Below are 461,373 nucleotides of genomic sequence, written 5' to 3' on the forward strand. Positions count from 1 at the left end.
CTGGTATGCGTCGGCGTTGATGATTTCCGCCTGTTCGCCTTTGCGCGCCAACGCTTTGGCGACGGCAATGCCCAACCCGGTTTTGCCGGATGCGGTTGGTCCGACAATGGATACGACCTTGCGCTGCATGGCAGGATCGGCGTCTCCTGTTTTGTCTGTTTTCTCAGAGGTCTGTTCAGTGTCGAACGGCATAGGTCTGCCCCGCCTTCAGATCGGGATCGGCGATGAGGTTGTGACGCCCAGCGTGGGTGATGGTGGCGGTCACGAAATCGCCTACCTGCGGCATCGGCTCGCCTTCGGGCACACCGACATGCACGAGCACGCCGGTTTTCTCGCGCCCGGTGACACGATGGGTCGCGGCGTCCTTCTTGCCAGATGCGCCGGTGACCATCACTTCGACGTCACGGCCTTCGAAGGTTTTGAGATTTTCTTCGGTGATGCGTTCCTGCAATGCCACGAGTCGTTCGAACCGGTCTTGGACCACGTCGTGCGGCACCTGCTCCATTTCGGCTGCCGGAGTGCCTGGGCGCGGCGAATAGATGAAGGTGAATGCGGACGCGAATCTCGCCTCTTCCACCACACGCAAGGTTTTCTGGAAGTCCTCTTCGGTTTCACCCGGGAAACCGACGATGATGTCGGTGGAGATCTGCGCATCCGGCATGGCCTCACGGATTTTACGCAGAATGTCAAGGAACTTCGCGGAACGATACGAACGGCGCATGGCGCGCAGGATTCGGTCGGATCCGGACTGCAGCGGGAAGTGCAGCTGGTGCATGACATTGGGCGTTTCGGCCATGGCTGCGATCACGTCGTCGGTGAAGGCGGCGGGATGCGGCGAAGTGAACCGCACGCGCTCCAATCCTTCGATCTCACCGCATGCGCGCAGTAGCTTGGAGAAGGCGAAACGGTCGCCGATGCCGTAACCGAACGAGTTCACGTTCTGGCCGAGTAGCGTGACTTCCTTGGCTCCTTCGTCCACGCACTGGCGGATTTCGGCAAGAATGTCTCCCGGGCGACGATCATGTTCCTTGCCTCGGGTGGTAGGCACGATGCAGAACGTGCAGGTGTTGTTGCATCCCACGGAGATGGCCACCCAGCTTGACACCTTCGACGCGCGGTCGGTGGGCAGCTGGCTTGGGAAGTAGTTGAGTTCCTCTTTGACCTTGACCTGCGCATGGCCTTCGATGCGCGCCTGGTCAAGCAGCTGAGGCAGGGAGCCAATGTTCTTGGTACCGAACACGGCATCGACCCAAGGGGCCTTTTTTGCGATCTTCTCACGGTCGAGCTGTGCCATGCATCCGCCGACTGCGATCTGCAGGTTCGGACGCTGGCGCTTCAGTTCGGCCCACAGGCCGATGGTGCCGTACATGCGTTCCGCCGCGTTTTCTCGCACCGCGCATGTGTTCATGACGATGAGGTCCACGTCATGATCGAGGTATTGTTCTTCGGTGGCGGGCACATAGCCATCCGCTTCGAGCACACCCGCGATGCGTTCGGAATCGTGCACGTTCATCTGGCATCCGAGGGTGTGTACGTAGAACACGCCCTTGCCTCGCGTGGCGGTGTCTTCTGTGGCAGGTTCCGCAAGTTTCGAGGCGCGCTCCGCCTCGGTCATCATGTCTTCGTTCATAGCATTCCATGCTATCGGCAGGGATTCCCATCACGCGCCGTATGCACCTTAATGCAGCGTGGCATGCGGTGGAATTGGAGGGATGACGGCGCTTTCAGCGCTTTTTCAGTTTTTCCGCGCTCCTTTTGGGTACACTATGGAACCGTGATACTTGATAGACAGAGCCGCATCAATACCAGTGAACTGCAAGCACGGCTGAAGTCGGTGACTTTCGACGATGGTCCGTTGCCTTCCGATCAGATTACCGAGTTCATTGATCAAATGCAGGTGTATGAGGGCGCGATGTATGAGATCAGCACCAAACTGGAGATTCTCGATTCCGAGTTCCAGGTGCGTTTCTCCCATAATCCCATCCATCACATGGAACGCAGGTTGAAGTCCATCAATTCCATTCTCGGCAAGTTGAGGCGCAAGGATCTGCCGTTGACGGTGGAGTCGGTCAAGGACAATCTGTTTGACGTGGCAGGCATTCGCGTGATCTGCAATTATCGCGATGACGTGTATTCGGTGTCGAATTATCTGTCCGCGCAGAACGATATTCAGGTGTTGCGTGTGAAGGATTATATTAAGAATCCGAAGCAGAATGGATATCGTTCGCTGCACGTGATTTATGCGGTTCCCGTTTTTCTATCTTCCGGACCGCATTACACGCCTGTGGAGGTGCAGTTCCGCACCATCGCCATGGATTATTGGGCGAGTTTGGAGCATGCGCTGCGTTATAAGACGGATTTGCCTGACGCGAAGCTGTCGGAGCATTCGCAGACGTTGCTTGATTGCGCGAGAAGTCTGCAGAATGTCGAAGCGCAGATGCAGAACATTCATCGCGATATCAATGGCGCGCCGCAGGTTGGCGAGGCCCCTAAGGCCGGCTGACGTCTGCCGGTTTGCGTTTGGCCGCATGCAGGAGCTGGTCGATGGGCAGCTGGGCGAGTATGGTGCCCGCGAAAATGAGCGCGCAGCCGAGGTAGGCTCGAGTGGTCATGATTTCGCCCAGCAGAAGCGCCCCTCCGACTGCGGAGAAGAACGATTCGAGCGACATGATCACGGACGCTCTGGTCGGAGGCACAAGTTGTTGGCCTATGACCTGAAGCGTATAGGCTACGCCAGCAGAGCAGACGCCCGCGTAGACGATGGCGATCCAGCTTTGCGCGGCACCGGCCCAGTCGATGGATCCTTCGATGATAGAGCCAATCCAGCTGATGATCGCGGTGGTGGTGATCTGCCCGAATGAAAGCAGGATGGGGTCCATGTCTCGTCCAAAGGTGTCTATGACGAGGATGTGCCCGGCGAAGAGGACTGCGGTGAACAGCAGCACCATGTCCGCCAGGGTGATGGATCCGAATCCGTCGGTGACGCACAGCAGGTAGAAGCCGATAACGGAGATGGCGACGCTGATGATGACGCTGAGGTGCACTCGTCGACGCAATATGACGAAGGCAAGCAGTGGCGTCATGACGATGTATAGAGCGGTGATGAAGCCGGACCGTCCCGCCGATCCGGAGTAAAGGATGCCGTATTGTTGGACGGTGCTTGCGGTGAAAAGCACGATTCCGCAGATGATGCTGACCACGATGGGATTGCCGGCCCATTTCGGCATGGCGACGATTGCGCCGTTACCGAGGGTGATGGACGGTTTTCCCTGGGTTTCACGGCGTTTACGCTCTTGTTCCGCTATGGTGCTGCGGCGAAACCAAAGCAACGGTATCAGAGAAATGGATCCGAGGGTGAATCGGGTGGCTCCGAAGAACAGCGGTGTTGTGGAGTCCATGCCTTGCACTTGCGACACGAATGCGAATCCCCAAATGAGGGCCGCCAGTACGAGGCATGCCATGCCGCCAATCTCTTTTCTCTGCATGAGCACCCACCGTAAAGCATGTCTTTGACCAACGGATAAAGCCTGGCCACATTCTGGTCAGGCTTTATCCGTTACGTTGACCGAGGAGCAATGCCAATAATGTCCCATCAAAGGCTGAAAGCCAAATGACGCGTGCGTCCCCAAAACGCACCGAAGGAAGGCGCACGAAGGTACGCCGACTGAGGAGCAATGCCGGGGACGCTCCGTCATTTGGATTTCAGTCGCGATTGCCGAGGAGTTGGAGAATATACATGAACATGTTCACGAAATCCAAATACAGATTCAGTGCGCAAAGGATGGAAACCTTCTTGACCATTTCGGGGCCTTGGGCGGAATACTGTTCAAGCATGGCGCGGGTGGCTTGGGCGTCGTAGACGGTCATGCCGGCGAAGAGCAGAAGTCCGATGGCAGAGACGATCATGAGGGTGGTGTTGCCGGGGGCGAAGATCATGAGAATCACTTCGGCGATGATAAGCACGATGAGGCCGACGAAAAGGATGGGGCCGGCCTTGAGCATGTTGATCTTGGTGGTGCGTCCGAACATGGTGAGCGCGAAGAAGAAGCCGGCGCACAATGCGAGGGAAATGCCGATGGTGCCAAGATCGTAGGCCATGAAGATGGTGCTGAGGGTGAAGCCCATGAGCGCCGCATACACGTAGAACATGACGTATGCGGTGGAGACCTTCATTGTATGGATGCGCGCGCCAAGGTAGATGGCAAGCACGATTTCAATGACGGCGGGGGCGAAGATGCCGATGATGCCCGTGGTTTGGATGAGTGCCAGGTACGCGCCGCTCATTTGGGTGATGATGGCGACCACGGCAGTGACGATCAAACCAAGGGTCATGTGCGTGTATGCGCTGTTGACGGAACTGCGTTCGGCCTGCTCGTAGGAATAGGTGGCCTGCACGTTGACTGCGGCGGTACCGTTGGGCGCATAGGCGTACTGTGGCTGCGCATTGTACTGGTTGTACTGTTGGTTGTACTGGTATTGATTGTTGAAGCCGTTATTCTGGGCGTTGTTACCCTGGGGCTGCTGACCGAATGCCATAATCGCTCCTTTTTGCTCGATTGCGCATCACGATACGGCATTTTCCTGACGATTTCATGAATATTGGCTTAATCTCATGATTTCTTCAAAGCCCGCATAGGTTTCGCGTTCGACACGGGGAGTGTGCCGGACGCGAAAGACTGGGACATGCCATGTCAGATGGCGAACTTGTACGTCACTTTGGCGGTGTCGCTGAAATCGAGAAGGTTCGTCACGTCGACGGTGATTTCGGAATCGTCTTTAAGCACATATCCGAGGGTTACCGTGCCGGTTGCTCCTGGCTGCAGTTCAGACAGATAGGAGCCGGAATCGTAGCCTTCCGGATTGTCCAAGTACATGGCGGTGTCGAGTTCCTGACCGTTTTGGAACACTTTCGGATTAGCCAGCATGGCGAAGGAGTTGTTCTTATCGGTAGTGTTGGTCCACTCGTAGGTGACGAGCACGGTCGGCTGATTGTTGTAGTCGTTGCCGGAACGCACTGCGGATACGATTTTGACGTGCATATCGGTGAGATCGCCTTCCATGTCTTGCTCGCCTTTCACCTTGGTGTCGGTTTTGGTGGAATCATCGGTTTTGGTGGAATCATCGGTTTTGGCGTCCTTATCGGCGTCCGCCGACGAGGATTGCGACGTGCTTGTGCCCGTGATGTCGTCAAGCGCCTTGCTGGCGGCCGATTGCATGGCCAAGGTGATGACGATGGCCAACACCGACAGCACCGCCGCGACTATGGACAGGGCTTTGCCACGCTTTTTGCCTCGGAACGTGCCCACGATGGCCACGATCGCCAATACCGCGCCGACGAGTCCGAAGATCGCAGCGATGTTGTTGATGATTGGAATGAAGCTCAGCACCAAGCCGAGCGCGCCGAACACCACTCCCACGATGCCACATACCGTCGTGCCTTGCGGAGCCGGGGACGGCATGATCGGCGCGGGTCTCATACCGTTCGGCGCTGCCGGGCCGCCGTTGGGAATCGGAGCATTGTTGAACTCACTCATGATCTTTTTCTTTCTTCTCGAAGTGGTCGGAACACTTTCGAGCCTACGGGATCGGCTTCGTTCCCGGTATTGGACGAAAGTCCATTCCTGCCTGCACTTTGGGGCGCGCGGCTTGCGCCATCATGCCCGATAGCTCAATGGCATGTTTCCATGAGTATGCCGATAATGGGAGTCATGAGCGTGATCACAAACCCTTCCACCGCCGAAGTGCCAGTGCGCACCAGAATCTGGTGCACGGTGCCGATGGTGGTGTGCGCGAGTTTCGCCTGTCTGGCGCAGGTGTCTTTCGCATCCCAACAGTATGCGCAGGATAGTGCCCCCTACTTGTGGATGATCGCGTGCGTGCTCGTTGCGATCCCTTCGGGTTTGATTCTTCTGGCTCGCAACAGTTACCCGCAAGCCGTGTTCTGGACCGCATGCCTACTGGTGGTGGCGCTCCCCTACGATTCGCTGATCGCGCTTATGGCGTTGACTTCTCTGCTTGCGCGGAGACAGGGAACCAAAGTGACGCTTCGATCAGTGCTTGCCGCGGCGACAACGACGATCTGGTCCCAGGTGCGAGACGCTTTGCATCCTGCCGAGGCTTCGATCTGGCATGCGATCTTCTCCAAACCATATACCGGAGTTCGGTATGGCAATACCATGGTGATGCTTGTCGACGAAAGAACGATCATCGCGAGCGCCGTTGTGGTTGCCCTGATTGCGGTGGCGATCGCCACATTGGCCGGATTGCATATTCGCTCGCGCGCCCTTGCGCGCGTGGCCGAAGCGAAGGCTCAGTCGGCCAACGAGCAGGTGAGCAGGTTGCGGACCACGCTTGACAATCAGCAGCTTGCCGATGCGATAGCCGCGGAAGCGCATGATACGTTGGCTCATTCGCTGTCGTTGCTTGCATTGAATGCGAGCGCTTTGCAGGCCGAGTCTAGGAAATTGAAGGCTGAGGCCGAGCAGTTGGGCAATGCCAATGTGGCTGGTATGGCTGGAAAGATCGCCGGCACTACCGAGGATATTCGCAGGCAGGCCTCCGGCGCGTTGGATGAGGCGCATAGTGTGATTGACATGCTTCGTCATCCGGAGGATGCTCGCCTGCAGTTGGCTGCGAATGATGCCGAAGCGTCGTTGACCCGTGACTCATTGCTGCAGTTGATTGGCGACGCCCGTGCCGCGAATATGCGGATTGATACGTGGATCGACGTTCAACAGCTGGGGCAGTTAGATGAGTCCATCGGCGTGATTGCGTATCACGTGGTACAGGAGGGATTGACCAATGTGCGCAGGCATGCGCCTGGCGCTCCGGTGTCGTTGCAGGTCGATGCGAACCCCCCGCAAGGGGTGCATGTGCACGTCAGCAATCCGACGATGCCGCAATCCCCCTCGCATATGGCAGACACCAGGAAGGGGGCCGGTCTTCCTGGTTTGGCCAAACGCATACAGCAGGCTGGCGGAACATGCCAATACGGTTTTGACCAACATAACGTCTTCCACCTTGATGTACGACTACCATGGGTTGGGTGAGCACCGAACGCAACCATGACGAGCAGCCGATCACCGTCGGCGTGATTGATGATGATCCGATGATCTGCCAGATGATGCGTCTGATTTTGGAGGATTATTCCTCCGGACGCATCAGCGTTGCCTTCGCCTGCACCAACGCAGCAGACGCCATCGAACATGCGTCGCACAATCCTCCTGATGTCGTGCTGGCTGATATCGCCATGCCCGGCATGGATGGCATTGAAGCCACTCGTCAGCTCCGCATGCTTCCCGATCCTCCGCATGTGCTTATTCTGACGTCGCTGAGTCCAAACAACACGGTGGAACGCGCCATCGAAGCGGGCGCGGAAGGATTCGTATCGAAAACGGACGCTCCGGAAGATATCATCCGCCGTGTGGCCGACGTGTGCGAAGGGGAGCCACAGTTCAATCCGGCAAGTCAACGGCAGCTCATCGGCGATTTGCATCAACACCAGCCTCAGTCGCGGCGCGATGAGGCCCGTGCCATGCTCGACGCCTTGCCGGAACGCGAACGCGAAGCGGTGATTCTCGCGGCCGAGGGCTTCACCAATGCGGAAATCAGCGAGAAAATGTTCATTTCAGAACGCACGGTCAAAGCGCATATTTCATCCGCCGCAGATAAACTCTGCATGGGCCGCGTGCAGATGGCCCGTTTGGTAGAACGAGCCGACCTGCCGCCACGACTATGACATCATGCATCGTACACTTGAACACAGAGCAACGCAATGAGGGGAACGCCATGTCAATCAGTGCAACGGAAAAGCCTTTAGGCAAAATCTTCACTTCGGATTACCGGTTCGTAATCCCATCATTCCAACGCGCATATACTTGGCAAACGGAAAACATCGCGCAACTGGTCACCGATCTGCAGGACGCATGCCACGACCCGGACACGCCGTATTTCCTTGGATCGCTGATCCTCGTCCATGATGGACAGACCAAATACCAAGTCATCGATGGACAGCAACGCCTCATCTCACTTTCCATCATCATTTCCGTGCTCCGCGATCTGGAAGACGACCCCGAACTCGTGGAAAACCTCAACGACCTCATCGTCGAGCCAGGAGACAAACTACGCGGCATCAAAGCCGAACCACGTCTCAAACTCCGCGAACGCGACACCAACTTCTTCCGCATGTACGTGCAGGAAGGCGATCTGGAGGGACTGTTCGATCTGCGCGACAACGATATCGAATCGCACGCGCAACGCAACATCGCCATCAACACCAGACAAGTGTTCGACGAACTCGCGAAAATGCCCACACAAGACCGCCGCGCATTCGCATCATACCTCGTCAACGAAGTCACCCTCGTCATCGTAACCACCGACGATCTCGCCGGCGCACACCGTATTTTCGACGTCATGAACATGCGCGGAGTTCCCCTCACCGCATCCGACGTGTTCAAAGCAAGAACTATCGCCGAAATCTCCCCCGCCGCACGCAACGCCTACGCTTCACGCTGGGACGACATCATGGATCCACTCGGCGACGACGCACAGACGCTCGAAGAATTCTTCAGCGACATCCATCTCATCATCTCGCACAAAGCCATCTGCACACAACTACTTGAGGAATTCCGCAAGGACGTGCTCAAACCATTCGTCAAAAAGCAGAACGTCATCTCCTTCATCGACGACCTGCTCGCACCCTACGCCAACGCCTGGCGCATCATCGAACACCCGACCGACGCCAACCTGCCAGACGATATCATTGGCCAACTCGTATCCCTCAACGACTACCAAACCACCGACTGGAAACCAGTAGCCATGTGGGCGCTCGTCAACTCCATACGCAACCTCGGCAATCCCGACACACGCATATTCTCCACGCCGGGCACACACACTGCCGCAGCCTCGCGCACGTCGAACAAAAACCTCGAGGAACCTCAACTCCACGACCTTGAACGACTTCACGACGTACTCGCGGCCCTAGAACGCGTAACCGGCGTGGACAGTCTCAACAGGCAAACCCCGCTCAACCGACGCACACGCGCAGCCAGCACCATTCGCGACCTCGATAAAAACCACACCATCCAACAAATCCGAGGATTACTCATCACCGACGAAGACCGCCGCAACGCGCTCGCGCATCTGCGTGGCGACCTGCAGACCAGTCCCGCCATGAAGAAACTGCTTCTGGTTCGGGCCAACGAGCAGCGGGCCGGGCATCGTATCGCCCGACCACGCAGCCTCAACGCGCTGCCGATCATGCCGGAACAGGTCGCCTCCGACTCATCGTTTGCATCATGGTCTGAGGCGACGCGCGACCATTGGGTCAACCGCATCGGCAATCTTGCGCTCAGTCAGGCTAATGACAAGCAGATCGCGGGATTGGCATCCTATACGGACCGTCGTGACCGTATGCTGCTGTCGGCGAGTTCCAAACGCTTCCCGCTCACCGCCGAGCTTGCCGACATTGCGGACTGTACGCCACAAACCTTGCAATACCGCCAGGATGAAACCATTCGTCTGATCGCCGATTATTGGAATATCCGTTACGATGCCGAGCGCAATGACCTATCCACGCTCAGTGAGGAGTCGTTGCGAGTCACGGACACGTCCACCTCCCCAACATCCAAACGCGTGTCCATCGCGCAGGTGCTCGCCGCTGGTCTGCTCATTCCCGGTGAGACGCTGGTATGGGACCGACCGCGCAAGGGCGAACGTTGGGTGGCTACCGTCACCGCCGAAGGCAAGCTTCGACTGGATGACGGCAGCGAGTACTCCACACCAACCGCAGCGGCCCGTGCCGTCGGTGGCGGTTCGGCGGGATTGACCGTGTGGAAGCGCACGTCGAACGGTCAGAAGCTTAGCGACGTGTGGAAGGCCTATCGCCTACGCAAGCGCTGAAAACGTTGTTCGTTTTGATGAGTTTGCCGTTTATCGACGGTTTCCTATTGGCATGCGAGCCATTCGACCGCAAGTTTCGTACGATTCGTAACGTTCGTTTTCGCGAGAATATCGCTGATACGATTGCGAACCGTGCCTTCGCTTAAAAACAGTTTCGCAGCGATCTCACGATTGTCGTACCCCTCGGCGACCAGTTGCATCACGTCCCGCTCGCGCTCAGTGAGATTCGCGAAACGACCGGAAAAACGATTTTCCCCGTTATCGCCAGCTTGCGAAACGTGACGCTGCGTCTGACTCGCTTTATTGACATGCAGTTTCCGCAACACCTGCGCTCCCATAACCACCTGTCCGGCCATCACCGACTGCACTGCGGGAATCACCGATGAGACATCCTGTTTGATCAGATAGCCTTTGGTGCCGATTTCCAACGCCTCGGCGATGTACGATTCGTCCGCGAATGTGGTAAGTATCAGGATTTTCGCATTCGGATGGGCGTCGATGATCTTTCGCGACGCGGCAAGACCGTCCATAACCGGCATTTGCACGTCGATCAGCAGCACGTCCGGATTATCTTCTTCATACTGACCTACCGCGGTTTCGCCATCATAGGCCGTCCATGCAATATCGGCCGTGCCTGTCGCTTTGAGAATCGTGGACAGCGACGAGCATACGATTGGATCATCATCGACGATTGCGACTCGCATCATACGTTCTCCTTCGTTGTTGCGGACGCTGCCGCATCATCGTCCGTTTTGGGAATGGACACGAACACCCGCCACCCCTCATGATACGGGCCGCACACCGCGGTACCGCCGAGCGCCCGCGCACGCTCCTCGATATCCGCCAATCCAATGCCCGAAGCATCACGCATCGTCGCCGTACGCGCGGCATCATGGAACTGACGAAAACGAGCGGAAGACTCCCCCATCATACCGTTGATGTTTCCTTGGGAGCCATCGTTCCACAGGGCGCCATCATCCTGTATGCGCAGCTGCCATAACGCAGGAAAATCACGCAAGGTGATATCGACATTGCGCGCCATGCTATGGCGAATCGTATTGTTCAACGCCTCGCGAATCGTCGTGGCGAAACAGCGTGACACCGCGGCCGGAGCCGCATCGATGCCGTTGCTCAAGGTGACGTTCACTGTACTGGAATCGTCCAAACCATGCGCGGATGCCTCAATCTGCGCCACGAAATCCGTGCCTTCGTCTTTCAGATCATGCACCGCGCCCCGCACCAATGTCATCGCCTCGCCCACCGTGTCGTGAATCTGCGCGAACCCTTGAGCCGCCGGCTCCTGACCAGAAACCTGAGCCACCACTTGGGCCGCTTCGGACTGCATGATGGCCCGGGTAAGCATATGGCCGACATTGTCATGAATCTCGCGCGCTATGCGTGTACGCTCCGCGAGCGTGGCCACACGAACCGACGCGGCGCGATCTTCCTCGCTTTCCGCCAATTGCGAGCGCAGCCGGCGGATCTGGTCACGTTTGGAATCCTGAAGCCGCCTGTTCTGCCGGGTGAGCGTGACATTGCGCGCGCACAACAGGCCAACCATGAATCCCAACACTACATGCAATGCCAGCAGTACGGCGATGAGTGCAGCTCCCATATCATCCGCATGCGCGCCTGCATTACGGCAACGGACCAAGGTCGCCACTACGGGAATGATCCACACCCATCGTGCGATGACCGTCGTGATTTGCATCGCATCGTATTGCGGCATGTTCGGCAATTGCGAACGCAAGCCGGCATGGTTCCGTCCCGCACGGTGTTGTTCGACGTTCTGTGATATGGCGGGCAGCATGGCCGCGTTGTATGCGGCGACCGGCATCATCGCGCACCATGATGGCGTGAAGCATGCGCCGCAATCCAACATCAACAGTATGGCGATGGTCCATGCCGACGAGCGCGCGTATTCCCCCACCGCGGCACAGCATATGGCCAGCAACGCGCCGCATACCAGTTCAGCCGATACGTCTCCGACGATATACAGGTTTGCGATCAGCCCGAACGTGAGGAATATGGCTTGAAGCAATAATCGCCGCATGCCTTCCTCCATCGTCGCCGCTTCTTGTGGTTATGTCTTCCCAGCGTAGTGTACGTTGCCGCCGTTGCGGGCCATCTTTGCCACGAAGGTGACATTTGTCATCTTCCATATGGCTGTGTTGCGCCAGGTTTATGACCTCAGACACCATGTCGTCTCCGTTTGGTCGGAGACAATGGAATCACTATCGTAAACGGCGGTTATCGCTGTTGGAACATGTGAGGTAAGGAGAGCCGATGAGCGAGCGTATGGAAAGGCAAACAGGTGAGAGCTCCAGCAGCGCGGTCAAGGTGTCGAAGCTGGTCAAACGGTATGGGGATATGCTGGCGCTTGACTATTTCGATCTTGACGTGCATCAAGGTGAGATTTTCGGTTTGCTTGGACCGAACGGTTCCGGCAAGACCACGGCGATTAACTGCATTCTCGCATTGTTGACGTTCGATGAGGGCACGGTACGTGTGTTTGACGAACCGATTGGCCCGACCAGTTATGCGCTGAAACGCCGCATCGGCATCGTACCGCAGAATGTGGCTGTGTTCAATGAATTGACGGTTGAGGAGAATATCGATTATTTCTGCTCGCTGTATGTGCCTGACAGGGCACGCCGTCATGCGCTGGTTGAGGATGCGCTGGATTTTGTGGGCTTGCGCGATTACCGCAGGTTCCGTCCGTCGAAATTGTCGGGAGGTTTGCTTCGTCGATTGAACATCGCATGCGGTGTGGCGCATAAGCCGGATCTGATTTTCTTCGATGAGCCGACCGTCGCCGTCGATCCGCAAAGCCGCAATGCGATTCTGGAGGGCATTCAGCGTCTTAACCACGAAGGCGCGACAGTGATTTACACGAGCCATTACATGGAGGAGGTCGAGCAGATCTGCGACCGCATTCTCATCATGGATCATGGCAGGCATTTGGCCTTGGGCACCGCCGACGAGTTGAAGGCGATGATCGACACCGGCGAACGCATCAGTGTGGAAACCGACGATCTGGGTGGCTTGCATCATGAGGCGGGAACGCAGCAGGCATTGGAACAGTTACGTGCGCTGCCATGTGTGATGAGCGCCGATTATGACGGTCATGAGTTGACGGTACGTTGCCGTCGGGGCGATCACAATCTTCTTGACGTGTTGACGTTGCTGAAATCCAATGGCACGAATATCGGGCATCTTTCCTCCCGGCAGCCGACGCTGAACGATGTGTTCCTTGAACTGACCGGCACGGCGTTGCGTGACTGACGGAATCATGGTTCGAAAGGTTTGACATTATGTTGCAGACATTGCTGGTCAATCTGAAATTGCATTTCAGGGAGAAAGCGCAGCTGTTCTGGCTGTTTGCCTTTCCCATCATTCTGGCGACCATGTTCAATGGCATGTTCGGCAATATCGCGGAAAGTTACGCATTGCACACGGTTGACGTCGTCGTGGTTAATAACGACGATTGGCGCGCCTCTCCGGGCGCGCAGATGCTGGTCGACGGCATTTCGTCCGATACTGGCGCGACCGGTGCCGATGGCGATCATGCGAAGGTCGATGATGACGGTGACGCCATGCCGAAACTCATCACCGTCACGGAAGCCGCATCTATGGAAGCCGCGGATCGAGCACTGCTTGACGCCAAGGCGCAGGGCAGACTGTCCGTCGACGGTAGTGGGAAACTGCAGCTGGCCATTTCCCAAGCCACGCAAACATCCGCCACGGATGTGATGGCGTCGAGCAGTGGTCTGGATATTTCCCTGACGGTGTTGGGCAATATCGTGGACTTGTACAATCGCAACACCGCCGTGGTGGTCAATGCCGCGCAGCACAATCCGTCCGCGTTGTTGGATGACGCGTTCACCGGCAGCATCGGCTCGTCGAGTGGGTTCACGAAGGAAGTGCAGCTGACGAATTTCAAGCCAAGCGGCACCGCACGCTACTATTACGCGTTGCTCGGCATGGCCGCGATGATGGCCATGAGTTTCGCGGTGAACGCGGTATCGTTGGCCCAGGCAAACCTGTCGGCACTTGGCATTCGCCGTTCCGTCGCTCCCCTGCCGAAACTGCAACAGCTGCTGGCAGGTTTTCTTTCCAGTTGGATCTGCTCGTTCCTAAGTCTGACCGTGGCCATGCTGTACATTCGTTTCGGCTGCCAGATTTCTCTCGGCGGTCGTGAATGGGCCGGCTTGGGCGCGTGCTTGATGGCGTCATTCGCCACAAGCGCGTTCGGCACGTTGATCGGCGCAATACAGGGTGTTTCCACGAGTGCCAAGCAGGGATTGTGCACGGCCTTGGCATGCACGCTGTCGCTGTTTTCCGGTTTGTATGGCTCGTTCGCCATGGATTTAAGCGATCAGATAGCGCAGCATGCGCCCCTGTTGAGCATGTTGAATCCGGCGCAACAGATTACGAATCTGTTCTACGACATTCTGTATTACGACAGTTTCCGCCCGTTCTTTGCCACGGTGGGCGTATTGGCTGCGATGAGCTTGGTCTGTCTTGGTATGGCGACCGTTCTGTTGAGGAGGCAACGCTATGAACACTTGTAAAGCAGCACTGCGTATTCTCAAAGCGCGCAAATTGTATGTGATTATCTACTTGGTGCTGATCGGCACGATGATGTTTTCCATCAGCTGGCAGATCATGCGTGGCTCCACAGCTGCCGGAGCGACGACGTATGAGCCGGAATCCGCCCGTATTGCGGTAATCGACCGTGATGACGACGCCGAGCATGTGGCTCAATCGTTGCGTTCCTACCTCGCTTTGGACGGTGAGATGGTCACCATTGATGACGATTCCATATCGTTGCAGCAGGCTGTCGCATCGAATTATGTTGATTTGATTGCGATTGTGCCACAAGGTTTCGCCGAGCGTTATCTGCAGTATGCGGATAACGCCACGGCTACGCAACCGACCATAGATACCGTCGTCAGTTATGCTTCCGGAGCCGGATCGCTCGCACAGCTGAAAGTCAACGAGTTTCTTTCGCTGACGCGTACCGCCTATCTCGGCATGCCGCAGGCACAGCGCACGCTCGACGCCGCCATGACAACGACGTTGGATGCTGCCACCGCCGATATGAAACAGTCGCATATCGCCGTGGTGTCCTCGGACTCTGAAGACGACGGCACCACACCGGGCTCATCGGCATTCGCGGGCACGCTCAAAACCGGCTTGTATCCACTGTTGCTGGTCATGCCGGTATGCACGTTCCTCGTGGTCAGCACATTCAATGACAACGAAATCCGCCGCAGGCTCTACTCGTCCCCCGCGCGTCTGGTGTCGTTGGAAGCGCAGCAAATGCTGACATGCGGGACGTTCGGTCTGCTGGTATGTGCTGCGTATACCGCGGTGACATTCCTGTTGATGGCGCTGGCCGGAGTGTCCTTTACCGGCCTGAATGCCGTGAACGTAGGCTTGTCGTTCGTGTCGCTGATGGTCTACACGCTTATGGCGATCGCTTGCGGATTTCTGTTGGGGTCATCCGGTTTCAATGAAATGGCAACGAACGGTTTCGTCAATGTGTTCGCTCTGCTGGTCATGTTCACTTCCGGTATGGCGTTCCCCGTGGATATGATGCCAGATCCCATGATCATCATCGGAAAACTGCTGCCTGGATGGTGGCTCTGCTCATCGATAGACCACGTATTCGGACTGGGTACGGCCTCCTCGAGCGGCGTGGACTACGGCGCGTGGGCGTCATCAACCGGATTGGTGGCAATGTTCGCGGTAGCGTTCATCTGTCTGGGCTTGGCCTTGGGACGCATTCGGCGAGCCCGCCCGACGTTGGCCTCCCCCGCCACAACGCAGTTGGCCAAGTAGTCGACGCCAACACTGTGGCAGCCGCATGACGATCGCATACGACGTCCACGGTCTACTTGAGCATATTCCTCCGGTAGGCTGTGGGCGTCGTATGCATGTACTGCTTGAACGTGCGCGTGAAGAATGTCGATGATGAGAAACCAAGTTTTTTGGCGATGTCGGAAACCGGCATCGATGTGGTGTCCAGCATTTCCGCTCCAGCTCTCATACGCACGTCATTGACGAATTCAATCGGCGTCTGATCGACCATCTCATGGAAGATCTGCGCGCATTTCGTACGGCCGACGGACCCTGCTGAAGCAATCTCCTCCAGGGTGATCTGTCGAACGTAATTGTGCTGCACGTAATCAATCATCTTGCTCAAAATAGCAATCTTCGGATTCTTCCTGTCGTATTTGGAAGAACCATTCTTGCCATGTTCGCCCGCTATGGCCGTCAGTTCACGCACCATCGTATAAAAACAGCTGAGCACGGTCAACGATGCCGTATCATCCTTTAATTTCATATTGTCAACGGTGGCGGGATGCATGGTCTGGGCAGCCGGCATCTGACCGAATTTCGCATCATGCAGCCGCATCATGCATTCCAGCAACGCGGATCCATGCTCATCTTCAGGATCACACACCATGTACGGGAGCCGTTCGTCCGCCATCAACGGAGCCACAAAGCGTTCATAAACCATGTTCGGCATGCACATGCATGAAGGGTTCAGCAGAGTGCAGGAAAATTCGCAATCGGTGCCGTCCTCGGTGAAACCGTAATGCAATTGGCGCGAATTCACGAAAATGCCTTGGCCTTCTTCAAGACGAATGCTTTCGCCGTTCACGAAATACCACATGTGTCCACGGATGATGTGGGTGAATTCGAAATCGATATGCCAATGGCATTCCGCGCGCATGTTCGGATACTGATGCAGCAGCGAATGTTCGGTGAATGAGAAGAACATCGGCGCATCATATTGCACCATTTCCGCGCCGTTGGGCTTGCGTCCCCAGTTGGTGACCGGCATGAACTCATATGGAAGACGACCGTCTTGCGCAAGTTCAGGCTGTTCCGTTTGTTCGTTTTGTCCGACCTGCACGTCACGAACGTCTAATCCCATCTGTCCCATGCAATACCCCATCAGTGGATACGGTAAATAATACGAAAATCAAGAACGATAATACAACGAAATACAGTGTCAACGAATAATGATGCCGTTGAATGGAACATGATATGTCACGTCAATCGATTGACGTAATACAGCAGAGGAGGCAGCATGGTGGACCCCACCAATCATCCGGCACGCGACGAATGGGAGCGTATGCTCTCCGGCGAACTGTATGTGGCCGATAGTCCGCAACAGCAGGAAGCGAATATGCGCAAGCGTCGCCTGGTGCAGGCCATCAACACGTCCGAATATGACGCGTTCAAAGAACGTGACGAACTGTTTCACGAACTGTTCGGCGCATTTGGAGAGGGTGGATTCGTGGAACCCCCATTCAACTGCGATTATGGATGCAACACGTTCATCGGCAAGAATTTCTATGCCAACATGGATTGCATTTTCCTTGACGTGGCACGCATCACCATCGGCGACCGCGTGTTCTTCGGCCCCCGAGTGGGCCTGTACACGCCGTATCATCCGATCGATGCGACGGTGCGTTCCTCCGGCCCTGAAGGCGCTCGTCCGATCACCATTGGCAACGATGTCTGGTTCGGCGGCAATGTGGTGGTCGGCCCTGGCGTCACCATCGGCGATGATGTGGTGATCGGTGCCGGATCAGTGGTGGTCAAGGACATTCCTTCGCATTCGGTGGCAGTCGGCAATCCATGCCATGTGATCCGTGAGATCACCGACGCCGACTGCGAATATTGGGAAGGCAAGGCAGCGGAATATCACGCTTGGAAGGATTCGATTCAGTAAAACGCACCGCACCATCCTCACATCATCATGCAATCTTCCATCACTTGGCGCGAGTTTCTTCGACAGACGTTGACGCTCGCCCTGCCCATCGCGTTTCAACAACTGATGCTGGCGCTGTCATCGTGCGCCGACACTCTTATGCTGACGAACGTCGGTCAAAACGAGCTGTCGGCAGTGTCTCTTGCCACGCAGTTCCAGTTCATTTTCAGTTTGTGTCTTGCCGCGCTCACGCTTGGCATGAGCATTCTGGTGGCCCAGTATTGGGGTGCGGGCAATACGAATGCCGTCGAACGTGTCTTGGCGTTCATCATGCTGTATGCCGGCGGATTGTCGCTGGTGTTTTTCGCATTGACGCTACTCATTCCGGAAACGTTGATGTCGATTATGACGAACGATGCGACGCTGATTACCATCGGCTCACAGTATTTGCGGGTTTCGTCGGTTTCGTACCTGTTCATCGGTTTGTCGCAAATGTATTTGTGTCTGATGAAGAATGTGGGTGCGGCGGTTACCGGAATGACGGTAAGCACGGTTGGCGTGATCGTGCATGTTGCGCTGAACGCGGTGCTGATCTATGGTTGGTTCGGTTTACCCGCATTGGGTATTTTCGGCGCGGCGATTTCCACGGTGATTTCCCGAGCCATCGAACTGGTGTGGTCTGTGCTTGTAGCCAGCCGCAATGGCCGCCCACGTTTGCGGTTGTCGATGATGTTGCATCCGGATGTGGCGTTGCAGAAGGATTTTTGGAAGTATAGTCTGCCCGTGCTTGGCAATGAGCTGGTTTGGGGCTGCGGTTTCACCATGTACACCGTGATTATGGGTCATCTTGGTACGGATGCGGTGGCGGCCAATTCCATTGCGAATATCGTCAAGGATCTGTTGGTCTGTTTGAGTCTTGGCCTTGGCAATGCGGGCGGCATTCTTGTCGGTAATCTTCTTGGCCGCAATGCTTTCGATCAGGCGAAGGTTATGGGCGACAGGCTCTGTGTACTGGTGGCGGCAGTTGGCGTTGGAACCGGCCTGTTGATTATCGCGGCACGTCCTTTGGCGTTGCAGTGGGCGGGATTGACGCCGCAGGCCACGCGTTATCTGTCGGTTATGCTGTTTATCTGCGCCTATTATGCGGCATGCGGGTGCATGGCCAATCTGACTATCGCCGGTATTTTCCCTGCCGGAGGCGATTCCCGGTTCGGACTTGTCTGCGATGCGAGCGTTATGTGGCTTGTCGTCGTACCGGTCGGTCTGTTGGCGGCTTTCGTGTGGAAGTTGCCGGTATTGGCGGTCTATGCTTTGCTGAATACCGACGAATGCATCAAGATGATTCCTGCTTTGCTGCATTATCGAAAGTATCGTTGGGTCAACAATGTGACGAGACAGACCGATTCCGCCGTAGTATCAAACGCATGAAAAACCGGTAGCAACAAAGCCCGTGTCATACTGCATTGCACAGTGCGACACGGGCTTTGTTATTTGCCGATCTCAATCATGTGATTATTTATTTCATGAGATTGCGCAGCACATACTGAAGGATGCCTCCGTTGCGGTAGTAGTCGGCCTCGCCTGGGGTGTCGATGCGTACGACCGCGTCGAATTCGGTTGTGGAACCGTCTTCGTGGGTGGCAGTGACATGCACCGTCTTCGGAATAATGCCATTGTTGAATTCTTCAACGCCGGCGATATCGTACGTTTCGGTGCCATCAAGGCCGAGGCTCTCATAGGACTCGCCTGCGGGGAACTGCAGCGGCAGCACACCCATGCCGATCAGGTTCGAACGATGGATACGTTCGAAGCTTTCGGTGATGACGGCTTTGACGCCGAGCATGACGGTTCCCTTGGCAGCCCAGTCGCGGGAGGAACCGGTGCCGTATTCTTTGCCTGCGAGCACCACCAGCGGAACATCATGTTCGATGTAGTCGCGGGATGCTTCGAAGATCGTGGTCGGCTTCTGGTCAAGGAAATCGTAGGTGAAACCGCCCGGAGTGACCTCTTCCCCCACGGACGCGAGCAACTGGTTGCGCAGTCGGATATTGCCGAACGTGCCACGTACCATGACCTCATGATTGCCTCGACGGGAACCATAGGAGTTGAAGTTCTTCGGTTCGACGCCACGGTCGGTCAGGTACTTGCCAGCAGGACTGGATGCCTTGAACGCGCCGGCTGGAGAAATATGGTCGGTGGTCACGGAATCACCGAGCAGTGCGAGCACGCGGGCGCCATGAATGTCTTCGACGGGATCCGGTGTGGCCTTCATGCCATCGAAGAACGTCTGCTTACGCACGTAGGTGGAATCCTCATTCCATGCGAACAGTTCGCCTTCTGGAACGTCAAGTCCTTTCCAACGACGGTCGCCTTCGAATACGGAAGCGTAATCCTTCAGGAACATCTCACGGCTGACGGTACCGTCCACCACGGCGGCAACCTCGCTATTGGTGGGCCAGATATCCTTCAGATACACATCATTGCCGTCCGGATCCTCGCCAAGCGGCTGAGTTTCAAAATCGAAATCCATGGTGCCAGCGAGCGCATAGGCGATGACGAGCGGCGGAGATGCCAGGTAGTTCATCTTGACGTCCGGGCTGATGCGGCCTTCGAAGTTGCGGTTGCCCGACAGCACTGAGGTGACGGTCAGATCGTTGGCGTTGATGGCTTCGGAGATTTCCGGCAGCAACGGGCCGGAGTTGCCGATGCAGGTGGCGCAGCCGAAACCGACCAGCTGGTAACCGAGCGCGTCGAGATCGTCCTGCAAGCCAGCCGCCTTAAGATAGTCGGCCACAACCTGGGAACCCGGTGCGAGCGAGGTCTTGACCCACGGCTTGGGCTTCAAACCCTTGGCATGCGCGTTGCGTGCAATCAAACCGGCTGCGATCATCACGGACGGATTGGACGTATTCGTGCACGAGGTGATGGATGCGATCGCCACATCACCGTTCGTGATGTCGAAGTCACCGCGGAAGTCGGTGGAAACAGCAACCGGCTCCTGCACGGTCTTGTCCGTTTCGTACGCGAGCAAGGTTTCGACGAATTTCGCTTTGGATTCAGACAGTTTGATGCGATCCTGCGGGCGCTTCGGGCCAGCGATCGACGGCACGACAGTACCGAGGTCGAGTTCCAGGTATTCGGAATACTGCGGTTCGACGTAGTTCGGATCGGTGGTGTCGCCCCACAGCTTGTTCGCCTTGGCATACGCTTCGACCAATGCGATCTGTTCTTCGGAACGGCCAGTCAAGCGCAGATAGTCGAGAGTGACGCCGTCGATCGGGAAAATGCCACAGGTGGAGCCGAATTCCGGACCCATGTTGCCGATGGTGGCACGATTGGCCAGCGGCACCGAGGCGATGCCATCACCGTAGAATTCCACGAATTTGCCGACCACACCATGCTGACGAAGCATGTCAGTGATGGTCAGCACCACGTCGGTGGCGGTGACGCCTTCAGGAATGGAACCGGTAAGCTTGAAACCGACAACACGCGGCACCAGCATGGAGATCGGCTGTCCAAGCATGGCCGCTTCGGCTTCAATGCCGCCAACGCCCCAACCGAGCACGCCCAAGCCATTGACGGTGGTGGTGTGCGAGTCGGTGCCCACGCAGGAATCAAGATAGGCAAGAGTCTTGCCACCGTTTTCTTCGACCTTGGTCATGATGACCTTGGCGAGATATTCGATATTGACCTGGTGGATGATGCCCGTTCCCGGCGGTACCACGCGGAAGTTCTTGAATGCCTGCTGACCCCAACGCAGGAACTGGTAACGTTCGCCGTTGCGCTGGTATTCGATATCCATGTTTTGTTCGACCGCGTCGGCGATGCCGTACTTGTCGATCTGTACGGAATGGTCGATGACCATGTCGGACTGCACCTGCGGGTTGATGACCTCAGGATCTCCCCCAAGATCCTTGACCGCATCACGCATGGTGGCAAGATCCACAATGCAGGGCACGCCGGTGAAATCCTGCATGACCACACGGGACGGGGTGAACTGGATCTCATGACTCGGCTGTGCAGCCGGATCCCAATCCAACAGTGCCTTGACATGATCATCCGTGATGTTGACGCCATCGATGTTACGTACCAGATTCTCGACGAGAACCTTCAACGAATACGGCAGATGATCGATGCCCGGCAGATCTGCGATGCGGTAATATTCATAATCCTTGCCGTCCACCTTCAGGGTGTCGAGCTGGTCGTCGCGCACAGACATGCTACCTCCGAGCTTTTTGGCTGTATAACACAGCTGATTATTCGTCGCCTACGATACAGCCAAGTTAATTCAGCTCTGGCGTGTCTTCTTAAAGTATGGGACAATACTCGGAATTTTCGGCACCAAACGCAAACACACCAAGAACACGAGTGCCGAAAGCACCATTGCCACCGCCGTCGCAGCCAGCATCTGCCCGGTCGGCACCACCAGCGCGAAGAAATTCGCCACCGGTTTTACGAGCATGCCCCCGAATCCAATTGCGGCAAAGGCCAATACCAATATGCCACGCCACGAATGCAACGGCTTTGCCACCCGCGCAAGCACGAACACTCCCATCATGAGCAGAATAATCGCGTTGACGCCACGCAGCATCGCCAACTGCGCACCCGAATCCTGCACATTCCACTTCATGAATATCGGCAGCAGCCACGACGTGGACAAAATCGACAATCCGACCGCCACACCGCAGGGCACAGCAAAATGCAGCACGCGTTTCAGGAATCCTGGAATATAACGACGCGTGTTCGGAGCCAACGCAAGAATGAATGCCGGCATGCCAATCGTCAATCCGCCCACATATGTGATGTGGCGAGGCAGATACGGGAATGGTATCTGCGTCAGCACCACGCCCAACGAAATCAGTGCGGAATACACGGTTTTCACGAGGAATAGGCTTGCTACACGTTCCATATTGGCCATAACCTGACGCCCTCGCGCCACCACATCGGGCAGATGTGAGAACTTCGAATCGACAAGCACCACCTGTGCCACGGCCTTGGTGGCGGGCGCAGCATTGCCCATCGCAATACCCAGATCGGCCTCTTTGATGGCGAGCGCGTCGTTCACGCCGTCGCCGGTCATCGCCACCACATGCTCACCTGCATGCAATGCCTCCACGATCGCCTTTTTCTGATCGGGCAGCACACGCCCAAGCACATCCACGTTTTCCAGTACTTGCGCCAGCTCCGTAATGTCAGCGGGCAGCTCACGCGCGTCCATGAATCGTGGTTCATGTTCGCCGGTCAGATGCACTTTTCTTGCGATCGCGCCGACGGTTACGGGATTGTCACCAGAGATGATGCGGCAACGCACGCCTTGTTCACGGAACCATGCAAGCGTTTCTTCGGCGTCGGCGCGAATATGTTCGGAACAGCACACCAATGCGACAGGGCACGATGCCGGATTGAGTTTTGGATCGGTTTCGTAATCGTCGGGCGCTGCACCGTAGATTCGCGCGACCAGCAGCACACGGTTGCCGTCATTGGCGAGATCATTGACTTGTTTGAGTATGTCGGCATGGTCGCCGTTGATTTGGGAAAGAATGACTTCCGGCGCACCCATCGTCCACACTGCATTGCCGTCATAGATCGAACTCCACTTGCGCGCCGACGAGAACGGTACTCGTGCCTCGACAGTGCCGTCCGCAAATCCCTGTTCCCGTAGTCCAGACAGAATCGCTTGCCCTGTACCGTTGGGCTGTCCTTCGTTCGATAGGTCGAATAGAGCCTGTCTGACGTCATGCTCGTTCACGGTGCCTCGCATGTCGTCGGGGCCACGAACACCCAGCAATTCCAACGAATCGAGTCGGATGGTGCCGTCGGTGACAGTACCGGTTTTGTCAAGGTTCAGGCAATCCACACGAGCGAGAGTCTCCACGGATTCCAGCTCCTGCACCAGCGTGTTCTTACGTGCCAAACGAATGGCTGCGAGCGCGAAATTCAGCGAGGTGAGCAGCACCAGGCCTTCAGGGATCATACCGACCACACCGGCCACTGCGGAAATGACCGCGGAACGCCATTCGCCGGTCGAAATGGCCACATTCCAGCCGCCAACAGTGCGTACCTGCGACCAGATGAGCAGTACGCAGAGCGGCACCACCAGGAAGGTCATGAATTTCAGAATCGTGTTGATGCCCTTGTTTAGGTCGGATACGGTTTTCCTGTAAACCTTCGCCCGTGCGGTAAGTTTGGCCGCGTAACTGTGCTCTCCTACGGCGGTGACTTTCACCAACGCCATGCCGGAGATGGCGGTGGATCCAGAGAAAATATCGCAGCCTTCGCCCTTGCGTACGGTCCGTGATTCGCCGGTAAGCATGGATTCGTCCAGCTCCAGTCCCCAAGTGTGCACGATCTGCGCGTCCGCGGGCACCTGTTCGCCGGAACGGATCCACATGAAATCACCGAGCACGATATCGTTGTGCGGTATTTCAACGTCTTTGCCGTCGCGGTGCACAAGATAGTCGGAAGCCACCAGAATCGACAGTTTGTCAAGAGTACGCTTGGCTTTCAATTCGGTGCAGATGCCTATGCCGGTATTGATGATGATGATCATGCCGAACACCGCGTCTCTCCACGATCCAGTGATCAATACCATAACCATGGCCGCAAAGATGATGCCGTTGAACAAGGTGAACACGTTGGCTCGCACGATATCGATAAGCGAACGTGAGGTCGATGCCTTGACCACATTGTCCAATCCGCTTTCCCTGAGGGCGATCACTTCGCCTTGTGTCAGCCCCGTCTCTTCGATGAGGGGCATTGTTCGACTTTCGCTCATGATTGCCAGCCTACCGTCACACTCCCGTTTTCCGGTCAACTTCTTGTGAAACACAGGTAAAAATCAGGGAATTTTCAGGGTATTTCATCAAAAGACGAACTGCTGGTCATTCATACCGACATGGTGCAAAACCATATCAGTGGGTAATCGTGGTTACCAGCATTTCCCGGTCGTGAGGATCATTATTGGCCACGGCCACAGCAGCATCGTCGAGCGGTATCGCGTCGGTCATACGATCGTTGACCGTCATGGTAGCCGCATACAGTTTGTTGTCTTTCGGCACGGCGATAGGATTGAGAAGCACCACTGGAACGCCCGCTGTTCTTGCGGTTTCCAAAGCATCATTCCAGTTTTCGGCATTGGCTTCGTTCGCGTCGATTCCTGCGATGATAATGAGGTCGGCCTTGCGTTGCGCCATGTCACGCACGCCTTGCTGCGCGGTGGATTGCGCGTCCACAGTGCCCGAGACGGTAATGTACACCGGCTTGAGTTTACCGGCTTCCATGGCATCCATTGCCATGGAATCGGCGGTGACATCATCCGATCCAATCATGGCGATGGACAGGCTGTCACGATCCTCCATGGAGTGCGCCACCGCAGTATTGGGAGATTGCGTATCCCCCACCGCGGCATTCGACGGCACGCAACCAGATAGCGCCGCGCAAGACAACGCAATCGCAGTCATTCCAAAAAACGCACGACTTGCGAATAACGGCATGCTCACTGTTCGTGCTTTCTGAACAGCGCCACAGTCTCCACATGATGGGTCATGGGATAAATGTCGAACGCGCGGATATCCGCCAATTCGTAGCCAAGTAACACGAGCGTGGCGGTATCTCTGGCAAGGCTTGCCGGATCGCATGCGATATAGACCACACTTTTCGCTTCGGCTTCGGCAATCTGCCTGCACACCTTCGCGCGAGCGCCAGCACGGGGCGGATCAAGCACCACCACATCTGGCTTGGCGAGATCATTGCGCACGTTGGCAAGTGTTTTCGCCACGTCGCCCACACGCGCATCGACATTACCCAGATGAATGTGCCTCAAATTACGTTGCGCGTTCCTTACCGCAGTTTTGCCGCCTTCGACGCTCAACATGCGAGTGCGCTCCGCCGTCAGCGTGGCCAACGGCAGCGTGAACAGACCCGAACCGGAATACAAATCCCACAGACATGCGGATTTGGCACCGTCAAGCTCGCCGCGTACCAAATCGATCACATGGTTGGTCAAAGCGATCGGCGCATGCCTATGCATCTGCCAGAAACCGCCTGCATCCACGTTGTATTCGAATTCACGGCCGGCGACAATCACCTTTTCCGTAAGCTCACGGCTTCCAGCAACCACCTCGCCGTTCACAAGCACGGCGTAATTGTCTGAAATCGGCGCATTATCGCGAGGTTCCGGAACGGATAGACGAATCTGGGAACCCGGTTCGAAGCTCCCTTCCCACACATGCTCACGTTCGGCCACTTCCAGCAACGTACGGCTGGCCAACGGCATGGTATCAATCGGAACGCGCACATGCGTGCCTCGACGGTGCATCGACGGACGCCCATCAGCATCAGCAATCATCTCGATGCGAGTACGCCAATGCAAACCTCGCTCCGCATCGTCTTCCGACATACGCTCAATGGGCACTTCCACGTCGACGTGGCCGAGTCTTGCCATCTGTTCGGCCACCGACGTGACTTTCCATTTCAGTTGCCCTGCAAGCGACACATGCACCAAGTCAGCGCCGCCGACACCACCGCCCATGGCAAGGGGTCCAGCTAACGACCATATTGGATCAGTACGGTCTTCGCTCGCTTCGAGTACTTCCACCACTTCGCCTGTCCAGAAGCGATCCTCACGATCATGCGGCTCGTCCAATGCGACACGGACCAGTTCGCCCGGCAATGCGAATCGCACGAACACAACACGTCCGTCAATATGACCGACGCAACGACCCTGGTCGGCGTACCGTTCAATGCGGATGGTCGATTCCATCAGTGCTCTTCCCTCATTTCGGTAGTTTGTGCTGCCTCAGCATCGTCTTCAGAAACTTCCTGCATCATCTTATGTCGGTGCATTGGCGTCGCCACGATCAGATACGAGACCCAAATCGCGAGCGCCCAGAACGGAATGCCCATCAGCAGACGCGCCGTTCCCAGCCAGCCGACGTGATTGCCGAGATAGAGCGGCACCTGCACGATCAGACGCAGCGCGAACACTCCAACCCACATTGCGGTGATGATGGTATAGGCGCGATTGAGCGCCTTGTCACCTCGCCAATCGGCAAGCCAGGCACGAAAATGTTCAGTCGGTAACGTTCGGATGAACTCGATGACCAATCCTAAGCCAGGCACCCGGACCAGCAGTGAAATCGTCAGCAAAACAACGTAAAAGGCGTTGGTGAGAAATCCGAACATGTAATAGTTACGTGCCTCGTGACTGTTCCATGCCCAGATCAGGCAGATACCTACTGCCAGCAAGCCTGATACCGCTCCCATGACGGACTGTCGTTGGCACAGGCGCACGATCACCTGCAGCACGGCCAACGCAGCGGACACGCCGATGGTCAGTTGCAAATTGGACGTGATGACGAACAGTGCCACGAACACGACGCCCGGCAGCATCGATTCGATAACGCCTCTCGGACCGCCGATGGCGTCGATCACGGAAAAATCGTCAGTATTACCGGCGTCGGCAAGCGCACCAAGACCAGTTCGTTTTTTCGCTTCGGTTTCAGCCATACGTATTAGCTATCGGTTCAAGCGGCTCAACGCACTTCGGAGAACATCGGTCCACGAGACAGCGTGGTCTTGACCTCAACCTGCTGGTCGGAGTCGAATGGACCCTTCGGTTTGCCGGGAATCTCAGTCTTCTGCTCAGCCTCTTCCGCAGCTGCCTTCGCAGCCTTGCGTTCGGCCGGAGCGACCGGCGGATGCATGGGAATAAGGTCGCGTGGCGCCAACGGATCATCGCCTCGTTCCACCACAATATCAGCGAAGAACTGGTTCAATGCCTTTGCTTCCTCACCCTCAGGATCGGTGGCAGCCTTGCCTGAGAAGATGCCGCGCAACATCCAACGCGGACCGTCGACGCCTACGATGCGGGTAAGCACCTTGCGTCCACCTTTGACGGTAACCGGCAATGCCAGTTCGGTGCCGAATACGCCTTCGACTTCCTTCGCGTCCTTGTTGGCTTCAATCAGGTCGGCACGAACGTCATCCCACAATCCGAGCGTCTTCGGTGCCGCGAATGCCTCAATCTCCACACTGGAGGAACCGTAGGTGATGGTGGTGCCAAGAACCTGCTGGGTGGCACGGTTGGCCTTCACTCGCAATTCAATGCCCTTCAGGAACGGCAGATAATATGATCCCATATCGAGGTACTCGTCGTAGTCGGGAACGTTCTCATCTTCCACATCCCACGGACCATGCTCGTCACCGCGGCCCTCGTATTCAGCGGAAGGCTCCGGAAGCGCCACGACTTCCTGAGCTTCGTCAACGTTTTCAGCTGCGTCGACAGCCTCTTCGTTTTCTCCGGCGGCCGCTTCAAGAGCTTCCTTGCTCTGATGCTTCTTCTTACCGAATCCAAACAATCCCATGATGTTCCTCATTTCATAACAGTTGCAACCGTGAATAGCCTAGCACCTATGCTTAATATGGGCTGGGAATCGGGGTGTGATATTCCAATTCCCAGTCTGTTCACGATAAAAAGTGGCTTAAATGTCATACATAATGCTGAGCGGCGCATGATCGGACCAGCGCAGGTCGTAGGTCGGAGCCTTATCGATCACGAATCCGCAGGCCGTTTCCGCCAGTTCCGGTGTTGCGAACTGATAGTCGATCCTCCAGCCGACATTGTTGTCGAATGCACGACCGCGCTGGCTCCACCATGTGTACGGTCCTTGGATGTCTCCGGCGAGATTACGCATCACATCCACAAACTCCAGTTCTCCCAACCATTTGTCGACATATGCGCGCTCCTCGGGGAGGAATCCGGCATGCGTTTCGTTGGCTTTGGCGTTTTTGATGTCGAGCGGCGTGTGCGCGATGTTGAAATCACCGCAGAGCACCGCTTGTTTTCCGCCGTGTGCTGCCTCGTCACGCAACTGTTCCATGCGTATCAGCATGGTGTCGAGGAAACGGTATTTCTGCTTCATTTTTTCCGGATCATCGGTATTTCCCGCATGCACATACACGCAAACCACGGTAATGACATAGCCTTGTGGAGTTTGCATGTCCGCTTCGATCCAACGGCCGGAATCGACGTCATCCTCAAGTCCCGGCAATCCATATCGTTTGTCGACAACCGGCAATGCCGACAACAGACCTACGCCGGCACGCCCCTTGATACGGCAAATCTCGTTCATACGATGCAGTTCGCTCTGATCGGAAATACGTCCCGCCGTTGAGTATTCGAAACCGAATTCGTCGAAAATAGGATCGATTTCGTTTTGCGGGGCACGCACCTCCTGCATACACCACACGTCAGGTGTGTTGCGTCCGGCCCACTCCTCGATGCCTTTGCGTTTTGCCGCTCGGATTCCGTTCACATTGGAAGTCGTGATAGTGATCGTCATAGCGTTCTAGCCTAGCTTGCATACAAGAAAAGCCCTCGGCACATGCCGAAGGCTTATCTTGATGATGTTATCGCATCAAATCAGTCAAGACCGAGCTGCAGCTTGCCGCCGGGGATGGCGCCAAGCAGATCACGGGTGTACTGCTTCTGCGGATGGTCGAAGACCTCGTCAGTGGTGGCGTGCTCCACAAGCTTGCCGTGCTGCATCACCACAACCTCATCGGCGATCTGACGCACAACCGCCAAATCGTGGGTGATGAACAGGTAGCTCAGGCCCTTTTCCGTCTGCAGGTCATTGAGCAATCGCAACACCTGATCCTGCACCAGCACGTCCAAAGCGGATACGGCCTCGTCGCAGACAATCACGTCCGGATCGAGAGCCATGGCTCGTGCGATGGCGATGCGCTGACGCTGACCACCGGAAAGCTCGTTCGGGTAGCGGAAACGCACGGACCACGGCAGTTCCACCATATCGAGCAACTCACGCACGCGGGCAGCACGACTCTTCTTGTCTCCAATGCCGTGGATACGCAGTGGTTCTTCGATGGAACGGTAAATGGAGTACATCGGGTCAAGCGAGCCATACGGATTCTGGAATACCGGCTGCACGTGGCGGCGGAAGTCAAGCAATTCCTTGCCTTGGAAGCCGGAAATGTCCTTGCCTTCATAAGTGACGGTGCCTGAGGTCGGTTCAAGCAGCTTCAGCACCATGTTGGCCACCGTGGACTTGCCGGAACCGGACTCGCCCACAATTGCCAGCGTGGTACCCTTCTTGACGGAAAAGCTCACATCGTCAACGGCCTTGAACATCTCCTTCTTGCGCGGCAGCTTGAACTCGCGTGTCAGATGATCCACCGTGATGATGGATTCGCCGGACTTCAGGGAATCTTCATTCACCTTGTGTTCCATCACGCCGCTGGCATCGCCACCATGCTCCTTGACGGAGATGATGCGCTGCGAGGCCAACGACGGCGCCGCCGCCACCAGTCGCTTGGTGTATGGATGCTGCGGATGCTGCAGCACTTCCAGAGACGGGCCGGATTCAACGACCTGCCCCTTGTACATAACCACGATGTGCTGCGCACGCTCAGCCGCCAAACCCAAGTCATGGGTGATGAACAGCACTGCGGTTCCCAACGAATCGGTGAGCATCTGGAGATGATCAAGAATCTTCTTCTGCACGGTCACGTCAAGCGCGGAGGTCGGCTCGTCAGCGATCAGCAGTTCCGGACGGCATGCCAAGCCGATGGCGATGAGCGCACGCTGGCGCATACCACCGGAGAACTCGTGCGGATACTGGCGTGCACGAGTGGCGGCATCCGGCAGACCAGCCTCAGAAAGAAGACCTGCGATGCGGTCATCCATGGTGGAGCCGATTACATACTTCTTGGCGATGTACCAAGCGTCATCCTCGGCCACGCCGACCTTGATCAGGTCGTCGGCCACGCGCCAACGCGTTTCAGATCCTGGGACCCACTCCGACTCGAAGTACGCCACGGTCTTGTCGAAGTCGTCGCCGGTCTTACCGATCTTGGACAGCGCTTCCTTCGCCGCGGACAACAGCTCAGGAAGCTCCTTGGAGCCAAGGAAAGTTTCATCGTCGTTGCCTTTAAGTTCGACATCGGCATCGGCGAGAGCCTTCGACAGCGAGGAACGCTTCTCATGGGCGATATCCATATTGTTGGCGGCCAGAGCCTCCTTCACCTGGGTACCGATACGCCACACCGGGTTCAGGTTGCTCATCGGATCCTGCGGGACAAGACCCATCTTGTTGCCGCGCAACTTGTCGAAATCCCTCTGCTTGTAACCGGAGATTTCCTCGCCGTCAAGCTTGATGGATCCTCCGACCACATGGCCTGTGCCCGGAAGCAGACCAAGCACCGCCATAGCGGACGTGGACTTGCCGGAGCCGGACTCACCAACGATAGCCACCCACTGACCCGGGTATACGCTGAAAGAGGAGTTGCGAACCGCATGTACCGGCTGGCCATCATCAGTGGTGAAGTCGACCTGGAGGTTCTTGACTTCCAGCAGCGGACCGTTGGCACGTTGCATGGCCTCGAGCTTGTTTTCGGTATTCATTTCAGTCATCGAATATCCCTCACTTACACTCACGTACGGCTCTTCGGATCAAGCGCATCCTTCACGGCGTCACCCATCATGATGAAGGCAAGCACAGTGATGGCAAGTGCCGCGGACGGGTAGAACAGCACCATCGGATCGGTACGCAGAATGGACTGCGCATTGGAGATGTCGCCACCCCAGCTGACGGTAGTGGTCGGCAGACCCACACCAAGGAAGCTCAAGGTTGCTTCCAACACGATGTATGTAGCCAGAGACGTTGTGCCCACCACAATGATCGGTGCCAAGGAATTCGGCAGAATGTGGCGGAACAGGTTACGCCACGGCGTGGAGCCAAGTGCGGTGGAAGCCGTATTGAACTCCAGATTCTTAGCTTCCATAACAGCGCCTCGCGCAATTCGCGCAACGGATGTCCAGCCGAATAACGTCATGACCAGAATAATCTTCCAAATGGAATCGTTGGTCTTGAACATCTGCAGCACCACGATGGCACCAAGCAAAATCGGCAAAGCCAGGAAAATATCGGTCAAACGGCTGAGAATGGTGTCGACCCAGCCTCCGAAGAAACCACTCAACGCACCGATCAGCGTACCCAACAGCACCACCAGCACCGTAGCGAACACGCCGACGCTCAGCGAGGTACGAGTACCATGCACCACGCGGGAGTACACATCGCAGCCTTGCAGATCGAATCCGAAAGGATGTCCCTTCGAAGCCGGTTCCAAGGAGTTCTCAAGCGTGCAGTAGTTCGGATTCTGCTTGGTCATCACTCCTGGGAACAGCGCCACGAAGATAATGAACACAATAAGCACAGCGGAAATGATGAACATCGGGTTCTTGCGCAGGGTACGCCATGCGTCAGCCCAAAGGCTTGAAGCCGGTGCGGACTCATCTACCGAGTCAACGTCCTTAAGCGGCGTCTCCTCGAGAGGAGCAACATATCGTTCCTGTCCCGGAAGCGTGTGAGAAAGATTCGTCTCGTTCATATCAGTCATTGTTCAATCCTCCCAACTCACGCGTAGCGGATTCGCGGATCAAGCGCCGCATAGAGCATATCGACCAGCAGGTTGCACACTGCGAAGATCAGCATAAGCAGAGTCACAATGGACACCACCAGATTGCCTTCACCCTTGAGAATGCTTTGATAAGTCAGGTAACCAATGCCATGCACGTTGAAGATGGTTTCGGAAATCATGGCACCGCCCATCAGTGCGCCAAGATCCTGACCAAGGTAAGTGACGACAGGAATCATGGAGTTACGCAAAACGTGACGATTCATGACCGACCTGTTGTCCATGCCTTTGGCACGTGCGGTGCGCACATAGTCAAGCGCGATATTGGAAGAAATCTCCGAACGACTCAATCGGATGATATATGCCATAGACACAGATCCAAGCACCATTGCTGGCATCAGCAGGTCGATGAATCCTGGATTGGCACCGGCCGTAACTGGAAGCAGACGCAACTTCACGCCTAAGAAATACTGGGCAAGGAAGCCCGTGACGAAGGTCGGTACGGAGATGAGCAACAGAGAGATAATCAGGATCACGGTATCGCACCACTTGCCCTTGTTCAGGCCGGAAATCGCGCCGAAGATCACGCCGAACACGGCTTCGAACACGAAAGCCATCAGCGCAAGCTTGATGGTGACCGGGAATGCACGTCCGATCTGGTCGATGACCAGCTGACCGGAGAAAGTCTTGCCGAAGTCAAGAGTCAGCGCATTTTTCAGGAACAGCAAATACTGCACGATGAACGGTTTATCCAGATTGTATTCGGCACGAATCTGTGCGGCGACGGCCTCATTGACCGGCTTATCGCCAAACATCGCCTTAACCGGGTCGCCCGGCAACGCGAACACCAGGGCGTACACCAAAAGCGTCGTGCCGAGAACCACAGGGATCATCTGCAGAATGCGTCGCAGAAGATATCTGCCCATTGGTTTCTCCTTTTTTGCTTATTCATTGTCAACCTTTTTCAGATTATTACTCATAATCATCGGGGAAGGTTAACGATTTACCCCGCAAGTTTTGTGGCAACACACAACAAACTGCTTTATATTGCAGTTTCATGGGAATCAGCTGGGAAAAATGCTTGGCTACCGGCATCTACCCCCTGACGCCTCTTGGCCACACTGATGTCACCCTGAAACGGTGCGTATTACATGGAAAGGAAGGAACGGATATGATCCGCCCCTTCCTGCAATTGGCTCAGCGAGATTCACTCACGAAGATCGGCTCACTTGCCGGACTTGGTCATGTTCTCGTAGACCGGCAGGTTCTGCCAGTTCATTTCGAAACCGGAAACGCCGGTAGCAGCCACACCGTAGGCGTTGGCGTAGTACAGCGGAACGGCCGGGAGATCGTTGAGCAGCACTTCCTGAGCCTGCTGGTACAGCTTATTGGCCTCATCGGTGGTCTGCGCGGCAGCAGCCTTGGAGCACAGGTCATCGAACTCCGAATTCTTGTAATCGCCATCGTTGGAACCATTGCCATCAGCAGCGGCGGAAGCGTAATTGGCCACCAGGTAGTTTTCGGCGGACGGATAATCCGGCTGCCAGCCGCTACGGAATGCACCCTGAACCTTGCGATCGGACACGGCGGTACGGTAATCGTTGAAAGTCGGGTACGGGTTGGTGGCAGCCACTTCGGAACCAAGCGTGTTGTTGATGGAGTTCACCACAGCGGTGTAGGTGGTCTCGTGGCCACCGTCAGCGTTGTAAGCGAAGGTGAGCTTGTCATCGGAAGTCCACGGGCTGATAGCATTGGCCTTCTCCCAGAGTTCCTTGGCCTTCTTCTCGTTGTACTTCAGGTTGCCGACGCCCTTGAGGGAATCAGAGTAGCCCGGGGTCAGCGGAGAGGTAAAGTCAACGGCCGGAGTGCCGGTGCCGTTGAGCACCTTGTCGCAGATGTTCTCACGGTTGATGGCCATGGAGATGGCTTGACGACGCAGGGTGCCTTCTTCGGTACCAGCTTCGAAGTGCTTCAGGCTGGACGGAATGGTGAACTGCTGGATGACGGAACCGGCCTTGTTGTAGGCCTGCACGGTCTCATCGGTTTCGAAGGTCTTGGTGGCGGAGGCCGGCACGGATTCCATCACATCGAGGGCGCCGGACTGGATGTCGGCGTAGGCTGCGTCATCCTTGGTGTAGACCTTGAAGGTCACACCGTCGTTCTTCGGGGTTCGGTTGCCCTTGTAGTCAGGGTTCTTCACGAGCACGATCTCGTTGTCGTGATCCCAGGACTGGAACTTGTACGGACCGTTGCCGACTGGAGCCTCACCGAAGGCATCCGTGTCATCGTAGAAGGATTCCGGCAGCGGAGCGAATGCGGAATAGCCCACCTTGATGGCGAACACGGAATCAGACTTGTTCAGGTCGACGGTGAACTCGTGATCGTTGACGATCTTCAGACCTTCAAGCTGCTCGTCACCCTTGAGGTTGTCGGTGTCCTGCAGCGCGTCATAGCCCTTGATGGTGGAGAAGAAGGATGAGCCGACCATACCGTTCTTGGCGTTGGCCACGTAGCTCCAAGCCTTGGTGAAGGACTCGGCGGTCACATCGGTGCCATCGGTGAACTTCCAGCCATCCTTGAGCTTGATGTCGTACTGGGTGGCGTCATCGTTGGCGGTAATGGACTCAGCCACTTCGTTGGAAGCATTGCCTTTGGCGTCGAAGGAAATCAGACGGGAGAACAGCAGATCAACCGGCTTGCCACCACCGGTCTCGTTGGTGTTGCCCGGGATGAGCGGGTGCTGCGGTTCGGAATTGTATGCGGTGATGATGTTGGCACCTTCAGCGGCGGTGTCGCTGCCGTTGGAAGAGCCACAGCCGCTCAGCAGCATGCCAAAAGCGCACGCGGCGGCAGCGAAAGCCAGTGCTTTCTTCTTCATATAATCATTCTCCTATTCGATATCACATCGGGATTATCATCCCACAAACGGAAACGAGCCGACCTACTCACCGACGCATCTCTGTTTGGCGATAGTGCACTATTCTTGCTCAATTGACGGACAACCTTTCCATGCAACCCAAAAAACGCACACCTTCCTTGACGACATGACGGCGGAAAACATACGTTTTCCGCCGTCATGTCGAACAATGTATCCGAAGAATAAGTCAGCTCTTCAAAATCTCGTTATACACCGGAACGTTCTGCCAGTTCATGACGAAGTTCTTCACTCCGGATGCGGCAACGCCATTGGCATTGGAGTAATACAGCGGGATGGCAGGCAGATCGTTCAACAGAATCTCCTGAGCCTGCTGGTACAGCTTATTGGCCTCGTCGGTGGTCTGTGCGGCAGCAGCCTTGGAGCACAGGTCATCGAACTCCGAATTCTTGTAATCGCCATCGTTGGAACCATTGCCATCAGCAGCGTCAGAGGAATACAGCTGGTACAGGTAGTTTTCAGGAGACGGATAATCCGGCTGCCAACCGGTACGGAACGCGCCGGTCATCTTGCGGCCGGTAACGTCGTTTCGGAATTCCTGGAAGGTCGGCACCGGGTTAGTGGTCACGTCGATATCGAGCGTGTTCTTCACGGAGTTCACCACGGCTTCAAAGATCGGCTTGGCTCCGCCGTCTGCATTATAGGAGAACGTAAGCTTGTCGTCGGAAGTCCACGGGCTGATGGCGTTGGCCTTCTCCCAGAGTTCCTTGGCCTTCTTTTTGTTGTACTTCAGATTCTCGTTGCCCTTGAGCGAATCGGAGTAGCCCGGAGTCTTCGGAGACGTGAATTCGACCGCTGGAGTTCCCAAACCATTCAGTACCTTGTCGCAGATGGCCTGACGGTCGATGGCCATGGACAACGCCTGTCGGCGCAACTGTCCTTCTTCGGTGGATGTCTTCCAATGTTCAAGGTCCGACGGAATGGTGAACGTCTGAATCACGGAACCGACCTTGTTGTATGGCACCACGGAGGAATCGAATTCGAAGGTCTTGCTGTCGGCGGACGGCACCGTATCCATCACATCAAGGTTGCCGGCCTGAACATCGGCATAGGCCGCGTTGGCATCCGTGTAGATCTTGAACGTCACACCGTCGTTATTCACCTTGCGATTGCCTTTGTAATCGGGATTCTTGACCAGCTTGATTTCCTTGTCATGGTCCCAGGAATCGAACTTGTACGGACCATCGGAAACCGGCGACTCTCCGAAGGCCTTCGGATCCTTGTAGAAGGATTCCGGCATCGGATAGAATCCCGAATAACCCAGCTTGGTGGCGAACGCGGAATCCGACTGGCTCAGGTCGACGGTGAACTCGTGATCGTTGACGATCTTCAGACCTTCAAGCTGCTCGTCACCCTTGAGGTTGTCGGTGTCCTGCAGCGCGTCATAGCCCTTGATGGTGGAGAAGAAGGAAGAGCACAGCTGCGCGTTCTTCGCATTAGCCGTATAGCTCCAAGCCTTGGTGAAGGACTCGGCGGTCACATCGGTGCCATCGGTGAACTTCCAACCATCCTTGAGCTTGATGTCGTACTGGGTGGCGTCATCATTGGCGGTAATGGACTCAGCCACTTCATTCTGGGCCTTGCCATCCTTATCGAAAGACACCAACCCAGCGAACAGCAGATCGATAGGACGGCCACCGCCGGTTTCATTGGTGTTGCCCGGAATCAAGCCATTCTGCGGTTCGGAGTCAAATGCCGTAATGACATTCGATCCTTCAGTCGCGTTCCCAGACGTGGAAGACCCACAGCCGCCCAGCATCATGCCAAGCACACAGGCCGCCGCCGCAACGGCAAACACCTTGCTTTCCTTATATTCATTATGTTTTCCCTCATTATTCGGATTACCGGTCGGTATTGTTTCCCCGTACCAGCTTCATCTAGGTAATACACCCTAAATCAAGAAGAAACACCAATTTCTGTTACAGGAATGTAACGAAATATCCATGGACCGCGACTACGCACGAGGAAATGCCTGACCGTATCGGGCTTTCAATTGTTCGATGGAGACATGCGTGTACCGTTGCGTGGTCTTCAGCGAGGAATGTCCCAAGAGCTCCTGCACCTCACGCAAATCCGCTCCCCCGTCAAGCATATGCGTGGCGGCACTGTGCCGCAGAGCATGAGGGCTAATGTCGGGAACGCCGGCATCACGCGCGCATTCGTGCACCACACGACGTACCATCCGCTGATCAATGCGTTTGCCTTGTCTCCCAAGAAACAGCGCAGCCGCGGACTGCTCCCCCACCAACAGGGGACGCCCATCATCCAGCCACCGACGTATCGCTTTTTGCGCCGGAGCGCCAAATGGCATGACTCGTTGTTTGTTGCCTTTGCCGGTCACTTTGACCGTTCGATTGGAAAAGACCACATCCGGCACATCAAGTCCCACCAGTTCAGCCACACGCATGCCCGTTGCATACAACAGTTCCAGCATTGCGGCGTCACGCAGCTCAATGGCCTGCTGCTTCATGGTCCGTTCCTTCGGCTGAGACGTTTCACCGTCCTCATCCACGCGTTCCATCAGCTGTTCAGCCTGTGATTCGCTGAGCACATCCGGCAACGTATCAGGTATTTTCGGGGTCATGAGCGCACAAGCCGGATCCGTCGTCGTCACGCCATGCTCATGCGTCCACGCGAAAAAACCACGTACAGCCACAGTTTTTCGGGCCATGCTGCTTTTCGCATGGTTTTTCGATGATTCCGCCATCCACATGCGAAGATCTTCGATGGTCACCTCGTTAAGATCCCTGCATCTAAGCCGCTCCAAGGCAAGCAGACATTCTTCGACATCGCCTCGGTATGCCTTCCGTGTGTTTTCACTCAATCCACGGTTGGCTTTCAGATATGTATCGAATGCCTCTACGCTCTTATCGAACAGCATGCCGATCAGCCTTTCCCGAGCTCAACAGCAAGCCCGAATCCATGAATTTCTTTCCATTATGTGTCCATTCTCCGATAGAAACCGAAATACCGGCACAACTTGAAAGGAGACCAACTATGCTGTCCAGTAGCGTTCGCTCAGCGAATCCGTCGATGATCGTCTATTCGAAGGGGAGATTATGCCGATTCCAAACGAAATTCCAGCAGGTGCACGCATTGTGGTGCGCACCTGCGAAGGTGTCGATCCAAAGGACCAGCGCATGAAATTCCGCGATTATGTCGGTCACGTACGTTCTTGGGACGGGCAGACATTGGAAATGACGCGCGATGCGGCAGCCAACGGTTCACGCCCAGAGCAACGTGTCAGCATTCCCGCCGACACCATCGTCACTGTCAAACCGGTTCCGGAACGTTCCATGACACGGCCGCGCCCATAGCGCGTCACACTGCGGAACGCACCTGTGCCATAGCTTGACGGTAACCGTCGAATCGCACGATATGCTCTCCCCTACGCGCCGACTCCAGAAGCATCTGCTGCCATCCGGTTTCGGGAATTGCCAGTTCGACCGTTTCGCAACGTTCTTCGAAGTCAGGTTCTTTGGCGAGAACCTTGTATTCACGGAATGGCTGCCCTTGTATGAAGAAACGCGCCATCTCCTTGTCGTCACCGGCAGTGGGCGAGCCCTGTTGCGTGGTCATGCCGTGCAGCACGTTGGCCATAAGCGTCAACCGATTGGCCATATTACGCAGCAACGCTTCGACATTGGCGGCGTCCTCTTCCACCATTGCACGGGTACGGTTTGGATCGGTTAGCGCAACACGAGTCATGTCCCGCCATGAACCAGCGGCGAGCGCGGCTGCGATGTTCCGGTTGGGATTGGCCACCAGCTCGTTGATCATAGCTGTGGAAATGACGTGTGGCATGTGGGAAATCAGTGCCGCGCAACGATCGTGGGTCGCATCGTCAAGAACGATGAGTCGGTTGGAACAATGATCCACAATCATTGTCGCAACGGCGCGGAACCGCTGATACTCGGTGTTTTCATCTACGGTGATGGCCCAGAGCGCGCCATCGTAAAGCGTCGGATCCGACGATTCCCATCCGGACAGCTCATTGCCTGCCATGGGATGCGCGCCCACATAGCAATGTTCCAATCCAACGGCTTTAACCTGTTCCCGAACCATTGCTTTGACACTGCCGACATCGGTGAGCGTGGTGATGTCCGTATCGATCAGTGGCTTCAACGCACCCAGGATTTGCGGCATGGCCTTGAGCGGATTGCATAACACAAGCACGTCAGGTTTTGTGTCGGCGAGCGCGGCCAGTGTGGACACACATCGTATGCCGTCCGCTTTCGCAGTTTCATATGGACGATCGTTATGGTTCCATGCGATGACTTCACAGCCAGCATTAACGAGTCTGCGAGCCAGTGACCCTCCGATAAGACCAAGGCCTACGATTGCGATACGCTGCTTCACCACATCAGCTCCTTTCCGACCGTTTCGCTGTTCTGCCAATCATCTGGCAGATGCTGTTCGTCAAGCCGTACGCCTCCCTGCGGCAGCATCCATGAGGTGACTGGAGGATTGGGGCGTTCTCTTCGTGGGTATACGGCCAGAGTTTTGGCCCAGTCACCGTGTTCGGCGATTTCGACCAGCGCGCCATGGAAGCGTTGCTCCCATGGCGCCGCATCGAGCGTCGCGATAAAACTGTATGTGCCTGTGCGTCCTTTGATTGGCCGCGAGATGAAACTTGTCATATTGAGGCCTGCATCGCGGAATACGTCCAGCAGGTTCGCGAGTACGCCAGGACCTGTGACAAGCGGAATAAGCGTCAGCACGGATTCGTATTCCATATCAGCTTGCGAACGAGGCTGTTCCAACAGTTTTCCGGCTTCCTTGCGTGGTGCGAGCACAAGAAAATCAGTCTGTGCGCCTTGATAATCCTGCACGGCGGTACCGATGCGCGTCACATTGTAGAGTTCACCGCAAATACTTGGCCCGAAAGCTATTTCGTTTGCTTTGATATCGCGACATGCGGCAGCATTGGATGGCGCTGGAGTCGGTTCCAAATGGTGTTCCGCGATGAAACGTTTGCATTGCGCGAGACCATGCGCGTGTGCGGTAGCCACGGTGGCGTCTTCCGGATTGGATCCCGCACGCACATATGCGTCGAAAGTTACGTCGACGCCCACTCGCGCAAATCCGACTAGATCTTTGGCGTCGATGAGCGCGTCCAGATTCGGCACCACGTAACCTTCGACGTTGTTTTCCCATGCCACGACGCCCCATCCTTCGCCCCGCTGCGCGGCATCAAGGATTTGCGGTACGTCATCCGCAGCCACCAATTCGAATCCTTCCGGCTCAAGATGGGCCAGTGCCTGCGATGCATTGACTGCGGCCTGATGGGTGAAGGTGCCTTGCGGACCTAGATAGAACAGCTTTCGTGCGCTCATTCAACCCCATTCCTTATTCTTGGTGTTCCCCTGAACCTTACCTCATTGCCGTGGAATCGACTGCCGATTATTCCACCGGTTGGGCGTTATCAGATGTTTTACCCTCGTTCGTCTGCGTATCAGCAGCAAACGCACCATCACGCGTCTCCTTACGCGGAGGTGTGACGAACCAACGTTTCGGCAGCACCAGCATCACAACCGGAATAAGCACGACACCGTACAGCCACATGTATCCTGCCTGTTCACTGAAGAACGGCATGGGATCATCTCCACCGAATCCCACAGGAATCATGGCGTCTCCTCCCGGACCATACCCCGACATCACCGTCCAGACCACCAGAGAGGAGCCGATCAGGTGCAATGCGAGGCCTGAGACACCGTCGCGTGATCGAGCTGACCATGTCGAAATGATCACCATGAGATAGGCGATCGCCAATCCGTAGGGAATATTCATGGATGCGCCCATGCGATGGGCCATGGTTCCCACTACTCCGACTATGATTCCGGAAACCAGATCGACGAGGAACCGTCCCCAAATCGGCAGACGGTATGACCATGGCATCAGTTGCGCATCGGGCGCCGCGTCTTGATTCGACCCATACGTATCATGCGATTGCTTCATCTGTTGCATCATATCCCCTACTATCGCTCACCAACCTGAAAAGAAAAAGAGATACGCGAGGACACGTATCTCTTTTCATGGAAGCAATAACAGAATCACTTGTTCTTCTGAGCGTTATTCTGCTGAGCCGTCAAACGGAGAGCCCAGCGGGCTCACCGTAGGCGAAGTGAGCAAGCACTACCGTGCTTGCGAAGCCGACAGAACAACGTGAAGAATCACTTGTTATTCTGAGCGTTGTTCTGTCGACGCTGCTTGGCGCGCCACTTGTACCAATCCTCACGGCTGAGAATAATCTTGCGCACACGGATGGATTCCGGAGTGACTTCCACGCACTCGTCCTCGTTGGCGAAGTCCAAGGACTCTTCGAGGCTCATCTTGATCGGCGGAGTCAGGGTTTCGAGCACATCTGCGGTGGAGGAACGCATGTTGGTCATATGCTTGGCCAGCGTGATGTTCACATCCAGCTCGTCAGGCTTGTTGTTCACGCCGACGACCTGGCCTTCGTACACCGGAGACTGCGGTTCGACGAAGAAGTTGCCACGTGCCTGCAGACGCTGCATGGCGTACGGAGTGGCGATACCCTTGCGATCGCAGACCATGGAACCGTTCTGGCGGGTCACGATCTGGCCAGCCCACGGAGCGTAGCCGGCGGAGATGGAGGATGCGATACCGGTGCCACGGGTGGCGGAAAGCAGTGCGGTGCGGAAGCCGATCAGACCACGGGACGGCACGGTGAACTGCAGACGAACCCAGCCAGTGCCATGGTTGGTCATGTTCTCCATACGGCCCTTACGGTCGGCGAGCAGCTGGGTGACCGTGCCCATGTACTCTTCCGGAACGTCGATGGTGGTGTTTTCCATCGGTTCGTTGATCACGCCGTCGATGGTCTTGGTGACCACCTGCGGGCGGCCGACGGTCAGCTCATAGCCTTCACGACGCATCTGTTCGGCAAGCACGGCCAAGGCGAGCTCGCCACGACCCTGGACTTCCCATGCATCCGGGCGTTCGGTCGGCAGCACCTTGATGGACACGTTGCCGATGAGTTCGCGGTCAAGGCGATCCTTGATCATGCGGGCGGTAAGCTTGTGGTCCTTGCCTTCGGTTCCGGCAAGCGGGGAATCGTTGATGCCGAAAGTCATGGAGATGGCCGGATCATCAACGTGGATCAGCGGCAGCGGACGCGGATCGGACGGATCAACGATGGTTTCGCCGATCATGATGTCATTCACGCCGGCGACTGCGACGATGTCGCCAGGGCCCGCGGAATCGACCGGGGTGCGCTCAAGACCCTGCGTACGCAGCAGTTCGGAGACGCGGAAGTTTTCGACGGAGCCGTCCACACGGGACAGACCGTAGGTCTTGCCCTTTTCGAGAGTGCCGTTGTAGATACGCACCAAGCCGAGTCGACCCAGGAAATCAGAGGAATCGATGTTGGCGACGTGTGCCTGCAAAGGCGCGCCTTCCTCGTATTCCGGAGCCGGAATGTTCTTGATGATGGCTTCGAACAGCGGTTCGAGATCTTCGTTATCCGGCAGACCGCCATTCTCCGGCTGGTTTTCGGAAGCGTAGCCGGCCTTGGCCGCGCAGTAGATGACCGGCAGGTCGAACAGCGCATCCTCATCGAGATCGATACCCTCTTCGATAACGTCCTGAGCCAGGCCGAGCAGCAGATCGGAGGATTCTCCAACGACCTCTTCGATACGTGCGTCCGGACGATCGGTCTTGTTCACGCACAGGATAACCGGCAGCTTGGCTTCCAAAGCCTTGCGCAGCACGAAGCGGGTCTGCGGCAGCGGGCCTTCGGATGCGTCGACGAGCAGCACGACGCCATCAACCATGGAGATGCCACGCTCGACCTCGCCGCCGAAATCGGCGTGACCAGGAGTATCGATGATGTTGAGGGTGATGCCTTCCGGATGGCCGTACTTGGCGGCCAGCGGACCGGTGTACTGCACAGCGGTGTTCTTGGCGAGGATGGTGATGCCCTTCTCACGTTCCAGATCATTGGAATCCATCACACGATCCGGAACTTCCTCACGTTCGTTGAACACGTGGGACTGTGCCAGCATGGCATTGACCAACGTGGTCTTGCCGTGATCGACGTGTGCCACAATCGCTACATTTCGAATATCGCCGCGAACCGCCATCGAAACCTCTCTTAGTATTGCTGTTCTCTTGCGTTACCGTTCGGTACATACTGGTTATCGGTACTTACAAATCCGTACTCCACACAAACCGAGCCAATCCTAGCGAACCATTACGACAGTTCCGGTCCCAGCGCTTTCGCCCACATACAAAGTTTGCGGTTGTCGAATCTCAACAACCGCAAACGTATGATCTCTTGGGACCACTCAAAATAATTCGTTAATCCTCAAGTTCCTTACCAGTGCGTTCCGGCAAGCACAACGCCGCAACGCAGGCCAGAATGAAGGCGACCGCGAAAACGATGAATGCCACCGCCTTGTTGCCACCGGACAGCGTCAGGAACCACGGCATGAGCAGCGGAGCTATGATGGCAGCCACTCGGCCACATGCCGCAGCAGCACCGGACGCAGCAGCGCGCAGGCGGGTCGGATAGATTTCCGGAGTCACCGCATACAGCACGCCCCACGCGCCAAGATTGGATGCGGACAACAACATGCCAAAGCCCAACACCGCAGCTACGGAACCCGCTTGCGAGAAAGCAAACGCGGCCACGGCCGACACGGCAAGGAACACGCTCAGCGTCTTCCTGCGGCCCCAGATCTCCACCAGCCATGCGGCCAGGAAGTATCCCGGCAACTGCGCGACGGCGATGGCCAGCGTATAGCCGAACGACTTGGTCAGCGAGCCAAACTGGTCGGCCAGCAGCGACGGCATCCATGTGAACGCTCCATAGTAGGAGAAGTTCACGAAGAACCACGTGGCCCAAATGGCTGCGGTGCGCGCGATGCACTTTTTGCCGAACAGTTCGCGGGTGTTGATCTTCGGCAGTGGTTTGCCCTTCGGGGAAGCCACTGGCTCGATGCCACCTGCCTGTTCGAAATAGCGTACGGCCTGTTCGGCTTCGTCCTCACGCCCCTTGGATTCCAGGAATCGCACGGATTCCGGAATATGAACACGCGTCACAATGGCATACAGCAGCGGCAACGCGCCAATGAGCAAAGCCCAGCGCCAACCCCAATCGCCGGTATTCGGAATCACAAAGTAGCCAATGAAGGCGGCGACAATCCAGCCGACAGCCCAGAAGGATTCCAACAGCACCGTCATACGACCGCGTTGTTTGGTCGGAGAGAATTCAGAAACCAGAGTGGAAGCCACTGGCAGTTCGGCGCCCAAACCAAGACCGATGATCAGACGAGCGATCAAAAGCGCGGTCAACGACCATGACAGTGCCATGCCGCCATTCGCCAAACCGAAAATCACCAGCGTCGCGGAAAAGACCGTTTTGCGGCCAACACGATCGGCTACAAAACCACCCAGCGCAGCACCGATCGCCATGCCGACGAAGCCGATGGACAGCACCCAGCTTTTCTCGGTTGGTGTCAGATTGAAATGCGGGTCAGCCGCGATGGCCGCCACAACGAAGGACACCAAGCCGACGTCCATGGCGTCGAAAGCCCAGCCGATACCGGACGCCACCAGAAGTTTCCTATGCGCTTTGTTAAACGGCAGGCGATCAAGACGCTCATTACGTGTCAACGAACCCGACGAAGCAACCGATGCGGATTGCACGGATGTCATACTTCTTCCTCTCATACGAAACGACCATGCCTACAAGGCATGCCGAAAACCAGACAGAATCGTCTGAAAAGGAAACAATCCGGAAAGACGTCAGATCGTCGTCAACGCGGAAAGCACATCATCCTGCGTTTCCCGCACATCGAAATCATGGCGATCCCGAGCATCGCTCCATGTCGACTGTCGGAGCACATCCATGGTGTAGCGATACACCGTTGCCGGACGATTGCGTCCGACACGCAATTTGTCACCGGTGTCCTCCAGCTGCCCGGATGCGAGCATCTTACGGCGGAAATTCGCCAGATCGATGCTCTGACCGGCAACGGCCTCGTACACGTCATGCAGCTGGCTCAGCGTAAACCTCTCGCCTACCAATCTGGTGACGATCTGCGGATATTCGATTTTGCCGCGAAGTCTGCTGAGGGCGTAGTCCACGATGTCGCCATGGTCAAATGCCAACTCAGGCAGATCATCCACAGGAAACCATTTGACATTGTCGTCGATACTCTGCCCGAGTTGCCCGTTAAGATCGTCGACCAACGCCCAATAGACGATGGATACCATCGGCAGCCCGCCGTGTGAGCGCGCTGGATCGCCGAATGTATACAGCTGTTCAAGATACCGTGGATGCAACGATGTCGTGGATTCCAGCGCAACGTAGGCAGATTGCTCCAGCGAGTGGTCAGCCCTCAAACCACCACCGGGCAACGCCCACTGGCCAAGAAAAGGCTGGCGCACGCGCCGGACCAGCGGTATCCACAAGGTGGATCCCGCACTGGTTCGAGCATGTTCCTGCGTTCCGTGGGAAGCTGGCCCCAAAGCGAGAATGACCACGGAAACGCCCACCTGCGGCGGCTGTTTGCGCCGTTCTGAGACATTGCCCATGATCATCGCGACCTCACCTCTCCGATCTTTTGTCGATTTGAATTGTTCCGGAATCACAGTGTAGCACTTATAGTCAACATGACTATAAGTGCAGTGTTTCACCACACCGCTTGAATTTCAACCCACGTATGCCCTTCAACGAAAAAGGCCCCACGAAGGAGCCCTATGCGTCTTATGCGACGATGCCCTGAGCAATCAGCTCTCGGGCAACCTCACGATATTCCTTCGCGGTCTTATGGTTCGGCGCATAAATGGTGATAGGCGCGGCCGCAACCGTGGAATCCGGAAGTTTGATGGAACGTGAGATGACTGAATGGAAGACCTTGCCTTGGAATGCCTCATAAATACGCTGCAACACTTCATCACAATGCAAGGTATGCGTGAACATGGTGACGAGCACTCCGTACACTTCCAGACTCGGATTGATGCGGGATTGTACTTTTTCGATGGACTGCATCAACAAGGCCACGCCTCGCAGTGCGAAGAACTCAGCAGCCACGGGAATGATCACGCCATCGGCAGCGGTCAGCGCATTCACCGTAAGCAAACCCAGAGAAGGCTGGCAATCGACGATGATCACATCGTATTCATCCTTGACCTGACGCAACACGCCAGCCAGCACCTGCTCGCGCCCAACTTCGGTGACCAACTGCACTTCAGCGGCGGACAGATCAATGTTGGCCGGCATGATATCGAGATTCTCGAAATCGGTATGTCGAATCACATCATGCACATCCATGCGAGGATTGAACAGTGCGGTGTACACCGTATCTTCCACGGTATTGGCGTTGATGCCCAACCCCACCGTGGCCGCACCCTGCGGGTCGAAATCGACGATAAGCACGCGACGCCCATACTGGCTCAATGCACCAGCGATATTGATGGAACTGGTGGTCTTGCCGACGCCACCTTTCTGGTTGCACATGGCGATGATCCTCGCCGGACCGTGCGTCTGCAGCGGCTCCGGAGCGGGAAACGTCTCATAATCACGTCCAAGCAAATCCGTAGGCATACCGTTTACCTTACCAACATCCTTGTGTCAATTTTCACTGTAATCCATGCTAGTCCATTGTCACCGTTCAAAACGGCAGCAACACCATCATCTGGCGCGCGGATGAGACATCAGATATGTCTCAATCAGGTTTTCAGGACTGATATGCGTGTAAATCTGTGTGGTGGTAACGCTTGCATGACCAAGCAGCTCCTGCACGGTACGCACATCGGCACCGCCCTGAATAAGGTGCGTGGCGAAAGAGTGCCGCAAGGTGTGAGGATGCAGCGGCTTATCGATGTGCGCACGCTCCCCCGCTCCCCTGATGATTTCCCAAACCGACTGTCGCGACAATCTTTTTCCTCGTTTATTCAGAAATAGGGCACGCCGTTCCACGGGACCTTTCGATTTGGATTCCAGCTTAGGACGCCCCGCATGCAAATACCGGATGATCGCTTCGCACGCATAGCTGCCGACGGGAACCAGCCGCTGCTTAGAGCCTTTGCCCATAAGTCTTGCGATTCTGCCGTCTACATCGACATCATCGAGATTCGCACCGCACGCCTCCGACACGCGGGCACCGATCGCATACATGAATTCAAGCAATGCCTTGTCACGCAACATCACCGGATCATCGGGAAACTCCGACACGACACCATCATGCTCTCTGTTTTGAGAAACGGGGATAGAGTCCAGCAGTCTAGCCACCTCATCAACGGTCAGCACATCGGGAAGCGTGCTCACGCCCTTAGGGGCCTTTACCTGCGCGGACACATCATCGACAACAATATGTTCGTTCACTGCGAAACGATGAAGCGCATGAATGCTGGCCAACCGGCGTGCCTTGCTTCGAGATGACTCTCCCGACTCGTCAAGGAAGACGATATAACGTTCCACATCCTGTGTCGTCACGGCCGCGATACCGCCAACGCCTTGGTCGGCAAGCCACTGACGATACTTCTTCAAATCGGCGCCATACGCCGACACCGTCGCCTTCGACAGTCCTCGTTCAACGTCGATATGAGCGAGGAATTGCCGAATTGTCCGTTCGAAATCGTCCATCACCCTCCTTCCAGCAGATCCCATCCGGCTCATCGTATACCACTGAGCGGTCCCTTACCATAGGTCAAACGAGCCCTGCCATGCAACGCAGGAACCCCCGCCCATTGCTGGAGCGAGGGTTCCTGTCAATCACGCTGAATCAGCGAAGAAGCTCAGGCTTCCTTCGGAGCATTCACATCAGCCGGAAGAGCGGCCTTGGCCTGCTCGACGATGGCCTTGAAGGTCTCCGGATCAGAGATGGCCAGCTCGGCGAGAGCGCGACGATCCAGTTCGATGCCAGCGAGGTGCAGGCCCTGGATGAAGCGGTTGTAGGTGATGCCCTCAGCGCGGACAGCAGCATTGATGCGCTGGATCCACAGCTTGCGGAAGTCGCCCTTGCGAGCCTTACGATCGCGGAAGTTGTAAGTAAAGGAGTGAAGCAGCTGCTCCTTGGCCTTACGGTACAGACGGGAGCGCTGGCCGCGGTAGCCGGAAGCCCTCTCGAGAACGACGCGACGCTTCTTGTGGGCGTTTACTGCGCGCTTGACACGTGCCATGTTTGATTCCTCAGCTTTCTATTAAGTCTTCTTATTCGCTCTCGCTATACTCAGCGACCGAGCAGCTTCTTCATGTTCTTGCTCTGGGAAGTAGCCAGAACGCCATCGGCCTTCAGTGCGCGACGCTTACGAGCGGACTTGTGCTCGAGGTTGTGGCGCATCGCGGAGCCAGCGTGCATCAGCTTGCCGGAACCGGTCACGCGGACGCGCTTGGAAGCGGCGGAATTAGTTTTCATCTTCGGCATTGCTGCCCTCCTTGTTTGTTACTTCGTTTCGGAAGTCTTCGGTTTGTCGGACGTCACTGCGGCCTTGGCTTCGGCTGCTGCCTGAGCCTGAGCTTCCTGCTTGGCCGCCAAGCGTGCGGCCTGACGAGCCTGACGTTCGGCACGGGACTGATCACCACGACGACGCTGCTCGGACTGGGTGTGGACCTTCTTGCCCTTCGGTGCGAGCGTCATGATAATGTTGCGGCCCTCCTGCTTCGGAGCGAATTCGACAGTGCCGTATTCCTCCACTTCGCTAGCAAGACGCTGCAGCAGCTCGACGCCACCAATTGGACGGGACTGCTCGCGACCGCGCAGCATGATGGTGACCTTGACCTTGTCTCCGCCATTCAGGAAGCGCACAACATGGCCCTTCTTGACTTCGAAGTCGTGGTCGTCGATCTTCAGACGGAAGCGAATTTCCTTGATTTCCGCAGTGCTCTGGTTACGACGTGCCTCGCGAGCCTTGATCTTCTCGTTGTACTTGTACTTGCCGTAATCGATGAGCTTGGCAACCGGAGGCTTCGCGTTGGGCGCCACCTCGACGAGATCGAGGTTCGCTTCCTTTGCCAGGTTCAGTGCGACGGAAGTCGCGATGACTCCCACCTGTTCGCCGTTCGGGCCGATCAGACGCACCTGGGAGACGCGAATCTCGTCGTTAATGCGTGGTTCGTCGCTGATGATGACTCCAATCCTCATGTTCCATTCAACGGAATGCTCCCAGATTGGCAGTTCTTCAACGTCTCAAAAGTTCATGGCACGCCAGACGCACCCATAAGGGCACGCTGAAGAACGTTCCGATACGATCTTCACTTCACTGTTTCAACACAGTGGCAAGGCATTAAGCCTGAACCCGAGGCCCTGAAAGGCTTCCAGGTGGGTATATCCCGCTTTCTTGATTTCTCAAGCCTTGTAGATAATACCACACACCACGACCACCGCGTGTCGTATTTACAAGCCCAGCTAAAACGCACCTTACAGCTACGCCGATCCGCATACTACACTGACCTTGTATGACAAATAATTCCAATACTTGCGTGATTTTCGCGGCAGGTGAATATTACGGAGAAACACCAATGGTTCCGGCGGACTCGTTCGTCATCGCCGCGGACGGCGGGCTCGATCATGCCCGCGCCCTTGACGTAACGCCCGACGTGGTAGTAGGTGATTTCGATTCGATCACGGGCAAACGCCCCACACCAGACGAGCGCACCGTCGAGCTGCCACCGGAAAAAGACGATCCGGATCTGCTATCCGCCCTCAAAATCGGATGGTTTCACGGTGCAAGGCTTTTCCATATCTACGGTGCGCTCGGAGGACGAATCGACCATACGATATCCAACATCCAATTGATGGCATTGCTCGCCAATCATGGCGCCATCGGTTTTCTGCATGGCAATGATTCCATTGTGACGGCGATATGCGATGGAGATCTCGACTTCGCAGCAAACGATGTCAAACCGGGTCGCATGATCTCCGTCTTCTCGCATTCCGACACTTCCATCGGCGTTTGCGAAAAAGGATTGAAATACAAGTTAAGCGACGTACTCATGACCAGCACCAAGGTCAACGGAGTCAGTAACGAGTTCCGGCATGGCCTGCCCGCGCATGTCGGAGTTACCCAGGGCACGCTCATCGTGACATTCCCAGCCGAGGCTCCTCTGCCGCAGGTCTCCTGGCATCATGCGTTCAAGGGCGATCTCGGCCCATTGGACACCCAAATCTCGTCTGCGCTTGTCGAATGCGGCCTGAAACCACATGCAGCGTGAGCGCTCACAGAAAATACGACGTTTTCTGAAACACACGCGCGAATGCGTTGCCTTAAGTACAGGTGACGCACTAAAGTGGGTGACGTTGGTAAACAATGGCTTCTGTGTGCCCAGCACACGTGTGGCCTACCCTAAAGGGAGAATTACATGACAGTTAAGATTGGTATCAACGGCTTTGGTCGTATCGGTCGTCTGGCTTTCCGCCGCATCTTCGAGCTGCAGGCTCGTGGCGGCCAGGCCGGTGACATTGAGGTCGCTGCAATCAACGATCTGACCACCCCGTCCATGCTGGCCTACCTGCTGAAGTACGACAGCACCCACGGCACCTTCCGTCATGACGATGGCACCCCGGTTGAGGTCACCTCCACCGAAGACTCCATCGTGGTTGATGGCAAGGAATACAAGGTTTACGCCGAGAAGGATGCCAACAACATCCCGTGGGTCAAGAACGATGGCGTTGAGTTCGTGCTCGAGTGCACCGGCTTCTACACCTCCGCTGAGAAGTCCCAGGCTCACATCAACGCTGGCGCCAAGAAGGTCCTGATCTCCGCTCCGGCAAAGGACGAGACCACCCCGACCGTCGTCTTCGGTGTGAACCACAACATCCTGAAGGCTTCCGACGTGATCGTGTCCGCCGGCTCCTGCACCACCAACTCCATGGCCGCTATGGTCAAGCTGCTGGACGAGAACTGGGGCATCAAGGCTGGCTTCATGACCACCATCCACGCCTACACCGGCACCCAGATGATTCTCGACGGCCCGCGCTTCCCGAAGGCTCGCAACAACCGCGCCGCCGCGATCAACACCATTCCTCACTCCACCGGCGCTGCCAAGGCCATCGGCAAGGTCGTTCCGTCCGTGAACGGCAAGCTGCAGGGCCACGCCCAGCGTATCCAGGTTCCGGATGGCTCCGTCACCGAGCTGACCACCGTTCTGAACAAGGAAGTCACCGCTGACGAGATCAACGCCGCATTCAAGGCCGCATTCTCCTCCACCGAGTTCTACGGCTACAACGAGGATGGCATCGTGTCTTCCGACATCATCGGCGACACCCACGGTGGCGTGTTCGATCCGACCCAGACCGACGTCAACACCGTTGACGGCGTGACCATGGCTCGTACCGTTTCTTGGTACGACAACGAGTATGGCTTCACCTGCAACATGGTGCGCACCCTGCTGTACTTCGCTGAGATCTCCGAGTGAATCAATAGCGGAACAATCCGCACGATTCTCAGTAGAACTTAGTGCAAGGGCTTTCGCTTCACGGCGGAAGCCCTTTTGTTAACCGACGCAAATACGTACCGATACAAATACGTTTTAGAGTAGAAGCAACATGGGCAAGAAAAAGCATGAGAAGGGAGCCGGTTCAACACCGGCAACAGTGCAACTGGAACAAGCGGGAATCCCATTCAAGACTTACGAATACGCACATTCAAACGACCATATGGATGACGGCTATGGGGTCGAGGCCGCCACCAAACTGGGTTTTGACGAGCATCAGGTATTCAAAACGCTTATGGCCGATACCGGCTCCGAACGCGTGGTAGGCGTGGTTCCTGTAAGCGGACACATGGATCTGAAGGCGCTGGCCGCAGCGGTCGGAGCCAAAAAAGCCTCCATGGCCGATCCAAAGGTCGCCATGCGCGAATCCGGGTATGTGGTTGGAGGCATCTCACCGCTCGGTCAACGCACACATCACAAAACCGTACTCGACGAAAGCGCTTTGCAATATAGCGAGATACTGCTGTCGGGAGGCAAACGCGGCTTCTCAATCGGCATCAATCCCAACGATCTGCTCAAAGTGCTTGACGGCGTAGCCGCGCCTATCGGCACTCGGTAAAGTACTCGATGCTCGCAAAGCCTAATCAGCGGACCGGTTTCTTACGAAGTTCACTGGGAAGCACGAAATGCATGTTTTCCTTGATGGTTTCAATGGTGGTCACATCATTGAAACCTTGGCTTTGCAGCGATTCGATAACACCTGACACCAATTCGTCAGGTACGGATGCGCCCGACGATATTCCCACGGATTCAACACCCTCGAACCATGTGGGATCAAGCTCGGACGCATCATCCACACGGTGGGCCTTTCCGCAAGCACCATCCAGTACACCGCCAAAACGCGTGTTCAGCCCCTCCTGCGCAACTTCCGTCAAGCGTACGGAATTTGACGAATTCGCCGAACCGACAATCACCACGCAATCCGACTGCTCGGCAACGAGTTTGACCGCAGCCTGACGATTCGACGTGGCATAGCAGATGTCGGAATTCGGAGGCATCTCAAGCCATGGGAAACGCTCCTTCAACGCGGCGATAGTGCCTGCCGTCTCATCCACGCTCAGCGTGGTCTGCGAAAGTAGCACCAACTTCGTATCCGAAGAAAAATCCAGCGAATCGACATCCGACTCATGCTCAATCAGATGCACATGTTCCGGAGATTCGCCGACCACGCCAACGGCCTCATCATGACCCTTATGCCCGATGTAGATGATTTCGTAGCCTTCTTTGACGAAACGCAACACCTCACGATGCACCTTGCTCACCAAAGGGCATGTGGCGTCAACAACATGCATGCCCCGAGCCGCAGCCTCAGCCTTCACCGCAGGAGACACGCCGTGCGCAGAGAAGACAATCGGAATTCCTGCGGAAGCTGCGGAATCGGGAATCTCAGCCAATTCCTGCACGAATACTGCACCCTGAGCCGACAGTTCTTCGACAACATGCTTGTTGTGCACAATCTGACGACGCACATACACCGGCGGCAGATCGTCAGTCCGAGGTGGATTGGCAGCCTTGAGAATCGTCTGCACAGTCAGAATCGCCCTGTCGACGCCCGCGCAAAAGCCACGGGGATCCGCCAGTACGATGCGCTTGGTCATGATGGCCGCCTTTCGTTGCTTTGTGAAAACCTCATCAATACTAAGACATGGGCGGCACGCCGAAGAAACAGCATCGTCATACGGCATAAAACAGGTAAACTGTGGTGTTAGCCGGTAACGCTACCGTTACCGGAACCTATCCAACGGCACTATGGAGTGACTATGACCTGCATTAACCTGCCTGCCCGTACCGGACAGCAATTCTCCATCTCCCACGGCGACTATGAAGCCGTCATCACCGAACTTGGCGCCACTATGCGCAAACTGACCTATAAGGGCGAAGATCTGACCGTCGCCCTTGGCCCTGATGATCTGGTGACCTGTTGCCACGGCCAGATCCTCATTCCGTTCCCGAACCGTATCGAAGGCGGCGAGTACACGTTCGAAGGCAAGACCTATTCGCTGCCAATCGACGAACATGACCGTAACACCGCCATCCACGGCTACGGTTACCGCTCGTTCTGGAAGCTGATCTCTCTTGCCGAAGACGCAGTGACCCTCGCCTGGCGCTCCCCCAACATGGTCGGTTACCCGTTTGACCTGTATGTCACCGCCACCTACAGCCTCGCCGATGACGGCATGCACTTGACCGTCAGCGCCTACAACAATGGCAACGCAAACGCGCCGTGGGCTTTGGCCATTCACCCGTGGCTCGCCAACAGCCTTAACGGCTATGGCGACGAGATCGACGAGCACAACGCCAAATGCAGCCTCACGCTGCCGGCTCGCACGCACGTCACCGTAGACGAGAACCTCATTCCGACCGGCACCGAGCCGGTTGACGGTACCAAATACGATCTGCGCGAAGACACTCTGCTTACCGAGCAGCCGTTCGATGACGCATGGACCGATCTGGAGCACGCCGAAGACGGTTCCGTCACGGCAGTATTCACCCGCGCCGATGGCAAGAAGGTCCGCGTCGGCGGCGACGAAACCATCACCTCGTTCCAGGTATGCACAGGCACCAAGTTCCCCGCATCCCAGCATCCCGCCGGCGTTGCCGTGGAGCCGCAGACCGCCTATGCCAACGCATTCAACACGGGCAACGAGCTGATTGTGATCAAGCCGGGTGAAACCACCAGCACCTCGCTATTCCTCGGTATGGCCGAGTGAACATGCGAGTGAACGTGATCAAGTAATCCAATCGGTTACACCGACTGATTCTGGTCATATAAAAACCGAAGGATAAGCCTAAGCGGCCACCTATCGAACACCGGATTTGGCAAACGTCTCGTTCGTGTGCGATAATCCCGAAGGCTTATTAATCGTAAGTAAAGGAGTCCAATCATGGGCATGCGCGGACGTAAGCGCAAGGATCGTCGTAAGAAGGCCGCCAATCACGGCAAGCGCCCAAACGCCTGATCCCTGCCAGCGTGAATAACGCTACAGAGCATTGAAGACCCCGCGAATCATCATTGACTCGCGGGGTCTTCTCATACTTCTTCAGCCTGCAATAGGCCTGTCACAAGCCTATTGCAGGGAACATGCACGGACTTATTCTCCGCAGCAATGGTCAAGCGTAGCTTCAAGACGGTCAATCAGACTCTGCGGGGCATGCTGCGGGCGCAGATACGCGCGCATGGCCGCGATCAATGCCCGTTCACGCTCGTCGCAGCAACGTTCGGGGTCGAAACAATCACCGGAGGCGCTAACGCGCACACTGGTATGCGTCACCCGGGTCACAGTGCCGTCCTCGCTGGTGGTGACAGTGGTGGTATGCCGTTCGATCGATTCACTCATGCGCTGTCCTTCCCTGCCGTGGCATAGCCACGTTCCTTCGCATAGTTGGCAAGTTCTCGTTTCAACTGCGTACGCGCACGATTGAGACGACTCATCACCGTGCCGATCTTCACACCCTGTTCGTCAGCCACCTGCTGGTATGACTTGCCATCAATCGCAGCATCGATGAACACCTGACGGCGTTCCGGCGAAAGCTTGGCGAGCGCCGCCATGATTTCCTCGGGCGCATAGGCATCCAAATATTCCTGTTCCGCGGATTTAAGTTCTTCCGAGGAATGCCCCGAAGCCGAATAAATGTCCCAATCGTCATATTCACCGGTGGAATCGTTAGCCCGCTGCGGTCTGCGTTTGGCTTTGGCATACTGGTTGAAATAGGCATTCCGCTCGATGGTCGTCATCCACGCGGCGAAATTCGTTCCCTCCTGAAAGGAGTCGAACGCCTTGAATCCCCGTTCGAAAGTATCCTGCACCAAATCTTGGGCATCATCGGGATTGTTGGTAAGCTTCATCGCCTGCCGGTACAACGCATCGACCACAGGCATGGCGAGTTTTTCAAAACGCGCCCTTTTACCTACCGTAGTTTCCGTTCGTACTTCAGTCACAGCTTTATTGTAACCACCCAGACTTCCACATGCCATGCACATAGCTGACGGTAGAATGGCTGTTCGGTATCCGAAGAACAGGGAGAACACGAAATATGGCTTTGACTTTGGCATCAGCAGCACGCTTGCTCAGCGAGCATGGATTGTTGCGCGAAATCATCCAAGGAGACGCCTGGACGCTTGACGCGCAAACCATCAACGGATTCGACAAGCCATTCGGTTCAATCACCTATGACACCAGGCAGGTCGTATCTGGCGCGCTCCTGTGCTGCAAAGGCCGTTTCAAAGCGGAATATCTCGATGGCATCGATGATCGTGGACTTGCCGCATACGTTGCGGAAAACGACTTCTCCGCGGCGACGAAAGCTCCGGGACTCATCGTGAATGACGCGCGCAAAGCCATGAGTCTGCTGTCCGCGGCATTTTATGGGTACCCGCAGAACCAACTGAAAATCATCGGCATTACCGGAACCAAGGGAAAAACCACTACCGCCTACCTCACCCAAGCCATGCTCAACGGCTGCTCCTGCGGCAAATGCGCTTTGTTCTCTTCCGCAGACAATTGCCTTGACGGACATACCTATGTCGAGTCCGATTTGACCACACCGGAGTCCATGGATGCGTTCCGTATGATGCGCGAAGCCGCTGATAACGGCATGAAATACCTGGTTATGGAGGTTTCGTCGCAGGCGTACAAAGTCGATCGCGTTTTCGGACTTACTTTTGACGTCGCCGCATTCCTTAATATCAGCCCGGACCATATCAGCCCCATCGAGCATCCGACATTCGAGGATTACTTTCACTGCAAACGGCAGATCGTAAAGAATTGCCGTTCCTTGGTTCTCGGCACGGCATGCGCACATGCCGATCTTATTCGTCAGGATGCTGCAATCGCCGATATTCCCGTCACCACGTTCGCTCTTGGCGAAGCATCGGCCGCGGATGTGACCGCATGGCCGGAATCCGCCGACCATAGCCGTTTCGCCATTGCGGTGGAAGGTGAACAGATCGGCTCGCTCAGCCTGCAATTGGATGGCGATTTCAATTATGCGAACGCCGCCGCGGCCATTGCCATTGCGCATGCCGTTGGATTCGATTTCCACGAAACCGCCGCGAAGGAAGCACTGCGCAATATGGAACCGGTACGTATCGCCGGTCGTATGGAGCATTTCCACGATACGAAGTCGAACACCATCGCCATCGTTGATTATGCGCACAATTATGCTTCCGTAACGGCGTTGCTCGACTATGTCTACCAACGCTACGGCAAGGACGATCCTGAAGTCACGCTGGTCACTGGATCCGCAGGCAATAAAGCGTATGATCGCAGATCGGAAATCGTCCGGGCTGCACAGAATCGCGTCAACCATCTGATTCTCACCTTCGAAGACACGGATGACGAGCCTGTGGAACACGTCTGCCAAGACATGCTCGACAGTGTCACCAATCCTGATCTGGATGCGAGGATCATTCTCGACCGTACGGAAGCAGTGGAGTCGACCGTAGCAATCGACCGCAAGAATCCCAACCGCCTCCATATCATCCTTATCATCGGCAAAGGCAACGAGCGCTGGTTCAAGGACCACGGCAAGCATATTCCCTTCGAAGGCGACGACCACATTGTGGAACGTATTTTTGGGCTTGCCTGACCTGCGGCAACAGCCAACCATCATCGAGTAATCACCAACCATAAGGAACAATCCAGCAATCATGATCACTCTTGAATTCACCGACGCAGCCACCATGGAACAGCAGGCTGTGCAGGCGGGTCTTACCCTGCCCATCGAACAGACCGCGGTATGGGCCAAATATCAGAACACCATTGACGGACGTACGCCGTGGGGTGCGTACGTGGTGAAGCAGGACGGCGCTCCAATCGCATTCATCGCGCTCATCGATTACGAAACCCATGGATACCACTATTTGAGGTCCGTTCATGGTCCGGCTTGGCTTAACAAGCCTTCCGCGCAGCTGGAAGCGCAGGTTCGCGACCTGCTTGTCGAGGATGTACGCAAACGCGATAAAAACGTTGTGTTCCTGCGTATCGACTTGTGGGATTTCGAAGGCTCGTTCCCGGTGCTTTCCACCGTTCCTTACAACGAGACCGTGCACGTGGACATCACCGGTGGCGATGAGGCGGTTCTTACCCGCATGAAGAAGCGTGGCCGCCGCGACGTGCGTAAGGCGTTGAGGGAGAGCCCCGCCGCTTGCGCCGATGAGACCGCGCAGGCGATGGCTGATTTTTCCGAATACTACGAGGTCATGGTTGATACCGCCCACCGTGATGGTTTCTCCCCCGCTCCGATGAGCGACTATGTCGATATGATCAGCAATCTTGGCCCTGATCATGCGCGCGTGTTCGCGGCACGTATCGACGGCAAGGTTGTGGCATGGTCCATCATCACCATCAATGGCGATCACGCGGTCTATTACTATGCGTGCATGCGTACGGAAATCATGCGCCAGCATGTTCCTGACAAACTGATTTACGTTGTATGTTGCGCACTTGGAGAGCGGGGCTGCACTGTTCTCGATTTGATGGGCATCGGCAACGATTTCGCGCCTTCATTGAAGAGTTTGAACGGATTCAAGACGAAATTCTCCGAGAATATCGTACAGGTTTCGGCAGGTCGTGACATTCCGGTCAAGAAGGCGTTCTACCGTTCGCTCACGCTGCTGCAGTCGCTACGTCGCAAACTACGCAAGTAATAATCGCGCCTCACGACGGATAGCGCAAAATATCGTGCAAAGGAGTATGCAGCGAATCGATATCGCTACATACTCCTTTGTATTGCATTACAAGTTGTTGTATCGATGGATTGTCGACAACAACCGACAATCCATCATCGCCATGCATTATGCGATTACTGCACATCTTCAGAAGATGCATCATCCGCATGTTCAGTATTGGCAGCATCTTCGGAACCATCAGTATCTTCATCTTCAGCAAGATCCGGACCGACACTGCCGAAATCGTTGATATCGAAATCAGGATTGGCGTCAGATTCGAAATCGAGATCCGCCTCGTCCTGATCCTTACGCGGTTCCGGCTCAACAGCCGCCTGGAAGACACGTTCCGACTTCGGCTTCTTCAAATCGGGATTGACTTTCTCTTCCAGCATGAGACGTGCATCGCCAGCCGTGGTGAAGCTACCGCAAATCAGCACGCCGTGACCATAGCCAACACCAAGCTCATCATCGGCGTCAACCATATTAACAGCCTCCTGAATGGCATCCGGCAGTTCAGGAACACACGTAACCCTTTCCGCACCAAACACGCGTTCAGCAACCGTTTTCAGGTCTTCCGCGGGCATCACACGATCACGCCACGAGTTTTCAGTGACAATCACATGGCTCAGTAATGGTTCGAGCACGCCCAAATACTCTTCGACCTGCTTGTCTCCCATCATGGCGATCACGCCGACGAGCTGCTGGAAATCGTAATTTTCCTCAATCGCGGCACGCAACGATTCTGCCGCATTCACATTATGCCCGCCATCCAGAATGATCGTTGGCGATGTACGAATCTGCTCGATGCGGCCTGGAATCCTCACCGTGCTCAACGCCTCAGCCACAAGATCACCGTCAAGCGCACCGTTGACGGGAATCACCACTTCCGCCGCGCACAGGGCCGCGAGCGCATTATGCGCCTGATGTTCGCCGAATTTGGCGACCGGCACTTCTGCGTACGTGCCATTCGGCGTACGCAGGGTCACAACCTGACCGCCGACTGCCGGAATGCGGGTCACGACTTCCGCTTCGATGCCGTCTCGCACCAGATTGGCATGGTTTTCCGCCGCCGCTTCCTCGATAATCGGCATGACGGCCTCTTCATGCGGTTGACGCCCAATAACCGCGGTGCAGCCCGGCTTGATAATGCCGACTTTTTCGGACGCGATCTGTTCCACGGTATTGCCAAGCCATGCCATATGGTCCATGTCGATCGGTCCGATAATGGCCGCATCGGCATCGAGCACGTTGGTGGCGTCCCAGCGGCCGCCCATACCGACTTCAACGATGGCCACATCGACCGGAGCGTCGGCGAACTTCCAGATGGCCATGGCGGTAAGCACTTCGAAGAAGCTCATTTTTGGCTTGTCGAGTTCTCCCATCTTCATGTCGACCATGGCTACAAGGTCTTTGATTTGATCCCAGGTATCAACGAAATCATCGTCGGAAAGCTGCTGTCCGTCGATGGCGATGCGCTCGTTGACATGTTCAAGATGCGGTGACGTGTACAAACCGGTTCGCATGCCGTAGGCGCGGCAAATCGCCTCGGTCATGCGCGCGGTAGACCCTTTGCCGTTGGTTCCGGTGATGTGAATCACACGGAACGACTGCTCGGGATGTCCCATGATGTCGAGGATCATCTTCATGCGTTGCAGGTCAAGATTGGTGGTATTGCGCTCTGATGGGCGGCTCATGATGTCGCGTTCGACGTCGATCATGCTTTCATTGTTGCGATTCGGATGTTCGAATGACATATTCTTTCGGATTCCTCCCCTACCTTGGGATTGCTCACTCAATCTCCCCTATTCTATGTGCTTGCATGAACGTTGCGCGGCGCAAAAAGTTATAGGATGGTTTGCGGTAATTACGTAAGCATGGATAACCATATTCAGGAGATGTGATGAACGAAGTCATTACCGATAAAGACAAGGAGTATGAAGCCATGGAGCAGGCCAGCGCCCCCGGCCCCGATCAGGCGATGAGCGACCGTGTGAACAATCGTTCGCTGCGCCCGCGTTCCGAGGCGTTCAAAGAGTTCATGACCACCGGTTGGGATGATAATGAGCCGGCTATTGAACCGTTGGAGTCTTCCCATTACATTCAGGCTCGTCTTGACACGCTGGGTAAGGCCTTTCCCGGAGAGCGTATTGTGATTCCAGCCGGTCAGCCGAAAGTGCGCAACAATGACTGCGACTATGCGTTCCGTCCGGATACGACGTTTTCGTATTACACCGGTTTGGGTGAAGACTACGAGGCCGGTGCAGTGCTGGTGTTGAATCCGGTTGATCCTGATTCTCCGGAGGCTGCGGCCGGCAAGACGCATGTGCCGGAATTGTTTGTGGCTCCGCGTGCGAACCACTACACACAGGACTTTTTCATGAATGCCCATTATGGAGAATATTGGGTTGGACCTCGTGCCGGCTTGCAGGAGATGACTGCAATGACCGGTATTGAGACCAATGACATTGCACAGCTGTCTGACGCATTGAGCAAGGATGTCGGCTCTGAGGCTGGTGCCGTGCGTGTGCGTGTGATCCGCGAGGCTGATCCGCAGATCACCGAAATGGTGGAGGATATTCGCGAGGCGAACGGTTTCGCCGATCCGGATGGCAATACCGATGCCGATGACAAGCTTCATGAGTTTGCCGCCGAGGCTCGCATGTGCAAGGACGAATATGAGATTCGTGAAATGCGCAAGGCCGTTGCCGCAACCAAGCATGGTTTCGACAATATTCTGCGCAAGCTGCCGTCGTCGCTCGACAAGCCTCGTTCGGAACGTATGTTGGAAGGCGCGTTCAATGCCATTTCCCGTGAGGAAGGCAATGAGGTCGGCTACGATACGATCATCGCTTCCGGCGCTCATGCGCCGATTCTGCATTGGATGCGTAACACCGGTACCGTGGAGTCCGGCGATCTGCTGCTAATTGATGCCGGTGTGGAAGTCAATAGCTTGTATACGGCCGATATCACGCGCACGTTCCCGACCAACGGCAAGTTCACTGATTTCCAAAAAAAGTTGTATCAGGCGGTTTTGGACTCCCAGCAGGCTGGTTTTGAGGCCGCCAAGCCGGGTGCCACGTATTCCGACATTCATCATGCGTGCATGCGTGTGATCGCTGAACGCCTGCACGAATGGGGTATTCTTCCGGTCGATGTCGAGGAGTCGCTTTCTCCGGAAGGACAACAGCATCGACGTTGGCTCGCCTGTGGTGTGGCCCATCATCTTGGTTTGGATGTGCATGATTGCGCTCAGGCACGTTATGAGTCGTATCAGGGTGCTGCGATTCGCCCTGGCATGATTTTCACGATTGAACCGGGTCTGTATTTCCGTGAGGATGATCTGTTGATTCCGCCGGAGTATCGCGGCATCGGCATTCGCGTTGAAGATGATGTATTGATGACTGAGGATGGTCCGGAATGGATTTCCGCCGGCATTCCAAAGCAGATCGATGAGGTCGAAGAGTGGATGGCCAGCATGGCTGCCGAAGGTGCAAAAGTCTGATATGCCAACGCCTGAATTCATTCTCGAGTTACGCAAGAAAGTCGGCCACGACCTCCTGTGGCTGATGGGCGTCTCCGGCTATGTCGAAGACGAGCAGGGTCGTGTACTTCTTGGCAAGCGTTCCGATACCGGCGAATGGGCCATGGTGTATGGCATTAATGAGCCCGGCGAAGAGCCTGCCGACACGGTGGCACGTGAAGTCAAAGAAGAGACTGGCGTGGATGTCATCGTCACCGATTTGGTGTCGGTGAAGTCCTCCCATAGGGTGCTTACGTATGCGAATGGCGACAACACCATGTATATGGATCACCTGTTTATATGCAGGCCGGATCCAAATGGCAATACCGAACCATTCGTAGGTGACGAGGAGAGCCTCAACGTAGGCTGGTTCTCCCCCGACGACCTGCCTCAGCCCCTGGCCGACACCACAGTGGAACGCATGGGCTACGTGCGTGAGTACATCAAGAACAAGGCGAACGGCGACGCACACGCGCAATTCTCCTTCAACGGTACGATTCGCTGAACACAGTCACAATTGAATATATACACAAGAGCTGGTGTGACGGTTCATGATCGTCGCACCAGCTCTTATGTATGTCAGGAAGCCGCGAAACTCACTCCGGCATCAAATTCCTTTGGCGAGCAACTCGTGCAGCTGAGCGCAATGTTCTCGCTGTTCACGCGGATCAGGCACCGGCAGCGATGCCAACAACTTCTGCGTGTAGGGATTCTGCGGGTTATTCATAACCTGATCGGCATCACCATGTTCCACAATCTCACCCTTATGCATCACCATAATGCAATCGGCCAGCATATCGACCACGGCAAGATCATGGGTGATGAACAGGCATGCGAAACCTATTTCCGCCTGCAGTTTCTTAAACAGCTCCAACACCTTCGCCTGTACCGACACATCCAATGCAGAAGTCGGCTCGTCGGCGATCAGCAGGCTCGGCTTAAGCGCCAGCGCTCGTGCCAAGGAGGCACGCTGACGCTGACCGCCGGAAAGCTCATGCGGGAACCGGTTCATATATGCACGCGGCAACTGCACCATTTCGAGCAGATCTCCCACATAGTCGCTCGCTTCCGACACAGACGAGTACTTTTTATGCACGATCAGCGGTTCTGCCACATTCTCCGCGATGGTCATCAGCGGATTGAATGAACTACCCGGATCTTGGAACACAAAACCAATATCAGCACGCTTGGGTTTGAATTGACGTTCCTTGACACCGTTCATTTCCACACCCAACACGTTCAGGGAGCCGCCGGACACTTTCTGCAAACCCGCGATGGCACGACCGGTAGTGGATTTGCCGGAACCGGATTCGCCGACCAATCCCAGCACTTCGGAACGGTGAATAGTGAAATCAATACCATTGACCGCCTTGAAATCAGGCTGCGTCAAATGCCCAGGATAGGTGATAGTCAGTCCCTTGGCCTCGACGGCAATGGGTTGGTCATGCCAATCCTTGCTGCGTTCAATCACCTTGCCCTGCTCATCACGAACGACCAGTTTCTGCCCGATACGCGGCACGGCCGCGAGCAACCGCTTGGTGTAATCGTCTTTCGGCGAGTAGAAGATCTGTTCGACGCTTCCCTGCTCGACCACATGACCTCGATACATGACCACCACTTCATCGGCGATATCGGCGATCACACCCATATTATGGGTGATAATCAGCACGGAGGCGCCGAATTCGTCGCGGGCAAGACGCAACAAGTCAAGAATTTCTGCCTGCACGGTCACGTCGAGCGCGGTAGTCGGTTCGTCAGCCAGAATCAGACCTGGATTGAGCACCAACGCCATGGCGATGACGATACGTTGTTTTTGGCCGCCCGAGAACTGATGCGGATAGTAGTCAATTCGAGTTTCGGCATCAGGAATGCCTACTTTTTTGAGGATATCCACGGACTTGGCACGAAGCTCCTTCTTGTCTTTCATGCCGTGCGCGCGAAGTCCCTCTTCGATTTGCCATCCGATGGTGTACACCGGATTAAGTACCGAATTAGGTTCCTGGAACACCATGGCCGCTTCTGATCCGCGCATACGGCGCAGATCTTCTCCGGAAAGAGACAGTACGTCAAGCTGCTCATTGCCTTCACGGTTCGACAGATAAATCGCGCCGGAAGTGGTTGCCGTCTCCGGCAACAGCTTGATAATCGAACGTGCGGTCACGGATTTTCCGGAACCTGATTCGCCAACCACACCCACCACGGTTTTGCGTGGGATGGTGAAGCTAATCTTGTCGATGGCTTTGATGGATCCTGCGTCGGTCATGAAGGAAACGCTCAGATCCTTGACTTGCGCAAGATTGGTTTGTTCGTCACTCATTGCGTCACTCTTCTTCCTTGGAGCCCCATTCGGAGGCGGTAAATGACGGGTCGCGATCCGTAACGGTCACTGGCTGATCGCTGGCTCCCATTGGATTCTTGGCGGCCGCGAGCTCGGCTATCACCTCGTTGCGAACGCCCGGCTTCTGGCTGGGATCAACCGAAGTATCTTCGATGGATCCAACCACCTCACCAGCGGATTTGCGTGCACGCAGACGCGGGTCGGCAAGGTCATTGAGGGATTCGCCCACCAAGGTGATACCCAGAACAATCAATACGATGGCGATACCTGGGAACACTGCGGTCCACCAAATGCCCGCGGTTACATCCGACACGGAACGATTCAGATCGTAACCCCATTCAGCGGCTGCGGTAGGTTCGATGCCGAATCCGAGGAAGCCCAATCCCGCAAGAGTCAGAATCGCTTCGGACGAGTTCAACGTCAGAATAACCGGTAACGTTCTGGTGGAGTTCTTAAGAAGGTGCTTGGTCATGATGCGCCATGTCGACGCGCCCACCACGCGAGCGGAATCAACGTAAGCGGATTCCTTGATTCGAATGACCTCGGATCGAATGGTACGGAAATACTGCGGAATATAGACCACGGTGATGGAGATACCCGAAGCGAGAATGCCACTCCACAGACCAGACTGACCGCCGGAAATCATAATGGCCATCAGAATCGCAAGCAGCAGCGAGGGGAAAGAGTAGATGGCGTCGGCGATCATGACAAGCACACGATCCACCCAACCACCGAAATATCCGGAAACCAAACCGAGCAATACACCCGCGAAAATAGAAAGCAGCACAGCGATCACAATCGCAATGACCGCGGTACGAGAGCCCCAAATCACACGGCTGAACACGTCATAACCACCTGCGGTGGTACCCCAAATATGCTCGGATGAGGGTGCTGCCTGGGCTGGGAATGAAACTCCATTGGCATCTTTGAGCTGCGCATAGCCGTACGGTGCAATTACGGGCGCGAACAAGGCCACGAGCAGGAAGAACGCCGTGAGCAACAGGCCGGTAATCAGCATGCCTTTCTGCCAGCCGACCGCTACGCGAAGCTCCTTGATGATCGGAATCTTGGCCCAGAACGGAGCTTTCCTGTTGACTTTGAGATCGTTCAGACGAGTGTCACCCGGGACGGTGACGTTATTTGCTGATGCAGTCATGTCAGTACCTCACTCTCGGATCCACCAACGCGGCGATAACGTCAACGATGAAGTTGACGACGGCCACGATGATGGCGATCAGAATCACAATGCCCTGCACAGCTACGAAGTCACGCGCTTTCAGATATTGGGACAACATGAATCCGAGTCCCTTCCATTCGAAGGTGGTTTCGGTAAGCACCGCGCCGGCGAGCATCAATGCGATCTGCATGCCCATAACGGTGATGATTGGAATAAGCGCCGGCCTCCATGCGTGCTTGCTGAGCAGACGTTTTTCGGCGACGCCACGCGAACGCGCAGCCTCGACATAGCCGGAATTGTAGGTGGAAATCACATTGGTGCGCACCAAACGAATAAACACGCCTGCGGTGAGCAATCCCAACGCCAGCGCAGGAAGCACGGCGTGACGCAACACGTCGGCCAGCACGCTCATATCACCCAGCTGCAGTGCATCGATAATGTAGAAGCCGGTCGGAGAGACGAGTCGGGTGAACTGCATTTCCGAAGACAACGAGCATCGACCGGATGCCGGCAACACGTTCAGCCAGATGGCGAAAATGAGTTTCAGGACCAATCCCAAGAAGAACACGGGGGTGGCGTAGCACAGAATGGCAAAGGTTCGAATGCCTGCATCGGCAGCGTGATCGCGTCTGCACGCAGCTACACGACCTAAGCCGATACCTACGATCAAAGCAACAATGAGCGATAGGAGCGCCAACTCGAAAGTCGCTGATCCGTAATGAACAAGAATGCTGATAACCGGCTGATTATCAGTCAACGTAGTGCCGAGATCCCCATGGAGCAAACCCCCAAGGTAATCGATATATTGCACAATAAGAGGACGGTCGTAGCCGGCCGCATGAACACGCTTTTGCAACTCGTCAGGGGTAAGACGACCACCCAATGCCGCAGAAATAGGATCGCCTGTAGCTCGCATCACAAAAAACACGACGGTGACGAGAATGAAAACGGTTGGAATAATGAGCAGGAATCGAGTCAGGACGAAACGGAAAAATCCGCCTGACAAATGATTCTTTTTGGCTTGTTTCGGCTTCGCCTCCTGAGAGACGGCCGGAGCTGCTGTGTCTGACACGCGATGCTCCTTGATAAGAAGCCTGTACGGCTTTGATTTACAACAATATCGAATCACTGCGCCGTTTCAGGCAGATAATTCGGGAAATGGGGACCTCCGGCCATAGACCGGGGATCCCCAGTGGTTTTCTATGCAGGCTGCGGCAGGTCATGCCGCACATCCGCACACATCACGCCTTGGTGACAGATGCGAAACGGAAACGGAAGGAAGCGTCGAGCACAACACCCTTCACGTTGGCGCCGGTAACTGCAACCTGCGCACCCTGCAGCAGCGGGATGGTGGACAGGTCTTCGGTTTCAAGGGTCTGAATCTTCTTGAGCAGATCCTCACGGGCGCTTTCGTCGGTTTCACCAGCCTGCTCCATAATCAAATCGTTGATTTCGGAGTTGGAGTAAGCGTTGTTCACGAAGTTGCCGTCACGGAAGAACGGAGACAGATAGTTATCCGGGTCGGAGTAATCCGGGAACCAGCCGAGCTGGTAGACCGGGTAGGATCCATCAGAGTCCTCGGTAACAACACGGTCTTTGTTGTACTGGGTCCATTCGGTGGACTGCAGGTCGACCTTGAACAGACCACCCTCCTCGAGCTGAGCCTTGAGAGCCGCATACTCGTCGGCGGAAGAGGATCCATAGTGGTCCGGATTGTACTGCAGCTTGAGCTCAACCGGAGTGGAAACGCCTGCGTCCTCAAGAACCTTCTTGGCCTTGTCGGCGCTCGGCTTGCCGTTGCCGTCACCATACGCGGTCTTGAAGGTGTCTTCGTGACCAACTAAACCGTCCGGAATGTAGGAGTACATCGGGGTGTACGTGTCCTTATAGACCTTGGTCGCCAACTCCTCGCGGTCGATGAGGTTAGCAACGGCCTGACGCACAGCCTTGGCCTTGTCGGCATTCGGTTCGTCGGACTTGGTGCCGTACGGCTGGATGTTGAAGTTGAAGACCAGGAAGCGTTCCTCACCGCCCGGACCCTTGACGACCTTGACCTTGGAATCCTTGGACAGATCATCGATGTCGGTCGGAGTCAGAGAACGGTAGGCCACGTCGACCTGTCCCTGCTGCACGGCCATCTTCAGGTTGGAAGAATCGGCAAAGTACTTGACCTGAACAGTGCTGTTCTTGGCCGGGGTCAGACCCTGATAAGAGTCGTTCTTGGAGTAGCCTGCAACCTCATTGGCCTTGTAGGAGGTCAGAATGTACGGACCGGCGAAAGCCTTCTCCTTGATGATGGTGTCAGCATCAGTGAGCTTGTCGGCGGAGAAGACCTCTTCGTCGACAATCGGACCAGCCGGGCTGGAAAGCACCTGCTTGAGGGTCACATCGTTCTTGACTTTGGAATGGAACACCACAGTGGTGTCATCTGGCGTATCGATGGATTCGATGTTGGCCAGCAACGAACTCGGACCATTCTCATCGTTGATCGTGTTGACACGGTCGAAGGAGAACTTGACATCGGACGAAGTCAGGTCGTGACCATTGGCGAACTTCAGGCCAGACTTGATCTTAACGGTGAACTCAGTGCCGTCGTCACTCCAGGTACCGTCATCCGCAGCGATGTCCGGAGACAGTTCAGAGGTGTTGTAGTCCTGCGCATACAGGAACGGGAACACGTTGATTTGAACGGCATAGGAACCGTTGTCATAGGAGCCGGCAGGGTCAACGCTAGTAACCTTGTCCGTGGTGCCGACGGTAATGACATCCGCATCCCCCGATGCGGAACCGCTATCCTTTACGCCGCCGCATGCCGCGAGCGAGGCCAGTGCGGCAATCGAAACAGCCGCAGCCATAATCTTCTTGTGATTCACTATGGAATCCTTTCTCTTCCTGCTGTCGTAATTGGTACTCCAAAACGACGTGCCATAAGGGTAGGGCACACTTTGTTAGCGAAACATTTCACGGAAGCTCATTTTGCGACATCACCCTTTCTCGATCCAACGAAAACTCAGCAATCACAACGGTTTTGCAGTTAATTTTTTTCCGAAAAGAGTGTGTCAAATAATGAGACAGCGAATCCCATATTGAGAATCGACGGTCCTCGTGACACGCCGAAAGACGGAACTTGCATCAACTAATTAACGGCGTTAATATATCAACTAGTTCAACGAAGGGTCCGTGCACTGGCGCAAGGAGGTGTCATGAGTAGTTACAGCGCTCAGCAATCATCGATTTCAGAAAACAATCGTTCCAGAATTCTGCAATACCTCTACCACAACGGCATCAGCTCACGTGCGCAAATCGCCAAAGCCATCGAACTCACACCCGCGGCCATTACGAAAATTACCGCAAAACTACTGTTCCGAGACGTTATCGAAGAAACCGGAGACATGGAAGGCGATAAGAATCGTCGTTCCATCGGCCTGAATCTCAATTGCGCGAAATACCATGTCGTCGGCGTGAAATTCGCACGAAGTCTGGTGCAGATCGCAGTGTTCGACCTGAAATGCAATCGTATTTCCCTCACCGACCTGCCCACCGTTGACGAGGAGCATATTCCCGAAACGGTAGAACAGATCCGGGCCACCGTACGACAGCTCATTGCGGACGATTCGAGCATCGTAGCCGTCGGCATGGCCGTTCCCGGTCCGTATCTGGTGGAGGAAGGTCGCACCGCGCTCGTCTCATCCATGCAGGGTTGGCGGCAGGTCAACTTCATCAAGGAGTTCAGCGAAGCGTTCAACGTACCCGTATTCGTTGAACAGGACGCACGCGCAGGCGCCTTGGCGCAGTTCCTGTTCAACCCGGAACTGTCCGAGGGATCGCTCGCCTACTATCTGCTTGGCGAGGGCATCGGCCTCGGCATCATCGACAATGGTTCGATCTATTACGGCGCGCACGGCACGGCCACCGAAATCGGACACATCTCCGTCGACGTCAACGGCAAACCCTGCGATTGCGGCAATGTCGGGTGCTTGGAACGCTACTGCTCGGCCAATGCGATCCACGAGCGACTCAACGAGCAGCCAAGCATTGTCCCAGGATGCGAAACCATGACCCACGCACAGGCATGCACCGCACTGTTCGCCAAGGTTTCCGCGGGAGACAAGGCAGCCACGGAACTGACTTCCGAAGTCGCACGATATATCGGTTATGGCGCGGTCAACATCATCAACGCCTTCAATCCGACGCATATCGTGTTGGGAGACATCATTTCCCAAGCAGGCCAACCCCTGCTCGACGAAGTCAAGAAAGTCGTTCGTGAGCGCACCATTCCCGAAGTCGGGAACGATACCGAAATCACTCTGTCCAGCCTTCCAACGGACGCCACCGTCACCGGCGCCGCAGCCGTGGCCATCACCAGTTTTCTAGAACATCCTTCGATGTTCTTTGACGTCGCATAGCACGCCACAACCAAAGAAAGGAACACCATGTCCAAGCCAATCGTCATCTCTCTCGGCGAAATCCTATGGGATATGCTCCCCACCGGCAAGCGCGCCGGCGGCGCGCCCGTCAATTTCGCATATCATGCGTCCCAGAATGGCGCGGAAAGCTTCGCCATCAGCGCGGTCGGCAACGACGAGCTGGGCAATGAGCTGCTTGCAGACGCCCACAAGGCCGGCATCAACACGCTGGTGCAGGTCAACGAATACCCGACCGGCACGGTTGATGTGGCTCTGACCAACGGCATTCCGGAATACACCATCGTCGAAAACGTGGCCTGGGATCACATCAAGCTCACCGACGAGCTCGTCGAAGCCGTGTCCAAGGCCGACGCCGTCTGCTTCGGCACCCTCGGCCTGCGCTCCCCCGAATCCCACGACACCATCGTCGAACTGCTCAAGCACACCAAGGAAAGCGCACTGAAGTTCTTCGACATCAACCTGCGCGCCAACTTCTACTCCAATGAGCTCATCGAAGAGCTGCTCGACTACGCGAACATCTTCAAGATCAACGACGAAGAGCTGATCATGATGCGCGACATGTTCTCCATTCCTAAGTGCAATGACGAAGAGGCATGTAAGTGGTTCATCGACCGCTTCAACCTCGAGTACATCATTCTGACCGGCGGCGCCACGTTCAGCACCATCACTGCCAAGAATGGCGAAGTCTCCACCCTGCTGACCCCGCATGTCGAGGTTGCAGATACCGTCGGTGCCGGCGATTCCTTCTCCGGATCCTTCACCGGCAAGCTGCTGACCGGCGCTCCGCTCAAGGAAGCCCATCGTGCCGCCGTGAACACCGCGGCCTACGTGTGCACCAAGGAAGGCGGCTGGCCGACCTACCCGGCGGAAGGCGTTCCTGATTATCTCGCCGAAGCCGGTAAATAATCCTAGTTTTCCCTTTCATCATCACCAACGAGGCCATGTCTGTTATCATGGCCTCGTTTTTCATCCTCATATTCAATCCGCAATTTGCGCAATCCCGATTGCCACGGCATACGCACCTCAACGAAGAAGATGCTCTGAACGAACCCTACACCACCATGAATGCCGTTTCGCAATCCGATATTCCACAGTCATCCTCCGATTTCATGCAGCGCATCACCGACCTGTATGGATTATTTCGATATTCAGGTCAGGCAGTAAGCCCATGTTTAGACTTCGCTCGCAGCGTAAGAAAAGCGGCATATAATTTGCGATTATTGACATTCCGTGATATCTTGAAAAGTCCGGTCTTGCATCGGGTGCTTGATAATTCAAGATTGGGGATGATCGGTTTCGACGGTGACCTGTTCGTCGCAGGGAAGCGTGCCGAGAACGTAGGGTCCACTCGTGGATGCCCCCTACAAAAGAATAAGTGCTAAATCTAACCGCACTGAGTTCGCTCTCGCTGCCTGAGCTTCGCGCCAGGATTAACCAGTGAGCAGCCGCTCCGTTCACTCCTTCTCGTCTTTGGGAGGATGTTGAGCGTCGTTAAGAAGACTTGCTTTGTCGGCTGAGCCACAGGGCCGGCAAGGGACTTTTACTGTAGATATGCTCGCCATCAGTTGTCTGCGATATCGATGGGGGCAGAAAAACCGCCGCACGGCCAGCAGACTACGCACGTAGAAGACTGAGGGTTCGGTTATCGGACCGGGGTTCAATTCCCCGCATCTCCACGTATTGAAAGCCGCCAGAAATGGCGGCTTTTCTTTTATTTCCAACGGTTTTCAAAGATCCTTGAGTTTACTGTAAACCACCCCCACCATACCGGATATTCAAAAAATATTGACGCAATATTGTCGAAAGCCCCCTTCTTGTCTTGCTTGATCTCACATACCCAGCCCCATTACAAATCGCATATAATCCCAGCTTCAAATTCCGCGTGTCGACTTGCATTAACCGCTTAAGTGATTAACATAGTTAATACTTCAACGTAGTTATCACGTCACAGCAGACGATGTCAAGGAAGGACTTGATCGATGACCTGCACTTACCCTCCCGAAGCCTACGTATTCAGCTCCGAAGAAAACCATAGCCTGCTCAATGCGGAAACCAACGAGCTCCTGCACTTCGGCCACAACTTCCCCGCCCCGCAGGGTGGCTCCTATTGGCTGGACGACACCGGCAATCCAGATCTGACCCAAAGCATCCACACGTGGATCACCTGCCGTATGGCACATGTGTATTCCTTGGGATTCCTGTATGGCGAACCAGGTGCAGCCGAACTGGTCGACAAGGCCATCGCCGGTCTGCGTGGTCCGCTGCATGACGATGAGAACGGCGGATGGTATCCGTCCATTTCCGCAGACGGCTCCACACATGAAGCAGGCAAGGTCTGTTACGCTCACGCTTTCGTGATTCTTGCCGCCACTTCCGCCAAGCTCATCGGCCGTCCGGGCGCTGACGAGCTGCTCGAAGAGGCTCTGGCAACTTACGACAAGCATTTCTGGGATGATGAGATCGGCTTAGCCGTCGATACTTGGAACACGGAATTCACCGAGCTTGACTCCTACCGTGGCATCAACGCCAACATGCACACCACCGAAGCGTTCCTCGCCGTCGCCGATGTTACCGACAACGAGGAATACCGCGAGCGTGCGGGCCGTATCATCGACCATGTGGTCGGCTGGGCGTCCAACAACAGCTGGCGCATTCCAGAGCATTTCACCGCCGACTGGCAGCCGGACCTCGAATGCAACCACGACAAGCCGGATGACCAGTTCAAGCCGTACGGAGCAACCCCAGGCCATGGCATTGAATGGGCTCGTCTCATCACCCAGTATGCGCTGAGCTCCAAGCAGCGTTCCGAAAAAGGCAAGCAACAGCTTATCGAGGCAGCCGAAAACCTGTTCGCCCAAGCACTTTCCGACGCATGGAACGCCGAAGGTACCATTGGCTTGGCCTACACCACCGATTGGAACGGCAAGCCCGTCGTCACCGAGCGTATGCATTGGACCCTCGCCGAATCCGTGAACACCTCCGCCACGCTGGCCACCGTCACCGGCAAGCAGGTGTACAAGGACTGGTATGCGACCTTCTGGAAGTACATCGACGAATACCTGATCGACCACGAGAATGGTTCCTGGTTCCACCAGCTGAACAAGGACAACGAGGTCATCGGCACCGTCTGGCCAGGCAAGTCCGACCTATACCACGCCACGCAGTGCACGCTAATCCCACGTCTCGATCCGGCGGTTTCCGTCGCTCCGGCGCTGAAAGCCAATCCGAACGCCTGACGGCACGCAATAATAGAGCTCCCTTTTTTCTCTCTTCTTTTCTCTCCTCCTATTTGCGAAGAGCCCCGGTCACGGCAAAGCGACCGGGGTTCTTCGCATACCAAACCAGACTGCTCAACGTATGCAATTCCCCTAATTTCCCATGTCTTCACCACTATTTGATGATCGGGCGTAGAGGCGCGGACACGTCGACGTTGTGTTTGTCTCCGATCACATTTGGATCGTTGATGATCTTGTCGACAACGGCTTTCTTCAACTTAAGATCGGAAGAGTCACCCCATACAATCACACGGTCTCCCCCATTGATTTCCGTGGTGATGGAATCCTGGGTTTCAGCCGTCACCTTGGTAATGGAGTTACGCATAGATTCAGGAAGCGAGCTCAAAATCTTCAGTGCCTCTTTAATGGAGCGGTTGCTCAGACTCGTCTCGACATCCTTCACTTCGATGACGGGAATTCCATCCACGGAGGCGCCGCTGACGGAATTCAATATACGGCCCTTGCTATCGACCGCGGTCATGCTGTCTTCACCTGTTTTAAGCATCGCAGCCGGCTTCTGCGCTTTGATGGTCACTTCAAGGGAATTAGGAAGTTGCTTCTTGGATTGCGCGGTGGTGACTCCCGGTATTTCCTTGATTTTCTTCTCCACATCATTGTTCGATACCAGCAGAATCGATTTGCCGGCCTGCTGACCGGCAATATCCAATACTTGCGACTCGCTCACCCATTCGTTGGCTCCGACAACGGAAATATTGCCAGCTTCAAGACGAAACACCGATGAGAAGAAAAACAACCATATCAGCGCCACCACGACGGCCGCAACCGCGGCCGACACGAAAGCTCGCATCGCTACAACACGTGCATTCGCCTTACGTCGTTCTTTCAACCGCGCTTTGAAATCAACCACTTTCGGACGGGTGACCACCCCCAAAGTGCCAGTGGTTTCCTCCAGCGTCTTCGCAACGAAATCCTCACCCGCAAGATTGCGCGCATCCACGAAGTCACCTGACCGGGAGCGACTTGCCTTGTTCTTGCCTCCGTGCGCCATTTTGGCTTCCGCCTGCGCATGGCTCACTGAAGAAGACGAACGTCCCACTCCTCCAGCAATGGAACGACCATTCGGCTGAGACTGAGCCGGGGAGTCGAAATGTTTCCGGCTTTGAATGCTCCTGCCGCGCAACGCATGCTTTTCAGACGTCGTTTCAGAACCATCCGACCCCGTACCGGAGCTGACGACCCTTCGCGCCATCAGCCCTCACAATCCCAGCGATGAGCCTGCAGCGCGTGCAATATCACCTCGTCCATCTGCGTGATATCACCCGCGCCAACGGTGAAGATAACATCACCATGATGGGCGCGCATCACCATCATCTGCGCCGCGGTATGCATGTCTTCCACACCACGGATCCAATCCTCGGCAGGCGTATGGTCGAGCTTAAGAGCCTCATCCACAATGGTGGCCGGGCCGACCGTCGGATAATCCTCCTGCTTTTCACGTGCAGGGAAAATGCCAGTGACGATCACATCATCCGCCTTGGCCAGCGCCTCCGCGAATGCTTCCGCGAAGAACTTGGTGCGGGAGAACAAGTGCGGCTGGAAAATCACACGAATCGCCGATTGCGGATATTTACGGCGGGCAGCATCCAGCAAAGCCGAAATCTCAGTGGGATGATGCGCGTAATCGTCAACGACGGTCACCTGGCTGACGGTGCCGCGTACTTGGAAGCGACGGGCTGCGCCGAGGAACGACGTGGCCGCTTCAGCGGCCTTCTCAATGTCGACTCCCAGCAATGCTGCCGCGATAATCGCCGCAGAAGCATTGCGCGCATTGTGAATGCCTGGAACGGCGAGCGTCACGGGAACCATACGTTCCTGTTCGCCCAGCAGTCCCGCAGGCACATGCAAGGTGAAATGTTCGGCGCCGCTTTGCGCGCTTTCACTTTCCGATTCGATATGTACGAATGCCGCACCGTTCAGATCACCCAACGAAGCCGCATCCTGCGTCGCATACACGACCGTATGTGCTGCCGCAGACGCGTCAAGAGCGCGCAACACAGCCAGATTCCCTTCGTCGTCACCGCACATCACCACCGATTTGATGGCGTGCTGAACATGGTTCACGAAAGCCGCCCGATAGTTTTCCTGCGTTCCATAATGGTCAAGATGGTCAGCTTCGGAATTGGTGACAATCGCGATTTCCGGATGATATTTGGCAAAGCTTCCATCGGATTCGTCGGCTTCCGCCACAAGCACATCGCCTTGGCCTGCATGGCCTCCGTCAAGTATCACGCCATCCTTGCCTTGGATGGATCCGCCAATGGCATAACTTGGATCAGCCAGATTTCCCTCACCGGCATGGGTGAGAATATGGGCGAGCATGGAACTGGTTGTGGTTTTGCCATGGGCTCCCGCAACCGTTACCGCACGTTTCGTATTCATCAGCAACGAAAGAATGTCGCTGCGGTGCACGATGCGTTCGCCCGCCGCATGCGCTGCGACGATTTCCGGATTGTCAGGCTTGATGGCACTGGAAAAAACAATAGTTTGTTTGCCTTCGACGTTTTCCTCGCGCTGCCCGAATTCGACGGCAATGCCAAGCCCCTGCAAACGATCGGTTTTGGCGCTGGGCTCGCGATCCGAGCCATCCACCTCCACACCCTGCTCGTGCAGCATCTCGGCAAGTACGCTCATGCCCGCTCCTCCGATGCCGATGAAATGGGTGACCCCCAAATCGTTCACGCCTTCCTGCTGGCTGAATGACACATGGGTTGGATCAAGAATAATGGTACCGGCCTCACGCTGGTTGTCAGTCACGACTGCTCCTCTTGCATATTATGTTTAGCTTGTTCCATTATGGTCTCACCCATGGTCTCGTACTTGGTCGATCATGGGTGAGATTCGGAACGCGACTTCAAATGCGACGGACACACCTGCCGCCGCTACGGCTTACCTTTCGTCAATCATGGAAAGTACACGCTTGGCCATGACTTCGGCGGCATCTCGAATACCATATTTCCAAGCGTTATCGCCATACCTGGCAAGCGCATCCGAATCGGCTAGCAGATTCGGCACATGACGTTTGACCCATTCGGCAGTGAAGTCAGCGTCCGCCACCATCAGGCCACCTTCCGCATCGACGACCGGCTGAGCGTTGAAACGCTGCTCGCCGTTGCCGATCGGTAATGGAACATAAATCGCAGGAAGTCCCAAAGCAGTCAATTCCGAAACGGTGCCCGCTCCGGAACGGCAGATAATCAGATCGGCACAAGCGAACGCAAGGTCGATACGTTCCAAGTAAGGCGCGACTCGATAATCACCGTCGTTGGCATGCTCTGGTCCAAGCTCACCAAGCACCTGCTCTCCGGCACTCACCGACACCAACGAACGCACCTCATCGTCTTTGCCTTTTCCCGTCAGGTGAATCACCTGCGCATGTTCCAGCAATTCCTTGGCGGAAGCCGCCACCGCACGATTCACGTTCACAGCACCCAACGATCCTCCGGTCACCACCACCAGAGGACGGTTCGGATCGACTCCCAGCTGCGCTGCAGCCGTTTGCCTTGTGGCTGCACGGTCATGTTCCATACCTTCGGCTATTGCCGCAATTTCAGCACGCAACGGCAATCCCACACGTTCGGCTTCAACACCCTTGCGTGGTTTCAAACCGGTTTGCGCGTACGCGGTGCCGATCATGGACGCCCAGCGTGCACCCAGCTTGTTGGCCATGCCGGCACGGGCGTTCTGCTCATGCATCGCAATCGGAATGCCCATCTTGTGCGCAGCCGCATACACGGGAGCCGACGTGTATCCACCGAATCCGACGACCACCTGCGCCTCGTGGCGGGTGAGAATATCACGTACCTTGGCCGTTTCAGCCTTCCACTGCGCAGGAAACTTCAATGCCGCCATATTGGGTCTACGGGGGAAGGGCACCTTTTCAATGGTTTCCAGCTCGAAGCCCGCTTGCGGAACCAACTCGTGTTCCAGACCGACTGCAGTGCCCACCACCGCAATATCGGCATCCGGCTCAAGCTCGCGAATCACATGTGCCACGGCGAGCAGAGGATTGACATGACCTGCCGTGCCACCGCCGGCTAGAACGATATGCTTCTGATTGCTCATAATGTACGAGCTTAGCCCCACGGTATCCCGGCACACCATGCGCCATACCGATGCTTACAAGGATACTCACATTTCATCTACGTTTGATTGCCACCGCATGCGACAGCACCCCGCAGGCAACAGTGGCTTTTCAGACTCTCTGAATCTCCGCTTGGATCTGCGGCTGCTGTTTCATCATGCTGATGGTCACGCCCGCAGCGCCCAAACACAGAATCAACGACGAACCACCGGCCGACACGAAAGGCAAAGGCACACCCATAACAGGGAACAGCCCCACCACGACACCAATGTTCACAAACGCCTGGCCGACGATCCACACGGTAATATTGGCCAGCACCAAAGTGATATATCTGTCATGCGCTTGGATAGCCACCACCAGCATGCACCATCCAAGCACAAGGAACAGCAGAATCACCAACGAAGCGCCGACGAAACCCGTTTCCTCACCAATGATGGCGAAAATGAAATCGTTGTGCGCTTCCGGAAGATATCCCCATTTTTCTCCGGAATTGCCGATCCCAACGCCCAGCAAGCCTCCGGAAGCCATGGCGTATTTGCCATGCACCACCTGATAGCAGACACCCTCCATATCAGCTGCGGAACAAGTCTGATATGTAGCCATGACGCGGTTAAGTCGGTTCGGACTGCTGATAACAAGACCGCCGACCAAAGCCAGACCGCCACATGCCACAATAGCCAGCCATTTGCCAGGAAAATTTCCCAGCAACAACGCGGTTCCCGCAATCGCAAAGAGAATCATGGCCGTACCAAGATCCTTGCCGCCCATAACCAACAGCAATGCAAGACCAAGCCACGTAATCAACCTGCGATATGCATTGACCGGCCCCACCTTACTTACCCGCTTCTGCGCGCTAATCAGCTCCCGAGGCAGCCATACGCATAGCGCAAGCTTGACGACCTCAGCCGGCTGGAAGGTAAATCCAAAAAGACCAATCCAACCTTTATTACCCTGAGCATCAACACCTAACGGCGTAAATGTCAACGATTGCAAGAACAAGGCGACGAGCAGAAAAGCGAAACTGACCCTTCTGATAAGCTCCGCCGGAACCATCATGCAGGCCACGCCCACAATAAGTCCGAGAACGCAGAATGCGCCCTGCTTAATCGCTTGTGACCATGGAGATTGGTCATTGGCAATCATATACACCGAAGAGCTGGAAAACACCATGATCACACCGAAAATGGTGAGGATAACCACAGAGACCCTAAACCCGTGAAAACACCAAATCGGATTAAGCATGCTTCGCAGACCGACATAACCACGAAAATCGTCGACCCGTTCTTCAGCAGCAGCCTGCCTCTTCTGACGGGTACCGTCACTCTGCTTGGTTTTAGGCTTCTCCATGCTCATTCACCCAACGCTGAGCCTGCTGTGCGAACTGGTTTCCACGATCGGCATACGACTTGAACTGATCCATGGACGCACAGGCAGGCGCCATCAGCACCACATCGCCGGATTGGGCATATTCACCCGCAGCATCGACGGCCCGTTCCATAATGACGTCATTATTCGCCGGATCGATGATGGTCAACGGAATGTCGGGAGCACTTGCTGCGAACGCGTCCAAGATGGGCTGCTGATCTTTGCCAATGACGACCGCGGCTTTGATGGTGTGCGACTGTTCTGCCACCAACTGTTCGAAACGGCTGCCCTTGGCCAATCCGCCAGCGATCCACACCACGGATTTGTCTGCAAAACTATTGAGCGATGCCTTGGCTGCATGTGCATTGGTCGCCTTGGAATCATCCACGAAACGAATGCTGCCCCCATCTGGCGTGGTGGCGGTGGCGACAGTCTGAATGCGATGCCCGCCTGGCGTGAATTGTTCCAGAGATGCGATGGCTTTCTCTTTGTCTGCGCCAAGCCCCAGCACCAGCGCCAATGCGGTCAACGCATCAGCAAGCAAATGCGGGTACACCGTGCCATCAGGCTCAGTCAGATGCGTAAACTCAGACACCTTGGCGACCTGCTCTGGCATTCCAAGCTCGCCACCTGCGATGCCAGACATATCGACGATCCAACCGTCCTTCACGCCGATCTGACCATCTTGCGGCTCAGACAGAGTGAATCCGACCTTGCGGCAGCCTTCCGCCGTCTCGGCTGCGAACGCCAGCCTGGTCACACGCTCGTCATCGGCGTTATATACCAAAGCCTTCTTGACGCGGTGGAAGACCTTCGCCTTATCTGCCGCATAATTTTCAATGCCGCCATGCCAGTCAAGATGATCATCCGCGATATTGGTAATCGCAGCGCAATCCAAAGCCAGCGAATCGGTGAAATGCAACTGGAAGGAACTCAGCTCAACGCATAGCACATCATTTGCCGGATCGACCACGGCATGGGATACCGCCTTGCCGATGTTGCCGACAGCCGGTGCCGTCAGGTCACAAGCCGTCAGCATTTCCGAAGTCATTTCCGTAGTGGAGGTTTTGCCGTTGGTGCCGGTGATGCCGATCCATTGTGCTAGTTCGCCGGTGGAATCGCAATTCACTCGCAGCTGCCAAGCAAGCTCAACCTCGCTCATCACAGGAATGCCACGACGCTGCGCCTCAAGAATAAACGGAGTCCTCGGATTGAACACCGGCGAAGTCATAACCAAATCAACATGATCCCAGTCGATGCGATCAAAGGAGTGCAAATCAGCATCGGGCTTCTTTTCATCCACGCCAAGCACTTTTTCGGCGCGGGACCCCAACACTTCCATCATGCTTTGGCCAGAAACTCCAAGACCCGCCACAATCACGGTCTTACCGCTCATATCCATATCCATCATCCTTCGATTGTCGGCACCTCATATGCCTTGATATTCCTTACAGATCACAGTCATGTTGCAGCCGTTCACATATCAGCGGAACGCAACAGCCGTCACAGACCGGAACGGGAGACCCAATCGCCGTAGAAAATCACCAACGCAATTAACACGAACAGCAATTCAATCATCCAGAAGCGAATTACAACCTTGACTTCCGGCCACCCCTTCAATTCGAAGTGATGATGGATCGGAGCCATCTTGAACACACGCTTGCGAGTCATCTTGAAATAGCCGACCTGAATAACGTCGCTCATGGTTTCAATCACAAACAGGCCGCCAAGGATAATCGCCAGGAATTCCGTATGTGTGGCGATTGACATGGCCGCAAACAAGCCGCCAAGCGCCAGAGAACCGGTATCTCCCATGAAAATGGATGCTGGATTGGAGTTGTACCACAGGAATCCGAAGCACGCCATCGCCGCGCAGGCCGCGATGATGGTCAGATCAAGAGGATCGGACACCGCGTAGGCGAAGCCTTCATGTCCCAAACCCTTGAGGTGGTAGAACTCCCAAAAAGTGATCACCGCATATCCCATGAATGCGATCATCGAAGAACCAGCAGCCAATCCGTCAAGACCATCGGTCAGGTTGATGGCATTGGTCCATGCGGTCATCAGGAAGTTCACCCAGATCACGAACAACACGATGGCCACGGCTTTGCCTGCGAACTCGAAACTGAAAAACGGCTCTTCAATGAAGCTCATGCCGGCCTGCGCGCTGGGGAAGCCGGAATTCGTCGGCAGAATCAACGCCAGCACCGCATAGATGGTGGCGAGAACGAACTGGCCGATGAATTTGCCTTTGACCGTCAGGCCTTCGCTCTGCTTTTTGCGAACCTTCGCGAAATCGTCGATGAATCCCAGCATACCCATCGATAGCATGGCGAACAGCACCAGCAGCGCCGACCATGACGGCACCTCTCCCCTGGTGATGAAGCGATACAGTGCCGACGAGCCCCAACCCAACACAACCGCCAGATTGATGACCACGCCACCCAACGTAGGCGTGCCACGCTTGACCAGATGGGACTTCGGACCATCTTGGCGTATGTACTGCCCGTAATTAAGCTTGTGTACCAAACGAATCAGCAGCGGTGTTCCCACAATCGTTACGACCAGCGACACCACAATTCCGATGATGAGCGAAATCACCTGATGTTCTCCGTTTCAGTCAGACATTCTTCAGATAACGTCGATTATTCAAATCTTGCCAAATGCTTTTGTTCTATTGTGCAGCCAGGGCCTGCCAACGTTCGGCCAGAGCGCTCAAGCCGGAAGCGTGGGAACCTTTAAGCAGCACCACGGCACCTGGATGTTCGACGGCGAGTCGCGTCACAAGACTATCGGCCTCATCGATATCGTGAACCCAATCGACGTGAGAAGCGTCTCCCGCCGAGGATGCGCCGTCCGCCATGGCACCTGCCAGAGCGTCCAGGGAAGCATCGGATGCACTGCCAACCGTCAGCAGCGCATCAACCCCGCCTTCCAACGCATACCGGCCGATGCCAACATGCAAATCCTTTTCATCCGGACCGAGCTCAAGCATGGCGCCCAACACCGCAACACGGAATGGCTGGCTTTCGGAACCAGCCTTCCAACGCAGCAATCCGTCAAGACCGGCTTTCATGGAATCAGGATTGGCGTTGAATGAATCATCGATCAACGTGAATGACGTTTCCTGCTTGTTCACGATGGAAACAGCCATGCGATGGGGACTGATGGCCGTCACATCCGACAATGCGGATGCGACATCGCCAATCGACATGCCCAAACGCATCGCCACTGAAGCGGCGGCAAGCGCATTCATGACATTATGCTGACCGCAGATGCCCAAGGTGACTTCGGCATGCTCGCCATCACCATTGTCCAAAATGAAGCTCGGATGGTCCAATTCGTCGCAATGCACATGTTGCGCGCTGATTGCCGGCTTGCCGTCATTGTTCTGCGGAAGTCCGAACCACATCACGTCGCCCGGAGCGATGGCGCTCATCGCAGCCACATGCTCGTCATTCGCGTTCAGTACGGAAAGACCACCTGGAACAAGACCACGGATGATTTCCGATTTGGCTTGTGCGATGCGTTCCGGCGAGCCGAATTCCCCTAGATGCGCGACGCCGACTTTCAACACGACCGCAATATCCGGCGGCACCAGCGACGTCAAATTCGCGATTTCCCCAACATGATTGGCACCCATTTCCGCAACCAGAAAGCGAGTTTCCGCATGTACTTTGAGCGAAGTCAACGGCAGTCCGATTTCATTGTTGAACGATCCGACCGGCGCAATCGTCGGTCCTATGTGCGCCAGCAACGCCTTCATGAGATCCTTGGTAGTGGTTTTTCCGACGGAACCGGTGATGCCAATCACCGTAAACGGCGTTTCCAACGCACGCCGGCGTTCGATATTGTGCTTGGCCAACGCGCCCAAGGCAAGCACCGTATCTTCCACCACGATCTGAGGCACTCCGGCACCGTCGATCTCATGGTCGACTATTGCGGCAACAGCGCCCTGAGCGCCTACCTTCGACACATAATCGTGGCCATCCACGCGTTCTCCGGCAATCGCCACGAATACCGATCCTTCAACAATCTGTCGTGAATCAGTGAATGTGCTGGTGGCCACAGGCGTATCAATCGCCGCGGTGCCGGCAATCAGCCGTCCCTGAACCGCCTGGGCGATTTCCTCCAAGCTCATTGGCATCATGGTCGGGCTGCTCACTCTGATTTCTCCTCTGTGTTGATGTACTGCATATTGTTCACGTTGTTTACGATTATCACTATTCGACGTCCGCATCCGTTCCGATCGAGACTAGTTCAGATCTCGAGATACACGCAATGCGCTTTTAATATTGGCTTTACGTACGCCGGCCGCAAGCACCATGGCGATGGACAATGACAACGCGCTGCTGTCCGTCTGCCCGTATGCCTCCGTCGCTTGCGCTGCGAGCGCATCGGATTCCTGCGTACGACCTGCGATGTGGGTCTGCTTGCCGACAGTGCATCCAAACCGTGCGACCGACTTGACGATCTCAGCCTCGCTGAGACCCTTGTCGTCGCAGCCAAGCACATCAACATTCACCGACTGCAACGCATCGTCATTCAACGTTTCCTCGCTGAGCGCAAGGATCACAGCGGCGGCGCCGTCTTCGGCGCACACAGCCATCGTACGCTGCACGTCAAGAATCGACAATGGATAGTTCAGATCAAGGAATCGTTCCAACGATTGCGAATTGCCGGCACTAATCACGCCGACCGGATTGCCGAGCATGTGCAGGAAATCCGCGAGATCCCTCACACCCTGTTCCACCGTTTGCGTATTGCTGCCAGCCACGGCGAACACCGCCAGCGAATCGGATGGGCTGCCCGCCATCTCGCTGGCAAGCTTGCCCAACTGTTGCGCAGTCGGTTCGGCATAAATCAAAGGAATCTGAACGCCATCCGTTTTTCCTCGCAACGCATGCGGCACCACCGCACCATACGCACCAAGCGCTTGCACCTGCCGTAACTGTTGCTCATCCACCTGCATGGACGGCATGAACAACGCTCCCGGCCGCACCGAATCGATGTCGTCGGCAATGGACGTGACCGTCACTTCGGTAGCGAACGCGGGATCAAGGTCAAAGCCATATCTGCTGGCAAGCAGACCCAACGTCATTCGCCTATTCATGGATTCGCTGACCGCGCTCATCTTTCCGCCCCTCCGTTCTTCATGCTCACACACTCACCAAGTCACTGGAATAGCATCAGTTCGCGGACTTGACGCCGGCACTTCGTACTTCTGCATAAGGAATTCACCAATCTCCGCAGTGACCGGGCCTGCCGTCAGACCACCATAACCGCCTTGCGGATCTTTCAACACCACCGTAACGACGAAACGAGGATTATCCGCAGGAATAATCGCAGAATAATCGCTGATAATCGACGACAGACGTCCGTCCGCACCGGCAACTTCCGCGGTACCGGACTTTGCCGCGACACGGTAACCATCCACTTTGACGAACTGGGAATAGTGGTCGGACACGGATTCCATGGCATTCATCACCTGTGAGGCCACCTGCTCGTCAATCACGCGCGTCGCTTCGCCTTCAGGCTTCTGCTCTTCGGAATGCCCTTCGGCATCGCTGATCGCCTTGATGATGCGCTGCGGCTTTTTGACGCCCTTGTTGGCGATCACGGCAACCGCGTTCGTCAACTGGAGCGCATTGGTCGTATACGCCTGGCCGAACAGCACGGTGTTCTGGGTTCGCAGATCCCATTGATCGGCCGAATACAGCAGACCATCCGCTTCGCCGGGAAGACCAAGCCCATTGTCTTGTCCGATACCGAATTTGCTGATGAACTCATATCGCTGCTCGTTAGACATCTTCTCCGCGGCGATGATCATGCCGACATTCGACGATTGCTCGAGAATGCCTGCCAGCGTCCAATGCTCATCGCCGTGGGTCGTCGCATCGCTGTAGGTCTGCCCGTTCGTCGTAATGTGGTCCGGCACCGTGAATTTATCCGATGCCTGGTGCAATCCAAGCTGAATCATGCCTGACATGGTGAAAACCTTGCCGATGGAACCGGGTTCAAACGTTTCGCTGACGGCCCTGGAAACCGTCATTTTCGCCTGGTCGCTGCCGGCTTCGATTTCGTCGCTATCGGCGAGCGCGAGAATGTCCCCTGTTTGTGTGTCCTGCACCACGGCGACTCCCCACGGTGAACTATATTTCGTGCAGCTTTCCTTCAGCACTTTTTCGACGTACCACTGCACGTCATGGTCGATGGTCAGTGTGACATCGGAGCCGTTGACCGCGTCTTTTGATTCGGTCATGGTTCCGGGGATTTCGACGCCGTTGTTGCCTTGTTGGTAGACTTGGTACCCGTCTTCGCCTGTCAACGTCTTGTTTTCCATCTGTTCGATGCCCGCTACGCCTTTGCCTTCACCGTCGACACCTCCCAGCAGTGCGCCCATCAGGGTTCCGTTGGAATAGATGCGCTCGTTGCTGAGTTCCGCGTAGACGATACCGCCCAGATTGAGTTTGGAGATCTTGCGCTTAACGGCCGGCGTCACATCTTTTTTGAGTACCGCATATTGGCCTGTTCCCGAAAGCATGGCACCCAATTCGGTGGCGTCCATGTCCAGTACCGGAGCGAGGAGTCTAGCTACCGCCGCAGCTCCGGTAGCACCTACCGGCTTGCCATCGATCTGATGGCAGTTGTCTCCGGTCTGTTTGGTGCAGGTTGTGGGAGTGAAGGCCTGTGCTTCCTCGGGGTTGCCGATGATGGTGTAGCGCTCCACGCTTTGCGCGAGAATCGAGCCGTTCGTGTCCATGATTTTGCCGCGCCGTGCCTTCAAAGTCACGGTAATCGTGCGGTTTTGCGCCGCGGCCTGCGCCATGGTTTTGCCATTGATCAACTGGATGTTGGCCAATTGAATAAGGCAAGCCGTGCCCATCAACGCCAGAATGACGCCGATGGCCATGGTTTTCGTAAGCAGTTTCTTGTGGAAACGTGCGTAAGTGCGGTGAAAAGGATTCACTGAGCGTCGTCTCCGCTTGGCTGGTAGCCGTTCAGATCAATCGTTAGAGCGCCTTTTTGGGGCACCATGCCCATTTCCTCGGCCTTGCTCGGCAGCGAGGCTTCAAGTTCGTCAAGCTTGGCCTGGTCATCTTCCACGTCTTGGGTCAGGCGGGTAATGTTCGACTCAATCTGGTTCGCCTCGAAGGAATGCTGCACCATTTGGGTACGCAGCGTTAAGGATCCCAGAAGACATCCGCCGAGGAACACCACGGCGATAACCAGATGCAACAATGGAGTGCTTCTGGTGCGCGTCCATGTGATGAGATGTTCGAATCCTCGCTTGACGCTGTTGCCTTCGGCCCGCGTTCCTTTGACGACGTGCAATTCAGGGCGAGTGGTGCCAGCGGTTTCGGTTTGGTCCCGGCGTCCTGCGGGAGCCGCGTTTGATGCGATCGTTCTTGGTGCGGCCACGTTCAGCCCCTCCTTCCTTGTCGTTTCATGCTTGCGTAATCATTGCCTTGGTCGAATCGTTTTCGCCAGCGTTCAGGAATTGGTCTGGTCAGTTCCACTGCGCGCAGTCGCACAGAGGCCGACCTTGGATTCATGGCGATTTCTTCCTCGGCCGCTTTGATGGCGCCTCGCGTCAGTTCTTTGAAGAACGGCATCATATCCGGGGGTATTACCGGCATATCTGCGGGCACGTCAGCTTTCAGACCTTGATTCATAAATGTTTTGACGGTCTTGTCTTCCAGCGAATGGTACGACTCCACCACCAAACGTCCTCCCACCGCAAGATGGTTGGCGATCTGCGGTAGCGTCCCCGCCAATTTGTCGAGCTCGCCGTTGACTTCAATACGTAATGCCTGGAACACACGTTTCGCGGGATTTCCCGCAGGACGGTGCGCTTGCGGCACAACCTCATCCACCAATCGGTTGAGCTGCCCCGATGTGGTCAATGGTTCGATCTCACGCCTACGCACGATTTCGCGGGCTATCTGCTTGGAGAAGCGTTCCTCACCATATGTACGGAAAATGCGTACCAGATCAGCGAACGAATATTCAGCAAGTATCTGTTCGGCGGTCAATGGCTGGGTCACGTCCATACGCATGTCCAAAGGCGCATCGTGAGAATAGGAGAATCCCCGCTCCGTCTCGTCAATCTGCAAACTCGACAATCCCAAATCCATGAACACGGCGTTTACCTGGTCGATCCCCTGATCATCAAGCACTTGCGCGAAATCGTCGAATGCGGCGTGCACGGGTATGAAGCGGTCGGCAAGACCTTCCATCCGCATTCGCTGCGTGGCGAGCGAAAGCGCCTCCGTGTCTCGATCGATGCCGATCAGACGCGCTTGCGGACTCGCTTTGAGAAAAGCCGTGGAATGCCCCGCCAAACCAAGCGTGCAATCCACCGCAATCGACCCTGGCCTCGCCAACGCCGGGACCACCAGATCCACGCAGTCGCGCAGCAACACTGGCTGATGTATGGTCGTTACATCTGTCATCAGAATTCCACCGCCGGTAATACGTCATCGGCAATATCGGAATATCCCTGCTCCTGTTCGGCGAGATATTCCTCCCATGCCTGCTTGTTCCAAATCTCCGCTCGGGTCCCCACGCCAATCACCACGATGTCGCTTCCCAAATTCGCGTAATCGCGCAACATCTGCGGCACGAGCACACGTCCTTGCCTGTCTGGCTCCTGATCAACCGCGCCGGAAAGGAACACACGCAAATAATCACGTGCAGCCTTGTTTCCCATGGATGTGCGCTGGATCTGCAATGCGATCCGGCGAAATTCCGATTGGGGCAACAGATAGACACATCGCTCCTGACCACGGGCCATCACCATGCCCGGTCCCAGCTGGCTGCGAAATTTTGCAGGCAATGCCATACGTCCTTTGGCGTCGATTTTTGGAGTGTATGTTCCCAACAGCAGCGGAGGCAGTCCAGCCATCACACCGCTCGCTTGCGTCGAACCATCGTCGGAGAAGGGCTCGGTTTCAACGCTTTGAACCATCGCCACACCTCCTTACATGATGCGCGGGAACACCTAGACCCAAAACTCTTTCCCCACTTTACCCCACGCATCACCATAAATCCCCACATAAATGGAAAAAATCAGCAAATGCTGAGGTTGATTTTCCCCACATTGAACGAATGGCATCAAATCAACTACCGTAAATTCATCCTTGCTTCGCTATGTCGCACTCGCCCTCGTCGGTTTTCGTAGAAGCCTCGGGGTACATTGGAGTGCCTAAGTTTTGTGAGGAAGGGATTGTAGATGTCGAGTTATTCCGCCCAGTTGCGTGAAGAACAACAGGCCGTCAGCCGCGCGTATGGCCGCTTGGACGACCTACGGGCTCAAGCTCGCGCCCGTCTCGACACCGTGCGGGCAGCGGGCTCGCACGGTTCGCCCACGCAACGCACCGAACGCGACTCCTTCGCCACCATGTACGAGGACCGTCTCACCCAGTTGCGTGCAGTCGAGGACCGTCTGGTGTTCGGCAGGCTCGATGATGTTCACGGCACGCACCGGTATATCGGTCGTATCGGATTGTCCGACGAGCACCATGAGCCGATCCTCACCGATTGGCGAGCCGACGCGGCACGCCCGTTCTATGAGGCGACGCCTTCGCACCATGGCGATATCGTAATGCGTCGCCATATCACGCTGAGTTTCCGTGAAGTGGTCGGTGTCGAAGATGAGGTGCTCGATGTGCATTCCGACCAAGTAGGTCAAGCGTCCTCGGACGGCACGCTAACCGGTGAAGGCGCGCTACTTGCATCATTGAACGCCAAACGCACCGGCAAGATGACCGACATCGTGGCCACCATCCAAGCCGAACAGGACCGTATCATCCGTGCAGACCTCAATCAGGCCGTGGTAGTGCAGGGCGGTCCGGGTACCGGCAAAACCGCCGTTGCCCTGCATCGCGCCGCATATCTGCTCTACACGCATCGAAGAATGCTCGAACGTTCCGGCGTGCTGGTGGTTGGTCCGAGCTCCACGTTCCTGCATTACATCGACCAGGTGCTTCCCTCCCTTGGTGAGACCGGAGTAGTCAGCCGAACCATCGCCGATCTGATCCCCGGCGTGATCGCGACGGCGCATGACAACCCGTTCGCCGCGAAATTGAAGGGCGAACGTCGTATGTCCAAAGCCATCGCCAATGCCGTTGCCGCACGAGAACGCGTCCCCGCATCATTGCCGTCGATCCGCATCAACGGATTCGCAGTGCCCATCGTGCGCGCGGATATCGAACAGGCCATCACCGATGCCAAGCGCACGCGACAGCAGCACAACAAAGCACGCGAAACTTTCGTGCATAGCATGTTGATCGCCATGCGCAACCGTTATGTGGACAAGCTTGATTACGAGCCGGAGCAGGCGGAGTTGACGGATGTGATGCAGCAGTTGCGCATGAATGACACCTTGCGCAAGACGTTGAATCTCGCATGGTTGCCGATGACCGGCGAATGGCTTATCGACCAACTGTTCTGCAAGCCGCAGCAGCTTCGTCGCTTCGCACCATGGCTTGAGGAACGCGATATCGAAGCATTGGTTCGTCCCAAAGGGTCGCCGTTTACCGTCAGCGATATTCCGCTGCTGGATGAAGCCATGGAACTGCTTGGCCCCGACCCCAAAGCGGTCGCCCGCCAAAAGGCGTTGGACGCCAAGCGCGCCGAGGAGGAGCAGTTCGCGCAAGATACGCTGGCTCAGGCTGGCATCGGCTCCGGCATCGTCACTTCGCAGATGTTGGTCGACAATATCAACGGGATGGACGCGGAACTCACCGCGCAGCGCGCCGCCGCAGACCGTGAATGGACATATGGGCATATCGTTGTCGATGAAGCTCAGGAACTCACCGCCATGGATTGGCGCATGCTCATCCGCCGTTGCCCGTCGCGTTCGTTCACCATTGTGGGCGATGTTGCGCAAACCTCCGCATTGGGCGGCACCCGTTCGTGGCGGCGTATGATGGATCCGTTGTTCGGACCCCACAATTGGCAACTCAACGAATTGACGATTAATTACCGCAATCCGAAGGAAGTGTCGCAGCTCGCCTGTGATTTCGCGGCAACGGAGGGATTGTACATCTCCACCGTCAATGCGGTGCGTGGCGTGCCGGATTCGGTCAAGCGCCTCACTCTGGCCGACGACAGTCTGATTGCCGATGCCGTGGCACAGCAGACCGTCGATCTGGTCCGCGCATTCGTCTCCTCCGATGGCACCGGACGCGTGGCCATCATCGCACCTGACGATATGGTCAAGCCGTTGCGCAGGCGGGTGTACGAACAGCTTCGCGAAACATTGACGGCGAAGGAGTTCGACCGTCTCGATGCGCAGAGCTCTTGGGATGAACAGGTCACCGTTTGTTCCACGCAAATGGTGAAAGGCTTGGAATACGACGCAGTGATGGTGGTGCAGCCGGGAAGCATCGAGGAGAATGCCCCCTCACGCATTGTGGCCGCAGCCGATTTATACGTCGCCATGACCAGACCGACACAACGTCTGCTTATAGTCCGGACAAATGCAGACGAAAAACTGCTCAAGCTATAAGGTAGGAACCATGCCTAAAGCATTGTTACTTGAAAATATTCATCCTGACGCGGCACAGTCACTGCGTGACCACGGCTTCGAAGTCGAGTGCCTCAGGGGCGCCCTCAACGAAGATGAACTCATCGACGCCTTGGAAGACGTTGATCTGCTGGGCATTCGCTCCAAAACCAGCGTGACCAGCAAAGTCATCGACGCACGTCCGACGCTCACGGCCGTCGGCTGCTTCTGCATCGGCACCAATCAGGTCGATCTCGACTATGCGGGCAAGCACGGCATCGCCGTGTTCAATGCCCCATATTCCAACACTCGCTCCGTGGTGGAACTGGTTATCGGCGACATCATTTGCCTGATGCGCCGCATTCCTGCGCACACCCATCATATGAAGCACGGTATGTGGGACAAGTCTGCTTCCGGCTCTCATGAAGTGCGAGGCAAGACGCTCGGCATCATCGGCTACGGCAATATCGGATCTCAGCTTTCCGTCATCGCCGAGGCACTTGGCATGCGCGTGGTGTTCTACGACATTGAAGAGAAGCTTGCCATGGGCAATGCCCATCGTTGCTCTACACTGAACGAACTGCTCGAACAGTCCGATGTGGTCACACTGCATGTCGATGGCCGCAAGTCCAATACCGGTTTCTTCGGTGAGGACCAGTTCGCGCATATGAAGCAGGATTCGATCTTCATCAATCTTTCCCGCGGTTTTGTGGCTGATTTGGACGCTCTGAAGAAGCATTTGGACTCCGGCCACATTTCGGGCGCCGCAGTGGATGTGTTCCCTGTCGAGCCGAAGAAGAGCGGCGACGAGTTTTTGACGAGCCTTGCGGATGAAGACAATATGATTCTGACCCCGCATATTGGCGGGTCTACGCTTGAAGCCCAGAAGTCCATCGGACAGTTCGTCTCACAGCGTCTTGAGGATTATTGGTTCAGGGGATCCACCATGTTGTCCGTGAATCTTCCGCAGATCACACTGTCTGATATTCGTTCGAACTTCCGCATCGCGCATCTTCACGCGAATTTGCCTGGCGTACTTGCCAAGGTGAACCGTGTGCTCGGAGAAGAGAATATCAACATCGCGGCACAGGCACTGGGCACCGAAGGCGAAATCGGCTATGTGGTCACCGATGTGGCCCAGCGCCCCAGCCAGAAGGCTTTGGACGAACTCGCAGCCATCGAAGGCACGATCCGTATGCGTGTGATCAGCTGACGATCCCAATCCGGCAAACGCCACTACGATACGAATGCATTGTGGGGGTTCCAATCACTTATTGGCTGGAACCCCCACAATGCATGAACCCTAATGCCGTTTGCCGTAATCGCCCAGTTTTGCGCTACCAAGTCCATTTCAGCCAAAACAAACGCATTATCATATGCGTTCGCAACCGTTCGAACCTACTTCAGCGCATCGGCCTTCAGCTCGTCGATCGCGTTCTGGAAATCCTCAAGATTCTCAAAATTCTGGTATACACTGGCGAATCGCATATACGCGACCTCATCAAGATCACGCAACGGTTTCAAAATGGCCCTGCCGACCTCGTCGGATTTGACTTGAGCCAGTCCTCGGGCACGAAGATCCTCTTCGACCTGCTGGCCAAGAGCCTTCAAATCGTCTTCCTTGATCGGACGGCCCTGGCATGCCTTGCGAACACCAGAAATCACCTTGTTCCTATCGAACTGCTCAACGTTGCCGGAACGCTTCACCACCAACAACATAGTGGTCTCTAGCGTGGTGAAACGCTTGGAGCATTTCGGGCATTCACGCCTACGGCGGATGGAATGGCCGTCATCGCTGATGCGGGTATCGACCACCTTGGTATCTGGATTCTGACAAAAAGGGCAATGCATGGTGTCAAGAATAGCCTGAACCATTGAACTAGGCCAATCTTGCGCGGGTTCATACCTCGTCGGGAACGATAAGTCTTTGACCGGCCCGAAGCGATACTGAATCCAGATTATTCAGTCGTACCAGCTCGTCCACAGTATCCGCAACATTGCCACCATCAGGCGTAATACGCGCAGCGTACCCCCACAACGTATCGCCCGGCTGGACGGTATATACCACCACCGGCGTCGCTCCGGGATCTGACTGCGCGCGTGCAGGCATCATCAATCCAGCCAAACACCATGCGAGCACCATCAGCATCATGATTACGGCCAGTCGATCCGCCCAGACTTTGAAATCAACGCCATGAGCCTTCGGCACACGATCCATCACGCCACTCCTTCTCGAACAGCTGTTCTATCGAACGCATGTTCTGAGTATGGCACAAATGTTCGATAATTGCAGACACACCTCGAACAGATGTTTGATTTTCTCGGCGTTTCGCGTTATGCTTGCCTAAGACCTGAAAGGAGCCCACCGTGAGCACCGTCCCATTCACGCCCAAAAAGGATGCCGAGCGTCCGGATGAAAGCACGCTGACCGACCGTCAGCGCAAGGTGCTTGGCGCCATCAAAAAACATCTCGTCGAGCAGGGGTTCGCTCCCTCATTCCGCGAAATCGGCGAAGCCGCAGGGCTTAAAAGTCCGTCATCCGTCAAACACCAGTTGCAAGTGCTTGACGACAAGGGCTTCATTCGCATGAACGCGAACAAGGGCAGAGCCATCGAAGTCGTGAGTTTCGACGATGACGAGGTTTCGCCCGGCAAAGTAGCGCAGGTCATCCCATTCCCGAGCCAATCTGATTCCAGCGGATCCATCATGGCTTCCCGCGATGTCCCCTTGGTGGGACGCATCGCGGCAGGCGTGCCCATCACCGCCGAGCAGCATGTGGACGATGTGATGCGTCTGCCGGAACGTCTCACTGGCACCGGCAATCTGTTTATGCTTGAAGTGCATGGCGACTCCATGATTGACGCGGCTATCTGCGATGGTGATTTTGTGGTGGTACGCGAGCAGAACACCGCGGAAAATGGAGATATTGTGGCGGCGCTGCTCGACGATGAAGCCACGGTGAAAACGTTCCGCAAGGATCATGGCCATGTCTGGCTCATTCCGCACAATCCCGCCTACTCCCCTATCGATGGCACGCATGCTGAGATCATGGGCAAGGTGGTCACCGTGCTCCGCAAAATCTGACGTTAGACTATTCAACGCCATTGAAATCGCGCCCACAAAGATGAAGCCATAAACAAAGACTCCATCTTTGTGTGCGCGATTCTTTTCCGGTAAACGCACCGGTCATTTAAGAATGTTTAGGAATGCATTTCGGATTTGCTGGTCGAACTGTATCCTTCCGGTTCGAGTTGGAAGGTGGTATGAGGTACGGATACGGGGAAATGTTCGCGCAGGCAATCTTGTAGTTGTGCGAGTATTTCCGCCGCTTCTTTCATGGTGAGTCCTTGTTCGACCACAACATGCGCCATGAAGATCGGCATGCCTGTGGATACGATGCTCGCGTGGATGTCGTGTACCGCCACAACATGCGGCACTTGTTCCAAGTGGGAACGCACTTCATCGAGATCAAGACCGTTGGGGGTTTCTTCGAGAAGCACGCGAACCGCGTTGCGCAACAGTTTGATGGCTCGCGGGATCATCATGAGTGCGATGATGCCACCTGCCACAGCGTCGAATCCGGCCCAGCCGGTGCAGATGAGCACGCTTGCCGATACGATTACGGCAACGGACCCTAAAGCGTCATTCATGACTTCAAGGAATGCCGCTTTCATGTTCATGTTGTCTTCGCTTTGCGATGCGAGGATAAAGATTGATCCGATATTGGCCGCGAGGCCGAGTATGCCCATGAAGAGCAGCAATCGCACGTCGTTTACTTCGTCGGCAGATCCGCCGAAAAGTCTCATGCCGGCTTCCACAAGCGCATAGATACCTACGATGAGGAGGATGAGGGCTCCGACTGCCGCTGTTAGCACTTCGAGCCTTGCCCAGCCCCAGGTGCGTTTGTTGCTGGGCTTGCGTTGCATCAGTATTGCGGTGACGGTTGATGCGATGAGTACGGACATGTCGGTGAGCATGTGTCCGGCATCAACGAGCAGCGCCAACGATTCTGTGATGACCGCGCTGATGACTTCCGCTATGAATACCGTCGAGGTGAGACCGAGCGACATCATGAGCCGTTTTTGATGTTCCGCTCCTGTGTTCGCTATCGATCCGTGCGCGTGGTCATGTGCCATATGCTTAATCTTTCAGCCCGATTAAGAAACTTATTGAAATTGTTTCTCAATACCATTTTCATTGCTCTCAAAACGCAAGAAACCCCAGCCATAGGCCGGGGTTTCCTTTATTTCTTTTTGCAGTCTAACGACTGATCAATCGCCTGTCAATACCCAAGCAACCAAAAAGCGGTAACGCAGCTGGCACTCCGTTACCGCCAGAAAACAATAAAAAACGCGGTAACGCATGTGACAGCAAGGCGCACGGAATGAAGGCGTACAGAGGTACGTCGAATTCCGTGTAACGCAGCTAGCACTCCGTTACCGCGTTTTTATCAGAAGCCGAACTGGGCAGCGGTTTCCTTCAGCGTCTCTGCGGAACGCGTAAGGGCTGCAAGCTCGCGGTCGGACACCGGGGTGTTGATGGCGGTGTTGACGCCGGAACGGTTGAGGAGGGTCGGCACGGACATGCAGACGTCGGAGATGCCGTGGAAGTCGTGGAGCATGGAGCTCACCGGCAGGATGCGGTTGGAGTCGCGCATGACGGCTTCGATGATGTCAACGCCGGACATGCCGATGGCGTAGTTGGTTGCGCCCTTGCCGTTGATGATCTTGTAGGCGGCGTTCTTGACGTCCTGGTGAATCTGCTCACGAACTTCGGCGTCGAGCGGAGCGTGACCCGGCAGCGGGGTCCAGTCGCACATCGGGACGCCACCGATGGTGGCGGAGGCCCACAGCGGCACTTCGGAGTCGCCGTGTTCGCCAGCAATGTAGGCGTGCACGTTCTTGACGTTGACGCCGGTCTGCTGGGCGATCAGGAAGCGCAGACGTGCGGAGTCAAGGTTGGTACCGGAGCCGAAGACCTGGTTTGCCGGCAGGCCGGAGATCTTCTGGGCAACATGGGTTGCGATATCAACCGGGTTGGTGATGAGCATGTAGATGGCGTTCGGAGCGACCTTCACGAGGCCAGGAATGATGGCCTTGAGAATGTTGATGGTGGCACCGACCAGTTCGAGACGGGACTGACCCGGCTTCTGACGCGGACCTGCGGTGATGACGATCATGTCGGCGTCGCGGCAGATTTCCGGATCATCGGAGCCTGCGATGGACACGGTCGGGAAGAAGCTGGAGCCGTGCTGCATGTCGAGTACTTCGGCTTCGACGCGTTCCTTGGCAATGTCTTCGAGCACGATCTCACGTGCGACGCCACGCTGAGCGGCAGCGAAAGCGAGAGTGGAGCCGACTGCACCGGCACCGATGATAGCGAGCTTTGTGGGCTTGATTGGTGAATCCACCATGTGCTTACCTCTCTTATAAGAAAGAATGTCCCGCTGGTAGCAGGTTTTCTCTTAGAATTTCATCTTTACTTTATCCACACAGCATGACGTTTCAAGGCGTTATAACACGACTTGCAAATAATGAAAAGTGATATGCATCACAAAAGATGTGAGCGCTCACAAACGCTGTGTTCGTTGCGTTGCACTGTTTTGCAAGGTTTTCAGCCGATTGACTGTTCCACGATTTGCGCAGCCAAATGATCGTCCACTTCCGCTTCGAGCATCATACCGTCGTCACGGTATTCGACGTTGATCACTTTGCCGTATTCACGTACGCGCGACACCAGCGAACCGGCAGTGTATGGCAGCAACGCCTCGACATGCACGTTCGGCGTCGGCAGCATGGATTCCACCTGCATACGCAGCTCGTCGACGCCTTCGCCGGAAAACGCCGATACGATGTACGCTTCCGGCATCAACGCCTCGATACGCTCGCGTGTGGCCTCATCCATACGGTCGGCCTTGTTGAACACGATAATCGTGGGAATGGTTTCGACGCCGTCGATGTCGGAAAGCACATCGTCGACCGCGTCGATTTGCGAGAACGGGTCCGGATGCGATCCGTCCACCACATGCACGATCAGATCGGCTTCGGAAACCTCCTCCAGCGTGGATTTGAACGCTTCAATCAGCTGCGTAGGCAGTCGACGCACGAACCCGACGGTATCGACGTACGCATATTGACGTCCATCTTTGGCACGCGCCCTGCGCACTGCGGTGTCCAATGTGGCGAATAGCGCGTTCTCCACCAATTCCGCTGATCCGGTCAACCGATTCGTCAACGACGATTTGCCCGCGTTCGTATATCCAACCACAGCAACGGTCGGCAATCCGAAACGACGGCGAGCGCCACGTTTGACGTCACGCGCGGGAGCCATCTGTTCGATCTGTTTGCGGAGTTTGGCGATGCGGCTTCGGATCACACGGCGGTCCATTTCGATTTTCGTTTCGCCAGGTCCTCGCGAGCCGATGCCCGCGTCTCCTGCGGCGCGGCCACCTGCCTGTCGCGACAGTGATCCGCCCCAGCCTCGCAGTCGTGGCAGCATGTACTGGAGTTGTGCCAGTTCCACTTGGGCTTTGCCTTCGCGTGAGGTCGCATGTTGGGCGAAAATGTCGAGGATCACGGCAGTGCGATCCACGACCTTCACTTTGGTGGCGTCTTCCAAGGCGCGGCGTTGGCTTGGCGGCAGGTCGTCGTCCACAACGATGGTGTCGGCTTCCTCTTGCGCCACGATTCCGGCGAGTTCGCGGGCTTTACCGGAGCCAACGTATGTAGCTGCGTCCGGCTTGATACGATGCTGCAGCAGGCCGTCGCATACCACGGCGCCGGCGGTTTCGGCAAGCGCGGCAAGTTCTCTCAATGATTCTTCGGCCTGTGCCTGTGTGGTTTCACGGCTGGACCACACGCCGACGAGCACAACGCGTTCGAGGCGGACTTTTCGGTATTCGACTTCGGTGACGTCTTGCATTTCGCCGAGTCCGGACACATGCTTCAACGCATTGCGGGATTCGCGTTCCTGCCATTGTTCGTCATGGGATTCGTTGAAATGGTTCTCGCCGTTGGTATCAAGCAGCACCTCGGACTGGTCGGCGAGCACGCCTGACACGTCGTTGGCGCTCATGCTATGCTCGATGTCGTTTTCTTGGCTCAATGGCACCTCTCACGGTTAAACTATGGTGTCTTTATTATCATCATTCTCTAGAGACATGGGTATCGGGCATTCGCCACGTGGATGAGCGCGGCTTGCGTGATGCCGGAGGCGAGCGTTTGCAAGGAGTGGGTATGGCACAGGCCGAACAGTATTTCGCGGCTGATCCGCAGTCGAAGGATGTACGTAAGAGGCTGCATGTTGTGTTGCGAGGCAATGAGGCCGATGTTGAGGTTTCCAATGGCGTGTTTTCCGGCAATCGCGTGGATTTGGGAACGTCCGTGCTGCTTCGTCAGGCTCCGGAGCCTCCTGAGGAGGGTACGTTCCTTGATCTGGGTTGCGGTTGGGGCCCGATTGCGTTGACACTTGGTTTTGCTTCGCCGAAGGCTGATATTTGGGCGTTGGACGTGAATGAACGCGCGTTGGATCTGACGCGTCGCAATGCCGAGCTCAATGGTGTGAGGAACGTTCATGCGGTCACCGCCGATGAGATCCCTTCGGATATGACGTTTGATCTGATTTGGTCGAATCCGCCGATTCGTGTTGGCAAGGATGTGCTGCATGAGTTGTTGATGACGTGGCTGCCGCGTTTGAATGCGGGTGGTACCGCCTATTTGGTGGTGCAGAAGAATCTGGGGTCGGATTCGTTGATTCCGTGGCTTGCCACGCAGCTTGGCGATGGTTATGAGGTAAGTAAGTACGCGAGTTCGAAGGGCTTCCGCGTTATCGAGGTTATGAAGGCATGAAATTCGAATATCCTTCCCAACTGCCGGTTTCCGCTGCACGTAGCGATATTGCCGAGGCGGTGAAGTCGAGCCAAGTCGTGATTGTGTCTGGTCAGACGGGTTCCGGTAAGACCACGCAGCTGCCGAAGATTCTGTTGGAATTGGGCCGTGGATCGCATGGCAGGCAGATTGTGCACACGCAGCCGCGTAGGCTGGCCGCTCGTACCGTGGCCGAACGTATCGCCGCGGAGATGGGCGTGCGTTTGGGCGACGAGGTCGGCTATCAGGTGCGTTTCACCGATGAGAGCTCACCGAAGACCCGTCTTCGCGTGGTGACCGACGGTATTCTGTTGGCGCAGATTCAACGCGATCCGAAACTGATGCAATACGATACGATCGTTATCGACGAGGCGCACGAACGTAGTCTCAATATTGACTTTCTGCTCGGTTATTTGACTGCGCTATTGCCGAAACGACGTGACCTGAAATTGGTAATCACGTCGGCGACGATTGATTCGGTGAAGTTCCAGGAGCATTTCGAGCACGCTTTGCATACGAAAGTGCCGGTTATCGAGGTTTCGGGACGAACCTACCCCGTGCAGGTCGTGTATGAGCCGCTGGGCACCGCTCCCGCGTTGATGCGTTCCGTACCCGGTTTTGAAACTGGCGCGATGCCGGGCGATGCCGACTATGAAACGTTGTCGGCCGCTCCTGACGCGAAGGATTCCCGCGAGCCGAACGTTGACATGCCGACGGCGGTGGCGCGCGCCTGTGCCGAGTTGGTGATTCATTCGAGTCATGACCGTGGACCGCGCGATATTCTCGTGTTCGCCTCGGGCGAGCGCGACATTCATGATTTTGAGAATGCGCTGCGCCATCATTATGGTCCGCGTGCCATTGATATGCGTCGTCCTGATGCGATTGAGATCGTGCCGTTGTTCGCGCGGTTGTCCTCCAAGGAGCAGCATCGCGTGTTTGAGCCGCATGACCATCAGCGTATTGTGATCGCTACGAATGTGGCCGAAACGTCGTTGACGGTGCCGGGCATTCGTTATGTGGTCGACCCTGGCACCGCTCGTATTTCACGTTATTCGAAGAGCGCGAAAGTGCAACGGCTTCCGATTGAACCGATCAGTCAGGCGAGCGCGAACCAACGTTCGGGTCGTTGCGGCCGTATTGCAGATGGTATTGCGATTCGCTTGTATTCTCGCGAGGATTTCGAGACGCGCCCGGAATTCACGGAGCCTGAGATTCTGCGCACGTCGTTGGGTGCGGTCGTATTGCATATGCTGTCGGTGGGTGTGGCTCGTACCGCGCAGGATGTTACGGATTTCGGCTTCATCGATCCGCCTGATATGAAGGCGGTGTCTGATGGTTTCAATGAGTTGACCGAGTTGAAGGCCGTGGCGCGCAAGCATGGCGAGGTTGTGCTGACGCACACGGGTCGCATGCTTGCACGCATTCCGATCGACGTGCGTTTGGGCCGTATGATCATCGAGGCTGCGAAGTCGACCACGCCGAACACGTTGGCCGCAGTGCTGGTGGTGGTCGCGTTCCTAAGTTTGCAGGATCCCCGCGAACGTCCGGATGAGAATCGTGAGGAGGCCGACCGCATTCATAACCGGTATGCCGATCCGTCCAGTGATTTTCTGACCGCGTTGAACTTGTGGGATCGCGTGTTCCAAGCTGATGGCGAGCCGAGCAATTCCGCGCTTCGTAGGATTTGCAAGACTGAGTATTTGAGTTGGCTGCGCATCCGTCAGTGGAAGGATCTGGTCACGCAGTTGCGTGAGATGTGCAAGGAATTCAAGTTCAAGGTTGGCGATCCGATTCCGGCTTCGCGTCCGCCGCTTGAGATTCGTCAGCTTCCGTCGAATCAGCAGGCTGCGCATTCGTTGTGTTGTTCGTGGGATGCGCAGGGTATTCATACGTCGATGCTTTCGGGCTTGTTGTCGATGATGGGCATGCAGATCGTGCGTGAACCGAAGGCATCTGATTTCGCTGGCTTGAAGGGCGCTGCCCGTGCGCGTGCCATGAAGCGTGCGCAGAAGATGGCGAAGAATGATTATCAGGGTGCGCGTGGCACGCATTTCGCATTGTTCCCGGCTTCCGCGGTCGCCAAGTCGACACCGCAATGGGTGATGAGCACGGAGTTGGTGGAAACGAGCCGCTTGTGGGCGCGATATTCCGCCCAGATCGATCCCGCTTGGGCTGAACCGTTGGCGGGTTCGTTGACGCGAACCACGTATGCGGATCCGCATTGGTCAGGCTCGCGTGGCTCCGCGGTGGCGAGCGCGAAGGTACTGTTGTATGGTTTGCCGATAGTGCAGGATCGTACGGTGCAGTGGGGTCGTATCAATCCGCTGGAGGCCCGTGATTTTCTGATTCGTCAGGGTTTGGTCGAGGGCGATATTCAGCAGCGGTTCTCGTATGACGATTTCATTGCGAAGAATCGCGATGTGCTGGAGGACGCCGCCGACGATGCGAGTCGCACACGTCAGATGGCGCAGGCGGTCAGTGATGAGGATCTGTTCGATTTTTATAATTCGGTGATTCCCAATACTGTCACGTCGGTTGCGGATCTTGCGAAATGGTGGAAGTCAAAGCATGATGAGCAGCCGGATTTGTTGGATTTTGATCCGGAGAAGGTGGAGCGTCTTGCTGATGCCGAGTCAGTGTCGTTGGCTGATTATCCGGATCATTGGCATACGTTGGGTACGGACGGCTCCCCTATCGATTTGCGGTTGAGTTATGTGTATGATCCGCATGATCCAAACGATGGCGTGACCGTGCATGTGCCGTTGAAGGTGTTGTCTCGTTTGACACCGGAACAGTTCACGTGGAATGTTCCCGGATTGTTGGATGAGTTGATTGTCGGCATGATCAAGTCGTTGCCGAAGACGTTGCGCGTGCAGTTTGTTCCCGCTCCTGATACGGCTCGTAAGATTCGTGCGTGGATTGATGAGAGGTATCCGGATCTGCCTGGTTCCGGTAACCAGCAGAAGCCGAATCTTGCTCCTACCAATGCGGAGGGTGTGGCCGCGTGGCCGGATTTGCCTCATACGTTCACGCAGGCGGCAATCAGCATTGTTGGCGCGCAGATTCACCCTGAAGTGTTGACTGGTGAATTGTGGAGCAAGCTCATGCCGTATTTGCGCGTGACGTTCTCTGTGGAGCAGCAGTTGCCTCCGAGTCGCAAGAGTCAGCATGGCAGGCGTCATGCGCGGGGCCCTGTCAAGGTGCTTGGCTCGGGCAAATCGTTGGTGGAGTTGCAGCGCAAGTTTGCGGAGCAAGCCGAGGCTTCCGCACGGCAGATGGTGAAGAAGCAGGCGGAAAACGCTGGAAATCAGGGCAAGCTTGTGGAGCAGGCCAATCTGCTGCATAAGGCTGGTGCCACTACCGAAGCTCGTTCCACCATGCTGTGGCGCGGTGCACTTGATGTTTTGCGTATGCCGAGCGAGCGTATTTCGTCGCGTTGGTTGGGTGCGGAGGCGTTGATGTTGGCGTCCGCACCATATCAGTCCACGAAGGATCTTACTGAGGATCTGCAGTTGGCTGCGGTGAAGCGTTTGCTGCCGAATGTTGACGAATTGCCGGATGATGAGGCGTTGGCGAATGCGGTGCTTGATGTACGTGAAGTGTTCGAAGATACCGTGTATGCGGTTGCGCATGATGTGATCGCTATTTTGAAGCGGTATGCGGAGGTTGATAAAGCCGTGTCAGGCAAGGCCGATCTGCCGATGTTGAGCGTTTTGCAGTCGATTCGTGAGCATATCGCCACGCTGGTGTATCCGGGATTCATTGGTAAGACTCCTCCGGATGCGTTGGCGCCGATTGAACGGTATCTGCATGCTGACGTGCTTCGTTTAGGTAAGGCGAAGAACGACAAGAATCGTGATGTGCGTTGGGCTTGGGAGGCTGATGAGGCCAAGCAGTTGGCCGACAAGGCCATGGCGAAGGCCGAACGTGAGCCTGCAGGTCCGCGTCATGAGGCGTTGATGAAGCAGGCGGTCACCGCACGTTGGATGCTTGAGGAATTCTACGTATCATTGTGGGCGCAGGAACTCGGCACGCCGAAGCCGATCAGCCTGCAGCGCATCAAGAAAGCGTTGAGCTAACGCATCATCATCTTTCGCATTCCATTGCCGTCGATACTTGCGGTTTTCCAGTATCGACGGCAATAGAACCTAATGAAATCATCCTCAATCGAACCATGGTTAGCGGTGTCTAGCGTTGCTTGAAGAAACGGAACAACTGCGTTTCATGTATCGTCATACCGACGAGCACGCTTGATACCATCACTCCAGCGAATATCGCACATGGCGCGCGCATCGCACCCAACCATACGGTCATTGAATCGGCGATGCTCATGCGAACGCAATACGCACCCAACAGCGCGGCCGAAGAGGCACACGCCAAGCCGCTCCAAATCAACGTTTCCACAGCGATTTCCAGCAATTGCGCACCTTTGGACTGCCCTGAATGCAATGCGCCAGCATATTCCAATCTACGACGACGCACGCCGAACGCGCCGAACATCAGCCCCACAGCCAATCCCAGCCACGGCATCCAACGAGTCATACGCTGCCCGTACGAAGCTTGCGCATCGTAATGCGAATCGAAACTCTTATTCACCTGCGTCACGCCGGCATTGGATGACGAACCCGACGCAACCAGCGTGGAAAACAACACATCCTCCGTCTGCCCGCTTTGCGGCCACTGTCTGACCCAACATTCGTCGAACGTGCCATTCGACGCAGATACGGGCACAAGGAGAGCGTAGGCGAATCGCGTGTCACGACCATCGTTCGGCCAATAAAACACGCCTGCGACGCTCATCGTTCCCTGTTCGGTCTGCATTACGCTGCCTTTGGTGAGACCAAAATCCTTGGCCACGTCGGTAGATACCCACACGCCGGACACATCGGACTTCGCGCTCCCGGCGATCATCCTGATCATGCCGGGCGTCACTTCATACGACGATATATCCTTGCCGGGCGTGGCAAGCGGCACAATCTGTTGACCGGCACGCATCGCACCGGCCAAGGTGCCCATCACACCGCCGCCAGCGTCGGCGAGCCTGTCACATGCGGCTCCGTCCACCGTTCCCCCAACGATGGCGCCAACGTCGGCATAGGCGTTGATGCGTTGCACCGCCTCGGTTTCGAGCCCCACCACATTGGCGGCCTCATATCCGCCGAGCAATGTAGACGCGAACAATACCGCTGCAAACATAAGCAGCGCATGACTCACTCCCGCGCCAATATTGCGCAACGCTTCGGAAAGCACCGATCGTAATCGCATAATCGCCTACTCGCAGGTGAGATTGTTAAGTCCGCTGCCGATTTCCACATTGGAGATCGAAGCGATGTCTTCGCTGTCGGCTTGCACGAGGCTCACGCCAAGTTCGCCTCCCACGATCGACACTTTCACGGGAGTGCTGCCATGATTGTTGGATGCGGGCACGATGCAGCCGGTTGAACCGTTGATGCCGAATACCGCGCCGGCGGGAACGCGCAGCACTCGCATCCGTTCGCTCAAGGCCAAAGTGGCGTCAAATCCCGCTTTTCTGGATTCCACGTCCACGGATTGGTAACTGTCGTTCGCTTCGACTTGTTGCAGGAACCCGGCATCCGTGATTTCAGTGGTATTGGCTGGCAATGTTCCCGTAATGCCGAATATCGTCAACGAACGTTCCTGCGCGGATGCAGTGCCGTTTTTGATGGTGAGTTTCGTCAATGATCCGGGGATTTTGCCGATTGCGGTGCCGCCCGTCACCATGGATCCGGCGGTTGCGTTCCACTCGGCAACTGCGACTTCGTGTTCGGGAATCCACAATGTGTCGGCCAATGACAACGATCCATCCGACGTATTACCGTTGTCGGCCATCAACTGCTTCCACCCGTCCGATGTGGCCCACCCGTAGGTATCCGATCCGGGAACGCTGTTGTAGCCAAGTAAGCTGAGTTCATTATTCAGGGCGAGCACATCGCCGCCGATGTCTCCGGTCTTCAAATCGCGATACAAGGGGGTTGCGGTGTTCAACGCCACTACCGTGCGATCGTTCACCTGGTAGGCGCCTTTGCCTGAGATCAGGCCGTCGCCGGACCAGTCCGCGGTGACCATGCCACTCGCATTGCCGGAAAGATCACGGTCACTGGAAATGGTGGGCACCACAGTAACCTGCTGCATGCCCGTATATTCTTGCACACTGGCGGGAGCCACGGTCTTCTCCACCGCCGAGCTCAGTAATGTCGGCGTGCGGTCAGGCAGCCACAATGCGCAGGATCCGACCGCAATACAAGCTGCCGTGACAGCCGCCAGCAGAGTCCAAGTCACAGCAGTGCACTTCGAACGCTTACCGCCCGTCCTTTGCCTCATTCCGAATCGTCGCGTCATACTCACATATACCCATTCACTCACAGCCAACAAGCACCATCAGCGAACACATCACCATAATTCCCCTGGAATCACTTACCTTCTCACCACAACTGTTCCGTATCGTCGGTCGCATATCCCACGTTGTAGCCGTTCGACACAAGGCAACTGCGCACTTGCAGGTTCTGCATGTCAAACGAAGTATTGCCATCCGTTCCGGAAAACTCCTTGTTGAACCGGCTTACGGTATAGTCCTTCGGCACGAGCGAGTCTCTATGCAAACAATCGACCACGGCTTGCGCTTGATCGGCATACAGATTCGGATTGCCCACGATAATGCCGTACACATCCTGCACATCTGCAACATACTCATCGCCGCATTCCGTGGAATCATCGGAATATCGGGATTCCTGAATGGTCGTCCCCTGTTTGTGTCCAGCTTCGGCATAGAGTCCGCTCGGATATTTGATGAGTTTGATTTCCTTATATCCTTTGTCGATCATGCACTGCCGGTAATCAGACCAGGCTTTCTCATAATCCGACGTCGAAATCTCACCCGTACTTTTGGCTTTGTCCAATATCGTTTTCTGCGATTCAGCGATATTACCTTGCGATTCCCGCTGTTCAATCCATTCACTCAACGACGCCGCCAATTTCTGTCCGCCCGCCGACCCATTTTCGGATGATGATTCCGATGTGGCAGAATCAGAAGATGCGCCTGTGGCATCCCCATTAATTGAGCATCCCGCCAAAAGCATTGACAATGCGACGGCAAGAACGCAAGTCTTGCAAAATGACATCCAAGAAGTCACCATCTTCACCCCCGTACTAATGTATCACAACGAGTGTAGCACCGCATGATAATGTGCATAGCAGGCGGCATTTCCGAAAAACTTACTTGCATATACGCAAATGAGGTAGGGTGGATGTTGCGTGGTTGCGATTAGGGGACTACAAATGATTGGCAAGGGTGCATCGGTAAGGTGATTGCCTCGTGAAAGGTTGGCTATGCGCGTTGCGGTTGAGGGGTTGGCTCATCGATTTGAGGGAACCGATCTGCTGTTCGAGAATTTGAGTTTCGTGGCCGAACCTGGTGTGACCATTGCGATATGCGGTCCGTCGGGATGCGGCAAGTCAACATTGCTGTCGATTCTTGCAGGATGGGAGCAGCCTTACGCTGGCACGGTGACGCGAGAAGGTGTGGATCGTGTTGGATGGATGTTTCAGAATCCGTATGGTGTTGCGGAACGCACAGCGCTCGACCATGTGGTGTTTCCACTGCTCGCCAAGGGAATGAGCCGCCGCGAAGCGGAACCAAAGGCTTTGGAAGCGATGGAACTGTTCGATCTGGAATATGCGGCAGACAGGCGTTTCTGCGCTTTGTCCGGAGGCGAGGCGCAGCGTCTTATGCTCGCGCGTGCGGTATGTTCCAGGCCGAACATGCTGCTGGTCGACGAGCCGACCGCCCAGTTGGATACGCGTACATCACATTCCGTAAGCCATGTGCTCGGCAATCTGGCCGGTCAAGGCATGATCGTGCTGGTGGCAACCCATGATCCGGACACGCGGGACGCCTGCGATCGCGTAATCGATCTAGCCGACTACGCTCCGCAAGTCGGCGGGTCCACTGCCCAGCCCGCCAACATCGCAGTCCACTAATCGCTTTCCGCAATCTCAACGAATTACAGATAAAACTTCTATAACTTTGCCGCTTTCAGAAACCGCTCGTTCAAACCCGACCAAATGCCATCAGGCTTGCTGTTTGGCGTAGAAATCGCGTTCTCGAGCTGCGAACGGGCGCAGCAGGGTTGTGGTGCCAACCGCACACAGCAGGAAGATCGCGCCCACAGGGCCAAGCCACATCAGTCCCAAATGGGCGTTGACCAGTCCACCAACCGCGGAGCCGACCGCGATGCCGATGTTGAACGACATGGAATTGAGCGATGCGGCCAGATTCAGCGATCCCGGATGCGACTGAGAGGCAACATCCATATATAGCACCTGCGAGGCGGAATTCTGCAGATACATGAACATGCCAAGCACCACCAGCAGCAACGCACCATACACCGGCACCCAATGCGTTACGATCAGCGATGCCATGAGCACGGCGTGCGCGCAGTAGATCGGACGAATATGCGTCAGTGGTTCCACTCCCCCGCCACGGTCGGCAAGCTTGCCGCCATACAGGTTGCTCCACAGGCAGGCCGCGCCGAAAATCACCAGGCCGACGCTTAAATACTGTTCGGGAACATGCACTTCGTCTCGCATGATCGGCGTCAGATACGTATAGAACACGTAAGTTGCCGCCGCGCCAAACACCACGGCAAGCACGCCCAACTGAATACGACGGTCGAAAAACAGGCGGAACTGCGGCAGAAAACCAATCTTCACAATACGGCTGTTGCGCGGCAACACCATCACCATGAGCACAATAAGCACCACTGTGAGCACGTTCACCAAATGGAACGCCCAACGCCAGCCGAACGTGTTCGCAACCCACGTGCCAACCGGCACACCCACCACGGATGCGATGGAGAAGCCGGAAAACACCCATGCGATGAACTTCGTGCGGTACTGTTCAGTTGTTACATCGGGCGCGTACGTCATGGCAATGGCCACCAGCGTGCCGGACACCAGCGCGATGAGAATTCGCGCCACCACGAGCACGCCATAATTCGACGCGAACGCGCACAGCACGTTGCCGATAAGGAACACCCCAACCAGCGTCAGATGCGTGGCAAAACGCGGAAAACGAGCCGACAGCGCCGATCCGAGCGGCGTGACCGGCGCATACACGAACGCGAACAGCGACACAAGATTGCCGACCGTCACCTCCGACACCTTCAAGCCAGCCGCGATATCCGGCAGAACGCCAACGACAATGAACTCGCTCATGCCCAGCATGAAACTCAGCGAGATCAGCACAATCACAGGCAGATTGAAAAACCGTTCCTTCGCCACATCACTCTTCGCCATACACTTCTCCTCCATAGCCCCTCGAACTCCCCACGCCTCGCCAAACTCGCATTGTCATTAAAGCTTCTCACGTCAATCGATTGACGAATCAATCGTCAAACAAACGATAAGCCAAACGCGATACAATGACGCGCGATGACACGCAAAACAACCACCACAGCAAAAAACAACCGCAAACCCAAGAAAAACAAGCAGCCAAGCCTCACCAAACTCCGTAACGCCTGGAAAAAAGCAAACACCCCAAAACGCATCCTCATAGTCGGCGAAACACTGATAGCCAGTATCGTCGCGCTCGCGTTGATCGTTGGATTGGTGCGATTCGTCGGTTGGCGTGTGCAAGTGGATGAAGCGGTCGCATCGCAGGAACAATTGCAGACGCAATACGATTTCAATCCGGGCAACATCATTTCAGATGGTCTGTTCTTCAACGGGAACGCGTTGAGCGAGCAGCAGGTGAACGCCATCATCGAAAAACAGGGTGCCGCATGCAGCGGCGAGAAATGCTTGAAATCCATGACGTTTAGCACCGAATCGCAACCCGCCAACGAATACTGCGAAGCATATGAGGGAGAGCCGAACGAAAGCGCCGCGGCGATCATCTACAAGTCGGGAAAGGCGTGCGACATCAGTCAAAAAGTGCTGCTCACCGTGCTGCAAAAGGAGCAGCATCTGCTTACCGCCACCGATCCAAGCGACTTCCAATTCAAGTCGGCCATGGGATTGAGCTGCCCGGACGACGCGAACTGTGACCCGGAATATGCAGGTTTTTTCAAACAGGTGTATGGCGCGGCGAAACGCTACCAGTATTACGTGCAACATGAGGATCGCTATGGATACCATGCGGGCACGCTCAACTATATTCAATACAATCCGGACGCCAGCTGCGGTGGCAGCAACGTGTACATCGAAAACAAGGCGACTGCACTGCTGTACATTTACACGCCTTATCAGCCGAATGCAGCCGCATTGGATGCGGGAGTCGGCGAAGGCGACGCCTGTTCGACTTACGGCAATCGTAATTTCGCAATCATCTACAATTCGATGTTCGGCTCTCCTCGAGGCTGATTTTTCGATACAATTGCTCATGGAAGGGACTGACCAGAAGGAGCCTTTCATGGGCCTACTCAACAACAACGACTATATCGACCCATTCAAGGGTTCCGATTACATCGATCCCAGCAGCAACGCCGAACGCCTGTCTAATCAGGTGAACCGTGACCATGCACGGCGTGAATCCTATGTCCAGCGGCGATATGTGAAACCCGCGCAGAGCGATCAGGCATCGCGCGACAGGCAGGCCCCACAAAACACCCGATCCAAGCAAGACGGTAGATCTCAACAGGCGCAAGGCGATCAGTCCACACGAGGAGACACGCTCCAAACCATGTTGAACGACTGGTCCACGCAAACCATGCGGTATGCCCAGTCCATGCAGCAAAGCTTGCAACAGGCGTTGCGGCAAAATCAGCAAAACCCGCAGAACCCGCAAGGACGCCCATCGCAGCCCTATAATCCGCCGCGCATACAAACGGAACGAGCCACACGCGAGTTCCAATCCACTTCCGACAAGAAGCAACGCCGCCATAAAAACGGCTTCGTCACCGTTTTGGAGATCGTTATCATCATCGCTGTAATAGCGTCGATTGGCGGAATGCTTTCTGACAGCATGTCAAACATCATCTCCGATTTCGATGGATCCACAAGCCAGTTCGAGGAGCTGTCCACACAGGAAACCGTCAGCGAAGACGTTGGAAAGCTCTACTCCACCGGAGGAAAAGCATTGGAAGTGAACATCGAAGGCGTGCAGACAGGTCCGGAGGATTTGAACGGCGACGCCACGCTCACGGTTTTGCTCACCTGCACGAACATCGGCAAGAAAACGATGTATCCTCATGCCGTCGCAGATCTGATGGTCATGCAAAACGGCATCGAGCTTGCCCCTGCATTCACTTCCAACGAGGATTCCGACCGCACGGAGTTCTCCGGCGCCGAAATGAAACCGAAGAAAAGCTCGCAGACCACCAGCAGTTTCGTTCTTACGGACACCAATTCACCAGTTGTGGTTCAGCTGATGAATTATTCGCAGCATAATGTTGTTCGCGCCGCGTTTTCCTTTGACGAAGTCGACATAGAAGGATCCTTGAAACATATTGATTATGCGGCCGTCCCTCAGCCCGAGCAAGTGGACGCTTCGAATTTCGACGAAGACGGATCCGTAACCGATTATGACGAAAGCACCCTGCATTTCCGCGTAGACTCCATTGAGAAGACAAGCCCCTCATATGCCGATCATGACATAGCGTTCGCACGCATATCCTGGTATGTCGAAAATGGAAGCAAATACCGGGCTTTCCTGAACTATATGGATGTTTCCGCGACCCAAGACGGCACTGAGTTGCATAGCACGTATCTTGACGATGATAGCTATTCCACAACACGCAAGGTCACTCCCGGCGTGAAAATGACGACGACAGTCGCTTTTGAAACGCAAAGCAACTCGCCTGTGACATTCATATTTTCTGACTATGGTGATGAGATTCTTCGCAAAACCGTTAATTTACGGTCAATTGAGTCATTGGAACTTTAATCCGATACTTGCAGAAACATCAAAAGAAGATTCAAATAATCATTCGGAAAGCAAAAGACCGTTGTTGCAATCAGTTTTCTCATGATTGCAACAACGGTCTTTGATGAAACGATTGCGGTTCGCTTACAGCTTCGGCAGGTACTTCTTCAGTTCGAAAGGAGTGACCTGCTTGCGGTATTCCTCCCATTCCTGACGCTTGTTGCGCAGGAAGTATTCGAAGGCATGCTCGCCGAGCACTCCGGCCACGAAGTCGGACTTCTCCATAACCTTCAACGCCTCGTCAAGAGACTCCGGCAATGGCTGGATGCCCATGGCCTGACGTTCCGCATCGGTAAGCTCCCACACGTCGTCGCTGGTCGGCTCGCCCAACTGCATCTGCTTGTCGATGCCGTCAAGGCCTGCTGCCAAGAGCACCGAATATGCGAGGTATGGGTTGGCGACCGGGTCGAGCGCACGGAATTCCATGCGGGCGGAATTGCCCTTGCCTGGCTTGTACTGCGGAATGCGCAGCAGCGCGGAACGGTTGTTGTGGCCCCAGCAGATGTAGCTCGGAGCCTCGTTGCCGCCCCACAGGCGCTTGTAGGAGTTGACGTACTGGTCAGTGACCGCGCAGATTTCAGCCGCGTGGTACAGAATGCCGGCCGCGAACTGGCGTGCGGTGACGGACATGTTGAATTCCTGGCCCGCCTCGTAGAACGCGTTGGCGTCGCCTTCGAACAGGCTCAAGTGGGTATGCATGCCGGAACCTGGAGCGTCGGAAAGCGGCTTCGGCATGAAGCTGGCGTGAATGCCGCGCTCCAGCGAAATCTCTTTGACGACGGTACGGAAGGTCATGATGTTGTCGGCCGTGGTGAGCGCGTCCGCATAACGCAGATCGATCTCGTTCTGGCCTGGACCCGCCTCATGATGCGAGTATTCCACCGAAATGCCCATCTGTTCGAGCATGTTGACGGTGGCGCGGCGGAAGTCCATGCCTGGGCTGCGCGGCACATGGTCGAAATAGCCGCCCTCATCGATTGGGGTTGGCGTCTGGGACCAATCATCCTGTCTTTCGAACAGATAGAATTCGATTTCCGGATGCACGTAGAAGGTGAAGCCTTTTTCCTTGGCTTTCGACAGAGCCTGCTTCAGCACATGACGCGGATCGCCCAACGACGGCTCGCCATCAGGGGTAAGCACGTCGCAGAACATGCGCGCGGTGCCTTGCGGGCCTCCACGCCACGGCAGAATCTGGAATGTCGACGGGTCGGGCTTGACGATCATATCGTCTTCGGACACACGGGTGAGGCCTTCCACTGCGGAACCGTCGAATCCGAGCCCTTCCTCGAACGCAGCTTCCAATTCAGCCGGTGCGATAGCCACGGACTTCAGCGTTCCCAACACATCCGTGAACCACAAACGAATGAAGCGCACGTCGCGTTCTTCGACTGTGCGCAAAGCAAACTCTTGCTGTTTATCCATAGTGCCCCATCGTTCCATGCGCATGTTACGAAAGTCGTTAACACGCGCCGAATATGACGAGACCGTCCACGTTGTGGACGGCCGTATCGTCATGGGTTTGCGAACAATGCTCAACGTGCGACTTCAAGCGCCTCTTCCAAAGTGAAGGCGCGCGCATACAGCGATTTGCCGAGAATCGCGGAATCCACGCCCAGATCGGCAAGTTCCTTGATGGCGCGCAGGTCATCGAGCTTGGAAATGCCACCGGACGCGGTGACCTTCGCATCAGTGCGTTCCGCAACCTCACGCAGCAGATCGATGTTCGGACCGCTCATCATGCCGTCGCGAGCCACGTCGGTGACCACGTAACGAGAGCAGCCAACGGAATCCAGGAACGCCATGGTTTCGAACAGATCGCCGCCTTCCTTCACCCATCCGCGGGCTGCGAGGGTGTGGCCGCGCACGTCAAGGCCAACGGCCACGCGATCGCCGTACTTCTTGATGACGGAAGCGGTCCAATCCGGATTCTCAAGCGCTGCCGTGCCAATGTTCACACGGGCGGCGCCTGCTTCCAAAGCTGCGTCGAGGGATGCGTCGTCGCGCACGCCACCGGACATTTCGATATTGACCTTGTCGCCAAGCTCCTTGACGATGGCGCGCAGCTGGTCACGGTTGTTGCCCGTGCCGAATGCCGCGTCAAGGTCGACCAGATGAATCCATTCCGCACCGGACTCGACCCACGTGCGGGCAGCCTCCAGCGGCGAACCGTAATCGGTTTCCGAACCGGATTCGCCTTGGCGCAAGCGAACGGCCTTGCCATCACGAACATCGACTGCGGGAAGCAATGTCAAAGACATGTCTGTACCTCTCTGTGATCAACCGACCGCCACTAAACGGCAATCGCAAATAAATGTACCAAGTGGTCGTTTTAAAAGCGTATATGTCAAAGCATCGTCGAAACAATCATCGGCGATCTCGCACCATCAGAACGTCGCAATCCAATTGCGCAGCAGCTGCGAGCCCGCTTCGGCGGATTTTTCAGGGTGGAACTGCGTGGCGAACAGCGGACCACGCTCGTAGGCCGCCACGAAACGGCTACGTCCGTACGTGCACCAGGTCACGCGCTCCTCGGCGTCACCGAAATCAAGCTGGTCGCCGGACGTGTCGGCGGGAGCGGCACTCATCGCGGCGAAGGAATGTACGAAATAGAAACGTTCACCTTCCACACCCTTCATGAGCACGGAACCTTCCGGCGCCTCGACGGTGTCCCATCCCATGTGAGGCACCACATCGGCGTCAAGCAGTTCCACGTCGCCCTTGATCAGGCCAAGGCCCGGAGTGCCGGTGCCGTGTTCCATACCGCGTTCGAACATGATCTGCTCGCCCACGCACACGCCGAGCACCGGTCGCCCGGCACGCAGACGATCCTTGATCACGGTGTCTCCGCCCACCGACTTGAGTCCTTCCATGCATGCGCCGAAAGCGCCCACGCCGGGCACTACCAGACCGTTGGCTTCCAAGGCCTGCCGATGGTCGGAAGTGAGGGTCACGTCAAGGTCGAGATCAGCCAGTGCACGAACCATGGAACGCACGTTGCCGAAACCATAATCGAAAACCACCACGGAAGTCATGGGCGTTCTCCTTCTTGTGTCATTCGTTGTTCTGTGGCGCGAGTCGTCTTGTGTCGCATAACGCATGTTCGGCAGGATGACTCGCGTTTACCGTCGTTAACTGATGCTTGATGTGCCGCGTCCGAACCGCGTATGCTCGGCGATAATGCTCATCGCCGCATCCCGATCAAGGTCAGCGGAATCGAAAATGGTCATATCCGCCTGTTCCAGCGCGTTCATATCGGTGATGCCCAGCATGAGATCCTCAACGAACGGCGCGGTGGAGGTGAATAGCACCGGCGGAGCGAAGGTTTTGCCCGCTCTGCCTTCCACGTACATCGTCGCTTCGAGCTTGTCCGCACGGTTGACGGCAAGAATCGCGGGCATGCCGGCAACGACGATCGTCATGTCTTTGACCGCCGCTTCCGGACCGTCTCCGTCGAGATTGCGCAGCACCGCGACAGCACCTTGCGCCGATCCGATGCATTGCGCGGAAATGTCGGACAATTCACAGAATGCCGACAGCAATCGTGGCGAGGTCAGTCTGGTGATGATCACCGCCACTTTCGCGCGATTGCCAAGCAGTCCCTGCAGCTCGTCTTCGAATTTCAACGAATCCTCAGCCGCGTTGAGCATATCGTCGACTTCCGAGGATTCGGAGGATTCGGAGGATTCCGCGTTATCGGAAGCTTCGGAGGAATCGAAAGCTTCAGATGGCGGATTGTCCGCCCGCTCATGCTTGGACGCTTCGGCATCCTTGAATTCCTGCTCGAAGCCGGCCATGGCCGCTTCCAGTTCCTCTTCGCTGAAATGCATGCCGTCGGCGTTGAGGTCACCGAAATCGTTTGATCCATCGAATCCTTGGAAATCGTCGAAATCGTTATTTCGATCGTCGCTCATCACAGAGCGCCCTTCGTGCTCGGAATACCGTCGACACGCGGATCCGACTCGATGGCGAAACGAAGCGCACGTGCCAAGGCCTTGAACTCGGCTTCGGCGATGTGGTGCGGATCACGGCCGGAGATCACCTGCAGATGCAGGCAGATTCCGGCATGCATGGCGATGGATTCCATAACGTGACGCACGAGGGAGCCGGTGAAATGGCCGCCGATCATGCAGTATTCGAAGCCTTCCGGCTCGCCGGTGCACACGCAGTACGGACGCCCGGAAATATCGACCACGGCCTTGGCAAGCGCCTCGTCCAACGGCACGGTCGCATCAGCGAAGCGACGGATGCCGCGCTTGTTCCCCAGCGCCTGCTTCAACGCCTCACCGAACACGATGGCGATGTCTTCGACGGTATGGTGCGCGTCGATGTCGGTGTCACCCGTGGCCTTGATGGTCAGGTCAATCAGCGAATGCTTGCCGAGCGCCGTCATCATATGGTTGTAGAACGGCACCGACGTGTCGATGTCAGTTTTGCCGGTGCCGTCGAGATTCAGGCTCAGTTCGACCTTGGATTCGCTGGTTTCACGAACGATGGTTGCGGTACGCGCCATGTTGCGACTCCTTTTGGAAAATGTTCGGTCCTGTTGTGTTGGTTCAGTCCCGTATGTGCTCAGTCTTGTTCCACAATACGCAACACTTCGACCAAGGCTTCACGGAAACGCGCCATTTCCTCGTCGGTGCCCATGCATACGCGCATCCAGCCGTCAGGGCCGACGGTGCGGATGAGCACACCACGCTTGAGCAGTTCGTCGAAGATGCGGTCGCGATCGTCGAAATGACCGCCGAACAGAATGAAGTTGGACTGCGTCTCGGCCACTTCGAGCGGCTGGCCCTTGTAGGTTTGTTCCTTGAGCCATGCCGCGGTCTGATTGCGGGTGTCACGCAGGTGCGCCACACGGCTGAGCTGTTCGTCGGTATGTTCGAACGCGGCAAGCGCGGCTGCCTGGGTGACGGCCGACAGGTGGTACGGCATACGCACGATGCGCACACAGTCGATAATGCCCTTGTTGGCGGCCAGATAGCCGACTCGCGCGCCTGCGAAGGCGAACGCCTTGCTCATGGTTCGGCTCACGGCGAGATTCTCATACTCGCCGATGAGTTCGAGCGCGGTGGGCGTGCCCGGATCACGGAATTCGATGTAGGCTTCGTCCACCACGACCACCGGATGCACGCCTTCGGCGGCACCGGCCACTTCAGCGGTTTCGGCGGCGCCGAGCACGCGCTTGAGATCATCCATCTTCAGCGGTGTGCCGGTCGGATTGTTCGGGCTGGTGAGCACGATCATGGCCGGCTTGACGTCTTCGATGGCCTTGATGGTGGCGTCGACGTTCAGCGAGAAATCCTCGTTGCGGTGCGCAAGCTTCCATGTGGTGAACGTGTCGCGGGCGTATTCCGGATACATCGAATACGTCGGATCGCAGCCGAGCGCAATGCGTCCTGGACCGCCGAAAGCTTGGAACAGCTGCAGCATGATCTCGTTGGATCCGTTGGCACCCCACAACTGGTCGACTTCCAGCTTGACGCCGGACTCGCGTTCGAGATAGTCGCAGAATGCCTGACGCAACGCGATATGCTCACGATCCGGGTAACGGTTGAGCGTCAGAGCGATTTCCTTGACTCGCTGCGCGATGGTTTCGACCACTGCCGGTTCCGGCGCATACGGATTCTCGTTGACGTTGAGGCATACCGGCACGTCCAATTGCGGCGCACCGTACGGCTCCTCACCGATCAGATCGTTGCGCAGCGGAAGATATGCCGGAATGGCGTTGCTGGAAGTCTCACTCATCGAAGGCCTGCCTGCTCTTCCTGTTCCTTGATGGTTTCCTTGTTGTACGGATCGTCGATGAAACGGCTCAGCACGCTTTCACCGTGTGCCGGCAGATCTTCGGAAACGGCGAAGGCGTTCACACGAGCAGCGAGGGTCTTCAATCCCTGCTCGTCGTATTCGATGACTTCGACCGGCTTCATGAAGGTGTGCACGCCCAGACCGGAGGCGAAGCGTGCAGTGCCGGAAGTCGGCAGCACGTGGTTGGAGCCGGACATGTAGTCGCCCAGCGGCACCGGAGAGTACGGGCCACGGAAGATGGCACCGGCGTTGCGAATCTTGGCGATCACGGCATCCGGGTCGGCGGTCTGGACCTCAAGGTGTTCGGCGGCATACGCATTGGCCGCGTCAATGGACTGCTCGATGCCATCGGTGAGGATGATGCCGGACTGGCGTCCGCGTAGCGACGTGTTCACACGCTCGGAGTGCTCGGTGCGCGGCACACGGTACTTGAGGTTCTCCTGCACCTGTTCGGCAATCTCTTCGCTGTCGGTGATGAGCACGGAACCGGCGAGTTCGTCATGCTCGGCCTGACCGATCAGATCGGCGGCCAGCCAGCTCGGGTTGGCACCCTTGTCTGCGATGATGGCGATTTCGGTCGGTCCTGCCACGGCGTCGATGCCGACGATGCCGGACACCATGCGCTTGGCGGTAGCGACGAAGATGTTACCCGGACCGGTGATCTTGTCGACCGGATCGCACAGGATTTCGCCGTCCTGCGGTTCGGATCCCTTGGCGCCGTAAGCGAACATGGCCACGGCCTGAGCGCCGCCGACCGCATACACTTCGTCAACGCCGAGAATGGCGCAGGTGGCGAGAATGGTCTTGTCAGGCAGACCGTCGGCATTGTTACGGCTCGGCGGGGTTGCGATGGCGAGGGATTCCACGCCGGCGGCCTGTGCCGGGACCACGTTCATGATGACGGAGCTCGGGTAGACGGCCTTGCCACCCGGCACATACAGGCCGACACGCTGCACCGGAATCCAACGCTCGGAAACGCGCGCGCCTTCAGCCAGATCGGTGTGGAACGGCGCCGGCACCTGGGAAGCGGACACGGCGCGGGAGCGGCGCACGGATTCTTCGATGGCGGCACGCACTTCCGGATCCAACTCGTCGACGGCGGTCTTCATGGCTTCCACCGGCACGCGCAGGTTCTCCGGACGAATATGGTCGAATTTCTCCGCGAAGTCACGCAGGGCCGCAGCACCGCGGGCCTTCACATCGTCAAGGATGGGCTGCACGAGATCGGTGGCCTCGTTGGTGCCCATCTCGGCGCGAGGCATAGCCTCCAGCATTTCAGCTCGGGTCAGCTTCTTGCCACGCAGGTCAATGATTCGCATATAGTTTTCTTCGCTCATAACGCCCCATGGTAACAACGTGATGTCACGAGAACGCCCGCGCGTCTCAAGTTCAGCCGCATAGTGAGATATTCGGCTGAACTTTCGGCATCATCCCCACGACCGGTCATCCCAAAGGCAGAGAACTGGGACCGAAAAGGATTTTGATTTCGGCGAACAGACTCGTGTCGCGGCGTACGCGGAAACGGTCGCCGAACGTCAGTACCTTGGCGTTGCCCTTATCGTCCATCAAGGCGAGCTTCACTTCGCAGGGTCCAGGATGATTTGAAAGAATCTGCCCCAACTGCTGCACATGCGATTGGTCAAGCGCTATTGGCGGCAGCATAATCGTCACCGGCTTCTCATCCTGCGCTTCCAACGTCGGCACGTTGAATTCCGTGGCACGCATGCTTACCGTCTCATCGCGTTTCTCAACCTGTCCGCGAATCTGCACCACCGTGTCGACCGCCAGTTCGGGAGCGGCGGTCTCATACACTTTGCCGAAGAACATGCACTGGATGGAGCTTTCCAAATCCTCGATGGTCACAATCGCCCAAGGATTGCCCTTCTTCGACATACGACGGTCCACGTTCGTGATCAAACCCGCCACCGTCACCTGCTGGCCGTCAGGCATATTCGCCGCGCGATCGATCAGATGCGCGATCGACATTTCACGCAACGACACCAGAATCGACTGCATACCGCTCAACGGATGGTCGGACACATACAAGCCAAGCATTTCACGTTCGAAATTCAGCTTGGTTTTCTTATCCCACTCCTCCACATCGGGCACATTCACCATGGCATCGCCCATGCCCGCATCGTCTTCGCCGGCATCTTCCAAATCGGAGAACAAATCAAACTGGCCTTCGGCCTGCTTGCGTTTCAAACCGACCACCGAATTAATCGCAGCCTCATGAATCGTAAACAAGGCACGACGGTTCGGATCGATCGAATCAAACGCACCGGCCTTAATCAACGATTCAACCAATCGACGATTCAACGCCTCCATCGGCACACGCCTGATGAAATCAGGGAAATTCACATACTTGCCATGATCGTTCTCACGTTCCTTGACAATCGCATCAACCGCAGCCTTGCCAACGTTACGGATGGCGCCAAGACCGAAACGCACCACATCGCCGACAGCGGAATACTCGTACACCGACTCGTTCACGTCAGGAGACAACACCTGGATGCCCATGCGACGAGCCTCGCCCAAATACAACGCGGTCTTGTCTTTGTTCGTACTCGCACCCTGCAGCAACGCGGCCATGAATTCCACCGGATAATGCGTTTTCAGATATGCAGTCCAATATGAGATCAAACCGTATGCGGCCGAATGCGCCTTGTTGAACGCATAGCCCGAAAACGGCACAAGAATATCCCACACGGCCTGCGCCGCCTCCTGGGAATACCCATGCTCCTTCATGCCCGCGAAGAACGGCACCTTCTCCTTGGCCAGCACCTCGGGCTTCTTCTTGCCCATTGCTCGACGCAACACGTCTGCCTTGCCCAACGAATAACCCGCCAGAATACGCGCGGCCGACTGCACCTGCTCCTGATACACGATCAGACCATACGTTTCGTCAAGCACTTCCTTCAACGGCTCGGCCACTTCAGGATGAATCGGCGTGATCTTCTGCAAACCATTCTTACGCTTCGCATAATTCGTATGCGAATCCATATCCATCGGACCAGGACGATACAACGCGATCAATGCGGAAATATCGTTGAAGTTATTCGGCTTCAACGTTTTCAGCAACGAACGCATACCATCAGAATCCAACTGGAACACGCCAAGCGTGTCACCTCGCGACAACAGATCGTACGTGGCACGATCGTCCAATGGAATCTTCGTATGGTCGATACGCGTCTTGCCATTCGCCTCGATATTGTTCAACGTATCGCGAATAACCGTCAAGTTGGAAAGACCAAGGAAGTCCATCTTGACTAAACCAAGCGTTTCACACGTATGATACTCCAACGTGGTCGTAACCGTACCATCGGTACGTTCCAGCAGCGGCGACGTATTCGAAATCGGCTCGCTACCCATGATCGTGGCGCACGCATGCACACCGGTCTGACGGATCAAGCCTTCGATACCCATCGCCTCATCCGTGACGCGCTTCACATCCGGATCGGAATCATAAAGCTCACGGAATTCGCGGGCCTCCGCATAACGCTTCGAACTCGGCTCGAAAATATCATGCAGCGGAATATCCTTGCCACCCGTCTGCGCCGGCGGCAACGCCTTGGTGATGCGCTCGCCCATGGAGAATTCGTAGCCCATGATTCGTGCGGAGTCCTTCAGCGCCTGTTTGGTTTTGATGGTGCCGTAGATCACGCATTGCGCGACCTTGTCTCGCCCGTACTTGTCTCCGACATAGTCAAGCACGCGACCGCGGCCGTCCGGATCGAAATCGACGTCGATATCAGGCAGCGACACACGTTCCGGGTTAAGGAATCGTTCGAAGATCAAGCCGTGCTTGATTGGATCGAGTTCGGTGATGCCCATGGCATACGCCACCATGGCGCCTGCCGCGGAGCCACGGCCAGGCCCGACCATCACACCATGCGATTTGGCCCAGTTGATGTAGTCGGCCACCACAAGGAAGTATCCGCAGAACTGCATCTGACAGATCACACCGCATTCGTAATCGGCCTGCTTGAGCACTTCGATCGGCGGATGCCCGTCATAACGCCGTTCCAAGCCTTCCTCGACTTTTTTCAGGAACAGCGACGTCTCATCCCAACCTTCCGGGCAGTCGAATTGGGGCATGAACGCGCCATCTTCATGATCGTCGAACATGACATTGCAGCGTTCGGCGATTTCCAACGTATTGTCGCATGCTTCGGGAATGTCTTTGAACAGCTCACGCATTTCTTCGGCGGATTTCAGATAGTAGCCGGTGCCGTCAAATTTGAATCGTCCCGGCTCGTCAAGCGTGGATCCCGAATTGATGCACAGCATGGCATCCTGAGAGCCGGCGTCTTCGGCGCGCACGTAATGGGAATCGTTGGTGGCGAGCAGCGGCGCGTTCAGTTTTTTCGCAATGTCCAGCAGACCGTCGGTCACCTGTTTTTCGATTTTCAGACCGTGGTCCATGAATTCGATATAGAAATTGTCACGTCCGAAAATATCCTGCAATTCGCCTGCCGCACGTAATGCCTCGTCGAATTGGCCGAGCAGCAGTCGCGTTTGGATGATGCCCGACGGGCATCCGGAAGATGCGATAATGCCTTTCGAATATTTGGCAAGGATTTCCTTATCCATTCGGGGGTATCGCATGACACGTCCCTCGAGATTCGCGTCAGTGGACGCCTTCATCAGATTGACAAGGCCCTCATCGGTTTCCGCCCACATCGTAAGGTGGGTGATCAGGCCACCGCCGGATACGTCGTTGGGGTTGCGCCTGCGATGTTGCGGATCGATATCGGGATTCCAGTTGGTATCCCAGCTGACGCGGGTTTGATCTTGGCGTGCGGTTTCCGGCGTCACATACGCTTCAATGCCGATAATCGGTTTGACGCCTTCCTTGACCGCAGTGCTCCACATTTCGTATGCGCCATGCATGTTGCCGTGATCGGTGATGCCGACGGCCGGCATGTTGAGTTCTTTGGCGCGCCTGACCAGATCCGGAATCTTTGACGCCCCGTCAAGCAGTGAATAATGCGTGTGATTATGCAGTTGCACGAAATTTCCGGAAGTAGCCATACGTTCCAATCTACCGGTGATTGGTGACGTGCGATCACACTTCAGGCTTGTCTTGTGTGTCGTGCCTGCCACGCATCACGTCGAGCGCATGCTGCAAATCAGCTGGATAATGCGATTTCACCGTGGTCCACACATGGGTTCGCGGATGGCGGAATTCAAGTTGCTTGGCGTGCAGCCACTGCCGTTCCAATCCCAATGCCTCACCCAACTGCGGATTGGCACCGTACATGGCGTCTCCCGCAAGCGGATGCCCGATGGACGAGAAATGCACGCGGATCTGATGGGTTCGACCGGTTTCCAGATTCACGGAAACCAACGTCGCCTCACCGAAACGTTCCATCACATCCCAATGGGTGATGGCTTCTTTGCCGGCGGGCGTAACGCAAAAACGAAAATCGGAGACTTTGGCACGTCCGATCGGCGCTTCGATCGTGGCCTTGTTTTCCTTGAGATTGCCTTGCACGAGCGCATGATAGGTTTTGACGACTTCATGTTCGGCGAACTGCCTGCGCATTTCCACGTAGGCGAGGTCAGATTTGCACACGAGCATCAATCCGGATGTGCCCACGTCGAGGCGGGATACGATACCCTGACGTCCCGCGGCGCCGTAAGAGGTGATGTGCACTCCCCTGTCAAGCAGACTGCCGAGCACCGTCGGACCGGTCCAACCGACGGAAGCGTGAGCAGCCACACCCACTGGCTTGTCGACCACTATGACGTCATCGTCTTCGTAGACCACTGCCATATCTCGTGCGATCGGTTCAGGCTCGGTCCGTTCCTCGACAATATCGAATTCGACGGTTTCGCCTGATTGCAGAGTCGATGATTTGGAAATGTCACGACCAAGCACGCGCGCCTGTCCACTTTCGATGAGTTCCGCGGCCTTGGCTCGGGAGATACCAAGCATCTTGGCCACGGCCACATCGAATCGTTTGCCGACAAGCGCGTCGGGTGCGGGAACAAGACGGCTCATGCGTTCTGGTCTCCGGTCGTCTGTTTCGTCTGTTCTGCGGCCTGTTCGTCAAGATCCTTCTGGCTGAAGGGCTCTCCGACAAACAGCAGTACGACGGCGGCGACGCCCGCCACCATCAGGAAAATATCCGCAACATTGCCGACCGACCATCCGTAATTGAGGAAATCGACGACCTTGCCATTAAGGAAACCTTCGGCATACATCACACGATCGATGAGATTGCCCAATGCTCCTGCGAAAGCAAGAGCGAACACCACCGTCCATTTCATGGAAATGGTACGGATTGCCAGTACGGCCAACGCCACGCACGCCACGATGGCAAGCAACGAAATCAACCAGGTCATGTTGGATCCCATGCCCAAGGACGCACCCGGATTATGCACCAGCGTGAATGAGAGGATGCCCGGAATCACACGTACCGTCTGCCCGTCGGCAAGCGCCGACTGCGCCCATGCCTTGCTGATCTGGTCGAGTACCAGTGCCACAACGGCGATACACGCAAAGACGGCCACGCGGGTGCGCAGCCGTCTTTGATCATTTGTCATGATGTCAGACACAGCCTAATCTCAGTCGTCCTGGGAGTCCTGATCATAGTTGTTCGTGTCGGACACCTGGGACACGAGCTGGCCGAGGAATTCGGTAAGACGTGCACGGTATTCGGTTTCGAACTGCTTGAGGCCCTGAATGTTGCCTTCGATGACCTTGGTCTGCGCTTCGAGATTGTCGCGGACCTGCTGGGCGTAGTCGTCGGCTGCGGTACGGGTCTTCGAATCGTAGTCGAAGGCGCGCTTCTGCACTTCGGACTCGTATTCGTCGGCTTCGTTGTGCTTCGTGGAGAAGTAGGTATCACCATCCTGGGTCTTCTGAGCAAGGTAGGCGTCGCCTTCCTGAGTCTTCTGATCCAAGTAGGCATCACCCTCCTGCGTCTTCTGAGCAAGATAGGCGTCGCCTTCCTGAGTCTTCTGATCCAAGTAGGCATCACCCTCCTGCGTCTTCTGAGCAAGATAGGCGTTACCTTCCTGAGTCTTCTGATCCAAGTAAGCATTACCTTCCTGAGTGCGCTGCGCCAGATAGTCATCGCCTTCCTGAGCACGCTTGGTCAGATAGGCATCGCCTTCCTGAGTCTTCTGGTTCAAGTAGCCATCAGCCTTGGCACGAGTGTCAGCCAAATACTGATCGGCTTCGGAACGGGTGCCTTCGGAGTAGTTGTCGGCTTCGGTGCGAGTGCGGTTGGAGTAATCGTTGGCATTGCCGATGAGCTCATCGTACCTACGCTGGGACTCGTCGGTGATTTCCTTAGCCTTGGCTTTGCCCTTGTCGACGTACTGGTCGTGCAGCTGCATAGCCAGGGTCAGCATGGCGGTGGCACGCTCCGGCTCCGTGTTGGCGCTGGCTGCGGCTCCTGCAATCTTCTGCAGGCTTCCGGTTTCGGTACTCGGTTCGACCTTGGCGACCTGCTCGCGCAGCTGGGCTTCACGCTGCTGCGATTCCTGCAGCTGCTGTGCAAGCTGCTGAATCTGCGCGGCCTGCTGCTGGGCACGCTCATCCTGCTGCTGGGACTGTGCCGCATGCTGCTGCGTGAGCTGCTGAGCTTGGGCGACCTGCTCCTGAGCCTCTTCAAGCCTTGCATTGAGCTGCTGGATCTCAGCCGCCTGCTGCTGGGCCACCACAACCTGCTGCTGTGCGGAAGCCAGCTGACGGGACAGGTCTTCGGTCTGTGCACGGAATGCGTCGCGCTCATGCTGCATGGAGGTCAGCTGTTCGCCCAGATCCGCCTGGCCTGCAGCTTCAGCCGCCTGTGCGGTGAGCTGGTCGACCTGTGCGGACAGGCGATCCACCTGACCCTTGAGCTGTTCGTTCTGAGCCGACAGAGCACGGTTGCTTTCCTCAGCCTCGGTGAGCTTGGCTGCTGCGACCTGTGCGGCCTGAGCTGCCTGATCACCAGCGCCAGCTGCCTGCTCGGAGGCGGACTTCAATGTCGCGTTCTCCTGCTGCAGGGACTGAACCTGGGCGCTGAGCTCGGAAATCTTGGAGTTGAGCCCCGCAACATCCGGGCCGAGGGACTGAGTAGCCTGGCCGCTGGCAACCGCCTGCTTGCCAAGGGCCTCCACCGTCTCGGTTACCTGATCGAGAAAATCGTCGACTTCATCGACGTCATACCCCTCCTTGAACCTCACGGTCTGGAAGGTATGCTCTCTGATATCTTTCGGCGTCAACAGAGCCATAAATCTTACACCTCGCTTTGGGCTTGATGCCTTGCTGTTGTTGCTTTCATTGTTCGACTCTAGCACGGGACCACCGATTTTTTGCGAAAAATCGGCATTTGACATACATTAAATGAGGAAATCAATAGCAATGAGAATGAAATAAAGAACGATGAATGCCACATCGAAGTAGATGGGACCCAATGGAATAGGGCGGATATATTGGCGTAGCCAGCGCAGTGGGGGCTCCGTCAACTGGTAAACCGCGTCGATCAACGACGACACCAACCCCCGTGGACGCCATGCCGATGCCAACACAGCAACCCAATCGAGAATCATGCGAATGAACAGCACCAGAATGTAGGCATTCACCAAAAAGTGGACGATGCTACCGATCAAAGACAAAATCATGGGGCACCACCTTAGCAACAGAACATAACAAAGCCCCCATCACGGGTGACGGAGGCTTCATGCAGTCTGCTTTCGCAACGGCTTTCGTCTATATCAGTCGGCGAACAAATCGTGCGACGAGTTATTCGCCTGCGGTTCCTCAACCTTGATGTTCACCTGAGCTGGGCTCAGCAGGAACACGCGCGGAGTGACACGTTCGATGGAGCCACGCACGCCAAAAACCACACCCGCGGAAAAGTCCACAATGCGATACGCCACGGCCTCGGCCACACCGGTCAGGTTCAGCACCACCGGAACGCCGTCGCGAATGGCACGTCCGACCAGCTGAGCGTCCTCATAGGATTTCGGGTGAATCGTGGTGATACGGCTCACCCTTCCGCCTTGGAACGGGTTGGCTTTGGTCTGCTCGCGCGGTGCGGACGTCGCGGCAGGAGTCGAAGCCATCGGGGTCACGGAATGGTCGGAATCGAACGAGGTTTCGCTGCTCTCAGCCTCTTCGTTGAAATCCTCGTCACCTTCGGCAACGTCGGTCATGCCCAAATAGGACATCGCGCTTTTCATAAAACCTGCCATGAACGATCCTTTCGCGTCTTCGCGTTGCTTTTAGCGCAGGAAATCCGGAATATCCAAATCGCCGGCATCGTTCGAAGACACCACTTCATGCTCGGTGGTCTGGTCGAATGACGGAACGACGGGTTCCGGAGTGGACGGAATATAAGTGGACAGCGGCTGCACCTTCGGGGCTTCCGGAGTCTGAATAAGCTGAGGCTGGGGCTGCTGCGGAACCGCCGCTGCCCTCGGGGCTGCGGACAACGCCGACAGCGGCACCGTGCTTTCCGCAGGCTCTGCCTGCTTCTGGGCTTCAGCCTGAGCCGCCTTCTTGGAGTTGGCATCAAAGCCTGCTGCGATAACGGTGACACGCACTTCGTCGCCGTAAGCGTCGTCGAGGGAAAGACCCCAGATGATCTGTGCTTCCGGATGGATGGCCTTGCCCACCAGCTGGGTGGCGGCGGCCGCTTCCTGCAACTTCAGATCGGACGGGCCGGCGATATTGATCAGCGCGCCGTGGGCACCCTCGATGCTTTCTTCCAGCAGCGGCGAGCTGATGGCGATTTCAGCTGCCTGGGTGGCGCGATCCTCGCCTCGTGCGGAACCGATGCCGAACAGTGCGGTGCCCGCGCCACGCAGAATAGCGTTGACATCGTTGAAGTCGACGTGAATGTACGAGTTCGAAGAAATCAGGTCGGTGATGCCCTGCACGCCGGCCAGCAAGGCGGTGTCGGCGGTCTTGAACGCATCGACGATGCCGATGGTGCGATCGGAAAGCTCAAGCAGTCGATCGTTCGGAATCACGATCAGCGCATCGACTTCCTTGCGCAGATTCTCAATGCCAAGTGCTGCGGAAGCCGCACGCTGGGGACCTTCAAAGCTGAACGGGCGGGTAACCACCGCAATGGTCAGGGCACCCTGCTGATGCGCGGCGCGAGCCACGATCGGGCTTGCACCGGTACCGGTGCCACCACCCTCACCGCAGGTCACGAACACCATATCGGCGCCCTTGAGCGATTCCTCGATATCGGACTGATGATCCTGAGCGGCCTTGGCACCCTTCTCCGGGTCGGCACCTGCGCCAAGCCCGCGGCTGGTGGCATCGTTCAAGGAGATCTTGACATCGGCGTCGGAACGCATCAGGTCCTTCGCGTCGGTATTGATCGCAATGAATTCAACACTTTGAAGACCCTCGGCAATCATGCGATTGACGGCATTACCGCCAGCTCCACCAACACCGACAACCTTGATATTCGTTTTGTCGTTGAAATTGTCAGTCTGGGCAATCTCGCTCACCATAGTCTCCTGTCACTCGCGTTTACGCACAACTTTATCGCAGACACGCTGCAGTACGCGCACTTTTCGCCGTGTGTAACGGCGTTTTTTCACTTTTTTATTGCTAACGTGTTCATTTCGCCTGCGATTTACCCTCTTTCGGTGCCCCCACGACGATTTAACCACATCAGCATGTCATATTCAATAGCTGGCGTCCATAGGGTCATCCCCAAACAACGCCTGACGTTCATCATGCGTTGTTTCCCGTGATTCCAACCATCCGTAAGGCAGATGCACTTTCTTTGCGAAGCGCACGCGCCCCCTTGGCTTGTCGACCACTCGCTCGGGAAAACGGATGTTGGGATCCAGCTTGCCTATTTCGGCTCTGACATCCTCAAGATTTTCACATTCCATGAACGCGCGACGGGTGGAGCCTCCAACGGGGAATCCCTTGAGATACCACGCGATATGCTTACGCAGATCATGCACGGCCATCTGCTCATCGCCATCATAGAATTCGGTCAACAGTTCCGCATGGCGTTCAACCACACGGCACACATCTCCTAACGTGGGGTCAACACGCTTGTCGCTGCCAGCGAACGCATTCTTGATATCGGCGAACAGCCATGGCCTGCCTTGGCAGCCGCGGCCAATCGCAACGCCGGCGCAACCGGTTTCGGCAACCATGGCAAGCGCATCGTTCGCACCCCAAATATCGCCGTTGCCGAACACTGGAATGTCAAGCGCTTCGACCAGCTCGCCAATCCGGCTCCAGTCGGAGTGCCCGCCGTAATATTCGGCGGTGGTACGCGCGTGCAAGGTCACCGCCTTGCAGCCTTCCTCCTGCGCGATATGGCCCGCTTCCAAGAACGTTTCATGCTCATGGTCGATGCCGACGCGGATTTTAGCCGTCACCGGCACGTTGGCAGCATCGCAGACCTTGACCACACGCTGGATGATCTCGCGAAACAGATCCGTCTTCCACGGCAAAGCCGATCCGCCGCCGCGTCGGGTCACTTTCGGCACGGGGCATCCGAAGTTCAGATCGACATGGTCGGCCATGTTTTCGTCGATGACGATTTTCGCGGCCTGTTCCACGATCGCCGGGTTCACACCGTACAGTTGCAGCGAACGGATTTTCTCGCTCGGCGCGAAATGGCACAACCGCAACGCTTTGGGATTGCGTGCGACCAACGCGCGCGCGGTGATCATTTCGGCCACGTATAGACCGTCCGGTCCGTAGCTTTCGCAAATCACGCGGAACGGCCAGTTGGTAACGCCCGCCATAGGCGAAAGCACCACCGGGGTTTCAACGTGTACCGGCCCTAAATCAACAGGCTTCATAACCGGAGGAACCGACGGCCTCACCGCGTCGGTACGCGGGTCGAGCACGTCGGATTCCTCGTAAGCAGTCACAATGCTATCTGGCATAAGAACGCTATGGTAACCAGTATCCAGCTTTAATACAAGCCACCGGCTTCGGCGATCTTGACGGACTCAGGCCAAGCCTCGCCGCCCATCTCAACCGGCACCTGCGGGTAACGTACATGCTTCTCGCCAATACGTGCGGCCACATAATCAGCCACCTTGTCGAGTGCGACGCGCTCCTGCTGCATGGTATCACGTTCGCGAATGGTGACGGCCTGATCGTCAAGCGTGTCGAAGTCGACGGTGATGCACAGCGGGGTGCCGATTTCGTCTTCACGGCGATAGCGACGACCGATCGCACCGGCCTCGTCATAGTCGATCATCCAGTCATGCTGACGCAAATCGGCGGCCAGATCGTGTGCCACGGTCTGCAATTCCGGCTTCTTGCTCAACGGCAGTACAGCGGCCTTGACCGGAGCCAAGCGCGGATCAAGGCGAAGCACGGTGCGCTTATCGACGCCGCCCTTGGTATTCGGGGCCTCGTCAACGTCGTAGGCGTCAACAAGGAAGGCCATGAGGGAACGGGTCAGGCCGGCGGCCGGTTCGATGACGTACGGCACGTATTTTTCGCCGGTGGCCTGGTTGAAGTAGCTCAGATCCTCGCCGGAATGCTTGGCATGCGCGGAAAGATCGAAGTCGGTACGGTTGGCGACGCCTTCAAGCTCGCCCCAATCGGAACCCTGGAAGCCGAACTTGTATTCGATGTCGACGGTACGCTTCGAATAGTGGGCCAGCTTCTCCTTCGGATGCTCATAATGGCGCAGGTTCTCCGGCTTCACACCAAGGTCGATGTACCACTGGGTACGCGCGTCGATCCAGTACTGGTGCCATTCCTCATCGGTGCCCGGAGCCACGAAGAATTCCATTTCCATCTGCTCGAACTCGCGGGTGCGGAAGATGAAGTTGCCCGGAGTGATCTCGTTACGGAAGGACTTGCCCATGTTGGCGATGCCGAACGGCGGCTTGGAACGCGAAGAAGTCATCACGTTCTTGAAGTCCACGAAAATGCCCTGTGCGGTTTCCGGACGCAGGTAGTGCAGCGAGTTCTCGTCTTCGACCGGTCCGAGGTGGGTGCGCAGCATCATGTTGAAGTCGCGCGGTTCGGTCCAGTTGCCACGGGTGCCGCAATCCGGGCACACAATGTCTTTCAGGCCGTTTTCCGGCAGCTTGTCGCCATGCTTTTCGGCATAGGATTCCTCAAGCTTGTCGGCGCGGTGGCGCTTGTGGCAGTTGAGGCATTCGATCAGCGGATCGTTGAACACGGACACGTGACCGGAAGCCACCCACACGGCCGGCGGAAGAATAATGGACGTGTCAACGCCCACCACGTCGCCACGGGTGACGACCATGGAACGCCACCATTCGCGCTTGATATTGTCTTTCAGCGCAACGCCGAGCGGACCGTAATCCCACGCGGAACGGGTTCCACCATAGATTTCACCGGCGGGAAAAACAAAGCCACGACGCTTGGCGAGGGATACGACTTCATCGAGTTTGGATACAGCCACAATGCACCTTCTGGTTTGAACGGTTTGGGGTCTTTACAAGCGCAAAGCCTACCTTTACGCGGTGACAGAACACCACCCGCGTTACTGTTTCGTGGCGTTCTCGTCTTCAACCGTGTCGTTGTCGAGCAATAGCGACCAGATCTTGCAATCGATCACCACGGCATTTTTCGTTTCGTCACCGTTTCTGTCAAGTGTGTAGGTCACATTTTCCGGCACGGCGATACGGTTGATGTTCTGCACGGATGCCACGAAATTACGCATGGCATCATAGCTTCCCGTGGCGGTAATACTTACCGACACCTGCACCAGCTGACCGGCTTGAATGGTACCTTGCATTTCAGCTGGAATGTCGGCGTCGACCGCATCATCGAAATTCACCGATTTGATGGCGACGCCGGTTCCCGCAGCGGACGCATCCAACGAATTGATGAATTCCTGCTGGTTATAGCCGTCTGGAATCTGCCGCTGCAACTGGCGCAAACGGTCTTTCTGCAGGCCGATCGTTTCGCTGGCGATGCGTAATGTTTCGATTTCGTCGCGTGTTTCCTTATTGTTCTCATCGATTTGCGCAGTTTGCGCGTCGGATGATTTGATATGGCTGATTTGCGGGGAAACGCCGACCAGCCATGTCAGCATGATGACGAAGACAATACCTGCGGCCAATGCGATCCATGCGATTTTATGCTTGTTCATGATTGCTCCCGATCATTCATTGGATGTTTCGTCAGTTGCGGTCGCGCTGTCGGTAGTATCAGTCGACTCCCCTGCCGCGGCTTTGTTCAGGCTGTCGCGTAGCTGCTGCTGCAATGCTCGGTTGGCTTCGTCAGCACCGGCCGCGTTGTCGCTTCGTGACGTGGTATTGGTATCCATCTTCAACGACACCGTTCCCGTGTATGTATAGGTGGTGCCGTTTTCATCGCTGTTTTCGGTAATGGAACTCACATAGCCTGTTTTATAGGTAGGAATTGCAGCAAAATTACCGATAAAATCTTTTGCAGATATGAAATCTGGAGAAAGAACGGTAAAATCAACGGAAATCACACCATTCCCAGACCATACTGAAGATGTAGCGCTATGCGAAGAAGCGTCAGACCCGCCAATCTGGAAGCTGCTCAACGACAGGTTCGTGTACTGGCCTCCGGCTGGCAGCGCGCCATTGAGCGAATCCACCACCTTCATCCAATCCATTTCGTCGTAGAGCGCGGCGATACGTGACCTTTGCGAATCGGACAGCGAGTTCAACGTGTCTTCCACGTCTTTGAATTCCGCCTTTTCCTTCTGCAACGACAGGGTTTTCGCCTGTGCCTCCTCCACGCGATGGTCGGCCCAGCTCACGCGCACCGCCATGCCCGCGCTGATGGCAATGGCCGCAACCACCACCACGATAAGCACGTATGACAGCAAGTATTTGATGGCACGATCACGGTTGAGCGTCACGATGGAACGTGGCAGCAGGTTGGCGCGCACATTCCATTCGGCGGGCAGATCAGCCTTTTTGGAGGTTTTCGAACTGCTCGCACGCAGCGCTTTGCCGATGTCGGAAATATTCATCGACAAAATCGAGGTTTTCTCGCCATCACTGGTTTCAGGATTCGGATTATCCTTGATTTTGCCGCGTCGACCGCGGTGGGAGCTGCCGATCTGCTTCATGCTTCCGTTGTTTTTTCTGCTCATCGTCCGTTCACCTCGGCTTCTTTCCGATTACCAGTCCAAGCACTGCGCCCAAATCGATCGCGTGCGCCATGATGTTCTGCCGTTCCACTTCTTTGGAAAGCCGGAAACGGATGAAGGGGTCGCCGATCCGCACCACTTTGTTGATGGAACTGGCCAATACCGGCGGCAGTCCGATCAGCCGTGCGCCGGTTCCGGTAAGCACCACGCCGCTGATGGTGCCGCCCGCATGGTCCACGTCGTACAGGTTGAGCGTATTGCGGATGCCGACGATCAGCTGCGCCGTGGTTTCGCGGATGACTTCCTCGGCTTTTTCGAGTCGTTCGTCGCCGGTCACGTTTTGCAGGCCGATCTGGTTTTTGATGCGTTCGGCGTCTTCGAATGAGATACTGAGCGCGTTGGCGATGGCGTCAGTCACGTCATCCGCGCCGGATGGCACGACGCGCATGTAGGCGGGCTGCCCGTTTTCGAGCACGATCACGTCGGTGCCGTTGCCGCTGATGTTGACCACCGCTTCGGTCTGCTGCTGGTTGGTGTCGGCGAACAGTCTGGCAAGCGCGAACGGGCCCGCATCGATCGATGTGATCACAAATCCCGCGTCTTCGGCTGTGCGCGCGGTTTTTTCCAATCCGTTACGCAATGTCGCCACGAGTATGCCGTGCAACTGTTTGCCTTGTTCGCTGTCGATGACGTTCAATGGCACGAAGTCGAGCTCGGATTCCTCAATAGGCAGCGGAATCATGCCTTTGGCTTGGAAAGGCAAGGTGGATTTCAGATCGTTCAGCGACATGTAGGGAAAGTCCGTCTCGCGAAACACCATGCGTCGGCTGGAGTAGACGAGAGCCGTGTCCTCGCGGGGGAATTTGAATCGCTTCACCAGTGTGTTCAGCAGTCCGGCCACCACATCATGGTCGACCACTTCGCCATCCACTACGGCTCCGTTCGGCAACGGGATCGCCTGGAAATGCTTGATGGTGGGCAGATCCGAATACGGGTCTGCTATGACCGCCGCACGGATGGCGTCGTTCGCGATCGACAGCGCCGTTATTGATCTCATGCTCTCTCCTTATATATAACGTGTTGCAGGTTGGCTGGGGATTGGTTCAGGCGAGTCCCGTCACTTGCAAGTACAGTGTGGCGATCGGAGCCCCGACGAATATGCCAAGCCATATGCCGAGCAGCATGGACGGTCCGAACGGTATGCCTCCATGCATATCGACTTTTTTGCCGATAATCAGCACAAGACTTAAGAATCCTCCAATAAAGAAGGCTGCGAACGCCCCGATGATGAATTGCGACCATCCGAGCCAGCCCGTAATCAAGCCAAGTATGAACGCAAGTTTGATATCGCCATCGCCCATGCCACCTTTCCATATGATGGAAAGCAATAGGTAGAACGCGCCGAGCACTATCGCACATATCACAGCGCGACCGAGCCTGTTCCACTCATTCGTACCGAGTGATGCCAAAGCCAGCAGTGCCAGTGTTGCAATCAGCGTTGGCAATAGCACAACATTGAGGATCAGATGATGGTCGAGATCAATGTATGCGATCACGATCGAAACCGCTGCGAATACGTAGAGTTCCGGCAATATCCATGGCGAATACGCGCCGAATAGCGCCCCCAAGGTGACGGCGAGGAACGACAGTCCGCCCAACGCTTCCACAATCGGGTAGCGTACGGCGATCGGCTCTTTGCAATGCCGGCATTTCGCGCCGAGCACCAGCCAAGAAATGATGGGAATATTGTCATACCATGCGATCGGGGCTTCGCAGTTCGGGCAGAAACTGCGTTTCGGATTTACCAAGCTGATGTGGTTGGGCACGCGCCAAATCACCACGTTCAGAAACGATCCGAAAATGCAGCCGATTACCAGCGATGCCACGAGTAGCAGCACCACAGTTGGCGTATCGTTCACAATGCTCATGTTCACATCCATCTCGCGCAGCGCTCACCATGCGATAGTGGACGGGTTCAGTTCTTTGGATGTCACGTAGCCTTTGGTGGAGGATGGCTCCAATGTGGTAGAACTACCACCGCCATAAATCACGCCGCCGCCTGAGCCGCCTGTTCCGAGGTTAACCGAGGCATTCCACACCTGCGATTTGATTTCTCGGTTCAAAAAGTCTCGTGACGATCCGCATTTGGCCATAATCACGTCGGCATGCCCGTCGATACGTCCGGAGTATGAGGGATTGCCGTCGATTTTGTCTCCCGGATACACTTCCGTCAGGCATTGACCGTTGAGTTGGAACGTACCTTTACTGTGCTCGTCAGACGCTTTTTCGTTGTATCGGGTGAATGTTGGCGCAGCCGAGCATTCCATAAGTTGGAATTTGCCCGAACCGCCGAACCCATAGCAACGCTTCGACCCGTTCACCATCGTCCAAATCTGCGTGTTCACGCCACTGCCGTCACTCGACGTGTCTTCAACATATTCGGCCTGATCGGTTTTACGCTTGGTGGAATCGGACACCCCGCAGTAGTCGATCTGATGCAGATCGGAAGATGATTGCGCCGGATTGCCATTGATGGTGTTGTGGTAGCAGTATGGGTTGAAATCACCGCCACCCACTCGGCAGGTTGACGTGTATGCGTCGAATCCGTCTTGCGATGACGAAATGCAGAATCCGGACGTTTCATTGACGATCTGCTTCGTGGCATAGCCGGCTTCTCCCGCCTGTCCGAACGATGCGGTGGCGTCTTCGAAATCACCGTTCACGTCGAACCAGGATTTCACGTCGGTGAGCGAATAATCCCACTTCGACACCATCAGGAAATGCGGAGTCAAATCGACAGCATCATCGACGTTGGACGCCCAGTGACCGCCGCTCAGATATTGAATAGTGGCGCCCACATTCGCCTTGTTGGAAACTTCCAGCACTTGGAAGCGCGTCTTCTTCTGCATTTGCACACCGCCAACGGCATAGCCTTGCGATTCCGGTAGAGACGCATCATACTTGTTCGCCTCATCGCGCACGCTATCTAGCTCGTTGTAGTAGCCCGCATTGATGAAACCGTTATAGAACGCCCACTTCTGGTATTTGTTGAGCAGGCTTGACGGATCGTTCTTTTCGTCTTGCTGCGCTTTCTTGTCAGGATCGGTGTAATAGTCGCTTTGGTAGTTGGGGCCGTACGACTCGCCGCATTTCTGCAATGTGGCGGCTCCTGCAGTGCCTCCGCCAACATGCGTAATGTCAGCTCCGGTAACGCACAATGTCAGATTGGATGCAGGGCGAATGGAATCATCCTTCCAATACACCCATGTGTTCAGGTCTTTGTAGGCGCCGTTGGCTTTGCACTGTTCCGTGTAATACAGGTCGTCGCTGCTGGAGTCTTTCTTATGCGCTTGCATAAGAATCACCAACGCCGATCCTTCCACCGGCTTGCCGTTCGGGTCAAGCATGGCGTCAAGCGTTTCGACCTTGTCTACAGGCTTGGTGGTGGCAAGCATGCAAGTTTGGTTTGCCGGATTCATAGTGATGGTATTGCTCATAGCGTCGGCCGCATTCTTGGAGCCAGGCTTGTTGACATAGTTCACCATGCCGGTCGGATCACCGTTCTCATCGACATCATATGAGGCGATTTCCTTCCAGGTCGGCTGGTTGGTACGGCGCTCGTTGTTTGGCGCTGCCGCGTAGAAGCCCATACCGAGACGTCCACCCTTGGTGGAGATCACGTAGCTGTCATCACCGCTCGCTGTCTCGAATTGGTAGATGGCGCTCATGGCTCGGCGCGCGCTGGTTTCCGTACCCGCGCTTCGCCCATTCGGATACCTGTTGATATACCCGTAGGAACGCACCCACGCATATTTCGCGTTCTTCAGCTCGCTTTCGGATGTGAGTCGTTTGGCCGGCGATGAGCTTGGATCGTCGTCATAATATCCGATTTGCACTCGGTACGAGATATCGTCTGGAGTGAACGAGCTCACGCCCGTTGCCGACACGTCGTTGCTGACTTCCGCATTGTTGAGCAGCACCGACCCGTCCGATGCTGTAGTGAAGGTCTCATCCAAGCTGGCATTGCCAGTGTTTGATGCGGTCGACGGTAGCAGTTTCTTATAGTCCTTGCTTGCTTCCGCTTCGCGCAGGAAACTCAATGCCACTTCGAGTCCAGATTCGGCGGCATACCCGACTTGCGCGTTCTCCTTATTATTCCTGTACGGCAATGCTTGCGAAAGCAGTATGGTCATTACCAGTGCCGACGTGGTGAGCACCACCATTACGAACAGTACCGCGAGCATCATGGCCGCGCCCCGCTCCCCCATGCGTTGGCGTAATCTGGCACGATACCTGCGGTTGAGTCCGGCCCACAATCCGTTCTTCATGTTCAACCTTCCCGTTTTCGCTTACGCTTGCCCGTTGATGGCGTCGAACATGGAGAACATCGGCATGTACAATGCCACCACCATGAAGCCGACCACGCTACCGAGCACCAGAATCATCAACGGTTCCAGCAGCGAAGTGAGCTGTTTGGCGATGGATTGCGCTTCTTCGTCATACGCTTTGCCCGCGCTGGCGAGCATCTGGTCGATGGCGCCGGAATCCTCACCGATCGCCACCATCTGCACCATCATGTTCGGGAACACTTTTTCGGTACCCATACTGTCCGCCAGCCTATAGCCGCGTTCCACGAGTCGAGACACTCGTTTGGACGCTTCGTCGATTACATAATTGCCGGATGTGGATCCGACAATGTCAAGCGCCTGCAGAATGGGCACGCCCGAAGCGAGCATGGATGTGAAATTGTTGCAGAATCGCGCCAATGCCACATTGGTGGTCAGTTTGCCGAACACGGGCGCCTTCAACGTGAACGGATCCCACCAGGTACGAATGATGTCTTTGTTGCGATTGCGCTTCCAAAACATGACGAACGCCACCGCGCACACAATGATCACGGGAATGCCAACCGGTGCGGTCTTGCCCATATCAACCATGATCTGCGTGACCCATGGCAGTTCCGCGCCCATCGACGCATACATGCTGTCGAACATGGGCACGATGGTCAGCAGCATCACGCCCACCAGCAGCACAGCAATGCCGAGCACCACCACCGGGTAAGCCAGTGCGCCTTTGATCTGACCTTGCAAACGCACGTCCGCTTCAAAGCTGTCGGCCACGGTAATCAGGGATTTGTCAAGGAAGCCGCCGGTTTCGCCGGCCCGCACCATGTTGATCATAATGGGCGGAAACAGATGGTCGGGATTATTGTCCATTGCTTCGGAAAACGATGATCCCGCCTCAACCTGCTGCATGCAGTCACGTACCGCATTGCGCAGTTTCACATTTCCGATTTGTTCAGTAACGATATTCAGTGCGCGAATCAGGGAGACGCCTGCCGCCACCATGGTGGCAAGCTGACGTGACATAACCGCGAAGTCTTTTTTGCTTGGATATTTTTCGAATGCTTTGATTTCAATATTGGTATTGAGACCGGTGCCTGCGTTCACGTCAACAAGTTCCGTTGGAATCAGACCGAGTTTATTCACGCGATCGATGGCCTGATCTCGCGTCTGCGCTTCGATAACGCCCTTCTGCTTGGTGCGGCCGTCAGCGGAAACACCCTTGTAACGCCACTTCTTGGTGCCGTTTTGAAATGCCACTTGCGCCTGTTCCCTGGCCATTACTCCCCCATGGAATGATTGACGAACAATGGAACGAATATGGATACGGAACAAGGTATCGGAGCGATACCTCATACGCTCCGATACCTTTAGTCCCACGCGAATTATTCGCTATGCCTTTTATTATTTAGTACCAGTCTTAGAGACGACACCGTTGGCCGAGTCATACAGGAAAATCGCTGTACCAGAGTTCTCGTTCTCGCCCTCGATAGTGTAGGAGTTATCTGCTTTACCGGTAATCTTCAGGGTAACACCCTCAGTTACGGTAATCGTATTGCCTCCAAGCGTGCAGCCCGTATTCTGGCTCTTACTGCACGTGGCCGTTGCACCATTAATCTCAGACGGAAGCTTGCCATTGTTGGCAGTGGACGCAGTTTCAACCACAAGGCTGGCGTTCTTGACGTCGGACTCGGTCTGGGAGTTCCAGGCCGACTTGCGCTGGTTCAGGTAGATCGGCACGGAGATGGCGGCGAGGATGCCGATGATGATGACCACCACGAGCAGCTCGACGAGGGTGAAGCCCTTTTCGCCCTTGGCGCGGCGGTTGAGTGCGTTGCGCACGCTCTTCATAATTGAATCCTTCTTTCCTTCGGGAAAGGTCGCCGCTCGCATCCCACGATGGAGCTTCGCGGCGTTCTTCTATCGATCGTCCCCTTATGGGGGCTGCTGGCTCACATAACCAACAGTCCTAACTTTATCCGCATTGACATCGTTTGCAGAACCATTATTCCGGCGTCAATCGTTTTACGAGCGTTTCATTTTCGATTCATTTTCCCCTCATCCTTCATCCGCACAAAAGCGCTTTAGTTTACCCCACAACCCCCTTCACAACCATCAAGCAAATCACACTTTTTCAAGCGGACACAAAAGGTACAACACAAAACCAAAATCGTGCAACAAAAAATACAACACCACAAATAGCTTGTTTTTCAGTACAATCGCTCAGCAAATCTTTGCAGTCACGTTTTTTTGAAAAAACTGGAATAACCACCCTTTTCGGGCGTGTCGCAGGGTGCTGACGGGGCGACAAAAACGGCTGGCTCCGTAAGGAACCAGCCGTCTGCCGCAAGACCTATCGGAACACTCAGACACACGGAGTGAAATCGATTGCAGTTCCACCCGATTTCACATTGCGTGCGGTGAACGACGTGGACGTATTCGACGTGACCGGCTTGCCGCTCACATACGACCCCGTCACCGGCGAATAACGCACCACCCGATTGGTGCCATCCACCGTGAATAATCGCGAGGCGAACATCGAATCATCAGACGTGCCTCCCGACTCGTTGTTCATTACCGACCCCAACACCGCGCGCGTGCTCCATGACGTGACGGACGCATCATACGGCTTCGTTTTTACCTTCACGCTACCGTAATCGCTTACCGTACCGTTCTTCCACGTGGCGTCCTGGTACGTGATCACCACGCACTGCTTCGCACCAGAATCCCCCGGAGTGACCATGGTGATCGTATGGTTCGTGGCGTCATACTCAACACCCTCCGCGTAGCGCACATACCGGTCGAGGCTTTGCACCGACGTGGCTATTTCCGTGGAAGACCTGCTTCGTATCGCATCCGCGCTGGTGGAATGCAGGTATTGCACGATCGCCGTGGTGAACATGGTGGAGACGATGGCGAAGATGAACAGCGACACCATCATCTCCACCAAGGTGACGCCGCTTTCACCGCGCGCCATACGTTGCGCGACGGCGCGAATACGCAGTTTTCCGCTTGTTGTTCCGCTCATTGCAACCCCTCACTAGATGATGAGCTTGTTGTCGACACCAATATCCAGCAGTTCCGACGTGGTGTACAGGCAGGTTTTGCCCTGATGCATGTTGTCGTCCCAGGTGACACCCACCACCACGCGGATCATGGGCATATACGTGTGCGCACCGAACGTGAACGCGCCCGATACCGTTTTGCCCGGATCCAGAATGTCGGCCGTAGCGCTTGTTGAGGTATTGGCCGTATAGCTCGTTGCGGAACTACGGGAAATGCCCAGCTGAGATGCGGTCTTGCACGAGATCTCGCCGCTGGCACGGAAACAGCGCTCCACCACCGTGTTCACCGTGTATTCGGTATGCTTGGCGTCCTTGCCCGCAGTGGCACGAACCGGCTGAATATACTTGCTCTTGTCTGGATCAGGCGAACTGGTATAGCTCAGATCCGCCAATTGCGACGCGATGGCGCCAACGTCGGAAAGATTCTTTTGCGCGGCGGTGACGGACGTTTCCCCCATGCCTTTGATGAGTTCATCGAGATATTGGTTGGCGTCTACATTGGCGATCTGCGCACGCATTCTTTCCATGCCGTCGTCGCCCAGCGACACGGCGGTGGACCGCTGCTGCTGCGCATATGACGTGCGAATGGCCGTAATGGCGAACTGTGCGGCGGCAAGTCCCGTAATGCTCAACACCACGATCGCCACCAGCACTTCCACCAACGTGAAGCCGGACTCGCCACGTTTTGGCAATCGATTGACGCGACTCGCCGCAACCCCTGAATCGGGGGCGTCTCCCGCTGTGCGCAAGCTGTACTCCATGAGCAGCTCCTTCACAAGATGCCACCCCATCATTGGAAGCGGCAGGAATTCGGCACGCAACCAAACGCGGTGCCATAAACATGAGTTACTGTATCACGATATTCTGCCAACGTTTTCACAGCAACATATTTCTCAAAAAACTTTGCCCCGATTAGCTTTTACCTGTTTTTGCGGCTACAATGCTGATTTAGCAGTACACAATACTGCAATCGTTGTAGCTCACATGACTTCGAACAACTGAACATCAGCCTCCCCACAAATGCTGCCGTTTGCTTGGGGTTTCATGTTATGCCGTATGACAGGCGCATAAGCGCGCATGCGGTGCAGGAGGTCATTATGAGCGACGCCGGTTCGGGAGGCCGTTTCCCCTTCCTCAGGCGAAACAAAAACAGCGACACGCCGAACGCTTTCCCGCAAAGTATGGATCCGATCGCGCCGACAACCGGCGAGATCCATCAGGTGTTCACGCCGAGCACACCACGCCATGCGGCAATGACAAGCGACGCCACCGGAGATTTTCCCGCCATGCCAACGTCCACCGAAGGCATGGACGAACAGACCGAACGCCAATATGCCATGGCGTTGGCGCAAGGCATGAGCCTGCCGTTCGTGGACCTCAATGAATACCAGATCGACAAAGAAGTCATCAGCATGGTTCCCGACGATCTGTGCCGACGCAACCAGCTTCTGCCGCTTTCCATCGTCAACGGGCGCATCGCCGTAGCCATGGCGAATCCGAAAAACTTCGCCGCGGTAGACGATGTTTCCGCAACAACCGGCATGCCCGTCATCGCCATGGTCGCCATGCCATCGCAGGTACGCGACTGCATCAACCGGTTCCTGCGCGCCAATGCGGAGTTGACCGAACTATCGCACGAGATCGCCGCGACCGCGAAAAAAGAAGTCGACCTTGAACAAGACGACAGCGAAGACGCCTCCCCCGTGGCACGCTTCGTAAGTCTGCTCATCAACCAGGCCATCGACGACCACTGCTCCGATATCCATATCGAACCGCAGGAAGACGGTCTGCTCGTACGCTACCGCATCGACGGCGTGTTGCATATCTTCCAAAAAGCGCCACGCGCCATGACCCAAGGTGTGATCAGCCGCATTAAGGTCATGGCCGAAATGGATATCGGCGAGCGCCGCAAGCCGCAGGATGGCCGTATTACCGTACGTCACAACGGTCAGAAGGTTGATCTTCGCGTGGCGGCATTGCCTACGGTGTGGGGCGAGAAAATCGTCATGCGTATTTTGAGCACGCCTTCGGGCAATCTCAAAGTGGAGGATCTAAATTTCAGCGAACGCAATTTCGATGTGTTTTCCAAAGCGTACAACCGCCCGTACGGCATGGTGTTGGTGACTGGTCCGACCGGTTCGGGTAAGTCGACCACGTTGTATGCGACGTTGGGCGATGTGGCCCGCCCGGAAATCAACATCATCACGGTTGAAGACCCTGTGGAATTCCGCATGGAGGGCATCAATCAGGTGCAGGTGAACAATAAGGCGGGTATGACCTTTGCCGCCGCGTTGCGTTCGATTCTTCGTGCCGATCCTGATGTGGTGCTGATCGGTGAGATTCGAGACGAGGAGACGGCGACCATTGCGATCGAGGCTTCGCTGACGGGCCATTTGGTGCTGTCCACGTTGCACACCAATGATGCTCCGAGTGCGGTGACGCGTTTGACGGAAATGGGCGTGGAACCGTTTTTGGTGAGCTCGTCGCTGGCTGCGGTGATGGCGCAGCGTCTGGCGAGGCGCCTGTGCAAGAAATGCCGGAAAGCCGATACGGCCACTCCCGTGGAGTTGAAGATGATGGGTGTGCCATATACGCCCGGCTCTCCGTTGCCGACCGTGTACCGTGCGATGGGTTGCCGTGAATGTTCCAACACCGGATATCACGGGCGTGTGGCCATTCAGCAGGTAATGGGCGTGGACACGCAGATGGAGGATTTGATCGCGCGTGGCGCCACGTCGCTGGAAATCGAGCAGGCGGCCAAGTCGAAAGGCATGACGTCGCTTCGTGAGGATGGCTGGCAGAAGGTTCTGCAAGGCATTACTTCCGTGGATGAAGTGCTTCGCGTGACCGTGTAGTTGTGTAATCGTGTGACCGCGTTTTCAACATATGTAAAGGACAATGATGACCGATATTGAACAGCAACCCGAGCTGAAAACCGAAATGAACACCGCGACGGATCCCGATGCGCAGCCGACTTGGGATGCGAACACCGATTTGTCTGGTTTGAAAGGTGTGACCATTCCCAGTACCGCTCCTTCATTCAACGAGGATCCGCGTAGGGGACGCCATTGGTCGCCCGACAATGCGATTCAGGCTGACGATGACAGTTTGCGCAGTATTTTCGCGTCGCTTGACGCCATGCCCGCGTTGCGGCATGGTTCCGGTACCGTTCCCGACCCCATGTCTAAGGCCGCGGTCGAGCAACAGCCGGCGGCCGAGCCTCAACAGAGCGCACAGCGGCAGTCTATGCAACAGTCAGCTGCCCCGCAAGCCGTTGCATCACAATCTGTAGCGGAACCGCAGCCCGCTCCGACACGGCCTGCGGAAACACCGCTCATTGCAGAACAACAGGAACTCTCCTACGACACCGCTTTTCCGGAAACCCCGGAAAACGAAGCCGTGGATCAGCAGAATCTGCAATTCGACGATGACGTGACGGAAGTCACCCCTGCATTCGAGTATCATGGACCGATCCAGCAAATCGACGGCGATCCGCCATCATTCATTCCAGGCGGCACGCCGTTCGCGCAACAGCCGGACGACTATGCGGCGTACGAGGAGAACGCGCAGACCATGCAGCCTTCCGCCATCAACCATATTGCGCAGCCTACGCCCGCTGCCAGACCGCAACCCAATATGAACAACAGGCTAATCGTGGATTTCATAGTGCCCGAAACCAATGATTCCGACGAGGACGCTGTTCCCGGACAACGCAGAATCAAAGCGCACCAGGTCAAAGAAACATTGCATGCCGAACATCCCGATGCGGATCCGGAATTCGTGGCTGCCATATGCCAGCTGGTGGAATTGAACGCGTCCGATCTTCATCTGGTGGTCAACGATCCGCCAATGCTGCGCGTGGATGGCAAGCTGCGCCCCGCCAAAGGGCTGAGCGTGTGGAACAAGGACCGCACGTATGAAGCCATCAAAGTGATGACCAACGAGCTGGAGATGGAACGGTTCAAAGACGATTTGGAACTTGATATTTCATTCTCCATCGGCGATCTGCTGCGATTCCGCGTCAACGTATACCGCGACCGTTTGGGCGTGTGCGCGGCATTACGAACCATTCCCACGGAAATCAAAACCGCGCAGGAGCTTGGTCTCGACCCGCATATCGCCGATCTGGCGTTACTGCCGCGTGGACTCGTGCTCGTATGCGGTCCGACCGGCTCCGGCAAATCCACCACGCTCGCCGCGATTGTCGACAGAGCGAATGCCGAACGCGCCGACCATATCATCACCATTGAAGACCCGATCGAATTCGTGCATCAACACAAGCGTTGCGTGATGAGCCAGCGTGAAGTGGGAACCGACACCAAAAGTTTCGCGGAAGCGCTTAAACGCGCGCTTCGTGAAGATCCCGACATTATCGAAGTGGGCGAGCTTCGAGACCTCGAAACCATTTCCACCGCGTTGACCGCCGTGGAAACCGGCCACTTGGTGTTCGCCACCCTGCACACGCAGGACGCCGGTTCGACCGTGGACCGTCTGATCGACGTGTACCCGGAAAATCAGCAGCAGCAGATTCGCGTGCAGGTGGCCTCCACTCTGCGCGCGGTGGTCGTGCAAACCCTGATTCCACGTGCCAGCGGGCATGGCCGCGCTCCTGCCACCGAAGTGATGATCAACACTCCGGCCGTGGCCGCGTTGATTCGCGGAGGCAAGGCGCATCAGATTCGTACCGTGCTGCAATCCGGCGAAAAGGAAGGCATGCATACGCTTGACCAAGATCTGGCGAGACTCGTCAACAAGGGCGTCATCACCTTCGAAGACGCTCTTGCCAAGGTGCAGGTCCTCGAGGAATTCGAAAAACTCTGCGGCGCCCGCTCCTCCTTCTAACCTCGCCGTACCCATACACCATCTTTACACCTATCATGAGCAACACAGCAGAAACACCAACCATCATCCAGCCCGACGTTTCGGCGAACCGCGTGACGAACCTTCGAAAAAGACTCTTCACCTGGTTCGCCGAACAACGGCTGCACTGCATTGTCTTCATCGCCTACGTGACAGTGACCGTCACCGTGTCGTGTTTTCACGAACCATGGTTTGATGAGGCGCAAGCTTGGCTGATCGCACGTGATTGCTCATGGAAGGAACTGCTTACCGTACGCACCCATTACGAAGGACACCCACCTCTTTGGTGGATGCTGCTTGCCATTCCCGCCAAACTTGGCATGCCTTACGAAATAGGATTGAAATCCCTCAATCTTATGTGCGCCGCGCTGATGATCTGGCTTTTGGAATTCAAAACGAAACTACCAGAATTACTAAAGGTAATACTGCCATTTTCCTATTTTCTTTGCTACCAGTATGGCGTAACTTCCAGACCATATGCGCTTATGATCGCCGCAATGCTGCTCATAGCCATCAATTGGAACAACCGCAACACCAAGCCATGGCCAGTCATACTCAGCATGATGCTGCTATGCGCCACGAGCTCTTACGGATTGGCAATCGCCGGCATGCTTGCCTTGAATTGGACGATTCAATTTCTCTGCGGCGAACGCTCGCTTATAAAAAACAAGCAGCGTTTCGCGGGACTTGTTCTGCTACTGGTATTCGCCATTATACTGCTCCTCAACGTACTCCCCGCACCCGGCACATACCACGGTGACTTTGACATACATGGCACTGCAACAACATCACCCGCATGGGTTTCCGTATTCAACACCTGGCTGGTAATGCCTTCCGAGACGTTGTTCACTTCAACCCTGTCGGATGGCAATATGCAGTTCATCGCTCTCACGCCAAGCGAGCTGTTTATGCCGTGCGTAATGTCATGCCTGATGTGGTGTTTTCTTATTCAGATTTGCCTACGCCGGAAAACCGCATCATTGCTGCTCACCACATACTTGGGTATAAGCGTTGCGTTCACCGCGCATCTTTCCATGCATCATGCGGGAATCATCTTGGGATTCTTCATCGCCATTCTCGCCATCGATTGCGATATCGAAAAAATCAATTCCAACGATTGGCCTCAGTGGATCCGTAATCTCAACAACCGTGTTATGACTCTTCTTGGACCGAAGAAAACGGAACGGTATCTCCGTTTCTTCAAAATCCTCGGTCTTATCTTCATGCTTGTCAGCGTGTATTGGACGGCAAGCGCCAGTATTTGCGATATTCGGTACGACTATTCGTCTTCCCGGGCGGTAGCGTCTTTTATCAAAACCAACCATTTGGAGCAATACCGTTGGATGGCAGGCTGGACACGCGTCAGCAAGAACGACACCGCTTCCAATCCAGAAATCAACAAAATCATCGACAAAGGCGGATATTGCGGCGGCACCGACTGCATCGACTACACTTCTTGGTACGGCAGCACCCTTATCGATTCAGCCCCTTACTTCGACCATACGCTTCTTGCCAATGCATACAAGGGACGAAGCTATTCGTCGTGGGAATGGTGCGTTGACCCCTATGCGGGAAAGAAAGACATCGAAACATGGAAATCGTGGGGCGAACCCGAATTCTACGACACTCTGTATCAGCCATTTTTCTTCTCCGACCTTGGTTACGACAGAAACCATTACACGAAAATCAAAATCGCCGAAACCAAGACACCTTGGAAAAGCACATGGTCGGAAGGCGCCTGCGAAATTTACGTGCGCAACGACATTTACGAGAACGTATTGCATTCGCCCGATCCTGGAATCGACTGGCCCGACGGCGCAACGCGCAGATAACAAGTGGACCGGCATCCAACTGGAACGTGTCGATTGTTCGTTTATGCAAAACGTGCCACTGTCAGCACCTTTGTATAGGTTAGATATGTTATGTACATGCAGGGGGGCTTCCGGCGAAAGCGGAAGCTGAGATAGGCAAATGCCTGACCCTTTGAACCTGTTGGTTAGGACCAACGTAGGGAGCAGACAATGGGCGATGACTCATATGCAGCTGCATTGCGTGAACAGATTGCGCAGGCAGTAAACGACGTACGCGAAACCACACCTTTGGCACAGTCGTTCACCAATTTCGTAACGATGAATCTTGTGGCCAACGCGCAGCTGGCCGCCGGCGGCACCGCAGCCATGAGCTTCCTGCCTGACGACGTGATCGACACCGCGGAAATCGCCGGATCGAACTACATCAATGTGGGCACACTCCTGCCGTTCTTCAAGGACGCGCTACCGGAAATCGCCTACAAACTGCACAAGAACGGCAAGACGTGGGTACTTGATCCGGTCGCCGCGGGCATCGGCAAAACCCGTACCGCCATTCTCGAATCGTTCCGCACATACCCGCCGACCATTGTGCGCGGCAATGCGAGCGAAATCATCGCGCTCGATGCGATGTGGGGTTTGGCACAGCATGATTCCACCGTTCCCGGCACTCGCCCGGCAGGCGTGGAAGCCGTCGACGAAGTCGATTCCGCCGTTGACGCGGCCAAACGAGTGGCTCGTCATCTTGCGAAATACTCCCCTGTTGGAGCCGGCGCGGTGGCCGTTTCCGGAGCAGTCGATCTGGTGACTGACGGCGAGCGCGTGTTCCGTTTGCCCGGCGGCAGCGCGATGATGACGAAGATCACCGGCGCCGGCTGTTCGCTCGGCGGCGTTACCGCAACGTATCTGGCCGTGGCCGAACCGCTTGTCGCCGCGATTTCGGCATCATTGCTGTATAACAGGGCTTCCGAAATCGCCGAAGCGAAATCGTCCGGTCCCGGATCTTTCCAAGTGGCGCTGCTTGACGCGCTTTGGAACGTCACCGCCGAGGAAGTCGCCGCTTCCGAAATCATCATCGACTAGGCTTTGCCGAACCCTGCATGGTATTCGGCATATCATGCGGGGTTCGGCAATTGCGTATATGGAAAATATGGACGATTGCCGGTTCACATTGTAGGTTTTCTGAATCACTTACCGAGAAGGGTTGATTATATGAACAATTATTCATATGCATCGATGCGCGATACATTCGATATGAGCGCCTACTTTGTGGTCGGCCCGCAGGATTGCAAGAGCCGTACTATTACCGGTGTGATTGAGGATGCGTTGCGCGGGGGTGCAACGTTCATCCAGCTGCGAGCCAAGAACACCGACGCGAAAGACATCACCAGCATGGCACGCGATATCGCGCAGGTTATCGAGAACAACGGCAAATCCGATTCCGTGGCGTTTGTGATCGACGATCGCGTGGATGTAGTTTGGCAGGCACGTCACAAGGGCATCAAAGTTGACGGCGTGCATATTGGGCAAACCGACTTGGAACCGCAGGAAGCCCGCGCGTTGCTTGGGGAAGATGCCATTGTGGGCTTGTCTGCCGAAACGGAAAGCCTGGTGAAGCTGATCAACGAGCTGCCTGCCGGCTGCATCGACTACATCGGGGCCGGCCCGTTGCACGTGTCCACCACCAAGCCGGAAGCTTCCGTTGGTGGCAACGATGGTTCCGGGCATACGCTCGACGAGGCGCAGATCAATGCGATCTGCGATGCGAGTGATTTTCCGGTTGTGGTCGGCGGTGGAGTGACCGCCGACGATATGGAGATGCTCGCACATTCGAAGGCGGCCGGCTGGTTTGTGGTGTCGGCCATTGCCGGCGCAAGCGATCCGGAAGAGGCGACCCGCAATATGGTTTCGCGATGGAAGGCAGTGCGCGGTGATGCAAAGCATGGGCACGTACTGCGCAAATAGCAATCACGGATCACGAATATTTCAGAACTTCGCATCATAAGCAAGCAAAAGCAAGTAAGGAGTCATTCATGACCAGCACTTTGGCACCGGTATTGAGCATCGCGGGATCGGATTCCTCCGGTGGTGCCGGCATTCAGGCGGATTTGAAAACCATGCTTGCCAATGGCGTGTTCGGTATGACCGCCATCGCGGCGCTGACCGCGCAGAACACCACAGGCGTGACCATGGTCACGAACACTCCTCCGGAAATGCTCGCCGCGCAAATCGACGCAGTATTTGAAGATATTCCGCCGGTCGCGGTGAAGATCGGCATGGTGTCGAGCGTGGAGCTCATCAACGTGATCGCCGACCGTCTGATTGCGCATGATGCCACGAATATTGTGCTTGATCCGGTGATGGTGGCAACATCCGGTGCGAAGCTTATCGAAGGCGACGCGATTGCGGCACTGACTTCCAAGCTGTTCCCGCTGGCCACCGTCATCACGCCGAATATGCCGGAGACCCAGGCGCTGTGCGAGCTGGCCGTCGAACAGGGTGCCGACGCGATCGACTACGAGAATGGCGAAAGCATCTCCAGTGAGAACGACATGGTGACGGCAGGCCATATGCTCGCCGGCCATTTCGGCTGCGCGGTGCTCGTCAAAGGCGGTCATGGCACGCAGGATGCCAGCGATGTGCTCGTTGAACCGAGCGGCAAAGTCACTTGGTTCCGCGCGCGTCGTATCAATAATCCGAACACGCATGGCACCGGATGCACGCTGTCTTCGGCGATCGCATCGCATCTGGCGCTTGGCGAGACATTGCCGGAAGCCGTCGATAGTGCAAAACTGTATCTGACGGGCGCCTTGGAGGCGCAGCTTGACCTCGGTCACGGATCCGGACCGATGGATCACGCTTGGAAATGGCGCTGACAGCCAAATCCGCACCAGCCAATCCAAGTCGTATCAGGCCGATAGGAACGCAACGAAAGGAACGAACATGACCCTTGATCGCAATGCGGAAAAGCAGGAAGTGCCGATCAACCCGGAAACCGGCAAACCGTATATCAACACGCTTGCCGCAGTCGCCATCTCCCCCGCCGGCGCAAGCCCTGAAAAGTCCACGTACGTGGCGCAGGCGGTCGACGTGATCCGTCAATCCGGATTGCCGAGTGAAACCAACGCCATGTTCACCAACATCGAAGGCGACATCGACGACGTGCTCAAGGTGATTCGCGACGCCACCATGAAGCTGGCTGGCCAGGGCTATCGCACCGACGTGGTGATCCGTCTCGACATTCGCCCGGGTTTCGAAGGTCAGATCCACGCCAAGCAGGCACTTGTGGACGAAATCCTGTCGGAATAAATCAGGCAATAAACTGTTAGATCGTCAGAAAAATCGAAAAGCGCGCTATTTATAAGGAATGGCGCGCTTTTCTTATTGATTTGGGTATAGTGTAGCGAATATGACTACGATGAAGGAAATTGCCGAAGCGACAGGGGTGTCCATTTCCACTGTTTCCCTGGTGCTTAACGGCAGGGATGAAGGACGTGTGAAAGCCCCTTTGGCCGCGCTCGTACGCGAGAAGGCAGACGAACTCGGCTACACGGTCAATCCTCTGGCGCGCAGCCTGCGCACTTGCCGCACGCGAATTCTCGGCTTCATCAGCGAGGAAGTTGCCACCACGCCGTACGCAGGCGGCATCATTCTGGGCGCGCAAGACGCGGCAAGCACCTACGGGTACATGATCATCACGGTCAGCACCGATGGCAGGGCGAGCGAAGAGAACGAAATCGCCACGCTGAAACGGTATGGCGTGGACGGTTTCTTCTATTCGAAGATGTCGAATCGCATTGCGAGCGTGCCAGCCTCGCTCGGCGATTATCCGGTGGTGATGGTGGATGCCACCGATGCCGACAACCAGATTCCCAGCATCGAGCCGGACGAATTCCAAATCGCCTATGATGCCACGAAACGGCTGATTCAGGCCGATTGCAAGCGTATCGCCTACATCGGATGCTCGGAAAACATGATTGCGCAGGATGGCCGTTTTGCCGGGTATCAGGCGGCATTGCAGGATTCCGGTTTCGCCTATGATCCTTCGCTGGTATGCAATGTGCTCAATAATGGTCCTGCGTTGCGTGCCGTCGACAAACTGTTTGACGAACGCAATCCCGACGGTTTCTTTTGCTTCAATGATGCGCGTGCATGGTATGTGTACGAATGTGCGGCACGCCGCGGACTGACCGTCGGCAAGGACGTTTCCATCGTCGGCGTCGACAACCACCGCGTGTTCGCCGAAACGCTGGAACCGCAGCTGACCACGGTGGAACTGCCCCACTATGAGATGGGTTATTGGGCCGCATGCAAGCTTATTTCGATGATCGAACGCAAGCCCGTCGACAGTTCGTCTTGGCCGAATACCACCGCTCCCATGCCGCCGTTGGATTCGCCGATTCCTGCGAAGATCCATTGCGCGCTGATAGAAAAGGGATCGGTTCGCAGCTAAGTTTCGCGATCTAAGACCACATGAAAGGCCTGTTGACGTGTCCGTTACGACACGCCGAGAGGCCTTCTTTTTTCATCCCCCATTTCGGCTTAATTCCAACACTTCCGAAAAGCGTTGGAATTACTTACGTCAATCGATTGACGTCAATCGTTTTACGCACTATTATTTAACCATGTTCATCCACTTGGCACGGCAGCTGGGTGAATGACGGCATAACACAACATCGGCACACAACCGAGGTGCCGCGCGGCAGCGGCACAAACAAAGAGAAACAGAGAAACAACAACATGGCAAGTACAACTCGATCTGCATGGAAGAATCCTTCCTACCTGCAGAGCTCCTTCGGCATCTTCATGTTCTTCTGCTCGTGGGGCATCTGGTGGTCCTTCTTCTCCCGCTGGCTTACCGACCCGGCCCACGGTCTGGGCATGACCTCCGCCGAGCAGGGCCAGATCTACTCCATCAACTCCCTGGCAACCCTGGTCATCATGTTCGCCTACGGCGCCATCCAGGACCAACTGGGCATCAAGCGTAAGCTCGTGATCTTCGTCTCCGCCATCGCAGCGCTCGTCGGCCCGTTCGTGCAGTTCGTGTATGCCCCGATGCTGACAGCCGGCGGCACCACCCGTTTCATCGGCGTGCTCATCGGCTCCATCGTGCTGTCCGCAGGTTTCATGGCCGGCTGCTCCCTGTTCGAGGCACTCACCGAACGCTACTCCCGCAAGTTCGGCTTCGAATACGGCCAGTCCCGAGCTTGGGGCTCATTCGGCTACGCCATCGTGGCGCTGTGTGCAGGCTTCCTGTTCAATATCAACCCGCTGCTGAACTTCTGGGTCGGCTCCATCTGCGGCCTCGGCATGCTGTGCATCTACGCTTTCTGGGTTCCGGCCGAGCAGAAGGAAGAGCTCAAGAAGGAAGCTGATCCGAACGCGGCTCCGACCAACCCGTCCTTCAAGGAAATGATTTCCGTTCTGAAGATGCCGACCCTGTGGGTGCTCATCGTTTTCATGCTGTTCACCAACACCTTCTACACCGTGTTCGATCAGCAGATGTTCCCGAACTACTACGCTTCCCTCTTCTCCACCACTGAAATCGGCAACGCCACCTACGGCACCCTGAACTCCTTCCAGGTGTTCCTCGAGTCCGCCATGATGGGTGTCGTTCCGATCATCATGAAGAAGATCGGCGTGCGCAACTCCCTGCTGCTCGGTGCAACCGTGATGTTCCTGCGCATCGGCCTGTGCGGCGTGTTCCACGATCCGGTCAGCGTCTCCATCGTCAAGCTGTTCCACTCCATCGAGGTTCCGCTGTTCTGCCTGCCGGCATTCCGCTACTTCACCCTGCACTTCGACACCAAGCTGTCGGCAACCCTGTACATGGTGGGCTTCCAGATCGCTTCCCAGATCGGCCAGGTGATCTTCTCCACCCCGATGGGCGCCCTGCATGACGCCATGGGCGATCGCCCGACCTTCTTCACCATCTCCGGCATCGTGCTGGCAGCCCTGATCTACGGCTTCTTCGTGATCAAGAAGGACGACCAGGAAGTCGGCGGTGATCCGTTCTACACCGACAAGCAGCTCAAGGCCCAGGCCGCTGCAGAAGCGAATGCCTGAACGCAATCGCAAGTCCAGCCAAGAACATAACTGAATCGTGCTGCTCGAAGCGTTTCCCCTTTTTCCGCTTCGGGCAGCATTCTTACAACTTTTACTCAAAACTCAATAAGCAGCAATTCAACAATCACAAGAAAGGCTATTCAACGATGACTGGCTTCACCCCGGACGCACCCGTCCTTCACGAAATCAAGAACCACAGCGAAGCCCTGGCACAGGCGGAAGCAGGCGTTGCAGCCATGGCCGCCGAACGCAACAACCGCTGGTACCCGAAGTTCCACATCGCATCCAACGGCGGCTGGATCAACGATCCGAACGGCCTGTGCTTCTACAAGGGCCGTTGGCACGTGTTCTACCAGCTGCACCCGTACGGCACCCAGTGGGGTCCGATGCACTGGGGCCACGTCTCATCCACCGACATGCTCAACTGGAAGCGTGAGCCGATCATGTTCGCCCCGACTCTCGAAGAGGAAAAAGACGGCGTGTTCTCCGGTTCCGCAGTGATCGGCGATGACGGCGAGCTCAAGTTCTACTACACCGGCCACCGCTGGGCCAACGGCATCGACAACACCGGCGGCGACTGGCAGGTGCAGATGATCGCCGAACCAGACAACGACGAGCTGACCAGCGCCACCAAGCGCGGCATGATCATCGATTGCCCGCTCGATAAGGTCGACCACCACTACCGTGACCCGAAGGTATGGAAGACCGGAGACAAGTGGTACATGACCTTCGGTGTCTCCTCCGTAGAAAAGCGCGGCCAGATGTGGCTGTTCTCCTCCGATGACATGGTTCGTTGGACCTACGAGCGTGTGCTGTTCGAACACCCGGATCCGAACGTCTTCATGCTTGAATGCCCGGACTTCTTCCCGATCAAGGACGCCGAGGGCAATGAGAAGTGGGTCATCGGCTTCTCCGCCATGGGCGCAAAGGCCTCCGGTTTCATGAACCGCAACGTTTCCAACGCCGGCTACATGATCGGCACGTGGACCCCGGGCGAGGCGTTCCAGCCGGAAACCGAGTTTCGCCTGTGGGATTGCGGCCACAACTATTACGCTCCGCAGTCCTTCAACGATGGCGAGCGCCAGATCGTATACGGCTGGATGAGCCCGTTCGTTGAGCCGATTCCGATGCAGGATGACGGCTGGTGCGGCAACCTGACCCTTCCGCGTGAGATCACCCTGGGCGCCGACGGCGATCTGCACACCGCTCCGGTTGCCGAAATGGAGGGCTTGCGCGAAAACACCACCGATTTCGGTGCGATCTCGCTGGACGTCAATGGCGAGCAGACCATTGCCGACGATGCCGAAGCCGTTGAAATCGAAATGACCATCGATCTCAACGCTTCCACCGCGGAACGCGCCGGTCTGAAGATTCACGCGACTGAGGATGGCTCTTACACGTATGTGGCGTTCGACGATCAGATCGGCCGCGTGGTGATCGACCGTCAGGCCGCAGCCCAGGGCGATCGTGGCTACCGTACCGCGCCGCTTTCCGCCGAAGAACTGGCTTCCGGCGAGCTCAAGCTGCGCGTGTTTGTGGATCGCGGCTGCGTGGAAGTGTACGTAAACGACGGCCGTCAGGCCATGAGCTCCTTCAGCTACGCTTCCGAAGGCCCACGAGCCATCAAACTTGTTGCCGAATCCGGCACGCTTGAGGTCAAGTCCTTGAAGCTCCACACCATGAAGTCCATCGGACTGGAGTGAAGCTAATCCAAGGCAGTAGCAAGGGGTAAAGAGTAAGGCGGGTTTCGTGTCGAATGAGATACGAAACCCGCCTTTCGTTTTGGTTTGGAACGTGGTTTAGGGAGTGCTTTATACTGGCACCCCGGTAATGAACTTTTCTGACCGGAACGCGGGCAGGCTCCTCACCTTACTGATTTCTCGCCACCGGTCACGTGCGCGCCCACTATGGCGCAGAAAGCAAGGTGAACGATGGCGGTTTCGCACGTTCAACGCAGGGATTCGGCAACAGGATCCATACCCTCAAACACGAGTTCGCACATGGGTTCGGGCATGGCTGCGAACACGAATTCAAAAGCCGGCATTGTCGCAAAACTTCTCGAAGCTTTGTCCGCCTTTGCTCACGTTTGCAAACGCCGTATTCCCACGGTTATTGCAGTAGTGCTGTTGCTGGCGGTATGGGAGGCGTGGGTCCGCATCGGCAATGTGCCCAGCACCATGATCGCCGCGCCAAGCGAAATCGCACAGGCCACCGTCGAAACATGGTCGACGTTATGGCCTGCCACGCAAGTCACTTTGCTTGAAGGTACCGTCGGATTCCTGTTCGCCGTACTGTTCGGCATTCTCATCGGCATACTGCTGTACTGCTCATGCATTGCGAACGCCGCATTGCTCCCGTTGCTTTCAGCTGCGCAGACCATGCCGTTGATTTCCATCGCTCCCCTATTTTTGATCTGGTTTGGCTTTGAGATTTCCGGAAAAATCGTGATCGTAACGGTATTCGGCTTATTCCCGATTGCAGTGCAGACGATTCGTGGGCTTGAAGCGGTCCCCCAGTTTTATTCGGATGTTGCGCTGACTTGTGGCGCCACGAAAGCGTGGACACTGTGGCATGTGAAGCTGCGTGTGGCCGCTCGTCAGATTTATGGCGGCATCCGCGTTTCCGCCGCATACATTTTCGCCACCGCCGCCACCGCAGAATATTTGGGCGCGCGCAAAGGTCTTGGCATTTGGCTACAGGCCGCCTACAACTCGTTCCGCACACCGCTGATCTTCTCGGCGACGCTGGTCATCATCGCCATCACCGGCGTTCTGGTGTGCCTGGTGAACCTCAGCGAACGCGTCCTGCTCGGCCCAGCTGATGCCGACGCCGATCCCGATGCAGACCAGTAAGTCAAACACGCCAAACATCATCGGCCTTCTGCAAACGCAGCATTCGCAGCATTCGCCACTCCGCATTGCATGTCGGTCACGCTGCCTACGTATAATAAAATCCGCTGTTAAGCCAATGTGTGGCAAACCGGCAATATTCCACGCCTTTCACTAGGCACCGTAAGGAATGTCGGGGGCATTGGACGAGCGGGGGCCTGAGGCCCTTCGTATCGTTTTCTGCCCGAACTCCGCTCGCAGCATATCCCTAGAAAACGATAGAGAATACAGATTCAAGGGAAATCGCTTTATGAGCATCTTCAGCAGGCATGACGCCACCGCACGTACTCACATCGCAAGCACAATAATCGCACTCTTCAGCGCAATCGCCATGTTGTTCAGCGTTACCGCATGCGGACAAAGCAACGATTCCGCAACAAGCACAGCATCTGGCAGCAGCGATCTGACCAAAGTGACCTTCATGCTGTCCTGGGCGCCCGACACCAATCATATCGGCGTATATGTGGCGAAAAACAAGGGTTATTTCAAAGAGGCAGGTCTTGACGTTGATATCGTGGCCGTGGCACAGGCCGGTGCCGAACAGGCCGTGAACAACGGCGTGGCCGACTTCGCATTGTCGAATCTCACCAACGTAAGCACGTACGCTGTTAAGGGCGCAACCATCAAGCAGGTGCTGCAGGTACAGCAGAAGCCAAGCGCCATCTGGTGTTCGCTCGCTTCCAACACTGAAATCAAATCCCCGAAGGATTTCGACGGCAAGACTTTCGCCACGTTCGGATCCAACGAATCCGATGCGGTGATCCGTCGCATGATTCAGTCGGACGGAGGTAAGGGCGAATTCGACAAGGTGACCGTCGGCACGTCCACGTTCCAAACGCTGTCCAGCAACAAGGCTGATTTCGGTGGTTTCTATGCCACTTGGGAGGGTGTGCAGGCCGACATGTACGGTCCGAAGCTCAACTGCTTTACCGAACCGGATTACGGCGTTCCCGGCAATGCCGACACCATTGGCGTGATCACCAGCGACAAGACGATTTCCAACAATCCCGAACTGGTGAAGAAGTTCGTACAAGCCACCAAGAAGGGCTACGAGTACGCATATTCGAATCCTGACGATGCAGCGAAGATCCTTGTGAAGGAAGCTCCCGACGCGAATCTCAAGCTTGATTTCGTCAAGAAAAGCATGAAAACCATTGTGGACGGTCAGTATTGGGGCGATCCCGCCAAGATCAAGGATGGTTCGTTCACGTTCGGTACGAACGACGTTGAAGGCGCCCAGCAGTATTTCGACTTCCTCGCTCAGGAAGACGCCTACACCGATTCGCATGACAAGGTGGTGCACGACGCTCCGCAAGCCAAGGATCTCGCCACCGACGAATTCCTGAAATAATCGGGTTTGAACGAGTAGGTTTGTAACCCGTTCAGGTACGAATAATCGAAAATATTGGAATACGGCATCCTGCATTTTTATTTCATGCCCAACACTGCTTGCTCAGTTCGGGTTGAACATGGTTTGTGGGATGCCGCACCATTATGCGTTGCATTTGGCTTCATTGCACGAGTTTGATTAAATACAAATATGACACGACTGATTCTTGATGTGGACACCGGTATCGACGATGCACTGGCGTTGGCATACCTTGCGACGTTCGACACTGTTGACGTGCTTGGCGTGATCGGCACGTACGGCAATGTTTCCGTCGACACTGCGGTTCGCAATACTTCGTATGTGCTGGAACGGTTGGGGCTTCGGCACATTCCGGTGATACGTGGATCGTCGCATCCTTCATGGGCTCGGTGTTTCATTCCGGATGCAGGTTGTGCGCAGTTTCACGGCACGGACGGATTGGGAGGATTCGGCCCGGCTTGCGATAGTTCGTCTTCGGATACTGCTTTTTCAGATATTTTTTCGGATAATTCCGGTTCTGATACTGTTTTTTCTCGTGATTATCGTAGTCTGATTTCCGTTGGCGGATATGCGTTGGATGATGTTCATGCGAATCCTGCGGTTGATTCGTTTGAATTGTCGCTTACTACGGATTCGGCTTCTTTTATTCATGCTGATGATTCTTCCGCCGACTCGGTTTCCGAAGGCGTGCAGTTCATTATTGATCAGGTTCGCGCTTATGGTTTCGACGTCACTGTGGTTACGACCGGTCCGCTGACCAATATTGATGCTGCGATCGCGGCCGCACCGGATATTGCCGGCAAACTCAAACTGGTGATGATGGGCGGCACGTTGACGCAGGAAGGCAACTGTTGGGATCTGACTGCGGAAACGAACATCATTCAGGATCCGGAAGCCGCAGATCGCGTGTTCCATTCCGGTGCCGACATCACCATGGTCGGCTTGGACGTAACGCTTCAATGCCTGATGGGTTCCGATGCGACCCGTGCTTGGCGTGAAGCAGCGAATGCTGACACACTTACCAGCTCGACCGCATCCCAAGTCGCTGATTCACTTGATGGTTCAGCTGGTAGTTCAAATGCAGCTTCAGCTCGAACCTCGAGTGTGGCTGCAAGCCCATCTGCTTCCGATGTGCGCGTATTCCTCGCCGACATGGCTGATTTTTCCATTGCCGCAAACCTCAAGGCCGACGCGCGACTGTTTTCACAGGGCATGCCATTACATGATCCGCTGGCCGCCGCCGTTGCCGTGGACCCGTCGCTGGTGACCTGTATCGACCTACCAATGAAAGTCGAACTCGAAACCGGCGATTTCCACGGCACCCGAGGCCGAACCATCGGCGATCCCGCCGGACTGATCGACTCCAACGCACCCCGCATCCACGTAGCCTTCCAAGTCGACTCCTCCCGTTTCGTCCCCACCTTCACCACCCGAATCAGCACGTTGTAACAAACAAAACGGGGAGAACATTATGTTCTCCCCGCAGTTAACCTAATCAACTCAGCAAAAACTACTTTTTGACGCCGCCGAAACGACGGTCGCGGTGAATGTAGTGGTCGATCGAACGCCATAGCACGTCTCGACCGCAATCGGGGAACAGTTCCGGCACGAAATCAAGTTCGGCATATGCCGCTTCCCACGGCAGGAAGTTCGACGTGCGCTGTTCGCCGGAAGTACGAATCACCAAATCGCAATCAGGAATATCAGGATTGTACAGGTGCTCGGAAATCATTTTTTCCGTTACGCGATCGCCGGAGATCTTGCCGTCACGCACTTCCTTTGCGATTGCCGCGCAAGCATCCGCGATTTCGGCACGTCCGCCGTAATTCAGGCAGAACACCACGTCGATGGTCGTGTTGTTTTTGGTACGTTCCTGTGCTTTTTCCAATTCGTCGATAACGGATTTCCATAGTTTCGGACGTCGGCCGGACCAGCGCACGCGCACGCCCCACGCGTTCATCTGCTCCACACGACGGTGGATGATATCACGCGAGAAGCCCATCAGGAAGCGCACTTCCTGCGGGGAACGCTTCCAGTTCTCCGTGGAGAACGTATACAGCGACAGGTAACGCACACCGGCTTCGATGGCACCTGCGATGGTGTCGAACACCACCGGTTCGGCAGCCTGATGCCCGTCGGTGCGAATCAGCCCACGCTGCTGCGCCCAACGACCATTACCGTCCATGATCACGCCGATATGGCGCGGAACCTTGTTCTTCGGAAAATCAGGAATAATCGACGGGTCAGAAAATGGTGCCGCCGGAATGTCAAGGGACTTGTAATCCACGTTCTCAAAAGCCATACCCGCTAATCTAGCAAGCGCATGGAACGAATCGGACGTTCCAAATAGTATTCACCCCATTTTTCCACCATTTGTCGGGTTTCCGGAAGCAACGCCGTACCGTCCAGCTCTCCCCAATCGCCGTCTACAAGCGCCTGCAGCTGGCAGATCGCATTCCACGAAACATCAAACGATTCACGAATATGATCGGTCAAACACATTAGTCCGCCCGCGGAAATCGAAAAGAACCATGGACGATCAGCAGAAATCGGCTCCCCGCACACCACGCAGGCACGCAAACGCGGCGTCCAGCCAGCGATCGCAAGAGCACGCATCACGTAGGAATCGCCAATCGCAGCAGCCTCATGCGCATGCTTGGAAAGGGCATTCAACGCTCCCAACACCAGCCGATACTGTGCCACGGAACGCTCCTGCTCCGTCACCACCAGCTTGTCAGCGGTTTCGCAAATCACATTCGCTGCGGTATACGCCTTGAAATCGGTGCAGATGCCTCTCGCATACGCCGACACCGACTCGGCTTGGGAAATCACATCAAGCGAACGCCCTTCCGCAATAAGCAACGAGACGCGCATGAAAGGCTCCAAACGACCTCCGAAACGCGATTTGGTTCGACGCACACCTTTGGCGACGGCGCGGATTTTGCCATGGTCACGTGTCAGCAAAGTGACGATACGATCAGCTTCGCCAAGTTTGACGGTACGCAAGACCACGCCCTCGTCCTGATACAACGGCATTCACACACCTCCTTCGCCTCGACTCGTTTTCTTAACTGAACTATCTATACTTTCCGCACGTTCTCGCGCCAGCCGCACTCTCCCGCGATATCAGTAAATAAACAATCCCCAGAACGCGAACACCAACAGCACATACAGCATGGTGACCGCCGTGATCCAAAACATCACACGGCCGAACCTCGTCGACGCGAGCACCGGCTGGCGGCCACTCACAATCGCGCCTATAGCCCCCTTACGCGGTGGCCATTGTGCAAGGCCACGATTCGTCGCCTCCTCGATAAGACGCACGAACACGCGAGACCACGCCCACACCACAACAACACACACCATTTGAATAACCGGCCAACTCCAATACATCATGCCCGGATCCTCGGCGGGAGCGCCACCCCACGCTAGCTTGACCACGCCCATAACCACTTCGCCCAATCCTGCACCAAACAGCACAAAAGTGGCCATGGTGGCAACGGCAAGCGTAATCAACGCATTTTTGAACACAGGTCTCAGCCCCAACACATATCGGCGTCGATGCGCATGCGCCCAAATCTTACGTACGAGCACAATCAGCCACAGCACGCCGATCACCAGCAGCAACAGCACCATGCTGGCATGCAGCACCACGAGATAAATGGTCAGCCCGCTGTTCGCCTGCAATTCCAACGGCACCGCAATCGACTGATACAAGTTGGTACCGGCCACACGCTCGCTGGTCTGCTGCAGTCCCCGCGTGATGCCGACAGCCCAACTGATTACATCATCCACGTAGGCGTCGGCGAACGGAGTGCCGCTGTTGGATTCGTCGCCGAGTCGGAGCACATGGTTGGCGATGGGGTATGTGCGCACGGTCACGTCCCAATTGCCCGCCTTATGCGCCATGTCGATGATTTTCTCCGTACCTTCCACCTGCGCGGTCATCACGTCTTTGGTGCCGTATGCCACAAGCGTGGGAATGGAATAGGCTTGGGGATTCAACGTGTCGAGGTCGAGATTGGTCAGGCCGAACAATTCCGCATCGATGTTGAACGCGCGGCGCACAATGGACTGGTATCCATCATGCGCTCCGACCAGCGCGAAATCCTGTGCGGCAAGGAATCCCAACGAATGTCGTGGCGAATACACCATTGGGCTCAGCAACACCTGGAATGCCACGTCGGGGTCTTGATCAAGCAGATATGAGGAAATCCAGGTGCTTTCGGAAGTCGCGTAAATGCCGACATTCGAAGCGTCAACGTTGTCGAGATCACGCAACATGGTGATGACCTGATCGTAAATGGCCGCGGAGCCCGGGTAATCACGGGTCGCATCGTTGGTGGACCATACCGGCTTGTCGAGCACGGCCGTCACGAAGCCTGCGGATGAGAGATCGGTGGCCATGTCTCCAAATGAGTTGTCACAGGTGCCATATCCGGCACCATGCATGAACACCACGCCGGGCCGATTGTTTCCCGCGTCTTTCGGCTCTCGAATCAACACTTTGACCTGTTGTATTTCACCGGTTGACGGCTGTTTCGCCTCAATGGTGACATATCGTTGCGTCACTTCGTAATCGCCTCGTTTGGCAAGGGTTTTGCCGGAAGGATTATCGAAGGTCACTGCCGTGTCGGATGATAACGTTTCGATGGTTTGACCGGTTGGCTCGTACTCCCATGACGATGCCGTCAAATTGGATACCGACACCAGAATGCCCAGCAGGATGATGAAGATAGGCAGACTGACCATCAGCCGTCTGCCCCTCGTCCACTGACTGGATTGGCTCTCCGCGCTGGACATGACTGACTGACGTTCCTGATCTGACACGCCGTTCATTGTACCGACTCCAGCTGAAATGGCAATCGACAACCAGCAAAACCAGCGGGCGGCCGATCACAATCTGCAATCGACCGCCCGCGGTCAGCGAAATCAACAATTACCTTGCGCCACCGGCACCACCACCGGTCCTGTGGCGTTGACGGGCACCTGTCCGTCCGCTTCCATCTGCGCGGCGATCTCCTGCGCTTTGACCAGCAGCGTTTCCACAATCTGGTCTTCCGGCACGGTTTGAATGACTTTGCCCTTGATGAAAATCTGTCCCTTGCCGTTGCCGGATGCCACACCCAAATCGGCTTCACGGGCCTCGCCCGGACCGTTGACGATGCAGCCCATAACAGCCACGCGAATCGGCGCGGTCACATCCTTTAAACCTTCGGTCACCGCATTGGCCAACTGAATCACATCAACCTGGGAACGACCGCAGCTCGGGCAGGAGATAATGTCGAACTTGCGCGGACGCAATCCCATGTATTCCAGCAGCTTGCACCCGACTTTCACTTCTTCGACGGGCGGTGCCGACAGCGAAACGCGAATCGTGTCTCCAATGCCTTCAGCCAGCAGCGCACCGAATGCCAAACAGCTTTTGATGGTGCCCTGCCATGCCGGTCCAGCTTCGGTGACACCAAGATGCAACGGCCAATCACCCTTGGAAGCGAGCAGACGATACGTTTCCACCATGGTGATCACATCATGATGCTTGACGGAAATCTTGAAATCATGGAAGCCGACGTCTTCGAACATGCGCGCTTCCTTCATGGCGGACGCAACCAGTGCCTCCGGCGTCGGACCGCCATATTTCGCATACAGTTCCTTATCGAGCGAGCCCGCGTTCACGCCGATGCGCAACGAAATGCCCGCGTCCGTGGCGGCTTTGCAAATGGAAGGGCCAACCTCGTCGAATTTGCGGATGTTGCCGGGGTTCACACGCACCGCAGCGCAGCCCGCGTCAATGGCCTGGAACACGTATTTGCTTTGGAAATGAATATCGGCGATGACCGGAATCGGTGATTTCTTTACGATTTCCGGCAATGCGTCGGCATCATCCTGGCTGGGTACGGCCACGCGCACGATATCGCAGCCGGCTGCGGTCAGTTCCGCGATCTGCTGCAATGTCGCGGGAACATTGGCTGTCAGCGTATTGGTCATGGATTGCACCGAGATTGGCGCTCCCCCACCGACTGGAACGGGGCCGACCATAATACGGTGCGATTTGCGGCGCGGATGCAGCGGGCTTTCGCTAATGGCTGCCTCACCGGTTTTACGGAACGGCTTTTCGATTTCTGGCATACGTCAAATCCTTGCAATAACAAGGCTCCCGACTTAGGGAGCCTTGCGTCACTTACGTTTCGTCTGTTTGTTTTGTTTCGTTTTCCGTTACTTGTTTATCAGGTCGTCGGCTCGACGACGGGCTTCCAGCTCGAGTTGGCTCATTTCCTCCACGGAAGCGAATAGCGGATTGCCGCGCAGTTCCGCATCCATTTCGTCCAACACTTCCTTGACGGTATCGACGATGCCGAGATATGGCAAGCGATGTTCGAGGAAGGCGTGAACGGCCTGTTCGTTGGCAGCATTCAGCACGGCCGTATGCTTTTCGGAAGCTTCCAAGCAATGTCGAGCCAAGCTCACTGCGGGGAATGCCTCATCGTCAAGCGGTTCGAACGTCCACATGGCGGCTTTCGTCCAATCACAGGCCGCTGCGATGTTGCCAAGTCGTTCGGGAGCCGATAGGCCAAGCGCGATCGGCAGACGCATATCAGGCGGTGAAGCCTGTGCGATGGTGGCGCCATCGCGGAATTCCACCATGGAATGCACGATGGATTGCGGGTGCACGGTCACGTCGATACGGCTCGGAGGCACGTCGAACAGACGGCTCGCTTCGATGACTTCAAGCCCCTTGTTCATCAACGTGGACGAGTTGATGGTCACCACCGGACCCATATTCCAAGTAGGGTGGTTCAACGCCTGTTCAGGCGTGATGTCGGTCATCTGCTCGCGTTTCCAACCGCGGAACGGACCTCCGGAAGCGGTGACCACGAGTTTCGACACTTCACCGTGCGTGCCCGAACGCAACGATTGCCAGATGGCGGAATGTTCGGAATCAACCGGATTGATCTGCTGCGCACGAACCTGTGCGTCGAACAGCAGATGACCGCCGGCCACAACGGATTCCTTGTTGGCGAGCGCCAGCTGCGATCCTGCCTGCAGTGCCGCAATCGAAGGTTCAAGGCCGATGGATCCGGTAATGCCGTTCAACACCACGTCGGCACCGGATCCGGCCATGGCGATTACCGCTTCCGGCCCGGCCATGATTTCCACATGGCTTGCGCCGGCTTGGTTTAGCGCATCTTGGAGCGCATGGACCGCGTTTGTGTTGAAGATGGCGACTTTCGAAACGTGAAATTGGACCGCCTGTTGGGCCAGAAGTTCCACGTGGGAGCCGCCTGCCGCAAGTCCGACCACGTTGAAACGGTCGAGATGGCGGGAGATGACGTCAAGTCCTTGGGTGCCGATGGATCCGGTGGATCCCAGAATGACTACGGTTGAGGTTTGCATGGGTTATGCGTGTGCTCCGTATTTGTTTTGGATTATTCGTGTGAACGCGAAAACAGGCTGACGGTCACGTCAGCCTGTTCAGTGCGATTGCCTATTCAAAAGAGGGGAACGACAGGTCGGGAATATCGACATCCAGATTGCTGTTGGATGCTTCGAACATCGGATTGGTTGCCGGCTTGGTTTCGTTCTTCTTCTCTTCCTCTGCCGGTTTCGCCGGTTCAACGGGAGTTGCCGTTGTCGAGTGATCTGCGGAGGTTGCTGGTTCCAGCGTGAAGGAGGGTGGGACGGTCGGCAAGGTTCCGAGATTAATCGAGTCGGTATTGACCTGCGGAAGGTTCGGCGTCGACAGGCTTGGCATGCGCGGAGTGAACGTGTCTTCGACCGGATCGGGAGCGTCGATGTTCTGGGCCATCTGCGCCAAGGCAGCCAACGAAGAATCGGGAGCGATGTTGATGCCGTGAGATTCTTCCGGCTGATGTGCGACCGAAGTGTCTGGAATCACAGGAGCCGCAGGCGCGGCCGGAGCGTCATAGCTCAGCGCGCCATCATCAGAAAGCGGATTGAACGCTTCGGTTTCCGTTCCTGCGGAAGATGGCTCCTCGGCAACCGCATTGGACGCTTTGAACAGGTGTGCCAACGACTGTTCCGGAGCCGCTGGAGCAACCGGAGCGGCCTGAGGTTCCGGCGTTACAGGAGCTGCCGGAGTTACCGGAGCCGACGGGGTGCTGATGGTTGGCTGGAACACAGGCGGAACCACGGGAGCATACGTCGGCGCAGCGGTTTGAGTGGCCGGAATGCTCACCGGGGACGTTGCAGGCGTGGTGAAAATCTCACGTTCCGCCTTATTCAAAGCGTCGAAGGAGTCAGTGCTGTTTTGAACCTGAGCGGGCTGCGCAATAGGTTCTGCGGAAACGGCTGGAACGGCGAATAACGGCGAGACCACCTGCGTCTCTTGGGATGCCAGACTGGTTGCGGACGGATTGGCTGCGGTCATCGCGCTTTCGGAGGGCTCGCCCACGAAGTCGGCCACACGAGCATAGGATTCGAGTCTGGTCAGCAGCTGCACGCATTCGTTCAGGTAATAATCCACCTGACGCTCGTCATAGCCACGCTTGCCCTTGCGCTGGGTGAAGATCACATTCGCCACGGTCTGGGAGTTCAGATCGACAAGTTTCTTGGCATCGTCTTCCGACACTTCCTCAACGCCGAGCTCGCCAGCGGCCTTCGTCAGGCACTGATCGACGATGCGATCCACTTGCTTGCGGTCATAGCTCGGTTCCTTGCCTTCTCCTGGCTTGAAACGTTCGCCGTGCTCACGTTTGGAATGGGCGTCAAGCTGGCGGAACAGACTTTCGGTCTGCGCTTTCCACGCCACACGACCGTGCTGCGAAATCTCCCATGTGGTCTGCTTGTCCACCACGGCGCGCTCCAAACGAGCAAGGGCCGCGTCCACTTGGGCGATCACATAGCCGCCTTTGACCAAATCGAAAGAAACATTCTGAATATCATGCTGGGTGAGTTGCGCTCCCTCACCTTCGTACAGCATGTGCGCACGCTCAAGAAAAGCGTCCACCTGTTCGGAATCATACCCCCACTTGCGCTTTGAAGTACGAGCGATCCCCGATGCGTTCCTCTCGGATTCAGGTTCCTGCGCCATTGGCTATCGACCTCCTACTGCACTACTCAACGTCCCCACTCTACGTGATTGATTCGACGCTTTTGGCTTTCTTGTGGAAAATTCAGCGAATCGACACTCAAATCACACCATTTTTCACGCATTTACTATGGAAGGAACCCCTATTGGGCAGCGCGACACACGTTGAAGCTGTCGCAGGCAACGAATACTGTACAGTGGAGCTTTGCGGGCGATTAGCTCAGTTGGTTAGAGCGCCACCTTTACACGGTGGATGTCGGGGGTTCGAGTCCCTCATCGCCCACCTTTTGTTTCCGCAAAAATAAGCCGTTCCGACTCTTCTGATATTCCCAACTATCTCGTGCGCGTGTCAGCAAAATCATGACTTTTGTCAATATAGACAATTTCATGGAAACATCTTCTTCGACTGCTTCCGCAAGCAAAAAAAGGCTCGGAATCGTGTGATTCCAAGCCTTTATATGAGCGCCCGACCTTGGCCATGCGTGCCAAGGCAGGTAAAACGAATACGATCAGCGGCCTTTGCCGAATGCGCGCAGACGGATGCCGTTCCAGTCACCGCTGACGGTCAGCGGCGTGGCTGCATTCATGCCGGCGGTCTTCGCGGCGGACTGCACGGTGCTTGAACTTGCCGCGCCCGGGCGCCCCGGCTTCGGGGTGAGCACCCACAATGGACCATCGTCTCCAAGGACCGCATACGCATCGACGATGGTGTCAGACAGTTCGTCTTCGTCATCGCCGTCGCGCCACCAGATAATCACGCCATCAACGGCGGAATCATAGTCCTCGTCGACCAGCTCTTCACCGGTCAGCTCCTCGATCTTGGCGCGGATCGAGTCGTCCACATCATCGTCCCACAGCCATTCCTGTACCAGGTCGCCGGCGTGGAAACCGAATTCTTCAGCGTTATCAGATGCCGTTTGATTCACGTTCGTCAATATACCAACACTGCTCGAACATATACGTTACGAACCGTGGAATTGCTCACTTTGCGAGATTGTTTTTTCTTATATCTCGGAATGCGTCACTCTCCCGCGGAGCATTGCGGCAGGGATGCACCCTTGCCGTCTCGGACGGCAACCAGCGCATCGTACGCCTCCTGCAAAGTGGACACCTTCACCACGTTCAAACCTTCCGGAATATGATCCACAACGCTGGAACAATTGGATTCCGGGGCAAGGAACCAAGTTGCTCCGTCGCGTTTCGCTCCGAGCATCTTCAAACGGATGCCTCCGATTTCACCGACTTCACCTTTGTCGTTCATAGTGCCCGTTCCCGCGATGATCTTACCCCCAGAAAGTTTTTCACCGGTCACCTTGTCGATCAGACCAAGCGTGTACATCATGCCCGCCGACGGCCCGCCGATGTCGTCCACATGCATGGACACCTTCATGCCGGACACGTCATAACCATGCTCTTCCAGGAACTTTTTCGCCGCTGCGGTGGCGGAATCCTGCGATGACGTCATCTCCTTGTCGCTGGACTGCTTGTATTCCTCTGCGGTCTGCCCAACAGGAACCACCGCTTCCTGAGGCATCACCGTGGATTTCGAATCGGCCCACGCCACCAATGCCTGCGCGTTCGACACCGGGTACCCTGGCACGCCTGAAGCATTGACCGTGACCAACAGCAGTTGGCCTGAATCCTTATACGTTTTCGCACCGGAAACGGCGATGACCTGCTTGCCGGAAACCTCCCCGAGCACATTCTGTGTCGGGCCGGGCACCTGCACCACATACGCGCTGGGCATAATCAACACCAATACGCACAGTACCGCCACCAACGGTCCTGCAAGATAACGCCATGAACGCGCGGACAGCCAACCTTCCGCGCCTATCAGCCATCGTTTGACACGTCCCGGAGCGCCGCTACGTGTGTTTTTGCCGTGAATTCGTCGTGTTTCCTTCATCTTGGGCATACCTCCCATAACATAGTATGGAACCAACCAAACTTGAAAAAACGCTTAGGAAAAGGCAGGGCCGGCATGGACGAGAACGCGATCCGCCAATGGTTTATCGATTGTTTCGGACCAATTCAAGGCGAGATGGCATGGAACCAGTTTTCCAACATGCCGGAAGAGTTGCGCGACCAGTTGATGAGTCAGGATGTGAGCAAGCTTCCCAAGCCGGCCGAGGTCAGGTCGATGATGCAGGCGTTCACTGCGGGCGGGCTCAACACTTTCGGAGACATCCAGCACATCACCGAGGAAGGTCCAATCAACGTCAAACTGGCGAAATCATTGGCATTGCAGCAGGCCAATGGCGAAGGATCGGAAACCAGTGTGAGCGCGGAGTACGGCGAGATGGCCCGGCGAGCCATCAGCGAGGCGAATCTGTGGCTTGACACCGCTTGCGAATTCAACCCCGCGCAAGGCGAAACGCAGGTGCTTACCCGCGCAGGCTGGGTGGAAGGATGCATCGATTCCTGGGCGCAGTTTGCATCCCCGATTGCCGAGTCGATGAGCGACGCTCTGGCTTCGATTTTGTCACAGCGTTTCGGCGATTCCGAATTCCATACGGAAATTTCCGGCATTTTCGCCGGTCCGGTGCAGATTCCGATTCCCGATGATATGAAAGATCCGGCAAAACTCATGCGTTTCGTCGGCAATACGTCGTTCGCCATGCAGCTGGGACGTGCCGCCGGCGATTTGTCGCATGAGGTGCGCGGCAGTTTCGACCAAAGCATTTCGTTGCTGAAGAATCCGGCTGGAGGCCTGATCGTGCAGAATGTCGTCGAATATGCGAAATCCTTGGAAATCGACGTGAACGAAGTAATGAGCTATCTTGCACTGCAAGAGCTCGCCCATTCGCGCCTGTACGCTTCCGTGCCGTGGCTGATGCCACGCTTCGAGGCGCTGTTGGGCAAGTATGCCCGTGGCACCAGCATCGATTTGGACGCCATGGAGGAGCAGATCCGCGATGCGCAGTCCGTCGACCCGGATTCCATGGCCGACGCGGTGAACATCACCAAGGTGGCGTTCCCTGACACGCCTGAACAACAGCAGGCCATGAAATCGCTGGAGAATCTGCTCGCCTTGGTAGAGGGTTGGGTAGACACCGTAGTGTGGCGCGCCGGCATGGCTCATATTCCGCATATCGAACAGCTTCGTGAGATGCTCCGCCGCGAGCGCGCCATCGGAGGTCCCGCGGAACGCACCTTCGAAAGCCTGATCGGCTTGCAATTACGCCCGAAGCGCATGCGTGAAGCGGCCGCATTGTGGGATAACATCTGCGCTACGGAAGGCGCGCAGGCACGAGACGCGAAATGGTCACATCCCGATCTACTGCCGCAACTGCCGAATGATGACGATGACAACACCTCACAGTCGCAGAACAACGGATCGTCGGAAAACACGGAAAATACGACGTTCGCCGCTTCCAATGCCACCGATATGGCGTCGCAGCCCCTTGGCGACGCCGATGGCATGACCATCGATTGGGATGCCGAACTCAGCAAGCTGCTTGACGAGGAAGAGCACAAGGGCGGCGAATCCGATACCAATGGCAGCGACTCTGACGATTCCGCAGAATCCGGCAGCAACAACGATACCGACGCCGAGTAATCGCGCTATTCCGTTCGCAGTATCAGCGGAAGAAGCGCGACACCCGTCGTGCCCTTTCACCCTCATTGCCTTCACGGGTACGCGCATATGAGACGTCAAGCGTGTCTTCGGCGCGCGTCACGGCCACATACATGAGCCGGCGTTCCTCCTCAAGCACGTCGTCATCCTGCGGCAACCCATACGGTATGAGTCCTTCCGAGCAGCCGATAAGGAACACGTGCTTGAATTCCAAACCTTTGGACGCGTGGATAGTGGAAATGGTCACGCCGCTCAGATCCGCGCCGACGCCCAATGCCTCCAACATGGCCAGTCTGGTCTGCGTGTCGTCGGAAAGTGCGGAATTCTGCCATCCGCTATCCCTGCGCACGCGATATCTCAAATGCTGTTCGGCCAATGCCTTGCACAGGATTTTCTGCTGCGCGTTGACTCTGGTGAGAATCGCGCAATCGGCCGGCGACTCCCCCGCATCCACCAGTTTGCGGATGCGCGCCGCCACACCTTGCGCTTCCTCCCAATCGCTGCCATATATGGTTTCCACGACCCTCCGTCCTTTGCTCCTTTCAGAGCTGAGCTTCAGATAATCGGCCCGTTGCGGCGATGCCGCAAGCACACGATTGGCATAGTTGACGATCTGCGGCGTGGAACGGTAGTCGTTGTTCAGATTGATGTCAGCGGTGAGCGGACCGAATTCCGAATCGAAGTTGAGCAGACTGTAGCTACTTGCGCCCGCGAACGAGTAGATGGTCTGCGCCGGATCGCCCACCACGCAAATATTGCGGTTTGAGCCGAGCCATCGGGTGAGCAGACGGTGCTGCAATGGCGAAACGTCCTGGTACTCGTCGACGGTAAGCCATCTGATGTTGGAGCGGATAGCTGAGGCCACTTCCTCGTCGCTTTCCATCAGATGACAAACGATCAGCAGAATATCGTCGAAATCGATTTCGTTGCGGTTGGTTTTTTCTGCCTCATACGCTTTGTATACGTCTACGAATTGGCTTGGTTCGAGGCCTGATGGCGGCTGTCGATGCGTTGCCGCGCAAACCCGCGCGTAATCTTCCGGTGCGATCAGTGAGATTTTGCACCAGTTGATTTCCGCTTGCAAGTTACGTATGGTGTCGTCATCCACTTGGAAGGCGGTGACGCGGCGCAGCGAGCGCTCCACCAGTTCACGTGGATTTCTGGAAATGAACGGCATCGGCCCCTCGCATACGTCCGGCCACACTTGGCGTAGCTGATGGAGGGCCGCGGAGTGGAAGGTGGCTGCTTTGACGTCGGCTGCGACATCGAGTTTCGATAGGCGGCTACGCATTTCCGCCGCCGCTTTGACGGAGAATGTGACTGCGATCGTGCTTCGTGGATTCCACGCTTTGGTGGCGCACGCATAGGCGATTCTGCGGGTAACGGTTCGCGTCTTGCCCGCGCCCGCGCCCGCGATGATGCGCACTGGACCGTCCACGGCCGTTGCGGCCGCCCTTTGCGCCTCATCCAATCCGTCAAGAATCTCTTCCGCTGTTGCACTCATACGTTCCATTGTGGCAGATTGCCGTCGCCATGTGACGATTTGCCCGCGGTTCACCTGCAGTTTTACTGGCAAGTCGGCAACGCTTCGCCCCTATTGTGTATTAAGGTTGGAATTGTGACCGAACGAAGCAAATTTATGATAGCTGCCCTGACGAGTGCGGCGATGCCGAACGCCGCCATTGCGGGCGCGCGTGCCAGCGAACAGACCAACCCGACCGACGAGGGGTACGGCGTCGACCATGCCGTGGTTCAGGATGCAGCGGGCAAGCTGTATGACGTGTTCGCATCCAACACGCCTGAAGGCCGTAAGCGTCTTGCCGGTCGCGTGCGCGCTGCGCAGACGCTCTCGCAAGCCCGCGAATTAGGCGGATTGGGTTTTGCCGTCGATAGCATAGTAGCTTTTTCAAACGGCGATTTGAAGCATTCCGCCACTGGAGATACGTCCGTGCTGGTGGCCACCCACCATGTGGGTCAGGCGCGGCCGTTGGAGCTGCTGACTTTGGATGATTGTTCCAGCGTAGGCACCGCTTTGGGCGCGATTCATCGCCTTCGTCCCGACTTCCTGCAGGAAGCGGGCTATCCGACGTTTGTCACCGGCCAGATTCGCGCTCAGCTGACCGCTTGGATCAAGCGCCTGCGTCAGGCTGGTCATGTTCCGCAGGAGATCACCACTAGTTGGGCGAATATTCTTGAGACCGACGGCCTGTGGTCGTTCTCCACTTGCCCGGTGCATGGCGGGTTGCGTGACGGCGATGTGCTTTTTTCCGGTTCCTCCATCACCGCGGTCACGAATTGGCAGGATATGCAGGTCAACGATCCTGCCCGCGATTTGGCTTGGATTTTCGCCAAGCTTGACGAGAACCACCGCAATGCCTTGCTTTCCGCATACGGTCGCATGTTGGGCAATCGTTTGGATGATCTGATTATGCTGCGGGCCAATCTGTGGCTGCAGATGGAGCAGGTCGGCGATTTTATTTCCGCTTTGAACAAGGCAGACAACGCCAAGATTATGCAATTCAAGGCGCAGGTGGAACGCCTGGCCCACCAGTTGGGTGTCGCCACAGCGAAGAATCGCGTGCAAACTGAAACGAAGCAGGAGTCCAAGGATCGCCCCCAGCGCCCGCCGAGCACAATCACCGTAGGCACGTTGCTGAACGAATCGGAGCGTCGCCGTAACGCGGCCGCACAGCAGAATGATTCCGACACGACCGGCGAACGTCATGTTGACGCTGTGGATATGGATGATTCCACTGGCGATTTCGACGTGACCGGCGATTTCGACGTGACCGGCTCCCAGCCGGTCCGCAAGACGAAGGAAATCGTCAACGACGCGACGGAAGCGTTCGTACCGGCCGGAGCCCAGCCATCACAAGCACCGTCCGGCAATACGAATGAACATGAGGCGACCTCGGTCAGCACTTTCATTCCGGAACATTCCGCAAAAGAACGGCACGAATCCATGCCGTCAAGTTCCACCATGGTAATCAGCAGGCTGGAAACGGCCGACGACAACGACGATACGAACGAGGAATCGATTCCCGCATCGCACAGCGAGGCCGCGACAGTACTCATTCCACTGTTGGAGCGAGATGAGGCGACCATGCAGAAAGCGCAGGCGCAGATCAATCAGTGGGAGGCGGAAGACGCCACCGATGAGAAGCTACGCGTAGAATAGGCGCACATAACCCGTACATACACGTGCGCATGCATTGCGCATTATCACGAAGGAGCATCCATGGATATTGAACTCGGCATTCAGAATGTGGCCCGCACCGTCACCTTCAGCACCGAACAGAGCGCCGATGAGGTCAACACGGCCATCGCCGACGCCGTGGAGAACGGCAAGACCATCAATCTGACGGACGACAAGGGCCGTCGCATCGTGGTGCCGGCAGGCTCGCTCGGCTACGCCATCATCGGTTCCGAAACCAAGCACGCCGTCGGTTTCGGCAACCTCTGACCCGTTCGCATCACCAGATTTCAGCTTCGAACTGAAACACACGTTTTCGACGTCACAAGAAAAGCCAGACGTTCACGTCTGGCTTTTCCATTTTGGGCGATCAACTCGTTCCTGGTTTCATATCGCGATTACGCATCGATGATTGCGTTTCGGTTTTTTATTTTCGCCTTCGACGATTCTTTGCTCAAGTGAACGCCTCGATTGATGATTTCCTGAACCGTTTCGTCGCTGGTGAGGTTCTCCCCCAGCGCGTTCGGCTTGCCTTTGCCGTGCCAGTCGGATCCGCCAGTCACCAGCAGATCGTGCCGGCGCGCAATGGTGAGCAGACGTTCACGCTGTTCTGATGGATTGCCGCGATGCCACACTTCCAAACCGTCCAAGCCTTCGGTGATGAGAGATTCGATTTGCCGGTCGGTCAGTAATGTCCGATTGCGCCGGGGGTCTCCGGCGTGGGCGATAACCACCACCCCGCCCGCACCCTTGACCGCGGCCACCACGTCGTGCGTGGTCGGTGATGGCGTGGGAATGTAATATTTCGACGTTGCGCTCACCGCATCGGCGAAAGCGTCGGATCGTGTTTCATATACGCCGGCAGCCACCAATGCGTCGGCGATATGCGGCCGGCCTATCGTGGTGCGTTTGCCTTCACGCACCTGCGCGAGCACATCATCCCACGTAATCGGAAAATCCTGCGCCATCAGTTCGACCATGCGCTTGGTTCTACGCAGTCGCGCCTCGCGGGTGGACGCGAACATCTCGCTGATATCGGCGTTCAGCGGATCATATTGGAATGCGAGCATGTGCACGGATACGCTCTCATCGACGGCAGTGATTTCCGTACCGCGTAACAACGGCAATCTGACCTCCCGCGAAGCAGCCAACGCATCCTGCCAACCGGAGGTCGTGTCATGATCGGCAATCGCAACACCATGCAATCGCAATGCTCTCGCTTCCTGCAACAACGCACGCGGCGTTTCCGTACCGTCGGAAAAAACGGTATGGCAGTGAATGTCCCAACCTTCAGCGGGCGGTGCCGCAGTGCCTACGCGAATCATGTATCCATCGTAAGCTGTTTTTGGCGCGACTCGGCACAATACCGCGTAAACTAGGCGATGACAACGTTTGTATTTTGATTCAAGGATGCACGATGAGCGATTTTTCCGGCGAACAGGTTGCCGAAGCCACTCTCGACGATGATTATACGAAGCCGCGCGGTTGGCGGCATACCGCGACATGGACGTATCTAGTCATGCTGATCGCCTCGGCGGTAGCGCTGGTCGTATCGTTCGTGCTTTCCGCCGAGACACTGAAAATGGCGCGCAATCCCGGTCAGAAGCTCAGCTGTGATGTGAATGCCGTGATGTCGTGTTCCGCGGTTGCGGAATCGTGGCAGGCTGAGGTTGTGAAGTTCGCCGGTTTGAGTTTCCCGAATGCGTTCTTCGGCATCGCCGCGGAATCAGTGTTCGTAACGATCGCGGTGATCGGTTTGACGAAGGTCGCCGTGCCCCGCTGGTTTGCGTCGTGCACATGGCTGGGTGGATTGGCCGCGCTGGCTTATTCGTATTGGCTGACCTCGCAGTCGTTGTTTGTGATCAACGCGCTATGCCCGTGGTGTCTGTGCCTGATGTTCTCCACCACCGTGCAGTTCATGGCGTTGTCTCATGCCACGGCGGTGGTTCAGGAGATTCCGGCCAAGCGCGAGGGCGTACGCACCTACTACCGTCTTAATTACGATCTGATGGTCGATGCCTTATGGATCGTGACATTGATTGTGATCATTCTCGTCGAAGACGGCCCCCTGCTGTTCAGTTGACGTCAAGTAACGTCCAATCAGCAGTAGGGATTCACTCGCCTACAAGAGAAGCCGACTGGAAACAGCCGGCTTCTTTCTTTTGCGTATCCGCAAATTTCAGTGTTATGCGCAAAACCTTACAGCAGTTCGATTTTGCCGACGATGGTGGCCGATCCGGTGAGTTTCACGTCGTTATCGGTCACGTCGACGCGCAGGGTGCCGCCACGCACGGTGATCGTCCAATGGTCGATGCCGGTTTTGGCACGCAACGTGATGGCGGTGGCGCACAGGCCGGTTCCGCACGACAGGGTTTCGCCGCAGCCGCGTTCGTTGACGCGCATGGTAGCGTTGCCCTCGTTGTCGCCTTCGCTTTGCTCGTCGATGCGCACGAACTCAACATTCTGGTCGCTTTCGATTCGGGGCGCGACCACCGGCTTGGTCACCAAATCAAGCTGTTCCACCGTCGGCAGGCTGGAGAACGCGTCTTCGATGACGGCCACCACATGCGGATTGCCCATGTCCACGAACGTGCCGCGTGCGGAACCGGCCGTGCCGGGAATCGTCACTTCGTATCCATCAAGATCGCCACGCTTCCATGAACCCATCTCAACCTGGAACACGTCCTTGCCAAGAGTCGGCACATCGCCAAGTGAAGTCAGAACCTTCACACCGGCACGGGTGCCGAGACGGAACGGTTCACCGCCCGGCTGACCGGCAATACCCTGCCGTTGCGCGAACAGAGTGATCGCACGCGTGCCGTTGCCGCACATCTCAGCCAACGAACCATCCGCGTTGCGGTAGTCCATGAACCAATCCGCATTGTCGGCAGCACAAACGGCAATCTGCTTGTCGTTCAAATCGGACACCGCCTGCGGATGAGTAAGGCGGATCAAGCCATCGCCACCGATACCGAAATGACGGTCGCACAGGAATCGCACTTCATCGGCGGTAGGCTCGTACGTGCCTTCGGCGTCCAGATACACCACGAAATCGTTGCCGGTGGCGTGCGCTTTGTAAACAATGCTTGGAATGCTCATACCGATTCACTCTACACGCGGTAGGCTATTGAAGAAGTTGGACGCAACACGTGTGCATTATGTTGCAGTATGTTGGCGTGCGGAACAAGGGAGGACGTATGACTTCAACGGCACCAATCGGCGTTTTCGATTCCGGTTTGGGCGGGATTTCCGTGGCGCGCGAAATCCGCCGCGATATGCCGAACGAACGCGTGCTGTATTTTGGCGATTCCGCGAACGCTCCGTACGGAACCAAATCACCTGAACAGGTACGCAAGCTGTCCGACGCCATTGTGAAACGTTTCGTGGAGCAGGGAGTGAAAGCGGTTGTCATCGCTTGCAATACCGCCACTTCCGCCGCAGCCAACGAGTTGCGCGACAAATACGACATTCCGATCATTGGCATGGAACCAGCGCTGAAGGTGGCGTGCGATCGAGGCCATGGCAATCGTCAGCGTGTCATCGTCGCAGCTACTCCCCTGACGTTGCGGGAACGCAAGTTCGCCGTGCTGATGGATCGTTTCAAAACAGACCATACGATCTTTCCGGAACCCTGCCCCGGTTTGGTGGAGATCGTTGAGCACGGCCAACTCGACGATCACGATGTTGTGATGCACACGCTGCACCAGTATTTCGACCAGTATGATTTGTCGACGATCGATTCGGTAGTGCTTGGCTGCACGCATTTCGTGTTTTACCGCGACTATTTCCGCGAACTGCTGCCCGACACAGCGGCAATCATCGACGGCAACGAAGGTACCGTGCGCCATCTTGGCGTAGTGCTCGAATCGTTGGGCAAACTCTCTCCGGAAGACGCGGACGGTGGTATCGAGCTGGCCAATTCCGACACTTCCACACAAATCGCGCAATTAGCGCAATCGCTGCTTGATCGCTGAGCGCGAATGTTCCGATAGACCGCGTAAAGTCGATTGAAACCCGCAAAAACTGCTCAACCGTTATCAGACGTACAACGACGAAGTGGCGCTGGCCAAGGAATACGAGCAGGACGGCCGCGTGCTCATCCTCGCGCCGGAAAGCCTGTACGGCCTGAACACGTTGAGCAAGTCGTTCGAAGGTTTGGAACGCATGTACCGCGCGGGCTATGCGGCAGTCGAGGCCATCCCCGCATTCCTAGAAAGCTGAAGATAACGTCCATATCCAACGCCTGCCAGCGGTTCGTTTTCAAATTGAGACATGACACGAAAATTTTATAAAACTCTCATATTATGTCCTATTGTTTTTTCGTCGACATAATCGGCGGAAAAGTCGACATTAAAGGAGAATGAAATGAAGAACAACACATTCCGGCGTCTGCTGGCCATGGCCGCGGCGGGTGCCATGCTGACGTCGATCGCCGCATGCGGATCGTCTTCCAACGATGACACAGCCTCCAACGGCTCCGATAGCACCTCGCTGATTTCAGTGAACAACAGCGAACCGCAGAACGGTCTAATTCCAAGCGACACCAACGAAATGGGCGGCGGCAGAGTTATTCGATACCTGTTCGAAGGTCTGGTGAGCTTCGACGCAAAGGGCAAGCAACATCTCGAAGTCGCCGAGAGTATCACCCCGAACGAGGATGCCACCACGTACACAATCAAGTTGAAGAAAGGCTGGAAGTTCACCAACGGCGAGGCGGTAACCGCCCATTCCTTCGCCGACACCTGGAGTTTCGCCGCCAACGTGAAGAACGCGCAGAAGACCGCAAGCCGATTCTCCACCATCAAGGGCTATGACGAACTGCAGGATCCGAACGTCGATCCGAAGGCCACACTTTCCGGTCTTTCCACCCCGGACGACTACACGCTGGTCGTCGAGCTGAACAAGCCTGATTCCGTATTCCCGACCAAGCTCGCGCACCAATCCATGTTCCCGCTGCCAAGCGTGGCATTTAAGGACATCAAGAAGTTCGGCCAGGCTCCGATTGGCAATGGTCCGTACAAGTTCAAGTCCTGGTCCCACGACAAGAACATCATCGTCGTACCAAACAGGGATTATAAGGGCAGCCGCAAGGTGTCCAACAAAGGCATCGAATACCGCGTCTACACGAATGAGGATTCCGCTTACTCCGACGTGCTGTCTGGCAACCTCGACGTGATGGATCAGATTCCACAGTCCGCGGTGAAGACCTTCCGTCAGGATTCCAGCGTGATCGCCTACAGCCAGGCAGGATCCTCGTTCCAGTCCTTCGTCATTCCGGAACGTCTTGAGCATTTCGGCAACGACGAAGAAGGCCAGTTGCGTCGTCAGGCCATTTCCATGGCCATCGACCGCGACCAGATCGTCAAGAAGGTTTACAACAACACGAAGACCCCGACCACCGATTTCACTTCACCGCTCGTCCCCGAATATGTGAAGAAACTGGAACAGAACGGCAGCAACCTGAAATACAACGCTTCCAAGGCCAAGGAACTCTGGAAGAAAGCCAATGCCATCAAGCCGTGGTCCGGCAACTTCCGAATCGCCTATAACGCCGATGGCGGCCATAAGGAATGGGTCGATGCCGTGTGCAACCAGATCAAGAACACGCTCGACATCGACGCCGCTGGCGAGCCGTACGCCACGTTCAGCGACGTGCGTAACCAGGTGACCAACCGCACCATCAAAACCGCGTTCCGTGCCGGCTGGATGCTGGATTACCCGTCCGCTGAAGATTATCTCAATCCGCTATATGCCTCCAGCTCCGCTGACGGTCATGGTTCGAACGATGGTGATTACAAGAGTGCGGAATTCGACGAGCTCCTGAATGCCGCACTTGCCCAGACCGACGTAAAGAAGCGGACCGAGGACTTCACCAAGGCGCAGGAAGTGCTGGCCAAGGATCTTCCGGTGATTCCGCTGTGGAACGACAACGTCGCCGCCGCGTCCGCGACGAACGTGAAGAACGTGTCGTTCGATTACACCAATCTGCCTACCTACAACACCATCACTAAGTGATGTTTCTGGCCGGCGGACGAACGATTCGCCGGCCAGAAAGGGAGCTAAAGCACAGCGGGGTTCGAATCCTTCATGGATTCGAACCCCACTGTACTTTTGTGGCTTGTTTTGCCGGTTTGCCACTACAGCATCAACTCTGCACGTAGCTGCCCTTCGGAGACTTCCAACCGCAGTTCATCATCTCGCTATTGAACACCATTGCGCCTTCACCATGAGCCGGAACGACGATCATACCGCCATCTCCATGATGACGGGCGACACCATCCAGCGCCGCCTTCGCAGCCTCGATCGGCTCCTCCTTGGCGTACAGAACACGATCGGAAACCTGATGCGCAGCGACTTCCTTGACGAACGCTTCACCGATGCCGGTGCAGGAGATCGCGACGGAATCGTTGTTGGCATAGGTACCACAGCCCGGCAGAGGCGAATCGCCGACGCGTCCCGGCATCTGGTTGGTGATGCCACCGGTGGAGGTGCCGGCAGCGATGTTGCCGGACGAGTCACGGGCGACAGCGCCGATGGTGCCATGCTTCTCCCATTCATCGCCGTTGGATTGCGCCTCGCGCAAGGATTCCTGACGTGCTGGAGTGATGAAATATTCACTGTCGCACAGTTCGATTCCCCACTCCTTGAGCAAATCATTACCGGGCTTGGCAAACATGACATGCTTGGTCTTTTCCTTGATGGCACGCGCTACGTTGATCGGATTCTTAGACGTGGTCAGACCGCACGCGGAACCAACCTCGCCATCGACACCAGTCATCAGGCAGGAATCCATGGATACGATGCCTTCACTCGTCAATGCAGCGCCACGACCAGCGTTGAACTCCGGAGCATCCTCCATAACACGGATAGCCGCGCACACGGCATCCTCCGCCGGAGCCCCCTGCTCCAGCAACGCATAGCCAGCTTCAAGAGCCCTGTTCAAATCCTGCTCCACCTGGGCACGACGTTCCGGCGTATCCTTTTTGCCACGATTGCCGGCACCCGCGTGAATCACCAGCAGAATCCCGTCCGGATCAGCTTGGGCGATGTGGACCGTCGACTGAGGCAGTGCAGCTTCGTTCATTGATATCTTCTCCACTCCATTTTTATTGATTATTCGCAGATATCTTACGTCGTCCTTCGATAAGAAATGACCGAACACGCAAAAATACGTCAATTAGACCGCGTAAAGTCGATTGAAACCCGCAAAAGGGACGAACGGCGAAAGGACGGGACGCATATGGCTCACAGGACGGCAATGATCGACGTCGGCGGCGGTTTCCGCGCGATCTACGGTGCGGGCGTGATGGACCGCATGCTTGAGGACGGCATCAGCGTCGACCACTGCTATGGTGTTTCCGCCGGCAGCGCCAACATGGTTTCGTTCATCGCGAAGCAGCATGGGCGCAACCACACGTTCTACACGCAGTACGCGTTCCGCAAGGAATACGCGAGCTTCGACAGCTATGTCAAGAACCATAATTTCGCCAACCTCGATTACGTGTATAGCACGCTCAGCAATCATGATGGCGAAAATCCGGTTGACTACGCGGCTTTCGAAGCCAACCCGACCGGTTTCACCGTGGTTGCGTGCAACGCCGAAGACGGCTCCACGAAGTATTTCGGCAAATCCGACGTGGGCTACGACAATTTCGACATCCTGAAGGCGTCATCAGCGGTGCCGGTAGCTTGCGAACCGTATGCGATCGATGGCATTCCCTATTACGATGGCGGCATCGCCGATCCGATTCCGGTGCAGAAGGCCATCGATGACGGCCACGACCGCATCGTGGTGATACTCACCCGTCCGAAAGACACCGTACGCGAACAGAAGAGGGATATCGGCCCCGCCAGGATTTTGAGGCGCACGCATCCACAAGCCGCGGAAAAACTGCTCAACCGCTACCAGACGTACAACGACGAAGTGGCGCTGGCCAAGGAATACGAGCAGGACGGCCGCGTGCTCATCCTCGCGCCGGAAAGCCTGTACGGCCTGAACACGTTGAGCAAGTCGTTCGAAGGTTTGGAACGCATGTACCGCGCGGGCTATGCGGCGGCCGAGGCCATCCCCGCATTCCTAAAAAGCTGAGCACTACCCTCATATGAACACTCCAGCCGATAGCAACACGCGTGAAAACGCCAACACGAACACCGACATCAGCATCACCGCGAATGCCACGGGATTCAGCACAAAAACACTGAACCCGCAGATTCTGGTGACCTTGTGGAACGTGGAGCGTTTGGGCTCGTTCTCCGCGGTCGCGCGTGAAACCGGATGGTCGCAACCGGCCATCAGCCAGCAGATCCGCAAGATCGAACGTGAACTTGACGCAAAACTCGTGCAGCGCACGTCGCATGGCGTGGAATTGACTCCGATCGGCCGTATTCTGGCACGTCACGGGCAGCTTATCGACAATCGCGTCACCCAAGCCGTCAAAGATGTGGAAGAGTACCAGCGCAACGGATCGACGCATATTCGTTTGGTCGCTCCTCCATCGGTATGTTCGTCGTTCGTGGCACGCGTTCTCGTGCATATCAGCAAAACGTCCGACATTCGCGTGAGCCTCATGCAGATGGAGCCGCCTGAGGCCATGGAGGCGTTGGAACAGGGGCTTGCCGATTGCGCGATCATCTTCCAATACAATTCACTCCCCGCTTTGGCCGGACCGGACGATTTGGAAGTCGCTCCTTTCGGCGTCGATCCGCTGATGCTGCTGATCGGCGCGAACAATGCGATCGCGCGCCAGTACGAAAGCTCGCACCTGCCGGTCCAATTGGTTTCGGCACGCAGCGAACAGTGGATCGCCGGCTGCGAAACCTGCCAGGCGAATCTGGTGTCGTTGGCGCGTGCCGCCGGCTTCACACCGGAAATCACACATTCGACCGACGATTTTTGGGCCACGCAGAATCTGGTGGAAGTTGGCATGGGCGTCTCGATCGTATCTCGCTTAGCCACAACCGCTGGAATCCAACCCGATTTGGCCGCACTGCCAATCGCCGACAACAACGCATTCCGCACAGTCTGTTTCGTCACAAGAAAAGTGGACGACCGACCGGCAGTGGCCCGCGTCAAAGACGAAATCGAAAGGGCGTCACACCAGTATTTGGAAAACATTTGATTCATCGTTTGATATCCGTGCTTATTCGCAATCGCGGAATACTGCAGCAAACAATTGTTTCCAGTATTTTGCTATATCGTCATAATCAGATTAATAATTGAATAGCAAAAGCATCTGATATAAGAAAACTTCATAACAGTCTTTGCTTTCAGTACAAGAACACACTGTTCGTGCAAGCATCGGTACGTCATGCTGGAACCATGGAAGAAATCATGGAAATGAAGCATCGTACCGGTTCCGGCTTTGACGCCGACGCCATCGACCACACCACCGCAGCCGATCTTGCCGCAGTCGGCTCCGACAAGTGGACACGCTACCCCGGCTGCATTGGCGCGTTCATTGCCGAAATGGACTACGGCTTGGCTCCCTGCATTCAGAAAGCCATCGACAACGCCTGCGACCATTGCAAACTCGGCTACATTCCCGAACCCTGGAAACAGCGCGTGGCAGAAGCATGCGCAGGATGGCAACGCTCGCATTACGGATGGGATGTCGATCCGAGCATTATTCGCGTGGTTCCCGACGTACTCGAAGCGTACGAGATTTTCCTGCGTGAACTGGTCGGTGCGGGCAACAGCGTGATCGTGCCGACGCCTGCCTACATGCCGTTTTTGAGCGTTCCGAAACTGTACGACGTTGACGTGATCGAAATCGAAATGCTGCAAAGCGGCGACGCCGAAACCGGAGAGGCGCAATGGGTGTTCGACTTCGACGCCATCGAACGCGCGTTTGCGGCCGGATGCCATGCGTTCGTGCTCTGCAACCCGCACAACCCGATCGGCAAAGTGCTCACCTTGGAGGAGGAGCTGCGTCTGAGCGATCTTGCGGCACAGTATGACGTGCGTATTTTCAATGATGAGATTCATGCGCCGTTCGTGTTTGAGGGCAAGCACATTCCGTTCCCCACCATCAGCGAGCAGGCCGCATTACAGTCGATGACCGCTACCAGCGCGTCGAAATCGTTCAATATTCCGGGCACGAAGTGCGCGCAGGTGCTGCTTACCAATCCTGCGGATCGTGACATGTGGGCGGTCAAGGCGGAGTGGAGCGAACATCAGACCGCCACCATCGGCGCAATCGCCACCACCACCGCATATAACGAAGGCGACCTGTGGTTCCAGGATGCGTTTGCCTATGTGTGCAGGAATTTGGCGTTGTTCGACGAGCAGATGCGTGAAAGGTTCACCGGCGTCGGCTATATCAAACCGCAGGGCACATATATCGCATGGCTTGATTTCTCGCCGCTTGGCATCGACGATCCGGCCGCATACTTTCTTGAGAAGGCGCAAGTGGCGTTGACCGACGGACGTTCATGCGGCGAGACCGGTGCCGGATGCGTGCGCGTGAACATAGCAATGCCGTATCCGCTGCTGGTCGAATGCCTGGACCGCATGTTCAACGCATTGCACGCCGACGGATTATTGTAGGCTTCGCCACATATTCAGTGTTTTCCTCAACCAACGGCAGCATAACGGTGAACGTCATGCCCTTCCCCACTTCGCTGTCCACCGTTATGGTGCCGTTGGAAATCTGCATACTATCGACATGCGATGGGAGGTTGACATGCGTTTGAACGTGAGTACCAGCATTGAGACGGCCGCCTGCGAAATAGCCGGCGATGATCTGCTGTTCTTGGGATTTCATGGATTCAGCAATGATGAAAATGAGATGATCCGCATTATTGATGCGATTTATGATGTTCCGAAGCAAGACGCATCTTCAACGGACAACTCCATTGCTCCTGCCCAGCATCCGAATTATCTGTCGTTCCGAGGCACGTACGAACGTCCTTACATCGGAAGCTACTACTGGTATCCGGATGGATGTTCCGTAGGAGAGCGTCGACGCGAGTGCAGTGCCGTAGGCGACGCCGTCGTACGATTGCTGGATTCGCCCGCATACGCGCATTTCCGCAAGGTACTGATCGGGTTTTCGCAGGGCGGATACCTATCGTATCGCATGGTTGCGGAACATCCCGATGCGTTCGACATGGCGATTCTGATGAGCCCATCATTCAAAGGCGAAACCGCTGAGCCTTTGCCCGCGACCGGACGCACGCGATTCGCACTCTGTTACGGCAGCGAAGACCGCACAATTCCACTATCCGACCAACAGCGTGCGCGCAACAAACTTGCGCAAACCGGCAATCTCACGTATTTCGAATATCCGGGAATGGTCCACGGCATCTGCGATCAGGAAATTCGTGACCTACGCGCCTGGCTGGGATTGTGATATGCGCTGCGTGAGGAGTTCTGCGCATCTGAGACTCCGCACGCGTGCCCATAAACTCGTTTTCACCCCCTCGGATTGTCATTGAAACCAACTCGGAACTCTTGATACACCCTAATCGTCGAAATTTATGGACATACACCCAGTTCATCTGAACTGAACCGCGATATCTGGCTTATATATGGCAGATTTGGCATCTTGACCTGAAGTTTCTCGCTCATATATGGCACATGCCCTTCGAGAAAAGCCACTTAGGGGGCATGTTTTTGACACTTTTCGCACGAACACCTGCCATATATAAGCGAGAAGCCTCCGTACGAACCTCAAAATCTGCCATATATAGGCGAGATAGGCGGCATAATTAAGCATTTTCCCTCACTGATGAGCCGCAGAACAAACCAGACGACCGAAGTTTTACGATGTTATGTACGTCAAGCTCACCACGAACATCTCTCCACATATGTCGCAACAATATGGTCAGCGATCGCCCTTTTCCAATGCTCGGGCGGTCACTGCATGATGGTCGTAAAGTCAAGCTTATGCGGGTTGGATTGTCAGCCTGCCGCCGAGAGCGTGCACGATCCCTTCATAATGGTATGGAAGCTCGGGTTGACATTCCTGTCGAGGCTCTTGTAAAGACTTTCACGTCCCACACCCGCCTCCTTCGTGATCTGCCCCATACCCTTCGCTTTGGTCATATCGCCGATTACGGCCTGCCGCAACGCCGAATCGTCAAGCTCGGCCACCGATAAAGCAGCAACATGAGCGAGTCGCTCTTCTGCGCGGAGCAAACACGGTAGCCGGGACCGAAATTGAACCTCAGCGCGCTGGCCCCGTCACCAACCGTATGCAGGTCACCCACCGGCCGCCCCATCTAGAAGCGCAATCGGAGTCTCGCGCTGATTCGGGCTTTCGCGTTCCGGTCCTTTATCCGGCTGAACCATTGGCGATATTCGCCAGTCATATGTATTTCCATATGACATGTTGCATCCCATGAGACACAATATGTCTAGCTTGACGACCACTCACGAGATGAACGACCAAAGTAAAACAGAAATTCGACAGGTTAGCCAATTTCTCGTGCATCCGCACCCACCCGACCGTTTTCACATACACTATTTCTTTTACATAGCTTTCAGAAGCGACCCCATGCGAAACACCCAGTCGCAGTTCCTGCTCGTATTACCGTTGAAGTCGCCCCGAGCGGACAAAAACCCTGGTTTTCCGTTGCTAGCAGTCCCGCACATGTGGAATCCCGCATGTGCGGGGAACACTGGACATAAACAGGGAAAGCAACATCCACGCGGCGGCCGGAACGATGCAGACACCGATTTCAATCCACGCTCTCCATGAGGAGAGCGACTGATACGACGCTCGAAAATCATCTTAATCGTATCATTTCAATCCACGCTCTCCATGAGGAGAACGACCCCTTGTACGGCGCGAACGCACTGCTCCCAGCTATTTCAATCCACGCTCTCCATGAGGAGAACGACGGGGATGCGGTCGAGGATCGGGCTGACCTGCGTATTTCAATCCACGCTCTCCATGAGGAGAGCGACATATCCGGCGTCTGCACGGTGTGAACAAGTGTATATTTCAATCCACGCTCTCCATGAGGAGAGCGACCGGTCATGACGTCATACTCCCCATTATTTTTTAATTTCAATCCACGCTCTCCATGAGGAGAGCGACCGCCGCCCTGCTTGGCGATTGCCACGTCGGTCAGATTTCAATCCACGCTCTCCATGAGGAGAGCGACACGACGACAATCAGGTTTTGCGCTTGGGGATTATTATTTCAATCCACGCTCTCCATGAGGAGAGCGACTTCCATGTAAGCGTTACCCAACTGGATATCGTGTTATTTCAATCCACGCTCTCCATGAGGAGAGCGACTTATCCGATTTTCGACGAAAACTATAGAGCGAGCCTATTTCAATCCACGCTCTCCATGAGGAGAGCGACCGGCGCGTACGGGGCGCAATGCTGGGATTTATGGGCATTTCAATCCACGCTCTCCATGAGGAGAGCGACCAAAATCATCACGACAAAAACGCAGATCTGGAATATTTCAATCCACGCTCTCCATGAGGAGAGCGACGAGACTGATTCCAGCTGACGTGCTCGAAGCCATATTTCAATCCACGCTCTCCATGAGGAGAGCGACTCATGTCAAAGGGCTCGGCGTTAATCCCGATGAATTTCAATCCACGCTCTCCATGAGGAGAGCGACAGAACCGTCTGGGCACGTCGAACCGGAACGCAATATTTCAATCCACGCTCTCCATGAGGAGAGCGACCAACCTCGCGCCGGAAAATCAACCTCGGGTGGAAATTTCAATCCACGCTCTCCATGAGGAGAGCGACAGAACCGTCTGGGCACGTCGAACCGGAACGCAATATTTCAATCCACGCTCTCCATGAGGAGAGCGACCAGTTTCAGCAACCTCGACATCGGCAAATACCTATTTCAATCCACGCTCTCCATGAGGAGAGCGACGCAACGCCTTCCACGATGCGATCACCTCGGGTGTATTTCAATCCACGCTCTCCATGAGGAGAGCGACGTATCCGCCGGAATTGTTGACCGTCACGCGACTATTTCAATCCACGCTCTCCATGAGGAGAGCGACGATAAGTTCATCCAGCAAAAAGCGCAGGTGACTAACATTTCAATCCACGCTCTCCATGAGGAGAGCGACGTCGGCGCTGAGCGGGTCGCCGTCCTGCATGAGATTTCAATCCACGCTCTCCATGAGGAGAGCGACATGGCGTTCTGGTAGTCGCCTTGCGCTGCGTATATTTCAATCCACGCTCTCCATGAGGAGAGCGACTTAATGATTTGATGACTAAGAACAATGTTCTGACGATTTCAATCCACGCTCTCCATGAGGAGAGCGACTGTTGGCCGTGTCCGTAATAGCGGCATGCGGAATATTTCAATCCACGCTCTCCATGAGGAGAGCGACCGCCTCGAACGCTGATACCCCTCGCTATTATCTCGATTTCAATCCACGCTCTCCATGAGGAGAGCGACAATTTGTTGTCGTCCCTTGTGATTGCGAAATACGATTTCAATCCACGCTCTCCATGAGGAGAGCGACTGGATGCCATACGCATTTCCTCACGGAAAATGTTATTTCAATCCACGCTCTCCATGAGGAGAGCGACCTTGTCGGCCCAGAGGATGGCGCTCGCGAGCAGATTTCAATCCACGCTCTCCATGAGGAGAGCGACGCCGCGATGCCATCTCACGGTCAAGTTTCGTGACATATTTCAATCCACGCTCTCCATGAGGAGAGCGACCACCAACATCCTACCAGTATGGGGGTACGAGGGCATTTCAATCCACGCTCTCCATGAGGAGAGCGACAGTGCAGCTGGACATTTTTGTCCGCTTTTTGAGACGCAAGCCAGCTGCCTAGCTTTAAGCATATCAAACAACACCGCCGATACGACGAACAACATGTCTAAAACGAGCAACTGGCTTTCTGTCTCATTTTAATGTCCATTATTTAGTTTTCAAAACGCCCCACGAAAATCACAATTCGGATTTCGATAGTTTTTCAGGTGCGAAAGACGTCCCTTATCATGAGCGCTTACACTTCGCACAAACACCATTCCAAGACCGGCCACCTTGCCGAAAACACAATACTGCTGGCTAGAAAACACACTCTGAATACCGGACGGCACACTCAAACGCTCAACCCAGCATACCCCACACCATATCGTTATGGCACCATGCCATTTTGCCTGTGCTATATCATCATCACATCATTAACCGGCAAACTCCGTTCACGTCCATAATGCTCAATCCTATCCGCATATCGAGCGCCAAGTTTATAAAAGCGCAGGCTGTCCTCATCGGTATTGGCAATCTTCAGCAAATCGTGCACCAACACCAGATAATCGGAAGGACTCACCGAGCATTCGAAAACACTGTTCTGCACACGCTGTCCGTATTTCACGCATGTCTTCGCCACCAAACGAAGACGACGCTTCCCCTCAGGGGTTTCCGTACTCACATCGTACGCAACCACAACCATCATGGTTTTTCACCTCCAATAACGTATCACCACGAATCATCGCATACCGCCACACACAGCTACGCACCTTTTACTTCCACATAAATGGCGGGTAATCATCAAGATCACCCCGCAACGATCGAGCTAGCAGCAGCGCTTGCACATACGGAACCAACCCCCATGAAATTTTTTCTTGCAGGAACGGATGAAGAATCTGATCGCTCTTCTTTTTCTGCCACGCCGTAAGCACTTTCTTCCGCCCGGAATCAGACAGCAGCACACCACCATTCTCCCGTATTTCAAAATCCCCCGGCTTAACAGCGCCTGTATTAACCAATGTCAGCACAAAGCGGTCAGCCAACACCGGGCGAAACTCTTCAACCAGATCCAATGCCAGAGAGGCTCTCCCGGGCCGATCCGTATGCATAAAACCAACATACGGATCCAGCCCCACGCCTTGCAAAGCCGCAATGCAATCATTCGTCAATATGGAGTAGCAAAAAGACAACAATGCATTTAGTCTGTCCAGCGGAGGCCTCCTCGACCTATTGGTGAAAAAGAAATCATCTTTATTCTTCAGGACCAAATCGTCAAAAGCGTAGAAATAATCTTTGGCAGCAAGCCCTTCGACACCCCTCAACTCATCAACCGTCAAACTTTTCCGAGCTTCTAACAATGCCGCCGACAATTTGCCACTCTGCTCGGCAAGTCGGTCAATATTTACCCGCAAAGCATGATCACGTTTCGTACGTTCGAGCACCCATTTCGCATTGTAAAGTTTTCCAACAATGAAAGATTTCGCGTAACACAAAGATTTTTGTTCGTCATCCGCGACTCGAAATTGTTCACGGCGAAGTAGCACATTACGATTCTCCTCCCCTAACACGGAACAGTAATAATGGCCTCTCGGTGAATAGAATGCCATAGAAACGCCCAGTTTGCCGCAGCGCCCCATAAGAGCAGGCGAAGCACCCTTATACGAGAAACACATGATTCCCTCAATTGACCGTAACGGCACTTTCGCCAAGGTTTTGTCATTCTGATGAATCACAACATTGTCGTTCTCCAAAGCAAGATAGGCATCTTCCGTCATCACAAACAGCGTGTTTAACAGCTGCTTCATCACTCCCCGCTTTCCTTGAGCCGTTCTTCGATATATGCTTTTGCCGATTTCACCTTCCGTAATTCAGGCAGGCACAAATCCCGTAGAGAACATGACGAACACGATCTGGTCTGTTTCACTTTAGGAGTCCATCCGCGGGAGAAAAGATCATGCATTTGCAAGAAGTCAGCTTCGACCATGTTGCGAAGATCTTCGTCCAATTTTACCCGCTCACGACGTTTTGTCTGCCGATAGAACAAAGCACCTTCAGGAATATCACACGCGAGCATTTCTTCCAAGCACATCGCTTCCGCGCATAGCTGTAAACGATCAGCATCAATCGTTTTGTATTTGCCGTGTTTGTATTCAATCGGATATGGCAACCACAATCCATCTCTTCCGTGAAGCGGAACACCATCATTAGACTTATGGAATTCCACAACATCACAGGCTCCAGTTATGCCGAGCGCTCGCGAATAGACTCTCAAATCCCGCATGATCAGCGTATCGCCGCGAGATTCAGAAGTCGCATAATCGTGGGCGCGTTCATGTTCCAGATGCCCAGCTGTGGTCAAATAATTCTCTGACCACAGCTGTTCGATATGGATAAGAGCCCACTGTCGTTTGCAGAATGAGAAATGCTGGATGCCCGAAAGGGCCAGCCAATCTTCTTCCGGATATCCTTCTGGCCCTTTCATGCAACACCCCTTACTCTCTCAATTCCAAACGCTTCAGCGTCCTTCAATCACTTCGTACCGCAAGTCGGGAATAGAAGATCCATTCACTGCCACCGTTCCGTCCACATTAACGGAAACGGAACGATGAACTTTGGCGGAAGAGTATTGCCCTGACTTGCTGTTGTGCGTGAACCACACAACGTCCAACACTTCCATGGACCCCGCAGGACGAGCCGAACTTTCATCATTCTCAAACAACGTGACGAGAGCTTCCTTGATTTTTTCGGCGTCTTCTGCAGTAAACCCGGTTTTTTCGGCAAGCTGTGGGCTGATGCTGCCATACGTCGCATACACCGCACGGCCGGAAACACGGTATTTCATTCCCATGGTATCGGAGGATTTCTTACCGGTGTCCGTGGTTTCACTGTTCACTGACTTAGTGATCTGCACGTCGTCAATGGCGATGGGTTCAACCGAGAACGCAGCCTGAATGGAAACCGGACCGCGCACGCCCAAGGAAACTTCGTCAACATCCTTAGCTTTTTTGAATGCGAATACTTGTCCGAACGCACGTACGTCAAGCCACTGTTCGCACACTTTCTGGAACACCAGGTTCTTCTGTTTCTGCTCTTCTTTCGGCAAGGTTTTCAAATATGTGTTGAAACGGTCCGACAATGATTTTGCGCCGTCATCGGAACGGTCATCGGACTGCACGAAAATCGTTTCACCAGCATCTTGCAGGCGATTGCGAATCTTCCTTTTCAGTGCAACGTCAGAAACCTCGCCCAGCCCTTCCGATGTGGTTCGTGGACGATTGCCATTCAACGGATCACCATTAGGATTGGCATTATTAGACGCAAAAACGACTGCGAAATCAATCTTGTTTTCCAAAGCTGCCATGATATGACTCCTTAACTTTTTCTTTGATAATCAACGTCGATAACTTCAAAAACTAAACACTAGTTTTCTTTGCTCTTCTGGGATGCTTCTTGCGCTTTACGCATAGACTCCCTTCGCTGGCATGAATAACCGAGCAGAAAGAGCGGTGAAAGTGCACGGTTATCTTCGAAGTCTCCTTCTTTGAAAAGCGCCATGACCTCATCCACGCTGTTCTGGAACCAGGGCGCGCCATTCGCCGATTTCAGGTAGGGCATCAGTTGCTTCCACAGCGTTCCCCATGTTGTAAACGGCTTTGCGACGAAATTGCTCATGAGCTTAACGGCATTGGTCGGACGGGTGTCACTGATTCCTTGCTTATACAGGACACCGTTTTCAAAGCGGTCCGCGAGTGCCAGCAATCTCCCGTATAAGTAGTCGCGGTCATTTCGTGTTGGTTCAAGGTACATGGATATCGTGTCCTCCTGTTTGTTTTGCTTCCTCGCGTCGTCAATGTAATGTTTTTTCCATAGGCTGCATGCGATTTCAAAATCTCTTAGCCATGCTCCTGGAGCGTCATATCCCATAGGTTTAGTGACTCTGTGGTATGTGGCGTCCAATATGAAGCGGGGAAGCGATTCTCCTCCGAACATGCATTCTATAAGCTGCTTTTTCGTGTTTTTCGCAAAACGTTTATAGGCTTTGCTGCTTCTGTCTGACACGTCATATGCGCAGCTGATGATGTCGGCAAATGGTGGCGCACCTTCATATGCGACAAACTTCTTTTTTTCTTTGTCGTACATTTTCAACGGCCATGCCGCATCAACATGCCACCGCAGGATACTTTCGACATATTCGTCTTTTGAAAGTTCACGGTAATATGTAACGCTCAAACGCCCTGATGTCGCCGCATCCAGAATGACAATCATCATTGGGTCGGCATGCTTTTTGAGTTTGTTAGCATTGCCATATCCGCGTAGTACCTTCGAAAAAACTTGTGCGTATTGAAAGTTTGTTGCGGTCAGCGCATCTGCAATATCGTTGCGGGGAGCTTCCGGCTCGTCCACATCCGATGAGAACAAAGAGCCAAAATCATAAGAACCTTCCTGAGGGTCAAGCTTCGGCTTTTCGTTGGGGTTTTTCACCGAGCAGATGACTATGGCCTGGGTATCGGTAATCGTTCCATGATTATTGACCAACCATTGCAGCGTCGAATGTATCTTCTGCGATGTTTCACCATCGACTTGCAAAGCCTCCTCTTTGGATGCGAAGCGCCCTCGATAGGTGAAATTCGTTGAATCGTTTGCCGATAACAGTTTGGCGTTGCCATTTACGCTGACAATTTTCTTAGGGAAGTTCAATATCGGAGCATATAGGTCCTCTCCGAACATATCCTTCCCTTTTTTCTGTCGATCATGGTACAAATAAGAAATCCATTGCGCCTGTATATCGGGATCGTTCGAGACATCTGAGTTTTGCAGCCCAATTTCAACTTCGAAGCAAACACCTGCTTTCCGGTCTTTTTCGGTTATTTCCACATTGAATCGAGCGGCTTCTTCGCTGATGCTGTGTTCCGAAACGCATCGATAGATGGCATTGAGTTTGACGTTGTCGCCTTTCCAAGCGGCAAGCTGCTCCAAATACATGGAGGTTTTCTCCTTGTCGAAATGCAAGTCGAGATATTGGAGCTGATCAAACAGAGGATGCGGTACCGGCTTGATGGTGCGTCCCATGGAACTTTCTGTGCACGGGATAACAATCGTTTGTTTTTCCCTCAGAAGCCGTAGTATCTCACCATTCTCGTTTACCCCTAGCGTCAATAGTGTCGGAAGTGTCGTATGCCCCGGAGGAATCAAGGCTTTCCTAATGTCAAGCGTAGAACCGTCGCCACTTCTCGGAATTTTTCCGGCGGCGTTGTGCACAGATTCGTTGATAAGCAACAGATTGTTCGACAGGCTCATCACTCACTCCTCTCCCACCGGCTGCAGATTGCTCCCCAAAGCGAATTCCTTGACGCTCTGGTTTTTCCTGATAATTCGTCCATCCAATTTCGTGGATTCCGGACGCTCAAATTCGATGATGCCGTCGGACATAACAGGCGACCAGAATCGGGCGATAAAATCGTGGTCCTCGTTTTCATCCGGATACGTGAATCCATGGAACATGTATCCCATATTCCACTCGCCATAACCGTCATAAAACCCTTCGCCAGATCCGAACTCACATGGTTCCACATACCCCTGGCACTCGCGCGTCCCCAAGAATATGTCTCGGCGACCGCCTTTCTGAACGGATCTCAAGGCGATATTATGATGTTTGTTTTCGTCGCGGTCAGCGACAAGATCTTCACGCTGATCATTCCATTCGAAATGAGCCAAAACCTGATAACGCACGTCTTTGAGATACGTGTAGTACGAAAGATCATTGCCACCGCTCATTTTGATGGGTCGAATTCCCTTTCCTTCAGTCTGAACTCTGTTCATCACACGAACAGCGTCAATAACCCACATAAAAGTTGGCTTCCAATAGATGCTTTCCGTAATGCCTTTCAAAGCTTGGTACGTTGGCACCTGATACGAAAATTTCTCACCCCCAACACGTGTTGCTGCTTCCGAGAACAACGCATATCTGCCTGATACCTCATATTCAATTGAGTTGCGATGTCGTTGCATATAACTCCTTCGTTAATCGTTCCCTCAACCAGCCACTGTCAATATAGCACATTTTACGCTTATTGTACATAGAACTCTTTGAGTGTTTCTCAATCAACAATCAACCAGTTATTCTTGTATAAGTAGGTTTTCCTACTGTCGCCACATTCATGGCGTGGATTGAAAATATGTACAACATGCGTATTTACCAAACGAAACTCTCCTGCAGATTCCCATCGACCTGCAGGAGAACCACTGCCCTTTCATATCATCAACAGAGACATGTCCGTCTCTGTCACCACGCCATATTCGCCTTTGTAATAATCTCCATTCAGAACGCAAATATCGAAATCCTCGCTAGCGATGGAAATCGCATGTTTTTCGTTCAAAATCTTGTATTCGTAATCGAAAAGGGAAACCGTGTATTCCTGTAGCCGCCGCAGAATCGCAATCTTCTCCCTCAACTCACCGTGACCCAACATATCCAGTAATTCCATCGCATTGCCATAGGGAACCACAACATTGTGCGTGATTTTCGGAATCACACGATATTCATTGCCGACCGTTTTGAACGCCTGGGCAAAAAACGGATTGTATCTCTCCCCCATCGTATTGTTCTCGAATTGCTTACGTTGGCTTTCGTTGTATGCCAGCAACTCATAAATCGTTTTTCCAGCGTTTTCCTTTTTCCAAAGCGGACCATCCAGCAAACTATTGCCGCCATCTCGATCCTCACTTTGAAGCAGCATGCCATAAAACTCATTGAGCATGCCAGTAGAAAGCAGATCAGCATCAGGATGCTCACCCATAATCTGCAAAGTGAGCTTTTTGCCTCTGTGAATCTCTGGAAGATAGTCCTTGAACCTTTCCTCACCTTGCAACGGATAGACATACACATCCTTGATTTCTTTCGATTCACCATTCCTGTTGCACCTGCCAGCCGCTTGCATAATGCTATCCAGACCAGCCATCGCCCTGACTACGCATGCGAACGAAAGGTCCACTCCCGCTTCGATAAGCTGCGTGCTTACGCAAATCACCGGTTTGGAATCATGAGGATCAGTTAACACCTTTATTCTCGCTAACTGGTCTGCCCTATGTTTGCCACACATGGCAGTACTCAAATGAATCAACTCAAACTGCCCGTCAGCATTGAGCTCTTGCAAACACTGATACATTTTGCGCGCTTCACTCTTCGTGTTGACGATAGACAGACAATTGCCGTTCCGAAGTGCCTGCTCATATATGATGTTCGCAAGTTCCTCGCAACTCTTGCTTTCCTGTGAAGCAATAATCCGGGTACGCTTGAGCTTCTCTTCGTAACCATCAGTATTGTCGATAAGATCAGGCTCGTCTGACAGACGCAGATTCTTTCGCGCCGTTCGTTCCAATAAAGGCTGCGTAGCTGAGCACAGCAGAATAGTCGAGTCCAATATCGTCGAAAGAAAACTCACAACTTCATTAAACGGATTGATGATATTCAATGGAAGCGACTGAATCTCATCAAAAATGATGACGCTATTGGCCATGTTGTGGAATTTACGAAGTTTCGTACCACGCGCCGACATAACCGTTTCCAAGAATTCGACCATCGTAGTCACGATGATCGGATTATCCCAACGTTCAGACGCCAGTTTACGTTGACGTTCCTTCACATCCTCTTCCTCACTTGTGCCGATAGATCCCGTGTTACCGGAATTCTGAAGGCCCGCGGTGGAGTAATGCTCCAGCACAATATTGCTGTCAGCATCCAGACCAAGCATATTCCGGAATGTTGCCACGGTCTGTGACGTAATAGACAAGTACGGAATCACATAAATGATTCGTCTTTTCCCTGTTTCCAAAGCATGATGCAAGGCGAAATTCAACGAAGCCAACGTTTTACCGCCTCCGGTCGGAACCGACAATCGGTAAATCCCTGTCTCTCTGCTCCCAGCTTGACGGCACTGTTCCGTAATCTGTTGACGGATTTTATTGATTTCGGATGTCGAATCGAATGATTTCATGCTTTCGTCAAGACGGCGAATCAGTTCCGATCAATCCGCCTTGATCGGATGATATTGCTCTTTCGTCTCAAAATAAGCCGTATCTGTTCTATCGGCATCAATCAAACGAGAATAAACGTATTTAACTAGTAATCCCGAGTAGAAATAACGACTATCTTTCGACAATTTCAGCAATTTAGTTCGTCCTACAAAATCGAAAACATCTTTTTCGGCCTGCTGGAAGGTGTCTTGCAAGTCGAGGTCCAAATCATGTAGCCCCTGTTTGATTTCCCCATACGCATATTTAGGATTCTGTTTATCTGCTTCCGTAAAACCTGTGAGAAAAGCCTCATCACCGATTTCATTGATGCAATCAGGAAGCTCTCCATGATGTTTTGCAATAACAAGTTCAAGAATCTCTTTCACGATTTCCGCTGCCGAATTCGAAATCGGCAGGTCATTGACGACGAACGCACCCTGCCTCGCATGAGGAATCTCACCACGACGTCCCTTGCCTGATATCAGATACGTTTGAAACTGTTGCGCGACCTTTCCAACATCATGCAGGAGCGCCGCCATTCGCGGAATCTGAGAAAACTCCGATTCATAGCTTTCCGCTAAGTCACCCGCATTGTGAAGATGGTCACGCAACGTCTGCACACCGCCATCCGCGTCCTTGTGCGCCAGCAAAGTCATAATCTGCTCCTTCACAGATATGTTCAAGCACCCCTACATTACCATAGCGTTACAGTTCTCACGAGCATTGCAACGAGGTTCGGCATATAGAGACAGAAGACTTTCAAGTGGAATAATCCGCATATACGCATACTCATTGGTATACCTATTCATATCTTTCCATTTTCAATTCCAAATGGAAAGATATGAATATTTTTTGCGTTAGCTACACTTAACCGAATAAGTGTAGCTAAATTCCGCGTTAGCCACATTTATTCGCACATAGAAAAAACCGGACAGCGGATTCTTGGAATCCACCCACTTGGGCGAACCCGTTGAATCCGCCGTCCGGCGGCGCGACTGCTTCTCAAGAATGTGTGCTTGACTCACATGGATGGTACTGAGAACCATTCGCTTAACGATCTGTTTCCGTGCGCGCCAACCGCGTAAGGAACGCGGCTGCGCGGCACGGACACAAATCAAGTCTTGAGTGGACTCGAGCCGCGGTGGGCAACGCCACGGCGGCTCGAAAGCCAAGGGATTACTCTAGCCGCAGCTTGGAATAATCGCAAGCCGACTGAGCTTCGTTCAGTTCAGGCCTTGGCAACCTCCACGCTGAGCTCGGAGCCGCCTTCCTTCACGTTGAAGGAGGTGGCGAGCGTCTCGGAAGCGATGAGATCCTTGAACTGCTCGACCTTCGCCACGTCATCGGCCGGCACGGTCAACGTCAGCGCGATGCGGTCGGAGATTTCCAGATCAGCGGCCTTACGGGCGTCCTGCACGGCGCGGATCACGTCGCGGGCGTAGCCTTCGGCGATCAGATCATCGTTCAGCTCGGTGTCGAGGATCACGAAGCCACCGGTCGGCAGCGCGGCGGAAACGGAGTTGGCGGCCTCTTCGGCGTTCTTCTCCTCCACGCTGTTAATCAGCTCGTATTCGCCTTCCTCAAGCACGATCTCGCCGTTCGGCGTCTCGCATACCGGAGCGCCGTCTGCGTTCACATGCCATGCGCCGGACTTGGAGGCCTTGATGGCGAACTGTACGTCCTTGCGCAGGCGCTTGCCTGCCACGCGAGCGTTCACGCGCAGCTCGTTGATGATCTTCAAGCCTTGGGCTTCGGCATCCTCAAGCGTGCACAGTTCAACGTTCTTCACGTTCAGTTCGGATTTCAGAATCTCGTCGTATGCGGCCACGGCATCAGTGTTTTCCACCACCACGGTCAGCTTATGCAGTGGCTGGCGCACGCGGATCTGCTTCGTCTTACGCATCGACAGGGTGCCGGACACGACCTCACGCACCTTCTCCATCGCGTCAACCAGAGCCGGATCGTCAACGAGCACACGGCCCAGTTCGGTCGCTTCGCCGGTCTGTTCGTCGGCAAGGAACGGCCAGTCGGCCAGATGCACGGATTCGCCACCGGTCAGACCACGCCACACGGCTTCCGCTTCCATCGGAGCGAGCGGTGCGATCACGCGCATGAATGCTTCAAGCACGGTGTACAGCGTGTTGAACGCGTTCGCATCCTCATTCCAGAAACGGTCACGATTGTTGCGGATATACCAGTTGGTGAGCATGTCGATGAAATCAGACACTGCTTCGCAAGCGTCGGAGATCAGGAAGTTGTCCAGCGAGCTTTGCGTCTTTTCGATCAGACGGCGGGTACGTGCCAGCAAGTAGCGGTCCATTTCCGGCAGTGCGGCGACCTCATCGGCACGCAACGCACGAGCATCGAAACCGGCACCATTATTGGCGGCGTTCGCATACAGGGTGAAGAAGTAGTACGAGCTCCACACTGGCAGCATGACCTGACGCACGGTGTCGCGAATGCCATCGGCGGTCACGATCAGGTTACCGCCGCGCAGGATCGGCGAGCTCATGAGGAACCAACGCATGGCGTCGGAGCCGAAATCGTTGAACACACCGTTCACATCCGGGTAGTTGCGCAAGTGCTTCGACATCTTCTGACCATCGGAACCGAGCACGATGCCATGGCAGATCACGTTCTTGAACGCCGGCTTGTCGAACAGGGCGGTCGCCATGATGTGCAGCACGTAGAACCAGCCACGGGTCTGGCCGATGTATTCCACAATGTAATCGCACGGGAAATGCTGTTCGAACGTTTCCTTGTTCTCAAACGGGTAATGGTACTGGGCGAAGCTCATGGAACCGGATTCGAACCAGCAGTCCATCACGTCGCTGATGCGGTGCATGTGACTCTTGCCGGTCGGATCGTCCGGGTTGACGCGCGTCAGCTCATCAATGTACGGGCGGTGCATGTTGACATTGCCCTCATGGTCGCGCGGATAATCGCCAAAATCAGCCTTCAGCTCGTCCAACGAACCGTACACGTCAACGCGTGGATACTTCGGATCATCGGAAACCCACACCGGAATCGGCGAACCCCAGAAACGGTTACGGGAGATCGACCAGTCACGTGCGTTGGCCAGCCACTTGCCGAACTGGCCGTCCTTCACATTGCCCGGAATCCAGTTGATTTCCTGGTTCAGTTCGAGCAGACGATCCTTGATCTTGGTGACAGACACGAACCACGAGCTCACCGGCTTGTAGATCAGCGGAGTGGCGCAACGCCAGCAGTGTGGGTAAGAGTGTACGTAGCTCTTCTCCTGGAAAAGGATCGCACGCTGCTCTTCCGGAATACGCTCCAGAGGACCGTCACCGGCACGCAGGTTACGCAGAATCGGCTTGTTCGCATCGAACACGTACATGCCCTCATAGTCCGGGCACAGCGCGGTGAACTTGCAGCCCGCGTCGAGCACGTCAACGCTCTTGATGCCCTTGGCGTTGAGCGTGTTCATATCGTCCTCGCCGTACGGAGCCTGGTGCACGAGACCGGTACCTTCAACGGTATCGACATAGTCGGCGGTGAAGATCTGATAGCCTTCCGGACCCGGAACCTTGCCCTCGACGGCGTTCTCGTCGCCTGCGAAGTACGGGAACACCGGGTAGTAGCGCCAGCCTTCCATCTCGGCACCCTTGAGTTCGCGCACGATCTCATAGTTGTCGCCGAGTTCCTTGGCGTAGGAGCCGAGCAGTGGCTTGCCCAGGTAGAACTTCTTGCCCGCGAACTTGCCTTCGGTCGGACGCACTTCCACATAGTCGATGTCTGCGCCGACCACGATGGCGAAGTTGGTGGGAACGGTCCACGGCGTGGTGGTCCAGAACACCGCATAGGCGTCTTCCTCGTCGCGCAGCTTCACGGCCACGGACACGGTGGTGTCCTGACGATCCTGATACACGTCGGCGTCCATGCGCAGCTCGTGCGCGGAAAGCGGCGTCTGATCCTTCGGACAGTACGGCAGCACGCGGTAGCCCTGATATGCGAGGCCCTTGTCGTACAGCTGCTTGAACGCCCACATCACGGATTCCATGTATGGAATGTTCAGCGTCTTGTAGCCATGCTCGAAATCGACCCAACGTGCCTGACGGTGCACGTAGTCCTTCCACTCGTTGGTGTACTTGAGCACGGAGGCACGGCAGGCGTCGTTGAACTTGTCGATGCCCATTTCCTTGACCTGATCGACCGAATCGATGCCCAGTTCCTTCTGGGCTTCAAGCTCGGCCGGCAGACCGTGCGTATCCCAACCGAACACACGATTGACCTTGCGGCCCTTCATGGTCTGGTAACGCGGAATCACATCCTTGGCGTAACCGGTCAGCAGGTGGCCGTAATGCGGCAGGCCGTTGGCGAACGGCGGACCGTCGAAGAACACGAATTCGTTCTGGCTGTGATCGCCGGAAGGACGGCGTTCAATGGACTTCTGGAAAGTGGCGTCCTTCTCCCAATAATCAAGGACGGATTCTTCCAGCTTCGGGAAACTGGGGTTCGGCGCTACATTGGCGCTCTGCTCACCCGCAGCTGCCTTCGGATACACGTTGTTTTCGCTCACCGTATCTCCTCGTAGGTTTTGCTATCTATCTCCTACGAGGACGATGGCCGTAACGTCTGCTGGACGCCGCCACCGCGGTACCACCTCGTTTGCCGCACTTTCAAATATACGTGCGACCGCTTGTATGTTCGGCTATTCGGGCCTTCCCGCCGGGTCTAATAAGTCGCTCACGCGACCGTTCTTCCGGAAGCTCCCCGCTGATAACGGATCATCGCTCGCATTTCGGTTGTCACTATAGCATGCAGCGCGAACTATTTTCGCTTGTTTTGCATGATTATGGACGATTCACAATAGCTCTTATGTAGGATTACATACAACAGAAATGCCGATACTGACAGCCCATCAGTATCGGCATTGTAATCGTATTTTCAATATGTATTTTTAGAACATACTATGTTCGATCATTCGGAGATTTCACCGGAAGCAAGCTTGGCTTCGAGCTCTTCGACAATCTCGTCGTGCATCTTCTCGGTGATCTTCACCTTGAAGAGGAACACGAGCAGGCTCAGCACGATGATGCCCAGCGGCACGTAGAATGCGCAGACCTTGAACATGCCGATGTTCGCGGCGGTCATATCCGCGGCGGTTGCGTCACCGATCATGCCTGCGGCTACGGCGATGAAGCCGACGATACCGTTGGAGCATGCGCCTGCGATCTTGTCGAGCATCGGGCGGACGGACAGGGTGACGGCCTCGTTACGCTTGCCGTTCTTGAGCTGACCATATTCGATGGAGTCGGTCAGCGACAGGATGGCGGTCATCTGAATGAAAGTCTGCGGCAGGTAGAAGAAGACCAGACCGACGATGACCATTGCCAGATTGCTGGAGCCGACGGCGAACAGCAGGTAGCCGACGATCATGAGCACCATGCCACCCAAGTACAGGTAGCGGCGCGGAATGCGCTTGTTCAGGATCGGGTACAGCGGAGCCATAACCAAGCCGGTGATGACCGGGATGACGCCCACGATGGAGTATGCGGCGGTGTTGTCGAGGATGTACTTGAACAGGTACATGAGCACGCCGGTGGTGGCCACGTTGGCGATGGCGTACAGCAGGTAGCTCAAGGCAACCCACAGCAGCTGATCGTTCTGGGCCAGAGCCTTGAAGGCCTGCAGCGGGCCGCCGTTGTCTTCGGCCTTGGCACGCAGCGTGGTGGTGCTTTCCTTGGTGCCGAACGCCACGGAGCACACGGTGAGGATGCCGAGGATGGCCACGATGATGGCGAAGCAGGTCCAGCCGGACTGGCTTTCGACGTACTTGCCGGTGAACACCCAGCTGAAGTAGGTGACGATCGGGATGACCACGATGGTCAGACCGTTGTAGCCGATGGAGCCGCCGAAGGAGCCGAGTGCGGTGTAGGTGGAGCGCTCGTGGGAGTCGGAACTCAATGCAGGGATCATACCCCAGTAGGAAATGTCACGCAGCGAGTAGAACACGTCGAGCACAATGAAGGTGATGATGAACAGCACGATGAACAGGGTAGTATTCACGTTCACCAGACCGAACAGACCAGTGTAGACGAGCACCAGCAGGATGGCGGAAACGGTACCACCGATGAGCTGCCACGGCTTGAAGCGACCCCACTTGGTGTTGGTGTTGTCGATGATGTTGCCCAGCAGCGGGTCGATGAAGATTTCTGCGATACGAATCACCACGACCAGGCCGGTGATGATGCCAATCAGCTTGGTGGCGACGCTCTTATCGACGCCAGAGAACAGCGAGCTCGTCACGTAGACGATGAAATAGGTGCTCAGTGCGTTGTAGAACGCGGACTGGCCGACGTTACCGAACGAGTACGCCACGCGAGACAAGAGGTTCCCGCCTTTGGAACCGTTGTTGCCATTTCCCATCTTTGCTTCTCCTTAGAAGTCAGATACAGGTCCTTCCTTGACCTAACTATCAGTATATCCCCTTACCTAAAGTTAGTAAAATTTATCACTGAACATATCGCCTATCGGCGTGTCATATTTTGTGAGCTTCTGCTCGAAAGATAGCCAAAAACGTTATTTTTTCGCCATTTACACAACAAAATAGGCAAACTGTCGCATTATCTTGTGGCAGCTTTTACCAAAATCGATATTTACGATATGCAAAAGCTTCCACGTCGAAACGAAACCAAGCCAATCTGGAAATAGCCCGATTACTATACAGAAGTAAAGAAATAACCGCTATTTTGCCGGCACAAAACTATCGCGCACCACCAGCGACGTCGACAGGTACGCATGCTGACGAATCGTGCGTTTGCCGGAAATGGCATCACCCAACATCAGCGTCGCCACGCGCGCAAGCTCGTTCTGATCGATGGAGAATGTGCTCAACGGCGGCGAGGTCAACTGCGAAATCGTTTGATTGTTAATGCTGATCACGCTGATATCGCGCGGCACCAGCACGCCAACCGCATTGAACGCCTGCAGCACGCCAACCGCAATCACATCGGCAGCTACGATCACGGCATCAGGCAGCACGCCATTATGGTCGCGCACGAATTGCTCCCCCAACGCACGGCCGTTGCTCACGGTGAACAAGCCGTCGGAATACACCAATCCGTCGGATTGAATACCGAAACGCCTTGCCTCACGACGGAAATATGTGGCGCGATTCTCCTCATCGACCTCATAAAAGTTCATCAGGCAGCCCTTGCCTCCGATGAATCCAACGCGCTTCATGCCCTTGGCAGCACAGGCCGCGACCGCATCATGCATGGTCTGCTGCAAATCAGGCTGCACGGAATCGAACAGATTCGGCGCCGGATTCACGTCAATGAACACGCCATACGGCATGGCCCTATGCAGCCGCTCCAAGTCTTCCTCGCTGATCTGGTCGGCGCCTATCGCCATGAACCCGTCGAATTTGGAACTGCGAGCGATCATATCGTCGAGATTGTGGAACACCGTCATTTCCATGCGTTGCTGTTCCGCATTGCATTCGAGCGCCGAACGCAAATCGGTGAAATAGGAGTCCCGCAACGCCTCGTCGGACTTTTCATTGTCAAGCAATGCAACCTCATGAGGGATGACGATGCGCTTGGTCTGCACGCTATAGCCGAGGTCCTCGCTCGCCTGAATGATCTTGCGACGAGTCTCTTCACGCACCGATAGGGTGGGATCACCGTTCAGAAGTCGAGACACCGTAGCCTGAGAAAACCCGGTACGTTGCGCAATCTCTTTAATCGTCGCCATGTCTCGCTCTCCAATTTAGTAAATCGTTTACCCATGAAAGGATAACCTATTATTGACATAACGACAAACCAAGCGAGATTTATGCAACGATCACGCAAGCCAATTATAATCGCTGCTCATGCAGCAGTCTCATGAACATATGACGGAACCGCCTTCACGGACGGCGGGCTGGCCGCAGCCGAATACCATGCATGGCAAAGACAATAAGAAATCCCTTGCTTCAAAATCGCAATTTCAAAGCAAGGGATTTTCCAGAGGATCCGTGCCGTTCAAAGCCACCGGCCATAAGGGCGGTATCAGCCGACAGGGATCGAAGCGCGGCTAGTGTAGAACGCTAGCGTGTGCTCGCATCGCTCCAATTCAGGAGACTATTAGATTATTCGAGTTCTACGGCACCTGTGTAGAGCTGATAGTACTCGCCCTTCTGCGCGATGAGCTCGTCATGCGAGCCGCGTTCGATGATGCGGCCATGGTCGAGCACCATGATCACGTCGGAGTTGCGCACCGTGGAGAGGCGGTGGGCGATCACGAACACGGTACGACCCTTCATGAGGTTGTCCATGCCGGCCTGCACCACCTCTTCGGTACGGGTGTCGATGGACGAGGTGGCCTCGTCGAGGATCATGGCCGGCGGATCGGCCACGGCAGCACGTGCGATGGAAATCAACTGGCGCTGGCCCTGGGACAGGCCGGAGCCGTCGCCTTCGAGCACGGTCTGGTAGCCGTTGGGCAGCATGCGGATGAAGCCGTCGGCGTTCGTGAGCTTCGCGGCGGCGATGCATTCCTCATCGGTGGCGTCGAGGCGACCGTAACGGATGTTGTCCATCACCGTACCGGTGAACAGGTTCACGTCCTGCAGCACCACACCCAGCGAACGACGCAGATCCGGCTTGCGGATGCCCTTGACGGAAATGCCGTCATACAGGATCATGCCGTCCTGAATGTCGTAGAAACGGTTGATCAGATTGGTGACGGTGGTTTTGCCAGCACCGGTTGCGCCCACCAATGCGATCTTCTGTCCGGGCTTGGCGAACCAGGTGATGTCGTGCAGCACCGGTTTGTCGGGGTTATAGCCGAAGTTCACGTCAGTGAAGCGCACATCGCCCTGCAGGAGGGTGAGGCGACCGTCCGGTGAGGTAATGGCGGTTTCACGGGCTTTCATGGCCACTTCGGCGGCACGCGGGCTCAAGGATTGCGCGGCCTTGAGCGAACGGGTGCCGTCATCGCCTTCCTCGCGCTTCCACGCCCAGTGACCGGTTTCATGGTCAACTTCGGTCATGGTGCGTCCATCTTCGCCGAGTTCCACGTTCACCAAGGTCACGGAACCGCCGTCGTCCTCCGGCTGCTCGTCCATAAGCGCGAAGATGCGGGATGCGCCTGCAAGCGCCATCATCACCATGTTGAACTGCATGGACACCTGGCCAAGCGGGTTCACGAAAGAGCGGGACAGCGTCAACAGCGAGATCAGCGTACCCAGGGTGAGCGGGCCAGCACCGGACAATCCGAAGTTTCCAAGTCCGCTAATCGCAGCAAATCCGCCGAAAATAGCCAGCAGAATGTACAGCAGGTAGCCCATGTTGCCGACGATCGGCATAGTCACATTGCCCCACGTGTTCGCTTCGGCGGAAGCTTCGAAGAGTTCTTCGTTCTTCTTGTCGAAAGTGGTTTGGGTGACGTCCTCATGGTTGAAGACCTTGATGACCTTCTGGCCGTTGACCGCTTCTTCCACGAATGCGTTCACATCGCCGATGGCGATCTGCTGCTTGACGAAGTAACGTCCGGAACGGGAAACGACCTTGCGCACCACCACGAACAGAATTACGGTGAATGCGAGCACAAAAATAGTGACAGGCACCGACAGCCACAGCATCGACACGAGCGCCGCAAGCGCGGACACCGCGGACGAGAACATTTGCGGGAACGATTGGCTGATGGCCTGGCGCAATGTGTCGGTGTCGTTGGTGTAACGGCTCATGATGTCACCGTGTTCGTTGGTATCGAAATAACGGATCGGCAAGGTCTGCTGGTGAGCGAACATGTCGTCGCGGATCTTCTTCAATGTGCCCTGTTCCACGGCGACGATGATCCACTGCCATAGCCAGCTGCAGAAAATGCCGGCTGCATACAGGCATGCCATGAGTGTCAGCGCACGCAACAGCGGCATCCAGTCAGGGTTGGTGGCACCAACCATGGGCAGAATGTAGGTGTCGATCAGCGACTGCAGGAACAGTGACGATCCGGCCTGCGCTGCAGCTCCGACAAGAATGCACACTACTACGAGCGCCACGCGCCACTTGTATTGGAAGATGTAGCCGAAAATACGCTTGGTGGTGCCCGGTGCGGCTTTCTGCATTGGTGGCTTCGGCTGTTTGCTGGCCATGTTGTTGTTTTCCTTGGATTTCAATGCGGAAGTTTGTTCAGTCATCTGTTGCCTCCTTTCACTGCAGTTCCTCAGGTTGAGCCTGATTCTTGGTTTGCGATTCGTAGATGGAACGGTATTCGTCGCAGTTTTCGAGCAGTTGTTCATGCGTGCCGGCTGCCATGATGCGACCGTGGTCCATGACGAGAATCATGTCGGATTCCTGCACAGAGGCCACACGCTGGGCGATGATGATCTTCGTGGTGTCGGGAATCTCATGATGGAATGCGGTACGAATCAGCTGATCGGTTTTGGTGTCGACCGCGGATGTGGAATCGTCGAGGATCAGGATCTTCGGCTTTTTCAGCAACGCACGCGCAATGCACAGACGCTGGCGTTGGCCGCCGGAAACGTTGGTACCGCCCTGTTCGATGTACGTATCGTACTTGTCGGGGAATTCCTGAATGAAGCCGTCAGCCTGTGCAAGCTGGCACGCGTGGCGAATCTCTTCATCAGTGGCGTTTGGATTGCCCCAACGCAGGTTTTCGGCAATAGTTCCGGAGAAGAGCACGTTCTTTTGCAACACCATGGCAACCTGATCACGCAATACTTCCAAATCGTAATCACGCACATCCACGCCGCCGACCTTCAGCGAACCTTCGGTCACGTCATACAAACGTGGCACAAGCTGCACCAGACTGGACTTTGCGGAACCGGTGCCGCCGACGATGCCGACGGTCATGCCGGAACGAATCTTCAAATCAATATCGTCAAGCACCGGCTTTTCGGAAGTGGCGGAATAACGGAAGGTGACATGGTCGAAATCGATATCGCCATTCTTCACTTCCTTGACTGGATTAGCCGGATTCGTAACCGTGCTTTCCTCGTTCAGCACCTGGCAGATACGTTCGGCGGAAGCCTGCGAAATAATGCACATCACGAAAATCATGGAAAGCATCATCATAGCCATGAGGATCTGCATGGCGTAGGTGACCAATGCGGTCAGATCGCCGGTGGTCAAGCCTAGGGCTGCATTGTTGCCGGACGCCACGATCTGCCGGGCGCCCATCCATGCGATGAGCAGCATGGACACGTACACGCACAGCATCATAAGCGGATTGTTGAAGCTCATAATGCGTTCGGCCTTGGTGAAGTCCTTGAAGATGCGCTGCGAAATGCGGTTGAACTTTTCGGTTTCGTGGCTTTCGCGATTGTAGGACTTGACCACGCGGATGCCCTGCAGGTTCTCGTCGACCACGTTGTTGAGCTTGTCGTATGTGTGGAACACACGCTCGAACACCGGGTGCACCAGCACCGCCAGGCCACACAAGCCGATGGCGAGCACCGGAATGCAGGCGAGGAACACCAAAGAGATGGATGGGCTGATGCGGAAGGAGAAGATCCACGCCACAATCACCATGATCGGAGCGCGCACACCCATGCGGATAATCATCGAATACGCGTTCTGCAGGTTGGTCACATCGGTGGTCAGTCGTGTGATGATCGAACCGGTGGAGAAACGGTCGATATTGGTGAAGCTGTAGCCTTGCACCTTCTCAAACTGATCGTGACGCAGATTCTTCGCGAATCCGGCACCTGCGATAGCCGAGAACTTTCCAGCCAAAAAGCCGGATGTCAGCGAAACTACCGAGCAAATCAACAGAATCAAGCCGAATTTCAAAATCGCCGGCATGCTGCCACCGCTGATGCCCTCATCAATCAGCGATGCCATGACAGTCGGAATAAGGATTTCCAGCACGCTTTCCACGGCTACGAATGCCGGGGAGAGCAGACTGACTTTTTTGTATTCGCGCAGGGATTTGCCCAGTGTGCGAATGACATGCTGCTTTGGTTTCGGCGTTGCGGACGCCGTTGCGTTTGCCGTTGTCACTACTTGCCCTTTCCTTTTATTTTTACCTATGACGTGTGTTACTTGCGATTGCGCGCGATCGCCATTTCCTGCGATATCCGCAGTACGTGTGAGACGTACTCATCACGAGCATCGCGATTATTCGAGGCATAGTCATCGCATGTTTTTTGCGGAACCTGCGATTCTTGCGGAACTTGCGATTTGCTTGCGTCCTGTTCCTGTATTTCCAAACTTGGATATCGACTTTCGTCTCCGATCAAACCTGTTTTCACCAGATTCGTCTGCATGACGTCGAGCACGTGCATGAATTGGCGGATCTGATCGTCTTCAAGGCCTTCCAGCAGGATTCGTTCCATGTTCTTCGCATTGTCCCGCAAGACTTCGGCGATATGCCTCGATTTGTCCGTCAACACGATTTTTTTCAGTCGTGCGTCGCGTTTCACCGGTTCGCGCGCGATCAGGCCCTTCTGCTCCATCAGCCCCAGCACCCGGCATGATGTGGATCGGGTCACGCCAAAGCGTTGCTCGATGTCTTGAGGAAAGATTTCCTCGTTGTCATGCCGTGCGAGATACACGATGACGTCAACGTTGCCGTTGCTGATGTCTTCCGCCGCTTCAGGGCGGGTGACGCGCAGATACCGGTTGACCACGTTGTGCAGCGAGCGAATGGCCACGCTGGGGGGCTTTGCCAAGCCGCTTTCCCAGACTTCGAAGAGTCGTGAGCCAGTCGGTTCCTTGTATTGTTCGTTCGTCACTTCCGTCACAGCATACATAGTAAACCGTTGTATATACAACTGTTGCATATGCAACAATTGGCATGTCGTACGTATCCGCTTGCCCTGAAAATCGTCATAAAGCAACAATCCCAGAGCAACCTTCCAACAATGCAAAGGCCGAGGAATCAGGTCCGCACCGGTTCAGAGTAACGGACCAGATTCCCCGACCTTAAGTCTTGAATCCCGCGAAACTACTTGGTGAGTTCAGCGTATTCGGCAAGCATGTATTCGAAGATCTGCTTGCCATCGGCACCCATCAGCACCGACATGCTGTTGATCGGCATGGAGTCGAGGAATAGACGGGTCATGTCATTGTCGGGCACGATCGGCATACGGCCGGCTTCACCTTCGGCACGCAGCTTCTCGAGCACCTGGGAGCCGAGCGGATCCTTACGCCATTCCATGAAGTTGGACCATTCGGTGAGCTGCTGGGTCTTGCCGTCGCCATCGAGCTCCACTACCGCGGAACCGGCAATGTCACGGCTGGACGTGCCGACCTCGATGGCGTATTCGCCGCTCTCCACGTGCCAGTCGTTGAACTTCTCAGACCAGTAGGCGAAGGCGCGATCGTCGAGATCGAAGGAGACTTCGGCGGATTCGCCGGCTTTGAGGAACACCTTCTTGAAGCCTTTGAGCTCGTGCTTCGGGCGGGCCACGTCAGCCTTGCCAGGAGCCACGTACACCTGCACGGTTTCGGCGGCGTCAACGTTCGAGGTGTTCTTGACCACTGCGCTGACGGTTGCGGTGCAGGCACCGGTCTTGACGGCCTTCACGTCGCTCACTTCGAACGTGGCGTAGCTCAAGCCGAAGCCGAACGGGTAGTCGACGGCCTTGTTGTAGGTGTCGTAATAGCGGTAGCCCACAAACACGCCTTCGCCATAATCGACATGCCCCTCTTCACCCGGCCAGTTGATGGTGCTCGGATCGTCGTTGATGTCGAAGGGAATGGTCTGCGCAAGCTTGCCGGACGGGCTCACCTTGCCGAACAGCACGTCGGCGAGCGCCGGACCGCCGGACTGTCCGAGCAGCCAGGATTCGAGGATGCCCTTGGCGTTCTTGGCCCATGGTGCCACGGTGACGACGGAGCCGTTGGAGAGTACGACCACAACGTTCTTGTTTTCGGCTGCGACGGCTTCGAGCAGTGCGATCTGCTTGGCCGGCATGTCGAGGGTCTCACGGTCGAAGCCTTCGGATTCGGCCGCTTCAGGGAGCCCTAGGAACATGAGCACCACGTCGGCGCCCTTGGCAGCTTCGACGGCTTCGGCTTCGAGTGCCGGATCGGCCGGTTCGAGGTCGAGGGTGAATCCTGGGGCGAACTTGGCATCCACGCCGCGTTCGGTGAGGGCGTCCAGGAAGCTGGTCATCTTGGTTGGGGTGATGTGCGAGGAACCACCGCCCTGGTAGCGCGGGGTACGTGCGAATTCGCCGATGACGGTGACCTTGGCATCGCCAGCGACTGGCAGAATGGCGTCATCGTTCTTGAGGAGCACCATGGATTCGACGGCGGCCTGATGTGCGACCTCATCGTGGGCTTCGATGTCGAAACGATAGTTTTCGACGCTCATGGCTGCGCGGGTCTTGTTGACCAAGTCGATCATGCCTTGTGCCATGCGGTCGAGCTGTGCCGGCTGGATGCGGCCGTCGCGTGCGGCGTAGACGATTTGGTCGTCGGTGTAGCTTGGCGGCATTTCGAGGTTGAGGCCCGCATTGAGGGAGGCCACGCGGTCGTGGTCGGCGCCCCAGTCGCTCATGACGATACCTTGGAAGCCCCATTCGTCGCGCAGCACGTCGGTGAGCAGCCAGCGATCCTGGGCGGCATGCACGCCGTTGATGCAGTTGTATGCGCACATGATGGTCCACGGCTGGGCTTCCTTGACGATGTGTTCGAATGCCGGGAAGTAGATTTCGCGCAGCGCACGCTGGGAGATGTTGGCGCTGATGCGCAGCCGGTCGGTCTCCTGGCTGTTGGCGGCGAAATGCTTGAGCGAAGTGCCCACGCCCTTGGACTGCACGCCTGCGACAATGCCAATGGCCTCATGGCCCGCCAGATACGGGTCTTCAGACCAGTATTCGAAGCAGCGGCCGCCAAGCGGGTTGCGCTTGATGTTCACGCCGGGACCGAGGATTACGGCAACCTTCTCCTGAATGCATTCTTCGGCCATGGCTTCGCCGACCTGGTGGATGAGTTCCGGGTTCCACGAGCTGGACAGACCCGCGGCCGGCGGGAAGCAGGTGGCGGGCACGGAGTTGTTCAGATCGACTTCGCCGGTGGTGGCCGAGTTGGACTTGCGCAGACCGTGGGGTCCGTCGGTGATCATATAGCCGGGAATGCCCTTGGCTTCAACGCCTTGCAGATGCCAAGCGTCGCCGCCGGAAGTTAGGGATGCCTTTTCTTCAAGCGTCAGGTCATTGACGGAAGGATAGGTGTTTTCGCTCATACGTTCCTCTTTCGCATCGTTTTCTTGAGTTCGTATCGGTTAACCGGCCTGTGGAATCTCAACCCCGAAATCTTTACTAACCGGTCGGTAGGTACTTTATCAAAATCAACATCACAACACGCCAATCTTCTTTGAAAAATCAGTTAACCGACCGTAAAGTAACTGCAAGTATTTACCACTTGAGAGAAATGGCGATTCATAAGCATTGCAGCGCACATGAACCGCCACTATGAGTGCAAGAAAGGGAATCATCATGGCCAACGAAGAAGTCGACCGAAGAGCGGAGATTCTCAATGCGGCCGTCGAACTGTTTGGAACGCTCGGCTATTACGGCACTTCCCTGCAGAAAATCGCCGATCGCGTAGGACTCACCAAGGCTGGCGTACTGCATTATGTCGGCAGTAAGGAAGGACTGCTCACAGCCGCGCTGGACGAAGTCTACGATTCCGAGACGGAAGACATTCTTACCGACATAGTACGTGAGCCACGCCCATTGATTGCCGACATGTGGCGCAGAATCGTGGCGGTGAACGCACGCAGACCGATTCAGGTGCACATGTTTTCCACGTTGAGCGCCGAAGCGATCGACCCGAACCACCCCGCACACGAGTATTTCGCCAACCACGAACTGCATAATGCCGACACCGCACTCAACATCCGTTGGCAAGTGCCCGAAGGTGTTGATACGCGTCGGCTGCTTAATGCGGGATTCGCCATGATGGACGGCGTGCAGCTGCGTTGGCTGCGCACGCCCGGCCAGGATCTGAACTCCATGTGGGCGGAATGCGAAGACGCCCTGTTCCCCCTGCCCATGTGGGAGGGTTACCGCTAAACCTCTGCCCCGGCACTGCATTAATGTATGGATGCAGACGTAAAAGGAGGCATGTATGCGGATTCTGCTGGCACCGGACTCGTTCAAGGAAGCCGCTTCGGCTGAAGCAATCGCACAGGCGATGACTCGCGGCATTAAGCGTGGCAATCCGCAGGCGGAATGCCGGCTCATGCCTCTTTCCGATGGCGGCGAAGGATTGACACAAGCCTTGGTTCATGCCACCGCCGGCACGTTGCACAATGTTGAGACAGTTGATGCGATCGGCCGCCCGATTACCGCTCAGTTTGGCTTTCTTGGCAATAATCATGCTTCTTGTATTCTCCGCACCGCCGTAGTCGAGTTGGCTTCGGCAAGCGGACTTGAACGGGTCTCCCCCGCCGACCGCAATGCGTTGTCTGCTTCCACGTTCGGCACCGGATTGCTGATTCGTGCTGCGATTGACGCTGGCGCGGATCGTATTGTGCTTGGTTTGGGCGGCAGTGCCACTACGGATGGTGGCACGGGATTGGCTCGCGCGCTTGGATTTCGTTTTCTTGATACGGCAGATCATGATATTCCGCTTGGTGGCGGTTCTCTTGTTGATTTGGAGAGAATTGACGATTCGGAAGTTCCCAATTTTGTAAAAAATGTTCCGATTGTTCTCGCCTGCGATGTCATCAATCCTTTGACCGGACCAGAAGGTGCTGCGCATGTGTTCGCTCCGCAAAAAGGCGCGAACACAGCACAGGTCGAACTCCTCGATCAGGGACTTGCGAATCTCGCACACGCGATCATGCAATACAATGGCCGCGATATTGAGCGCATTCCCGGTACAGGCGCCGCGGGCGGTACCGGCGGCGGGATGCTCGGCCTGTTCAATACAACAGTACGGCCGGGAATCGAACTTATGCTCGATCTTGCGCATGGTCGAGAAGCATGCGCATGGGCCGACGTCATCATCACCGGTGAAGGTTCTATTGACAGTCAAACACCGTACGGCAAAGTGCCGAGTGGCATTGCGAAACTGGCGCAATCGCAAGGAAAACCAACTATTGCCATTGGCGGAACGGTAACCCGCGATCCACACACCATCGAAGCGTTGAACGAGACCGGCATCGTCGCAACGTTCGGTATTGCGCCCGGGCCGGCGGATCTTGCGACGCTGATCGCCAACACGGAACGCAATGTCGAGATTACGTGTGCCGCAATCGCCGGCACACTGCGCGTTGCTTCGGCTACTACAGTAACTGCAGCTACTTCACCTTGCGAATCAGCATGATAAACACCGTGCCCAGTAGCACCGCAACCACAGCGATCGGGAACAAAGCCGTATAACCGCCAGTGGCAAGCACAATCGTGCCGGCAAGCTGCTGTATGGCGTTCATCACCGCGGAACAGTCGGCGTTCATTGACGATGGCAACTGGTTCAACGCATGCGTCTGATCAGGCACCAGTACGAATCCGGAAGCAGCCATAAATAACGCGTATGCCACGGCAATGGTCCATTCATGTGAGCCGCCCACGATCGGCATTTCGTAGGCGGCTCATATCAGACTAGCGTATCGATTATTGGGTTCTGCGACACGGCTTATTTCGTTTCGCTTTTACGCGACGGTGAAGGTGGTGCGCTTCAAGTGTTCGCGACGGCTGGAACGGCCGATAAGCACTTCGAATTCGCCCGGTTCGACGATTCGGTTAGCTTCCGAATCGACGATGGTGCAATCGGAAACCGGAATGTCGAAGGCAACGGTCTTGCTTTTGCCTGGTTCGAGTTCCACGCGCTGGAATGCTTTGAGTTCACGATCAGTCCAGCTGTAGGAGGTCACGATGTCGCCGATGTAGAGCTGCACTACTTCCGTGCCCTTGCGATCGCCCGTATTGGTGAGGGTGATTTCGGCATGCACGGTGTCGGTTTCGGCGAATATGCCGGATTCCGAAACGTTGGTGATGGTCGGATCTCCGTATTCGAACGTGGTGTAGCTCAGACCCTCGCCGAATGCGAATGCCGGATTCTGCGTGAGGTCGGCGTAACGGTTGCCGTGCTGGCCTCGAATCTGGTTGTAGTAGACCGGCAGCTGTCCTGCGTGACGCGGGAAGGTGATCGGCAGGCGTCCGCTCGGTTCGGTTTCGCCGAGAATGATTTCGGCGATGGCCTGGCCGCCCTTCATGCCCGGGCTTGGAGCCCACAGCAGAGCCGAAGTGCCTTCGGCTGGAGTTTCGTCAACAATCACGCCGTTGGTGCCGATCACGGATGCTGGCAACACTTGCGGCTTGGAGCTGACGAGCACCACCACGAACGGCTTGCCGGTTTCGCGAGCCACGTTCGACAGTGCATCGATCAGCGTATTCTGTCCGCCGAGCAGTTCAAGCGTGGCGGTGGAGCAGCCTTCGCCAATGGCCTGGATCACATCGCCCACCACGGCCACGATCAGGTCGCTTTTGCGTGCGTTTTCCACGGCTTCGTCAAGCAGTGCGCGATCAATCTTGGCGGAAACGCCGATCTTCGGGCGAGGCTGTCCATCCGGGTAGAACTCGCCTTCCGGATCGGGCACCAAATCCACGATGTTGGCACCGCGAGAGTACACGACCTCGCAACCTTCCGGAGCGAGCTGCTTGAAACCATCAAGCACGGTGGTGATCATTTCACGCGGGTGGCCGTCAGGCATCCAGTTGATCTGGCCGGAGCTGCCTGCCCAGTCGCCCAGCTGGGTCTGGGCGTCATCGGCGAGCGGACCAACGACCGCGATACGCTTCGCACCGGCCACGTTGAACGGCAGTGAACCGTCGTTCTTCAGCAATGCCACGGCTTCGCGAGCCACTTCAAGGTTGAGCTGCTGATGCTCTTCGGAACCGATCACTGCATCGATACGCTTCTGGTCGGGCAAGCGTGGATCTTCGAACAGTCCAAGACGGAACTTCAGTGCGAGAATACGAGCCACGGCGGCATCGATCAACGATTCGTCAAGCAGACCGGTCTTCACGGCTTCGATTGCACCCTCGTAGAACTTTGGCGTGGTCATCACCAAGTCGTTGCCGGACTTGACCGCATCGGCAGCAGCCTGCACATAGTCAGGCTTGACCTTCTGTTCCCACACGGAACGGCCGACGTTGTCCCAGTCGGTGATGAGCGTGCCCTGATAGTTCCAAGCGCCACGCAGTTTGTCGGAAAGCAGCCACTTGTTGAAGGTGACTGGCACACCTTCGATGGATTCGTAGCCGAGCATGAAGGTGCCACAGCCTTCCTTGGCTACGCGTTCGAATGGCGGCAGGAACCAAGATTCCAGCTTGCGGTGGCTCAGGTCGGCTTCGGAAGCGTCACGCCCTCCCTGTGTTTCGGAATAGCCTGCGAAATGCTTGGCGCATGCGAGGATCGCGTCTTTGGCGAGCGGCTCGCCCGCCTTGGCTCCACCTTGATAGCCCTTGACAATGGACGATGCCATTTCGCCAATCAGGTACGGATCTTCGCCAAAGGTTTCGCCCACGCGGCCCCAACGGGTATCTCGCGCGATGCACAGCACCGGGGAGAACGTCCAATGCACGCCGGTGGCTGACACTTCCTCGGCGGTGGCACGGCCCGCGGCCTGTACCTTTTCGGAATCCCACGTGGTTGCCATGCCTAGCTGTTCCGGGAAAATGGTGGCTCCCGGCCAGAAGGAATAGCCGTGAATGCAGTCGTCGCCGATCACCAGCGGAATGCCGAGACGGGTTTTGGCGTTCACCGTTTCCACGGCTTTCGGCAGATCGGACGGCGAGGTATGCAGGATGGAACCAACGTGCTTGTTGACGATCAGATCGTCCAAATCGCCGCTTCGCGCGTCAAGCTGCATCATCTGTCCGACTTTTTCCTCAAGGGTCATTCGACCAAGCAGATCGGCGATGCGTTCCTCAGTAGGAAGTTCCGGATTCCTATAGGGCAGATTTACAGTATTTTCAGTGGTTTCGGCCATGGATTGCTCACTTTCCTCATTGAAGCGATTTTCTTTAATTACCAATTGGTAGTTTAGTATATCATATGCACATCCGCAACTCGACATAAACCCGTCAACGCAAAAGGCGAGGGACCATCAGACCCTCGCCTTTTCGTACACGCATGCAATGCCAATCTCAACAAGTATTCAAAATCAACGATATGCATCCCACAACGGGGATGGAAACAGCATGTTTTCCATCTGAGCTCACTCTTTGCATAAATCAACTTCAGGCTCGCGCAACCACCATAATTGCACACCATCCATGATTTCCATGGCTTTACGCACCACCGGTCGCATGCTCGACTTCCATGAACCCAATTGCGGAGGAATCAGCCAAGGATATTGCGAATAGTTCTCCCAAATATCGTCCATACGAGCAGTGAATTCATCATGCAACGGATGTTCAGGATTCAACGATTCCACAGAAAGCACGGTAAACTTTGAAACAGACACCCCCAAGTATGCCAAAACCAAGCGTCACTATATGTGGACGCAGCAATGAACAATTCCCCTATGACAACTAGCATGGGGAGACATTATTTGTAAAGCATAAAAGAAGGTCCATTCAAATGGAGAAGCCGAACGATATTAAAAGAGACTCCATATCAGTGAATTACTTTTTGAATACTGCTGCGTACAGCGGTCTCTTCTCCCTTCTTTCGGTTATTCTCACCGGCCAAGTTTCTGCGGCGTCATCGCTATATGTTGGGCTGGCGCTCGGAATTTTATCTCTTTTTTCTAGAGGCAGTACTGTTTTTATAGGTAGCCTGATTGAGCGTTTCTCAACGGTATCCCTCACCGAGGCCGGTTTCGGATTCATGGTTTTTTCACTTTTGCTGCTACAACCGGCAATGGGTGGTTTTATCGGCTTCCTTTTTGCGGATTTGGCTTTGCTGGGACTCGGTCTTTCATTGGTTAATTTTGCCCTACGAGGGCATATCATCGCTACAGTAAAGGATAAAAAAATTCAGGCTTCTTTGTTTGCTTTAGTGACTATGGCAGCCAATCTTGGATCCGCGATTGGACCTCTGGGCTCGAATTACATATATAAAGCTTTCGGACAAACGCTCTTTATTGCAATCATCGTCGGACTCTATGCTTTTTCTGCTTTACTAGCTCCAATAGCGCTGACTCATCATGTCTTCATACGCAATGAGAAAAGCGGCGAGGAAAACACTTCCTCCATCGTGAAGACCATTACAGACTCGCTGAAAAGTCCCGGTACGGTTCTTGCCATCCTGGCGGTGTTCGTGGGCAGTATAATGAATGGTCAGCTTTTTGCCGGAATGGCATTGGAATTCCACTCGTTATCCGATAGTCCAGTCATAAGAGGATTGTTCTATTCCATTGATGCCATATCGGTCATAGCACTGCAAATGCCGGTAAGTAAGATCATCTCGCGCAATATGACCAAAGAACATAATGCCACCTCATTCATAGTCAAAAGCCTGGGGATTTATGGAATTTCCTTCGCACTATTCGCCTGCGGAGTCTCGTCGTGCTGGTGGATATGCATCATTTCCTTGGTTGTGTTCTCCATTGCAGAATGCATCTATGCGCCATTAATCAATATTGCTCTGGTAGAGGCACAGCCAGATAAGCCTTTGGTGGACATTCTGAACTATCGGCTGATAATTGCAGCCATTGGTGAATCGGCAGGCTCATTCCTTGGCGGTTGGATCGTTCCGGCACTACGTCCTGCAGGATTGACGGCTTGGTATTGGTGTGCACTGGCGTTAGTGGGAATAATGCCTGCAGTCGTCACTAATCAAATTAGAAAACGTGGACAAAGAATCATTCGTCATTGAAAGAAAAAGTCTTGGTGAGTACACCGGAAGGGGAATGACATGAAAGTATTATTGCTGCAACAGCCCAAATCTTTCTCAAATTATCCTAAATGGATTGAGGAAATCCAAGAACGTTTCGATTGTTTAGAAGTTATGGTCTTCACCTCGAACGATCGAGCCGCACACCATAGTTGGCCGAGCTCCGTCATCAAGGAAATCGAGGTTTCCGATTATTCCTCTGATAGCGCTACCGCAAAATTCTTTGATATTGTCAGGAAATTTAAACCAGATAGGATAGTTTCCAGCTCAGAGGAAGACGTACTGAGGGTTGCAGAGGCGAGAAGTTTATTTGGAATTCCCGGTTTACAGCATGAACTGGCGTTAAGCTGTCGAGATAAAGTCACGATGAAACAATCGGCCCTTGATGCCGGATTAAAGATTATTCCCTATACCACCTGCCAAGGCTTTGGAGATATTATTTCGGCGTTCGATCGTTGGGAGACGGTTGTTCTCAAACCTCGATGGGGCGCAGGGTCTGCAGGCATTACGATATTGCATTCGAAAGATGACCTGCCTGCTTTAGCTACCAAGCCGGAATTCATACGAAACGTGCATTCAAACCAGTATTACTTAGAGGAATATTGTTCCGGTTCCGTCTACCATGTGGATGTAGTCTATATCAATTCCGGTTCGATTCTGATCTCACCATCACGGTACCTTGTCCCGCCACTGGATTTCGAGAAACAAAACACCGGTTCCGTGATGTTGGATGAGAACGGTGCCGACTATTCCGAGCTGCTCCGACTGACAAAGCAATTAATTGCATCTTTCAACGATCAGACGATTCCGAATGTGATGCATATCGAATTCTATAAGAATGAAACCGGTGATTTCGTATTCGGGGAAATGGCGGCACGCAGAGGAGGCGGTCTCATCAAGCAGGAGCTGGCAGCCGCCTATGACATAGACCAAAGCAAGGCCAACTTCCTATTGGAACTTGGTCTTGTCGATGCGGATGCGAATATTACGCGATCATCTCAGTATGGCATACTGCTGGAAACCGCTGGATTGAACTGGCCAAAGGAAAAAGAAATCCCGGATTGGGCGGTTTTGGAATCTGTGGGCAAGAAAAAAGGTATCGCTCATAACTCTGTTGATTCTGACAGGAAATTTCTTATTTCCGGCAAGAATGAATCTGAGATTATTCAACGTTCTAATTATCTTATAAATAGTCAATATAATGAGTAAAATTAACTTTTTACAGAGGGACAATTGTAACTAATTCTGCAGCAGGTTCTATATATGACGAATTATTATGTAGAATTGGTAATTCTACTGAATCTAGACTCTTCCGTAAAATAATGATACTAGTATCGCTAGGGATGTTGGGAGCCAGCATTGGCGTCTATACGGGAAGCGCAGCAGGTAGTCTGACTGCATCAAAATGGTCGACATCTCAAGAAACCAGCATGTCTCTTTCAGCAAACTTTTCAGGCACTACCACAATAGAAGATAAGCAAAATGAGGGTGGCCGTCAGGTCACCCCCGAACGTATGCGGAACACACATAAAATCAGCGGCATGCATCCCAGAGGGGCGCGGGAAACAGCAGATTCTCCATTTCGGACCATTCCTCACACAAGTCCACTTCCGGTTCGCGCAGCCACCACAGCTGAATGCCATCCATGATTTCCATGGCTTTGCGCACCACTGGCCGCATGCTGCCGGCCCATGCGCCCAATTGCGGCGGAACCACCCACGGGTATTTCGAGTAGTGTTCCCAGATGTCCTCCATGCGTCCCATGAATTCGTCATGCAATGGGTGATCCGGGTTCAGGGATTCCACCGACAGCACGGTGAACAGCTGCACCATCATGCGGCGGCGCGAGTTGTGTTTCACCAGGTAGCGCAGATACGCGGGAAAATGCGGCGCGGACGGGTCGCTGCCCGGCATGCCCGAAGAGAAGAAGTCCTCCGGCGTGCCGGTCTGCCCGTAGTATTCGTCATATACCAGCGCCAGCATTTTGTCTTTGTTGTCGACGTATCGCAACACGCCTTGTTTGGAGATGCCGACCCTGTCGGCCACGTCTTGGATGGAAATGCCATTGAATCCACGCTCACTGATCAGCTGAACAGCCGCATCCAGCACTTCCGCTCGACGCTCCTGCGGTGATTTTCGGATACGTTTCGAAGTCTCTTCCTCTGCCATGATTCCGAGTCTAATGCACCTTGCGTCGATTGCCGTTGATTGACTGCCTATGGCACGTCATCGTGAGAGGTATCCGCCCGAATCCATCCATGACGCCATACGCGAGTCAGATCCCACGCCTCAAGATTGCCGCCGTTGCGAGGATCCCGCGGCGGTTTCCCTTCGCCACTACCCGGTTTCGCGGAGCGCGCAAGCTGGTAGCTCCAATAGATCTGCCCCGCCGACACGTCCCATGCCGCGCGTTGCAATCGTGACACTTGGCGGTATGCAGCCGATCGGTTTTGGCTGTGTAGGGCCCACTGATTCTCCACGCACCACTCGCCCACCAGCACGGGAATACGACGGGCCGCCGAACGGATGGCGATGCCACTCGCGCCCACCAGCATCCGGTACAGCCATGGCAGTCGCCGCGATCGCAGGTACAGCCGGCGTGCCGGTCCCGAAAACAGCGGATCCTCCATCGCGATGAGATACTGATGGGTGTCGAGCATGACGTTGCGCATGCCAGCACGACGGAACCAACCACCCCAGCGGAGCAGTCGGAAACCGTCATGGAATACGATCACGGTTTCCGGACGTAGCACGGCGCGCAACCGGGCGTAAGCGTCGCGGTAGAAGCGCTTCAGAAAACGCAGTGAGACATACGTGCTACCGGAAGCCTCATGAGAGTCTTTCGCCGTGTTCGACGTGCTATGGAACACTGACCAGCTCACTGGTTCGTTGAGTACTTCGATGCCGTGCAGGGCCGGTTCGTCGCGGTATCGGCGAGCCAATCGCTCCAGCACGTTCAGCGTGTACTCCACCAAGTCCGTATTCTGCGCCCATTTGCACACACCCGTCAGACCGCCGTTGTCGAAACCATTCTGCGAGCCGGGCACGGTATGCAGGTCGATCATGATCTTCAGTCCCGTCTCCCGCGCCCAACGGAACGCGCGGTCGAGGTACGTGATGCAGCCCGGATGCCCGGGCCAGTCGCCGAAGATGAAATACGGTATGGGAATGCGTACGAGGTTGATTCCGTGGTCGGCGATGATACGAAAATCCTCCAAGGTGATGTAGGTTTCGCGGTGCCGGCGCAGTTCCTCGGCTAGATTCCGTTCGGACCAGAGGGATACGTGCGTGCGGTGCATCCAGATTTCATCGTCTTCGGCGCTGCGGGTGAACGGTTTCGGATCCATCCATTTCTCCAGCACCAGCCAGTTGCCGAGGTTCACGCCGTCGATTCGCTCGTCGATGCCTAGCACCATGCGTCTCACCGCCCTTACGTTCGGGGGTTGCCCGACTTTTCGTTTCCGCCCATCACAACCCATGGCAAAACCCATTCGGCCCAATGGGCCAAGGAACCGCGCGTCATTCGCAACGTTCCTTGGTCCATTGTATGCGCCCCGCGAGCGGCCACGCGGCCGCTCGGAATCGGATCACAGCCGGATCAGGGTCGTTGAATGATCGTGGTGGCCGGCCGGGCGGGATCAGTCGACGGGCTTCGTCTCGTCCGCCTCGTAGTCGAAGAAGTCGAAGTCGGCGGTCTTCTCGTGCAGAGCGGCGTCGGTGACGGCGATGCCGACCATAGTGCCGGTGAATTCGCCGTACTTGCAGTATTCGTCAGAGAAGGTGGTAGTGTCGAAATCCGGGCCAATCTTGGTCCAGTTCTCGCCATCATAACCCCACTCGAACCAAGTACGACGACCTTCGATATTCAAACGGAAATAGATCGGCTTGTCTTCCACAGCAACGCGAGTGTCAAGCATTTCCGTCTTTTCACCGTTTTCGAGACGCACAATCGAAATCGCGCTGCCGCCAAGCGTCTGTGAATAATACTTGCGCAGGAAAATATTATTCATGTTGTCGTAGTAGATGGTCAAGCCAGCGCTGTGCTGGTAGACTTCCGGCTCGAACTCCATCTTCGTGGTGACGGTGGCGTACACGCTGGTGAGTTTGCGTGCGATCAGGCTCGTGCGGTTGAGCGATGCCAACGATTCCTCGCCGCGGATGCGCAGCCAACCGGGGCGTTCCGTCACGTTGGCGAAGGTGGTCGGCATCTGCCGCGGCGAATAATACCAGTTGCCGATCGCGCCGCCGTCGAAGTCGTCGTGCCCGGGAATCTCCGGCATCGGCGCATCCGGCAGATCCGGCTCTTCGACTTCGAGTTTGGCCAGATTGGAGCCGTCCGCCATGCGCAGCCAGCCGTCATTCGTCCATGTCATCTTCTGAATGGCGGTTTCACGGCCAAGCGTACAACGTAATTCCGGCACAAACGGACGGCTGGTCAGGTGCACAAGATATGTCTCGCCGTTCGGCAGATCCACGTAGGAGCCGTGCCCGGACTTCTGCAGCACGGAATCCGGGTTGAAATAGCGCGGCTTCAAATGATCGTCATCAGCACGCTCGTTTGACTCCTTCGGCTGCGAAGTGACGAGCGGACCATTCGGATCCGGCTCATACGGACCCCACACATTGCGGGAACGGCCCATGGTCACGGCATGGTTGTAGCCAGTGCCACCCTCGGCGCACATAATGTAATACCAGCCGTCACGCTTGGTCAGATGCGGAGCCTCAATGCAGCCACGATCAGTAGCGCCACGCCATATACGCTTCGGATAGCCAACCACATGCTTGGTTTCCGGATCATATTCCACACAGCAGATCACGCCCGGCTTCTCATAGCCTTCACGGGTCTCCCACTCCAAGCTGACGATGTACTTCTTGCCATTGTCATCATGTAAAATGGACGCGTCGAAACCAGAAGATGTCAGATATACCGGCTCGCTCCACGGACCTTCAATGCTCTTTGACTTAATCAGATAATTATTCACGTCGAAATAGCGTGCATTCATGGAGTTCATAACGCCGTAAATCACGTAAAACATGTCCTCTTCCTCACAATACGTGAGACATGGAGCCCAAATGCCCTTAGCGCTCGGCAGCTTGGTGAGGTTCGGCTTCGTATCATCAGTAAGCACGTGGGTGAGCAGCTCCCAATGCTTCATATCCTTCGAATGGTAAATCGGAATACCCGGGAACCATTCGAATGTAGAGACAGCAACATAGTAGTCGTCGCCTTTACGGCAGATGGCCGGATCAGGATTGAAGCCTTTGAAGATCGGATTATGCAGCATTGTCGTTCCTTAATGTTCTTGATATCACGCGTTGCTTTGTACGATTCTTGCGTCCGACGGAATCACTTTTGGACGGGGAACCAGTTTTGGGCGATGCAGCGTCCAAGGTCCCATGCGTCCCAGCCGATCCAGCCGGGAGTGTTGACAGTGTCAGTGAGCAGCTTGTAGTTCCAGTAGTAGAAGCCGCTGCCCTTGCTCCATGCGGCGAGCTGGGATTCGGCTAGGCCCCGGTACAGCGAGCGCTTCTGTTCGGCGGTCAGGGTTTCGACCTGAGCCCCTTCCTCGCCGTTGAGCACGCTTTGGCCGCCGTGGGTGTCCACACCGCAGCCGACGGAGTTGAACAGGCACCACTCCCCCACAATCACCGGGAAGTATTCGCTCATCTCGGCGATCATCGGCGCATAGGTATTCCTCACGAAGTCGTCGTAGCCCTCCGCTGTCTGCGGGCAACCCATCGTTTCGGCGGTCATGAGGTATTGGTGGGTATCGAGGACCACGTTCTTAAACTCGGGCGCGAGCTTGCCGTCGGGGCCGCGCATGAAGTCCTTCCACTGTTCGATGTCGAAACCGTCGTGGAACACCACGACTTTGTCGGTCGGCAACGCGCCCTTGTCAGCGTCGCGCAGACGGTGGTAGGCGGTGATGTAGAAGTTCTTGAGCCAGTCGAATGCGATCGGGCCGGTGCCTTCGGCGAGTTCCGGATCGACCGCCTTGTAGCGTTCGGTCACGTTCGCCATCGGCCAGCAGGTGGTGGTGTTCGGCTCGTTGATGATTTCGATGCCCATCAGCGCCCGACGATGGCCGTACCGCTTGGAGAGGCGTTCGAGCACGGACAGCACGAATTCGACTTCGTCGGGCAGCTGCGCCCACTTGCACACGCCGGAGATGCCGCCGTTGTCGAAGCCGTTTTGGCTCATCGGTGCGGTGTGCAGATCGATAAGGATGGTCAGGCCGTATTTCTCGGCCCAGTTGAAGGCCTTGTCGAGTTCGTCGATGCAGCCGATGAACGGCGCGCGGTCGCCGAAGATGAAGTACGGCACGGGGATGCGCACGGAGTTCAGTCCCCACGATTTGATGGTGGCGAAGTCGCGCTCGTTGATGTATTCGGCGCGGTGGGTCCTGATACGGGCCTCGTAGACGGCCGGATCAAGTTGCGTCGGCAGATAGTATTCGTCATCGGCAGTGGTTCCATCGAATAATGCCGGGTTCATCCACTTTTCCAGAACCAGCCAGTTACCCAGGTTCACGCCCTTGATGTAATTAAGGTCCATATGCACTCCTTCGTACGCTTTCAATCATATTTTTTATTACTTAGTAATTACTAAGTTAGATGATAGTACATTTTTCTCCTCCCCGCAACTCGTCTCGGACATCTCTCCGAACCGCTGTCGCACTATTTCGCATAAAGCACCCTTTGCGAAAATCGTGGGACCGACAATCAAAATCGTGCAGCAATTTCACAGAATCATGCGATTAATCATAAGAAAAAGCCTCTTTCTTGCGGGAAGAAAGAGGCAACCTGCAGCCGGAGAGACGATTACTGCTTATCGCTGGCGAATCGTTACGTGCAAGGCACTCACCGAGGCAGCGGGCAACGTTACCGTCAGCTCGGCACCGCCGGCAGATTCGTGCACGCTCACGGCACTATCCACGTCCACGGCATGAGTGCGCACCAGATCCGAATGCTCCACTGTGTTGCAATCATGCGGATCTTCGGAAGCAAGCGTTTCCATCGAATCAACCTGAGCGCCGCACGGCAAATGCAGCCGCACTTCGGCACCATCGTTCATATGCGCATTGGTGAGATTAATCAGCAGCTGAGTGCCGTCTTCATTGCGTGACGCAAACGTATATACGGCGGAATCTTCGGAATCGTTGCGATTCACATCAAGTGCGATCATGCCACGATGCGCCCTGTACATCATGAATACGTCATAGTTAGGCGTAAGGATGGTACGATCGCCTTCAGTCAAAATCAGTGAGTTAAGCACATTGATGGTTTGCGCGTTGCACGCCATGGACACCTTGTCGCAGTTGCGCTGCAGCAGATCCAACGTAAGCGCGGTAGTGATGGCGTCACGCATGGTCACCTGCTGCTTAAGCGCCGGGCGCGCAAAGAACGCGGTCTTATGCCAATTGCCCCACTCACCGATAATCAGATCGACATGCGAAAGCTTGGAATCCATCGCCACTTCCGGCTCATGAATAAGCGCCAAACCATCGTTCATCAAACGCCACTGATCACACAGAATGTCTTCAAGCTCAAGGCAACCCTCAATCACCGTGTTCCAGCCGTCTTCATCGAACTCGGTCGGAGTATCAGCATCGTTATCCACATTCCAGTTGTAGAAATGCAGATCATAACCATCGATTTTCGGCTGACGATATTCGACAAGACCACGGAAGAAGTCCTGGGTCCACTGCACGCGTTCGCGCGGCTTGTTACCGTCAGGACCGCTCGCGATGGCATACATTTCCGTCGGCGCGAACACATCGGTGGTGAAGCTTGGCATAGCGGATGCGAACCTGCGGTATTCGTCAAGGTAGGTTTGCGGCGTCATGGTACCGCCTCCAGCCCACACTTCGTTGCCAATGCCCCAATATTTCACACCGTACGGTGCTTTATGGCCGTTGGTCTCACGTTCCTTGGCCAGATCGGTGGGCTGCTCACGATTGCAGTATTCCATCCAATCCTTCATTTCGGCCACAGTACCGGAAAGCATGTTGATATTGATCCACGGTTCCGCGCCGAGCATTTCGCACAAACGCAGGAATTCGTCGGTGCCGAAGCTGTGATCGTCGAGTTCGTACGTGGCGAAGTTTTCATTAAAGGTGGTTTTACGTTCGCTTTGCGGCCCCACGCCGTCACGCCAATGGTAGGTGTCTGCGTAGCAACCGCCAGGCCAACGAATAACCGGCGGCTGCAATGCACGCAAAGCATCCAATGTGGCCTTGCGGTAGCCATGCTCGTTTTCAATCGGGGAATCCTCCCCTACCCACAGACCTTCATCAATGCATTCGCCAAGGAATTCAATGAATTGGCCATGCAGTTTCGGATCGATACGACCAATCGTACTGTTCGGGTCAATGCAGACAACCATGGTTTGCTCCTTTGCAGTAGTACTCACATCTGCAGTGTTCGTAATTCGTACAGTTCCTGTAGTTATTGTGCCGCACAATATGTGCGAAATGGCCGAAGATCCCAGGAGAGATAATGAAAGGATCTCCGGCCAAGTTATTTCGGAAAATGCCGACGCTACTTCACCTTTTTAATCATCAGAATGAAGACGCAGGCGAGCGCCACCATCACGATTGCCGTCGGGAACACCATGGCATAGGAGCCGGTGGCCACCACGATGGCGGAAGTGACGATCGGGCCGACCATCTGACCGAGAGTGGTTGCGATGTTCAGAATGCCTAGATCCTTACCAGCCTCTTCCTCGTTCGGCAGCACGTCAACGTTGAGTGCCTGGTCAACAGAGCCGTACATGCCGTAGCCGAAGCCGCCGATGGCGGAGAAGAGAATCATACCCAGCGCATTATGCATGAGCCACGGCAGAGCATAACCGATGGCAAGCAGCACGCTTGCAGCCACAACCGGAATCTTACGGCGGCCGATTTTGTCGGAAATCGGACCTGCGGAAAGCGCGGAAATCAGGGAGACAACCATCAGCACCAAGCTCATGGTGGAAATGGTGACTGCGGAATCTTCAACGCTTTGACCGATATAATCCTGCAGAATATACAGCTGGTAGTTGAGGATCATGTAGTAGCTGAACAGCAGCAGGGAACGACCAGCGAATGCCAGCCAGAAGTCACGAGCGCCCTTGGTCGGCGGACGGAAGCTCATGATGATGCCCTTGAAATCGACCTTTTCCTTAGGCATGTCCTTACTGGACTTTTCCTTCGGCCAGAAGATCACGGCAAGCACACCGGAAAGCGCCATGGCCGCACCAGCGACGATGAAGCCCGGGAGCTGCAGGGTGATGAACTGCGCACCAACAATCTGGCCGAGTGCGGAACCGAAAAGCGTACCTGCGGAGATGAATGCAGACATGGTGCCGCGCATATCTTCCGGAACACGGTCGGATAGGGATGCGATGACCGGCGCGATCATCATGTTCAGACCGACCATGGAAATGCAGTAGCTGACACCGATGCTCACACCGTCCGGCAAAATGCCGATGAGGAACAGCGAGATACCAGCGACAATGCCGCCCGATGCAATCCACGGCGTACGACGGCCGAAGATCGAGCGCGTACGGTCAGACATGTTGCCGACCACAAGGTTGGAAATCAGCGAGGCGAGTGCCGTTGCCGAATTAAGCACACCAAAGATGGCGTCTTTGCTGTCGGGCGCGATATCGGCCAAACGCTGCGGAAGCAACACTGCAGCAACGATCTGCAATGCCAGCATCCACGCGAATGAGAACACGAAGAACGCTACGCAGAAACGCGTTTTGTCAATTTTGGAAAGCGTGCGAGTGCTTTCCGCGGACTGTGCGCCAGTCATGCTTATCTCCTTATCTTTCTTCTTCGAAATCAGCCCCACGTTTTTGCCGAATCTTCAACGATCGCGCAAGCAAGAGAGGCGTTGATTGAAGTCGATGTCCGTCGGCTTCGTCAGTTATCTTATATCTTATAAGTATAAGATAACAAATCGGCGTGTCGAACAACTACCCACTTGCAAACACATCAATCAATTACATAACCGCAATATCGAAACCACACGAAAACACACGTGGGCAGCGGCAATAGTATTCTTCAAAGCAGTATGGAATCACAGGAAAAAACATCAGCAAACAGCATCAAGAGCCGTCCAATCAACCAAAGAAAACGACTCTCCCCAACACAACGACGCAAACAGGTCGCACAAGAAGCGGTAACCCTGATCACGCAATACGGATCATATGGCTTCCCCATGCAAGCCTTGGCGGACGCGGTCGGAATGACACTGCCAGGACTCAACCATTACGTCAAAAACCGCGAAGAACTGCTCTCATTGGTCATCGAAACGTTCTACGACTCCGAAGAAAGCAATGCACCCACGACATTGGGCGCAACCATCAACCACTGCGACCAATCAGATTCAGCAACCAAAGAATGTCGACATTTGCCCAGCGCACTGCACGAAACCGTATGTTTCAACGCCAAACGTCCTGAACTCGTCGCACTATTCATGCGCCTCGCAATCGAAGCATCCGACCCGCAACACCCGGCACACGAGTTCTACCAAAACAGGCACGGATCAATCCTAACCGACATGACCAGCGTGGACTGGGAACTACCGGAAGAATACCGAGATCCAGAACGCCTGCACGACCTCATCGTCACCGCATTCTTCGCCATGGACGGCGTGCAAATCCAGTCGCTGACCAACCCAAACGAATCCATGATGCAACTTTGGGAACGCGCCGAACGCATTCTGTTCCCCTCCCCCACCTGGGACGGCTACCGCTAAACAGAGCGCGACAAGCAAAAACACTGCAAAACAAGAGCACAGCAAACAAAAAAGGCGTCTGTCTGCGGCGACCAGTAACCAATCACCACAGGCAAACGCCCTGCAACACAGCACCGGCTTGCGAAGGTGGCAGGAAGAGAAGGGAAAACCCACCACCCGGCATTCAACAAACCGTTGCCACAACCAAGCCGACGCGTTACGCACACATTCGCATCAGCCAAGCAGCTCCTGTTAGTCCAGCACAAACGTGTTGAACGAACGCGGAGCAAGCGTCACTTTGATACCGCGATCGGCATTGCAAGGATCGGCAAATTCAAACGGACGCTCCTCTTCGAGAGCGTTCTGGGCCACCACCACAATGGTGCCATCCGGATTACGGAACGCAATAGCCATCGAATTGAAATGCCCCGTAGTGCCAAGCACATGCGCACCCGGCTTGACGAAATGCGAGAAATGACGCATCACATAATATTCCGGATTACGACGAACCTCATGCGTATCCGCAGTAATGGTGAACAGTGAATTCTGCCACCATCCCCACGTGGAATCCTGATCGTCAAGAATCATATTCCAATACGTGTAGGCAGTCGCGCCATTACGCAAATAATGGTTGATCAAGTGGAAAATATACTCCGCATATTCCCACGTATTATCGCCCATACCACATTCGGATTCGGACTGAATCAGCTCAATCTCCGGCCAAGACTCATGCGTACGTGCAATGCAATTCTGGCCAGCCCACTGGTAGGCAATGCCCTTGATATACTTGCGAGCACCATCATCGAACAGAATATTATCGACGAAACGGTTGTAATTATTCAGCTTCATGCCGTAGCCGCCGGTCCACGCCATATCTTCCGGACCATTGAGCGTGCCCAGCCAAATATCGGTGTCAAGACCAGCCTCCTCAAAAGCAGGTCCAAGATAATCGCGGATGAACACTTTGAGCGCTTCGGCATCCCACAACGCACTCGGGAACTTCTGATCGGCGAACACCTCATTCTGCACATGCAGCTGGTTCACGGTAATGCCATGCTCGGCATAAGCCTGAATGTACTTGACGAAATACTTCGCATACGCCTTCAGATTCTCAGGAGTCTGCACCAAACGGCCATAGTTGTAAGCCTTCGGACGCTTCATCCACGTCGGCGGGCTCCACGGGCTGGAGAACAGCTGCATGTTCGGCTGCCATTCCTGCGCGCGATGAATATACGGAATCAGCGTCTGCTCATCATGCTCGACGGAGAAATGCTCCATCTCGTAATCGCCGTCGGTCTCGTTATAGCTATACCAATGATCGGCGAAATCATTGGCGCCGACCGGCGCACGATTGAAGGTGAAGTTCATCTCATCCGGGCTGAACAGTTCCTTGATGATCTGATCGCGTTCTTCCTCGATGACCGTCTGCAGAGGAAGCCAGCCAAGCTCGTTGAAGCAGCCGCCGAAGCCGCGCAACGCCTGATATTCGTTGCCGTCAAGCTGCAGATCGGCAGCGGAAGTGGCATGCGTGGATTCGATTTCTGATGATTTGTCGGCAAGCTTGTTGTCTTGCGTTGTTGCGATCCAAGTAGTCATGGAAAGTCCTTAGTATCGTCGTTGATTCTTTGGTTTTATTTTTATTCGTTTTTGAGTTGTTTTTTATTTGATTATTGGGATTTAGTTATCGATATTGAGTTTTGAGATTGAATTATTGAGATTGAATTATCGGCAACGCAATTTCATTTCAGTAAGTGCAAAAACCGCAGGATGCCGCGATAATCTATTCACGGCACGCTCCAGGCCGCTCTGGCCAAGTCTTTACGGTCTTAAACAGATTATCGCGGCATCCTGCTCGTAACGCTATGACGTTACGTTTGCACTGTTATTTAGTTTTGGAAAAACTCCCCATTCCCTCTCTCCCTCTCCTCTCTCGAAATTGAGAGGAGAGAGGGGAGGGAGGTGTGGTTACTTGACCTTCTTGATGGCCATGATGAAGAAGCAGCCGATGATGGCCAGGGCGATGGCGGTCGGGAAGGCGAAGTTATAGCCGAGGGACACCACGATGGTGGACATGACGACCGGGCCGCACATCTGGCCAAGGGTGGTGCCCATGTTCAGAATGCCCAGATCCTTGCCAGCTTCTTCCTTGTTCGGCAGCACGTCGACGAGCAGAGCCTGGTCGACTGCGTAGTAGACGGCGTAGCCGAGGCCAGCGATGCCCGCGAACAGGTACATGCCCAAGGTGGACGGAATCAGCCACGGCATGGCGATGCCGATAGCGAAGAGCACGGAAGCTACGACAACCGGGACCTTACGGCGGCCGATGAGATCAGAAACCGGTCCAGAGATAAAGGAGCCGACCAGAGACATGACCATCATGATCATGGAGACGACGGACACGGTGACGGCTGATTCCTTAACGGACTGGCCGATGTAGTTCTGGATGATGTAGAGCTGGTAGACGTTGATCATCTGGTAGCTCATGAGCATGCAGAAACGGCCGGCGAAAGCCTTGTAGAAGTCGTGGGCGCCAGCGAACTTCGGCGGGCGGAAGGATACGAGGATGTCCTTGAAAGAGCCCTCTTCCTTCGGCAGGAAGTCAGCGGAACGTTCCTTGGGCAGAATGATCACCGCAACGATGCCGCCGAGGAACATGAGCACGCCTGCAACAGCAAAGCCGACAGTCAGGTTCTCGATGAAGAATGCACCGATCATGGTACCAATCGGGGCGCCGATCGTGGAGCCTGCACCATAGAAGGCTGACATAGTGCCACGGATGCCGGACGGCACGCGGTCAGACAGCACGGCGACCAGCGGGGCAATCATGCAGTTGAGGCCGAACATGCAGGCGCAGTAGAAGATGGTGAGCAGCACCGCGTTGTGCGTGGTGCCGGTCAGGAACAGGGTGACGCCACCAAGCACCGCACCGAAAACGATCCACGGAGTACGACGACCGAACCTGGAGCGGGAACGATCGGAGAAGTTGCCGAACATCAGGTTGGCAACTAGGGATGCCACTGCGGTGAACGCATTGACGATGCCAACGAGAGCATCCGGATCGGCGCCTTCGATGGTCTTGTAATGCATCGGCAGAAGCACGGCGGAGACGATGCCGAGACCCGACATCCACAACACGCCGAACAGCAGGAAGCCCGCACCGAAACGGATGGTGTTGACCTTGCTCAGTGGCTTGCCGGTTTCAGGAGACAGCTGCGGATCCTTGTCTGCAGCGGCGATGTTGGCGTTATAACGCACCAAACGCTCCTCTTTGCTTGCGATTGCTTCACTCATGAAACTCTCTCCTTCGATTCATGTTTCAGTAGTGTTTTCTGTGATATTCCTGTTTTCCGATAGGGCTTCTCTGCCCAATCAACTAACTACCACTTGGTAACTAGCTGGTTTTCATCATAGATACCCTTTCGAAAGAACGCAAGTCAGACGCGAATTTTTCCAACGGCAGCGTTTTTTCAAATAGCAATCCACAACGATTCGCCCCATACGGCAACTTCAGTTTTTATTACTTAGTAACTGCTTAGTTAAAGCATATTACAATCTCTTGTATCTGTCATTTTCCGGCGTGTCCCAACGTTTCCAACACACTTCCTCTCCCCCTTCTTGTAACTTAGTAAGCACAAGAAAGGAAAACGCATGCGTCGCCACATCGAAAGCAAAACCAAGAAACGAATGAGCGCAGAAGACCGCAAGAAAGCGATTCTCGAAACCACGGTCTCTTTCATCTCACAATTCGGATTCTGGGGATTTACCATTCGCGACGTGGCACAAGCTCAGAACATCACCGAAGCAGGCCTCCTTTACTACTTCAAATCCAAAGAACAACTCCTTGAAGCGACACTCAAATACGCCGATCGCACTAACCAAATCGCCATTGCAGAGCATCTTGGCGTCGAAGGCGTGACCGGCGAAGTCTTACAAGACGGCATCGCATACCATTGCGATCTCGGACTCAAGGCCATCTCCACGGGAACCGTGGAAACCAACGCAGGCCGACCCGAAATGGTTCGCCTCTACACCCTGCTCGAAAGCGAGGCCCTAAGCAAAGACCATCCGGTGCACGAGTATTTCGAACAGCGCGAAATCAATCTGCTGAAGGAATACACGTTCGCAGCCAAACGAGATGGCGTCGTCGATCCGGAACGCACCGCACTGCAGGTGCTATCCGCCATGGAAGGCTTGCAATTGCGGTGGCTCAACGAATCTCACGATATCGATTTCGTTGGAGAATGGAAGGCCCTGATCGGCCTTCTCATTCCCTAAACGTTCTCTTCTCGAGCTCTCTTATCGCAGATTTCAGCCGGCGATCACCGCAACATTCCAGCGGCCGATCGTCAACGGATCACCCTGCTTGACGGCTGCACCTTCCTTCAGCACGACTTCAGCATTTGCAACCTCATCAATACTGCCGTCGGTGGCGATGACGACCGGAGCGACCACTACTTCACCCTCAATCGGGCTTGCAACAGTAACTTCGTCGGCGGAATAGTTGAGCAGATACGTCACGTTCTCGCCACGGGCATTCACACCCTGGCGAACCGCGACCTGTCCCGCGAGCGCGGTTCCAGCGCCCTCGACGCCGGCATGCTCCACGGCCTCTCGCATAACCGCACGAATGGAATCGGCGTCAAGCAGTGTGGCGACCCACTCGGCATCGCCTTTGCCGAATGCGTGACGGGTGACTGCGGCGTAATCCTTCCAAGCGTAGTGTCCATAGGATGCGAGCACCTCAGTATCGGCGTCGGCGTTCAACAGTTCGATCAGCGACTGAGCATCGGTGGACGCGGTTTCGGCGAGCGCACCTGCGAATTCCACGGAAACGTGGCCGTTTGGGCGGGTGAACTGGTTGTACGTCATGCCGAACACGTCGGTGAGGTTGTGCGGCGCGCGGTCGTGCCATACGGTCACCTCGTCGTCGGTCACGAAGGAGCGCATGGTGGAGACGAGGTGTCCGCCGTTTTCAACGAACGCACGCAGGCGATCCGTAGTTTCCTGAGATGCGCAGTAGAGCGCCGGGGTCACGATCATCTCGTATTTGGCGAGACGTTCGGCCGGAGCATCGGACGGCACGAAATCGCATTCGACGTTGAGCTCGAACAGCGCGTCGTAGACATTGCGCACCACGTCGTTGTATTTGAGGGTGCCGCCGAATGGGAAGCCGGCTTCGATGAGGAACCAGTCGAGCGCGGTCAGCGATTCGTTGCTGACCATGATGGCTACTTTGTTGTGCTTCTTCAGGTGGACGAGCCGCTCCCCCACTTCCGGTTTGGCGATCTCGCGACCGAATACGCCGGCTTCGCAGTACGTGGGGTTCGGTTCGAGGTCGTGGCTCAGCAGGCCCTTCCAATATGTTTCAAAGGAATTATGGATGGAGTGCCAGTGCCAGTATTCCACCATGTCGGCGCCGGAGGCGAGGTGGGAGTAGGCCTGCAGGCGCAGCTGGCCGGGGAATGGCACCCAGCCGTGCTGGCCTTGGGCCTCGGTTTCGAGCACCAGGTAGTTCTGGCCGTTCTTGGTGGAGCGGGTCATGTCGCCGCCGAAGGCGATCTCCTTGCCGGTCAGGTCGTCTTCGGTCGGGTGGTAGATGTCCACGCCGGTGATGTCCACTGCGGTCGCGGCCTTGAAGTGGTCGACGGCCGGCTGCACGCCGTAGGAGTATCCGCGCCATTCGAAATCGAAGTTGTGGGTGATGAACTGGTCGTCATGCGCGTATTCGCGCACGATGTCGGCCTGCCACTGCAGGAAGGCGCGCACCTGATCGCGGCGGAACTTGTCGAATTCGCCGCCCAGGGACTCGTTGATGGTGGCAGTCACGTCCGGGAAGTCCTCCCAGGAGTCGATGCGGTTGGACCAGTAGTCGAGGCCGAAGTGGTGGTTGAGCTCGTTCAGATCGCCGTGGAACTTCTCATGCAGATACTTGACGAACAGACGCTGCATGTCGTTGGACACGGAATCGTAGTACTTGGTTTCATTATCGACTTGGTAGCCGATCACCGCCGGATGGTCGGCAACGTGGGAGATCAGCTTGCGGATCACGCGCTCACCGTAGAAACGGTAGGTGGCGTTGACGATGTCCATGATCTGGCGGGCGCCGTACTTGCCTTCGCCGTTCGGAGTGACCGCGAGCACGCTCGGATCGATTTTGACGAGCCAGCTCGGCACCGCGTAGGTTGGAGTGCCGACGATGACATCGATACCGACACGCTGTGCCGCGTCGAGAGCACGATCCACATAGGTGAAGTCGAACGCACCCGGCTGCGGTTCGCAGGTGCTCCATGTGGATTCGGCAATACGGATAACGTTCAGTCCCGCTTCCTTCATCATCCTCATGTCTTCATCGACACGGTCGATGCCTTTCATCATGAGATATTCGTCGTAATATGCGGCACCGAAAAGAATGTGATCTGCCTCGTAACGACCCATGGATCCTCCATCGTCTTCATTGACTTGTTACTGATTGCTACTGTTTCTGCGTCTAAGGCTGTTCTTCTGCGATATCCCTGGGATATATCCTTGGATGCATCCTCGGAACTCTCATATCTAACAACCATTAGATATAAGAAATATAAATCTTCTAGATTCACTTGTCAAGAACCGCAAAATTTCATGGCGTGTCTTACCTAACAACCATTAGATACAGCGTTTCCCCTTGACCAAAACCAACCAATCACCGCACGCCACACAAAATGCTATCCCAGCAGGCAAATCCATCCAGCCACTGGAGGAACCCTCCCGCAAACATGCCTCCAAAAGTCCAGATCCATCCAGCCACTGGAGGAATCACCCCGCCCAAAACCTTCCAAAAGTCCTGATTCTTCCAGCGAGTGGAAGAATTGGGACGCGAAAGGCTATAGAAACACAGCCCGCAAGAGAGTTGCACACGGCTTAGCGGTAGCTGTCCCAGACAGGTGAGGGGAAGATCATCTTTTCGAAGGCGAGCCATTCATCGTAGAAATCGATGGGCGGCTTACGCGTCCAACGCAGTTGAATGCCGTCCATCGCTTCCAAGCTTTGACGCACAATCGCACGCATATTCTCCCAACCACCGATTTCAGGCGGCAATTTCCATGTGTACTGGGAATAGTGTTCCCACACGTATTTCGGACGATTCTCGAAATAGTCGTGCAACGGATGGCCCTCGCTGAAAGACTCGGTTTCCAGCACCATGTATAGCTGCAGCAAGCTACGTCGACTCTCATTGTAACGTACCAAAAAACGCAGGTATGCGGGAAACAACATGCCTTCCGGATCGCTGCCCGGCAATCCGGATTTTGCAAAATCAGCCGGAGTGCCTTCCTGATCATAATTGTCGGTGACTAGCAGCGACAACAACCGTTCCTTATTGCCGATGTAATGCAGCAGTCCAGGCTGGCTCATGCCGATCGCATCAGCAATGTCTTTCAATGACGTTCCGTAATACCCCTTTTCCCCGATAAGACGGCTCGCCGCAGCGATGATTTCCTTCTTACGTTCCTCAGGTGATTTACGAACACGTTTCTTCCCCTCATTACCCATAAGGAACAGTGTACTATCTACCGTTCATTAGACAGGCAAAATCGTATCGGACCGTTGCATTTCCACTCGCCACACAAAAACGAGCCGATCTTCAACAGACCAGCTCGAAATCACATTCAGTCAGCCTCGACCAACCAAAAATATTCGAAAAGCAATTTTACTTCTGGAACACGTCAGGGTGTTTCGGATCACCAGGTTCGTCGGCGAGGACGCCCTCGAGCCCGAGGAACTCCTGCCAGAATTCCAGCGAATTGCCGTACGGAGCTGCCTGATGGCCGCGCGCCTGCAGGTTCGCCTTCGCCTCGAACACATCCTCCTCGCGGATGCCATCGAAATACGATTCGAGACGCTCACGGTTCGTCGGATCATAGAACAGCGATCCGATGATTTCCGTCAGTCGTTCCGCGCGCGCTACCGGCAGTGAATCCCAGTGACGGAATTCAATGAAGTTCTTCAGACGGACATCGTTGAAATGCGTGGAAATCACATGATTGATTTCGTATGCGTTGAGTTCTCGATCAGGATACACGTCGTTCGCATTCTCATAGAATGCAGGATGATGCAGATCAGTTCCGGGAGTTTCCAACGCTTCCGGAGTGTGCGTCAGATCAGCGAACATCATCGGCGTGCTCAACACGTCGACCGCATAATCTTCCCAACCGAAGCGAGGATCAAACAATCCCGGAATAACGTTCGTGCGCTGCAAATCCAAATAATCCCACATGCGTTGGCGCAGCAGCGGATACGGATTCTCCTGTCCCTCGAAATACGGGGTGTTACGGAAGAACCATGCGAGAATCGGGCCGACCACCGTACCCAACCGCAGTTTGGAAATCGCGTCCTGTTCGGAAACATAGTCGATGCTGACCTGCGTCGAAGCGGAGCAACGCATCATGCACGGACCGAACTGGCCGACGCGCCCCAAATACGCGGTCATCGCCTTGTAACGGTCCTTCGGATTGACAGGAATGTCGGCATAGCCGGACTTCGGCTGATACCCGTAATTAACCAAGCGGAAGCCGAGATCGTCAAGCACAGGATCGACTTCGCGGCGGAACGCACCATAGATCGTGCATAGATCTTCCGGCTTGTGCAGAATGCCCAGCGAGCATTCCAGCTGACCGCCCGGCTCAAGTGACACGGAAATACCTTCGCGGCCAAGACCAACAAGCCTGCCGTTCTCCCAGTATTCCTTGCTTTCGTCGTAATATGGGCGAATGCGGTTCAGCAACGCCTCGATACCGTTCTCCTCGTAATAGTTCACGGCGGTATCATCGCTGTTATGCACCGGCAGATGCTCGATTTCCACACCGAAACCACCGGTTCCACGCTCTTGGCAGCCTGATTCGAAGAATTTGACCAGACTTTCCACATGCTTCGGATTCGGCTCGGTAAGCAGGTGCGCATAAGAAATTCGTGGCGTTGTCATGTTGGCAATCCTATCGAAACTCGTTGATGAGCACGGCGCGATTGCTATACGAAAAACTGATAGCCAACTCTTGCGTATATCGAATCGAATACACATTTTCGGTTAAAACAGACATGCTCTGCAAAGCCGACCAATAATAATTAACAGCTATTAATAAAGTCAGAAGCAATTACCACTATTCGAAGAATTGTTTGTACATATCGAATAAAAATACCGACGCTGAAGATGTTGTCAGCGTCGGTATTTTAGTCAATTCCGGTCAGTGCTTATTGATTTATCCGCCTATGATCAGGCAGCTTTTTCGCTTTGCGCCGTCTCACCCTGTTACGCAGCCTTGTGGGCCTTCTTGGCGGCTGCGATCATCAGTTTGATGCGGTTGAGCTGGTTCGCTTCGGATGCGCCAGGATCGTAGTCGATGGACACGATGTTGGCTTCCGGATGCAGGCGGCGAATCTTGCCGAACATGCCTCGGCCGGTCACGTGGTTCGGCAGGCAGGCGAACGGCTGCGCACAAATCACGTTCGGGCAGCCGGATTCGATGAGCTCAAGGATTTCCGCAGTTAGCAGCCAGCCTTCACCAGCCTGCACACCCACGGAAGTGACCTCGTCGGCCTTCTTCACGAGTTCCGGCATCGGCAGGTCCTGGGAGAACTTGCCGTGTGCCAAATCGATCGCCTTGCGTACAGGAGCGTTGTACAAGTCAAGCGCCTTGCGCATCAGCGCGTAGCCAAGCTTGTTGCCGCCCATGCCGAGGTAATGCTCGTTCCAGTCGGAAATATACGGGCGGGTGGTCATGAATTCCATGATGCCCGGCACCACAGCCTCGCAATTCTGCGATTCGATCACGTCGACCACATGGTTGTTGGCGTCCGGCTGGTACTTGACGAGAATCTCGCCCACCACGCCGACGCGCACCTTGCGCGGTTCGTCCTTCAACGGCAGTGAGTCGAACGATTTGACGATTTCTTTGACGAGCGTCGAATATGGCAGGTATCCCTTGCCAATGAACTTACTTGCCGTCTTCGAGCGACCGTGGTTCTCGAGCGTTTCACGCACGATGGTGTTCCATGTCTTATACAGCTGATTCGCACTGCCCGGCGTCACCTCGTACGGGCGCACGCGGTACAGACATTTCATCAGCAGGTCGCCGATGATGAGCGCCTTGATGACGCGATGAAGCAATGCCGGCGTCGCTTTGAAGCCCGGATTGTCTTCAATGCCCTGCGTGGAAATGGCGATCACTGGAATTTGCGGATAACCAGCATCGATCAGCGCCTTGCGAATCAGACCGAAATAGTTTGTGGCTCGGCACATGCCGCCGGTCTGCGTGATGGCGAGCGCGGTGTGTTCCGGATCGTATTTGCCATCCAGAATCGCGTCCACGAGCTGGCCGATAACCATGATGGCCGGGTAGCAGGCGTCGTTGTTGACGTATTTGAGGCCGGTTTCCACGTTTTCGCGGCTGGCGTGTTCGAGAATGTCGAACTTGTAGCCGCCGGAGCGGATCACGGATTCCACTAGGGAGAAGTGAATCGGGCTCATCTGCGGAGCCACGATGGTGTAGTCCTTCATGTCTTTGCCGAATGGCACGCGGTTGGCGTATTTCGACATGGTGGCGGAATTGTGTGCGGACTTCTTCGCTTCGCCGACGCCGTTTTCCGCGGCACGCTTGGATGCGGCTTTAACGGCTTCGGTGAGTTTCGGATTGGCTTTCATCACGGTGTCAAGCATGACTTGACGGCCCGGAGTCGGCGCCTCAGACCCGGTCTTGCGGAATTCGCCCTGCTTGTTAGGCGCACTGTCTTGTTTGTTAGGCATGACTGCGGCGATTCCGCGCTGCTTGTTGCGTTCGCGTTCTTCGACGGCTGCCTTGAGCGAGCGCAGTCGGATTTTTGCCGCTCCCAAGTTGGAGACTTCGTCGATCTTCAGCATGGTGTACACGTCGGCCTTGTCGGCGAGGATTTCGCCCACCTGGTCGGTGGTGATGGCGTCGAGACCGCAGCCGAAGGAGTTGAGCTGTACGAGTTCAAGTCCCGGATAGGAGGCCACGAAGTTTGCCGCCGAGTACAGGCGTGCGTGGTAGGCCCACTGATTGGTGACTCGCAACGGCATTTTGGTGACCTTGCGGTCTTCCACATGACGGAAGCCGTCCGCGTTCTTCTTGCGCGGATCGTCTTCGTCCGCGGCGAGGAAATCACTCAGGTTGAGCTTCTCCCCCGGCTGCAGTTCGCAGATCGAATCTTCAGACAATACCACCATGCCGAGCGAGCAGATGGTTTCCGGAATGCCATGGTTGACTTCCGGATCGATGTGGTACGGGCGGCCTGCGAGCACGATGCCTCGGCAGTCGTGTTCCTTCATGTAGGCGAGTGCCTTGAGGCCTTCCATCTGCACATCGTGCTTGAAGACTTCGTTTTCGGCATAGGCCGCTTTGACTGCGGTTTCGGCTTCTTCACGGGTCACGTTGGCCCAAGCGAATTCTTCGACGATACGGTCGACCATGAGTTCATGGTTGGCCATGTTGAAGTATGGGCGCATGTAACGGATGCCCTCTTCGCGCAGTTCCGGCATGTTTGCGCCGATGACCACGGGATAGTTGGCTACTACCGGGCAGTTGTAGTGGTTGTCGGTGTTGGGTACCAGGTTCTCTTCGTAGCTGACGCACGGATAGAAGATGGTTTTCACACCCTTGCTCAGCAGCCATTTGATGTGTCCGTGCACAAGTTTGGCCGGATAGCAGATGTTTTCGGATGCGATGGATTCGATGCCTGTTTCGAACAGTTCATGCGAGCTTCGTCCGGAAATCATCACTTTGAAGCCCAGCGAGGTGAGCAGTGTGAACCAGAACGGATAGTTTTCGTACATGTTGAGTACGCGCGGAATGCCGATTTCGCCGCGGGTTGCGTTTTTGTCGGTGAGTCTGCGGTAAGCGAAGCAACGCTTGTACTTGTAATCGTAGAGGTTCGGGCGATCGGAACGCTTCTTTTTCGCGTCTCCGCCTCGTTCGCAGCGGTTGCCGGTCACGTAGCGGGATCCGTCTTGGAAGGTGGTGATGGTGAGCTTGCAGTGGTTTTGGCACAGTTTGCACACGTCTCGTTCGGAGGTCATCGACAGGTTGTCGAGTTCTTCGCCGCTCAAAATGTTCGATGCGGTATGGCATACGCCTGCGATCACCGCCTCTTTGGTGTCGGTGGTATCGACGTCTTCGTCTTCCGCTTCGTCGGCATAGTGCATGCGTGCGGTCAGTGCGGCACCGTATGCGCCCATGAGTCCTGCGATGTTCGGTCGGGTCACTTCACGGTCTGTGAGCAGTTCGAATGCGCGAAGCACGGCGTCGTTGAGGAACGTGCCGCCCTGCACTACCACGGTGTCGCCAAGTTCGCCGGAATCACGCAGCTTGATTACCTTGTAGAGGGCGTTGCGCACTACGGAATAGCACAGGCCTGCGGCGATGTCTTCGATGGACGCGCCTTCCTTTTGCGCCTGCTTCACGGACGAGTTCATGAACACGGTGCATCGGGAGCCCAAATCGACCGGATGGGTGGAGTTGAGCGCCGCTTGGGTGAATTCCTGAATGGTCAGACCCATGGAAATGGCGAACGTTTGCAGGAACGATCCGCAGCCGGACGAGCATGCTTCGTTCACTGCGATGGAGTCGATCACGCCATCGTTGATGGCGAGATATTTCATGTCTTGGCCGCCGATATCGATGACGGCGGTAACGCCCGGGCTGACCATTTCGGCACCGCGATAGTGAGCCATGGTTTCCACTACGCCTTCGTCGAGGTGCAGGCCGGTGGTGATGAGGCCTTCGCCGTAGCCGGTCGCACAGGATCGTGCGATCCATGCGCCTTCAGGTAGTTCGGCTTGGATTTTTTTGACGATTTGCACTGCTGCCGTCAGCGGGCTGCCTTCGTTGGTCGCATAAGAGGACCATACGATTTCTCGATCGTCGTTCACCAACGTCGCTTTGATGGTGGTGGAACCGGCGTCTATGCCCAGGAAGTGCGGTCCTTGGGCTCCTTCGAGCGTGCCTTGATGGATATGCTCGCGATGATGCCGTTCGTTGAATGCGGTGCGATCCGCCTCGGTAGCGAACAGCGGAGGCATGGTCGGAGTGTTGGACGGCAGGTTTTCCAGTTCGTCCAGTCGTGCCAGAAGGTCGGCGCAGGTTCGTGCTTCGTAATGCTTAGTCAAGGTCGTCACCATCCTGATCGGCCTGCAATGCGGCACCGTATGCCACATACAGGTGAGCGTCGGTCGGAACAATGAATTCGTCCACTTTGCCGTCGAGCGCCCGCTTGAACGCGGCTCTCAGTTCGGACATGAAGAACAACGGACCACCCAGGAAGATCACGGTTCCGTGAATCGGGCGTCCGGAGGCAAGGCCTGCAATGGTCTGCGTGGCCACTGCGGTGAAGATCGATGCAGCCAGATCCGGCTTGGCCGCACCATCGTTGATAAGCGGCTGCAAATCGGTTTTGGCGAACACGCCGCAACGTGATGCGATCGGATATAGGGTTTCGTATTGCGTGGCCATTTCGTTCAGGCCAGCGGCGTCGGTGTCGAGCAGTGTTGCCATCTGGTCGATGAATGCGCCGGTACCGCCTGCGCAGGAACCGTTCATACGCTGTTCCGGAGTCGGCTTGAGATACGTGATTTTCGCATCCTCGCCACCAAGTTCGATGATCACGTCGGCCTGCGGATATTCCTTGTCGATGGCTTCGGTTTCGGCGATGACTTCCTGAACGAAGGGCACGTCGAGGCTGTCTGCGAGGGCAAGACCGCCTGAACCGGTGATGGCCAGGCGAATCGGCTCGTCACCTCGGCCAAGCTTTTCCAGCTCCTGGTGGATGTCGGCCAATAGTCCGGCCACGGTGGCGCGCACGTTCGCGTGGTGACGCCGATAATCGGAGAACAGCGCGTCCATGAGCGCGTCGGACTGATCGAGCACCACCGCCTTCACAGTAGTGGAACCGATATCAAGACCTACACGCAACGGCTTTGTGCCGTGCGTTTCGGTCACGGCTTCTGCTGCTTCAACCATGTCTCAACCTCTATCGTTCTATCCGCCGGGCTGCATTCCATGGCAGGCATGGAAGCCCCTGCCCCGGGTTATCCAATCATGTAATCGTAGTCTGTGCCCACGCCTAAGTGCTTTGTAAATGCTCGCAATCAGCATAAAATGCACGACACAGCGCACAAATTAGACAACTAATCCAGTCAACGTGCCTAATTATGTATCTGGACGCTCGACGAATGTCGAGATCGCAAACCCTTCCAAGCATTTCCATGTCAGGATGCGCTGCCTTCCCCTGCAGAACGGTCTTTGCCGTATATTTCGGGAATGAATCGTGTTTGATCATGTAGTTTCGGCCAGATCACCACTTGTCCGCTTTCCAGTGATTTCGGCACGTCGATGATGCGTTGGTTGCTGCTTCCGCGGAATTGCAGCAGGGAATCATGTAATTCTTTGATATAACGGCCATCCACGAGAATGTCGATCAGTTCGAGCAGCTCGCGCTTGTCGGGGCTTTCGCCTTCGCGCATGAGCTCTTCCCACGTGTAGCCGGTCCAGCACCAAATATCTTTGGTATTACCGAACCGTTCGCGTATTTTGCGCGCAAGGGGCAACAGCACGCCCGTGTTGAGCAATGGTTCGCCTCCGAGGAAGGTGATGCCTTGCACATACGATTGGCTTAAGTCATCCATGATTTGCGCTTCGAGCTTGTCGTTGTATTCGTGGCCGGCTTGGAAATCCCAGATTGACGTGTTGTAGCATTCCTCGCAATGGAACGGGCAGCCGGACACGTACAGCGAGCATCGGATGCCTTCTCCATCGGTCATGAGGAACCGTTTGTAGTCGGCGATCATATTGCGGCTCATGCGGTTGGTCCATTGCCCTGCTTTGGGATTGTTGGAACGAGTTGTGGGGATGAAAGGTCCGCGATTGGTTTCGTCCGCCGCAAAGTCACGACGTTGAATTGCTGGATTCGCGCTGCTGATCATACGTTGTCCCTTCACGTTTTGCCGTTACGTCGCGTTTTTGCGATTGCTGCTTGCCTCATGATTGTCACAGAATGAAAGAGGGTGGAAACCCACCCTCTTTCATATTTCGTTTATGTTTGCTACCGACGCGGCCCTTACTTGGCTTCCTCGAACCATTCACGTTCGGAACCGTCACTCAAGGTGACATGACCGGTTTCGCCGCTCATATGCTTGACGCGGTGCGCGATCTCCTCGTGACGTCCATGCACCATCGGGCGCTGCACCGGGTTGCCCAAGTAGCCGCAGGTGCGCTTGGTCACGTTGCAGTGGTCCGGGTCGGAGTTGCCGCACTCCGGGCACTTGAAACCTTCCTCAGTGGGCTCGAAGTCGCCTTGGAATCCGCAATCGTAGCAGCGGTCGATCGGCGTGTTCGTGCCCAGGTAGCCGATGCCGATGTTGTAGGCGTAATCCCACACCGCTTCGAGTGCCTTGGGGTTGGACTGCAGGCACGGGAACTCGCAGTAGTTGATGAAGCCGCCGGACGCGTAGTACGGGAAGTCCTTCTCGTAGTTGAGTTTTTCCATTGGGGTTGGCTGCAGCCAGACCGGGTAGTGGAAGGAGTTGGTGTAGAAGTCGTGGTCGGTCACGCCTTCCACTTCGCCGAACTTCTCGTGGTCCATACGGTTGAAGCGGTCGGTGAGGGATTCGGCCGGCGTGGAGTACACGGAATAGTGGTAGCCTTCCGCGTCGCTCCATTCCTTGCACAGCTCGTTCATGCGCTTGACGATGGACAGTGCGAATTCCTTGCCTTGCGGATCCCAGCCGTGATCGCGCATCCAGTTCTTGCCGTAGAACACGCTGGTCGCCTCATACAGGCCAATGTAGCCCAGGGAAACGGTGGCACGTTCGTTGCGGAACAGCTGGTCGACGCTGTCGTTGGCGCCGAGTCGACCGAAAGCTCCGAAACGGAACAGGGTCGGCGCATTGACCGGCGCGGCCTGCTTGCAACGCATGATACGGAATTGCAATGCCTGATGAGCCACGGCCATACGCTCGTCGAAGATCTTCCAGAAGCGATCCTTGTCGCCGTGGGATTCCAGTGCGATGCGCGGAACGTTCACGGTGACGACGCCAAGGTTCATGCGTCCGTCTTCCACGTCCTTGCCGGTCGCCGGATCAATCCAACCCTGCAAGAAGGAACGGCAGCCCATCGGGGCTTTGAAGGAGCCGGTGATCTTCACGATGTTCTCGTAGAAGATCACGTCCGGATACATGCGCTTGGTGGCGCATTCGAGGGCGAGCTGCTTCAAATCGTAGTTCGGATCGCCCGGATCGGCGTTCACACCATGCTTGATGGTGAACACGAGCTTCGGGAAAATGGCGGTGTGATGTTCGGAACCGAGGCCGCGGATACGGTTCAGGAAGATGGCACGCTGAATCTCGCGGGCGAACCAGTCAGTGCCCAAACCGAAGCCAACGGTCACGAACGGGGTCTGGCCATTCGACACACGATTGGAGTTGATCTGGTATTCCATGGTCTGCATGGCATCGTAGATGGCCTTGCGGGTCTGGATCTTCGCCCACACCTCACGCAGCTGCTGCAAACGGCTGGCATCCTTATTGAACGGCTCGTCCATCGGCAGGGCCGGACGGTCCTTTTCGAAATGCAGACGCTTCGGTTCGACATCCTTGGCCAAGCGCACCTGACGTTCGGCGATTTCGATCGGCAGGTCGTCAGGCATGATCTCGTGGGCCTGCTCAAGGAACTTGTCGTAATCCTTGCGCGCGTATTCAACGAAGTTCTCATCGGCACGGTTGGCGGTCTGGCCACCATACTGGCTGGATGCCACGTCCTTCATGATCTGGGTGATCTGCGTGGCCGCAATGGAAATGCTGTTCGGCGAGCCCATCGGAGCGTTGCCCAGAGTGAAACCGTTGGCGAGCATATCCCAATAGTTCGGCAGCGAGCAGTTGGACTGCGCGGTGAACGGCGAGTAGTCGGCGTCGTGGAAGTGGATGTCGCCCTTCATATGCGCGTTGGAAACCGCGTCCGGCATCATGGAGAAGGCCGCGGCCTTGGAAACCGCACCCGCCAACAGATCGCGCTGGGTGGAGTAGACGTTGGAATCCTTGTTGGCGTTCTCGCGCACCAGAGCCTCGTCACGGTTCACCAGACGCTTGACGGCTTCGTTGATGTCGGTGGCCTTGGCACGTTCGATGTCTTTGTTCAGACGGTAGTTGGTGTACGTGCGCGCCACATCGTACAGGTGGTCTTCGATCAGGCCGTGTTCAACGAGATTCTGGATGTCTTCGATCTTGGCGGGACCGTTGTAACGATCCTTGATTTCGGCTTCGACCTGATTGGCGATATCACGGATCAGCTGTTCCTCCTGCGGCCCGATCTTCTTATCAAGGTCGGCGAAGGCGGACTTCACCGCGCTGATGATGTTGATCGGATCGAAGTCGACCACACGACCGTCGCGCTTCTCGACGAGTACCTTACCGGTTCCCGTTTTAACGGTTGCGGAGACGGCATCCAGAGCCTGCGTTTCCATTCATCGTCCTTTCCGGGTCGGACCCCATCCGACCAGGTTTTCATGCTTCGTTATGCATGCCAGATTGTTGCTACGTCCATGACTGTACGCCATAGCCAGCACTAAATGTAGTAGCGGCACGCCGGCAGTAAAACTATATATTCCATTTTTCGGCTTGATTCCGCCATTCCTTAACTTGTGTGACAAAGGTAACGATTTCGCCACGGAGTGTCGCCCGAGTGTCGATTTGACGCACTCACCGAAGAGGGACTATACAAGGCGGGGTACCCTCACGGAATTCGAACATGTGTTTCATTTGTCCGCAAGATGATGGAATCTTGAACTATGACTTGGAACCAGGATTACACACCCCCGGCAGCGCAGCCGAACAGCAAACCGCTGCCACGACTGGCCGGCGAAACCACCGCTGACAACCCCTGGCCGGTAAGTCTGCTCAGCGAGAAATTCCATATGGCCGTCGAACGGTGGCCATCGGTTTGGGTGGCCGGGCAGATCACGCAGATCAACACCAGACGTCAGGGCAGCGCCTATATCACTCTGCGCGATGATTATCAGGACATTGCGTTGGAAGTCAACGGTTTCGGGCAGTTCGCCGCAGCCGCCACGCCTTTCGTGCAGGGCGACCGCGTCATCATCCATGGCAAACCGAATCTGTGGATGAAGCGCACGTCACTGTCTTTACGTGGCGACGCCATTATCGCGGCCGGCGCAGGAGGCAGCCTGAAGGCCATGATCGACGAATTACGCAAGAAGCTGAAAGGCGAAGGCCTGTTCGACGCTGACCGCAAGCAGCCTCTGCCCGAGTTTCCGCATTGCATTGGTCTGATTTGCGCGCCGCAGGCTCGCGCCGAAGGCGATGTCATCACCAACGTGAGATTGCGTTGGCCTGTTGTCGATTTCAAAGTGACGCATGTGCATGTGCAGGGTGAGCAGTGCCCTTCCGACGTGATCAAGGCGATCGCGCAGATGGATGCCGATCCTGATGTCGACGTGATCATCGTGGCCCGTGGCGGCGGCGCTTTCGAAGATCTGATCGGGTTCTCCGACGAAGGCGTGGTACGCGCCGCGGCAGCCGCCCATACGCCGCTGATTTCCGCGATCGGCCATGAGGATGATTGGACGCTGCTTGATCTGGTTGCCGATCTGCGCGCATCCACGCCAACGGACGCGGCGAAGAAAGTCGTGCCGGACGTGCGCGAGCAGATGCAACTGATCAACGTGAACATCGAACGCATGCGCATGCGCATCGACGCCACCGTCAACAATGAAACAAGACTGATTGAAGGCTATGCGAACCGTCCAAGCCTCACACAGCCGCTCACCATGCTGGAACCGCATCAGCGTCTCATCGATGATGCAAGAACCCGCATGAGAATCGGTCTGACACGTATTCTTGACGACGCAAGCCTCACCATCGAAAAAGCGCATGCCTCACTGACCGCGCTTAGCCCGCAATCCACTCTCAATCGAGGTTATGCGGTAGTGCAGGGAGCGGACGGCCATGTAATCGACGATGCGAACGCCGTGAACACCGGCGACCAACTCACCATGACATTGAAGCACGGCGTGATCGTGTCCGAAGTCACCACCGTAACGAAGGAGTAGCAATGATCAACGAAACCACCCCCGCATCCAGCCTGACCGACAAGGAACGCGAAGCCATCGCACAAATGCCTTACGAAGAGGCTCGAGATCAGCTCATTCAGGCCGTGCAGGCACTTGAGGCCGGCGGACTCAACCTTGACCAGTCCATGCGCCAGTGGGAGCTTGGCGAAGCCCTCGCCAAGCGCGCTCAAAGTCTGCTCGGCGAAGTGCGTGCCAAGCTTGACGCAGCCCAGGCGGAACAGGCCACTGCGGCCAATACCGCTGGAACGCAAGACAATCTGGCCTGAAAATCTCAAAAACCGCCAATATATCGTTTCTACATGACTGTGCGCCACGTACTTCATGCAGCGCACAGTCATGTAGAAATTTCGGATTTCTTCATTTCGGCACCACACTCGTCCGGATGGTGTGTAGAATGAAGATTCGTTGCCTCAGTAGCTCAGTGGATAGAGCACTTCTCTCCTAAAGAAGGTGTCGTAGGTTCGATTCCTATCTGGGGCACTTTGTTTTATGCGGATACGCAGCCGATACGTAGTTGCGCCGGCACTCTTCTCACACGTCGAATTGCACGGTTGCCAGCAACGCCTTGTGATCACTTCCGTCGATTTTCAACGATTTGACCCGACCTGCCAACATGCCGGAATCCAATACGATATGGTCAATGCCCGCAAACGTCGGCACATAATCGATATTCGCAGGCCACGTGAATACCAATCCCCCGGCCGCTTGTTTGGCCGCATCCGCGAACCGTGTTCCCAAGAAATTACGGAACGGTGCATGATCGTCGGTCGCATTGAAATCGCCCATGAACACGTACCTACGAGACGTATCGTACCGGAGTCGACCAAGCTCATCCAATGAACGCTTCCACTGCTGCCAATATCCATCGGTCGGAGACGTGGTATGCACCGAAACGAAACGGATCTGCGTCTGACCATCATTGAATGCAACCGTGGCTCCTGGCATGAACGACGCGCTCGAATCAACATCATCATCAGCTGGATCAACAAGCGGACCCGCCGACCACAAACCATTGCCATACACGCCGTCTGAGCTTGCCACCTGCGCATACGGCAGCAAATCGCCAATACCAGCCTTGTTCAACTCGTCCACGAAAGCATCGGTCGTTTCTTGCAATGCCAGCACTTCCACACGCTCGCTACGCACCACATCGACAATTTCCTGCGCGTCGGCACGACCCTTAAACACATTGCATGTCATCAAACGGGCATAATCATCCTGCGTATTGGCGGACGCTCCCGAAACCGCTGCAATCGCGGCACGCGGAAGCTTCGTCTCATTGTAGAAAAACGGATACTGCCACCATACTTGCAACGCGATCGCCGCAATCGCCAGCAATACCGACATTGTTCGTTTCGAGACAATACCGCAAATCAGCGCAATCACCGCAAGAATCGCAAACCAAGGCACCAACGAAACGATAATGGGAACATACGGCCACGCCTGAATCTCAGCAGGCAGTATGTGCGAAACAGTGCCCAGCAAAGCTGCAATCGACAGAATGCCAGCCAGAAAACCGCATATGATATTGCGCACGCGATGCGACTTAGCTTTCTTCAACGTACGAACGGGTTTAACAGCCTTCCCCTGCGCTGTACGAGGTTTTGCACCACCCATTGCCAATCGCCCTCCCCAAGTTCCTCACACACATCTTATAGACGCATTGAAACAGCATCTATTCCTTTGGTGGCCTTCATGGCCTAAGCACCGCCATCAATTGCCACCCGTTCACCTTCGCGCATAGTACAGACTTGGCATTGACTTATGACTCATACAACAAAAATCCCGAGGAGCAGTGCTCGACTCGGGATTCAAAAAAGTTTAAGTGCGGCAACGTGCTACTCTCCCACACCCTCTCGAGTGCAGTACCATCGCCGTGCTAGGCCTTAGCTTCCGGGTTCGGAAAGGGACCGGGCGTCTCACCTAGGCTATGGTCACCGCAAGAGAAAAGAATACGCGCATGCGCCTCAATCACCAAATCACGGCGTGTCGCACTATGTTGCCGTTCTTAAATTCTCAAGAACACAATATTTCTGCGCTAAAGTCGAAGGCATGCAAGCGTAACTTCCATGAAAGAAGGCAACAATGACGATAGCCTCCTGCGGATCGGTTTCCGCAATCACTCTTGGACTTCCGAATTCCACCGCAATCTCCTCAGAAAAGGCGACGTTGCCCAAAGGGCTGTTTGTTGCGAAAGTTCCGGTTTCCGCTAAAACGAAGCAGCGTCTAGCCACTGAAGTCGAATCGATCACGATGCTTTCTCTGTTGCGACCGCAGAATACTTCGCTCGCTGCAGGCAATCGCATTCCTGAAATACTGGTGTTGGGATTACGTTTGCATGGCAAGAATGCTTCAGTTCCTACGGATGTCGTCGAATTGATCGCCATGCAACGCAAGTCAGGCATGCTGTTCGCCTGCGTACGCGATGCCGAAATTGACGGTACGGTACAGAAGGAATGCGCGTTTGCAGTGCGCCGCGCGTTGCCGGGACGCGCCGGGCATACTCCAACATTCAAGGTCTTCGCCTCCGCATGGGTTCCCGCCGATGAAGCATTGCTGGATATTTCCGATCCGGCTGTGGATTCCATGGATACGCTTTGGGAATCATTGTGCGCACAGGTGATTCTCGGTGATTCATCCCCCGCAGAAGTGGATGCCCGTATGGTACGGAACGCGCAAATCGCGCAGTTGAAGGCCGATATCGACAAGCTGACGCGAGATCACCAGCGGGTCAAGAATTCAGCGCAGCGCAACGAAATCTTCGCAAAACTTCACAAGGCGAAGAAACAACTCGAGGAGCTGCAGGGCTGAACCAAGCACCCGCTGGCAGTTAGGCGAATAATCGTCAGAAACCGAGGCGAGTGCGACCAAATTGGTCGAGCCAGCGCAGAATCGCGCCCTCTCGCAATGCCCACGGGCAGATTTCGATTTCCTTAACGTCGAGCGCCTTCATGATTTCGTCAACCACCAGACCGCCGCCAACGATCTGATATGTACGCTCGGGGGTTACACCCGGCAGCGCCACACGCTGGTCGGGGGAAATGGCCGCGAGTCGCGGAAGCCAGTCTTCCAGCTGGTCGAGCGTCATAATCGACGTGTCCACACGACCTGGCTGGCGCATCACCGCGCCGGCGAGACGAGCCAAGGATCGAATGGTTTTCGATGTGCCGACGGCATGCATCGGATGCTTCGACTTCGGGAAGGCCTCGACCATCGGGTCGAGGATTTTGCGGATGTTCCTACGCGCGTTTTCCAGATCCTTTTCGCTTGCAATACCGTTCTCCGGCAGGAATTCGCGGGTGATTCTGCCAGCACCGGCAGGCACGGACAACGCCACGGTCGGATCTTCGTCAGAACCCATGGCCACTTCGAGCGAGCCGCCGCCAATGTCGATCACCAGCAGGCGACCGGCATCCCAGCCGTACCATCGGCGAGCCGCCAGGAAGGTGAGGCGTGCCTCGTCAACACCGGAAAGCACGGTGACCGGCTGTCCGATGGCGTCTTCGATGCGGCGCAGGATCTTGCCGCCATTCGGCGCTTCACGCAATGCAGACGTGGCGAGCACCAGCAGCTGGGTGATCTCGTATTCCTTAGCCAGCTCCATGGCCTTCTCCACTGCGGAGATCACGGCTTCGACTCCGGCTTTTTTGATGGTGCCATCTTCTTTGAGGTACTGCATCAGGCGAACGGTGCTTTTAGCGCTCGCCTCAGGCTCAGGTCGGGCTCCTGGAGCCGCATCGACGATGAGCATGTGAACAGTGTTCGAACCGATATCAAGCACGCCGAGTCGCGTGGCATGCGAATGCAAACTGACCATAATCCAACAGCATACTTACTGAAGCGCTTAATATGTTGCGCGACATGCCATTGACAACCTTTGCATTTTCTTGGCGCAAATCAGGAGAAAAAGGGTGTCCGCCCCTCTTATAGAGCGAAAAACAACGATTGCAATCACTGAAAAGCCATATGAAAAAAGGCGGCTCCAACCGATGTCGCCATCGCGCAGGACCGCCTTTATCACACAAACAACAGTCTCAACAGACCCCGTAAGAATCAGCCACGCAGCTTGTCAACAAAATCGCCAAGACGACGCAACCCCTCACGCAACGCCTCGCGCGAGGCCGCATACGACAGTCGCACATGCGTGTCCGCGGTCGCCTCGCCGAAATCACGACCAGGCGTCAACGCAACATGCGCTTCCTTCAGCGCACGCTCACAGAACGTCCACGCGTCAAGACCAGTGCTGGAAATATTGAAATACGCATAGAACGCGCCATTCGGCTCAACCTCCAACGGCAGACCGATCTCAGCCAATCCGTCGACCACAATGCGACGACGCTCCAGCAACTCCTGACGACGTTCCTCGCACACGGCCAACGTTTCCGGAGTGAAGCACGCGAGCGCCGCATGCTGGGTGGGAGTATGCGCGCACAGGAAGAAGTTGGTGGCGAGATCGTCCATGGCTTCGAGCGCGCATTCAGGCACGACCATCCAACCCAGTCGCCAGCCGGTCATGCCGAAGAACTTGGAGAAGCTGGAGCATACGATGGCGTCCGGGTCGCAGGCGAGCACGGATTTCACGTCGGAGCCGTCCGGTTCGCGGTCGGCCAGGTCAAGGTAGGTTTCGTCGACGATACGCCATGCGCCGCGTTCTTTCGCCAGGTCGCACACGGATTTCAGGGTGTCGAAGGCGATGGTGGTACCGGTCGGGTTCGACGGCGAGGTGATCATCACCGCTTTGGTGCGATCCGACCAGTATTCGTGGCACAGTTCCGGTGTGAGATGGAATCGGGTGGTCGCATTCGTCGGCACGTCCACGACTTTGCCGCCGAACGCGCGAACCAGTTCGCGATTGCACGGGTACGACGGGTCGGCGATCAGCACCTCGTCACCCTCGTTCACCGTCAATGCGGCGGCAAGCAGCAGTGCCGTGGAACCTCCGGCCGTAATCGCGATACGTTTCGGATCGACGTCCACATGGTGGCGTTCCTTGTAGAAATCGGAAATCGCCTGACGCAATTCCGGCAAACCCATTGCGGCGGTATATGGCAATGGACGGCCATCATACTGTTCGCGCATCGCATCACGCACTGCGAGCGGAGCGCCGAAATCCGGCTCCCCCAAGCTCAACTTGACCACATCGGTGCCTGCGGCGATCATCTCGTCGGCCATCGCACCAAACACCATGGCACGGAACGGATTAGCAATCTGGGCGCGGTGCGACATCTGCGGCAGCGCGCTGTTCTCAGCATTTCCCATAGTTCGTTTGTATTCTTCAGACACGACAAATCACGCTGAATCACAAGCATCGTCTCACCGACGTTACATACCGTTTCGAAATCAAGAAAAACAAGAAATTAATCGAGCATACATCACGTATGTTCGGCAAGAATCACGCAATTGCAAGTAGATCGCATAAATGTCGATCAAGCAGGTTGCGTGCCGACGATTTCATGATAAAGCCGTTCCAGCCGTTCCTCACGTACTTTTTTGGCGAGCTCGCATTCCCACACCACGATCACTTTCCAGCCCATCGTTTCAAGTTCGGCATGCTGCCTGACATCTCGTTCGTGGTTGCGCAGCAGTTTCGCACTCCAGAATTCCACATTCGATTTCGGCACGCGCGTGGCTTTCGGGCAGTTTTCATGCATATGCCAGAAGCAGCCATTGACGAACACCATCGTGCGGTATTTCGGCAACACCACGTCGGGATGTCCCGGATACCGCTTGTCGTTTTTGCGGAATCGCAGACCTTTCGAAAAAAGAAAACTGCGTACCATCATTTCAATGGATGTGTCTTTGCCTCGGATATGCGACATGATGTAGCTTCTCGTGCCACGCTCGTATTTCTCTTTTTTTGCGGATTTCCGAGGTTTTCCGGTCTTCTTAACGTGTTCCTGCGCTGCCACAGCACACCATTATGGCAAGATCCGGCAAAATACGGCAAATCAGAAAAGCATCCGGACGAACGCGTGCAAGTGCGATATGGATCAACGCGCGTTGCGATCATGCATGGCGTACGCTGGAACTTGCAACGCAGCAATATAAATGAATCAACACTATTCATGCAGTTTACGAAAGATGGGGTTTGATATGGCTCGTATTCGTGTCGCGATTCTCGGCGCAGGCCGGATCGCGCAACATATGGCTGACACGCTGGTGAAAATGGCCGAAGACGTTCGTTATGCGGATTTGGTGGAACCGTATGCTGTCGCCGCACGAAATGCGGTGCGTGCGGCCGATTTCGCCGCGAAATACGGTTTTCCAGTTTCATACGGTTCATATGAGGAACTTGTGGCCGATCCGAACGTGGACTTGGTGTACATCGCTACGCCGCACAATCTGCATGCGGAACAGGCGATATTGTGCATGAAAGCCGGCAAGGGTGTGCTGGTGGAGAAAGCATTCGGCGCGAATGCGGCACAGACCCGTGAGATGTTAGCCGTTGCAAAAGAAACCGGCATGCTATGCGCGGAAGCGATTTGGACGCGATACATGCCGTCCCGCGCCATTATCGATAAGATTCTCGCCTCCGGTGCGATTGGTGAAATACAGGCGATCGATGCGAACCTGTGTTACCCCACCACCGCGAAGGCGCGAATCACTGATCCCGCGCTTGCCGGTGGCGCATTGTTGGATGTTGGCGTATATCCGATCAATTTCATCGACATGATCATGCATAATGCGCCGATCGCTCGCATTGAATCGTCGATGCGAGCGTACGAAACCGGCGTGGATGCGCATAATTCCATGACGTTCTATTACGAGAACGGTGTGATGGCGACCGCGCAAAGTTCGATTCTGTGCCATAGCGACCGCACGGGATCCGTGTGGGGAACCGATGGTTATATGGTGTGCCAGAACATTAATAATGTTGAGGCGATTGACGTGTATGACGGCAATCATACGGTTGTTGCACATTACGATGTTCCCGCCCAGCTCACCGGCTACGAATACGAGGTGGCGGCCGCCGCACAGGCCGTAATCGACGGTCGCACCGAATGCGAGGAAATGCCCCACGCAGACACCCTGCGCATCATGGAACTCATGGACTCCCTGCGCCGCGACTGGAACCTCACCTACCCCTTCGAACGTTAAGCTCCAATATTAGTTTCAGCGTCGGCGAATTGCGATTCCGTTCACACAGCCGACGCTGAAGCATTCATTGGCAGCACATATAATTTCTCCTTGCACTGGTTGAGGAGGAACATTATGGGATTGCTGAGCAAGTTCATGAACGCGCTTATTGGAGAACCGCCCGTCTCCAAAACGGCGACTCAGCCCGGGCCCAAGCTTGCGCGGCAAAACGTTCCCAATCCCACGCAACAGCAGACGACGCAACGCAAGTCCACTGTACAATCACGTCAAACGCAACAGCTTACGCAACCATCCCAATCATCACAGTTGGCGCGATCGTCATACCGCGCGCAAACACAAACCACAGCTCGCAATACTTCTGTCACAACGAATCGTTCGCGAGCGCAATCTCATGCCAATTCACAACCGGCTCAGAAACTTATGCCGCAACCAATGCTCCCTGCCGAGCAGATCGAACGGGCGCGAAATATCATCGGCAAAATCGAAAAGCATGAGTTAAGCGACGAGCAGATCAGCGCCATCGCCGGAGCGGGTCACAATACGCTAGTGCTCGCAGGTGCGGGAACCGGCAAAACCACTACCATCGTCGGCTATATCGCATGGCTGCTGAACACAGGAACCGCCACTCCCGAAGAGATTCTGGTGCTATCGTTCACCAAAGCTTCCGCCGACGAAATGTCGAGCCGCATCACGCAAAGCACCGGCAAAGTCATTCGCGCATGCACCTTCCATAGCCTCGGACTGGAAATCTGCCGTTCCTCCACCATTGCCAATCGTCCAATTATTGACGGGCACACGTCAAACAATGTGGTGCGTAACGCATTTGAATACCTGCTTGAACACAATGTTTCCTATCGTCTTCTGGCATTTAAACTTATGTCGCAACAGTTGCTTGATAAATATTCCACAGCTGCACGACTTGAGAATTTCCAGCTTCCAACAGACGATTATGCATTCAATCAATATCGTCAGAATCTTATCGATACCACACAAACTATTATTCAGCACATGCGATCAAACAATATTGACATTGCCGGAATGCAAACCCTTAACGAACGTTATGGCGGTAAAAACATCGGTCGCAATCGTGAGATGCTGCAGCTCATAGAACCGCTTTATCATGCCTATATACAGAATTTCAAAACCAATAATGGCATTGATTTTCCGGGAATGATCGTTGACGCCATCAGTTGCGTCAATAATGGCTCGTACCGGCACCCATATAAATATGTGCTGATTGACGAATATCAGGACATGTCACGACCGCGCTATGAATTAATTCGTGCGCTTCGCTTACAACATGATTTCTCACTATTCTGCGTTGGCGATGATTGGCAGTCGATTTATCGTTTTGCAGGCAGCGACATTCATCTCATTCTCGATTTCGACCGAATTTGGCGCGCCTGGGGTCCGACCTTCATGTTCCAGATCACCACCACACGGCGCTTCCGTCAAAGCCTTATTGACGCAAGCGGAGCATTCGTGATGCGCGATACCAATCTGTATGTCAAACATCTCAATAATCCCAGCGATAAGAAGGATTATTCGTTGAAAGCACTTGGCGGACATACTGAGGAAGAACGATTCAATGTGATTGTCGAGCAGTTGCGCAAACTACCGAAAACCGCGTCCGTACTACTGCTGGGCCGGTATCGCAGCGATATCAATCTCATGATTCGTTGCGATCAAGAAGGTCTGTTCTCCATCGACCAAAGCACTGGAAATATTCGTTTTCTCGAAAAACCGGATATGGATATTCGTTTCATGACCGCTCATGCGTCCAAAGGATTGCAACGCGACTTCGTATTTCTGCTCTGCTGTTCCGGCGGATTGAAAGGCTTTCCAAGCACGATTCCCGAAGAGCCGCTGCTTGGTCTGCTACTGCCGGAAGTGGAGCGATGCCCGCATGCGGAGGAACGGCGACTGTTTTACGTGGCGATGACCCGATGCAAGAAGAAACTGTTCTTCATCGTGGATCAGACCCGTCCGTCGCGATTCATGTATGAACTGCATAGCAAGATCTGTCCGAACATTTTCCGAGGAGTCAAGCTTCCTCCGCAATGCCCGAATTGCGGCGAAGCCCTAAGCTTGCGGCACAATCGCAACGATCCGAACCGCTCATTCTACGGGTGCACCGGCTTCCCAAACTGCCGCTACACCCAACAAGCAAAATAAGCGTGGCATACGTGATGTGAAAGTTTTTTCTTCCAAAGATCATTTCCAGCTCTTCGTCAATGTCTGCATGCCCTATACTGCTATTTTGTTTCAATCTTTTGGGCCTGGCGCGATCGCCCCCGTTGTATCCTGGATCTGATTTTCCGACAAGAGAGGAAGCCGCGATGTCACGTAAGATCATCAATGTTGTGGGCGCGGCCATTATCAAAGATGGCGAAGTATTGTGCGCACGCCGTGGCGAAGGCAAGTCGCTGGCTGGATATTGGGAGTTTCCCGGAGGCAAAATCGAACTTCACGAAAGCGCTTCGTTGCACCGATGATGAGCTTGGATTATTTTCCGGAACGAGTAAAAAGCATGATCGTAAATATGTGTTTGCCACTGTGCAAACCATGTCTCGTCCGGAAATTCTTGCACAATTCAGCAAAGATGATTTCGATTATATTTTGATCGACGAAGTTCACCATGCCGCCGCAGATTCATATAAGAGAATTATCGATTATTTCACTCCTGATTTCATGCTTGGCATGACGGCAACGCCGGAACGTACTGATGGTGCGAATATTTGTGACGTGCTCCCGCCACCTGACCGCTTCGCGGTCTGAGGGGGCTTCCTGCTCAAGGCTCCTAGCGGAGTCAGTGTCTACAGGCTATTCCCGTGCGCCCCACGGTTCTCGTAAGTTTTTTGTTATCATTCCTGCACGAGTCGTCGTGTTTCGTGCATGATGTTGGTCGCGGCGTTCACGTCCCTGTCATGCCAGACCCCGCAATCGGGGCATGTCCATTCGCGGATATACAGGTTCTTCGTATCCTTATTGCGGTAGCCGCAATCGGAGCATAGTTGACTGGACGGGTAGAACCTGTCTACCGTGACCAGCTGCTTGCCTTGTCGTTCGAGCTTGTATGCGAGCATGGTGCGGAACATGCCGTACCCGTTGTCCATCGTGCTTTTGCCGAGTGCGAGGGATTGGCTCATGTCCTTCATGTCCAAGTCCTCCACGCCGACGCAATCATATCGGGCGGCGAGCCGGTTGGCCGTCTTGTGCAGGAAGTCGGCTCGCTGGTTCCTGACCTTGGCGGCGAGCTTGGCGATGCGCCGCTTCTGTTTCACCCAATTACCGGACCCCTTGACCATGTGGCTGAGTCTGCGTTGCTCGCGCATCAGCCGTGGCTCCATCTGCCGGTAGAAACGCGGGTAGTCGGCTTGTTCGCCGTCGCTGGACACGTACAGGCCGTGGGAGGCGTAATCCAATCCGACGATATGCACGGGTCGGACGGGTTCGGGTGCTTGGGTCTCGTACTCGAACAGTATCGTCGCCGTGTATCCACCGCTCTTGAGATGTTCCACCGTGGCGCTTTTGAGCTTCCAGTCATCGGGAATCGTCTTGTGCTGGCGGGCGCGCATCACGCCCACTTTGGGAAGTTTGAGGTATCTGCCTCCTTCGATGAGTCGGATGTTGCGGTTGTTGTTGTTCGTCGTGTACCGCCATGCGCTGCGATGCTTCGCCTTGTATTTCGGGAAGCCCACATGCTTGGGGTCGCGGAAGAAATTGTTGTACGCCTTCGCCACGTTCAATTGGGCGTTGCATAGTGCGAGACTGTCCACTTCGCGTAGGAACGGATACTCGTCCTTGTACTGGGCGGGCGTGGGGTTGCATGACTTGCCGGTGCGATTGTACGTGTCGATGCGGGTTTCGAGCATGAGATTGTAGACGAGTCGCGCGCACCCTATCGTCCGGTCGATGAGACCGGCCTGGGCCTTGTCCGGGTAGATGCGGTACGTGACCGCGCAATGCCGTGTGACCTGCATGACGCGCCTCCTACCTGCGTCCCTGATTCTCGATGTAGCGTCGTACCACTTCGATGGGAGCGCCGCCCGTGGTCAGCAGGCAGAAGCTGCGGCTCCAGAAATACTCCTTCCACAGTTTCTGCCGAATCTGCGGAAACTCCTGCTTGAGCAGACGACTCGACGCGCTCTTGTAAGCGTTGATGAACTTGCTCAACTCACTCTTCGGCTGGGCGCGGAACAATACATGCACGTGGTCCATGTCGTGGTTCCATTCCTCCACGGTTATCCCATACTTGGGTGCGATGTACTCGAATATCTCACGCGCACGCGCCGAAACGATATCGTCGAACACCTTGCGACGGTATTTCACGACGAGCACGAGATGATAATGCAACAGGAACACCGAATGATGATTCGACTCCAATTCCATTGTCACCTCCTCGATTACAACATGTACGACTGAACATCATTATAACATGCGAACGCACGCCAATTCATCTCCCGCCTACGCTCCGCTTAGAGACGGGAGAATCCTTGGCGAAATCAGTTGAATTATTTGGCAATAACGTTGCGTATGAGATTCGCTTGCAGCAGGCGCTTGAAGAGGATATGCTCTGCCCGTCCCACTATTACGGGGTTGGCGAATACATTAGCAAGTTTATGGGGCAGCAGGTTTCCGCTGATTCCATGACAGACAAGGATCGCACTGAGTTTTCCCGTTGGCTCGAACAGCTCACCGACCCTAATCGCGTGCGCTATATCATCGACAAAATCCAGATTTACAGCGAAGCCGGAACCGATGTGCGCGGTTTGGTGTTCTGCTCTCGCCGTGATGAGGCGAAACGTCTGTCCGCCATGTTCAACGAGCAGGTGAATCAGCAGGTGGAACGACCGTATCGCACGAAAGCCATTACCGGCGAAAACTCGCAAGCCGAACGTGACGAAGCTGTCAAACAGCTGAAAATGGCGAACTTGACTATATCTTCACCGTTGATTTATTCAATGAAGGTGTGGATATTCCTCATATCAACCAAATTGTTATGCTTCGTCAAACGCAGTCGAGCATTATTTTCACACAGCAGCTCGGCCGAGGTTTACGTAAGGCAAGCGGTAAAGATTCGGTTGTAGTGATTGATTTTATTGGCAATTACGCCAATAATTATTTGATTCCGATCGCATTGTATGGCAATACTGGCGATCGTGATGTGGCCCGTAAGAATCTTCAACGCGAGTCCATCGGCATTTCTTCGATCAGTTTCGATAAAATCGCCCGCGAGCGCGTGCTCGCGTCACTCGATACCGCTGATTTGTCGGATATGAAGCTGCTGAGCAAGCAGTATCAGCAGATGCGCTATGAGTTGGGTCGTATTCCGATGCTGATGGATTTCGCGCATCGCGATGCGTCTTTAGTGTTCACGTTGGCTTCGAAGAATAACGATTATCTGTCGTTCGTGGTCTCTCGTGAGAAGAGTCTGTCGCGCGGCAAGCATGCGTCGGCTTCGTATGTGGAGCAGCTTGAACCGGTGTCAAACGCGCAGTCTGGTGTGCTGAAAATGTTGACTGCGACTCAGTTGCGTGGTTTGCGCCCGCATGAGTCGCTGATTCTTGCGGTGTTGTGCGATTTGGATTGGCGTCGCATCAATCCGGATTGTTCCGACGATGATGCGTCACTGTTTGAACGTTTTTCCACACAGCACAGCTTGAGTTTGTTTGATTTGCAAACATTATTGTCTACGCTGTTTCCGTATGTCGATAATAATATTCAGCAGTGCGGTTCTGCTTTTTCCACATTGAATTATTCGTATTTCACAAGTGCGAATCGCACTCGTTTCGGCAATACTTCTTTGGTTTGTATGTGCGACAATGAATCGTATGCATTGACCCAGGAATGCGAGTCAATGCTGCATCACGCAACATTCCGAACGTTCTTTACAGATACCATCGAAGCCAGCTTGTTCAATGCGCTTGCACTGTCAAGGGAAGCTCGCAAGCGTCGCATCATGCCGGATCATGGGTTCATATATGGCGAGAAATATAGTCTTGCCGATGTCATGCGATTGTGCGCGTGGAAGGATGAGCAGATTCCGCAGAATGTGGGCGGATATAAGCTTGACACCGACACGAATTCTTTGCCGATCTTCATTAAATATGAGGCAAGCCAGTATGGCGATCGTTTCTTGAATCCTGGAGAAATTGAATGGTTCAGCAAAAACAATCGTTCTTTGCAATCTCTGGAATTCAAATGGCTGCTTGATGGAACCGAGCATACGTCGGAATGGAAGAATCGTCATTTTGTTCCCATTTTTATTCGACGTAAGGCCGAGGAAAAGGAGAAATCCTACTATTATGTCGGTTCGGCAGTAGCTGTAGACGATGCGCATGAGTCAGTGAATATCGCAGATGACGGAACCCAATCAAAGGTCGTGATTTCCACACTGAAACTCGCGAAACCGGTTGACCCCGAACTCTACCGTCACCTCACCGGCAACCCAGCATTCTAGTTCCAGAAAATTGCTGACGTGGCGAAAAGTCATTGTTGAACCGACGGCCGCCACGCCTCAGACATGGAAAATGTCACCTCATCCGCAAAAAGTGACACAGTGCATCGTCGATGATCGCTCAAGCCTTTTCAAACCACCTTTTCACACGTGCAATCCACCCTACAATCATATGCAGATGTTCGTTTGAACAGAAAAGTAACATGTTTTTGCAGAACAAAAAGAACACGCTCAATGTTACTTTTTACAATGTCATTTTCAAGACCTGCAATCATTGCAACATCAACGATTCCCAGCATCATCAATTGCAAAAACAGTATTTTCCGCGGTATCACAGCTAAAAAAGCGTGCTATCGTTAGTCACGGATACAGCAAGCATCCATCAACAACATGAACCAGACTTCAAGAAATGATGTTCGTTTGCTTATCTAAACGAACATTAAAACGAACACTACTGATGTTCATGACATTATGCGAACACATCGCAGGAAAGGAATTCATCATGGCAGATGAAAAGACCGTCATCAACGTGGATCTGAACATGTTCGGCCAGGACGCGGACGCCAAGACCGCCGCAGCCAACGAGGTTGCCAAGAGCCTCGGCATCAGCGACGAAGCCCTCGCTCAGGTGGAGGAATTCAAGGCAGCCCTCACCGCGCATAACGCTTGGGACCTGCCGTTCATGGGCTACGTGAACGAAGACGGTTACGGCTACGCCTATGTGCCGGACGCAGCCATCACCATGAACCCGTATTGGGATGCGCACAAGGAATTCATGAACCTGCCGGAAGACGTGCAGACCGCTTTCGCCATCCGTATGCTGTTCACCCACCGCCCTGTCGACCGCTACGGCGCCGACATGTTCCTGCACTACCACCGCGGCTTCCAGGTCAACTTCGTCGGCAGCGGCGCCAACAAGTACTGACCGCCCCAGAGGACGTTGTATGAGCGCCCCATAGGACATATAACGATTCCCATACCGCCGCGGCGGTACTCTCCAGAAAAAGAAAGGCGCTTGGCTCGAGCCAGAAAAACCAGCTCAAGTCAAGCGCCTTTCGTATGCGCTGAAACGAAACTACCACGCGTCTCTACAAATCGCCCATATCAGGCGCATCGAATCCCATGCCAGGTCCTTCCGGCCCCGGACCGCCCGGACCTCCGAGGAATTCGCGCGCTGACATGCCATTTTCCTTACGGGATGAGTCCACGGCCTCCTGCATCACCCGGCGAACCTCAAAACCATGCACCACGTTCTTCAGTACCACAACACCGTTGCCGGAAGACTGGTCGCGCGTATCAAGTACCAGCGTGCTCAAACCGAACAGGCGCTGCAGGAACGTGCGCTCCACACTAATATCCACGATGCGGAATAGTTTGATGAGATTGAATTTCTCGTTAAGGATGCCGGTTTTGATGCTCATTTCCTGATCAGTGAGCATGTACACGGTGAACGTGAACGGCGTACGACACCAATTACGCTTGCGCTGACGCCACAGAACATTACCGCTTGCAACCTTCATATCATTCCCTTTTCCTTCGATGGAAAGCCGCCCTGTTGCGGCAACACTGCCATTCTACCGGGCGCCGCCGTACGGCCATGCCGCTCATTCCAAATCATGTTTCACACATCGTTTCACACAGTATTTCGGCATAATCTTTTCGCTCAATCAAAAAGAAATGCAACAGCATTCAAGCGACTATTCAAAATCATCGGCTTTTCGCCGTGAAAAGAGCAAAAAAACATGCGCGACAACGGCAGCATGATATAGGCTGAATAAGGATATGTCTTGTTCCACGAAGCACCCGTCGTCAACGCGGCACATGCAATCCATGTTTTTAAAGGAAAGGCATGCAATGAGCAACGAACACGGTAGGATCAACCGTCTGCAGGAAGTCGAGGATCTCACCGAGTACATCAACAATGGATGGCTGCATTCCGGCGAATCCGACGGCCCGACGTTCCTATGGAACGACATGATCCGCGAGGCCAGTCAGGAAGATGCCGAAAACCGCAATAATGTGCCCGTAGCACAGCTTTCCGACGCGGACATGGTAATCAGTATGCCCATGCAATGGTATTTCGATTCCATCGCCGCCATGGTGCCCACAGCCGAACGCACCGATACCGGCGTGGAGATTCCAAGAATCGACATGCCAACGTTCCATCTTGATTCGCAGGCGCTTTCCGGCGTGGACGCGGTGGTCGGCAATGCCATCGTAAGCACACGTTGGCTGGATGCTGTCGGCAATCTCGCCAAGGCAGTGGAAATGACCGCGCGATTCGTTGGCAACGTCGCAGATCGAGACAATGAGGGCTTCGACTATTTGAAAGACCTGATTCAGACCGTGCGCGTGTACATGGACGCCGTGGCCTGCAATGCCGATCCCATGACCGGCGAACAGGCGCTGAATATCATCACGCAAGTGGCCTGCAATGAGGATTTCCGTCTTAACGCCATGCAGATGGTTGAACTGCTTTCGTGCGGCCTGTCGTTCGCGCAATGGGACGATACGCGCATGTTCGCTTACGATGCGTTGAATAAGGGCATTGCCACGATGAGTGATTTCGCCACGTCTGCTTCGACGTTGGCAAACTCGGCAGATGATTCCGACAGCCGCGACATGCAAACTGATTCGCAGTCTGTTGCGCAAGTGAAAACCGATTTGGGTTTGTTTGAAGACGCTGATTCCTTATCCGCAGAAGATTTGAATAATCTCGCGATGCTTGATCCTGCTTTGCTTTCAGAAAAGGAGATTGCGCAGGCCGCGCAGAATCAGTTCGATCATGCCGTACAGTTTTTGCGACATGACTTGCTGCGGATTAGTGGTGACATTGATGAGGCTGATCGTTTCCTGCGTGACAATCATACTTCCGAACCGCTCGCCGATGCGTATGCGGCACGTCTGATTGCTGCCGAACGTTGGCAGGATCTGCTCGATTTTGTCGATCTGGTGTTGCGGGACAAACCTAATCAGGTCACGATGATGTTCCCCGAAGAAGTGGTGCCCTACGAGTGGGAGACGATTCGCGAGGCCGCTTTGGAAGCGCTGGGACGCAGCGACGAACTGGTTGCCATGTATCAGGAACGCTTGGATGATACGTATGATCCCAATACCGCGCTCAATCATCTGAAACTCCACGCCTGGTTGAATCAGCAGTAGTCCCGATTCCTCCACTCACTGGAACAATCCTCCCGCCCACGGGCCTTCCGGCGTCCGTTTCCCTCCACCGAATGGAGGAAGACACCCGTGCGCGGGAATAAAAAAGGACCTTCCGGGAACCCCGATGGGGCTCGACCGGAAGGTCCATAAGTTGAATGCGGCGGCGTGCTACTCTCCCACACCCTCTCGAGTGCAGTACCATCGCCGCGACCAGGCCTTAGCTTCCGGGTTCGGAAAGGGACCGGGCGTCTCACCTGGGCCATGACCACCGCAAAACCAATATAACGGCCAACCACAAGGATCGGCCGGCAGAACCGGAACCACGCCACGATTCCGATCGTGGCGGTCCGGGAACCGGACAACGGACGCGAGCAAAACGCTTCACCGGTATCGTTTCCGTGACCACAAGAAACAATGCTCCTTGCCATCCAACGAAAGAAACCACCACAGGACGAGACCCGACCCAACAAGCGGGTCGGAAAGTGTGCCGCGTTCGCCCGTTAGTACCGGTCGGCTCCACCCCTCGCGGGGCTTCCACCTCCGGCCTATCGAACACGTGTTCAACATGCGGGCTACAGGCACCGAAGTGCCAAGGAATCCTAATCTTGGAGCAGGCTTCCCGCTTAGATGCTTTCAGCGGTTATCCCTCCCGAACGTAGCCAACCGGCCATGCCGCTGGCGCGACAACCGGCATACCAGAGGTCCGTCCACCCAGGTCCTCTCGTACTATGGGCAGGCCTCCTCAGGATTCCAACGAGCGCAGAGGATAGAGACCAAACTGTCTCACGACGTTCTGAACCCAGCTCGCGTGCCGCTTTAATCGGCGAACAGCCGAACCCTTGGGACCTGCTCCAGCCCCAGGATGCGACGAGCCGACATCGAGGTGCCAAACCATCCCGTCGATATGGACTCTTGGGAATGATCAGCCTGTTATCCCCGGGGTACCTTTTATCCGTTGAGCGATGCCGCGCCCGTGCGCCGGCACCGGATCACTATCTCCGACTTTCGTCCCTGCCCGAACCGTCGTTCTCGCAGTCAAGCCCGCTTGTGCGATTACACTCGAAACCCGATTGCCAACCGGGCTGAGCGGACCTTTGAGCGCCTCCGTTACTCTTTGGGAGGCAACCGCCCCAGTTAAACTACCCGCCAGGCACTGTCCCTGAACAGGATGACTGTTCGAGGTTAGACGTCAAACGAGAACAGAGCGGTATTTCACCTTGCGGCTCCACACGGGCTGGCGCCCATGCTTCGAAGCCTCCCGCCTATGCTACACAATCCGCGCCTAACGCCAATACCAAGGTATAGTAAAGGTCCCGGGGTCTTTTCGTCCTTCTGCGCTTAACGAGCATCTTTACTCGTACTGCAATTTCGCCGAGCTCCTGGTCGAGACAGTGGGGAAGTCGTTACGCCATTCGTGCAGGTCGGAACTTACCCGACAAGGAATTTCGCTACCTTAGGATGGTTATAGTTACCACCGCCGTTTACCGGGGCTTGAATTCACCGCTTCACCCCAAAAGGGGCTGACGGATCCTCTTAACCTTCCGGCACCGGGCAGGCGTCAGTGCATATACAGCGGCTTGCGCCTTCGCATGCACCTGTGTTTTTGGTAAACAGTCGCTACCCCCTGGTCTGTGCCACCCCCCAACGCTCCGAGGGCAAGCCTCTTCACGCCCGGGGGTCTCCCTTATACCGAAGGCACGGGAGTGATTTGCCGAGTTCCTTGACCAGGATTCGCTCGATCGCCTTGGTATTCTCTACCTGACCACCAGTGTCGGTTTGGGGTACGGGCGGCGACGCCCCTCGCGCCGAGGCTTTTCTCGACGGCCTGGACCACCGGATATCGCGCCATAAAAGACGCCCATCATCACACCTCACCCTATGCGTCCCACGGATTTGCCTATGGGACGGGCTGCGTGCTTGACCACGGAAAACCACCTCCGCGGCCGGCTCCCATTCCGTGTCACCCCTGTGCGCTAGCCTACCAGGACTACGCTCCCAACGACCGCGGACCCCGAACCCCGAAGGGAACGACGCCACGCGACCGGAGGTTAGTACTCATCCGTTCGGCTCTTACGGTACGCCGCCGGTACGGGAATATCCACCCGTTCATCCATTCGACTACGCCTGTCGGCCTCGCCTTAGGACCCGACTCACCCGGGGACGACGAACGTGGCCCCGGAACCCTTGGTCATCCAGCGGACGGGATCCTCACCCGTCTCTCGCTACTCATGTCTGCATTCTCACTCCCGCGCGGTCCACGGCACGGTTCCCCGGCCGCTTCGCCCCACGCGGGACGCTCTCCTACCCAACGGCCGCAAAGGCCGCTGCCGCGTCTTCGGTGGTGTGCTTGAGCCCCGCTACATTGTCGGCGCGGAACCACTAGACCAGTGAGCTGTTACGCACTCTTTCAAGGATGGCTGCTTCTGAGCCAACCTCCTGGCTGTCTATGCGACTCCACATCCTTTCCCACTTAGCACACGCTTCGGGACCTTAGACGACGATCTGGGCTGTCTCCCTCTCGACGACGGAGCTTATCCCCCGCCGACTCACTGCCGGAATACACATCCACGGTATTCGGAGTTTGGCTGCTATTGGTACCCGACACGGGCCCGCAAGCATCCAGTAGCTCTACCCCCGCGATGCAATCAACCGACGCTGCACCTAAATGCATTTCGGAGAGAACCAGCTATCACGGAATTTGATTGGCCTTTCACCCCTAGCCCCAGGTCATCCCCCCGGTTTTCAACCCAGGTGGGTTCGGTCCTCCACGCGGTCTTACCCGCGCTTCAACCTGCCCAGGGCTAGATCATCCCGCTTCGGGTCCAGGGCGCGCGACTCAAAACGCCTTTTGAGACTCGCCTTCGCTACGGCTCCCCCACCACGGGTTAGCCTCGCCACGCACCACTGACTCGCAGACTCATTTTTCGATAGGCACGCCGTCACCCCACAAGGAGGCTCCGACGGATTGTAGGCGCACGGTTTCAGGAACTCTTTCACTCCCCTCCCGGGGTGCTTTTCACCTTTCCCTCACGGTACTGGTACGCTATCGGTCAGACAGGTATGCTTAGACTTACCCCACGGTCGGGGCCGATTCACACGGGATTCCACGAGGCCCGCGCTACTTGGGACACATGATCGGAAGACGGCAAGCTTCCAGGTACGGGGCTGGCACCCTCTGCGGCCAGGCCTTCAAGCCTGTTCCCCTGGCAAGCCGTTTTATGACTCCCGCCCGGTCCGTCGGAACCGGGACACACGCTCCCGCAACACCACGAACGCAACCCCCGACGGGTATCACGCGCCCATGGTTTGGTCTGATCCGCTTTCGCTCGCCACTACTCACGGAGTATCCCTTCCTGCAGGTACTGAGATGTTTCACTTCCCTGCGTACCCCCGGAACAACAAGGTTCCGTGCCGGCCCATGACGGCCGGCGGGTTGCCCCATTCGGAAATCCTCGGATCGAAGCCATGTTGGAGGCTCCCCGAGGCTTATCGCATCCTCAAACGTCCTTCATCGGTACTGTCTGCCAAGGCATCCACCATACGCCCTTCAGGGCGGCACACGCCCCGAAAAAACCCAATGATAGCTTCAAACGCCAGACGACAAATCATCACACTGTAAAAAATGATCACAAAACGATCGATCTCGAAACCAGACTCCAAAAAAGAAGCCTGGCGAAATCGCGATAAAGCAAACGATGACATCACATCATCGCATTGCTCGCGTCCACTATCCAGTTCTCAAACCACCACGCGCCCCGACCGGACCCGACCCGCGGCCCGCAAGGCCGACGGCGTCCCACCAGGGGCATCCGGAAAACCGCACGCACCCAAAACGGATGCGGGTGGCGGTCCGGGAACCCAAAAGCATATCCGCACCACTCCCCGCAAGGCCCCAAGGACCCGCGAAGCCAACGATCTCTTCCACACCAGCACGCCCACGCCAGACCGGAGACGATCCCCGGCACGCGGGCCACACGACGGACGCCAGACCGGCGTCCTGAAAAACTCCGTAGAAAGGAGGTGATCCAGCCGCACCTTCCGGTACGGCTACCTTGTTACGACTTAGTCCCAATCACGAGTCTCACCTTAGACGGCTCCATCCACAAAGGGTTAGGCCACCGGCTTCGGGTGCTACCCACTTTCATGACTTGACGGGCGGTGTGTACAAGGCCCGGGAACGCATTCACCGCGGCGTTGCTGATCCGCGATTACTAGCGACTCCGCCTTCATGGAGTCGGGTTGCAGACTCCAATCCGAACTGAGACCGGTTTTCAGGGATCCGCTCCACGTCGCCGTGTCGCATCCCGTTGTACCGGCCATTGTAGCATGCGTGAAGCCCTGGACGTAAGGGGCATGATGATCTGACGTCATCCCCACCTTCCTCCGAGTTGACCCCGGCGGTCCCCCGTGAGTTCCCACCATGACGTGCTGGCAACACAGGGCGAGGGTTGCGCTCGTTGCGGGACTTAACCCAACATCTCACGACACGAGCTGACGACGACCATGCACCACCTGTGAACCCGCCCCGAAGGGAGGCCATATCTCTACGGCTGTCGGGAACATGTCAAGCCCAGGTAAGGTTCTTCGCGTTGCATCGAATTAATCCGCATGCTCCGCCGCTTGTGCGGGCCCCCGTCAATTTCTTTGAGTTTTAGCCTTGCGGCCGTACTCCCCAGGCGGGATGCTTAACGCGTTAGCTCCGACACGGAACCCGTGGAACGGGCCCCACATCCAGCATCCACCGTTTACGGCGTGGACTACCAGGGTATCTAATCCTGTTCGCTCCCCACGCTTTCGCTCCTCAGCGTCAGTAACGGCCCAGAGACCTGCCTTCGCCATTGGTGTTCTTCCCGATATCTACACATTCCACCGTTACACCGGGAATTCCAGTCTCCCCTACCGCACTCCAGCCCGCCCGTACCCGGCGCAGATCCACCGTTAAGCGATGGACTTTCACACCGGACGCGACGAACCGCCTACGAGCCCTTTACGCCCAATAATTCCGGATAACGCTTGCACCCTACGTATTACCGCGGCTGCTGGCACGTAGTTAGCCGGTGCTTATTCGAAAGGTACACTCACCCGAAGGCTTGCTCCCGATCAAAAGCGGTTTACAACCCGAAGGCCGTCATCCCGCACGCGGCGTCGCTGCATCAGGCTTGCGCCCATTGTGCAATATTCCCCACTGCTGCCTCCCGTAGGAGTCTGGGCCGTATCTCAGTCCCAATGTGGCCGGTCGCCCTCTCAGGCCGGCTACCCGTCGTAGGCTCGGTGGGCCGTTACCCCGCCGACTACCTGATAGGACGCGACCCCATCCCATACCGATGAAATCTTTCCCGACACCCCATGCGAGGAGTCGGAGCATCCGGCATTACCACCCGTTTCCAGGAGCTATTCCGGTGTATGGGGCAGGTCGGTCACGCATTACTCACCCGTTCGCCACTCTCACCACCAAGCAAAGCCTGATGGATCCCGTTCGACTTGCATGTGTTAAGCACGCCGCCAGCGTTCATCCTGAGCCAGAATCGAACCCTCCACAAAAAAACTTTGCAGAAAGCCAACATGTGACTCTCAAAAACAAGAAAATTGACGATCGCCTTATAAGGAAAGGCGCATCGCACGAAAACCTCACCGTCCTTCAAGGCCTCCCGGCCACTCGCGAACGAGCGGACGATGAACTGGCAATCATTGACTATAAAGAAGTAGTACAAATACGCTCTTGAGTTCTCAAACCACCACCACACCAGCAGACCGTCCCGAACCTCAGGAGCGGAACCGCCGTGCTGAGCAGCGAGATGTAAACTTACACGTCCTTGCCGATCTACGCAAATCGACCTTCCGTAAACACCGTGTAAACCGTTGAAAAATAACGTATCTCTCGGCGTGTCGAAATCGCAGGAAAATCGAGTGATGAGCACCATTTCACAGCACAATCCCGCTGGAAAAACCTCAACATACCTCGCGGCAGGTCAACATCCGGGCGTGTCGCACACGAGACGAACGAATGACAGAAAGGTACAAGACAAACAGCGGGCAAAACATCCAGCGGGAACAGACACAACACGACTACGCCTGACACACATCCAGCAACGTCAATTCGTCCGACCAACTTACGCCTTGCCACACAACCTGCGAGCGACTCCGTCTACCAGCGCTTGCCACAGCGCTTGCCACCATTGCCGGGCCTGCCACCGGCGCCCCACGGCCCGCGCCCCTCGGCATGCAGCACACCCAGATGATGCTTCATGGCGACCAGCATGATGTGCGTATCTTCCAAGCCAAGATGTCGTTCGCTTTTGGATGCATCCAACGCGCCCTGACGTTTGGCATACGCATCCAACGTATTGTTGCCGTGCGGATGCTCATCATCGGGAATCGACCCCTCATCCCAACGACGGCTCATCGGCAATGTGTCGATGATCGTGATATTGCCGGCACGATAGCTTTCCGCATATCCGGCGACGTTCAGCATGAAAAAGCTATGCTCGAACCGGGCGTTATGCGCAACATATGGCTGCTGTTCGAGTCGTTGCAGCAATCCGATCTGAGCTTCGGGCCATTCGTCGAACAGACGAAAGTCCGCGCTGGCGCGATCGCGCACGTCAATACCGGTAAGGTCGAGAATCAGAGGATTGCCAAGCAGCGCATTCTGCGTGGGAACGCCGAAGGAAAGACGTGCCTGGCCATATGCATCGCCGGTCTCGTAATAATCCTGTTCGTAGCGGTAGCCCGCGGGCTCGCCGGCAGGACGAGGCGAGATCATGTTCATGAATTCGAATCCGGCATCGATGATGTACACGCGAGCCGGATCCGTACCCGTAGTTTCGATATCAATGCCCATCACCGTGTCGACGTCACGGCCGGGAAGGTAGGCGTCACGCCAATCCGACTTTTTGTAATCCGCCAAACGTCGGTCCTGCGCGGCTTCCGCCGAGTCAGCGGAACCGCCAGCGGATCCGAGGGAACCATAGTCGAACACCTTCGAGCCTCCCGGACTCGTCACCCCGCTCAAATTCGCGCGTGACATGGCGTAATCGCTGGCACGCTTCTGTTCACGTTCCGCGGCACGACGTTCGGCACGGCCATTGACGATCTGCGCGGTACGATCCTGAATATCGTTAAGATTCACGAGGCTTTCCGCTCCGGCAACAGACTGCAGCACGGGCACTATCACCCGCTCCCGCCGCTCTTCGGCAATCGTCCACAATCCCATCGCAGCACCAATGCGCCGCAACACGGCAATTTCGTCGCACAACCTACGGTTCGCATAGGCGAGCGCGCGAGGCAAACGGTATGAAGCGATCAGACGGTCGAAATCCGTCATGAAGGTGGTATTGCATTGCGCGATGATGGATTCGAGCCGGTCACGGACCGCTAAATCCTTTTTCAGCAGATTATGCAACTGTTGGACGGATAGTACCGAATCCTGCATGGGATCCGTTTTCTCCGAGGTCGACGAAAACGTGGTACCCGCGGCATTCAGAACGGCGATCAGGTCGATGCCTTGGCTTTTGGCGGCTCCGATGCCGCGTTCCAAGTCGAGAGACATGACCCAATGCCAGTCGATGCGCTCATTGTCGGCGTTTTTCGGCATCGATGCCGACCATTGGCTGATGTCTTGTTTGGCTTCGGTAAGCCAGGAACGGCCCGTCTTTGCTTCGTTCATACTTTGCATGGTAGCCGAGAGGGGGCGCAGTACACGTCGGCGCGTACAAAAAACCATGATGCTTCTCGGATAGCGCAATCTTAAGTTTTTTGAGATTCGAAAGGTTATCTTGGGTTCGTTTTATTTCGTTGATTTTCGGTAAGAGAAAGAACAATGCTACGAAAAACGATTATGTTCACCAAGCATTCGTCGTCAGGATACGATCATGCGCGTTGCAGACGGAGCACGACGTCGCGTACGAAATCATTCCATCGCAACGCGAACGCCGATATTGTCGATAATGCCGCGAAATGCAAACATGGTTACGCTCATACGTGCGTCTGCCGTGGGGAGTGTGATGCGTGCGCGCGTTGCACTGGTTATGCGCATGGTGGTATGACGAAAAAATGACGGTATGACAAAAAGGGAGAGGCCTGTGGGCCTCTCCCCCTGCAGGATATTCCGCGGATTGCGCAACGATAGGATTCCGTGACAATCGGATTCCGCAGCGTTTTTCGCCGCGCATGTATGCGATTTGCGGCGTGCGCTCCTGGTTTACAGTTCGAATCCGAGTTCGGCGGCGGCTTCGGTGGGAACCGGATCGTCGCACCAGAAATCCTCAAGATTCTCGTTGGTGGCGAGGCTGCGGATTTCCGCCTTGTCGATATACAGTTCGCCGCTCAGATGGTCGGTTTCGTGCTGGAAGATGCGGGCCGGCCAGCCGTGCAGATGTTCCTCATGCTGTTTGCCATCTTCATCCTGCCAGCGGGCGATGATGTCGAGCCAGCGCTTGCGTACCGCCTGATAGCCGTCGAAGCTCAGGCAGCCTTCGTAGAAGCTGCGGGTTTCGGTGCCGATCGGCTCATAGCTGGGGTTGATGATGACGTGGAATGGGAATTCGGCCGCTTCGCGCGGGTCATCGTCATCGTCGTCGCGCACATGGTCTTCCACCACGGCAAGCGCCAGTCCGAGGCCGATCTGGGTTGCGGCGAGACCTACGCCCGGCGCTTCGATCATGGTGACGCGCATGGTTTCGATGAGCTTGTCAAGTGTCTTGCGGCTCAGTTGGCCTTCGTAGGCTGCGGTCTGCTGGCGCAGTACCGGTTCACCTGCCTGCACGATGGGAAGCAGCTGTTCCTTGCCGCCGGTTTTGATGAGTTTTTCGACCTCGCGGTTGAGCTCGAGGCTGACTTTCGAGTTACGTCCAAACATGGGGTTCCTTCGCGGATTGGTTCGGGATTTTGGATTGCCAAATACTGTGTATCGGCGGTGTGATTACAAGGCGAGTTCTTCGGCCACGACTTTGGCGAGACGGTCGCAGACCTCGTCGGCCTGCTGCTGGGTTTCCGCTTCAGCCATGACGCGCACGAGCGGTTCGGTGCCGGAGGGACGCAAGAGCACGCGGCCGGTGTCGCCGAGCATTTTCTCTTCGCGTTCGACGGCCGCCTGCACTTTGGCGTTGGTTTTGGCTGCGAGCTTGTCGACGTTTGGCACATTGATGAGGGTTTGCGGCAGTTGCGGGAAGTCGGATGCGAGTTCTTTGAGACTCTTGCCGGAGTTGACCACTTCGTTGCACAAGGTCAGTGCGGTGAGTGTACCGTCGCCGGTGGTGGCGAATTCGCGGTTGATCACGTGGCCGGACTGTTCGCCGCCGAGCGAATAGTCGCCGCGCAGCATTTCCTCAAGCACGTAACGGTCGCCCACGCCGGTTTGCACGGTTTTGATGCCCATGGAACGCAGGGCGAGCTTCAGGCCGAGGTTGCTCATCACGGTTACCACGAGGGTGTCGTGGTTGAGTTTGCCCGCGTTTTTCTTGGCACGTGCAAGAATGCCCATGATCTGATCGCCGTTGACCATATTGCCTTCGCCGTCTACGGCAAGGCAACGGTCGGCGTCACCGTCGAATGCCACGCCCAAGTCGGCTCCGGAGGCTTTGACCATGGCCTGCAGCTGTTCGGGGTGTGTGGATCCGGCGTTCTTGTTGATGTTGTAGCCGTCTGGCGAAGCGTTGATCACGATCACGTCGGCTCCTGCGCGGCGCAACGCTTCCGGCGCGACCACGGAGGTGGCGCCGTTGGCGCAGTCAGCCACGACTTTCAAGCCTTTCAACGGTGTCGGCTGGGACTTGTCAGGCCCGATGGGGGCGATTGTGGATACCAGATGGTCGATATACAGGTTGGTTGCGGTTGCCGTGTCGTGGCTGATACGTCCCACGCCTGCACCGGTCGGGCGTTCCCAATCCTGGCCGAGCACGTTTTCGATTTCGTCTTCTTTGGTGTCAGGCAATTTGAATCCGCCGCGTGCGAAGAATTTGATGCCGTTGTCGGGCATGGGGTTATGGGATGCGGAAATCACGGCACCCATTTCCACGTTCAGCACGGAAGTCAGGTATGCGACGCCAGGGGTTGGAATAATGCCCGCGTCGATCACATCGAAACCACCTGCGGACATGCCTGCGGACAGTGCCGCTGCAAGAAAATCGCCGGAAACGCGAGTATCGCGGCCGACCAGTGCACGGCGACGACCGTCGAATTCGCTTTTGTCTCCATCATCGCCAAGCACGCGCACCGCAGCATCGCCCAAATCCAACGCAAGCTGTGCGGTCAAAGCCCTATTCGCCAATCCTCGAACACCGTCTGTTCCGAACATACGTGGCATGAGTCTCAAGTCCTCGCTATCTCAAGTTATATTGCCGTGCACCATCGTACTCAACGGGTTCACCATTCAACGAAACAGTCGAGAGCATGTTGCGATACCTGCATACTGCGGTACGTAATGTTGCGCAAACCGCAGTATGCAACGGCGCGGGCTTTTCCGCAATCTCACGTTTTCGCAATATCGCGTTATTCGCGCAATACCGCATTCGACAGTTGCGCCACGAACAGGCCTTGGTCTCGAGTGACGATTTGGGCGCGACCGGGCGCCGCCTTCTTCGGTTTGACTTTGCCGATCAGCTGGCCTTCGTTCGAATCTCCGGACAGCAGAATGCCGGTCATGCCGAGATCATGGAACGTCTGCAATACCGGATCGTACATGGCTCGGCTCGCACCGCCGGTTCTGCGGGCCACCACCACATGCAATCCCAGATCGGAGGCCTGCGCCAAATATGGCACCAACGCACGCAGCGGGTTGCCTCGGCTGGTGGAGACCAAATCGTAATCGTCGACCAGCACGTAAACTTCCGAACCCGTCCACCAGGAACGGTCGCGCAACTGTTCGGCAGTCACGTCCTGGCCCGGAATGCGGGTTTTCAGGAATTCCGCAAGCGCGTCGAGACTTTCCGTAGCCTGTTCGTCATTGGTCAGGTACGCTCCAAAATGCGACTGCGGAATCTGCGCAAGATTCGCACGACGATAATCCAACATGAAAATTTTTGCTTTTCCATCCGGATAGCTTCGTACGATTTCGTTGATTATCACGCGAAGGAATGTAGATTTCCCCGAACCGGCGTCACCGAATAGGTAACAGTGCGGTTCGGTGTTGAAGTCGAACACCACTGGAGACAGTGCGTTCTCGTCGATACCGACCACCATGTTGCCTTTGGCGAGCTGGTTGGATGCCTTTTGACGCATGACGGAAGCCATCATCGCCTCGTACGGCAGGTTTTCGGGCAGCAACCGCAGCTTCGGACCATGCGGATGGCCTTGCCATGCGGAACGTACTTTGGCGATGAGATCGTTGATGCCGTCGGACACCGTCGCCGCATCATGCCCGCCATCGATGCGGGGCAGCGCTGCGAGCGTATGCAGTTTGTTGGCGCTCAGGCCACGGCCAGGCGCGCCCTTGGGCACGGTGTCGGCAACGTGGCGGTCGATTTGCGAATCGCTCGGATCGCCCAAACGCAGTTCGAGCTTGGTGCCGATAAGGTCGCTGATATTGGCACGGATTTCCATCCAACGGTTCGCGCTGAACAACACGTGCACGCCGAAGGTGAGACCACGGGCAACGATCTGCTGGACTTTGGTTTCCAATTCGTCATAGTCGCCGCGGAATACGCCCCAACCGTCGATGACGAGGAACACGTCGCCATATCCGTCGTCGACCTTGCCTTCGGCGCGACGGCGACGATACGCGTCCATGCCGTCGATGCGCTGTTCTTTGAAGAATCGTTCGCGCGCGTCGATGATGCCGCTGACTTCGGCAAGCGTACGACGGACTTTTTCATCCTCATTGCCTGCCGCAATGCCGCTGACATGTTCCAATCCATCCATGGAGGAGAACGCGCCGCCACCGCAGTCGATCACATAGAACTGCACTTCGAGCGGCGAATGCGTGAGCGCCAACGATGCGACGATGGAACGCAACATCATGCTTTTACCGCTCAACGGGCCGCCCACCACTGCCACATGGCCTCCCGCACCGGCAAGATTGAGGGCCATGACGTCTCGCCTCTGCTCGCGTGGCTTGTCTTCCAACGCGCATGGTACGACAAGCGCTCCGGCATTGCGCCACCTTGGCGAAATCAAGCCATACTCCTTGGTGACGGTCAGGTCCGGCATGAAATCGTCGAGCGAATTCGGCGTGACCAGCGGAGGCAGCCACACCACGTGCGCGGGATTGCCTTTGCCTCGCATCTGTTCCACCGCATACTGGAAGGTGGTGGTTTCGCCGTCCAACCCCTTCGGCACGCCCGACACGTAAGACGCGCGGAAGCGGGTGATGGTGCCGTCAGGCGATTTCAGATAGCCGATGCCAGACAGGCTTGGCAGATCGTACGCGTCCGTAATGCCCAGCACGGCACGGGATTCGGTTGCGGAGAACGTTTTCAGACCGATACGGTATGACAGGTGCTCGTCAAGACCACGCAGCTTGCCTTGTTCCAAACGCTGCGATGCGATGAGCAGATGTATGCCCAGCGAACGGCCGACCGCGCCAATGCGAACGAACGATTGCACGATCTCGGGTTTCGCCTTCAACAGTTCGGAGAATTCGTCGACCACGACCAATAGTGACGGCAACGGTTTAAGATCGCTACGCCCGCCGTTGACACGCATCTCCTCATATTCGGTGATGTTGGCAAGGTTGCCCGCATCTCGCAGCAGCTCCTGACGTCGGTTGACTTCGCCATCCAGCGCGTCTTCCATACGGTCGACGAGCGACGCTTCCTTGCCGAGATTCGTAATGATGGATGAAATGTGAGGCATGCCGTCCATACCTGCGAAAGTGGCGCCGCCTTTGAAGTCGATGAGTACGAAATTCAACTGGTCCGGGGAATGGCTCAACGCCAACGACAGTACCAGGGTTCGCAGCACTTCGGATTTACCCGAACCGGTGGCGCCGACGAGCACGCCATGCGGGCCCATGCCATGCTGGCCCATCTCTTTGATGTCAAGGAACGCGGTACTGGTGTCGTCGAATAGGCCGATCGGCACGCGCAAACGCTCCTTGCCCACACGATATGCCCACAGTTTCGCCAGATCGATATGACGAATATCGCTGATGCCAAGCAGATCAGGCAATTCGGGGGATTTCTTGCGATTGACGGATTGTGAGGAATCGTCTCCGGTTTCGTTAACATGCACGCTCTTCAAGCGTTTCGCTATGCAGAGCGCCTCTTCCACAGTCAATTCGTCCGGTTGGATTTCCACAGGCTTGAGTGCCGTGGAAAACACTTCAACCATATTGATGTCGCGCTTTTCGAGAACGTTCAGTCCTTCCTCAACCACGGTCTGCGAATACAGCACACGAAGCACGTCATCTTCCTCGAGCTCCCCCCAATCATTCGGCATGTCGAACACGGTCACTCCACCGAGGCCGTCTTCAGCGAACAATCGGGACTCTCGAGACAATACAGTCCGGTCGAATCCATCATTGATCACCAAAACATGAGGAGCAATCTCATTATCTCCGGTACGCCTGTTGCGGTTCAGCACTTCCTCGCCTATCAGCGCATCAACTTCGCGCACGTTGCTCGTCAGCATAAATCCATGACCGTTATACGTGCCTTCCAAGTATTTCTCGTTCAGCACACGGTTATGAGGCAGCAACCGTACCCATTCCCACTGCCCCATGCGATCAGCGGATGCCAGTACGAGCACTCTGCAGCATTCAGCCGGATGCCAAACCGCCGCTTGACAGATCATGGCTCTTGCGAGCGCCTGCGTCTGGCTTTCGTTTCCAAGCAATTCCACACGCTTGTATTTCCTCAGGTCAATGCCGTAAGGCATATTGTGCAACGTTTTATGTGCAAGCATGAAACGATGCGCCGCCGATGCCGAAACCGGGTCGAGCTGCGCGAGTGGAGGCAATTCAGGTGATTCAAGCTGCAGGCACAATGGCACACTATGCGTGCCGCAACGTAATATCATGAAATCGTCGTCTGCGGGAACACGTTCCCAGCAACGTTCCGGTTCCTGGGCGATCGCCGTCAACGAGGATGGGGATGGAGCGTTCCACAATGCGGCATTGCGTTGTTTCCTTCCCGCGGTGCGCACGGTTTTGCGTATGCCAGCCAAATAAGTGAGATATTCACGTCTTGCCGCCGCGAGGTTCGCCATGCGTTGCGAACGTTGGCGGAAGCCGTTGACCGCCACGAATCCCAATGACGACACCATGAACATGCCGCCGGTAAGCATGCCGGTGAGTCCCGAATTGGTCATCAGCATCATGACCATGGCGCTGGCGGTGCCCAACAATGGCACCAACGATGTGAGCAGCGTGTTGACACCGTCGCTGGGTTCAAGCTCGGGTGGTGCCTGCAATACGATTTTTCCTTTTGGAGGTTTGGGACCTTCGAGCCTGCTGTTTTGTTGTTCCGCAGTAATAGCCATCAACGCCTCCTGCTTTTCGATGTGATGATGCTGCAGCCCATGTCTCCCAGTCCGATGCGGGATCCGACATGCATACGCGTTCGGACGTTCGGTTCAAGTTCCGTCTCTTCGCCGCTTTCGTCAAGCACTCGCGTACCGTTGGTGCTCGCTAAGTCAGTGATCCAGATTTGGTCATCCACCAATTCGATCCGAGCATGGTTTCGTGAGACCGTACCAGTATGGTCAGGCACAGCCAACGCGATGTCCCCTGTCTGCTGCGGAGCTGGCTTGCGCCCGAGAATCAATGAAGAAGGCACGCTGAGAGTTCGCTTGGAGCCATCTTCAAAGAAGAGAAAGGTTTGGGGTTTCTCAGGAGGCGTCACTGGCACCGAGGCCGTCTGTTGTTCAACCGTTGTCCGAACCGGATACATCGGCTTTCCCGAAGGCATGGGTACAGGAGAAACCTGTTTTGCCGTTGGCATGGGAACCGGTTTGGACACGTCCGCCACTGTTTTGGGAAGAGGCACGGGAGGAGTGGGCTGCATCCGAGGCATGGGAACCGGAGGAATTTGCCTCGATACGACCGGTTGTTCCTCCAACGCCTCAACACGTTGATGAATATCGACGCATCCCAAAGATGCCAGTCTGTCTGCCCATCCCTGATGCAAATCATCCTTGGCGAACAACGGTGAGCAAATCACCGCAATCAGACCTATGACCAACGCAAGCGTGGATCCGATAAGCACACAATACTTCACAAGAATCCGGCCCATTCCGGCGGGCAAAGTTCCCGCCGTGACGTCACGCATGCCTTCCACGCGAACCGTACGCAAACCGAACATCATATTCCCCGGAGTCAGACCGCGCGAACCTTCTCCAATAGCCAGCACCGCAACCGATTCGAGCATCACCAGGAACGTGACGGGAATATTATGTCCGAGCAAAGCCGCAATCACGCCGCAAAGCAATACGAAACCGCAATCGACGAATGCGGCCGCACATTGTTTTCCGGCTCCTGCCGGACGACATCTCATTACGGAATTCGAATCCGACATCACAATCCCCTTATATACTGCAACGCGCCAGCTGCGAAGAAAGCCGCCACAGGCGTGACCATCATGGACAGGAAGCACAACGCATCGCCGGCGCGAGACAATACAAGCGAATGAAAACCGCCTTTTTGCACAGGAATGGCATATACCAGCAGAACGCCAATCAGGCCAATCGCGCATACGCCGAGCAGCCTCATGTTTTCGGTTGTCATGAAGCCCCAGGCCCTCACGCAGGCCATAGCCATCACCATCACCGCAGACAAACGCATGCAGTACCGTTCGAAAGGTCTGCCCGACCGGCGCGGCTTAAGGGTGAGAAAGAGAAACAGGGCCGCGGTAAGCACGAGAAAGCCGACAGCATCATACATCCGATGGAAATCGCAGAATGCGACCAATGCCGCGTACGGCAATACCAGCAGCGCCAAGCAAAGCACGAAACCGGTCGCGTATCGGGCCTGAAACGTCTGCATATCTTCACGAATATCAACTTGGGTCAATACACGGGCCTCTTCGGGAATGCCACCGCGCACCGTCCAACGACGTGTCATGTAGGCACGCCATTGCACAAGATAACGGTCCGGCACATGCACCACGATGTTCGGCAGCATTTGCAGACAGCATATGGCAGCGGCAAGCACCAAACCGGCAAGCAGCCGTACGTCCAACGAACACATCAGCGTTCCCGTACTGACGAGCAGCAACAGCAACGATACGGCAAAGCATGCGGATATCACGCCATTAAGCACCGGCTGATCAATGCAAACCGTCATTAACGACATATTGAGGCATACGCAAGAAGAAGATAGGAAAACCGCCGCCGCGATCGGCTGAGCGCAAGGTTCAACGCAGCTCGCCGCCACACCGGCACACACCGACAGCAGCACAGCGCAAGCCATGGCAACCAGCGCAACGGTTTGCTCGTGTGAGCGTATGCTCACCACGCATAACCGATCACAAAACAGCATCAGCAATATGAGGCTTGCCACAAGCAGCACAGGCAATCCTCGCATCCGCTCGTCGCCACCGGGAAGCAACACGCTTTCGGACAGCACCGTAACGGCAATACCAGCAAAAAGCACTGCGCAGACGAGCGATACAATGCATATCGCCTGTAAGTCAGCTGGCTTGGTTTCTTTGTGCCGCATATTGGCTTTCCCACTCACGCAGACGAGTCATTCCTTTATCGAGCGCAACACGAGCCTGGGCCGCTTCATTATCTTCGTCGTCCGCATCCTCCACGCTATCTCGCACATAACTCATATTCTGCGCGAGGTAACCACGTACTTCACGCGCTTCCGGAGACTTGTCAATGCCAGCAAGGATGTCTTCCTCACAGGTTTTCCCCATGTCGATACGCTGCTGCAATACTTGCCAAGCGCGCCCACATTCACCTTTACGCCGCTTATTTTCAAGTTCTTTCGTTTTTTCGGCTATTTTTTCATCTATTTGAACTTTCTCTTTTTCGAATTTCGCCCGCTGCTTGTCAAGCCGGGCAGACAGTGAATCCATTTGGTTCATGAAAGCTTCGAATTCCGCTGATGTCATTCCACTTCTCTTTTCTTCGCACATAAAATTGTCGTACCGAGGTCATCGTCCGTTTCGCAATGCAAGTCATAACGATGCGGTTGGAAGGACATGACGATTATCTTCCATCGGACGATCCACCGGATGCCCCGGCAAACGCTACGTCATTCGACGTACTGCCAGTTCCACCGTTCGACGTGCCTCCGCCAAAAACGCTCAGCATGCCCTCTGTTTTTACGGAAAGCCGTTGCATAACCATGAGGCATACACACAATCCGTTAAGGGCTTCATACAGATTGTTAAGATATTCCACGATATCGGATGCCCATTGAATCGCCTGGGTGACTTCCGCAGCGACAGTGACCGTAGCGAGCACCGGACCGGCTCCAGGAATAATCAGCTCACCCGCAATAAGCTTCAACAGCGAAATGATTTCACTCAACGTGTCGAATATCAGATTCAATGTTTTTTCCGCATTGTCCGCCAAAGCGTTCAACGCCTGGGCCATTTCCGAACATGGCTCCGGAGCTTCCACAAGCGCGTCGGCCACCGCCTCATTGCGAACAACATATATGTCCGCGGCCTGCCCAGACCACACTGTCTCGTCGAGACTATTGGAAATTTCCAATAACGCCGTCTGCACTTCAGGCAGTGTTTCAGCCAGCGACTGCCATTTTCCCGCAGTATCGCGAAGCTCATCCCAATCGCCGAAGAATGGTTTCCTGACCCACTCATCTATAGGACTGACACCAAACAATGCCTTGCAAATGAAGTCAACACCTGAGATGGCAATGCGAAGCGTAGTAATCCTGCTATCCAGCGTTTTCGCCAAATCATGCGCACTTTGACGAGTCAAATCCCCTTCCAAAGATTCTGTGAACCTTTTTGACGCATCCTCGAACTTCTGGCTTTTCCTTCCGATGTCTTTCTTATCAAGTCCTGTTTTTTCCAGGATTCTCCCAACCACTTTGTCGGCTGACGTGTAGCCAAATTTCTGCCCGGAAAGGAGGGCTGAGGCAGCCTTTCCCACTTTCCTACTGTCATAGGCCTCACCGACTTTTTGATAAAACTTCAAGTCGCGTTTAATGTCGCTTAAATCGTCTGGAACATCGATGGTAATCGGGCCGAAATGCAAGTCGTTGGCAGAGCCATCATCTTCTTTTGCAGCCATACTCTTCCCCTTGTGTATAGTTTGAATGTGATATTTACCCGGTTACGGCCGGATATGCTTTGCACAGCATCCTGTTTTATTGAATCGTCGTGCGTTCAGGTAGCTGAATGGTTTCTCTGTCTTCGTACAAGGCACGAAGCTCATCCGCCGTTCTTCCCAGAGGATCTTTAGCTGCGATGCTTTGCCAGGCTTCATCCTCGGCTTGCTTACGCATGGCTTCCCTTGCCGCTTCGGAATCTCCGACGCGGACGGCGACATCGTAATCGCCGTCATTGTCGTAGTCGAGGGCAACGTACCGCGAATCTTCATCCTCATATACGCTGAAACGGGCATTCGCGCCTGAATCGGAGTTCATGGACACGTCGTCCACGCCATCGTTGTCCACATCCAGATCAAACGAAGCGGATCCTGTTTTGCTTGCATCAGAAGGCATCGGAATGGTGGAATTGTCACGCTTTGTCAGAGTAACGGAACCATCCGCCCCAATCACGGCATGCGTATTGCCATCAGTGAGATTCAGAGAGTAGTCGTCTTTGGCGTTTCCATCCACATCCAATCCAATCGTGGTTGGTCTTGTTGGAAGTGGAACCTCATTGAAAATCGGATAAGTGTTCGATTCCGCCGCATCACGCGCACCATCAGATGTTGTTTTTTTCTGATCATGGCCGAATTCTTGCGATCCCGACGCCATTGCACCAGAACCTGTCGCAGATGATGCCGGACTTCCTGCCGCTTCGGAACCACCGTCGGATCGACCATTAAACTGATCCACTGGCTGATATTGCTTGCTTTGCAAGGAATCAGCTCTTGAGCCACCACCATTGCCAAAGCTGCCGCCATAGCCGGAATTGCCGCCTATTCCGCCATTTCCCTCGGACCGTGCGTTATGAGGATCCGAGGAATCCAACTTGTCATCCACCTGCTGAAGCAGTTGCAGAATCTTCTTCAGCGCTTCAAGTATCTCCTCTTCAGTGGTGGTGGAATCTTCTACGGTCCCCTGTATGGCCGAAGCAATCAATTTCAGCATTGCTTCAACGTTGGCCAAGTATTCTTGCGTAGACTGCTTCGCCGCTTCATACGCCGGTTCCAGGCATTTGAGAATCAGCCCGAAATTCGGGGTTCCCGCAGACACAAACTGCGCTTTTGCCATAGCGAACTGTTGTGCGGCCTGTTCATAGTTTTTCGCCGACGTTTCCAGATCGGACGGGTCAACGCATATGCATGAGGAAGACACTGCCTTCGCTCCTTTCCTGTTCAACAAGAGAACGTTTTGTTCAACGACGTGCGGTCATGCGCATAGCGCATTCCGCCCATGCCTCATTCACCGGGACGCCTGCGGTGACCTGCCATGGCCGCCAACGGCTTGGGCTGGAATTCTTCTTCCTCTTCAATGGTCGGAGCAATGTAGCCCAAGGAGTTGCGCCTCTTATCCTTGCTCTGAGACGCACCGCCACGCCCCATACCCATCATTCCCGGAGTGTTTGCACGAGATGACGCCGCAGCTTCGGCACGCGCAATTTCTCCCTTGCGCAATCCCGCAGCCATACCGGTTGCACCTTTGATCGACGAGGATGCAATGGACGCCTTGACCGGATTGTTCGCATAATACGAACCGACGCCGGAGCCAGAAACCGCTGCCATGGAAGCTTCAGACAGCGCTCCGGAACTTGAACCAGCTCCACCTGCGAGCTTGGATACGGCTAACGCTCCACCGGCACCGATGCCAGCGCCAGCGCCAGCCGCCACCGCAGTACGCCCGATTCCGGAACCCGATCCCGCAGAGCCTCCGGACATGCCGCCATGGGCGGAACCGGAACCGTTATAGCTCATATCGCTATCCACGGCCATGTGGTTCCGATACACGTAGCGGCCTGTTGCCGGATCGTATACGTATAGGTTACGGTCAAGCCAACGTCCGCTTGCCGGATCATACACGTATTTGCTTGTGTCGATCCATTCACCGGTGTTCGGGTCAAACATCCGACCATTATGGCTATTGTTATTGTCACCGCCCGTATCGGCAGCGTCCGTAGGGTTGTTACGTGGAGGAAGAGGCGGCGTAGGGCTCACGTTGGGGCGAGAAATTGAGGCCGAACCTGATTTGGGGGTATTGGAGAATTTCGATGATGCGACAGCCGCACCGCCAGCGGCCGCGAGGCCAGCGCTACCTGCTACGGCAGCTGAGATTCCAGCGTCGCCAAACGAGGCGGGATACACATCTTCGATTTCCGAAGAATTGTTTTCACCATCCTGTGCTGGCCACAGGCCGTTGATGTCGACGACTGGAGCTTCATTAACTCTGCGCCTAGGGTAGTTTTCCTTCCTTTCTAATTCAATCCGTTCAAATTCTGCTTCAGCCTTTTTTTCTCGCTCATTAGCAAGCATATTTGAAATTATGTTAACGCCCGCTTCGCCGATTATCCCGGTTAATGTTCCCAATCCAGGAACGATAATATTCAATGGCGTCTCAGCAGACTTAATGGCTTGTTCAATATCGCTAGTCAGTCTAGTGCCGGGCAGCTCCACATTCCTTGCATCGTCGATCGCCTGATTGCATGCGTCAACAATCCGAAATAGATCAGACAAGGCTGTTGGTATGTTCGCTTCCTCAATGCCTTTGGAAATTTCTCGAACGCATTCCAAAGCTACCTTTTGGGTTTCGCCCCCAAAAACATAACCTTCTTCAAGTTCCTTTTTCATGGTTTTGAGTTTCGCGGCGGCATCATCTATGACTCGTTCAAACCGTTTGAAATCGTCAAATTCCTCAATAGACCACTTGGCGGTATTGGCGATATCTGACAGTTTTTCCTCATATGTTTCCATGAATCTTCCTCTCGTGTCTTCTTACCCGCTATCGTTTATTGCCTAGGCGGCAATGGCGGTTGAGGAACGTGCTGACCGACCTGCCCGTTCCCAGCCTGCGTTGGAGGGTACGTGTACCCGGCCGGCGCACCGGCGTTCGGATACGAGCCAGTGACGGGAGCGGACCGCGCCGCGGGCCCAACATACGGCGGCGCCACACCATACGGGACCGGCGGAACACCAGACCCACCGACAGGACCGGCCGGCACAATACGGCCCGCATCCCTCGCACGCCGCATCCTGCGGACCAGCACCACCGCCAGAACCACGCCAGCCAACACCAACACGCCGGCACCCGCCAGCACCACGGGAACCACCCACGACGGCACCACGGACGAACCCGAAGCATCCGACGCCATATCCCCGGCGACCTTCCCATCCTCCTCATCGGCCGTGGCCGTCGCGGAATACTTCATGCAATCGCTCCCGCCGTCCGCACGGCACGACTCCACCTTCTCCCACGCGGCCTGCTGACGCTGCAGCTCACGACCCACCAAAGCCGTATCGGGCGTGTACATGACCGTGTCGCCATCAGGCGAGAACTCCCCCGTATCCGCAACCCCATGCTCGCCCAGCGGGGACGGATACTCGTACATGCCCTTGGTCTCCTCATGCTCCCCGCTCGTCTTCACGGCCCACTCCAGAAGCGGATTCACATCCGGGTACTGGGCCGGATCGACCGACAGCAACTTGCCTGGATCCACGATCCCGAAACCACGCTTGTGTTCCGGATCCAGTTTCGGCCCGCTCGACGCGTTCCCCTTCGTGTTGCGAATCAGGGACTGCAGGATCTGGTTGCCCGTCGCATCCGGCCACCGCTGCATCACGAGCGCGAGATACGCGCTCAGATTCGCCGCCGCGGTCGACGTGCCGCCGCCAGTCAAATCCATCTCACGCGAATCCGTGCTTCGGTAGGACGGCACGCCCACGCCCGGACTCAGCACCGACACGTTCCCGTCCATCACATCCGACGACTCCTGCAGATTCCCCGCCGAATCCACCGCGTTCACCGTCACCTCACCGGGGAAATAGTTGTTCATCCCCGGCTCGCCGACCAGGTCGTACATGCCGGCCCTGACAGAGTTGTCCCTCGCCGAGACCACCACCACGCCGTGACGCAGCGCGTACAGGATGTCGTCACGCACCCCGCTAGGATCGCCGATGTCATCCACGTACGACATGTTGATGATCCTCGCGCCGGAACTCACCGCGTCACGGATGCTCGGCTTGTCCAAGTCAACACCCTTACCGGCATCATCCACACATATATCCGCTCCCCCTCCCAATCGTCCTTCACGTTGGTAAAAGACCATGTAGGCGGTCACGGAAGCGCCGGGCGCGATGCCTTGGATGCCCGCGCCGCCGTCCCATCCATTGCCATTGCCCACGATCAACGACACCACACTCGTACCATGGGTTATCACGAACCCGCTGGACGAATCAAGAGTGGGATCGTCCGCGGACGTGGTCTGCGACGGATCGGACTTCCTATGACACGGCTGGTTGCTCTCGGTCATGAGCTTGTACGACACGTCCGCGCCCGCCAGCGCGGGATAGTCGGACACAATCGGATCGTCAAGCACCGCGACCTTCACGCCCTTGCCCGTGATCCCCTGGGCCCACGCGTCACGCACGCCCATATCGTCGATACGCCAATCCACACCATCCGAAGCCACCGCCGACGGCACACACAACCCCACACAAGCCAACACCGCCACCAACGCCGACACCACGCCGCGCACCTTTCGCACATGCGATGCACACAAATCTCGCGTCATCAATAACCCCTTCTCGTATGGAAATAACAAACGCAACACGTCACTTAATCAGCAAATTCAAAGAGTCTTCGGCGGTAGCGGAGGAATCGAAAGCACATTCACCACACTATCCACTAATGACAGCAGCGGCTCAAACGCCTCATCGCTCTCGTTCTTCTTAGAAGTCTCGTGTATGTCGGATGCTTTACCCTTTGTTTTTCCAACAACAGGTGCAGCCTCCTGAACTGTTACCTCAGCCTTATTGATAGAAGCCACCTGCTGTTCTTCGGCCTGTTCAAATATTTTCGCAGCGCTGCAAACGCGCTGCGAAAAACCGCTCATGGCTTCGCCTATATTTGCCCCGGTTCCCTGCAGCAGCCGGGTATACGCGGAAGCGCTCCTCATGAATTCCTTGCCAAAAGCAGTATCGCGGCTATACGCTTCCTGGCCGCAACGCCCTGCAGATTCAGAAACCGACTCGCCATATGAATCCATGTCATTCGCTATCGCACGCGCATTGTCAACATCCGCTTTGATTTCAACTACCATGCCCGATCCGCTCCTCGTCAACACCCATATTCCCAACCGGAAAGATTCCGTGTGCGCCCCACACCTTTCGTGGAACACACACGGAATCACACGACATCAGAAACGACCCGCCGAACGCGCGTCAGACTCCACGTACTGCTGTGCGATCTGTGAGGTGGCTTGGGAAATCTGGCCAAGAATCTGATTCATTTCCTGCAACTTGCCATCCCAATTGCGTTGCGCCTGATGATATGCCTCACGAGCGGAACCGTCCCACTGACCAATCAAAGCGCTCACCTGGCTATTGAGGTTTTCAAGCTCCTGAGCAATGCTCTTGGCATCGGCAGCGATATCGCTCGCCAAAACATCCACCTGCTCCGGACGAACCGAAAAAGAACTTACCATAATATGTTTTCTCCTTGAGCTTTCTAGTTCAATTCGATGATGTCAGCCAAGCAACGCCTGCAACTTGGACGTACGGGACTGGTTGTCTTCCTCATTCGCAGCCTGATCCTTGGCTGTACCCCGTAGGTTATCCGAAAGATCAATGAGAATATTGTTCAAGGACGTGGCCTTCTCCTGCCAACTGGACATCAGCGCGTTGAACGACACGGCCGCGTCACCACTCCAGAAAGAGCCCAGCTCCGCCATCTTCGCTTCGATATCTTTGATTCGGTTCTCGATACCCGAGCGCGCATTGTCGACCGCAGTGGCACCCTTCTCAATTGCCCCTTCTTCGGCTCTGATCTGTTCCGCCATCTTGTTTCCTTCCTTGGAGGCATTCTTTCTTAGGGAAGCCACAATGAGACACGACTCCCCCAAGGAATAACAATAACAGCAATAACAAATTCAGTAAAATTTAAATTCATTAAGTATCCAAAACCCGAGATGAACTCACGTCAATCGTTTGACGTTAACTTAAAAGTCACTTAGTCATAGCAATTTTACTGAAAATTAAGCAATTTTTTCAGAAACAAATGACAATCACTGCAAAAATGCAATCATTTTTCTCAATGCCTTATAGTTGTATTGTTTATAGACACGATACAGCGCCTTACGGCATTCTCTAAGGAAGAGCATGAACATCTCCCTGCCACCGCTCCCGCACGGAAGACAAAATACCCCATCTTCACCCCCCATCAATACGACAGATACACTCCAAATCACCGTCTCCTATAAAACGCGCACAATCGCGCTGCGGGTGAACGACGGCCCCATCATCGCCGATCTTCTACCAGACATAGCCCGACGACTCGGCATACTCGATCCGTCGATCGTGTACGGAGGGTACAGGCTGCTCACCAGCGACGGCGATCCACTCTCCCCCGCAAAGACTCTTCGCGAACAACACGTTCCAAACCACTCCACGCTCACGCTTGAGCCCGGAGCATCATCAGACACCGACATCATTTACGATGACGTCGTAGAGGCAGTAGGCGCCAGCGTACAGCACGTATACCGCCCTTGGACCAGCGACCACACCACATTCACGTCACTTGTCATCGGCCTCGGCATGCTTGTTATCAGCGCCGGATGGATCGCGCTTTCCCCCGCATCCATATGGGCATCGGTTCTCGCATTTGGATTCAGCGCAATACTTCTAGCGCTCACAGCCGCATTATGCGGCAAAAACCTGCTCGTGCAATCAACCGCAATCGGACTCATCGCCAGCATTTTTACTGCGATTGGCGGATATCAACTTGTCAACCTGCTCGCAGGCAAACAGCCACTGCATGCCCTGCCACTTCTTGGAGCGAGCCTGGGACTCGCCGCCGCAGGCATACTCATGAGTCTCGCCGCATCCAAAACACGCCCATACAGTTATATTCCCATTTTGATAGGTGCCATCTGCGCCATACCAAGCGTCCTCAGCACACTCATGCCGCAGCAGATGGGGCATATCTGGATCCTCACATCAGCCGTAACCGCACTCACCGCGAGCGCCCTGCCTTGGATGTGTCTGTCTTTTGCGAGAATCAGCGTAGACAGTCCGCATAGCGAATCGGAAATCTTCGCGCTTCCTAACGACATTGACTACCAAGACATCAAACGTAGATATATAGCAGGCTCGACCATGCTCTTCATCGGACGAATCTGCGTCGCCGCGCTGCTGCTCATAGCGGCACCGCTCCTCAACACGTTGGACACGCCACTCGGGTCAGCATTATGCCTCGCCGCATTCCTCGGCATGCTGCTCGATTCCAGGCAGATCTATACGTTCCGCGAAATGTGCGTAACTGTAGGCGCCGCAGGCATAGGAATCATCGTGACCGGATCGCTCAGCGTGCAAACGCATCAGGAATTCAGCATTCCGCTGATTCTACTCATGCTCGCATGCGCCTTCGCGACCATACTGTTCACCTATGTCTTACGCAAGCATACGCTATTCGCCACACGCGTGGCGGACGCCGCAGAAACCATATGCATCATGCTTATTTTGCCGCTCGCATACCTGGCAATCACGCTGTAAGGACGCTCATGGCCAACAAGAAAGACCTTGCCGAAGCTCAAAGCTACTCGCGCCGCAGACTTGTCACCGCTTTCAGCAGCGGCATTCCAGACGGCGTGGAACTCACTCCGAAGAAAAACCAGTCTCCCGTAATAGCGGGTGTAGGGCTTACCGTCATAGCAATACTTGTCAGCCTTTTCTACGGCATGGTAAGTCCATCATTGCCAGACGGTTGGGAGAACAACAAGCTCATCGTCGCAAAAAACTCAGCGGCACGATATGTCAGTTCAAATGGAACGTTGCACCCCGTCATCAATGCCATCAGCGCACGACTGCTCATTCCGTCATCCGACTTCAAAGTGCTCACGGTAGCCGACGACCAGCTCAAAAACATTCCTATCGGTTCCACCATAGGCATCCTCGGCGCGCCAGATTCGCTACCGGAAGAAAACAATCTCATCGCAGGATCCATCAATAGCTGCGTCTCCGACAGCAACATCACAACCACACTCAGCAACGCTTCGTCTCAAGTCACAGACACGGCAACGGCAATTGTCGCCAATGTGGACGGCATCAGCTACCTCGTCAACGGAAGTCACCGATACCAGCTTCCTCAGGAAGCGACCTTACGAGACGCGTTCCTCAGAGCATTCGGCATTCCCGAAACCGCTTCCACCGACGCAACCGCACAATGGATCAACCTGTTCGAGCAAGGAAGCCCGATCGAACAAATCTCGGTGGACGGAGCAGGCAACAGCATTACCGTCCACGGCGTTGAAGCGCTGGTCGGCAGCGTAGTCATGCAGCAAGGCGATGCCAAGAAAACCAAATATGTGGTTCGTTCCGATGGATCGCTTTCCCCACTCACCGATTTTACCTACGGCCTGTACATCACGGGAAAAACGGATGAATTCACACAGCCGAACGTTCTCAGCGCGGCCGACTTCCAATTCTTCTCAAACTCCACCGAATCCGCAATTCCGGAAGATTGGCCCTCCGAAGAGCTATCGGCAACATCCGGAAACGTCTCCGCGTGCGCAATCTACAATTTGGAAACGGCAGGAAGGAAAAAAGCCGACACCCATGTAAATTTAGCAGTCAAACAAAACAACTCAGCACATAGCGGCACATCCAAAACAAACCCGTCAAGCAATACCAGTTCAACAGTGAAGCTCAAAGGCGGCACCGGAGCATTACTGCAGGCCTCCATCGGCACATCCGACAAAGGCTACATTTTCGCCGTGGATTCCACAGGAACCGCGTATCCCATTGCGAATGCCAACAAAGAAACCCTCAAACGGCTTGGATACGCCAAAAACGACGTGCAAGCCATTCCCCGCGCATGGATAGACCTATTTAGCCAAGGCGTCGAACTATCAGCCCAAGCAGCAGGATCCGCTCCAGGAAGCAACCAATCCAGCGCATCGCAAACAAACGATGGCGGCAATGCGTCGTCATCAACCGCCGATACGACCACTGACGCAGCCACTAACGCAACGGATGATCCTGAAACAGGCGCCGCATCGGCAGACGCGCAAGCACAATGCCAAGCCGGCGTCGAAAACTACATCAATGACACTCCTTGGACCAACACGCTCTTCGACTTCGAAACACTGCACCGTCAATCCACGGGCAAAGGCGTAACCGTGGCGGTAGTCGACTCCGGGGTAGATGTGGATAATCCACATTTGGCAAACGCCGTAACACCTGGGGTAAGTCATATTTCAGGAGACGCCACCAACGGCATGACCGACATATACTCCCACGGAACCATCATCGCAGGAATCATCGCGGCGCGTGCAGTAGACGGGTCGTCCGTAGAAGGATTCGCCCCAGACGCGACCATACTGCCGATCCGCATATTCGAATCACTCCACGAAGAAAACGGAAAGCAAACCGGCGGACCAAGCATGGAAGACGTCAGCAAAGCGGTAATCGAAGCCGTGGACCACCATGCGCAAATCATCAATATTTCATTAAGCGACATCACCGATCTTCCTCAAATGAGGCGAGCCGTGGATTACGCAGAATCACATGGCAGTCTCATCATCTCCAGCGCAGGAAACCGGCTCACGTCAGCCAGCACCAAGGACGGACGACGATTCCCCGCAGCCTACAGCCAAGTCGTAGGAGTCACCGCCGTGGATACGGATTTGAATATCACCGACGATTCCGTCCACGGCACCCAAGTGGACATCGCGGCCCCCGGCGCATACGTTGCCTCAACCGTCCCCGGCGGCGTGGACTGCCTTTACGCCACCGACGCAGCCTCAACAAGCTTCGCGACCGCATATGTAAGCGGCGCGGCAGCCCTCATCGCCTCACAATATCCGAATGAAACACCCGCACAATGGCGGCAACGACTGCTCGTTTCAGCGAATCGACCAAATTCCGACCAGCGAGACAACAACATTGGATGGGGACTGGTGGACCCACAAACCGCGCTGAACATAGCGCTTTCCGACAGTCTTCGAGGCCCGACTTCAACAGGTGGCATGCACGCCCAGAATAATGCCGAAACGTCCATGAAACCGCTTGTATTGCACAAAATCCAAGATCCTGATACGAATTTCAAACGATTCGTGGAAGCTGCCAGTATCGCCGTGTTTTGCGCGTATATGGTGGCATGGCTTGTACGGACCGCGCGAAAGACCGCGCGAAAGAACACTTCGCAAAGTATATCAACAAATGAGCATAGTTTTAACTAGAATAATTAGATATTTTCAGATAGTCATTTGAAATTAATGCCGATCTGAACACTTATTCATAGAGAAACGAACGGCATCCGCCTTATGCAGTCCCTCGCGAAGTAATCACTCGCCCATAGGAAAGGAAGATCATATTAGCGTCCCATGGCGCTGACGCCCATTCAGCTCGTTTTGCCACCGTACGACAGTCCGCCGGAATACACCCACATGCCGTAGTGTGCGGCACGCGGATCGTTCTCCAACGGAAACCGCGGGTCGCACTGGTCCGGCCAGACGATGTCGCCCATGCAGGGTGCCGGGATTTCCCGCTGCAGCTGCTCGTAGTAGACGCGGTAGGCGCGGAACAGCTCCAGCTCCGTGTACGGCTCCAAGGCGCAGTGCATGGCGACATGCGGTTCGCGGCCCGCTTGCAGCATTCGGTTGATCCACGCGTACAGGTACCCCTTGTAGACGAAGAATCCCGGCTTGTGGGGGAACGTGTTCATCAGGTCGAGCATACGTTTCGAACATGAACCGTTACGCAGGTCGGCGTATGGCGTCCATGCCAGCTCGCCGACGCTGCATGCGGCGTATTGGAACAGGTTCAGGTCAACGGTCAACGGGAACGGGGCCCTTACGGCGACCCCTCTTAGACCGAATCGTGAAATCATCGGATCCACCGATCGGAAACGATACCGTCCCCCATCGGCGAACTCGTCATAGTACAGAGGCTCGCTGTCCAGAACGACGCCATCCCAGCCGTCGCGATGATGGGCGGAACGACAGTAGCAGTGTTTTTCGTACAGTCCACCGGTCCAGCCGCGTATCGGCTCGTTCCAGCCGCCCATGCACATGTAGACCAGCCATCTAGGCAGGGGATAATAGGAGCCCGTCGAGCCGACATCCTCCACCCAGCCACGCTCCTCAAGCGAATACGGGTCGTCCACCTGACGCCAGCCGAAAAAACCGTCTCGTTCCGATACCAGAGACATATTTGGCTCCCATCTGCAAATTAGTGAGAATGGATTCGGCCTGACCGTTATGGAAACCAGCTTTTGTTTGGGATGGCTTGTTTGGAGGCGAACCAGCCCGGACTGGCAGCGGGATAAGCCGCGCCGCCGGTCCGGTCTTGTAAGGCAATATCACAAGAGTGATATCAGATGCAGTTATCAGAAGTAGCTACTAAGAATAGCTACCGGAAGTGGCATTTAGAAACGGCATCAGAGGGACGCGTTGAAATCGCGCACCTTGAGCGTGCGGTGCGACGATTCGACATTGCCGCGCACAATACGCTGCAACGCGTTGTCGGCGTCCGCATGCGAAGCCAGCCAAGCATCACCGAGATCCACCAGCGTGGCCGGATCGGCATAGCTCGGATACAGGCCTTCCAGCAGGGCCTCAGCCATGTGGAAGGTCTTGTTCTGCCAAATCCAGTCGGCAACCTCGAAATACTTGGCCGCATACGGTTCAGCCAAGTCGACGCGCGGAGTGGAGGCGAAGCCTCGAGCCACGGATTCAAGCTGCATGTTGGTCAGCTCATCGTTGTGCAAAGCCTCGTTCCAAGCCCATTCCTTGGCCTCCGCAGTGCCTGCGACCGCGCGAGCGCCCAATGCGAACTCACGGTTCTCAGTGGTTTCACGTTTGGCAAGCTCCGCGTCGATATCGCTCTGGCCGATGGCGTTGATTGCGCTCAGCGCGTTGATGATGGTCCAGCGGAAGTTGTTGTCGATTTCCAAGCCATCAAGCTTCACGGAACCATCGAGCAGACCCTTCGCATTCGCTTCGAATGCGGCGTCGCCCGGCTCGCCATAACCCAAGTAGGCGGTGATCAGCTGGAACTGCTCGTCGGAACCGGCTTCGGCAGCCTGAGCCAGCTTGAACAGTTCGGCAGCCACATGCTCCACCACTTCGGCACGGTCGGCCGGAGCGGTGTAATGCCATGCGGTGGTGCTGACCTGCGCCAGAGCGTAACGGAACGTGGTGGACTCATGTTCCGTGGCAAGCGCAGCCAAAGAGGTTTCGATGAACTGCTTTGCCGGCAATTCGCCGTCACGGGTCATATCCCAGAATGCAAGCCAAATCACGGAACGAGCCAACGCATCGTCGAAACGATACAGGTTCTCCGCAGCGAACTTGAGGCTCTTCTCGTCGAAGCGCAGCTTCGTGTATGTCAAATCGTCGTCATTCACCAAAATCAGCGCCGGACGTGCCTTGCCGGCAGCCGCTTCGACAATCGTCAGTTCGCCGTCAACATCAAGTTCGAACTGGTCGGTACGCACGATCTTGCCGGTTTCCGGATCCTCATTGTAGAAGCCGACAGCCAGACGATGTGCGCGCAGCACCGGATGCTCAGTCGAAGCGGACTGGCGCAACGCAAGCTGGCGAATCGTGCCATCCTCGTTTTCCTCAACTTCGGTGGCGATGGTGTTGATGCCGGACTGTTCAAGCCACTGGGCGCTCCACGCCTTGAGATCGCGGCCGGACGTCAACTCGAGTTCAGCCAGCAGATCGGCGAGCGTAGCGTTGGAGTACGCATGCTTGTTCAGATAATTGTTGATGCCCTTGAAGAACTTCTCACGACCCACATAGAACACGAGCTGCTTCAACACGGAAGCGCCCTTGGCATAGGTGATGCCGTCGAAGTTGACGTACGTGTCGTTCAGATCGTTGATCGGCGCGACGATCGGGTGGGTGGTGCTCAGCTGGTCCTGGCGCAGTGCCCAGCTCTTCTCGCCGGAGCTGAATGTGGCCCAAGCGTCCTTCCATTCCGTGGCTTCGGCAGTGGCGAGAGTGGACGTGAACTCGGCGAAGGATTCGTTGAGCCACAGGTCGTTCCACCACTTCATGGTCACGTAGTCGCCGAACCACATGTGTGCAAGCTCGTGCAGCACGGTGACCACGCGGCGCTCGGCATACGCGTCGGTGACCTTCGATTCGAACACGTACTGGTCGCGGATGGTGACCATGCCGATGTTCTCCATAGCGCCGGCGTTGTATTCCGGCACGTAAATCTGGTCGTACTTGGCGTACGGATACGGCACGCCCCAAGTCTTCGCATAGAAGGCGAAACCCTTCTTGGTGATGTCGAACAGGTAGTCGACATCCTTGGCGAACGCTTCGGCGAGCGCCTGACGGCAGTACATGGACATCGGCACGGTGCGTCCGTCTTCGTTGGCGTATTCGGTGTGCCATTCGGCGTACGGTCCTGCGCAGATGGCGGTGAGGTAGGAGCTCATGGTCGGCGTGGATTCGAACACCCACAGCTTGGTGGTTTCGGCTTCGTGCGTGCCGAGCGTGCCCTCTTCGGTAACGGTTTCATTGTCGGTCACGGATGCGGCAGGCATGTTGGAGGTGACGATCCACGACTTGGCTGCAAGCACGGAGAAATCGAACACGGCCTTGATGTCGGGCTGGTCGAACACGGCATACACGCGGCGGGCATCCGGCACTTCGAACTGAGAGTACAGGTAGATGTTGCCGTCGGAAGGGTCGACGCTACGGTGCAGGCCTTCACCGGTGTTGGAATACTGGCACAGTGCCTTGACGGTCACTTCGTTGTGCGCTTCGAGGTTCTTCAGTTCGATACGGCTGTCGGCGAACGCTTCGGCCGGATCGAGAGTTTCGCCGTTGAGTACGATTTCGCTCACTTCGGTGGCGATCAGGTCAAGGAAGCTGGTAGCTCCCGGCTCGGCGTCGAACGTGATGGTGGTTTCGGAACCGAAATTCTTGGCTCCACGGGTCAGATCAAGTTTGACCGTGTAATGAACCGGTGCTGCGATAACGCTTTTGCGTTCTTCCGCTTCGATTCGGGTGAGATTTGCTCCTGGCATGTCACTCCTTATTTGTGTTGAGATTCCTATTTATTGAATAGGAGACGGCGCAACCGGTTGTGCCGGTTACGCCGTCCTTCTTTTGATTATGTAATCAACAATTATTGACGATCTGTCGATATTTCAATATTATTCCAATATTGATTTCGCTGGAATCGGCGATATTGCGAAAAATATTGACTATCTGTCGATTCATCATTGCGCTGCGTTCAATCCCATCGCTTCGTCAACATCCTGTGCGATATCGGCAACGACCGGAACGATCATCGGCTTGCGATGCAGCTGACGTGCGACCCAGCTACCCAACGTACGACGCATGATCTGCTGCAACTTGTATGTATCGTGCGTGCCAGCCATCATCGCATCCTGCAATTGCTCGACGATCTGATGACGAACCTTGTCGAATTCGCTTTCGTCTTCGGCCACCGCGTTGAGATAGATCTTCGGACCTGCGACAACGTCAGCCGTTTCCGTATCGACGACGACGAAGCTCGACACGAAACCTTCCGTGCCAAGAATACGACGCTTCTCAAGCTCGTCCTCGGTAAGTTCGCCAACGGAATCGCCATCGACGTACACGTAGCCGCATGGCACGGAACCGACAACAGCAGCTTGGCCGTGGTACAAATCGACCACATCGCCGTCTTCGGCAAGCACCACATTCTGCGGATCGACGCCCGTCTTGACCGCGATCATGCCGTTGGCCACCAAGTGACGGTTCTCGCCGTGGATCGGCATGGCGCACTTCGGCTTGACGATGTTGTACATGTACAGCAGTTCGCCCTCATTGCAGTGGCCGGACACATGCACGGCGGCATTGTCTCGATTGACCACACGAGCGCCAAGCTGCACCAGCTTGTTGATGATCTTGTACACGCCATGCTCGTTGCCCGGAATCAGGGAGCTCGCAAGAATGACCGTGTCGAATTCGTTGATGGTGATGTCGCGATGATTGCCGTCGGCGATACGGCCAAGCGCGGCCATCGGCTCGCCTTGGGAACCGGTGCACATGTAGACGAGCTTGTCGTCCTGCACGTCATGGGCCTTCTTCAGGTCGATGACCGTGTCTTCCGGAAGTCTCAAGTAGCCCAAATCCGCAGCGATGGACATGTTGCGAACCATGGAACGGCCCACGAACACCACCTTGCGACCGTACTTGTGGGCGGCGTCGACAACCTGCTGCACACGGTGCACATGGCTGGAGAAGCTGGCCACGATGATCTTGCGTGTGGCCTGGGCGAACGCCTGATCAAGAGCTGGGCCAATGGTGGTTTCCGGCTTGACGAAGCCTGGAACCTCAGCGTTGGTGGAATCCATCATCAGCAGATCCACGCCCTTTTCGCCGAGCTTGCCGAACTCCACCAAATCAGTGATGCGATGGTCGAGCGGCAGCTGGTCAAGCTTGATATCGCCGGTATCGATGAGGCTTCCGGCCGGAGTCTGCACGAACACAGCCAGAGCGTCCGGAATGGAATGCGTGACGTTCACGAACTCAAGATTGAACGGACCGACCTTCAGCTTGTCACGACCCTTGACCTCAACCAGTCGCGGATTGATGCGATGCTCCTTGCACTTGGCTTCAACGAAAGCCAACGTGAGCTTGGAACCAATCAGCGGAATGTCGGGGCGGAGCTTCAGCAGATACGGCACGCCGCCGATATGATCCTCGTGGCCGTGGGTAAGCACCAGAGCCTCGACCTTGTCGAGACGATCCTTGATGTAGTGGAAGTCAGGCAGAATCAGATCGACACCCGGCTGCTCCTCTTCGGGGAAAAGCACACCGCAGTCGATGAGCAGCAGGTGACCGTTGTATTCGATCACGTTCATGTTACGGCCGATTTCGCCCAGGCCACCAAGCGGCACGATGCGCATGGAGCCCTTACGGTACTTCGGCGGAGCGATCAACACGTCATCCTGCTGGGGCGCGGTGGTCTGCGGAGCAAGACGGGAATTGCGACGGCTTCCAGCAGAAGAGCTTGCCGCGCTGGAGTTCTTGGGACCTCTGGAGTTCTTCGTGTTCTTTGCGGCCTTCACGTTTTTCGTGCTCTTCGAGCCCTTGGAGGAGCCGCTGCCGTTGCCGCGAGAACCGCCACGAACGGAACCGGACGCATCGCCCGCACGATTGCCACGGCCACCGCCACGGCCAGAAGACTTCGCCTTCTTGGAAGTCGTTTCAGCCTTGCTGACCTTCTCAGAGCTCACAGACTTCACGGATTGCACATCCGCGGTCTGCGTGTTTTCAGTGCGCTTGGCAGCTTTGCTGCCGCGCTTGTGCGTAGTTACTGTTTTGGTTTCTTCTATAGCCATTTCCTAGTTGGATTTCTATTACTAATTGTCTCCGCCTGTGCGGAAACGAGGAATTCAGTTAGTTTGCCGTATTACGGCAAACCCAGCAAACTTGTGATCGCAACAATGCCCGGAATCAGCGCAATCGCCGACAATCAAGCGCTTCGCAATCACAAGTTTCGCAATCACAAGTTCTTCAATTACAGCAAGCCGGAAGCGCGCATGCCATCTTCCGCGCGCTTGATCTCAGCCTCGCCCGGACCGACGTTCGGCAGACGCATCGTCGTGGAGTCGAGAATGCCACGCACCTTCAGCGAAGCCTTGGCCATAACAGCCTGGAAACCGTTGCCGTTCATTGCTTCGACCAGTGGAGCAAGCTGCACGGCAATGCGCTGAGCCCCATGAATGTCACCGCGGTCGAATGCGGCAGCCAAATCGCGCATCGGACCGGAAGCAGCATGTGCGATCACGGAAATAATGCCGACTGCACCAACCGAAAGGAACGGCAGGAACAGACCGTCATCGCCCGAATACCAAGTCAAACCGGTTTCCATACGCTTACGCACGGCACCCGCGATATCTCCGGTGGCGTCCTTCACCGCCTTGACGTGACCAAGCTCAGCCAAACGACGGTAGGTTTCCAACTGAATGTGCAGACCGGTGCGGCCAGGCACATCGTAAACGATAATCGGCTTGTCCGCGGAATCATTGACCGCCTTGTAGTGACGGAACACGCCTTCCTGCGACGGGCGCGAATAGTACGGAGCGACCACAAGCACCGCATCGGCGCCCGCCTCCTGAGTCTGCTCCACCATGCGCACGGTGTGGGCGGTATCGTTGGAACCCGCACCGGAGATAACGGGCACGCTCACCACATCCTTGACGGCCTGAACCAGCTCGACCTTCTCCTCCATGTGGGTGGTGGGAGACTCGCCCGTGGTGCCATTGACCACAAGGCCATCGGCGCCATCGGCGACAAGCTGCTTCGCAAGCTTCTGCGCGGCCTCGAAATCAACGGAACCGTCGGCCTTCATGGGGGTGACCATGGCCGGAAGAATACGTCCGAAAGGAGCAGGATCAAGAAGATGCATAGTACCGTCAGTCATAGTGCCAACGGTACTTCCCGCCACGGACGCCGAAGCGCCCGAGTTCGCGACCATATCGCAATATGAACTGCCTTCCAGAGACCAAAATCCCCCACCCGCTGGAACAATCCTCCCGTTGCCGAGCCTCCCAGAGTCCCGAAACCTCCAGTCACTGGAACAATCGGTACGCTAAACAACCCCTCACATTCCCAAAACCTCCACCCGCTGGAACAATCCTCCCGTCAACCAGCCTCCCAGAGACCCAAAACCTCCAGTCACTGGAACAATCCTCCCGCTGCCAAGCCTCCCACAGTCCAAAATCCCCCAGCAAGTGGAAGAATCGGTACGCTTAGCCGCATACTCAGGGGGATTCAAGCCAAATGACTTCACGATTTTGATCTGGTGACCGCACGATTTCGGAATATCGCACGATTTTGCTTTCCTGACCGCACAACACTCCAAAACAGTGCGATCACCAAGAGGGAAAAGTGCGCCCACCAAAACAAACTCAGGCAAGGTATTGGGTGGGGTTCTGCTCGAACTTGGCGGCGCAGCCCGGGTTGCAGAAGTAGTAGGTGGTGCCGTTGTATTCGCGGGTTGCTGCGGCAGTGGCCGGATCCACGCTCATGCCGCAGACCGGATCTTTGGCGGGCGCGCTCTGATTGCCGTTGGCAGTGCGGCCGCCACAGCAGGAGTGCGCGCCGCCCATGCCTTCCATACCCTCGTGCATACCTTCCTTCTTGGCCTTGTGATCACTGAACAGTCCCATGATGAATCCTTTCTGACTATGGTTGTTGTGATTATTATCGTTCGGGTTCGGCTGACGAACCTGATACGTCTTACGAAGCGCCTTGCCTGGATCGAACAGGCGCAGTCGGCTCGCGTTCGTCACCACGCATAGCGACGAGAATGCCATGGCCGCGCCCGCGATCATCGGATTAAGCATCATGCCGGTGAACGGGTACAGTACGCCCGCCGCAATGGAAATGCCGACGCTGTTATAGCCGAGCGCAAATCCAAGATTTTGCGCGATATTGCGCATGGTGGCGCGGGTCAAGTCGAGCGCATGCACCAAACCCATCAGCGAGCCATTCATCAATGTCACGTCTGCGGATTGGATCGCCACATCAGTGCCGGTACCGATGGCGAATCCCACATTCGCGCGGGCAAGCGCCGGAGCATCGTTGATACCATCGCCGACCATTGCCACCGTATAGCCTTGCGCCTGCAGTTTCGCGATTTCATCCGCCTTGTTTTCCGGGCGCACTCCCGCGATCACATTGCCAACGCCAACTTGATCGGCCACGGCACGCGCCGTCGTTCCATTATCTCCAGTGAGCATCACCACGTTGACGCCACGCGATTTGAGGGACGCGATAGCCTGCTGCGAATCGGCTTTCACCGTATCCGCAACGGCCACGATTCCCGCAAGCTCACCGTCGATTGCTGCGAGCATCGGCGTTTTCCCTTCCGCCGACAGCCGTTCCATAGTTGCGATAATGTCGTCAAGATCCTCATCGCCGACGCTCGGCATGCCCACGTCAAGATCGTCGATCAGATCGGTATTGCCGACCGCAACGTTGTACATTGCGGTTTCGGGAGAAGATATGGATGATTCGAAGGTCACGGAAGATGCAGAGGATTCGTCAGCTGCAACAGTCGGATTATTTGCAGATATTAACGGCAACGCGACTTGCGCAGTGACGCCCCGACCGGAAATCGCACGGAATTGCGTGGCCTCGCCTAACGTAAGATGCTCCTCTTGCGCGCCCGCAACGATCGCGGCGGCAAGAGGATGTTCGGAATCCCGTTCGGCACTGGCGGTAATTGCCAGCAGATCATCCGGCATTTTGCGCCATTTTCCAAGCGGAAACACGTCGGTCAACGATGGCTTTCCAGCGGTGATCGTGCCTGTTTTGTCAAGCACGACGGCATTGATTTTGCCGCAGGTTTCCAATGCTTCGGCGGAACGGATCAGCACGCCCATCTGCGCGGCACGACCAGTCGAAACCGTTACGGAAAGCGGCGTGGCAAGACCCAACGCGCACGGGCATGCGATCAGCAGCACCGAAACCGCAGCCACCAACGCATGCACCACGCGTGGTTCCGGCCCAAACGCAAACCACAACGCGCACGACCACACGGCAATCAGCACCACAATCGGCACGAAAATGCCTGAAATCTTATCCGCCATGCGCTGCACCGGCGCTTTTGAACTTTGCGCGGATTGCACCAATCCGATAATCTGCGCGAGCACCGTGTCTTTGCCGACTTTCGTGGCACGATACCGCAGCGATCCAGTGCCATTGATGGTGGCGCCGGTCACGGAACCGCCGGCCTGCTTCACCACAAGCATGGATTCGCCGGTAATCATGGATTCGTCAACAGCCGACGAACCAGCAATAACCACACCGTCAACAGGAAGTTGTTCGCCGGGGCGAATCGCAATAATATCTCCGACCGCCACCTGCTCGACCGGAATTTCCTCTTCAATTTCACCTCGTACCACGCGAGCGTTTTTCGGCTGCAATCCCGCCAACGCGCGCATGGCCTCTCCAGTACCGACACGAGCGCGCGCTTCAAGCAATTGGCCGACCAGCATCAGCGTAATAACCACACCAACCGCTTCAAAATACGGTTCGCGAGCATTCTCAGGCAGAATCTGCGGAATAAACGTGACCACGCACGAGTGGGCAAACGCACATACGGTACCCAGACTGACCAGCGCATTCATTTCCGGCGAACGGTGAATAATCGCCGCGAAACCACTGCGGAAAATCGGTAATGCGGCATAGCACATCACCGGCAGCATCAGCACAAATTGCACCCAATTCGGCATCGGATACAGCATCAACATCGTCGAACCGAATACTGGAATCGTAACGATGGCTGACACAATAAGACGCGCAATCAGCGTTCGCATCTCACGAGATTCGGAAGAATCGTTTGACGAATCAGAAGAATCTGAAGAAATATTGGAAGATTCAGCGGATTCATACGATTTTTCATCAACAACAGTTTGTTGCGATTGCATATGAACGTGAGATTCAGCAATATTCGAGTTTTCTTCCGATTCCGAATGTTCTTCCTGCATTGCGGCATGATGTTTTCCTGGCACCACCCGTAATGTGCCATGCAGCATGTTCATGCCGCATGCGAAACCGTACTCCCCCGGTTCGTTAGGATGAAGAGTCAATGTCGTCGTACGAAAAGCAGGCAATGCCAGGTCGATGCCAAAATCGGAGAACACCACATGCGACGAGCATTCGCCATCTTCTTTTCGATCGAAGATCAATCGCAATGGCAAACCGGCCTCAGCTTCGATGATTGCCGGACTATACCCGCCTTTGACTTCGACGACCGCCTCTTGCACGCCGTTGTCGACGCGGGCGCGGAACGCTTTGCGCGGCGCGAAAAAGAACCACAAAACTGCTACCGTCACAGCCAATGCGACGATGATGGCGATCAGAGCCTGCATGTTTTCACCGGTTTCCATGTTGCATTCGTTTTCGATTCGGACAGTCACACTATATACCCCGGTAGGGTATATTAGCAAGAAATAGGAGTACATTTATGCGGTAGGTATATACGCAACCAGCGAAAGTCGGCGGACCGAAACGCCGAATTGACGCGAACCACGCACACGCAGAGAGGCGAGGAACATGGCGGAGCAAATGCAAAACGATCAACATTACGTAACCACGCAGCATGGGTATGCCGACGATCAAAAGAAAATCATCACACGGCTCAACCGCATCGAAGGACAAGTGCGAGGAATTCGCCAAATGACGGAAAAAGGCGAATATTGCATCGATATTCTGACACAGATTTCAGCGGTGAACAGCGCTCTCAAATCGGTGGCGTTGCTGCTGGTCGACGACCATCTCAGTCACTGCGTCAAGCAGGCCGCAGCACAGGGAGGCCCGGTTTCCGACGAAAAAATCGCCGAAGCGAGCGCAGCCATCGCACGACTTGTCAAATCATGAGAAAGCGAATCATAGGAAAAGAAATGCCGGTTCCGACGATTCAATACAATTGATGCACGTTTTGAAAATATAAAAACGAGCGCCCACCATGCGGTGGAACGCCCGAATAGGGAACAACAGGCCGAGTCTACCCGACCTTGCCAACCTGTTTGCCGAATCGCGGATTCACCGATTTACAGGTCGAGGAAGTTGTCGAGGCCGACGGTCACGCCTGGGTATGCGCCGGTGGAGACCTTGCGTACGGCCAGCAGCACGCCCGGCATGAAGGAGATGCGGTCGAAGCTGTCGGCACGAATGGTCAGCTGCTCGCCGTCATTACCGAACAGGGCCTCCTCATGGGCGTTAAGACCGCGCAGACGTACGGCGTGCACGTGAATGCCGTCAACCACCTGGCCACGGGAGCCGCCATCGGTTTCGGTGGCATCCGGCACAGGGCCAAGACCTGCGGCCTTGCGGGCTGCGGCGATGCCCTGCGCGGTGTGGAATGCGGTGCCGGACGGAGCATCCACCTTGTTCGGGTGATGCAGCTCGATCACTTCAGCGGATTCGAAGTACGGAGCCGCAACCTTGGCGAAATAGTCGGCGAGCACGGCGGAAATGGCGAAATTCGGCGCAATGAACACACTCTGGCCCTCGCGAGGCGCGGCAGCGAGCGCGGCACGCACCTGATCGAGCTTCTCGTCGGTCCAGCCGGTGGTACCCACCACCACGTCGACACCTTGCGCCACGAGTGCGAGCACATTGTCAAGAGACACGCTCGGCACGGTGAACTCCACCACCACGTCAGTGTTGCCGGGGGTGATTTGGGTGAGGTCGTCGCCGGCGTCAAGCGCGAGCGCCAATTCGGTGTCGGCCGCGTTGTTCACGGCATCGACCACATGGGAACCCATACGTCCTTTGGCGCCAACTACAGAAACCTTGATCATTGCAGCTCCTTCAAGCATGTCGCACGTACGAGCGTACGAACAGCATTTCAAATCAGTCTCACTCATTCTACTGAGGAATGTTCCATTTACGAATGTAAAGAGACGCTTCGACGCGTCACCGCCCAGCCGATCAAGGCGAACGGAATCGAAGCGAGCACGAAAATCCATGGCAGCATCAGGCTTATGTCTGGGCTGAAATGGTCGAGCATGATTCCCGTGGTCATCGAACCGAATGACGCGCCGATGGTTCCCGCGGTGCTCACCCACGCGAGGCCTTCGGTCAGCGATTCTTCCGGCACGGTCTCCTTCATAACGAGATTGCCCGAAGCGAACACCGACGAAACGGTAAGACCCGTAAGGATTTCAAACACTCCCATCATAATCAGATTGCCTTGGCACATGTGAATGATGAAGAAGCCTACCGTTATGATCGCGAGGAACGTGATCATATGGCGCCAGCGGGAGCCCTTCAGCTCGCGCGTGCCGAAAACCAGCGCGCCTATGCACGAGCCGACCGCCAACATCGCAAGCTGCACACCAAGCAGGGAATCAAGATGCAACGCTTTCATAACGGCCGTCATCGACGTATCGAATGCGGTGAAACTCATGTTGAACACGATGAATACCATCAAAAGCGGAATCACGCCCGCATAGGTGAGCACATTGCGTTTCTTGCGATTGTCATTCGACTTCAACTGCGCGACGGTCAGTTTGTCTTGTTGTTTGTCTTGTTGCACGGAATTTGCGCCGCCATTATTTCCAGTATTGCCGTCAACCGCCAATCGCACGTCCGCATCGTCGGAAGATGCCGAAACAACAGTGATTTCACGTACTACCGGCGGTTGCGTGTCACGCAATGCGAAGAACACCGTGCCGCCGATCGCGCACGCAATCGTCGGCACAAACAACTGCGAAACGGGATGCACGGAAGCCGCCAGGAACGCGGCCAGAATCGGTCCGAAAATGAATACGATCTCATCGATGGCGGATTCCAATGCATACGCAGTGTTCAGCAATGAGCCGTTGCCGGTACGGTCAAGCACATACGTCCAACGGGTACGCACAAGCGCGCCGAACGAGAATTGCGTGAGCCCCATCACCACAGCCAAGGCGAACAGCAGTGGAATCGGCACGCGCACCAATGCCGCGAACGCAAAGCCAAGCATGGCGATGATTTGCACGACAAGCACTACCGATCCGACCTTGCGCTGGCCGAATCGGTCGAACAGTCGTGCGTACAGTGGCGTGACCGCCGCCGTGGAAAGCACATATGCCGCGCTCATCACGCCTGCGATCGTCCAATTGTCATACAAATGGTTGAGTGCGAGGATAATGCCAAGGCTCATCATCGACATCGGCAGTCGCGCCAAGGCTCCGGAAGCACAGAACGCTTTGGTTCCCGGAATGGAGAACAGTACGGAATATGGCGACTTCGGGATTTCGGTTGCGCTGGTGGCAGCCATGATTATCGCTCCTTAACTTTCGTTGCGTCCGGCACGTGTGCCCGCCCACACATGCTGCACGAGGGTAGCGGCGCTCCTCCACAACGCTGCCCATAGTGCGTTACCCTACGGGCAGGCTGGAAAGCGCCGCACGTTCGGCGCACCAGCACTAGTCGTTGTCGGATTGTTCCGGAATTCCGTAGCTCAACTCGGCAAGGATCTCTTCTTCTGTTTTGTCGGCGGCATTGAGCTGTCGATCGCCCTCAATGGGTTCACTCAGATAGTAGAGGCAGGCGTCGATAGCGGTGAGCGGTACGCCCTCCATTGCCGACAGCAAGATACGATACATATCCAACTGTGCTAATTTTTTCTGAATTTCCTCTTTTTTGCGAGGTTTTTTTCCAGTTTTCCAATCGACAATAGTATATTGTTTCGACCGATCCGCCCCATCGAGACCCCCGAAGAACACCGCGTCGAGCTTGCCGTTGACGATGGTGCCCAATTGCGGCACGTTGACGACGATTTGCCGTTCCGCCCACGCGGGCTTGCGCCGTGCCCATGTCGACGTTGCGAGACGCTGTTGCCAATCGAATATCCCGTTATTGTCTGCCCCATTATCGTCTTGATTGTCTTGCGATTGCGCCGCATTGTTGCGTCGCAGCTCGGCAAGCATCGCCAATCGCGATTCAGCTACGCGAGTACCGCCATTGCCGCTCGCGCCAACGCCAATGCCGGCATCATTCGCATCGGCCATGATGAACCGTTCCGCCCAAGCATGGAACTGCGTGCCCAGTTGCGCGGCCGGAGACGCTACGTTCGGTATCGGACGCACCAGCCCACGCCAGTAAGTGCGGGCGCCACGCTCGTCCATCATGCCTGCGCGCGCCTGCAGCGAGGTGACGTTCTGACGACCGGACGCAAGAATCCTCTCGCCCTTCGCACGCACCGCGCTGTCGAACGCATCCTGCGACGCCTCTCCAAGCATGTCAGGCATGAGATTGCTGTCGGCCACCAGCAATTGCGCGCATCGCAGCAGCGAAGCACCCGTATTTTCGCAACGCCCAGCACCTTCGCCACCGACAGGCTCGCCAACTTGCCCGCCGGCCCGTTCGCCAGCCCGCCCATCAGTCTGCCCGCCAGCATTGTTCATCGCCGAATCCACCTGCAACGCAGACAAACGCAACGTCTGCAGGGTCTCATCGCTCAACTCGCACGGCCATGGCAGGAACTGGTTGCCTTCCGACGGCTCGAGCGGCGCATTCCAAGCGTCGCCGACCACCGCATCTTCAAAATCGCGGGCATGCTCGCCCACAAAAAATCCATCCGGCAACGGCGCATCGATCGAATGCAGACTGGTCATGCCGTTTTCGGAGGAATCGACATCCTCAACTTCCGCAATATCGGCCAGGTTGCTCGGCTCAGCCGCTCTGGAAACGATATTGAGCATGGAATCGCGCACTTCCACTAGGAAATTCGACGGTTTGGACACACGTTTGCGATCGCCCACGGCACGCGGATCACGGCTTTCCGCATTCGTTGCGCTGCAGGTGAGCAGCGCCTCATGACGGGCGCGAGTCAACGCCACATACGCGAGGCGACGCTCGTCGGCATGCAACCGACGGCCATACTCCTCGATTTGCGTCAAATACAGTCCGTCCGGATCAATACCTTCCATGTCATCGACGCTCATATTCCGCAAGGTGCCGAACACTTCGTCGTCAATGATTTCCGCATCCTCCAGCATTTCCAACGCTTCCAACGGATTTCCACCCACAAGCGCGTCATGGGGGAATCGCGGCAGAATATCGGCGTCCACACGCACCGGAACCGGCACCGCAGCAGGATCGGTCAGCCACGTTTTGGCGGTCTCATGATATTCGGGCGGCGTCCACACGCCATCCTGGAAACCGTTGAGATGCTCTTCATCAACGACCACACGCAGATCGCTGCCCTTGTTGGTGGGGAATCCGCCATCGGTCATGCCGACCACGGCCACGGCATCCCATTCAAGGCCCTTCGACTGGTGTACGGTCATCAGCACCACGTCGACAGGCACATCGGGAGCCACCGCGTGCTCCTCGCGTGCGTCGCGCAGCGAATCCGCCCATGAGATGAACGCGCGCAGGCTCGGCGTTCCCTGCGACGCGATCTCCTGCATATACGTGTCGACGAGCTTCAGCAACGCATCGATCGGCGATTTGGCGAGCGCCACCCGGGATGCGGCGAGCGTGGCATCGGCCTGACCGCCGCGCATATGCTCGGCCAGCTGCATGTCGATATCGAGATTCAATGCGACGATGGCCTCACGAACCACTTCCGGCAACGGGTGGCCAAGCATGCGCTGCACCTGACGGATCGCATCCGCGGCGCGAAGCACTTCCTTCGTCCCCTCACGACTCACCCTGCCGTCAATGAGTTCCGCGAGATCGTCACGCAACATGAGGTCCACAAGGAAAACCGCATTCGGCACTTGATCTCGATATTCACGTACGATGGCACGGATTTCAGCATCGGAAGGACCCGACTTGGGAGTTACTCCATAAATTCCCAGATTTTCCGGTTTTTCTTCCTTGTTGGATTGCTCCTGCACGATTCCAGCTGAAACAAGCGCACGATACCGGCACATCGTGTTCACCTGTTCCGCGGTATCGGCGAGCGCCTGCAGATCGTTGGCGCTGATGGAGAATCGCGGCGTGGCCAGCAATCGCATAAGCGCCGCACTGTCGGTATGATCGCTGACGACGCGTAGCAAAGCGAACACGTCCTGCACCGCCGGGCGTTCCAGCAACGCCGACCGCCCCACTACCAGCGTGGTCAGGCCTGCGCGTTCGAGCGCTTCCGCGAATTGCGACATGATTCCTTTGGAACGGAACAGCACCGCCACGTGCGGACGATTGTCTTTCATGCCATTGTCGAGGTCGCGCGAGGAAGGCGTGTGCAGGGCGATCGCATGTTTGGCGAAGCGCACGACCGCGTCGACCTCCTGCCCGAACGTGTCGAACGCAAGCACGCCCACCGTTCCTTCGGGGGCTTCGTCGGTATTGACGAGCGCCGGAACGTCGACTTCGCGCATCAGCGAGCTGCTGAGGCGTCTGGCAGGCAAGCGGAGCGGTTTGGTGAGATTGTTCGCCGCTTCGAGCACCATGCGTGAGTTGCGCCGCGTCACGGTCAATGCGAATGGCCTGCTGGTGGCGTCCATGCCGAAATCGTGTTGCAGCATGCGGAATGCGCCAGGACTCGCCCCTCGCCATGCGTAGATCGATTGGAAGGGGTCGCCGACCGCGCTGACCGCGCTGCGATGCGTGTCGTCAGCGTGGAACAGCGCGCTCAGCAGTGCCGCCTGCGTGGTGGACGTGTCTTGGTATTCGTCGAGGAGCACATGCGAATAGCGTTTGCGGTAGGCCGCTCCGATGGACGGGAATCGGGAGACAAGCTGGAATGCCGCGATGGTGAAATCGCTGAATTCCGCCATATTGCAGGCGCGTTTTTCGGCATGATAGTCAAGCACAAGATCGAGCAGCAGGTCGCGTTGCTTGGCGACGAATGCGAGTTGCGCGCTGTTGAACACGCACATGTCGTGCCCGAGTTCGCGGTATTTCTCCAGTTTCTTTTCGTAGTCCGCGTCGGAATCCTTTTTCAGTCGTTTCGGCAGCTTTGGCGATTTCGGCTCTTCCGTTGGCACGGTTTCGCCGTCAAGCGCCTTGGCGATCTGTTCGACGAACGCCTCATCCCAGTCGCGCACGCGTTGCACGGCTTCGTCGAAGCTGGTGCAGTCGCCGCCGATCATGGCGCCGGAAATGGCGTTGGACAGGGCGAACACGTTGCCCGCTATGGTGTTGAACGATTTCAGATCGCCGTCGAACGCCATAAGATCATCCATATGCCTGTCAAGCACGGTGTGGATGAGCTGCATGGCACCTGCTTCGCTCAATGGCTGCGTGTTCTGGTCAAAGCCGACAAGCAGTCCATATTGGCGCACGATGGATTGGAAGAAAGCGTCGTACGTGGAGACTTCCGGTTTGAGGAACGTCATGTTCGCTGATTTCAGGCCGCGTTCGCGCTGGTCGCGAGTCACGGCCGCAGACACTCGAGACAATAGTTCCGAGGCCGCTTTGCGCGTGAAGGTCAGTCCGAGGATCTTTTCGGGGCTCACCCCCTGTTCGATCAGCGTGATGATGCGTCTGGTCATCGTGTAGGTTTTGCCGGATCCAGCGCCGGCCACCACCACCACATCCGCATACGAGGGCGCTTGGACGACGGCAGCCTGCTCAGGACTGTCGGTGAACTTCATGGTTCCGCTCATGCCGTTCTCCTTTCGAATACGGTGTTCTGTTCGCCCGCACAGGCCGGGCAGATCGTAGTGTTTCTGCAGTATCTCACATGTTCCGTCGTCGGTCTTGCGGTGATTTCGTTCGCCCTGCTGGCCGCGGCCGCATAGAAGACCCTCGCGATCATGGTGAGGGACCATACCGCCATCGTGCCGCGTAAGCCAAGGAACTCATTCCAATGCTCGTCGCTCACTTCCAACGGAGGAAGCATGTCATCGAGTCCGTCGTGGAAATCCTTGTCGAGTTTTTTGACGTAATAGCGCGGTATGAATTCGCCGGTATTGAGACTTCCATTGGCGAACAGCGCCTGCTGCATATGCGATTCGGCGGCGGTGTCGCCATACGGCGCAGGGTATGCGTGCTTGGCTACATGGAATAGCGCGCTTTGCGTGATGTTCGGCGCGTTCGCCACCGCCTGCGCCCCGCGCATGCCGCTTTCCTCGGGGAATACGAGTCCCAGCTGATAGCAGACGAGCTGCAGATCGTTGAACAGGCCTTCGCCGGTCGGACTGACACCGGTTTTGTAGTCGATCAGACGCACCTGCTGCGTGCCATCCGCCATTTCACGCCGTTCCAAACGGTCGATCCTGCCGGTCAAACGCACGGTGAGATACTCGCTCATGCCGGTTTCCGGCCATCCTCCGACCAACGCTCCCATAATGGCGATCAATTCGTTCCGTGAAATCGCGTGAACGCCGTCCATCGCATTGTAGGCGTCGAGAATATCGTCGAAATCGAATTTTGCGGTAAATTTCAGCTCAGGTTCGGCTTTCGTAAGTTTTCCAACGCTGAATGCATCATTATTTTTAATCGGATAATCACCATGATTCGATTGCACGAAATACGTGGCGATGTTACGCAACGCCTCCTGCGCCTGCTCATCTTTCTTCAACGCCTGATACCGTTGCGCGGGATCGGCAATGGCGTTGAAATCGCCGCATAGACGCTTGTATTCGGCATACATCCATTCGGTGATCGCATTGATATTGTCCACGTCGCTGATGGCGGTATGGTGTTCCGGCATATCAAGTCCGGCTTCGGTGGCCTGTTGCGCCACCTTGTGGATCAGCGAGCCGAAACTCGTGGCGACGCTGCCCATGCGCGGGCCGGAGAAGCGGTTTTCCAACATCCAACACACCGGGCACGCCCACAGATTGTCTACCGCAGAAGGAGACAAAGTCACCACGTCGGATCGCCGCGATTTACCGTTTCGGCCCGACGTCGAGCTTTCCGACGTGTCGCTCATGCCCGTCCGCATGACGGCCGCGATCTTCCGCATGGTGGCCTCGACCGTCTCCCCCATAAACGGCCAACGGTCAGGGTCGGCCGCCGTAACACCATGCGAAGCCAGCAATGCCAACGCTTCCGCGGCATCACGCGCCTTCGGGCTGTCCTCAGGTTCCGACGCAAGCACGCTTCGGGCGGCCGCGACCAGACCACGGGGATCGGTTTCCAGCCCCGCGTAATCGCCTTGGCCGCCGACCGACGCATATTCTCGCCGTTCCATATCGGCGTCGCGATCGCGGTCGAAGCACTCCGGCATATATCCGTATAGAAAATCCGAAGGCACATTGTCGTCATTCAGCACGGCGCTCACCACCACACGCTCGCTGGCACGGGTCAACGCCACCAACAGGCTCTTCTGCTCGGAGGCGAGCACCGACGCCAGTTGCGCGTCCTGCCTGCCCGCCGGAGTGACGATCGTGTCGGACAATACGCCGTGCAGCATCACATCGGCCAGTTCCTCACCGCCGAACAACGTGTTGCGTGGTGTGAGATTCGGCCACTGCCCCTGCTGCAAAGCCGGCAGAAAAACCAGATTCCAGCGCTTTCCCGCCGCTCCTGCGGGAGTCGTCAGGGTCACCGCCTGATCAATGGGCGCGGTATGCGCCAGCGAATCCGCCTCAATGGTCAGCAAACGCACCTGTTCGATGAACGCCTCGATGGTGTGTACCGCGAATTCCCCGCTTGACTCGCCGCCTGAAGCATAGTTGAACAAACGCATCGCCGCGTCAAGCCGATCATTCGCGGCACGGCCGGCAGCCGAATGCTCCAGCGCCACACGCTGCCAGACTTCCGCCTTGCCGCAGGCCCTCCATGCGCAATCCAACACATATTGCGGTTCACGCGAAACCAGTTTGGCTTCCGACTCGCATGTTTTGTCAAGAACCTTCCACAATGATGCGAACGCCTTGATCTGCGGATCCGCGCCCAGCACGGAGGCGATCGCATCGACCACGCGATCGGTATTGCCCTCCATAAGAAGCACGTACAGCGCTTCCATACTCAGCGCGAAATCGCCTTCATGCTCGTCTTCATGCTCACTATCATGCTCGCCATCGGCGCGAATCGCATGATAGTCCGTCATATAATCGCGCCAGTCTTCCATCAAACGAGGGAGCAACGCCTGTTGTTCGACGGCAGCGTCCGCCGCATCCTCATCATCTTCGAAATCATCTTCAAAGTAATCTTCGAAATCATCTTCGTCGTATTCTTCGGCAGCATCCTCATCATGGTTCGCAGCCTTGCTTTCCACAATCGAAGCGAGCGAAACCAACGCGTTCATCGCGGATTCGATGGATGCGAGACGGGCCGGACGCCCCTCATGCCGTTGATCACCACCGACCGTAATCAGCGGAGATCCCATAATCAGCGCCACGCGCGAACGAATATAGGATCCGGCGGTCTGCAGGTCCATGGTCGAAGCCGCGATCGTCTGGTTTTTCAATTCGGCCAACTCGATCAACGCGAACAGACCCTGCACGAACGGCTCATCCTTCAACGGCCGGGTCACGCTGGAATAGCGCACGGGAACGCCGTCAGCGCGCAACCGCTCGCCGAATGCGCGCACGGTGGCATTGTCGTGCGCGATCACGGCCATGTCGTTCCATACACGGGAACGTTGCAAATGCTCAGTTTTGATCTTCCACACCACGTCGTCGAGCTCTTCGGAAGAGGAACGGTACAAGGCCGTTTCCACACTGCCGTCGGCCGGCGTGACACGAGCGCCCGTATCGTCGGCCGGCAACGTTTCGATGGGCATCGCGCCTGGCATATCGCTCATTTTGCCGGGACGATCGGGCAGAGGCACGTCCGTCGACTCCGTGCTTGCGATCGACAGGCTCACTCGCGTCGCGACAAGCGTGCGATAGTCGCCATGCACGCCTTGCTGGTTCGACACGGTTTGCGCGGTATCGCCTTCGTGCGCCGTTTGCAGACCTTCGATGCGTTCAAGCCTCGCTCCCATGCGCGTCTGCGCCTGGTTGAACAGATATTCCGGATATGATCCTCGGAACGTCTGCACGGCTTCGTCGGGATTGCCAACCAACAGCAGGCGCACCCCGCGTTCATGCAGGGCTTCAAGCAGTGCGAAACCAGCCAACGTCGTATCTTGAAAATCGTCGACGATCAGCATGTTCGCAATATCGGCTTCCTGTATGCCAGACACGGCTTCGGTGGCGTCGATCATCAGCTGCGACGCGTCGAGACGATATTCGCCAGGATAAGACGAACGGATCGCCTCATTGTATTCCTCACGCAAGGCGAAGGCGAGACGCCATTGAGTGCGCAGGCGTTCGCGACGTTCGTCAAGCATGCCGTCCCTGCTGGCCGCACGGGCGATCAGCATGTCTTCGAACTGCGGTTTCGCGCCAATCTCGTTCATGCGTGCGAGCATGTCGCGCAATTGGTTGGCGAATGCGTCGGTGGAATCGTCGGCCACCAGTCCTGACCATTCGGAAACCGCGAAATAGGTGCGCAGCAGATCGCAGGTGGCGCAATCGTCGCCATGTTGCCTATGCTCCACATGCGAAGCTAGTACCTTGCGGATGATCACATCCTGTTCCGCACCGTTCAACAGTTTCGGCAACGGTTCGCCTTGACTTGATCTCACGGCCGTCAGCAGACGGAATGCGACGGCAGGCAACGTAGTGACCGGTCGCGCCTGCGACACGGCCGACAATTCGCGGATCGCCCGATCGCCCAACGCATCGGCGATCTGCCTGCCAGACACCGTCATCACGGCATTCCCGTCACCATACCGCCTCATTGCGGCAACCAGCATGCCCAGCGCAAACTCGGTTTTTCCACTGCTCGGCGCGCCCGCAACCAACGTGACGCGGTCAAGGTCTTCCAAATTCATCATGCCTCCCAACACTACTAGTCTCGCCCTCCTTTACCTGACAAATCCGGAACCTGCAAAGTTGTCTCGAAGCCAACCTTTATCCAACACGATCTGCGGTGCAACCACTCCTTCGTGGCATCTGCAGCAACGCCGACAACACATCAATGGTCATTTCCATTTGAGCCAGATGCCCGTCATCCAGCAACTGAATGTATGTACCCTCATCGTCGCCACGAAGGCCGTCTCTTAAGGTTCGCACGTTCTTTCTATCACTACGACTTCTATTATTCAGCCACAACATGTCTCAGATGCCCGTCTTTGTATATGGACATTTTGACCCCTTGCTGATAGGTTTCTGGGTTGGTCTTCAGTTAGGATAGGATCCAGAGAGAGCGGCCGAAAAGCATACGCACCACGAGGAAAGAGAGCATATGGAAGCCATGAACGGCATTCCCCCTCAAATCCCTGGGTATACATTCGCCCAAAAGTTGGGTTCAGGTTCCGAAGCGAACGTGTATTTGTACCAGCAGCTTTCCCCCAGCCGACAAGTGGCCATCAAGGTCAGCAAGGGAACGCTCGATCCGCGCGCGGCGTCGCGGTTCCGTTCCGAAGCGAACTTCATGGGCAGGATCTCCTCGCATCCCTACATTCTTTCGGTGTACGAAAGCGGCATCACCGCCACAGGCAACGGCTACACCGTATTCGAATACGCTCCGGGAGGCAATTACAAGACCTTCCTGGAATCCAACAGGCTCAACGCAGACCAGATGCTCACCGTCGGCATCAATCTGGCGAGCGCCCTTTCCACAGCGCACCGCGAAGGCATCATCCACCGCGACATCAAGCCCAGCAATATTCTCATCAACACGCATGGCATGCCCATGCTTGCCGATTTCGGCATCGCGGGAACGATTTACGGGCGTCCCGGCATCGGCTACACCATCGCGTGGGCTCCGCCGGAAGTGCTTGCGAAGAACGGCGGAGGCAACGAATCCTCCGATATTTATTCGCTGGGGGCGACGCTGTTCGCCATGCTGACGGGCCAGTCGCCATATGAATACGGCTATTCCGCGGCCCTCGGCTCGACCAGGGGCAAAGAACGCGGTGCTCTGCTGAGAAACATCATTCTCACCGATCCGCTCCCTAAGCTCAATAGGCCGGATATTCCCCCGCAAGTGGAGCGGATTTTACGCAAGGCGTTGAATAAAGCGCCGGAAGACCGGTATTATTCCGCATATGATTTCGCGCGTGACATGCAGCGTGCGCAGCAGGAATTGTATGGCCATGCCACGCCGACCACGGTCGAAGGCGAACCGCCGTTCCCGCAAAATCTGTACGCACAGTCCCAGGCGAACATTCAGGTTTCACCGACCGTCCCAAAGCAGCGCAGCACTTGGGCCAAGCCTCTTGCGATCGTTGTTTCGGCGGTCGCCGCGATTGCAGCCGTCGAACTGGCGTTCGCGTATGTGATCTTGCCGAATATGGATTCGGCTTCCGACAATAGCAGCGTGCAGATCAAGACTCCGGGAACGCACGATCAGGACAACGATTCGCCTGATTCGGCCATCACCACAAGTAGCGTGCCCAGTGTCGAGAATCTGGCCGGCTCATATTCCGCCGATGGCAGCAGCGTGCAGTTCACATGGGTGAACCCCGACCCTCAGGACGGCGATTCGTACGCATGGTCGCTGGTAGGCGATGCAGGAGTAGACCCGAACGCCCAAGGAACCACCACCACCGACACGCGCATCAGCATCAAACCCGCCGACGGCTCGCAGACCTGCATCCAGGTGAGCCTCATCCGAGCGGACCGGCAGATGTCGCAGAATCCTGCGATCGCGTGCGCGGCCAAACCATAAGCATCACAGCACTTCCCAACAGGGTCGGCCGACGGCATTATTCCATCGCAGGCGATGTCCGGAACGAACACAACGACCATCGGAACACTCAAGGAAGAACCGAAAATGGACAAACGCAAGAACGCAGCCGATCAGCCGGCACAATCGCACGAACGTCAATTGCGCTTCGGATCGATGATGCGCAAACTGCTGTTGCCGTCGGGAAGCAGACGGTGGATCACGCCGATCGTCATGCTGCTTCTGCTGCTGGGTATCATCGCAGGCGCGTTCATCGTCAGTTCGGTGACGCAACGGCATGTGCAACTTGACGACGGCACCGTGTGGATCACGTCGCTGAAGGACCGCAAAGCCGCACGATTCAATGCGAAGAACAAGGATGTGGACGCCGGAGTCTCATCCGCAGCCTCCCGTTTCGACGTGGCACAGCATGATGGCGACACAGTGATCTCCGAAGGCACCAAAGCCAGCAATATCGCGGCTTCCACCATTAGCGAAACCGGCAACACCGCCATCAAAACGGATATCGAAACCATTATCGGAGGCAATACCGCAGCGTTCATCAACACCAAAACCGGCAATGTGTGGGTGGGATCCGCTGCCGATGTGAAATCCGTCAACCCCACCACCGACAAGCCGAACATGAAACTGGGATCCGGCGGAAAAATCGCGGTGACGCATGACGGAACCGTATACGGATACCGAACTTCCGATGGCGCGGTGCTGAGCATCAAAGGGCCGCAAGACACGCGCGAGCAAGTTGGCACGATAGGAGGCGCACCGCATGCCGAATCGTTCACCGTCATCGGCGAAACCCCGGTCGTGGCGGCAAAAGGCACCGTGTATTGGCCGCAGGGAAGCGCAGCCATCAATCTGCAGGGCAGCATGACCTTGCAGGCCCCTTCCACGGACGGCAAACAGAACGGATGGGTGGCCGTGGCGACACCACGCGGGCTCGCAACGGTGAACCTCAGCACCAAGAAAACCTCTGAAACACCGAATTCCGGCAAGGGCGAGGCCGCCCAACCGGTGTCCACAGGCGGATGCGTGTTCGCCGCATGGGCGCAGAAAGCCAACAATTACGCCAAAGTGTGCTCCGTAGACGGTTCGGATACGGCATTCGACACCCTGACCAACATCAACGCCACTTCGGAACTGATATTCCGCACCAACCATCGTCTGGTCATACTCAACGACGTGGTCAACGGCAACGTTTGGAATCCGCAGGAATCCACCAAGGTCATCAAAATCCAATGGAACAAGGTGGAAACCAAACAGTCGAAGCAACAGGAACAGAACAACGACAGCGCCAACAACCAGCATAATTTCAGCAAGACCTGCTCGTCGCAATCCGGCCAGATCAAAGCCGAAGATGATTCGTTCGGCGCGAGAACAGGATCGCAGCAGATCCTCGACGTGCTCCGCAACGACGAACAGACCGACTGCTCCGTACTGCGCATCACCTCGGTAAGCGCCCCCGACGGCGCCAACATCAGCGTTTCCCCCGTATACGACGGACGATATCTGCAGCTCGACGCTTCCGCGGCATCCGAAGGATCCGTATCGTTCAGCTATGAAATCTCCGACGGACGCGGGCAAACCTCCAACGCCAACGTAAGCCTCACACTGGTAGGCGGGGACGACAACGCGCCCCAGCAAACCGATACGCCACCGGAAATCGACGTGGAACAAGGAGCGGCCTACACCACCAACGCGCTGGGCAGCTTCTCCGATCCCGACGGCGACCCGCTCACCCTCGTATCCGCAACCCCGCAAAACACCGACCAGGTGACCGTTTCCACACGCGCCGACGGGCAGCTCGTGTTCAACGCGGGATCCATGTCTTCCGGACGCGCCGGCATCGAAGTGACCGTTTCCGACGGCCAGCAGACCGGCACCGGCATGGTGTATTTCTCAGTGAAACCGGCCAACACGCTGGCCGCGGTGATCGATCCGGCCGTCAAGCAGACCACGCCAGACACCCGCACCACCATCGCGCTCAAACAATACGTGCATGGCACCTCGGCCGAACCCGCGCAGCTGACCGCCGTGGAAACCCCATCCGGCGCATCCACCACCATGAACGCCACCGATATGTCGTTCACCTTCAGCGCATCCAACCCCGGCACCTACTACGTGCCCTACACCATCACACAAGGATCCATCCCCTCGACCGGCCTGGCCCGCATCGAAGTGCAGGCGGTGACCGGAGACTCCGCCAAGCCCATCGCAGCCAACGACGTGGCACTGCTCGGCGCCGACAACACCGCAATCGTGGAACCACTGTCTAACGACGTCGACCCGATGGGTGGTGTGCTATCCGTGACCAGCGTGACCGCCGATGCGGCGAGCGGCATCAAAACCGGCGTCGTAAGCAACAAGCGCGTCTACATCACCGCACGACAGGTACCGACCGAGCCCGTGCAGATCAAATACAGCGTCGCCAACGCGGCAGGCACGTCAACCGGCGTGATCGTACTGCAGCCACCGGCACTGACCACCTCCAACTCCGTGCCGAAAGCCGACAACATCACCACGCAGGTACGCACTGACGGCATCGTCTCCATCGACGTGCTCGACCACGTGACCTACTCCGACGGCACCACGGTAAGCCTGCAAAACGACCTGCAATACGACAAAAACACGTTCAAAGGACTCGTATTCGTATCAGGCAACACCGTACGATACCAAGCATCCGACCAAACCGGATCCTTCCCCGTAACGTACACCGTCAAAGACAATCTCGGCAACGCGGCATCCGCCACAATCACCATCAACGTGCATCAAAAAGACGCTTCCAACAAGGCTGCGCCAACACCATCCGACGTCGAGGCGCAAGTCGCGGCCGGCCAAAAAGTCCAGATCCCGATCACCTTGACCGGCATCGACGCCGACGGCGACGACGTGCAGCTGCTCGGTCTCGGCAACAAGGCGCCGACACTCGGACGCATCAGCGAAGTCGGCGCCACCTACCTGGTATACGAAGCCTATGCCGACTCCACAGGAACGGACACCTTCTCATACGCCGTCGAAGACTGGACCGGCCAACGATCCCAAGCGCAAATCCGCGTAGGCGTATTCACATCCGGCACCGACTCGGGCGTATACGCGCGCGACGACGAAATCACATTGCGCCCCAACACCGCAGCAACCGTGCCCGTGGCGCAAAACGACATCTCCGGAGACAACACCGACCTGGCCGTCAGCGAAAACGTCGAATCGCAAGACATCAGCAATGTGACCGTGGCGGACAATGCGCTCGCCTTCACCACTCCTCAGCAGGCGGGCACCTATTACGTGGTGTATACGGTCAAAGACAAGGCAGGATTGTCCGACACCGCGACATTGACGGTGAACGTGGACGACAACGCCACCATCGAACCGCCGACAGCATACGACTACCGTGTGCCATCTTCCGCGACGATCGATAAGAAATCCATCGACGTGGACGTTTCGCAATGGATCGCGAATCCTTCCGGCAGCGCCGACGAACTGCAGGTGGCCGTGGATGATTCCGCCACCGACCATGCGCATGTCAAGGGCGGTGACAAGTCCACGACCATTAGCGTGGAATTGACGGACGAGGCACGAGCCGTGCCGTACACCGTGACCAACACGACATACAACATCACGTCCACTGCGTTCATCCAAGTGCCCGCGTACGGCGTGTTCCCGCCGACCCTTCGACCGAAGGCGCCGGCATTGAAGGTGAACGCACGCGAGACGATCACCATCAATATCGCCGATTATGTGCGCGTGGGCGCAGGCAAGATCGCGTATGTGGACGGCGCCGATTCGGTGAGCGCCACGAAGGCCGCGGACGGCGACCTGTATGTGAACGACCAGACGTTGAAGTTCACCGCATCAAAGGATTATTCCGGTCCAGCGTCCATCACCTTCACCGCGGTGGATGGCAAACGCGACAAGAACGATAATGTGAAAATCATCAATTCGGCGGTGTTGACGTTGCCGATCACCGTGATCGGACGTGACATGCCCGCGCCGACGTTCTCCTCGTCCACCATTGACGTGGTCGCAGGAGAAAGCGCCACCACCATCGATCTGACCGCGTTGACCCATTCGGCGTCCGACCTGTATGACGATGAGAAGCAGTACACGTATTCGGGTGGCACCGATTCCGACCAGGTGAGCGCCAAGGTGAGTTCGAACGGCAAGCTGACCGTGTCCGCCGACAAGACCGCTTCGCCGGGAACAACGGTGAGCGTGCCGATTTCGATTCAATATTCGAAGGGCACGGTGAGTGCGGGCGTCACGGTTCGTGTGACGGCCTCCAACAGGCCTTTGGCACGCATCAACGCGAAAACCGTGAAGGTCAAGGCAGGATCCAGTGAGGAAGTGAACCTGCTGTCCGATGCGTATAATCCGTTCCCCGATTCCGCATTGACCGTGACCGGATGCACGTCCGATGGCGCGTCGAAGCTGACCGTGGACTGCCCGTCCAACGGTGTGGTGTCGATCAGCGCCTCGTCCGATATCGGCGCGAGCACCAACAAGGTGATCGTCAACGTGCGCGATGCCACCAATACGAAGGAACGTGAGGTGACGGGCACCATCAACGTTTTGGTGATGGACAAGCCGGATGCGCCGCTGCTCTCCCCCATCGCCGGAGACCCGCAGGATGGCGCGGTGAATCTGAGTTGGACGGCCGGCTCTTCGAACGGCAGTCCGATCAGCGAATACAAGGTGTCGTGGGGCGGCGACGGTTCCGGCGAGAAATCGTGCGGATCCGTGACCTCCTGCCAAATCACCGGCTTGAAGAACGGCAAGACGTACTCGTTCAAGGTGCAGGCCAAGAATGAGGTCGGCTGGTCGAAGGAGTCGAATGGCGTGGAAGGCACGCCTGACAAGCTTCCGGACGCGCCGACCGATGTGAAGGCCGAAGCTAGCAAGAACACCATCACTGTCACATGGAAGGCTTTGGAGGGTAATTTCTCCGCCGTCGACAAGTATCAGGTGACGTTGAGCGGTCCGAATGTGGCGAATCCGGCCCAGGAAGTCACTGGCACCAGCATCACGTTCAAATTCGACGACAATGCGATCACCGACGGCGCATCCTATACCGCCACGGTCAAGGCGCATAACAAAGTGAACTGGAGCCAGCCCTCCACGGCATCCAATGCCGTTTCGCCTTGGGGTACGCCTGACAATCCGACTATTTCCGCCGATCAATCAGGCGACAAGATCGTGGTGAGAGGACGGATCAATGACGCACGTAACTCGAAATACCAGTCGATTACGGTAAGCATCGAGGGCGAAGACAAATCCGTGGAGACAAGCGCCAAGGATTATTCCGTCGAATTCGACATTAAGAACGAGTGGTACTACAGAAAACTTAAGCCGACGATTACCGTGGTTACGGAACGCAGTGGCTCATTGCGCAACGAAGCGTCCGTTTCGACTTTCACAGCAGTCGATCCTCCAACCAATGTGAAGCTGGAACTCAACAACAACACATGTGTGGCGACCTGGTCCAGAAAAGGTGGACGCGTCACAGGTTTCGTTGTAAAGGCCAAGGGTTATTACGATGATGATGTTCATGAGAGCAGAGCCGAATGGCCGCTTTCCGGTGATTGGAGCACCTGCGATACGGTAAGCGTGCAACAGTACTTCATCGACACCTCACATCTCAGCGACCCAGCAATCGCTACCGATAATACCGTCGGCAACAAAAAGCCAGCGGAAATCACACTGCCATCCTCATTGACGTGGGATACACAGAACGCCAACATCATTCATGTCAATGGCGGTAGTTGGGAGGCCCACGGGCGAAGTGTCAAAGGCCAGATCGTCATCACTCCGGCAGGGGAAAGCTCGCATACCTACGATTGGCCAGCTAACGGCACACTGGATGTTTCCGACATCACCAGTCCTTCCGGTACCAGATGCGATTGGGAGGTTCGCGTGATCACCACTGCCGGGGAACCAGAAATCAATGCGACCAAGAAAAGCTCTGATCCCGTGACCGGAGTCCGATACGAGGAGAAAACCCCCGATCCGGAACCGGGACCAACCCCTGATAATGGAGAGACGCAATCCTCGATAGACACCAATGCTTCAGCCATCTCATTACGAACAGGGTTGGCAGGAAAACAGGCGCGAGGCATCTCATTCACCGTCAAATAAGCAAATTCAACATCACAACCAATCATCAATACGATCAATAGAAGCAACCAAGGAGTACCTATGAGCAACGAAAACGACGACGCCACCCAGCTGGGTTCCATTGGGCGCCATATGAGCAAGCCGCAACAGCCCGGCAATCCGCAGGCACGCCCCGCATTCCAAGCTCCAAGCCTGCCGACGCATCCGCAGGAACAGGACGGAGACGAAGAGGGCACGGTACTCAGCACGCATAACGCAACTCCTTCCAGGCCGACGAGGCCTACGGTTCCAATGGCGCAGCCCATGCAGGCGCAACCGACGCAATCCGCTCCAACACAACAGCCGCTACCACAATCGCAATCGGCTCCCGTAATGGCAACGCGCCAATTCCCGCAGACTACGGCACCAAGCGTCAAGCCCGCGCAGCCGGCCATGGCTTCTTCCATGATGTCCGCGCCGCAGGCCGACATCACCGAATTCCATGAACTGTTCGCCCAACTGGTCGGCAACGTCTCCCAAGTCGTGGTCGGCAAGGAACAGCCGATCCGCCAATGCGCCACCGCCATGATCGTCGGTGGCCACATTCTGCTCGAAGACAATCCGGGGACCGGCAAAACGCAGCTGGCCCGCGGCCTCGCCAACTCCATCGACATGTCGTTCAAACGTATCCAGTTCACTCCGGATCTGCTGCCGTCCGACGTGGTCGGCGTAACCTACTACGACCAGAAGAACGGCGAATTCGAATACCGCGAAGGTCCGATTTTCGCATCCATCGTGCTCGCCGACGAAATCAACCGAGCCTCGCCAAAAACGCAGTCCGCACTGCTCGAGGTCATGGAAGAGCAGAAAGTCACCGTCGACGGCGAAACCCATGCGGTACCGCAGCCGTTCATGGTCATCGCCACTCAGAACCCCATCGAACAACTCGGCACCTACAAACTGCCTGAGGCGCAGATGGACCGTTTCCTCATCAAAACAACCATCGGCTATCCGAGCCATGACGTAAGCGTGAACATCCTCAAGCAGGTCAACGTCACCGACCGTGCCTCCACCGTACATGCGGTGCTCACCGGCAACGACGTGCTGCGCATGCGCGCCATCAGCGAAACCGTGCGTCTCGACGACGCGATCATCGAATACATCGTGCGCTTGGTGGAAGCGACGCGCCACAACGAACGCATCCAAGTCGGATCGTCCATGCGAGGCGCGCTCGCACTGACCCGATGCGCCCGCGTGTGGGCCGCGTCCAGCAATCGCGGATACGTGGTGCCCGACGATGTGAAGCAACTGGCCGTCGCCGTGCTCGCACACCGCATCACGCTCACCGCGGAGGCCACATTCGCGGGATCCACCCCCGAACAGATGATCGAACAGATCCTCAATGAAGTGCCTTCACCGACCGTGGGCGCCACCGCCTGAAACGCACGGCGCAGCCAGCCGCGTACGACACGGCACACGCGAAGCGCACACCCCACACGAAACGTTCGTAAACCCCCGAAAGGTCAAGCATGCGACAATCCAAAACCATGCAGCGCAGGAGAACCATGCAACGATCCCTGCGACGCATCAAGCATCGCATCAAACGACTGGTCACCTCATACGTGTCGCCGCTCGGATGGGCCGTGACCGGACTCGCCATCGCCTCACTCATAGCGTTCACAATCCTCAGCTGGCATGAACTGCTGACCATGGCGATCGTGTTCGCATGCATGATGGTCGCCGCCATCATGCTGTCGCTCGGCAACACGTCGTTCACCGCCACCATAGACGTGTCCAGCAGGCGCGTCACCGTGTCAGACACGGTGAAAGTCGATGTGTGCGTCGACAATCCAGGGCGCACGCCAACCACATCAGCACGCGGCGACCTGCCCATCGGAGACAGCCACGAACGATTCGCCATCCCCATGCTCGCCGCCGGCCAATCACGCCAAACCACCGTGGAATTCACCGCCGTCTCCCGCGCGGTACTGCCGGTCGGTCCCCTGTCCATACGCAAAGGCGACCCATTCGGACTCGTACGACACGAAAAGAAACTTGTCGACCAAATCAACGTGTTCATCCACCCGAAAACCGTTATGCTGAACACACTCAACGCCGGAATTCCGCGAGATCTCGAAGGCCAGCCAAGCGGCGAAATCGTCGACGACGACCTCGATTTCTACGGACTGCGTGAATACGAGCCAGGCGACGACGTACGCAACGTGCACTGGCTCAGCTCCGCAAAAACAGGCGCACTGATGATCCGTCAATACGAGGCGACCCGACGCACCGACACCGCATTGACCATCAGCGTGAACCCCGACGACTATGTGAGCTCCGACGAATTCGAACTGGCGGTATCCGTCCATGCCTCCATCGGCGTGCAATGCCTGCTCCAAAACCGACCGGTGACCTCACACGCGGGAACCGAACACATCATGCCACGCAACTCCACGGAATTCCTTGACGGCTGCAGCGCCATCTCCCCCGATATCAGCGACAATCCGAATCTGGCGCAAACCACCCTCGCCCATGCCCCCGACTCATCGTTCTACTACATCACCGTCGGCAGGCTCAAAAACATCGACGAAATCAAACACATGGCGCTCGCACTCCCCCGATCCGCAACCTGCGTGGTACTGCAAACCGCCATCGGACAGCCACGCGCCATCAAACGATACGCCGATTTCACCCTGGCGACCGTAGGAAACCTAGACGATCTCCCAATGATCATGGGGGTACTGGAATGAGCACCACAGGACTTTCCACCCACAACACCAACACCGGCGACACCGGCCGCACCACCGGATTCGGCAACACCTTCACCGGAACCGGCACCGGCTCATGGGCCGACTCCACACACTCCGTCATCTGGATGTCACGAGACGGCAAATCACAGGCACTCCCCTACCTACGCCGGACACGCGCCTCGCAATACGCAAGCCTGCTCGTCGCAGCCCTACTCACCCTCGCCGCCGCCAGCAACCTCATCGACGTCTACGGATCGGCCACATCCTGGGCGCTCGCCGCCATTCCGGCCACCATCATCGGATCTCTCGTGGCGCTCGCAGGCACGGTTCCGGCACTTCGTCTCTGGTGGCAGATGCTGTTCATGGCCGTCGCCCAGCTGGTTGTCGGCCCTGTACTGTTCCTCAACGACACCACCATCGCCCATATTGTTCCGACCTTGCGCACGCTTACACAAGGCTGGATGAACATGCTCGGATCGTTCAAATTCATTCTGTCGGTCGAACCTCCTACCGGTACCGCCGATGGCTGTTTGCTGGCCGTATGGACCATCTGCCTGTGGTTCGCGCTACTGACCGGCATTTTCGCAGTGACTGAAGATGGGCGATTCACCATGATCGCCATTATTCCCGTTACCGCCAATCTTGCGATTTGCGCGCTGCTCGGCTCATCTTCCGGCTATTACCGCATGTTCGTAGGCACCATAATGGCGCTCATATTGGTGATTTGGATCAGCGCACGTTGGAAATTACTGGAATTGGGACGTTGGCTCAGTTCCGTCGTGATCGTGGTGCTTTCCGTCGCATTGGCTATTGGAGGATGCCTCGTCGTCGATCAGGACCGCACCATTCTGCGCGACCATTATGATCCGCCGCTTAGCCCGTACAATTACACCAGTCCGTTAAGCGGCATGCGCTCGTACATTACAAACAGTAAGGACGATGTGCTCCTCACCGTCGAAAACCTGCCCGCTGGATCAAGCGTGCGACTAGCGGTCATGGACCGTTTCGACGGCAACGTATGGAATCTGTCCGACTCCACCATGTCATCGGACTCCTCCAATTACCGACGTGTCGGCACCTCCATCACCAACAATGCCGAAGGCAAGAAATTCACCGCCACATTCACCGTGGACAAAGGACTCAGCGACTACTGGCTGCCCATGGCCGGAGCCGCATCCAGCGTGACATTCGACAACAGCGAAAACTCCGACTCGTTCTACTACAACAGCGACACCATGTCGGCCATCTACCCCTCACGCACCTCCGAAGGTCTCACCTACACGGAAACCGGCATCATGCCAACGGTTCCCACCGACAAACAGATCGCCAAAACAGACGCGGCCGCCATCAGCCAGCCAAAAGCCGAAGATGTGCCCGACTGCGTGGACAAACTCGCCACAGCCATCGCCGGAGGCCAATCCAAAGGCGGCGAAGCGGCCCAGGCCTTAGCCGAAAAGCTCAAAGAATCCGGTTGGTTCTCACACGGATTAAGCGGCGACTACCCGTCAACCGCAGGCCACGGCAACTACCGCATCGACCAACTGCTCGCCGGAACGGCCATGGTCGGAGACAGTGAACAATACGCCTCCGCCATGGCATTGATGGCACGCAGCCTAGGTCTTCCCAGCCGTGTGGTACTCGGATTCCTGCCAAAAGACGACGAAGGTGAAATCAGCGAAAGCCGCACCGAAGAACAAGGAACAACCACCATCACGAAATTCACCGGCAACGACGTGACCGCATGGGTGGAAATCAAACTGGACGGCTACGGTTGGGTGGCATTCTATCCAACGCCAAAGGAAACCAAAGTCCCCGACGAAAACCAGAACCTCACCCCACCGAATCCGCAAACCCTGGTACGCCAGCCCCCGGTACCACTCACCGACCCGCTACGTGACGACACCCAGGCCAAAGGCAAGTCCTCAATCGGCGGAAGCATGGCCGACGAAACCTCAGCCAACCTGTTCTGGCAGCATTTCGGCAGAATCGCAAGAAAAGTAGCCATCTACGGAAGCCCTCTATGGACGCTGCTCATCATATGCGGTCTCCTGCTCGCCATCAAAGCGATCGCACTGGCACGATCAAGAAAACACGGCAGCACGCAGCAGCGTGTGGCAGCCGGCTGGCAATCGGTCGCCGCGCTCGCACGGCAAAGCGGACTCGACATTCGAGGCACACGCAGCGAACAGGCGGTTTCGATCGCGAATCAGATGGATATTTCCCGCGAGACCTTGCTCGCTTTGGGCGCGCAAGCCGATTACGCGGCCTTCTCCGGTAATTTCGTCAACGAAGAGCATGTGCAGCAGTATTGGCGCGATATTGCACAGGAACGCAAGTACATGCTCAAGTCATTGCCGACGTTACGCCGATGGCGTGCCAAACTTTCGCTTGCCGACGTTTTCCACTTCCGCAGCAACCGCAGCGGGCGGAACAACGGCAGCGATCGGAAGCACAATCGTAAGAAAGGACGGGACTCATGATCTTCCGTAGCATCGAGGCCGGCCTGAATAGCAATGTCGGGTGCAAAAGAAAAAACAACCAAGACAACGCTCTCGCCAGCCGTGGCGTATATGTCGTATGCGATGGCATGGGCGGCGGCAAAGGCGGCGAGCGGGCCAGCGCACAGGTGGCGGCATGTTTCTCGCAGCTTGCCGAACAGCCGTCGCGCAACCGTACGTCCATCGAACATGCGTTGAGCCAATCGCAGCAACAGGTGCTCGAACTTGGCCAGGAGCTTGGCGGCATCGCCGGAACCACCATCACCGGCGTGGTGCTGCCGACTCGCGTTGAAGATAGCGTGCATGAACAAGCCATCGATGAGTACTGCTACGTCATCAATGTCGGAGATTCACGCACCTACCATATGCGCGCCGATGCGGAAGGCCATTGGATGGCGGAGTCGCTGACCCGGATCACACGTGACCATTCCGAACGGCAGAACGCCATCGACACCGGCGAAATGCTACCGGACGAGGCGAACCGATGCATACCGCGCAATATCATCACCCAATGCGTCGGCGCTCCTGACGGCATTCAGCCGGACTGGTATGCGGCGCGCTCCACGGGACGTTTCATCATCTGCTCGGATGGCCTGCACGCGCAGATCGATCGGGAACTGCTCGCCGATGTGGCAGCCTCATATGGCGATCCGCAAGTCGCCGCGGATATGCTGGTGCAGTCCGCGCTCGACGCGGGCGGCAACGACAACGTCACCGTGATTGTGCTTGATATATGCGGCAAATCATCGGATTATTCGGCAAATGACGATTGGAACGTCAGCAAAATCGACGATCACGAGGATATCGGCGATTTACAGGAAAGCACATTGCAAACGTTACGTGCCGTCCAATAATGCGCATGTTCTCGCAATGACAATCGTCAATAATCGGATTTGTCACGTTATATCAGCGTATTCAATACAATATTTACAGAACACGAGATAAGGAGATCATGATGGTCGATTTCGATGCCGCGGTGGCGGCCGTGCAGGATCCGAACGCAGATCCCGTGTTTCTGGCGAAAATCGCTTACGAAAATCCGGAATTCGGCGCGAATGTGGTTGCCAATCCGCGTGCGTACCCAGGCCTGAAGCGTTGGGTCGCCCAATTCGGCGATGAGCGCGCACGACAGCAGCTGGTCGCGATGGGGTGGCCGGTTCCGCAGGACGGAATCATGCAGCAGGAGGCCGAGACGGCTTCTGAACAGGCGCAATACCAGATGCCAAGCGAGCAGGCGCAATACCAGATGCCAAGCGAGCAGGTGCAATACCAGCAGCCGCAGCAATCATCGGAAGTGCAATATCAGGCGCAGCACCAGCCGCCGGCAACCCAGCAATGCCAGCCTGAACCGTTTGCGGCAACACCTGCATCGAATATGGCGAACGATGCTTCGACGGAATACGTCGACCCATATACCAACCCCGCAGACCTGTCTGAAGTGGCTGATTTTTCGCCGATTCAGCCGCAAGAGCCAGTCGCGTCGAATGCTGGTTTCACCGCGGAATTGGCCATGACCACGGAAGATCAGATGCTGATGGCTGAAATCGCAAGCAAAGCTCCGGAGCTGCACCCCTTCCTTGCGCGCAATCCGCATATCTACCCGGATCTGCTCAACTGGCTTGCCAGTCTCAATGATTCCGCCATCAACGCAGCCATCCGTCTGCGACGGTAACCCTTGGTAGAACTTGGCAAAAGCCCGACGAAAGCCGCCAAACAAGGCCTAATAAGGCCTAATAAAAGCCGCTTGCATTGGTAAGCTTTCGTACCATAATATGTTCGTTGCGCCGTCATCCTCATTTATGGATTGACGACGCAACATGTATCGCGGCGCGAAGGAAATCAGCGCTGTTCGAAAGTGAAGAACTGGTCTCCGATACGCACCGTGCAAGGCGCGTCAAGCTTCATCGGCTTGCGTTCGACCTTGATCTCCTCATTGCCTTGAATGATGTACGTGCCGTTGAGCGAACCGTAATCCTCGATCCACAATACGCCATCCTGATCGAAGCTGATCGCCGCATGATTGCGTGAGATGGTGCGCGTCGGATCCTCCAACTTCACGAATTTCGCACCTTCCGGCACTTCAGCGGAAGGCTTGCGCCCCAGCAGCACACCCATATCGACGATCACTTCCTGGCCGGTCTGCTCGTTGTAAAGCACATACTCCAGCTTCGGCTGCTTCATGGTGAACGCCGAAGACAGCACCGTGCCATCCCAGTCGATGTCATCATCGTCATTGACCGGTTCGACGTCGGACGGTTCCAGCGCTGCGGCAGCCTGTTCCACCGGCTGTATGTTCGCCGCATACGATTCCGCGGATTCCTGCACATTTTCCAATGCTTGGAATGCTTGGGATTCCGGTGATTCGTATGTTGGCTGCGATGTTGGCTGCGACTGCGCAGCCTCCGCCATGGCGGGCTCAACGAGAGAAGACATTACTGTGGCATCATCGTCATACCAACCTGGTTCAGGTGGAGGCGGATATGGAAGAAAGCTCATACCTTCATTGTAATTTGCCATGCGATTTTGCGATGAAGATATCCGCTCTGCAATACGTACGGTTCCGCAATAGGCTGACTGTTGTCGTAGGGATCGCAGCAACTGCAGTTCCGCATTAAAAATAGTTCCGCATTAAAAAATGGGGATCAGCTGTTTCCAGCCAATCCCCATTCATGTATTGAGATGATTTCAGACGTTATGCCATTCCATCATCGCTTTTCGGATCACAGGGTGTCGCCCAAATCCATCTGACCGCCATTGTCGTCCAGGAAGTCATCCGGATTGAAGTCGTCGCCGAGCTTCAGATCTCCGAAGTCGATGTTCGAGAAGTCGACTTCGGACAGATCGGCGTCGCCGAAGGCGGCATCGGACTCGTCGCCACCCAAACCGAAGTTCGGGTAGATGGTGTCGCGAATGGCCTTGTCAGGCTCGACCACGGCGTTACGGTAACGGGCAAGGCCGGTACCTGCCGGGATGAGCTTACCGATGATGACGTTCTCCTTGAGGCCCTTGAGGTCATCGACCTTCTGGCTCAGAGCGGCTTCGGTAAGCACGCGGGTGGTCTCCTGGAAGGAAGCCGCGGACAGCCAGGAATCGGTTGCCAGCGAGGCCTTGGTGATGCCCATCAGCTCCGGACGACCGGCAGCAGGCTTGCCACCTTCCTTCACGGCCTTCATATTGGCGGCCTTGAAGCGGGCCTGATCCACCAGTTCACCCGGAAGAAGGTCGGTATCGCCGGAATCGATCACCGTGATACGACGCAGCATCTGGTGCACGATGACCTCGATGTGCTTATCGTGGATATCCACGCCCTGGGAGCGGTACACGGTGTGCACTTCCTCCACAATGTTCACCTGGGCAGCACGCGGGCCGAGGATGCGCAGGATCTTCTTAGGATCGACGGAGCCTTCGATCAGCTGGGTGCCGGCTTCGACATGATCGCCGTCCTTGACCATCATCGGGGCGCGACGGGTCACCGGGTAGGCGATCGGCTCGACGGAATCGTCGTCCGGCTTCAGGATGACCTGACGGCCGCGCTCGGTGTCTTCCACCTTGACCACGCCAGCGAACTCTGCGATCGGGGCCTCACCCTTCGGAGTACGGGCTTCGAAAAGCTCGGTAACACGAGGGAGACCCTGGGTGATATCGGATGCGGAAGCAACGCCACCGGAGTGGAAGGAACGCAACGTCAGCTGGGTACCAGGCTCGCCGATGGACTGTGCGGCCACGATGCCAACGGCCTCGCCGACATCCACCAGCTTGTTGGTGGCCAGCGACCAGCCATAGCACTTGGCGCACACGCCGCGCTTGGATTCGCAGGTAAGCACGGAACGGGCCTTGACCTCTTCCACGTCGTGGGCAACAAGATCGTTGAGCACGTCCATGGACAGCGCGTCACCGGCCTTGTACAGCACGGTCTCGCCGTCGGCGGGATCGATCACGTCGGTTGCGAGCAGACGGGAGTACGGACCGCCATCGGCGGCCTTGACCAGATGCAGGTTGCCTTCAGCATCACGCTCGCCGACCTTCATCGTCAGGCCACGCTTGGTGCCGCAATCCTCTTCGCGCACGATTACGTCCTGGGAAACGTCCACCAGACGACGGGTCAGGTAGCCAGACTCTGCGGTACGCAGTGCGGTATCGGCCAGACCCTTACGTGCACCGTGCTGGGAGATGAAGTATTCCAGCACGGACAGGCCGTCACGGTAGTTGGACTTCACCGGTCGAGGAATGATCTCGCCCTTCGGGTTAGCCACGAGGCCTCGCATGCCTGCGATCTGGTTGATCTGCATCATGTTTCCTCGTGCACCGGACTGCACGATGATAGCCAGGTTGTTCTTGGAGTCGAAGTGTTCCTCGACCGCCTCAGAAACCTCGCTGGTGCACTTGGTCCACAGGTCGATGAGTTCCTGACGGCGCTCCTCTTCGGTGAGCATACCGATTTCGTAGTTCTCGTTGACCTTGTCGGCTTCGGCTTCGTACTTCTCGATGTACTCGTCGCGCTCGGACGGCTGGATAACGTCGGAGAACGCGAAGGACACACCGGACCACGGTGCGCGGGTGAAGCCCATATCCTTCAGCGCGTCCAGCGTTGCCGCCACCTGTGCGGTGGAGTAACGGGTTGCGATGTCGTCGACGATCTTGCTCAGACGCTTCTTCGGAGCCTGATCGTTCACGAACGGGTAATCCACCGGCAGCGTGCTGTTGAACAGAATACGGCCATAGGAGGTTGCGAAAAGCACGGAACCATCATGGAAGCGCTCTTCCTTCACCACGGCCGGGCTGCCCGGTTCCGGATCGACGACTTCGATTTCGCTCGGCTCCCAGCCCTTCGGCAGCACAAAGTCTTCCGGAAGGCGGATAAGCACCTTGGCCTGCATGTCGATCTCATGCTTGTCGAGGGCCATTTCGGCCTCTTCCAGCGAGGAGAACACGCGGCCCTGGCCCTTGGCACCGTCGATGACGGTGGTCAGGTAGTACAGACCGAGGATCATATCTTGGCTCGGCATGGTCACGGTGTGGCCGTCAGCCGGCTTCAGAATATTGTCGGAAGCCATCATCAGGGAGCGTGCTTCAGCCTGGGCTTCAGCGGACAGCGGCAGGTGGACTGCCATCTGATCGCCATCGAAGTCGGCGTTGAATGCGGCACAGGCAAGCGGCGGCAGGTGGATGGCCTTGCCTTCCACCAGAATCGGCTCGAATGCCTGAATACCCAGACGGTGCAACGTAGGTGCACGGTTCAGGAGCACCGGATGCTCGGCGATGACCTCTTCGAGCACGCCCCACACTTCGGAGTCGCCGCGGTCCACGAGACGCTTGGCGCTCTTCATGTTCTGGGCATAGTTGAGGTCGACAAGGCGCTTGATGACGAACGGCTTGAACAGCTCGAGGGCCATCGGCTTCGGCAGACCGCACTGGTGCATGCGCAGGGACGGACCGACCACGATCACGGAACGGCCGGAATAATCCACACGCTTACCGAGCAGGTTCTGACGGAAACGACCCTGCTTACCCTTGAGCATGTCGCTCAGGGACTTCAGCGGACGGTTGGAGGCGCCGGTGACCGGGCGGCCACGACGACCGTTGTCGAACAGGGAATCGACGGCTTCCTGCAGCATGCGCTTCTCGTTGTTGAGCATGATTTCAGGAGCGCCGAGCTCGATCAGTCGCTTCAGACGGTTGTTACGGTTGATCACACGACGGTAGAGGTCGTTGAGATCGGAAGTGGCGAAACGGCCACCGTCGAGCTGCACCATCGGGCGCAGATCCGGCGGAATGACCGGAATCACGTCGAGCACCATGGCCTCCGGCTTGTTGCCGGTGGTCAGGAAGGCGTTGACGACCTTCAGACGCTTCAGGGCGCGGGCCTTGCGTTGGCCGGTACCGGTGTCGATCTCTTCGCGCAGCTGCTTGGAAGCGGCTTCAAGATCGAAGTCCTGCAGGCGCTTCTTAATGGCTTCGGCGCCCATGCAGCCTTCGAAGTAATCGCCGTAGCGGTCTTCCATCTCACGCCACAGGTCGACGTCGCCTTCCATGTCGCCCGGCTTCAGGTTCTTGAAGCGGTCGAACACGGCGCTCAGACGCTGGATCTGCTCGTCGAAACGAACGCGGATGGCGGCCATTTCACGCTCGGCGCTGTTGCGCAGCTTGGCGCGTGCGGAGCCCTTGGCTTCGCCTTCGGCCTCAAGTTCAGCCAGATCGGCTTCGACCTTCTTGGCACGCTCTTCGATTTCCGCGTTGCGGCGCTTCTCCAAGTTGGCGATATCGTTGTCGAACTCGTCCTGCAGACCCGGAAGATCCTCATGACGCTGTTCCTCATCGACGCTGGTGACCATGTAGGCGGCGAAGTAGATGACCTTTTCCAGATCCTTCGGAGCGATGTCCAGCAGGTAGCCCAAACGGGACGGAACACCCTTGAAGAACCAGATGTGGGTCACCGGAGCGGCAAGCTCGATATGGCCCATGCGCTCACGACGAACACGGCTCTTGGTGACTTCCACACCGCAGCGTTCGCAGACGATGCCCTTGAAGCGCACGCGCTTGTACTTGCCGCAGGCGCATTCCCAGTCGCGGGTAGGTCCGAAGATCTGCTCGCCGAACAGGCCGTCTTTCTCCGGTTTCAGGGTACGGTAGTTGATGGTTTCAGGCTTCTTGACCTCACCGTGGCTCCAGTTACGGATGTCGTCGGCGGTGGCCAGGCCAATCCTCAGTTTGTCAAATGCGTTGACGTCCAGCACTCTATTGTCCTGTCTATCGATTCTTAATGCTTAATCACGTTTCATCAGGCTGGTCGCGCCGCGCTGTCAGGCAACGCGACCAGCCTTGGGATCACTGGAATTCAGGTTCTTCCACAACCTGGTCTTCCTTGGCGGCCGCGTCAGGACGTGCGCCAATGTTGAAGCCCAAATCGTCGGAGGAAGTAGACGGATCGTCGTCCTCGTCCTTCATGTCGATGGCCACGCCTTCGGCGTTGAGCACTTCGACGTTCAGCGACAGGGACTGCATTTCCTTAAGCAGCACCTTGAAGGATTCCGGAATGCCTGCCGGCGGCAGGTTGTCGCCCTTCACGATGGCACCGTAGACACGCACGCGGCCGTCGACGTCATCGGACTTGGTGGTCATCATTTCATGCAGCGTGTAGGCGGCGCCATAGGCCTCGAGGGCCCACACTTCCATCTCGCCGAAACGCTGGCCACCGAACTGAGCCTTACCGCCCAACGGCTGCTGGGTGATCATGGAGTACGGGCCAGTGGAACGCGCGTGGATCTTGTCGTCGACCAGGTGGTGCAGCTTCAGCATGTACATGTAGCCAACGGAGATCGGCTTCGGATACGGTTCGCCGGTACGGCCGTCGAACAGCACAGCCTTGCCGTCGTCGCCGACCAGCTTGTTGCCGTCGCGATCCGGAAGGGTGCAGGACAGCAGGCCCTTGATGGTTTCCGGACGAACGCCGTCGAACACCGGAGTTGCCACCGGAGTGCCCGGCTCGCCCTTTTCGGCGCCCTGCGGAATGTACTTCTTCCAAGCGGCTTCGGTATCCGGATCAAGGGAGATGTCCCAGCCGGCGTGCGCGATCCAGCCCAAGTGCAGTTCCAGCACCTGGCCAAGGTTCATTCGAGAAGGCACGCCCAGCGGGTTCAGCATGATGTCGACCGGAGTACCGTCGGCAAGGAACGGCATATCCTCTTCCGGCAGAATGCGGGAGATAACACCCTTGTTGCCGTGGCGGCCAGACAGCTTGTCGCCCTGGGTGATCTTACGATGCTGCGCGATGTAGACGCGGATCATCTGGTTCACGCCGTTCGGCAGCTCGTCGCCGTCTTCCTCGGCATCCTCGCGAGTGATCTCCTTGACGGCGATCACCGTACCGGTTTCGCCGTGAGGCACGCGCAGCGAGGTGTCACGCACCTCGCGGCTCTTCTCGCCGAAGATGGCGCGGAGCAGACGCTCTTCCGGAGTCAGCTCGGTCTCGCCCTTCGGGGTGACCTTGCCCACCAGAATGTCGCCGGCTTCGACCTCGGCACCGATGCGAATGATGCCACGCTCGTCGAGGTTGGCCACCGCGTCCTCGCCGACGTTCGGCAGATCGCGGGTGATCTCTTCGGCACCCAGCTTGGTTTCGCGGGCGTCGATCTCATATTCCTCGATGTGGATGGAGCTCAGGGTGTCGTCCTGCACGAGACGCTGGGAGATGATCACAGCATCCTCGTAGTTGTAGCCGTTCCACGGCATGAAGGCGATGAGCAGGTTCTTGCCCAGTGCCATTTCGCCCTTCTGGGTGGCCGGACCATCGGCAAGCACGGTACCGGCTTCCACACGTTCGCCGTCGTGGATCAGCGGAACCTGGTTGTAGCAGGTGGTCTGGTTGGAACGCAGGAACTTGGCCAGCTTGTAGGAGCTGGTGGTGCCGTCGTCGTTCATCACACGGATGATGTCGGCGGAAACATACGTCACCACACCCGGCTTCTCAGCCAGAATGACATCGCCGGAATCGACGGCCGCACGCCATTCGGCACCGGTGCCCACCAGCGGGCGCTCGGATTCGATCAGCGGCACTGCCTGACGCTGCATGTTGGTACCCATCAGCGCTCGGTGGCCCTCATCGTGCTCCAGGAACGGAATCAGGGAGGCGCCGACGGAAACCATCTGACGCGGGGAAACGTCCATGTAGTCAACGGAGCTGACGGGCACATCGACTGCTTCTTCTTCGCCGACTCGGGCAAGAGCCTGCTTCTTGACGAAGTTGCCGTTCTCGTCGAGTTCCTGGTTGGCCTGTGCGATCACGTGCTCGGCATCGCGGTCTGCGGTCATGTATTCGACCTCGTCGGTCACATGGCCGTTGATGACCTTACGGTACGGGGTCTCGATGAAGCCGAACGGATTGATGCGGCCGAAGGTTGCCAGAGAACCGATAAGACCGATGTTCGGACCTTCAGGAGATTCGATCGGGCACATACGGCCGAAGTGGGACGGGTGCACGTCTCGCACTTCCATGGATGCGCGGTCACGAGACAGACCGCCAGGGCCCAGAGCGGACAGACGACGCTTGTTGGTGACGCCTGCCAACGGGTTGTTCTGATCCATGAACTGCGACAGCTGGGAAGTTCCGAAGAACTCCTTGATGGTGGCGTTCACCGGACGAATGTTGATCAGGGACTGCGGGGTGATGGCCTCCGGATCCTGGGTGGTCATACGTTCGCGGACCACACGCTCCATACGGCTCAGACCGGTACGCAGCTGGTTCTGGATCAGTTCGCCGACCTGGCGGATACGACGGTTGCCGAAATGATCGATATCGTCGACGTCCACGCGCAGATCCACATCCTGGCCGTCACGCTTGCCCGGGAACTTGGTGTCGCCGGCATGCAGGGTGACCAGGTACTTGATGGTGGAGATGATGTCTTCGCGAGACAGGCTGCGATCGTTGACATCCTTTTCCAGACCAAGCTTGCGGTTGATCTTGTAACGGCCAACGCGGGCCAGATCGTAACGCTTGGTGTTGAAGTAGAAGGAATCCAGCAGGTTGCGGCCAGCTTCCGGCGTCGGGGTGTCGGCCGGGCGGATCTTGCGGTACAGATCGGTCAGAGCCTCGTCCTGGGTCTGCACGGTCTCCTTGGCAAGCGCGTCCATAACCAGCGGGTAATCCCTGAACGCATCGGCGATCTCATCCTTGGTCATGCCGATGGCCATGAGGAACACGATGGCGGACTGCTTGCGCTTGCGATCCACGCGCACGCCAAGCACGTCACGCTTGTCGATCTCGAACTCAAGCCATGCGCCACGGCTCGGGATGATCTTCGCGCCGAAGACTTCCTTGTCGGAAGTGCGATCCTGGCTGCGGTCGAAGTACACGCCCGGAGAACGCACCAGCTGAGACACGATCACTCGCTCGGTACCACCGATGATGAAGGTGCCGTGCGGGGTCTGCAGCGGGAAATCGCCCATGAACACGGTCTGGGACTTGATTTCGCCGGTGTCGCCGTTTTCGAATTCAGCGTTCACATACAGCGGCGCGGAGTAGGTGTAATCCTTCTCCTTGCACTCCTGCACGGTGTGGCGCGGTTCTTCGAAATACGGATCGGAGAAGGTCAGGCTCATGGTCTGAGCGAAGTTCTCGATCGGGGAGATCTCCTGGAAGACCTCATCAAGACCGGAGGTGTGGGGCACGGTGTTGGTGCCGTTCGCCAGATCCTCCTCGACACGCTTCTGCCAGCGCTCGTTGCCGATGAGCCAGTCGAAGCTGTCAGTCTGTACACCCAACAGGTAGGGTACATCAATGGGCTCGCGGATGGAGCCGAAGTTCACACGGTCCGACGCCTTGTGCAGATCAATATCGTGCTGGTCGGCGCGTGCGATGATGGTGGTGGTGTTCGTCGTAGCCTCAGCCAATGGACGTTCCTTATCGCTCGCTAAATCGTTTCGATATGTTTCCCCGGAAGCGCTCCCATTGGCCACCATATGCCTAGTACGCGGGCGCTTCTTCCTTGTCAGCGTGCCCGCTATATGACACGCATGTACGCAAAGTCATGAGAATAACATATCCTATAGATTTTTATTCAATAGTGACGCCGACCGGATCGGACTTCGCTTTGGGATGCCCTTCAATCGAAAGCTGCGCCGAATACACGCCACGATCCACCTTCGGCAGGGTGGATTGATCCTCCACGCATTCGCTGCCAGTACGCGTTCCCGGCCAGGTGATCGTCTGTCTGACCTCGTCGCCCTTCGCCAACAGACGATAGTCGGTGTCAACGGGGCACACATTCGACTTCCAAACCACATCATCGCCCGATTTGATCGTCAACACCACGCTGGAAGCCGACACATCAACCAAGCAACCAACCTTGCTGGAACCGTCATATTTGACGTCCGTAGTGAAATCCATCGAATCGCCCACACCGAAACTTGACGCCGCAGGAGTCAACGAAAGCGCGACATTGGACGCATCGCAATCCGGCACCCCGCTTTTCTTCTCCTTAGTCGGGGACGGCACTTCCTTACGGGAAATCGCATACACGTCCGCATGATGAATCTCACGATTCACCGCGACAATCCCCCTCGACAGGGAGTACAGGCAAAACACCAGAAAAGAAATCAGCACTATCGCAGCGATGCCGACGACGATGCGACGGCGACGAAATATCGCCTGCTGTTTTTTCGAACGTTTCTTGCCGGATTTCGAGGACGTCTTCTGTGCCATGATTTCACAGTCTAGCGTGCGCACATCCAAAGAACGTCGGCATTCTTCCTTTCATACCGGAAGACGCACATCCGCATTCGGCAGGATTTCGATAAGACCATCCTCATCCAACGATGCGATGCACCGATCAAGCTGGATATGGTCATCCCACAGTCGTTCAAGCGACTTGCGATTAAGGGCGGTCGCACCTTCCGGCAGATTGCGCAGCGCATTCAGCACCAGCCCACGCACCTGACGATCCGTACCTTGGAAACGTTGACGCGGCCGCGTGCGACGTTCCCCCAATCCCGGACGACCATTATGCAAAAACACGCAATGTCCCGAAACAGGGCACGCCTCGCACAACGGAGCCTTTGCCGTGCAGACGGTCGCGCCCAATTCCATAACGGACTGATTCCACACCACTGAAGGACGGTCGAACCGTCTGCATTTTGAGGCATCATCCTGCGGCAACATCTGCTTCGCCAACGCACGTTCCGCAGGTCTTGCGGCGCCGCCAAGCGACTCCTCGCCAAGAAAAACCCTCGAAAGCACCCTGCGAATATTCGTATCCACCACCGCGATGCGCTCACCAAACGCGAAACTCATCACCGCGCTGGCCGTATAATCGCCGATACCCGGCAATGCCAGCAACTCATCGTACGTACGCGGCAGCTTGTTATCGTAATCGGAAGCGACCACGCGGGCGCATTCCTGCAATCGCAAGGCGCGTCTCGGATAGCCGAGCCTGCCCCAAGCCGTGATCACATCCGCTTTCGCGGCATCGGCAAGCGCGACCGCATCAGGCCAGCGTTCCATCCAATCGTTCCAATACGGTACCACACGGCTCATCTGCGTCTGCTGGCTCATCACTTCGGAGACAAGCACGCCCCACGTAGTAGTGCGGCCGAAACGCCATGGCAGGTCACGCGCCGAAGCATGCCACCATTCGGCAAGCGCGTCCGCCACAGCTTCAGCATTTTCAATTTCGGTATTAGGCTCGTTCGTGTCGTTCATCGTACCTATTCTTGCATTCATGACGAACGAAGAGCATACCAATGACGCGCAAGGCGCAACCGCAGAGGAAGCCAAAGTCGAGAAAATGTTCGAATACGGCTACCGCAAGTCGAATTATGGGCCGGACGAACTCGTGACCGACGCGCACGGCAATCCGATTTCCGTGGTCGACGCGATGCTGTCAGCCGAAGACGCGGCCAAAGCCGAAACCTCCACGCCCCACTTGTGCTACTACTCCCCCCGCATTCCGGGCAATACCGGTTCGGCAATCCGCCTGTGCGCGGTGACCGGCACGATCCTGCATTTGGTGGAGCCGCTCGGATTCAATCTGCGCGATACGAAACTGCGCCGTGCCGGACTGGACTACCACGACATGGCCCACGTGGTATTGCACCCGAATTTTGAGAATCTGGTGGAATCCATGCCGAATTCGCGCATCATCGCGTTCACCGCGCACGCCACCAAACTGTATACCGACATCGAATACAAGCCGACTGACATTCTGCTGTTCGGCCCGGAGCCGGGCAATATTCCCGATCCGATGGATATTATGGCCGGTCCGCACGTGGCCGAACAGGTGCGATTGCCAATGCGCCCGAGCCTGCGTTCCCTGAACCTCACCAATTGCGCATCCATCGCCATCTACGAAGCCTGGCGCCAACTAGGCTTCGCCGGCGGCCAGTGATCCCTCCCCCGCCTGCCAACTTTCGTTTCAATTCATTACCTTATGGATATTGGGGACGCAGTAGGGCGGGATATTCCATTCGTGACACACTCAAGGCCGTTCGGCCAAGCCTACGGTCCCGAACGGAATATCCCGCCCTACTGCTTGCTATGGCACACAAACCAACGTGTTGCAAACAAAAAGCAAGCGTCAACCTAATCTGATGTGAAGCGCAACATAAGCGGGGAGCCGGCATGTTCTGTTTCAGACCGTAAAGACTTGGCCTGAGCGGCCCGGAGCGTGTCGGGAATAGAATATGCCGGCTCCCCGCGACCTTCCGCAACCAACGCAACCACTGCGAAAGATGCGTAGGGAAGAGAGGGGCTAGTTTTTGAAGCTGTGGATTGGGGCGGGGATGCGACCGCCTCGGGTCACGAAAGCTTCGCAGCTGGTCTGGTTGACTGGAATGATCGGCGCATAGCCCATCAGGCCGCCGAAGTTGGCCATCTCCCCTACGCCTTTGCCTTCAACCGGAATCACGCGCACAGCCGTGGTCTTCTGGTTGACCATGCCGATCGCGGCCTCATCGGCAATGATGCCGGAAATGGTGGATGCGGTGGTGTCTCCCGGAATGGCGATCATGTCAAGTCCGACGGAGCACACGCAGGTCATGGCTTCAAGCTTTTCGATCTTCAGGCAACCATTGGTTGCCGCATCGATCATGTTCTTGTCTTCGGAGACAGGGATGAACGCGCCGGACAGTCCGCCGACGTAGGAGGACGCCATGATGCCGCCCTTCTTCACCTGATCGTTGAGCATGGCGAGCGCCGCGGTGGTGCCCGGTGCACCAACCTGTTCGAGGCCGATCTTCTCAAGCACTTCGCCGACGGAGTCGCCTACGGCCGGGGTCGGTGCGAGGGAAAGGTCGATGATGCCGAATGGAATGCCGAGGCGACGGGATGCCTCCTGTGCCACCAGCTGGCCGACGCGCGTAATCTTGAACGCAGTGCGCTTGATGGTTTCGCACAGGAATTCGAAGTCCTTGCCCTTGGCCTCGTCCAATGCACGGGAGACCACACCCGGGCCGGAAACGCCGACGTTGATGACCGCGTCGCCTTCGGTTACGCCATGGAAGCCACCTGCCATGAACGGGTTGTCGTCGGGGGCATTGCAGAATGCCACGAATTTCACGCATCCGTAAGAATCGTTATCTGCGGTGGCATGTGCGATGTCTTTGATGATGTGGCCGAGCAGTTCGACGGAGTTCATGTCGATGCCGGTCTTAGTGGATCCCACGTTGACGGACGAGCAGACAATGTCGGTTTCGCTCAGCGCCTTCGGCAGGGAGCGGATGAGCAGCTCTTCGGCGGGGGTCATGGACTTGGATACGAGAGCGGAGTAGCCGCCGATCAGATCGACGCCGACCTTCTTCGCCGCCTTGTCAAGCGCATGCGCGATTTTCACGAAATCATCCGACGTTTTGCACGAGCTTGCGCCGACCAAGGAAATTGGGGTGACAGTGATGCGCTTGTTGACGATCGGAATGCCGTAGTCGCGTTCGATGGCTTTGCCGGTGGATACGAGATCCTTGGCGTACGTGGTGATTTTGTTGTAGATGTTGTCGCAGACTTCGTCGACGCTGTCGGCCGCGCAGTCCAGCAGGCTGATGCCCATGGTGATGGTGCGTACGTCGAGCTTCTCCTGCTCGATCATCTTGTTGGTCTCGTGGACCTCCATGATATTCAGCATGATGTGTTCCTTCGCTCCTTACCGATGAACCCTGATGGATCAGACGCGGTGCATCTTGGTGAAGATCTCTTCACGCTGGCAGCGGATGCGCACGCCGATCTCTTCGCCGAGCTTGTCGAGATCGTCCACGACCTCGCCGAATTCCTTGTCGGTGTTGGAATAGTCCACAATCATCATCATGTTGAAGAAACCGTCGATGATGGTCTGGGAAATGTCAAGCACGTTGACCTGATGCTCGGAAAGGTATGTGCAGACGCGTGCGATGATGCCGACAGTATCCTGACCGACGACGGTGATGATTGCCTTGTTCATGGAACTCCCTAAACGTTAGGTGCGAATATCCAGTTACCGTCTCGGCAAAATGCCGGACGTGCCTTAAGTATAGAAAAGGCAGATGTCAAAAAAGTCGTTTTTTCGGCAATCGCATTACATTGTGAGACGATTTCTTCCGTCAAACCGGTTTCAAAAGTTGCGGAAAGTCGTTTTTTGGAATATCTGTTTTCGACGTGAAATCGGATTTCATAAAAGAAAAGCGCCTGCCGATCGTTTGGAAATACGATTTCGGCAAGCGCTTTTTACAATATGTCATGCGATTCACTTTTCGCTGATCTTGTCTTCTTTCAGGAAGAAGGAGAAGACCAGCACGATGACGATCAGCACCAAGCCGAACACATAGCCGTAGCGGGATCCCGCAACGAAGCCTTCCGCATCGGTGGCGCCGGAGCCCATCGACAGCAGGCAGGTGGCGATGGACGTGCCAATCGCGCCGAACACCTGCTGCATGGTGTTAAGAATGGTGGAGCCGCAGCTTCGGCATCTCATCAAGCTAGCCGTATCTGGTCTACGGCATCGTGCCTGCTGGCCATCGTCGTGAGATAGCTGTGCACCCATCTGGCCCACAAGTGAATCATGAAAAACGCGCGTTGGCGCACGTCCTTTTCATGGACGTGCGCCAACGCGCGTTTTTGCATCAGCGTCTGCGATCAGGCCTCGCGGCTCGCGGAAGCCGCAGCGAACGCCGGCAAGGCGCGAGGTGCGTTGAAACCTTCCTTTTCGAAGCGGTCAGCAATCTTCTGTGCGATCTCGTGCCCCTGGCCCTTATCCACCAGGGCGATGATGGAGCCACCAAAGCCGCCGCCGGTCATACGCGCACCATACGCACCGTTGGCACGGGCCACGTCCACGGCAATATCCAACTCGGGCACAGTCACTTCATAATCCGCAGCGAGCGAATCATGAGACGCGTTGAACAGTCGGCCGGCCTCGTCGATCTTGCCGTTGGCGAAGGCACGCACGAAGGAGTTGACACGGGCGATTTCGGTGATGACGTGGCGCACGCGCTTCTTCATCGTGTCGTCTTCCAGCTTGTCGAGCGTTTCCTTGAGCGCCTGGAACGGATCGTCGGACTTGGCGATGCTGTCGGCGACCACACGCAGGTTGGCCACGCCGAGGATTTCGGCGGCCTTCTCGCAAGTGGCGCGACGCTGGGCATACTGTCCGTCGTTGAGCTGGTGCGGAGCCTGAGTGTCAAGCACCAGCAGTTCCAGACCGTACTTGTCGAGATCGAATTCCTGCTGGGAGACGTTCTCCAGCGGGCTCAGCTCTGGACGGCAATCAAGACGCAACGCATGGCCGAAAGTGCAGCGCATGGATGCGTTCTGATCGAGCCCACCGGTGGACGCGCCCGCCATGTCGTTTTCCGACTTGATGGCGGCGTTGATCAGCGTCACACGACCGGCATCGGATGCGCCATAACCCAAACCGTACACGTCATCCAACGCCAAGGCGGTGGAGCAGGTCATGGCTGCGGAGGAGCTCAGACCGGATCCGAGCGGCACGCAGGAGGAGAATGCCGCATCGAAGCCCTGCACCGCATCGAAGCCGGCTTCGCGCAATGCCCAGGCAACGCCTACCGGGTAGGCGGCCCAGCCTTCCACGCCACCGGCCTGCAGGCCGTCGAGGTCGGCTTCGGTGACGTTTTCGGAGTCAACGTCGGAAACCACGCGCACCTTGGTGTCTTCACGCGGCTTGAGCGCGATGAACGTGCGGTGCGGCAGTGCGATCGGCAGGCACAGGCCCGCGTTGTAGTCGGTGTGTTCGCCGATCAGGTTCACACGGCCCGGTGCGGCCCATACGCCAGCCGGCTCCTCACCGTAGGTGGCACGGAACAGATCGGTCGCGTTCTTCACACCCTCGTCGTGCGAGAGCGGCTCAATGAATTCAACAGCAGTCATTGGTGTTTTGTCCTTTGGGTTTTATTGGCTTTCAGCCTTCGATATCGATTGGTCCGAGCTCGTGGAAGCGCTTGGCGATGAGTTCCGGCGTGGTGTCGGAAACCCATGCGGCCATGCCGGATTCGGATCCGGCCAGATACTTGATCTTGTTGGCTGCGCGGCGGAACGAGAAGAACTGCAGGTTCAGGCGGTAGTTTTCACGGCGTGCGTCGTGGATCGGAGCCTGATGCCATGCTGCGATGTACGGCAGGTCCATGCCCTTGCCGTCACCCTTGTCGAAGAACGCGTTGCCGCGCTTGAGCAGGGTGGAGTACATGACGGCCAAATCCCAACGTTCCTGGTCGTTGAGCTCGTCGAGGGTGAGCACGTCGCGCACCGGGGCCACATGCACCTCGAGGGGCCAGCGGGCTGCGGCTGGCACGTAGGCCACCCAGCTGTGGTTGCGCATGACGACACGCTCCCCGGCCTCGATTTCGGAGTTCATGAGATCCTTGAGCAGGTTGCCGCCGGTCTTCTCATGGTAGGCTTCGGTCTGCTTGAGTTCGGCTTCCATCTTCGGCGCGATGAACGGGTAGCAGTAGACCTGTCCGTGAGGGTGCGCCAGGGAGACGCCGATTTCCTGTCCGTGGTTTTCGAACGGGAAGATCTGTTCGAGGCCTTCCATCTTGGAGATTTCGGCGGTACGGAACGCCCACGCTTCCACGACGGTGCGCAGACGGGAGACCGGCAGGTCTGCCGGCAGACCGTCTTCATCCGGGTCGAAGCAGATCACTTCGCAGCGGCCTGCAGCAAGCTTCTTCTCCCACAGCGGGTTGCCGTTGACGTATTCCACGGCTTCGGAACGGCCCGGCACGCGAACCATCGACGGGAAGCGGTTTTCGAACACGACCACGTTGTAGTCGGTGTCCGGCACTTCGCCGTCTTGGTACGGGTCGCCCGGCTTGCGTGCGGCCAGCGGGTTGCCTTTGGCGGTGGCGCCAGGGCCCGCGGTGATCGGACGGTTCATGCGTGCGGTCGCCATAGGAATCCAGTCGCCGGTCAGTGGATCGCGACGCATTTCCGGAGCAGCGTACGGCACTTCCTCACCGGCCGCGTTGAGCTGATTGGAGAAACGGTATGCCAGCTGACGAGGATCGTTCAGTTCGCGCGTCTTCGCGCCGGAAACGTATTCCGGATCATCGTCGAGGTAGAAGAAAGCGCGGCCATCGGCGAGCGTGGTCGGCGTGATGCGAATGTGCTCCTTCGCGTACTCTCCGGGAGTGTAGTTTGCGAATTCACTCATTATGGTTATTCACCTTCCTGAATAGGCTCGCTCTGGTGTGCCAGCACGAGCTCTTTAACCAAATCCCTTGTTTTCCCAACCGAATCGGGGTCTAGTCCATCATCGGTAATGACCGTGTCCACCTGGTCGAAGCGTGCGAAAAGCGACAATGATGTGCAGCTCCACTTGGTGTGATCGGTCAAAATTATGGTGCGATCGGCAATGTCCATCATTGCCATATCGGTTGCGGCCTCAAGCGAGTTCGGCATGAGGAAGCCGCGCGGAATGGACACGGAATGCGTGCCCAGGAAGACTGTGTTGACGCGCAGGGAGGCCACCACTTTGTCTGCGATCGGGCCTACGAGCGAGTTGGATCGGGTGGTCACGCCGCCGGTCACGATGACTTCCACGTCTTTCGATTCCAGCGCCTGCACCAGTTCCGCCACCGGAATGGAGTTGGTGAGGATGGTGATCCCCGACGACTGCTGTGATTCCAACAGATGTTGCGCGAATACGTATGCGGTGGTGCCGCCGCCGATGGCGATCACGTCGCCGGGTGCCACATATTTGATGGCTTCCTGTGCGATGGCGTCCTTCAATCCGATGTCCATCTGCGACTTTACGGAGAACAGCGGCTCACTCAGCAGCGTGCTGGTGGTGACGGCGCCGCCGTGCACACGCTTCAGCAGACCCTTGTCGGCCAGATCGGCGATATCGCGTCGGATGGTCATGGCGGAAACGCCCAATTCCTTGGACAATGCGGTGATACGCACCGCACCGCGGGTACGCAACCTGCTCAAAATCAAATGCTGACGTTGTGACGATATCATTCGAACATTATCGCACATGTTCACTCAAAATAAAAACTGAGATGAGCGTTTCGCGCGTTTTCCTCACGAAAAAATATACTTGGCACTCCTGTAATCGTTCAAATCGAACAAAAACGAACGTCGACATCCCGTCAGCGAAATCAATCGACGTGTTGCTTTCCTGCGACAAACGGTGCGAGAATAGTGAACCATGACGTATGTTTCTGAGAATTTCTGGCACGATGCGGTGAACAAAGCCACCACAGATCTCTTCACCTTCGGCTACAAGCACATCATCAAGCCGCATTTCGTGTTCAATCAGACGCCCGATGTGGCGCACGACCAGATGATTCAGTTCTGCAAGATCACCAAGAACATTCCGCCGCTGATGTGGGCGTGCCGTGAAATGCTCAACTATTCCGACCCCGTGCTGGAAACCAGCGTGATGGGCGTCGACTTCGTCAATCCGTTCGGCCTTTCCGCCGGCCTCGACAAGAACTGCGAGATGCCGGTGCTGCTCGACAACGCCGGCTTCGGCTTCGAAACGGTCGGATCCACCACGTCTCGTCCGTGCCCCGGCAATCCGAAGCCGTGGTTCCACCGTCTGCCCGAATATGATTCGATGATGGTGCATGTCGGTCTTGCCAATGAGGGTTCGGAAATCGTTGTTCCGCGCGCGGAACAGGCTTGGACGAAGGCGCGCGACATGCAGATTTCCGTGTCGATCGCGCGTACGAATGATGATAAGACCGGCGATTTGGACGAAGGCATCGAGGATTACTGCATTTCGATGCGCCGCACGGCCGGTCGCACCGCCATGGTCGAAGTGAACATCTCCTGCCCGAACACGATGGCCGGCGAACCGTTCAATCAGAGCCCTGAAGCGCTCGACAAGCTGTTCACCGAACTCGACAAGATCGAACGTCCACAGCCCACGCTGGTGAAGATGCCGTTGAATAAGTCCTGGGAAGAGTTCAAGGATCTGCTTGACGTGCTTGCCGAACACAATGTGCAGGGCTTGTCGATTGCGAATCTGCAGAAGGACCGCGCCGGCATGGAGATTCCTCGCGATTGGGAGGGCGGACTGTCAGGTTCGCCATGCTATGAGGCCAGCAACGAACGCATCAAGCAGGTGTACCGCGAGTATGGCGACCGTTTTGCGATTGCCGGCATCGGCGGCGTGTTCACTCCGCAGCAGGCGTATGCGAAGATTCGTTCCGGCTCGTCGTTGGTCATGTTCATCAGCTCGCTGATGTATCGCGGACCGCAGCAGATCACCGTGTTGAAGCGCGGCCTTGCCGAACTGCTCAAGCGCGACGGATTCGACCATGTGAGCCAGGCTGTCGGCATCGACGCCTGATACCGATTATTTCAATCGGCAGCGAGCACCAAATAATAATGCGCCCTGCGACCGCCAACGCGGTGCAGGGCGCATTATTGTTGTTCGATTGTTGTTCGATATTACCTTGGTTTATTGGTTGCGTTTAGTATGCGCCACGCACATACTGCGGCTGGTAGGGCGCATCTTCGGTCGGAATACCGAGCTTGTGGGCGGCGCGAAGAGGCCAATTCGGATCACGAAGCGCCGCACGTCCGATTTCGATGGCGTCGGCGGCACCGGATTTCAAAATCTTCTTGGCCTGCTTCGGCTTGGTGATCAATCCGACGGCCGTGGTTGGAATTTCGGCACGCGAGCGCACCTGTTCGGCGAATGGAACCTGATAATCGGGTTTGACGGGAATGGTCACGCCCGGAATCATGCCTCCGGTGGAGACGTCCATCAGATCGACACCGTGCTTCTTCAGGACTTTGGCAAGGTTGACGGTCTGATCGAGATCCCAGCCTCCGGCGGCCCAATCGGTCGCGGAAACGCGCACCAGCACCGGCATGGTGTCGGGGATGACGGAACGCACGGCGTCCACGACTTCGACCAGTATGCGGATACGGTTGTCGAACGATCCGCCGTATTCATCCTCGCGCTCGTTGATCAGCGGATCGAGGAATTGCGACAGCAGATAGCCGTGGGCCGCATGAATTTCCACCGCGTCGAAGCCGATATCATAAGCACGCCAAGCGGCGTCGCGGAACTGGTCGACGATGGCATGGATTTCGTCAACGGTGAGTTCGCGAGGCTTGTCCAACGGCCCGAACGCGTTGGCGCTTGGCCCCACGGTCTGCCATCCGCCCTGCTCTTCCGGCACGCTCTCATGCTCGTATCCGATGGAGAAGCAGCCGGTGGAAGCCTTGCGTCCGGCATGGTTGAGCTGCACCGCCATCGTCGCGCCGGCGGCCTTCGCATCGGCAACGATCCAACGCCATGCGTCCATCTGCTCGTCGGCCCACAATCCCAAGTCGCACGGCGAAATACGACCCTCCGGCGTCACTGCGGTGGCTTCCACGATAACCATGCCGAAACCGCCCATGGCACGTGACACATAATGCTGGTAGTGGAATGGCGTGGGCAGGCCATCCTGGGCCAACGCGGAATACGTATCCATTGGCGGCAGCCAGATGCGGTTGCGCACGGTCATGCCACGCAAAGTCATAGGATCGAACAGGCCAACCGTGCCATTGGTTGTAGCCTTCTTCGACCGCTTCGCCTTCTTTTCGTCTTCGCTCATCGTAGTAGCTCCCCTCCGGTCGCACCTACTGGCTCCTTGCCGATCGGCTGAACCTTCTTCTTGTATTCCCCTTGAGCTTCTCTGGAGATTTCGTGCCATAAAACCGGCACTATTTGCATTCTACGCAGAACGCCCGCCGAGCGTGGCGGGCGTTCATTGATTGTTCACTTCCATTCGCTGAATTGCGGAAGCGTCACTCATCTTCGGTCTGCTGCTGATCCTGATCATCCTGCTGGTCGTTCTGCTGGCTTTGCTGCTGAAGCGACTGGTTCTGCTGCTGAATGATTGTGCTTTGCTGCTGGGTGGCATTCTGCTTTCCACCGCCGATCTTGGTGACCGTGCTGGATGTTGCGGAATACTTGGCCGCAGGCTGCCCATAATCGTTGTCAATCGGCAGCTGTTTGCGTTCCGCATAAGCATTCATAAAGTCACGCCATGCCGGGGCCGCGATGGTGGAACCATCCCAGTAGCTGTGGTACTGGCCGTTGATAGCGATATTCGCAATCGGGTGGCCAACCGGGTTCTGCACGTCACCGACGAGCACGAATGTGGCGATCTGGTTCGGAATGAAACCACCTGTCGTAACTAGCTGATCCTCGTGGGTACCGGTCTTGGCGAAGGTCTTACGTCCATTGGCTAGCTGTGCCACACCGCCTGCGCCGTCAGGACGGACAACGCCTTGATTCATGGCCCAAGCAAGCGTTTGGATGATTTCCGGATCGACCGCCTGATGGCAGTTCGCGGAAGGCACCTTAATATCATTGCCGTCCACATCAGTCACCTGCTTCAGCGCGATCGGATCGCACTGCACGCCATTGGACGCATATACAGCGAAGATGCTTGCCATCGTCAGCGGGGACACGTTGACGTTGCCGACCATCATGGCAGGCACGAATGATGAGGTCTTGTCGAGCGTCTCACCGGTATTCGCATCATGATAGCCAAGTTCAGTTGCGGTATCGGCAATCTTGCACAAGCCGATGATGGATCCCATGGAAGCCTGCGTGGTGTTATGAGACCTTGCCAAAGCCAATGCCGGCGTTTCCGGGTTCACCGTTCCATTGGTTATTGCGTTGGTGACGTTCCACGTATCAGTGCCGCCGGTATAACGATCGCATGCGAACAACGAGGTCGAATACCTCGTGGACGTCTGCAGGTTCTCGTTGACGGAATGTCCCGCTTCCATCCATGCCACCAGATTGACAGGCTTCCACGACGAGCCGATGGAGAAGCCCATGCCGCCGCCGTCTTCTCGATCCACGGCATAGTTCATGGAATCCCTGGTCTGGTCGTTCTGCGCCGCTTCGGTGGCATCATACGTTCGATTCAGACCGAAGCCCAGCACTTCTCCGGTACCCGGTTTGACGGACGCCATCACGATTTCCATGCCGGAGGAATCTTCCGGTGGGATGGTGTTGCGCGCGGTTTCGTTCAACAAGGTGTTGGCATCGATATCCAACGTGGTGACGATCTTCAGACCACCCTCTTTCAGCAGTCTTTCCCTGTCCTCGCTGGTCTTGCCGAATTCCTTGGAATTCAAAATCTTATGCACCACGTAATCGCAGAAATAGCCCGCATCATAGTCCGCGGCCATGCAACCGGTGGAAATAGGCTGGACATCAAGCGTATCTGCGAGCGGAGTATTGACCGCCTCTTGATATTCCGCATCCGAAATATAGCCCTGCTCGTTCATCAGCTGCAGCACGATATTGCGTTGCTTCTCGGATTCCGGCTGGTTCGATTCGACGGAAGGATCGTAAGCGTTCGGATTCTTGGTGATTGCCGCGATGGTGGCGGACTGCACGATGTTCAGCTGATCTGCGGTGGTGTTGAAATACCGCTTCGCAGCCGCCTGCACGCCATAGAGGCTATTGCCGCCAAACTGTGCGATATTGAGATATCCCTGCAAAATTTCAGGCTTGGAATACTGCTTTTCCATTTGCACGGAAATCAGCATTTCCCTCATTTTTCGTGCGATGGTATCTTCCGACGCATGGTATTGTGCGATCGGATCGTCATCCTGCTGCGCCTGCAGGATCAGCACGTTTTTGACATACTGCTGGGTAAGGGAGGAACCGCCCTGATGGTCGCCCTTCATATATGTTTGGACGAACGCGCGGAACACACCCTGCACATCAACGCCGCCGTGAGTGAAGAATCGTCTGTCTTCACGCGCTACCACGGCCTGCTGCATGTATTTGGAAATCTTCTTCAACGGCACGACTTCACGATTCTGATCCCAGAATTCGGTGATTTTCGTGGTGCCATCGGAAGCGTACATGGTCGACTTCTGCGGCAGGCTGGTCACATCAAAATCAATACCTTCGACCGACAGCGACGGAATAACCGCCTTGGCGACGCTGTTCGCGCCGAAAACCGCCGGTAGGAGGAACAAACTGGCGGCCACGCCGCCACCCACACTCAGCGTGATGTAGGCAATCACGAGTGCGAGCACACGTTGAACGGTCAAAGTCTTCTTTTCGGGCATGGTGCCCATTCTAAAGTGGTGGGTCTACTAATCAACCGGCCGATCGCAGCCATCACGGGTTTCTCACAAACAACCGTAAAACTTGAAAAACACTGGAAAACAGTCGAAAATTATCGTCTCGATCGTCGAATAAGCATGCCAGGCTGGTAGATGATGATGGAACGGCCCTCACGCGCAATCCATCCACGGTTGGCGAAATCCATCAGCGCCTTGTTCACCGTCTCGCGCGACGAACCGACCAGCTGCGCCATTTCCTCCTGCGTCAGATCGTGCGGCACCTTCAACCCCGCCTCGACCGGCTCGCCGAAGCGTGACGCCAGATTCAGCAGCGTTTTCGCCAAACGTCCCGGCACGTCCATGAACACAAGCTCCGAAATGCGCTCGTTGTTGTCACGCATGCGATGCGCGAGCACCTGAAGCATGTCGACGGCCACGCGCGGATGCTCGTCAAGCCATGCGAACAGGGCGTCATGCTCAAGCCATACGACTTTCGTGTCACTGGTCATGGCCACGGCGGACGCGGTGCGCGGTCCACCATGCGGATCGAACACCGGAATCTCACCCAGCACTTCGCCGTACGCATGAATGCTCAACAACTGCACACGTCTGTCGGACGATTGCCGGATCAGTTTGACGCGCCCGCGTTCCAGCAGATACATGCGGTGATCGGTGTCGCCTTCGCGGAAAATATAGTCGCCCTTGCTGTATTCGGCATGCTGCAGATGCGGCAGCAGTTCCTCCGCCTCTTCGGAAGAAACCTGCTTGAACAACGCGGTGTGCAGCAACGTCGCGCTTTCGCCACTGGGTCCACTATTGGTCTCGTTTGGCGTAGCCATTTGTCACACCTCCGTTCATAGGCACATCCTCTGGGCACGCCGCCAGGCGTGTTGCCGGGCGCGCTGCCGCGGCTTCGAAAGCTTGTTGCGATTCCACATGCCCTCACGGAACACCAAGCTTTCGTAACGTTCTCATTGCCCTTGATATCAGGGGCGGCTTCGACCATCGGGCTACATTGTAACTCGCCTGGCGGCGTCGAGCAGCCGTTCAACCACGTCTTCACGACTCATGCCCGTCTGCGAGCGCATTGGATCGACTCGTTTTACCGCTGATTTCACCGCTTTGTCCGACATTTTCTCACGTGAGGTGTTCAATACCCGCCCCATTTTTTCCGCGTCGATATCGTAGGCGAGGGTCACGTGGTGCAGTATGGCGCCAGGCCCTCCCTCTACTGGTGTGAATCGGCGTTGTGCGGCTCCGCCGAGTTTGCCGTATTGCGTGGCGATGTCGTTGAGTCCGGCGAATCGTACGTCGAGCCCGAGTTCCTTAAGCGCGCGCACCAGCCAGAAATCGCAGAGCCGGTATGATTCCTCGATGCTTATGCCTTGGGTGAAATCGAACGGCGCGTACAACGAGTAGGTGATGGTATTGCCCGGTTCGATGAACATCGCCCCGCCGCCGGTGCAACGTCGGACCACGGTGAATCCTTCCTTCTGCGCGACCGCCGTATTGACTTCGTCTTCGAGCGACTGGAATTTGCCGATGACCACGGCCGGAGCGGCCCATTCCCAGATACGCAGCGTGGGTTCGCGTTTGCCTGCCGCCACTTCGCGCGCCCATGCGATGTCGGTTTCCATTTGTTCGTTCGGGTCGCGCGGCTTGTCGTGGATGACGGTCGGTTTCAGGTCCCGCCAGCGTTCCAGATATTCCTCTTGTGTCAGCGCATTATGCATTCCCGGTTGTTCCCCGGAATATTGTTTCGTGGACCTCGCGATATTTCCGTTGCCCGTTGCATCTTCCGCATTACGCGATTCACTGCCTGTGATTGCGCGGAGAAAAGCGATGGCAATGCCTTCTGCCGTCATACCCACCAATCGCACGTTCGGATAGTTCGCGGTAATCGCTTGCAATCGTCGCGTAATGTCGCGTGTGGGCGCGCCTCGCTGGCTTTGCAGCAAGTTTTCCCAATCCTGCAATAGTCGGCGGGAATCCTTGTCATCGCCGTCAAGAAAGAAATCGCCGTCGATCCGACATTGTTCCACGGATTGGATGGAACTTGCACATTCGCGGAAATATGCTGGAATGTCATCAGAAAGCCGGACGGAAACCCCTACGAGTTTGCCGCCCGGCTGCTTATACAGCCCTCTGCCCATCAATCTTGAAGTTCTTGGCCGCGCCCATCGCGGTGCCAGTTGGACCCGTAGCTGGAGCACAGGATGAGGACTGCTTCGATCAGAGCCCAGATTCCGGAAATGATCGGTCCGATGAGGATGATCCATCCGATCAGGGTCAGCAACAGCTGGGCCACGGCCTTGCCGGTGTATCCCAGATAGAAGTTGTGCACGCCGAGGGTGCCGAGGAACAGGCCGAGCAGGCCGGCGACGATCTTCGACTTCTGCGCGTAGCCATAGCCGGGCTGCTGTTGGGTCGCCTGATAGTAGGTCTGCTGCGCGTAGGTTGGTGGCTGATTGTATGCGGACTGCGTGTATTGGGGCTGAGTCGGCTCCTGATAATAGGGGGTCTGCGCCGATTGTGCGTAATCCGTAGGTCCGTACGTCGGCTGGCCGTAGATGGGCTGTGCAGGTTGCGCAGGCTGAGTCGGCTGCCCGTAAGCGGGAGCGGCCGAGCCATATGCGGGGACGGACGAACCGTAGGCAGCCGACTGACCATATGGCTGACCATTGCCGTACGTACCGCCGGGGATGTTGTTGCCCTGCGTACCCGGGGCATATCCCTGCACGGGCTGCTGCGATGCGTACGGGTCGGGATTGTGCGGCTGTGATGCAGGCTGATTGTAGCCATCCTGCGACTGCCTGTAATCGGCTTGAGTTGAATCGTTCGTCGCGAAATACTCGTCTTGGCCGGAACCGTTGTAATCGGCATTGTTGTCACTCATGGTTTCAACAATATCCCATAATTTGCCTTGTTGCTTTCATCCACCCTGAAAGCAATCCCTGAAATCCCCCTGAATATGCGAGACGCCTGTCGAATTCAAGCATGAACTCGATTTCGACAGGCGTCTCAACAGGCGAACATATCCGGCGCAATCATGCGTTCCGGATCATATGTCACATGCGTGCCAGAATGTCGCGTCCGACCTCGTCGGTGGAGCGGGTAGCGGATCCCAGCTCTTCGATGTCCGCTTCGACGGCCGCATCGATCTTGGCCGCGGCGTCGTCGAAACCGAGGTGGCGCAGCAGCATGGCCGCGGAAAGGATCGCGGCGGTCGGATTGGCCTTGTTCTGGCCTGCGATATCCGGTGCGGAACCGTGAATCGGCTCGAACATGGACGGGTATTCGTTGGAAGCGTTGATGCATCCGGAAGCGGAGTATCCGACACCGCCGACCACGGCACCTGCCTCGTCGGTGATGATGTCGCCGAACAGGTTGTCAGTGAGGATCACGTCGAAGCGGGACGGATTCGACACCATGAAAATGGTGGTCGCGTCGATATGCAGATAGTCGTGGGAAACTTCCGGATATTCCTCGGCGACCTTATCGACGATGCGCTGCCACATGTCTCCGGCGTTGACGAGCACGTTCTTCTTGTGCACGAGGGTCACATGCTTCCTGCGCTTCATGGCCAGCTGGAAGGCGTAACGCACCACACGTTCCACGCCGTAGGCGGTGTTGATGGAAACTTCGGTGGCCACCTCGTTCGGGGTGCCGCGGCGAACCGCTCCGCCGGCGCCGCAGTACAGGCCTTCGGTGCCTTCACGCACCACGACGAAGTCGATATCACCCGGGTTGGCGAGCGGGGAGGTCACGCCCTTGTACAGCTTGGACGGACGCAGGTTGACGTACTGGTCGAGATCGAAACGGAGCTTGAGCAGCAGGCCACGTTCGAGAATGCCGGCCTTGATACGCGGATCGCCGACTGCGCCCAACAGGATCGCGTCGGTCTTCTTGATGCGTTCCTCTTCCTCTTCCGGAAGAATCGCACCGTCACGCAGGTAACGTTCGGCGCCAAGATCGAAATTCTCGTAATCGAATTCGGCAACGCCCTCGGCCGCCTTCTCCAGAGCCTTCTGAGCCCACGGAGTCACTTCCTTGCCAATGCCATCGCCCGGAATGACGGCGATGGTGTACTTCTTTGCAGAATCACTCATAGCACGCGACTCTAGTCAACGAATCAGCACGTGGACTTAAAACGCTCAACTAATGGACACTCCATGCCGCTTTCCTGTACGAAACACACGAAAAGCATGAATCATACGAATCTCACAAATCGCACAGCCTAATCAGCTGGTAATACCCATCACGCCAAGACACCAAGCATTCTCATAGGAGATCTCCTCCCACTGCTTGTACCTTCCAGACGTACCCCCATGACCAGCCTCAACCTCAATCTTCGCCACGGCATCCACGCCTGCACGCTGCAGTCGGGCCAACCATTTCATCGGCTCCACATACAGCACACGAGTGTCATTCATCGACGTGGTAATGAAAATCTTGGGAAAAACCGCAACCCGCGCATCATTTGCATCAGACGGCGCATTCTCATACGGCGTATATTCCTTCATATACCGATACACGTCCGCATTATGCAGCGGATCGCCCCACTCATCCCACTCCGTAACCGTCAACGGCAACGACGGATCAAGAATCGACGTCAACGCATCCACAAAAGGCACATCCGCCTCAACGCCCGCGAAACATTCGGGAGCCATATTCGCCACGGCACCCATCAACAGGCCACCGGCGGAACCGCCATCGGCCACCGTGCGAGCAGGCGACGCCAAACCGGCACACTGCAACGCACGCACGGCATCAACGAAATCCTCAAACGAATGCTTCTTATTGAGCAAATGCCCCTGCTCATACCAAGCACGACCCATCTCACCGCCGCCGCGAATGTGCGGCACCGCATAAAGCACACCACGATCAAGCATGCTGATGCGAGACACCGAGAATCCCGGATCCGAACTGATCTCATACGCGCCATACCCGGTAACGAACATCGCCGAATCACACGCAGGCACATCCCTGCGCCACACCAAGGAAACAGGAATGCGCTCGCCATCGCGGGCGGTGACCCACACCCTGCGCTCCATGTATTCGCGCGGTTCAAATCCACCAAGCACCGTGGCACGCCTCAACAGGCGATCCTCGCCGGTCGCCGGATCGATATCATGCAGTTCGCCGGGACGCGTGTAACTGGAGAACGAGTAGCGCATGCGGGGCGCATCATACGAAGGATTGCCTCCCACACCAATCGAATACAAGCGCCGGGTCTCCCCCGGCATCGCATCGGCGGTCGCACCATCCGATGAGGTCATCGCCTTGCGGGAAACCCCATGCACGGCCGACCCCTCGCCTTGCGCGGCGGCCAATTGGTCGAGCGCGCCCCACACTTCGGCACGTTCCTCGTTGATCTCGTCCACCGACTCGTCGACATCCCAATCGTCTTCCAACGCGTGGGGAACCAGCTCGGTGAACTTCCATGGACGCCCCGCAAGAAAATCCTCCGCAGCGGCATCCTTCGTCATCACCGCAATATGCGTCAGGCTTTCCGCCCGGTACTGCAGCGCCACATAATGCCGGTGAATCGAGATCCCCTCAATGCCAAGACCATGCGCGCCCTGCAAAATGGCTGGATTGCAGGGATTGGAATACGGTGTGCCGATCGGCATCTCAGAAGCGCCCGGTTCGACCTCGTCGCCGTGCTCGCATCCGTACGGCGAACCGACGGCCACACGCACGCCCTCACCCAAACGGTACGGGGGCTCATGGGAGCGCATGTCGATCACATCGATTTCGAAATTCGGGTTCAACGCATTGTGATAGACCACGGCGAGCGGAATATCCTCACCGCGTTCGCCGGCACCTTCGAAACGGCTGAAACTCACGTCGTATTCCACGTCCTGCTCGCGCGGAATGAACGCGCGGAATTCGCCTTCCGGATCGTCGGTGGAAAGCAGCAGCACTTCGGTGGTAGTCTTCGACCCGGTGCCGATCACCAGATTGCGTTCGTCGAACGACAGGCCGATGCCAACCCAGAATCGTTCGTCCTGTTCGCGGTACACCTCCACATCGTCGACGATGGGAGTGCCGACGCGGTGCCTCATCACCGCGTATGGACGCCACGCGTCGTCGAGCTTCACATAGAACACCCATTGCGCGTCCGGTGTGAAGCAGGCGCCACCGATGCCCTTGAACACTTCCGGCAGTTCCTTGCCGGTTTCCAAGCTGCGGATGCGGAAATCGTAACGTTCGTCGCCGCTGGTGTCGGTGCCGTACAGCATCCAACGTCCGTCTTTGGAAATATCCATGCCGCCGATACGGAAGAAATCATGGCCTTGCGCTTCGGCATTGGTGTCGAACACCACTTGTTCGCCGTCGATGGGCACGCCGATTTCAATGGTTGGCGGATCCCAATCGTCTGCGCCTCGAATAGGCACACGGCATTGCACCGCATACTGCTGGCCCTCCTGGGTGCGTACGAAATACCAGTAGCCATCCATGCGTGTCGGCACGGACATGTCGTTTTCCTGAACGTGCGACTTGAGCTCGTCGAACAGTGTGGAGCGTAGGGTTTTCAACGGTTCCATGCGCTGCTCGCAATACCGGTTCTGCGCGGCGACGTAATCCTGCACGTCATGCGATTCCTTGTCGCGCAGCCATTCGTACTCGTCGATGAAGGTGTCGCCGTGGAATACGCGCTCCTTCGGCACACGCTTCGCGATCGGCATCCCGCATTTGTCTTGCACGCTTTCGTCGCTTTCTCGCGCGCCCGTTGCGCCCTGTTCACCCCGAAAATCAGTCATGCACGCGATTATACCGGCATTGCATTCCCAATCCCACGCGGCACGCACCCCCTGCTCCGGGCGTACGAAAAAGTCAGACGCCCATCTGTTGTTTCAGGAACGGCAGCATGGTTTTCATCAGATTCGAACCGGTCGTTCCCGTGAATACCGGGACATCGGTGACCGGGATCGGCTGCGTGACCGCACGCCCCGCAACGGTGCCGAGATTGCCGGCGACTTCGCGTGGAGACAACTGCCGGATGCCGATCGCCAGCACACGCCCTGGGTATCGGCGTGCGATCGTGGCGTACGTGGTCGGATCCCTCTGCCCGTCATCGCCGATCAGAATGAACTTCATATCAGGAAAATCAGCCATCAATTGTTCGGCATACTCGAGTTTGTGCTGCACTCCGGAAGGAATGAACGTTTTCGGGCGAGGATCGAGGTCGCGCAATAGCAGCGGACCTTCCGGAAAACCATGGTTGGCGATGAAATGCCGGATCGAGCTTTCCACATTCCATGGCGATGTCGACAGGTAGAAGAACGGCGCGTCCGGGAACATGTCCGCAATGCGGTTGAACAGCAGGTTCATGCCCGCAACCGGCATTTTCTTCTTTGGATCGAGCAGCAGCAGATTGTAGGCGGCTTTCATCAGGCTTGGCGCCTGCGTGACCATGATGGTGTCGTCCACGTCGGAGATCACGCCGACTTTCGTACCGCTGGGGATGGTGAACAGGTTGGCTGTGACCGGTTTGCGGCTGCGTACCTTGTATGACACGTCGTGCACGCCCGGTTCGAGCGAATGTTCGGCCACGAGATCGAGATATCCTGCGGAATCGGAGGCTGCGAATTCACTGGAGACATTGCGCTGCGCGTCCACTTCGTCGTGCACTTCGGACGCGCCCACCTGCACGGTTTCGAGGGGCACGCCGTCGATGGCGATGCGCACCTTCGTATGCGGCGAGGGGATGGTGAGCATGGCACGGATGCCACGGGTCAGACGGCCCGCCTGACGTTTGAAGGGCCCGTACACGGTTCGGCAGATCAGTCGAGAGTAATGTTCGGTGCCGTAGCCGACATATGGTTCCACGCGCGGATACCAGTTGAGATTGAGCACCATGCTTGTTGAGAACGTCACCCACTTGTTGAACGCTCTGGTAATGGTGCGGCGGAACAGTCGTGTCAGCGGAGGCTTGACTTCGATGCGTTCGTGTTTCGAAGCCGCGTCGAAGGTGGTGACCACCTTGCGTGCGGGAATGGGCACGGTCGGCATGTCATCTTCGGATATGGAATCCGGTTCACGCTGGGGCAACGGCTGCGGTTCGGTCATAACCCCACTATAAAGGCGATTATTGAATTACCTGGTACCCCAGCGTGAAAATCAGGGATTTTTCAGGGAATACCGATGATTTCCCATCCAATTTCCCGAATCGTGCCGTTCACTGAGCCACGATGTTGGCGTATTCCTCGGAGGAAAGCAGTCCCGGCTCGTCATCCTCAAGTTCGATTTTGAAAATCCAGCCTTCGCCATACGGGTCACCCGTTACGATGCTTGGATCGTCGGCGGCCTCGTTGTTCACATAGCGAATCACGCCGGCCACCGGAGTGACCAGCGGCGTGACCGCCTTGGAGGATTCCAGTTCCGCCACCTCGTCGCCCGCCTGCACTTCGGTGCCGACTTCCGGCAGATCGATGTACACGAGTTCGCCAAGCTGGTCGGCCGCATATTCGGTGATACCCACCATGGCCGGCTCGGTGGAAGCATCCACCCACACATGCTCGTCGGAATATTCAAGATGCTCAGGCACATCCAGATTCGGCTTGTTATCGTTTTCTTCGCTCATGAAAGCTCATTCTACGTCAATCGTATGTATTTCCCTAGAGCAGTGCCGAAACTTGTTACGGGAGGTCGTGGCCGAGCCATTCTTCGATCATGTAGCGGGCGATGGTGGCCTTTCCGGGAGCTTCCATACGCCCTGCCACCAACTCGTTCATGTATTCGTCGCGGGTCACCCAACGCGCCTGCAGGGTCTCGTCGCCGTCCACGCGCACGTCGGTGGTGTTGGCCACGCCTTTGAACGCCATCATGAGCGATGCGGGGAACGGCCATGGCTGCGATCCCAAGTATTTGAGTTCGCCGATGTCTATGCCGACTTCCTCTTTGGCTTCGCGCCGGCAGGCATGCTCCAGGTTTTCTCCGGCTTCCACGAAGCCGGCCGATACGGAGTACAGTCCGGTGTTGCGCCATGCGCTGTTGTGTTGCAGCAGCAGACGGTCCTCATGGTCCACGATCGCCGTGATGACGGCCGGTTCCACTCTGGGGAACAGCAGTCGCTTGCCGTCCGCTTCGCTGGTGCAGCGTTGCGCCCATCCTCCCAACGCCGGTTCGGTCGGAGCGCCGCATGTGGGGCAATGACGTTGGCGCGCATGCCATACGCCCAGCGAGATCGCCGTCGTGGCCTGGCCTGCCTCGCGCGCGCTGGCATGCGGTGCGAATCCGCGCAGATCGACCCAGTCGAATCGTTCCGCAGCGCTTTCCAGCAACGATTTCGACGTTTTCGCTTCCGGTTCGTGCTGTTCGCCGAACGCATCGTCCGCGCCCATATGCTCGCTGCTTGCGGCCACCGTCTCCGCGGCTTTCACGCGAGACACGTCAACGGCGACCACGTGTTCGTCGCGTTTGCCGCCATACGATCCAAGGAATATGGCGAGCGCCGTCGGATGCGTGTGCAGTTCCGCCGCCACGTAGGCGCCGGGCAATTGCGCGAGACGCATATGCACGTTGGCGTAGTCCGCGATGGCTCCCTGTCCGCGCGGCACCGCCACCATGCCGTCTTTGACGAGAACGACCTTCGTGGCCGGCTCCAGCAGCGCCGTGTCGAACAGGTCGGGTTCGCCGCGTCTCGAAACCTCATAGTCGATGTCACCTTGCGCAAGTGGCAGGAACGGCAGTGCCTGAGTCAGCGCCAATGGTGAGAACACGCTCATCGCTTGCTTCTTTCCTTGAATACGATTGATAGAGCGGATATTTTTTCTCTATTCCGTATTTTCTTTTCTATTTTTTTATATCTTTTTTGTATTTCTGATTGCGATATTGACGGCAGCGGCGGAAAATACCGGCTACTGCACCCTGCGCACCAGCGCGAGCAGCGCGTCGGCAACCGCCTGCGGATGCTCGTATGCGCTGAAATGCCCGCAATCGAATATCACCGTCATATCCGCGCTCGTGCCTGTCATCGCATCGGCGATCGGCGTCATCACGCTCGGAGGGCTCGACGGATCCTTGTCGCCGCAGATCACCGCAACCGGTGCTGTAATCGCAGGCAACACATCGTTCAGATCCGGGCGCCCAGCCGCCATGCGCTCACGCCATGCGATGCCTTCGGCAGGCTGTTCGTTGATCCACGTCGTGAACTGTTCACGGTAGGCGGCCGACTGTTTGATGGTGGAATCCTCAGGTGTGGATGCCGCAAATCCCATCACCGGCTCATGCGTGCCCGTCGATTCACATGCTTCGGCGATCGCGATGCGCTTCGCGCGCATCTGCGCGGAATCCGCCGCGGCCTTCGTGTCGCACAATGCCAACGCGGCAACAGCTTCGGGGTGCAGACGCTGAATGTCGAGAACCAGATAGCCGCCCATCGAAAGGCCCGCCCAAATCGCCTTGTCGTAACCGGCCGCATGCAACATCGCGACATAGGCGTCGGCCATATGGTCCAAACCGTTCGGGAAAGCGCCGTCCGCGTCTTTGCCGCCACTGATCTCATCGGAAGGAATCGGCCCTTCTCCCGCACCGGGCATGTCGGGACCCCAGATCGGGAACCGTTTCACACCATGTTCCACAGCGGCCGCCTCCAACGCCTCCGCACATTCGTCCCACATGCGGTGGTCCACGGGGAACCCGTGCACCAGCACCACGGGAAGCCCCTCGCCCTCGCAATACACGTTATTATGTAATTCGATCGTCATCGTCTCACTCCGTTCCTCTCCCCTATATTGCCTATGTATCTATCGCTTGCGCTGCCTGCATTCGCAAGCTGCCACGCGCTTTCCTGGCGCCCACGGCCGACCGGTTTCGACGTCAACCATAAGCCTGTCGGCTACCTGCCGGCCCAAGCGATCGCCTGACGCACAATCGTGCCATATCCGTTGCTCATCTGGTTTATGAAAGTGTCGAGGATCTCGCTGTTCGTGTTGACCCATTCCACGTCAAGCGTCTCATCCTGCGGCTTGCAGTCGCCCGCGATCGGCACCACGTAGCACAATGCGATCGCATGCTGGCGGGAATCGAAATAATCGGATAGTCCCGGCGTCGGGAAAAACTCGGCCACGGTGAACGGCTGCAGACTCACCGGCAGCTGCGGCAACGCGATATCGCCCAAATCCTTGGCGACATTACGCGCCACGGCCTCACGCAACGATTCGTGATAGAGCACGCGCCCGGCAATCAGCGTTCGCTCGATACTGCCGTCGTCAGACACGCGAAGCAACGATCCGACCTGTGAAACACGCCCCAGATCATCGGTGCGCACCGGCACCACAAGCACGTATGGAATCGGCATTTCGCCGCGCATACGGTTGATTTCGCCGGAAGCAAGCCATCCTGGAGGATTACCTATTCCGCGAATGAAATCCTCCGGCGTAATGTCGTCGAATTCTCCGCGACGACGGCCTGCATCGAAATCGCCCTCGTCGGGCACTTCATCATTCATCACTGGCATAGTCCCATTATCACGCATCTTGTGTGAATTGGCTGGAAAAGAATGCGCCGAAAGACGATTCTTCTGACAGCGGATATTGCATATGCCGGGAATGCGGCGGGTTGGGACGCGGTTATATACTCCAAAGCAATCGCATACGAGGGGCGTAGCCCGTCACGCGCGTCGATGGAACGAACAGCAAGGAGCAATCATGGCAACGCATGCGGTCACTTCGCAGGATTTCAATCAGGTCGTCGAATCCAACGATCTGGTATTCGTGGATTTCTGGGCAACCTGGTGCGGTCCGTGCCGTGCGTTCGGCCCGACGTTCGAAAAGGCAAGCGAAGCGAATCCTGACATTTATTTCGCGAAGGTCGATATCGACCAGAATCCGGATCTCGCCTCCGCCGCCAAAGTGCAGGCCGTGCCGACCTTGATGGTGATCAAGAACCAGCAGATCGTATTCCAGCAGGCTGGCGCGTTGCGCGCGTCGGATCTGGACGATCTGATCGCCCAGGCCAAGGAGCTGGACGTCAATGCGGCCGCTGCCGAAGAGGCTACGGAACAGGCGCAATAAGGCGAATATCAAAGGATCGCAAAGGTGCCGTTCGATGGCGAAACATCAACGGCACCTTTTTGCTTTGCACGCTTGTTTTGCATGCCCGCTTTGCCTGCCTGTTACATATGCGCTCGCCCGGATTCCATGGCATGGAGTAGAATGTCGCGTTGGATATGCGCTTTCCGGCGAAGCCTGAAGTGGCGGCGCACCGCATGCCGTGCATGTGTGAATTCGTCGAGGATCTGAACGCGCGTTTAGGAGCAGAATGGCTAACCACAGCAAGCACGCCCGATCGTCTACCTTCGCCATGCCGAGCAAGTCCTCGCTGGTGAAGATCGCCGCAACGGTCGCGGCGGTGGGCCTGTTGGCTACCGGCGGCATTGTGTCGCGCAATCTTTACACCTCCGCGGAGCAGAACACGGCCAATCAGGTCACGGCCTTCTCCGTCACCGATTCCGCCGAAGCATCCCGTGGCAACGCCCGTGAGCTGCTCAATGGAGACACCTCGTACGTCACCGTGAAGATCAACGGCAAGTCGCGCGTGGTGCCCGGTACCAATTTCACCGACGTGAAGTCCGTGCTCGACGCGGGAGACATCACGCTCGAACCGGAAGACACGGTCTCCCCTTCGCTCACCACCAAGGTGGATGAGAAGACCGTAATCACCATTCAGCGTGCCGGCGCAAGCGTTGAGGTTTCCGACACCGCCATCGGTTTCAATGTCGTCAAGAAGGAAACCTCAAGCCTGCCGGAAGGCCAGGAGAAGGTTGAGACGGAAGGCGAAGAGGGCGTGATGGAAACCACGAACCTCGTAACCAAGTCCGGCGACACCGTGGTCTCCTCCAATATGATCAGCTCGTATGTGAAGAAGGCTCCGGTCGACAAGGTCATTCTCGTCGGCACCGGCTCCACTTCGTCGTCGTCCTCCAGCGCTTCCGCGTCGATCGGCACCACTGTGCCGGCGGGCGAAATGCAGCAGTGGGCTCACGATTATCTGCTGTCGAACGGCTACACCGAAGCCGATTTCACCGCCACCGTATACATCATCACCCACGAGTCCGGCTGGAGCGTCACCGCAACGAATCCGAGTTCGGGCGCCTATGGTCTGCCCCAGGCGTTGCCTGGCAGCAAGATGGTGAGCGCGGGCGCCGATTGGGCCACCAATTATCAGACTCAGCTCAAGTGGTTCTGGGGTTATTGCGCGCAGCGTTATGGTTCCATTCAGGGAGCCTACACGTACTGGCTGGCCAATCACTGCTATTAAATCGCGATTGATCATCATTGATTGATTCGATGATGATATAGTTTGAGCTCCGTAATATTCGAAGATATTACGGAGCTCAAACTATATTACGATCTTAAATATCACTGGGATATCGCCGATTTCACAGGGCATTGTTGGAACCGATCACCGTGGCTTCCTTGACGTCATCGATCTTCCTGCGCCTGCGGCCGCCGTGACCGGCCTTCGGACCACGCTTGCCGACGGTGCCGCTGCGGACCCCGTTCTTGGCATCGAAGATGATCACGCGCTCATCGCTGTGATATTCGCCGTCCAGAGCGAAGAAGGCGATCTTGTCTGCAGGCACTTCCGGGAAGGTGAAGAACTTCTGCGTCGCAACGAGCAGGTCAAGGTTGCGGGTGGTGACGGAAGACGGCGTATCGGCGTTCGGAGCATTGAACTGAAGAGCGAAATCGTCATTCTCATCGCATACCTGGATTGCGAACTTGCCGCGCTCGTAATTCACCAGCAGCTTGACGTATTCAGGACGTCCGAGAACTTCGGAAACACCCTTGGAAAAACGAACGGATTCAAGCATGACCGTCATGGTCAACTTGCCACCAGTTCTTTCGCCAACTTCTTTGAAACCATCAAGAACGGACATGTAAATCCTTCCTTTATTGTAAATAACTACGTGAAATACTGTACCTCATTGTTAAGAATAAAACGAATCGAATTTCGGGGAATATATTCATATTTTCAAGAACACAACGTAATACGAAAAAACATACCGCAGACCATGCTTGTCTCAATGAGAAATTCGATACGGTTCAGCCAGCGCGCTTCCTAAGCCAACTCGATGGGCACACCACCCCTTGTCACCCCGACGGTTTTCCGCTAAAAACAGATGTGGCAACCCCTACCTCACCCCCGCACTACGGGTTGCGCAAATTGCAAATACTTTGCAGCACAGTTTTCCAATTTCATATAGGAAGCGCTGAAATATCGTGCTTTATGCACGCATATCATTTGCAAAACGGTTCATATAGGGGCTATCTTGCGCAACTATCTTTTGCAATCATTTTCATTTTTACAATGATTTTCTCAGTAACGATTTTCATTGAAAATCCGCCATTTTTCAGCATCTTTTACACTCCAATCGGGATAGAATATACACTACACGGTTGCAGTACTGCAAACGCTATCAAAGAAGATGGGACCCCCGTCGCAAAGCAGCGGCCACGATAACGGAGCCACAAGCCCCGATACCGGCCCAAACACAAGAAAAAGAAGGATCAGGAAGGTCAATGAAACATCGGAAACCAACTCCCGCCTGGCAGAAGCTGGGTCTGCGCGTCAGCAAGAAGCTGGCGGTGGGCGCCACAGCCCTTGCCACAGTTTTCGGCGGACTGGCAGTCGCCAGCGTCTCCGCACAGGCGAGCACCGACCGTAACAGTTATGCGGACACCGTAGGCAACCCGACTTTCGAAGCAGCACGCAAAAAGTACGGTCTGACCAAGGAGATGAAGAACGGCGCCATTCTGCACGCGTGGATGTGGTCGTTCAACACCATCACCGAACATATGGATGAGATCGCCGAAGCCGGTTACACCTCCATTCAGACCGAGCCGATGAGCAAAATCAAGGTGAACGACGCCAACGGCAAGAAATTCACCGAAAATTGGTATTACGTGTATCAGCCGACGAACACCTCCATCGGCAACTTCGTGGTCGGCAGCGAAGACGACCTGAAAGCCATGACCGTGGCAGCCCACGCGCATGGCATCCGCATCATCGTCGACGTTGTGGCCAACCACTTCACCGCCGACTGGAACGCCATCGACTCCGACTGGCAGAAGAGCGAATATTTCCATGCGCGCAACTCCTGCAGCGGCTCCGGCGGCGACAACATCGATTATTCCAACCGTTGGCAGGTGACGCACTGCCACCTGCTGGGCCTATGGGATCTGAACACCGCCAATCCGGAAGTCGCCAATCGTATGCACGACTTCCTGAAAACCGCGGTGAACGACGGTGTTGACGGCTTCCGTTTCGACGCCGGCAAGCACGTCGAACTGCCGAACGAATTCGACGGTTCGCAGTATTGGACCACCATTCTGCAGAACGGCTCGCAATACCAGTACGGCGAAGTGCTGCAGGGCGATTCCGGACTGGATTACAAGGCGTACGCCAACCTGTATGCCAAGTATGGCGAAGGCGGCGGCGGAGCCACGGCCTCCGACTATGGCAAGACCATCCGTTCTGCACTGTGGAGCAAGAATCTCAATGCGGGCAATCTTATGAGCTTGCGCAACGGGGGCGTCAACGACGATCAGCTGGTCACCTGGGTGGAGTCCCACGACAACTATGCCAATAGCGACAAGGAATCCACGTATCTGACCAACGATCAGATACGCTTCGGCTGGGCCGTGGTCGGCGCACGCGCAGGCGGAGCGCCACTGTTCTTCAACCGTCCGAAGGCCTCCGGCGGCAATCAGCCCCAGTTCGCAGAAGCCTCTCAGCTGGGCGACGCCGGCGATGACATGTGGAAAGACACGGCTGTTGCGGCCGTCAACCATTTCCGCAATGCCATGGACGGCGAGGCCGAATACCTGCGCAACTGCGGTTCCGAACAGAACAACAACTCCTGCCTCATGGTGGAACGTTACAAGACCGACAACAATGCCGGCAATGACGGCGTGAGCATCGCCAACATGGGCGGCGACCAGAATCTGGCCGGCACTCCGACCAAGCTTGACGACGGCACGTACACCGATCAGGTGAACGGCGGCACCATCACCGTTTCCAACGGCAAGATCACTTCCGGCACCGCCAAGGGCGATGCGGTGAGCGTGTACTTCAACACGAGCGTGAAGGAATCCGTTTCCGCGACCGTCAGCAAGAAGTTCTCCTCCAACACCATCAAGGTGACGCTGAACGCCAGCAATGCCACCAATCTCACTTACTCACTGAGCAATGGCAAGAACGGCTCCTTCGTTGACGGCGACTCGCTCACCATCGGCGGCGATATGGAGATCGGCGATTCCGTCACCCTGACCGTCAAGGGCACCGGCGCCGAAAGCGGCGAAGCGCTCGAGTTCACCGCAACCTACACCAAGGTTGAGGTTCAGGCGAACACGATTTACGCGACGAAGCCTTCCGGCTGGAGCAAGATGTACGCGTACGTGTACACGGGCGACGGAGCGACCGCGAAGAACAACGCGGCCTGGCCGGGCGTGGAGATGACCGCGATGGCGGCCGCCGATTCGTGCGCCAAGGCCGGCACATACAAGTATGAGGTTCCGGATTTGGGCGAGGGCACCTATCGCGTGATCTTCTCCAACGGCAACGGCTCGCAGATGCCGGGGGCCAGCCAGCCTGGTTTTGAATTCTCGGGCAAGGTGAGCTGGGATGGTTCGTCCGCCTCGCTGACAGCCATCACCTGCACGGCAACGCCTCCGGTTATCAAGACCGCGGACATCACCTTCAGCGCCACGGCCGACCTCAAGACCGGCGAGACCCTGTACGCGGTCGGCGACTGGGGCCAGGGCAAGGGCAAGACCTGGACCCGCGCCGGCGGCGTCAAGCTCGCCAAGAACGGCAACGCGTACACCGGCACCACCACCATGACCAAGGGCCAGGCCATCACCGCCCGACTGATCAAGGTCGACGCGAACGGCAAGACCACATGGGACGAGATCGGCGACGTCAAGGCCACCGCCGACAAGACCAAGACCGTGGACCTCAAGTGGACCAACGCGGTCGAGAACACCGTGGACATCACCATCAACGCGGCCGCCGACCTCAAGACCGGCGAGACCCTGTACGCGGTCGGCGACTGGGGCCAGGGCAAGGGCAAGACCTGGACCCGCGCCGGCGGCGTCAAGCTCGCCAGGTACGGCAACGCGTACACCGGCACCACGAAGGTCGGCAAGGGCAACGCCATCACATTCCGTCTGATCAAGGTCGACGCCAACGGCAAGACCACGTGGGACTCGGCCAAGGACCGCAAGTCCAAGGCCGACAAGACCAAGGCGCTCGGCGTCTCCTGGACCTCCGGCAAGGTGAACGAGGACGGCACGATCCCGGACGACTCCGCCATCAGCATCTCCGGCAAGGGCGTCGCGGACGGCAAACTGTCCATCCAGAAAGGCAACCTCGCCGAGCTCTACGTGATCGGCACCCAGGACGCCACCCCGTCCGACGCTGTCTGGTGGAGTGACGGGGCCGCCGTGGCGGTCTCCGGCACCGGCACCGTCTACGGCGTCCAGACCGGCACCGCCAAGGTGAACGTGAAGGTCGGCAACCAAACCGCCACCATCACCATCACCATCAAGTAAACGGCAACCGCCGATATCCATAAAACATTTGAGCCTTGGAATTCAATATCACTCCAAGGCTCAAATCATATTCAAACGCTTCTATACGCATGAAAATACACACATCAAAATCAGCGGATTTAGCATAATCAGCTCAAAGCGTCGTGCAGATATCGCTTTGAGCGGCTGCGCATGATATCCAGTGCAATATCGGCATTGCAGAAATCGATGGTTTGTGAGGTATCAGTACAATCAACTTCGGAAAAATCAGTGATGATTCTGTCGGCGAATTGCACTTCCTGCAGGATTTGACCGCGTCTGGTGCCGAGTTCATGCTCTTTGGTACCTTCCGTATACACCCAGAACGGTTTATGGAAGTTGATGGAGAACAGCGTGCCATGATAGGAGTCCGTAACTACACCCTCCGCATATTTCACCAGCGAGAGGAATTCTTCCGGCCCTGCCTCGAGCACATTGACAAGCTCATCGCATTTCGGCACATTGCCCGCCTGCGGCGTCAGCACTGCGACAGGCAGGCCGACTCGACGAGACAGTTCACGCAGTTGCCTGAATACGCCGACAGCACGCTTGGGACGCAGCAGCGAATAAAACAGCAGATACTGTTCGGGCACGTGTTGCGACTTACGCAACGGTATGCGTTCCTCCCATTCGCCCGCGTTGAGCAACAGCGTCGGATCGCATACGTGTTCCACATATTTGCCGCTTACCTGCCGCAGTTTGCCGCATGCGGAACGTTCCCTCGCCGAAAGCGCGCTGAATTCCACCAACGCCGGTCCGATGCGCCGCAGCTCATCGTCGGTCATGGTGGCCGGCGACGAAGCATACGAGATTTTCCTGCAGTTCGCCCATTTCAGCAGGTACGGGTCCATGTACTTCCAGTCGACGCGTTCCAGCTCGTTGGAATGCTTGTTGATGATCTGGTCGCTGCCGCTCACGGCCACGTCGAATGCGTCAGCCAGCGAATTCAGCTCTTCCGGCTCCTGATAGCGTCGTTGGCCCACATGTATGTTCGTGCTGATGAACCGCTCGAAATTGCGCATGCGCTTCTTGCGCAGTCCCGCAACCGGCAGCATGGTTAAATCCGCGAGGGACGATTTGAGGCCCAGCCCACGCCAATATAAGCGTTCATAGTAGCGTTCGCCCTCAAGCGGCCGGTAGTCGATGACGGTAACGTCATGCCCCATGTCCGTGATGGTTGATTGCGTGGCATACGCCTGCAATACCGAACCATAATTATAGGCAGCATGATACGTGATTAGACCGATAATATTATGCTTCTCGTCCATATTTCTTCGTCGTTCAAGTAGTTATTTCTTTGTTTTCTCGCTATTGCAGAAGCACTCCGCTTTCTCATTGTTTTCCACTGAATTGCTTATGACGCACCCATGCGATCGCAGCGCTCACGTAATACCATCGATATTTCATCGAAAGCAACGCGATTTGTCGGGTCACAGGAAAACGACCTCCCCGATATCGATCAAGCGGCTGCCGAAAAACCGGCATGTTCACTACTTTTCCATAGTGATTCTTTCGTTCATGACGGTTCCATGGCGCTTCGGGATTGAACAGATCATTGATCATAATGATCGTCAGATGAAATAATGTGTAATCATCGAGCGTTCCATCAGATATTTCCCGAAATTGACGAATGGTATCGCGCATTGTTTCGATCGCAGATATTGTTCGCCGCACATAATCGTTGGAGAACGACCGCACCGCCGAATCCGCATTGCGGCGGTATTCGTACACCATTTCATCCACATAGCCGATTCGATTCGCCGCCGCGACCGCACGGAACGCATATTCGGCGTCCTCTCCCAAACTCAAGGTTTCGTTGAATCCGTCGATCCCTTTGATCAGCGGCATGCTGTACAGCTTGCCCCAAACAAGCGCGATACCTCGCTGCGGTCGGAGCATATCCTCGCATAGGTCAAGACGCCTGCGTCCCTCGAACACCATGTCAGTTTCAGCATAATGGTGTTCTTCCACACTTGGAGACCCCTCGCCTTTGCCGCCCATAATGACGGCACCAGCGGCGTCGGGAACACCGTTCGCATCGGCATCGGCACCTGCAAGCACGTTGCGGTACGCCCCCATCACCACATCGCAGCGGTATCGCACCGCAAACGCAAGCATGCCGTCGACGGCATGCTCGGCGAGCGCATCATCCGCATCGAGGAACATCGCCCACTGCCCCGTGGCCGCGCGCAATCCCGCGTTGCGAGCCGCGGAGACTCCGGCATGGGCGATCGTTTCCGTACGAATGCTGACCAATGGCGAATTCCAATTCGAGATCGGTGCCGTTTCGAATGCCGGCTCACCATCGAATACAATCACCGCTTCGATACGGAAGCCACTGCCCTGCTGCCGTTGCAGACTGTTCACGCAATCATGCAACGTTTGCAACGTGGCACGGTAGACGGGAATGATCACACTGATGGTATGGCTCATCGTCAGTTCAGCTCCCGTGTGATCACCGAAGCATCATACCGGAACGATACCGGCGATTCGATGCTTTCCGGGAAGTTGCCGATCGCCACGAACGCAATCAGCGTTTCGTAGTCGGGCACGCCCAACAGCTTGCGGATCTCATGCTCCTGCTTCTCACGCATCATGGTGTTGAGAGGGCAGGCGGCCAGCGACTCGCATTCCAATGCGGTCAGGAACGCCATGGCGAACAGGCCTCCGTCGATATACGGCTCGTTGCGTTCCTCAACGCTTACGAAACTGCGCACGTCCACGCTGATCAACGCCAGCACCGGAGGCGCATCGTACCCACGCCACCCGCCCTGCAACGCCAATGCCTGTTCGATGAATTTCGGATTGCTGATCAGCAGCACGCGATATGCCTGCCTATTGCATACCGATGGCGTTTTCATCGACATGCTTACGGCCTTACGCACCGTTCCCATATCAACAGGGGTTTCGGCATACTCGCGTACGCTGGAACGCCCTGCGAACAATGCTGCATAGTCGAGCGATGCGTTGTCGCGTTTGTCTGCGGCACGCACGGTTTTCACGCCCGCATTGCCCGCAACGTCGGCTTTTTCGGCTTGTTCGACGCTTTCGATATCCACCGAGGCCACTTCGTCGGCAAACCATACGCCCACAAACTCAGGAATCGGCTTCTCCAACGCCCGATGCTTGCGCACGTATGCACGAACCACCTGCCGTGCCGCGATATACGTCACATCGTCAACCGGATAGTCGCGTTCCCGCCATTCATCCATCACGGAACGCAACTCCCCGAACGCGGATCTGCCGAATCCCGCACGGAACCGTCTATGCGACAATCCTTTTTCAATACGATGAATGTAATACACCATAGTGCCGCGCAATTGCTCGGATTGCCCCACATTCCATTGCCCCGCGCAGAATCTCAGGAACCGTTTGCGCTGCCCCGCATAGTACGAAGCCAATGTCATGTTCGCTTTGCATCCTTGCAATACGCGCCAGACGCGATGCGGAACGATGGTTTTGATTCGCTGCTTCACGCCCATGATCTCACCTTTCCTTGTTTTCTCGACGCAACGACGGCAATACCGCCTGCACCTTGGCCATGACTTCCCTTGTAAACCAGCCTTCACGCAGCTTCTGCCCCAATTGCGAAGCCCGTCGTACCATTCGCGCATACTCGCTTTGCGTCATGCCGTATTCCACGGCCATGGCCTCTTGCAACGATTCGACGGCAACGCCCACTCCCTGTTCGACTACGAATGGTGCGAGCGCCGCCTTGTTCCATATGATCACCGGCTTGTCGGCTGCAAGATACAGCGACAGCTTATGCGGATTGTTGACGGTCAGATATTTGCCGTAATAGCCGCCGCAGGTGTCGAGACTGTCGCCGTCCCAGATCAGACCAAATCGTCCTTCCAGTTTGTCTGGCAGTTCATCGGGTGCGACGATTCCGCGGTACCACGCCGTTTTGCCGTTCCGCCGGTCATATTTCGGCCCGTACAGATTGATGTCGGCTTTGGGGAATCGCTCGGCCAGCCGATACACGTATTCGGCTTTGCCATGGCTGAGATTTCCCGCGATATCGATGCCGTGACGCTGTTCCATGGGCACAGGATTCGCTTGCGGCAGCAGGTAATCAAAAATGCCGATCTCCACGATCGGCACGGTCGCGCCGTACTTGCGCAACACTTCGCTCATGCGCGGATTGTGGCTGATGAGCAGATCCGCTTCGGTCACCCATTGTTTGTCGAAATCGGTGTAGGAGTAGCCGCGTAACGTTTCCAAATCATGAATCAGGAAAACAAACAACGCTCCGCGCGCTTTCATCCTACGCACGGAAGGCAAGGCGTACAGCGACACCTTATTGTACATGATGAGCGGAAATTGCACCAACACCACATCCCCGCAGCGAACGGTTCGTTCCAGCCGATGCCAAACGGCAAGCGTACGCCCAACGCACACCAGCTTGTCGAAATACCCTTTGTTCTCGCCGGGACGCACTTCGAACGGCTGCCAGGATTGGCTTTCGAGCACCTGCCGAATGTCATCGCGCGCTTTGGATCCAGCGTGCGCATGATGCAGCGAACGTTCGCAGATCACGTAGTTCGTCATTGCCAACCTCCATTGTTTGCATATCGTCCGTCACTCGCATTGCTTGCGCCATGCGCGTTATTCTCATCATTCGTTTTCCGTACATGCAGTCGGTTGAATACCGGCTGAAGCATGGCCATAACGAATCGTTCGCGGCACAGCAGCAACGCGATGCCATATATCAGCGTGAACAGGAATCCGCCGAACATCAGCCACAGGAAGGCGTTCCATGTCTCGGCACCGCATATCGCGATCGCGCCCCGCGTAAGGCAGCCTGCCGCAATCGCACTGAGCAGAATACGTATCGGATCGATCGACGTGCGAATGCCAACCAAAAACCCGCGGCACACATATGAGCGCATCGCCAGCATCAACGCTTCGCACAATGAAATGCTGATGGCGGAACCGACCACGCCGAGCTGTGGAATCAGCAGCACGTTTGCGAGTACGGCCAAGGCAAGTCCGATCGCGTTCACCATGGCCCATGTACGTTCCATTCCTTTGGAAATCATGATATTCGCAAGCACGATATTCATGGCCGAACACATCACCGCAATACCGACGAATCGTAGCGGAACCGCGGATTCCGCGAAGTCAGCGCCACCGAGCAATGCCACGATCGGGTCGGCAAGCAATATCAGCAGAGCAATGATCGCGGAGCCGAATACCATAACGAAATTCATATTTTTCGCGATCAGTTCGCCTGCCTGCCGCTCTTTGCGCCGCGCCTGATAATACGAAAGGCGTGGCAGCATCACGTTGCCGACGGAATTGACGGCGGTGACGAGCACGGATTTGATTTTGGATACCAGCTGGTACAGGCCGACCATATCGGTGGTGCCAAGGAAGCCGAGCATCACAATGTCTACTTGAATATACATGCCGGATGAAATGGATGCGATGGTGAACCATAGCATCGGTTTGAAATGGCGGGAAATATTGAGATGTCCACAATTGCGGAAGTCCACGAGCCTGCGTAGCCGCAGGAGATTGAGCACGTTGGATCCGTACCCGGCCACCACCACGATCAGGCCGTATATCGCGTAGTCGCCGCGCTGCCGTACAAAAGCGAACATGAGCACCAATGCCAGCAGTTTGAAACATACGCTACGCACGGTGATGTATTCGTATTGTTCCAACGCCTGATAGAACCATTCCACACCGAACGAGGAAAGCCAGATGGCCAGGCCGAAAAGCGCGAACAGCCCGAATTGCGCGTTCATTTTCGGTACGGTGAACAGGCACGCCAGGTAGACCGCGAACACCATGGTGGTGGAGCATGCCAGAATAACCAGCAATTCCAGCACCGTACGCGATAGTTCCGCGCGGTCGTCGCGTACGCGAGCGCAGACGCGCACTCCGTAGTAGGTAACGCCCAGGAGGGCCACCAGCGAAAAGTATGAGGCCACGGATTGAGCGAACGCCACATGCCCGGTGCCACCGGTGGAAAGCACGCGCGACACGTATGGCACGGTGATGAGCGGGAAGATCACTGACGACGTGGTGACGATCATGTTCATCAGCACGTTGAATTTCACGGATCGAATGCGCACGTCGGTTGGATGCTTGGCCGGCTTGCTGGACGGCTGCCCGACCGGCTTGGTCGGCTGACGTTCAGACATAAAGCACCACCCGCTTGGCGAAGGCGCGTTTGCGTATGCGCACGGAGTTCACGAAGAATATCAGCACCACCCAAATAATGATGTTTCTGAGCATGATCTGGTTGAACATGGTTGACATCCAACGGTTGGAGAAAAAGCTGAACGCACAGCAATAGCCGATGGCACCGTACAGCATCATCGATATGGGAATGCCCGCCTTGCCGTATTGCAATGCGAAAACCGCGCTTTCATAGCAAAGCTGAGAAAGTGCGGCGATCAGCACGATGGCAAGCATCGCACCCGCGATGCCCCAGTCGAAAATGAATGCGTAATATGTGGTGAATACGTTGCCAAGACTGCGCTCGCCATACCGTTGGAAGGGTTGCCATTGCATCCAGTCAAGCACGGTTTTGCCGAATATCTGGGGGAACGAGGCCCGGGTGGAAGCCAATGTCATGTCTCCCCATTGCGTGGATTTGACCGCCAACGAAGGCGACATGGAGTTCGTGAGATACGCGTCTAGGTTTTTTATCGGCGCTCCAATGTAGATGGACAGGTATTCGTACATGGTCGAGTCGCCCGCCTTGCGTCCCATCAGCGACAGCAGTGGCTTGAACGAAGCCAATCCCACGAGCGCGATGGCCACGAATTTCAACACAGTGCGGAAGCCGAGCCGCATGCCTTTCCAACGGTTGTTCTGCCTGCGGAACAACGCCCAGTATGTCCATGCGGCAACGCCAAGCTGAATGAGGCTATTGCGTCCGCCGGAAATCAACGTCATCGGAACGGCCGCCAACACATTGATGACCGCAAGATAATCGTTGTGCAACGAACGGACCACCACGCTGCGCATGGCGAGAAACAGCCACGCATAGGCCATGGCGTTGGTCGCCAGATGCAGTAGCGAGGGAATTCCAGAGAGGGCCACGCCTTTGGTGCTGAATTTGTTGAGTTTGTCATACAAGCCGATGGCTTTGTCCAGAGAGCCGTCTCCCCCGTAGGGCAGTGTCAATGAGATTATCTGCCGTGACACGATCAGCAATGCCAAACCGGTGAACAGCAGGCCGCCAACGTACACCCACATCGGCAGAACGATATCTTGCGGCTCACCGTATTCCCGATGTGCTGTCCGATGTCCGACGCAGCTGCGGAAAAACACCTTCACACCGTAAGCCGTCAATGCGAATGCGAACGTGCCGAATCCAACCACGAAGCAGGTTTGCATCGACAGGTCGAAATCCCAGGTCCGGTAATTGGTGAGTCCATTGAATACCGCGAGCGTGAATCCGACCACGAATAGTATGGATGGTTCCGCGAAATCCCCGCGATATGCCACTATCAGCAGCACCAGCAATGCCAGCAATGTCAAGAACAGTATGGTCGAGGTCATCTCATCACCATGCCTAATGTGATGCGATTTCCGGATGCCGTCGCTTGTACAGCGCGTACATCATGCCGTACAGCGTCGGAGAGGTGGCCAGGAGTTTCCATTGCAGCAGTTGACTTTTCCCAATGATTCCCTTGCGTTCCACCATTGGCAGCAATTCGCGCAATTCCGTACGCGCATACCGTTCGAATTGCGCCCATTGCTTGCGTTGATGCGCGAGCATGATGCGATTGCAGGTACCGACAATGGATTCGAGATGCCCATATGCGGCATATGCTTCAACATGCGGATATTTGGTTCGCACCAAGTCGAGCATGGCTCCGGTGGATTGTGCGAATTTGTCGGTGATGCCATGCGACTGACTGTTTTCCGACATTCTGTAACGGTACAGCGGCGTGGAATCGTATACGATGCGATCCGCCTTGTCGAGCAGCTGGTAGGTGACCGGCGAATCTTCCGCATAGACGGCGTCGAGCGGGTAGCGCAGGTTATCGAAGAGTTCTTTTTTGGCGAGTTTGTCCCACGCGGTCACATAAAAGTAGCCATGCTGATTCACATAGGCGAATGCTTCCTGCGAGGTCATGACGATTTTCTTGTCGGGAAAAGCGTTGCAGTAGGTGCTGCCGTCAGGGTTTTCCCGTTCGTACGAGATGATCGACAGGTCGGCGTCGGATTCCTGCAGATTGTGCAGCAACGTGCCGAACATATCGGGAAGCACGTAATCGTCGGAATCCACGAATCCGATGTATTCGCCTTTGGCAAGGTCGAGCCCGGTGTTACGGGCCGCCGCCAAGCCGGCATTGCATTGGCGCACCGCACGAATGCGGTTGTCACGATTCGCCCAAGCATTGCACTGTTCGCAGGAGGAATCGGTGGATCCGTCGTCGACCAGTATGATTTCCAATCGTTCGTAGGTTTGCCCGATAAGACTTTCCACGCATTGGTCGAGATACCGTTCCACGTTGTAGACCGGCACTATCACGCTGATGAGGGGTTGGGTCGAAACTGCCATAAGACCTGTTTTCAGCAGCTTTTCACGTACTTTTTGCCTACGAATTTCGCCATAAGGAAACCGGACCCCTTTTTGATCCAGTCCACTGGTTCGGGGCTGATGATAGGCATTTCGACGTACGGGTAATGGTTGGTTTCCAGCCATACATCGAAGAGGATTTCGCTGATGCGTCCGGGAAATCGCATTTCGAAGACGCTGTATGAGCTTGAATCGATATGCTTGGCCAGTTCTCCGATGATGGGAAACATCCACGAGCAGTATTCGTTGATGAGGTCTTTGCGCATCACGAACATGTTGAACAGGTGCGCCGAGGTTTTGTTCATTTGCGCGTCGAATGCGTCGAGGTAGTCGGAATTGGTTTGCGCGATAATGCTTCGTGTCGCATCGAGCTGGCCTTCCTGCATGGTGTGCTCGTAATGTGAATATACGGTTTCGATATAGTAGTTGCGTCGTTCCGGCACAATGATTTCGCACGTATCGAGCAGACGCGCATAGTCTTGTTTTCCTGCGATGCAGCTGAAGCGTTCGTTTTCGTCTCCGTGGCGTTTCGCACTGTCATTTTTGGCAAAATGACGGCGGTAGTGCACCAATCCCTGATAGTCGGCATCGCAGTTTTTCCACATCCAATACAGTCCGGTCAGTTCGGAATATTGTGCGTTCAACTGCGAAATATTATCGCCGGTGTTGTCGCACGTCATACCCAAATCGACGTTCGGATGCAACGCCCTACCGACCTGCAACGGCATATATACGCCGTCGATCGGCATACGGTACGCCTTATGCGTGGCCACGGCCACCGTGATGTCGGAGTCCGCCATCACTGTCATCCCTTCTATACCGGACGCGCACTACTGCCAAAGCACGCCCTTATACTTCACCCTCCCCCTTGTCTGGAGGGTACAGCATACGTTTTCATTTTATCTCAACAGTTCATCTAGATTTCACCAAACGTCAGACACTCCCGTTTTACAAACCCCATTTTTCAAGCTTTTTCAAGATTATTTTACAAATTATCATGTTTTGCAAGAGATTGCAGACGTTTGCATACACGACGTGAAAACGAACTGATTTAAAGCTTTAATCACACCCCACACACGCCATCCAACACCCCCGATATGGCAATTTCAGGATCGCCTCTTTCATAAATATTGAAAATCTCGTCACAACTGTTTCATTACTACTTCGGCGTTTCGCTGCCATCATGTTGGGATTACAAGAAAAAACGTTTGCAGATCATTGCAAACGATTATGAAAAACAGGGCGCACGACTCCAATATCACATATTGAAATCGCACGCCCCTGAGATCTACCGGTCAGACCGGTGGATGTATGGCTTTATGAAATCCGTTTGATTCCTTATTTGACGGTGATGGTGATGGTTGCGGTCTTGCCCGCGGCCTTCACATTCACCTTTGCGGTTCCCGTCTCGACGCCGTACACGACACCGGTTCCGGAAACCGCCACCGCCGCGCCGTCGCTCCACCACATGTCGGGATCACCCGTGGCGCCCTTCACGGAGAGGTTCGCGAGCTGGCCCTTCTGGATGGTGAGCTTGCCGTTCGAGACGCCGTCACCGGTGATTGCGAACGTTACCGGCACGGTGCCGTCCTCGTTCACGGTGTTCACATCCCAGGCCACGCCAACGGTCTTGGCCTTGTCGGCGGTGGTCTTGCGGTCGGTGGTCGGATCCCACGTGGTCTTGCCGTTCGCGTCGACCTTGATCAGGCGGAAGGTCATGGACTTGCCGGTCTTCACGTTCGCGGTGCCGGAGTAGACGCCGTCGGCTCCCGTGGCGGTCAGGCGGATGCCGGAGGCGCGGGTCCAGGTCTTGCCGTCCTGACCCCAGTCGCCTACCGCGTACAGGCTTTCGCCGCTCTTCAAGTCGGCGGCCGCGTTGATGGTCACGTCCACGCTTTGCGAAACCTGGCGCTCATCCCACTTGAGGGTGAGGGTCTTGGCCTTGTCGGCGGTGGTCTTGCGGTCGGTGGACGGATCCCACGTGGTCTTGCCGTCAGCGGAAACCTTGATCAGGCGCATGGTCATGGACTGGCCCTTGGCCACGGTCGCGGTTCCGGTCAGTTCGCCGCCCACGGTAGTGAGCTCGACGCCACCGGCGCGGTTCCAGGTCTTGCCCTTGCCTTGGCCCCAGTCACCGACCACGTAGGCCCTCTCGCCGGACTTCAGGTCAACGCCGGTCGCCTTGAACGTGATCTGCACGTTCTTGTCGTCGTCAGGAGGCACCACCACGGTGCAATCCACGGCCTTCAACGAAGCAGACGAACCATCCCACGTTACGGTGCCGCCGTTGTAGTCGATGCCCGGCTGCCGGGAGCCCGGATACTGCTGGCTGCCACCGTCGTTGAAAATCACCTTCGCGCCGGACGCGAGCGAATCAGGCACCTCGTACTGGTAACCGGTCTGGTCGCAGTTGTCGGCAGCCACCATCTCGACGCCCGGCCAGGCCGCGTTGTTCTTCGCGGTCGCCCCGTCGCCGGTGTACACGTACGCGTACATCTTGCTCCAACCGGAAGGCTTGGTCGCATAGATGGTGTTCTTCGCCACCGGCGGTGTCGGAAGCGTGCCGGTCACCGTAACGGTGATCGAATCGCTCTGGGAACCGGACTTTGCGGTGATGGTCGTGGTACCGGCCTTCTTCGGCGTGACCGTACCGTTGGCGGAAACCGTGGCGACGGCCGTGTTGGAGGAGCTCCAGCTCACGGACGAACCAGCCGGATCGGTGGTGGCGGTCAGCTTTTTCGCAACGGCGCCATTGGAAAGATCAGTGGTGTAGCTGCCACCGTTGATCTTCACGCTGGTCACCGGAGTCGGATCTTCATGGCCACCGATGTTGGCCATGGCAACGGTGAACGTGTCTTCGTCGGACTTCTCGTAGGAGTTGTTGACCTGAGAGGAGGTGTCCGGCAGATCGGCATTGTCGTTCATCGCCATGTCATACGGCAGCGAATCCATTGCGGAAAGGCCGAAGGTGGCTGCCAGTTCAACGCCGAGACCGTACTTTTCGATATGGTCCGCGGTGGTGCCGAGTTCGCTCAGCGGAATGGCGATCTCGTAGTGATCGTCCATGCCTGCGGAGTTGTGGCCCAGATCGTTGAAGTTGACCCACTGTGCGGAGCCTTCCTTGTCGGCGCTCATGTCGCCGACCACTCGACCGTTGCTTTCACCCCAGCCGCCGTTGATGCCGATCACCTGGCTGCTCAGGATGCCGTTGCCGTAACCGAACTTGACGCCGGAAGCCTTGGTGTTGGTCTTGGCGTTGGCTGCCGGACCATATTCGGCGTTGGAATCAAGACCTGTAGCGTCGCCCTTGTAGATCCACGGACCGTTGGAACCGTTGGTGGAAATCGTCACGACCTTGTTGACGTTCTGCTCACCGCTCCACTTGATGCCGGAAGCCCACAGGGTTCCGCCGGTGGAAAGTCCGCCGTCCTTGCCCACTCGGGTGCTTTCGTCCTTCGTGTCGATGGCGATGTGGAACGGCAGATTCTGCGTCTGCCACAGGTGGCCTTGGCTGAGCGGATAATCGTCGCCGGTGTCGACCACGTCTTGCACGTTGGTCATTTCCCACATGAGGTACAGATTGTCGTCATCGTAGGCACCATACAGTGCATACAGATCGATCGGCACCTCATACATGGAATTCGGTCGGTAGACGCGCGGATCGTCGTTGGCTGCCCCCTGTGCGATCAGCATGGAGCTGTCCCAATCGGAGATGCTCGCGCCTTTTCCGGCATTGAAGCTGATGGTTTTCTTCACGCCGAAGCCGACTTTGTTCGTGCCATATCGCGAGGCGAGGTTCTGTTTGGCGACTTCCGTCTTGGTCACCGTGGTTTTTCCGGTGAGTTTGGATCCGTCTTCCGTGCTTGTGCCGGTCACGGTCACGGTCACGGACTCGCCCACGGAGATGGAGCTGCCCACGGTGATGACGTCACCGTTCTTGAAGGTGCCGGACTTGCCTTCGGAGGTCGTGTACTTGAGGTTTTCGGCCTTGCTTGCGCGCAGGGTCACGTCAACGCTGCTTCCGCTGAATGTTGCGGAAGACGGTTCCGCGGAAACGTACGGCTTGGCTTCGGCCTTCAGATAGTAGGCGCTGACCGCGTTGCCCTTGGCGGTGCCGGAGGTGATCTTGCCGCCGGAAACGGTGATGCTTCCGCCGTTGACTTCATCCGGATACACGCCGTCGTCAAGGTTGGTGCTCATGCCGACGAGGCTCTGGTCGCCGCCCATGTTGGCGATTACCACGCCATCGTTGGCGGTGCCGTCCTTGGTGAAGCGTTCGATCATCAGGCAGGACTTGTTGGCGTTGTTCTGATCGGCGCCGCAGTTCTGCAGATATTCGCTCTTGCCGTCCATGGCGTTACGGAAGTGGTTGACGGCCACGACCGACTTGTTCTTCCACATGTCGTCGCCCGCATCACCCAGCTGGGACTGCTCGGCGAATTGTGCATTGGTTCCGCCAGAGCCGACCGGACGGTTGAAGTACAGCGGTGCGCCGGCCTTGCGGGAGCCCACGATCGCCCAGCCGAATACGATCTGATCATTGGTCAGATACGTGGATTCCTTGTCGCCATTGGCATAGTTGTCATGCGACTCCACCCAAGTGACGAGCTGGTCTTCCTTGGCGCCGCCGGTATCGATGTTCTGCACCATCTTGGTGCTCAGATTGCCTGAGCTGATGGCCGCGCGCACGGACTTGCCATAGTTGGATGCGGTGTTGCCGCCGCCGTCGGAGGAGTTGTTGGCGAACAGGTCCGCATAGGCCTTGTAGTCGAGGCCGGAATCGCCCTGCAGCACTTCGCCGTACTGGAACTGCGAACCATTGTTCAAAATGGTGTTCCAATAGTTGGAGGTCTTGTTGTCGAACACTTCGGTCGGCAGTTCGACGTGCTTGGCGGCATCGAAGCGGAAGCCGTCAACGCCGTCCGCGACTGCGGTCTTCAGGAAGTCCTGCATGCGGTCGGCCACATACTGGTTCTGCGTGTTCAGATCCCACAGGCCAAGCAGGTGGCACTGGGTCACATCGCGGCGGCTGGAATAGTTGATCTGGTCGCCGTCGTTGCCGCCGCAGTTGGAACGGGAGTGGAAGTAGTCTTTGTTCTGCCAATCGGAGTCGATGGCGCTCCAGTCGGAGGTGAAGTGGTTGGCTACCACGTCTACGATTACGCGCACGCCGTATTTGTGTGCAGTGGCGGTCATTTCCTTCAGATCGTCTTCGCTGCCGACCACGAAGTTGCCGATGGAGGTGTTCGCCGGCTGGTACACGTAATACCAGTTTTCGGTGAACTTCTTGCCGTTTGCGGCGACTTCCTTGATTTTGCTCATCGGCTCGGTTTGCACGGAGGTGTAGCCGGCCGCGGCGATTTCAGGCATATGTTCGGTGATGGTTTTGAACGACCACATCCACGCATGCAGGATGGCGCCGTTCTTCATGCTCTCGGTCAGGCCGTACTGTTCGCGGGCCTGCTCGAACGTGGCATTGCCGACCGTATCCTGGTAGCTGTCACGGTCCGAGGCGAGTGCGGTGGAGGCCACGCCCATGCCGCCCAGCATGGTGGCGACGGCAGCGACTCCGGCGGCGGCTTTCTTCCACGTTTTGATGGTGCGGGCCTTGCGGGCCGCCTGCCTGCGCTCGACGCGGGTCATCGGTTCGGATGGACCCCCGTCTTGCGGGGGCTGTTGCTTAGTGAATACGTGCGCAATACCTGCGAACGTACGCGAACTTATTCGCACTTTGACCTCCTGCTTCCTTGCATCTTTCCTTTGAAAACGTTTGCTCCTTAGCGAACGTAATCCTTAAAATATCACAAATTTTTGGTGAAAAATGAGTGATTTTTAATGAAATCGACGATGAAAAATGATTGGTTTTTCTGCTTTTTTACAAACGCTTTCAGCAAGGTTGTCCCCCATCCTTCGACCCCCGATATACGACATGCCTCGAAACAGCCACATGCAAACGTTTCTGAAAATCGTTTCACCGCATGCACCCGTCAACAGCCTCTCCCCCGCTTCTTCACCCCTCTTCAGGGCAACGGGTACAATACGAAATCGTCGGAAAACACGAAGAAACACGGTAGGAAAGGACAGACCCGTGACCTTCAACCGCTACATCCTCTTCCGCATGGTCGTTGAATTTGTGGGAGCCATCGCCTGCGCCATCCAAATGTTCCAGCATCACACGTGGCCGGGCATCATCACCATGGGCGTGTTCGCGCTGGTGTGGGCCATAGGCGAGATCTGGCTGAGCACGGTGTACAACCGCGCGCACCCCCGCCGCGACGAGCTGTCCGACGAGCATCAGGCGACGGCCATCCGTTTCACGTTCTTCGTGCTTGTGGTGGCGCTGGTGGTGTTGGGCTTCGCAGGCATGATCGTCACACTGTTCAGGCATGCGCCGTTCACCGTTCCCGCCATGGCGTTGCCGACGTTGGGCATGCTGGCGCTGGCCATCGCCGACGCCCGCTACCTGTGGCTCGAGCATGAGGGCGGGGACACCGATGAAGACTAGTTTGAAGTTCAAACGTATGGAACGCGGCTTGAAACAGGCCGATCTTGCCGACCTTGTGAACGTACGCCGCGAGACGATAGGACGCCTCGAACAGGGGCAGTATTGCCCGTCGCTACGCCTTGCCATGGACCTTGCAAAAGCGCTTGATACCACGGTCGAAGACCTGTTCAGTTTCGACGACGAAGAGTGACGCTTCGGCGTGTTGCGTTTGTAAATTCTTATCAAAATGGCGATTTTCCAACGAAAAATCGCCATTTTTCATATTCGGGGGCATGTGCGAACGTCGTCACATGGTGTGACAACGCCGTCACATATGTGCGATTCACCTCACATCCCCCGAGAGCGCGGTTCTCAACGGGGGCGTATAGTCAAGGTCGTAGCGGGAAACCACTACGGCAAACCGCTGAAATGTACGTTTTATTTAGAGAGGAATCACGATTATGAAGAAGAAGATCGTCGCAATTCTCGCCACCATCGCCGCCGTGTTCGGCTTTGGCTTTGCCGCTAACACCGCTATGGCTTATGGCGCGACCGGCACCGTTTCCGGCAACGTCGCCACCTTCACGTTTACGGGACTGACTCCGGGCCAGCGCTACGTGGTGTCCTACGATGACACCACCGTCGAGAACGTCACCCTGGCTGCCACCAAGTACTCCAACGTTAAAGAGGCACACAAGGACGGCACCCTGACCGCCACCTACACCTTCAAGTCTGGCTTTGCTGGCACCATCGCATCTTCCATCTACGCAGTCGATGGGGCAGGCAATCCGACCGGTGCCGCTCTCGCTTCCGCTTCCGTGACCGTCGCCGCTACCGGCGAAGGCACCGCCAAGAAGAACGAGACCGCTTCCACCGGTGCTGCTATCGCTCCGTACGTTGTGGCCGTCGTGCTGCTGGCTGCCGCTGGCATCTCCCTGGTTGCCGTTCGCAAGAGCTCTGCTCGCTGAACAATAACCAAGTAGATACACACCATATCTATGTTTCATGAAGGGGCTTGGGTTTTCCCAAGTCCCTTCATTTATTCGAAAACAAGCATCGTAAAACCGATTGTTTTCTTTTTTCAGGAAGAGATCATGAAAGTCCTGTTTATCTGCACCGGTAATATCTGCCGCTCTCCTATGGGAGAACTGCTCCTCCCCCAATTCATGCCCGATCTTGAATCCGACAGTGCGGGCACACGCGGGCTCGTTTCGCACGAAATCGCACCGAACAGCAAAAGGCTGCTCGACCAGCATGGCATCGATTCCAGCAGCTTCCGCGCGAAACGAGTCACCCCGCAAATCGCGCAGGGCAGCGATCTCATCCTCTGCTTCGAACACGAGCAGCGCAAGGAAATCGCGGTGATTGCACCAACCGCGGCCCGCAAAACCTTCCTCATCAACGATTTCGCCAACATGTGCGTCTACTGCAAGGAACAGGGGTACATGGGGGGTAATACCCGGCAGGAAAAACTCGAATCGGTAATCGACAACGCAAGCATGATCCGACCGATGATCCCCGATACCAACAATGTGGAGGATCCGATCGGCAAGGACTTCGCCGTATATCAGGCAGCGTACAACGAAATCTGCAAGGCTTTGCAGACCATAGCAAGCGCCACTGCCTGAAAACGTTGAAATCTCAACGAACCAAGCTAGAAAGGGTGCCCAACTCCCTCCATGGGGGTGCTCTTTGCTAGTATGGAACCTGATCAATATGATGTGACAAATGTCGAGGGGAAACATGGCTGCAGCAGAAAGCAACGTGCCAGCAACCAATCAGGTGGTCGTCGAATCCAATGATACGGAAGACGACGGCATCACCTTGATGGATTTGTTCCGTATAGTCCATAAGCATCTTCTGGTGGGCATCATCACGTTCGTGGTGGTTTTCGCAGCGGTGTGCGCATACACATTCCTGGCACCCCCGAAGTATTCCGCGACCGCGCAGGTGTTCGCCACCTACAGTGATTCGTCGGTGCAAGACAACAATATTTCCAACATCAACAGCGCCAGCACGTATATCACCAACCAGATTCAGTCGTATCCGACGCTGGCCACCACGGAATCCGTGCTGAAGCCGGTTATCGACGATCTTGGCCTCGACACCACCGTCGCGAATCTGGCCGGGCAGCTGACCGTCACGAACCCGACGAACACCGCGTTCGTGAACATCACCGCCGAAACGGGAGACGCGAAGCAGGCTTCCGACATTGCCAACAGCGTGGCGGAATCCCTGAGCAATGTGGTGGAGAAGTCGCTGTATGCCTCCGGCAAGGAGTCGCCGGTGAAGCTTTCCGTGGTGCAGCGCGCTGCGGAGCCGATCTCCCCCAGCTCCCCGAAGGTGGCATTGTACTTGGCCGTCGGCTTGGTGGCAGGCCTGATTCTCGGCGTGTTCGCCACCCTGATCCGCGATCTTATGGCAACCCGCGTGGAGGAAGCCAGCGATCTGCAAGACATTATCAACGCGCCGATCATGGGCCGCATCCCCACCGACGAAAGCCTGCAGAGCAACAAGCCGATCATCGTGTCGAACCCGGCCGGCCGTATCGCTGAGGAATTCCGCCGTATTCGCACCAACCTTTCCTTCACATCGAAGGTTGAAGGCAGCGATGCGCGCATGATCGTCATCTCCTCCGTCGGACCTTCCGAAGGTAAGACCACTGTTTCCGTGAACGTGGCGGCCGCCCTTGCCGAAAACGGCGCCAAAGTGCTGCTGATCGACGCCGATTTGCGTCACCCGTCCGTAGCCGAACGACTTAGCCTGGAAGGCGGCGCCGGCCTAACGCACGTGCTTTCCGGCCAGGCCACCGTGAAGGATGTGGTGCAGCGCTATTGGAAGCCGAACCTGCATATTCTGCCGGCTGGTCCGAAGCCGCCGAACGCTTCCATGCTGCTGAACTCGAAGACCATGACCGAATTGCTCGACGCGGCTTTGCAGACCTACGATTACGTGATCATCGACACTTCCCCGATGGTGGTGGCCAATGATGCCACTGTCTTCGGCTCGAAGAGCGACGGTATCGTGCTCGTTTCCGGTCGCGACGTGACCATGAAGCGCGATCTGAAAGACATCGCCGTGCAGCTTGACAACCTCAATGTGCCGGTGGTGGGCTTCGTATTCAACCTCGAAAAGGAACGCAAGTCTTCCACGAACGGCAATTACTACTATTACTACTATTACGACGAGGATGGCAAGAAGAGCAAGCACGCTCATAAGAACAGCCGCAAGAAGTCCAAGCACAACTAAGCTGCTGGGCTTCAGGGTTTCCGCCCTCTATCGCGAGTCGGAAACCAGTCTAAGTAACCGAAAAGGGGTTGCAGCAAATCGTTAAGATTCGCTGCAACCCCTTTTCCATGCCCAAATTTTTTGCCTTCAGCCGGCTGGCCCGCAACTTCGCATCAGCTGCGGAGGAGGATTTCCTCCAAGGCGCCGATCACCGCATCGGGCATGCCGGAGGTGACAAACAGCTCGTTGCTGAAACGGGGCGCGGTATCGAAGGTGCGCAGAGCCCCGAGCGCACGCACTCCTTGCTCACGAATCGCCTGCATCGCATGCTCTTTGGAAATGTACGGCATTTGCGCATGCAAGAGCACGTCAAGCACGTCCTGTTCGACTGAATTCTCAGCAATCTGCAGTCCGTCTGCAATCGTAACGTTCAAGCATGCAGTAGACGGCACGTCGCGCACAACGACCGACAGACTCAACGTCTGCTGATCGTATGTAATTTCTGCAGTATTGCAAGCTTTACCGCCAATTTCGATACGAACGTTCTGCGTGTCTGGCTGCGCAACTCCACGGAACACAATCTCCCAGTTACGCTGTGCCGGAATGGCTTCAGCACAGCCTTCCACCGGACTGATGGTGAACTGCGTGGCATTGTCCGTATTCTTCCAGTCAAGGCTCATGCGCGTATCGGCAACATGAATTTGGCCATCGCAAGACTCGGCAGATGCAGAACCGGAAGCAGCAGAGGCCACAGAACCATCGTCTTCCTTGAGTGTGAACGAACCGTTCGCACCGGGGAACACCAGCACCTGCAGGGACTCCGGATTGCCCAGATCATTCACCTTATTGCCCTCGCCAAGCTGCTGCAACGGCACGATACCGCCAGCCTTGGCAAACACCGGCATACGGTCGATCGCACGCCACACTTCCAAACGACGCCCGGACTCTCCTGCCGAAACGTAACGGCGACCATCGAAGAAGTCATACCATTCACCTTGCGGCAGCCATGCTTCCGTGCTACCCAGCTGCGCGGAATCGTCATTGTCAGAAACAATTGGTGCAACCAGCAGCTCAGTGCCGAAACGGAATTCATCCGGCACCTCGTACGCCTGCGGATTGTTCGGATCCGCCCAATACATCGGCTCCACCAATGGCATGCCCTCGAACGCGGCGCGATAGTTCATGGTGTACAGGTACGGCAGCATCATATGGCGCAGTCGCAGCGAACCCACCATGGAATCGCGCACTTCCGCGGAGAAGTTCCACGGCTCCTTGCCCATGAACTGCGAATTGCTGGAATGCAGGCGATTGATCGGGCTGAACGTGCCAAGCTGGTACCAACGGGCTTCCAAATGCTCGTTACGATAGCCACACATATGACCGCCAATATCGTGACTCCACCATCCGTAGCCGATATTCGACGCGGTAGCAGTGAAATACGGCTGGAACTGCAAGGATTCCCACGTAACAATGGTGTCTCCCGAGAAGCCGACCGGATAGCGGTGCGAACCCGGGCCAGCATACCGCGAGAAGGTGAGCGGCCAACGGTTGTTGCGTTCCGTGCAACTCACGTTGCGTTCGGATTGCTCGACATGCATTTCATGCTCATCGCGAGCGCCCGGCTCGGCGCACTTTTCGCATTCGCAGTTCTCATTTACATTGCGTTCGGAAGAAGTCTCGTAGCGCCCGGAATCCAGGTAGTGCAAGTGGTTGAGCACCCACAGCGGGTCAAGTCCGGGCTGGCGAGTCACGCCGCCTTGCTGCCAGTCGAGCCACCAGAAGTCAACGCCTTCGGCTTCCATACGATGATGCATGTCGAAGTAGGCGCTTACGAAATCCGGATTCGTGAGGTCGAATTCCACTGCCTCTTCGGTTGCGGGATCAATGCCGACGCGCTTGGCCACCGCCTCATAGTCGTCTTCGAACGCGCGCACGCCGTCTCGCGGATGCACGTTCAACGTGGCTTTCAGGCCGCGCTCGTGCAAGTCGCGCAAGAACGCCTCATGATCGGGAAACAGCTGCTTATCCCACGAATAGCCGGTCCAACCGGAACCGTATTTCGGATCGACATCGTCCACGCGGTGCCAGTCCATGTCGATCACGGATGTGGTGAATGGAATGCCTTCGCGCTTGAACCGGTCCATGAGCTGCAGGTATTCGTCTTGCGTGTAGCGGTAGTAGCGGCTCCACCAGTTGCCGAGTGCGAAGCGCGGCAGCAGAGGCGTTGGTCCGGCCAGCTTGTAGAAGTCTTGCACCGCTTCGGTGTAGCGGCGGCCATAGCCGAAGAAGTAGAAGTCGGTTTCCGCGTGATCGCGTGGCATAACCCAAGCCCCCAGCGGATTCGGTTTGCCGTTCACTTCGTATGCTTCCACGATCACGTTCGCGGCGGAATCATCGAGTACCGCCCATCCGTCTCGCGAAATCACACCATCGTCCAGAGAAATTTCGCCGTTCGCCTCGTCGAGCGTGCGCGCGGTGCCTTTAAGATTATGCTTCGGTTCGTCGCCGTAATGCCACGTATTGAACTGGGTGTCGGCCACGCCCTTGACGACTACGCTCAAGCCTTCTTTGCTGAATGGCTTGCCATCGTACGTCACATACAGCGCGGGGGTGTCAACAATGAGCAGTCCGTCGCGATGCGTCACCGTGAATTGCGGGTCGGCGCCAAAATCGCGGTTGACCACCATTTGCGTGAGATTGTCCTCAAATTCGCCGGAATCAGACCATTCGAAACGGATCAGCGATTCCGTTAGAATGCCAATCCTCCAATGATCCCCTTGTAAAACCGACGATTCTCGCATTTTCGGACGTGCCTTGCGCACATAGTCGACGAATACCGTGCCGGTTGCGTTATCTAATGCGTTGTTTGCCATGCTACTCCTGCCTTACTTGCCACTGCCCGTCGCAATACCTGCGATGAACTGCTTCTGGAAAATCATATACACAATGATCACTGGAACAATTGCCAACGAAGTCGCTGCGAACAATCCGCCGTAATCGGTGCCGTATTGTCCGTTGAAGGCCTTCAGACCGACAGCGAGCAGCTGCTTGTTTTCGTCAGTGATCATCAAGAATGGCCACAGGTAGTCTTCCCAATTCCACAGGAAGGTGAAGATGGCGAGCGCCGCGATGGTGTTATGGCTCATTGGCAGAATGATGCTATGGAAGATTCTGGTTTCGGATGCGCCATCGAGTTTCGCCGCTTCAATGAGTTCGTCAGAAATTCCCGAGATGGATTGGCGGAACAGGAAGATACCGAATGCGCTGATCATGCCAGGAAGCACGAGCGACGTGTAGGTGTCTTGCAGACCCCAGTTGGTGAACATTTCGTATTGCGGAATGATGGTCACTGCCCAAGGAATCATCATGGTGCTCATAACGATGCCGAAAAGCAGGTTGCGACCACGGAATCGCATTTTAGAGAACACGTAACCAAGCACCGCACTTGTGTAGATTGCAATACCGGTTTTCAGTACTGCTACGATCAGCGAGTTTGCGAACAATCGCAAGAAATTGAACTTTTCTTGGATGCTCACATAATTGTCAATCGTGGATGGCTTAGGGAATAATCCTCCGGTCACTTTGACGATTTCGCTATTTGGCGCGAATGATGAAATGAACATCCAAACAAATGGAACAATGGTGATGATGGCGGCGATGAAGAGCAGAATCGTAAGAATGATGCCGCCAATTTTACGTGATTTCATGCCAGTTCCTCCGAATCTCCAGAAACCTTGAACATGATGAGGGTGAGCACACCAGTGAACAGGAAGAGCACAACTGCCTGAGCTGACGCGACGCCGAAGTTGTATTTCTGGAATGCCTGATCAAAGATGAGATAGCTGATGGTGTAGGTTGACGTGCCCGGACCGCCTTCGGTCATGACGAGAATCTGCACGTATGCCTGCAGGTAGCTGATCAGTGACGTGATGACAATGAACAAGGTGGTTGATTTAAGCAACGGCAGGGTGATTTTGAAGAAAATCTGCACTGAGTTGGCACCGTCGATGGCGGCCGCCTCGTACACGTCTCGAGGAAGATTCATGAGACCGGCCAAATATAGAACGGTCGCGTAGCCAAAATCCTTCCAAATGGTCATGATGATGACTGCCGGCATGGCCCATTTGGTGTCGTGCAGCCAGTTGATGTCGAGTCCTGTGATTTTGTTTACCATGCCGAACTGCGGGTCGAACATCCACATCCACACGAAAGAGACTGCCACGAGCGGAGTGATGGTCGGCATGTAGAACAGACCTCGGAGGGTGTCTTTGCATTTGACGAGTTTGGCGCTGAGCAGCAGGGCCAAGCCGAGACCAAGCACAATGCGGAAGAGTGTGGAAACACCTGCGAATACCGCCGTGTTCCCCATGGAAGTCCAGAAAAGTTTGTCTGTGAGGATCTGTTTGAAGTTGTCGAGTCCGACCCAATCATAAGTGCCAATCAGAGGATTCCAGTTATGCAAACTGCCCGCGAAGGCTTTAAAAATTGGGTAGGCCAGGAAAATGGCGAAATAGACCACCAAGAAGACAACAGCCATGTTGCGTAGGGTGAAAATTCTCGATACCAGAGATTCACCATTTTTGTTTTTCATTGAATCTCGCCTCTCTGTGAGCCGATTCGACCGTTTTGTTACGCAATACAGAATGTCAGATCGAATCGAATAAGAAGATTGAACGTATCTCGTAGATAAAAAGGCAGTCGCGGCGCGGAAGAAGAATCGTACCGCGACTGCCCGGATTGGAAAAGGGATTGGAAAGGATATATCGGTATTACTTATGTTCGTCGAAGTAAGCGTACTTGCTTTCCATTGACGTGAAGTCAGAGCTCTTCATGTCGGTATCCATCTGACCCTGGGCCTCCTTGAGAGCCTTATCGATGGACATGCCGTTCTGGAAGACGTTCTGGAAAGCAGTGGTGCCGCTGGATTCAACGGTGGATGGTGCCGGTCCCGGCCAGATCAGTCGGTCTACGCGTGGCTGGATGGCGGCCATGACCGGCTTGGAGAGAATGTCCTTGTCGTTCTGCAGCGAGGTCTTGGCTGGGAAGGAGTTCAGTTCGGATACCGCTTCACGAATGTAATCATCGTTGGCGAGCAGGTACTTGATGAAGTCCTGGGCAACGGCCTGCTGTTCTTTGCTCTGGTTCTTGTTGACGCCCGGAGTGGATTCGCCGTTGTAACGGTCGTATGCAAACGGAGTGTCTTCGGAGAAGGTTGGGGTGGCGAACACGCCGTAGTCAATATCTGGATACTTTTCTTTCAGCGTGCCTTCCATGTGGCCCCAAGCGTAGATCATCGCAGACTGGCCGTTACCGAAGCTTTGGGTGTAATCGTTGCCGAAGTCAACGGATCCGACCTTGTACTTGTCATACAAATCCTTGAGGAACTGCATGTTTTCTTTGGTCACATCGTTGTTGTAGTTGGCTTTCTTGCCATCTTCGCTGAAGAGCAGTTCACCCTTCTGATAATTCAGACCTTGATAGATGGCGCTGTAGGCGTCGCCGTTGAAGTTGAAGCCGGCCTGCGTCATCTTGCTGCCGTCGGTTTTGGTGAGCTTTTGGGCGACCTGGATGAATTCGTCCCATGTGGTCGGAATGTCGGCGTCGGTGAGGCCCGCTTCGCTCCACAATGTCTTGTTGTAGTAGATGTTGCCGGTGTTGATCACGGAGTCGATGTACTTGACTTTGCCGTTCTCATCTTCATGTACGGATGCGGTGGAGTAGTCGGATTCCAAAGACTTGGTGTCGATATCGTAATCCGCTGCGTATGGACGAATCAACGCATCGTAAGAGTTGTGGATGTTGAAAACGGCCGGACCGTTTTTGCCTTTCAGAGCCAACGGCAGCTTGGTCCAATAATCATCCCATGAAACATTCACCGTTTTGATGGTGACGTTCGGATACGTCTTCGTGTAGGACTCAATCATCTTGTAGACAGGATCCGTGCCCTTGCTGCCCCAGCTCCAGTACTCGAGCTGGATTGGCTTGCCGTCGTTCACGAGATGATTGGGGTCGTAGGTGATGGTGTTGCCGATAACGTCAAGCCCTTTGTCGGCTTTCGTATCGGTTGTGCCGGACGCGGCATTGCTGTTCCCGCACGCAGCCAAGCCGACGATGCTCAAGGCCGCCACTGCCACTGCGATACCTTTGTTGATTTTCATATCTCTCCTTACGTCCTCGTAAGCCTTCATCCGCCCCTTGCGGACAAGCAATAGCATACGACAAGGGTTTCATATTGGCAATTCAAGGTTTTTTAAAATGTAAACGGTTTCATTTGAAACCCGTTTCATCTCACCGCTGTGAGCGTGCACACATTGTTTTTCATACGGCGTGTCGTATCGCAACCCTTTTCATTCATCTTTCAACTCTGTAGCCATGAGGACGGTAATGATGGTAGGCTGAAACAAACAGTGAAAAACTTTCGGAGGCACCATGAAAGCGAGCATCGGCGATGTGGCACTGAAGGCAGGCGTATCGAACGCTACAGTCTCACGCACTTTCGCACACCCTGAACAGGTGTCAGAGGCAACACGGTTGAAAGTGCAGGCCGCAGCCGATGCGTTGAATTTCAGCGTTTCCAGATCGGCAGGAATTCTTAAATCCGGTAGAACCTATCGCATAGCATTATTGGTCGGCAGCGGCGTCATCGAATGGTTCACCGCCGAAATCATTGCCGGACTTAACGATGTTTTGCGTGACGCCGGGTACGATCTGGTCATCTACCCCATCGAGGGGTCGGAGGCGCGTGACGCATTCTTCGAGGAACTTCCCGTACGCAGCAACGCCGATGCCGTATTCGTTTCCTCATTTGGCATCAGCCCCGACGAGGTCAAACGTCTCGGAACCGCAAAAATTCCGATTATCGGTATCAATACCACCAGCGAAGGATTCGATGCAACTGTCGGTATCAACGACAAAGAAGGCATCAAACTCATCGTTCGACATCTCGCCAAGCTGGGACATCGTAACCTGCTGTATTTATATGAAAGCTTTTCCTCCACATTGGGATTCAGCTCATTTAACCGTATTTCCGGATTCCAGGAAGCCTGCGATGCAGTTGACGGACTGACCGCCCGCACACTGGCAGTGCAAAAAGGCGACAGCATTCTAGATGCGGCAATTTCCGAAATCATGGCGCAAGACAACCCACCCACCGCATTGTGTTTCCATCAGGACTCACAGGCAATTCCATTGTTCTTCCGCCTTCAACGCAGCGGCCTTTCCGTGCCTGGAGATATTTCCGTAACCGGATTTGACGACAGCACCTTCGCCAAAGAAGCTGAGCTAACCACCGTTCGACAGCGCCCATACGACATGGCCGTCGATGCGGCACAAAAGGCTCTGGCGCTCATCGAAGGACAACCCATCGAGGAACCATTCGAGACATTCCCCGTGCAGTTGCAAGTACGAAACTCAACCGCAAAACCACGCACCGCTCCCCTGCTGTAGGCCGCAGCGTGTACTCGCGTGAAATCACTTCGCGTAATACCCCACACCAACCGGTCTATCTGCGTTATGTATGGCAGATTTTGCTTTTCGTACGGAAACATCTCGCTTATATATGGCACGTCGCCTGCGAAAACAGCCACTTCGGGGATACGTTTTTGAGGTTTTCGCCGCATGTGTCTGCCATATGTAAGTGAGATGTCTCCGGTCAGGCCTCCGAATCTGCCATACATAGACGAGATGCGAGCCGCAGACAAGCCTCTTCGTCTTACCCCGGCGTTCAATGTACTTTTCTTCACACGCATGTACGTTTAATCGCCTCAAGCACCGATGCGAATCAAACTCACCAATGTTCGCACCATCAACGGCATACGCCAAGCCAATAGCACGGACTCAATCCAAACCACTAACATCAGCAGTTTGGCGGATACTCGCGCGCATAGCCGTCCACACCTCCATTGGATGAAAAACTTGGAATCGCGTCATTGCCTTTTGTCGACCATCATGGCGACGCGCGCAAACAGATAACGCTAAACTTGTCTCATGCTGCTTATTTGCTTAACCTAGCGAAGCGACAGGGCGAGAGCAGGTGATATATGGTAACAATTTCTGACGTGGCGCACGCAGCCGGTGTTTCCAAAGCAACAGTCTCGTATGTACTATCGGGAGATCCTCGAATCACTCAAGCTACAACACTTAAAGTGCAACATGCGATTGACGAATTAGGCTATACGGTGAACCATGCAGCCCGCGCACTATCCGTAAGAAAAACCAAAACAATAGGTGTGGTCTCCCCCGCCTTTCACGGCAACTATCTGTCAGCCCTCTTTGGACTGTACGTGTACCTGCTATCCGAAGAAGCGACAAAGAGAGGATACGACACTCTGCTCATTGGCGAGAACGACGGCTTCGAGGCAATGCATGAAGCATGGTCGTCAAAGAAAGTGGATGGGTTCATCCTGATGGACGTCAAAGATGAGGATCCACGAGTCAGCTATGCCGCAAAAGAGCACATTCCGACCGTTGCATTCGGCTCGCCAAAGAACTCATACGGTTTGGATACAGTGGATTCCGATTTCGCCAAGGCTGCATCATCAATCTTGCATTTCCTAGCCTCCGAAGGGCATAAAGAGGTGATTCTTATTCCATGGTCACACACAATATTTGATCAGGGTCTTGGCTACGCTTGGCGCTTTCTGGATTCAGCGATAGAGACCGCCAAACGTCTTGACCTGAAAATGCATGTCGAATATCCGAAAGACGACGATTCGGATCCTTCGCCCCTCATTGAGCATGCACTAGATACGCACACCAAAGCGACCGCTCTGATACTTCACAACGAGCCAGCAACAATCGTTGCCCCTCAGGTCTTGGCACGCAGGAATCTCCGAACACCGGATGACTTGCAGGTCGTAACCGTCTTCCCGAAACAGCTAGCAACATCAATGAAGATATCGTTCTCCGCAGTGCGTCCGGACATTGCGCAACTATCAGAAGCCGCCGTGGGAGCCCTTTTGCGTCGAATAAACAATCCGAAAGCCCAGACGGTCACCCGCTATCTTGATTATCCACTAACCCAAGAGCCCGAGTAACATCGCAGCTACGTAGATTACGCGCAGAAAACAACCACGAGATTCTACATTAGTTAAGTTCGTCGATTTGACTTTTCAAAGATCAGGGTTTATTATCTAACTTGTTTAACCGGTTCAACAGTTTGGGATTAAAACTTCCCAAACGCAATAAATTAATCATTCAGCGCATAGGTGCGCTGTTAATGAAAGGAAATACCAAATGATCGGTTCAAATATGAAGCGCGTGATAGCTTTAATCGCCGCAAGTGCCGCGGCAGTCAGTCTCGCCGCTTGCGGTAGCAACTCGAGTCAAGATTCCAAAACAATCGAATTCTGGGACCCATACCCTCAGAAGAACGATAGCAGCACATGGGCGAAATACGTTACCAATTGTGCTCCTGAGGGATATAACGTAAAACGCATCGGCTATGCGCAGTCAGACCTATTAAACAATCTCACAACAGCTGTCAAGGCCGGCAACGCACCCCAGATCGCCCTGATCGATAACCCAAAGATGCCTACCGCTGTCGACGCAGGACTTGTTACGGATATCGAGGCAGCGGGAGTCGACGTTTCAGGATTCGACAAGAATATCGAAGGTCCCGGCATCATCGACGGCGTACAATATGGGGTTTCTTACGGCACTAACGCATTGGGCTTGTATTACAACCCCGATGTCCTCAATAAGGCTGGCGTCGACCCGGAATCGATTACCGATTGGGATTCGCTCAACAGTGCCATCGAAAAAGTAGTAAACGCAGGATATAAGGGCATCACGTTCTCCGGCATTTCCGGCGAAGAAGGAACATTCCAGTTCCTTCCCTGGTTCTGGGGAGCCGGCGGTCAATTGAAGGACGCTTCAGGTTCCAGTGCCGAGCAGGATGCGCTTGATCTGGTATCCGGCTGGGTCCAAAAAGGTTGGGCTCCGAAATCGGTCGCAACGGACAACCAATCTGCTGCGTGGGATCTGTTCCTTGGCGGCGATTACGGCTTCTCTGAAAATGGTTCATGGCAGATGGAGTCGGCCACCGAGAAAGGCTACAAGATGATTTCCATTCCAGCCAAAGATGGCGGAGTAGCCCCGGTTCCAAGCGGTGGCGAGTTCATTACCATTCCAGCCCAGAAAACCAAAGACAGTGACAAGATGAAGGCAACCGCGGAGGTCATTCAGTGCCTCATTGACGGAGATAATCTCAAGAAGACCAATGATGAGATGGTTTATCTTGCCGCCAAAAGTGACGTCCGCAAGCAGCAGGTGGAAGAGAACAGTGCCTGGGCACCTTGGGTTGACGCCGTAGAAAATGCTGAAGGCCGTACCACTGACGTTGGTCTGGAATACGAAGACATTTCTGCACAGCTTTCTGAAGATCTACAGGCTGCCTTGAATAAGGGCTGATTCGCGGTCTCATATTTTTCTGGGGCATCTGCCCGCCATTCATTGCGATATTCAGACGCCCCATTCCATCTTTTCCATCAACAGGCAGGTGAACTGTGTCTCAAACAATCACCGTAGATAAACCAAGGCGAATCAAGCCAACCACATTGGCCGCCATTGGTTTCGCGGCCCCGCTGATTATTTACATGCTTATCTTCTACGTTTGGCCTCTGATTCAGAATATTTCCATGAGTATGCACCGCTACACACGTCGCACTTTTGTGACCGGCGATGCCCCTTGGTCTGGATTCGATATCTATAAGGAAATATTAAGCGATCAACAGTTCTGGACCATTCTCGGACAGACTTTGATTTTCGTCTTCGCTTCTATCGTTTTCCAATACTCTATCGGCTTGGCATTGGCGGTTTTCTTCAATCAGAATTTCAAACTTTCCGCGGCTTTGCGCGGCGCATTCCTTGTACCATGGCTACTTCCGCCAATGATTTCCGGTACGATCTGGCAATGGATGATGGACGCCGACAGCGGTGTTATTAATAATTTCCTCAAACTATTTGGTTTGGACCCGGTTTGGTGGCTGCAAGCCGATCATTCCTTGTGGGCGGTTATCATTGCCAATATTTGGCTTGGTATTCCTTTCAACCTCGTAATTCTGTATTCGGGCTTGCAAAACATCAATGGCGACTTGTATGAAGCCGCCGCGTTGGATGGCTGCAATGCTTGGCAGCGCTTCTGGAAGATTACTTTCCCGTTGCTCAAGCCGGTATCGATGATCACGCTCCTGCTAGGTTTCGTCTACACGTTACGAACAGTAGACATCATCTGGATTATGACCAAGGGTACTGGATCTTCGAGAACCTTGGCAACTTGGGCTTATGAGATGGCTTTCGGAAAGGGCACATCAGCAACCATCCGGTATTCGGAAGCATCCGTTGTGGGCACGATTCTCATTGTCGTAGCACTGATTTTCGCTCTGATTTACCTGTGGGCCCAGCGGAATGAAGAGAAGAGGTAACTAAATGAAACATCGTTCATCATGGTGGAAAACACTTATAGGCATCATTTTGACGCTGATTATGCTCTTCCCCGTATACTGGATGATCAACATATCATTCACGCAACGTCGCTCCATCCGTTCAGGGGATCTGTTCCCGAAAGATTTCACGCTCGACAATTATGCCTCTGCGTTAAGTTCACAGCTCCCCTACCTAGGAACGTCATTGCTAGTTGCCATAGGATGCGTGATCCTGACTCTAGCAATTGCATTACCTTCGTCATACGCCATTGTTTTCTTGGAGTTCAAAGGCTCAAAGTCCATGAACTTCCTGTTGATTGTTGCTCAGATGATTCCCGCGGTCGTTATGTCTCTAGGCTTCTACCAGATCTACAATGACATCGGCCTTCTCGACAGTATTCCGGGACTTATCGTTGCCGACTCCACTTTGTCGGTACCGTTCGCGGTGATTCTGATGACGGGATTTATGTCTGGTATGCCACGCTCGCTGGTGGAGGCAGCGCAAATCGACGGAGCATCACAGTGGGGCGTTTTTACCAAAATCGTGATTCCACTCTCCCGTAATACCGTTGTCACGACTTCGCTATTCGCTTTCCTCTGGGCATGGTCGGATTTCATGTTTGCTTCGACCCTCGATTCCGGTGGCGGCAAGATGAGGCCAATCACCATGGGTCTATATGACTTTATCGGTTCGCAAAACCAAGAATGGGGGCCAATGATGGCCACCGCAGTATTGGCCTCAGTACCAACAGCACTGTTGCTGATTTTCGCGCAGAAATACGTTGCCGCCGGCGTAACAGCCGGAGCAGTGAAAGACTAATCCAACCCTTAAATACATAATTAACAAGGACCAGCTATGAGTGAACTAACTTTTGCTATCGATGGAGATGCACTGTTGTGGACTGGGGACGGCGAATACCTTCGCATCGAACCATGGGGAAAGAATTCAGTCCGCGTCCGCGCCTCGAAAATGCATGAGATACAAGAACAAGAAGGAGCTTTGCTACCACAAAACAATCAGGTCTCAGACAGCCACAACTATGGTATCACCATTGACAAGCCCAATAGAACCGCCGAATTACGCAATGGCGATATTGTAGTTCAAGCGAAAGCATCCTGCGGCCTGTACTCCGGATCAGGATATGAAGAGCCACGCTGTTTACTAAGCTTCTATAAGGCAGACGGCACACCGCTCATTCAGGAAATACCATCTGGCGGATCACTAAATCTTCGAGCGCGATGGTTCAAACCGATCACCGGAGGCGACTATTCCATCGTTGCTTCCTTTACCACACCGGAAAATGAGAAACTATATGGTATGGGCGAGTACCAACAGAACATCCTCAATCTGAAAGGTTGTACCCTCGAACTCGCGCATCGCAATTCACAGGCATCTATTCCTTTCGTGGTTTCCAGCGCCGGATATGGCTTCCTGTGGAATAATCCGGCACTTGGAAACGTTACGTTCGGCAAGAACCGCACGGAATGGCGAGCTGAATCAGCCAAGCAGATTGACTACTGGATTACCACAGGCGATACACCTTCTTCGATAATGAAGCATTACGCCGACGCCACAGGGCACGCTCCTCACATGCCTGAATGGGGACTGGGATTCTGGCAGTGCAAGCTTAGATATTGGAATCAACGTCAGCTTCTAGACGTCGCCCATGGGTTTAAACAGCGTAATATTCCATTGGATCTCATCGTTGTAGATTTCTTCCACTGGCCGCATATGGGTGACTTCCGTTTTGAGAATGAATTCTGGCCAGATCCCAAAGCTATGGCGGACGATCTGCACAGCATGGGAGTGAAACTCATGGTATCTGTGTGGCCCCAGGTCGCGCTCGCCTCAGAGAATTATGTTGAGATGAAGTCAAAGAACCTTCTCGTGCGTGCAGATAAGGGTGAAGACGTCGGCATGATGTTCGAAGGTCCCAGCCAGTTCTATGACGCCACCAATCCAAAAGCTCGTGAATATGTTTGGGAGAAGTGCCGAACAAATTATGCCGAGCTTGGGGTTGATGCATTCTGGCTCGACGAAGCGGAACCTGAATACGGCACGTACGATTTCGACAATTATCGATATTACGCCGGCCCAAACCAGCAGGTGGCAAACATCTACCCAAGAGACTATAACAAAGGCTTCTACGAGGGGCAACAAACCATAGGAAGGGATGGTGACATCGTCAACCTCACCCGTTGCGCTTGGGCTGGTTCGCAACGCTATGGTTCTCTTGTTTGGTCTGGAGACGTTGGTTCGACCTTCGCCGACCTCCGTGCCCAGATTACCTGCGCCATTCACATGGGCATGGCCGGTATCCCTTGGTTCACCACCGATATGGGCGGTTTCCATGATGGGATAATTGATTCGGACAATTTCAAGGAGTTGTTGGCCCGCTGGTGTGCGTTCTCATGCTTCCTGCCGGTCATGCGCAACCATGGCGATCGTAGTCTGCATACGGCAACCGGCAAGGAGACCATCACTAATTCGGCCGGAGACCACCGTTCGCCAAGTGGTGCCGACAATGAGCCTTGGAGCTATGGCCCCGAGATGGAGCAAATCTTCCGAAAGTTCATTGCCATTCGCGAAAAAATGCGCCCTTACACTCGAGAACTGTTCGAATCAGCACATATCGATGGCCAGCCTTTGGTTCGCGGACTCTTCTACGAGTTCCCCCAAGACAAGTCGGTGTCTGATATCGCCGATGAATACATGTTCGGCCCTGATATCCTAGTGGCCCCCGTAGTTGAGGCCGGAGCCAGATCGCGTGAGGTGACGCTTCCCGGAAACGCTAGCATCACATGGACGGATCTACGCACCGGCAAAGTGTATGAAGGTGGGCAGAAAATCACTGTCGACGCCGGAATAGACACGATTCCAGCCTTCGCGCGCGACGGCCACGACCATGGGCTGATCGGAATGCTATAAATTCCCACACAGGAAATGTGGGGCGTCCGTTTCCAAGGCGAACGCCCCACACTCTGCGCTTTTTCCCATTTCAACCGGTCTATCTGCGTTATTATGGCAGATTTGTAGCGGGCTTTCGATCAAACAGATGTTGAGCAGTTTTACATGGCATTTATCAAAGTTTTTGCTTTCTGCCGCTCCGCACTCAAAGAATTCAGCCAGAAAATACCGACCGCTTTTTGCAGCCGCATCAATTAAGTGCCTGCAAAAAGCCATTCAATACGTTGCTGTCAGCAACACCTCGGAAAGCAAAGTAAAAGTTGTGGCCAATATATTCGGAGGCATCGCCAAGCAATGCAACCGTATTAAAATTCGGTTCGATTAAGGTTCGATAAATCTACCTCACCATTTTTGCTTATGGCGAGTCAAAATGCATCCTTCCCACATGGCTTTGCTGCTTTTTGTATCTTTTGTTGTTATCCGTTGCCACTTGTCGGTAGCGGCACGGCACGTCAGTATCATGTGCGTATGCGACTTATTGGCAATATTCTGTGGCTGATTTTGGGCGGACTGCTGCTTGCCACCAGTTGGGCGATTATCGGCCTGGTGCTGTGCGTCACCATCATCGGCATTCCATTGGGAGTGCAGGCGTTCAAGATGGCGGGTTTAACGCTGACCCCGTTCGGCAAAACCGTGGTGTATGGCGGCGGTGTGGGATCGGTGCTGGCCAATATCGTATGGTTTGTGTTGGCTGGCATATGGATGGCGATTGGCTACATACTTGCTGGCCTGCTGAACTGCGTCACCATCATTGGTATTCCGTTCGGCATTCAATCGTTCAAGATGGCCAAGCTGGCTTTGTGGCCGTTCGGCTCGCAAATCCGCAGCTTGTAATCACTTCAGATTACTTCACCCAACATAGACGGCCATCGACTGCCGTCTTGCATATAAGTATCGAGGAGCTGCGGTCCGAACGGACCGTGACCACTGCACCCTAGGCAACGAAACACATTTCATTTCGCTTATGGCAGCTCCAGAGCGGCAAGGCTCAAAAACTGAACAGTCGAACATTACCTACCCAAAATGATTGCTAATGCCAGCCGCGAATCCCACCGCAGCACTTCCATTCATGCCCAGGCCATTCAACAATCGTCCCGCATGCTTCGCGCCGGCCCATACCGCGTTGATGATGTTGCCGGCGCCATATCCGGTAAGCACCGTCCACGGATGGGCGAGCAGCCCGCATATCGGGTCAAGACTCTGGTAGATTCGCGCGAAGAACAATTCGGGTGCCGGCCTGCATCAGCACAGCGCCAATCGCATACACAACGATGAGGTTGCGCAACCGCTTGGCATAGATACGGTCGCGCCCACGCATAAGCCACATAAGCGGCAGCAATACGCCGAACAGATGCATGCCGATATAGCTGGGCTCCGCGAACAGGAACTGCGGGCGACCACCGCCCCACACTGAGCTTTCATTGATGTACTGCCGGTACATGAGGTGCGCGAAATAGTCGGTCAACGGCTTGATATGCAGATGGATGGATAGCCATTGCACCACGCCCACGCCGAAGGAGAACCAGTAAGAAGCGATGAGAATCCGCAATGGCGTACGCCATGGAATGCGTTTGATGCCGAACGCAATGGCGATCGCACCCAAAGTGGCGAGCACGCCCAATAATCCGGTGATGCTCATGAACGCGGCGTTGAGATGGATACCGAATTTCAGCCATCCCGGGATGGACAGGATTATGCAGGCCACTGGTAGGAGGAACATTGGCAGGTATCGATTGGCTGCGATGCGCAGTTGATGCCAATTGCATAGGCAGTACACGGCGAACAGCGCCGGACTGATTGGCGACCAGAACGGCGCGTACAGGCCGAGCGTGGTGCCGTCCACCGGAAGAAAAGCGATGGCCAGCAGCAGCCAAATGACGTTGCGTTCCTGCGTTGTCAGGAATTGCAGGAACGGCCGGTATCGCGGTCGGTATCGCGACCAGCCATGATGGTTGCCCACGTCGATGGTGTCGTTGTGTACGCATGCTTGGTTCATGTGGTTCCCCCTCCCCGTCAACCTTACTCGTTCATCATGATGTATGGATGCCACCCGTTGTTCATTTGTAAGCGCAACGCCTTCGTCAGGCTTGTAGGTCTGGCGGTTCGTCGGCGAATGGCTCGGCGGGCGTGCGGTAGCCGAGCACTCGCATGGGCCGGTCGACCTTGCGCTGTAGCGGACAGGCGGCAGCCCGTCATCATTCATCGATTAAACGTCCACTTCTCCTCAGGCTTGCGGCAAATTGTTCTTCCGTGATTTCTTCTGTCACCAGTCTGGAAATGAGTTTATATAGGGTATTTCGTTCTGGCTCTGGATCATCATCGATATCCAAATCAATTCTTTCCATTTTCAGGATGGCCAAGGATATGGCCATTGCGGTGCGCTTGTTGCCATCAGCGAAATAATGATTTTTGGCTAGGTGAAAGGTAAGATGCGCCATTTGTCGAAACAAATCTTCGAATCGTTCTTTCGACGATTGACCGAATACCGGCAGAAATGTCGAATCCACAACGCCACTTACGGAACCGGCGTCATTGGCTCTTTCCACGGTAAATCCGCCGATGTCGTCAAGTTGCTTCCTGTGTACTCGGACGATTGCTTGTGTCATTGCTTCTGCGAAATCATCAGATGGAAAAACGAGTGGCGGCGCTTGGATATGCCACCACTCGTCAGTGTATTGCTCAGGCATTGCGCAGAATCCTGAAGGTGTTCTGCCATTTTGCATTTACTTCATCCAAACTAGATGCAAGAGTGTTTTTGGGGAAGGTCAGACCGTCGTCGGATGCGAGAATGGCATCGTTGGTGATTTCGACGTTTTCTTCTTCCCTGTAGACATTCTTCCAAGCGGAGTTCTTTCGATGGGAGAATCTCACAAGATCGAATGCCGTCAGAAAACCATATTTCTTTGCCGTCCCATCTACGACGGATAAGGCCTGTTCATCCTTTGCGGTTTCGCCCTCGGGCTTGAGAATCCTGTTGCGTCCGTATTTTTGGAAAGTGAAATAAACGTTCCTCTCAACCGGACCGTAAGGCCACGCTTCAATCTTGTCTTCGAACAATGGTTTCCCGGTTGCGCGCAGAGATTCGACTTGCGCGAAATAAACGAGCTTGTTCAGCACAAGATTCGTAATGTCGATATCAGAGCCATGGCGAAGAATGAAAGCATTCGCTACTTGTATTGACTTCATGCCCCTCCTCTGTCATGGAAATTTCTATGTTCAGATATATGAAGCTTGCTTTCGAAAGGATGTATATTACCAGTCCTTCTCTCAAAACACAAAGGTAGCATTCAATAATGCATTTGTCAGACGCTGTAAGAAATCCTTCATTTTCAGTTTGGCAGCATTCCGCACGCTAGGGCTGTCGACAAGGATAAGGAAACCACATATTGTTGCCACAAAATCATGCGTCAAGGGATAGCTACAAAATACGTCGAATAGTCGTTTGGGATTTCGAGGTGGTGACGTTTTCTTGGACTCCCCTCCCGGTCAGGGAGTCCAAGAAAACGTCACCACCTCGTAGTCACCAGTTAATCTGAACACCATCGGCGTTCAAAATGGACACCGTCACCGGAAGCCGGGATGGTTCCACTCTTTTGTGGACCGCGCCGATGCTCACGCTGAGCCGTTCGGCGGCCTGCTTCTGCCGCATGTCTCCCGGCACCGGCTCGATCGTCTTGGTCCTTGTCTCCAGTGGGATGATGGGTTTGGCCATATGGCCGGCATACCGGGCATCCTTTGTCAGCCAGCATTCCAGGCACTACCGCCTGGTCGGATAACCCAGGTGCTTCACCACCTGGGCAGTGGTCATCGGCGTGGTGAAGTACAGCTCCACCGCGCGCTCCCGTTCTTCGGGACTGAACATACGAAAATCTTTTCGCTCAGTCTCCAAGAAAACGTCCGCAGCCCCCTACCACTTTCGCAGACACCGGAAACGTCGCGAAACACAGGTAAAAAGACATATAAAGATAGAATCGAGGAAAGTATGAAGACGCTGTATCTTCTTGGCAATGGATTTGATCTGGCTTGCGGGTTGCCGTCACGATATTCGGATTATTTCAATAATCGTTTTTCTGTATTTCCCGGCTTCGAAAAAGACAAACCGACAGCAGTGACTGCGCTAGAAGAAAAGCTTCAGACCAACGACTGCCACAAGATTCCAAGCGCCTGGTTTTTCATTTTCGCCTACTACCATGACCAGAACAACGGCAAATGCGCGTCGACTTGGAAAGACGTCGAATCTATTATAGAAACTTTTACAATAAACGAGAATGATTATATAAATCTGAGCATCGGCATGTGCGCCGACATGTTCGCATACCCCCGCACCCCAACAGGCCAAGAAGAACATGTAGCGCATTTAATTTGGTTATATGAACGTTTACGTACAAACGACCAATTCCAAAACACCGATGTTGACGTCTACAATCTTTTCCTGAAAGAACTCAAGAATTTCGAATCCGATTTCCAAGAATATCTGGCCACCGCAGTCAACGAAAACATCCCCTATAGGGAACGAGCCGACCAACTTTTTAAGGAAATCACCGAAGCACAAACCCCGATTCAAGAAGAATCCTTCGCAATAGGTTCCGTCGAAAATTATGCATCTTTCTCCAGCGGAAGAGATGACCACTACGTCCTTTCTTTCAACTTCACACGCCCCTTGACCAACAGCCCAACCTTCGCCAATATTCACGGCTCATTGCAAGACAAAAACGCCTTCTTCGGCATTGGAGGCACGAGCCAATATACAGAAGACGACGATCTGCCTAATGCCGTTCGCTTCACAAAAGCGGAACGCTCTCTATCTCTTGGCGTCACCGGCACCAATACGGATCTGGATTCGGTCTTCAGAGCACTTCAGTCCCCCGAAGAGAATTTGCGAGTCATCAAATTTTTCGGCCTGTCCCTAGGCGAAGCCGACTACCCCTACCTTAAGCAATTCTTCGATAAATCCCACATCACAGACACAGACTCCGGAGTGAACTCATTCCTGGGATTCTATTACACGAAGGGCCAGGCCCGGGACGAACTTGTCCATTCGATCAATTCGCTCCTGCAAAGATACAGCTCCGACACAGGCCACAAACCAATCGGCGGCTTGATGCGCGAATTACAGAATACCGGCAGGCTGGCTATCGAAGAATTGCAAGTCGCATGCGATTAATCGCCAAATAAAAACAGCGTATTGTCACCAGTTAATTTGAACGCCAGAGGCAACAGAGTCACTCGGTTGAATAAGCCCGACGCGATACCGCGAAACTAATGAATGGAGCTGCAACCATCTCCAAGCAAACGTCTGTACCCCGCTACCGGTAGATGGCACAGACCAATATGAGCCTCCTTTCGAAATAGATACAACCTAGAGTCTGTTCAAAAGAAGTTGGGTAGACAAGGCTAGTAACGTTTATTTGACCATAAACAAGCCAAACCGCTGGCAGATTAGTAACACCATTAGCCTCACCACCGATTACGCCACAGATCCCAGCTCATACCGTTTGCATTGGCTACCACTCCGGAACGGCAAGCGTATGGCGAAAACAATAGCAATTTGATATGGAAAATCCGTGTGATTTGAGGTTGGCGATCGCACGGATTTTTTGGAATTACCGGGGATTGTTACGTAGCACAGTGAGGCAGATGAGAACGGGAAGGATACCAGGAAAGCGGTCTTCCACCATATTCTGAAGCGACAACCATTGGAATGTCCCCATCAAAGCGTCCCCAATGGGCGCCACGCACCGGGACACGGCCCACTGAGGCAGCACCCCTAAACACCATCCACCCTAGAACTCAGTTCTTCTGGTTGGGAACCAGCATGATCTCGCCATCGGCGATGATCTTGAGGCGCTGGCCGTACGGGCTCTTGCCATAACATTTCGCGGACTCCATCGCCTCACAACTCATAATCCGCCGCGCTGCGTTTGCATTTGGGATTCAGAGATGTTTTGACAAGAATCGCTATGGCATTCCAGAACAACGGGAATACCTCAGTCGGTCTGAGACCGTAGGATTTTGGAGGAGAGAATTCAAACCAGAGGAGAGCCGTGAGCGAGAAGAACCATGACATGGAGAACAACATCGGCATGAGCGCCAAGCACGGCATGCAGTTACCTTCCCGAATTTCAAATGGGGGGGGGGCAGAGGAATTCCAGCATTGAGCTGCTGCGCATCATCGCGATGTTCATGATTCTCGCCCATCACTTCATCGTCCCTAACGGCTATGACGTGCTGAAACTCCCTTGGGACCGGAGCGGATCTTCTTCCAGCTCGTCATGGCCGGCGGCGGCAAGGTCGGCGTGGTCATCTTCTTCTCCATCTCCGCATGGTTCTTCCTCGACAAGGAACAGACCATCAAATCCAACCTGAAACGCGTGTGGATCATGGAACGCGAACTCCTGTTCTGGAGCCTTATCCTCGTAACGTTCTACCTCGTGTTCGACCGAGCCGACCTCAGTATGAAACTCATGGTGAAAAGCGTCATGTCATTGAGCATGGGCGTGTGGTGGTACGCCACCGCCTACGCCATCTTCCTAGCGCTGCTTCCCTTCCTGGCCAAGGGATTGAAAGCGCTCGGCCGCGAATACCACCTCGCGCTGGCCGCGACCGTGCTGGTCATATGGGAATTGACCAGCTTCATCCCCGGAATGATAGGAATCAACGACGGCTTCTTCGGGTTCATCTACCTATTCATCCTAATCTCCGCCTACAAGTGGTACATGGAACCGTTCACCACCAGACAGGTCTGGCTGATGATTGGCACAGGTCTCGTTTTTCCTGTTGTACACCTGCGCCTCCATAACATTGTCGCTACTCGGGCACGACATGGGAATATATATCACCGGCGATTGGCGGTTGCCCGTCATCATAGTCGGCTTCGGCATGTTCCTGCTGTTTGACCGTGCTACTTTCCACAATCGAACCATCAACCGAATCGCGCAGTCCGCGTTCGCCGTGTACCTGATCACCGACTACGCCGCATCCGAAAAACTGCTCTGGGTCAGGTTGTTCAATCTGCAGGACCTCTACCAGCAGCCGCTGGCGATTCTGCAGATTCTCGGCATCCTGCTGGCGATCTACGCGGCCTGCACACTGCTCGACTTCATCCGCCAAGCACTATTCGCCGTCACAATTGACCGGCGTCGCGGACATTGGTTCGACCTGCTGTGGGATAGAGCTTTTGAGCGGAAGACAGCCAACTGAATCCCCGCTGGCCGATTAAGCCAATACCCGATGAGTTCCCATTGATATAAGAATCTGACTTTCCCGGTTAAAAGAACATCATCGCTTGGCCATGTGCAGTTTCATGAGTTTTCCCGACTGGAAGAGCGACGAGTTGTTGACGCCGTGGAGAATTTGGTGGAGGCTGGCGTTGTGGAGGCGTCCGGCAGCGGTGCATCACGCTCGTACATCCTGAGTTCCAAGGTATACAAAGCAGACAATGCGTTGCCGGCATACGTCAGGCAGAACAATATTTCAGCGACACGTCAGCGAGGATTGGTGCTTGAACTAGCCGAGAAGAACGGCGACGAGGTGACATCTTCGAAGTCATGGATTTATCGGGCTTGAACTATATCAGCACATACCGCCTACTCAAGAGGATGGATGATGAAAGCAAACTCAGGCATGAGGGCAAAAGCCGTTCCTCGAGATATCTCATCGCGTAAACAGGATGTGCCAGCACCTGGAGATGGTGCCGCCAGCGAATGGCTGCGAAGCTACCTCCAAGAAAGCATCCGCCCCCCGTTTGGCCATATGGCCAGCATACCGGGAATCCTTTGCCAGCCAACGTTCCAGTCACTGCCTGGTCGGATAACCCAGGTGCTCGACCACCTGAGCCGTACCACCTAGGCCGTACCACCTGGGCCGTTGGCCTCGGCGTGGCGGAATACAGTTCCACCGCACGCTGTCGTTCTTCGGGACCGGACATACGAAGATTCTCTCATTCAGTCTCCAAGAAAACTCCAGCATCCCCAATCTCAAACACTATTAATACCATCTAAAAAAGTCATTAGATGGAATAAAAATATGCGCCAGGTCGACTCTCACTCTGTACAGTAAATTCTTCATCCGAAAGAGCGCGTGCAATTAGATCCTTCTTAAAAGGAACATGAATTGTTGGAACTGCATTCATCATTTTTTTAAAAATAGGTAAGTTATCCCATAGTCTTTTGACAGAAGAAGAAAAATCTCTCCTCGATGAATCAACTATATTAGTATTTTCGAGTTCAGGATAAACAACAATAACAGGAAGGCGAAGGACTCCAATTCCATACTGAAGTTCCTCCCTCAGAGCACGACTTTCTTTTGTAATACTGCTAAGAAACAGAATAATGTTTTTAGAATTCATAAGACGCTTATGCAGACGAGGCTTTAATGTACCTTCCCAATCACTGCCGTCTCTTACAGAGTAAGTTTTATTATGCGAATCAATGAAAGGAAAGTTCGAATCCTTTTTCTTCCATGCGCCAAGAAGTGAGTAATAGCAGAAATCATGAGCTTGTCTTGCCCCCAAAGAGTACTCATCAAATGGCTCAGAGACATAGAAAGCGCTATAATTACCATTACGATAATTCATTAATGTCCTTTCGTGTTAGTTAACTATTCCATATAGAGACCTTATTTGCATCTTTTTGATATACAACAATTTCTATGCACCCATTTATATCTTTTTTCCGAAGTAAAAGATAATTTTTGATTATATCAAAAGATTCTTGATGATCTAATTTCATTCTTGAATTTGCCGTCCCCATAAGAGGAATCATCAATTTGGCCCCCTGACCACATTGATTATGATATGACACAGCAGATTGAAGCACTGTCTCAAGATCAGTTTGAGTACTATGCGCAACATTGTTGGTGTCAAAAGCAGTTAGCGCGACTAGTAGATATGTTATATTCTTACGCCGGGCAAAAGAATACGTTCCAATCTTATACTCCATGCAATTGCCACGCTTCTTCTGTAAAGGATCTATTTTACGATACGGTTTTCCACTCATGTTTCCTAAAACTTCATTATTCAGAATCTCTTGTTCACATTCCTGCTTTCTAAGCCATTGCCCATGAAGCGAATTTGGAGAAACAAGCGGTTTATCAGTTGAGCAAGGATCATCAACAATCGTATCAAAAGCTGTATTTACAGGTATAACCCTAATTTCTTCATGCTTAGAAGACTCGTCAAGAATATCACCATATATAGCAGTGATTTTATTATTACCTTTTTCCCATATTGTATTCTTCTTTCCGAACATTGTCTGGCACAATGCACCTATCCCAAAGATGACACAAGTCGCAAACAGAATAATGCTGTTATTAATGTCTTTCCCTATGATACTGATTTTTGGGAAAAAGGTAAGAAGAGTTGTTGCAACACCAAAAGAGACGCTACCCCATATTGATGCAGTCTCTTTGAGCCGAGGTAATCGAGAAACAAACTTTCCGTGCATAAGAAAAAACATATATCATTATATGGATGAAGGTAATGCCCGAAAAGTTGCGCACTTTGGATCATGGCCGTCCATGGCGCGATGACCGGTTCGCTGTGGATTGGCTACAATGTATTAGACAGTCCGATGAGGGACGAATGACATGAGATTGGAGGCCGACGATGGCCGGCCCGAAGCATCCCCGCCACTACGACGAGGCGTTCAAACGGCAGATCGTGCAGCTTTACGAGAACGGCAAGCCGGCGCGCGAGGTCAAGGACGAGTACGACGTCTCGCATTCCACGCCGCACCGTTGGGTCCAGGGCATCCGCAACAGCGGCTCCACGAAAGCCGCCGACAACCGCACCCCTGAGCAGAACGAGCTGATCGAGCTGCGCAAGCGCAACAGACAGCTGGAGATGGAGGTGGACGTTTTAAAACAAGCGGCGCTGATATTCGCACGAAAGTAGCAGTGATACGGGCCAACGTCTCCCGTTATCCGATATCGGCGCAATGCAGAATACTGGGCGTTCCCCGCTCCACCTACTACTGGATGATCGAACATCCCGAGACGGAGCGTGCGGATCCGATCGCCGGCGACGTGCGCGCGATCTGGCGCGACAGCCGCGAACGCTACGGCGCCAGAAAGATCAAGGCCGCCCTGGAAAGGAAGGGTGTCACCGCGTCCAGGAGACGCATCGGCAACATCATGCACGAACAGGGCATGACGAGCGCGTACGCGCGCAGAACGTTCAAACCACACAAGACGCGGGCCGACGAGGCCAGGCTCGCGAACATCCTCGACCGCGAGTTCGACGGCTACGAGCCGCGCACCCACCTGGCCAGTGACCTGACGTACGTGCGCGTCGGCGGCAAGTGGGCGTACGTGTGCCTGCTCATCGACCTGGCGAACAGGAGCATCGCCGGCCACAGCGCCGACACGAGCCGCACCGCCGACCTGGTCATGGCCGCGTTCGCCACGCTCGACTTCCCCCTGACCGAGGTGGAGGTGTTCCACACGGAGCGGGGCAGCGAGTTCGACAACGCGAAAATCGACGAGCTGCTCGACGTGTTCGACATCAGAAGATCGCCGTCAAGGAAGGGCAACCCGTACGACAACGCCGTGGTCGAATCCACCAACAGGCTCCTGAAGAAGGAGCTCATATACCGGAACCACTACACCAGCCTGGAACAACTACGCTCCGACCTCAACGACTATGTGTGGTGGTTCAACAACCAAAGACTCCACTCCACCCTCGGATACCGGAGTCCGAAGGAATTCACCGAACAGGGACTCGTCCTCTAAGAACCTGTCCAACACGCCGTTGCCAATCCACCCCGATGGCGTTGCCCCTGCGGTAGTGCCTCGACGAGGCGGCCAGCGCGTCGCATCTGTCGAGCATGATCCGTCCGAGCTGCGTGTGGGTCTCGGCCTCCAGCGGCGGGACCATGAGGTTGCGGCGCAGGAACCCGACCGCGTTCTCCACCGCGCCTTTCTCCCAACCGGAATAGGGGTTGCAGAACATCGCGTCGATGCGGTGGTGCGCGAGGAACGCGTCGAACACCGCGGTGAGCGTCACCTCGCCCCTCGCGTTCCTGCGTCCCGCGCCGGTGGCGTTGTCCATGACGATCACTGGCGGGACTCCGCCGATGCGCTCGAACACCTCGACCGGCCCGCGGCACAGGCATTCCGCGTTCTCCCCGGGCAGGCTCGTCACGTATCGCATATTCGAATGGGGGAACGTGACGACCAGGCAGTGGTCGTCCACGAGCTCGCCGGCGATGCGGGCCTTCGCCACGCCGAAATCGATCTGCGCGACGCCGGGTGCCCAGACGAGCTCGCCGTATCCGTCGGAACCGCTCCGGTTCGCCTCGCGCCAGCGTCTCACGTACCCCGGCGTCGTCGTGTACTCGCCGTCGTACTCGATCTCCGCGCGGAGCCTGTCGTGCACGCGTTTGGCGGTGTGGCGCTGCTTGCGGGGCAGCATGCGGTCGGCCTCGAGCCATCCGTCGACCAACGCCGCGTACGGGTCGATCTTGGAGCCGCGGCGCCGGTCCGTGGGCGGTTTCGGCGTCATGTCGTCCATGTCGGCGTATTTCGCGACAGTGGCGCGGTCCACGTTCAGCCTCCTCGCGATCTCCGACCTGGACACTCCCTGACGGTCCAGTCTCCTGATATCTTGCTGTTTGGGCATCGGTATCGCCATCGTCCTTTCCTTCCCGAGCGCCGCCGGCTGCAACCGGCGGATTCGTTTTTGGGTCACATCTCGGGAATATACAGGCACGGCGGGCTGGTGCCTGTTTTCGTCTGGGCGGTCATACGGTGCAGTTTCCGCTGGAAACCAGCAGCCTATGCTGCGGAAAAATAGTGCAGAAATTGCTTAAGAAAAATTGAAGCAAAACAGGAGAATCTGGCCGAATCCCAATTGGAGACCAAACGCGGCCTGCAGCGGCGGCGGCTCAAGACCGCCCGGGCCTGCCGGATGCGCGAATGCTTGCAGGACATCTATGCCGACAGCACCGACAGAATCGAGGCTGAGGCGGGGTTCAGGGCGTTGTGCTCGTGGATGATGCATTCGCGGCTGGAGCCTATGAAAGCCTTGGCCCGACATCCTCGCCTACTTCGACCACCGGTACGCGAACGCGATCATCGAGGGCACAGCATCATTCAGAACGTGAAGATCCGCGCAAGGGACTTCAGGAACATGGATTACTTCAGCACGATGATCGATCTGACCTGCGGCAAACTCGACCTACGAACCGTCACCACCTGACCCGCTTCGCCCATACCAAACAACGAAAGACCATTTTTCCTTTTAGGACTTAACCAATACAACCATCAAACCAACCATTAGCGAATCAACTTCTTCCTATGCAGCATAAAAAGAGCCTTCGAGCGCTCAGTTGCTGTTAATGAGATATAGAACGCGCCAATACAAAACAGAACAACATATATCATGCCCCACATCAGGAAAAACATGATGGAATTCACCGGTACGAAATACGTTCCCAGCAAGCATATTCCCGTGACGAAAACCGCCATGATAATGGTAGGTATCTGATTGCGCCAGAAATATAGCATATCCAAACCAATGTGAGTCTGATAGTACCAATTCATGAAAAGACCGGTCCCCAAAACAATACTCACAATGTATCCGACTGCTGTGGCCCAATATCCCATGGAAGGAATCAATAAAATCGATAACACAACATCCAGCACTGCCGTGAAAACATAAATTACACTACGTGTCTTATGCCTGTTTTTCGCACGTTGAATTTCAATGCCGGTATTCTGTGTCAGAGGAATCATAACCGGGAACACCATGATAACAGCCAACCAATATGCGTCCACATTCTGCTGTCCAGCCCACAGCACAACAAAGAATTTCCCTATGATTATGAAACCACCATATATAAACCAGAATATTATCATTTGATAACGTCCAACCCTTGTCATCAATTGAGTTAAGACCTTGTTGTCGTTGCTATCAGCAACGATACGGTTTATCTGTGGAATGAATACATTAGACATAGTCGTGCTCATGGCAAAGAATATATTTCTTATTTGCACGGCAATAGAGAATGTGGCCACAACAGTCGATCCCGCCATCGCTCCCAAAAGAAAATTAGGAACATTATTGTTGACCAAATCGAAAATCTGATTGAGGAAAATCCAAAAACTGAATACTGCTATGGCTTTGAACATTGACCATTGCAAGCCGGTGAAGGTGAAACGCATGCCCAATTTTTTTACTGCATATACAACATTCATCAACAGTAAGGTCATCGTAACCACCAGCATCGCCAATGCCACACCTATGGCTCCCATGCCGCGCCACACTAGCAGCACCGCAAGCAGCGGCTGCACCAGCGTAGTCAACAGTTGCCGTGTTTGCTGATAGACGAAACACTCTTTGGCTGTGATATATGAATTAAATGGACTGGTCATCAATTGCGCAGCAACATTAAGAACCATGAGTACCATTAATTCACGAGCCAGTACCAACTCTCGAGGATTCAATCCCCCGGAGAACAGTAAATCCACATTGAAAGTCAATATCACGCCGCCTATAAGGCATAGTCCAACTACAATCAAATAGATAAGAAGGAATATTCCATTCAGTCGACGGACACTACTTCTCGTTCCATGCGCAATCTCCCTCATGTAGAAACGCACGTAGGCTCCTGAAAAACCCGCGCTTAGCAGGGTCAAAGCGAAAACAACACTATTGGTCATTTGGAACACGCCATAATCGCCTTGGCCTACGAAATGCAACAGCAAAGGCACATACATCAGATTAACGAAGTTCTTCGCGATTACATTGGCATATCCAAGAACCGCTCCCGCCTTGCGTTGGTTAGCCATCCCGCTTATACCTCCATGGCCTTGTCAAGCCATGCCCTGGACTCAGTGCGATGCTGCTGCAGCAGCAAATCTACTTTCCTGTAATCAATTTCCGGCGCAAGCCCATCATCCAACATGACGGAATCGAGTTCAAAAAGACGGAACAGTGTTTCCATGCGGGAATTCATACTTGCTTTACCCTTAGTGCCAGCACGATTGAACACAGTGAACTGCCTATGGAAAAGAATGGAAAAACAGCAGGCATGGTACGAATCAGCAAACACATATTCTGCTTTCGAAAAAAGCTCTACAAAATCCTCCGGACCGGCCACGTATGTTTCAGGATCGCGAAGATCGATCATACGCCGTATACGGCAACCATGCTTCTTGGCATATTCCTGAATAGTACGTTCTTGTTCGGCGCTCGGTTCGCCCAAAAAATAGGTAAGCACGTATTTATCGTCACGCGGAACGAATCCTCTGACAATAGAACGCCAATGCTCCACCGGCACCATGAGCGTCGGATCCAGCACGACCGTTGCCGGTTTCCCAGACAATTCACCAATCAGCTTTGCCCCTTGGTCTTCCCTCACCGAGATGGCGGAAAAACGTGCCAATTGCTTCTTGAAAATCGGCTTCGACTCATCCTTAACCTGATTGATTCCGAAGCTCGCCGCATAACTTATCAGCTTCGTCTTATCGCTCGTCATATCAGCGAGTCTTGCCGACAGCACCCGATTCGATATCCAACGGTCATTCCAAACCTGGTCAGATCCTACGACCACTGCCTTCAGCGCGGCAATATTGTTCGCAATCAAACAAGTGGATGCATATAGCTTGGAGCAAGGAACATACCTGCGCGTAAATGCTTCAGCCCGATACAACCTTTTGAAATCGAGTGCATGTTTTGACGGCAACAAACTCAAAACCTTGTGCGCTACAGGACGAAGTAGAGCAAAAAACCTCTTCTCAATAATCTCATTGGGCTTGCTGACGTTCAAGAATTGGTTTACCGTACTCACCGTACCGTAATCACGCAATACCTGCTGAAGTGCATAATTTTGCAAACGATTACCATAGTTTTTAGGATCATTTACAGTTATGATTCCGATTTCGATTTTTGTTTTCATTATTTCACCATAAACTTAAAGAGCTTTCTTAAAAATGCTTTCCATAGGCAGTCGAGTGGACTGCGGAGTACGGACAGATTCCGGGAAATGACCGACTTCAATGAACATTACGAATATCTCATCGTCGGGCACACTGAGAATCTCTCGCATTTTAGTCTCGGTCTTTCCATCCAGCATCGCATGCAAAGGGCAAGAAGCCAATCCATACGCCTCCAACGACATCAGCAGCATCATACTGAAAAGACCACCGTCGATAAAACCCTGGTTACGCTCGTTTGGCCCCATGAACACGCTGGTTTTGGCAGTGACAAGAAGCAACTGAGGAGGAAGGGCATAACCCCGAACACCTCCCTGAAGCTTCAATACTTCGGCAATTTGATGCGCATCACTAATCAACAAAACACGCGCGGGCTGTCGATTGCAGGCAGACGGAGCTCGAGTGGCGAGTTTCACAGCCTTGACGATTTCTTCTTCGGCGACGGGCCGTGCGGAATACTCTCGCAGGGAATGCCTATTCTCCGCCAATTCGATAAACGTTTTTTGTGCATTATCCGCTTTTTCCGCTGCGGCGACGACAATACTTCCACCATTTTCATCGGTCGCCTGCTTTGCGCGCTCCCAATGTTCAGCGCCAAGATATCGGCGCTGTTCGCTGATATCTTTTCCTGCGGCCTCGTGGCGAGCAATATACTCATGCACTGCGCTCATGCACTCGCGATAGACCGGATTATCGAGATAATCCGAATCAGCAGTCTCCAGTTTTGCAAGCTCGGGCCCAAGTGCTTTGAAAACATGTGCTCCGAATCCATAGCGAAACTCTCGATGCCCGAGACCTTTTTCAATCTGATGTGTTAGAAAAATGATTCGAGTTTGCACTTGCATAAGGCCAGTGGACCATTCGCGGGAAAAAGTCCTGTTGAATCGCTTCGCCTGCAGATTATATTCTTTCCGAAGGATAAGCGAAGACTTAATTTGCCTTAGAGAATTCACAACACTATCAGGAAAAATATTACCGATAACATGCTTAAAACTCATCGAAAAACTCCTTGCTTACAATGCAGTAAAATACTTATCCAAAAACTCACTTGCGACTTTTCTGAAATCCGCAAGCATTGTTTGCACAGGTCCCCAATCAATTTCCCCATCGGCCGTATCGATATCCTTAATTGCGACTTGATTATCAGTGCGACGATCAGAAAGGTCGAAATCTTTCAATACGTCGGTCAGCCGTACTGAATATCGAGGGGGGTCAAATACAATCATCGGTTTGTTGAAGAGAATTGAGAAGCATGTGCCATGGAATGAATCCGTCACCACATAATCAGCATCACGAAATGCTGCCAGCCATTGCTCAGGTGTTGGCTGACAAATTGATTCGCAACCAGCAGAGCCGGGCTTTCGCGGGCTGAAAGTGACGATACGAACTTTCAAACCTTTTTCCTCGGCCAGCTGCTGCGCATAGCCGATCATTCTTTGATTATGATTCAACATATAAATCAATACATATTGATCCTTATACTTCGGCACGCTATGAGAAAGCTCATGCCACAGCTGAGGACGGCAGAGCAGAACGGGATCCTTCAACGCAACAGAACCTTTAATACCCATTTGTTCAAGAATCGACACGCTAGAGCTTTCACGTACAGAAATTGCGTCGAACTGTTCAAGCAAAGGTTTCATCTTCGCGGCTTCGGCATCAGGAATAGATGGGCGTCCGAAACTAGCAGAGAGGGAAATCTTTCGGCAATCCGAAGGAACGTTCTTCAAGGTATATACAGGGTCAATGCCCTTGTTGAGCTCCTCATTCCAAGTTTGGTCGCTACCTACACAATACACCGCTTGCTCGTCAAATCGACCACTACCCGCGATGAATGGATTAGCATCGACCAAATGCAACTGTCTTTCCACGAAAGAGCGGAATAGTTTTTTATTCGTCTTCAACTCTGGAAGTGCGACAAAATATCGAACTATGTTAATGGGCAAAAAGTGATTCATATCCTTAAGATAAATGTCCCGCAAACCCTCATGAGTCCACGCTTCTCGGCAATAGTCGATAAATAACGGCTTGCCGTATGGTCCAAGAACATCGCGCGTTGCCACAGCCTGTAAAACAGTACCATAATTATATGAATCGATTATTGTTGACACATATATATTTTTATCAAACATCGTCACCTTCTTTATCTTAAAGTTTTTCTTTGCAATTTCGAGAACAACAGTATTTAATAAATTCTTCAAAACCATCAAACATAGGTTTCGAATATTTTGATAAATTGACGCTTAATGTAAAACTGCCATCAATGAGATGCATGGTTTGATCAAAAGCTTCGCAACTGCAAATTCCATTTTTATCTGGACTCTCAAACAACCAGAAGTATTCTCTAAAAATTTCTTTAGGCGGTATCTCTCCAGCATGGGACGCACAATAGGTCTTAAATAAATTCAGAGCCTCATCAAGCTGTGAAGCGATTCTCTTATCCCGATATTTCGAAAGCGGCATAAGCACTCTGCATGGGTTGCCTGCCGCTACCGAATCAGCAGGAATATCATGTGTGACAACCGAGCCAGCTCCAATAATGACATTATCGCCAATATTTACATTTTTAAGAATAATCGCATTCATACCAATGAACACATTATTACCAATTGAAACCTGCCCCGTATTTCCGAGCACATCTCCATAACGCCCTTTAAGAACACACCAGTCATATCCATGGTCCACAATCGTGACCCCATGGGTAATCCGCACGTTGCGTCCAATGCTGAGATTAAAAGGATAATTTAGCCCCAAACAATTGCTCTGCGGATCATAAAAATATGTGTCATCACCAATAGAAACTCCTTTCCCTCTCCAGTAGTCAACAAACGCCTTCGAACTAGATTTTTCGCGAAGAATCAATCTTCTAAATAAATCTTTAATCATTTAACCGTCCTTTAAAATTTTTCTTTGAATCTTTTCTTATAAGTATCAATCCAGAACCAATTTAATACATTAAAAAATCTGTTCTGCAATCCGGTTTTAGTTGACGGAAGGAATTTGGCTTTAACAAAACGGTCAGGACGTATCTCCACAATTGGTGACTGTACTATATCAGAAGACATGCGCATACGTCGTGATTGCAAATGCATATACAGATATTGTCGGATACACACATGGTCTTTGTCCCATGAAGCCGAAAACAATCCGTCAGAGCACAGGTAATAACGTGCTAAATGCGCATATCTAAGATCCTCTTCGAATTTTTGCGTCTTAGGGTTGTAAGCAGTCCTAGTAATCTTCGCTTTCTTAGGACTTACATTGAACGACAAATCTTTCTCATATATCTTTGCGTTATCATTTCGAAAAATCGTATGTACATTAAGCCGATCAGGATTCATCGAGCATTTAACATTTTCATCAAATACGTAGATACGATTTGTCGTAAATGCTTCTCTGTAAATTTCACGCCCTTCAAGCGATTTCATAAAACGACGATTGTTTTCAAAGTTGTTTCTATATATAGTCAAATGACCAGCGGCAAAAATTTTGTCGTAATCCTTATCCAGCACAGGAGATAATATCTTTTCAAGATTACCGAAAACGAGATCACAATCACAGTGTCCCCAATATTCATAATCTCGAATGTATTCTTCAAACAAAAAACCATAAGCTGGCTTAAAATCACACAGTTTATAGGCAGTTGTAATGCACGGTTCAAAACCCAACTTTTGCGAAGCGTTAGTCCTAAACTCAGACAGCGTCATCGGTACTACGTGTACATTTTGCGGATAATTATACGGCTCTGTGCTATCAGTAAAAATAAAAAAATCGTAAGCCTGATTATAGCCACATGACTTTAAGAACAAAGGGAAATAATTATTAAATTTACCGAAATACGGTAATATCAAAGCACATTTTTTCATCTCATTATCCCTTCCTCTGATTAATGCTTAATGAAATTACACGAAGCAAAGCCAATACCGCAAAGAAATCCATTCCATAACTTATTTCAACAGTTCCTATGCAAATGAATGCATAGACGAAAGCCACACAAATAAGCATGGCAACGTTATTCGTTGAAGCATGAGTCAAAGCTGTTTTGAAATTTAGTGCAATCAACAAGATGATTATTATGGCGGTAATGTAGCCTCCATATAAGATCCATTCCGCCAAAGCATTCTGGGTATCCGGCGCACCTTTCAGAGCAAAATCGAGCACTTCATAGCTGACTCCATATCCGTATCCCAAAAGCGGTTTCCGAGATAGCACCTTAGGAACGACTTCAAAAATCAGCAATCTACCCGTCATCGTCACATCTTTATGAAGAGTATCTACGATGTAGTTTGCCACAAAGGTAATATGCAAAAAAGACGTGGCGATATACATGAAAACATAACTGAGAACAACCGTGACGGAAGCAGTAATGGGATTATAAACGAATAACGGAAAAATCCTTCCCAGAATAAACCACACAATCATCAGCACTATCGCATTAATCCCGGTAGTGCAGTCCACCTTCAGGCAAATAGCAAAAGTCAGAATAATTAAGCCAACAAACAGTGTTTGATTTATAAAACTTTTACTGTTCTTGAAAAATGCTTTTCGTATCACGAATAACACAACAAATAATACATGAAAATAAGCAATTCTGAATTTATTTCCAATAAGATATATCCCAGAAAAATAAACTGTAACATCCGTAATCAGCAAAACAATCAACGCTACTACATAAAAGACATTTAGAGCCGACCGCAGACGTCTTTTCTCAAAGGCATAGTTTATTACTGCAATAAATTCCAGCAATCCACCTAAAGCCACAATTGCGGCCAAGAACGGATTCCGGGATGTATAGTCATCCCTCGATAAGAAAGAACTAAAGCTAACAACCGCAAAGAACACTAACCAAGGTACAAGACTTAACCAGTTTTTATCAGAAACAATGACAGTTAATTTCAAACAGATGAATATACCTACAATTAATAACATCAGGTAGCGTATATATGCATATGTCTCAATAACAGACGACACATCTACAAAAACCGTCAAAAACGACAAAGCATATATCCACGTGTCTGCTTTTATAGGTTCTCTCACAATCCCTGATAATCGAGCACCGCTCATAGCACTGTTTCTATTGGAAACCATAAGTTATCTACCGTCCCAATAATTTAGCGTAAAATGTGGGCCGCCCATGCACTTCCTTGGGAAAACTCTGTTTCCAAGTAAGCTTGAATAGCCTCGTATCCTCTGTGAGCTTGGACCAATAGCTCTCATCGTACAGCTCATCAAGCACTTTGTATAAATCATCACAACGTGGGTTGTTGGGCTTAATCGCCGCAAATGCATCAGCTATGCCCTTATTATGGCGTTGGGCGAGCACAATGAGGTAATCCGTCAACAAATAATCAACTAAATAATCATTTAATTCCCAATAATGTAAGTAAAAATCACGTAAAGCACGAAAAATCCATCTATTTTTATTTACACAACCAAGCGAATAATTTGCAAAATACCCCTGTGCAACTGAACAATGCAAATAATCCGGACGTTTAATCGAAAACATAGGACTGCCGAAAGCCATATCTGAAAGCGGACCAGTGCAGAAAAAAGTGGCATCCAGCCATAAACCGCCATATTCAGCTAACAAAGACAGACGCAACAAATCAGAAAGATGTGTTCGTGAAATAATTCCTTCAGATTGCTTCTTTTTAACCCACTTCGGAATCTTGATATACTGTTCGACGTTCTGATCAGTAATAATCGTGACCTGATGATTACCTGCATTGTGGCAAATAGATTCCACACAACACTTCACAATTTCTGGGGCATTCTCAAGCCCTTGCCACCAGCAAATCCAAATGCGCCCTTCCATATCTGGATCGACAGGAGCCATCGGTGCATCATAATCATAATTACGATAAAAATCGCCGTATCGCTGTTCGAAATATTTCAACATAATCTCATGCTTACGAATCAATCGATCGCGCACAGCAGGAGGCTCTGCGAATCCGTTATGATTCATTACCTGGATATCCCATTTCGCATGAAACGTCTCTAGAGCATCATTCCATGATGTATACGAGGCGATCTCTTTGGTGGACCGAAGCTCCTCACCGACCCGATGAACAATTCGTTGAATACTGTTATGCCCCACAGCCATCACTTCCACCATCCTTTCTTTTTCAGAACCTGCCGTGCCTCCGCCAAAACAAATACTTCCCATGCCTGGCCGCTGCAAAGTGCTTCATGAAGCATTCGCTGTTGCCTTGGTAATGTCTCCAAGGGATATCCCACACACGCTTCAACACACATGTGGCTCTGTGAGAGTCTACGGATGTTCCTTAATTTATCCCGTACAGACAGACCACTTCCAACAATTAGCCCCACATACAAACGGCAATAGTCAATCGCCATGCGCTTTGTTCGCATGATGCATTCATCATGCTGGTAGGGCTCTTCCTTGGCAAGAAATTGCACCGTATCAACAAATTGTTCGTATTGTGTAAGTTTTTTTGAAGAGAATGAGCGCATTATCGATGAATGGTCGTCCATTCGGTACCGATAATCTGTATCACCAGTAAATGCAACAACATTTGCACACCGATACGCAGATAAGTTAAAAATTGTATCTTCTGATAGAATTGCTTGGAATTTTAACCCATTCACTTTCAAGAAATCATTTCGATAAATCGCTGTCCAAACCCGCATAGGAAATGATTCCACTTCAGTATCTTCCGGAAGATGCCCAAAAAGCCTATTCCGCACAGGCAGAATCTGATCGCTTCCCCTTAAAATTTGCCCTGCCAATGGATGCGCTTTGACAGCTCGGACACTCCCATTGACCATGTCACAGTGACCTCCGACAACAATATCCGCATCGCATTGCGACGCGGCATCATAAAGGCTACTGTACATTGTGGGAGCAATCCAGTCATCGGAATCTACGAAGCCGACATATTCACCAGTCGCATTGGCAATACCAGTATTACGTGCCGGGCCAAGACCTGAATTCTTTTGATGAACAACTTTAATGCGAGAATCTTTTCTAGCATATTCATCTGCTATCGCTCCACAACGGTCAGGGCTACCATCATCAACAAGGATGATTTCAATGTCTTCAAGCGTTTGAACTTGAATGCTATCAACACATTCCTGCAAAAAAGGTTCAACCTTATATATTGGAACGACAACACTGACTTTAGGATTATTCATCACTTATCGCTCCTCTCCCTGATTCTTTGAACGCAATTTAGTCAAGCCAAAATATTTCCGTTCCAACTGCTTCGCATAGGCTTGCTGTCTGCAGTGCGCCGCGACATATTCGGCACACTGATGCTGCATCACGCCATACGCGGATTGGCCAACCGCGGCGGCTTTAAGCAGACCATCCCTCACATCCGTGATGTTTCCGGATTCGAAAGTAAAGCCGGTTTTGTCTTCCTCCACCAGCTCTGGAATGCCACCGATGCTGGCACCGATGATTGGGGTCTGGGCAGCCAAGGATTCCAGACCGGAGTACGGCATGTTCTCCCGCCACTCGGAACTGAGCACGCTGAAACGGGCGTTGCCGACTTCCCGCTGCAGGTCCTCGCCGCTCTTGTACCCCAACAAGTGAATGCGAGACTCGGCCTGCGGGCCAGCTGAGGCGATCAGCTGCTCGATCGCCTCACGTTCCGGACCATCACCCACAATATGCAGATCCCACGCATCAGGAAGCACCTGGACATCCTGGTCACTGCTCCGCATATCGGCACTCCCATTAGCAAGCCCAGTGGCCCACAGGAACGCCTTCACCAAGGTAAGAATGCCCTTCTCTTTGGAAAGTCGCCCGAAGAACAGGAAATACGGCCTCGCCCCAGACTGCGCGTCCTCGAATTTGTGCGTATTCGCCACACGAGCGCCCATCGCCATCTGCGAATCGGTCAGGAAGTTCTGCATGGCGACGGTTTTGCCTGCGAAACCTCCCTCGTCGAGCTTGCTCTTCATGAATTTCGACGGTGCAACTATCAAGTCAATTTTGTCGTACGCATGGTGGAATTTTAGGAATTCCGCCTCCATGGTCGCCAAGGCGCTTTTGGTACGGGAACCTTTCACACACACGTTCTTCACAGCATGCATGAAATGTTTATCCAAGCAAGCGTCGCACACTTCACCATGCCCGTTGACCATAGTGTATGCGGGGCAAACAAGAATATAATCATGCGCCGTATACACCACCGGCACATGATGTTTCTTCAAATACGGTGCATCAAGAATCGAGAGCGTCAGCTGGCGATGCACATTGTTCATGTGGATCACATCTGGCTTGAATTCCTCTAGCAAAGCTTCGAACTTGCGTCTCGCTTCAAAAGAGTAAATCAGTGTGGAAGCTTCCTGAACCTTCTTGAAAGCGGAAATATCCCCCACATAATCCTTTTCGGAAACAAAATATTTACTCCAATAACTTGACTCGTTATTCGGGTGCTGCATGGAGAAGAACGCGACATCGTGGCCGAGCGCACGTAAGCCTTCCGACAATGCGAAGAAATAGGTTTCCGCACCACCTTTGCGATAGAAATATTTGTTCACTAGGAGAATTCGCATGCTCACTCTCCCCCATACAGGTTCAGTGTTTGATCGGTGACGTCATCCCAGCTATATTTGCTGACGATGTAATCTGCAGCATTTGCCTTGTAACGTTGTACAAGATCATCGTTTTCGAGCAATTCCTGAAGTTTTTCCCGCAGGGATTCAACAGAACCATGCTGGAATGTCGCTGCGTGCCCTTCCACTACCTCCGCACATTCCGGAATGTCGGACGTAAGGCAGCAGTTACCGTAACTCATGGCTTCCAGCAGACTCATCGGCATGCCCTCCAAGTCGCTTGGGAGCACATAAATATAAGCATTGCTATAGAGCTCTTTGAGTGCCTGCCCTTGTATGAAGCCGGTCAAAATAACACGAGAATCCTGATTAGCCATCTGCTGAATATGCTGGTAATACTCGTTGGAGTCGGAAGCGCCTCCAGCGATGACAAGCTTTTTGTTCGTATTCAGCTTGTTGAACGCCTCGATAAGGTAATGCACGCCTTTCTCGGGAACAATACGCCCGAGAAACAGTACATAGTCGTTCTTGTGAAGACCATATTTTTCGGTAATTTCCTGCGCCGAAACCGGCTCACCATATTCAATGCCATTGGGAATGAAATGTGTACCGCGACCATATTTTTCTTGAAAATACTGCCGCATGCTTTCGCTGAGCACTATGATTTCATCCGCGCATTTCACTGCGGTACGTTCTCCGAACTTGAGATATGTGGAAGCGAACTTGCCCCATTTGGCACGCTGCCAGTCAAGACCGTGAATGGTCGCTACCGTGCGAATGCCCGTCCAATGCGCCAGACGCAGCATGACGCAGGGACCTTCGGCATGATAGTGGATCACGTCCGGTTTGGCCGCAATGGCTTTCAGCGTCGCAAAGAATGAGGAGGTCAACGCCGCCAAACCTTTCGCTTCAAAAGTCGGCACTGGAACAACACGCACGCCGTTATATACAAAGGGCTTATTTGCGGAATGAACGTTTCCATCGAATTCGGCGCCCGCAACATTATGTCCCTTGCGATTGTATGCGATGACCTTATGCCCCTTTGCGGCCATACGCGTAGCTAGTTCATCTACAACGATTTCGATGCCGCCTTCACGCGAAGGAATGCGCTTATGACCTATCATCACGATACTAACCATCACCGGTCGCCCTTAGTTATTCAGAATGCCGGGATAATGCCACAAGCGTTATGCATGGCAGCGGATTGCACAGTCTGACCACTAGCCAAACCGACGTAACGGCCGTTATCGGCTCTTCTTGCAATCGATCGACCTGTGGTCGGCATGCGAGTCCCGTCCTTTCCCTCCAAATGAACCCCGAATTGGTGTTTTTCAAGCGCAACGCGAAACGCGCAGGAACTGCCAAACCCCGTTCATTATCTGCCAAAGTCGATTTTTACATCCCCCTCAGACACACCCAGCCCCCCATCACTCACTTCGGGGGTATTCTTCACGGGTTTTCCATGAACACTTTGCTTGTTCGTGACTTAAAAACTGTGTTTGGAATCTGCTTCAGTCGGTTTTCCGGACGTTTCTAAATGAGCGAAAAGAGCCGATAACGGCCGTTATGTCGGCTTAGTCCCGGTTCGAGGACGGTAATCCAGTGCCGATTCGCGTAGCCCAGGTCATGGGAAAGATGCTTGGCGGTGGTGTCGAATCCGTAGTGATGAACTACTACCGCCATATCGACCGTAGCAAAGTGCAGTTCGATTTTTTGGTGGATGCCGATTCGACTCGCGTTCCAGAAGAGGAAATCAAAGCGTTGGGCGGCCGCGTTTTTCGCATCCCTCCATACCAGCATCCCCTTCGCTACCGCAAGGAATTGGTCAGGCTTTTCCATGAGGAACACTGGCCGATCGTGCACAGCCACATCAATACGCTCAGCGTATTCCCATTGTCTGCGGCCAAAAAGGCTGGAGTGCCGGTCCGTATCGCCCACTCGCATTCCACGATGGGCAAGGGCGAGTTTGCCAAGAACCTGATGAAGCTTGCACTGCGTCCGCTCTCGAACCTTTACCCTACAGAATGTTTCGCATGCAGTGAATACGCCGGAAAATGGCTGTTCGGCAGAGACGCTGACTTCACAGTGATTCCCAACGCCATCGAACTGGAGAAGTTCCATTTCGACCCAGTCCTTCGCCAGGAAACCCGCAAGGAACTCGGCATAGCCGATGGTATGTTCCTGATTGGCCATGTGGGTCGTTTCATGCCGCAGAAGAATCAGGCTTTCCTTGTCGACGTTCTCGCCGAGCTCCTTCCCCAGAAGCCGGACACGATACTCGCGTTCGTTGGTGACGGTCCAGACAGACCAGACGTACAGCAGCACGCCCAAGAACTCGGCATTGGTGACCACATTCTGTTCTTGGGCCAGCGCACGGACGTCAACCACCTTTACCAGGCGTTCGATGCTTTCTGTCTGCCGAGCCGTTATGAAGGTCTCGGCATGGTCGCCATCGAAGCCCAGGTCGCCGGATGCCCCTGTGTCCTCAGCAATCAGGTTCCGCACGAAGCCGATATTTCCAGAAAAACATCTTTCATAAGCTTGGAAAATAAATCTTCTTGGATTTCAACTGTACTCAACATTTCCTCGCAAACAGCGAATCGGCAGATTGAAACATCAAACACATGTGCTGAAAAATATGACATTTCAGCCAGTGCGAATCGTCTGACCTCTCTGTACGTAAGCAGTGCGGAAAGCGCGAATGGATGGGAGGAAACGCTGTGAATCCTCGCGTTGCTGTAATCACTTCAGGCTATTTGCCAGTACCGAATGTTCTCGGCGGAGCTGTCGAAGCATTGGACATGATGATGGTTCAGGAGAATGAGAAGACTCCGAATTTTGATTTCACTGTTTTTTCTTCTTGGGCACCCGGCGTAGATCAGATCGTGGGTGAAGGTAATTTCAAGCATACTGATTTCTGCTTTATCAAGACGCCATTGCTGGTTCGCGCGGCGGATCGTTGCATTTATTGGGCAGCCAAACATGTGCTCCACAAAAAGAAGCTCATGAGCTATCGGTATATTGCGCAACGCCTGTGGTATATCAACAAGGTTTCCAAGAAGCTCGCACAGCCCGCAAAGAATGGCGGCCCAGCTTTCGACAAGATAATGATCGAAAACCACGCAACATTGTTCATGACCATGCAGAAGCACGGTAATTCCGAGCGATATGCGGGAAAAGTGTATTACCACCTGCATAACGAAGTTCTTAATGATTTCGGCTGCATTAAAGAGATTTCCAAAGTCAAAAAAGTACTTGGAGTTTCCAAATATATTGTTGGCACGCTTGACACGTATTTAAGAGAGCATGGTGAGCCTGGTCTGCGCGAAAATCAGAAAGCTGTATGGCGTAATGGCGTCGACACAAGCCGGTTTGGTTCGGAGGAGGCTAATAGCAAGGCGATTGAATTTCGAAAGAAATTCAATATAGCCGAGAATGATATTGTTTTCCTGTTTTCCGGGCGTCTTACTCCGGAAAAAGGCGCTGAAGAACTATTGAAAGCGTTTACTGAAGTAGCGCAGAAAGTTCCCAATGCCAAGCTGGTTGTTGCCGGAGCTTTCTTCTTTAATTCGAATATCGTGAGTCCATTTGAACAGAAACTTCGCGATTTAGCTTCAAATCCTGTTGTGAAGGATCGAATCATCTTCACTGGCTTTGTGAATTACGAAGATATGCCAGCTATTTATGCCATGGCCGATATATGCGTATTGCCGTCAATTTGGGACGATCCAGCACCCCTCGCGGTAATCGAAAGCTTGGTTTCTGGTAAGCCGCTCATCACCACTCGTTCCGGAGGCATCCCCGAATACGCCGATGGGCAGTCAGCCATCATCCTTGAACGTAGCGATCAACTTGTTGACCAGCTTGCTGATGCTATGACAAAGATTGCTCGAGACTCCGACGAACGTGATGCCATGGGCGCGCATAAAACAGCATTACGTTCCGAATTCAATAAAGAAACATACATGGCACAATTAGCCATTCGTCTGAGGTGACTACGTGGGTAAGTACAAGAATCTGCTAGTCAATGTCGGCATCTTCGGACTCAGCGCAGTAGCCACCAAACTGATGGCATTCATACTGATGCCGTTGTATACCCTGTACCTATCTACAGAGGAATACGGCATCATGGACATGGCTACCATCATGGTGACCACATTATTCCCTGTACTAACTCTGCTCATCAGCGAGGGCATGCTCCGTTTTACGCTTGATGATAAGTCAAAAGCTGCGTTTTATATTACCGAAACCATGCTGGTCATGTTGGCAAGCTGTGTGCTTTTGGCAATTATTCTGCCAGTATTTGATTTGCCTATTTTTGGTGGATTAGGTAGATATAAAATTTGGTTCTTGTTGTCCTATGCGGCGTTGTGTTTTCCCTCTGTGATGGGTACTGTCGCTAGGGCTATGGATCAGATGAAACTCATTGCTTACGCCTCAATATTGTCTGCGCTTATTATGGGCGTGCTTGCTTATGCGTTGATTGCCGGAATGAATCTCGGTCTTATGGGGTATTTCTACTCTTATATCGTAGGCAATGGTTCAGCGATCCTGGTATATCTTTTCGCCGGTAAGCAGTATCAGTTTATCGATTTTACAGTATGGCGAAACAACGCGTCTCTTCGTAAGCAGCTTTGGCGCTACTCGCTGCCATTGGCTCCGAATTCATTGTGCAACCAGATTCAGACGACGGTTAGTCGTTTCATCATTACAGGCGTACTGGGTATTTCCGCTTCTGGTTTGTATGCTGCAGCTTCAAAGATTCCTAATTTGCTTAATGTGCTTCAACAGATTGTTCAACAGGCTTGGCAACTTTCCACGTTCCAAGAGTTTAAAAGCTCCGGGCTCAAGCATTTCTATGATGTAATCTGGCGTGTGTACCATGCCCTGATGTCGGTAGGAAGCGCATTGGTAATCACACTCTCTCCGTTCATCGCTAGGGTGCTTATGCAGCGCCAGTTTTACTCGGCATGGCCTCTTATATCCATTCTTGTGCTTGCCTTTTATCTTAGTGCTATCAACAACTTTCTTGGCACGATTTATCAGGCTTATATGCGTACAAAGCCGTTACTTGTGGCTACAGTTGTGGGAGCTGCAGCATGCCTCGCATTTACCGCTATCCTCGTACATGACTGGGGTATTTCAGCTGCTGCATTCGGCGTGTTTGTCGGTAGCTTGGTGATTTTCGTGGTTCGTGTGATTGATGTGCGTCGTCTGATGGCCATCAATATGAGGCCGATTCCTACGGCCATTACCATGACGCTGCTTACTGTCCAGTCCTTGGTAACCTCGAATCAATGTAACCATTATCTATTCTGGTCATCGATTTGTCTGCTGCTTATTGCATTCGTGCAATGTTATGAACTTAAGCCTCTTATTACTCTGATATTCACAAGGAGGAAGTACACAGCATGAGTACTAATCCATCTGCCATGCCTGAGAAAACCCGAACTGAAGATCTCCCCCTGATTTCAGTGATTGTTCCTGTGTACAAGGTTGAGCGCTATCTTGACCGTTGTATACAGTCAATTGTCGACCAGACGTATCGAAATTTGGAAATCATTCTGGTCGATGATGGCTCTCCGGACGCTTGCCCTGATATGTGTGATGCTTGGGCGGCAAGAGATTGCAGGATCCGTGTCATTCATCAGGAGAACCGAGGATTAGGTGCCGCTCGAAATAGCGGAATCAGAATCAGCACCGGAGAGCTTATCGGTTTCGTTGATTCTGATGATTGGTTAGAACCGACTATGTATGAAGTCCTATATCGTTCTCTCACCAAAGAAAACGCTGATACCTCCATGATCACCGGTGTCTTGGAATATCCTAACGGACGACAAATATATCTTTATCATCCTGATTTACATCTGGTAATGACCACTTCGGAATCCTTTAAATACATTAATCTGCCAGGTTATTCGACAATCTCTGCTTGGAGCAAGCTCATCAAACGTTCCACTCTAGGAAATATTCGTTTCCCGGAAGGGTGCACTGGCGAAGATTGGCAATTCACCTACGATATACTTGCAGCGAGCGTACGAACTACTTTTGATTCAACGCCGCAGTACCATTATCGACAAGTTGCGGGAAGCCTTTCTAACACGAGCACAAATTTCAATTTTGCTGGTTACGAAGCTACCAAAAACATGGTGAAACTGGTACATCAAAAATTCCCCGAACAGCTTCCTTTTGCGTTGTATGGACAAATGAGAAGTATGGTGAGCCTTTATGATCAGGCTCTTGTCACGGGGCATGCTAAAGAACAGCAATGGCGAGATTTCGCAGAAGACACTCGCACTTTCGTCAATCAAAACATGAAAGCTGTTACTGAATCCGTGACGCTCCCTCGTGGGCGTCGCCTGCAGCTCAAACTCATGGCCATCTCTCCAACGCTTTATGGCGTGTTTTTCTTACTTCATAAACGTATTCATCCGGAACGGAGCAAGTGAAAAATGAGCATTAAACAACTTGCGATGCGGTTAGTTTATGGCCACAAGGCTTCATCGGAGCAATACATATCATGGCTCCGAAGCCAGGGAGTACACGTGGGACAGCATGTGCATCTATATACGCCATGGTCCATCAGAATCGATACTCAGAGACCTTGGATGATTGAAATCGGCGATAACGTACATATCACCGCAGATTGCTCTATTTTGCAGCATGACTATAGCTGGGCAGTAATACAACGCCTTACGGGTGAAGTGCTGGGATCATGCGGAACGGTTCGTATTGGCAATAATGTTTTTGTCGGTCAGAAGTCGTTGATTCTCAAAGGAGCTGAGATCGGAGACAACACCATCATCGGAGCTGGCAGCGTGGTGACAGGCCGTTTGGATGGGAACGCTGTATATGCCGGTGCTCCGGCAAAGAAAATCTCTTCCTTGGAAGCGTATATCGACAAACGCCGCAAACTTCAATTAAATGAAGCCGTGTTATTAGTACGTGAGTACGAGCAGACATATGGAAAGCGGCCGCCAAAAAAGCTACTTCGGGAATTCTTCTGGCTGTTTGAGCCTAGGAACACTCAGCTGGATGAGGTATTCCAAAAGGTTTTCCAGCTTGATAACAATACCGAACGTTCACAGCAAGCGTTTGTTCAAAGCGAACCTATGTTTAGCAGCTATGAGGCATTCCTCAAATACGTTGAATCAAATTCTTAACAGCTAGCACAGAGAAAGAGGCTTCTATGAAAGACTCAATTACTTCTTACACCATTACCTGCAGCAGACCAACTAATTATGGCGCTGTTCTGCAAACTTACGGCTTGAACACCGCTCTACGCAAGATGGGTGTGGACGCCAAGGTGCTGGATTACAACCCCAAATACTACTACACGTCTACGCGGCCGCTGCCTATTCGCATGCTTCGCGCCATCGTACGCTTCCCTGATTTGGTCAAGGGGCGCAAAGTGTTCGGCAAATTCCTTGAGGACTACATACCTATGAGCGCCAAAACTTACCGTACGCTTGCCGAGATTGAGGCTGACACCCCCCAATCCGACGTCTATATTTGTGGCAGCGACCAAATTTGGAACTGTAAGAACAAGCTTAATGGTAAAGATGATGCGTTCTTCCTGTCATTTGCGCCTGCGGGCGCTCGCAAAGTAGCGTATGCTGCCAGCATTGCCATGCCTGAAATTCCTGACGATCAGAAGGATCGTTATCGTAGACTGATTTCCGATTTCGATGCCGTGTCTGTGCGCGAACCGTCGTCGGTGCCCATGCTTGAAGATCTCGGCATTAGTAATGTTCAATCCGTCATTGACCCAGTATTTCTGCTTGAGAAGGATGATTGGAACGTAATCGCCGATGCCAGCGATTTCACTCCTACTGAAGATTACGTACTGGTGTATGGCTATAACCGCCAGAAAGATGTATACGCTTATGCACGTCGGCTTGCCAAGAAGCTAGGCGTGAAAGTCTATACCATCGGTACTGCCATCGAAGATTACACACTTGATCAGGACCGTTATTTTTGGAATGCTTCTCCTAACACTTTTGTGAACCTGATTCGCAATGCGAAAGCCGTGGTGACAAATTCATTCCATGGCACTGTGTTCTCTATTGTGTACAACAAACCATTCCACTTCTTTACAGTTAAGCAGACCACAAATTCACGCATGCTCGACCTGCTGGATTCGCTGGCGTTAAAAGACAGACATGTTACCAGTGGCGACCTGCTGAGCAACCACATCGACTATACGCAGCCGAATACTCTACTCGCTTCATTACGTAAACAGTCATTAGCTTATTTACACAGCAGCGTATCGGAACCACTAAATCAGCATTAATCAAGAGTCCAAAGGAATGTCATTATGAATTGGAAGAGCACTGTAGAACAGTGGATGCCAAAACCGCTTATCGCTCCTCTCAAGAATCTGCGTCAAAGCATTCATCTATATCAAGATTCGTGGGCACAAGCCAAGCGGTTTAATCGTAGCTACTCTCGCATTATGCCCCATGAACGAGTAAGAATCGAGACACGAGTGATGTTTCTCAGCCATCAAATTGAAAAGGGTCTGAGCCATCACAATTTTCGCTATGGGTTTGGGAAAAAAGTTTTTAACGAGCTTCCGACCCTGCTTACACGTCTGGAACAAGCAGATCTGAATTTCGCTAATAACACTGTGTACAAAGAAAGTCTTGCTGCGCTTCATGAGTACATGCAGCGTCATCTCGATGCGGAGAAAGATATTTCTTGGCAGCAATCGTTATTCACTACAGATCAGTGGCAACACATTATGAATGCCGAATCAAACGATGGTGGAAGCATTTCTATCCGTAAAAGTGACAAGCTCAATAACAAAGATCTTTCCTTTGCTGCGTTAAGTGAAAATAGACATTCAGTTCGTGAATTTGCTGATGAGCCGGTATCCCTAGACGAACTTAACCAGGCAATTCAGATGGCCATGCGCACTCCATCAGTGTGTAACAGGCAACCCACCAGAGTGCATGTCATTCTCGACAAGGAAGTTATCGCAAAGGCTTTGCACATTCAAGGTGGTGTTAATGGATATCCAGCCCCTCCCGCATTGCTGATGATTACTTCTGACTTGCGCGCGTTTATGACATCTTATGAGCGCAATGAGGGATATACCGACGGTGGCCTGTTCGGAATGTCACTACTATTATCTTTGGAATCTTTGGGAATTGGAGCTTGTCCGCTCAATACCATGTTTACGGCAACTGCAGAAAAGAAAACCCGCAAACTTTTGCATTTGCCTGATAACGAAGTACCCGTCATGTATATCGAAGTTGGACATTTCTTGGACGAAACACGTACCTGTCGGTCCACTCGATTCCAAGGCTCAGATATTACCTCGGTCTTGCAGTAACCACAGACTGATATTCCCGTTCGCGTACTTGCATCTGCGTGATCAGATAGTCGCATAATCAGCAAGGAGTCTTCCATGGATGCACTCTCTGTTTTCGTCACTACATCATTGCTCAAAGCTGGAGCGCAAGTTGCCGGATTGCCATTGACGCTGAATTTGCTACTTACTGCATATGTAATTCTTCGTCATCCAAACCGAACTTTATTGATGATGAAGAGGTTTCGCGGATTGGCCGTGGCTTACGGAGCTCTGTTTGCGTCTGGTCTGCCATACATGTCTCAAGGGCGGATGTCTTTAGACATGTATGGCAATGGTTTATGAAGCGTTAGTCGTATTTGATCAACTGGCTATGCTGTTTGTTCTATGGGATGAATTTTCTTGAACAAAACCCCTTTTTGTGAATATAAAACATCAAAATAAGGAAAAGAATGTTTATTTATATAACATCTGTTTTCTGCTGCATACTTTTGGTATGTGTTGCAGATAAATTAAATAAAAAAGCAGAGGTTTTACCTTTTGCTATTGTTTTTTTGATTTTATTTACAATATCTGGATTCCGATATGGAGTTGGAACAGATTATTTTTTTACATATGTTCCAACTTATAAACAGATATATAATGGCACACCTCCACCAATGGAGCCAATATTTCTATGGCTTAACAAGCTATGCATTGATTTTGCAGGTAGTTGGTATCAATCTATATTTATTATTACAAGCTTTATTTTCATAGGTTTAATATATATTGTTATATATAATATGCCATGTTCAAAAGTTCTACTGACTGTTTCTTTTTTGTGTGGTGGGTATTTCTTATACTCATTTAATGTGGTTCGCCAGACAATAGCTACCGCACTATTCTGTTGTGCATTATTGTTTGTGGAAAGAAATATGGATGGCAAAAAACGATTACAGAGTCTTTTTGCAGCTTTTTTCTTGGTTGCGATAGCGGTAGGTTTTCATTATTCCGCTCTAATTTATTTTGTTGTTATCACTCTCCTCTATCTAAAGCTTGACAAAAAAATATATTTGTCCCTTTTTTTCGCTTCGGCTGTTCTCGTACCTACTTTCGTTGCAGTTATTGGCATTTTGCTCAAAGGGACAAAGTATGAGAATTATATATCCGGCTACTGGCCAGATCCCAGCAAAGCATTTTCATTATCATCTTTACTATTTGTAGGTTTCTTCTTTGTTTATTTGTTTACGGAATCTAAAGAGGATGATCATTGGTTTAATATTTTTAGAAATTTACATTTCATAGGATCCATAGCTATTATGATTGGCCTGTTTATACCACTAGGTCAGAGAGTTTCTGCATTGTTTTATTTGCTTAATTTTCTTAGCATACCGTACTATATTGAATACTATATAACAGAAAAAAATAAAATGCTTATAAAGATATTATATTTATCTTTTTGTTTTTTCATGTTCCTGCACACATTGGCAGTTAATGGAAATGGTATTTTACCATACCATTTCGCTATATGATAAGTTAATGTGACCGTTGGTTGCGATGCTTTTAGATTGAGAAGCGGGGAGTTTAATTACAGTATGGGATTTTGCCTCAACGAAGTTTTTGAATAATGCTTGGATAATGATGTATTGTGTTTTGTAAAGAAAAGAAAGTAAATGAGGAGATTATACTCTAGGCTGGCTGCACTCGATTCGCTACGAGGCTTCGGCATACTACTAGTTGTTTTGGGACACACATCATGGTCTGCTGGTCTGGTGTCGTGGATTTTTTCATTCCATATGCCATTGTTCTTCATCATTTCAGGAATGCTGTTTCACGAAAGGCAGTTTCTGGATTCATTCAAGAGGAGAGCGATAAGGCTACTCGTGCCATACGTGTTCTTCGGAACGGTGACTCTTGCGTATTGGGCTCTTATCGAGCGACGTCTCAGGGGAGACGAAGGATCTGTTCCGAATGCGCTGGCAAATATTGTTCTCGCTCGCGCAGGTAGCGATAATTACCCGCAGAATGCGGCGCTTTGGTTCCTGCCATGCCTTTTCGTTACGGAGATGCTTTTCCTAGGATTCTTCCTTCTTGTCAATAAAGCGGGTTCTGTCGAGACGAAAACCGTAATGGGGGGGGCTGGCGTAATCGGATTGCCGTCATGGCGCTTGCCCTGGTCAGTTTCCTTTCGATCATCGTCATGTGGTCCCTTGACCTGCCGGTCGATCAGTTCCGACTTCCGTGGGCTTTTGATATCCTGTCCTTCTCCATGCTGTTCTACTGCATCGGTTACTTGCTGAGTGAATTCATTCTCCCTCACGTGCAATAGGCCTCCCAAACGCAGGCGTTGGCACATATTGCGTTTGCTGTTGTCGGCGTTGCTGGGCTTTATCTTCTTTGGCTGTTCGACGGTTGGACCAAGCTGGAGGTCAATCTTAATGGAGCATCTACCAACAATCCGTTCTGGATGCTATGTGCCGCAATGCTTGGTTTCGCATCATCGCTCATGCTTTGCATTGCTATCGACTGCCGGCTGCTGCAGTTCCTTGGCAGGGCGTCGCTTACCATCATGTGCGTGCATGAACCGGTGAAACGAGTGCTGATTTTTGTTATGGCGAAAATTCTTGGGATGAATACAGATGCATTGCGAGCGAATCTTGTATATGCGATGCTGGTGACTGTTGTCACTGTAGCTATCTGTGTTGCTGTTCATCTCATTATGGACAGGTTCGCTCCCGTGTTGATCGGCAGTTCCCGTCACAATCTGGCTTCGCAAGGCAAGGCAAGGGCATGATGGGAGAACATTTGCGGTTGGCATCATAGTTGCGATGGAACGTCGCTTTGTCGTTGTGATACCTGTAAGAAGTCGGCATCTCGATTTCGCTTTGCCCGTTAATTGCATTCATCCGCAATGGTGGCGTCAGTGGTAACAGATGATCTGCCGCACTGACACCACTAGCAAGCTCAGCTAAGCGTTCGCCCTTCCTGCAGATGTTTAATTTGCCTTTCGACTCCGTCCCACACCAGTTCGAACCAGCGGCCACGGTTGCGGTTTACGGTCACTGCAAACAGTCCTTGACGCATGAAGTCAATCAGAGTGCAGACACTAAATAGATCGTCAACAGGATGCCGAGGATTTGCAGAATGGCGAAAGGCTGCTGATAAAGGTTCTCCAGCACGAACAGGTGCTTCCAAAGCAATGTTCTCGTGGCGGGATAATCGGTGATCAGGTAAACCGCGAATGCGGACCGGGCTATGCGGTTGATGATCCGACTGCGGAAGGAAAGCGGGTCGAACAGTAGAAACATGCCGAAGCCCACCATGATGACGGGCAGCTTGAACGATCCGGCGATGAAGATGCCCTTATCGATTCCGAACAACGATAACATAACGGAAGCGCATGTGTACAAGAGGAAGAATCCCAGTCCGGTTCCGGTCATCAGCCAAGTCTGTTTGAGCGTGAACGGCTTCATGTACCACTTGTACGCGGAGATGAGGATGAATAGGTAGATGAAGCCGAACACGCTATCGTTCACTCCAAAAGTTCCGGGAATGAAGCTTGTCAGTCCCCAGATCGCCAGCACCGTTATGGCAAGCGCGTAATGCATATGTTCGCCGAACGCGCGTAGCCCCTTGGAAAGGAACGGCAGCAGGGCGAGGAAGGTGGCGTATGCGGTAACATACCACCACATTCCCATAATGGTCGGCGCGACGCTACGAACGATCGTTTTCATACCGAAGTCAGCACGGTCGAAAACCAGAAAGAATGCCATGAGAGCAAGGCTCCAAAACAGCACCTCGCGTTCCAGAATCCATATGCGTTTGAGGTTCGATTTGATGGTCTGTTCCTTGTCGAGGAAGAACCACGCGGAGATGGTGAAGAAGATGACGACGCCCACTTTGCCATCGCCCTGCATGACGAGCTGGAAGAAGATCCTCTCAGGTCCCAGTGAAAGATTCTTGACGTCATAGCCGTTATGGACGACGAAATGGTGGGCAAGAATCATGAACATTGCAACGATGCGCAGCAGTTCTATGCTGGAATTACGCCCCCCAATTTGAAATTCGGGTCGGCGGGACGGCCTTATGGGAGGCCGTGGTCTTTGAGCCTATAATCATCTTTCCCTTCGTTTTCTCTTATCTTTTCCAATACCCCCAATTATACCCGTCCGAAAAGACCAAGTTATGAAGCTGGCCTACGGCCATCGACAGGCCCGCAGGCCGCATCGACGACGGATACGAACCTCGATCTTACAACAGCAATCTATGGAAAAATCAGAGACGAAAATAACCAAGCAAACACCCCACACATGTAGACAACAGCTAACGTCCAGATCATACGGGAAAAACTCTGGTTTGCTTCCGTATCTCACTTGCATATGGACCGGCACGGAAGCAAGAAACCACAACACGCACCACCAAAGGTGGGTAGCCATTATGGCCATCCACCTTCTTCTTAAGGAGCGCAAACGATGCAATCGACGTCAAACATATCGGCAAGTAAAAGGCATACAGAATCCAAAGCTCACAATAAGCATGACGCGTTTCTCAGCTCGTCCGTGCGAGTTCCATCCATTCGTGAAGCTCACGCGGGAAATCCAAGCCCATCTCCCGGTAAACAGAGTCGACGTACGCAGGTATGTCTTCACCTAAATGCATGAGCAAAGAATTAAATTGCTGGAGGAATTCCAGATAACGTTTTTTGTCGATTACGAAACGTAAATCCTTAACAAGCTGGAAAACCGTATTGTTGGAATCATGCGGATGCGCACAATAAAGACGTTCATCGTGCGCGCAAATATTACGAAAATCTTTCATTCTGCGATATATCTTATCGATACGTTGTGCATCGATTTCCGTCTTATGCCTGTGCGAATCTCCATACAGAACTGTGAAACTCCTAGCAATTGAACCGCGAATCAATATATTTTGAGACTGAAAGAACCAATATATTTGTCCCAAAGTTAGATCATTGGTCAAAACCCACAACGGCACCTCTCCATCGTGCTCATTGAGGCAATGAACGAGATATTCTTTTCTGCCTTTTCTCTCGCAATCACTGTTGTCAGTAAGTATCTTTTGCAATCGCGGAATGAGCTGACTTGCCTTTTCATGAGCTTGGCCGGTACGAGCATAATTGTCGATATTAAGGTAGGGGTTCTTCTCAGCCGGATTTGCCTTGGTGAATTCGTATGCGCAGACTGTTTTCAGAATCGCCTCAGCAATCGTGATCATTCCGAAAAGGAGAAAACGGAGCTGCCTATCAAACAGGTACAGCTTATACAAGTCATTGTATGAGGATCCTTCGCGATATTTGTCTTCTTCATCTTTTTTCGCGCTTGATTATCGAGAAACGGTTTTTTGTATCCATTGACAGTCGCGTAATATCCTTCGCGCTCAAGAATCCATGATGTCCTAGAATCCGTTTGAAGTCCTCGTGAATTGAGAAGAGCGATTTGATCTTCGATCGTGGTAAAAGGTTTATGCATGAAGACTCCAATCAAAGCACAAAGGTCGTCTTTCCAAGAAGAAAGACGACCTTTGCGAACTGGACACCGCCCAGCTTTATCACAAATGGTTAATTTATACGAAAAATGGCTGTTTTTCGACTTCGGCGTGTTTCACATAGTAAGCGTCCAAACAGTTCCGCACTGCCCAATCTCACTCCACATTGATGAAAAACTCTTTGCTCCGTGCAATACATCTCCCATCGCACACAGCCGAAACACTCATAACTAGATCATCGTAGGGAGCGCTTTCCTGCGGAACAATGTCAATGTCAAGATTCGAACGCGACTTGTGCGGCCAACCATAGTCCGTCCACACAAGTCGCGTTCCATGTCTGCACAACCCGAGAAAAGGGCGGAAAATACTAGTTGTGCAGACGCGACGACTGCAGATGGACCGTTGCGTATGCGCAGATTGCGGAAGCGATCACCAGCAGCAGCGAGATGATGGCGAGCGCCTGGACTGCGGATCCGGAGCGAGGCATTTCCGGCTTCTCTGGCTTTTCTGGATCACCGGGTTTGCCAGGTTCTTCTGGTTTTTCTGGCTCGGCGACGGCTTTGATGGTTACCGCCACTTGTGCGCTTATGCCATCATGGTCGGAGGTGCGCAACTGTGGGCCCGCTCCCCCACTCGAGTTTGTATCTATAACATCATCCGCACCATTGCGCACGGCGGTGATGGTGATGTTCTGGCTCACGGCTTCGAAGGCTTTCCTCTTCTCAACCGCCTGCATTGCGCGATCGATCTGATCGTTCAACGCCTGCAACTGGTCACTATCCACCACAAGACGGTAGTCGGCGATGCCGTTCAGTTGTGTTTCCGTCAACTCTAGTAGGTCGTCGGCACTCAGCTGCTGAAGGCCGCTCGCGGGATCCAATTCCACCGAAGTCTGCTTGCTGGAGATCGCCAGATCGCCGACATGGAACATTCCGTCACCCATACCATCACCGCTAGTGCCGCCTGGAATCAGCCCAAGCGAGTCAGCCAAGTACGGCGCAAGATTCGACAAGTCGGAGAACGAGCCGCTCAACAAGGCGAGCGTGTTCAGTCCAGCTGGAATCATGCCCCGGTATTCGCCACCGCGAACAGTCACATAGCCAAGATTTTTAGCGTCATCCAGCAGGTTGAAAAGCGTCGGTGCGGTGAATGTTCCGCCCGAAAAACTGCCTTGCGCGGAAGTTTCATCCGTTTCGGCAAACCGCATCAACGTTGCATCCGAGGTGAACGTGCCACCCTCCACGCGCAATACGCCACGGCAATCGACTGCAGGCTGTGTTCCGCCCGCAACCGTTCCCGGTCCGACAATGGTGAGCTGCATGTTCGCAGGCACAGTGATCGTAGCAAACCCAGCAGCTCCACCGGATTCAGCGGCTTGCAGCGTATGCCCGTTCAGGTCAAACGTTACGTTTCGTACGCCTTTCGGTGGCGTAATCGTAACGCTTTCCGTCACGTCGGCTAGCAATGTGACCGTCGTGTTCTTCAACGTTGTTCGACCGATCGCCTCCTGTACGCTCGCGTAGGTTGCGTTGCCCACTTGCGCGACCGCCTGAGATTCGGCGACATCGGCAACTGCATCGGCAGAGAACAGCAGCGTTCCAAACAGCGACGCAATCGCGAAAACAGCGGTCAGCACCACCGAAACCAAATACTTACCTTGCGTTCGCGGGCACACATTCACCCGCTTCTCATGACTACGCATGATTATTTCCTTTTATAGGTTCTATTGCATATTTCAATCCGCACCGAAGTGCGTGGGACCACCCTCAGCTGTGAGGGATGACGTTACAGAAATCATGGCGCCATGCTGCATTAATTATCTCACAATGCGCAAAGGAAAGCAAATTACATATTTTGAAAATCCAAATCTTATATGAGATATATCAAAAGACAATCTTTAGTTATAGTGGACCTCATCACATAAGTTAAAACTGTTTCACATGAGTATCACAATATTCCTCACACGAATAAACGTATCCCAATAACTGCAAAATATACATATGACGAATAATTGTTTCCCATCAAGAAACAAGCGAGCCCACAATCAAACAAGCGAGGTCGCAACCACACAAAAACACATTTCCCATCTGCACCACGTGGGAAAGCAAAAGAGCGCTCCGGGAGGGAGCGCTCTGATTTGCACGACGATTCGTGCGAAAAGTACTGCGGAATTTAGTAAGATCCGGTGCCGCGGAAGACCACGAGCACGGTTTTTGCGAGAATCGCAAGATCGCCTGCAATGGACCAATTTTCGATATAGGAAACGTCCAAATATTCGCTCTGCTCCTGCGAAAGATCCGAACGGCCGGAAACCTGCCACGGACCGGTAATACCAGGCTTAACCAGCAGTCGCGCGGAATAAAGGGAACCATAGCGAGCAACCTCTTCCGGCAAAGCCGGGCGAGGACCAACCAAAGACATGTCGCCCTTCAAAACGTTGAAGAACTGGGGGAATTCATCCAACGAAGTCTTACGAATAAAACGACCGACCTTCGTAATTCTCGGATCATCCTTCATTTTGAAGATGAAACGATCGGTCTGTCCATTTTCTTCGGCAAGTTTCTTCTTCAATTCTTCCGCATTGGTGACCATGGAACGGAATTTATACATGGTAAACGGCTTGCCATGCAAACCGATACGCTGCTGCGAGAAGAAAATCGAACCACCGTCATCAAGCTTGATGGCGATCGCCGTACCCAACATCAGCGGCGAGGAAATCAGCAGCGCGAAAGCCGAACCAACGATATCCAGCAGGCGTTTAATCACGTACGTCGTATTCGTATACTGCGGCAAACTGGCCAGCAATACCGGCTGTTCGGCCGTATTACGCAAGTACAGGCGGTGGCCGCTCACGTCAGCCAAGGAAACAGCCAACGCAAGCTCCATGCCAAGCGACTCGACCGCAAGGGAAATGCCATGCAGCATTTCGGAATCGCGGGACAGCACGTCGGCAACATACACTTCCTGCGCACCCAAGCTTTCGCACGTACGCGGGAAAGCGGCATTGAACGGAATCACCTTCAGCTTGTCGGCACCTTCAATGGAAGGATCAGGCTCGAACGACGTGACCACATAAGCGTCTTTCTCATTGTCGTCAGCTTCGATCGGACACACGGCAATCGGCGAATACCCCCAATTGGAGTAGTCCCGCATGGTGCGCAACGCACAATTGATACCGTCGGAAGAACCAATCACCACGGTCTTATACTTACAGGCGCCCTTCTGACGGCTGCGATGCTGCCACTGACGCATCTGCCAACGGGCGATGACTTCTAGGAAGAATGCAATGATCGGGGCGACGATAAGCGCGGTTCTCGGCAAGGAAAGATTGAAAATAAAAGCAAGCGAGCAGTAAGTGATGATGGTGAGCAGCGACGCGTTGATGATTTTCGCATACAGCTCGTAGCCTTCCGCCATCACATGGCGATGATACGTTCCGGCAAAGGTGAGGCTCAACACCCAGATGAGGCTGAAGCAGATGAGGAACAGCCAGAACGGCATGGCCCCATTGATGGCATTATATGCGGCATCGTTGGCCCAAAGACTGATGGATAGCGAAATCAGCATGACCGCAAGATCGACCATCACCAAGCAGACGACAAAAGAATAACGCCATGCGGGCACAACCTGATTCCGCCTGCCCTTGCGCTTTCCATCTTCACCAACGGAAAATGGCGTGTTCGAAAACATCATCGGCTCAAACTGAGGGCTGTTGTCTTGAGACTGATGTCGCTCCTGCTTCTGATCCTGGTGACGAGAGTTAGAAGAGACGATATGGATTTCCTGGGTTCTCACTACTTGATCCGAACCCTGCTCAGAGCTGCGGAAACCGCCTTGCATGACTCCTCCTTCTACTAACTACCCCCACCCGAAAAGAAGGGGGCTTCCCTCCATGAAGAGATAGTATCATAAGCCCTGTTAACAGAGTAGATCTCCAACTCGCTTTTGCGGTTAAATGACTATTGGAAACTTGCTTTTGACGCGATACCGCGAAACGCGCGGCAAGAACGGATGAAAAGTTGACGTCCGTTCCGTGAACGTGAGGCTACATGCGCATATACCCACATATTCCCCCATACTCCCCTGTTGCAAGATGGCTTGTCTAGAGCCGCTTGCTTAGCTGCTTAGGTTGCCTACGGAACTGTCTAGCGGCCTTCAATCAGCGGGGTCTGGCGGAGGGTGAGCGGCTCATCCGTATCTGGAGCGGACTGCACATGCACGGTGATCTCATAGGATTCGCCGGGCTGCAAGGTCACATCACCCACGCCCACGGTCAGGCCATCGTGCAAAGTCACACCCTTGTAATCGTCGGCATTCTGGAATTCCCAATCCACCAAACGACCGTTCGCAGGCGCGTAAATGAACAATGCCGTCTTGATCTGGCCTTTCGGAACGATATTTCCGGCACCGGTCACATAGTCAGCTTCGGAAGCCGCTTCCTCCGCCGTCATGGTGTTCTGCAACTTGATATGCACCGTATACTGGTTCGCGCCGTTTCGCGCGACCTTCTGGAATTCAGTGGTCACTTCGCGATGCAAATACCAGTCCATTTTCGACTCGGTTTCGTCGGAAATATACACGCCGACCTGCGGTTTTGCACCTTCCGTAATCAATTTGCCGGAAATCGCGGAATCGGCAATCAGATCCTGCTCATCCTCATGCGCACTCCACACCATCACATGCCCCTGCTCAACAGACGTGGAAAGCGCCTTGACATACGATTTGAAATCGTCCACATTCTGCATGATATGGTCGAACGCGGCCTGCGCGGCAACCGCGAAATACTCGTCCGTCTCCTGCGGAGCCATGCGCGCATACACGTCATGCAGCAACGTTTGGGCAGTATTCGTGCCATCCAACGTCGAACCGTCAGGCATGGCAACGCCACCGGTCACAGCCAGCATGTTCTGCAGGAACAGCGGATCAATGGCGATCACACCATCAACCGCAACACCGTACTGGCGAGCCCACATGGCGCTCACAATCTCGCCGGTACGCGGAAAATCAGGAGTGAAATTCACGTCGCGAATATCCTTGCCAAGCTTGTCGGTGAACAGCAAACGTTCCTCGGCGGTCAAATCCACAACCGGCTCATCGGCATTCTGAATTTCCGAATCGGAAACGAACGGCTGCAAGCTCACGTGACCGCCTTGCACCGTGACCAGGCCGAGCGATCCCGTAAGACCGCCGGAAGGGCGTACCTCCGCATTCGTTTGCGCAAGGATCAGATAATTGCGCGGAGCATCATTCGCATGGCTTTCCGTACCCAACATGCTGGGCAGCACCTGCACGATGGAATTCAAGGAATGCACCATGCTGTCAAGTTTTTCGCAATACGTTTCCGCGGTTTTCAGGGCGTCCGCGATCTGCGCGATATGCGGGGTTTTCACGGTTTTCACTTCCCGCGTGGCCTTGTCGATCGTATCGTCCGCGATTTGGAGCGGCTGCTGAGACGCTTCCAATCCGGAAATTTCGATCGTGCCGTTTTCCACGTGAATACTGTTCAGATCAACATTTTCGGCGACTTTCACCAGTTGCGGCAACGCCTGCGACGAAATATTCTCCATGGCGGCCACCGTGGTGCGTACGGCGGAAATGTCATTGCCCACATACGGCACGACCGACGCCACCTGCCACAGCGGCGAAGAGGTTTGCTTGTAGGCCTTGCTTACGTGATCGGAGAACGCGGTTGTCTGCTTCTCAAGCTTGGACGTGTCCGCTTCGGAGATGGTCTGCTGCAAGCCTTGAGCACTCGACACCGCCTGCTGCAGCTCGTTTTTCACGTGCAGCGCAGACCATACGAATGCGCCGGCGAAAACGGCGAGGGCTGCGACTACCACAAGCACGCCGATTAGGATCTTGCGACGGCGACGTTTGCGCTTGATTTGGCGAATATGCTCGGCGCTCATACGGCGGCGCACGCGGCGGGAATGCGGGGCGCTGGAAGTGGAATCTTCTGGACTGGCGGTTGCGTCGGAGGTTGAATCGGCATTAGACTGCGGCTCCTCCTGACGGCCTTGCTCAGGCTGGACGCCGAATTCTTCAGGCTGATCAGACGCGCCGTTCATATTCCGTTTCGCTCCCTAATTGTTTGCAAGCACTTCGGATTCCCCAGTGTAATAGTAGGGGGAGTCGATGAAACTTACGGAGCAAAAACGGGGCAATAACGGCGGTGTTACTACCCAAATGTTGCCGGTAACGCAAGAACTGATGCAACCTAAACGTGACCTGCAAACCAGTATTGCTACAACTCAAGCATGACCCGCGACGGCAGCATTACTGAAGTTCCAACGTCGCCAATAATGCCTTGTGGTCGGAACCTTGAATCCGCTTGGTTTCCAAATTTCTGGCGTACACACCCTTGTCGTAGATGATATGGTCGATTTCAGCGATAGGGAATACCGAAGGATACGTCATATGCAATCCCTCGCCGGCACTCTCCCCCGCATCCGTAAAGCGATCGCCCAACAAATATCTGAAGCTTGCATGATCCCACGTGGAATTAAAATCCCCCATCAGCACATACGATTCCCCATTATCGTAATGCTGTAATTGCGCTATGGAATCCAAACTTTTATTCCATAATCCCTGATTGCTTGGTCGTGGAGAAAACGGATGAACCGACCCAAATCGTACTTTTCTGCCATTGAAATCAACTGTCGCGGCAGGAATACTACTGGATTCAATAGGAATGAGATCCTGCGTTGTTTCCTGCAGAGGATGCGCACTATACAGTACGTTCACACCGCCATTGTCGTGCCAAGTGAGTTGCGCGGAAACGGAATACGGAAGATGATCCTCAATTCCAGCATCATGCAACCGATCTAATAATCCTGATGAAACTTCCTGCATTGCAAGAATTTCAACATGCTCGCTTTGGATTGTTCGCACGATTTGCTGCGCATCGGCACAACCTTGCTTCGTATTGAACGTCATGACACGCACTGTTGCAGAAGGTTGTATGGCACGATCATTGGTCGGAACGACATACCCCCAATGCCAGATAATCTGGATGATCACGCACAATACGCTTAACGCGACTAAAAGTTTTCGTTTGCCGACAGTGCGAAAAACTGTTGCAATAATTGCGATAATCACGGAAAGCAAGCCAAGCCAAGGCATGAGTGCGACAATCAAAGGCACGTACCGTTTACCATCGAGACTGTTCGGCAGCATGCGCAGAAGCATCGCGAACACGATGACGGCGGATGCGAACCACAGCAACGCCGTAAGCAGTGAAGCGCGCGTTTCACGACGCGTCTCACTTCGTTGGACATCGCCAAGTCGAGTCATGCGCACTCCTCTCCCATTCCATCTTCCCGTTTCACTTCCTATTCCGCGCAATCCGCAATCGTATGCAATCACATGTTGCAACCGATAGTCTTACGCATCGTTTTTCACAACATCTCTCACAACATCTCTTCTCGTGAACGCTACCCGCGTTCATCCCCGCATATGTTTCCCGCATGCATTGAGGGTGATGCTTTCACAAAAGTGCCACTATATGGACACTTTCCGGCATTTGGAATCGTTCTGATACGTTCATCCGATAATCTATAGGTTGCAAAACGGTGCTTAACAAAAGAGGCAATCATGAGCGAAGAAGCAATGCGAGAAGAAGTGGCGCAAGCTGTGGAAGTGGCCGCAAACAAGGCCGCCGAAGAGGAAATCAGCAAGCTGGCCGAATTCGAAAGCGCCATCGACGAAACGCTCGCCTCCGGATATTTGGACGATACGCTCACCGTCACCGACGCAGACGGCGTGGCGCAAGTGCTGCCAGTGCTCGATTCCGAGCCGATCTCACACTTGGTGGAAGGCTTGGAAGCCGTAGGCGGGAGCGCCAATGTGTTCGTGCACACCAGCGCAGGCGTGGTGGCCCTCAGCGTAGTGGAATACAAGCCCAACGAAGAGGAGTAGCCGTCGCAGCATGCACGGTCAGGCGGCACGCCTACGGTTGAGGGCGCGTTGCACGGTTTCATGCGTGGAACCGGCACCCTGGCCGCGCACGCCGAAGAACACCATCAGCACCATCACGAAGCAGATTGCTGCACTGATACGAAGCGCCCACTGAATGCCGAACACGTTGGCAGCCGCATACACGGCTTTTGTGCCACCAAGCGCAGTCCAACGAAGAGACGTGAACGTCTCCATCAAAATCACCAACACCGGAGCGCCAATCGCGCCCGCAATCTGACGAACCGTATTCGTCACCGCGGATCCGGCGCTCACCTCTTCCGGTTCCAAACAATTCAGTGACCATGTGGTGATCGGCATCAACACGAAACCCATGCCGATCTGGCGCACAAACTGCCAAATCGACACCCACCAAATCCACGAAGTCATGGAAATCAAACTCATCATGACCGTGCCGAAACACAAGGTAATCGTGCCTATCAACGCCACCGGACGTGCGCCGAAACGGTCAAGCACCTTACCACCGAAAAACTGCGAAATGCACTGGCCCAAAGCACCCGGAAGCATCACCAGGCCGCTAATCGCAGCAGAATAGCCACGGCAATCCTGAATGTACAGGGGCATGATCACCATAATCGAACTGAACGCGAAGAACGAGAGCGCGGCCGTGATCGTGCCAACAGTAAAACTACGATTCTTCAACACGCTCAAATTCAACAGTGGCGGCTGCGCTTCAGGATTTTCAATCTGCCTGCGCGCGCCATGAATCTGGCGGAGCACAAACCAAATAATTCCCACAACGCCAATCACCATTGGCAGCCAAACCATAGGATTTACAAACGAATACGATTCAATATTCGTAAAGCCGAACATTAGCCCGCCGAAACCGAAAATAGACAGTCCAACGGAAAAAAAGTCAGCCTTCGCGGTTTTATCGTTCTCACCGAAATTATGCAATCCAAAATAGGCAAGAAGCAGCGAAATCACGCCGATAATGGTCAACGTGAGGAAAATTGAACGCCAACCGTTCAAGTCCGTCTGCACACCGCCAAGCGTCGGGCCGATCGCCGGAGCCACGCTCATCGCCATGCCAACCGTACCCATTGCGAAACCACGGCGAGACAGCGGATAAATCGAAAACACCGTGATCTGCAACACCGGCCACATCACACCAGTGCCAACCGCCTCAAGCAAACGCCCGATCAGCACCATCAAAAAAGTTGGACCAAGCCAAGCGAACAGTGAACCGATCGTGAACACAACCATGGAAACAAGCACGATTTCGCGCGTCGAAAAACGTCTCGTAAGGTATGCCGTAAGCGGCACCATCACGCCCATGACCAGCTGGAAAATCGACGTCAGCCACTGACCGGTCGTAACGGAAATACCAAAATCACTGACGATTGTCGGCAACGCGGCGCTCAACTGCAATTGCGTGAAATTACCGACGAACGTAATAAATGTAAGAATCGCAATGGAAATAAACGCCGTGCGCGTTAAATGACCGTCCTGATACGATTCCTCTCGAGTAAGCGCTCGAGACATGCTCCGCTTCGCTGACATCAATCACCTTCTCCACATTCAAACGCACAAACTATATGATAGCCCGTATGACAGAGGCATGGATATTCGCCTGCGGATTCCTGTTTTTGTCATTTCGGGGTAACGCTCCCCTATTTAGAGGTATCATGGCACACGAAAGAGGTAGGCAAGTTTTCGACGCAGGCAGCGTCGAGGGGGGGGGGTGGGTGGAGGATAATGACAGTCAGGGCCATGTTCCACATCTGCATGGAGTTGTGGGGTATTTTCATATGCCTGATTTGCGCAGGCGGAATTTTCATTGCAACCCCACACAAAACCAGACGAACTCGCATCAAAATACTCATGCAGATCGCCTGCATGCTTCTTCTTGGAACCGACGCGCTCAGCTGGTATTTTCGCGTAGATGCAGACGAAACCGCATACTATATGGTTCGCATAAGCAATTTCTCAGTATTCTGCATCAACTATATTTTCATGAGTTTCTTCGCAACCTATGTTTGGTTGACAGTGAGCAAACATCAGCATCGCAAACCAGCCGCATTGCGTGCTGTCTACGCATTATCCGTAATTGGAATTCTCTTACTTATCATCACACAATTCACTGGTCTTTTCTACTATTTCGATGACCACAATCTTTACCATCGCGGTAATTTCTATCTTCTTTCGCAGGCAATTGCGGTCTTGGGAATCGCATTATGCCTCTTCATGTTGATCTCATATCGCAAGAATCTTGATCGCATTATTTTCCTTTCCATGATGTCGTTCTTCGTGCTACCAGTATTGGCGACCATCTACCAAGCACTGGCATACAGTTTTTCATTGCAATGTTTGGCGATCGTGATTTCCACACAGATTATGTTCGTCATGGACACCGTGGAAATGAACATGCGATTCCACTCGCAACAGGCCGCCTACGAAAAAGCACGGTACGAAGCCGAACATGACGGCATGACCGGTTTGCTGAACAAGGAAGCGGGATGGAAACACATGCGCAAATATTTCGACCGCATGGATTCGCACGACGAAGCGATGCTGATGTTCGTCGACATCGACGATTTCAAAACCATCAACGACACATACGGACACACGGTCGGCGATTTCTGGATCCGCGAGGTCGCATCCCAACTTCGGCACATCTACCGGCAAGATGACATTATCTGCCGATATGGCGGTGACGAATTCTTGGCGCTTATTCGCAACACCGCCAGCGAACAGGTGCTTGAAACCACGCTGGGCATGTTCTTCCAACAGTTGGCACGCACCTCGGAACAGCACGGGCAAGACGTGCATTGCAGCGTAGGCGTGTGCCGCATTGCAGCCGCTGACGGTGCCAGCCTTGGCACGGGGCGCGCCGATGGAGACGCGATCGGAAGCGTGGATTTCGACCAATGCGTCGCACAGGCCGACTTGGCGCTGTACGAAACCAAACGATTCAACAAAGGAACGTTCACCGTCTACAACTACGACCGTTCCCAGCCAGCACCCGCAAATATCCGCGCCTAAATGAGCAGCTTCAGCTTTCCGGCAATTCCTGCGCTGGGCAACCGTGCAATACGGAAAGCATCGCCCGCTTTTCCTGCGAAGTGACAGTCAGCCCGTACTTGTCTTTCACGCCAATCTGCCGGGCCACGTAATCGCAACGGTATTCACTGTTCGTCGGCAGCCAGTATGCGGCCGAAGCGGAACCCTTCTGCTGATTCGCGGGCCCATCCACGGCCAGCAGATTGTACATGTCGTTGCCGAATTGGTACAGCTTCGCATGATCCCACGTGTTCGCGCCCGACTGCCACGCATTTTCCAACGCGACCACATGATCGATCTGCACCGCCGAAGACGTTTTCACTCCACGTACGAATTGGATGGTCTGACCGGTATACGGATCGTCAAGCGTGCCCGACGCAACCTGGCAGCTACGGCCGTTCTTATATTGCACGTCCGTCAGATCGCGCGCGAGCACGTCTTCGCGCACGTCGCAACCGTTGCCATCGTCGTCGGTTTCGCGGAATCCGAACGCATCGCGATCATATCCGGCCTTGCTGGGATTGTCGTCGACGGTAAGTTTTTCCAACGTTTCCGCAGCTGTGCCGGTTGCCGTGTACTCGCCGGTGATTTCGCCTACGGTCGGATTGACTTTCGGCAGCAGCATGCCGATAGTGACGCCGATTACCGCAACGACTACCAGCAAAATAAGAATACGTTCCAGCGGACCGTCGGCGTTGATCCAACTTTTTTTGAACCGCTTGCCGGCCCGCTGGATATCACGCACGTCGCGTTCAATATTCCGATAATTATAAGAATTACGATTATTCTTTCGAGGCATAATTATTAAAAATAATACGAAATTATGGAATTACGGAGTATCAGGCGTACGTGAACGTCATCGGATCATGTCCGGCGCGCGTCGGACCGTCAAGCGCGTCGATCGCGGCATGTTCTTCAGGGGTGAGCACGAATCCAAACAAATCGAGATTCTGCTTCTGCCGATCCGCATGCACCGACTTGGGGATGATGATCGTGCCATTTTCGATATGCCAACGCAGAATCACCTGCGCAGGGGTAACCCCATGCTCCGCTGCGATGCGCTCAATCGCACCGTTTCCGGCGTTCAAATCAGCACCGCGAGCCATCGGCGAATATGCTTCCACGGCAATGCCGTGCGCCTTGCAATAGTCCACGACCTCGCGCTGCTGCCAAGTCGGATGCAGCTCAATCTGGTTGACGGCAGGATATTCGCCGGTCTCCTCATGCAAGCGGTCGAGATGCTCGGGCAGGAAATTGCACACACCCAGCGTGCGCACGCGCCCCTCCGCGCGGAATTCCTGGAACGCCTTCCACGTTTCGCTGGAACGCCAGTCGAACGGGGTGGGCCAATGCAGCATGTACATGTCGACATAATCGAGCTGCAGCAAGCCAAGCTGGCGGTCGAACGCCTTGCGTGCGCTGTCATACCCCTGCTCGGAATCGCGCAGTTTCGTCGTAACCCACAGGTTTTTGCGCTGCTCACCTTCCGTGAATCCCGCATTGTTCAGCGCGCGACCCACGCCGGCCTCATTGTTGTACCCCGCCGCGCCGTCGATATGACGGTAGCCGGCTTCCAGCGCACTCTCCACTACGGGGGTAACGCCCTCATCGTCGATGCGCAGCACGCCCAAGCCGATTTGCGGAATCAGATTGCCGTCGTTCAATGTGACCATGGGGGTATGGAAGGTTTCCATGCGTTGTCCTTTCGAAGGCTGTGTTTCAGGCGATTATTCTCAACCGTTCTCATGCTTGTTCCAGCTTAGCCGCAGGTCGCCGCAATTCGGCCATATTTCGTGGCACATGCCTCGCATTGCGTCTTGGAACGGTTCGGACGCGCCGTTGCATGAGTCGCGCATATGCCGACAGATGATATGCGCGTACGTAACATAACCGCGCAGTCTCGTGCGCTATAACATTGCTCGGATAAGAGGGCGACGAACATGAACAGTACAGACGACGCGAACGATATGGACGGCATGGGAGGCATGGTCAATGCGGGTGCGACGGATGGCGTGGAATGCTGGGAAACGGCACGGGCGAATCACGATTTCTCTTCCCGCCATGGGCACGCGCTTGCCGGCATGCTTGGACCTGCTTTTGTGGCGGCCGTCGCCTACGTGGATCCCGGCAATGTGGCGGCGAATATCACATCCGGCGCGAGGTACGGATATCTGCTGGTGTGGGTGCTGGTACTCGCCAATTGTATGAGCGTGCTCATTCAATATCAGTCCGCAAAACTTGGTATCGTCACCGGAAAAAGTCTTCCCGAAATCCTGGGAGAACGACTTGGCGACGGCGGTCGATTCATGTTTTTCATGCAAGCGGAAGTCATTGCAATAGCGACTGATCTTGCGGAAGTAATTGGCGGCGCAATCGCACTGAAATTATTATTTGGACTTCCGCTTTTTATTGGTGGGTGCATAATCGGCATTATTTCTACGGTCTTGCTTATTTTTCAAAAGAGTGCCACGCATCATATTTTTGAAAAGCTGATTATCGCATTGCTGCTGGTGATTACTTTTGGATTTATTGCAGGCCTTTTTATTGATCCACCAAATCCTGCGCAAGTTTTACAAGGTCTTGTTCCGCATTTCAAAGGAACCGAAACGGTATTGATGGCAACTTCCATGCTGGGCGCCACGGTGATGCCGCACGCGATTTGCCTGCATTCCACGCTGGTGAACGACCATTACGTGCCAGGAGAGCCCAAACCGAGCGTAAAGACCCTGCTACACGGAAGCAAAATAGACGTGTTCTGGGCATTATTACTTGCTGGATCGGTGAATCTTGCACTATTGATTCTTGCGGCGAATTCATTGCATGGCATGACCGGCACGGATACGATCGAGGGTGCGCAACAGGCCATTCAGCATGTGCTAGGTCCGGTGATCGGCACGATTTTCTCGGTCGGACTGCTGGCTTCCAGCCTGAGTTCCACGTCGGTCGGCACATATGCGGGCGCCGAAATCATGCATGGACTGCTGCGGATCAAAGCGCCGATGTGGGCATGCCGCGTGGTGACGCTCGTACCGGCGTTGGTGGTGTTGTGGTTTGCTAAGAATCCGACGGAAGCGCTGATCATAGGGCAAGTTGTGCTGTCGATCGGCATTCCATTTGCGATTATTCCGCTGATGAAATACACTCACGATCGATCATTAATGGGCGATTATGTGGATGGTCCGGTGAAATTCGCGATCAATATGGTAGTTGTTTCGCCGATTGTCGCACTTAACGTGATTCTTGTAATTCTCACGCTCTCCGGTCGTTCCTGATGTGGGTCCCATTTCGGTGTCCGCACAGTCGACCGGCGCAGCTGCCCGCGCAGGAATTGCCGGAACACCGAGGTTGATTCGGGTCTGCACAACCTCGGTTCCGTGTCTGCATAAGTCTGATTTTGCGTCTGCACAAGTCCGGAATTGGCCCTGAAATCGGAGTTGCGCAGACGGGCCAGGAAACCGAAAACGCAAGTTCGGACGAAACCTGTCTGCCTAAGTCGCAAGTCAGGCCTGAAATCAGACTTGCGCAGACGGAAAAACCTGCCAAACCGGCAATACGGGAATGAAAATCAAGAACAGATACCCCCTAAAAAGGCGTTTGGCAAGGAAACTGCACAAACATCGCGAGCTGCGTCGCGAAGCCAACGATACGAAACCAACAGCACAAAGGGCGATAGCGCGAAATCAACGGCACGAAGGACAACGGTACGAAACCGATGGCTCGAAGGGCGACGGCACGAAACCAACGGCGAGCTACACGCGCGTGGTGGCGCGGGCGATCACGTGCGACTGGGTGGTGATGTAACTCGGCTCCAGCACACGCGTGCCGTCGATCCGGTCGAGAATGCGGCTGACCGCAGTCGGCGCAATCCAGTCGAGACAAGAATCCATGGTGGTCAGCGGAGGCTGGAAATATGCGGCTTCTTCAATATTGTCGAAGCCGATCACCTGCATCTGTTCAGGCACGGAAATGCCGTTCGCAGCCAAAGTGAACAGCGCACCCAACGCAAGCTGGTCATTGAACGCCACAATACCGTCGAATGGAATCCCGGAATCAATAAGCTGCTGCGTAATGCGAGCGCCGGAACCAATCGTCCAATCCTGCCCAGTGCTCATTACCAGTCGGGAATCGAATGCCGCTCCCCGCGCGGCGCACGCTTCGAGCACGCCGCGAAGTCGCAGTTGCGCATTGCCTTCCACTGCTTCACGCACGGAATCGATATGCTCCGGTTCGGTTCGCGATCCGACCACCGCGAGCCGGGTTGCGCCATGGTCGAACAGGTATTCGGCTGCGAGTCGGGCTTCCTGAATATCGTCGGGGGTAACATGGTCGGCTTTGCCGTGTGTGGAACGCGCGCCCACGCATACGAGCGGATAGTCCACGTCCAAGTCCGCCGCTTCAAGGTTTTCGACTTCGGAGATCGACAGGATCATGCCGTCCGAGACGGTGGTGTTGAAGTTGCGCAGGAGTGATTGCGCTCCTTGTGCGGATCCTTCGGCGTAGGTGGTGACGTATACGGAGTAGCCGTAGCCGCGGGCCGCGTCGATTACGCGGTTGGCGAGCTCCGACAGGTATGGGGCGGTCAATGTTGGTACGGCGAGTGTGATGAAACCGGTTTTGCCGCGGTTGAGATTGCGCGCGGACACGTTCACGCGGTATCCGAGTCGGTCGATGACTTCCTGGACTTTTTCTCGCGTGGAGTCGGTCATACGGCCGGAATGGTTGATCACGTTGGATGCGGTTTTGAGTGAAACGCCTGCCTCTTCGGCCACGTCTCGTAGGGTGACGCGTTTTTTGTCCGGCTTCGGCTCCGGCTTTGACTCGCCCATGTTCGTCTCCGTGATTGTTGAATATGCCGGTAAAAAGTTTACCAGTTATGGCAAGCCCGCCATTCTTGAGTTTCAGAATGGCGGGCTCAGGTTGTGTGAGATTGTTGTGTTACGCAATCAATTGCGCGAAATTATGCGGAATTATGCGCGCTTTACGACGAGTACGCCGTTGCGATGCACGGTGTAGCTGCCCGTCTGTTCCTCTGCTTCCGCTTGGAACAGGTAGATTGGTTCGCCTTCGATGCCCTGCAATGCGATTTCTTTCTTGCCGCGCGGCAGATAGAAATCGAAGGTTGCGTCGGCGGACTTGCGCACGGTGTGCAGTACGTCGGAATCGGTCGGATTGGCGACATTTGCGGAATCTTCCACGATATTCTCGCGCACGAATTCCGTAAGATCGGCGACGTTGAGATCGCAGCCGACGAAGTATGTTTCGCCGGAACCGTACGGATTGCGGGTGATTGCGGCGGTGCCGCCGAGTTCCCATTCGTCGGCTTCTTCACCTTCGTAGGTGGCTAATACCTGCGCGCGTTCGCCGTCGACGTTCACATCGTTCTGCCACAGGCGGGTGACCGCACCGGAGCTCAAACGAATTTCGGACGGTTCGCCTTCGGCTTCCGCGCCGAGAATGTTGAATTCCTCGCCGCGAATACCCAGCATTTCGCGCAGCAGGCCGTCTCCGGCTCCCGGGTATCCGCCGAGCCAGGTGTGGAAGTTTTCGTCGATTAGTCCGGTTGCGTAACCGATGACCACACGGCCGCCGGCAGCTGCGAAATCGGCCAAACGCTGCGTATCTTCGGCGCTGAGCATGATCACGGTCGGCAGTACGACGGTCTTGTATGCGCTCCAATCGTATTTCAACGGCACAATGTCGGCACGGGTGCCGGCGTTGAGGAACGCACGGTACCAGTCGCGCACGTCATGCCAATGGTTGAGCTTCATGCTCGGCAGGGTTTCGGAGCGTGTGGCCCATTCGGATTCCGCGCTGAACAGGATCGCCGTATCGGACTGTTCCAGTTCGGCACCCTGCACGCCAGCGTCGCCGAGGGTTTTCAGCGCTGCGCCCAGTTCGCACACTTGACGGAACAGTTTGGTGTCTTCGCCCGCGTGGGGCACGAGTGCGGAGTGGAAGGATTCGGCTCCGAATGCGGAGGCACGCCACTGGAAGAAGTTGATGGCGTCGGCACCCATGGCCACATGCGCAATGGAGTCACGCACGGTTTCACCCTTGCGCTTGCGTGCGTTGAGCGGCTTCCACTGCACGGCCGAAGTGGAATGTTCCATCACATACCACGGCTTGCCGAGCGCGAGGGAATCCATCAAAGCGTCGGAGCAGAACAGTTCGTCGATATGCGATTCGCCCTCATGGAAGTAATGGTCGTTCGACACGAAATCGACTTCCTCGGCCCAGTCGGCGTAGTCCATGCAGCACTGGTCGGTGGAGACCATGAAGTTCGTGGTGAACGGCTTGTCGGGGCAGATTTCGGCGATGGCGTCGCGTTCGGCCTTATAGAAGTCGAGCAGCATATCGTTGCCGAAACGCTCGAAATCAAGCTTTTGACCGGGGTTCACCATGGAGTCGGCGCCCATGAAACGCGGGATGAGCACTTCGTGGAAACCGTTCATTTCCTGACCCCAGAAGGTGGTGCCCCACGCCTTGTTGAGGTTTTCGATGGTACCGTATTTGCGTTCGCACCACAGGCGGAAGGCATTGAGCGCGTTGTCGGAGTAATCGTAACGGTTGTTCCAGCCGTATTCGTTGCCCATATGCCATGCGGTGACGTACGGGTTGGTGCCGTAGCGTTCGGCCAGTTTGCGGCACAGGGTGAGCGCGTATTCCTTGAACACCGGGCTTGTCGGGCTCCAGGATTGGCGCGATCCCGCGTTGACGGGATGGCCGAATTTGTCTTGCGGCAGCACTTCCGGGTGCTTTTCGTACAGCCACAGCGGCGCGGTGGCGGTTGCGGAGGCCAGATCGACCGCGATGCCGGCTTTGCCGAGCTTGTCGATGATGCGGTCAAGCCAGCCGAAATCCCAACGGTTTTCTTCCGGCTGAATGCGATCCCAGCTGAAAATGGCCACGGCCACGGTATTGACACCGGCCTGTTTCATGAGGCGGACGTCTTCGTCCCACACGTCTTCCGACCACTGGTCGGGATTGTAATCACCGCCGTATGCGATGCCTTTGCCGTTGTCGGTCAGCAGTTCCGGCCATTTGAACGTGCGATGCATGGATTACTCCTTTGTGTGCGTATGGCATCCGCTATAACGCCGAGGATGCCAGCTCGACAGCTTCCCTTCGAAAGCTCTCGTAAAATCTTTTTATAAAATCTAGTATATATATTTACTAAGATATTTGAGATGGTCCCGGGGATGTCCACGATGACACCCCCGAGGTCTTATTTTTGTTCTTTTCGGACGATTGCCGAAAAATCGGTATGCGCTTTACCGAAATTTCAGCATGCGACCGTTGCGATCATTCCTTGACGGCGCCTGCGGCAAGGCCGGACTGCCAGTACTTCTGCAGGCACAGGAACGCGATGACCAACGGGACGATCGTGATCAACGAACCCGTGACCACCAGGTTCTGGATCGCCTGGCCGCCAGCGGTGCTCGCCTGGTCCTTCCACTGGTTCAGACCGATCGTGAGCGGATACCAGTTCGAATCCTTCAGCATGATCAACGGCAGGAAGTAGTTGTTCCACGTCGCCACGATCGTGAACAGGGCCGTCGTCACGATCCCCGGGGCGAGCAGCGGCAGGGATACCTGGAAGAACGTGCGGAACTCGCCGGCGCCGTCCACGCGGGCGGCTTCGAGCAGCTCGGTCGGCACGGCCTGGTCGGAGAAGATCCACATCAGGTACAGGCCGAACGTCGACACCAGGCTCGGGATGATCATGGCCCACGGGGTGTTCGTCAGGTTCAGCTTGGCGAACAGCAGGAACTGCGGCACGGCCAGGGCGATGCCCGGCACCGAGATGGCGCCGATGATCACCGCGAACACGGCCTTGCGTCCCGGGAAACGGAACTTCGCCAGGCCGTACCCGCCCATGATGGCGAGCAGGGTCGCGCCGCCGGCGCCCACGACCACGTACAGGATCGTGTTCAGGAACCAGCGTCCGAAGATGCCGTCCTGGTAGGTGAACACGGTCTTGATGTTGTCCCACAAAGCGAACGTGCGGCCGAAGCCCAGACCGAACGTGGACGTGAAGTCCGCCTGCGTCTTCGTGGCGTTGATCAGCAGGTACACGAACGGGAACAGGCAGTACACCGCGAACAGCGCGCACACGATGGTCAGCAGCGTGCTCCTGCGCGGGTTCGCCACGTTCGCGAAGCCGGACTTCGCAGCCCTCTTGCGCTCGGCCTTCTCGTCGCGCGCGACCCTCTTGAGGCGTTCCTTCTCGGTCTTTTTCGCGGCCTTCTCCTGGGCTTTGAGCTCCTGAGCGGTGAGCCTCTGCTCCGTGCCCGCGGCGATTGTTGCGTCACTCATTTTCGATGCTCCTTAGCGTTTCTTCCCCTATATGCGGATGGTTCGCGCCACCGGGCGTTACTTCATCTGCTCCTTCATGCTGTTGAGCTGCACCGCGTACGCGATCGCCATCGTGATCACGGCCATCGTGATCGCCAGGGCGGCGGCGTAGTTCGACTGGTTGCCCGCGAAGCTCAGGTTGTACGCGTACATGTTCGGCGTGTAGTACGTGGTGATCGCGTTGCCCGGCACCATGTTCTGCAGGATGCTCGGCTCGTTGAACAGCTGGAACGAGCCGATGATCGAGAAGATCACCGTGATCGCGAGCGAGCCCTTCAGTTCCGGCAGCTTGATGGACTTGACGATCTGCCATTCGCCCGCGCCGTCGATCGAGGCGGCCTCGTACAGCGAATGCGGGATCGTGGACAGCGAGCTGTAGAAGATCAGCATGTTGTAGCCGGTGAACTCCCACGTCACGATGTTGCCGATCGAAGCGAGCAGCACGCTTGGGCTCAGCACGTCGAGGTTCGTGCCCAGCCAGTCGTTCAGCGAGCCGACCAGACCGTACTTCGCGCCATACATGAAGCCCCACACCAAAGTCGACACCACGGCCGGCACCGCGTACGGCAGGAACGTGGAGATGCGGAAGAACTTCGCGCCGTGCAGCTTCATGGAATCCAACGCCAGGGCCATCGCCGCCGACAGGAACAGCATGATCGGCACCTGCACGCAGGTGAACAGCGCGACCCTGCCGACCGAGCTCCAGAACTGCTGGTCGTGGAACAGACGAATGTAGTTGCTGATTCCCACGAACTTCGTGCCGCCGATCATCTGCTTCTGGAAGAAGCTGATGTAGATCGCGTACAGAATCGGGATCACGAACACGAACACGAACACCAACGCGAACGGCCACATGAACTTCCAACCACGCCAATCCGCACGGTGACGGTTGACGCGAACCTGGTCCGCAGGCGTATGCAGCGCATCCGCCGCGACTGCTGCTTGCTGAGACATGCTTTCTTCTTTCTGTATGCTTTTTGCTCTATTGATCGCACAACCATGTGCAATTGTTAATCCGCAAAATCTTTTATTGTTTGAATTACAGGATTGCTATTTTTTTGAAATCTTTTTCTATTGTAAGATTTCGTTTTTAAAATTATTTTTACGAAGTGAGGCAGGCGGGTCACGTCAGACGATTCCCACCTGCCGTCGATCTTCATGGTTGCGATGGTGCGTTGCGTATGTCGGATCGCATTATCGCGTTTTTCGTTGTGCCGCACGGCAGCGGCTGGGCGCCGTCAGTCCTTGCTGGTGACGGTGTAGCCCTGCTGGTTGCCGTGATCGGTGAGCGCCTTGCTGTAGTTGACGAAGGCTTCCTCCAGAGTGATGTCCTCGCTGTAGGCCTTGGAGATCTGATCGCCGAAGGTGGACTGCGCGTACGGGTTGTACGGCAGGTACTGGAAGGCGGAGACCTTGCGCTGGGCGGCTTCGGAGAGAATCTCGTTCACGTTCTGGCCGCCGAAGTAGTCGTTGACCTTCTTGTTGGCTTCAGTGTTCGGATCGGTGAAGGAGTCGGAGGAGAGGATCTTCTTCAGGCTCGGGAAGGTGCCGGTGTCGGCCATGGTCTGGGCGCCGTCGCCGTGGGTCAAGTATTCGACGAACTTGTAGGCCGCGGCCTGCTGCTTGGACTGGGAGACGACCGCGAGTGCGGAGCCACCGTCTTCAGCGGAGACCTCGTCACCTTCGTTCCACTGCGGGAGCTGGGCCACGCGCCAGTTGCCGGCCTGGTCAGGAGCGCCGTTCATGAGGTTAACCGGCATCCATGCGCCGATGGTGAGAGTGGCGATGTCGCCTTCGTTGAGCGCACGGTTCCAGTCGTCGGACCAGTTGGCGATCTTGGTGTCGACGAGGTCTTCGTCGATGAGCTTCTGCTGGAATTCGATGTACTTCTTCATGCCGGAATCCTTGGTCATGTCAATGGTGATGTTCTCGCCATCAACCTTCCACGGCTGCGCACCGGCCTGCCATGCCTGGGCGGTGAAGGGCTGGTATTCCATGGAGGAGCCGGAATTGTTGGTCATGTAGGCGCCGATGGCCTTGACCTTCTTGGCTGCCTCGTAATAATCGTCCCAAGTCTTGATCTGGGAGCCGTCGACGCCGGCCTTCTTGAGCACGGCATCGTTGTAGAAGAAGACTTCCGGGCCGGAATCAATCGGCAGCGCATACGGCTTGCCATCATACTGTAGCTTGCTCCACGGGCCTGCGGAGAAGTCGTCTTCGAGCTTGTCGGCACCGTAGGCGGTGAGGTCAACGAGGTCGCCGGTAACCGCGAACTGGGTGACGGTCGGGTCTTCCAGCATGACCACGTCGGGGGCACCCTTGCCTGCCGCGACGGCGTTGCTCAGTGCGGTCTGGGTGTCGGATGCGGTGCCGGTGTTGTTGAATTTGACGGTGATTCCGGGATTGGCCTTTTCGAAGTCGGCGATCAGGGCCTTCATGGTGTTGCCGGTGTCCCAGCCCCAGAAAACGAGATCCGCCTTGTCTGCGTCTCCGGCGTTGGCCTTGGCGTCGTTGCCGCCGTCGCTGCCACCGCAGGCCGCGAGGCTGGCGAGGGTTGCCACTGCTGCTACCGCTGCGAGAGCCTTCTTCATGTTGCGCATGTTCTTTTCCCTTTCTGCCATCCGCTTCGCATGCTGATTGCATGTCGGTCGCATATGTTTCGGAACATCCGCCGCGGAATGCACATGCCGTGCTTTCCACTTGGTGATGTTTGTATGTTCGCGACCTGCCAAACAATACCCCCGTGGTGATGTTTGGACTGGTAGGATGGCTTTGTTTCCTTTCTGATACAACCGTGTACCATTAGCTCCGATGATACACGGTTGTATCAAGGTGTCAAGCAAACCGGTTCGATAGCCCCCCTGCAACTGTTGTGCGCTATTGAAGCGCCAACGAAATCATCGGCGTTTCGCACAAACAGAATGACATCGTTTGCACAATAATCTGCGATTGTCCGCGCATCTCAACCAAAAAATGGATCGCAAGAAAGCTACCTCACAAGAGAAAACATATAAAGAACATATAAAAAGGAGGTCTGCGAATCGCAAACCTCCCAAAACAACGCATACGACGAAGAGACGGACTCCGCACCGCTCGATGAGCCTACAAACTGAGGAACAGCTCGTGAATGCGGGTATCGTCGGTCAGTTCGGGGTGGAACGCCGTAGCGAGAATCTTGCCCTGACGCAAACCGACCACATTGCCGTCGACCGACGTTTCGACCGTGGCCCGCTCGCCGACCTCGGCAACGAACGGTCCGCGAATGAACACCAGAGGGAAATCCTTGAGCACCACCGACGTATCCGAAGCCTCGGAAGTCCCCTCCTCACCAGCAGCCGCGGAAATCGCAGAAGAGACAGACTCCCCCGACGCAACCACCACAGCATCCGCATCGTCGGAAGCGCCGAAATCGGCGGACGCAGCGAACGAACCAAGCTGACGTCCATACGCATTGCGGCGCACGACCGCATCCAACGCGCCAAAATAGACGTTCTCGTCGTTATCGAGACGACGAGCGAGCAAAATCACGCCCGCGCAGGTGCCGAATACCGGCTTTCCAGCGGCGATATGCGCGGCGATCGGATCGAACAAGCCGGTCGAACGCAGCAATTTGCCCTGCGTGGTGCTTTCGCCGCCAGGCAGAATCACGCGGTCGATCGAATCGTCGAAATCCTCGGCGGCACGCAGCAGTTTCCACGGCGCACCAAGCCGATCCAGCATCGCCGCATGCTCGGCGAACGCGCCTTGCACCGCAAGGATGCCGGTCACGCCATGCTGCGCGGAAGCCGCACCTTCGGCAACGTCAGTCGATTCTTCCTTCGAAATGTATTCAACGGCAACAACCATCGGATCTCCTTACCCAAACCATCGCGAATCATGCGAAACGGGCTGCGCGCGGCGCATCGAACAGACATGCCGACAGCCGCGCACAGCGCACAGCGCACGAAATGACAGCGCAATCACTCGCCGCGAGCGGCCATGATGGTTTCGATCTCGTCTTCGTTGATGCCGACCATGGCCTCGCCGAGGTTCTCGGAAAGGCGTGCGAGCAGGTCGGCGTCCTGCCAATTGGCGGTGGCCTGCACGATGGCGGCGGCACGCTTGGCCGGGT

The 461,373-nt window shown here is 55.1% G+C and carries 337 protein-coding genes, 2 tRNA genes, 4 rRNA genes, 1 other RNA gene, 13 pseudogenes, 1 CRISPR repeat array and 1 riboswitch (2 of these 359 only partly in view); of the genes and pseudogenes, 121 read left to right on the top strand and 236 right to left on the bottom strand.

Annotation, left to right across the window (positions count from 1 at the left end; translation table 11 throughout):
• Both miaA and miaB read right to left on the bottom strand, forming a co-directional pair.
• Positions 1 to 129, bottom strand: the 5' portion of a protein-coding gene (miaA, locus tag BBPC_RS06060) for a tRNA (adenosine(37)-N6)-dimethylallyltransferase MiaA (RefSeq protein WP_033524129.1). The gene continues 855 nt to the left of window position 1, outside the view; the window shows 129 of its 984 coding nt (coding positions 1-129); its start codon is at positions 127 to 129; its stop codon lies beyond the left edge, outside the window.
• Between the two features lie 46 nt (positions 130 to 175).
• The gene (miaB, locus tag BBPC_RS06065; protein WP_004220471.1) at positions 176 to 1,630 is read right to left on the bottom strand and encodes a tRNA (N6-isopentenyl adenosine(37)-C2)-methylthiotransferase MiaB; all 1,455 of its coding nucleotides are present in this window, start codon (positions 1,628 to 1,630) and stop codon (positions 176 to 178) included.
• A 144-nt stretch (positions 1,631 to 1,774) separates the two neighbouring features.
• Between miaB and BBPC_RS06070 the strand changes: the two genes are divergently transcribed.
• Entirely contained in the window at positions 1,775 to 2,503 is a 729-nt protein-coding gene (locus BBPC_RS06070) for a GTP pyrophosphokinase (RefSeq protein WP_033524063.1), read from the top strand.
• On the opposite strand, the gene BBPC_RS06075 is transcribed toward BBPC_RS06070, so the two are convergent.
• The 3 genes from BBPC_RS06075 to BBPC_RS06085 form a co-directional block, all read right to left on the bottom strand.
• Complete coding sequence (locus BBPC_RS06075) at positions 2,490 to 3,485, bottom strand: DMT family transporter (RefSeq protein WP_004220474.1); 996 nt, start codon at positions 3,483 to 3,485, stop codon at positions 2,490 to 2,492. The genes BBPC_RS06070 and BBPC_RS06075 overlap by 14 nt on opposite strands.
• A gap of 217 nt (positions 3,486 to 3,702) precedes the next feature.
• Positions 3,703 to 4,536, bottom strand: coding sequence for a Bax inhibitor-1/YccA family protein (locus BBPC_RS06080; protein ID WP_004220475.1), 834 nt, complete (start codon positions 4,534 to 4,536; stop codon positions 3,703 to 3,705).
• A 155-nt stretch (positions 4,537 to 4,691) separates the two neighbouring features.
• Positions 4,692 to 5,534: a DUF5067 domain-containing protein gene (locus BBPC_RS06085; RefSeq protein ID WP_004220477.1), complete on the bottom strand. Its 843-nt coding sequence runs from the start codon at positions 5,532 to 5,534 to the stop codon at positions 4,692 to 4,694.
• A gap of 243 nt (positions 5,535 to 5,777) precedes the next feature.
• Here BBPC_RS06085 and BBPC_RS06090 point away from each other — a divergent pair, with 243 nt between their 5' ends.
• The 3 genes from BBPC_RS06090 to BBPC_RS06100 are packed head-to-tail and all read left to right on the top strand — an operon-like array spanning position 5,778 to position 9,900.
• Positions 5,778 to 7,049 carry a sensor histidine kinase gene (locus tag BBPC_RS06090; protein WP_171025369.1) on the top strand — a complete coding sequence of 424 codons (1,272 nt, stop codon included), beginning with the start codon at positions 5,778 to 5,780 and terminating at the stop codon, positions 7,047 to 7,049.
• Positions 7,037 to 7,738: a response regulator transcription factor gene (locus tag BBPC_RS06095; protein WP_004220482.1), complete on the top strand. Its 702-nt coding sequence runs from the start codon at positions 7,037 to 7,039 to the stop codon at positions 7,736 to 7,738. The genes BBPC_RS06090 and BBPC_RS06095 overlap by 13 nt, the downstream gene beginning before the upstream one ends.
• 50 nt (positions 7,739 to 7,788) lie before the next feature.
• The gene (locus BBPC_RS06100; RefSeq protein ID WP_033524065.1) at positions 7,789 to 9,900 is read left to right on the top strand and encodes a GmrSD restriction endonuclease domain-containing protein; all 2,112 of its coding nucleotides are present in this window, start codon (positions 7,789 to 7,791) and stop codon (positions 9,898 to 9,900) included.
• Between the two features lie 44 nt (positions 9,901 to 9,944).
• Here the strand turns inward: BBPC_RS06100 and BBPC_RS06105 are convergent, their stop codons facing one another.
• Both BBPC_RS06105 and BBPC_RS06110 read right to left on the bottom strand, forming a co-directional pair.
• The gene (locus tag BBPC_RS06105; protein WP_033524130.1) at positions 9,945 to 10,604 is read right to left on the bottom strand and encodes a response regulator transcription factor; all 660 of its coding nucleotides are present in this window, start codon (positions 10,602 to 10,604) and stop codon (positions 9,945 to 9,947) included.
• Positions 10,604 to 11,953 (bottom strand): sensor histidine kinase, encoded by a 1,350-nt coding sequence (locus BBPC_RS06110; RefSeq protein WP_033524131.1) that lies wholly within the window; start codon positions 11,951 to 11,953, stop codon positions 10,604 to 10,606. Before BBPC_RS06110 ends, BBPC_RS06105 begins: the two co-directional genes overlap by 1 nt.
• A gap of 233 nt (positions 11,954 to 12,186) precedes the next feature.
• Between BBPC_RS06110 and BBPC_RS06115 the strand changes: the two genes are divergently transcribed.
• From BBPC_RS06115 to BBPC_RS06125, 3 genes are read left to right on the top strand one after another with little or no spacing between them, the layout of a single operon-like run.
• Positions 12,187 to 13,185, top strand: coding sequence for an ABC transporter ATP-binding protein (locus BBPC_RS06115; protein WP_004220489.1), 999 nt, complete (start codon positions 12,187 to 12,189; stop codon positions 13,183 to 13,185).
• 29 nt (positions 13,186 to 13,214) lie between these two features.
• Complete coding sequence (locus BBPC_RS06120; protein ID WP_004220492.1) at positions 13,215 to 14,474, top strand: ABC transporter permease; 1,260 nt, start codon at positions 13,215 to 13,217, stop codon at positions 14,472 to 14,474.
• Positions 14,461 to 15,747, top strand: coding sequence for an ABC transporter permease (locus BBPC_RS06125; protein WP_004220496.1), 1,287 nt, complete (start codon positions 14,461 to 14,463; stop codon positions 15,745 to 15,747). Before BBPC_RS06120 ends, BBPC_RS06125 begins: the two co-directional genes overlap by 14 nt.
• Before the next feature lie 52 nt (positions 15,748 to 15,799).
• Here BBPC_RS06125 and BBPC_RS06130 read toward each other — a convergent pair whose 3' ends face one another.
• On the bottom strand, positions 15,800 to 16,849 hold the full coding sequence (locus BBPC_RS06130; protein WP_226555654.1) for an AraC family transcriptional regulator: 1,050 nt from the start codon (positions 16,847 to 16,849) through the stop codon (positions 15,800 to 15,802).
• Positions 16,850 to 17,005: 156 nt separating this feature from the next.
• Between BBPC_RS06130 and BBPC_RS06135 the strand changes: the two genes are divergently transcribed.
• Together BBPC_RS06135 and BBPC_RS06140 are read left to right on the top strand one after the other, a co-directional pair.
• Positions 17,006 to 17,653: a sugar O-acetyltransferase gene (locus tag BBPC_RS06135; protein ID WP_004220500.1), complete on the top strand. Its 648-nt coding sequence runs from the start codon at positions 17,006 to 17,008 to the stop codon at positions 17,651 to 17,653.
• 27 nt (positions 17,654 to 17,680) lie between these two features.
• A complete protein-coding gene (locus tag BBPC_RS06140) occupies positions 17,681 to 19,060 on the top strand; it encodes an MATE family efflux transporter (RefSeq protein WP_004220503.1) in 1,380 nt (459 codons plus the stop codon).
• Positions 19,061 to 19,148: 88 nt separating this feature from the next.
• Here the strand turns inward: BBPC_RS06140 and acnA are convergent, their stop codons facing one another.
• From acnA to BBPC_RS06205, 13 genes are all read right to left on the bottom strand, one after another.
• Positions 19,149 to 21,851: an aconitate hydratase AcnA gene (gene acnA, locus BBPC_RS06145; protein ID WP_004220504.1), complete on the bottom strand. Its 2,703-nt coding sequence runs from the start codon at positions 21,849 to 21,851 to the stop codon at positions 19,149 to 19,151.
• Between the two features lie 69 nt (positions 21,852 to 21,920).
• Entirely contained in the window at positions 21,921 to 24,407 is a 2,487-nt protein-coding gene (locus BBPC_RS06150) for an HAD-IC family P-type ATPase (protein WP_033524066.1), read from the bottom strand.
• A 136-nt stretch (positions 24,408 to 24,543) separates the two neighbouring features.
• Entirely contained in the window at positions 24,544 to 25,092 is a 549-nt protein-coding gene (locus BBPC_RS06155; RefSeq protein WP_226558525.1) for a type 1 periplasmic-binding domain-containing protein, read from the bottom strand.
• A gap of 35 nt (positions 25,093 to 25,127) precedes the next feature.
• A complete protein-coding gene (locus tag BBPC_RS06160) occupies positions 25,128 to 26,393 on the bottom strand; it encodes a class I SAM-dependent RNA methyltransferase (protein WP_004220510.1) in 1,266 nt (421 codons plus the stop codon).
• Positions 26,393 to 27,139: a DUF3159 domain-containing protein gene (locus tag BBPC_RS06165; protein WP_004220512.1), complete on the bottom strand. Its 747-nt coding sequence runs from the start codon at positions 27,137 to 27,139 to the stop codon at positions 26,393 to 26,395. Before BBPC_RS06165 ends, BBPC_RS06160 begins: the two co-directional genes overlap by 1 nt.
• A gap of 26 nt (positions 27,140 to 27,165) precedes the next feature.
• Positions 27,166 to 27,996 carry a DUF3710 domain-containing protein gene (locus tag BBPC_RS06170; protein ID WP_022245426.1) on the bottom strand — a complete coding sequence of 277 codons (831 nt, stop codon included), beginning with the start codon at positions 27,994 to 27,996 and terminating at the stop codon, positions 27,166 to 27,168.
• A 117-nt stretch (positions 27,997 to 28,113) separates the two neighbouring features.
• Complete coding sequence (locus BBPC_RS06175; protein WP_004220515.1) at positions 28,114 to 28,974, bottom strand: exodeoxyribonuclease III; 861 nt, start codon at positions 28,972 to 28,974, stop codon at positions 28,114 to 28,116.
• An 80-nt stretch (positions 28,975 to 29,054) separates the two neighbouring features.
• A complete protein-coding gene (locus tag BBPC_RS06180; protein WP_004220518.1) occupies positions 29,055 to 31,064 on the bottom strand; it encodes a dipeptide ABC transporter ATP-binding protein in 2,010 nt (669 codons plus the stop codon).
• Positions 31,065 to 31,084: 20 nt separating this feature from the next.
• Positions 31,085 to 32,050 carry an ABC transporter permease gene (locus tag BBPC_RS06185; protein WP_004220520.1) on the bottom strand — a complete coding sequence of 322 codons (966 nt, stop codon included), beginning with the start codon at positions 32,048 to 32,050 and terminating at the stop codon, positions 31,085 to 31,087.
• Positions 32,051 to 32,067: 17 nt separating this feature from the next.
• On the bottom strand, positions 32,068 to 32,994 hold the full coding sequence (locus BBPC_RS06190; protein WP_004220521.1) for an ABC transporter permease: 927 nt from the start codon (positions 32,992 to 32,994) through the stop codon (positions 32,068 to 32,070).
• Positions 32,995 to 33,293: 299 nt separating this feature from the next.
• Positions 33,294 to 34,946, bottom strand: coding sequence for a peptide ABC transporter substrate-binding protein (locus tag BBPC_RS06195; protein ID WP_004220523.1), 1,653 nt, complete (start codon positions 34,944 to 34,946; stop codon positions 33,294 to 33,296).
• A 226-nt stretch (positions 34,947 to 35,172) separates the two neighbouring features.
• Entirely contained in the window at positions 35,173 to 36,765 is a 1,593-nt protein-coding gene (locus BBPC_RS06200; RefSeq protein WP_047749755.1) for a peptide ABC transporter substrate-binding protein, read from the bottom strand.
• A 192-nt stretch (positions 36,766 to 36,957) separates the two neighbouring features.
• A complete protein-coding gene (locus BBPC_RS06205) occupies positions 36,958 to 37,884 on the bottom strand; it encodes a tyrosine recombinase XerC (RefSeq protein WP_004220529.1) in 927 nt (308 codons plus the stop codon).
• A gap of 178 nt (positions 37,885 to 38,062) precedes the next feature.
• Here BBPC_RS06205 and BBPC_RS06210 point away from each other — a divergent pair, with 178 nt between their 5' ends.
• Positions 38,063 to 38,320: a DUF6725 family protein gene (locus BBPC_RS06210; protein ID WP_004220530.1), complete on the top strand. Its 258-nt coding sequence runs from the start codon at positions 38,063 to 38,065 to the stop codon at positions 38,318 to 38,320.
• A gap of 4 nt (positions 38,321 to 38,324) precedes the next feature.
• Here BBPC_RS06210 and BBPC_RS06215 read toward each other — a convergent pair whose 3' ends face one another.
• From BBPC_RS06215 to infC, 11 genes are all read right to left on the bottom strand, one after another.
• Complete coding sequence (locus BBPC_RS06215) at positions 38,325 to 39,362, bottom strand: prephenate dehydrogenase (protein WP_231857852.1); 1,038 nt, start codon at positions 39,360 to 39,362, stop codon at positions 38,325 to 38,327.
• A complete protein-coding gene (locus tag BBPC_RS06220) occupies positions 39,359 to 40,339 on the bottom strand; it encodes a prephenate dehydratase domain-containing protein (protein ID WP_004220532.1) in 981 nt (326 codons plus the stop codon). The genes BBPC_RS06215 and BBPC_RS06220 overlap by 4 nt, the downstream gene beginning before the upstream one ends.
• 67 nt (positions 40,340 to 40,406) lie before the next feature.
• A complete protein-coding gene (locus tag BBPC_RS06225; RefSeq protein WP_226557020.1) occupies positions 40,407 to 40,961 on the bottom strand; it encodes a hypothetical protein in 555 nt (184 codons plus the stop codon).
• 215 nt (positions 40,962 to 41,176) lie between these two features.
• On the bottom strand, positions 41,177 to 43,108 hold the full coding sequence (typA, locus tag BBPC_RS06230; RefSeq protein ID WP_004220539.1) for a translational GTPase TypA: 1,932 nt from the start codon (positions 43,106 to 43,108) through the stop codon (positions 41,177 to 41,179).
• 217 nt (positions 43,109 to 43,325) lie between these two features.
• A complete protein-coding gene (locus BBPC_RS06235) occupies positions 43,326 to 44,684 on the bottom strand; it encodes an MFS transporter (RefSeq protein ID WP_004220541.1) in 1,359 nt (452 codons plus the stop codon).
• A gap of 90 nt (positions 44,685 to 44,774) precedes the next feature.
• Positions 44,775 to 45,572 carry an NUDIX hydrolase gene (locus tag BBPC_RS06240; RefSeq protein WP_004220552.1) on the bottom strand — a complete coding sequence of 266 codons (798 nt, stop codon included), beginning with the start codon at positions 45,570 to 45,572 and terminating at the stop codon, positions 44,775 to 44,777.
• A 166-nt stretch (positions 45,573 to 45,738) separates the two neighbouring features.
• Positions 45,739 to 46,578, bottom strand: coding sequence for a ParA family protein (locus tag BBPC_RS06245; protein WP_004220555.1), 840 nt, complete (start codon positions 46,576 to 46,578; stop codon positions 45,739 to 45,741).
• Between the two features lie 87 nt (positions 46,579 to 46,665).
• Positions 46,666 to 47,619 (bottom strand): site-specific tyrosine recombinase XerD, encoded by a 954-nt coding sequence (gene xerD, locus BBPC_RS06250; RefSeq protein ID WP_004220557.1) that lies wholly within the window; start codon positions 47,617 to 47,619, stop codon positions 46,666 to 46,668.
• Between the two features lie 152 nt (positions 47,620 to 47,771).
• A complete protein-coding gene (gene rplT / locus BBPC_RS06255; RefSeq protein ID WP_003834366.1) occupies positions 47,772 to 48,155 on the bottom strand; it encodes a 50S ribosomal protein L20 in 384 nt (127 codons plus the stop codon).
• 50 nt (positions 48,156 to 48,205) lie between these two features.
• The gene (gene rpmI, locus BBPC_RS06260) at positions 48,206 to 48,400 is read right to left on the bottom strand and encodes a 50S ribosomal protein L35 (protein ID WP_003834365.1); all 195 of its coding nucleotides are present in this window, start codon (positions 48,398 to 48,400) and stop codon (positions 48,206 to 48,208) included.
• A gap of 18 nt (positions 48,401 to 48,418) precedes the next feature.
• A complete protein-coding gene (gene infC / locus BBPC_RS06265) occupies positions 48,419 to 49,117 on the bottom strand; it encodes a translation initiation factor IF-3 (RefSeq protein WP_004220560.1) in 699 nt (232 codons plus the stop codon).
• 314 nt (positions 49,118 to 49,431) lie between these two features.
• Between infC and BBPC_RS06270 the strand changes: the two genes are divergently transcribed.
• The 3 genes from BBPC_RS06270 (at position 49,432) to ybaK (ending at position 52,027) form a co-directional block, all read left to right on the top strand.
• Positions 49,432 to 50,187, top strand: a complete 756-nt coding sequence (locus BBPC_RS06270) for a thiamine diphosphokinase (protein WP_033524067.1) — start codon at positions 49,432 to 49,434, stop codon at positions 50,185 to 50,187.
• 147 nt (positions 50,188 to 50,334) lie between these two features.
• Positions 50,335 to 51,390, top strand: coding sequence for a type I glyceraldehyde-3-phosphate dehydrogenase (gap, locus tag BBPC_RS06275; RefSeq protein ID WP_003834362.1), 1,056 nt, complete (start codon positions 50,335 to 50,337; stop codon positions 51,388 to 51,390).
• Positions 51,391 to 51,520: 130 nt separating this feature from the next.
• The gene (ybaK, locus tag BBPC_RS06280; protein WP_004220577.1) at positions 51,521 to 52,027 is read left to right on the top strand and encodes a Cys-tRNA(Pro) deacylase; all 507 of its coding nucleotides are present in this window, start codon (positions 51,521 to 51,523) and stop codon (positions 52,025 to 52,027) included.
• A 25-nt stretch (positions 52,028 to 52,052) separates the two neighbouring features.
• Here the strand turns inward: ybaK and BBPC_RS06285 are convergent, their stop codons facing one another.
• Positions 52,053 to 53,066 carry a 4-hydroxy-3-methylbut-2-enyl diphosphate reductase gene (locus BBPC_RS06285; RefSeq protein WP_033500508.1) on the bottom strand — a complete coding sequence of 338 codons (1,014 nt, stop codon included), beginning with the start codon at positions 53,064 to 53,066 and terminating at the stop codon, positions 52,053 to 52,055.
• A 162-nt stretch (positions 53,067 to 53,228) separates the two neighbouring features.
• On the opposite strand from BBPC_RS06285, the gene BBPC_RS06290 reads away from it, so the two are divergent.
• Both BBPC_RS06290 and BBPC_RS10280 read left to right on the top strand, forming a co-directional pair.
• Positions 53,229 to 54,179, top strand: coding sequence for an aldose 1-epimerase family protein (locus BBPC_RS06290; protein ID WP_004220579.1), 951 nt, complete (start codon positions 53,229 to 53,231; stop codon positions 54,177 to 54,179).
• A gap of 174 nt (positions 54,180 to 54,353) precedes the next feature.
• Complete coding sequence (locus BBPC_RS10280; protein WP_003817083.1) at positions 54,354 to 54,428, top strand: 50S ribosomal protein bL37; 75 nt, start codon at positions 54,354 to 54,356, stop codon at positions 54,426 to 54,428.
• Between the two features lie 132 nt (positions 54,429 to 54,560).
• On the opposite strand, the gene BBPC_RS06295 is transcribed toward BBPC_RS10280, so the two are convergent.
• Both BBPC_RS06295 and BBPC_RS06300 read right to left on the bottom strand, forming a co-directional pair.
• The gene (locus tag BBPC_RS06295) at positions 54,561 to 54,806 is read right to left on the bottom strand and encodes a hypothetical protein (RefSeq protein WP_004220580.1); all 246 of its coding nucleotides are present in this window, start codon (positions 54,804 to 54,806) and stop codon (positions 54,561 to 54,563) included.
• Positions 54,803 to 55,348, bottom strand: coding sequence for a sigma-70 family RNA polymerase sigma factor (locus BBPC_RS06300; protein WP_192917045.1), 546 nt, complete (start codon positions 55,346 to 55,348; stop codon positions 54,803 to 54,805). The genes BBPC_RS06295 and BBPC_RS06300 overlap by 4 nt, the downstream gene beginning before the upstream one ends.
• 155 nt (positions 55,349 to 55,503) lie before the next feature.
• Here BBPC_RS06300 and BBPC_RS06305 point away from each other — a divergent pair, with 155 nt between their 5' ends.
• Positions 55,504 to 57,057: a UDP-N-acetylmuramoyl-L-alanyl-D-glutamate--2,6-diaminopimelate ligase gene (locus BBPC_RS06305; protein WP_033524069.1), complete on the top strand. Its 1,554-nt coding sequence runs from the start codon at positions 55,504 to 55,506 to the stop codon at positions 57,055 to 57,057.
• A 61-nt stretch (positions 57,058 to 57,118) separates the two neighbouring features.
• Positions 57,119 to 58,117, top strand: coding sequence for a lipid II:glycine glycyltransferase FemX (locus tag BBPC_RS06310; RefSeq protein WP_004220585.1), 999 nt, complete (start codon positions 57,119 to 57,121; stop codon positions 58,115 to 58,117).
• 155 nt (positions 58,118 to 58,272) lie between these two features.
• On the opposite strand, the gene BBPC_RS06315 is transcribed toward BBPC_RS06310, so the two are convergent.
• Positions 58,273 to 59,892, bottom strand: a complete 1,620-nt coding sequence (locus BBPC_RS06315; RefSeq protein WP_047749631.1) for a bifunctional folylpolyglutamate synthase/dihydrofolate synthase — start codon at positions 59,890 to 59,892, stop codon at positions 58,273 to 58,275.
• Positions 59,893 to 60,038: 146 nt separating this feature from the next.
• Between BBPC_RS06315 and BBPC_RS06320 the strand changes: the two genes are divergently transcribed.
• Entirely contained in the window at positions 60,039 to 61,640 is a 1,602-nt protein-coding gene (locus BBPC_RS06320; RefSeq protein WP_004220594.1) for an aminopeptidase P family protein, read from the top strand.
• 1 nt (position 61,641) lies between these two features.
• A complete protein-coding gene (locus BBPC_RS06325; protein WP_004220596.1) occupies positions 61,642 to 62,163 on the top strand; it encodes an NUDIX hydrolase in 522 nt (173 codons plus the stop codon).
• Between the two features lie 102 nt (positions 62,164 to 62,265).
• Here BBPC_RS06325 and BBPC_RS06330 read toward each other — a convergent pair whose 3' ends face one another.
• The 4 genes from BBPC_RS06330 to BBPC_RS06345 form a co-directional block, all read right to left on the bottom strand.
• Positions 62,266 to 63,975, bottom strand: a complete 1,710-nt coding sequence (locus tag BBPC_RS06330) for a dipeptide ABC transporter ATP-binding protein (protein ID WP_004220599.1) — start codon at positions 63,973 to 63,975, stop codon at positions 62,266 to 62,268.
• A gap of 4 nt (positions 63,976 to 63,979) precedes the next feature.
• Positions 63,980 to 65,152 (bottom strand): ABC transporter permease, encoded by a 1,173-nt coding sequence (locus BBPC_RS06335; protein ID WP_004220602.1) that lies wholly within the window; start codon positions 65,150 to 65,152, stop codon positions 63,980 to 63,982.
• Between the two features lies 1 nt (position 65,153).
• Positions 65,154 to 66,245: an ABC transporter permease gene (locus BBPC_RS06340; protein WP_004220603.1), complete on the bottom strand. Its 1,092-nt coding sequence runs from the start codon at positions 66,243 to 66,245 to the stop codon at positions 65,154 to 65,156.
• Positions 66,246 to 66,414: 169 nt separating this feature from the next.
• Entirely contained in the window at positions 66,415 to 68,046 is a 1,632-nt protein-coding gene (locus BBPC_RS06345; RefSeq protein ID WP_022245451.1) for an ABC transporter substrate-binding protein, read from the bottom strand.
• A 330-nt stretch (positions 68,047 to 68,376) separates the two neighbouring features.
• Between BBPC_RS06345 and BBPC_RS06350 the strand changes: the two genes are divergently transcribed.
• From BBPC_RS06350 to BBPC_RS06365, 4 genes are all read left to right on the top strand, one after another.
• Positions 68,377 to 69,579, top strand: a complete 1,203-nt coding sequence (locus BBPC_RS06350) for an ROK family protein (RefSeq protein WP_004220606.1) — start codon at positions 68,377 to 68,379, stop codon at positions 69,577 to 69,579.
• A 27-nt stretch (positions 69,580 to 69,606) separates the two neighbouring features.
• Positions 69,607 to 70,506, top strand: coding sequence for a carbohydrate kinase family protein (locus tag BBPC_RS06355; protein WP_004220608.1), 900 nt, complete (start codon positions 69,607 to 69,609; stop codon positions 70,504 to 70,506).
• A 376-nt stretch (positions 70,507 to 70,882) separates the two neighbouring features.
• Positions 70,883 to 71,279, top strand: a transfer-messenger RNA (tmRNA) gene (gene ssrA / locus BBPC_RS09440).
• Positions 71,280 to 71,579: 300 nt separating this feature from the next.
• The gene (locus BBPC_RS06365) at positions 71,580 to 72,836 is read left to right on the top strand and encodes an AGE family epimerase/isomerase (RefSeq protein WP_004220611.1); all 1,257 of its coding nucleotides are present in this window, start codon (positions 71,580 to 71,582) and stop codon (positions 72,834 to 72,836) included.
• A gap of 154 nt (positions 72,837 to 72,990) precedes the next feature.
• On the opposite strand, the gene BBPC_RS06370 is transcribed toward BBPC_RS06365, so the two are convergent.
• The 12 genes from BBPC_RS06370 to mraZ all read right to left on the bottom strand — a co-directional run bounded on the left by BBPC_RS06370 (position 72,991) and on the right by mraZ (position 87,313).
• Complete coding sequence (locus BBPC_RS06370) at positions 72,991 to 74,085, bottom strand: cell division protein FtsQ/DivIB (RefSeq protein WP_193345778.1); 1,095 nt, start codon at positions 74,083 to 74,085, stop codon at positions 72,991 to 72,993.
• A complete protein-coding gene (murC, locus tag BBPC_RS06375) occupies positions 74,085 to 75,650 on the bottom strand; it encodes a UDP-N-acetylmuramate--L-alanine ligase (protein WP_004220617.1) in 1,566 nt (521 codons plus the stop codon). The genes BBPC_RS06370 and murC overlap by 1 nt, the downstream gene beginning before the upstream one ends.
• Positions 75,651 to 75,782: 132 nt before the next feature.
• Positions 75,783 to 76,958: an undecaprenyldiphospho-muramoylpentapeptide beta-N-acetylglucosaminyltransferase gene (gene murG / locus BBPC_RS06380; RefSeq protein ID WP_033524071.1), complete on the bottom strand. Its 1,176-nt coding sequence runs from the start codon at positions 76,956 to 76,958 to the stop codon at positions 75,783 to 75,785.
• Positions 76,959 to 77,088: 130 nt separating this feature from the next.
• On the bottom strand, positions 77,089 to 78,330 hold the full coding sequence (locus BBPC_RS06385) for a peptidoglycan glycosyltransferase FtsW (RefSeq protein ID WP_004220622.1): 1,242 nt from the start codon (positions 78,328 to 78,330) through the stop codon (positions 77,089 to 77,091).
• Complete coding sequence (gene murD / locus BBPC_RS06390; protein ID WP_193345779.1) at positions 78,311 to 79,750, bottom strand: UDP-N-acetylmuramoyl-L-alanine--D-glutamate ligase; 1,440 nt, start codon at positions 79,748 to 79,750, stop codon at positions 78,311 to 78,313. The genes BBPC_RS06385 and murD overlap by 20 nt, the downstream gene beginning before the upstream one ends.
• Before the next feature lie 95 nt (positions 79,751 to 79,845).
• Positions 79,846 to 80,943 carry a phospho-N-acetylmuramoyl-pentapeptide-transferase gene (gene mraY / locus BBPC_RS06395; protein WP_004220624.1) on the bottom strand — a complete coding sequence of 366 codons (1,098 nt, stop codon included), beginning with the start codon at positions 80,941 to 80,943 and terminating at the stop codon, positions 79,846 to 79,848.
• 73 nt (positions 80,944 to 81,016) lie between these two features.
• A complete protein-coding gene (locus tag BBPC_RS06400; protein WP_004220625.1) occupies positions 81,017 to 82,492 on the bottom strand; it encodes a UDP-N-acetylmuramoyl-tripeptide--D-alanyl-D-alanine ligase in 1,476 nt (491 codons plus the stop codon).
• 105 nt (positions 82,493 to 82,597) lie between these two features.
• A complete protein-coding gene (locus BBPC_RS06405) occupies positions 82,598 to 83,476 on the bottom strand; it encodes a hypothetical protein (protein WP_004220626.1) in 879 nt (292 codons plus the stop codon).
• Between the two features lie 33 nt (positions 83,477 to 83,509).
• Positions 83,510 to 85,255 (bottom strand): peptidoglycan D,D-transpeptidase FtsI family protein, encoded by a 1,746-nt coding sequence (locus BBPC_RS06410; protein WP_004220629.1) that lies wholly within the window; start codon positions 85,253 to 85,255, stop codon positions 83,510 to 83,512.
• A gap of 53 nt (positions 85,256 to 85,308) precedes the next feature.
• The gene (locus BBPC_RS06415) at positions 85,309 to 85,764 is read right to left on the bottom strand and encodes a hypothetical protein (protein ID WP_033524073.1); all 456 of its coding nucleotides are present in this window, start codon (positions 85,762 to 85,764) and stop codon (positions 85,309 to 85,311) included.
• 2 nt (positions 85,765 to 85,766) lie between these two features.
• Positions 85,767 to 86,798 carry a 16S rRNA (cytosine(1402)-N(4))-methyltransferase RsmH gene (rsmH, locus tag BBPC_RS06420; protein ID WP_004220633.1) on the bottom strand — a complete coding sequence of 344 codons (1,032 nt, stop codon included), beginning with the start codon at positions 86,796 to 86,798 and terminating at the stop codon, positions 85,767 to 85,769.
• Positions 86,798 to 87,313 carry a division/cell wall cluster transcriptional repressor MraZ gene (gene mraZ, locus BBPC_RS06425; protein ID WP_004220634.1) on the bottom strand — a complete coding sequence of 172 codons (516 nt, stop codon included), beginning with the start codon at positions 87,311 to 87,313 and terminating at the stop codon, positions 86,798 to 86,800. The genes rsmH and mraZ overlap by 1 nt, the downstream gene beginning before the upstream one ends.
• Before the next feature lie 264 nt (positions 87,314 to 87,577).
• Between mraZ and BBPC_RS06430 the strand changes: the two genes are divergently transcribed.
• On the top strand, positions 87,578 to 89,857 hold the full coding sequence (locus tag BBPC_RS06430) for a HelD family protein (RefSeq protein WP_004220637.1): 2,280 nt from the start codon (positions 87,578 to 87,580) through the stop codon (positions 89,855 to 89,857).
• A gap of 10 nt (positions 89,858 to 89,867) precedes the next feature.
• The gene (gene serA / locus BBPC_RS06435) at positions 89,868 to 91,067 is read left to right on the top strand and encodes a phosphoglycerate dehydrogenase (RefSeq protein ID WP_022244691.1); all 1,200 of its coding nucleotides are present in this window, start codon (positions 89,868 to 89,870) and stop codon (positions 91,065 to 91,067) included.
• 185 nt (positions 91,068 to 91,252) lie between these two features.
• Here serA and nrdR read toward each other — a convergent pair whose 3' ends face one another.
• Both nrdR and BBPC_RS06445 read right to left on the bottom strand, forming a co-directional pair.
• A complete protein-coding gene (nrdR, locus tag BBPC_RS06440) occupies positions 91,253 to 91,705 on the bottom strand; it encodes a transcriptional regulator NrdR (RefSeq protein WP_033524138.1) in 453 nt (150 codons plus the stop codon).
• Between the two features lie 49 nt (positions 91,706 to 91,754).
• The gene (locus tag BBPC_RS06445; protein ID WP_117501900.1) at positions 91,755 to 92,006 is read right to left on the bottom strand and encodes a LysM peptidoglycan-binding domain-containing protein; all 252 of its coding nucleotides are present in this window, start codon (positions 92,004 to 92,006) and stop codon (positions 91,755 to 91,757) included.
• Between the two features lie 215 nt (positions 92,007 to 92,221).
• Between BBPC_RS06445 and lexA the strand changes: the two genes are divergently transcribed.
• Positions 92,222 to 92,938 (top strand): transcriptional repressor LexA, encoded by a 717-nt coding sequence (lexA, locus tag BBPC_RS06450; protein WP_004220644.1) that lies wholly within the window; start codon positions 92,222 to 92,224, stop codon positions 92,936 to 92,938.
• Positions 92,939 to 93,054: 116 nt separating this feature from the next.
• On the opposite strand, the gene BBPC_RS06455 is transcribed toward lexA, so the two are convergent.
• The 3 genes from BBPC_RS06455 to hflX all read right to left on the bottom strand — a co-directional run bounded on the left by BBPC_RS06455 (position 93,055) and on the right by hflX (position 96,928).
• Positions 93,055 to 93,990 (bottom strand): cation diffusion facilitator family transporter, encoded by a 936-nt coding sequence (locus BBPC_RS06455; RefSeq protein WP_004220645.1) that lies wholly within the window; start codon positions 93,988 to 93,990, stop codon positions 93,055 to 93,057.
• Between the two features lie 314 nt (positions 93,991 to 94,304).
• Positions 94,305 to 95,267, bottom strand: a complete 963-nt coding sequence (locus BBPC_RS06460; RefSeq protein ID WP_004220646.1) for an L-lactate dehydrogenase — start codon at positions 95,265 to 95,267, stop codon at positions 94,305 to 94,307.
• 200 nt (positions 95,268 to 95,467) lie between these two features.
• Positions 95,468 to 96,928 carry a GTPase HflX gene (gene hflX / locus BBPC_RS06465; RefSeq protein WP_095279809.1) on the bottom strand — a complete coding sequence of 487 codons (1,461 nt, stop codon included), beginning with the start codon at positions 96,926 to 96,928 and terminating at the stop codon, positions 95,468 to 95,470.
• A gap of 161 nt (positions 96,929 to 97,089) precedes the next feature.
• Here hflX and BBPC_RS06470 point away from each other — a divergent pair, with 161 nt between their 5' ends.
• Both BBPC_RS06470 and hrpA read left to right on the top strand, forming a co-directional pair.
• Positions 97,090 to 97,701, top strand: a complete 612-nt coding sequence (locus BBPC_RS06470) for a class I SAM-dependent methyltransferase (RefSeq protein ID WP_022244693.1) — start codon at positions 97,090 to 97,092, stop codon at positions 97,699 to 97,701.
• Positions 97,698 to 101,798, top strand: coding sequence for an ATP-dependent RNA helicase HrpA (gene hrpA / locus BBPC_RS06475; RefSeq protein WP_004220654.1), 4,101 nt, complete (start codon positions 97,698 to 97,700; stop codon positions 101,796 to 101,798). Before BBPC_RS06470 ends, hrpA begins: the two co-directional genes overlap by 4 nt.
• A 109-nt stretch (positions 101,799 to 101,907) precedes the next feature.
• On the opposite strand, the gene BBPC_RS06480 is transcribed toward hrpA, so the two are convergent.
• The 3 genes from BBPC_RS06480 to BBPC_RS09945 form a co-directional block, all read right to left on the bottom strand.
• Positions 101,908 to 102,984: a hypothetical protein gene (locus tag BBPC_RS06480; RefSeq protein WP_004220657.1), complete on the bottom strand. Its 1,077-nt coding sequence runs from the start codon at positions 102,982 to 102,984 to the stop codon at positions 101,908 to 101,910.
• A 6-nt stretch (positions 102,985 to 102,990) separates the two neighbouring features.
• Positions 102,991 to 104,019 (bottom strand): hypothetical protein, encoded by a 1,029-nt coding sequence (locus BBPC_RS06485; protein ID WP_174767721.1) that lies wholly within the window; start codon positions 104,017 to 104,019, stop codon positions 102,991 to 102,993.
• Between the two features lie 143 nt (positions 104,020 to 104,162).
• Positions 104,163 to 104,699 carry a hypothetical protein gene (locus tag BBPC_RS09945; RefSeq protein ID WP_033524074.1) on the bottom strand — a complete coding sequence of 179 codons (537 nt, stop codon included), beginning with the start codon at positions 104,697 to 104,699 and terminating at the stop codon, positions 104,163 to 104,165.
• 367 nt (positions 104,700 to 105,066) lie between these two features.
• Between BBPC_RS09945 and BBPC_RS06495 the strand changes: the two genes are divergently transcribed.
• A complete protein-coding gene (locus BBPC_RS06495) occupies positions 105,067 to 105,717 on the top strand; it encodes an ATP-binding cassette domain-containing protein (RefSeq protein ID WP_004220664.1) in 651 nt (216 codons plus the stop codon).
• Between the two features lie 90 nt (positions 105,718 to 105,807).
• Here BBPC_RS06495 and BBPC_RS06500 read toward each other — a convergent pair whose 3' ends face one another.
• Entirely contained in the window at positions 105,808 to 107,034 is a 1,227-nt protein-coding gene (locus BBPC_RS06500; protein ID WP_033524075.1) for an MFS transporter, read from the bottom strand.
• A 135-nt stretch (positions 107,035 to 107,169) separates the two neighbouring features.
• On the opposite strand from BBPC_RS06500, the gene BBPC_RS06505 reads away from it, so the two are divergent.
• Together BBPC_RS06505 and BBPC_RS06510 are read left to right on the top strand one after the other, a co-directional pair.
• The gene (locus BBPC_RS06505; RefSeq protein ID WP_004220668.1) at positions 107,170 to 108,099 is read left to right on the top strand and encodes a hypothetical protein; all 930 of its coding nucleotides are present in this window, start codon (positions 107,170 to 107,172) and stop codon (positions 108,097 to 108,099) included.
• 49 nt (positions 108,100 to 108,148) lie between these two features.
• Positions 108,149 to 109,621 (top strand): DUF5067 domain-containing protein, encoded by a 1,473-nt coding sequence (locus BBPC_RS06510; RefSeq protein WP_022244697.1) that lies wholly within the window; start codon positions 108,149 to 108,151, stop codon positions 109,619 to 109,621.
• Between the two features lie 123 nt (positions 109,622 to 109,744).
• On the opposite strand, the gene glnA is transcribed toward BBPC_RS06510, so the two are convergent.
• The 25 genes from glnA to BBPC_RS06635 form a co-directional block, all read right to left on the bottom strand.
• On the bottom strand, positions 109,745 to 111,082 hold the full coding sequence (glnA, locus tag BBPC_RS06515) for a type I glutamate--ammonia ligase (RefSeq protein ID WP_022244698.1): 1,338 nt from the start codon (positions 111,080 to 111,082) through the stop codon (positions 109,745 to 109,747).
• Positions 111,083 to 111,192: 110 nt separating this feature from the next.
• Positions 111,193 to 111,918 carry a bifunctional 1-(5-phosphoribosyl)-5-((5-phosphoribosylamino)methylideneamino)imidazole-4-carboxamide isomerase/phosphoribosylanthranilate isomerase PriA gene (priA, locus tag BBPC_RS06520; protein WP_003834319.1) on the bottom strand — a complete coding sequence of 242 codons (726 nt, stop codon included), beginning with the start codon at positions 111,916 to 111,918 and terminating at the stop codon, positions 111,193 to 111,195.
• 126 nt (positions 111,919 to 112,044) lie between these two features.
• Entirely contained in the window at positions 112,045 to 112,692 is a 648-nt protein-coding gene (gene hisH, locus BBPC_RS06525; RefSeq protein WP_004220674.1) for an imidazole glycerol phosphate synthase subunit HisH, read from the bottom strand.
• Positions 112,693 to 112,788: 96 nt separating this feature from the next.
• On the bottom strand, positions 112,789 to 113,571 hold the full coding sequence (locus tag BBPC_RS06530; protein WP_004220676.1) for a hypothetical protein: 783 nt from the start codon (positions 113,569 to 113,571) through the stop codon (positions 112,789 to 112,791).
• A complete protein-coding gene (hisB, locus tag BBPC_RS06535; protein WP_004220679.1) occupies positions 113,571 to 114,170 on the bottom strand; it encodes an imidazoleglycerol-phosphate dehydratase HisB in 600 nt (199 codons plus the stop codon). The genes BBPC_RS06530 and hisB overlap by 1 nt, the downstream gene beginning before the upstream one ends.
• Before the next feature lie 59 nt (positions 114,171 to 114,229).
• Entirely contained in the window at positions 114,230 to 115,405 is a 1,176-nt protein-coding gene (locus tag BBPC_RS06540) for a histidinol-phosphate transaminase (protein ID WP_004220680.1), read from the bottom strand.
• Positions 115,402 to 116,802: a histidinol dehydrogenase gene (gene hisD, locus BBPC_RS06545; protein WP_004220682.1), complete on the bottom strand. Its 1,401-nt coding sequence runs from the start codon at positions 116,800 to 116,802 to the stop codon at positions 115,402 to 115,404. The genes BBPC_RS06540 and hisD overlap by 4 nt, the downstream gene beginning before the upstream one ends.
• Before the next feature lie 106 nt (positions 116,803 to 116,908).
• On the bottom strand, positions 116,909 to 120,499 hold the full coding sequence (dnaE, locus tag BBPC_RS06550) for a DNA polymerase III subunit alpha (protein ID WP_004220684.1): 3,591 nt from the start codon (positions 120,497 to 120,499) through the stop codon (positions 116,909 to 116,911).
• A gap of 34 nt (positions 120,500 to 120,533) precedes the next feature.
• Positions 120,534 to 121,472, bottom strand: coding sequence for an RluA family pseudouridine synthase (locus tag BBPC_RS06555; RefSeq protein ID WP_004220686.1), 939 nt, complete (start codon positions 121,470 to 121,472; stop codon positions 120,534 to 120,536).
• Positions 121,469 to 122,017 (bottom strand): signal peptidase II, encoded by a 549-nt coding sequence (locus BBPC_RS06560; RefSeq protein WP_004220687.1) that lies wholly within the window; start codon positions 122,015 to 122,017, stop codon positions 121,469 to 121,471. Before BBPC_RS06560 ends, BBPC_RS06555 begins: the two co-directional genes overlap by 4 nt.
• Before the next feature lie 21 nt (positions 122,018 to 122,038).
• Complete coding sequence (locus tag BBPC_RS06565; protein ID WP_034878100.1) at positions 122,039 to 123,697, bottom strand: DivIVA domain-containing protein; 1,659 nt, start codon at positions 123,695 to 123,697, stop codon at positions 122,039 to 122,041.
• Positions 123,698 to 123,805: 108 nt separating this feature from the next.
• Positions 123,806 to 124,087: a YggT family protein gene (locus BBPC_RS06570; protein ID WP_004220689.1), complete on the bottom strand. Its 282-nt coding sequence runs from the start codon at positions 124,085 to 124,087 to the stop codon at positions 123,806 to 123,808.
• A gap of 93 nt (positions 124,088 to 124,180) precedes the next feature.
• Positions 124,181 to 124,660 (bottom strand): cell division protein SepF, encoded by a 480-nt coding sequence (locus tag BBPC_RS06575; RefSeq protein WP_004220690.1) that lies wholly within the window; start codon positions 124,658 to 124,660, stop codon positions 124,181 to 124,183.
• 30 nt (positions 124,661 to 124,690) lie between these two features.
• Positions 124,691 to 125,935: a cell division protein FtsZ gene (ftsZ, locus tag BBPC_RS06580; protein WP_004220691.1), complete on the bottom strand. Its 1,245-nt coding sequence runs from the start codon at positions 125,933 to 125,935 to the stop codon at positions 124,691 to 124,693.
• Positions 125,936 to 126,112: 177 nt separating this feature from the next.
• Entirely contained in the window at positions 126,113 to 127,342 is a 1,230-nt protein-coding gene (gene dusB, locus BBPC_RS06585) for a tRNA dihydrouridine synthase DusB (protein ID WP_004220692.1), read from the bottom strand.
• Positions 127,343 to 127,371: 29 nt separating this feature from the next.
• Complete coding sequence (locus BBPC_RS06590; RefSeq protein WP_004220693.1) at positions 127,372 to 128,847, bottom strand: glycine--tRNA ligase; 1,476 nt, start codon at positions 128,845 to 128,847, stop codon at positions 127,372 to 127,374.
• Between the two features lie 81 nt (positions 128,848 to 128,928).
• Complete coding sequence (pilO, locus tag BBPC_RS06595; RefSeq protein ID WP_004220695.1) at positions 128,929 to 129,540, bottom strand: type 4a pilus biogenesis protein PilO; 612 nt, start codon at positions 129,538 to 129,540, stop codon at positions 128,929 to 128,931.
• 12 nt (positions 129,541 to 129,552) lie between these two features.
• A complete protein-coding gene (locus BBPC_RS06600) occupies positions 129,553 to 130,521 on the bottom strand; it encodes a hypothetical protein (protein WP_004220697.1) in 969 nt (322 codons plus the stop codon).
• Positions 130,522 to 130,528: 7 nt separating this feature from the next.
• Positions 130,529 to 131,575 (bottom strand): type IV pilus assembly protein PilM, encoded by a 1,047-nt coding sequence (gene pilM / locus BBPC_RS06605; RefSeq protein ID WP_004220700.1) that lies wholly within the window; start codon positions 131,573 to 131,575, stop codon positions 130,529 to 130,531.
• A gap of 46 nt (positions 131,576 to 131,621) precedes the next feature.
• Complete coding sequence (locus tag BBPC_RS06610; protein WP_022244702.1) at positions 131,622 to 132,446, bottom strand: prepilin peptidase; 825 nt, start codon at positions 132,444 to 132,446, stop codon at positions 131,622 to 131,624.
• A 24-nt stretch (positions 132,447 to 132,470) separates the two neighbouring features.
• Complete coding sequence (locus BBPC_RS06615) at positions 132,471 to 134,846, bottom strand: hypothetical protein (RefSeq protein ID WP_022244703.1); 2,376 nt, start codon at positions 134,844 to 134,846, stop codon at positions 132,471 to 132,473.
• A 21-nt stretch (positions 134,847 to 134,867) separates the two neighbouring features.
• Positions 134,868 to 136,142, bottom strand: a complete 1,275-nt coding sequence (locus BBPC_RS06620; protein ID WP_004220706.1) for a type II secretion system F family protein — start codon at positions 136,140 to 136,142, stop codon at positions 134,868 to 134,870.
• Positions 136,143 to 136,265: 123 nt separating this feature from the next.
• Positions 136,266 to 136,712, bottom strand: a complete 447-nt coding sequence (locus tag BBPC_RS06625; protein WP_022244705.1) for a type IV pilin protein — start codon at positions 136,710 to 136,712, stop codon at positions 136,266 to 136,268.
• A 514-nt stretch (positions 136,713 to 137,226) separates the two neighbouring features.
• Positions 137,227 to 137,889, bottom strand: coding sequence for a PulJ/GspJ family protein (locus BBPC_RS06630; protein WP_022244706.1), 663 nt, complete (start codon positions 137,887 to 137,889; stop codon positions 137,227 to 137,229).
• A gap of 12 nt (positions 137,890 to 137,901) precedes the next feature.
• The gene (locus tag BBPC_RS06635; protein WP_022244707.1) at positions 137,902 to 138,687 is read right to left on the bottom strand and encodes a type IV pilus modification PilV family protein; all 786 of its coding nucleotides are present in this window, start codon (positions 138,685 to 138,687) and stop codon (positions 137,902 to 137,904) included.
• Between the two features lie 336 nt (positions 138,688 to 139,023).
• On the opposite strand from BBPC_RS06635, the gene BBPC_RS06640 reads away from it, so the two are divergent.
• The 13 genes and pseudogenes from BBPC_RS06640 (at position 139,024) to BBPC_RS06700 (ending at position 156,366) form a co-directional block, all read left to right on the top strand.
• Positions 139,024 to 140,781 (top strand): GspE/PulE family protein, encoded by a 1,758-nt coding sequence (locus BBPC_RS06640; RefSeq protein ID WP_022244708.1) that lies wholly within the window; start codon positions 139,024 to 139,026, stop codon positions 140,779 to 140,781.
• Between the two features lie 46 nt (positions 140,782 to 140,827).
• A complete protein-coding gene (locus BBPC_RS09380) occupies positions 140,828 to 142,768 on the top strand; it encodes a type IV pilus twitching motility protein PilT (RefSeq protein WP_227572309.1) in 1,941 nt (646 codons plus the stop codon).
• 35 nt (positions 142,769 to 142,803) lie between these two features.
• A complete protein-coding gene (locus BBPC_RS06650; protein WP_004220721.1) occupies positions 142,804 to 144,618 on the top strand; it encodes a hypothetical protein in 1,815 nt (604 codons plus the stop codon).
• 90 nt (positions 144,619 to 144,708) lie between these two features.
• Positions 144,709 to 144,817, top strand: a riboswitch (TPP riboswitch).
• Entirely contained in the window at positions 144,808 to 145,677 is an 870-nt protein-coding gene (locus BBPC_RS06655; RefSeq protein WP_004220724.1) for a hydroxyethylthiazole kinase, read from the top strand. Its footprint overlaps the riboswitch before it by 10 nt.
• 129 nt (positions 145,678 to 145,806) lie before the next feature.
• Positions 145,807 to 146,553 (top strand): annotated as a pseudogene (locus BBPC_RS06660) (thiamine phosphate synthase); the annotation flags it as partial.
• Between the two features lie 74 nt (positions 146,554 to 146,627).
• Positions 146,628 to 147,470: a bifunctional hydroxymethylpyrimidine kinase/phosphomethylpyrimidine kinase gene (gene thiD / locus BBPC_RS06665; protein WP_004220729.1), complete on the top strand. Its 843-nt coding sequence runs from the start codon at positions 146,628 to 146,630 to the stop codon at positions 147,468 to 147,470.
• A gap of 67 nt (positions 147,471 to 147,537) precedes the next feature.
• Positions 147,538 to 147,903: a thiamine-binding protein gene (locus BBPC_RS06670; RefSeq protein WP_004220731.1), complete on the top strand. Its 366-nt coding sequence runs from the start codon at positions 147,538 to 147,540 to the stop codon at positions 147,901 to 147,903.
• Positions 147,904 to 148,003: 100 nt separating this feature from the next.
• Positions 148,004 to 149,047, top strand: coding sequence for a LacI family DNA-binding transcriptional regulator (locus BBPC_RS06675; RefSeq protein WP_034881014.1), 1,044 nt, complete (start codon positions 148,004 to 148,006; stop codon positions 149,045 to 149,047).
• A 287-nt stretch (positions 149,048 to 149,334) separates the two neighbouring features.
• The gene (locus BBPC_RS06680; protein WP_022244713.1) at positions 149,335 to 150,660 is read left to right on the top strand and encodes an MFS transporter; all 1,326 of its coding nucleotides are present in this window, start codon (positions 149,335 to 149,337) and stop codon (positions 150,658 to 150,660) included.
• Positions 150,661 to 150,806: 146 nt separating this feature from the next.
• Complete coding sequence (locus tag BBPC_RS06685; protein WP_004220742.1) at positions 150,807 to 152,363, top strand: glycoside hydrolase family 32 protein; 1,557 nt, start codon at positions 150,807 to 150,809, stop codon at positions 152,361 to 152,363.
• 309 nt (positions 152,364 to 152,672) lie between these two features.
• The gene (locus BBPC_RS06690; RefSeq protein WP_227572310.1) at positions 152,673 to 153,512 is read left to right on the top strand and encodes an ABC transporter permease; all 840 of its coding nucleotides are present in this window, start codon (positions 152,673 to 152,675) and stop codon (positions 153,510 to 153,512) included.
• 286 nt (positions 153,513 to 153,798) lie between these two features.
• Entirely contained in the window at positions 153,799 to 154,899 is a 1,101-nt protein-coding gene (locus BBPC_RS06695) for an ABC transporter substrate-binding protein (RefSeq protein ID WP_022244716.1), read from the top strand.
• A gap of 189 nt (positions 154,900 to 155,088) precedes the next feature.
• Complete coding sequence (locus tag BBPC_RS06700; RefSeq protein WP_004220748.1) at positions 155,089 to 156,366, top strand: nucleoside hydrolase; 1,278 nt, start codon at positions 155,089 to 155,091, stop codon at positions 156,364 to 156,366.
• Between the two features lie 61 nt (positions 156,367 to 156,427).
• Here BBPC_RS06700 and BBPC_RS06705 read toward each other — a convergent pair whose 3' ends face one another.
• From BBPC_RS06705 to BBPC_RS06730, 6 genes are all read right to left on the bottom strand, one after another.
• Positions 156,428 to 157,219: an isoprenyl transferase gene (locus BBPC_RS06705; RefSeq protein ID WP_004220750.1), complete on the bottom strand. Its 792-nt coding sequence runs from the start codon at positions 157,217 to 157,219 to the stop codon at positions 156,428 to 156,430.
• A 5-nt stretch (positions 157,220 to 157,224) separates the two neighbouring features.
• Positions 157,225 to 157,953: a DNA repair protein RecO gene (gene recO, locus BBPC_RS06710; protein WP_004220752.1), complete on the bottom strand. Its 729-nt coding sequence runs from the start codon at positions 157,951 to 157,953 to the stop codon at positions 157,225 to 157,227.
• A 90-nt stretch (positions 157,954 to 158,043) separates the two neighbouring features.
• Positions 158,044 to 159,756 (bottom strand): alpha/beta hydrolase family protein, encoded by a 1,713-nt coding sequence (locus BBPC_RS06715; RefSeq protein WP_004220755.1) that lies wholly within the window; start codon positions 159,754 to 159,756, stop codon positions 158,044 to 158,046.
• 93 nt (positions 159,757 to 159,849) lie between these two features.
• Positions 159,850 to 161,046 carry a flavodoxin-dependent (E)-4-hydroxy-3-methylbut-2-enyl-diphosphate synthase gene (ispG, locus tag BBPC_RS06720; protein ID WP_004220758.1) on the bottom strand — a complete coding sequence of 399 codons (1,197 nt, stop codon included), beginning with the start codon at positions 161,044 to 161,046 and terminating at the stop codon, positions 159,850 to 159,852.
• Between the two features lie 87 nt (positions 161,047 to 161,133).
• The gene (gene dxr / locus BBPC_RS06725; RefSeq protein ID WP_004220760.1) at positions 161,134 to 162,312 is read right to left on the bottom strand and encodes a 1-deoxy-D-xylulose-5-phosphate reductoisomerase; all 1,179 of its coding nucleotides are present in this window, start codon (positions 162,310 to 162,312) and stop codon (positions 161,134 to 161,136) included.
• Positions 162,313 to 162,403: 91 nt separating this feature from the next.
• Complete coding sequence (locus BBPC_RS06730; RefSeq protein WP_004220762.1) at positions 162,404 to 163,969, bottom strand: DivIVA domain-containing protein; 1,566 nt, start codon at positions 163,967 to 163,969, stop codon at positions 162,404 to 162,406.
• A 206-nt stretch (positions 163,970 to 164,175) separates the two neighbouring features.
• Between BBPC_RS06730 and BBPC_RS06735 the strand changes: the two genes are divergently transcribed.
• Positions 164,176 to 164,249 (top strand) — tRNA-Val (locus BBPC_RS06735).
• Positions 164,250 to 164,475: 226 nt separating this feature from the next.
• Here the strand turns inward: BBPC_RS06735 and BBPC_RS06740 are convergent.
• Both BBPC_RS06740 and BBPC_RS06745 read right to left on the bottom strand, forming a co-directional pair.
• Positions 164,476 to 164,901 carry a DUF3052 domain-containing protein gene (locus BBPC_RS06740; protein WP_004220767.1) on the bottom strand — a complete coding sequence of 142 codons (426 nt, stop codon included), beginning with the start codon at positions 164,899 to 164,901 and terminating at the stop codon, positions 164,476 to 164,478.
• Between the two features lie 86 nt (positions 164,902 to 164,987).
• On the bottom strand, positions 164,988 to 165,881 hold the full coding sequence (locus BBPC_RS06745) for a YlbL family protein (protein WP_080550610.1): 894 nt from the start codon (positions 165,879 to 165,881) through the stop codon (positions 164,988 to 164,990).
• A 66-nt stretch (positions 165,882 to 165,947) separates the two neighbouring features.
• Here BBPC_RS06745 and BBPC_RS06750 point away from each other — a divergent pair, with 66 nt between their 5' ends.
• Positions 165,948 to 167,525 (top strand): zinc-dependent metalloprotease, encoded by a 1,578-nt coding sequence (locus BBPC_RS06750; RefSeq protein WP_004220770.1) that lies wholly within the window; start codon positions 165,948 to 165,950, stop codon positions 167,523 to 167,525.
• A 22-nt stretch (positions 167,526 to 167,547) separates the two neighbouring features.
• On the opposite strand, the gene BBPC_RS06755 is transcribed toward BBPC_RS06750, so the two are convergent.
• Positions 167,548 to 169,056 (bottom strand): ATP-dependent helicase, encoded by a 1,509-nt coding sequence (locus tag BBPC_RS06755; RefSeq protein ID WP_004220772.1) that lies wholly within the window; start codon positions 169,054 to 169,056, stop codon positions 167,548 to 167,550.
• A 126-nt stretch (positions 169,057 to 169,182) separates the two neighbouring features.
• Between BBPC_RS06755 and BBPC_RS06760 the strand changes: the two genes are divergently transcribed.
• On the top strand, positions 169,183 to 170,721 hold the full coding sequence (locus BBPC_RS06760) for a phosphotransferase (RefSeq protein WP_004220774.1): 1,539 nt from the start codon (positions 169,183 to 169,185) through the stop codon (positions 170,719 to 170,721).
• Positions 170,722 to 170,781: 60 nt separating this feature from the next.
• On the top strand, positions 170,782 to 171,006 hold the full coding sequence (locus tag BBPC_RS06765; protein ID WP_004220776.1) for a DUF3107 domain-containing protein: 225 nt from the start codon (positions 170,782 to 170,784) through the stop codon (positions 171,004 to 171,006).
• 128 nt (positions 171,007 to 171,134) lie between these two features.
• Here the strand turns inward: BBPC_RS06765 and BBPC_RS06770 are convergent, their stop codons facing one another.
• Entirely contained in the window at positions 171,135 to 172,061 is a 927-nt protein-coding gene (locus tag BBPC_RS06770) for a PHP domain-containing protein (RefSeq protein WP_004220777.1), read from the bottom strand.
• Positions 172,062 to 172,153: 92 nt separating this feature from the next.
• Between BBPC_RS06770 and BBPC_RS06775 the strand changes: the two genes are divergently transcribed.
• Positions 172,154 to 172,819, top strand: a complete 666-nt coding sequence (locus tag BBPC_RS06775; protein WP_004220778.1) for a vitamin K epoxide reductase family protein — start codon at positions 172,154 to 172,156, stop codon at positions 172,817 to 172,819.
• Between the two features lie 116 nt (positions 172,820 to 172,935).
• On the opposite strand, the gene dapF is transcribed toward BBPC_RS06775, so the two are convergent.
• On the bottom strand, positions 172,936 to 173,835 hold the full coding sequence (gene dapF, locus BBPC_RS06780; protein WP_004220779.1) for a diaminopimelate epimerase: 900 nt from the start codon (positions 173,833 to 173,835) through the stop codon (positions 172,936 to 172,938).
• A 98-nt stretch (positions 173,836 to 173,933) separates the two neighbouring features.
• On the opposite strand from dapF, the gene murI reads away from it, so the two are divergent.
• The 3 genes and pseudogenes from murI to BBPC_RS06790 all read left to right on the top strand — a co-directional run bounded on the left by murI (position 173,934) and on the right by BBPC_RS06790 (position 176,751).
• The gene (murI, locus tag BBPC_RS06785; RefSeq protein ID WP_022245329.1) at positions 173,934 to 174,710 is read left to right on the top strand and encodes a glutamate racemase; all 777 of its coding nucleotides are present in this window, start codon (positions 173,934 to 173,936) and stop codon (positions 174,708 to 174,710) included.
• A 43-nt stretch (positions 174,711 to 174,753) separates the two neighbouring features.
• A pseudogene (locus BBPC_RS09675) lies at positions 174,754 to 174,957 on the top strand (DUF6363 domain-containing protein); the annotation flags it as partial.
• Positions 174,958 to 175,101: 144 nt separating this feature from the next.
• Complete coding sequence (locus tag BBPC_RS06790) at positions 175,102 to 176,751, top strand: peptide ABC transporter substrate-binding protein (RefSeq protein ID WP_004220783.1); 1,650 nt, start codon at positions 175,102 to 175,104, stop codon at positions 176,749 to 176,751.
• 130 nt (positions 176,752 to 176,881) lie between these two features.
• Here BBPC_RS06790 and BBPC_RS06795 read toward each other — a convergent pair whose 3' ends face one another.
• A complete protein-coding gene (locus BBPC_RS06795) occupies positions 176,882 to 177,820 on the bottom strand; it encodes an isoaspartyl peptidase/L-asparaginase family protein (protein WP_022245330.1) in 939 nt (312 codons plus the stop codon).
• A 156-nt stretch (positions 177,821 to 177,976) separates the two neighbouring features.
• Between BBPC_RS06795 and BBPC_RS06800 the strand changes: the two genes are divergently transcribed.
• The 4 genes from BBPC_RS06800 (at position 177,977) to BBPC_RS06815 (ending at position 182,087) form a co-directional block, all read left to right on the top strand.
• A complete protein-coding gene (locus tag BBPC_RS06800) occupies positions 177,977 to 178,825 on the top strand; it encodes a patatin-like phospholipase family protein (RefSeq protein WP_022245331.1) in 849 nt (282 codons plus the stop codon).
• 13 nt (positions 178,826 to 178,838) lie between these two features.
• On the top strand, positions 178,839 to 179,855 hold the full coding sequence (locus tag BBPC_RS06805) for a LysR family transcriptional regulator (protein ID WP_004220788.1): 1,017 nt from the start codon (positions 178,839 to 178,841) through the stop codon (positions 179,853 to 179,855).
• 200 nt (positions 179,856 to 180,055) lie between these two features.
• Positions 180,056 to 181,282: a MalY/PatB family protein gene (locus BBPC_RS06810; protein WP_004220790.1), complete on the top strand. Its 1,227-nt coding sequence runs from the start codon at positions 180,056 to 180,058 to the stop codon at positions 181,280 to 181,282.
• 136 nt (positions 181,283 to 181,418) lie between these two features.
• A complete protein-coding gene (locus tag BBPC_RS06815) occupies positions 181,419 to 182,087 on the top strand; it encodes an alpha/beta hydrolase (protein WP_033524077.1) in 669 nt (222 codons plus the stop codon).
• 534 nt (positions 182,088 to 182,621) lie between these two features.
• Here BBPC_RS06815 and BBPC_RS06820 read toward each other — a convergent pair.
• From BBPC_RS06820 to BBPC_RS06895, 16 genes and pseudogenes are all read right to left on the bottom strand, one after another.
• Positions 182,622 to 182,833 (bottom strand): annotated as a pseudogene (locus BBPC_RS06820) (addiction module antidote protein); the annotation flags it as partial.
• 581 nt (positions 182,834 to 183,414) lie between these two features.
• A CRISPR array of direct repeats spans positions 183,415 to 185,459; the repeat unit is 33 nt; unit sequence ATTTCAATCCACGCTCTCCATGAGGAGAGCGAC.
• Positions 185,460 to 185,844: 385 nt separating this feature from the next.
• Entirely contained in the window at positions 185,845 to 186,135 is a 291-nt protein-coding gene (cas2, locus tag BBPC_RS06825) for a CRISPR-associated endonuclease Cas2 (RefSeq protein ID WP_004220804.1), read from the bottom strand.
• A 67-nt stretch (positions 186,136 to 186,202) separates the two neighbouring features.
• Positions 186,203 to 187,234, bottom strand: a complete 1,032-nt coding sequence (cas1c, locus tag BBPC_RS06830; RefSeq protein WP_004220806.1) for a type I-C CRISPR-associated endonuclease Cas1c — start codon at positions 187,232 to 187,234, stop codon at positions 186,203 to 186,205.
• On the bottom strand, positions 187,234 to 187,911 hold the full coding sequence (cas4, locus tag BBPC_RS06835) for a CRISPR-associated protein Cas4 (RefSeq protein ID WP_004220809.1): 678 nt from the start codon (positions 187,909 to 187,911) through the stop codon (positions 187,234 to 187,236). The genes cas1c and cas4 overlap by 1 nt, the downstream gene beginning before the upstream one ends.
• 33 nt (positions 187,912 to 187,944) lie before the next feature.
• Complete coding sequence (gene cas7c / locus BBPC_RS06840) at positions 187,945 to 188,790, bottom strand: type I-C CRISPR-associated protein Cas7/Csd2 (RefSeq protein ID WP_004220812.1); 846 nt, start codon at positions 188,788 to 188,790, stop codon at positions 187,945 to 187,947.
• Between the two features lie 59 nt (positions 188,791 to 188,849).
• The gene (locus BBPC_RS06845) at positions 188,850 to 190,727 is read right to left on the bottom strand and encodes a type I-C CRISPR-associated protein Cas8c/Csd1 (protein WP_004220815.1); all 1,878 of its coding nucleotides are present in this window, start codon (positions 190,725 to 190,727) and stop codon (positions 188,850 to 188,852) included.
• Positions 190,728 to 190,730: 3 nt separating this feature from the next.
• Positions 190,731 to 191,438 carry a type I-C CRISPR-associated protein Cas5c gene (cas5c, locus tag BBPC_RS06850; protein WP_004220816.1) on the bottom strand — a complete coding sequence of 236 codons (708 nt, stop codon included), beginning with the start codon at positions 191,436 to 191,438 and terminating at the stop codon, positions 190,731 to 190,733.
• Positions 191,439 to 191,680: 242 nt separating this feature from the next.
• The gene (gene cas3 / locus BBPC_RS06855; RefSeq protein ID WP_004220823.1) at positions 191,681 to 193,423 is read right to left on the bottom strand and encodes a CRISPR-associated helicase Cas3'; all 1,743 of its coding nucleotides are present in this window, start codon (positions 193,421 to 193,423) and stop codon (positions 191,681 to 191,683) included.
• A 30-nt stretch (positions 193,424 to 193,453) separates the two neighbouring features.
• Positions 193,454 to 194,098, bottom strand: a complete 645-nt coding sequence (locus tag BBPC_RS10085) for a CRISPR-associated endonuclease Cas3'' (RefSeq protein WP_231857829.1) — start codon at positions 194,096 to 194,098, stop codon at positions 193,454 to 193,456.
• 572 nt (positions 194,099 to 194,670) lie between these two features.
• The gene (ileS, locus tag BBPC_RS06860) at positions 194,671 to 197,985 is read right to left on the bottom strand and encodes a mupirocin-resistant isoleucine--tRNA ligase (RefSeq protein WP_004220827.1); all 3,315 of its coding nucleotides are present in this window, start codon (positions 197,983 to 197,985) and stop codon (positions 194,671 to 194,673) included.
• Between the two features lie 401 nt (positions 197,986 to 198,386).
• Positions 198,387 to 199,835, bottom strand: a complete 1,449-nt coding sequence (locus BBPC_RS06865; protein ID WP_004220828.1) for a glycoside-pentoside-hexuronide (GPH):cation symporter — start codon at positions 199,833 to 199,835, stop codon at positions 198,387 to 198,389.
• 318 nt (positions 199,836 to 200,153) lie between these two features.
• On the bottom strand, positions 200,154 to 201,164 hold the full coding sequence (locus tag BBPC_RS06870) for a LacI family DNA-binding transcriptional regulator (RefSeq protein WP_004220832.1): 1,011 nt from the start codon (positions 201,162 to 201,164) through the stop codon (positions 200,154 to 200,156).
• A 376-nt stretch (positions 201,165 to 201,540) separates the two neighbouring features.
• Positions 201,541 to 203,544, bottom strand: a complete 2,004-nt coding sequence (locus BBPC_RS06880) for an ABC transporter ATP-binding protein (protein ID WP_033524380.1) — start codon at positions 203,542 to 203,544, stop codon at positions 201,541 to 201,543.
• 58 nt (positions 203,545 to 203,602) lie between these two features.
• Positions 203,603 to 205,414: an ABC transporter ATP-binding protein gene (locus BBPC_RS06885; protein ID WP_004220842.1), complete on the bottom strand. Its 1,812-nt coding sequence runs from the start codon at positions 205,412 to 205,414 to the stop codon at positions 203,603 to 203,605.
• Between the two features lie 38 nt (positions 205,415 to 205,452).
• Complete coding sequence (locus tag BBPC_RS06890) at positions 205,453 to 206,166, bottom strand: MarR family winged helix-turn-helix transcriptional regulator (protein ID WP_227572412.1); 714 nt, start codon at positions 206,164 to 206,166, stop codon at positions 205,453 to 205,455.
• Between the two features lie 194 nt (positions 206,167 to 206,360).
• Positions 206,361 to 208,607 (bottom strand): exo-alpha-(1->6)-L-arabinopyranosidase, encoded by a 2,247-nt coding sequence (locus BBPC_RS06895; protein WP_004220844.1) that lies wholly within the window; start codon positions 208,605 to 208,607, stop codon positions 206,361 to 206,363.
• Between the two features lie 253 nt (positions 208,608 to 208,860).
• Between BBPC_RS06895 and BBPC_RS06900 the strand changes: the two genes are divergently transcribed.
• Both BBPC_RS06900 and BBPC_RS06905 read left to right on the top strand, forming a co-directional pair.
• Complete coding sequence (locus BBPC_RS06900; protein ID WP_033524376.1) at positions 208,861 to 209,439, top strand: TetR/AcrR family transcriptional regulator; 579 nt, start codon at positions 208,861 to 208,863, stop codon at positions 209,437 to 209,439.
• A gap of 55 nt (positions 209,440 to 209,494) precedes the next feature.
• Positions 209,495 to 210,697 (top strand): glycerate kinase family protein, encoded by a 1,203-nt coding sequence (locus BBPC_RS06905; protein WP_004220848.1) that lies wholly within the window; start codon positions 209,495 to 209,497, stop codon positions 210,695 to 210,697.
• On the opposite strand, the gene BBPC_RS06910 is transcribed toward BBPC_RS06905, so the two are convergent.
• The 3 genes from BBPC_RS06910 to BBPC_RS06920 form a co-directional block, all read right to left on the bottom strand.
• Positions 210,672 to 210,950: a hypothetical protein gene (locus BBPC_RS06910; RefSeq protein WP_004220849.1), complete on the bottom strand. Its 279-nt coding sequence runs from the start codon at positions 210,948 to 210,950 to the stop codon at positions 210,672 to 210,674. The two genes, BBPC_RS06905 and BBPC_RS06910, sit on opposite strands and share 26 nt — an antisense overlap.
• Before the next feature lie 72 nt (positions 210,951 to 211,022).
• A complete protein-coding gene (locus BBPC_RS06915) occupies positions 211,023 to 213,365 on the bottom strand; it encodes a glycoside hydrolase family 3 N-terminal domain-containing protein (RefSeq protein ID WP_152595416.1) in 2,343 nt (780 codons plus the stop codon).
• A 228-nt stretch (positions 213,366 to 213,593) separates the two neighbouring features.
• Positions 213,594 to 213,842, bottom strand: a complete 249-nt coding sequence (locus BBPC_RS06920; RefSeq protein WP_152595415.1) for a TetR family transcriptional regulator — start codon at positions 213,840 to 213,842, stop codon at positions 213,594 to 213,596.
• A 116-nt stretch (positions 213,843 to 213,958) separates the two neighbouring features.
• Here BBPC_RS06920 and BBPC_RS06925 point away from each other — a divergent pair, with 116 nt between their 5' ends.
• Together BBPC_RS06925 and BBPC_RS06930 are read left to right on the top strand one after the other, a co-directional pair.
• The gene (locus tag BBPC_RS06925) at positions 213,959 to 215,197 is read left to right on the top strand and encodes an MFS transporter (protein WP_004220861.1); all 1,239 of its coding nucleotides are present in this window, start codon (positions 213,959 to 213,961) and stop codon (positions 215,195 to 215,197) included.
• A 39-nt stretch (positions 215,198 to 215,236) separates the two neighbouring features.
• Entirely contained in the window at positions 215,237 to 216,424 is a 1,188-nt protein-coding gene (locus tag BBPC_RS06930; RefSeq protein WP_003834148.1) for an ATP-grasp domain-containing protein, read from the top strand.
• A 324-nt stretch (positions 216,425 to 216,748) separates the two neighbouring features.
• Here the strand turns inward: BBPC_RS06930 and BBPC_RS06935 are convergent, their stop codons facing one another.
• From BBPC_RS06935 to BBPC_RS06960, 6 genes are all read right to left on the bottom strand, one after another.
• The gene (locus tag BBPC_RS06935) at positions 216,749 to 217,384 is read right to left on the bottom strand and encodes a TetR/AcrR family transcriptional regulator (RefSeq protein WP_003834147.1); all 636 of its coding nucleotides are present in this window, start codon (positions 217,382 to 217,384) and stop codon (positions 216,749 to 216,751) included.
• Positions 217,385 to 217,431: 47 nt separating this feature from the next.
• Positions 217,432 to 218,631 (bottom strand): glycoside hydrolase family 5 protein, encoded by a 1,200-nt coding sequence (locus tag BBPC_RS06940; RefSeq protein WP_033512529.1) that lies wholly within the window; start codon positions 218,629 to 218,631, stop codon positions 217,432 to 217,434.
• Between the two features lie 222 nt (positions 218,632 to 218,853).
• Positions 218,854 to 220,500 (bottom strand): glycoside hydrolase family 43 protein, encoded by a 1,647-nt coding sequence (locus BBPC_RS06945; RefSeq protein WP_003834142.1) that lies wholly within the window; start codon positions 220,498 to 220,500, stop codon positions 218,854 to 218,856.
• Between the two features lie 62 nt (positions 220,501 to 220,562).
• Positions 220,563 to 221,771: a glycoside hydrolase family 5 protein gene (locus tag BBPC_RS06950; protein WP_003834141.1), complete on the bottom strand. Its 1,209-nt coding sequence runs from the start codon at positions 221,769 to 221,771 to the stop codon at positions 220,563 to 220,565.
• A 273-nt stretch (positions 221,772 to 222,044) separates the two neighbouring features.
• Entirely contained in the window at positions 222,045 to 223,601 is a 1,557-nt protein-coding gene (locus BBPC_RS06955; protein WP_004220865.1) for an alpha-N-arabinofuranosidase, read from the bottom strand.
• A gap of 155 nt (positions 223,602 to 223,756) precedes the next feature.
• A complete protein-coding gene (locus BBPC_RS06960) occupies positions 223,757 to 225,013 on the bottom strand; it encodes an MFS transporter (protein WP_033524375.1) in 1,257 nt (418 codons plus the stop codon).
• A 261-nt stretch (positions 225,014 to 225,274) separates the two neighbouring features.
• On the opposite strand from BBPC_RS06960, the gene BBPC_RS06965 reads away from it, so the two are divergent.
• Positions 225,275 to 225,961 (top strand): TetR/AcrR family transcriptional regulator, encoded by a 687-nt coding sequence (locus BBPC_RS06965; RefSeq protein ID WP_047749648.1) that lies wholly within the window; start codon positions 225,275 to 225,277, stop codon positions 225,959 to 225,961.
• A gap of 231 nt (positions 225,962 to 226,192) precedes the next feature.
• On the opposite strand, the gene BBPC_RS06970 is transcribed toward BBPC_RS06965, so the two are convergent.
• On the bottom strand, positions 226,193 to 227,536 hold the full coding sequence (locus tag BBPC_RS06970) for a glycoside hydrolase family 30 protein (protein ID WP_004220869.1): 1,344 nt from the start codon (positions 227,534 to 227,536) through the stop codon (positions 226,193 to 226,195).
• Between the two features lie 369 nt (positions 227,537 to 227,905).
• Positions 227,906 to 229,231, bottom strand: coding sequence for an MFS transporter (locus BBPC_RS06975; protein ID WP_004220871.1), 1,326 nt, complete (start codon positions 229,229 to 229,231; stop codon positions 227,906 to 227,908).
• A 357-nt stretch (positions 229,232 to 229,588) separates the two neighbouring features.
• Between BBPC_RS06975 and BBPC_RS06980 the strand changes: the two genes are divergently transcribed.
• The gene (locus tag BBPC_RS06980) at positions 229,589 to 230,215 is read left to right on the top strand and encodes a TetR/AcrR family transcriptional regulator (protein WP_004220872.1); all 627 of its coding nucleotides are present in this window, start codon (positions 229,589 to 229,591) and stop codon (positions 230,213 to 230,215) included.
• 33 nt (positions 230,216 to 230,248) lie between these two features.
• Here the strand turns inward: BBPC_RS06980 and BBPC_RS06985 are convergent, their stop codons facing one another.
• The 6 genes and pseudogenes from BBPC_RS06985 to nrdD all read right to left on the bottom strand — a co-directional run bounded on the left by BBPC_RS06985 (position 230,249) and on the right by nrdD (position 243,439).
• Entirely contained in the window at positions 230,249 to 232,375 is a 2,127-nt protein-coding gene (locus tag BBPC_RS06985) for a beta-galactosidase (protein WP_004220874.1), read from the bottom strand.
• A gap of 462 nt (positions 232,376 to 232,837) precedes the next feature.
• Positions 232,838 to 233,467, bottom strand: coding sequence for a TetR/AcrR family transcriptional regulator (locus BBPC_RS06990; RefSeq protein ID WP_003834126.1), 630 nt, complete (start codon positions 233,465 to 233,467; stop codon positions 232,838 to 232,840).
• A gap of 157 nt (positions 233,468 to 233,624) precedes the next feature.
• A complete protein-coding gene (locus tag BBPC_RS06995; protein WP_004220875.1) occupies positions 233,625 to 234,896 on the bottom strand; it encodes a glutamate-cysteine ligase family protein in 1,272 nt (423 codons plus the stop codon).
• 324 nt (positions 234,897 to 235,220) lie between these two features.
• Positions 235,221 to 239,943 (bottom strand): annotated as a pseudogene (locus BBPC_RS07000) (acyl-CoA dehydratase activase-related protein).
• A gap of 248 nt (positions 239,944 to 240,191) precedes the next feature.
• Positions 240,192 to 240,905 (bottom strand): anaerobic ribonucleoside-triphosphate reductase activating protein, encoded by a 714-nt coding sequence (gene nrdG / locus BBPC_RS07010; RefSeq protein ID WP_004220883.1) that lies wholly within the window; start codon positions 240,903 to 240,905, stop codon positions 240,192 to 240,194.
• 134 nt (positions 240,906 to 241,039) lie between these two features.
• Complete coding sequence (gene nrdD / locus BBPC_RS07015) at positions 241,040 to 243,439, bottom strand: anaerobic ribonucleoside-triphosphate reductase (RefSeq protein ID WP_004220887.1); 2,400 nt, start codon at positions 243,437 to 243,439, stop codon at positions 241,040 to 241,042.
• 324 nt (positions 243,440 to 243,763) lie between these two features.
• On the opposite strand from nrdD, the gene xseA reads away from it, so the two are divergent.
• From xseA to BBPC_RS07030, 3 genes are all read left to right on the top strand, one after another.
• The gene (gene xseA / locus BBPC_RS07020) at positions 243,764 to 245,044 is read left to right on the top strand and encodes an exodeoxyribonuclease VII large subunit (RefSeq protein WP_003834116.1); all 1,281 of its coding nucleotides are present in this window, start codon (positions 243,764 to 243,766) and stop codon (positions 245,042 to 245,044) included.
• A gap of 2 nt (positions 245,045 to 245,046) precedes the next feature.
• A complete protein-coding gene (locus tag BBPC_RS07025) occupies positions 245,047 to 245,331 on the top strand; it encodes an exodeoxyribonuclease VII small subunit (protein WP_004220890.1) in 285 nt (94 codons plus the stop codon).
• A 141-nt stretch (positions 245,332 to 245,472) separates the two neighbouring features.
• Positions 245,473 to 245,545 (top strand) — tRNA-Arg (locus tag BBPC_RS07030).
• Between the two features lie 51 nt (positions 245,546 to 245,596).
• Here the strand turns inward: BBPC_RS07030 and BBPC_RS07035 are convergent.
• Positions 245,597 to 246,682 (bottom strand): endonuclease/exonuclease/phosphatase family protein, encoded by a 1,086-nt coding sequence (locus BBPC_RS07035; RefSeq protein ID WP_004220891.1) that lies wholly within the window; start codon positions 246,680 to 246,682, stop codon positions 245,597 to 245,599.
• A 208-nt stretch (positions 246,683 to 246,890) separates the two neighbouring features.
• Positions 246,891 to 247,007 (bottom strand): 5S ribosomal RNA (gene rrf / locus BBPC_RS07040).
• A 143-nt stretch (positions 247,008 to 247,150) separates the two neighbouring features.
• On the opposite strand from rrf (BBPC_RS07040), the gene BBPC_RS07045 reads away from it, so the two are divergent.
• Positions 247,151 to 247,876, top strand: coding sequence for a DUF4391 domain-containing protein (locus BBPC_RS07045; RefSeq protein ID WP_004220899.1), 726 nt, complete (start codon positions 247,151 to 247,153; stop codon positions 247,874 to 247,876).
• Positions 247,877 to 247,910: 34 nt separating this feature from the next.
• Here BBPC_RS07045 and BBPC_RS07050 read toward each other — a convergent pair whose 3' ends face one another.
• The 3 genes from BBPC_RS07050 to BBPC_RS07060 form a co-directional block, all read right to left on the bottom strand.
• On the bottom strand, positions 247,911 to 248,882 hold the full coding sequence (locus BBPC_RS07050) for a Ppx/GppA phosphatase family protein (protein ID WP_004220901.1): 972 nt from the start codon (positions 248,880 to 248,882) through the stop codon (positions 247,911 to 247,913).
• Between the two features lie 236 nt (positions 248,883 to 249,118).
• Entirely contained in the window at positions 249,119 to 250,324 is a 1,206-nt protein-coding gene (locus tag BBPC_RS07055) for an aminotransferase class I/II-fold pyridoxal phosphate-dependent enzyme (RefSeq protein WP_004220903.1), read from the bottom strand.
• A gap of 167 nt (positions 250,325 to 250,491) precedes the next feature.
• Complete coding sequence (locus tag BBPC_RS07060; protein WP_022244754.1) at positions 250,492 to 250,884, bottom strand: very short patch repair endonuclease; 393 nt, start codon at positions 250,882 to 250,884, stop codon at positions 250,492 to 250,494.
• A 274-nt stretch (positions 250,885 to 251,158) separates the two neighbouring features.
• Here BBPC_RS07060 and BBPC_RS07065 point away from each other — a divergent pair, with 274 nt between their 5' ends.
• The 4 genes and pseudogenes from BBPC_RS07065 to BBPC_RS09855 form a co-directional block, all read left to right on the top strand.
• Entirely contained in the window at positions 251,159 to 252,163 is a 1,005-nt protein-coding gene (locus tag BBPC_RS07065) for a Gfo/Idh/MocA family protein (RefSeq protein ID WP_047749651.1), read from the top strand.
• 420 nt (positions 252,164 to 252,583) lie between these two features.
• Positions 252,584 to 254,338, top strand: a complete 1,755-nt coding sequence (locus tag BBPC_RS07070) for a UvrD-helicase domain-containing protein (RefSeq protein ID WP_229031205.1) — start codon at positions 252,584 to 252,586, stop codon at positions 254,336 to 254,338.
• A gap of 164 nt (positions 254,339 to 254,502) precedes the next feature.
• Positions 254,503 to 254,655: pseudogene (locus BBPC_RS10090) on the top strand (NUDIX domain-containing protein); the annotation flags it as partial.
• Positions 254,618 to 254,911 (top strand): annotated as a pseudogene (locus tag BBPC_RS09855) (DEAD/DEAH box helicase family protein); the annotation flags it as partial. The pseudogenes BBPC_RS10090 and BBPC_RS09855, both read left to right, overlap by 38 nt.
• A 116-nt stretch (positions 254,912 to 255,027) precedes the next feature.
• Here the strand turns inward: BBPC_RS09855 and BBPC_RS07085 are convergent.
• Both BBPC_RS07085 and tnpA read right to left on the bottom strand, forming a co-directional pair.
• Positions 255,028 to 256,146 (bottom strand): RNA-guided endonuclease TnpB family protein, encoded by a 1,119-nt coding sequence (locus tag BBPC_RS07085; RefSeq protein ID WP_004220921.1) that lies wholly within the window; start codon positions 256,144 to 256,146, stop codon positions 255,028 to 255,030.
• Positions 256,147 to 256,156: 10 nt separating this feature from the next.
• Positions 256,157 to 256,555, bottom strand: a complete 399-nt coding sequence (gene tnpA / locus BBPC_RS07090; protein ID WP_004220923.1) for an IS200/IS605 family transposase — start codon at positions 256,553 to 256,555, stop codon at positions 256,157 to 256,159.
• Between the two features lie 107 nt (positions 256,556 to 256,662).
• On the opposite strand from tnpA, the pseudogene BBPC_RS07095 reads away from it, so the two are divergent.
• Together BBPC_RS07095 and BBPC_RS07100 are read left to right on the top strand one after the other, a co-directional pair.
• A pseudogene (locus BBPC_RS07095) lies at positions 256,663 to 258,626 on the top strand (DUF3427 domain-containing protein); the annotation flags it as partial.
• 499 nt (positions 258,627 to 259,125) lie between these two features.
• Positions 259,126 to 259,548, top strand: a complete 423-nt coding sequence (locus BBPC_RS07100) for a hypothetical protein (RefSeq protein WP_033524377.1) — start codon at positions 259,126 to 259,128, stop codon at positions 259,546 to 259,548.
• A 163-nt stretch (positions 259,549 to 259,711) separates the two neighbouring features.
• Here BBPC_RS07100 and BBPC_RS07105 read toward each other — a convergent pair whose 3' ends face one another.
• Positions 259,712 to 260,143 carry a PH domain-containing protein gene (locus BBPC_RS07105; RefSeq protein WP_004220939.1) on the bottom strand — a complete coding sequence of 144 codons (432 nt, stop codon included), beginning with the start codon at positions 260,141 to 260,143 and terminating at the stop codon, positions 259,712 to 259,714.
• Between the two features lie 334 nt (positions 260,144 to 260,477).
• Between BBPC_RS07105 and BBPC_RS07110 the strand changes: the two genes are divergently transcribed.
• Positions 260,478 to 261,785, top strand: coding sequence for a DUF6880 family protein (locus BBPC_RS07110; RefSeq protein ID WP_033524371.1), 1,308 nt, complete (start codon positions 260,478 to 260,480; stop codon positions 261,783 to 261,785).
• A 155-nt stretch (positions 261,786 to 261,940) separates the two neighbouring features.
• Here the strand turns inward: BBPC_RS07110 and rrf (BBPC_RS07115) are convergent.
• The 17 genes from rrf (BBPC_RS07115) to BBPC_RS07195 form a co-directional block, all read right to left on the bottom strand.
• Positions 261,941 to 262,058: ribosomal RNA gene (gene rrf / locus BBPC_RS07115) — 5S ribosomal RNA — on the bottom strand.
• A gap of 208 nt (positions 262,059 to 262,266) precedes the next feature.
• Positions 262,267 to 265,345 (bottom strand): 23S ribosomal RNA (locus BBPC_RS07120).
• 453 nt (positions 265,346 to 265,798) lie between these two features.
• Positions 265,799 to 267,326 (bottom strand): 16S ribosomal RNA (locus BBPC_RS07125).
• The 16S, 23S and 5S rRNA genes sit together here, the layout of an rRNA operon.
• Positions 267,327 to 267,930: 604 nt before the next feature.
• Positions 267,931 to 269,460: a hypothetical protein gene (locus BBPC_RS07130; protein WP_004221429.1), complete on the bottom strand. Its 1,530-nt coding sequence runs from the start codon at positions 269,458 to 269,460 to the stop codon at positions 267,931 to 267,933.
• Positions 269,461 to 269,985: 525 nt separating this feature from the next.
• On the bottom strand, positions 269,986 to 270,642 hold the full coding sequence (locus BBPC_RS07135; RefSeq protein WP_004221424.1) for a peptide deformylase: 657 nt from the start codon (positions 270,640 to 270,642) through the stop codon (positions 269,986 to 269,988).
• A 63-nt stretch (positions 270,643 to 270,705) separates the two neighbouring features.
• Entirely contained in the window at positions 270,706 to 272,088 is a 1,383-nt protein-coding gene (gene glmM, locus BBPC_RS07140; RefSeq protein ID WP_022245606.1) for a phosphoglucosamine mutase, read from the bottom strand.
• A 185-nt stretch (positions 272,089 to 272,273) separates the two neighbouring features.
• Positions 272,274 to 276,200, bottom strand: coding sequence for a type VII secretion protein EccCa (gene eccCa, locus BBPC_RS07145; protein ID WP_004221412.1), 3,927 nt, complete (start codon positions 276,198 to 276,200; stop codon positions 272,274 to 272,276).
• The gene (locus tag BBPC_RS07150; protein WP_004221410.1) at positions 276,200 to 277,234 is read right to left on the bottom strand and encodes an FHA domain-containing protein; all 1,035 of its coding nucleotides are present in this window, start codon (positions 277,232 to 277,234) and stop codon (positions 276,200 to 276,202) included. The genes eccCa and BBPC_RS07150 overlap by 1 nt, the downstream gene beginning before the upstream one ends.
• Positions 277,234 to 278,376, bottom strand: a complete 1,143-nt coding sequence (locus BBPC_RS07155) for a hypothetical protein (RefSeq protein WP_004221409.1) — start codon at positions 278,374 to 278,376, stop codon at positions 277,234 to 277,236. Before BBPC_RS07155 ends, BBPC_RS07150 begins: the two co-directional genes overlap by 1 nt.
• Entirely contained in the window at positions 278,348 to 278,776 is a 429-nt protein-coding gene (locus BBPC_RS07160) for a hypothetical protein (protein ID WP_004221406.1), read from the bottom strand. Before BBPC_RS07160 ends, BBPC_RS07155 begins: the two co-directional genes overlap by 29 nt.
• Before the next feature lie 97 nt (positions 278,777 to 278,873).
• Positions 278,874 to 279,926, bottom strand: a complete 1,053-nt coding sequence (locus BBPC_RS09385) for a hypothetical protein (RefSeq protein ID WP_004221403.1) — start codon at positions 279,924 to 279,926, stop codon at positions 278,874 to 278,876.
• A gap of 76 nt (positions 279,927 to 280,002) precedes the next feature.
• Positions 280,003 to 281,076: a hypothetical protein gene (locus BBPC_RS07170; RefSeq protein WP_004221401.1), complete on the bottom strand. Its 1,074-nt coding sequence runs from the start codon at positions 281,074 to 281,076 to the stop codon at positions 280,003 to 280,005.
• 167 nt (positions 281,077 to 281,243) lie between these two features.
• The gene (locus BBPC_RS07175) at positions 281,244 to 282,749 is read right to left on the bottom strand and encodes a hypothetical protein (protein WP_004221400.1); all 1,506 of its coding nucleotides are present in this window, start codon (positions 282,747 to 282,749) and stop codon (positions 281,244 to 281,246) included.
• A gap of 35 nt (positions 282,750 to 282,784) precedes the next feature.
• Positions 282,785 to 284,566 carry a S8 family peptidase gene (locus BBPC_RS07180; protein WP_004221398.1) on the bottom strand — a complete coding sequence of 594 codons (1,782 nt, stop codon included), beginning with the start codon at positions 284,564 to 284,566 and terminating at the stop codon, positions 282,785 to 282,787.
• Positions 284,567 to 284,623: 57 nt separating this feature from the next.
• Positions 284,624 to 285,094, bottom strand: a complete 471-nt coding sequence (locus BBPC_RS07185) for a hypothetical protein (protein WP_004221395.1) — start codon at positions 285,092 to 285,094, stop codon at positions 284,624 to 284,626.
• Positions 285,095 to 285,190: 96 nt separating this feature from the next.
• Complete coding sequence (locus tag BBPC_RS07190) at positions 285,191 to 285,478, bottom strand: WXG100 family type VII secretion target (RefSeq protein WP_004221394.1); 288 nt, start codon at positions 285,476 to 285,478, stop codon at positions 285,191 to 285,193.
• A 42-nt stretch (positions 285,479 to 285,520) separates the two neighbouring features.
• Positions 285,521 to 285,832, bottom strand: a complete 312-nt coding sequence (locus tag BBPC_RS07195; RefSeq protein ID WP_022245615.1) for a WXG100 family type VII secretion target — start codon at positions 285,830 to 285,832, stop codon at positions 285,521 to 285,523.
• 442 nt (positions 285,833 to 286,274) lie between these two features.
• On the opposite strand from BBPC_RS07195, the gene BBPC_RS07200 reads away from it, so the two are divergent.
• Both BBPC_RS07200 and eccB read left to right on the top strand, forming a co-directional pair.
• Entirely contained in the window at positions 286,275 to 287,543 is a 1,269-nt protein-coding gene (locus tag BBPC_RS07200; protein ID WP_004221380.1) for a ubiquitin family protein, read from the top strand.
• Between the two features lie 8 nt (positions 287,544 to 287,551).
• A complete protein-coding gene (gene eccB / locus BBPC_RS07205; protein ID WP_004221378.1) occupies positions 287,552 to 290,230 on the top strand; it encodes a type VII secretion protein EccB in 2,679 nt (892 codons plus the stop codon).
• A 161-nt stretch (positions 290,231 to 290,391) separates the two neighbouring features.
• Here the strand turns inward: eccB and BBPC_RS07210 are convergent, their stop codons facing one another.
• The 5 genes and pseudogenes from BBPC_RS07210 to BBPC_RS07230 all read right to left on the bottom strand — a co-directional run bounded on the left by BBPC_RS07210 (position 290,392) and on the right by BBPC_RS07230 (position 300,888).
• Complete coding sequence (locus BBPC_RS07210) at positions 290,392 to 291,201, bottom strand: hypothetical protein (RefSeq protein ID WP_004221377.1); 810 nt, start codon at positions 291,199 to 291,201, stop codon at positions 290,392 to 290,394.
• A gap of 228 nt (positions 291,202 to 291,429) precedes the next feature.
• Positions 291,430 to 294,039, bottom strand: coding sequence for an aminopeptidase N (gene pepN / locus BBPC_RS07215; protein ID WP_004221376.1), 2,610 nt, complete (start codon positions 294,037 to 294,039; stop codon positions 291,430 to 291,432).
• A 195-nt stretch (positions 294,040 to 294,234) separates the two neighbouring features.
• Positions 294,235 to 295,974: pseudogene (locus BBPC_RS07220) on the bottom strand (ribonuclease J); the annotation flags it as partial.
• Positions 295,975 to 296,525: 551 nt separating this feature from the next.
• Entirely contained in the window at positions 296,526 to 297,431 is a 906-nt protein-coding gene (gene dapA, locus BBPC_RS07225) for a 4-hydroxy-tetrahydrodipicolinate synthase (RefSeq protein WP_033524364.1), read from the bottom strand.
• A gap of 487 nt (positions 297,432 to 297,918) precedes the next feature.
• Entirely contained in the window at positions 297,919 to 300,888 is a 2,970-nt protein-coding gene (locus BBPC_RS07230; protein ID WP_033524363.1) for a heavy metal translocating P-type ATPase, read from the bottom strand.
• A gap of 184 nt (positions 300,889 to 301,072) precedes the next feature.
• Here BBPC_RS07230 and BBPC_RS07235 point away from each other — a divergent pair, with 184 nt between their 5' ends.
• The gene (locus tag BBPC_RS07235; protein ID WP_004221365.1) at positions 301,073 to 301,396 is read left to right on the top strand and encodes a metal-sensitive transcriptional regulator; all 324 of its coding nucleotides are present in this window, start codon (positions 301,073 to 301,075) and stop codon (positions 301,394 to 301,396) included.
• Between the two features lie 173 nt (positions 301,397 to 301,569).
• On the opposite strand, the gene dapB is transcribed toward BBPC_RS07235, so the two are convergent.
• From dapB to BBPC_RS07255, 4 genes are all read right to left on the bottom strand, one after another.
• Entirely contained in the window at positions 301,570 to 302,322 is a 753-nt protein-coding gene (gene dapB, locus BBPC_RS07240; protein ID WP_022245622.1) for a 4-hydroxy-tetrahydrodipicolinate reductase, read from the bottom strand.
• Between the two features lie 86 nt (positions 302,323 to 302,408).
• Entirely contained in the window at positions 302,409 to 303,785 is a 1,377-nt protein-coding gene (locus BBPC_RS07245; RefSeq protein WP_004221360.1) for an MFS transporter, read from the bottom strand.
• A gap of 148 nt (positions 303,786 to 303,933) precedes the next feature.
• Complete coding sequence (locus tag BBPC_RS07250; RefSeq protein WP_004221358.1) at positions 303,934 to 308,067, bottom strand: ATP-dependent DNA helicase; 4,134 nt, start codon at positions 308,065 to 308,067, stop codon at positions 303,934 to 303,936.
• Positions 308,064 to 312,236 (bottom strand): PD-(D/E)XK nuclease family protein, encoded by a 4,173-nt coding sequence (locus BBPC_RS07255; protein WP_004221356.1) that lies wholly within the window; start codon positions 312,234 to 312,236, stop codon positions 308,064 to 308,066. The genes BBPC_RS07250 and BBPC_RS07255 overlap by 4 nt, the downstream gene beginning before the upstream one ends.
• Before the next feature lie 410 nt (positions 312,237 to 312,646).
• On the opposite strand from BBPC_RS07255, the gene BBPC_RS07260 reads away from it, so the two are divergent.
• The 7 genes from BBPC_RS07260 (at position 312,647) to BBPC_RS07290 (ending at position 327,093) form a co-directional block, all read left to right on the top strand.
• A complete protein-coding gene (locus tag BBPC_RS07260) occupies positions 312,647 to 314,074 on the top strand; it encodes a serine/threonine-protein kinase (RefSeq protein ID WP_004221354.1) in 1,428 nt (475 codons plus the stop codon).
• A 105-nt stretch (positions 314,075 to 314,179) separates the two neighbouring features.
• Positions 314,180 to 320,215, top strand: a complete 6,036-nt coding sequence (locus tag BBPC_RS07265; protein WP_033524358.1) for an Ig-like domain-containing protein — start codon at positions 314,180 to 314,182, stop codon at positions 320,213 to 320,215.
• A gap of 60 nt (positions 320,216 to 320,275) precedes the next feature.
• The gene (locus BBPC_RS07270; protein WP_004221352.1) at positions 320,276 to 321,613 is read left to right on the top strand and encodes an AAA family ATPase; all 1,338 of its coding nucleotides are present in this window, start codon (positions 320,276 to 320,278) and stop codon (positions 321,611 to 321,613) included.
• Positions 321,614 to 321,702: 89 nt separating this feature from the next.
• On the top strand, positions 321,703 to 322,923 hold the full coding sequence (locus BBPC_RS07275) for a DUF58 domain-containing protein (protein ID WP_033524357.1): 1,221 nt from the start codon (positions 321,703 to 321,705) through the stop codon (positions 322,921 to 322,923).
• Positions 322,920 to 325,403: a DUF3488 and transglutaminase-like domain-containing protein gene (locus BBPC_RS07280; protein ID WP_004221349.1), complete on the top strand. Its 2,484-nt coding sequence runs from the start codon at positions 322,920 to 322,922 to the stop codon at positions 325,401 to 325,403. The genes BBPC_RS07275 and BBPC_RS07280 overlap by 4 nt, the downstream gene beginning before the upstream one ends.
• Entirely contained in the window at positions 325,400 to 326,275 is an 876-nt protein-coding gene (locus BBPC_RS07285; protein ID WP_004221347.1) for a PP2C family protein-serine/threonine phosphatase, read from the top strand. Before BBPC_RS07280 ends, BBPC_RS07285 begins: the two co-directional genes overlap by 4 nt.
• Before the next feature lie 101 nt (positions 326,276 to 326,376).
• On the top strand, positions 326,377 to 327,093 hold the full coding sequence (locus tag BBPC_RS07290; protein WP_407921911.1) for a variant leucine-rich repeat-containing protein: 717 nt from the start codon (positions 326,377 to 326,379) through the stop codon (positions 327,091 to 327,093).
• A gap of 167 nt (positions 327,094 to 327,260) precedes the next feature.
• Here the strand turns inward: BBPC_RS07290 and BBPC_RS07295 are convergent, their stop codons facing one another.
• The 5 genes from BBPC_RS07295 to BBPC_RS07315 form a co-directional block, all read right to left on the bottom strand.
• A complete protein-coding gene (locus tag BBPC_RS07295) occupies positions 327,261 to 327,917 on the bottom strand; it encodes an FHA domain-containing protein (protein WP_033524356.1) in 657 nt (218 codons plus the stop codon).
• Positions 327,918 to 328,141: 224 nt separating this feature from the next.
• Positions 328,142 to 332,155, bottom strand: a complete 4,014-nt coding sequence (locus BBPC_RS07300; RefSeq protein WP_004221340.1) for a DNA-directed RNA polymerase subunit beta' — start codon at positions 332,153 to 332,155, stop codon at positions 328,142 to 328,144.
• Positions 332,156 to 332,246: 91 nt separating this feature from the next.
• Positions 332,247 to 335,807: a DNA-directed RNA polymerase subunit beta gene (gene rpoB / locus BBPC_RS07305; protein WP_033524361.1), complete on the bottom strand. Its 3,561-nt coding sequence runs from the start codon at positions 335,805 to 335,807 to the stop codon at positions 332,247 to 332,249.
• Between the two features lie 163 nt (positions 335,808 to 335,970).
• Positions 335,971 to 336,618 (bottom strand): hypothetical protein, encoded by a 648-nt coding sequence (locus tag BBPC_RS07310; RefSeq protein ID WP_004221335.1) that lies wholly within the window; start codon positions 336,616 to 336,618, stop codon positions 335,971 to 335,973.
• A gap of 51 nt (positions 336,619 to 336,669) precedes the next feature.
• Positions 336,670 to 337,614 (bottom strand): HhH-GPD family protein, encoded by a 945-nt coding sequence (locus BBPC_RS07315; RefSeq protein WP_226557296.1) that lies wholly within the window; start codon positions 337,612 to 337,614, stop codon positions 336,670 to 336,672.
• Positions 337,615 to 337,633: 19 nt separating this feature from the next.
• On the opposite strand from BBPC_RS07315, the gene BBPC_RS07320 reads away from it, so the two are divergent.
• Positions 337,634 to 338,299 (top strand): tRNA (cytidine(34)-2'-O)-methyltransferase, encoded by a 666-nt coding sequence (locus BBPC_RS07320; protein WP_004221334.1) that lies wholly within the window; start codon positions 337,634 to 337,636, stop codon positions 338,297 to 338,299.
• A gap of 363 nt (positions 338,300 to 338,662) precedes the next feature.
• Here the strand turns inward: BBPC_RS07320 and BBPC_RS07325 are convergent, their stop codons facing one another.
• The 6 genes and pseudogenes from BBPC_RS07325 to BBPC_RS07350 form a co-directional block, all read right to left on the bottom strand.
• Positions 338,663 to 340,027 carry a PFL family protein gene (locus tag BBPC_RS07325; protein ID WP_004221323.1) on the bottom strand — a complete coding sequence of 455 codons (1,365 nt, stop codon included), beginning with the start codon at positions 340,025 to 340,027 and terminating at the stop codon, positions 338,663 to 338,665.
• 39 nt (positions 340,028 to 340,066) lie between these two features.
• Positions 340,067 to 340,339: an ACT domain-containing protein gene (locus BBPC_RS07330; RefSeq protein WP_004221322.1), complete on the bottom strand. Its 273-nt coding sequence runs from the start codon at positions 340,337 to 340,339 to the stop codon at positions 340,067 to 340,069.
• Positions 340,340 to 340,621: 282 nt separating this feature from the next.
• A pseudogene (locus BBPC_RS07335) lies at positions 340,622 to 340,831 on the bottom strand (DHA2 family efflux MFS transporter permease subunit); the annotation flags it as partial.
• Positions 340,832 to 341,010: 179 nt separating this feature from the next.
• Positions 341,011 to 342,261, bottom strand: coding sequence for a galactokinase (gene galK / locus BBPC_RS07340; RefSeq protein ID WP_004221309.1), 1,251 nt, complete (start codon positions 342,259 to 342,261; stop codon positions 341,011 to 341,013).
• Positions 342,262 to 342,292: 31 nt separating this feature from the next.
• A complete protein-coding gene (galT, locus tag BBPC_RS07345; RefSeq protein WP_004221307.1) occupies positions 342,293 to 343,543 on the bottom strand; it encodes a galactose-1-phosphate uridylyltransferase in 1,251 nt (416 codons plus the stop codon).
• A 5-nt stretch (positions 343,544 to 343,548) separates the two neighbouring features.
• Entirely contained in the window at positions 343,549 to 344,352 is an 804-nt protein-coding gene (locus BBPC_RS07350; protein ID WP_033524326.1) for a DeoR/GlpR family DNA-binding transcription regulator, read from the bottom strand.
• Positions 344,353 to 344,542: 190 nt separating this feature from the next.
• Between BBPC_RS07350 and BBPC_RS07355 the strand changes: the two genes are divergently transcribed.
• Positions 344,543 to 345,691: a quinone-dependent dihydroorotate dehydrogenase gene (locus BBPC_RS07355; protein ID WP_004221302.1), complete on the top strand. Its 1,149-nt coding sequence runs from the start codon at positions 344,543 to 344,545 to the stop codon at positions 345,689 to 345,691.
• Between the two features lie 124 nt (positions 345,692 to 345,815).
• Here the strand turns inward: BBPC_RS07355 and BBPC_RS07360 are convergent, their stop codons facing one another.
• The 12 genes from BBPC_RS07360 to BBPC_RS07415 form a co-directional block, all read right to left on the bottom strand.
• Positions 345,816 to 346,952: an NADH:flavin oxidoreductase/NADH oxidase gene (locus BBPC_RS07360; RefSeq protein WP_004221301.1), complete on the bottom strand. Its 1,137-nt coding sequence runs from the start codon at positions 346,950 to 346,952 to the stop codon at positions 345,816 to 345,818.
• A gap of 193 nt (positions 346,953 to 347,145) precedes the next feature.
• Positions 347,146 to 349,449: a transglycosylase domain-containing protein gene (locus BBPC_RS07365; RefSeq protein ID WP_004221298.1), complete on the bottom strand. Its 2,304-nt coding sequence runs from the start codon at positions 349,447 to 349,449 to the stop codon at positions 347,146 to 347,148.
• A 101-nt stretch (positions 349,450 to 349,550) separates the two neighbouring features.
• Complete coding sequence (locus tag BBPC_RS07370) at positions 349,551 to 350,276, bottom strand: Crp/Fnr family transcriptional regulator (RefSeq protein WP_004221295.1); 726 nt, start codon at positions 350,274 to 350,276, stop codon at positions 349,551 to 349,553.
• A gap of 171 nt (positions 350,277 to 350,447) precedes the next feature.
• Entirely contained in the window at positions 350,448 to 351,590 is a 1,143-nt protein-coding gene (locus tag BBPC_RS07375; RefSeq protein WP_004221294.1) for a lipoate--protein ligase family protein, read from the bottom strand.
• Positions 351,590 to 352,333, bottom strand: coding sequence for a TM2 domain-containing protein (locus tag BBPC_RS07380; RefSeq protein ID WP_004221293.1), 744 nt, complete (start codon positions 352,331 to 352,333; stop codon positions 351,590 to 351,592). The genes BBPC_RS07375 and BBPC_RS07380 overlap by 1 nt, the downstream gene beginning before the upstream one ends.
• Before the next feature lie 172 nt (positions 352,334 to 352,505).
• The gene (locus tag BBPC_RS07385) at positions 352,506 to 353,546 is read right to left on the bottom strand and encodes a 3-isopropylmalate dehydrogenase (RefSeq protein ID WP_004221290.1); all 1,041 of its coding nucleotides are present in this window, start codon (positions 353,544 to 353,546) and stop codon (positions 352,506 to 352,508) included.
• Positions 353,547 to 353,678: 132 nt separating this feature from the next.
• Positions 353,679 to 356,129 (bottom strand): S9 family peptidase, encoded by a 2,451-nt coding sequence (locus BBPC_RS07390; RefSeq protein WP_117659770.1) that lies wholly within the window; start codon positions 356,127 to 356,129, stop codon positions 353,679 to 353,681.
• A 148-nt stretch (positions 356,130 to 356,277) separates the two neighbouring features.
• Complete coding sequence (locus BBPC_RS07395; RefSeq protein WP_004221286.1) at positions 356,278 to 357,513, bottom strand: App1 family protein; 1,236 nt, start codon at positions 357,511 to 357,513, stop codon at positions 356,278 to 356,280.
• Between the two features lie 109 nt (positions 357,514 to 357,622).
• The gene (gcvH, locus tag BBPC_RS07400) at positions 357,623 to 358,027 is read right to left on the bottom strand and encodes a glycine cleavage system protein GcvH (RefSeq protein WP_004221283.1); all 405 of its coding nucleotides are present in this window, start codon (positions 358,025 to 358,027) and stop codon (positions 357,623 to 357,625) included.
• A gap of 55 nt (positions 358,028 to 358,082) precedes the next feature.
• Positions 358,083 to 359,171, bottom strand: a complete 1,089-nt coding sequence (gene nudC, locus BBPC_RS07405; RefSeq protein ID WP_004221282.1) for an NAD(+) diphosphatase — start codon at positions 359,169 to 359,171, stop codon at positions 358,083 to 358,085.
• 132 nt (positions 359,172 to 359,303) lie between these two features.
• Complete coding sequence (locus BBPC_RS07410) at positions 359,304 to 360,152, bottom strand: alpha/beta fold hydrolase (protein WP_004221280.1); 849 nt, start codon at positions 360,150 to 360,152, stop codon at positions 359,304 to 359,306.
• Positions 360,153 to 360,283: 131 nt separating this feature from the next.
• Positions 360,284 to 360,904, bottom strand: coding sequence for an NUDIX hydrolase family protein (locus tag BBPC_RS07415; RefSeq protein WP_033524328.1), 621 nt, complete (start codon positions 360,902 to 360,904; stop codon positions 360,284 to 360,286).
• A gap of 190 nt (positions 360,905 to 361,094) precedes the next feature.
• On the opposite strand from BBPC_RS07415, the gene trxA reads away from it, so the two are divergent.
• Both trxA and BBPC_RS07425 read left to right on the top strand, forming a co-directional pair.
• Positions 361,095 to 361,460, top strand: a complete 366-nt coding sequence (gene trxA, locus BBPC_RS07420) for a thioredoxin (protein ID WP_004221272.1) — start codon at positions 361,095 to 361,097, stop codon at positions 361,458 to 361,460.
• Positions 361,461 to 361,707: 247 nt separating this feature from the next.
• Positions 361,708 to 362,706 (top strand): aggregation-promoting factor C-terminal-like domain-containing protein, encoded by a 999-nt coding sequence (locus BBPC_RS07425; protein ID WP_004221269.1) that lies wholly within the window; start codon positions 361,708 to 361,710, stop codon positions 362,704 to 362,706.
• 121 nt (positions 362,707 to 362,827) lie between these two features.
• Here the strand turns inward: BBPC_RS07425 and BBPC_RS07430 are convergent, their stop codons facing one another.
• On the bottom strand, positions 362,828 to 363,328 hold the full coding sequence (locus BBPC_RS07430) for a hypothetical protein (RefSeq protein ID WP_004221266.1): 501 nt from the start codon (positions 363,326 to 363,328) through the stop codon (positions 362,828 to 362,830).
• Between the two features lie 643 nt (positions 363,329 to 363,971).
• Between BBPC_RS07430 and BBPC_RS07435 the strand changes: the two genes are divergently transcribed.
• The gene (locus BBPC_RS07435; RefSeq protein ID WP_004221262.1) at positions 363,972 to 367,004 is read left to right on the top strand and encodes an alpha-amylase family glycosyl hydrolase; all 3,033 of its coding nucleotides are present in this window, start codon (positions 363,972 to 363,974) and stop codon (positions 367,002 to 367,004) included.
• A gap of 128 nt (positions 367,005 to 367,132) precedes the next feature.
• On the opposite strand, the gene BBPC_RS07440 is transcribed toward BBPC_RS07435, so the two are convergent.
• The 9 genes from BBPC_RS07440 to BBPC_RS07480 form a co-directional block, all read right to left on the bottom strand.
• Positions 367,133 to 368,290: a polysaccharide pyruvyl transferase family protein gene (locus BBPC_RS07440; protein ID WP_004221261.1), complete on the bottom strand. Its 1,158-nt coding sequence runs from the start codon at positions 368,288 to 368,290 to the stop codon at positions 367,133 to 367,135.
• A gap of 64 nt (positions 368,291 to 368,354) precedes the next feature.
• Positions 368,355 to 369,455 carry a glycosyltransferase gene (locus BBPC_RS07445; RefSeq protein WP_004221259.1) on the bottom strand — a complete coding sequence of 367 codons (1,101 nt, stop codon included), beginning with the start codon at positions 369,453 to 369,455 and terminating at the stop codon, positions 368,355 to 368,357.
• A gap of 2 nt (positions 369,456 to 369,457) precedes the next feature.
• Complete coding sequence (locus tag BBPC_RS07450) at positions 369,458 to 370,504, bottom strand: nitroreductase family protein (RefSeq protein ID WP_004221249.1); 1,047 nt, start codon at positions 370,502 to 370,504, stop codon at positions 369,458 to 369,460.
• Positions 370,505 to 370,508: 4 nt separating this feature from the next.
• Positions 370,509 to 371,573, bottom strand: a complete 1,065-nt coding sequence (locus tag BBPC_RS07455) for a hypothetical protein (RefSeq protein WP_004221247.1) — start codon at positions 371,571 to 371,573, stop codon at positions 370,509 to 370,511.
• Entirely contained in the window at positions 371,570 to 373,174 is a 1,605-nt protein-coding gene (locus BBPC_RS07460) for a flippase (protein WP_004221245.1), read from the bottom strand. Before BBPC_RS07460 ends, BBPC_RS07455 begins: the two co-directional genes overlap by 4 nt.
• Positions 373,167 to 374,543 carry an O-antigen polymerase gene (locus BBPC_RS07465; protein ID WP_004221243.1) on the bottom strand — a complete coding sequence of 459 codons (1,377 nt, stop codon included), beginning with the start codon at positions 374,541 to 374,543 and terminating at the stop codon, positions 373,167 to 373,169. Before BBPC_RS07465 ends, BBPC_RS07460 begins: the two co-directional genes overlap by 8 nt.
• 13 nt (positions 374,544 to 374,556) lie before the next feature.
• Positions 374,557 to 375,552 (bottom strand): glycosyltransferase family 2 protein, encoded by a 996-nt coding sequence (locus BBPC_RS07470; RefSeq protein WP_004221241.1) that lies wholly within the window; start codon positions 375,550 to 375,552, stop codon positions 374,557 to 374,559.
• A gap of 11 nt (positions 375,553 to 375,563) precedes the next feature.
• Complete coding sequence (locus BBPC_RS07475; RefSeq protein WP_022245479.1) at positions 375,564 to 376,370, bottom strand: DUF4422 domain-containing protein; 807 nt, start codon at positions 376,368 to 376,370, stop codon at positions 375,564 to 375,566.
• A 538-nt stretch (positions 376,371 to 376,908) separates the two neighbouring features.
• Positions 376,909 to 381,300: a starch-binding protein gene (locus tag BBPC_RS07480; protein ID WP_152595411.1), complete on the bottom strand. Its 4,392-nt coding sequence runs from the start codon at positions 381,298 to 381,300 to the stop codon at positions 376,909 to 376,911.
• Between the two features lie 358 nt (positions 381,301 to 381,658).
• On the opposite strand from BBPC_RS07480, the gene BBPC_RS07485 reads away from it, so the two are divergent.
• From BBPC_RS07485 to BBPC_RS07505, 5 genes are all read left to right on the top strand, one after another.
• Complete coding sequence (locus BBPC_RS07485) at positions 381,659 to 382,075, top strand: hypothetical protein (RefSeq protein WP_004221233.1); 417 nt, start codon at positions 381,659 to 381,661, stop codon at positions 382,073 to 382,075.
• Entirely contained in the window at positions 382,065 to 382,265 is a 201-nt protein-coding gene (locus BBPC_RS07490; protein WP_004221231.1) for a helix-turn-helix transcriptional regulator, read from the top strand. Before BBPC_RS07485 ends, BBPC_RS07490 begins: the two co-directional genes overlap by 11 nt.
• A 250-nt stretch (positions 382,266 to 382,515) precedes the next feature.
• Positions 382,516 to 383,022, top strand: a complete 507-nt coding sequence (locus BBPC_RS07495; protein WP_004221228.1) for a hypothetical protein — start codon at positions 382,516 to 382,518, stop codon at positions 383,020 to 383,022.
• Positions 383,023 to 383,148: 126 nt separating this feature from the next.
• The gene (locus tag BBPC_RS07500; RefSeq protein ID WP_033524329.1) at positions 383,149 to 383,682 is read left to right on the top strand and encodes an arsenate reductase/protein-tyrosine-phosphatase family protein; all 534 of its coding nucleotides are present in this window, start codon (positions 383,149 to 383,151) and stop codon (positions 383,680 to 383,682) included.
• 115 nt (positions 383,683 to 383,797) lie between these two features.
• Positions 383,798 to 385,303, top strand: a complete 1,506-nt coding sequence (locus BBPC_RS07505) for a polysaccharide biosynthesis tyrosine autokinase (protein WP_117612330.1) — start codon at positions 383,798 to 383,800, stop codon at positions 385,301 to 385,303.
• 152 nt (positions 385,304 to 385,455) lie between these two features.
• Here the strand turns inward: BBPC_RS07505 and BBPC_RS07510 are convergent, their stop codons facing one another.
• The 4 genes from BBPC_RS07510 to BBPC_RS07525 form a co-directional block, all read right to left on the bottom strand.
• Positions 385,456 to 388,155 carry a glycoside hydrolase family 31 protein gene (locus BBPC_RS07510; protein ID WP_004221225.1) on the bottom strand — a complete coding sequence of 900 codons (2,700 nt, stop codon included), beginning with the start codon at positions 388,153 to 388,155 and terminating at the stop codon, positions 385,456 to 385,458.
• Positions 388,156 to 388,167: 12 nt separating this feature from the next.
• Entirely contained in the window at positions 388,168 to 388,989 is an 822-nt protein-coding gene (locus BBPC_RS07515; RefSeq protein WP_004221224.1) for a carbohydrate ABC transporter permease, read from the bottom strand.
• Positions 388,986 to 389,873, bottom strand: a complete 888-nt coding sequence (locus tag BBPC_RS07520; protein WP_004221220.1) for a carbohydrate ABC transporter permease — start codon at positions 389,871 to 389,873, stop codon at positions 388,986 to 388,988. The genes BBPC_RS07515 and BBPC_RS07520 overlap by 4 nt, the downstream gene beginning before the upstream one ends.
• 178 nt (positions 389,874 to 390,051) lie before the next feature.
• Positions 390,052 to 391,440, bottom strand: a complete 1,389-nt coding sequence (locus BBPC_RS07525) for an extracellular solute-binding protein (protein WP_022245472.1) — start codon at positions 391,438 to 391,440, stop codon at positions 390,052 to 390,054.
• Positions 391,441 to 391,711: 271 nt separating this feature from the next.
• Between BBPC_RS07525 and BBPC_RS07530 the strand changes: the two genes are divergently transcribed.
• From BBPC_RS07530 to BBPC_RS07560, 7 genes are all read left to right on the top strand, one after another.
• Positions 391,712 to 392,728: a LacI family DNA-binding transcriptional regulator gene (locus tag BBPC_RS07530; RefSeq protein WP_004221216.1), complete on the top strand. Its 1,017-nt coding sequence runs from the start codon at positions 391,712 to 391,714 to the stop codon at positions 392,726 to 392,728.
• 593 nt (positions 392,729 to 393,321) lie between these two features.
• Positions 393,322 to 394,317, top strand: coding sequence for a LacI family DNA-binding transcriptional regulator (locus BBPC_RS07535; protein ID WP_004221210.1), 996 nt, complete (start codon positions 393,322 to 393,324; stop codon positions 394,315 to 394,317).
• Positions 394,318 to 394,516: 199 nt separating this feature from the next.
• The gene (locus BBPC_RS07540) at positions 394,517 to 395,692 is read left to right on the top strand and encodes an ABC transporter substrate-binding protein (protein ID WP_004221208.1); all 1,176 of its coding nucleotides are present in this window, start codon (positions 394,517 to 394,519) and stop codon (positions 395,690 to 395,692) included.
• Positions 395,693 to 395,787: 95 nt separating this feature from the next.
• Positions 395,788 to 396,705 carry a carbohydrate ABC transporter permease gene (locus BBPC_RS07545; protein WP_033524330.1) on the top strand — a complete coding sequence of 306 codons (918 nt, stop codon included), beginning with the start codon at positions 395,788 to 395,790 and terminating at the stop codon, positions 396,703 to 396,705.
• A 4-nt stretch (positions 396,706 to 396,709) separates the two neighbouring features.
• Positions 396,710 to 397,525, top strand: a complete 816-nt coding sequence (locus BBPC_RS07550) for a carbohydrate ABC transporter permease (RefSeq protein WP_004221205.1) — start codon at positions 396,710 to 396,712, stop codon at positions 397,523 to 397,525.
• Between the two features lie 36 nt (positions 397,526 to 397,561).
• Complete coding sequence (locus BBPC_RS07555; RefSeq protein ID WP_004221204.1) at positions 397,562 to 399,634, top strand: glycoside hydrolase family 31 protein; 2,073 nt, start codon at positions 397,562 to 397,564, stop codon at positions 399,632 to 399,634.
• Positions 399,635 to 400,141: 507 nt separating this feature from the next.
• Positions 400,142 to 400,507 carry a YccF domain-containing protein gene (locus tag BBPC_RS07560; protein WP_004221200.1) on the top strand — a complete coding sequence of 122 codons (366 nt, stop codon included), beginning with the start codon at positions 400,142 to 400,144 and terminating at the stop codon, positions 400,505 to 400,507.
• A 195-nt stretch (positions 400,508 to 400,702) separates the two neighbouring features.
• Here BBPC_RS07560 and BBPC_RS07565 read toward each other — a convergent pair.
• The 4 genes and pseudogenes from BBPC_RS07565 to BBPC_RS10105 form a co-directional block, all read right to left on the bottom strand.
• A pseudogene (locus BBPC_RS07565) lies at positions 400,703 to 401,669 on the bottom strand (hypothetical protein); the annotation flags it as partial.
• Between the two features lie 199 nt (positions 401,670 to 401,868).
• Positions 401,869 to 402,360, bottom strand: coding sequence for a type II toxin-antitoxin system death-on-curing family toxin (locus BBPC_RS07570; protein ID WP_004221189.1), 492 nt, complete (start codon positions 402,358 to 402,360; stop codon positions 401,869 to 401,871).
• The gene (locus tag BBPC_RS07575; RefSeq protein WP_231857831.1) at positions 402,353 to 402,790 is read right to left on the bottom strand and encodes a Panacea domain-containing protein; all 438 of its coding nucleotides are present in this window, start codon (positions 402,788 to 402,790) and stop codon (positions 402,353 to 402,355) included. The genes BBPC_RS07570 and BBPC_RS07575 overlap by 8 nt, the downstream gene beginning before the upstream one ends.
• Positions 402,791 to 403,193: 403 nt before the next feature.
• On the bottom strand, positions 403,194 to 403,385 hold the full coding sequence (locus BBPC_RS10105) for a hypothetical protein (protein WP_004221183.1): 192 nt from the start codon (positions 403,383 to 403,385) through the stop codon (positions 403,194 to 403,196).
• Here BBPC_RS10105 and BBPC_RS07585 point away from each other — a divergent pair, their 5' ends adjacent.
• The 3 genes from BBPC_RS07585 to BBPC_RS10110 all read left to right on the top strand — a co-directional run bounded on the left by BBPC_RS07585 (position 403,386) and on the right by BBPC_RS10110 (position 406,873).
• Entirely contained in the window at positions 403,386 to 404,837 is a 1,452-nt protein-coding gene (locus BBPC_RS07585; protein ID WP_004221180.1) for an AbiH family protein, read from the top strand.
• Positions 404,838 to 405,912: 1,075 nt separating this feature from the next.
• Complete coding sequence (locus BBPC_RS07590; RefSeq protein ID WP_004221178.1) at positions 405,913 to 406,569, top strand: acyltransferase family protein; 657 nt, start codon at positions 405,913 to 405,915, stop codon at positions 406,567 to 406,569.
• Positions 406,553 to 406,873, top strand: coding sequence for a hypothetical protein (locus BBPC_RS10110; protein WP_004221177.1), 321 nt, complete (start codon positions 406,553 to 406,555; stop codon positions 406,871 to 406,873). Before BBPC_RS07590 ends, BBPC_RS10110 begins: the two co-directional genes overlap by 17 nt.
• Before the next feature lie 808 nt (positions 406,874 to 407,681).
• Here the strand turns inward: BBPC_RS10110 and BBPC_RS09700 are convergent.
• Together BBPC_RS09700 and BBPC_RS07605 are read right to left on the bottom strand one after the other, a co-directional pair.
• Positions 407,682 to 408,248 carry a TIR domain-containing protein gene (locus tag BBPC_RS09700; RefSeq protein WP_004221174.1) on the bottom strand — a complete coding sequence of 189 codons (567 nt, stop codon included), beginning with the start codon at positions 408,246 to 408,248 and terminating at the stop codon, positions 407,682 to 407,684.
• Between the two features lie 19 nt (positions 408,249 to 408,267).
• The gene (locus tag BBPC_RS07605; protein ID WP_004221169.1) at positions 408,268 to 409,128 is read right to left on the bottom strand and encodes a macro domain-containing protein; all 861 of its coding nucleotides are present in this window, start codon (positions 409,126 to 409,128) and stop codon (positions 408,268 to 408,270) included.
• Positions 409,129 to 409,277: 149 nt separating this feature from the next.
• On the opposite strand from BBPC_RS07605, the gene BBPC_RS09705 reads away from it, so the two are divergent.
• A protein-coding gene (locus BBPC_RS09705) for an IS3 family transposase (protein WP_407921908.1) occupies positions 409,278 to 410,401 on the top strand; the annotation gives its coding sequence in 2 pieces (ribosomal slippage) (positions 409,278 to 409,536 and positions 409,536 to 410,401; 1,125 coding nt in all).
• Between the two features lie 61 nt (positions 410,402 to 410,462).
• On the opposite strand, the pseudogene istA reads toward BBPC_RS09705, so the two are convergent.
• Positions 410,463 to 411,302: pseudogene (gene istA, locus BBPC_RS07620) on the bottom strand (IS21 family transposase); the annotation flags it as partial.
• A gap of 195 nt (positions 411,303 to 411,497) precedes the next feature.
• Here istA and BBPC_RS09710 point away from each other — a divergent pair.
• Positions 411,498 to 411,869 (top strand): annotated as a pseudogene (locus BBPC_RS09710) (transposase); the annotation flags it as partial.
• 77 nt (positions 411,870 to 411,946) lie between these two features.
• On the opposite strand, the gene BBPC_RS07630 reads toward BBPC_RS09710, so the two are convergent.
• From BBPC_RS07630 to BBPC_RS07680, 11 genes are read right to left on the bottom strand one after another with little or no spacing between them, the layout of a single operon-like run.
• On the bottom strand, positions 411,947 to 413,461 hold the full coding sequence (locus BBPC_RS07630; RefSeq protein WP_004221143.1) for a lipopolysaccharide biosynthesis protein: 1,515 nt from the start codon (positions 413,459 to 413,461) through the stop codon (positions 411,947 to 411,949).
• Positions 413,462 to 413,466: 5 nt separating this feature from the next.
• Positions 413,467 to 414,570 carry a polysaccharide pyruvyl transferase family protein gene (locus BBPC_RS07635; protein ID WP_004221140.1) on the bottom strand — a complete coding sequence of 368 codons (1,104 nt, stop codon included), beginning with the start codon at positions 414,568 to 414,570 and terminating at the stop codon, positions 413,467 to 413,469.
• A gap of 15 nt (positions 414,571 to 414,585) precedes the next feature.
• Positions 414,586 to 415,605 (bottom strand): nitroreductase family protein, encoded by a 1,020-nt coding sequence (locus BBPC_RS07640; protein ID WP_004221138.1) that lies wholly within the window; start codon positions 415,603 to 415,605, stop codon positions 414,586 to 414,588.
• 15 nt (positions 415,606 to 415,620) lie between these two features.
• Positions 415,621 to 416,814, bottom strand: coding sequence for a polysaccharide pyruvyl transferase family protein (locus tag BBPC_RS07645; RefSeq protein ID WP_004221134.1), 1,194 nt, complete (start codon positions 416,812 to 416,814; stop codon positions 415,621 to 415,623).
• On the bottom strand, positions 416,756 to 417,493 hold the full coding sequence (locus tag BBPC_RS07650) for an acyltransferase (protein ID WP_004221132.1): 738 nt from the start codon (positions 417,491 to 417,493) through the stop codon (positions 416,756 to 416,758). The genes BBPC_RS07645 and BBPC_RS07650 overlap by 59 nt, the downstream gene beginning before the upstream one ends.
• A gap of 11 nt (positions 417,494 to 417,504) precedes the next feature.
• Positions 417,505 to 418,473: a DUF6625 family protein gene (locus BBPC_RS09390; RefSeq protein WP_004221129.1), complete on the bottom strand. Its 969-nt coding sequence runs from the start codon at positions 418,471 to 418,473 to the stop codon at positions 417,505 to 417,507.
• A gap of 4 nt (positions 418,474 to 418,477) precedes the next feature.
• Positions 418,478 to 419,671, bottom strand: a complete 1,194-nt coding sequence (locus BBPC_RS07660; RefSeq protein WP_004221127.1) for an O-antigen ligase family protein — start codon at positions 419,669 to 419,671, stop codon at positions 418,478 to 418,480.
• 31 nt (positions 419,672 to 419,702) lie between these two features.
• Positions 419,703 to 420,773, bottom strand: coding sequence for a capsular polysaccharide synthesis protein (locus BBPC_RS07665; protein WP_231857833.1), 1,071 nt, complete (start codon positions 420,771 to 420,773; stop codon positions 419,703 to 419,705).
• Positions 420,710 to 421,762, bottom strand: coding sequence for a glycosyltransferase (locus BBPC_RS07670; RefSeq protein ID WP_004221125.1), 1,053 nt, complete (start codon positions 421,760 to 421,762; stop codon positions 420,710 to 420,712). The genes BBPC_RS07665 and BBPC_RS07670 overlap by 64 nt, the downstream gene beginning before the upstream one ends.
• Positions 421,763 to 421,765: 3 nt before the next feature.
• Positions 421,766 to 423,133, bottom strand: coding sequence for a glycosyltransferase (locus BBPC_RS07675; RefSeq protein ID WP_004221124.1), 1,368 nt, complete (start codon positions 423,131 to 423,133; stop codon positions 421,766 to 421,768).
• A gap of 2 nt (positions 423,134 to 423,135) precedes the next feature.
• Positions 423,136 to 424,272, bottom strand: a complete 1,137-nt coding sequence (locus BBPC_RS07680; RefSeq protein ID WP_004221123.1) for a glycosyltransferase family 4 protein — start codon at positions 424,270 to 424,272, stop codon at positions 423,136 to 423,138.
• A gap of 463 nt (positions 424,273 to 424,735) precedes the next feature.
• On the opposite strand from BBPC_RS07680, the gene BBPC_RS07685 reads away from it, so the two are divergent.
• The 12 genes and pseudogenes from BBPC_RS07685 (at position 424,736) to BBPC_RS07730 (ending at position 435,219) form a co-directional block, all read left to right on the top strand.
• Positions 424,736 to 425,857, top strand: a complete 1,122-nt coding sequence (locus BBPC_RS07685) for a glycosyltransferase family 1 protein (RefSeq protein ID WP_231857834.1) — start codon at positions 424,736 to 424,738, stop codon at positions 425,855 to 425,857.
• On the top strand, positions 425,854 to 427,128 hold the full coding sequence (locus tag BBPC_RS07690; protein WP_143247796.1) for a glycosyltransferase family 4 protein: 1,275 nt from the start codon (positions 425,854 to 425,856) through the stop codon (positions 427,126 to 427,128). Before BBPC_RS07685 ends, BBPC_RS07690 begins: the two co-directional genes overlap by 4 nt.
• A 4-nt stretch (positions 427,129 to 427,132) precedes the next feature.
• A complete protein-coding gene (locus tag BBPC_RS07695; RefSeq protein WP_004221117.1) occupies positions 427,133 to 428,548 on the top strand; it encodes a lipopolysaccharide biosynthesis protein in 1,416 nt (471 codons plus the stop codon).
• Positions 428,545 to 429,582, top strand: a complete 1,038-nt coding sequence (locus BBPC_RS07700) for a glycosyltransferase family 2 protein (RefSeq protein ID WP_047749670.1) — start codon at positions 428,545 to 428,547, stop codon at positions 429,580 to 429,582. The genes BBPC_RS07695 and BBPC_RS07700 overlap by 4 nt, the downstream gene beginning before the upstream one ends.
• A gap of 96 nt (positions 429,583 to 429,678) precedes the next feature.
• A complete protein-coding gene (locus BBPC_RS07705) occupies positions 429,679 to 430,296 on the top strand; it encodes an acyltransferase (RefSeq protein ID WP_226650412.1) in 618 nt (205 codons plus the stop codon).
• A 26-nt stretch (positions 430,297 to 430,322) separates the two neighbouring features.
• Positions 430,323 to 431,426: a polysaccharide pyruvyl transferase family protein gene (locus BBPC_RS07710; protein ID WP_004221111.1), complete on the top strand. Its 1,104-nt coding sequence runs from the start codon at positions 430,323 to 430,325 to the stop codon at positions 431,424 to 431,426.
• A gap of 24 nt (positions 431,427 to 431,450) precedes the next feature.
• On the top strand, positions 431,451 to 432,470 hold the full coding sequence (locus BBPC_RS07715) for a nitroreductase family protein (protein WP_004221109.1): 1,020 nt from the start codon (positions 431,451 to 431,453) through the stop codon (positions 432,468 to 432,470).
• A gap of 75 nt (positions 432,471 to 432,545) precedes the next feature.
• Positions 432,546 to 432,791, top strand: coding sequence for a hypothetical protein (locus tag BBPC_RS07720; protein ID WP_033524336.1), 246 nt, complete (start codon positions 432,546 to 432,548; stop codon positions 432,789 to 432,791).
• 107 nt (positions 432,792 to 432,898) lie between these two features.
• Positions 432,899 to 433,957 (top strand): EpsG family protein, encoded by a 1,059-nt coding sequence (locus tag BBPC_RS07725; RefSeq protein ID WP_033524337.1) that lies wholly within the window; start codon positions 432,899 to 432,901, stop codon positions 433,955 to 433,957.
• Positions 433,958 to 434,098: 141 nt separating this feature from the next.
• Positions 434,099 to 434,533 (top strand): annotated as a pseudogene (locus BBPC_RS10285) (acyltransferase family protein); the annotation flags it as partial.
• 53 nt (positions 434,534 to 434,586) lie between these two features.
• The gene (locus BBPC_RS10120) at positions 434,587 to 434,754 is read left to right on the top strand and encodes a hypothetical protein (RefSeq protein ID WP_004221104.1); all 168 of its coding nucleotides are present in this window, start codon (positions 434,587 to 434,589) and stop codon (positions 434,752 to 434,754) included.
• An 18-nt stretch (positions 434,755 to 434,772) separates the two neighbouring features.
• The gene (locus BBPC_RS07730; protein WP_004221103.1) at positions 434,773 to 435,219 is read left to right on the top strand and encodes a hypothetical protein; all 447 of its coding nucleotides are present in this window, start codon (positions 434,773 to 434,775) and stop codon (positions 435,217 to 435,219) included.
• A gap of 298 nt (positions 435,220 to 435,517) precedes the next feature.
• On the opposite strand, the gene BBPC_RS07735 is transcribed toward BBPC_RS07730, so the two are convergent.
• The 5 genes from BBPC_RS07735 to BBPC_RS07755 all read right to left on the bottom strand — a co-directional run bounded on the left by BBPC_RS07735 (position 435,518) and on the right by BBPC_RS07755 (position 443,998).
• Entirely contained in the window at positions 435,518 to 436,432 is a 915-nt protein-coding gene (locus tag BBPC_RS07735; protein ID WP_231857835.1) for an acyltransferase family protein, read from the bottom strand.
• A gap of 541 nt (positions 436,433 to 436,973) precedes the next feature.
• A complete protein-coding gene (locus BBPC_RS07740; RefSeq protein ID WP_004221095.1) occupies positions 436,974 to 437,711 on the bottom strand; it encodes an Abi family protein in 738 nt (245 codons plus the stop codon).
• A 586-nt stretch (positions 437,712 to 438,297) separates the two neighbouring features.
• Positions 438,298 to 439,632, bottom strand: a complete 1,335-nt coding sequence (locus BBPC_RS07745; RefSeq protein ID WP_004221087.1) for a hypothetical protein — start codon at positions 439,630 to 439,632, stop codon at positions 438,298 to 438,300.
• 470 nt (positions 439,633 to 440,102) lie between these two features.
• Positions 440,103 to 441,770: a sugar transferase gene (locus BBPC_RS07750; protein WP_004221085.1), complete on the bottom strand. Its 1,668-nt coding sequence runs from the start codon at positions 441,768 to 441,770 to the stop codon at positions 440,103 to 440,105.
• Between the two features lie 305 nt (positions 441,771 to 442,075).
• Positions 442,076 to 443,998, bottom strand: a complete 1,923-nt coding sequence (locus BBPC_RS07755) for a DUF4012 domain-containing protein (protein ID WP_004221084.1) — start codon at positions 443,996 to 443,998, stop codon at positions 442,076 to 442,078.
• Positions 443,999 to 444,065: 67 nt separating this feature from the next.
• Between BBPC_RS07755 and BBPC_RS10190 the strand changes: the two genes are divergently transcribed.
• Positions 444,066 to 444,191, top strand: coding sequence for a hypothetical protein (locus tag BBPC_RS10190; protein ID WP_256865906.1), 126 nt, complete (start codon positions 444,066 to 444,068; stop codon positions 444,189 to 444,191).
• Positions 444,192 to 444,206: 15 nt separating this feature from the next.
• Here the strand turns inward: BBPC_RS10190 and BBPC_RS07760 are convergent, their stop codons facing one another.
• Positions 444,207 to 445,223, bottom strand: a complete 1,017-nt coding sequence (locus tag BBPC_RS07760) for an endonuclease/exonuclease/phosphatase family protein (RefSeq protein ID WP_004221080.1) — start codon at positions 445,221 to 445,223, stop codon at positions 444,207 to 444,209.
• Positions 445,224 to 445,523: 300 nt separating this feature from the next.
• Here BBPC_RS07760 and BBPC_RS07765 point away from each other — a divergent pair, with 300 nt between their 5' ends.
• The gene (locus BBPC_RS07765) at positions 445,524 to 445,847 is read left to right on the top strand and encodes a hypothetical protein (protein WP_004221079.1); all 324 of its coding nucleotides are present in this window, start codon (positions 445,524 to 445,526) and stop codon (positions 445,845 to 445,847) included.
• An 18-nt stretch (positions 445,848 to 445,865) separates the two neighbouring features.
• Here the strand turns inward: BBPC_RS07765 and BBPC_RS07770 are convergent, their stop codons facing one another.
• Complete coding sequence (locus BBPC_RS07770; RefSeq protein ID WP_004221078.1) at positions 445,866 to 447,407, bottom strand: MDR family MFS transporter; 1,542 nt, start codon at positions 447,405 to 447,407, stop codon at positions 445,866 to 445,868.
• 684 nt (positions 447,408 to 448,091) lie between these two features.
• Here BBPC_RS07770 and BBPC_RS07780 point away from each other — a divergent pair.
• A complete protein-coding gene (locus tag BBPC_RS07780) occupies positions 448,092 to 448,889 on the top strand; it encodes a GGDEF domain-containing protein (RefSeq protein ID WP_226563079.1) in 798 nt (265 codons plus the stop codon).
• 10 nt (positions 448,890 to 448,899) lie between these two features.
• Here BBPC_RS07780 and BBPC_RS07785 read toward each other — a convergent pair whose 3' ends face one another.
• Positions 448,900 to 449,706 (bottom strand): HNH endonuclease family protein, encoded by an 807-nt coding sequence (locus tag BBPC_RS07785; RefSeq protein ID WP_004221076.1) that lies wholly within the window; start codon positions 449,704 to 449,706, stop codon positions 448,900 to 448,902.
• A gap of 40 nt (positions 449,707 to 449,746) precedes the next feature.
• Positions 449,747 to 450,601, bottom strand: coding sequence for an aldo/keto reductase (locus tag BBPC_RS07790; protein ID WP_004221075.1), 855 nt, complete (start codon positions 450,599 to 450,601; stop codon positions 449,747 to 449,749).
• A gap of 387 nt (positions 450,602 to 450,988) precedes the next feature.
• Between BBPC_RS07790 and BBPC_RS07795 the strand changes: the two genes are divergently transcribed.
• Entirely contained in the window at positions 450,989 to 452,179 is a 1,191-nt protein-coding gene (locus BBPC_RS07795; protein ID WP_047749769.1) for an Nramp family divalent metal transporter, read from the top strand.
• A 477-nt stretch (positions 452,180 to 452,656) separates the two neighbouring features.
• On the opposite strand, the gene BBPC_RS07800 is transcribed toward BBPC_RS07795, so the two are convergent.
• The 7 genes from BBPC_RS07800 to pdxS form a co-directional block, all read right to left on the bottom strand.
• Complete coding sequence (locus BBPC_RS07800) at positions 452,657 to 453,733, bottom strand: LacI family DNA-binding transcriptional regulator (RefSeq protein WP_004221067.1); 1,077 nt, start codon at positions 453,731 to 453,733, stop codon at positions 452,657 to 452,659.
• A gap of 141 nt (positions 453,734 to 453,874) precedes the next feature.
• Positions 453,875 to 455,965 carry a beta-galactosidase gene (locus BBPC_RS07805; protein WP_004221064.1) on the bottom strand — a complete coding sequence of 697 codons (2,091 nt, stop codon included), beginning with the start codon at positions 455,963 to 455,965 and terminating at the stop codon, positions 453,875 to 453,877.
• 244 nt (positions 455,966 to 456,209) lie between these two features.
• Positions 456,210 to 457,223, bottom strand: a complete 1,014-nt coding sequence (locus BBPC_RS07810; protein WP_004219678.1) for a carbohydrate ABC transporter permease — start codon at positions 457,221 to 457,223, stop codon at positions 456,210 to 456,212.
• A gap of 57 nt (positions 457,224 to 457,280) precedes the next feature.
• Positions 457,281 to 458,216 carry a carbohydrate ABC transporter permease gene (locus tag BBPC_RS07815; RefSeq protein ID WP_143247788.1) on the bottom strand — a complete coding sequence of 312 codons (936 nt, stop codon included), beginning with the start codon at positions 458,214 to 458,216 and terminating at the stop codon, positions 457,281 to 457,283.
• 284 nt (positions 458,217 to 458,500) lie between these two features.
• Complete coding sequence (locus tag BBPC_RS07820; protein ID WP_022245560.1) at positions 458,501 to 459,862, bottom strand: ABC transporter substrate-binding protein; 1,362 nt, start codon at positions 459,860 to 459,862, stop codon at positions 458,501 to 458,503.
• Positions 459,863 to 460,364: 502 nt separating this feature from the next.
• Positions 460,365 to 461,108 carry a pyridoxal 5'-phosphate synthase glutaminase subunit PdxT gene (gene pdxT, locus BBPC_RS07825; protein ID WP_004223374.1) on the bottom strand — a complete coding sequence of 248 codons (744 nt, stop codon included), beginning with the start codon at positions 461,106 to 461,108 and terminating at the stop codon, positions 460,365 to 460,367.
• A 113-nt stretch (positions 461,109 to 461,221) separates the two neighbouring features.
• On the bottom strand, positions 461,222 to 461,373 hold the 3' end of the coding sequence (gene pdxS / locus BBPC_RS07830) for a pyridoxal 5'-phosphate synthase lyase subunit PdxS (protein ID WP_004223372.1). The gene runs 724 nt beyond the window's last position; the window shows 152 of its 876 coding nt (coding positions 725-876); its start codon lies beyond the right edge, outside the window; the stop codon is at positions 461,222 to 461,224.

Origin of the sequence: Bifidobacterium pseudocatenulatum DSM 20438 = JCM 1200 = LMG 10505, assembly GCF_001025215.1 — a bacterium.
Lineage (GTDB): Bacteria > Actinomycetota > Actinomycetes > Actinomycetales > Bifidobacteriaceae > Bifidobacterium > Bifidobacterium pseudocatenulatum.

Excerpts from the sequence above, each read along its gene's own strand:
- BBPC_RS06615 (WP_022244703.1), bottom strand. The coding sequence starts at position 134,846 with ATGAAGAACGGATTGTGGGCCGGACTCAACCGCAGGTATCGTGCCAGA.
- typA (WP_004220539.1), bottom strand. The coding sequence starts at position 43,108 with ATGGCGGTTCGCGGCGATATTCGAAATGTAGCGATTGTGGCACACGTC.
- BBPC_RS07065 (WP_047749651.1), top strand. The coding sequence starts at position 251,159 with ATGGCTCGTATTCGTGTCGCGATTCTCGGCGCAGGCCGGATCGCGCAA.
- BBPC_RS07295 (WP_033524356.1), bottom strand. The coding sequence starts at position 327,917 with ATGAGCTTTCTTCCATATCCGCCTCCACCTGAACCAGGTTGGTATGAC.
- dapB (WP_022245622.1), bottom strand. The coding sequence starts at position 302,322 with ATGATCAAGGTTTCTGTAGTTGGCGCCAAAGGACGTATGGGTTCCCAT.
- BBPC_RS07350 (WP_033524326.1), bottom strand. The coding sequence starts at position 344,352 with ATGATATCGTCACAACGTCAGCATTTGATTTTGAGCAGGTTGCGTACC.
- BBPC_RS06705 (WP_004220750.1), bottom strand. The coding sequence starts at position 157,219 with ATGGCTTTTGAGAACGTGGATTACAAGTCCCTTGACATTCCGGCGGCA.
- BBPC_RS06135 (WP_004220500.1), top strand. The coding sequence starts at position 17,006 with ATGGTGGACCCCACCAATCATCCGGCACGCGACGAATGGGAGCGTATG.
- BBPC_RS07085 (WP_004220921.1), bottom strand. The coding sequence starts at position 256,146 with ATGCAGGTCACACGGCATTGCGCGGTCACGTACCGCATCTACCCGGAC.
- nrdD (WP_004220887.1), bottom strand. The coding sequence starts at position 243,439 with ATGGAAACGCAGGCTCTGGATGCCGTCTCCGCAACCGTTAAAACGGGA.
- BBPC_RS07430 (WP_004221266.1), bottom strand. The coding sequence starts at position 363,328 with ATGTCCGTTCTTGATGGTTTCAAAGAAGTTGGCGAAAGAACTGGTGGC.
- pilM (WP_004220700.1), bottom strand. The coding sequence starts at position 131,575 with ATGAGATCAATAACGGCGCTGTCGATCGCGAACGACGCCATCCGTGCG.
- BBPC_RS06115 (WP_004220489.1), top strand. The coding sequence starts at position 12,187 with ATGAGCGAGCGTATGGAAAGGCAAACAGGTGAGAGCTCCAGCAGCGCG.
- BBPC_RS06305 (WP_033524069.1), top strand. The coding sequence starts at position 55,504 with ATGGCTTTGACTTTGGCATCAGCAGCACGCTTGCTCAGCGAGCATGGA.
- recO (WP_004220752.1), bottom strand. The coding sequence starts at position 157,953 with ATGCCGTTGTATCAGGACGAGGGCGTGGTCTTGCGTACCGTCAAACTT.
- BBPC_RS06235 (WP_004220541.1), bottom strand. The coding sequence starts at position 44,684 with ATGACATCCGTGCAATCCGCATCGGTTGCTTCGTCGGGTTCGTTGACA.
- miaB (WP_004220471.1), bottom strand. The coding sequence starts at position 1,630 with ATGAACGAAGACATGATGACCGAGGCGGAGCGCGCCTCGAAACTTGCG.
- BBPC_RS06630 (WP_022244706.1), bottom strand. The coding sequence starts at position 137,889 with ATGAGCGGAACAACAAGCGGAAAACTGCGTATTCGCGCCGTCGCGCAA.
- galT (WP_004221307.1), bottom strand. The coding sequence starts at position 343,543 with ATGAGTGAATTCGCAAACTACACTCCCGGAGAGTACGCGAAGGAGCAC.
- BBPC_RS06455 (WP_004220645.1), bottom strand. The coding sequence starts at position 93,990 with ATGGCACATGACCACGCGCACGGATCGATAGCGAACACAGGAGCGGAA.
- BBPC_RS06555 (WP_004220686.1), bottom strand. The coding sequence starts at position 121,472 with ATGAGCCGTCTTGTTCCCGCACCCGACGCGCTTGTCGGCAAACGATTC.
- BBPC_RS06195 (WP_004220523.1), bottom strand. The coding sequence starts at position 34,946 with ATGAAGAAGAAAGCACTGGCTTTCGCTGCCGCCGCGTGCGCTTTTGGC.
- BBPC_RS07795 (WP_047749769.1), top strand. The coding sequence starts at position 450,989 with ATGCTTGGACCTGCTTTTGTGGCGGCCGTCGCCTACGTGGATCCCGGC.
- BBPC_RS07505 (WP_117612330.1), top strand. The coding sequence starts at position 383,798 with ATGGCTGCAGCAGAAAGCAACGTGCCAGCAACCAATCAGGTGGTCGTC.
- BBPC_RS06385 (WP_004220622.1), bottom strand. The coding sequence starts at position 78,330 with ATGAGCATGGAGAAGCCTAAAACCAAGCAGAGTGACGGTACCCGTCAG.
- dapF (WP_004220779.1), bottom strand. The coding sequence starts at position 173,835 with ATGAGCATTCCAAGCATTGTTTACAAAGCGCACGCCACCGGCAACGAT.
- BBPC_RS06575 (WP_004220690.1), bottom strand. The coding sequence starts at position 124,660 with ATGGCAGGTTTTATGAAAAGCGCGATGTCCTATTTGGGCATGACCGAC.
- BBPC_RS06400 (WP_004220625.1), bottom strand. The coding sequence starts at position 82,492 with ATGATGCCAATGAGCTTGGAGGAAATCGCCCAGGCGGTTCAGGGACGG.
- BBPC_RS06690 (WP_227572310.1), top strand. The coding sequence starts at position 152,673 with ATGGCTGCGAACACGAATTCAAAAGCCGGCATTGTCGCAAAACTTCTC.
- BBPC_RS06185 (WP_004220520.1), bottom strand. The coding sequence starts at position 32,050 with ATGACTGATATGAACGAGACGAATCTTTCTCACACGCTTCCGGGACAG.
- BBPC_RS06775 (WP_004220778.1), top strand. The coding sequence starts at position 172,154 with ATGAGCGATTTTTCCGGCGAACAGGTTGCCGAAGCCACTCTCGACGAT.
- BBPC_RS06295 (WP_004220580.1), bottom strand. The coding sequence starts at position 54,806 with ATGAGTGAATCGATCGAACGGCATACCACCACTGTCACCACCAGCGAG.
- BBPC_RS07755 (WP_004221084.1), bottom strand. The coding sequence starts at position 443,998 with ATGAACGGCGCGTCTGATCAGCCTGAAGAATTCGGCGTCCAGCCTGAG.
- BBPC_RS07585 (WP_004221180.1), top strand. The coding sequence starts at position 403,386 with ATGGCCGGCATACCGGGCATCCTTTGTCAGCCAGCATTCCAGGCACTA.
- BBPC_RS06790 (WP_004220783.1), top strand. The coding sequence starts at position 175,102 with ATGAAGAACAACACATTCCGGCGTCTGCTGGCCATGGCCGCGGCGGGT.
- BBPC_RS07195 (WP_022245615.1), bottom strand. The coding sequence starts at position 285,832 with ATGGCGGAACAGATCAGAGCCGAAGAAGGGGCAATTGAGAAGGGTGCC.
- BBPC_RS06945 (WP_003834142.1), bottom strand. The coding sequence starts at position 220,500 with ATGCTGCATAATCCGATCTTCAAAGGCTTCAATCCTGATCCGGCCATC.
- BBPC_RS06410 (WP_004220629.1), bottom strand. The coding sequence starts at position 85,255 with ATGGCCATCGGCGTCATTCTGGCGTTGATGGGCACGGCTTGCCTTATT.
- glnA (WP_022244698.1), bottom strand. The coding sequence starts at position 111,082 with ATGGATAAACAGCAAGAGTTTGCTTTGCGCACAGTCGAAGAACGCGAC.
- BBPC_RS07660 (WP_004221127.1), bottom strand. The coding sequence starts at position 419,671 with ATGAGCGGTGCTCGATTATCAGGGATTGTGAGAGAACCTATAAAAGCA.
- BBPC_RS07070 (WP_229031205.1), top strand. The coding sequence starts at position 252,584 with ATGCCGCAACCAATGCTCCCTGCCGAGCAGATCGAACGGGCGCGAAAT.
- BBPC_RS06925 (WP_004220861.1), top strand. The coding sequence starts at position 213,959 with ATGGAGAAGCCGAACGATATTAAAAGAGACTCCATATCAGTGAATTAC.
- BBPC_RS06105 (WP_033524130.1), bottom strand. The coding sequence starts at position 10,604 with ATGCGAGTCGCAATCGTCGATGATGATCCAATCGTATGCTCGTCGCTG.
- BBPC_RS06995 (WP_004220875.1), bottom strand. The coding sequence starts at position 234,896 with ATGACAACGCCACGAATTTCTTATGCGCACCTGCTTACCGAGCCGAAT.
- BBPC_RS07540 (WP_004221208.1), top strand. The coding sequence starts at position 394,517 with ATGATCGGTTCAAATATGAAGCGCGTGATAGCTTTAATCGCCGCAAGT.
- BBPC_RS07820 (WP_022245560.1), bottom strand. The coding sequence starts at position 459,862 with ATGCGCAACATGAAGAAGGCTCTCGCAGCGGTAGCAGCAGTGGCAACC.
- BBPC_RS06930 (WP_003834148.1), top strand. The coding sequence starts at position 215,237 with ATGAAAGTATTATTGCTGCAACAGCCCAAATCTTTCTCAAATTATCCT.
- BBPC_RS06800 (WP_022245331.1), top strand. The coding sequence starts at position 177,977 with ATGGCTCACAGGACGGCAATGATCGACGTCGGCGGCGGTTTCCGCGCG.
- BBPC_RS07725 (WP_033524337.1), top strand. The coding sequence starts at position 432,899 with ATGTTTATTTATATAACATCTGTTTTCTGCTGCATACTTTTGGTATGT.
- BBPC_RS06650 (WP_004220721.1), top strand. The coding sequence starts at position 142,804 with ATGAGCAACACAGCAGAAACACCAACCATCATCCAGCCCGACGTTTCG.
- BBPC_RS07320 (WP_004221334.1), top strand. The coding sequence starts at position 337,634 with ATGACGAACGAAGAGCATACCAATGACGCGCAAGGCGCAACCGCAGAG.
- BBPC_RS06910 (WP_004220849.1), bottom strand. The coding sequence starts at position 210,950 with ATGCCGATCGTGGGCGGCTCACATGAATGGACCATTGCCGTGGCATAC.
- BBPC_RS07745 (WP_004221087.1), bottom strand. The coding sequence starts at position 439,632 with ATGCGTAGTCATGAGAAGCGGGTGAATGTGTGCCCGCGAACGCAAGGT.
- BBPC_RS06210 (WP_004220530.1), top strand. The coding sequence starts at position 38,063 with ATGCCGATTCCAAACGAAATTCCAGCAGGTGCACGCATTGTGGTGCGC.
- BBPC_RS06905 (WP_004220848.1), top strand. The coding sequence starts at position 209,495 with ATGCGGATTCTGCTGGCACCGGACTCGTTCAAGGAAGCCGCTTCGGCT.
- BBPC_RS06540 (WP_004220680.1), bottom strand. The coding sequence starts at position 115,405 with ATGAGTGAGACTTCCAGCAACGCCATTCCGGCATATCTTCCGCTGCGC.
- hisH (WP_004220674.1), bottom strand. The coding sequence starts at position 112,692 with ATGACTTCCGTGGTGGTTTTCGATTATGGTTTCGGCAACGTGCGTTCC.
- BBPC_RS06165 (WP_004220512.1), bottom strand. The coding sequence starts at position 27,139 with ATGGCTGAAACCGAAGCGAAAAAACGAACTGGTCTTGGTGCGCTTGCC.
- cas3 (WP_004220823.1), bottom strand. The coding sequence starts at position 193,423 with ATGAAATCATTCGATTCGACATCCGAAATCAATAAAATCCGTCAACAG.
- BBPC_RS06130 (WP_226555654.1), bottom strand. The coding sequence starts at position 16,849 with ATGGGATTAGACGTTCGTGACGTGCAGGTCGGACAAAACGAACAAACG.
- BBPC_RS07500 (WP_033524329.1), top strand. The coding sequence starts at position 383,149 with ATGAAAGTCCTGTTTATCTGCACCGGTAATATCTGCCGCTCTCCTATG.
- BBPC_RS07460 (WP_004221245.1), bottom strand. The coding sequence starts at position 373,174 with ATGTCTGAACGTCAGCCGACCAAGCCGGTCGGGCAGCCGTCCAGCAAG.
- pilO (WP_004220695.1), bottom strand. The coding sequence starts at position 129,540 with ATGAACAAGCATAAAATCGCATGGATCGCATTGGCCGCAGGTATTGTC.
- BBPC_RS06140 (WP_004220503.1), top strand. The coding sequence starts at position 17,681 with ATGCAATCTTCCATCACTTGGCGCGAGTTTCTTCGACAGACGTTGACG.
- BBPC_RS06865 (WP_004220828.1), bottom strand. The coding sequence starts at position 199,835 with ATGGGAAATGGCAACAACGGTTCCAAAGGCGGGAACCTCTTGTCTCGC.
- BBPC_RS07410 (WP_004221280.1), bottom strand. The coding sequence starts at position 360,152 with ATGACGATCGAATTACATAATAACGTGTATTGCGAGGGCGAGGGGCTT.
- galK (WP_004221309.1), bottom strand. The coding sequence starts at position 342,261 with ATGACTGCTGTTGAATTCATTGAGCCGCTCTCGCACGACGAGGGTGTG.
- dnaE (WP_004220684.1), bottom strand. The coding sequence starts at position 120,499 with ATGGCTACTTCCGGAAATTTCGTGCAACTGCATAATCACACGCATTAT.
- rsmH (WP_004220633.1), bottom strand. The coding sequence starts at position 86,798 with ATGACAGATGTAACGACCATACATCAGCCAGTGTTGCTGCGCGACTGC.
- BBPC_RS06245 (WP_004220555.1), bottom strand. The coding sequence starts at position 46,578 with ATGCCTACGGATTTGCTTGGACGTGATTATGAGACGTTTCCCGCTCCG.
- BBPC_RS07175 (WP_004221400.1), bottom strand. The coding sequence starts at position 282,749 with ATGGAAACATATGAGGAAAAACTGTCAGATATCGCCAATACCGCCAAG.
- BBPC_RS07370 (WP_004221295.1), bottom strand. The coding sequence starts at position 350,276 with ATGGCTACGCCAAACGAGACCAATAGTGGACCCAGTGGCGAAAGCGCG.
- BBPC_RS07605 (WP_004221169.1), bottom strand. The coding sequence starts at position 409,128 with ATGTTTTTTCTTATGCACGGAAAGTTTGTTTCTCGATTACCTCGGCTC.
- BBPC_RS06315 (WP_047749631.1), bottom strand. The coding sequence starts at position 59,892 with ATGTCATTCGAACATCCGAATCGCAACAATGAAAGCATGATCGACGTC.
- BBPC_RS07680 (WP_004221123.1), bottom strand. The coding sequence starts at position 424,272 with ATGGTTAGTATCGTGATGATAGGTCATAAGCGCATTCCTTCGCGTGAA.
- BBPC_RS06495 (WP_004220664.1), top strand. The coding sequence starts at position 105,067 with ATGCGCGTTGCGGTTGAGGGGTTGGCTCATCGATTTGAGGGAACCGAT.
- pepN (WP_004221376.1), bottom strand. The coding sequence starts at position 294,039 with ATGCCAGGAGCAAATCTCACCCGAATCGAAGCGGAAGAACGCAAAAGC.
- BBPC_RS06610 (WP_022244702.1), bottom strand. The coding sequence starts at position 132,446 with ATGAGCATTGTGAACGATACGCCAACTGTGGTGCTGCTACTCGTGGCA.
- BBPC_RS07515 (WP_004221224.1), bottom strand. The coding sequence starts at position 388,989 with ATGAAATCACGTAAAATTGGCGGCATCATTCTTACGATTCTGCTCTTC.
- BBPC_RS06640 (WP_022244708.1), top strand. The coding sequence starts at position 139,024 with ATGAGCGACGCCGGTTCGGGAGGCCGTTTCCCCTTCCTCAGGCGAAAC.
- BBPC_RS07760 (WP_004221080.1), bottom strand. The coding sequence starts at position 445,223 with ATGACTCGACTTGGCGATGTCCAACGAAGTGAGACGCGTCGTGAAACG.
- BBPC_RS06890 (WP_227572412.1), bottom strand. The coding sequence starts at position 206,166 with ATGTATGCTGTGACGGAAGTGACGAACGAACAATACAAGGAACCGACT.
- BBPC_RS10110 (WP_004221177.1), top strand. The coding sequence starts at position 406,553 with ATGTTCCTGCTGTTTGACCGTGCTACTTTCCACAATCGAACCATCAAC.
- BBPC_RS06350 (WP_004220606.1), top strand. The coding sequence starts at position 68,377 with ATGAGTAGTTACAGCGCTCAGCAATCATCGATTTCAGAAAACAATCGT.
- BBPC_RS07470 (WP_004221241.1), bottom strand. The coding sequence starts at position 375,552 with ATGGCAGTTTCGACCCAACCCCTCATCAGCGTGATAGTGCCGGTCTAC.
- acnA (WP_004220504.1), bottom strand. The coding sequence starts at position 21,851 with ATGTCTGTGCGCGACGACCAGCTCGACACCCTGAAGGTGGACGGCAAG.
- BBPC_RS06085 (WP_004220477.1), bottom strand. The coding sequence starts at position 5,534 with ATGAGTGAGTTCAACAATGCTCCGATTCCCAACGGCGGCCCGGCAGCG.
- BBPC_RS07060 (WP_022244754.1), bottom strand. The coding sequence starts at position 250,884 with ATGTCGCATATCCGAGGCAAAGACACATCCATTGAAATGATGGTACGC.
- BBPC_RS07445 (WP_004221259.1), bottom strand. The coding sequence starts at position 369,455 with ATGAGCCATACCATCAGTGTGATCATTCCCGTCTACCGTGCCACGTTG.
- BBPC_RS07710 (WP_004221111.1), top strand. The coding sequence starts at position 430,323 with ATGAAAGACTCAATTACTTCTTACACCATTACCTGCAGCAGACCAACT.
- BBPC_RS06090 (WP_171025369.1), top strand. The coding sequence starts at position 5,778 with ATGGTGGTGTGCGCGAGTTTCGCCTGTCTGGCGCAGGTGTCTTTCGCA.
- dxr (WP_004220760.1), bottom strand. The coding sequence starts at position 162,312 with ATGCAAACCTCAACCGTAGTCATTCTGGGATCCACCGGATCCATCGGC.
- BBPC_RS07275 (WP_033524357.1), top strand. The coding sequence starts at position 321,703 with ATGCGACAATCCAAAACCATGCAGCGCAGGAGAACCATGCAACGATCC.
- BBPC_RS07440 (WP_004221261.1), bottom strand. The coding sequence starts at position 368,290 with ATGGACGAGAAGCATAATATTATCGGTCTAATCACGTATCATGCTGCC.
- BBPC_RS06220 (WP_004220532.1), bottom strand. The coding sequence starts at position 40,339 with ATGAGCGCACGAAAGCTGTTCTATCTAGGTCCGCAAGGCACCTTCACC.
- BBPC_RS06335 (WP_004220602.1), bottom strand. The coding sequence starts at position 65,152 with ATGACTGCATCAGCAAATAACGTCACCGTCCCGGGTGACACTCGTCTG.
- murI (WP_022245329.1), top strand. The coding sequence starts at position 173,934 with ATGACTTCAACGGCACCAATCGGCGTTTTCGATTCCGGTTTGGGCGGG.
- hisB (WP_004220679.1), bottom strand. The coding sequence starts at position 114,170 with ATGGCGCGTACCGCAACCATCGTTCGTGAAACCAGCGAATCCAAGGTC.
- BBPC_RS06895 (WP_004220844.1), bottom strand. The coding sequence starts at position 208,607 with ATGAGCGAAAACACCTATCCTTCCGTCAATGACCTGACGCTTGAAGAA.
- thiD (WP_004220729.1), top strand. The coding sequence starts at position 146,628 with ATGACCAGCACTTTGGCACCGGTATTGAGCATCGCGGGATCGGATTCC.
- BBPC_RS07025 (WP_004220890.1), top strand. The coding sequence starts at position 245,047 with ATGATCAACGAAACCACCCCCGCATCCAGCCTGACCGACAAGGAACGC.
- BBPC_RS07375 (WP_004221294.1), bottom strand. The coding sequence starts at position 351,590 with ATGGGCAGAGGGCTGTATAAGCAGCCGGGCGGCAAACTCGTAGGGGTT.
- cas7c (WP_004220812.1), bottom strand. The coding sequence starts at position 188,790 with ATGGCAGCTTTGGAAAACAAGATTGATTTCGCAGTCGTTTTTGCGTCT.
- nrdG (WP_004220883.1), bottom strand. The coding sequence starts at position 240,905 with ATGATCAGCAGCGCGAATCCAGCAATTCAACGTCGTGACTTTGCGGCG.
- BBPC_RS07330 (WP_004221322.1), bottom strand. The coding sequence starts at position 340,339 with ATGAACAAGGCAATCATCACCGTCGTCGGTCAGGATACTGTCGGCATC.
- BBPC_RS06750 (WP_004220770.1), top strand. The coding sequence starts at position 165,948 with ATGGACGAGAACGCGATCCGCCAATGGTTTATCGATTGTTTCGGACCA.
- BBPC_RS06620 (WP_004220706.1), bottom strand. The coding sequence starts at position 136,142 with ATGGCCAGGGAACAGGCGCAAGTGGCATTTCAAAACGGCACCAAGAAG.
- BBPC_RS07770 (WP_004221078.1), bottom strand. The coding sequence starts at position 447,407 with ATGTCAGCGAAGCGGAGCATGTCTCGAGCGCTTACTCGAGAGGAATCG.
- gap (WP_003834362.1), top strand. The coding sequence starts at position 50,335 with ATGACAGTTAAGATTGGTATCAACGGCTTTGGTCGTATCGGTCGTCTG.
- murG (WP_033524071.1), bottom strand. The coding sequence starts at position 76,958 with ATGAGCAATCAGAAGCATATCGTTCTAGCCGGCGGTGGCACGGCAGGT.
- BBPC_RS06635 (WP_022244707.1), bottom strand. The coding sequence starts at position 138,687 with ATGGAGTACAGCTTGCGCACAGCGGGAGACGCCCCCGATTCAGGGGTT.
- BBPC_RS07360 (WP_004221301.1), bottom strand. The coding sequence starts at position 346,952 with ATGAGCGAAGACGAAAAGAAGGCGAAGCGGTCGAAGAAGGCTACAACC.
- BBPC_RS06880 (WP_033524380.1), bottom strand. The coding sequence starts at position 203,544 with ATGGCCAGCAAACAGCCGAAGCCACCAATGCAGAAAGCCGCACCGGGC.
- BBPC_RS06565 (WP_034878100.1), bottom strand. The coding sequence starts at position 123,697 with ATGGCTCTGTTGACGCCGAAAGATATCAGAGAGCATACCTTCCAGACC.
- BBPC_RS06470 (WP_022244693.1), top strand. The coding sequence starts at position 97,090 with ATGGCACAGGCCGAACAGTATTTCGCGGCTGATCCGCAGTCGAAGGAT.
- BBPC_RS07495 (WP_004221228.1), top strand. The coding sequence starts at position 382,516 with ATGAAGAAGAAGATCGTCGCAATTCTCGCCACCATCGCCGCCGTGTTC.
- BBPC_RS06980 (WP_004220872.1), top strand. The coding sequence starts at position 229,589 with ATGCGTCGCCACATCGAAAGCAAAACCAAGAAACGAATGAGCGCAGAA.
- cas1c (WP_004220806.1), bottom strand. The coding sequence starts at position 187,234 with ATGAAGCAGCTGTTAAACACGCTGTTTGTGATGACGGAAGATGCCTAT.
- dusB (WP_004220692.1), bottom strand. The coding sequence starts at position 127,342 with ATGCCAGATAGCATTGTGACTGCTTACGAGGAATCCGACGTGCTCGAC.
- BBPC_RS06695 (WP_022244716.1), top strand. The coding sequence starts at position 153,799 with ATGAGCATCTTCAGCAGGCATGACGCCACCGCACGTACTCACATCGCA.
- BBPC_RS07170 (WP_004221401.1), bottom strand. The coding sequence starts at position 281,076 with ATGGCAAAAGCGCAGTTTGTGTCTGCGGGAACCCCGAATTTCGGGCTG.
- BBPC_RS06365 (WP_004220611.1), top strand. The coding sequence starts at position 71,580 with ATGACCTGCACTTACCCTCCCGAAGCCTACGTATTCAGCTCCGAAGAA.
- nudC (WP_004221282.1), bottom strand. The coding sequence starts at position 359,171 with ATGAGCGTGTTCTCACCATTGGCGCTGACTCAGGCACTGCCGTTCCTG.
- BBPC_RS06505 (WP_004220668.1), top strand. The coding sequence starts at position 107,170 with ATGACACGCAAAACAACCACCACAGCAAAAAACAACCGCAAACCCAAG.
- BBPC_RS07245 (WP_004221360.1), bottom strand. The coding sequence starts at position 303,785 with ATGGCTGCCACCAGCGCAACCGAAATCCCGAAGTCGCCATATTCCGTA.
- BBPC_RS07150 (WP_004221410.1), bottom strand. The coding sequence starts at position 277,234 with ATGTCGGATTCGAATTCCGTAATGAGATGTCGTCCGGCAGGAGCCGGA.
- BBPC_RS06935 (WP_003834147.1), bottom strand. The coding sequence starts at position 217,384 with ATGGCAGAGGAAGAGACTTCGAAACGTATCCGAAAATCACCGCAGGAG.
- xseA (WP_003834116.1), top strand. The coding sequence starts at position 243,764 with ATGACTTGGAACCAGGATTACACACCCCCGGCAGCGCAGCCGAACAGC.
- BBPC_RS06445 (WP_117501900.1), bottom strand. The coding sequence starts at position 92,006 with ATGATGCTGATGGTGCTCGCATGGTGTTTGGCTGGATTGATGATGCCT.
- BBPC_RS07160 (WP_004221406.1), bottom strand. The coding sequence starts at position 278,776 with ATGACATCAGCGGAATTCGAAGCTTTCATGAACCAAATGGATTCACTG.
- BBPC_RS06080 (WP_004220475.1), bottom strand. The coding sequence starts at position 4,536 with ATGGCATTCGGTCAGCAGCCCCAGGGTAACAACGCCCAGAATAACGGC.
- BBPC_RS07235 (WP_004221365.1), top strand. The coding sequence starts at position 301,073 with ATGGCGGAGCAAATGCAAAACGATCAACATTACGTAACCACGCAGCAT.
- BBPC_RS06965 (WP_047749648.1), top strand. The coding sequence starts at position 225,275 with ATGGAATCACAGGAAAAAACATCAGCAAACAGCATCAAGAGCCGTCCA.
- BBPC_RS07750 (WP_004221085.1), bottom strand. The coding sequence starts at position 441,770 with ATGCAAGGCGGTTTCCGCAGCTCTGAGCAGGGTTCGGATCAAGTAGTG.
- BBPC_RS07380 (WP_004221293.1), bottom strand. The coding sequence starts at position 352,333 with ATGAGTGACAACAATGCCGATTACAACGGTTCCGGCCAAGACGAGTAT.
- BBPC_RS06770 (WP_004220777.1), bottom strand. The coding sequence starts at position 172,061 with ATGATTCGCGTAGGCACTGCGGCACCGCCCGCTGAAGGTTGGGACATT.
- hisD (WP_004220682.1), bottom strand. The coding sequence starts at position 116,802 with ATGAGCGAAGAAAACTATATGCGAATCATTGACCTGCGTGGCAAGAAG.
- BBPC_RS07155 (WP_004221409.1), bottom strand. The coding sequence starts at position 278,376 with ATGCGGCACAAAGAAACCAAGCCAGCTGACTTACAGGCGATATGCATT.
- BBPC_RS10190 (WP_256865906.1), top strand. The coding sequence starts at position 444,066 with ATGAAACTTACGGAGCAAAAACGGGGCAATAACGGCGGTGTTACTACC.
- BBPC_RS06405 (WP_004220626.1), bottom strand. The coding sequence starts at position 83,476 with ATGAGCGCGGTCAGCGAATCCATGAATAGGCGAATGACGTTGGGTCTG.
- BBPC_RS06700 (WP_004220748.1), top strand. The coding sequence starts at position 155,089 with ATGACACGACTGATTCTTGATGTGGACACCGGTATCGACGATGCACTG.
- BBPC_RS07385 (WP_004221290.1), bottom strand. The coding sequence starts at position 353,546 with ATGAGTGATTCTGCAAAGAAGTACACCATCGCCGTCATTCCGGGCGAT.
- BBPC_RS06810 (WP_004220790.1), top strand. The coding sequence starts at position 180,056 with ATGGAAGAAATCATGGAAATGAAGCATCGTACCGGTTCCGGCTTTGAC.
- BBPC_RS07230 (WP_033524363.1), bottom strand. The coding sequence starts at position 300,888 with ATGCAGGCTCTGATCGCCATCATCGTCGCATTGGCTGTGACGGTAGCA.
- BBPC_RS06845 (WP_004220815.1), bottom strand. The coding sequence starts at position 190,727 with ATGAGCCTGTCGAACAATCTGTTGCTTATCAACGAATCTGTGCACAAC.
- BBPC_RS06125 (WP_004220496.1), top strand. The coding sequence starts at position 14,461 with ATGAACACTTGTAAAGCAGCACTGCGTATTCTCAAAGCGCGCAAATTG.
- BBPC_RS07365 (WP_004221298.1), bottom strand. The coding sequence starts at position 349,449 with ATGGGCACCATGCCCGAAAAGAAGACTTTGACCGTTCAACGTGTGCTC.
- hflX (WP_095279809.1), bottom strand. The coding sequence starts at position 96,928 with ATGAGCGCCAACGACGTGTCAGGCGTGCTCGCCGACCAGTCCGAGGTG.
- BBPC_RS06715 (WP_004220755.1), bottom strand. The coding sequence starts at position 159,756 with ATGAACGGCGTGTCAGATCAGGAACGTCAGTCAGTCATGTCCAGCGCG.
- BBPC_RS07270 (WP_004221352.1), top strand. The coding sequence starts at position 320,276 with ATGAGCAACGAAAACGACGACGCCACCCAGCTGGGTTCCATTGGGCGC.
- rpmI (WP_003834365.1), bottom strand. The coding sequence starts at position 48,400 with ATGCCGAAGATGAAAACTAATTCCGCCGCTTCCAAGCGCGTCCGCGTG.
- nrdR (WP_033524138.1), bottom strand. The coding sequence starts at position 91,705 with ATGCATTGCCCTTTTTGTCAGAATCCAGATACCAAGGTGGTCGATACC.
- BBPC_RS06765 (WP_004220776.1), top strand. The coding sequence starts at position 170,782 with ATGGATATTGAACTCGGCATTCAGAATGTGGCCCGCACCGTCACCTTC.
- BBPC_RS07415 (WP_033524328.1), bottom strand. The coding sequence starts at position 360,904 with ATGCCAGTGATGAATGATGAAGTGCCCGACGAGGGCGATTTCGATGCA.
- cas2 (WP_004220804.1), bottom strand. The coding sequence starts at position 186,135 with ATGATGGTTGTGGTTGCGTACGATGTGAGTACGGAAACCCCTGAGGGG.
- BBPC_RS07455 (WP_004221247.1), bottom strand. The coding sequence starts at position 371,573 with ATGACGAACTACGTGATCTGCGAACGTTCGCTGCATCATGCGCACGCT.
- BBPC_RS06460 (WP_004220646.1), bottom strand. The coding sequence starts at position 95,267 with ATGGTGGATTCACCAATCAAGCCCACAAAGCTCGCTATCATCGGTGCC.
- BBPC_RS06270 (WP_033524067.1), top strand. The coding sequence starts at position 49,432 with ATGACAAATAATTCCAATACTTGCGTGATTTTCGCGGCAGGTGAATAT.
- BBPC_RS07635 (WP_004221140.1), bottom strand. The coding sequence starts at position 414,570 with ATGAAAACAAAAATCGAAATCGGAATCATAACTGTAAATGATCCTAAA.
- BBPC_RS06170 (WP_022245426.1), bottom strand. The coding sequence starts at position 27,996 with ATGGGATTGTTTGGATTCGGTAAGAAGAAGCATCAGAGCAAGGAAGCT.
- BBPC_RS06155 (WP_226558525.1), bottom strand. The coding sequence starts at position 25,092 with ATGACTGCGATTGCGTTGTCTTGCGCGGCGCTATCTGGTTGCGTGCCG.
- BBPC_RS10085 (WP_231857829.1), bottom strand. The coding sequence starts at position 194,098 with ATGACTTTGCTGGCGCACAAGGACGCGGATGGCGGTGTGCAGACGTTG.
- BBPC_RS06325 (WP_004220596.1), top strand. The coding sequence starts at position 61,642 with ATGCCAACGCCTGAATTCATTCTCGAGTTACGCAAGAAAGTCGGCCAC.
- mraZ (WP_004220634.1), bottom strand. The coding sequence starts at position 87,313 with ATGGTTCAAAGCGTTGAAACCGAGCCCTTCTCCGACGATGGTTCGACG.
- BBPC_RS06095 (WP_004220482.1), top strand. The coding sequence starts at position 7,037 with ATGGGTTGGGTGAGCACCGAACGCAACCATGACGAGCAGCCGATCACC.
- rplT (WP_003834366.1), bottom strand. The coding sequence starts at position 48,155 with ATGGCACGTGTCAAGCGCGCAGTAAACGCCCACAAGAAGCGTCGCGTC.
- BBPC_RS06180 (WP_004220518.1), bottom strand. The coding sequence starts at position 31,064 with ATGACTGAAATGAATACCGAAAACAAGCTCGAGGCCATGCAACGTGCC.
- BBPC_RS10120 (WP_004221104.1), top strand. The coding sequence starts at position 434,587 with ATGGCGCTTGCCCTGGTCAGTTTCCTTTCGATCATCGTCATGTGGTCC.
- BBPC_RS06510 (WP_022244697.1), top strand. The coding sequence starts at position 108,149 with ATGGGCCTACTCAACAACAACGACTATATCGACCCATTCAAGGGTTCC.
- BBPC_RS07050 (WP_004220901.1), bottom strand. The coding sequence starts at position 248,882 with ATGGTCAGTTTGCATTCGCATGCCACGCGACTCGGCGTGCTTGATATC.
- BBPC_RS06600 (WP_004220697.1), bottom strand. The coding sequence starts at position 130,521 with ATGAGCAGAAAAAACAACGGAAGCATGAAGCAGATCGGCAGCTCCCAC.
- BBPC_RS06815 (WP_033524077.1), top strand. The coding sequence starts at position 181,419 with ATGCGTTTGAACGTGAGTACCAGCATTGAGACGGCCGCCTGCGAAATA.
- eccCa (WP_004221412.1), bottom strand. The coding sequence starts at position 276,200 with ATGGCTATTACTGCGGAACAACAAAACAGCAGGCTCGAAGGTCCCAAA.
- BBPC_RS07490 (WP_004221231.1), top strand. The coding sequence starts at position 382,065 with ATGAAGACTAGTTTGAAGTTCAAACGTATGGAACGCGGCTTGAAACAG.
- BBPC_RS06940 (WP_033512529.1), bottom strand. The coding sequence starts at position 218,631 with ATGGTGCTAGGCATCGACGAGCGAATCGACGGCGTGAACCTCGGCAAC.
- BBPC_RS06530 (WP_004220676.1), bottom strand. The coding sequence starts at position 113,571 with ATGAGCGACGATCGAAATAACGATTTCGACGATTTCCAAGGATTCGAT.
- BBPC_RS07640 (WP_004221138.1), bottom strand. The coding sequence starts at position 415,605 with ATGAGTTTTAAGCATGTTATCGGTAATATTTTTCCTGATAGTGTTGTG.
- BBPC_RS07435 (WP_004221262.1), top strand. The coding sequence starts at position 363,972 with ATGAAACATCGGAAACCAACTCCCGCCTGGCAGAAGCTGGGTCTGCGC.
- BBPC_RS07315 (WP_226557296.1), bottom strand. The coding sequence starts at position 337,614 with ATGAACGACACGAACGAGCCTAATACCGAAATTGAAAATGCTGAAGCT.
- murD (WP_193345779.1), bottom strand. The coding sequence starts at position 79,750 with ATGGATATGGATATGAGCGGTAAGACCGTGATTGTGGCGGGTCTTGGA.
- BBPC_RS07465 (WP_004221243.1), bottom strand. The coding sequence starts at position 374,543 with ATGACCTCGACCATACTGTTCTTGACATTGCTGGCATTGCTGGTGCTG.
- BBPC_RS07720 (WP_033524336.1), top strand. The coding sequence starts at position 432,546 with ATGGATGCACTCTCTGTTTTCGTCACTACATCATTGCTCAAAGCTGGA.
- BBPC_RS07355 (WP_004221302.1), top strand. The coding sequence starts at position 344,543 with ATGACGTATGTTTCTGAGAATTTCTGGCACGATGCGGTGAACAAAGCC.
- ispG (WP_004220758.1), bottom strand. The coding sequence starts at position 161,046 with ATGCCAGAAATCGAAAAGCCGTTCCGTAAAACCGGTGAGGCAGCCATT.
- BBPC_RS09380 (WP_227572309.1), top strand. The coding sequence starts at position 140,828 with ATGACCGATATTGAACAGCAACCCGAGCTGAAAACCGAAATGAACACC.
- tnpA (WP_004220923.1), bottom strand. The coding sequence starts at position 256,555 with ATGGAATTGGAGTCGAATCATCATTCGGTGTTCCTGTTGCATTATCAT.
- BBPC_RS07550 (WP_004221205.1), top strand. The coding sequence starts at position 396,710 with ATGAAACATCGTTCATCATGGTGGAAAACACTTATAGGCATCATTTTG.
- dapA (WP_033524364.1), bottom strand. The coding sequence starts at position 297,431 with ATGACTGACGGTACTATGCATCTTCTTGATCCTGCTCCTTTCGGACGT.
- BBPC_RS07555 (WP_004221204.1), top strand. The coding sequence starts at position 397,562 with ATGAGTGAACTAACTTTTGCTATCGATGGAGATGCACTGTTGTGGACT.
- BBPC_RS07810 (WP_004219678.1), bottom strand. The coding sequence starts at position 457,223 with ATGAGTGACGCAACAATCGCCGCGGGCACGGAGCAGAGGCTCACCGCT.
- BBPC_RS07255 (WP_004221356.1), bottom strand. The coding sequence starts at position 312,236 with ATGATGAATTTGGAAGACCTTGACCGCGTCACGTTGGTTGCGGGCGCG.
- BBPC_RS06355 (WP_004220608.1), top strand. The coding sequence starts at position 69,607 with ATGTCCAAGCCAATCGTCATCTCTCTCGGCGAAATCCTATGGGATATG.
- eccB (WP_004221378.1), top strand. The coding sequence starts at position 287,552 with ATGGCCAACAAGAAAGACCTTGCCGAAGCTCAAAGCTACTCGCGCCGC.
- serA (WP_022244691.1), top strand. The coding sequence starts at position 89,868 with ATGCCTAAAGCATTGTTACTTGAAAATATTCATCCTGACGCGGCACAG.
- BBPC_RS07045 (WP_004220899.1), top strand. The coding sequence starts at position 247,151 with ATGACGATAGCCTCCTGCGGATCGGTTTCCGCAATCACTCTTGGACTT.
- BBPC_RS07105 (WP_004220939.1), bottom strand. The coding sequence starts at position 260,143 with ATGAAGGTTGCAAGCGGTAATGTTCTGTGGCGTCAGCGCAAGCGTAAT.
- BBPC_RS06685 (WP_004220742.1), top strand. The coding sequence starts at position 150,807 with ATGACTGGCTTCACCCCGGACGCACCCGTCCTTCACGAAATCAAGAAC.
- xerD (WP_004220557.1), bottom strand. The coding sequence starts at position 47,619 with ATGGACGATTTCGAACGGACAATTCGGCAATTCCTCGCTCATATCGAC.
- BBPC_RS06760 (WP_004220774.1), top strand. The coding sequence starts at position 169,183 with ATGATAGCTGCCCTGACGAGTGCGGCGATGCCGAACGCCGCCATTGCG.
- BBPC_RS07570 (WP_004221189.1), bottom strand. The coding sequence starts at position 402,360 with ATGCCTGAGCAATACACTGACGAGTGGTGGCATATCCAAGCGCCGCCA.
- BBPC_RS06900 (WP_033524376.1), top strand. The coding sequence starts at position 208,861 with ATGGCCAACGAAGAAGTCGACCGAAGAGCGGAGATTCTCAATGCGGCC.
- BBPC_RS09700 (WP_004221174.1), bottom strand. The coding sequence starts at position 408,248 with ATGAATTATCGTAATGGTAATTATAGCGCTTTCTATGTCTCTGAGCCA.
- BBPC_RS10105 (WP_004221183.1), bottom strand. The coding sequence starts at position 403,385 with ATGGCCAAACCCATCATCCCACTGGAGACAAGGACCAAGACGATCGAG.
- BBPC_RS07135 (WP_004221424.1), bottom strand. The coding sequence starts at position 270,642 with ATGTTTGGACGTAACTCGAAAGTCAGCCTCGAGCTCAACCGCGAGGTC.
- BBPC_RS06430 (WP_004220637.1), top strand. The coding sequence starts at position 87,578 with ATGTCGAGTTATTCCGCCCAGTTGCGTGAAGAACAACAGGCCGTCAGC.
- ftsZ (WP_004220691.1), bottom strand. The coding sequence starts at position 125,935 with ATGGTGAGCGAGATTGCCCAGACTGACAATTTCAACGACAAAACGAAT.
- BBPC_RS07765 (WP_004221079.1), top strand. The coding sequence starts at position 445,524 with ATGAGCGAAGAAGCAATGCGAGAAGAAGTGGCGCAAGCTGTGGAAGTG.
- BBPC_RS06915 (WP_152595416.1), bottom strand. The coding sequence starts at position 213,365 with ATGGCCGAAACCACTGAAAATACTGTAAATCTGCCCTATAGGAATCCG.
- BBPC_RS07800 (WP_004221067.1), bottom strand. The coding sequence starts at position 453,733 with ATGGGCGAGTCAAAGCCGGAGCCGAAGCCGGACAAAAAACGCGTCACC.
- BBPC_RS07325 (WP_004221323.1), bottom strand. The coding sequence starts at position 340,027 with ATGCTGAATATCATGGAGGTCCACGAGACCAACAAGATGATCGAGCAG.
- BBPC_RS06320 (WP_004220594.1), top strand. The coding sequence starts at position 60,039 with ATGAACGAAGTCATTACCGATAAAGACAAGGAGTATGAAGCCATGGAG.
- BBPC_RS06285 (WP_033500508.1), bottom strand. The coding sequence starts at position 53,066 with ATGACCAAGCGCATCGTACTGGCGGATCCCCGTGGCTTTTGCGCGGGC.
- BBPC_RS07475 (WP_022245479.1), bottom strand. The coding sequence starts at position 376,370 with ATGGCGGACTCCGACATCACGGTGGCCGTGGCCACGCATAAGGCGTAC.
- BBPC_RS06970 (WP_004220869.1), bottom strand. The coding sequence starts at position 227,536 with ATGACTACTTGGATCGCAACAACGCAAGACAACAAGCTTGCCGACAAA.
- BBPC_RS07520 (WP_004221220.1), bottom strand. The coding sequence starts at position 389,873 with ATGAAAAACAAAAATGGTGAATCTCTGGTATCGAGAATTTTCACCCTA.
- BBPC_RS07265 (WP_033524358.1), top strand. The coding sequence starts at position 314,180 with ATGGACAAACGCAAGAACGCAGCCGATCAGCCGGCACAATCGCACGAA.
- BBPC_RS09390 (WP_004221129.1), bottom strand. The coding sequence starts at position 418,473 with ATGAAAAAATGTGCTTTGATATTACCGTATTTCGGTAAATTTAATAAT.
- BBPC_RS06290 (WP_004220579.1), top strand. The coding sequence starts at position 53,229 with ATGACCTGCATTAACCTGCCTGCCCGTACCGGACAGCAATTCTCCATC.
- BBPC_RS06990 (WP_003834126.1), bottom strand. The coding sequence starts at position 233,467 with ATGGGTAATGAGGGGAAGAAACGTGTTCGTAAATCACCTGAGGAACGT.
- priA (WP_003834319.1), bottom strand. The coding sequence starts at position 111,918 with ATGTCTTTGACATTGCTTCCCGCAGTCGATGTTCGTGATGGCAAGGCC.
- BBPC_RS07395 (WP_004221286.1), bottom strand. The coding sequence starts at position 357,513 with ATGACCGAACCGCAGCCGTTGCCCCAGCGTGAACCGGATTCCATATCC.
- BBPC_RS07185 (WP_004221395.1), bottom strand. The coding sequence starts at position 285,094 with ATGGTAGTTGAAATCAAAGCGGATGTTGACAATGCGCGTGCGATAGCG.
- BBPC_RS06110 (WP_033524131.1), bottom strand. The coding sequence starts at position 11,953 with ATGCGGCGATTATTGCTTCAAGCCATATTCCTCACGTTCGGGCTGATC.
- BBPC_RS07110 (WP_033524371.1), top strand. The coding sequence starts at position 260,478 with ATGAGCAACGAACACGGTAGGATCAACCGTCTGCAGGAAGTCGAGGAT.
- BBPC_RS07650 (WP_004221132.1), bottom strand. The coding sequence starts at position 417,493 with ATGATTAAAGATTTATTTAGAAGATTGATTCTTCGCGAAAAATCTAGT.
- BBPC_RS07260 (WP_004221354.1), top strand. The coding sequence starts at position 312,647 with ATGGAAGCCATGAACGGCATTCCCCCTCAAATCCCTGGGTATACATTC.
- BBPC_RS06670 (WP_004220731.1), top strand. The coding sequence starts at position 147,538 with ATGACCCTTGATCGCAATGCGGAAAAGCAGGAAGTGCCGATCAACCCG.
- BBPC_RS07700 (WP_047749670.1), top strand. The coding sequence starts at position 428,545 with ATGAGTACTAATCCATCTGCCATGCCTGAGAAAACCCGAACTGAAGAT.
- BBPC_RS06755 (WP_004220772.1), bottom strand. The coding sequence starts at position 169,056 with ATGGAACGTATGAGTGCAACAGCGGAAGAGATTCTTGACGGATTGGAT.
- BBPC_RS06175 (WP_004220515.1), bottom strand. The coding sequence starts at position 28,974 with ATGACGATCACTATCACGACTTCCAATGTGAACGGAATCCGAGCGGCA.
- BBPC_RS07665 (WP_231857833.1), bottom strand. The coding sequence starts at position 420,773 with ATGGGAAGTATTTGTTTTGGCGGAGGCACGGCAGGTTCTGAAAAAGAA.
- BBPC_RS07560 (WP_004221200.1), top strand. The coding sequence starts at position 400,142 with ATGCGACTTATTGGCAATATTCTGTGGCTGATTTTGGGCGGACTGCTG.
- BBPC_RS07180 (WP_004221398.1), bottom strand. The coding sequence starts at position 284,566 with ATGACGCGAGATTTGTGTGCATCGCATGTGCGAAAGGTGCGCGGCGTG.
- BBPC_RS07055 (WP_004220903.1), bottom strand. The coding sequence starts at position 250,324 with ATGGGAAATGCTGAGAACAGCGCGCTGCCGCAGATGTCGCACCGCGCC.
- BBPC_RS07450 (WP_004221249.1), bottom strand. The coding sequence starts at position 370,504 with ATGGGCGTGAAGCAGCGAATCAAAACCATCGTTCCGCATCGCGTCTGG.
- BBPC_RS06480 (WP_004220657.1), bottom strand. The coding sequence starts at position 102,984 with ATGCGATTACGATCGGTGCTTTCCGAAGCGTTGCGCAATATTGGCGCG.
- BBPC_RS07790 (WP_004221075.1), bottom strand. The coding sequence starts at position 450,601 with ATGGAAACCTTCCATACCCCCATGGTCACATTGAACGACGGCAATCTG.
- BBPC_RS06680 (WP_022244713.1), top strand. The coding sequence starts at position 149,335 with ATGGCAAGTACAACTCGATCTGCATGGAAGAATCCTTCCTACCTGCAG.
- BBPC_RS06100 (WP_033524065.1), top strand. The coding sequence starts at position 7,789 with ATGTCAATCAGTGCAACGGAAAAGCCTTTAGGCAAAATCTTCACTTCG.
- BBPC_RS07525 (WP_022245472.1), bottom strand. The coding sequence starts at position 391,440 with ATGAAAATCAACAAAGGTATCGCAGTGGCAGTGGCGGCCTTGAGCATC.
- BBPC_RS06795 (WP_022245330.1), bottom strand. The coding sequence starts at position 177,820 with ATGAACGAAGCTGCACTGCCTCAGTCGACGGTCCACATCGCCCAAGCT.
- BBPC_RS06870 (WP_004220832.1), bottom strand. The coding sequence starts at position 201,164 with ATGGCGACGATTAAAGAGATTGCGCAACGTACCGGGTTTTCTCAGGCT.
- BBPC_RS09385 (WP_004221403.1), bottom strand. The coding sequence starts at position 279,926 with ATGGCTGCAAAAGAAGATGATGGCTCTGCCAACGACTTGCATTTCGGC.
- BBPC_RS07130 (WP_004221429.1), bottom strand. The coding sequence starts at position 269,460 with ATGCAAAGTATGAACGAAGCAAAGACGGGCCGTTCCTGGCTTACCGAA.
- BBPC_RS07210 (WP_004221377.1), bottom strand. The coding sequence starts at position 291,201 with ATGTCTCTGGTATCGGAACGAGACGGTTTTTTCGGCTGGCGTCAGGTG.
- BBPC_RS07280 (WP_004221349.1), top strand. The coding sequence starts at position 322,920 with ATGAGCACCACAGGACTTTCCACCCACAACACCAACACCGGCGACACC.
- BBPC_RS06570 (WP_004220689.1), bottom strand. The coding sequence starts at position 124,087 with ATGATTTTGTCTTTGATCGGTAGCATCGTCCACTTTTTGGTGAATGCC.
- pdxT (WP_004223374.1), bottom strand. The coding sequence starts at position 461,108 with ATGGTTGTTGCCGTTGAATACATTTCGAAGGAAGAATCGACTGACGTT.
- BBPC_RS06560 (WP_004220687.1), bottom strand. The coding sequence starts at position 122,017 with ATGACAAATGATCAAAGACGGCTGCGCACCCGCGTGGCCGTCTTTGCG.
- BBPC_RS06200 (WP_047749755.1), bottom strand. The coding sequence starts at position 36,765 with ATGATGCTGGGCGGCTGTGGGTCTTCCACGTCTGGGAACGCGACTGAA.
- BBPC_RS06240 (WP_004220552.1), bottom strand. The coding sequence starts at position 45,572 with ATGATCATGGGCAATGTCTCAGAACGGCGCAAACAGCCGCCGCAGGTG.
- BBPC_RS06330 (WP_004220599.1), bottom strand. The coding sequence starts at position 63,975 with ATGAGTGACGAACAAACCAATCTTGCGCAAGTCAAGGATCTGAGCGTT.
- BBPC_RS06225 (WP_226557020.1), bottom strand. The coding sequence starts at position 40,961 with ATGAAGCAATCGCATGATACGTATGGGTCGAATCAAGACGCGGCGCCC.
- BBPC_RS06730 (WP_004220762.1), bottom strand. The coding sequence starts at position 163,969 with ATGGCGCAGGAACCTGAATCCGAGAGGAACGCATCGGGGATCGCTCGT.
- infC (WP_004220560.1), bottom strand. The coding sequence starts at position 49,117 with ATGAGGATTGGAGTCATCATCAGCGACGAACCACGCATTAACGACGAG.
- BBPC_RS07425 (WP_004221269.1), top strand. The coding sequence starts at position 361,708 with ATGGCTAACCACAGCAAGCACGCCCGATCGTCTACCTTCGCCATGCCG.
- BBPC_RS07675 (WP_004221124.1), bottom strand. The coding sequence starts at position 423,133 with ATGCGAATTCTCCTAGTGAACAAATATTTCTATCGCAAAGGTGGTGCG.
- BBPC_RS07285 (WP_004221347.1), top strand. The coding sequence starts at position 325,400 with ATGATCTTCCGTAGCATCGAGGCCGGCCTGAATAGCAATGTCGGGTGC.
- BBPC_RS07715 (WP_004221109.1), top strand. The coding sequence starts at position 431,451 with ATGAATTGGAAGAGCACTGTAGAACAGTGGATGCCAAAACCGCTTATC.
- BBPC_RS06150 (WP_033524066.1), bottom strand. The coding sequence starts at position 24,407 with ATGAGCGAAAGTCGAACAATGCCCCTCATCGAAGAGACGGGGCTGACA.
- BBPC_RS06985 (WP_004220874.1), bottom strand. The coding sequence starts at position 232,375 with ATGGGTCGTTACGAGGCAGATCACATTCTTTTCGGTGCCGCATATTAC.
- BBPC_RS07535 (WP_004221210.1), top strand. The coding sequence starts at position 393,322 with ATGGTAACAATTTCTGACGTGGCGCACGCAGCCGGTGTTTCCAAAGCA.
- BBPC_RS07780 (WP_226563079.1), top strand. The coding sequence starts at position 448,092 with ATGTTGATCTCATATCGCAAGAATCTTGATCGCATTATTTTCCTTTCC.
- BBPC_RS06310 (WP_004220585.1), top strand. The coding sequence starts at position 57,119 with ATGATCACTCTTGAATTCACCGACGCAGCCACCATGGAACAGCAGGCT.
- BBPC_RS06500 (WP_033524075.1), bottom strand. The coding sequence starts at position 107,034 with ATGGCGAAGAGTGATGTGGCGAAGGAACGGTTTTTCAATCTGCCTGTG.
- BBPC_RS06655 (WP_004220724.1), top strand. The coding sequence starts at position 144,808 with ATGGGCGATGACTCATATGCAGCTGCATTGCGTGAACAGATTGCGCAG.
- BBPC_RS06370 (WP_193345778.1), bottom strand. The coding sequence starts at position 74,085 with ATGGCGCGAAGGGTCGTCAGCTCCGGTACGGGGTCGGATGGTTCTGAA.
- BBPC_RS06205 (WP_004220529.1), bottom strand. The coding sequence starts at position 37,884 with ATGCTGTTCGATAAGAGCGTAGAGGCATTCGATACATATCTGAAAGCC.
- BBPC_RS07190 (WP_004221394.1), bottom strand. The coding sequence starts at position 285,478 with ATGGTAAGTTCTTTTTCGGTTCGTCCGGAGCAGGTGGATGTTTTGGCG.
- BBPC_RS07670 (WP_004221125.1), bottom strand. The coding sequence starts at position 421,762 with ATGAATAATCCTAAAGTCAGTGTTGTCGTTCCAATATATAAGGTTGAA.
- BBPC_RS06960 (WP_033524375.1), bottom strand. The coding sequence starts at position 225,013 with ATGACTGGCGCACAGTCCGCGGAAAGCACTCGCACGCTTTCCAAAATT.
- BBPC_RS06300 (WP_192917045.1), bottom strand. The coding sequence starts at position 55,348 with ATGCCTGTGGTCGATGCGTTGTACCGGCAGGCGATGAAGCTTACCAAC.
- BBPC_RS07035 (WP_004220891.1), bottom strand. The coding sequence starts at position 246,682 with ATGGGTGGTGCAAAACCTCGTACAGCGCAGGGGAAGGCTGTTAAACCC.
- BBPC_RS06625 (WP_022244705.1), bottom strand. The coding sequence starts at position 136,712 with ATGAAGAGCGTGCGCAACGCACTCAACCGCCGCGCCAAGGGCGAAAAG.
- trxA (WP_004221272.1), top strand. The coding sequence starts at position 361,095 with ATGGCAACGCATGCGGTCACTTCGCAGGATTTCAATCAGGTCGTCGAA.
- BBPC_RS06190 (WP_004220521.1), bottom strand. The coding sequence starts at position 32,994 with ATGGGCAGATATCTTCTGCGACGCATTCTGCAGATGATCCCTGTGGTT.
- BBPC_RS06950 (WP_003834141.1), bottom strand. The coding sequence starts at position 221,771 with ATGGACCTTAATTACATCAAGGGCGTGAACCTGGGTAACTGGCTGGTT.
- BBPC_RS07290 (WP_407921911.1), top strand. The coding sequence starts at position 326,377 with ATGGTCGATTTCGATGCCGCGGTGGCGGCCGTGCAGGATCCGAACGCA.
- cas5c (WP_004220816.1), bottom strand. The coding sequence starts at position 191,438 with ATGCAACGACATCGCAACTCAATTGAATATGAGGTATCAGGCAGATAT.
- BBPC_RS06955 (WP_004220865.1), bottom strand. The coding sequence starts at position 223,601 with ATGGTTGTCTGCATTGACCCGAACAGTACGATTGGTCGTATCGATCCG.
- BBPC_RS07390 (WP_117659770.1), bottom strand. The coding sequence starts at position 356,129 with ATGCCGATCGCGAAGCGTGTGCCGAAGGAGCGCGTATTCCACGGCGAC.
- BBPC_RS07630 (WP_004221143.1), bottom strand. The coding sequence starts at position 413,461 with ATGGCTAACCAACGCAAGGCGGGAGCGGTTCTTGGATATGCCAATGTA.
- cas4 (WP_004220809.1), bottom strand. The coding sequence starts at position 187,911 with ATGAAAGGGCCAGAAGGATATCCGGAAGAAGATTGGCTGGCCCTTTCG.
- BBPC_RS06805 (WP_004220788.1), top strand. The coding sequence starts at position 178,839 with ATGAACACTCCAGCCGATAGCAACACGCGTGAAAACGCCAACACGAAC.
- BBPC_RS06120 (WP_004220492.1), top strand. The coding sequence starts at position 13,215 with ATGTTGCAGACATTGCTGGTCAATCTGAAATTGCATTTCAGGGAGAAA.
- BBPC_RS07510 (WP_004221225.1), bottom strand. The coding sequence starts at position 388,155 with ATGGCAAACAACGCATTAGATAACGCAACCGGCACGGTATTCGTCGAC.
- BBPC_RS07805 (WP_004221064.1), bottom strand. The coding sequence starts at position 455,965 with ATGCATCGCACGTTCAAATGGCCGGAACTGCTGACCGACAACGGCAAA.
- BBPC_RS07815 (WP_143247788.1), bottom strand. The coding sequence starts at position 458,216 with ATGTCTCAGCAAGCAGCAGTCGCGGCGGATGCGCTGCATACGCCTGCG.
- BBPC_RS07735 (WP_231857835.1), bottom strand. The coding sequence starts at position 436,432 with ATGATTCTTGCCCACCATTTCGTCGTCCATAACGGCTATGACGTCAAG.
- BBPC_RS07785 (WP_004221076.1), bottom strand. The coding sequence starts at position 449,706 with ATGCCTCGAAAGAATAATCGTAATTCTTATAATTATCGGAATATTGAA.
- hrpA (WP_004220654.1), top strand. The coding sequence starts at position 97,698 with ATGAAATTCGAATATCCTTCCCAACTGCCGGTTTCCGCTGCACGTAGC.
- BBPC_RS06745 (WP_080550610.1), bottom strand. The coding sequence starts at position 165,881 with ATGCCCAAGATGAAGGAAACACGACGAATTCACGGCAAAAACACACGT.
- BBPC_RS06675 (WP_034881014.1), top strand. The coding sequence starts at position 148,004 with ATGACTACGATGAAGGAAATTGCCGAAGCGACAGGGGTGTCCATTTCC.
- BBPC_RS07645 (WP_004221134.1), bottom strand. The coding sequence starts at position 416,814 with ATGGTTTTGAAGAATTTATTAAATACTGTTGTTCTCGAAATTGCAAAG.
- BBPC_RS07250 (WP_004221358.1), bottom strand. The coding sequence starts at position 308,067 with ATGAGCGGAACCATGAAGTTCACCGACAGTCCTGAGCAGGCTGCCGTC.
- BBPC_RS06975 (WP_004220871.1), bottom strand. The coding sequence starts at position 229,231 with ATGAGTGAAGCAATCGCAAGCAAAGAGGAGCGTTTGGTGCGTTATAAC.
- BBPC_RS07530 (WP_004221216.1), top strand. The coding sequence starts at position 391,712 with ATGAAAGCGAGCATCGGCGATGTGGCACTGAAGGCAGGCGTATCGAAC.
- glmM (WP_022245606.1), bottom strand. The coding sequence starts at position 272,088 with ATGCCACGTATGTTCGGAACAGACGGTGTTCGAGGATTGGCGAATAGG.
- BBPC_RS07310 (WP_004221335.1), bottom strand. The coding sequence starts at position 336,618 with ATGGCACAGAAGACGTCCTCGAAATCCGGCAAGAAACGTTCGAAAAAA.
- BBPC_RS06075 (WP_004220474.1), bottom strand. The coding sequence starts at position 3,485 with ATGCAGAGAAAAGAGATTGGCGGCATGGCATGCCTCGTACTGGCGGCC.
- gcvH (WP_004221283.1), bottom strand. The coding sequence starts at position 358,027 with ATGAGCGAAGAAAACGATAACAAGCCGAATCTGGATGTGCCTGAGCAT.
- BBPC_RS07100 (WP_033524377.1), top strand. The coding sequence starts at position 259,126 with ATGGCAGATGAAAAGACCGTCATCAACGTGGATCTGAACATGTTCGGC.
- BBPC_RS06160 (WP_004220510.1), bottom strand. The coding sequence starts at position 26,393 with ATGGAATCGACCATCCGCATTGAACGGTACGCCGACCAGGGTCGTTGC.
- ybaK (WP_004220577.1), top strand. The coding sequence starts at position 51,521 with ATGGGCAAGAAAAAGCATGAGAAGGGAGCCGGTTCAACACCGGCAACA.